Source organism: Enteractinococcus fodinae, from assembly GCF_031458395.1.
Lineage (GTDB): Bacteria > Actinomycetota > Actinomycetes > Actinomycetales > Micrococcaceae > Yaniella > Yaniella fodinae.
This window is the reverse complement of sequence record NZ_JAVDYJ010000001.1, coordinates 1264297-1725669: the sequence shown is the minus strand read 5'-3', so window position 1 is coordinate 1725669 and position 461373 is coordinate 1264297. Positions and strand designations below refer to the sequence as shown.

At 56.9% G+C, this 461373-nt stretch carries 395 protein-coding genes, 12 tRNA genes, 1 other RNA gene, 5 pseudogenes and 1 riboswitch (2 of these 414 cut by a window edge); of the genes and pseudogenes, 196 read left to right on the top strand and 217 right to left on the bottom strand.

All coding sequences use genetic code 11. From position 1 onward, the window contains the following. On the top strand, positions 1-643 hold the end of the coding sequence (der, locus tag J2S62_RS08015) for a ribosome biogenesis GTPase Der (protein WP_310173417.1). It extends 866 nt beyond the left edge of the window; the window shows 643 of its 1509 coding nt (coding positions 867-1509); its start codon lies beyond the left edge, outside the window; it ends in the stop codon at positions 641-643. Positions 644-667: 24 nt separating this feature from the next. Here the strand turns inward: der and J2S62_RS08010 are convergent, their stop codons facing one another. Next, a complete protein-coding gene (locus J2S62_RS08010) occupies positions 668-1192 on the bottom strand; it encodes an adenine phosphoribosyltransferase (RefSeq protein WP_310175801.1) in 525 nt (174 codons plus the stop codon). A 130-nt stretch (positions 1193-1322) separates the two neighbouring features. On the opposite strand from J2S62_RS08010, the gene J2S62_RS08005 reads away from it, so the two are divergent. The 5 genes from J2S62_RS08005 to J2S62_RS07985 all read left to right on the top strand — a co-directional run bounded on the left by J2S62_RS08005 (position 1323) and on the right by J2S62_RS07985 (position 4368). Next, positions 1323-1396, top strand: a tRNA-Pro gene (locus J2S62_RS08005). 258 nt (positions 1397-1654) lie between these two features. Further along, complete coding sequence (locus tag J2S62_RS08000) at positions 1655-2107, top strand: FHA domain-containing protein (RefSeq protein WP_310173415.1); 453 nt, start codon at positions 1655-1657, stop codon at positions 2105-2107. 147 nt (positions 2108-2254) lie between these two features. Then, the gene (ftsR, locus tag J2S62_RS07995) at positions 2255-2941 is read left to right on the top strand and encodes a transcriptional regulator FtsR (protein WP_310173412.1); all 687 of its coding nucleotides are present in this window, start codon (positions 2255-2257) and stop codon (positions 2939-2941) included. Between the two features lie 40 nt (positions 2942-2981). Then, on the top strand, positions 2982-3590 hold the full coding sequence (locus J2S62_RS07990) for a bifunctional nuclease family protein (RefSeq protein WP_310173410.1): 609 nt from the start codon (positions 2982-2984) through the stop codon (positions 3588-3590). Positions 3591-3777: 187 nt separating this feature from the next. Then, on the top strand, positions 3778-4368 hold the full coding sequence (locus J2S62_RS07985) for a MerR family transcriptional regulator (protein WP_310173406.1): 591 nt from the start codon (positions 3778-3780) through the stop codon (positions 4366-4368). Between the two features lie 95 nt (positions 4369-4463). On the opposite strand, the gene J2S62_RS07980 is transcribed toward J2S62_RS07985, so the two are convergent. After that, positions 4464-5285: a ParA family protein gene (locus J2S62_RS07980; RefSeq protein ID WP_310173404.1), complete on the bottom strand. Its 822-nt coding sequence runs from the start codon at positions 5283-5285 to the stop codon at positions 4464-4466. Between the two features lie 268 nt (positions 5286-5553). Between J2S62_RS07980 and J2S62_RS07975 the strand changes: the two genes are divergently transcribed. Further along, complete coding sequence (locus J2S62_RS07975; RefSeq protein WP_310175798.1) at positions 5554-9006, top strand: pyruvate carboxylase; 3453 nt, start codon at positions 5554-5556, stop codon at positions 9004-9006. 54 nt (positions 9007-9060) lie between these two features. Continuing rightward, a complete protein-coding gene (locus J2S62_RS07970; RefSeq protein ID WP_310173402.1) occupies positions 9061-10488 on the top strand; it encodes a mycothione reductase in 1428 nt (475 codons plus the stop codon). Between the two features lie 73 nt (positions 10489-10561). On the opposite strand, the gene J2S62_RS07965 is transcribed toward J2S62_RS07970, so the two are convergent. The 3 genes from J2S62_RS07965 to J2S62_RS07955 all read right to left on the bottom strand — a co-directional run bounded on the left by J2S62_RS07965 (position 10562) and on the right by J2S62_RS07955 (position 13692). After that, positions 10562-12373, bottom strand: coding sequence for an AMP-dependent synthetase/ligase (locus J2S62_RS07965; RefSeq protein ID WP_310173400.1), 1812 nt, complete (start codon positions 12371-12373; stop codon positions 10562-10564). A gap of 94 nt (positions 12374-12467) precedes the next feature. Then, complete coding sequence (locus J2S62_RS07960) at positions 12468-12908, bottom strand: hypothetical protein (RefSeq protein WP_310173398.1); 441 nt, start codon at positions 12906-12908, stop codon at positions 12468-12470. Continuing rightward, positions 12895-13692, bottom strand: coding sequence for an alpha/beta hydrolase (locus J2S62_RS07955; RefSeq protein WP_310173396.1), 798 nt, complete (start codon positions 13690-13692; stop codon positions 12895-12897). Before J2S62_RS07955 ends, J2S62_RS07960 begins: the two co-directional genes overlap by 14 nt. 140 nt (positions 13693-13832) lie before the next feature. Here J2S62_RS07955 and J2S62_RS07950 point away from each other — a divergent pair, with 140 nt between their 5' ends. Then, on the top strand, positions 13833-15239 hold the full coding sequence (locus tag J2S62_RS07950; RefSeq protein ID WP_310175796.1) for a class II 3-deoxy-7-phosphoheptulonate synthase: 1407 nt from the start codon (positions 13833-13835) through the stop codon (positions 15237-15239). 88 nt (positions 15240-15327) lie between these two features. Here J2S62_RS07950 and J2S62_RS07945 read toward each other — a convergent pair whose 3' ends face one another. Continuing rightward, positions 15328-16620 (bottom strand): protein kinase domain-containing protein, encoded by a 1293-nt coding sequence (locus J2S62_RS07945; protein WP_310173394.1) that lies wholly within the window; start codon positions 16618-16620, stop codon positions 15328-15330. Between the two features lie 62 nt (positions 16621-16682). After that, a complete protein-coding gene (locus tag J2S62_RS07940) occupies positions 16683-18674 on the bottom strand; it encodes a LysM peptidoglycan-binding domain-containing protein (protein WP_310173392.1) in 1992 nt (663 codons plus the stop codon). Positions 18675-18903: 229 nt separating this feature from the next. Here J2S62_RS07940 and J2S62_RS07935 point away from each other — a divergent pair, with 229 nt between their 5' ends. After that, a complete protein-coding gene (locus J2S62_RS07935) occupies positions 18904-19266 on the top strand; it encodes an Rv2175c family DNA-binding protein (RefSeq protein WP_310173390.1) in 363 nt (120 codons plus the stop codon). A gap of 4 nt (positions 19267-19270) precedes the next feature. On the opposite strand, the gene J2S62_RS07930 is transcribed toward J2S62_RS07935, so the two are convergent. Beyond that, positions 19271-20347 (bottom strand): polyprenyl synthetase family protein, encoded by a 1077-nt coding sequence (locus J2S62_RS07930; RefSeq protein WP_310173388.1) that lies wholly within the window; start codon positions 20345-20347, stop codon positions 19271-19273. 85 nt (positions 20348-20432) lie between these two features. Here J2S62_RS07930 and dinB point away from each other — a divergent pair, with 85 nt between their 5' ends. Next, entirely contained in the window at positions 20433-21713 is a 1281-nt protein-coding gene (dinB, locus tag J2S62_RS07925) for a DNA polymerase IV (protein ID WP_310173384.1), read from the top strand. 121 nt (positions 21714-21834) lie between these two features. Next, positions 21835-22215, top strand: coding sequence for a DUF3040 domain-containing protein (locus tag J2S62_RS07920; protein ID WP_310173382.1), 381 nt, complete (start codon positions 21835-21837; stop codon positions 22213-22215). 83 nt (positions 22216-22298) lie between these two features. Here J2S62_RS07920 and J2S62_RS07915 read toward each other — a convergent pair whose 3' ends face one another. Then, positions 22299-24155: a hypothetical protein gene (locus tag J2S62_RS07915; RefSeq protein ID WP_310173380.1), complete on the bottom strand. Its 1857-nt coding sequence runs from the start codon at positions 24153-24155 to the stop codon at positions 22299-22301. Between the two features lie 664 nt (positions 24156-24819). Between J2S62_RS07915 and mraZ the strand changes: the two genes are divergently transcribed. The 21 genes from mraZ to nrdR all read left to right on the top strand — a co-directional run bounded on the left by mraZ (position 24820) and on the right by nrdR (position 49412). Beyond that, a complete protein-coding gene (gene mraZ / locus J2S62_RS07910; protein WP_310173377.1) occupies positions 24820-25251 on the top strand; it encodes a division/cell wall cluster transcriptional repressor MraZ in 432 nt (143 codons plus the stop codon). 161 nt (positions 25252-25412) lie between these two features. Continuing rightward, a complete protein-coding gene (gene rsmH / locus J2S62_RS07905; RefSeq protein ID WP_310173374.1) occupies positions 25413-26438 on the top strand; it encodes a 16S rRNA (cytosine(1402)-N(4))-methyltransferase RsmH in 1026 nt (341 codons plus the stop codon). Continuing rightward, positions 26435-27205 (top strand): hypothetical protein, encoded by a 771-nt coding sequence (locus J2S62_RS07900; protein ID WP_310173372.1) that lies wholly within the window; start codon positions 26435-26437, stop codon positions 27203-27205. Before rsmH ends, J2S62_RS07900 begins: the two co-directional genes overlap by 4 nt. Positions 27206-27246: 41 nt before the next feature. Further along, positions 27247-29031 (top strand): peptidoglycan D,D-transpeptidase FtsI family protein, encoded by a 1785-nt coding sequence (locus J2S62_RS07895; RefSeq protein ID WP_310173370.1) that lies wholly within the window; start codon positions 27247-27249, stop codon positions 29029-29031. A gap of 29 nt (positions 29032-29060) precedes the next feature. Further along, complete coding sequence (locus tag J2S62_RS07890; protein ID WP_310173368.1) at positions 29061-30692, top strand: UDP-N-acetylmuramoyl-L-alanyl-D-glutamate--2,6-diaminopimelate ligase; 1632 nt, start codon at positions 29061-29063, stop codon at positions 30690-30692. Positions 30693-30713: 21 nt separating this feature from the next. Further along, positions 30714-32192, top strand: coding sequence for a UDP-N-acetylmuramoyl-tripeptide--D-alanyl-D-alanine ligase (locus tag J2S62_RS07885; RefSeq protein WP_310173365.1), 1479 nt, complete (start codon positions 30714-30716; stop codon positions 32190-32192). Continuing rightward, positions 32189-33292 (top strand): phospho-N-acetylmuramoyl-pentapeptide-transferase, encoded by a 1104-nt coding sequence (gene mraY, locus J2S62_RS07880; protein ID WP_310173363.1) that lies wholly within the window; start codon positions 32189-32191, stop codon positions 33290-33292. The genes J2S62_RS07885 and mraY overlap by 4 nt, the downstream gene beginning before the upstream one ends. Then, positions 33289-34809, top strand: coding sequence for a UDP-N-acetylmuramoyl-L-alanine--D-glutamate ligase (murD, locus tag J2S62_RS07875; RefSeq protein ID WP_310173360.1), 1521 nt, complete (start codon positions 33289-33291; stop codon positions 34807-34809). The genes mraY and murD overlap by 4 nt, the downstream gene beginning before the upstream one ends. 23 nt (positions 34810-34832) lie before the next feature. Continuing rightward, on the top strand, positions 34833-36050 hold the full coding sequence (gene ftsW, locus J2S62_RS07870) for a putative lipid II flippase FtsW (RefSeq protein WP_310173359.1): 1218 nt from the start codon (positions 34833-34835) through the stop codon (positions 36048-36050). Beyond that, on the top strand, positions 36047-37162 hold the full coding sequence (gene murG / locus J2S62_RS07865; RefSeq protein WP_310173357.1) for an undecaprenyldiphospho-muramoylpentapeptide beta-N-acetylglucosaminyltransferase: 1116 nt from the start codon (positions 36047-36049) through the stop codon (positions 37160-37162). Before ftsW ends, murG begins: the two co-directional genes overlap by 4 nt. Then, the gene (gene murC / locus J2S62_RS07860) at positions 37159-38658 is read left to right on the top strand and encodes a UDP-N-acetylmuramate--L-alanine ligase (protein ID WP_310173355.1); all 1500 of its coding nucleotides are present in this window, start codon (positions 37159-37161) and stop codon (positions 38656-38658) included. The genes murG and murC overlap by 4 nt, the downstream gene beginning before the upstream one ends. 4 nt (positions 38659-38662) lie before the next feature. After that, a complete protein-coding gene (locus tag J2S62_RS07855) occupies positions 38663-39661 on the top strand; it encodes a cell division protein FtsQ/DivIB (RefSeq protein WP_310173352.1) in 999 nt (332 codons plus the stop codon). Between the two features lie 147 nt (positions 39662-39808). Next, positions 39809-40984, top strand: a complete 1176-nt coding sequence (ftsZ, locus tag J2S62_RS07850; protein WP_310173349.1) for a cell division protein FtsZ — start codon at positions 39809-39811, stop codon at positions 40982-40984. A gap of 70 nt (positions 40985-41054) precedes the next feature. Beyond that, entirely contained in the window at positions 41055-41714 is a 660-nt protein-coding gene (locus tag J2S62_RS07845; RefSeq protein WP_310173346.1) for a polyphenol oxidase family protein, read from the top strand. A 103-nt stretch (positions 41715-41817) separates the two neighbouring features. Next, positions 41818-42375: a cell division protein SepF gene (locus tag J2S62_RS07840; protein ID WP_310173344.1), complete on the top strand. Its 558-nt coding sequence runs from the start codon at positions 41818-41820 to the stop codon at positions 42373-42375. Positions 42376-42420: 45 nt separating this feature from the next. Next, positions 42421-42714: a YggT family protein gene (locus J2S62_RS07835; RefSeq protein WP_310173341.1), complete on the top strand. Its 294-nt coding sequence runs from the start codon at positions 42421-42423 to the stop codon at positions 42712-42714. 191 nt (positions 42715-42905) lie between these two features. Beyond that, entirely contained in the window at positions 42906-43568 is a 663-nt protein-coding gene (locus tag J2S62_RS07830) for a DivIVA domain-containing protein (protein ID WP_310173339.1), read from the top strand. A gap of 120 nt (positions 43569-43688) precedes the next feature. Further along, on the top strand, positions 43689-44225 hold the full coding sequence (gene lspA, locus J2S62_RS07825) for a signal peptidase II (RefSeq protein ID WP_310173337.1): 537 nt from the start codon (positions 43689-43691) through the stop codon (positions 44223-44225). Positions 44226-44232: 7 nt separating this feature from the next. Further along, a complete protein-coding gene (locus J2S62_RS07820; RefSeq protein WP_310173335.1) occupies positions 44233-45165 on the top strand; it encodes an RluA family pseudouridine synthase in 933 nt (310 codons plus the stop codon). 111 nt (positions 45166-45276) lie between these two features. After that, complete coding sequence (dnaE, locus tag J2S62_RS07815; protein ID WP_407649929.1) at positions 45277-48792, top strand: DNA polymerase III subunit alpha; 3516 nt, start codon at positions 45277-45279, stop codon at positions 48790-48792. Positions 48793-48926: 134 nt separating this feature from the next. Continuing rightward, positions 48927-49412: a transcriptional regulator NrdR gene (gene nrdR / locus J2S62_RS07810; protein ID WP_310173330.1), complete on the top strand. Its 486-nt coding sequence runs from the start codon at positions 48927-48929 to the stop codon at positions 49410-49412. 57 nt (positions 49413-49469) lie between these two features. Here nrdR and map read toward each other — a convergent pair whose 3' ends face one another. After that, on the bottom strand, positions 49470-50441 hold the full coding sequence (gene map / locus J2S62_RS07805; RefSeq protein WP_310173328.1) for a type I methionyl aminopeptidase: 972 nt from the start codon (positions 50439-50441) through the stop codon (positions 49470-49472). Positions 50442-50487: 46 nt separating this feature from the next. On the opposite strand from map, the gene J2S62_RS07800 reads away from it, so the two are divergent. After that, the gene (locus J2S62_RS07800; RefSeq protein WP_310173326.1) at positions 50488-50673 is read left to right on the top strand and encodes a hypothetical protein; all 186 of its coding nucleotides are present in this window, start codon (positions 50488-50490) and stop codon (positions 50671-50673) included. A 6-nt stretch (positions 50674-50679) separates the two neighbouring features. Here J2S62_RS07800 and panB read toward each other — a convergent pair whose 3' ends face one another. Then, complete coding sequence (gene panB / locus J2S62_RS07795) at positions 50680-51513, bottom strand: 3-methyl-2-oxobutanoate hydroxymethyltransferase (protein ID WP_310173322.1); 834 nt, start codon at positions 51511-51513, stop codon at positions 50680-50682. A 71-nt stretch (positions 51514-51584) separates the two neighbouring features. Between panB and J2S62_RS07790 the strand changes: the two genes are divergently transcribed. Together J2S62_RS07790 and J2S62_RS07785 are read left to right on the top strand one after the other, a co-directional pair. After that, positions 51585-52925 (top strand): glutamine synthetase family protein, encoded by a 1341-nt coding sequence (locus J2S62_RS07790; protein WP_310173318.1) that lies wholly within the window; start codon positions 51585-51587, stop codon positions 52923-52925. Beyond that, positions 52922-56002 carry a bifunctional [glutamine synthetase] adenylyltransferase/[glutamine synthetase]-adenylyl-L-tyrosine phosphorylase gene (locus J2S62_RS07785; protein ID WP_310173317.1) on the top strand — a complete coding sequence of 1027 codons (3081 nt, stop codon included), beginning with the start codon at positions 52922-52924 and terminating at the stop codon, positions 56000-56002. The genes J2S62_RS07790 and J2S62_RS07785 overlap by 4 nt, the downstream gene beginning before the upstream one ends. A 110-nt stretch (positions 56003-56112) precedes the next feature. Here J2S62_RS07785 and J2S62_RS07780 read toward each other — a convergent pair whose 3' ends face one another. From J2S62_RS07780 to glnA, 7 genes are all read right to left on the bottom strand, one after another. Then, positions 56113-57084 (bottom strand): LLM class flavin-dependent oxidoreductase, encoded by a 972-nt coding sequence (locus J2S62_RS07780; protein ID WP_310173314.1) that lies wholly within the window; start codon positions 57082-57084, stop codon positions 56113-56115. A 70-nt stretch (positions 57085-57154) separates the two neighbouring features. Continuing rightward, on the bottom strand, positions 57155-57625 hold the full coding sequence (ribH, locus tag J2S62_RS07775) for a 6,7-dimethyl-8-ribityllumazine synthase (protein WP_310173311.1): 471 nt from the start codon (positions 57623-57625) through the stop codon (positions 57155-57157). Between the two features lie 13 nt (positions 57626-57638). Next, a complete protein-coding gene (ribB, locus tag J2S62_RS07770) occupies positions 57639-58883 on the bottom strand; it encodes a 3,4-dihydroxy-2-butanone-4-phosphate synthase (protein ID WP_310173309.1) in 1245 nt (414 codons plus the stop codon). Continuing rightward, positions 58880-59503, bottom strand: a complete 624-nt coding sequence (locus tag J2S62_RS07765) for a riboflavin synthase (RefSeq protein WP_310173307.1) — start codon at positions 59501-59503, stop codon at positions 58880-58882. Before J2S62_RS07765 ends, ribB begins: the two co-directional genes overlap by 4 nt. A 1-nt stretch (position 59504) precedes the next feature. Continuing rightward, positions 59505-60563, bottom strand: coding sequence for a bifunctional diaminohydroxyphosphoribosylaminopyrimidine deaminase/5-amino-6-(5-phosphoribosylamino)uracil reductase RibD (gene ribD, locus J2S62_RS07760; protein WP_310173305.1), 1059 nt, complete (start codon positions 60561-60563; stop codon positions 59505-59507). 54 nt (positions 60564-60617) lie between these two features. Further along, a riboswitch (FMN riboswitch) is annotated at positions 60618-60755 on the bottom strand. Positions 60756-60792: 37 nt separating this feature from the next. Further along, positions 60793-61596 (bottom strand): spermidine synthase, encoded by an 804-nt coding sequence (locus tag J2S62_RS07755; RefSeq protein WP_310173303.1) that lies wholly within the window; start codon positions 61594-61596, stop codon positions 60793-60795. A gap of 130 nt (positions 61597-61726) precedes the next feature. Beyond that, positions 61727-63154, bottom strand: a complete 1428-nt coding sequence (gene glnA / locus J2S62_RS07750) for a type I glutamate--ammonia ligase (RefSeq protein WP_310173301.1) — start codon at positions 63152-63154, stop codon at positions 61727-61729. A 158-nt stretch (positions 63155-63312) separates the two neighbouring features. Between glnA and J2S62_RS07745 the strand changes: the two genes are divergently transcribed. Next, positions 63313-63723: an RDD family protein gene (locus tag J2S62_RS07745; RefSeq protein WP_310173299.1), complete on the top strand. Its 411-nt coding sequence runs from the start codon at positions 63313-63315 to the stop codon at positions 63721-63723. 43 nt (positions 63724-63766) lie between these two features. Here J2S62_RS07745 and J2S62_RS07740 read toward each other — a convergent pair whose 3' ends face one another. Then, the gene (locus tag J2S62_RS07740; protein WP_310173297.1) at positions 63767-64570 is read right to left on the bottom strand and encodes a DUF4191 domain-containing protein; all 804 of its coding nucleotides are present in this window, start codon (positions 64568-64570) and stop codon (positions 63767-63769) included. A 95-nt stretch (positions 64571-64665) separates the two neighbouring features. Between J2S62_RS07740 and J2S62_RS07735 the strand changes: the two genes are divergently transcribed. Continuing rightward, a complete protein-coding gene (locus tag J2S62_RS07735; protein WP_310173295.1) occupies positions 64666-66183 on the top strand; it encodes a serine/threonine-protein kinase in 1518 nt (505 codons plus the stop codon). A gap of 69 nt (positions 66184-66252) precedes the next feature. Here J2S62_RS07735 and J2S62_RS07730 read toward each other — a convergent pair whose 3' ends face one another. The 4 genes from J2S62_RS07730 to J2S62_RS07715 form a co-directional block, all read right to left on the bottom strand. After that, positions 66253-66612: a hypothetical protein gene (locus J2S62_RS07730; protein WP_310173294.1), complete on the bottom strand. Its 360-nt coding sequence runs from the start codon at positions 66610-66612 to the stop codon at positions 66253-66255. Between the two features lie 19 nt (positions 66613-66631). Beyond that, positions 66632-68473, bottom strand: a complete 1842-nt coding sequence (gene sucB, locus J2S62_RS07725) for a 2-oxoglutarate dehydrogenase, E2 component, dihydrolipoamide succinyltransferase (RefSeq protein ID WP_310173292.1) — start codon at positions 68471-68473, stop codon at positions 66632-66634. Positions 68474-68554: 81 nt separating this feature from the next. Then, positions 68555-69928, bottom strand: a complete 1374-nt coding sequence (gene lpdA, locus J2S62_RS07720) for a dihydrolipoyl dehydrogenase (RefSeq protein WP_310173290.1) — start codon at positions 69926-69928, stop codon at positions 68555-68557. Between the two features lie 273 nt (positions 69929-70201). Beyond that, positions 70202-71755 carry a leucyl aminopeptidase gene (locus tag J2S62_RS07715; RefSeq protein ID WP_310173287.1) on the bottom strand — a complete coding sequence of 518 codons (1554 nt, stop codon included), beginning with the start codon at positions 71753-71755 and terminating at the stop codon, positions 70202-70204. A 158-nt stretch (positions 71756-71913) separates the two neighbouring features. Between J2S62_RS07715 and J2S62_RS07710 the strand changes: the two genes are divergently transcribed. The 3 genes from J2S62_RS07710 (at position 71914) to J2S62_RS07700 (ending at position 76071) form a co-directional block, all read left to right on the top strand. Continuing rightward, the gene (locus J2S62_RS07710; RefSeq protein WP_310173285.1) at positions 71914-73050 is read left to right on the top strand and encodes a PAC2 family protein; all 1137 of its coding nucleotides are present in this window, start codon (positions 71914-71916) and stop codon (positions 73048-73050) included. A 98-nt stretch (positions 73051-73148) separates the two neighbouring features. Continuing rightward, entirely contained in the window at positions 73149-74486 is a 1338-nt protein-coding gene (locus J2S62_RS07705) for a DUF4192 family protein (protein WP_310173283.1), read from the top strand. A 286-nt stretch (positions 74487-74772) separates the two neighbouring features. Next, positions 74773-76071 carry an RNA polymerase sigma factor gene (locus J2S62_RS07700; protein ID WP_310173281.1) on the top strand — a complete coding sequence of 433 codons (1299 nt, stop codon included), beginning with the start codon at positions 74773-74775 and terminating at the stop codon, positions 76069-76071. Positions 76072-76237: 166 nt separating this feature from the next. Here J2S62_RS07700 and J2S62_RS07695 read toward each other — a convergent pair whose 3' ends face one another. Further along, on the bottom strand, positions 76238-76459 hold the full coding sequence (locus J2S62_RS07695) for a DUF7455 domain-containing protein (protein ID WP_310173279.1): 222 nt from the start codon (positions 76457-76459) through the stop codon (positions 76238-76240). A 423-nt stretch (positions 76460-76882) separates the two neighbouring features. Here J2S62_RS07695 and J2S62_RS07690 point away from each other — a divergent pair, with 423 nt between their 5' ends. Then, a complete protein-coding gene (locus J2S62_RS07690) occupies positions 76883-78988 on the top strand; it encodes a DNA gyrase/topoisomerase IV subunit B (RefSeq protein WP_310173277.1) in 2106 nt (701 codons plus the stop codon). Here J2S62_RS07690 and J2S62_RS07685 read toward each other — a convergent pair. The 5 genes from J2S62_RS07685 to J2S62_RS07665 form a co-directional block, all read right to left on the bottom strand. Further along, on the bottom strand, positions 78985-80004 hold the full coding sequence (locus tag J2S62_RS07685; protein ID WP_310173275.1) for an NAD-dependent epimerase/dehydratase family protein: 1020 nt from the start codon (positions 80002-80004) through the stop codon (positions 78985-78987). The two genes, J2S62_RS07690 and J2S62_RS07685, sit on opposite strands and share 4 nt — an antisense overlap. Further along, entirely contained in the window at positions 80001-82796 is a 2796-nt protein-coding gene (locus J2S62_RS07680; protein WP_310173272.1) for an alpha/beta fold hydrolase, read from the bottom strand. Before J2S62_RS07680 ends, J2S62_RS07685 begins: the two co-directional genes overlap by 4 nt. 7 nt (positions 82797-82803) lie before the next feature. Then, a complete protein-coding gene (locus J2S62_RS07675) occupies positions 82804-83826 on the bottom strand; it encodes a 3-oxoacyl-ACP synthase III (protein WP_310173269.1) in 1023 nt (340 codons plus the stop codon). Positions 83827-84007: 181 nt separating this feature from the next. Beyond that, positions 84008-84859, bottom strand: coding sequence for a M56 family metallopeptidase (locus J2S62_RS07670; protein ID WP_310173267.1), 852 nt, complete (start codon positions 84857-84859; stop codon positions 84008-84010). A gap of 131 nt (positions 84860-84990) precedes the next feature. Continuing rightward, positions 84991-85362, bottom strand: coding sequence for a BlaI/MecI/CopY family transcriptional regulator (locus J2S62_RS07665; protein WP_407649927.1), 372 nt, complete (start codon positions 85360-85362; stop codon positions 84991-84993). 289 nt (positions 85363-85651) lie between these two features. Here J2S62_RS07665 and J2S62_RS07660 point away from each other — a divergent pair, with 289 nt between their 5' ends. Genes J2S62_RS07660 through cydC form a run of 3 tightly spaced genes read left to right on the top strand, consistent with a single transcriptional unit; the run spans position 85652 to position 91884 of the window. Continuing rightward, positions 85652-87229, top strand: coding sequence for a cytochrome ubiquinol oxidase subunit I (locus tag J2S62_RS07660; protein WP_310173261.1), 1578 nt, complete (start codon positions 85652-85654; stop codon positions 87227-87229). Positions 87230-87262: 33 nt separating this feature from the next. Further along, a complete protein-coding gene (cydB, locus tag J2S62_RS07655) occupies positions 87263-88282 on the top strand; it encodes a cytochrome d ubiquinol oxidase subunit II (protein WP_310173259.1) in 1020 nt (339 codons plus the stop codon). Then, positions 88279-91884 (top strand): thiol reductant ABC exporter subunit CydC, encoded by a 3606-nt coding sequence (cydC, locus tag J2S62_RS07650; RefSeq protein ID WP_310173257.1) that lies wholly within the window; start codon positions 88279-88281, stop codon positions 91882-91884. Before cydB ends, cydC begins: the two co-directional genes overlap by 4 nt. 4 nt (positions 91885-91888) lie before the next feature. Here cydC and J2S62_RS07645 read toward each other — a convergent pair whose 3' ends face one another. Then, positions 91889-94426, bottom strand: coding sequence for a DNA gyrase/topoisomerase IV subunit A (locus tag J2S62_RS07645; protein ID WP_310173255.1), 2538 nt, complete (start codon positions 94424-94426; stop codon positions 91889-91891). Positions 94427-94481: 55 nt separating this feature from the next. Between J2S62_RS07645 and J2S62_RS07640 the strand changes: the two genes are divergently transcribed. From J2S62_RS07640 to J2S62_RS07630, 3 genes are read left to right on the top strand one after another with little or no spacing between them, the layout of a single operon-like run. Then, positions 94482-97229, top strand: coding sequence for a bifunctional acetate--CoA ligase family protein/GNAT family N-acetyltransferase (locus tag J2S62_RS07640; protein WP_310173254.1), 2748 nt, complete (start codon positions 94482-94484; stop codon positions 97227-97229). A 25-nt stretch (positions 97230-97254) separates the two neighbouring features. Further along, complete coding sequence (locus J2S62_RS07635; protein WP_310173253.1) at positions 97255-97842, top strand: DUF5998 family protein; 588 nt, start codon at positions 97255-97257, stop codon at positions 97840-97842. Next, complete coding sequence (locus tag J2S62_RS07630) at positions 97839-99011, top strand: alkaline phosphatase family protein (protein ID WP_310173250.1); 1173 nt, start codon at positions 97839-97841, stop codon at positions 99009-99011. Before J2S62_RS07635 ends, J2S62_RS07630 begins: the two co-directional genes overlap by 4 nt. Positions 99012-99038: 27 nt before the next feature. On the opposite strand, the gene sepH is transcribed toward J2S62_RS07630, so the two are convergent. Beyond that, positions 99039-100295, bottom strand: a complete 1257-nt coding sequence (gene sepH, locus J2S62_RS07625) for a septation protein SepH (protein WP_310173246.1) — start codon at positions 100293-100295, stop codon at positions 99039-99041. 298 nt (positions 100296-100593) lie between these two features. On the opposite strand from sepH, the gene J2S62_RS07620 reads away from it, so the two are divergent. Further along, a complete protein-coding gene (locus J2S62_RS07620; RefSeq protein WP_310173244.1) occupies positions 100594-100893 on the top strand; it encodes a DUF4193 domain-containing protein in 300 nt (99 codons plus the stop codon). 107 nt (positions 100894-101000) lie between these two features. Here J2S62_RS07620 and J2S62_RS07615 read toward each other — a convergent pair whose 3' ends face one another. Continuing rightward, a complete protein-coding gene (locus tag J2S62_RS07615; RefSeq protein WP_310173242.1) occupies positions 101001-101588 on the bottom strand; it encodes a DUF3093 domain-containing protein in 588 nt (195 codons plus the stop codon). A 119-nt stretch (positions 101589-101707) separates the two neighbouring features. Here J2S62_RS07615 and dut point away from each other — a divergent pair, with 119 nt between their 5' ends. The 7 genes from dut (at position 101708) to J2S62_RS07580 (ending at position 109857) form a co-directional block, all read left to right on the top strand. Further along, positions 101708-102187: a dUTP diphosphatase gene (dut, locus tag J2S62_RS07610; RefSeq protein WP_310173240.1), complete on the top strand. Its 480-nt coding sequence runs from the start codon at positions 101708-101710 to the stop codon at positions 102185-102187. A gap of 42 nt (positions 102188-102229) precedes the next feature. After that, positions 102230-102934, top strand: a complete 705-nt coding sequence (locus J2S62_RS07605) for a DUF3710 domain-containing protein (RefSeq protein ID WP_310173238.1) — start codon at positions 102230-102232, stop codon at positions 102932-102934. A 50-nt stretch (positions 102935-102984) separates the two neighbouring features. Further along, positions 102985-103734 (top strand): DUF3159 domain-containing protein, encoded by a 750-nt coding sequence (locus J2S62_RS07600; RefSeq protein WP_310173235.1) that lies wholly within the window; start codon positions 102985-102987, stop codon positions 103732-103734. Positions 103735-103878: 144 nt separating this feature from the next. After that, positions 103879-105357: a class I SAM-dependent RNA methyltransferase gene (locus J2S62_RS07595; RefSeq protein WP_310173233.1), complete on the top strand. Its 1479-nt coding sequence runs from the start codon at positions 103879-103881 to the stop codon at positions 105355-105357. A 160-nt stretch (positions 105358-105517) separates the two neighbouring features. Beyond that, positions 105518-108223 carry an aconitate hydratase AcnA gene (gene acnA, locus J2S62_RS07590; RefSeq protein ID WP_310173230.1) on the top strand — a complete coding sequence of 902 codons (2706 nt, stop codon included), beginning with the start codon at positions 105518-105520 and terminating at the stop codon, positions 108221-108223. Between the two features lie 153 nt (positions 108224-108376). Beyond that, positions 108377-108880, top strand: coding sequence for a hypothetical protein (locus J2S62_RS07585; RefSeq protein ID WP_310173228.1), 504 nt, complete (start codon positions 108377-108379; stop codon positions 108878-108880). Between the two features lie 2 nt (positions 108881-108882). Then, positions 108883-109857, top strand: a complete 975-nt coding sequence (locus J2S62_RS07580) for an aldo/keto reductase (protein WP_310173226.1) — start codon at positions 108883-108885, stop codon at positions 109855-109857. 332 nt (positions 109858-110189) lie between these two features. Here J2S62_RS07580 and J2S62_RS07575 read toward each other — a convergent pair whose 3' ends face one another. From J2S62_RS07575 to msrB, 4 genes are all read right to left on the bottom strand, one after another. Beyond that, positions 110190-110633: a QcrA and Rieske domain-containing protein gene (locus J2S62_RS07575; protein ID WP_310173223.1), complete on the bottom strand. Its 444-nt coding sequence runs from the start codon at positions 110631-110633 to the stop codon at positions 110190-110192. 50 nt (positions 110634-110683) lie between these two features. Continuing rightward, a complete protein-coding gene (locus tag J2S62_RS07570; protein WP_310175794.1) occupies positions 110684-111931 on the bottom strand; it encodes an HRDC domain-containing protein in 1248 nt (415 codons plus the stop codon). A gap of 53 nt (positions 111932-111984) precedes the next feature. Next, on the bottom strand, positions 111985-112578 hold the full coding sequence (locus tag J2S62_RS07565; RefSeq protein WP_310173219.1) for a DUF3000 domain-containing protein: 594 nt from the start codon (positions 112576-112578) through the stop codon (positions 111985-111987). 66 nt (positions 112579-112644) lie between these two features. Further along, positions 112645-113115: a peptide-methionine (R)-S-oxide reductase MsrB gene (gene msrB / locus J2S62_RS07560; RefSeq protein ID WP_310173216.1), complete on the bottom strand. Its 471-nt coding sequence runs from the start codon at positions 113113-113115 to the stop codon at positions 112645-112647. Between the two features lie 130 nt (positions 113116-113245). On the opposite strand from msrB, the gene J2S62_RS07555 reads away from it, so the two are divergent. The 9 genes and pseudogenes from J2S62_RS07555 (at position 113246) to J2S62_RS07515 (ending at position 123778) form a co-directional block, all read left to right on the top strand. Beyond that, positions 113246-114580: an alpha/beta hydrolase family protein gene (locus J2S62_RS07555; RefSeq protein ID WP_310173213.1), complete on the top strand. Its 1335-nt coding sequence runs from the start codon at positions 113246-113248 to the stop codon at positions 114578-114580. Between the two features lie 43 nt (positions 114581-114623). Continuing rightward, complete coding sequence (locus J2S62_RS07550; RefSeq protein WP_310173210.1) at positions 114624-115385, top strand: YebC/PmpR family DNA-binding transcriptional regulator; 762 nt, start codon at positions 114624-114626, stop codon at positions 115383-115385. Next, entirely contained in the window at positions 115386-116021 is a 636-nt protein-coding gene (gene ruvC, locus J2S62_RS07545; RefSeq protein WP_310173208.1) for a crossover junction endodeoxyribonuclease RuvC, read from the top strand. It begins immediately after the preceding gene. 75 nt (positions 116022-116096) lie between these two features. Next, positions 116097-116729: a Holliday junction branch migration protein RuvA gene (gene ruvA, locus J2S62_RS07540; RefSeq protein ID WP_310173205.1), complete on the top strand. Its 633-nt coding sequence runs from the start codon at positions 116097-116099 to the stop codon at positions 116727-116729. A 63-nt stretch (positions 116730-116792) separates the two neighbouring features. Then, positions 116793-117750, top strand: a pseudogene (gene ruvB, locus J2S62_RS07535) (Holliday junction branch migration DNA helicase RuvB); the annotation flags it as partial. A gap of 311 nt (positions 117751-118061) precedes the next feature. Further along, the gene (gene yajC, locus J2S62_RS07530; protein ID WP_310173202.1) at positions 118062-118520 is read left to right on the top strand and encodes a preprotein translocase subunit YajC; all 459 of its coding nucleotides are present in this window, start codon (positions 118062-118064) and stop codon (positions 118518-118520) included. Positions 118521-118570: 50 nt separating this feature from the next. Continuing rightward, the gene (secD, locus tag J2S62_RS07525; RefSeq protein ID WP_310173200.1) at positions 118571-120310 is read left to right on the top strand and encodes a protein translocase subunit SecD; all 1740 of its coding nucleotides are present in this window, start codon (positions 118571-118573) and stop codon (positions 120308-120310) included. Continuing rightward, on the top strand, positions 120307-121335 hold the full coding sequence (gene secF, locus J2S62_RS07520; protein WP_310173196.1) for a protein translocase subunit SecF: 1029 nt from the start codon (positions 120307-120309) through the stop codon (positions 121333-121335). The genes secD and secF overlap by 4 nt, the downstream gene beginning before the upstream one ends. Before the next feature lie 145 nt (positions 121336-121480). Further along, entirely contained in the window at positions 121481-123778 is a 2298-nt protein-coding gene (locus J2S62_RS07515; RefSeq protein ID WP_407649926.1) for a RelA/SpoT family protein, read from the top strand. Positions 123779-123798: 20 nt separating this feature from the next. Here the strand turns inward: J2S62_RS07515 and J2S62_RS07510 are convergent, their stop codons facing one another. Further along, positions 123799-124410: a hypothetical protein gene (locus tag J2S62_RS07510; protein ID WP_310173193.1), complete on the bottom strand. Its 612-nt coding sequence runs from the start codon at positions 124408-124410 to the stop codon at positions 123799-123801. A gap of 85 nt (positions 124411-124495) precedes the next feature. Then, a complete protein-coding gene (locus J2S62_RS07505; protein WP_310173191.1) occupies positions 124496-125857 on the bottom strand; it encodes a DUF349 domain-containing protein in 1362 nt (453 codons plus the stop codon). A gap of 168 nt (positions 125858-126025) precedes the next feature. Between J2S62_RS07505 and hisS the strand changes: the two genes are divergently transcribed. Together hisS and aspS are read left to right on the top strand one after the other, a co-directional pair. Next, a complete protein-coding gene (hisS, locus tag J2S62_RS07500; RefSeq protein WP_310173188.1) occupies positions 126026-127396 on the top strand; it encodes a histidine--tRNA ligase in 1371 nt (456 codons plus the stop codon). Positions 127397-127454: 58 nt separating this feature from the next. Further along, the gene (aspS, locus tag J2S62_RS07495) at positions 127455-129266 is read left to right on the top strand and encodes an aspartate--tRNA ligase (RefSeq protein WP_310173186.1); all 1812 of its coding nucleotides are present in this window, start codon (positions 127455-127457) and stop codon (positions 129264-129266) included. A gap of 390 nt (positions 129267-129656) precedes the next feature. Here aspS and J2S62_RS07490 read toward each other — a convergent pair whose 3' ends face one another. Next, positions 129657-130103 carry a hypothetical protein gene (locus J2S62_RS07490; RefSeq protein ID WP_310173182.1) on the bottom strand — a complete coding sequence of 149 codons (447 nt, stop codon included), beginning with the start codon at positions 130101-130103 and terminating at the stop codon, positions 129657-129659. Between the two features lie 9 nt (positions 130104-130112). Further along, positions 130113-130571 carry a D-aminoacyl-tRNA deacylase gene (gene dtd / locus J2S62_RS07485; RefSeq protein WP_310173179.1) on the bottom strand — a complete coding sequence of 153 codons (459 nt, stop codon included), beginning with the start codon at positions 130569-130571 and terminating at the stop codon, positions 130113-130115. Positions 130572-130627: 56 nt separating this feature from the next. Here dtd and J2S62_RS07480 point away from each other — a divergent pair, with 56 nt between their 5' ends. From J2S62_RS07480 to J2S62_RS07360, 25 genes and pseudogenes are all read left to right on the top strand, one after another. Beyond that, positions 130628-132100, top strand: coding sequence for a replication-associated recombination protein A (locus J2S62_RS07480; protein ID WP_407649925.1), 1473 nt, complete (start codon positions 130628-130630; stop codon positions 132098-132100). Between the two features lie 218 nt (positions 132101-132318). After that, positions 132319-132945: a 30S ribosomal protein S4 gene (gene rpsD, locus J2S62_RS07475; RefSeq protein ID WP_310173177.1), complete on the top strand. Its 627-nt coding sequence runs from the start codon at positions 132319-132321 to the stop codon at positions 132943-132945. Between the two features lie 155 nt (positions 132946-133100). Next, positions 133101-133424, top strand: a complete 324-nt coding sequence (locus J2S62_RS07470; RefSeq protein WP_310173174.1) for a hypothetical protein — start codon at positions 133101-133103, stop codon at positions 133422-133424. A 76-nt stretch (positions 133425-133500) separates the two neighbouring features. Continuing rightward, positions 133501-136188, top strand: coding sequence for an alanine--tRNA ligase (alaS, locus tag J2S62_RS07465; RefSeq protein WP_310173172.1), 2688 nt, complete (start codon positions 133501-133503; stop codon positions 136186-136188). Positions 136189-136214: 26 nt separating this feature from the next. Continuing rightward, positions 136215-136736, top strand: coding sequence for a Holliday junction resolvase RuvX (gene ruvX / locus J2S62_RS07460; protein WP_310173170.1), 522 nt, complete (start codon positions 136215-136217; stop codon positions 136734-136736). Continuing rightward, the gene (gene mltG, locus J2S62_RS07455) at positions 136726-138249 is read left to right on the top strand and encodes an endolytic transglycosylase MltG (RefSeq protein ID WP_310173167.1); all 1524 of its coding nucleotides are present in this window, start codon (positions 136726-136728) and stop codon (positions 138247-138249) included. The genes ruvX and mltG overlap by 11 nt, the downstream gene beginning before the upstream one ends. An 18-nt stretch (positions 138250-138267) precedes the next feature. Beyond that, positions 138268-139140 (top strand): shikimate dehydrogenase, encoded by an 873-nt coding sequence (locus J2S62_RS07450; RefSeq protein ID WP_310173164.1) that lies wholly within the window; start codon positions 138268-138270, stop codon positions 139138-139140. 69 nt (positions 139141-139209) lie between these two features. After that, complete coding sequence (aroC, locus tag J2S62_RS07445; RefSeq protein WP_310173161.1) at positions 139210-140442, top strand: chorismate synthase; 1233 nt, start codon at positions 139210-139212, stop codon at positions 140440-140442. A gap of 2 nt (positions 140443-140444) precedes the next feature. Beyond that, positions 140445-140936: pseudogene (locus J2S62_RS07440) on the top strand (shikimate kinase); the annotation flags it as partial. Positions 140937-140987: 51 nt separating this feature from the next. Continuing rightward, complete coding sequence (gene aroB, locus J2S62_RS07435) at positions 140988-142112, top strand: 3-dehydroquinate synthase (RefSeq protein ID WP_310175786.1); 1125 nt, start codon at positions 140988-140990, stop codon at positions 142110-142112. A gap of 116 nt (positions 142113-142228) precedes the next feature. Beyond that, positions 142229-142792 (top strand): elongation factor P, encoded by a 564-nt coding sequence (efp, locus tag J2S62_RS07430; protein ID WP_310175784.1) that lies wholly within the window; start codon positions 142229-142231, stop codon positions 142790-142792. A gap of 57 nt (positions 142793-142849) precedes the next feature. After that, positions 142850-143260, top strand: a complete 411-nt coding sequence (nusB, locus tag J2S62_RS07425; RefSeq protein WP_310175783.1) for a transcription antitermination factor NusB — start codon at positions 142850-142852, stop codon at positions 143258-143260. Positions 143261-143376: 116 nt separating this feature from the next. Then, a complete protein-coding gene (gene pyrR / locus J2S62_RS07420; protein WP_310173158.1) occupies positions 143377-143961 on the top strand; it encodes a bifunctional pyr operon transcriptional regulator/uracil phosphoribosyltransferase PyrR in 585 nt (194 codons plus the stop codon). After that, the gene (locus J2S62_RS07415; protein ID WP_310173156.1) at positions 143961-144911 is read left to right on the top strand and encodes an aspartate carbamoyltransferase catalytic subunit; all 951 of its coding nucleotides are present in this window, start codon (positions 143961-143963) and stop codon (positions 144909-144911) included. Before pyrR ends, J2S62_RS07415 begins: the two co-directional genes overlap by 1 nt. 11 nt (positions 144912-144922) lie before the next feature. Continuing rightward, on the top strand, positions 144923-146248 hold the full coding sequence (locus tag J2S62_RS07410) for a dihydroorotase (protein ID WP_310173154.1): 1326 nt from the start codon (positions 144923-144925) through the stop codon (positions 146246-146248). Between the two features lie 17 nt (positions 146249-146265). Next, the gene (locus J2S62_RS07405; RefSeq protein ID WP_310173152.1) at positions 146266-146775 is read left to right on the top strand and encodes a PH-like domain-containing protein; all 510 of its coding nucleotides are present in this window, start codon (positions 146266-146268) and stop codon (positions 146773-146775) included. Then, a complete protein-coding gene (gene carA / locus J2S62_RS07400) occupies positions 146772-147896 on the top strand; it encodes a glutamine-hydrolyzing carbamoyl-phosphate synthase small subunit (protein WP_310173150.1) in 1125 nt (374 codons plus the stop codon). The genes J2S62_RS07405 and carA overlap by 4 nt, the downstream gene beginning before the upstream one ends. A 15-nt stretch (positions 147897-147911) precedes the next feature. After that, positions 147912-151220, top strand: coding sequence for a carbamoyl-phosphate synthase large subunit (gene carB / locus J2S62_RS07395; protein ID WP_310173147.1), 3309 nt, complete (start codon positions 147912-147914; stop codon positions 151218-151220). Positions 151221-151226: 6 nt separating this feature from the next. Next, positions 151227-152069 carry an orotidine-5'-phosphate decarboxylase gene (gene pyrF / locus J2S62_RS07390; RefSeq protein WP_310173145.1) on the top strand — a complete coding sequence of 281 codons (843 nt, stop codon included), beginning with the start codon at positions 151227-151229 and terminating at the stop codon, positions 152067-152069. Between the two features lie 108 nt (positions 152070-152177). Continuing rightward, positions 152178-152492: an integration host factor, actinobacterial type gene (gene mihF / locus J2S62_RS07385; protein ID WP_310173143.1), complete on the top strand. Its 315-nt coding sequence runs from the start codon at positions 152178-152180 to the stop codon at positions 152490-152492. 131 nt (positions 152493-152623) lie between these two features. Further along, on the top strand, positions 152624-153232 hold the full coding sequence (gmk, locus tag J2S62_RS07380) for a guanylate kinase (protein ID WP_310175780.1): 609 nt from the start codon (positions 152624-152626) through the stop codon (positions 153230-153232). Positions 153233-153293: 61 nt separating this feature from the next. Further along, positions 153294-153668: a DNA-directed RNA polymerase subunit omega gene (gene rpoZ, locus J2S62_RS07375; RefSeq protein ID WP_310173142.1), complete on the top strand. Its 375-nt coding sequence runs from the start codon at positions 153294-153296 to the stop codon at positions 153666-153668. A 24-nt stretch (positions 153669-153692) separates the two neighbouring features. Next, positions 153693-154913 carry a bifunctional phosphopantothenoylcysteine decarboxylase/phosphopantothenate--cysteine ligase CoaBC gene (coaBC, locus tag J2S62_RS07370; protein ID WP_310173139.1) on the top strand — a complete coding sequence of 407 codons (1221 nt, stop codon included), beginning with the start codon at positions 153693-153695 and terminating at the stop codon, positions 154911-154913. An 86-nt stretch (positions 154914-154999) separates the two neighbouring features. Next, entirely contained in the window at positions 155000-156226 is a 1227-nt protein-coding gene (metK, locus tag J2S62_RS07365; RefSeq protein ID WP_310173137.1) for a methionine adenosyltransferase, read from the top strand. Position 156227: 1 nt separating this feature from the next. After that, positions 156228-158312 (top strand): primosomal protein N' family DNA-binding protein, encoded by a 2085-nt coding sequence (locus J2S62_RS07360; RefSeq protein ID WP_310173135.1) that lies wholly within the window; start codon positions 156228-156230, stop codon positions 158310-158312. A 23-nt stretch (positions 158313-158335) separates the two neighbouring features. Here the strand turns inward: J2S62_RS07360 and J2S62_RS07355 are convergent, their stop codons facing one another. Both J2S62_RS07355 and J2S62_RS07350 read right to left on the bottom strand, forming a co-directional pair. Continuing rightward, positions 158336-159376 carry a PDDEXK nuclease domain-containing protein gene (locus tag J2S62_RS07355; RefSeq protein ID WP_310173133.1) on the bottom strand — a complete coding sequence of 347 codons (1041 nt, stop codon included), beginning with the start codon at positions 159374-159376 and terminating at the stop codon, positions 158336-158338. Between the two features lie 99 nt (positions 159377-159475). Continuing rightward, positions 159476-160423, bottom strand: coding sequence for an alpha/beta fold hydrolase (locus J2S62_RS07350; protein ID WP_310173131.1), 948 nt, complete (start codon positions 160421-160423; stop codon positions 159476-159478). 90 nt (positions 160424-160513) lie between these two features. On the opposite strand from J2S62_RS07350, the gene glpK reads away from it, so the two are divergent. The 6 genes from glpK to holA all read left to right on the top strand — a co-directional run bounded on the left by glpK (position 160514) and on the right by holA (position 169830). After that, complete coding sequence (gene glpK, locus J2S62_RS07345; protein ID WP_310173130.1) at positions 160514-162046, top strand: glycerol kinase GlpK; 1533 nt, start codon at positions 160514-160516, stop codon at positions 162044-162046. Between the two features lie 33 nt (positions 162047-162079). Further along, positions 162080-164593, top strand: a complete 2514-nt coding sequence (leuS, locus tag J2S62_RS07340; RefSeq protein WP_310173128.1) for a leucine--tRNA ligase — start codon at positions 162080-162082, stop codon at positions 164591-164593. A 6-nt stretch (positions 164594-164599) separates the two neighbouring features. Next, positions 164600-165565, top strand: coding sequence for a DegV family protein (locus tag J2S62_RS07335; protein WP_310173125.1), 966 nt, complete (start codon positions 164600-164602; stop codon positions 165563-165565). A gap of 98 nt (positions 165566-165663) precedes the next feature. After that, positions 165664-166344, top strand: coding sequence for a helix-hairpin-helix domain-containing protein (locus J2S62_RS07330; protein WP_310173124.1), 681 nt, complete (start codon positions 165664-165666; stop codon positions 166342-166344). After that, the gene (locus J2S62_RS07325) at positions 166344-168821 is read left to right on the top strand and encodes a ComEC/Rec2 family competence protein (protein WP_310173122.1); all 2478 of its coding nucleotides are present in this window, start codon (positions 166344-166346) and stop codon (positions 168819-168821) included. The genes J2S62_RS07330 and J2S62_RS07325 overlap by 1 nt, the downstream gene beginning before the upstream one ends. A 10-nt stretch (positions 168822-168831) precedes the next feature. Continuing rightward, complete coding sequence (holA, locus tag J2S62_RS07320; protein WP_310173119.1) at positions 168832-169830, top strand: DNA polymerase III subunit delta; 999 nt, start codon at positions 168832-168834, stop codon at positions 169828-169830. Positions 169831-169895: 65 nt separating this feature from the next. On the opposite strand, the gene rpsT is transcribed toward holA, so the two are convergent. Next, the gene (gene rpsT, locus J2S62_RS07315) at positions 169896-170162 is read right to left on the bottom strand and encodes a 30S ribosomal protein S20 (RefSeq protein WP_310173117.1); all 267 of its coding nucleotides are present in this window, start codon (positions 170160-170162) and stop codon (positions 169896-169898) included. 335 nt (positions 170163-170497) lie between these two features. Here rpsT and lepA point away from each other — a divergent pair, with 335 nt between their 5' ends. After that, the gene (gene lepA, locus J2S62_RS07310; RefSeq protein WP_310173114.1) at positions 170498-172339 is read left to right on the top strand and encodes a translation elongation factor 4; all 1842 of its coding nucleotides are present in this window, start codon (positions 170498-170500) and stop codon (positions 172337-172339) included. A gap of 3 nt (positions 172340-172342) precedes the next feature. Next, positions 172343-173596, top strand: a complete 1254-nt coding sequence (gene hemW, locus J2S62_RS07305; RefSeq protein WP_407649923.1) for a radical SAM family heme chaperone HemW — start codon at positions 172343-172345, stop codon at positions 173594-173596. Between the two features lie 12 nt (positions 173597-173608). On the opposite strand, the gene J2S62_RS07300 is transcribed toward hemW, so the two are convergent. Together J2S62_RS07300 and J2S62_RS07295 are read right to left on the bottom strand one after the other, a co-directional pair. Continuing rightward, on the bottom strand, positions 173609-173998 hold the full coding sequence (locus tag J2S62_RS07300; protein WP_310173112.1) for a DUF4870 domain-containing protein: 390 nt from the start codon (positions 173996-173998) through the stop codon (positions 173609-173611). A 122-nt stretch (positions 173999-174120) separates the two neighbouring features. Next, the gene (locus J2S62_RS07295; protein WP_310173110.1) at positions 174121-174969 is read right to left on the bottom strand and encodes a DUF3097 family protein; all 849 of its coding nucleotides are present in this window, start codon (positions 174967-174969) and stop codon (positions 174121-174123) included. A gap of 157 nt (positions 174970-175126) precedes the next feature. On the opposite strand from J2S62_RS07295, the gene hrcA reads away from it, so the two are divergent. The 10 genes from hrcA (at position 175127) to J2S62_RS07245 (ending at position 185544) form a co-directional block, all read left to right on the top strand. Further along, complete coding sequence (gene hrcA, locus J2S62_RS07290) at positions 175127-176140, top strand: heat-inducible transcriptional repressor HrcA (RefSeq protein ID WP_310173108.1); 1014 nt, start codon at positions 175127-175129, stop codon at positions 176138-176140. A gap of 81 nt (positions 176141-176221) precedes the next feature. Next, positions 176222-177358: a molecular chaperone DnaJ gene (dnaJ, locus tag J2S62_RS07285; protein WP_310173106.1), complete on the top strand. Its 1137-nt coding sequence runs from the start codon at positions 176222-176224 to the stop codon at positions 177356-177358. Then, complete coding sequence (locus J2S62_RS07280) at positions 177355-178107, top strand: 16S rRNA (uracil(1498)-N(3))-methyltransferase (protein ID WP_310173104.1); 753 nt, start codon at positions 177355-177357, stop codon at positions 178105-178107. The genes dnaJ and J2S62_RS07280 overlap by 4 nt, the downstream gene beginning before the upstream one ends. A 122-nt stretch (positions 178108-178229) precedes the next feature. Further along, a complete protein-coding gene (locus tag J2S62_RS07275; RefSeq protein ID WP_310173100.1) occupies positions 178230-179219 on the top strand; it encodes a PhoH family protein in 990 nt (329 codons plus the stop codon). 5 nt (positions 179220-179224) lie between these two features. Then, complete coding sequence (gene ybeY / locus J2S62_RS07270; protein ID WP_310173098.1) at positions 179225-179701, top strand: rRNA maturation RNase YbeY; 477 nt, start codon at positions 179225-179227, stop codon at positions 179699-179701. Between the two features lie 5 nt (positions 179702-179706). Further along, complete coding sequence (locus tag J2S62_RS07265; RefSeq protein ID WP_310173096.1) at positions 179707-180981, top strand: hemolysin family protein; 1275 nt, start codon at positions 179707-179709, stop codon at positions 180979-180981. Then, positions 180978-181928, top strand: coding sequence for a GTPase Era (era, locus tag J2S62_RS07260; protein WP_310173094.1), 951 nt, complete (start codon positions 180978-180980; stop codon positions 181926-181928). Before J2S62_RS07265 ends, era begins: the two co-directional genes overlap by 4 nt. A 318-nt stretch (positions 181929-182246) precedes the next feature. Beyond that, positions 182247-183974, top strand: coding sequence for a 2-isopropylmalate synthase (gene leuA / locus J2S62_RS07255; RefSeq protein ID WP_310175776.1), 1728 nt, complete (start codon positions 182247-182249; stop codon positions 183972-183974). Further along, complete coding sequence (gene recO / locus J2S62_RS07250) at positions 183967-184749, top strand: DNA repair protein RecO (RefSeq protein ID WP_310175774.1); 783 nt, start codon at positions 183967-183969, stop codon at positions 184747-184749. The genes leuA and recO overlap by 8 nt, the downstream gene beginning before the upstream one ends. A 12-nt stretch (positions 184750-184761) precedes the next feature. Beyond that, positions 184762-185544, top strand: coding sequence for an isoprenyl transferase (locus J2S62_RS07245; RefSeq protein WP_310173090.1), 783 nt, complete (start codon positions 184762-184764; stop codon positions 185542-185544). On the opposite strand, the gene J2S62_RS07240 is transcribed toward J2S62_RS07245, so the two are convergent. After that, positions 185534-186502 (bottom strand): alpha/beta hydrolase, encoded by a 969-nt coding sequence (locus tag J2S62_RS07240; protein ID WP_310173087.1) that lies wholly within the window; start codon positions 186500-186502, stop codon positions 185534-185536. The genes J2S62_RS07245 and J2S62_RS07240 overlap by 11 nt on opposite strands. A gap of 72 nt (positions 186503-186574) precedes the next feature. Between J2S62_RS07240 and J2S62_RS07235 the strand changes: the two genes are divergently transcribed. Further along, a complete protein-coding gene (locus J2S62_RS07235) occupies positions 186575-187672 on the top strand; it encodes a quinone-dependent dihydroorotate dehydrogenase (protein WP_310173084.1) in 1098 nt (365 codons plus the stop codon). On the opposite strand, the gene J2S62_RS07230 is transcribed toward J2S62_RS07235, so the two are convergent. Beyond that, positions 187669-188217, bottom strand: coding sequence for a DUF3043 domain-containing protein (locus J2S62_RS07230; protein ID WP_310173081.1), 549 nt, complete (start codon positions 188215-188217; stop codon positions 187669-187671). The genes J2S62_RS07235 and J2S62_RS07230 overlap by 4 nt on opposite strands. Positions 188218-188307: 90 nt before the next feature. On the opposite strand from J2S62_RS07230, the gene J2S62_RS07225 reads away from it, so the two are divergent. The 5 genes from J2S62_RS07225 (at position 188308) to J2S62_RS07205 (ending at position 193428) form a co-directional block, all read left to right on the top strand. Continuing rightward, positions 188308-189732 carry a M20/M25/M40 family metallo-hydrolase gene (locus tag J2S62_RS07225; protein WP_310173078.1) on the top strand — a complete coding sequence of 475 codons (1425 nt, stop codon included), beginning with the start codon at positions 188308-188310 and terminating at the stop codon, positions 189730-189732. A gap of 63 nt (positions 189733-189795) precedes the next feature. Next, a complete protein-coding gene (locus J2S62_RS07220; protein ID WP_310173075.1) occupies positions 189796-190185 on the top strand; it encodes a HesB/IscA family protein in 390 nt (129 codons plus the stop codon). 159 nt (positions 190186-190344) lie between these two features. Next, positions 190345-191319 carry an aa3-type cytochrome oxidase subunit II gene (ctaC, locus tag J2S62_RS07215; protein ID WP_310173072.1) on the top strand — a complete coding sequence of 325 codons (975 nt, stop codon included), beginning with the start codon at positions 190345-190347 and terminating at the stop codon, positions 191317-191319. Positions 191320-191324: 5 nt separating this feature from the next. After that, positions 191325-193025, top strand: coding sequence for an aa3-type cytochrome oxidase subunit I (gene ctaD / locus J2S62_RS07210; protein WP_310173070.1), 1701 nt, complete (start codon positions 191325-191327; stop codon positions 193023-193025). Between the two features lies 1 nt (position 193026). Further along, the gene (locus J2S62_RS07205; RefSeq protein ID WP_310173068.1) at positions 193027-193428 is read left to right on the top strand and encodes a cytochrome c oxidase subunit 4; all 402 of its coding nucleotides are present in this window, start codon (positions 193027-193029) and stop codon (positions 193426-193428) included. Positions 193429-195315: 1887 nt separating this feature from the next. Here J2S62_RS07205 and qcrB read toward each other — a convergent pair. The 4 genes from qcrB to ctaE all read right to left on the bottom strand — a co-directional run bounded on the left by qcrB (position 195316) and on the right by ctaE (position 199718). Beyond that, a complete protein-coding gene (gene qcrB, locus J2S62_RS07200) occupies positions 195316-197013 on the bottom strand; it encodes a cytochrome bc1 complex cytochrome b subunit (RefSeq protein WP_310173066.1) in 1698 nt (565 codons plus the stop codon). Further along, positions 197013-198116, bottom strand: a complete 1104-nt coding sequence (gene qcrA, locus J2S62_RS07195; protein WP_310173064.1) for a cytochrome bc1 complex Rieske iron-sulfur subunit — start codon at positions 198114-198116, stop codon at positions 197013-197015. The genes qcrB and qcrA overlap by 1 nt, the downstream gene beginning before the upstream one ends. Before the next feature lie 65 nt (positions 198117-198181). After that, entirely contained in the window at positions 198182-198985 is an 804-nt protein-coding gene (gene qcrC / locus J2S62_RS07190) for a cytochrome bc1 complex diheme cytochrome c subunit (protein WP_310173062.1), read from the bottom strand. A gap of 100 nt (positions 198986-199085) precedes the next feature. Then, on the bottom strand, positions 199086-199718 hold the full coding sequence (gene ctaE, locus J2S62_RS07185; protein ID WP_407649921.1) for an aa3-type cytochrome oxidase subunit III: 633 nt from the start codon (positions 199716-199718) through the stop codon (positions 199086-199088). A 322-nt stretch (positions 199719-200040) separates the two neighbouring features. On the opposite strand from ctaE, the gene trpD reads away from it, so the two are divergent. After that, the gene (gene trpD, locus J2S62_RS07180; protein WP_310173060.1) at positions 200041-201084 is read left to right on the top strand and encodes an anthranilate phosphoribosyltransferase; all 1044 of its coding nucleotides are present in this window, start codon (positions 200041-200043) and stop codon (positions 201082-201084) included. A 62-nt stretch (positions 201085-201146) separates the two neighbouring features. On the opposite strand, the gene J2S62_RS07175 is transcribed toward trpD, so the two are convergent. Both J2S62_RS07175 and J2S62_RS07170 read right to left on the bottom strand, forming a co-directional pair. Continuing rightward, a complete protein-coding gene (locus J2S62_RS07175; protein WP_310173057.1) occupies positions 201147-201425 on the bottom strand; it encodes an Lrp/AsnC family transcriptional regulator in 279 nt (92 codons plus the stop codon). 29 nt (positions 201426-201454) lie between these two features. Next, entirely contained in the window at positions 201455-201850 is a 396-nt protein-coding gene (locus J2S62_RS07170) for a DUF3054 domain-containing protein (protein ID WP_310173055.1), read from the bottom strand. 108 nt (positions 201851-201958) lie between these two features. On the opposite strand from J2S62_RS07170, the gene J2S62_RS07165 reads away from it, so the two are divergent. After that, on the top strand, positions 201959-202585 hold the full coding sequence (locus J2S62_RS07165) for a hypothetical protein (RefSeq protein ID WP_310173053.1): 627 nt from the start codon (positions 201959-201961) through the stop codon (positions 202583-202585). A gap of 287 nt (positions 202586-202872) precedes the next feature. Here J2S62_RS07165 and J2S62_RS07160 read toward each other — a convergent pair whose 3' ends face one another. Beyond that, positions 202873-203475: a maltokinase N-terminal cap-like domain-containing protein gene (locus J2S62_RS07160; protein WP_310173050.1), complete on the bottom strand. Its 603-nt coding sequence runs from the start codon at positions 203473-203475 to the stop codon at positions 202873-202875. A gap of 275 nt (positions 203476-203750) precedes the next feature. On the opposite strand from J2S62_RS07160, the gene J2S62_RS07155 reads away from it, so the two are divergent. The 3 genes from J2S62_RS07155 to J2S62_RS07145 all read left to right on the top strand — a co-directional run bounded on the left by J2S62_RS07155 (position 203751) and on the right by J2S62_RS07145 (position 205750). Continuing rightward, a complete protein-coding gene (locus J2S62_RS07155) occupies positions 203751-204128 on the top strand; it encodes an NfeD family protein (RefSeq protein ID WP_310173047.1) in 378 nt (125 codons plus the stop codon). 79 nt (positions 204129-204207) lie between these two features. Then, a complete protein-coding gene (locus J2S62_RS07150) occupies positions 204208-205323 on the top strand; it encodes an SPFH domain-containing protein (RefSeq protein WP_310173045.1) in 1116 nt (371 codons plus the stop codon). 79 nt (positions 205324-205402) lie between these two features. Further along, on the top strand, positions 205403-205750 hold the full coding sequence (locus J2S62_RS07145; RefSeq protein ID WP_310173043.1) for an RNA polymerase-binding protein RbpA: 348 nt from the start codon (positions 205403-205405) through the stop codon (positions 205748-205750). A gap of 72 nt (positions 205751-205822) precedes the next feature. Here the strand turns inward: J2S62_RS07145 and J2S62_RS07140 are convergent, their stop codons facing one another. From J2S62_RS07140 to J2S62_RS07065, 16 genes are all read right to left on the bottom strand, one after another. Then, positions 205823-206554, bottom strand: a complete 732-nt coding sequence (locus tag J2S62_RS07140) for a polyprenol monophosphomannose synthase (protein ID WP_310173041.1) — start codon at positions 206552-206554, stop codon at positions 205823-205825. Positions 206555-206633: 79 nt separating this feature from the next. Next, positions 206634-207629, bottom strand: a complete 996-nt coding sequence (locus tag J2S62_RS07135) for an amidohydrolase family protein (protein WP_310173038.1) — start codon at positions 207627-207629, stop codon at positions 206634-206636. Then, positions 207626-210553, bottom strand: coding sequence for a DEAD/DEAH box helicase (locus J2S62_RS07130; RefSeq protein ID WP_310173036.1), 2928 nt, complete (start codon positions 210551-210553; stop codon positions 207626-207628). Before J2S62_RS07130 ends, J2S62_RS07135 begins: the two co-directional genes overlap by 4 nt. Positions 210554-210564: 11 nt before the next feature. Next, positions 210565-211437 (bottom strand): twin-arginine translocase subunit TatC, encoded by an 873-nt coding sequence (tatC, locus tag J2S62_RS07125; RefSeq protein ID WP_310173034.1) that lies wholly within the window; start codon positions 211435-211437, stop codon positions 210565-210567. A gap of 15 nt (positions 211438-211452) precedes the next feature. Further along, positions 211453-211725, bottom strand: coding sequence for a twin-arginine translocase TatA/TatE family subunit (locus J2S62_RS07120; RefSeq protein WP_310173032.1), 273 nt, complete (start codon positions 211723-211725; stop codon positions 211453-211455). Between the two features lie 48 nt (positions 211726-211773). After that, positions 211774-213774 carry a helix-turn-helix transcriptional regulator gene (locus J2S62_RS07115; protein ID WP_310173030.1) on the bottom strand — a complete coding sequence of 667 codons (2001 nt, stop codon included), beginning with the start codon at positions 213772-213774 and terminating at the stop codon, positions 211774-211776. Between the two features lie 2 nt (positions 213775-213776). Beyond that, positions 213777-214172 carry an FKBP-type peptidyl-prolyl cis-trans isomerase gene (locus tag J2S62_RS07110; RefSeq protein WP_310173026.1) on the bottom strand — a complete coding sequence of 132 codons (396 nt, stop codon included), beginning with the start codon at positions 214170-214172 and terminating at the stop codon, positions 213777-213779. A gap of 32 nt (positions 214173-214204) precedes the next feature. Next, positions 214205-215158: an FKBP-type peptidyl-prolyl cis-trans isomerase gene (locus J2S62_RS07105; RefSeq protein WP_310173025.1), complete on the bottom strand. Its 954-nt coding sequence runs from the start codon at positions 215156-215158 to the stop codon at positions 214205-214207. Positions 215159-215200: 42 nt separating this feature from the next. Then, positions 215201-216586: a Pup--protein ligase gene (pafA, locus tag J2S62_RS07100; RefSeq protein WP_310175770.1), complete on the bottom strand. Its 1386-nt coding sequence runs from the start codon at positions 216584-216586 to the stop codon at positions 215201-215203. A gap of 23 nt (positions 216587-216609) precedes the next feature. Next, positions 216610-217275: a proteasome subunit alpha gene (gene prcA, locus J2S62_RS07095; RefSeq protein WP_310173023.1), complete on the bottom strand. Its 666-nt coding sequence runs from the start codon at positions 217273-217275 to the stop codon at positions 216610-216612. Next, positions 217275-218042: a proteasome subunit beta gene (gene prcB / locus J2S62_RS07090; protein ID WP_310173021.1), complete on the bottom strand. Its 768-nt coding sequence runs from the start codon at positions 218040-218042 to the stop codon at positions 217275-217277. Before prcB ends, prcA begins: the two co-directional genes overlap by 1 nt. A 57-nt stretch (positions 218043-218099) precedes the next feature. Further along, the gene (locus J2S62_RS07085) at positions 218100-218303 is read right to left on the bottom strand and encodes a ubiquitin-like protein Pup (protein WP_310173018.1); all 204 of its coding nucleotides are present in this window, start codon (positions 218301-218303) and stop codon (positions 218100-218102) included. Between the two features lie 28 nt (positions 218304-218331). After that, positions 218332-219990 carry a depupylase/deamidase Dop gene (dop, locus tag J2S62_RS07080; RefSeq protein ID WP_310173015.1) on the bottom strand — a complete coding sequence of 553 codons (1659 nt, stop codon included), beginning with the start codon at positions 219988-219990 and terminating at the stop codon, positions 218332-218334. Beyond that, complete coding sequence (arc, locus tag J2S62_RS07075) at positions 219987-221702, bottom strand: proteasome ATPase (RefSeq protein ID WP_310173012.1); 1716 nt, start codon at positions 221700-221702, stop codon at positions 219987-219989. Before arc ends, dop begins: the two co-directional genes overlap by 4 nt. Positions 221703-221775: 73 nt before the next feature. Next, positions 221776-222855, bottom strand: a complete 1080-nt coding sequence (locus J2S62_RS07070) for a tRNA (adenine-N1)-methyltransferase (protein ID WP_310173009.1) — start codon at positions 222853-222855, stop codon at positions 221776-221778. A 27-nt stretch (positions 222856-222882) separates the two neighbouring features. After that, the gene (locus J2S62_RS07065) at positions 222883-224049 is read right to left on the bottom strand and encodes a site-2 protease family protein (RefSeq protein ID WP_310173008.1); all 1167 of its coding nucleotides are present in this window, start codon (positions 224047-224049) and stop codon (positions 222883-222885) included. A gap of 183 nt (positions 224050-224232) precedes the next feature. Here J2S62_RS07065 and J2S62_RS07060 point away from each other — a divergent pair, with 183 nt between their 5' ends. Next, on the top strand, positions 224233-225180 hold the full coding sequence (locus J2S62_RS07060; RefSeq protein WP_310173005.1) for a PAC2 family protein: 948 nt from the start codon (positions 224233-224235) through the stop codon (positions 225178-225180). 26 nt (positions 225181-225206) lie between these two features. Here J2S62_RS07060 and mshC read toward each other — a convergent pair whose 3' ends face one another. The 3 genes from mshC to J2S62_RS07045 are packed head-to-tail and all read right to left on the bottom strand — an operon-like array spanning position 225207 to position 227745. Beyond that, entirely contained in the window at positions 225207-226481 is a 1275-nt protein-coding gene (gene mshC, locus J2S62_RS07055; protein WP_310173003.1) for a cysteine--1-D-myo-inosityl 2-amino-2-deoxy-alpha-D-glucopyranoside ligase, read from the bottom strand. Positions 226482-226534: 53 nt separating this feature from the next. Beyond that, positions 226535-227368 (bottom strand): undecaprenyl-diphosphate phosphatase, encoded by an 834-nt coding sequence (locus J2S62_RS07050; protein ID WP_310173000.1) that lies wholly within the window; start codon positions 227366-227368, stop codon positions 226535-226537. 59 nt (positions 227369-227427) lie between these two features. Continuing rightward, positions 227428-227745 (bottom strand): hypothetical protein, encoded by a 318-nt coding sequence (locus tag J2S62_RS07045; protein WP_310172998.1) that lies wholly within the window; start codon positions 227743-227745, stop codon positions 227428-227430. A 166-nt stretch (positions 227746-227911) separates the two neighbouring features. On the opposite strand from J2S62_RS07045, the gene J2S62_RS07040 reads away from it, so the two are divergent. Then, on the top strand, positions 227912-228151 hold the full coding sequence (locus J2S62_RS07040) for a DUF5703 family protein (RefSeq protein ID WP_310172995.1): 240 nt from the start codon (positions 227912-227914) through the stop codon (positions 228149-228151). Positions 228152-228157: 6 nt separating this feature from the next. On the opposite strand, the gene J2S62_RS07035 is transcribed toward J2S62_RS07040, so the two are convergent. Both J2S62_RS07035 and J2S62_RS07030 read right to left on the bottom strand, forming a co-directional pair. After that, positions 228158-229333 (bottom strand): acyl-CoA dehydrogenase family protein, encoded by a 1176-nt coding sequence (locus J2S62_RS07035; protein WP_310172993.1) that lies wholly within the window; start codon positions 229331-229333, stop codon positions 228158-228160. A gap of 17 nt (positions 229334-229350) precedes the next feature. Continuing rightward, positions 229351-230688: a M20/M25/M40 family metallo-hydrolase gene (locus tag J2S62_RS07030; protein ID WP_310172989.1), complete on the bottom strand. Its 1338-nt coding sequence runs from the start codon at positions 230686-230688 to the stop codon at positions 229351-229353. A 110-nt stretch (positions 230689-230798) separates the two neighbouring features. On the opposite strand from J2S62_RS07030, the gene J2S62_RS07025 reads away from it, so the two are divergent. Next, positions 230799-230887, top strand: a tRNA-Leu gene (locus J2S62_RS07025). Between the two features lie 190 nt (positions 230888-231077). Continuing rightward, positions 231078-232301 carry a glycosyltransferase gene (locus J2S62_RS07020; protein ID WP_310172986.1) on the top strand — a complete coding sequence of 408 codons (1224 nt, stop codon included), beginning with the start codon at positions 231078-231080 and terminating at the stop codon, positions 232299-232301. Positions 232302-232343: 42 nt separating this feature from the next. On the opposite strand, the gene J2S62_RS07015 is transcribed toward J2S62_RS07020, so the two are convergent. The 3 genes from J2S62_RS07015 to J2S62_RS07005 are packed head-to-tail and all read right to left on the bottom strand — an operon-like array spanning position 232344 to position 235986. Then, complete coding sequence (locus tag J2S62_RS07015; protein ID WP_310172984.1) at positions 232344-233264, bottom strand: MaoC family dehydratase; 921 nt, start codon at positions 233262-233264, stop codon at positions 232344-232346. Beyond that, positions 233261-234625, bottom strand: coding sequence for a 3-oxoacyl-ACP reductase (locus J2S62_RS07010; protein WP_310172982.1), 1365 nt, complete (start codon positions 234623-234625; stop codon positions 233261-233263). Before J2S62_RS07010 ends, J2S62_RS07015 begins: the two co-directional genes overlap by 4 nt. Before the next feature lie 41 nt (positions 234626-234666). Continuing rightward, on the bottom strand, positions 234667-235986 hold the full coding sequence (locus J2S62_RS07005; protein WP_310172980.1) for an acetyl-CoA C-acetyltransferase: 1320 nt from the start codon (positions 235984-235986) through the stop codon (positions 234667-234669). Positions 235987-236069: 83 nt separating this feature from the next. On the opposite strand from J2S62_RS07005, the gene J2S62_RS07000 reads away from it, so the two are divergent. From J2S62_RS07000 to pepN (J2S62_RS06990), 3 genes are all read left to right on the top strand, one after another. After that, a complete protein-coding gene (locus tag J2S62_RS07000; RefSeq protein WP_310172978.1) occupies positions 236070-236714 on the top strand; it encodes a TetR/AcrR family transcriptional regulator in 645 nt (214 codons plus the stop codon). Beyond that, the gene (locus tag J2S62_RS06995; RefSeq protein ID WP_310172976.1) at positions 236714-238747 is read left to right on the top strand and encodes an acyl-CoA dehydrogenase family protein; all 2034 of its coding nucleotides are present in this window, start codon (positions 236714-236716) and stop codon (positions 238745-238747) included. Before J2S62_RS07000 ends, J2S62_RS06995 begins: the two co-directional genes overlap by 1 nt. 98 nt (positions 238748-238845) lie before the next feature. Beyond that, the gene (gene pepN, locus J2S62_RS06990; protein ID WP_310172974.1) at positions 238846-241530 is read left to right on the top strand and encodes an aminopeptidase N; all 2685 of its coding nucleotides are present in this window, start codon (positions 238846-238848) and stop codon (positions 241528-241530) included. On the opposite strand, the gene J2S62_RS06985 is transcribed toward pepN (J2S62_RS06990), so the two are convergent. Further along, positions 241496-242584 carry a lipoyl protein ligase domain-containing protein gene (locus tag J2S62_RS06985; RefSeq protein ID WP_310172973.1) on the bottom strand — a complete coding sequence of 363 codons (1089 nt, stop codon included), beginning with the start codon at positions 242582-242584 and terminating at the stop codon, positions 241496-241498. The two genes, pepN (J2S62_RS06990) and J2S62_RS06985, sit on opposite strands and share 35 nt — an antisense overlap. Positions 242585-242727: 143 nt before the next feature. On the opposite strand from J2S62_RS06985, the gene J2S62_RS06980 reads away from it, so the two are divergent. Then, positions 242728-243279 carry a hypothetical protein gene (locus tag J2S62_RS06980; RefSeq protein ID WP_310172972.1) on the top strand — a complete coding sequence of 184 codons (552 nt, stop codon included), beginning with the start codon at positions 242728-242730 and terminating at the stop codon, positions 243277-243279. 289 nt (positions 243280-243568) lie between these two features. On the opposite strand, the gene J2S62_RS06975 is transcribed toward J2S62_RS06980, so the two are convergent. From J2S62_RS06975 to J2S62_RS06965, 3 genes are all read right to left on the bottom strand, one after another. Next, the gene (locus tag J2S62_RS06975; RefSeq protein ID WP_310172969.1) at positions 243569-243826 is read right to left on the bottom strand and encodes a type B 50S ribosomal protein L31; all 258 of its coding nucleotides are present in this window, start codon (positions 243824-243826) and stop codon (positions 243569-243571) included. 161 nt (positions 243827-243987) lie between these two features. Next, on the bottom strand, positions 243988-244818 hold the full coding sequence (locus J2S62_RS06970) for a sulfite exporter TauE/SafE family protein (protein WP_310172967.1): 831 nt from the start codon (positions 244816-244818) through the stop codon (positions 243988-243990). An 18-nt stretch (positions 244819-244836) separates the two neighbouring features. Continuing rightward, positions 244837-245607: an ABC transporter ATP-binding protein gene (locus J2S62_RS06965; RefSeq protein ID WP_310175768.1), complete on the bottom strand. Its 771-nt coding sequence runs from the start codon at positions 245605-245607 to the stop codon at positions 244837-244839. Positions 245608-245754: 147 nt separating this feature from the next. On the opposite strand from J2S62_RS06965, the gene serB reads away from it, so the two are divergent. Further along, on the top strand, positions 245755-246606 hold the full coding sequence (gene serB / locus J2S62_RS06960; RefSeq protein WP_310172965.1) for a phosphoserine phosphatase SerB: 852 nt from the start codon (positions 245755-245757) through the stop codon (positions 246604-246606). Positions 246607-246638: 32 nt separating this feature from the next. Here serB and J2S62_RS06955 read toward each other — a convergent pair whose 3' ends face one another. From J2S62_RS06955 to fabG, 3 genes are all read right to left on the bottom strand, one after another. Then, on the bottom strand, positions 246639-247325 hold the full coding sequence (locus tag J2S62_RS06955; RefSeq protein WP_310172963.1) for a suppressor of fused domain protein: 687 nt from the start codon (positions 247323-247325) through the stop codon (positions 246639-246641). Between the two features lie 141 nt (positions 247326-247466). Then, a complete protein-coding gene (locus J2S62_RS06950) occupies positions 247467-248237 on the bottom strand; it encodes an SDR family oxidoreductase (RefSeq protein ID WP_310172960.1) in 771 nt (256 codons plus the stop codon). A gap of 4 nt (positions 248238-248241) precedes the next feature. Further along, entirely contained in the window at positions 248242-248955 is a 714-nt protein-coding gene (fabG, locus tag J2S62_RS06945; RefSeq protein WP_407650010.1) for a 3-oxoacyl-[acyl-carrier-protein] reductase, read from the bottom strand. A 126-nt stretch (positions 248956-249081) separates the two neighbouring features. Between fabG and J2S62_RS06940 the strand changes: the two genes are divergently transcribed. Continuing rightward, on the top strand, positions 249082-249585 hold the full coding sequence (locus J2S62_RS06940) for a DUF3099 domain-containing protein (protein WP_310172956.1): 504 nt from the start codon (positions 249082-249084) through the stop codon (positions 249583-249585). Between the two features lie 249 nt (positions 249586-249834). Further along, positions 249835-250737, top strand: a complete 903-nt coding sequence (locus J2S62_RS06935) for an SURF1 family cytochrome oxidase biogenesis protein (RefSeq protein WP_310172955.1) — start codon at positions 249835-249837, stop codon at positions 250735-250737. Between the two features lie 27 nt (positions 250738-250764). Here J2S62_RS06935 and J2S62_RS06930 read toward each other — a convergent pair whose 3' ends face one another. The 7 genes from J2S62_RS06930 to J2S62_RS06900 all read right to left on the bottom strand — a co-directional run bounded on the left by J2S62_RS06930 (position 250765) and on the right by J2S62_RS06900 (position 257995). Continuing rightward, entirely contained in the window at positions 250765-252363 is a 1599-nt protein-coding gene (locus J2S62_RS06930) for an ABC-F family ATP-binding cassette domain-containing protein (protein WP_310172953.1), read from the bottom strand. A gap of 82 nt (positions 252364-252445) precedes the next feature. Further along, positions 252446-253132: a ribonuclease H family protein gene (locus tag J2S62_RS06925; RefSeq protein WP_310172951.1), complete on the bottom strand. Its 687-nt coding sequence runs from the start codon at positions 253130-253132 to the stop codon at positions 252446-252448. A gap of 108 nt (positions 253133-253240) precedes the next feature. Then, the gene (locus J2S62_RS06920; protein WP_310172950.1) at positions 253241-253564 is read right to left on the bottom strand and encodes a metal-sulfur cluster assembly factor; all 324 of its coding nucleotides are present in this window, start codon (positions 253562-253564) and stop codon (positions 253241-253243) included. 44 nt (positions 253565-253608) lie between these two features. Continuing rightward, entirely contained in the window at positions 253609-254373 is a 765-nt protein-coding gene (gene sufC / locus J2S62_RS06915) for a Fe-S cluster assembly ATPase SufC (RefSeq protein WP_310172947.1), read from the bottom strand. Between the two features lie 62 nt (positions 254374-254435). Beyond that, on the bottom strand, positions 254436-255635 hold the full coding sequence (gene sufD, locus J2S62_RS06910) for a Fe-S cluster assembly protein SufD (protein ID WP_407650009.1): 1200 nt from the start codon (positions 255633-255635) through the stop codon (positions 254436-254438). Between the two features lie 59 nt (positions 255636-255694). Further along, positions 255695-257155 (bottom strand): Fe-S cluster assembly protein SufB, encoded by a 1461-nt coding sequence (gene sufB, locus J2S62_RS06905; protein WP_310172941.1) that lies wholly within the window; start codon positions 257153-257155, stop codon positions 255695-255697. Between the two features lie 81 nt (positions 257156-257236). Continuing rightward, on the bottom strand, positions 257237-257995 hold the full coding sequence (locus tag J2S62_RS06900) for a helix-turn-helix transcriptional regulator (RefSeq protein ID WP_310172938.1): 759 nt from the start codon (positions 257993-257995) through the stop codon (positions 257237-257239). Positions 257996-258186: 191 nt separating this feature from the next. On the opposite strand from J2S62_RS06900, the gene J2S62_RS06895 reads away from it, so the two are divergent. Genes J2S62_RS06895 through J2S62_RS06885 form a run of 3 tightly spaced genes read left to right on the top strand, consistent with a single transcriptional unit; the run spans position 258187 to position 260950 of the window. Further along, positions 258187-259116 (top strand): ABC transporter ATP-binding protein, encoded by a 930-nt coding sequence (locus J2S62_RS06895; RefSeq protein WP_310172936.1) that lies wholly within the window; start codon positions 258187-258189, stop codon positions 259114-259116. Next, positions 259103-259873 carry an ABC transporter permease gene (locus tag J2S62_RS06890; protein ID WP_310172934.1) on the top strand — a complete coding sequence of 257 codons (771 nt, stop codon included), beginning with the start codon at positions 259103-259105 and terminating at the stop codon, positions 259871-259873. The genes J2S62_RS06895 and J2S62_RS06890 overlap by 14 nt, the downstream gene beginning before the upstream one ends. Positions 259874-259933: 60 nt before the next feature. Beyond that, on the top strand, positions 259934-260950 hold the full coding sequence (locus J2S62_RS06885) for a COX15/CtaA family protein (protein ID WP_310172931.1): 1017 nt from the start codon (positions 259934-259936) through the stop codon (positions 260948-260950). A 316-nt stretch (positions 260951-261266) separates the two neighbouring features. Here the strand turns inward: J2S62_RS06885 and J2S62_RS06880 are convergent, their stop codons facing one another. Both J2S62_RS06880 and J2S62_RS06875 read right to left on the bottom strand, forming a co-directional pair. Further along, positions 261267-261803, bottom strand: a complete 537-nt coding sequence (locus J2S62_RS06880; RefSeq protein WP_310172927.1) for a Cpe/LpqF family protein — start codon at positions 261801-261803, stop codon at positions 261267-261269. Between the two features lie 2 nt (positions 261804-261805). Next, entirely contained in the window at positions 261806-262798 is a 993-nt protein-coding gene (locus tag J2S62_RS06875) for a heme o synthase (protein ID WP_310172921.1), read from the bottom strand. Between the two features lie 201 nt (positions 262799-262999). Here J2S62_RS06875 and tkt point away from each other — a divergent pair, with 201 nt between their 5' ends. Together tkt and tal are read left to right on the top strand one after the other, a co-directional pair. Further along, positions 263000-265147, top strand: a complete 2148-nt coding sequence (tkt, locus tag J2S62_RS06870; RefSeq protein ID WP_407649918.1) for a transketolase — start codon at positions 263000-263002, stop codon at positions 265145-265147. 3 nt (positions 265148-265150) lie between these two features. Further along, the gene (tal, locus tag J2S62_RS06865; RefSeq protein WP_310172914.1) at positions 265151-266275 is read left to right on the top strand and encodes a transaldolase; all 1125 of its coding nucleotides are present in this window, start codon (positions 265151-265153) and stop codon (positions 266273-266275) included. Positions 266276-266374: 99 nt separating this feature from the next. On the opposite strand, the gene J2S62_RS06860 is transcribed toward tal, so the two are convergent. From J2S62_RS06860 to uvrA, 11 genes are all read right to left on the bottom strand, one after another. After that, positions 266375-267058, bottom strand: coding sequence for a transglycosylase family protein (locus tag J2S62_RS06860; protein ID WP_310172911.1), 684 nt, complete (start codon positions 267056-267058; stop codon positions 266375-266377). 440 nt (positions 267059-267498) lie between these two features. Next, entirely contained in the window at positions 267499-267747 is a 249-nt protein-coding gene (gene secG, locus J2S62_RS06855) for a preprotein translocase subunit SecG (RefSeq protein ID WP_310172907.1), read from the bottom strand. 23 nt (positions 267748-267770) lie between these two features. Then, entirely contained in the window at positions 267771-268586 is an 816-nt protein-coding gene (tpiA, locus tag J2S62_RS06850) for a triose-phosphate isomerase (protein WP_310172905.1), read from the bottom strand. 41 nt (positions 268587-268627) lie between these two features. Then, positions 268628-269851: a phosphoglycerate kinase gene (locus J2S62_RS06845; RefSeq protein WP_310175766.1), complete on the bottom strand. Its 1224-nt coding sequence runs from the start codon at positions 269849-269851 to the stop codon at positions 268628-268630. Positions 269852-270025: 174 nt separating this feature from the next. Further along, entirely contained in the window at positions 270026-270652 is a 627-nt protein-coding gene (locus J2S62_RS06840; protein ID WP_310175764.1) for a superoxide dismutase, read from the bottom strand. Between the two features lie 174 nt (positions 270653-270826). Then, complete coding sequence (whiA, locus tag J2S62_RS06835) at positions 270827-271810, bottom strand: DNA-binding protein WhiA (protein WP_310172903.1); 984 nt, start codon at positions 271808-271810, stop codon at positions 270827-270829. Between the two features lie 53 nt (positions 271811-271863). Continuing rightward, positions 271864-272919 carry a gluconeogenesis factor YvcK family protein gene (locus J2S62_RS06830; RefSeq protein ID WP_310172899.1) on the bottom strand — a complete coding sequence of 352 codons (1056 nt, stop codon included), beginning with the start codon at positions 272917-272919 and terminating at the stop codon, positions 271864-271866. After that, a complete protein-coding gene (rapZ, locus tag J2S62_RS06825; protein WP_310172898.1) occupies positions 272916-273809 on the bottom strand; it encodes an RNase adapter RapZ in 894 nt (297 codons plus the stop codon). The genes J2S62_RS06830 and rapZ overlap by 4 nt, the downstream gene beginning before the upstream one ends. Beyond that, entirely contained in the window at positions 273806-275752 is a 1947-nt protein-coding gene (gene uvrC, locus J2S62_RS06820; protein WP_310172895.1) for an excinuclease ABC subunit UvrC, read from the bottom strand. The genes rapZ and uvrC overlap by 4 nt, the downstream gene beginning before the upstream one ends. Before the next feature lie 23 nt (positions 275753-275775). Then, positions 275776-276456 (bottom strand): lysophospholipid acyltransferase family protein, encoded by a 681-nt coding sequence (locus tag J2S62_RS06815; RefSeq protein ID WP_310172893.1) that lies wholly within the window; start codon positions 276454-276456, stop codon positions 275776-275778. Between the two features lie 60 nt (positions 276457-276516). Then, positions 276517-279459: an excinuclease ABC subunit UvrA gene (gene uvrA / locus J2S62_RS06810; RefSeq protein WP_310175761.1), complete on the bottom strand. Its 2943-nt coding sequence runs from the start codon at positions 279457-279459 to the stop codon at positions 276517-276519. A gap of 230 nt (positions 279460-279689) precedes the next feature. On the opposite strand from uvrA, the gene J2S62_RS06805 reads away from it, so the two are divergent. Further along, complete coding sequence (locus J2S62_RS06805) at positions 279690-280382, top strand: MBL fold metallo-hydrolase (RefSeq protein WP_310172891.1); 693 nt, start codon at positions 279690-279692, stop codon at positions 280380-280382. A 28-nt stretch (positions 280383-280410) separates the two neighbouring features. On the opposite strand, the gene J2S62_RS06800 is transcribed toward J2S62_RS06805, so the two are convergent. Next, on the bottom strand, positions 280411-281259 hold the full coding sequence (locus J2S62_RS06800) for a methyltransferase domain-containing protein (protein WP_310172889.1): 849 nt from the start codon (positions 281257-281259) through the stop codon (positions 280411-280413). A gap of 95 nt (positions 281260-281354) precedes the next feature. Between J2S62_RS06800 and J2S62_RS06795 the strand changes: the two genes are divergently transcribed. The 4 genes from J2S62_RS06795 to J2S62_RS06780 all read left to right on the top strand — a co-directional run bounded on the left by J2S62_RS06795 (position 281355) and on the right by J2S62_RS06780 (position 288267). Then, positions 281355-283997, top strand: a complete 2643-nt coding sequence (locus J2S62_RS06795) for a DEAD/DEAH box helicase (protein ID WP_310172887.1) — start codon at positions 281355-281357, stop codon at positions 283995-283997. Positions 283998-284025: 28 nt separating this feature from the next. After that, the gene (locus tag J2S62_RS06790) at positions 284026-284538 is read left to right on the top strand and encodes a GNAT family N-acetyltransferase (RefSeq protein ID WP_310172885.1); all 513 of its coding nucleotides are present in this window, start codon (positions 284026-284028) and stop codon (positions 284536-284538) included. A gap of 47 nt (positions 284539-284585) precedes the next feature. After that, on the top strand, positions 284586-285914 hold the full coding sequence (locus J2S62_RS06785; RefSeq protein ID WP_310172883.1) for an alpha/beta fold hydrolase: 1329 nt from the start codon (positions 284586-284588) through the stop codon (positions 285912-285914). A 139-nt stretch (positions 285915-286053) separates the two neighbouring features. Further along, entirely contained in the window at positions 286054-288267 is a 2214-nt protein-coding gene (locus J2S62_RS06780; RefSeq protein ID WP_310172882.1) for an HNH endonuclease signature motif containing protein, read from the top strand. Positions 288268-288304: 37 nt separating this feature from the next. On the opposite strand, the gene J2S62_RS06775 is transcribed toward J2S62_RS06780, so the two are convergent. The 3 genes from J2S62_RS06775 to coaE form a co-directional block, all read right to left on the bottom strand. Next, entirely contained in the window at positions 288305-289627 is a 1323-nt protein-coding gene (locus J2S62_RS06775; RefSeq protein ID WP_310172879.1) for a TerC family protein, read from the bottom strand. A 213-nt stretch (positions 289628-289840) separates the two neighbouring features. Next, positions 289841-291985, bottom strand: coding sequence for an excinuclease ABC subunit UvrB (gene uvrB, locus J2S62_RS06770; RefSeq protein ID WP_310172877.1), 2145 nt, complete (start codon positions 291983-291985; stop codon positions 289841-289843). Between the two features lie 116 nt (positions 291986-292101). Further along, positions 292102-292701, bottom strand: a complete 600-nt coding sequence (gene coaE, locus J2S62_RS06765) for a dephospho-CoA kinase (protein WP_310172874.1) — start codon at positions 292699-292701, stop codon at positions 292102-292104. Between the two features lie 25 nt (positions 292702-292726). Between coaE and J2S62_RS06760 the strand changes: the two genes are divergently transcribed. The 3 genes from J2S62_RS06760 to trpF are packed head-to-tail and all read left to right on the top strand — an operon-like array spanning position 292727 to position 295063. After that, the gene (locus tag J2S62_RS06760; protein WP_310172872.1) at positions 292727-293425 is read left to right on the top strand and encodes an IMPACT family protein; all 699 of its coding nucleotides are present in this window, start codon (positions 292727-292729) and stop codon (positions 293423-293425) included. Further along, on the top strand, positions 293422-294513 hold the full coding sequence (locus tag J2S62_RS06755) for a class I SAM-dependent methyltransferase (protein ID WP_310172870.1): 1092 nt from the start codon (positions 293422-293424) through the stop codon (positions 294511-294513). The genes J2S62_RS06760 and J2S62_RS06755 overlap by 4 nt, the downstream gene beginning before the upstream one ends. Continuing rightward, entirely contained in the window at positions 294506-295063 is a 558-nt protein-coding gene (gene trpF / locus J2S62_RS06750; RefSeq protein WP_310172868.1) for a phosphoribosylanthranilate isomerase, read from the top strand. Before J2S62_RS06755 ends, trpF begins: the two co-directional genes overlap by 8 nt. On the opposite strand, the gene J2S62_RS06745 is transcribed toward trpF, so the two are convergent. The 10 genes from J2S62_RS06745 to J2S62_RS06700 all read right to left on the bottom strand — a co-directional run bounded on the left by J2S62_RS06745 (position 295060) and on the right by J2S62_RS06700 (position 307100). After that, complete coding sequence (locus tag J2S62_RS06745; RefSeq protein ID WP_310172865.1) at positions 295060-295734, bottom strand: CPBP family intramembrane glutamate endopeptidase; 675 nt, start codon at positions 295732-295734, stop codon at positions 295060-295062. The genes trpF and J2S62_RS06745 overlap by 4 nt on opposite strands. A 133-nt stretch (positions 295735-295867) precedes the next feature. Next, the gene (rpsA, locus tag J2S62_RS06740) at positions 295868-297334 is read right to left on the bottom strand and encodes a 30S ribosomal protein S1 (RefSeq protein WP_310172863.1); all 1467 of its coding nucleotides are present in this window, start codon (positions 297332-297334) and stop codon (positions 295868-295870) included. Positions 297335-297572: 238 nt separating this feature from the next. Next, on the bottom strand, positions 297573-300329 hold the full coding sequence (polA, locus tag J2S62_RS06735) for a DNA polymerase I (RefSeq protein WP_407650008.1): 2757 nt from the start codon (positions 300327-300329) through the stop codon (positions 297573-297575). A gap of 110 nt (positions 300330-300439) precedes the next feature. Then, the gene (locus tag J2S62_RS06730; RefSeq protein WP_310172859.1) at positions 300440-300850 is read right to left on the bottom strand and encodes a cation:proton antiporter; all 411 of its coding nucleotides are present in this window, start codon (positions 300848-300850) and stop codon (positions 300440-300442) included. Positions 300851-300856: 6 nt separating this feature from the next. Then, positions 300857-301126 carry a monovalent cation/H+ antiporter complex subunit F gene (locus tag J2S62_RS06725; RefSeq protein WP_310172857.1) on the bottom strand — a complete coding sequence of 90 codons (270 nt, stop codon included), beginning with the start codon at positions 301124-301126 and terminating at the stop codon, positions 300857-300859. Then, positions 301123-301530, bottom strand: coding sequence for a Na+/H+ antiporter subunit E (locus tag J2S62_RS06720; RefSeq protein ID WP_310172855.1), 408 nt, complete (start codon positions 301528-301530; stop codon positions 301123-301125). The genes J2S62_RS06725 and J2S62_RS06720 overlap by 4 nt, the downstream gene beginning before the upstream one ends. Continuing rightward, complete coding sequence (locus tag J2S62_RS06715) at positions 301527-303176, bottom strand: monovalent cation/H+ antiporter subunit D family protein (protein ID WP_310172853.1); 1650 nt, start codon at positions 303174-303176, stop codon at positions 301527-301529. The genes J2S62_RS06720 and J2S62_RS06715 overlap by 4 nt, the downstream gene beginning before the upstream one ends. Then, positions 303173-303565 (bottom strand): sodium:proton antiporter, encoded by a 393-nt coding sequence (locus J2S62_RS06710; RefSeq protein WP_310172851.1) that lies wholly within the window; start codon positions 303563-303565, stop codon positions 303173-303175. Before J2S62_RS06710 ends, J2S62_RS06715 begins: the two co-directional genes overlap by 4 nt. Then, positions 303562-306420 carry a DUF4040 family protein gene (locus J2S62_RS06705; protein ID WP_310172849.1) on the bottom strand — a complete coding sequence of 953 codons (2859 nt, stop codon included), beginning with the start codon at positions 306418-306420 and terminating at the stop codon, positions 303562-303564. The genes J2S62_RS06710 and J2S62_RS06705 overlap by 4 nt, the downstream gene beginning before the upstream one ends. Positions 306421-307018: 598 nt before the next feature. Then, positions 307019-307100 (bottom strand) — tRNA-Leu (locus tag J2S62_RS06700). A 115-nt stretch (positions 307101-307215) separates the two neighbouring features. Here J2S62_RS06700 and J2S62_RS06695 point away from each other — a divergent pair. Continuing rightward, a complete protein-coding gene (locus J2S62_RS06695; RefSeq protein ID WP_310172847.1) occupies positions 307216-307818 on the top strand; it encodes an ANTAR domain-containing response regulator in 603 nt (200 codons plus the stop codon). Between the two features lie 3 nt (positions 307819-307821). Here J2S62_RS06695 and pyk read toward each other — a convergent pair whose 3' ends face one another. From pyk to hisI, 9 genes are all read right to left on the bottom strand, one after another. After that, entirely contained in the window at positions 307822-309321 is a 1500-nt protein-coding gene (pyk, locus tag J2S62_RS06690; protein WP_310172845.1) for a pyruvate kinase, read from the bottom strand. A 69-nt stretch (positions 309322-309390) separates the two neighbouring features. Continuing rightward, positions 309391-310380, bottom strand: a complete 990-nt coding sequence (lgt, locus tag J2S62_RS06685; protein ID WP_310172841.1) for a prolipoprotein diacylglyceryl transferase — start codon at positions 310378-310380, stop codon at positions 309391-309393. Between the two features lie 34 nt (positions 310381-310414). Beyond that, positions 310415-311218 carry a tryptophan synthase subunit alpha gene (gene trpA, locus J2S62_RS06680; RefSeq protein ID WP_310172839.1) on the bottom strand — a complete coding sequence of 268 codons (804 nt, stop codon included), beginning with the start codon at positions 311216-311218 and terminating at the stop codon, positions 310415-310417. 4 nt (positions 311219-311222) lie between these two features. Beyond that, complete coding sequence (gene trpB, locus J2S62_RS06675) at positions 311223-312512, bottom strand: tryptophan synthase subunit beta (RefSeq protein WP_310172837.1); 1290 nt, start codon at positions 312510-312512, stop codon at positions 311223-311225. Between the two features lie 78 nt (positions 312513-312590). After that, positions 312591-313412: an indole-3-glycerol phosphate synthase TrpC gene (trpC, locus tag J2S62_RS06670; RefSeq protein WP_310172835.1), complete on the bottom strand. Its 822-nt coding sequence runs from the start codon at positions 313410-313412 to the stop codon at positions 312591-312593. Continuing rightward, entirely contained in the window at positions 313413-313703 is a 291-nt protein-coding gene (locus tag J2S62_RS06665; protein ID WP_310172834.1) for an HGxxPAAW family protein, read from the bottom strand. It abuts the gene before it with no gap. 124 nt (positions 313704-313827) lie between these two features. Beyond that, positions 313828-314451, bottom strand: coding sequence for a Trp biosynthesis-associated membrane protein (locus tag J2S62_RS06660; RefSeq protein ID WP_310172832.1), 624 nt, complete (start codon positions 314449-314451; stop codon positions 313828-313830). After that, positions 314448-316019: a chorismate-binding protein gene (locus J2S62_RS06655; protein WP_310172830.1), complete on the bottom strand. Its 1572-nt coding sequence runs from the start codon at positions 316017-316019 to the stop codon at positions 314448-314450. Before J2S62_RS06655 ends, J2S62_RS06660 begins: the two co-directional genes overlap by 4 nt. Further along, a complete protein-coding gene (hisI, locus tag J2S62_RS06650) occupies positions 316012-316425 on the bottom strand; it encodes a phosphoribosyl-AMP cyclohydrolase (protein ID WP_310172828.1) in 414 nt (137 codons plus the stop codon). Before hisI ends, J2S62_RS06655 begins: the two co-directional genes overlap by 8 nt. Positions 316426-316491: 66 nt before the next feature. Here hisI and J2S62_RS06645 point away from each other — a divergent pair, with 66 nt between their 5' ends. Continuing rightward, the gene (locus J2S62_RS06645) at positions 316492-317169 is read left to right on the top strand and encodes a maleylpyruvate isomerase family mycothiol-dependent enzyme (RefSeq protein ID WP_310172826.1); all 678 of its coding nucleotides are present in this window, start codon (positions 316492-316494) and stop codon (positions 317167-317169) included. Positions 317170-317180: 11 nt separating this feature from the next. On the opposite strand, the gene hisF is transcribed toward J2S62_RS06645, so the two are convergent. The 9 genes from hisF to J2S62_RS06600 form a co-directional block, all read right to left on the bottom strand. After that, entirely contained in the window at positions 317181-317948 is a 768-nt protein-coding gene (gene hisF, locus J2S62_RS06640; protein WP_310172822.1) for an imidazole glycerol phosphate synthase subunit HisF, read from the bottom strand. A 21-nt stretch (positions 317949-317969) separates the two neighbouring features. Continuing rightward, positions 317970-318821 carry an ATP phosphoribosyltransferase gene (gene hisG / locus J2S62_RS06635; RefSeq protein WP_310172820.1) on the bottom strand — a complete coding sequence of 284 codons (852 nt, stop codon included), beginning with the start codon at positions 318819-318821 and terminating at the stop codon, positions 317970-317972. Between the two features lie 20 nt (positions 318822-318841). Further along, positions 318842-319105 carry a phosphoribosyl-ATP diphosphatase gene (locus J2S62_RS06630; protein WP_310172817.1) on the bottom strand — a complete coding sequence of 88 codons (264 nt, stop codon included), beginning with the start codon at positions 319103-319105 and terminating at the stop codon, positions 318842-318844. 61 nt (positions 319106-319166) lie between these two features. Continuing rightward, positions 319167-319895, bottom strand: a complete 729-nt coding sequence (gene pnuC / locus J2S62_RS06625; protein ID WP_310172814.1) for a nicotinamide riboside transporter PnuC — start codon at positions 319893-319895, stop codon at positions 319167-319169. Between the two features lie 15 nt (positions 319896-319910). Beyond that, entirely contained in the window at positions 319911-320567 is a 657-nt protein-coding gene (gene rpe / locus J2S62_RS06620; protein WP_310175759.1) for a ribulose-phosphate 3-epimerase, read from the bottom strand. 44 nt (positions 320568-320611) lie between these two features. Continuing rightward, complete coding sequence (locus tag J2S62_RS06615) at positions 320612-322129, bottom strand: RsmB/NOP family class I SAM-dependent RNA methyltransferase (protein ID WP_310172813.1); 1518 nt, start codon at positions 322127-322129, stop codon at positions 320612-320614. Positions 322130-322139: 10 nt separating this feature from the next. Next, on the bottom strand, positions 322140-323123 hold the full coding sequence (gene fmt, locus J2S62_RS06610) for a methionyl-tRNA formyltransferase (RefSeq protein WP_310172811.1): 984 nt from the start codon (positions 323121-323123) through the stop codon (positions 322140-322142). Further along, complete coding sequence (gene def, locus J2S62_RS06605) at positions 323120-323719, bottom strand: peptide deformylase (protein WP_310172809.1); 600 nt, start codon at positions 323717-323719, stop codon at positions 323120-323122. The genes fmt and def (J2S62_RS06605) overlap by 4 nt, the downstream gene beginning before the upstream one ends. Before the next feature lie 24 nt (positions 323720-323743). Then, the gene (locus J2S62_RS06600; protein WP_310172807.1) at positions 323744-324601 is read right to left on the bottom strand and encodes a cytochrome; all 858 of its coding nucleotides are present in this window, start codon (positions 324599-324601) and stop codon (positions 323744-323746) included. A 160-nt stretch (positions 324602-324761) separates the two neighbouring features. Here J2S62_RS06600 and J2S62_RS06595 point away from each other — a divergent pair. The 4 genes from J2S62_RS06595 to J2S62_RS06580 all read left to right on the top strand — a co-directional run bounded on the left by J2S62_RS06595 (position 324762) and on the right by J2S62_RS06580 (position 325170). Further along, positions 324762-324835 (top strand) — tRNA-Gly (locus J2S62_RS06595). Between the two features lie 14 nt (positions 324836-324849). Next, a tRNA-Cys gene (locus tag J2S62_RS06590) sits at positions 324850-324920 on the top strand. A gap of 79 nt (positions 324921-324999) precedes the next feature. Continuing rightward, positions 325000-325073: transfer RNA gene (locus J2S62_RS06585), tRNA-Val, on the top strand. 23 nt (positions 325074-325096) lie between these two features. Beyond that, positions 325097-325170 (top strand) — tRNA-Gly (locus J2S62_RS06580). A gap of 254 nt (positions 325171-325424) precedes the next feature. Here the strand turns inward: J2S62_RS06580 and zapE are convergent. Continuing rightward, positions 325425-326492, bottom strand: a complete 1068-nt coding sequence (zapE, locus tag J2S62_RS06575; RefSeq protein WP_310172804.1) for a cell division protein ZapE — start codon at positions 326490-326492, stop codon at positions 325425-325427. A gap of 225 nt (positions 326493-326717) precedes the next feature. On the opposite strand from zapE, the gene J2S62_RS06570 reads away from it, so the two are divergent. Beyond that, the gene (locus J2S62_RS06570) at positions 326718-327611 is read left to right on the top strand and encodes a sulfurtransferase (protein ID WP_310172802.1); all 894 of its coding nucleotides are present in this window, start codon (positions 326718-326720) and stop codon (positions 327609-327611) included. A 111-nt stretch (positions 327612-327722) separates the two neighbouring features. Then, on the top strand, positions 327723-328163 hold the full coding sequence (locus J2S62_RS06565) for a SufE family protein (RefSeq protein WP_310172800.1): 441 nt from the start codon (positions 327723-327725) through the stop codon (positions 328161-328163). A gap of 254 nt (positions 328164-328417) precedes the next feature. Here the strand turns inward: J2S62_RS06565 and J2S62_RS06560 are convergent, their stop codons facing one another. The 6 genes from J2S62_RS06560 to J2S62_RS06535 all read right to left on the bottom strand — a co-directional run bounded on the left by J2S62_RS06560 (position 328418) and on the right by J2S62_RS06535 (position 336470). Next, entirely contained in the window at positions 328418-329122 is a 705-nt protein-coding gene (locus tag J2S62_RS06560) for a GOLPH3/VPS74 family protein (RefSeq protein ID WP_310172797.1), read from the bottom strand. Between the two features lie 64 nt (positions 329123-329186). Then, entirely contained in the window at positions 329187-329795 is a 609-nt protein-coding gene (locus tag J2S62_RS06555) for an HIT family protein (protein WP_310172794.1), read from the bottom strand. A 6-nt stretch (positions 329796-329801) separates the two neighbouring features. Beyond that, complete coding sequence (gene thrS, locus J2S62_RS06550; protein WP_310172790.1) at positions 329802-331814, bottom strand: threonine--tRNA ligase; 2013 nt, start codon at positions 331812-331814, stop codon at positions 329802-329804. Positions 331815-331922: 108 nt separating this feature from the next. Further along, entirely contained in the window at positions 331923-332606 is a 684-nt protein-coding gene (locus tag J2S62_RS06545; protein ID WP_310172788.1) for an AMIN-like domain-containing (lipo)protein, read from the bottom strand. 10 nt (positions 332607-332616) lie between these two features. Continuing rightward, on the bottom strand, positions 332617-336144 hold the full coding sequence (locus J2S62_RS06540; protein WP_310172787.1) for a DNA polymerase III subunit alpha: 3528 nt from the start codon (positions 336142-336144) through the stop codon (positions 332617-332619). A gap of 2 nt (positions 336145-336146) precedes the next feature. Then, positions 336147-336470 carry a DUF6504 family protein gene (locus tag J2S62_RS06535; RefSeq protein WP_310172783.1) on the bottom strand — a complete coding sequence of 108 codons (324 nt, stop codon included), beginning with the start codon at positions 336468-336470 and terminating at the stop codon, positions 336147-336149. A gap of 123 nt (positions 336471-336593) precedes the next feature. Between J2S62_RS06535 and J2S62_RS06530 the strand changes: the two genes are divergently transcribed. Beyond that, entirely contained in the window at positions 336594-338651 is a 2058-nt protein-coding gene (locus J2S62_RS06530) for a S9 family peptidase (protein WP_310172780.1), read from the top strand. A gap of 8 nt (positions 338652-338659) precedes the next feature. On the opposite strand, the gene J2S62_RS06525 is transcribed toward J2S62_RS06530, so the two are convergent. Then, entirely contained in the window at positions 338660-339451 is a 792-nt protein-coding gene (locus tag J2S62_RS06525) for an SOS response-associated peptidase (protein WP_310172777.1), read from the bottom strand. Between the two features lie 174 nt (positions 339452-339625). Here J2S62_RS06525 and J2S62_RS06520 point away from each other — a divergent pair, with 174 nt between their 5' ends. Both J2S62_RS06520 and J2S62_RS06515 read left to right on the top strand, forming a co-directional pair. Continuing rightward, positions 339626-340720: an S-(hydroxymethyl)mycothiol dehydrogenase gene (locus tag J2S62_RS06520; protein WP_310172775.1), complete on the top strand. Its 1095-nt coding sequence runs from the start codon at positions 339626-339628 to the stop codon at positions 340718-340720. Beyond that, positions 340721-341353, top strand: coding sequence for an MBL fold metallo-hydrolase (locus J2S62_RS06515; RefSeq protein WP_310172772.1), 633 nt, complete (start codon positions 340721-340723; stop codon positions 341351-341353). It begins immediately after the preceding gene. Between the two features lie 413 nt (positions 341354-341766). Here the strand turns inward: J2S62_RS06515 and J2S62_RS06510 are convergent, their stop codons facing one another. From J2S62_RS06510 to J2S62_RS06500, 3 genes are all read right to left on the bottom strand, one after another. Further along, a complete protein-coding gene (locus tag J2S62_RS06510) occupies positions 341767-342606 on the bottom strand; it encodes a thioesterase family protein (protein ID WP_310172771.1) in 840 nt (279 codons plus the stop codon). 70 nt (positions 342607-342676) lie between these two features. Next, positions 342677-343435 (bottom strand): sulfite exporter TauE/SafE family protein, encoded by a 759-nt coding sequence (locus J2S62_RS06505; RefSeq protein WP_310172769.1) that lies wholly within the window; start codon positions 343433-343435, stop codon positions 342677-342679. A 3-nt stretch (positions 343436-343438) separates the two neighbouring features. Beyond that, complete coding sequence (locus J2S62_RS06500) at positions 343439-344860, bottom strand: MBL fold metallo-hydrolase (protein WP_310172766.1); 1422 nt, start codon at positions 344858-344860, stop codon at positions 343439-343441. Positions 344861-345184: 324 nt separating this feature from the next. Between J2S62_RS06500 and J2S62_RS06495 the strand changes: the two genes are divergently transcribed. Beyond that, positions 345185-345463 carry a metal-sensitive transcriptional regulator gene (locus tag J2S62_RS06495; RefSeq protein WP_310172764.1) on the top strand — a complete coding sequence of 93 codons (279 nt, stop codon included), beginning with the start codon at positions 345185-345187 and terminating at the stop codon, positions 345461-345463. A 183-nt stretch (positions 345464-345646) separates the two neighbouring features. On the opposite strand, the gene nrdF is transcribed toward J2S62_RS06495, so the two are convergent. The 5 genes from nrdF to J2S62_RS06470 all read right to left on the bottom strand — a co-directional run bounded on the left by nrdF (position 345647) and on the right by J2S62_RS06470 (position 349918). Then, positions 345647-346627 (bottom strand): class 1b ribonucleoside-diphosphate reductase subunit beta, encoded by a 981-nt coding sequence (gene nrdF / locus J2S62_RS06490; protein ID WP_310172762.1) that lies wholly within the window; start codon positions 346625-346627, stop codon positions 345647-345649. A gap of 97 nt (positions 346628-346724) precedes the next feature. Then, positions 346725-348869: a class 1b ribonucleoside-diphosphate reductase subunit alpha gene (nrdE, locus tag J2S62_RS06485; protein ID WP_310175758.1), complete on the bottom strand. Its 2145-nt coding sequence runs from the start codon at positions 348867-348869 to the stop codon at positions 346725-346727. Between the two features lie 14 nt (positions 348870-348883). After that, a complete protein-coding gene (gene nrdI, locus J2S62_RS06480) occupies positions 348884-349360 on the bottom strand; it encodes a class Ib ribonucleoside-diphosphate reductase assembly flavoprotein NrdI (protein ID WP_407649913.1) in 477 nt (158 codons plus the stop codon). A 39-nt stretch (positions 349361-349399) separates the two neighbouring features. After that, positions 349400-349651, bottom strand: coding sequence for a glutaredoxin-like protein NrdH (nrdH, locus tag J2S62_RS06475; RefSeq protein ID WP_310172759.1), 252 nt, complete (start codon positions 349649-349651; stop codon positions 349400-349402). Positions 349652-349786: 135 nt separating this feature from the next. Beyond that, entirely contained in the window at positions 349787-349918 is a 132-nt protein-coding gene (locus J2S62_RS06470; RefSeq protein ID WP_310172756.1) for a hypothetical protein, read from the bottom strand. A gap of 264 nt (positions 349919-350182) precedes the next feature. Between J2S62_RS06470 and J2S62_RS06465 the strand changes: the two genes are divergently transcribed. From J2S62_RS06465 to J2S62_RS06450, 4 genes are read left to right on the top strand one after another with little or no spacing between them, the layout of a single operon-like run. After that, positions 350183-351712, top strand: coding sequence for a DUF1846 domain-containing protein (locus J2S62_RS06465; protein WP_310172754.1), 1530 nt, complete (start codon positions 350183-350185; stop codon positions 351710-351712). 21 nt (positions 351713-351733) lie between these two features. Then, positions 351734-353506 (top strand): ABC transporter ATP-binding protein, encoded by a 1773-nt coding sequence (locus tag J2S62_RS06460; RefSeq protein ID WP_310172752.1) that lies wholly within the window; start codon positions 351734-351736, stop codon positions 353504-353506. After that, on the top strand, positions 353503-355359 hold the full coding sequence (locus J2S62_RS06455) for an ABC transporter ATP-binding protein (RefSeq protein WP_310172749.1): 1857 nt from the start codon (positions 353503-353505) through the stop codon (positions 355357-355359). Before J2S62_RS06460 ends, J2S62_RS06455 begins: the two co-directional genes overlap by 4 nt. After that, positions 355349-355582: a hypothetical protein gene (locus J2S62_RS06450; RefSeq protein ID WP_310172746.1), complete on the top strand. Its 234-nt coding sequence runs from the start codon at positions 355349-355351 to the stop codon at positions 355580-355582. Before J2S62_RS06455 ends, J2S62_RS06450 begins: the two co-directional genes overlap by 11 nt. Here the strand turns inward: J2S62_RS06450 and J2S62_RS06445 are convergent. Continuing rightward, positions 355579-359115, bottom strand: a complete 3537-nt coding sequence (locus J2S62_RS06445; protein ID WP_310172743.1) for a proline dehydrogenase family protein — start codon at positions 359113-359115, stop codon at positions 355579-355581. The two genes, J2S62_RS06450 and J2S62_RS06445, sit on opposite strands and share 4 nt — an antisense overlap. Positions 359116-359289: 174 nt before the next feature. On the opposite strand from J2S62_RS06445, the gene putP reads away from it, so the two are divergent. From putP to J2S62_RS06430, 3 genes are all read left to right on the top strand, one after another. After that, positions 359290-360798, top strand: coding sequence for a sodium/proline symporter PutP (putP, locus tag J2S62_RS06440; RefSeq protein WP_310172741.1), 1509 nt, complete (start codon positions 359290-359292; stop codon positions 360796-360798). Positions 360799-360882: 84 nt separating this feature from the next. Next, complete coding sequence (locus J2S62_RS06435; protein WP_310172739.1) at positions 360883-362253, top strand: DUF1731 domain-containing protein; 1371 nt, start codon at positions 360883-360885, stop codon at positions 362251-362253. 70 nt (positions 362254-362323) lie between these two features. Beyond that, complete coding sequence (locus tag J2S62_RS06430) at positions 362324-363037, top strand: Crp/Fnr family transcriptional regulator (protein ID WP_310172737.1); 714 nt, start codon at positions 362324-362326, stop codon at positions 363035-363037. Here J2S62_RS06430 and J2S62_RS06425 read toward each other — a convergent pair. Both J2S62_RS06425 and J2S62_RS06420 read right to left on the bottom strand, forming a co-directional pair. Beyond that, the gene (locus J2S62_RS06425; protein WP_310172735.1) at positions 363034-364110 is read right to left on the bottom strand and encodes an NADH:flavin oxidoreductase/NADH oxidase; all 1077 of its coding nucleotides are present in this window, start codon (positions 364108-364110) and stop codon (positions 363034-363036) included. The two genes, J2S62_RS06430 and J2S62_RS06425, sit on opposite strands and share 4 nt — an antisense overlap. Positions 364111-364159: 49 nt before the next feature. Continuing rightward, positions 364160-365296, bottom strand: a complete 1137-nt coding sequence (locus tag J2S62_RS06420) for a calcium:proton antiporter (RefSeq protein WP_310172733.1) — start codon at positions 365294-365296, stop codon at positions 364160-364162. Between the two features lie 124 nt (positions 365297-365420). Between J2S62_RS06420 and hrpB the strand changes: the two genes are divergently transcribed. Continuing rightward, positions 365421-368081, top strand: coding sequence for an ATP-dependent helicase HrpB (gene hrpB, locus J2S62_RS06415; protein ID WP_310172730.1), 2661 nt, complete (start codon positions 365421-365423; stop codon positions 368079-368081). Here the strand turns inward: hrpB and J2S62_RS06410 are convergent. Next, positions 368078-368455 carry a nuclear transport factor 2-like protein gene (locus tag J2S62_RS06410; RefSeq protein WP_310172728.1) on the bottom strand — a complete coding sequence of 126 codons (378 nt, stop codon included), beginning with the start codon at positions 368453-368455 and terminating at the stop codon, positions 368078-368080. The genes hrpB and J2S62_RS06410 overlap by 4 nt on opposite strands. Before the next feature lie 70 nt (positions 368456-368525). Continuing rightward, positions 368526-369104 (bottom strand): hemerythrin domain-containing protein, encoded by a 579-nt coding sequence (locus J2S62_RS06405; RefSeq protein ID WP_310172726.1) that lies wholly within the window; start codon positions 369102-369104, stop codon positions 368526-368528. A 344-nt stretch (positions 369105-369448) separates the two neighbouring features. Between J2S62_RS06405 and J2S62_RS06400 the strand changes: the two genes are divergently transcribed. Then, the gene (locus tag J2S62_RS06400) at positions 369449-370192 is read left to right on the top strand and encodes an MBL fold metallo-hydrolase (protein WP_310172724.1); all 744 of its coding nucleotides are present in this window, start codon (positions 369449-369451) and stop codon (positions 370190-370192) included. Between the two features lie 27 nt (positions 370193-370219). Here J2S62_RS06400 and J2S62_RS06395 read toward each other — a convergent pair whose 3' ends face one another. The 14 genes from J2S62_RS06395 to J2S62_RS06330 all read right to left on the bottom strand — a co-directional run bounded on the left by J2S62_RS06395 (position 370220) and on the right by J2S62_RS06330 (position 384047). Then, positions 370220-372331, bottom strand: coding sequence for a penicillin-binding transpeptidase domain-containing protein (locus J2S62_RS06395; RefSeq protein ID WP_310172721.1), 2112 nt, complete (start codon positions 372329-372331; stop codon positions 370220-370222). A gap of 52 nt (positions 372332-372383) precedes the next feature. Then, on the bottom strand, positions 372384-372764 hold the full coding sequence (locus J2S62_RS06390) for a nuclear transport factor 2 family protein (RefSeq protein ID WP_310172719.1): 381 nt from the start codon (positions 372762-372764) through the stop codon (positions 372384-372386). Between the two features lie 178 nt (positions 372765-372942). Further along, a tRNA-Ala gene (locus J2S62_RS06385) sits at positions 372943-373015 on the bottom strand. A 97-nt stretch (positions 373016-373112) separates the two neighbouring features. Continuing rightward, positions 373113-373709, bottom strand: a complete 597-nt coding sequence (locus tag J2S62_RS06380) for a histidine phosphatase family protein (RefSeq protein WP_310172717.1) — start codon at positions 373707-373709, stop codon at positions 373113-373115. 18 nt (positions 373710-373727) lie between these two features. After that, on the bottom strand, positions 373728-374105 hold the full coding sequence (gene rsfS / locus J2S62_RS06375; protein WP_310172714.1) for a ribosome silencing factor: 378 nt from the start codon (positions 374103-374105) through the stop codon (positions 373728-373730). A 16-nt stretch (positions 374106-374121) separates the two neighbouring features. After that, positions 374122-375456, bottom strand: coding sequence for a hypothetical protein (locus J2S62_RS06370; RefSeq protein ID WP_310172712.1), 1335 nt, complete (start codon positions 375454-375456; stop codon positions 374122-374124). Further along, positions 375449-376090, bottom strand: a complete 642-nt coding sequence (gene nadD, locus J2S62_RS06365; protein WP_407650007.1) for a nicotinate-nucleotide adenylyltransferase — start codon at positions 376088-376090, stop codon at positions 375449-375451. Before nadD ends, J2S62_RS06370 begins: the two co-directional genes overlap by 8 nt. Before the next feature lie 61 nt (positions 376091-376151). Beyond that, the gene (locus J2S62_RS06360; protein ID WP_310172709.1) at positions 376152-376361 is read right to left on the bottom strand and encodes a hypothetical protein; all 210 of its coding nucleotides are present in this window, start codon (positions 376359-376361) and stop codon (positions 376152-376154) included. A gap of 82 nt (positions 376362-376443) precedes the next feature. Next, positions 376444-377712 carry a glutamate-5-semialdehyde dehydrogenase gene (locus J2S62_RS06355; protein ID WP_310172707.1) on the bottom strand — a complete coding sequence of 423 codons (1269 nt, stop codon included), beginning with the start codon at positions 377710-377712 and terminating at the stop codon, positions 376444-376446. 21 nt (positions 377713-377733) lie between these two features. After that, positions 377734-378900, bottom strand: coding sequence for a glutamate 5-kinase (proB, locus tag J2S62_RS06350; protein ID WP_310172702.1), 1167 nt, complete (start codon positions 378898-378900; stop codon positions 377734-377736). 11 nt (positions 378901-378911) lie between these two features. Continuing rightward, positions 378912-380477 (bottom strand): GTPase ObgE, encoded by a 1566-nt coding sequence (gene obgE / locus J2S62_RS06345; protein WP_310172700.1) that lies wholly within the window; start codon positions 380475-380477, stop codon positions 378912-378914. 95 nt (positions 380478-380572) lie between these two features. Next, positions 380573-380830, bottom strand: a complete 258-nt coding sequence (gene rpmA, locus J2S62_RS06340; protein WP_310172697.1) for a 50S ribosomal protein L27 — start codon at positions 380828-380830, stop codon at positions 380573-380575. Positions 380831-380865: 35 nt separating this feature from the next. Beyond that, complete coding sequence (gene rplU / locus J2S62_RS06335; RefSeq protein ID WP_310172694.1) at positions 380866-381174, bottom strand: 50S ribosomal protein L21; 309 nt, start codon at positions 381172-381174, stop codon at positions 380866-380868. A 161-nt stretch (positions 381175-381335) separates the two neighbouring features. Continuing rightward, the gene (locus J2S62_RS06330) at positions 381336-384047 is read right to left on the bottom strand and encodes an Rne/Rng family ribonuclease (protein ID WP_425557003.1); all 2712 of its coding nucleotides are present in this window, start codon (positions 384045-384047) and stop codon (positions 381336-381338) included. Between the two features lie 352 nt (positions 384048-384399). On the opposite strand from J2S62_RS06330, the gene J2S62_RS06325 reads away from it, so the two are divergent. Together J2S62_RS06325 and J2S62_RS06320 are read left to right on the top strand one after the other, a co-directional pair. Then, positions 384400-385017 (top strand): vitamin K epoxide reductase family protein, encoded by a 618-nt coding sequence (locus J2S62_RS06325; RefSeq protein ID WP_310172688.1) that lies wholly within the window; start codon positions 384400-384402, stop codon positions 385015-385017. Positions 385018-385024: 7 nt separating this feature from the next. Continuing rightward, on the top strand, positions 385025-385687 hold the full coding sequence (locus J2S62_RS06320; protein WP_310172683.1) for an NUDIX hydrolase: 663 nt from the start codon (positions 385025-385027) through the stop codon (positions 385685-385687). Positions 385688-385755: 68 nt separating this feature from the next. On the opposite strand, the gene ndk is transcribed toward J2S62_RS06320, so the two are convergent. From ndk to ileS, 4 genes are read right to left on the bottom strand one after another with little or no spacing between them, the layout of a single operon-like run. Further along, on the bottom strand, positions 385756-386175 hold the full coding sequence (ndk, locus tag J2S62_RS06315; RefSeq protein WP_310172681.1) for a nucleoside-diphosphate kinase: 420 nt from the start codon (positions 386173-386175) through the stop codon (positions 385756-385758). A 60-nt stretch (positions 386176-386235) separates the two neighbouring features. Continuing rightward, entirely contained in the window at positions 386236-386724 is a 489-nt protein-coding gene (locus tag J2S62_RS06310) for a DUF4233 domain-containing protein (RefSeq protein ID WP_310172679.1), read from the bottom strand. Further along, complete coding sequence (locus J2S62_RS06305; protein WP_310172677.1) at positions 386714-388195, bottom strand: bifunctional folylpolyglutamate synthase/dihydrofolate synthase; 1482 nt, start codon at positions 388193-388195, stop codon at positions 386714-386716. Before J2S62_RS06305 ends, J2S62_RS06310 begins: the two co-directional genes overlap by 11 nt. Next, positions 388188-391574 carry an isoleucine--tRNA ligase gene (gene ileS, locus J2S62_RS06300; protein WP_407649912.1) on the bottom strand — a complete coding sequence of 1129 codons (3387 nt, stop codon included), beginning with the start codon at positions 391572-391574 and terminating at the stop codon, positions 388188-388190. Before ileS ends, J2S62_RS06305 begins: the two co-directional genes overlap by 8 nt. A 451-nt stretch (positions 391575-392025) precedes the next feature. On the opposite strand from ileS, the gene J2S62_RS06295 reads away from it, so the two are divergent. Then, positions 392026-392625 (top strand): cupin domain-containing protein, encoded by a 600-nt coding sequence (locus J2S62_RS06295; RefSeq protein WP_310172673.1) that lies wholly within the window; start codon positions 392026-392028, stop codon positions 392623-392625. A 46-nt stretch (positions 392626-392671) separates the two neighbouring features. Here the strand turns inward: J2S62_RS06295 and J2S62_RS06290 are convergent, their stop codons facing one another. Next, the gene (locus J2S62_RS06290; RefSeq protein WP_310172670.1) at positions 392672-393442 is read right to left on the bottom strand and encodes an SDR family oxidoreductase; all 771 of its coding nucleotides are present in this window, start codon (positions 393440-393442) and stop codon (positions 392672-392674) included. Between the two features lie 93 nt (positions 393443-393535). Here J2S62_RS06290 and valS point away from each other — a divergent pair, with 93 nt between their 5' ends. Next, a complete protein-coding gene (valS, locus tag J2S62_RS06285; protein WP_310172666.1) occupies positions 393536-396193 on the top strand; it encodes a valine--tRNA ligase in 2658 nt (885 codons plus the stop codon). Between the two features lie 63 nt (positions 396194-396256). On the opposite strand, the gene J2S62_RS06280 is transcribed toward valS, so the two are convergent. The 7 genes from J2S62_RS06280 to J2S62_RS06250 form a co-directional block, all read right to left on the bottom strand. Continuing rightward, complete coding sequence (locus J2S62_RS06280) at positions 396257-396865, bottom strand: mycothiol-dependent nitroreductase Rv2466c family protein (RefSeq protein WP_310172663.1); 609 nt, start codon at positions 396863-396865, stop codon at positions 396257-396259. A gap of 9 nt (positions 396866-396874) precedes the next feature. Then, on the bottom strand, positions 396875-398185 hold the full coding sequence (clpX, locus tag J2S62_RS06275; protein WP_310172660.1) for an ATP-dependent Clp protease ATP-binding subunit ClpX: 1311 nt from the start codon (positions 398183-398185) through the stop codon (positions 396875-396877). 169 nt (positions 398186-398354) lie between these two features. After that, the gene (locus J2S62_RS06270; RefSeq protein ID WP_310172658.1) at positions 398355-399002 is read right to left on the bottom strand and encodes an ATP-dependent Clp protease proteolytic subunit; all 648 of its coding nucleotides are present in this window, start codon (positions 399000-399002) and stop codon (positions 398355-398357) included. 50 nt (positions 399003-399052) lie between these two features. Continuing rightward, positions 399053-399649 carry an ATP-dependent Clp protease proteolytic subunit gene (locus J2S62_RS06265; RefSeq protein WP_310175752.1) on the bottom strand — a complete coding sequence of 199 codons (597 nt, stop codon included), beginning with the start codon at positions 399647-399649 and terminating at the stop codon, positions 399053-399055. Between the two features lie 207 nt (positions 399650-399856). Next, a complete protein-coding gene (gene tig / locus J2S62_RS06260) occupies positions 399857-401209 on the bottom strand; it encodes a trigger factor (RefSeq protein WP_310172656.1) in 1353 nt (450 codons plus the stop codon). Between the two features lie 84 nt (positions 401210-401293). After that, a tRNA-Pro gene (locus J2S62_RS06255) sits at positions 401294-401367 on the bottom strand. Positions 401368-401699: 332 nt separating this feature from the next. Beyond that, positions 401700-401770, bottom strand: a tRNA-Gly gene (locus tag J2S62_RS06250). 248 nt (positions 401771-402018) lie between these two features. Between J2S62_RS06250 and J2S62_RS06245 the strand changes: the two genes are divergently transcribed. Further along, positions 402019-402324 carry a hypothetical protein gene (locus J2S62_RS06245; RefSeq protein ID WP_310172654.1) on the top strand — a complete coding sequence of 102 codons (306 nt, stop codon included), beginning with the start codon at positions 402019-402021 and terminating at the stop codon, positions 402322-402324. Positions 402325-402400: 76 nt separating this feature from the next. Here J2S62_RS06245 and J2S62_RS06240 read toward each other — a convergent pair whose 3' ends face one another. The 4 genes from J2S62_RS06240 to J2S62_RS06225 are packed head-to-tail and all read right to left on the bottom strand — an operon-like array spanning position 402401 to position 405535. Then, positions 402401-403462 (bottom strand): lipoyl synthase, encoded by a 1062-nt coding sequence (locus tag J2S62_RS06240; protein WP_310172652.1) that lies wholly within the window; start codon positions 403460-403462, stop codon positions 402401-402403. Continuing rightward, a complete protein-coding gene (lipB, locus tag J2S62_RS06235) occupies positions 403440-404108 on the bottom strand; it encodes a lipoyl(octanoyl) transferase LipB (RefSeq protein ID WP_310172650.1) in 669 nt (222 codons plus the stop codon). The genes J2S62_RS06240 and lipB overlap by 23 nt, the downstream gene beginning before the upstream one ends. A 51-nt stretch (positions 404109-404159) precedes the next feature. Continuing rightward, entirely contained in the window at positions 404160-405029 is an 870-nt protein-coding gene (locus J2S62_RS06230) for an Fpg/Nei family DNA glycosylase (protein WP_310172648.1), read from the bottom strand. Next, a complete protein-coding gene (locus tag J2S62_RS06225) occupies positions 405029-405535 on the bottom strand; it encodes a ribose-5-phosphate isomerase (protein WP_310172646.1) in 507 nt (168 codons plus the stop codon). Before J2S62_RS06225 ends, J2S62_RS06230 begins: the two co-directional genes overlap by 1 nt. A 104-nt stretch (positions 405536-405639) precedes the next feature. Between J2S62_RS06225 and pepN (J2S62_RS06220) the strand changes: the two genes are divergently transcribed. Continuing rightward, positions 405640-408108: an aminopeptidase N gene (gene pepN / locus J2S62_RS06220; RefSeq protein WP_310172644.1), complete on the top strand. Its 2469-nt coding sequence runs from the start codon at positions 405640-405642 to the stop codon at positions 408106-408108. Between the two features lies 1 nt (position 408109). On the opposite strand, the gene J2S62_RS06215 is transcribed toward pepN (J2S62_RS06220), so the two are convergent. Both J2S62_RS06215 and J2S62_RS06210 read right to left on the bottom strand, forming a co-directional pair. Beyond that, positions 408110-408706, bottom strand: a complete 597-nt coding sequence (locus J2S62_RS06215) for a hypothetical protein (protein WP_310172642.1) — start codon at positions 408704-408706, stop codon at positions 408110-408112. Positions 408707-409026: 320 nt separating this feature from the next. Beyond that, a complete protein-coding gene (locus J2S62_RS06210; RefSeq protein WP_310172639.1) occupies positions 409027-409692 on the bottom strand; it encodes a DUF6318 family protein in 666 nt (221 codons plus the stop codon). A 210-nt stretch (positions 409693-409902) separates the two neighbouring features. On the opposite strand from J2S62_RS06210, the gene J2S62_RS06205 reads away from it, so the two are divergent. Next, on the top strand, positions 409903-411831 hold the full coding sequence (locus tag J2S62_RS06205; protein ID WP_310172636.1) for an HNH endonuclease: 1929 nt from the start codon (positions 409903-409905) through the stop codon (positions 411829-411831). A gap of 202 nt (positions 411832-412033) precedes the next feature. Here the strand turns inward: J2S62_RS06205 and fdhD are convergent, their stop codons facing one another. After that, entirely contained in the window at positions 412034-413002 is a 969-nt protein-coding gene (gene fdhD / locus J2S62_RS06200; RefSeq protein WP_310172634.1) for a formate dehydrogenase accessory sulfurtransferase FdhD, read from the bottom strand. Positions 413003-413058: 56 nt separating this feature from the next. Between fdhD and J2S62_RS06195 the strand changes: the two genes are divergently transcribed. From J2S62_RS06195 to J2S62_RS06185, 3 genes are read left to right on the top strand one after another with little or no spacing between them, the layout of a single operon-like run. Next, positions 413059-414120 carry a ThiF family adenylyltransferase gene (locus J2S62_RS06195; RefSeq protein WP_310172632.1) on the top strand — a complete coding sequence of 354 codons (1062 nt, stop codon included), beginning with the start codon at positions 413059-413061 and terminating at the stop codon, positions 414118-414120. Then, entirely contained in the window at positions 414120-415322 is a 1203-nt protein-coding gene (locus J2S62_RS06190) for a molybdopterin molybdotransferase MoeA (protein ID WP_310175750.1), read from the top strand. The genes J2S62_RS06195 and J2S62_RS06190 overlap by 1 nt, the downstream gene beginning before the upstream one ends. Next, complete coding sequence (locus J2S62_RS06185) at positions 415319-415549, top strand: MoaD/ThiS family protein (RefSeq protein WP_310172630.1); 231 nt, start codon at positions 415319-415321, stop codon at positions 415547-415549. The genes J2S62_RS06190 and J2S62_RS06185 overlap by 4 nt, the downstream gene beginning before the upstream one ends. Here the strand turns inward: J2S62_RS06185 and J2S62_RS06180 are convergent. Beyond that, positions 415546-415992 (bottom strand): molybdenum cofactor biosynthesis protein MoaE, encoded by a 447-nt coding sequence (locus J2S62_RS06180; RefSeq protein WP_310172628.1) that lies wholly within the window; start codon positions 415990-415992, stop codon positions 415546-415548. The genes J2S62_RS06185 and J2S62_RS06180 overlap by 4 nt on opposite strands. Positions 415993-416065: 73 nt before the next feature. Between J2S62_RS06180 and J2S62_RS06175 the strand changes: the two are divergent. Both J2S62_RS06175 and J2S62_RS06170 read left to right on the top strand, forming a co-directional pair. Next, positions 416066-416491, top strand: a pseudogene (locus tag J2S62_RS06175) (OsmC family protein); the annotation flags it as partial. Between the two features lie 138 nt (positions 416492-416629). Next, positions 416630-417151 carry a globin gene (locus tag J2S62_RS06170; protein WP_310175748.1) on the top strand — a complete coding sequence of 174 codons (522 nt, stop codon included), beginning with the start codon at positions 416630-416632 and terminating at the stop codon, positions 417149-417151. Positions 417152-417188: 37 nt separating this feature from the next. Here the strand turns inward: J2S62_RS06170 and J2S62_RS06165 are convergent, their stop codons facing one another. Then, positions 417189-417860 (bottom strand): hypothetical protein, encoded by a 672-nt coding sequence (locus J2S62_RS06165; protein WP_310172626.1) that lies wholly within the window; start codon positions 417858-417860, stop codon positions 417189-417191. 102 nt (positions 417861-417962) lie between these two features. On the opposite strand from J2S62_RS06165, the gene J2S62_RS06160 reads away from it, so the two are divergent. Beyond that, the gene (locus J2S62_RS06160) at positions 417963-418847 is read left to right on the top strand and encodes an acyl-CoA thioesterase (RefSeq protein WP_310172624.1); all 885 of its coding nucleotides are present in this window, start codon (positions 417963-417965) and stop codon (positions 418845-418847) included. Positions 418848-418925: 78 nt separating this feature from the next. After that, positions 418926-420296, top strand: a complete 1371-nt coding sequence (locus J2S62_RS06155) for an MFS transporter (RefSeq protein WP_310172622.1) — start codon at positions 418926-418928, stop codon at positions 420294-420296. 88 nt (positions 420297-420384) lie between these two features. Here J2S62_RS06155 and ettA read toward each other — a convergent pair whose 3' ends face one another. Both ettA and J2S62_RS06145 read right to left on the bottom strand, forming a co-directional pair. Beyond that, positions 420385-422067: an energy-dependent translational throttle protein EttA gene (gene ettA, locus J2S62_RS06150; RefSeq protein WP_310172619.1), complete on the bottom strand. Its 1683-nt coding sequence runs from the start codon at positions 422065-422067 to the stop codon at positions 420385-420387. Between the two features lie 79 nt (positions 422068-422146). Continuing rightward, positions 422147-422599, bottom strand: a complete 453-nt coding sequence (locus tag J2S62_RS06145) for a single-stranded DNA-binding protein (RefSeq protein ID WP_310172618.1) — start codon at positions 422597-422599, stop codon at positions 422147-422149. 162 nt (positions 422600-422761) lie between these two features. Here J2S62_RS06145 and J2S62_RS06140 point away from each other — a divergent pair. After that, a tRNA-Arg gene (locus J2S62_RS06140) sits at positions 422762-422835 on the top strand. 63 nt (positions 422836-422898) lie between these two features. Here the strand turns inward: J2S62_RS06140 and J2S62_RS06135 are convergent. The 3 genes from J2S62_RS06135 to mptB (J2S62_RS06125) form a co-directional block, all read right to left on the bottom strand. Further along, a complete protein-coding gene (locus tag J2S62_RS06135) occupies positions 422899-423852 on the bottom strand; it encodes an NAD(P)/FAD-dependent oxidoreductase (protein WP_310172616.1) in 954 nt (317 codons plus the stop codon). Positions 423853-423946: 94 nt separating this feature from the next. Continuing rightward, positions 423947-425548, bottom strand: coding sequence for a polyprenol phosphomannose-dependent alpha 1,6 mannosyltransferase MptB (gene mptB, locus J2S62_RS06130; RefSeq protein WP_310172614.1), 1602 nt, complete (start codon positions 425546-425548; stop codon positions 423947-423949). Then, a complete protein-coding gene (gene mptB, locus J2S62_RS06125; protein ID WP_310172611.1) occupies positions 425545-427137 on the bottom strand; it encodes a polyprenol phosphomannose-dependent alpha 1,6 mannosyltransferase MptB in 1593 nt (530 codons plus the stop codon). Before mptB (J2S62_RS06125) ends, mptB (J2S62_RS06130) begins: the two co-directional genes overlap by 4 nt. 103 nt (positions 427138-427240) lie before the next feature. Here mptB (J2S62_RS06125) and orn point away from each other — a divergent pair, with 103 nt between their 5' ends. Both orn and J2S62_RS06115 read left to right on the top strand, forming a co-directional pair. Continuing rightward, positions 427241-427924 carry an oligoribonuclease gene (orn, locus tag J2S62_RS06120; protein ID WP_310172609.1) on the top strand — a complete coding sequence of 228 codons (684 nt, stop codon included), beginning with the start codon at positions 427241-427243 and terminating at the stop codon, positions 427922-427924. 73 nt (positions 427925-427997) lie between these two features. Next, positions 427998-428070, top strand: a tRNA-His gene (locus J2S62_RS06115). A gap of 80 nt (positions 428071-428150) precedes the next feature. Here J2S62_RS06115 and J2S62_RS06110 read toward each other — a convergent pair. Continuing rightward, positions 428151-428486, bottom strand: a complete 336-nt coding sequence (locus tag J2S62_RS06110) for a cupin domain-containing protein (RefSeq protein WP_310172607.1) — start codon at positions 428484-428486, stop codon at positions 428151-428153. A 21-nt stretch (positions 428487-428507) separates the two neighbouring features. Continuing rightward, positions 428508-429194: an alpha/beta fold hydrolase gene (locus J2S62_RS06105; protein ID WP_310172605.1), complete on the bottom strand. Its 687-nt coding sequence runs from the start codon at positions 429192-429194 to the stop codon at positions 428508-428510. Positions 429195-429451: 257 nt separating this feature from the next. On the opposite strand from J2S62_RS06105, the gene J2S62_RS06100 reads away from it, so the two are divergent. Continuing rightward, on the top strand, positions 429452-429988 hold the full coding sequence (locus J2S62_RS06100) for an RDD family protein (RefSeq protein WP_310172602.1): 537 nt from the start codon (positions 429452-429454) through the stop codon (positions 429986-429988). A 279-nt stretch (positions 429989-430267) separates the two neighbouring features. Here J2S62_RS06100 and J2S62_RS06095 read toward each other — a convergent pair whose 3' ends face one another. Both J2S62_RS06095 and J2S62_RS06090 read right to left on the bottom strand, forming a co-directional pair. Next, positions 430268-430534: a GlsB/YeaQ/YmgE family stress response membrane protein gene (locus tag J2S62_RS06095; RefSeq protein WP_310172600.1), complete on the bottom strand. Its 267-nt coding sequence runs from the start codon at positions 430532-430534 to the stop codon at positions 430268-430270. Between the two features lie 355 nt (positions 430535-430889). Beyond that, entirely contained in the window at positions 430890-432095 is a 1206-nt protein-coding gene (locus J2S62_RS06090; protein ID WP_310172596.1) for a Bcr/CflA family efflux MFS transporter, read from the bottom strand. Between the two features lie 78 nt (positions 432096-432173). Between J2S62_RS06090 and J2S62_RS06085 the strand changes: the two genes are divergently transcribed. Together J2S62_RS06085 and def (J2S62_RS06080) are read left to right on the top strand one after the other, a co-directional pair. Next, positions 432174-432479, top strand: coding sequence for an antibiotic biosynthesis monooxygenase family protein (locus J2S62_RS06085; protein ID WP_310172593.1), 306 nt, complete (start codon positions 432174-432176; stop codon positions 432477-432479). Next, positions 432480-433097, top strand: coding sequence for a peptide deformylase (def, locus tag J2S62_RS06080; RefSeq protein WP_310172590.1), 618 nt, complete (start codon positions 432480-432482; stop codon positions 433095-433097). 121 nt (positions 433098-433218) lie between these two features. Here def (J2S62_RS06080) and J2S62_RS06075 read toward each other — a convergent pair whose 3' ends face one another. From J2S62_RS06075 to rnpB, 3 genes are all read right to left on the bottom strand, one after another. Continuing rightward, positions 433219-434700: a glyceraldehyde-3-phosphate dehydrogenase gene (locus tag J2S62_RS06075; protein WP_310172588.1), complete on the bottom strand. Its 1482-nt coding sequence runs from the start codon at positions 434698-434700 to the stop codon at positions 433219-433221. Positions 434701-434822: 122 nt separating this feature from the next. Continuing rightward, positions 434823-435548 carry an HNH endonuclease family protein gene (locus J2S62_RS06070; protein WP_310172585.1) on the bottom strand — a complete coding sequence of 242 codons (726 nt, stop codon included), beginning with the start codon at positions 435546-435548 and terminating at the stop codon, positions 434823-434825. A 29-nt stretch (positions 435549-435577) separates the two neighbouring features. Beyond that, positions 435578-435936: RNase P RNA component class A (gene rnpB / locus J2S62_RS06065), an RNA gene on the bottom strand. 64 nt (positions 435937-436000) lie between these two features. Here rnpB and J2S62_RS06060 point away from each other — a divergent pair. Next, positions 436001-436750: a YaaA family protein gene (locus J2S62_RS06060; protein ID WP_310172583.1), complete on the top strand. Its 750-nt coding sequence runs from the start codon at positions 436001-436003 to the stop codon at positions 436748-436750. On the opposite strand, the gene J2S62_RS06055 is transcribed toward J2S62_RS06060, so the two are convergent. Further along, positions 436747-437478, bottom strand: a complete 732-nt coding sequence (locus J2S62_RS06055; RefSeq protein WP_310172579.1) for a zinc ribbon domain-containing protein — start codon at positions 437476-437478, stop codon at positions 436747-436749. The genes J2S62_RS06060 and J2S62_RS06055 overlap by 4 nt on opposite strands. 6 nt (positions 437479-437484) lie before the next feature. Then, positions 437485-438387, bottom strand: coding sequence for a Nif3-like dinuclear metal center hexameric protein (locus tag J2S62_RS06050; RefSeq protein WP_310172576.1), 903 nt, complete (start codon positions 438385-438387; stop codon positions 437485-437487). A gap of 358 nt (positions 438388-438745) precedes the next feature. Here J2S62_RS06050 and J2S62_RS06045 point away from each other — a divergent pair, with 358 nt between their 5' ends. Then, positions 438746-439591 (top strand): NlpC/P60 family protein, encoded by an 846-nt coding sequence (locus J2S62_RS06045; protein ID WP_310172573.1) that lies wholly within the window; start codon positions 438746-438748, stop codon positions 439589-439591. A 60-nt stretch (positions 439592-439651) separates the two neighbouring features. Here J2S62_RS06045 and J2S62_RS06040 read toward each other — a convergent pair whose 3' ends face one another. From J2S62_RS06040 to J2S62_RS06030, 3 genes are all read right to left on the bottom strand, one after another. Continuing rightward, the gene (locus tag J2S62_RS06040; protein WP_310172571.1) at positions 439652-440806 is read right to left on the bottom strand and encodes a hypothetical protein; all 1155 of its coding nucleotides are present in this window, start codon (positions 440804-440806) and stop codon (positions 439652-439654) included. Positions 440807-441128: 322 nt separating this feature from the next. Continuing rightward, a complete protein-coding gene (locus J2S62_RS06035) occupies positions 441129-441524 on the bottom strand; it encodes a PIN domain-containing protein (RefSeq protein ID WP_310172569.1) in 396 nt (131 codons plus the stop codon). Between the two features lie 247 nt (positions 441525-441771). Then, a complete protein-coding gene (locus J2S62_RS06030; RefSeq protein ID WP_310172567.1) occupies positions 441772-442635 on the bottom strand; it encodes a metal-dependent hydrolase in 864 nt (287 codons plus the stop codon). A gap of 250 nt (positions 442636-442885) precedes the next feature. Between J2S62_RS06030 and msrA the strand changes: the two genes are divergently transcribed. From msrA to epsC, 3 genes are all read left to right on the top strand, one after another. Continuing rightward, positions 442886-443443 carry a peptide-methionine (S)-S-oxide reductase MsrA gene (gene msrA / locus J2S62_RS06025; RefSeq protein ID WP_310172565.1) on the top strand — a complete coding sequence of 186 codons (558 nt, stop codon included), beginning with the start codon at positions 442886-442888 and terminating at the stop codon, positions 443441-443443. Between the two features lie 79 nt (positions 443444-443522). Then, positions 443523-444458: a cysteine synthase A gene (gene cysK / locus J2S62_RS06020; protein WP_310172562.1), complete on the top strand. Its 936-nt coding sequence runs from the start codon at positions 443523-443525 to the stop codon at positions 444456-444458. Positions 444459-444626: 168 nt separating this feature from the next. Next, a complete protein-coding gene (gene epsC, locus J2S62_RS06015) occupies positions 444627-445214 on the top strand; it encodes a serine O-acetyltransferase EpsC (RefSeq protein ID WP_310172561.1) in 588 nt (195 codons plus the stop codon). A gap of 43 nt (positions 445215-445257) precedes the next feature. On the opposite strand, the gene J2S62_RS06010 is transcribed toward epsC, so the two are convergent. From J2S62_RS06010 to J2S62_RS06000, 3 genes are all read right to left on the bottom strand, one after another. Continuing rightward, positions 445258-446505: an MFS transporter gene (locus J2S62_RS06010; protein WP_310172556.1), complete on the bottom strand. Its 1248-nt coding sequence runs from the start codon at positions 446503-446505 to the stop codon at positions 445258-445260. An 8-nt stretch (positions 446506-446513) separates the two neighbouring features. After that, complete coding sequence (gene ppk2, locus J2S62_RS06005; protein ID WP_310172553.1) at positions 446514-447431, bottom strand: polyphosphate kinase 2; 918 nt, start codon at positions 447429-447431, stop codon at positions 446514-446516. Positions 447432-447647: 216 nt separating this feature from the next. Then, positions 447648-448133, bottom strand: coding sequence for a pyridoxamine 5'-phosphate oxidase family protein (locus J2S62_RS06000; RefSeq protein WP_310172551.1), 486 nt, complete (start codon positions 448131-448133; stop codon positions 447648-447650). A gap of 171 nt (positions 448134-448304) precedes the next feature. Here J2S62_RS06000 and J2S62_RS05995 point away from each other — a divergent pair, with 171 nt between their 5' ends. After that, the gene (locus J2S62_RS05995; RefSeq protein WP_310172548.1) at positions 448305-449831 is read left to right on the top strand and encodes an SDR family oxidoreductase; all 1527 of its coding nucleotides are present in this window, start codon (positions 448305-448307) and stop codon (positions 449829-449831) included. Positions 449832-449994: 163 nt separating this feature from the next. Beyond that, entirely contained in the window at positions 449995-451029 is a 1035-nt protein-coding gene (locus J2S62_RS05990; RefSeq protein ID WP_310172545.1) for a phosphotransferase, read from the top strand. A gap of 4 nt (positions 451030-451033) precedes the next feature. Here J2S62_RS05990 and J2S62_RS05985 read toward each other — a convergent pair whose 3' ends face one another. After that, positions 451034-453157 carry an acyltransferase family protein gene (locus J2S62_RS05985; RefSeq protein WP_310172542.1) on the bottom strand — a complete coding sequence of 708 codons (2124 nt, stop codon included), beginning with the start codon at positions 453155-453157 and terminating at the stop codon, positions 451034-451036. Positions 453158-453557: 400 nt separating this feature from the next. Continuing rightward, complete coding sequence (locus J2S62_RS05980; protein ID WP_310172539.1) at positions 453558-453746, bottom strand: hypothetical protein; 189 nt, start codon at positions 453744-453746, stop codon at positions 453558-453560. An 831-nt stretch (positions 453747-454577) separates the two neighbouring features. Here J2S62_RS05980 and J2S62_RS05975 point away from each other — a divergent pair. Continuing rightward, positions 454578-456689 (top strand): SH3 domain-containing protein, encoded by a 2112-nt coding sequence (locus tag J2S62_RS05975; RefSeq protein ID WP_310172536.1) that lies wholly within the window; start codon positions 454578-454580, stop codon positions 456687-456689. Between the two features lie 136 nt (positions 456690-456825). Here the strand turns inward: J2S62_RS05975 and J2S62_RS05970 are convergent. Continuing rightward, a pseudogene (locus J2S62_RS05970) lies at positions 456826-457623 on the bottom strand (SGNH hydrolase domain-containing protein). Between the two features lie 727 nt (positions 457624-458350). On the opposite strand from J2S62_RS05970, the gene istA reads away from it, so the two are divergent. Both istA and J2S62_RS05960 read left to right on the top strand, forming a co-directional pair. Then, entirely contained in the window at positions 458351-459709 is a 1359-nt protein-coding gene (gene istA, locus J2S62_RS05965) for an IS21 family transposase (protein WP_310175746.1), read from the top strand. Then, positions 459706-460476: an ATP-binding protein gene (locus tag J2S62_RS05960; RefSeq protein WP_310172532.1), complete on the top strand. Its 771-nt coding sequence runs from the start codon at positions 459706-459708 to the stop codon at positions 460474-460476. Before istA ends, J2S62_RS05960 begins: the two co-directional genes overlap by 4 nt. Before the next feature lie 177 nt (positions 460477-460653). Here J2S62_RS05960 and J2S62_RS05955 read toward each other — a convergent pair. Continuing rightward, positions 460654-461373 (bottom strand): annotated as a pseudogene (locus J2S62_RS05955) (acyltransferase family protein) (its annotated part continues 48 nt past the right edge of the window); the annotation flags it as partial.

Here is a 461373-nt window from a genome sequence, read left to right as displayed (position 1 = left end):
AGTCTGGGAATTTGTCGACACCGCAGGTATTCGACGTCGTCAACACATGGCGTCGGGATCAGATTATTATGCTTCGCTACGCACCAGAGCAGCCCTGGAGCGCGCCGAGGTGGCAGTCGTACTGCTGGAGGCCTCCCAAAGGCTCAGCGAACAAGATGTTCGTATCATCCAAATGGTGCTCGAAGCTGGACGAGCACTCGTCTTGGCTTTCAACAAGTGGGACCTGGTAGATGACGACCGGCGTCACGACCTGGAACGGGAGATTGACCTCGACCTGCAGCACGTTGCTTGGGCGCCGCGGATCAATATCTCTGCAAAAACCGGGTGGCACAAGAATCGTCTTGTGCCCGCATTGGAAACGTCCTTGGCCTCTTGGGAAACCCGCATCCCCACCGGCAAACTCAATTCATTTATCGGAGAACTTGTGGCGGCGCATCCTCACCCGGTGCGTGGGGGAAAACAGCCGCGTATCCTCTTTGCTACGCAGTCCTCCACCCGTCCGCCCAAGTTCATTCTCTTCACCACCGGCTTCTTAGACCCGGGATATCGCCGATTCATCATCAATCGGTTACGCCAGTATTTCGGTTTTGAAGGCAGCCCCATAGAAATCACGATGCGCGTGCGGGAACGTCGCCGTCGATGAGTTGAGTCTGATGGATGCCGCAAATTACATGGTGAACAGCGCCTGCGTTTGCGGCATCACTCTTCTGCCGCCTAATCCTTCAAGCTCCATCACCACGCCGACACCAGCCACCTGCGCTCCAGCGAGTTCAATCAGATCTGCGCCGGCTTTTAACGTTCCACCAGTGGCCAAGATGTCGTCAATGAGTAGTACACGCATGCCTGGTTTCAGTTCCGGTGAAACCTCTAAAGTATCTGGTCCGTACTCTTTGTCATACGAAATCTGGTGCGCGGGCACAGGCAATTTGCCTGCCTTGCGGATAGGCAGCATGCCCGTGTCCGCAATAGCCGCCACAGCACCGGCAAAAATGAAGCCTCGGGCCTCGATACCTGCCACAACGTCAAAACTTGTGCTCGCTTGATCCAACAACCCGTGGGCAACTGCCCGCAGCGCCTTGCCATCCCCCAAGAGGGGTGTGATGTCTCGAAATGCCACACCGGGCTGAGGGTAATCTTGAATGGTTCGAATCAGCGAACGCGCATAGACAAGGTTTGTTTCTTCCGAAGCCATGAAGGTCATAGGAACAGTTTAGGCCTAGCCTGATCAGCCGCGACATTCATCCCGTCACACGATTCGGCGTTCGTCTGATCATGGTGTAGAGTAACCCGAGTATCCTAGCGCTGATGAAACAGTGTTAGAGCGGGCTGTGGCGCAGCTTGGTAGCGCACATCTCTGGGGGAGATGGGGTCGCAGGTTCAAATCCTGTCAGCCCGACAAAGCATCCTTGGTTCCTCTGGCACCAAGGATGCTTTTTGCTTTCTCCAAAGCCAGACTGTTGATACTTTAACCTTCGAGTGTAGTTTTACTCTGAGCATACTTTGCACGAAAAGCCAAGACGACAGGCACGTTCGGGTTGGAAGATGTGATGTTAACCAGTGAATTGGCGGCATCGATCGGCTAAACTAAGTGAGCCAGGGTGACTCAACAACAGGAGTCATCAGCATCATTTTGTACAACAAGGAGCGCTCAAGCATGACAAAAGATACCCCCGTTCCTGGTAATTCAGAGGATCACTCTGATATTGAGCCTACGACAGTTGGGTTGCCTAAGCTTGAACCGCTTCAAGAACTGCATCTAGCAGCGGAAGAGCGTTCAGCGCTAGATGCTCTGCCTGTAGGTTCAGCTCTTCTGGTAGCTCACGAGGGACCCAATCGTGGTGCCCGCTTCCTCCTCGATCAAGACCGTGTCACCGTGGGGCGGCACCCACATGCCGATATCTTCTTAGACGATGTCACTGTCTCGCGTCAGCACGCTGTCTTTGAAAGAGAGGGCAATAACTTCCGCATGACAGACACCGGGTCTCTGAACGGGACATACATCAATCACGACCGCGTGGATTCGATCATACTGCGTACCGGAATGGAACTACAGATCGGTAAATTTCGGCTGTCCTACTACGCAGGCACCCAACAACCTGAAAACTAATAGCTAGTAACGTTGAGTAGTCGCCGGTGATAAGCCGGTGACTCCTTTATATCCGGTCCATTGTCTTGAAAAGGTCTGAACACATTGTCCGCTTCCCCAAAACCTCGTTCGGTTCCTTCTGAGCCTTCGCCGCGAGGGCATGCCCTGATGAGTATTGGTGAAGTATTAGAACATATCAATGCCGAGTTCCCGGATGTGCGCGCTTCCAAGGTGCGCTTTCTCGAGGATCGCGGGCTGATCACCCCAGCACGTACCGCCGCTGGCTATCGAAAATATACTCAAGCTGATGTCGACAGACTGCGGTTTATACTCGCACTGCAACGGGATCAGTTTTTGCCGCTGAAAGTCATCAAAGATTATCTTGATGCTATAGACGCCGGCAAACGTCCAGAATCTCTTCCGGGTGGCCTACGCCTCGAGCCAAGGTCGGTATCGCAACAACTGGCTCAAGAGCTTAATGGGCACATTCGGCCGATGTCCCGAGCAGAGTTGCAAGGCATGTCGGGAGCTTCGGATGAGCTGATGAAAACCCTCGAAGCCTACCGACTGATCTGGCCAGATGAAAAGCAACGATACAGCGACTACAGCTTGAAAGTCGCTCGCGCTGCGGTGACGCTTTCACAGTTTGGTTTCGAACCCCGTCACTTGCGGCCTTTTCGGATCGCTGTAGACCGAGAACTCGGAATGGTTGAACAAGCGACTTCTGGCTTAACACAGAATAATGAGGGCGTATCAAGAGAAGGCGCGCTGGAGGCCGCTCGCGAGATCACTCAAGCCTGTCTGAGCTTGCATGCCGGAGTGGTCAGTGCTGAAATTGCAGATATGAACGAATAGCGTGAATCTCGTTCGGCGCCATTAGAAAAGGAGCTTCTCCATGACCGATATCGTATTGAAGGTCCTTGAAATACGCATTGTACTGCCCGGTAATCAGCCCATTCTGCTGCTCCTCGATCAGCAATCGCAACGCCTTTTGCGATTGTGGATCGGTCCTTCCGAAGGGACCGCAATAGGTTTAGCGCAACAAGGCATCGAAACACCCCGGCCCACCACGCACCAACTGTTAGTTCATGCGCTGCAGGTCGCCGGTGATGCCTTGGAGGCCGTTAGAATATCGAAAGTTGACGACGAAGTTTTCTACGCTGAGCTGGTCCTGGCTTCAGGTAAGACCGTGGATTCGCGAGCTTCCGATGCCGTAGCTGCGGCGCTCTTTGCTGAGGTGCCGGTCTACACCACAGAACATGTGCTGGAAATTGCTGGTATCGATCTTACCGAAGGCGATATCGCAGCCGAGCTCAATATCGAGCAACCGGAAATTCAACCTGAGATCACCGAGGAAAGTGTCGACGAGTTCCGAGAGTTTCTCAAGGACCTGAGACCAGAAGATTTCCTGACTGCAGACGAGACGGACCAGTCGCCCCCCGACCCTGCTGGAGAGCACCGACCAGATCAGACCGATGACAATGGGGACGAAGAAAAGAATTAGTGCCGACACGATTGGTTTCTCGGCGTTGGTCTTTGACCACGGCAAGTTGTCAGAATAGCGTGGGGCACTATACGTTCCATTGCACAATGTGAGACCATTATTGAAGTAGTCCTATATCCCACGGCTACCCATACAGGTTCTTGCGCCATACTTCCCCGCGTGGAACAGAACGGCAGGAGGAAACCCAGTGTCGCACACAGGTGATTCAGGGCAAGGCCAGAGTTTGGATGCTGGCAATCAAGGTGTGTTATTCAACGATGATGCCCCATGGCTAGATAATGATCGGGGCTACCGCGGCCCGACCGCTTCCAAGGCAGCAGGCATTACCTACCGCCAGCTCGATTACTGGGCACGCACCGGACTGGTTGTTCCCACGCTTCGAGGCGCTGAGGGCTCAGGAACACAACGCCTTTATTCCTTCCGTGATGTACTCGTACTGAAGGTGGTCAAACGGCTGCTCGACACAGGCGTTTCTTTGCAGCAGATCCGAAGCGCTGTGGAGCATCTACGGGATCGTGGTGTTGAAGACCTGGCGCAGATTACTTTGATGTCTGATGGCGCCTCGGTTTACGAATGCACCTCCGCCGATGAGGTCATTGACCTTGTCCAAGGCGGTCAGGGCGTTTATGGTATCGCTGTCGGTCGGGTCTGGCGAGAAGTCGAAGGCACGCTGTCAGAGTTACCGGCGGAACGTTTAGCGGACGGTCAAACTGAGGGGGACTTTCCCAGCGATGAGCTCGCCGTTCGTCGGCAGACACGACGCAAGACCGCCTCATAACCCCTCCTGATATCTCGTTGTCATTCAAATGCCCGGCTATGTATACATAGCCGGGCATTTCTGTGAGAATACTCAGTACCTTGAATTGGACGGTTTTAGCTGCGGCGAGCCCGCCTTGGGGTAGACGACGTGTGATAAAGACTTTGAAGAACCTCATCAAAGGTCCGAGCGGCGGTTGCTGCAGTATCCCCGGGCCAAGCATGTACTGGCCAAGCAGCGCCCTGAATTTGTTGCCAGTTGGAAGTCTCCGGGATCTGGGTCTCAAGCATACGGGTGCCAAACATGCGCCGCATCTCGGAGAGCCGGTATTTATGCTCTGTTGATGCTGCTCGGACACGATTCACAACCACCGCTGTAGTTTTTAGCTTCGGTGCATACTCGCGTTGAAATAAATCTAATGCTCTGAAGGTTCGTTCTGTGCCAGCCACGGAGAAAAGGCTCGGCTCAGCTACCAGCAACACATCAGTTGATGCAGCCCAAGCCATCCGGGTGACGCCATTGAGCGCCGGTGGGCAATCGATTAGGACTAAATCGTAGTCTTCCACGCCATCTAATAACGTCGCCAGGCGATTAATTTCTCGCCGTCGAGTGGTGACTTTTTCAAACAATGAGGTCTTTGCCGACCCTCGGATTACGTGCAAGGTCCCCGAGGCCTCACTATCCTCTTCGGTCTTCATCCAACCAGACGGCACAGTGTGATCGCCGATGCGGTGCTGTTTGGGCTTGCGCAGCATCGTTCCGATATCAGTACTTGCCCCATCGTGTTTAATGCCGAGCCCGGTGGTGGTGTCTGCATGGGGATCTAGATCAATGACCAAAGTAGAGATGCCGGCAGCCCAAGCTGCAGATGCCAAACCCAGGGTGATAGATGTTTTGCCAACGCCGCCCTTGAGGCTGGAAATTGAAATTACCTGCACTACGATTGCACCTAATTTATGGGATAGAAGACTTGGTCGATAACACATTCTAACAAGCCCAAGATGAACTTCTGGGAGAGGTCAGTTCAAGTACATAATTTTTGCAACGAGCTTGAACGTGGGTAGTATCACGTATGTTCAATGTATACACAAGCGGTATTGTTGGACTTACTTGAGCGTCTGTCACGTGCTGTGGCAGCACAAACACCATGGAGGTACCTTGGCTGAAAATCAAGAGAACTCGGCCCAAAGCACCAGCGGTAACCCAATGTTTGAAAAAGTGTTGGTAGCCAACCGCGGCGAGATCGCTGTCCGTGCATTCCGCGCGTGTCACGAACTCGATGCCAAGACCGTAGCGGTCTTTCCCTACGAAGACCGCAACTCGATTCACCGGCAAAAAGCTGATGAAGCGTATCGGATAGGTGAAGAAGGCCATCCAGTACGGGCCTATCTTGATGTCGATAGCATTGTGAAAGTCGCACTCGATTCCGGTGCTGACGCTATCTACCCTGGATATGGTTTCTTAGCCGAAAATGCCGAACTTGCTCGGAAAGCGGCAGACAACGGCCTGACGTTTGTTGGTCCACCTGCTGAAGTATTGGAACAAACGGGTAACAAGGTTGCCTCACTTCGTGCCGCAGAAAAAGCGGGCGTTCCCGTCCTGAAATCCACGGAACCTTCCGCGGATCCCGATGAACTGATCGACCAAGCAGACAGCATTGGATTTCCCCTTTTTGTTAAGGCTGTTGCCGGGGGCGGCGGTCGAGGTATGCGACGGGTCGAAACTGCCAAGGATCTCCCCGAAGCGCTCAAGTCAGCTATGCATGAGGCCGAGACCGCCTTCGGTGACCCGACTGCCTTCCTTGAACAAGCAGTCCTACGGCCACGACATATCGAGGTCCAGATCTTGGCCGACCACTACGGCAACGTCGTGCACCTGTTTGAGCGCGACTGCTCTATGCAGCGTCGTCACCAGAAGGTTATCGAGATTGCTCCCGCGCCGAATTTAGACGAAGAACTGCGCCAGCGTCTCTATGCTGATGCCGTGAAGTTCGCCAAGGCGATGGATTACCGTAACGCCGGTACAGTGGAATTCTTGGTGGATACTGAGGGGCCTCGGGCTGGCCAGCATGTCTTCATCGAGATGAACCCTCGTATCCAAGTCGAACACACCATCACTGAAGAAATCACCGATATCGACCTGGTCGCCACCCAACTACGTATTGCTGCCGGTGCTTCGCTAGAAGACCTCAACATTCGACAAGAAGACCTTTATGTACGCGGGTCGGCCATTCAGTGCCGCATCACCACTGAAGACCCGGCAAACGACTTCCGCCCAGACACCGGCAAAATTACCGCATATCGGTCAGCAGGTGGTTCCGGTATTCGACTCGACGGCGGCACAATCTACACCGGCGCCGAAATTTCTCCGCACTTCGATTCGATGCTGGTCAAAATGTCGGCTCGCGGTCGCGACTTCAAAACCGCACACCGTCGTGCGCGGCGCGCCCTAGCAGAATTCCGCGTTCGCGGCGTGGCCACCAACATTCCGTTCCTGCTCAATGTCTTCGACAACCAGCAATTCATTGACGGCGATGTGGCCACGGACTTTATTGATAAGAACCCTTATCTCACCCAGATCAACCGTTCCAAAGACCGCGGTTCTCGGGCGCTGTCTTACCTGGCTGATGTCACCGTCAACCAACCCTTCGGACCACGTATCGAGGGAATGGATCCGCGACGCAAGTTGCCGCACTTCCCGGGCGATAAATCAGACGAGCCTGATCGCAGCCCCTTTGACGGGCCTTCTCAGGTAGCGCCGCCGCCGGGCTGGCGTGACGTTTTGTTAGAGCAAGGACCCGAAGGGTTCGCTAAAGCGCTCAGGAATCATGAAGGCTTGGCGGTTACGGATACGACCTTCCGTGATGCCCACCAGTCCTTACTGGCCACCCGCATTCGCACCCGCGATATGCTAGCTGCTGCACCAGCAGTATCGCACCTTCTGCCCCAGTTGGTTTCAGCTGAAGTATGGGGCGGAGCAACCTATGACGTCGCCCTGCGATTCCTCTCGGAAGATCCCTGGGATCGATTGGCGCGGTTACGCGAAGAAATGCCGAACATCCCGTTACAGATGCTGTTACGCGGCCGGAACACTGTCGGATACACACCGTACCCGCAACGCGTGACTGAGGCATTTGTAGAAGAAGCCGCACAAACCGGGGTAGATATCTTCCGCATCTTTGATGCGCTCAACGATGTTAACCAGATCATCCCGGCAATCAGCGCGGTACGTGACAACACTTCTGCGGTTGCCGAAGCGGCACTGTGCTACACCGGAAACTTACTGGACCCGGATGAGAAGCTGTACACCCTGGATTACTACCTGGGCTTAGCCGAAGAGATGGTCGAAGCTGGGGCGCATGTTCTGGCGATCAAAGACATGGCGGGTCTGTTGCGGCCAGCTGCTGCAACCAAACTGGTGACCGCACTGCGCGACAACTTTGATTTGCCAGTGCATCTCCATACGCATGATACGTCCGGTGGGCAACTGGCGACCCTCATGGCAGCGTCAGCTGCAGGGGTCGATGCGGTCGATACAGCTGTGGCAGCTATGGCCGGGACTACTTCGCAAGTCTCGATGTCTGCACTCGTTGCCGCAACGGACAATACGGACCGGGAAACCGGCCTCGATCTTGAACACGTGGCGGGATTAGAACCGTATTGGGAAGCAGTGCGGGAAATTTACTCGCCCTTTGAGTCTGGCCTCCCAGCACCAACCGGTCGGGTCTATGCGCACGAGATCCCTGGGGGCCAACTGTCGAACCTGCGCCAGCAGGCTATCGCACTGGGATTGGGGGAGCGCTTCGAATCCATCGAGGATATGTACGCGGCCGCCAACGAAATCTTGGGCGATATTGTGAAAGTTACGCCATCCTCCAAGGTCGTGGGAGACCTCGCACTGGCCCTGGTTTCTGCCAATGCCGATCCGGCAGATTTTGAGGAAAACCCCCGCAATTACGATATCCCAGATTCCGTGATCGCGTTTCTATCGGGACAGCTGGGAGACCCTCCGGGTGGCTGGCCGGAACCGTTCCGAACCAAAGCGCTCGAGGGGCGCAAGGCCACCGGTATTGAAATCGAAGATATCTCGGCGGAAGACGCGGCAAAACTGGATGAGGCTGGCGAGACACGCCGCCGGACACTGAACCGGTTGCTCTTCCCGGGCCCGACCGCTGAATACGAGGAACACGTCCGGTTATACGGGGACACCTCTGTCCTGCACACCCGCGATTTCCTCTACGGCATGGTAGAAGGCCATGAGCATGTCATTTCCTTAGGTAAAGGCGTGCGCTTATTGGCAACCTTGCAGGCCGTCTCAGAAGCCGATGATAAAGGCATCCGCACGGTCATGGTGACCTTGAACGGACAACAACGCCAGGTCGATGTTCGTGACCGGTCAATCGAGTCCAGCGTGCATGAAGCCGAGAAAGCCGATACCTCGAATAAGGGGCACCTGCCGGCACCATTTGCCGGAACCGTGACGGTCACCGTCGCAGAAGGTGACACCGTGGAGGTCGGGGACGCTGTTGCCACGATCGAAGCGATGAAGATGGAAGCCAGCATCACCGCACCGGTCGCGGGCACCATCTCACGTGTGGTCCTACCAAACCCAACACCGGTGGCAGGAAATGACTTAATCCTCGTCATTGATCCTGCGTAACACCGTAAGTACTAGGAAGTCGTTACCGGATTCGGAACCGTTACACTGAAGGTCATGAGCATCGAACAGTATGATCTGGCCATTATCGGTTCCGGATCCGGTAATTCCGTTATCACCCCGTTCTGGGATAACAAGAAGGTCGCTATTATCGACTCGGGGACCTTCGGCGGCACGTGTCTCAACGTCGGTTGTATCCCGACAAAGATGTATGCCTACCCCGCGCAATTAGCGTCTAATGCCACCACCGCTGCACGCCTCGGTGTGGACATGCAAGTTACAAAAGCCGACTGGCCGGTTATCAGGGACCGGATTTTCTCACGTATTGATGCCATCTCGGCCGGTGGGAAAGCGTATCGGGAAAAAGAGCTCGAACACACCACGCTCATCACCGAAGAAGCCCAGTTTTCTGGACCTAAGCAGTTGACGACCCCCAGCGGTCGAACCATCGAAGCCGACCAGATCGTGATCGCGGCAGGATCCCGGCCGAGCCTGCCGGACGTCCCCGGCCTAGACCTGCCGGGGGTCCATACCTCGGATACGATCATGCGCATCGACTCCCTGCCAAAACGCATCATTATTGTGGGCGGCAAATACATTGGGTCGGAGTTTGCTGCGATCTTCTCCGGGCTAGGGACAGAAGTAATCCATATCAACCGCTCCGGACAGCTCCTGTCGAACCACGACAATACGATCTCTGACGAATTCACTCGCATTGCCAAAGAACAGTGGCAAGTCGCACTCAACCGCACCCTCCACTCAATCGATCAGCAGGGCGGCAGACTGCGAGTCAACTTGAGCGCTACCGGCCATGAGACCAATGAAGTCGTGGACTACTTTGTCGGTGACGTGGTGCTGTTAGCGACAGGCCGAGTCCCCAATATTGATCGGCTCAATCTGCCAGCAGCTGGCATTGACACCGATGCGGGATTCATCGCGCGTGACGAGTATCTGCGAGTGCTATCAGACGGACAACCGCTTGATGGAGTCTGGGCAATCGGGGACATTGCTAATCCGCAAATGCTCAAACACGTAGCCAACCATGAGCAACGTTTAGTATCGCACAACATGGAAAATCCAGACTCAATGAAGCGCGAAACCCTGGGACCAATCCCTGCCGGCGTATTTACCCGCCCGCAAATTGCCAGTGCAGGATTGACCGAGGACGAGGCGAAAGACCAGTACGGTGAAGAGGCTATCACCGTGAAAGTCCAAGACTACGGCGATACCGCCTATGGGTGGGCCATGGAAGAATACGATGGTTTCGTCAAGCTCATTGCCGAAAAATCCAGTGGAGACATCCTCGGCGTCCATATCCTCGGGGCCGAAGCCACGAACCTGATCCAACCGGTATTAACCGCAATGTCTATGAACATTTCGGCTCATCAGTTGGCCCGAGGCCAGTACTGGATTCACCCGGCAATGGCCGAAGTAGTAGAAAACGCGCTGCTGGGTCTAGACGTACCCGATTCGGGATGTCTCTAAGCTGACAACACGCACCCGACCGCTCTGATCCGTGTCAGAACAGAGCGGTCGGGGGATGAAGCCCGGCTGGAGATTACCGGCTTGCTGGTTGATATATGTCGTCGACAAGGTCCGCGTAGTCACGCATAATGGTCTCGCGTCGAATTTTCATGGAGGGCGTCATATGGCCGCCCTCAATGGTGAAGTCACGCTCAGCGATGCGAAATTCGCGAATCGATTCTGCACGGGAGACCGACTCGTTCGCTCGATCGATGAGACTTTGAACATGTGCCAGCACAGTCGGATGTTTTGCCATCTCGGCCATGCTCATGTTGGGGTCCAACTGGTGGTGCTTCAACCAGGCCGGAGCGGTTTCTTCATCGAGCGTGACAATTGCCGCCACGAATTTTTGATTGTCGCCGATGACCATGACCTGAGAGATCAGACCGTCAGCTCGTATTTGGTCTTCGAGTTGAGCTGGCGCGACGTTCTTCCCGCTGGCAGTGACAAGAATTTCTTTTTTACGGCCCGTGATGGTCAGGAAACCATCCTCGTCCAGATGCCCTATGTCGCCGGTGTGAAACCACCCGTCTACCAGTTCTTCGGCCGTTTTGTCAGGGAGATTATGATACCCCTTGAACACGCAAATGCCATGAGCCAGGATCTCGCCGTCATCTGCTATACGAATGCCGCAACCTGGTGCTGGAAGTCCCACCGTCCCAACGCGAGTCTTGCCGGGACGATTGACGGTAACCGGTGCCGTCGTTTCTGTCAGTCCATAGCCTTCTTTGATATCCACGCCGACGCCACGGAAGAAGTGACTCAGATACGCTCCTAAGGGACCACCTCCAGAAATCGCGTGTTTCACGTGCCCGCCCATCGCTGTACGGATCTTCGAGTACAACAGTTTGTCGAAAACCCAATGCTTGAGGCGCAGGCCCGCCCCAATGGAGCCGGCTTCGCGAGCTTTTGAATATTCCACGGCTATCTCGGCACCGCGTTCAAAAATCTTGCCCTTGCCGCCTTCTTGTGCGTTGAGCAGGGCTGAGTTATACACTTTTTCAAAAACTCGCGGGACGGCCAAAAGGAAATCGGGCTGGAAGGATTTCAGGTCGGTGACGAGGTCTTTAACATTGGGAGTGTGTGCCACTTTTGACCCGGATGCCAAGGTCTGAAACGAAATAAATCTGGCGAAAATGTGTGCCAGCGGAATGAACAAGATGGTCTTACTGTCACGGGTGAGCACGTCCCGTAATTCGGAATGTAAAACGTTTAATGAGAGATTGACCAGGTTGCCGTGCGTGATCATACAACCCTTGGGGCGTCCCGTCGTGCCTGAGGTATACACAATCGTGGCCACGTCTTCGAGATTTGCCTGGGTCCGACGTCGTTCCATCTCATCTTCGCTAGGACCTTGTTCAGCTAAGGAACGTAAATCATCAAGGCCTTCATCCATGATCCACGTGCCATTGAGTTCTGGCAGCCCTTCGCGTTGGATCGCGGTTTCAACCGCTCGGGCATGCTCGGATTTTTCCACCACGATAGCTTTAACCGAGGCATCTTCGAGAATCCAGGCAATCTGGGCAGGGGAGGAGGTCTCATATATCGGCACGGTGACCGCCCCGGCATACATGATCGCAAGATCCAGTAGGGTCCATTCATAACGGGTAGGACTCATGATGGCCACACTATCGCCGGGACTGATACCGACCGAGGCAAGGGCCCGTGCGATGGTCTTCACATCGTCTCTAAACTCTCGAGCCGACACATCAGTCCATTGGCCGGGTTGGAGCTGGCGGGCAAAAAGCGCGTGCTGAGGGTCTTGGTTGAACTGATCTTCGACCAGGTCTGTGGCATTGGACGTAGGCGGGGCTTCTGCCACCGCTGGGATAATGATCTCTTTCAAGGATGCTCCTTCTGTGAGTGGAATTGAGCGATCTAGATCACATTCTACTGTCAGGTAGCGTGAATGACGAGCCGCCACGTAGAGGAACTCGCGGTTAGAGTTTGGCCCCGTCACCGTAATCGTCCTCATCAAAGGGGTCTCGATGAGCCCAAGTCTTAGGCAAGAGCAAGAACAAGCTCAACGCGCCGCCAAGGAAAGCCAATAAAGTGGCGGTTGAGAGCCACCAGGGCAGCGGGGCACTCAACAGAGCGGCCAGAATCCATATGATGACTGACCCAACGACTCCCACCCACGAGAGCACGGTACGTGGGTTCCCGCTGGCAATGGCCTTGGGCTCGGGCGGTCGAAAATCTTCGACTATCTCATCAGCCAGCTGATAATCACGCGGTCCCTGAAGTGGCGCGATCGGGTGCGAGTCATCCTGGGAGGTATCACGTTCAGAAGTGGGCGGGGTTTGTGCCTGGTCCGAAGTGCCACCGAGTCGTCGCACGAGATCTTCCCATTGCTCGTTATCGCTGGATTCAGGGGGTCTCACGGTGTCCTCCCGATAACTCTAGAAGTTTGGCAATGCTGTGCCGGTGGATGGTAGGTGCATCATAATCCAATGTGGCCACATGGAAACTACGCTCCAGCACAACGGTCGTCAACAGGTGAGGTTTGATTGCACGGCGTAAAATTCTGGCGGATGAAGGCGGCACAATGTGATCCCGACTCGACCAATACAGCGTCACGGGCGAGTCGATGTCGACCAGTTGCCGACGGGTTGTCCAAAACAATTTCGCCAGTTGTTGGACGGCAGCCACCGGGGTGCGACTATAAGCTTCTTCGGCTACACCGGGTTTATTTACATCCCCGGCCAACGGCCCCACTGTCGGAATCACACGGTGAAAGAGGGGAGAGAGCGCCACCCCAAACCGGTCGAGCAGTTTGAAACTGAGACCCGGGTTGACCACGAATGTGGCATCCACGCGACGATGACTGGCAGCGTCCAGGGCCAGCGTGCCACCCATCGACAATCCCGCTACGGCCAGCTTGTCGAAGCCCCGGGCTAAGAGACCATCGACCGCTTGTTGGACGTCGCGCCGCCATTGGCCAGCACTTGTTTGGGCTAGGTCCGATACGGTGGTGCCGTGGCCTGATAGGCGCGGAAGACAAACCGTAGCACCGGCCTCGGCAAGCGCCTCAGCCCACGGTCGGACCGATTGTGGGCCAGCGGTGAACCCGTGAAGCATCAGCACAGCCCAGCGAGTGCCGGTCGCACACAGCACGCCATCTGGGTTCGGGGTGAGATAGTGGGGAGTTAGCACGGTATCCATCATCTTCAGCATAGTGCCGGGGTTGGGCACGTAAATACTTACGCGGCGCGAAATTTTCAAGGGAGTTGTGGGCCAGGAAAGTTTGGGCTATTAGCTTCATGAACTACCCGGCCTGTTGTCGTCACCGTATGCTTGTTGGCATGATGTTTGACACTGCGGAAAAGAATCGGGCCGTTGAGCCCTTTGGTACCAACCTCTCTCAGGGTGCCGCCGATTATCCAGGCCTGGACGCTTGGCGGGATCTAGACGTAAAACAAGCACCGCAGTGGTATGATCAAAAAGTTTTCGAAGAGAGCATGCACGAGCTATCGCATGTGCCACCGTTAGTCTTCGCCGGAGAAGTTGATGTGCTGCGCGAACGGCTCGCTGCCGCAGCAGCTGGTAAAGCGTTTGTGCTGCAGGGTGGAGACTGTGCTGAAACCTTCGCCGGTGCCACCGCCAATAAAATCTCCTCGCGGATCCGCACCATTCTCCAAATGGCTGCCGTGTTGACATACGGTGCTTCTATGCCGGTTGTCAAAATGGGACGAATGGCTGGCCAGTTCGCTAAACCGCGCTCTTCTGATATGGAAACTCGTGACGGTGTGACCTTGCCATCGTTCCGCGGCGAGATCGTCAATGGGTTCGATTTCACCGAGGAGTCCCGTCGGCACGACCCACGTCGGATGGTCCAGGCCTACCACACCTCGGCTTCCACCCTAAATCTCATCCGTGCTTTTACCACCGGCGGTTTTGCTGACCTTCGTACGGTTCATTCATGGAATAAAGGCTTCATGTCCAACCCGGCCTACGCTCGCTTTGACGAATTGGCCGCCGAAATTGACCGAGCTGTCCGCTTCATGGAGGCAGCTGGCGCAGATTTTGATGCACTTCGCACCGTGGAATTTTTCTCCGCACACGAAGCACTATTGCTTGACTACGAGCGAGCGTTGACCCGGGTGGACTCACGGACAGGTCTGCCATACATCACGTCGTCCCACTTTGTGTGGATCGGCGAGCGGACCCGACAGATCGACGGGGCACACGTGGATTACCTGTCCCGGATCCAAAATCCGATTGGGGTGAAGTTGGGTCCGACCACCACGGTCGAACAAGCGATGGAGCTTATCGAAAAGCTCGACCCAGAACGTGAACCCGGCCGCCTGACCTTTATTGTCCGGATGGGCGCAGGCACCATTCGCGAGCGGTTGCCGGAGATCATGCAGGGTGTGAAAGCTGAGGGCGCGACTCCGTTGTGGATCACGGATCCGATGCACGGCAACACCATTACCGCTGCCAACGGTTACAAGACCCGCCGGTTGGAAGACATCATGAACGAAGTTCGTGGCTTTTTCGAGGTCGCTCACGCAACCGGTACGCATCCAGGTGGGCTACACATCGAATTAACCGGTGACGATGTTGCCGAATGTCTCGGCGGCTCTGTCGCCATTGATGAATCGGCATTCGATGAGCGGTACGAAACCCTCGTGGATCCGCGGTTAAACCATCAACAATCCTTGGAATTGGCCTTCTTAGTGGCTGAGTCCCTGGCCAAAGGCAATACACCTTAGCTTGGCAGCTCAGCCGTGACATCAACCGCCGGATGATTCCGGCGGTCGATGCGTTTAAAGCCTCTATACATCTTGAGTTGACGGGTCGTTAGCCGAAGAGCCAACTCATCAGTGCAGTTCCAGCCCAATGACCAAATAACACGGTAGCGGCGGCGGCCATGATCAGTAGCAGCGTGTTCACGGCTGCGCGTGTGGTATTGATTGGTGCAAAACGCTCTAGTGGTTCATGGGGTTTCTTATGACTGAGATCCCGGTGCCGTGACGCCGCCGCAGGGTGGTGGGGCGCCTCAGTGTGCTGATGCTGCTCACCGTGGCCGATCGGTTTGGCCTGTGCAGTGACCGCGGGGGGTAAAATAGATACCTTTGGCTCCTCGGGTGGAGGTGGCGGTTCTGCGGCTTGCGGGTCGTCTTGGACCGATGCGAAGGGGACGGTCGCATCTGGATCGTGCACCTGGGTAGTGCCCGGGGTAAAGACCTGGGTCGCATCGTCATCGTTTCGGTCTCGATCGGCGAGCCGTTCCGCGGTCGCTGGATTGTCTAATAAATGTTGAACCAGTATCAGGACTTCTGAGGCATCTGCGGGTCGGTCTTCGGGTGCGGGCTCCGTCATGTGCAGCACCAGGTCGTCGACGGCGGCACTAATGGCAGGAACCAGGGAGGACGGGGCAGGGACACGCGAATTCGTGTGCTGGACGGCGATTGAAACCGCAGATTCACCGCTAAATGGGCGTTCTCCCGTTAGCATTTCAAAGATCACGATGCCAAGGGCATAGACATCTGAACGTTCATCGGCTTGTTCCCCGGTTACCAGCTCGGGAGACATATAGGACACGGTTCCCATCAGTGCCATTCCGGTGCCGGTATGGTTCGAGGCCGCACGAGCGAGCCCGAAATCCGCTACCTTAATGTCACCCTCGTGGGAGACCAGAACGTTTTCAGGTTTGATATCTCGGTGGATGAGCCCGACGCGGTGAGCTGCTGCAACCCCTCGGATAATGGGCAGGGCAATATTCCAGGTATCTTCGACCGACATGCGTCCTGCAGCGCGCATTACCTCGCGTAGGGTGTGGCCCTCAATAAATTCCATGGCCAAGAACGCAACCTTGCCGTTGCCGGCATCACCCAATCCTTGATCATAAACATTGATCACATGGGGGTGGTTAATTTTGGCGGTGTTCTTGGCCTCAGCTTCGAACTTCTCTCTAACGGAGGGATCTTCGGCCATATTGGGCCGCAGAATCTTCAGTGCGACTTCGCGGTCGAGGCGGGTGTCCACGGCGCGATAGACCGTGGCCATCCCACCGTGCGCGATCCGCTGGGTTATATGGTAGCGGTCGTCAACGGTGAGGCCTACGAGCGACGGTCCTGCTGGGGTATTCACGTCACACACAATACCCGGTCACGCTCGGTGACCGGGTATTCGTTTCCTGAAAGGTGAGTCATCTAAAAGCGGTTCTTGGCCGCGTTGACCTTGGCTACGTAATCTTTGGTGTCTGAAAACATGCCATTTTTGCGGACACCGGCTTCGCCCTGGTAGTACCCGGCAATACCGATGTCGCCTGGGTTGCGACTTTGGAGATGCCGAATGATCGCCACACCAGCGGTGATATTGTCCTGCGGGTCCAGCAGGTTGAGTTTGCGTCCGACCAGCTGCGATGCCCATTCACCCGATGAAGGGATGACCTGCATGGTGCCGATCGCGTTTGCTGGCGACACGGCAGTGGGATCGAATGCCGACTCGATCTGAGCGTGTGCCAACGCCAACCGTGGATCCACACCCATTGATGTCGCGGTATCCCGTACCATCTGTCGAACCTGATTCCGCGTAGGCATCGGCGCGTTTAGCAGCGCGCGTTTGTTTGCATTGGCATTTGCCACCACATGATCGGGATAGGTGTAATGCAAGAACGTGTTCCCGATCAACTGCTCGTTGTCGCTCGATGAAGCAGTCGAGACCGACGAAGAGCCACTCAGCTTCAGCGTTTGGCCGGGGTAGATGATCGAAGTGGAGCTCAGGCCATTGGCACGCAGCAACGCCGACAGGCTTATACCGTTGCGGGAGGCGATGCCAGACAGTGTGTCGCCAGCTTTTACCGTGTACGTTGAGGCTGTCGCTGGACCGGACGATGAGTTATTTGAACCACTTGAGCTTCCCGAGCTTGATGCCGACGCGGAGCCAGAAAGTTTGAGCTGCTGGCCCGGGAAAATGATCGAACTGGTGCTCAGCCCGTTGGCCCGGAGCAGGGTCGAAAGGCTGACTCCGTGTCGCGCAGCGATGCCGGAGAGCGTATCGCCGGCTTTGACGGTGTAGCTCGATGACGAACTCGAAGAGTTCGCGGAGTTCCCTGAGGAGTTGCTAGCGGAGCTAGAGGAGCTCGTCGACCCCGAAGCGCTACCGGAAAGCTTGATGGTTTGACCCGGAAAAATCGTCGAGGACAAGGTTAGCCCGTTTGCCCGAAGAATCGTCGAAAGACCCACACCGTGCTGGGCTGCGATACCTGACAGCGTGTCGCCTGATTTCACCGTATAGCTCGTCGAAGAAGCCCCGGAGCTGCTTGCAGACGAGGAACTGCTGGAGCTTGAGGACGAGTTAGACGAGGAGGGGCCGTCTGAAAGTTTCAGGGTCTGCCCCGGATAGATGATCGACGATATCGACAAGCCATTGGCCCGAAGTAAGGCCGACAAACTCACACCTTGGCGGGCGGCAATAGCTGACAGGGTATCGCCGGATTTCACGGTATAGCTCGTCGAAGAAGACCCGGAGCTGCTTGCAGACGAGGAACTGCTGGAGCTGCTCGAGGAATTAGTCGACGAGGCACTGCCCGACAGCTTGAGTTTTTGCCCCGGGTAGATCACCGAAGACATGGACAGGTCATTGGCCCGTAGCAACGTTGAGAGGCTCACACCGTGGCGGGCTGCGATAGCCGAGAGTGTATCGCCTGATTTGATCGTATAAGTCTTGCTGCTGTTAGACGATGAACTGGATGCTGGACGAGAGCTCGATGAGGACGATGAACCCGACGGGCCAAGGTCTAAAACGTCTCCGGGGTAAATGGTGGAGGAGGCTTTGAGGCCATTCCATTTGAGTAGGTTTGATAGCGACACGTTGTTTCTGAGCGCTACGTGGCCCAAAGTGTCACCAGATTTCACCTTATAGGTTTTAGGTGCGGTTCGGGCTGCCTGAAAGTTTTCCATGGTGAAGCGCGCCGGCAATGCGACGGCCGCTTGGTCGGAAGGCATCAGGCTGGATTGGAGCCGTTGCTCCACAGCAGCTACATTTGCGGCGGTTGCCGACCTAGGACCCAAATCCGTACTCGGGGTGTCGGCTACCGCTGGGGCAGCCGTAGCGGTGGAACCCAAAGCTAAAAACGGCAGAGCCGAGGTGGCAACAGCTGATTTGTAGAACCGGGAAGCACCGGAAGTACGGTCAGTCATTAAACGTATCCTCTTTGCGTCAGGCACCCGAGCCAGGGGAAGTTCTTGTGCACTGTGTGACAAAAATAGCGTCGAGGTGTACGTGATCAAAATGTTACATGAGTGAATATACATTACTCCTGAGACAAATGTTAATAGACGAGATCTATCCGGTCCTATTTGACCTCAATCGGTTCGAGACGCCGAGAATCAATCGCGAAATACCGAATACCTGCGCTACGCTTGGGGTGTGACCCAAACACATGACTTAGAAACACTTGTTGGAAAATGGCTGACTCTGCCGGAGATCGCTGAGCGTCTTGATGTTGTCGTGACCCGCGTTCACAAAATGATTAAGGAACGGCAACTGATCGACGTCCGGTTGGGGGAGCGGAACGTCCGGTATGTGCCAGCTGAGTTTCTGACAGACGCAGGCGTGTTGAAATCGCTTCGTGGCACGATCACGGTGCTCGAAGATGCAGGCTTCAATGAAGCCGAGATTATCCGATGGCTCTTCACTGATGACGACTCGCTGCCTGGTAGACCCATTGATGCGCTGCACGCCGGCAGAAAGACTGAGATTCGCCGACGTGCGCAGGCCTTGGCCTGGTAGTTTGCTAGCGCTGTCGGCCGAGTAGTCCCGCCACCAGGGTCTGCAAGCCGGTTCGAACAGAACCAGTTAACTGCAAACGATCCAACGCGGCGTAGGTCTGCTCTCCGAGGCGCCGAATTTCTGCTTCGACGGTATCTTTGGCTCCCGAAGACTGGATGAGCTGCTGAACCTCTTCAACGGTGTACGGACTCGCTTCTGGTTGCATTAAGAAATTGTTGAGCATTTGAGCATCGTCTTCGGTGAGGTTCGCTAACGCGTGGGCAACAAGCTCGGTCCGTTTCCCCTCTAATAGGTCATCCCCTGACGGCTTGCCCGTCAGCTCCGGATCGCCAAACACTCCTAGAAGGTCATCACCCAGTTGGAAGGCGAGTCCCAGAGGTAAGGAAAACTCGCGGTAAGCCCGCAATGTCGTCTCGTCGGCGCCTGCTAGAAGAGCTCCAATTTCGAAGGGCCAGACAGCTGAGTAGTGAGCTGATTTATATTGCAGTACGGTTCGAGCTTGCTCTAGGGCAACGGCTGGATCGTCTGGGATGTTTGCTTCGGCCAAGATATCTAGGTATTGACCGGTCATGACTTCGAACCGCATGGCATGGAATGCCTCACGGGCAGGTGCCGCAAAAGCTGTGGCATCAGCGGTGGTGGAAAACACTTCTTCACTCATCCCAAGCGCCACGTCACCAGCCAAGATTGCAGCGGAGACACCGAAGTGAGCGCCGTCTTGAGCCCACCGGTTTTCGTGATGGAGGTGTTCGAAGCTTTTATGTACCGAGGGCTGACCACGGCGGGTATCCGAGCGGTCAAGGACATCGTCATGAATCAGTGCTGCGGCTTGAAAAAGTTCTAGTGAGACGCCTGCGTCAATAATGCGCGGATCATCGGCCTCCCCGCCAGCACCCTGCCATCCCCACCACGCCAACAGCGCCCGCAAGCGTTTGCCACTTTCTACGAGCTTGGCAATGGAAGACACCAGGGGATCTGAAGCCTGCGCGATCGTGGTCGCTTGGCTCCGGTAGTCAGCTAACAGTTCCTGCATCCGGGCTTCGAGTTGGGTGCAAAACCACGATGCGTCCAGCGTTGTCACGGTGTTGATTCTCCTGCCTGCTGAAATGATCAGCTCACGCCATCTTCGCTTCAACCTTACCGGCCTTAGCACGTAGTATTGATTCATGGTCTCCACGGGTCAACATTCCACATCGCGCCCACCCTGGGCTGATGAGTCCTGGGAGTCCACTATTTTGCATCTTGATATGGATGCTTTCTTTTTATCCGTAGAGTTACTTGATCAACCAGAGCTTCGCGGGATCCCAGCGGTCGTGGGCGGAAAGTCTGGTCGATCAGTTGTTACGTCCGCCTCGTATGAAGCTCGGAAATTCGGAATTCGATCGGCCATGCCAATGGCGCATGCGTTGTCGCTATATCCACGGTTGGTTGTGATCGAACCCAGCAGAGAGAAATACACGCAGGCGTCGCGACAGGTCATGAGCGTATTGCACGACGTCACCCCGGCCGTGGAGCAGTTATCTATCGATGAGGCGTTTATCGACGTCACTGGAGCCCGTCGTCGTCTGGGGACCCCTGCCCAGATTGCTGCGCTCATCAAGACTCGCGTGCGAGAAGTCACGGGCTTACCCTCTACCGTGGGCGTTGCAGCAAATAAATCAGTCGCGAAGATTCTGTCTGATCGTTCCAAGCCCGATGGTATTGGCGTCGTGCCTGCAGCGCAGACTCGTAGCTACCTTGCCCCGCTTCCTGTTGGTGTGATCTGGGGGATCGGTCCGAAACTTCTGCAGCGCCTTAACAATGCAGATATATATACGGTGGGTGATCTTGCAGAACGCGATCCAGAACGGATGCGGCGCTGGTTGGGGGCCGCCGGGCCGCATATCGTCGCGCTGGCACGCGGTGACGATCCCAGACGTGTCGAGCCGCGCCAAGATGCAAAATCCGTCTCAGTGGAGCATACCTTTGAATACGATGTCACCAACGCCCAAGAGTTAGAAAAAAACCTACTGGACTTGGCTTACGAGTGTGCGCGTCGCGTGAGACAAGACGGGCTGGAAGCCAGGGGGATTAGCGTCAAAGTCAAGGACGTGGATTTCAGTACGCGAACCAAGTCCCTGTCGCTGGCGACACCGGCTACTTCAGGTGCGGTGTTTTTCAATCATGCAAGACCACTGTTGGATGAGCTCCTGGCCGCCCGGTGGCACCCGGTGCGGCTGTTGGGTGTGCGAGCCGATAAAGTGGCTGAACCCACCGAGCACGTACCAACGATCCAACAAGAATCACTCTTCGATCTGGAAGTACCCGATGTCGAGACCGAACCGCGCCAGGCATGGGATTCGACCGACCGGATCTTGGACGATGTAGCTAAGAAGTTTCCGGAGGCTGCGATCAAACCAGCTTCGCTTTTGCGTCATGAACGTTCCCAGCGAATGTCGGATGGTTAGGTGTTGCTAGTTGCGCTTCACCGTGTGACAATCTCAGCAAAACATCAGGCACAAACTTTAGAATAGAAACAAACTCAACCGAAGATTGGACGAGTTTTCGGTAACACATGTGGAGGCAACCATGGGCTTATCAGATAGAGAGCAAGAGGTCTTTGCTGAGATTGAATCTCAGTTGATTTCAGAGGACCCAAAGTTTGCGTCGCAAATGCAGATGCACGCAAAGGGCCCGATGCGTCGGTTTTCTACGCGCAATATCGTACTCGGTGTGCTTACCGCCACCATCGGTATCGTCGTGCTACTCACCGGAGTAACGATCGACGCCATCTGGTTGGGTATCGTCGGCTTTATTATTATGGGCGGCGGTATCTACTTAGCGACGAAGCGGACCACGAAGCCTCCAAGCAAGTCGGGAGGCCGTGGTGGGTCCGGAAACACGAAGTCGAATCAAGGCTTTATGGAAGGGCTTGAGTCACGCTGGGACGAACGACGGCGTCAGCAGTAAATTTCTTCAGACCCTGGCACTTGCCCTTCACAAAGGAAACCCGCAGCAATAGCTGCGGGTTTTCTGTTCCCTAGTGCTAGTCATTACTCGTTTTTATTCGGGTCAGCGTCGCCATCTTGTGGGGTTTCAACCTCGGAGTCGTCCCCAGAAGAACCCTCGGGTTCTTCCAATTTTTCTTGCAACTGCGCGTAATCGGTGGGCGATGGTACAGGTACATCGGGAAAACGCTTGGGCTGCTTGCTGCTTTGGGCCTGTTCAGTTACCGGCCCTTCGTTCAACTTTGTGGTTTCTGACGCGTAGGGCCCAGGAGCCACCGGAGACGCCAAAATCTCAGTTTCGGTCAGCGTATCCCTTGGTCCCTGCACGTTGTACGGCTGGCCCTCGGCCTGTGGAGACGCGATAGACCATACCCGCGTAGCGGCTCTACGCGTACGAATTAGTAAGGTAACTATCACGGCCAGGAGCAATAGACCAATGACAACTACCCACACGGTGGTGAGGGTGGGACCGCTGGCGGTGACCAGGAAGTTACCATCCGCATCGTCAATGACCACGGTCCGCCCTGACTCGATGGCGTTATCGGCCTCGCCTGAGTGCATCGCCGGTAAGACTATCTGGAAGATGGCTGCGCCCTCCACGCCTCCGGTGGCTAACTCCCACACCGCTGAGAGGTCGGCTTGCACATCATATGAGGCCCATAGGCCGGTAAGAGGTCCGTGGTTTATTGCGATCTGCTCGTCAATGTCTTTTGCCGCCAAATACTCATTCAGCAGCGTCGTGAGTTCGGCTGCGTCATCTGCTTCAAACGTGACGGTATATAAGGTAGTCGCATCACGAACAGTGGTATCAAACGACCCGGTACCTGCAGGCGGCGCGAAACGATCCGCCACGGCATCTTCGTGGCCCTGTTGTGTTTCGTTATCGACCACGTACTCAATGCGTTGGACCATGTTGCCTGTGAGATTCAGCTGAGTCGATGATGTCAGCGAATCCAAAGGCATGCCGCGGTTGAACTCTAGAAGTAATTCTCCGCCTTGTCTGCGCTGCTCGGTGAGCTCCCAGTGGTCAGGGTATTGCGTTGCACCGTCTAACTGCTGGAGATTATTGGGGTCACAAATGGCCTCGCAGCTCCAGTCAGTCCCCACGTATCGCACCGCGGTATCGAGAGATCCTTGGGCGGTCTGTTCGAGAATCTCAAATGACGCATTGTCATTGGCGAGGAGGAGTTGGATGCCCTCCGTCACGGCAGCAGCGGTAGTAAAGGTGACCGCTATTTCCCGCACCTCACCGCTGGCGTCTGCTGGCTCGACCGACCCCGAATCTTGGACTTGGCCGTCTACACCATCGAGATCGTTTAGCTGTTCGACTTGTTCGGTCAGGTAGTTATTTTGAACCTGCTGGTGTTCATCAGAAATCAGATACGACATAGCGATATGGACATCTCCGGACTCAAGAATCTCGAAGTCCAGACCGATCTCGGCAAAACGCTGATCCTGTGTCATGCTGAAATCGATGCGGGGGAGGGAAGTGGAGGTTTCGACTTCTTCGCCATCAAACATCACCGTTGCGGTGCCATTCGAGGTGAACACCGTAGTCCCGGGGGAAACCACCTCTTCGACGCTCAGGGCTTCCGCTGCCCAGCCCATCAGATCATCGTTGTAGAAGCTTTCTTGGAAGGTCAGGCTCGTCGTGAGGGGTTGATCATCCACTTCGATGGTCATATCCCGTTCATCGGCCGGAACATTCGAGGCATCAAGTAATGCGGAGATATTGTTCTGATAGTCCTCAAGGCTACTGAACGGCATCGTAAAAGTCGCGCTGTAGCCCTCGTCCTCTGGCTCGACTCCTTCAAAGGTCAAGACTTCAGGCGTATGGATCGCCAGAGCTCGTTCCGCAGCCTCTACACCTCCGGATAACGCATTGAGATCGTTGTCAGCCATTGTGAGCACGAACAGGCGCTGTCCAGAATAATCGGGCTGCAGATCCAATCGCGAATTGACATCCGCTCCACAGGCAGACAGGACCACTGCGCATAAGGCCACGAAAATTATCAGAATGCGCGAGCGGGAACCGAGGCGGTTTGCCGACGGGTTTGCTCTGGTGTGGGTGGTGTGCAATGTACGACTTTCCCTTAGGGGTACCGGAAAACGATGTTGGATCTCGTTACGGCTCCATCCTAGCTACCGCTTTCAGCAGTGACGACACGTCAGGGGTCGCTCTGCTTCCTTACATCACTCATCGGGGAGGAGGTGCGCCCCCACTTTGCTCCACCATCGCGCTCGCAGTCTTGTTTCACGGGGTAGATTCGCTTGGCCAATCACCATTCTGCACTCCTGTCACAATAATCACTTTCCGTCATCCCGCATCCTCCACCGGGCTCCCCAGTACGCTCCACATTGGCCCCTGGGCGCGATTCTCCTCGTAATAATGCCGGAGTTGGCGAAAACTTCCTGTCTTGTACGCATAGAAAAATCTTGTGAAATGTCGAAGAATGGTCTGACAAGTATTGAATGTGGGGCAAAGTGGGGTAAAGTGGAGCACGAAGAGGACGGTGATCGCGAAGCTTGAGCAAAGGGATTAGCACCACGCTGGAGGTTGTGCCACATGTTTTTGGGTACATACACTCCACGCTTGGATGAAAAGTCCCGGTTGATCTTGCCTGCGAAGTTCAGAGATGAACTTTCTGACGGTCTGGTACTTACCAGAGGTCAGGAGCGCTGTGTATATGTGTTCTCGATGGACGAGTTTCAACGAGTGCACAATCAAATGCGTGAAGCACCGCTCTCTTCCCGTCAGGCCAGAGACTACATTCGTGTCTTTCTGTCCGGTGCCTCAGATGAGAAGCCGGATAAGCAAGGCAGGATCACGATCCCGGCTCCGCTGCGTGAGTACGCGGGACTGGATCGAGATGTTGCGGTCATTGGTGCTGGCACACGAGCTGAGATTTGGGATCAGACCGCTTGGAATGACTACCTCGAACAACAGGAAACCGCGTTTTCTGAGACGGATGAAGAAATCATTCCGGGCTTGTTCTAAGACCAAAGTCACCGCTCGATAACTCAATTCCGACCAGGTCTCTTATTTCAGACCTCTATCCGAACAGCTGGCCCGTCTTCCCCTGGGCCAGGTGCACGGATAGGGATCTGGGATAAGAGTCATTATTTTTACCAGATGGCGGCATGCAGTATAGGAGCGCAATGGCAGTCTGCGACCAGGGCGATCAGCGCCATGACCAAGCTGCTGCCAATGCTGCTCAACGACACGTGCCAGTCATGGCCGATCGGGTTGTCGACCTCCTTGTACCTGGACTCGCGCACGCTCGCCAGCAGAATCGTCAACCCGTCATCGTTGATGCCACACTGGGCATGGGTGGCCACACCCAATTAATGCTAGAACGTTTTGATGACGTCTTGGTGATAGGAATAGACAGAGATACCGAAGCCTTAAGCCTGGCGGGGGAGCGTTTGGCATCCTTTGCAGAGCGCTTCGTTCCTTTTCACGGCACATATGAGCAAATTCCACAGGCCCTATCGGCCGGTGGGGTCGAAGCCGCTGACGGGTATCTTTTCGATCTCGGAGTTTCTTCGTATCAATTAGACGAACGCGAGCGCGGTTTTGCGTACTCCTATGATGCGCCGTTGGACATGCGTATGGATCCCACAGCGCGTTTTACTGCGGCTGATGTCGTCAATGAGTACGACCAGCATCAGCTGGAGCGGTTGATCCGCCGGTACGGTGAGGAAAAGTTTGCTCGTCGGATCGCGATGGCTATTACGCAGCGCAGATCCACGCGTCCTTTCACGCGGAGCGGCGATCTCGTGGACGTGATTCGTGACGCTGTGCCTGCTGCTGCCGGCCGGACCGGTGGCCATCCGGCCAAGCGAACGTTTCAAGCCTTACGCATCGAAGTCAATGAAGAATTGAATATCTTACGTGAGGCACTTCCCGCAGCTATGGCTGGTCTACACATTGGCGGCCGCATGGTGGTCATGAGCTACCACTCGTTGGAAGACCGCATCACGAAGAAAGCTTTCCAGCAACAGGCGCAGAGCCTGACGCCCCCGGACTTCCCAGTTGAGTTAGAAGAACACGCTCCCGTGGTACGCATATTGACCCGGGGAACAGAAAAACCCACTGCAGAGGAAATTGACCAGAACCCACGCGCGGCTTCGGCCAAAGTGCGCGCTATCGAGAAAATTCGACCAACCAGGAGCAACGGATGACACCTTCCCCCTCGAACATCCGCGTTTTGCGCCCAGCATTTTCACCAGATTCCACCGCTCGAGACTTCGACGCGGAATACTATGACAATCTGGACATGCCGTCCCAGGAGCCTAGAAGCGATTCGGACACTGATGCCAGTGTTCGGCGCGACCAGCTCAAGGTCATCTCGGGTCAACTCAAACGTGCTCCAATTGGTTACAGCATCTTTATTCTTTCTATCCCGGTGATCGCGCTGCTGGTGGTGCTGGTGGTCAATATTGTCGTCTCAAACCGACAGTACGAACTCGTAGAACTCAACAGCAGTCTCACCTCTATCACTCAAACGAATGAGGCACTGGCGCAACAATTATCACAACAATCCGCGCCACAATCAGTCGCCCAGCAAGCCGCCGACATGGGGATGGTGCTACCAGGCACCCCAGCCTCTATCGATTTGAGCACCGGCACCGTCCTTGGGACTGCCACTGCTGCCACCGCTGATAATGCGCCGACGAGTTTCGTAGCCGAGCCCACAGTACGGTCGAGTACCGGTATTCCAGCAGAAATTGAACTGCCGGCTGAGGTTCCCCACGATCCTGTCACTGTTACAAACGAAGAGGTGCCAGGGCCCGAATCCAATACCGTTAGCATCATCAGTCCGCAGGTAGACATGCCTGAACCGAACGTGACGAATTCGTCAACCGAAGATGGCGTGGCATCGACGATCGAAACCTCATCGGCCGGTAGTCTTCAAGGACCCCAGATCAGCCTTCCGAGTGGCAACTAACGTCAGCCGCTGGCTGGCAGTGTTGAAGGCAGGTGAATCGTGTGTCAAATCCAATGGTGACTCGTGTGCCCAAATCGAGACTAAAAGTCACCATGTCGATGCTCATGATTTGCCTGTTCGTCCTGGGCGGTCGGTTGCTATTTATTCAGGGCATTGATGCTGAAGACCAAGCCCAACAAGCCATGGATCGTAGAACGCGACCGGTTACGTTAGCACCCGAGCGTGGCGCTATCTTAGACCGCGATGGCAACGTCATGGCCGAGTCAGTTCAGCGGTACGATTTAGTTGTAGACCAACGGCTGGTGCAGGATTCACGCGTCTGGGACTCAGATACCGGCTCCTATATTGAGGTTGATATCGATGATCAGCTGCAAGAGCTCTCGGACATCCTAGATATTGATTACCCAGAATTGCGCGAACTTATGGTGGGGGACCGCCCCTACCGGATCATTTCTCGCAGGGTGACCCCCGAGATCCGCCAAGAAGCGCTCGAGGTAGGTATCCCCGGTCTTGTATCGGAACCCGTAGCAGAACGGATATACCCCAACGGTGCTGTCGCGGGATCAATTCTGGGTTTCAACGGTCACGATGGGCACGGGTTAGAAGGCGTCGAACGCTCACAGGACGAACATCTGCAAGGCCAACCCGGCGAACGTGTCTTTGAAATCTCCGCCGATGGGGTGCGGATACCCAACGCCTCGTTCTCCGAAACCGAAGCCGTCGATGGCAAAGACGTCCGGTTAACCATCGACCAGGACGTATCCTGGTACGCCCAAGAAGCCATCGCGGCCAAGGTCGATGAATACAACGCACAATGGGGCAACATCGTCGTGATGGATGCTCAAACCGGAGATATCCTAGCACTGGCCGATTCCGAGACCGTGGACCCAACAGACCCCACTGCAACCGATCAGCTCTTCTGGCGACCTACCGCTCTCACCCAGGCATATGAGCCCGGATCGACCGGCAAAGCCATGACCTTTGCTATGGCCTTAGACGCCGGCGTGGTCACCCCCGAGCAGGAATGGTCAGTGCCGAACAGTCAGACTTTCAATAACGAAACCATCAATGACTCGATGCCCCACGACACCTACGACATGACCACAGCGGGCATCTTCACTCGGTCCTATAACACCGGTACCGTACAGGTCGCCGAAAACCTCAGTCCAGAACAACGCTGGCAATATATGTCGGATTTTGGTGTCGGCGAGCCTATTGATATTGGCGTCAGTGGGGTCAATCAGGGCCAATTTACCTCTTGGGAAAATTGGGACCGACGACAACACTTCACCACCACATTCGGCCAGGGCTATTCGGTGACCGCACTACATGTCACCAGGATATTTCAGGCGCTAGCCAACGATGGGGTCATGATGCCGCCACGAGTCATCGACGCCTACATTGATGAAGATGGTCTAGAGACACCCTGGGAAGCCCCGACCGAGCCGAGACAGGTCATATCCAAAGAGGCTGCAGATGAGATGCTGAAACTGATGGAAGGGGTCGTGCAGGAGGGCACGGCTCAAGCCGCCAAGATTGATGGGTACCGCGTGGGAGGTAAAACTGGTACCGGACAGGCTGCTGGAGCGTCCGGATACGACGGGCACACCACGTCATTCACCGGTGTCGTCCCATTAGATGACCCGCAATTCGTCGTCTCCGTAGCCGTGCACCGCCCACAGGGCGATTGGAAAACCTGGCAGGTCACTGATACCGCCGCTGATGTGATGAAGTATCTGTTGAGTAAATATTCGGTCCCGCCGTCCGAAACAGGACCGCAGCATTATGATGTATTTACCGAAGACCCACAGGAAAGGCCCTGGTAGTCCCGCACCGCTGGGGCTGCCACACAGACATGCTACGACCACAAACGAAATTACACACAAAACTCGCAGCACTTATCGAGCACCTGGAACCCTACCAACCCACCCCGGCAGGGGACATGGAGCAATTAGTTTCAGGCATCTCGATGCATTCTAAAACCATCGAACCTGGGGATTTATATGCCGCCGTGGCGGGGGCACAACATCACGGAGCCGATTACATTGACGAAGCACTGTCAGCCGGTGCGGTAGCGATCCTCACGGACACAAGCGGCGTCGACCGTATCCCGGATGGTGTCCCGTCCGTCATCGTCCACGATGTGCGATCCGCCCTAGCAGATGCAGCGGCGTTGATTTACGGCAATACCGGCACGGTCGACCCACAGGTTTATGGCGTGACAGGCACCAACGGTAAAACCACCACGACGTATTTCCTCAACGCGATACTTGCAGAACTTGGCCACACCACCGGGCTGATAGGTACCATCGAGACTCGTATTGCGGGTACCACGCTGGCCTCCCAATTCACCACGCCTGAAGCTCCCGAACTGCACAGTTTGATCGCGCGCATGCGCGAAGCCGACGTTACAGCAGCCAGTATGGAAGTCTCTTCCCATGCGATGGCTTATAAACGGACCTACGGCCTGATCTATGGGGTCGTGGGATTCACCAACCTAACTCAGGATCACCTGGATCTCCACGGCAGCATGGCAGCCTACTTCGATGCCAAAGCTACCCTCTTCGAAGCTGATCATTCCACAGTTCGGGTGGTCACCCTGAACGGGGGAGCTGAACCGCACTGGGGTCAACAGCTTGCAACACAGGTGCCTGATGCCGTCACCTTGGATCTAGGTCCCGCGGCCGCCACTACCAGCTCAACGCCGGTTCGTGGACACTGGACCATCACAGGGTACGAACCGACCGCGTTGGGCCACACGTTTACGCTCCAACACGAATCTGGGTTCACCGTCGTCACACGAGTAGGGATGCCCGGTAAATTCAACATCGCCAACGCTGCCTTAGCTGCGGTTATGGTATTTACCGGTCATGAACGGCACCACTGGGAACACATTAAAGCGGTGTTGGAACGCCGACACCACTCACCGTTTGAATCCGCTGTCCCGGGACGAATGGAGGTCATCGCCGAAACTCCGACCGTGGTCGTGGATTTTGCCCACAACCCAGACGGGTTGACGCAGGCGCTGCAGGCCGTCAATCGTGCCAGCCGACAGCAACACGGAGCACAAGCGCGTACCATTGTGGTCTTTGGGGCAACTGGGCAACGCGACACCGCGAAACGACCATTAATGGGGCGCATCGCAGCAGAACATGCTGATGTGGTCATTGTCACCGACGATGATCCCCACCATGAGGATCCGGCCGCGATTCGTCAGGCTGTCCTTGCCGGTGCACGTGAGCTGGCAGAGGCCACACCTGATGGGCCCGAAGTAGTAGAAATTGCCCCGCGGGCTGACGCGCTGGCATATGCGGTCCAACTGGCCAAACCCACGGACACCATCCTGGCAGCCGGGCGCGGACATGAAACTCACCAAGATCTCGCCGGGGTAGTATTTCCCCTCGACGATCGGAAAGTTCTCCACCAGGCCCTGCAGGATCACGGATTTGTTACATCGGACCCCGCATCAACACAGCGTGCGGACTAACGCGGTAAGGTCAAAATCGACATGATTGAACTCAATGCACAACAGATCGCCGAAGCGACCGGTGGGCGTCTGACCTCCACGGTGGACACCACAGCGACCGTGACCACGGCAAATACGGATTCTCGGCTGATGACGGCCAACGGGCTATTTATTGCCCGTCCCGGTGAGACCACTGATGGACACCACTTTATTGGGGCAGCCCGCGACGCCGGGGCCACACTGATCCTGGCAGAACGCGAAACCACTGACGCCAACGGTCAACCCGACCCAGCGGTTATCGTCCCCGACGCCACCGTAGCGATGGCGAATCTGGCGCGATACATTGTGGACAAGATTCGTCAACACTCCGAAACCACGGTCATTGGTATCACAGGCTCCGTTGGGAAAACCTCCACCAAAGACGCCCTCGCAACGCTGCTGGCCACCCAAGGCCCAACCGTAGCGCCACAAGGCTCCTACAACAGTGAAGTCGGCGTCCCGCTAACCATTTTCACCGCCGACCTCGACACGCGCTATTTGATCGTAGAAATGGGCGCCGACCGGGTGGGCAATATTCGTGATCTTGCCGATATCGTGCGGCCCGACATTTCCGTGGTGCTCACAGTCGGTTCAGCCCACGCAGCCTCATTCGGTTCGGTAGACAATATTGCCCAAACCAAAGGTGAACTCGTCGAAGCTCTTCCGGCCGGAGGGGTCGCCGTGCTCAACGCTGACGACATCAACGTGGCCGCCATGGCCACCCGTGTTCCCGATCACGCTTCAACGCTGTGGTTCTCCGCAGCGTTTGCCCCACCGCGACGACCACGGGTGCTCTACGCCGCCAACGCTGATACGACAGTCGATGAAAACCCGCGCTTTGACCTGCAATACTTGGCCGATGACGCCACTGCGACCGATCGAGCAGGACGCGAGGTCACCGCTGGGCTGATCGGCGAGCACCACACCACCAACCTGTTGGCAGCTGCCGCGGCAGCCTTTGCCGCAGGTGTGGATCTGAGTGCGATTGTAACCGCGATGCCAAGCATCAAACCTGCTTCAGCTCACCGGATGGCGCGCACGGATCGCACAGATGGCATCACCATCATCGACGATGCCTATAATGCCAACCCTGAGTCCATGCGCGCAGGGTTGAAAACCCTAGCCATGCTGGGCCGAAACACCGGTCGACGGACCTGGGCGGTCCTTGGCCCAATGCTGGAATTAGGCGACCAACACGCCAAGGAGCACATCCTGCTCGGCGAGGTCGTCGTGCGGTTAAACATCGACCAGCTGGTCGTCGTGGGCGCTGCGGCGCGCGCCCTCTATACGGGTGCTGTTAATGAGGGGTCCTGGGGAGATGAAGTGGACCACGTCCTTACGAATGAGGGAGCCTTTGACTTGATATCCCAACGGACAGCACCCGGTGACATTATATTTGTGAAAGGTTCCAACGGCACCCGACTGTGGGAACTGGCAGATAAACTCACCACCGCCCCGCTTGGGCGCAAGGAGCAACAGTGATTGGACTACTGCTAGGTGCGGTACTTGGTGTTGTGCTCACAGGCGTTGGGACACCGTTATTTATTCGGCTCCTCCACAAACGCGGCTACGGTCAGATCATCCGTGACGACGGCCCCACGACCCACGCAACAAAACGTGGCACCCCAACCATGGGCGGCGTGGTCATCGTCACCAACTTTGTGATCGTCTACTTCATCACCCACTGGATTCTGCATCTTTTGGACTTGGAAACCTCTGGTATCACGGTCTCAGCGTTACTGCTCTTATTCCTGACCGCCGGGATGGGGCTCATCGGCTTCCTAGACGATTACATTAAGATCTCTAACCAACGGTCCTTGGGCCTGACACCAACCGGCAAGATCATCGGCCAAGGGGCAGTGGGGACCACTTTTGCAATCTTGGCGCTGAACTTTCCCGATAGCGACGGACTGACGCCAGCTTCCACCGCAATCTCAGTGTTCCGCGATACCTCCTGGGACCTGGCCTTCGCCGGTACCGTGGTGGGGGCAATCCTGTTTGTGGTGTGGTCGAACCTCATTACCACCGCCACGACTAATGCGGTCAACCTCACCGACGGCCTCGACGGGCTCGCAACCGGGGCCGTGGCCATGGTCTCGGTGGGGTACGTGCTGATCACCCTCTTTCAAGCCAACCAGTCGTGTTCCGGCACCACCGCTGCGGGAGGTTGCTATCAAGTACGCGACCCGATGGACTTGGCACTCTTAGGAGCCATCTTGGCCGGGGTGCTCATGGGCTTCTTATGGTGGAATACCGCGCCGGCCAAGATTTTCATGGGGGACACCGGCTCACTGGCCCTCGGCGGGGCGCTGGCCGGGTTTGCGATCTTTTCCAAGACTCAGGTGCTGTTGGTCGTACTGGCAGGATTGATGGTCGTCATCGCGGCCTCGGTGATTATCCAAGTGGCCTATTTCAAATTATCCGGCGGCAAGCGTGTCTTTTTGATGGCACCGCTGCAGCATCACTTTGAGCTCAAAGGCTGGGCAGAAGTGACCGTGGTGGTCCGTTTCTGGCTCATCGGTTTAGCCTTCGTAGTGGCAGCGCTCGCCCTGTTTTACACCGAATGGGTGATTCTGCAATGAGCATTAACCTTGATGAACTCACCAGCTGGGATGCTGACTGGTCCCAACTGTCAGTGCTCGTGACCGGTATCGGCGTCACAGGATTCTCTGTAGCTGACACGCTAGCTGAACTCGGGGCCTCGGTCATGGTCATCGATGGCCAAGACACTGAGCACAATCGGCAGGCAGCAGACACGCTCAAAATCGTCGGGGTCAAAGAGGTGCTCCTGGGCCAAGAGGCGGTACAAGGGCTCCCTGATCCTGCGGCGACTGGTGGCCGTATCGACGTGGTCATCACCTCGCCCGGGTGGCGGCCGGATAACCCGGTGCTCGTTGCTGCCCAAAAGGCCGACATCCCTATTTGGGGGGACATTGAATTCGCCTGGCGAGTTCGACAGCGCCACGGCAAACGGACCGCTAAATGGGTCGCCCTGACCGGCACGAACGGTAAGACCACGGTGGCCACCATGGCGCAAGCGATGGCGCGAGCCCAAGGACTTGAGGCAATCGCCGTGGGCAACGTGGGCACCCCAATTCTGGACGCGATTCGCTACCCAGAGGGATACGACCTACTCATTGTGGAACTTTCCTCATTCCAGTTGCATTGGATCCAACACATCGAACCTGAAGCCTCGGTGGTCCTCAATCTTGCCGAAGACCACCTCGACTGGCACGGGGGATTTCCTAACTACACAGCGGCAAAAGCCAAGATTTATGAAAACACCAGAATCGCGGCCATCTACAACGACGAAGAGCCCGAGACCATGCGCATGGTCGAAGAAGCTGACGTCATTGAAGGCTGTCGTGCGATCGGCATAACAACCGACACGCCGCAGCGTTCGATGGTTGGAGTCGTTGACGACCTCCTGGTGGACCGGGCATTCCTGACCAACCGGGCAAGCCAAGCCTATGAATTAGCTCAATTCTCCGACATCGGCAATCCCGCGCCCAAGCACATGGTCTTCAACGCGCTGGCCGCAGCGGCCCTGGTACGGGCAGTCGGAGTAGAACCAGCCGCAATTCAAGCAGGTTTGCGCTCCTACGAACCTGAACCTCACCGGATCCAGTCGGTGGCTCACTTCCATGACGTCTTATGGGTTGATGACTCCAAAGGCACCAACCCCCACGCGACTGACGCGGCTCTGGCAACCTATGACCCCATCATCTGGATTGCCGGTGGCTTGGCCAAGGGTGCCTCATATGATGAGTTGGTCCGTCACCACCAGGAGCGGCTCAAGGCCGTGATCCTGATCGGGACCGATCAAGCGCCCATCGTTGAAGCACTGCAGCGACACGCACCCGAGGTGCCTATCTACACCGACTACCTCAAAGACACTACAGTGGAGTTTGCAAACGGGTCAGCGGTGATGCGAGAAGTCGTCAACCTGGCCCACCGGATCGCTGACCCACACGATACAGTCCTGCTGTCGCCTGCAGCAGCCTCAATGGATCAGTTCGCCAACTACAACGTTCGCGGTGAAGCGTTCACGCAGGCCATCGCACAACTACTATCCGACATCAACTACCCCGGACACTGATTACGCACTACCAGGAGCACGATATGAGCAACGGTCCAACACCTCATGTAGCTCGTGCCTGGGATTGGCTCACCGGGACACACTCGACCAAGTCTGCCTACTGGCTGATTCTGGGGCCGACCCTTGCGTTGACCTTCATCGGGGTGGTGATGGTGCTGTCAGCTTCTTCGGTCGAAGATATCGGTGGTGCTGGTTCGTTCGCCTCCCTGAGATCCCAAGGCGTTTACGCGGTCATCGGTGTCGCCTTGTTGTTCTGGATGGGTAAATGGCGTCGTGAAACCTATTACCGGCTTGCCAGAGTTATGTTGCTGTTATCCATCGGCCTGCTGATCTTAGTATTTACCCCCCTGGGGGTTGAAATTAACGGCAACCGGAACTGGCTGCGCGTGGCCGGGTTTTCCTTCCAACCTGCTGAAGCGGCAAAACTCGCCTTTAGCGTGTGGGCCGCTTATGCACTGAGCCAGAAACTTAAACTCGAAGGCTACGGCAAAAACTTGCTGGTGCCCGTCGTGTTTCCCTTCGGCGCGTTGATTGTGCTGCTCATTTTGATGGGGCGCGACCTTGGAACCGTGTTGATCATGCTGCTGATTATCGCAGCGGTGCTGTACCTGGGCGGGATGCGTAGCATCTATCTAGCCGGCATGGCCGCCCTCGGCTTGGTCGGCGTTGTGGTTGCAACATTGTTTTCCAGCAACCGCATGCTGCGTATTGAAGCCTGGTTGGGCAACTGCGATCACGCTTCCGATCCCTGTTATCAATACGAACAAGGCATCTTTGCCCTGGCTTCCGGCGGCTGGTTCGGCGTAGGTTTGGGCCAATCGCGGCAAAAATGGTCCTATATCCCCGAAGCCGGTAACGACTTTATCTTCACGGTGCTCGGCGAAGAACTCGGCTTACTCGGCGCGCTTCTTGTGCTGGGGCTATTCATCACCCTGGGTATCGGTATGTTTCGCGTCGCTTATAACACCACCGATCCCTTCGTACGGATTTCCACCGGGGCCATCATGACGTGGCTCCTGGGTCAGGCATTTATGAACATTGCCATGGTCACCGGATTGCTGCCCGTCATTGGGGTGCCATTACCATTTATCTCAGCCGGGGGATCCGCCTTGCTGATGGCCATCCTCGCGGTCGGTGTGGTGCTATCGTTCGCCCGACAACAAGCCCAAGAACTGCACGACGCAACCGTGCGCGCTCAGACGCCGTCAGCCACCAAAGAAAGCGTACAATCGACACAATGACTACGACCATGAACGTCGTCTTTTGCGGCGGCGGAACAGCCGGACATGTTTCACCAATGCTTGCCATGGCCGATGCGCTGCAACGCAAATGCCAGGATACCGAGATCCGCCCGGATATTCTCATGATCGGCACGGCAGAAGGCATGGAAGCCACGCTGATACCCGATGCGAAATATGAGTTCGCCACGGTCGCCAAAGTCCCCATGCCGCGCAGTCTCTCGGTGGATTTAGTCTCAGTGCCGTGGCGATTGCGTAAGGCCGTGAAACAGGCTCGCAAACTCTTACGGGACCACCGCACCCAAGTCGTGGTTGGAGTGGGGGGATACGCTGCCACTCCGGTGTATTTGGCAGCAAGGGCAGAGAAAATACCGGTCATTGTACACGAAGGTAACGTGCGGCCCGGGCTAGCGAATCGCTTGGCGGCCCGGTTTGCCACTGTGGTTGCGTGCGCTTTCGAAGGCACTGCTCTGCCCGGGGCGATCCACGTGGGCATGCCGATGCGCATGGAAATTACCGATCTGCCCACCGGCCCCACCATGAAAGCTCAAGCTCGGCGTTCGCTAGGGCTCGATCCGGACAAAACCACGCTGGTCGTCACCGGTGGATCCTCGGGTGCGCTCAACATCAACACGGCCATCAGCGGGGCGCTGGACGACCTGCTCGCCACTGGAGCACAAATTTTACATCTCACGGGTCGAGGCAAAACCGTCACCGATGGGCACGGTCAACCGGTCACCGCCCCAGGCTATGTGCAAATCGAATACATTGACGGATTGGCCCGGGTCTATCAGACCGCCGATCTTATTGTCGCCCGTGCTGGTGCTGGCACGGTGCACGAAATAGCCGCCATCGGTTTGCCTTCGGTCCTCGTGCCGCTACCTGTCGGCAACGGCGAGCAAGAACTCAACGCGGCCGGTCTTCAGGAACACGGCGCAGCGGTCGTCGTCCCAGATGAACACTTCACCGCGCAGTGGGTCGCCACCCGGCTACCGAATCTGCTCAAAGATACGCCAAGGTTGGAATACATGAGCCAGACAGCAAAGAATCTTGGCATCACTGATGCAGCCGAAACTATGGCCACCATCATTACCGAAACGAAGGTATCCCGATGACCCAACAGCCCGTACCAGCACTCCACGAGATCTCCCATGCCCATTTTCTGGGTGTCGGGGGAGTGGGGGTCTCCGGGGTCGCGCGCATTATGGCGGCACGGGGCATCACCGTGACTGGCACAGACGCCAAAGACCTACCGGTCATGGACAGCTTGCGGGAACGCGGGGCCATCCTCTATGTGGGATACGCGGCGGACAATATTGCCCGCGCCGAGCAGGAGACCGGTCAACCCATTGACCTCATCATCGCTTCGACGGTTGCTGGCGCGGAGAATACCGAACGCCAAGCGGCAGAAGCCGCCGGTATTCCGGTGTATCACCGCTCCCAGGGGCTCGCGGCAGCCATGGATGGTAAGAAAGTCCTGACTGTAGCTGGCACGCACGGTAAGACCACGACCTCGTCGATGGCGGCGGTAACTTTCAAACACGCCGGCTACGACCCGTCTTTTGCGGTGGGCGCTGGGATCGCAAACCTTGGGACCAATGCGGATCACGGTGCTGGTGACTGGTTCATTGCCGAAGCCGACGAATCCGATGGGTCCCTGCTGAACTACACTCCCGATATCTCGATTATCACCAACATTGAGGCCGACCATCTCGACTACTACGGGACTGAGGCCGCAGTCCACCAAGTCTTCAGCGACTTCGCGGCCCAAATCCGACCTGATGGTGCCCTGGTGCTCTGTGCCGATGACGCTGGCGCAGCTGCGCTGGGACAGCGTCACCGTGATGCTGGTGCCACCGGAGCAGAGGTTTACACATACGGGCTCGTCTCCAGTATGAATCCGCACCAAAATCTCAACACCCATGACAGGCAACTGGATTTAGCCATCATCGACATCCAGCCCGATGATGCCGAAACCGGCCAGCATGTCACCTACCGGTTTGCAGATGGTAGCTATCAGGAAGTGCAGCTGGCCACACCCGGAACACACAACGCACTTAACGCCGCCGGCGTACTGCTGGCCGCAGTCGTGGCAGGTGTGCCAGCCGATGCCGCAGCCAAAGGATTATCGGCTTTTGCCGGTTCGGCTCGACGGTTTGAACACCACGGAACCATCAATGACATCCGGGTTTTTGACGACTACGCACACCACCCCACCGAAGTCCAGGCAGCAATTCGTGCGGCCAACAGCATGGCCGCCGGCAAGAAGGTTCATGTCATTTTCCAACCGCATTTGTACTCCCGCACGCGCGATTTCGCCCCCGAATTTGCTGAAGCTCTCTCCCAGGCCTCGACCGTGCGAGTACTTGATATTTACCGCGCCCGTGAGACTCCCATCGATGGTGTCACCGCTGAATTGATCACCGGTCAGTTAGCACCGGAGCTCACAGCCCGCTATCCGCACGCGACCCAGGTGGCTACCCCGGACCAAGCGGTCCAATCCGTCGTGCAAGCCGCCACTCCGGGGGATATTATTTTGACGCTTGGTGCAGGAGACGTCAACCAACTCATTGACGACATCCTGTCCGAACTTACCGTCCGCAACACCTAGTACCATGGCCAAGCATCCTCCCCACGACGACGATCCAATCGCCGAGAAGTTCCCGGGCCTCTCGTCTGACAAACCGATCAAATCTATTTCTGTCGAACGCCCGTTGGATTCAGATAAAAAAACAGTTATTGAATCCAACCTCGATGGCCCCAACGGTGACGACTCCACGCGCCCGACCGGATCAACTTCCAGCACAGCACGGGCCAAGTCGAGGGCGACCAAACCGGCACGCGAACCGCAGCAACTGCAACCCGCTGCGGACCAACAAACCGTCCTTGAACTGCCGCCCAGCCCCGAGCACCGTAAGGCACGGCGGCGGAAGGTATGGACCATTACTGCGATTATCGTGCTGGTCGTGGTCACCGGCGGCTGGGCACTGCTGTATTTCAGCCCAATTTTGGCCATCGAAGAGATATCCCACGAAGGGCTTGATTTGGTTGCCGAATCGGAGGCCGAAGAACGCACCGCGGTTCTGGCTGGTACCCCTTTGCCGCAGGTCAACGATCGTAACGTGACAGAACTTTTTGCTGACACGCCCGCAGTCGATGATGTCACGGTCAGAGCTGAACCACCGCATGGGCTCGTAGTAATCGTCAATGAACACACTCCTGTTGCCATGAGTCCCAAAGGCAAACAGTATGTCGTCTTTTCCGAATCCGGCATCGAGCTGGCAGAAATCCCCTCACAACGTGCCCAAGAGTTTGACCTACCGGTGGTCGCCTCGGCATCCGATGTCGTGGATCAAGAGGTCTTCGATACTATTACCGAAGTGCTGGGATCATTACCTGACGATCTGCGCGAAGAGGTCCGGGCCGCATCCGGGGCTTCGATCGATTCAATCGAACTTGAACTGAGCTCTGGCAAGACCGTCATGTGGGGCAATAATGAACAAGCACAGAAAAAGATTCAAGTATTAGAAGCGTTACTTGGGCTCGATGAGGACCAGGCAGCTGAAATCTCTGAGTATGATGTATCAGCACCCGATTTCCCCGTGACACGGTAAACACCGGAGCAAATTTGCACGATCGTGCCGACACACGGCTCCGGGTCATTGCCCAGCCGCAGGTGTGAGCATATCGTGTGCTAATGAAGGAACCTTGGACGCAGCTGGATCTTCGTCCCACCACGAACGCAGAATAGGGATCATATCGTGAGCTCACCCCAGAACTACCTGGCCGTCATCAAAGTTGTTGGTGTCGGCGGCGGCGGCGTGAACGCTGTCAACCGAATGATCGATGTCGGCTTGCGCGGCGTTGAATTCATTGCCATCAACACCGATGCTCAAGCCCTGTTGATGTCCTCTGCCGAAGTGAAACTGGACGTCGGACGTGAACTGACTCGAGGCTTGGGCGCCGGCGCCGATCCTGAGGTCGGTCGCCAAGCTGCCGAAGATCACGTCGAAGAGATCGAAGCAGCCCTCAAGGGCGCCGACATGGTCTTTGTGACCGCCGGAGAAGGCGGTGGGACGGGAACTGGTGCAGCACCAGTGGTGGCTCGAGTTGCACGTTCCCTGGGTGCGCTCACCATCGGCGTGGTAACTCGACCTTTCACCTTCGAAGGTCGTCGTCGTGCCACCAATGCCGAAACCGGCATTGAAGCACTGCGCGATGAAGTCGACACACTCATCGTCATCCCGAATGACCGTCTGCTGTCCATTTCTGATCGTTCCATCTCCATCATGGAGGCGTTTGAAGAAGCCGATAAAGTCTTACTGTCCGGTGTTCAAGGTATTACCGACCTCATCACGACCGCCGGGCTCATTAACCTTGACTTCGCAGACGTCAAGTCTGTGATGCAAGGAGCTGGCTCTGCCCTGATGGGGCTCGGTGCGGCGCAAGGCGAGAACCGTGCGGTGGAAGCTACCGAAGCCGCCATTGCCTCCCCGTTACTGGAAGCTTCGATCGATGGCGCACACGGTGTGTTGCTTTCCATCCAGGGTGGCACCGATATGGGCCTGTTCGAAATCAACGAAGCTGCACGTATGGTGCAGGAAGTTGCCCACCCCGAAGCCAATATCATCTTCGGTGCGGTTATTTCCGACAACCTCGGCGACGAAGTACGCGTCACCGTCATCGCAGCCGGTTTCGATGACCCCGTTAAAAGCAACCACGAGGCCCCGCAATCTCAGGTGGCCGCACCAGTGGCACCGGTGGCCTCAATCAGTCCTGTCAGCGGACCGGATGCCACCGATGGTCGCGCACCCTCAGAGACCGCTACCAGCCCCCAGGAAGAGCCCGAACGCTCCAACGTTGAGCCACTGCCGACCGTGGTCGAGTCTTCCAATAAACGCAACGACGACCTAGATGTCCCTGACTTCCTCAAATAAGTACCTGACATACCCGGCCCAACCTGGTTCCACGCACCATGTCGCATTTACCACGGTAAAGGCCGGGAACATGTCAACTACGGTACTGAGCGAGGCGCAGACCGCAGCCGAGGTTCGGTCCCATCGCCATAATGTCGAACGCGAGTTAGGCATTGAGCCCGGGACCACCCGATTCGTCTCACAGGTCCACTCCAACAGGGTCGTCAAGGCAGGCACAGACGGCTGGGCAGATCAGGATATTCTCGAAGAAGCAGATGCGATAGTGTCTACGGATGGCGACGATCCCTTAGCCATCCTGGTCGCGGACTGTTTGCCGGTGGCCTTTACCACCGACTACGGTCCTTCCGCTGTGGCACACGCCGGCCGAGTCGGGTTATTGAACGGCATTCTTGAGAACACCGTGGCTCAGTTGCGCGAACTGAACACTGCAGGCGGAGGGAACATCACCGCGGTGATCGGTCCCAGCATTTGCGGCGACTGCTACGAAGTGCCACTGGCCATGAGAACCAGGGCAGTGCACCGCTACGCAAACATCGGCGCTGAAACATCCTGGGGCACTCCGGCATTAGATCTTCCAGCGGCTGCCGAAACCATTCTCAGCGGCTTAGCGGTCGATGTAGTCCGCAGTGATATTTGTACCTATTCCGATGAGCGCTACTATTCCCACCGTCGCGAACCCGGTCAAGGACGGATCGCTGGATTCGTATGGAAAGCTCAACAAAACTCGTAATGGTCTACGACACACCGAATCAGGTCGCGTATTTCCCCTGATTTCGTGGGGTTGTCTACTAGTGTCAATAGTGTCCTAGAACCATCAAGGATTTGAGGTGCGCATGGTTAGCGGATTCAAGAAAGCCATGATCCGAATGGGTCTGGCTGATAGTGACGAAGCCTATGAACAAGAGCTTCTCGAAGAAGAACGCCAAGCGAGTCCAGCTGCAGCAGACATCGCGGCCAAACCGACTGCGTCGGATGCCGCACAAGAACCTGTCAAGCCGGTGGAGTCGAAACCGACTGGTCCACGACCAGTGCCAGACGAAGACGACGAATACCGTGCACCGGTCACGCCGATCAAACGTGTGGTCCAGTCCCGAGAGGAAAGCGCTGAAGTGCACAAACTGCGTACGATTCACCCGCGGTCTTATAATGACGCCAAACTGATCGGTGAAGCCATTCGATCCGGTGTCCCCGTGATCATCAATGTCACTGATATGGCAGAAACAGAAGCCAAGCGGTTAGTGGATTTCTCGGCGGGTCTTGCCTTTGGACTGCACGGGGCAATCGAACGAGTCACGAATAAGGTGTTCCTGCTGACTCCTACTAATGTTGAAAACGTCGTAGAGGGGAACGCTGCTGCAAGCCAGGACGAAGACTTCTTCGACCAGGCCTAAAACGGCGACAACGACCAGACGCTATACCGAAGAAACTGAGGACTCGTGCAATTACTTTGGACCTTGCTGTACTTGGTAAGTACCATTTACTTCTTCATCCTAGTAGTGCGGATCCTCTACTCCTTGGTGGGCGCGTTCGTTCGGGACTGGAGACCGCGCGGCATCAACCTCATCATTGCCGAAATAGTCATGACCATGACTGATCCGCCTTTGCGCTTCTTCCGCCGGTTTATCCCACCCTTACAACTCGGACCAGTGTCACTGGATTTATCCTTTATTGTAGTGTTCTTTATAGTGATGATCGTCCGTCTAGTTGCCTTCCAAGGGGCAGCATCTTAAGCTTTATCAAGTTATTTAGCTCAAGAAGACGAATTTTTTACCGTAACAGCTGTGTAGACTACTCGTTCAGCGATATACGGTGATATTGTAAGCAGAGATACGTAGTAGCTTCGAGTTTTCCGCTTGCGCTGCTCACGAGAAAACACCAGGTTTTCTAGTTTTGTACATGACCAAGTAATTGGGGTGACCACATGGCTCTCACGCCGGAAGTTGTAGTCAATAAGAAATTCCAAGTCACGAAATTTCGAGAAGGCTACGACCAAGACGAAGTAGACGATTTTCTCGATGAGATCGTTGAGGAACTGCGCCGTCTAAACCAAGAGAACGATGACTTGCGTCGTCAGGTGGCAGAGCTAGAAGCTCAGACCGGAGAAAGCGCATCGGTCCCATCGCCCGTCCCAGCTGACGGTAACGAAGAGGAAGCCGCCACAGCAGCAGATCTGCCAGTGGTAGAAGCAGAACCAGAGGCTCAAGAAGTAGTCGAGCCAGAGCCTGAAGTCGTACAGCCTGCTGCACCAGCCGCGCCGGCCCAAGCCGACTCCACAGAAACCACCGCAGAATCTGCTGCCGGTGTGTTGGCCATGGCTCAACGACTGCACGATGAATACGTCGCCGAAGGTGAACGTAAACGCGACGAAATTATCTCACAGGCCGAACGCGAAGCGAACCGCCTGGTCACCGAGGCGCAAGAGACCTCTCGCAAGACTCTCGAAGACTTTGAGAAACGCAAATCCACCCTGGAGCGTGAAGTTGAAGAGCTCCGCGGCTTCGAACGTGATTACCGTTCGCGTCTGCGCTCCTTCATCGAAAACCAGCTCAAGGACCTCGACTCTCAAGCCCGAGTCACAGACTAACTTTGACATCCCGAGAACGCCCTGCGGGCGTCTCGGTCAAACACAGATGGTCGGCTATTCTCGTAAATAGCCGACCATCAGTGTTTGGAAGAGTATGTCATGCCGCCCAAGGAGAAGAACGTGGCGCATACCGAACACGACGTTCCCCAGCGTAGCTGGTGGATCGCGCTCATCCCGCTGGTCGTAGCTTATCTCGCGGATCTTTGGTCCAAAGAAGCTGTCTTGGCCAATATGCACGAGGGCGAGCGCATACCGGTCATTGAGCCACTGTTAACGTGGCATTTCATCCGTAATCCCGGAGCGGCATTTTCAATCGGAACAGAATTCACCTGGGTCTTTACCATCATTCAGGCTGTTGGATTGCTGATCGTGCTGTACCTGATCGTTTTTCGGGCCAGAACAACCCCTTGGCTTATCACGCTGGGCGCCCTGGGCGGTGGGATAGCCGGCAACCTCACAGACCGTCTCTTTCGGGAACCTGGGTTTGGTGTCGGACACGTCATCGATTTCATAGCCGTGCCAAATTTCGCCATTTTCAATTTGGCGGATTCATTCATCGTAGTTTCCATTATCGTCATCGTTATTTTAGTCATGCGTGGCAAGACGCTTGATGGTCAGCCAGAGGAATCGTCAACCGCAAACGAAAACTCAGGATAGGAAGCGCATGACCGCCTCCGACCCCGCAAAACTGATCGTCACAATAGAGCAACGCAGCCGAGCCGACGCAGCCGTAGCACAATTGGCCGGCATATCTCGCACCAAAGCGGTGCAATGGATTCAACGCGGCTTGGTCACCGTCAACGCCGAACAAGCCGCGAAGTCAACCAAGGTGGCACCCGGCGATATCCTGAGCGTGACATTGCCCAATGACCCGGACCCATTAGAGGTGAGAGCCGAACTCGTGCAGGACCTAACAATCGTGGCAGACGAGGACGATTATGTCGTCGTAGACAAACCAGTGGGCGTGGCGGCCCATCCCTCCCAGGGGTGGAAGGGCCCCACCGTGGTTGGCGGGTTAGCTGCGCTGGGAATCGATGTTGCCACCTCCGGCCCGCCCGAACGCCAAGGCATCGTACAACGGCTAGACGTTGGTACCTCCGGGCTGATGGTGGTCGCCAAGACTGAGGTTGCCTACAGCCGGCTAAAACAAGCCTTCCATGATCGAACCCCGCAGCGTCACTATCACGCCCTCATCGAAGGGCTACCCGATCCGCTCAACGGCACCATTAACGCCCCGATCGACCGGCAACCGGGATATGAATGGCGTTTCGGTGTCGTCGAGGGTGGCAAAGAAGCTTTGACCGTCTATAAAACGCTCGAGTCCTTCGGTACTGCCACGCTGGTTGACGTTGAGCTCCTCACGGGAAGAACTCACCAGATTCGAGTGCATTTTTCAGCGCTCAAACACCCGCTGGTCGGGGATCTGACCTATGATGCTGATCCGCAACTTGCCGCAGAGCTGGGGCTGACCCGTCAGTGGCTACATGCCGTTGGCATTGCCTTCGAGCACCCCGTCACGGGTCAATACGTGAGCTACACGTCATCGTATCCTGACGACCTGCGCTACGCTTTGGAACGTTTGCAAGACTACGGCTAGACTGACTGTCGCTAGTCAGTCATCAAGTTGGAGGTCGACACACTCTTGGCCGGTGGATCTACAGGGAAACGCGACGGTTTCGTACACCTTCACACCCATACCGAATACTCCATGCTCGACGGAGCTGCAAAACTTGATGAACTGTTTGCTGAGGCCAATCGGTTAGGCCAAGAAGCGATCGCCATCACCGATCACGGGTATCTCTTCGGCGCATTCGATTTTTGGAACAAGGCCCAGCAGTATGGCATCAAGCCCATTGTGGGGTTGGAAGCATATCTCACCCCTGGCCATCAGCACCGCACCGATAAGACCCGTGTGCGTTGGGGCGATCCCGACCAACGCGGCGACGACGTTTCCGGTAGTGGCGCCTATACGCACATGACCTTGCTGTCCAAAAACAACACCGGTATGCACAACTTATTCCGGATGGGATCACACGCGTCCCTGGATTCGGTCTATGCGAAATGGCCTCGGATCGACCGCGAGCTACTCAATGAGTACTCCGAAGGCCTGATCGCCACCACCGGGTGTCCATCTGGTGAAGTCCAAACGCGGCTGCGCCTGGGACAGTACCGAGAGGCTCTCGACGCCGCAGCGGAGTTCCGAGATATTTTCGGCAAAGAAAATTTTTATGTCGAAGTGATGCAACATGGGCTGGATATTGAACGCCGAGTCATCGGAGACCTGCTGCAAATTGCCAAGGATTTGAATCTGCCGCTGGTCGCGACAAACGACCTGCACTACACTCACCAGCACGACGCCAAACATCACGAAGCGTTGTTGGCCCTGCAATCCGGATCCAAACTTAGCGAACCAACCTACGACGAAGGTGGCTCACGGTTCGCCTTCTCCGGTAATGACTACTACCTGAAATCCGCCGCGGAAATGCGGGCGCTCTTTTCGGACCTGCCCGAAGCCATCGACAATACCTTGGTGATTGCCGAGCAGTGCGAAGTCAGTTTCAACACTGACGCCAACTACATGCCAAAATTCCCCACCCCGCCGGGTGAGGACGAGACCAGCTGGTTGATCAAAGAGGTTAATAAAGGCCTTCGGTTCCGGTATCCCAACGGGGTTCCATCGGATGTTCAAAAACAAGCCGACTATGAGCTCGAAGTCATCATCAACATGGGCTTCCCCGGCTATTTCCTAGTGGTGGCAGACTTCATCAACTGGGCGAAAGAACAAGGCATCCGGGTGGGTCCAGGACGTGGTTCCGGTGCCGGTTCGATGGTCGCCTATGCTCTCCGCATCACCGAATTAGATCCGTTACAGCACGGTTTGATTTTCGAGCGTTTCCTGAACCCGGATCGTGTCTCCATGCCTGACTTCGATGTGGACTTTGACGATCGCCGCCGAAACGAAGTCATCGAATACGTGACCGAAAAATATGGTGACGAACGTGTGGCGATGATCGTAACCTACGGGACTATTAAGACGAAGCAGGCCCTAAAAGATGCAGCCCGTGTGCTGGGTAAACCATTTTCGATGGGGGAGCAGCTCACGAAAGCGCTACCACCGCAGGTCATGGCCAAGGATATCCCGTTAGCCGACATCGAAAATCCGGAAGCATCACGCTATTCAGAGGCCGGCGATTTCCGGGAGATGCTCCAGACTGATCCCGAGACCCAAGAAGTCTTCGAGACCGCCAAGGGACTCGAAGGACTTATTCGTCAATGGGGTGTCCACGCGGCCGGTGTGATCATGTCTTCGGACCCGATCATTGACGTCATTCCCCTGATGCGACGGTTAGTTGATCGTCAGGTAATCACCCAGTTCGATTACCCCACCGCTGAAGCACTGGGCTTGATCAAGATGGACTTTCTGGGGCTACGCAACCTCACCGTGATCTCGGATGCGGTCGAAAATATCGAACTCAACCGAAACTTCACGCTAGATTTGGACACCCTAGAGTTGGATGACCCAGATTCCTATGCGTTGCTAGCTCGTGGCGATACCCTCGGGGTGTTTCAGTTGGACGGCGGCCCGATCCGCGCGTTACTCAAACTGATGCGTCCTGACAACTTCGAAGACATCTCTGCGACACTTGCGTTGTACCGTCCCGGTCCCATGGGGGCAAACTCGCATAATAACTATGCGCTGCGTAAGAACGGGCTGCAAGAGGTCACCCCGATTCACCCAGAGCTAGAAGAGCCGCTCGAAGAGATCCTGGGGGTGACCCACGGTCTGATTGTGTATCAGGAACAGGTCATGTCCATTGCCCAAAAGGTGGCCGGCTACTCGCTCGGGCAGGCCGACATTCTGCGGCGTGCCATGGGTAAGAAAAAGAAGGAAGAACTCGACAAGCAGTACGCCAGCTTCCAGCAAGGGATGCTGGATAACGGATACTCCCAAGAAGCCATTACTGCGCTGTGGGACATTTTGCTACCGTTCTCGGACTATGCCTTCAACAAAGCCCACTCGGCTGCCTACGGGGTGATCTCCTACTGGACGGCGTACTTGAAGGCGCACTATCCGGCAGAATATATGGCAGCACTGCTGACGTCGGTATCCCACGATAAAGACAAATTGGCGGTATATCTGAACGAATGCCGCCGAATGAATATCAATGTCCTGCCACCCGATGTTAACGAATCCGCGCAAAATTTCACCCCGGTCGGTGAAGATATCCGATTCGGTATGGGTGCGGTTCGTAACGTGGGCGCGCACGTTGTTGCCGGCATGGTCAAGGCACGTGAAGAACAAGGTGCCTTCACGTCATTCCAGGATTTTTTCAAAAAGGTACCGCAAGAAGTGTGCAATAAGCGCACTATCGAATCCATTATCAAGGCGGGCGGGTTCGATTCACTAAACTACTCTCGACGTGCCCTGTTGGCCGTGCATGAGGAAGCGGTCGACGCCTCCATGGTGCAAAAACGCCAGGAAGCAAATAACCAGTTCGACTTCTTCTCCCTGCTCGACGACCAAGAAACCACAGGCGTCGACACCGGATTTGGTATCACGGTCCCTGATTTGCCCGAATGGGATAAGAAGACGAAACTGGCTTTTGAGCGCGAGATGATCGGGCTCTATGTATCGGACCATCCGCTGCAGGGGCTGGAGCAGCTTCTGGATCAGCATGCGGATCACACCGTGAGTCAGGTCGTTGACGATGAAGGCCCGGCCGATGGTTCGTTCGTGACAATCTCCGGGTTGATCACGACTCTTGAACGTCGTGTCGCAAAAACGTCAGGCAACCCGTATGCTCGCGCAGAAGTCGAAGACCTAGCCGGCTCCATAGACGTGATGTTCTTCGGGCGAGTTTATGAACCCATTTCCACGGTCATCGCTGAAGATCTCGTCGTGTCCATCAAGGGACGGGTTCAACGCCGCGATGACGGCTCTGTGGTCATTTCAGCCCAAGAGATGACCATTCTTGATACCACGGACATGGCAGCCGGGGGACCGCTCAACCTGACGATCCCATCGTATAAAGCTACCGAACCCTTAATTAGGCAACTCGGCGAAGTGCTGCGCAGCCACTCGGGTACAACCGACGTGAATATCAAACTCGTTGGGAACCTGACGATGGAAATCTTGCGGGTCGGTCCGCAGTATAAGGTTAATCCGAACCCGGCACTCTTTGGCGATTTGAAGGTCCTCTTGGGACCTTCGTGTCTCGAATGAGTGCCGACCGTAGACTTCGGGACGACAGCTTCAGATCCCGAACCACTACATATAGTAGCCCGAGGGGTTGAACCGCAACTATATGTAGGACTAAGATGTGCTTAGACCTATCCTATAGAGAGGTTTCTTCCCCCATGCATTGTCCGTTTTGCCGACATGAAGAATCACGCGTCGTGGATTCTCGGTCATTAGATGACGGCTCGGCGATACGTCGTCGACGAGAATGTCGCTCCTGCGATAAACGTTTCACCACGATGGAAACCACCTCACTGAGCGTTATTAAACGTTCCGGAGTGGCCGAACCCTTTGACCGGGCCAAAATCGTCAACGGCGTCCGGAAGGCCTGCCAAGGTCGTCCGGTCGACAACGACGATTTAGCCAAACTCGCCCAGGAGGTCGAGGAAAAAATCCGGGCGACTGGACATGCTGAAGTCGATGCTCACGAGGTAGGCTTGGCCATCCTAGGTCCGCTACGGCAGCTGGACCAGGTCGCCTACCTGCGGTTCGCTTCGGTCTATCAAGATTTCGATAATCTGGATGACTTTGAAAAAGCTATCCATGAGTTGCGGGAGCGCCCACACGTACAAGAGCCGCTGCAAGCCAAGTTGTTCACGCGTTAACGACTTCCGGGGTGGGCTGGAAGGGGAAGCCAGCCCACCCCGGACCCTGAAACTTCGCTAATCAGCGATGGTAAGAATTTCGGCGCCATCTTCGGTTACCGCAATGGTGTGTTCGAACTGCGCGCTGCGTTGCTTATCTTTGGTCGTAACCGTCCAGCCGTCATCCCACAGGTCCCAGGCGATACTTCCTAACGTGAGCATCGGCTCGATGGTAAAGACCATCCCGGGAACCATGACCTCGTTATGGCGGGGTGCTGTATCGTAGTGCGGCACAATGAGCCCGGAATGAAACTCTTTGCCGACACCGTGGCCTACAAAATCTTCTACTACTCCATAGCCGAAGCGCTTGGCATAGGTTTCAATGACCCTGCCAATGACGTTGATTTCCCTGCCGGGTTTGACCGCCTTGATCGCACGCTCCAGAGCCTTCTCGGTGCGTTCGACTAACAATCGCGACTCCTCGTCAACGTCACCCACGAGAAATGTCTTGTTGTGGTCACCGTGGTGGCCGTCTTTATACACCGTGATATCGATGTTGATGATGTCGCCATCCTCCAACACGGTGTCGTCAGGAATGCCGTGACAAATCACTTCGTTGAGTGATGTGGTCATCGATTTCGGGAATTCCTTATAGCCCAGCGTCGAAGGCCACGCGTCCTGGGAAATGATGAACTCATGGCCCACGCGATCCAACTCAGCGGTAGTTACCCCCGGGCGAATGTATTGCTCCACCAGGTTCATCGCTTGAGCAGCTAGCCGTCCTGCGGCACGAATTTTGCCAAGACCTTCAGCATCGTAGACGTCACCGTGCAGCCCCTCAACGGCATCCTTCTTCCCGACATAATCGGGGCGTTCGATATGGGCTGGGACTGGCAGCTGTGGCGCAACATATCCCGGAGTCAACCGGCCCTTGGGAGCCCGGGAACCAGGTCCGGGGCGCGGCGGCGAGTCGACCGGTTGGTTATGGGATGCAGGTGACCCAGGCTCAACCACTACACGGGACTCAAGGTTCTGTGGTGTAAAAGTCATAGCCTCAGTCTATCTGGCCGGTGTGTTCATCTGGTATGAAAGAAGTATGACCCAAGAAAAACGCTACTGGTACAACGTCAAAACCGGTGAAGTCGAAGACGGCCCGCAATCGTTTTCCACGGATCGCATCGGACCATTTGCGACCCGTGACGAAGCCGCAAATGCGCTAGCCACCTACGAAAAACGTAACAGGGCCTGGGACGAAGAAGACGAAGCTGAAGACGACTGGTAGGCCACGTTAGAAACTGTGTTCGTCGTCCGGGAACTCGGCTTTGAGTACCTCTTCACGGTACTGCTTTGCAGCGTCAGATAGCGCGTCCCCAACCTCGGCGAAGCGTTTAACAAACGATGGGACACGGCCCCGGTTCAGGCCAAACGCGTCCTGCCAGACTAAGACTTGTCCTGTGGTGCCACTACCGGCGCCAATGCCTATGGTGGGTATCGTCAGTGCTTGGTCAACGGCAGCTGCGACCTCGGCAGGTACCATCTCCATCAATAACATGGTTGCGCCGGCCTCTTGTAGCACCTGTGCTTCTTGCACCATGCGTTGCGTTGCGTCGTCCTCACGGCCTTGCACACGGAACCCGCCCAGCACGTGCTCTGATTGCGGAGTGAACCCGGTGTGGGCTATGACTGCGACACCGGCTGCAGTCAGCGCTTGAATATGCGGGGCATATTCTACGCCGCCTTCCATCTTAATCGCTGAGATTCCGGTTTCTTTGACCAGGCGAATTCCTGAGGCGACGGCTTGCTCTACGGACGCCTCGTAAGAGCCAAATGGTAAGTCTGCCACCACGAAGGCCCGGTCGGTGCCGGCAACGACCGCCTTGGAGAAAGTAATCATATCCTCCATGGTCACGCCCAGGGTCGAGGATTGGCCTTGCACGACATTACCCAGGGAATCACCGATGAGAAGCGTCTCGATACCGGCCTCGTCGAATATCGCGGCCGTGAGTGCGTCATAGCAGGTGAGCATCGCGAATTTGCCACCTGCCTCTTTCATCTGCTGGAAGTGGACGGTCCGGTAGCGGGCAGGGGTCTTTTTCAAAACTGAATATGGGGAATCAACCATGCCCATAGTCTAACGTCACATTGCTATTGTGGTAGGTGACCTCGAGAATTTGTCAGGAAGTGACTCCATCCATGGATCGCCAGCAAGAATACGTGTTACGCACTCTGGAAGACCGTGATGTACGGTTTATCCGCCTCTGGTTTACCGATGTGGTCGGTGCGCTGAAGTCTGTGGCGTTGGCGCCGGCGGAAGTCGAGTACGCCTTTTCTGAAGGGTTGGGCTTCGACGGTTCATCAGTCGACGGATTCACCCGGATCTTCGAATCCGATATGTTGCTCCAGCCTGATCCGACTACTTTCCAGATCCTGCCGTGGCGTGGTGACGAGGACCAGACTTCACGGATGTTTTGCGACGTGAAGATGCCCGATGGAGAGCCATCGATGGCCGATCCACGGCATGTGCTTCGTCGGACGCTGGACCACGCCGCCGACATGGGGTTTAGCTGCTACCTCCACCCAGAAATAGAATTTTATCTCTTCCAAGCCGGTATCCGAGATGACCAAGGCGCGCCCATTCCGGTGGATCAAGCTGGCTACTTCGATCACGTACCCGGTGGCGTGGCGCAAGATTTCCGTCGCGAAGCCGTGTCCATGCTCGAGGCCGTCGGTATCTCCGTGGAATTTTCACACCACGAAGCCGGCTCTGGACAAAATGAAATCGACTTGCGAGTCGCCGATGCGTTGACCACCGCCGATAACATCATGACGGCGCGCACCGTGATCAAAGAAGTGGCCACTTTGCAGAACCTGCACGCCACGTTCATGCCAAAACCACTTGGCGCCCAACCCGGATCCGCCCTGCATACGCACTTCTCACTCTTTGAATCAGACTCGAATGCTTTTCACGAGCCCGGCGCAGAATATCAGTTATCCACCACGGCACGACGATTTATCGCCGGTATGCTGCACCACTCGGCGGAAATCACCGCGGTAACTCACCAGTTCGTGAACTCGTACAAGCGATTGTGGGGCGGCAAAGAGGCGCCATCCTACGTCTCATGGGGGCACAACAATCGTTCCGCCCTGGTCCGGATCCCATTACACAAACCAAATAAAGCAGGATCTGCGCGAGTGGAGTATCGAGGCATTGACGCTGCAGCTAATCCCTACCTGGCCTACGCACTGCTCATCTCAGCGGGGCTGAAAGGCATCGAAGAAGAATACGAGCTCCCTGAACCCGCTGATGAGGACATCACCTTGCTGACGACCCGCGAGCGCATCCTCATGGGGCACGGGTCGCTGCCCACAACCCTGCATGATGCCATCGGGGTGTTGGAAGAGTCCGAATTCGTTGCCGACGTATTGGGCGAGACCGTATTCCAGTCCTTCTTGCGGACCAAACGTGCCGAATGGGACGAATACCGGGTCAACGTGTCGCCCTTTGAAATTCGTCGCTACATGGATGCAGTATGAGTCAAGCAGTCAGCCAGTTGCGACTCGTGTCCACTGGGCTGCGTGATCTACCACGCGCAGAATCGCTGCTAGCTTCTGCAGAACTGGCCGAACTGGACGCCGAATCGCTCTTAGACCAACTCGCCGTCGCCCCTGATCCGGACATGGCGCTACTGCTATTGATCCGACTGATCGAGCGTGACCCCAGCGTTGCCCAGTTGGTAGCCGACGAACAGGCCCATCCATTGCTACGGCTGCTGGGCGCTTCTGAGGCGCTGGGCGAATTTCTGATTCGACGCTCAGAACATCTCGACATTTTCCGAGACCCCGACGTCACCACCGCTCCGGCTTGTGGTGGGCTGACCGATGCAGAGGGCAACCTTCGCGACGCGGCTGAGCAGCTGCGCGCTATCATGCTGCGCGCCGTTGATGCCGATCCAGAAGCCGAGGTGCCCGTCGCCAACCTGACGGGCAAAGATGCCTCGGTCGCACTGCGCATTCAATATCGCAGACAATTGGTGGCGATCACTGTCGAAGATCTCATCGCAGCTGACCCGGTAGCTCTGCAACCCATCGTATCGGTCTGGCTTTCCGATCTCGCCACTGCCACGCTGGAGGCCGCCCTGGCGGTTTCGCGCGCAGAAACGCAACAGCGGTACGAAGCCAGCGACGATGTACAACTGGTTGTCATCGCCATGGGGAAATGCGGTGCCCGCGAGCTGAACTATTTTTCCGACGTCGATGTGATCTTCGCCCACGATGTGGTCGAAGGTTCACTCCTGAGCCGTGAAGCCGTCGCCGATATTGCCGGGGACCTCGCCTCGGGCATTTCGACCGTCATTAACCAGCCGGCACGCGAACCGGCACTGTGGGAAGTTGATACCAATCTGCGCCCCGAGGGCCAGGATGGGGTGCTGTCTCGCACCGTTACGTCGCATCTGGAGTACTACCAGCGGTGGGCTCACACCTGGGAGTTCCAAGCATTGCTCAAAGCACGCCCGGTGGCGGGTGACCTAGAACTTGGCCAGCGATACCTTGATGCGCTCAGCCCAATGGTCTGGCAGGCGTCGACTCGAGAGGGTTTCGTCCGCCAGGTCCAACGTATGCGAAACCGGGTCATTGACCACATCAGCCACGACCAGCGCCAACGCGAAATCAAACTTGGGCCTGGTGGGTTACGCGACGTTGAGTTTCCGGCACAACTGCTCCAACTTGTCCACGGTAAAACTGATCCGGAACTCCGAGTCCGAGCCACCGAAGACGCCCTCGAAGCCCTCCAAGCCGGCAGCTATATCGGGCCCAGTGATGCTCAGGTCATGACGAACAACTACCGGTTCCTGCGCCTCCTTGAGCACCGCATCCAGCTGGTCCAAATGCGTCGCACGCACATGATGCCCGACGACGAAGACGAGCTGCGCACCCTGGCTCGCGCGATCCGCTCGATGCAACAAGACTGGCCAAAAGATGCCGCACAACTTGTTAAAGCGTGGAAGGCAACCGTACGGTCCAACCGGACACTCTTTGAACAGATCTTCTATCGCCCGCTGCTCCCTTCGACAGCAGCCCTATCGACCGACGATGCGCGGCTAACCCCCGAGGCAGCGACGGCACGACTTGCCGCACTGGGGTACCGGGACCCGCAAGGGGCAGTGCGCCATATTGAGGTGTTGACTTCAGGCGTATCAAGGCAGGCGAAACTGCAGCGTCAGATTCTGCCGGCCATGCTCGGGTGGCTGGCCTCAGGGCCAGATCCCGACGGGGGATTGCTAGGATTCCGAAAGCTCAGCGAGTCGGTCGGTAGCTCACATTGGTATCTGCATATGCTGCGGGACTCTTCTGCTGCGGGGGAGCGGCTGGCGCACGTGCTGTCCTCGTCACGGTATATCGCGGATATGCTCGAACACACTCCGCAAGCCGCAGCCTGGATGGACCGTGATCAGGATCTGATGCCGCTGGATCTTGAGACGATTCGAACAGAACTGTCGGCTTTGTTGCGTCGTCATCCGCACCTGCCCGATGCTGCCCGCTACATCCGACTGGTACGTCGGCGTGAGATTTTGCGCATCAGCCTGGCTGATGCTTGCAAGCTCGTCGATCAGCATCAGGTCTCTATGGCGCTGGCCGCAGCGGATCAGGCCGCAGTGGAAGCGCTGTTAGATGTGGTACATGAACATGTCCGCCAAAAGTGGGGCATCGAAGTGGCTTCGGCCAACGTCGCGGTCATCGTCATGGGCCGGCAGGGTGGATACGAGGCCGGCTACGGCTCCGATCTGGACGCGATGTTCGTCCATGATCCAGCTGAAGGAGTAACGTCCGATGAGGCCACTCGCTTCTCTGTGGAAGTCGCCAAAGCACTGATGAGCTTCATGAAGATGCCAACACGACCCCCGATCGTGTTAGAACCAGTATTAGAAATCGATGCCGACCTCCGTCCGGAGGGACGCCGTGGACCGCTGGTACGTTCCCTAGATTCTTATAAGGCCTACTATGAGCAGTGGGCTGATACCTGGGAGGTCCAAGCACTCCTGAAAGCGCGCGCCATTGCTGGCCCCCGATACCTGCAACAGGCCTTTGTCGAGTGGGCCGATGCAGTACGGTACCAGCACGGTTTGACGTCGGCACAAGCCCAAGCCATCCGTCGAATGAAAGCCCGTGTCGAAGCTGAGCGACTACCTCGTGGTGCCGATCCGGTACGCCATCTCAAACTTGGTCGTGGAGGGCTAACTGATGTCGAGTGGCTGGTCCAGACACTGCAGCTACAACATGCGCCAGATTATCCTGAGCTGCGAACAACCAACACCCTGGAAGCACTCACTGCCGCCAAGGAGGCAGAACTTCTGGACCCTGCCGATGCAGACATTTTGATCCAGGCGTGGAGTTTCGCGACGCGTATTCGCTCAGGGATTTTGATCTCGACTGCCAAATCGTCTGATGTGCTCCCAACCAATCGCGACCAGTTGGAAGCACTGGCCAGATGGGCAGGGTATGACGCGGGTGAAATAGGGGAGTTCGAAGATGACTACTTACGCATCACACGCCACGCTCGCACGGTATTTGAACGGGTCTTCTACGGCGTGGTAGATAAACGGATCGTTTAGAGACTCAGTGTTCTAGAGCTGTCCGCCCCGACACGAGGCTAGCAGGTGATGTCGGGGCTCTCACCGGGGGAGCAGTCAGGCGATGACGAGGGTGTCCCTCCGTCGTGAGCTCAGCGGTGAATGATGTGATCGGACACTAACTGCAGTGCTTGCTTCCGATCCTCCAACGGCCCAGCCATGTTGGTGATGATCAGTTCATCTGCGCTGACTCGAGCGGCAAAATCATCCAACCACTCGCGGACCTGATCAGGAGTACCCACGGCCGTCATCTCTAACATCTGCAAAACCTGTTGACCGGGAGCAGAATGCACGAGTTGTTCGACTTCCTCGTCACTGAGGTGTCGACCCCGGCCGAGCATAGTGCGGATGCGAGCTCGTTTCGCGCGTTCCCACATGTGCTGTGCATGGTCTTCCGTCTCGGCGACGATGACGTTAGCTGCAGCAATGAAGTAGGGCTTAGCCAAATCGTTGGAGGGGCTAAATTCGCTGCGATACAACGCCGCGGCGGATTCCAGCATTTGCGGGGCAAAGTGGGAGGCGAAACTGTAGGTCAGGCCCAGTTGTGCTGCAAGCTGGGCACCGAAATGCGACGAACCCAGGATGATCAACGGCACATTGGTCCCAGACCCGGGGTATGCATTGATCCCCGGGATGCGCGACTCACCCTGCAAATAGCTTTGTAATTCCAACACGTCGGAAGGGAAACGATCGGCCGATTGGTTCGTCCGGCGCAACGCCATCAAGGTTTTTTGATCCGTACCAGGGGCCCGGCCAAGTCCAAGATCCACACGGTCGCCATAGAGCTCCCGGAGGGTTCCGAACTGCTCGGCAATAATGAGGGGAGCATGGTTGGGTAACATGATGCCCCCGGCCCCGAGTCGGATGTTGTGGGTGTGTGCCCCCATGTGCGCCAGCAGTACCGCGGTGGCCGATGATGCGATCGTTTCCATATTGTGGTGTTCTGCAAACCACAGGCGATGGAAACCCAGTTCGTCGGCCAGCACGGCCAGTTCCGTAGATTCTTGAAGCGATTCGGCGATCGGCTGGCCGTGGCGTACGGTTGCCAAATCTAAAATGGACACAGGATAGGGTGCAGTCAAAATACCTCCAGAGTTGTTCCTTCAGCACCTACAGCACCAAGTGAGGCACGGATTATTCCGTGAGTTGCCGGACTGTCACCGCAAGCTGAAGTGCGGCCTCTGCGGCCTCTTGGCCTTTCGACTCTTCCGAGTCGGCCAGCCCGGCGCGAGCCAGCGCCTGGGCATCGTTATCTACCGTGAGAATACCGAATCCTACTGGTTTCCCAGCATCGAGTTGGACTCGGGTCAGCCCGGAGGTCACGGCATCAGCCACGAAATCAAAATGGGGTGTGTCCCCGCGGATAATGACTCCCAGACAGACCACAGCGTCATAACCATTGGCCAGTGCGGACTGCGCGGCCAGCGGGATTTCAAACGACCCAGCAACGGTGATGAGCTGATATGTCGCCCCGGAAGCGTCCAGGGTTGTTTTCGCACCGTCGATAAGCCCATTCATGACGGTCGTGTGCCAAGAGCCTGCGATGATTGCGACGTTGAGTCCAGTGGCATCGACTTGAAGTTGGGGAGCGCCGTGTTTGGCCATGATGATTAGTTCCTTAGACGTTTTCAGAAGGGATAGCGTGGTCGAGCTTGGTGGCTTTGGTGGTGAGATAGTTGAGATTTTCGGGGTGTTGCCCCACGATGAGTCCCAGCCGTTGGGTGACGTTGATCCCGTTGGCTTCAAGTTGGGCGACCTTATCGGGATTATTGGTCAGCAGTTCGACGTTGTGGATGCCCAAGCTGTCGAGGATCTCGGCGGCGGCTTGGTAGCTGCGGGCGTCGACGGGTAACCCAAGATGCTCGTTGGCTTCAACGGTGTCTAGCCCGGTGGATTGCAGCTGGTAGGCCCGGATCTTATTGCCCAGGCCAATGCCGCGTCCCTCGTGTCCGCGCAGATAGATCACGATGCCCCCGTGGGTGCCGATGTGTGCCAGCGCTGCATCCAGTTGGGCTCCGCACTCACATTTTTGTGAACCAAACGCTTCTCCGGTAAGACATTCCGAGTGCACGCGCACCACGGTGGGCTGATCCGTTGCTAACAAGGTGTTGGGGCCAATCAGTGCCACGTGTTCTACCCCGGCTTTACGATCCCGGTAGACCTTCATCGTCAGGTCCCCAAAGTTCGTCGGCACAACGGCTTCGGCACGCTGGGATACGTGCCGATGAATAACTTGGGCAGGCGCTGTTTCCGGGTGGTGTTCATTGAGGTAATCGATGAGCGCTTCGATGGTGATGACCGGAATGTTTTGCTCCGCACCCATCTCGATGAGTCCCGGTAGGCGCATCATGTCGCCGTCGTCTGCCACGATCTCGGCGATGACACCTACGGGAGCTAACCCGGCCAGGTTCATCAGCTCGACGGCAGCTTCGGTGTGCCCAGGACGTTGTCGCACGCCTCCGGCGACGGCACGTAACGGCAGGATGTGCCCGGGACGGTTGAGATCTGCCGGCACGGTCTCAGAACCGGCCAGCAAATTCACCGTATGCGCGCGATCGGCCGCCGAGATACCGGTGGTCACCCCTTCTGCTGCGTCGACGGTCACCGTGTAGGCGGTCTGCCGCACATCTTGGTTGTTGGTGACCATCATGGGCAGTTCCAGCCGATCTGCGATGGCGTCTGACATCGGCGCGCACAACAGTCCCGAAGAATGTTCAACCATGAAAGCGATGGTCTCGGTGGTGGCAAGTTGCGCTGACAAGATGAGGTCGCCTTCGTTTTCGCGGTCCTCGTCATCAGCCACGATCACCGGTTGGCCCGCGGCGATGGCCTCAATAGCTTGGGTAATGTTGTCGAGTGTCATTTTTCCTCTTTGGTGTTGAACTGAATGATGCGGGCGATATGACGGGCAAGGAGGTCAGTCTCAAGATTCACCACATCGCCGACAGCGGCCTCTCCCATGGTGGTGGCTGCTAGCGTTTCCGGGATTAAGAAGATCTCAAAGGCATGTTCCGTTGCGGTCGGGGGTGTCACGCTGGCGACGGTCAGCGAGATGCCGTTGACCGTGATGGAGCCTTGGTCGATCAGATACGGGGCCAAGTGGTCGGGCAGACTGATGCGCATGCGCGTCCACTGCTCATCGGGTGCGATTTCGAGAATGGTGCCGGTCGCTTCGACGTGGCCTTGAACGATGTGCCCGCCGAATCGGTCGGTAGCTGCCATGGCGGGCTCTACATTGACCTCATCGCCGGTGGTCTTGCCACCCAGCGAGGTGAGATTCAGGGTCTGGATCATGACGTCAGCGGTAAAGGTCGCGTCGGTGTGATCGGTGACGGTTAGACACACGCCGTCGATCGCGATGGAATCCCCTCGGCTGACGTCAGTGAGCACGCTGGGCGCATTCACCGTCATAGCTAGGGTGTCGTCTGAGGTGTTTTCGATCGCGGTGATAGTGCCGCGGGTGTGGACGATGCCGGTAAACACGTTAGTGGTCCTTCCGAAGGGTGGTGACGAGGTCGGTATCGAGCCGGTGGATACCGGTGAAGGCGAAATTGAAGCGTTCGGCCAAGGTCGTGATGCCCAGATCTTCTACGACGTGATGGGGTCCGCCTAACAGTGACGGTGCCGTATAAATCAGCAGCTGATCAGCAAGTTGTGCTGCCAGCACCGCGTTGAGAAAGGTTGGGCCTGCTTCAATAAACACCCGGGGTCGATGCCCGATAAGGTCCGTTAGCTGGTCAAAGTCTGCGGCGAGATCGTGCCCGGCAAAACGCGGGGCAGCGTTCAAGCCGCGATATGTTAAGGCAGGGTGACGGTGGATGACGGCCTGCTGATCAACGGAACCGCGCCCAAAAATAACGGGTAACGGTTGGTCTTTGGGCGGTACAAGGAGCTCCCCGGTGGGATGCCGGGCGGTCAGGGACGGATTATCGGTGGCAACCGAGGCGGTGGTGGTGATGATGACATCGGCTAATGCGCGCTGGGTGTGCACGTGACGCCGCGAGGCCGCCGAGGTGATCCACTGGCTGGTGCCGTCAGCTGCGGCAAGTCGGCCGTCCAACGATTGCGCCCACTTGGCGATGATGCCGGACTCAGCGATGTTACTGCGAACGCGCCAGTCTGCGATCAAATCGCGGGTCGCTCGAGATTCGATACCACCGATGACACACCGACCATGCGTGGTCAGTTTGGTCGCGCCTCCAGAAGACTGCTCACCTAGGTCGGGTTGGCCATAGACGATCGTGCCGATCTCAGAGCGGACCAGTGCATCCGCGCACGGCGGCGTTTTGCCGGTGTGATTGCAGGGTTCCAAGGTCACGACGGCGGTGAGTGTGGCGGGGTCCAACCCGGGATGCAGATTGGTCAACGCTACAATCTCGGCGTGGTCGGTGCCGGCTCCGGCGTGGAACCCTTCCGAGACGATCTGGCCGTGAGCATCAACAATGACGCAGCCGACTTGAGGGTTGACGTCATCGGCTGGACCGCGGTGCGCGAGCGTAATAGCACGCTGCATCGCGGAAGAAAGCTGGGTGTGAGATAACATCCGGCGTCTTACTCCTAGATACAGGTGCGCCGGGAAATGCTGCGAACTCGTCGCAGCGCGTTCCTCTCATCCGGACTAAAGCAATGTTGCTTATCACCGTCGGTACCAGAATTGCACTGGTTCAGCCCCGCGGGTGCGGGGGTCGCGGACTTTCACCGCCGGTTCGGATTCTCACCGACCCCGGAACACAACGACTACTGTACACAATGTTCGTCACATTGTGGAGTGTTCAGGTCATCTCTTCGTCATCCGCATATATCTGCGTCAGCGTTGCCGTCTGCCCGGGCGTCAATACGGTGGCTGGGAAGGGTCCTGCGGCTGCCAATCGGGAACGCAGGGTGGTGACCTCATCGTGGCCCCTCGGTAATCCCGGTCCTGCCGCGAGCACTGCATTGCCAGCAAGTTTGCGGTCCAACGTGGAAGCATCAGCGAGCGTCCAGACGCCATTTAGCTCCCTGGTGGTAGTCACCTGGTGGAGCACTTGTGCTTGTCGGCGGAAGAACTCGAGCCCTTCCTCATCGCCGATATTTACTAACAAGACGCCTTGTGCAGATAATCGCATCAAGACGTCTTGGTAGAACCCAGGGTCGCATAAGTGGGTGGCGGTGTCCGGGCCGGTGAAGATATCCACGACGATCGCCTCAAAGCCCTTGTCATCCAGCTCGTGCAGTTTGGCTCGAGCATCTCCGATGACGATGCGCAAATCTGTGTCTGGATCAGGGGGCAGTTCTGAGGCGACAAGTTCCATCAGTTCTGCATCGAGTTCAATGACAGTTTGCTCGGAACCAGGTCGAGTCGCTTGCACGTACCGCGCCAAGGTGAGCGCACCCGCTCCCAGATGCAGGATTCGTATCGGTTGCGAGGGCGGCCAACACGTGTCTAAGACATTGCCGATACGGCGCAGGTATTCGAATCTGATCAACCGGGGGGCGTGCACATCGACGTGGGATTGAATATCACCGTCGACCTCCAACACCCAGCCGTCATCAAATTCAGCAGGGACGATTCGTACCCGTTCCGTTGGTGTATTCATCAGTTCTCGCGTACCTTTCGGTTCTCTGGAAACCGTGACCCAGCAGTCGTTGAAAAGCTTGAGCCCCGCCCAGATGCGCTGACGCAGCTCGTGGGCGGGGCTCAAGGTGCTCTAGTATCAGGTGATGTTCCTAGACGCTGTAGTAGAGTTCAAACTCTTTGGGCGAAACCATGGCTTCCATCGGGGCGATTTCGGTTTCGCGTTTGAGGTCGATCCAGGTTTGGATGATGTCTTCAGTAAAGACATCTCCGGCTAACAGGAAGTCATGGTCCTCTTCGAGGGCATCGATGGCTTCTGCAAGGGTGCGCGGTGCTTGCTGAATACCAGCTGCTTCTTCTGGCGGAAGTTCGTAGAGGTCTTTATCGATCGGTTCGGCTGGCTCGATGCGATTTCGGATCCCATCAAGGCCGGCCATCAACTGGGCTGCAAACCCCAGGTATGGGTTCCCGGAAGGGTCTGGCGCACGGAATTCCAGACGTTTGGCTTTCGGATTCGAACCGGTGACGGGGATACGTACAGCAGCCGACCGGTTGCCCTGGGAGTAGAGCATGTTGACTGGGGCCTCAAACCCTTTGACCAGGCGCTTATATGAGTTCACCGTGGGGTTGGTAAATGCCAAGACCGCCGAAGCGTGTTTGAGTAATCCACCAATGTACCAGCGAGCCGTATCAGACAGGTTCGCGTAGCCGCGTTCATCGTAGAACAGCGGTTCACCGTCCATCCACAACGACTGGTGACAGTGCATGCCTGAGCCGCCATCACCAAACACAGGTTTGGGCATGAAGGTGGCTGATTTGCCGGCTTGCTCTGCGGCACCTTTGACGACGTATTTGAATAACTGCACATCATCGGCGGCACGCACCAAGGTATTGAATTTGTAGTTAATTTCACCTTGGCCGCCGGCTCCTACTTCGTGGTGGGAGCGCTCCACTTCTAACCCCACTTGGTCAAGCAGCAGGGAAATATCGTCGCGCAGGTCGGCATGTTTATCGACGGGCGGGACAGGGAAGTAACCCTTCATGGTGCGGTTGCGGTGGCCTAGGTTGCCACCTTCGATCTCAGTGGCATCGTTCCAGAACGCCTCATCTGAGTCCAGCGCAAAAAACGCTCGATGGGGGAGATGCGTTTCGAACCGTACGTCATCAAAAATATAGAACTCAGCCTCAGCAGCGAAGATCGCGGTGTCAGCGATACCTGTGGAAGCAACGTAGTCTTCAGCTCGCTGAGCTACGGACCGCGGGTCACGAACATAGGCTTCACCCGTGCGCGGCGACAAGATGGAAAAGGACATGCACAGGGTCTTATGTTTACGGAACGGGTCGATGAAGGCAGTGCCCACATCCGGGATCAATTGCAGATCTGAGTCGGCGATGCCGGCGAAACCAGGAATCGATGAGCCGTCAAAAAGTTGCCCAGTGGTGAAGAAGTCTTGGTCTACCGATTTGGCAGGGACATTGAAGTGGTGCTGGCCCCCGAGCAGATCGGTGAACCTGATATCAACAAAAACCACATCTTCGTCCTGAATATAAGATAAAACTTCTTCGGGCGAGGTGAACATTGTCACTCCATTCATTGCGTACAAGTTGGTACAAGCGTATCGAGTTTGCCCAACACACAGAAGTGCTCAGCCGCCAATTCGCGGGAATGGGGTCTAACCCACACTCGAGGCGGTGACTAATACTCATCTCTTGCGACAAAGCATCTAAGCTAGAGACGATGAGCTACGCACAGAATCCTTCACGAGAACCACGGTGGGCCGGCGAATTTCTCGGCTTACCGGAGTCCGGGCCAGCCTCAGCGGCCTCATATCCACGCCGTATCGGTGCGATTTTTATCGACTGGTTTGTTGCCTCGGGAATTGCGATGATCATAGAACCCGGCAACTCGTGGTGGGTCTTGGTGGTCTTTATTGGCATGCACTTCGCACTGTTATGGCTGTTTGGCACGACGCTGGGTAAGCGAGTATTTAAAATCCAAGTGGTTCAGGTCGGTGGCGCGACCATCAAGCTGTATCAAGCAGCGATTCGTGCGGTACTGCTTGGGCTGGTGATTCCTGTACTGGTGATCGATCGGGACGGTCGCGGTTTACATGACAAACTGGCCGGCACCGTACAGATTCATATGTGAATTGCACAGTACCGGCCAGTAGAGACCTATTGGATGGTGTGGGCTACCGTCCGCGCATAGCTTTGCGATCTGGACGCATCCGGTTGGGGTCGATACCTTTTGGAATACCCAGGTTATTGACCGGTAGCGAAGAGATACGCTGTTCTACCGCACGCACTTCGTGGCGGTTGAGGGTCTTCTTCATTCGTTTAATCGTGGGCTTTACTTCGTGCAATTCCACTTCATTAGGGCCGTGACCCACCTGCAGCACCCGAATCTCCACATTCGGCAGGAAACGCTCTAGGTGTTTGCGCTGCTTTTCGGCCAGTCGCTTGGCACGGTTGTAATCGCCGTCGGCCACCAGCACTACACCGGCTTTACCAACTGCCCGAAAGACGGTTTCTTGGGTTCGCGGGTTGACTGCGATCGGTTCATCTTCCACGATCCAGCCTCGACCAAGCTGAGATAAGGCAGCACCTGCTGCGCCTGGGCGGCCCTCGATCTGAGCGAACGCTGCTTTCTCGGCCTTCTTATTCATGATGATGATGGCCGCAAGCAGCCCAAGTGGTATGAACATAAGCGTCCACAGCACCGGTGAGCCTGTTAGCAGGCCGATGACAAGCCCAACAACAAGAGCCGCGACGAAGGCGCCGATCATCCACCACAGTACGGACGGATCGTACTTGCGAGTCATTTTGAAGACGTCGCCTATTTGTTTGAAAAAGCCGCGCTTATTCGCTTTCTTGGCTTTTTTCCGGTCTTTAGCCTCAATTTTCTCCGCTTTGCGACGAGCTTTTTGCTCAGCCTTAACGGTCTTGAGGTCTTTTTTCGACGCTTTTGATGCGCCAGAAGATTTTAGTTCAGCCATGATGAAACCTATTCTAGCCCTAACCCTGTGGATAACTTAATCGTACCTGTGCGCTTTCGGGCATCATAGAGCATACCCGTACGAGGAGAGAAACGGTGAATTACCCTCAAGCGCATCCAGCGGTATCGCTCAGTACTCGCATCGTCCCGGAACTTGTTCCTCCGGAGCTGACCGCGCTTGACCAATGGCGCGTTATACGGCATCTCGGCAGTGGTTCTTCCGCAACAGTCTGGCTTTTGGAGCACACAGTCACCCAACGCGCTGTCGCGTGCAAATTCCCCCGCACTGCCGATGATCACGCCGAGCTTTCGCAGGAAGCTGAGCTTGCTGCTGGTCTAGCACATGAAAACCTTATCCGAGCAGAGCCCACGCAAGCGTATTCAGGGTTATCTTTGGCACAGCAGGCAGGGGCAACGTTTTGGGAATACGTGCCAGCTGGATCATTGGAGTCACTCATTGGTGCCGCCGGTTCCTTGAGTGTCGCTCAAACGGTGACGGTCCTGCTGCCTATGATTCAAACAGCGCAGTATTTGCACGAACGCCAGATTGTCCACGGAGATTTGTCCCCGGCAAATATCCTTTTCGATTTTGACGGACGGCCAGTGCTTATCGATTTAGGAACGGTCAGAGCTACAGCGCATGCTTTCCACGCTGCCGGGACGCCGGGATTCGTCGCGCCGGAAATCCAGGGACCCAACCGCAACGTTGAGGGGTTAGGAGCAGCAGCTGATGTTTACTCACTTGCCGCCCTTGGATGGTTCTGTCTCACCGCTACGATTCCAGGCTCGCAGCAGTCACGCATGCCCTTGAGCACCCTTCGACCTGGGGTAGAACACGAGATTGCCGAGGTTCTGGAAGCGTGTCTGAGCACAGAGCCTATGCTGAGGCCCGCACTCTCGCAGTTGCTAGCCGCTGTGGCACGTTGGGCTGATCCTGAACCAGTGGATTTGTTCGCTGCGGTCGGCGAGGACTATGCGCTATTTCTTCCCACTAGGAAAGCACGCGATACACGGCGCTCGCGCAGCCGCCGCTCGGGCCGTGATCGTGGGAGGTTGCCACGAGGGCCGGCTTGGTTTGCGGCTCAGCCCAATCAAGATGGCGTCACGCGGGCCATGCTGCGCCGTCGCAGAGTAGCGCTTGTGGCCAGTGCGTGCTCCTTGGTTGCTGGAGTGCTTGTGACCATGCACTTTGTCGATCGGGACGAGTCGCATATGCCCGTAATTGAAGAGCATGCGGTGCCGGAAGATTTTCAAAAAGTTGTCGATGAGTTGGCCAAAGCACGAACCCAGGCCTGGGCTACGGCTGATCCTAACCAAGTGGTTGTCTACGCTGCTGAAGAGTCAGAAGTCTTTAACCAGGATGTGGCGGTGCTGGCTGAGTTAGAAGCATCGAGCACCACGCTTGACGGGATACGCATGCGAGCGGTGGTGGAAGAAGTTGAGCCCACCGCACAGGGCGCCTCAGTGACGGTGACCTGGCGAACGGATGGGTATGTTCAGCGCGATAAATCGTCTGAGATCGTTAGCACCACTGATGCGCGAACAGAGGAATTGACGCTTCACCTAGTAGAAACGCCCACTGGGTGGGCACTGAGTACCGTGGAAGCTGACTGAGGTGGGTATCGCAATACACAAAGGCCGCAGAGAACATCAGTTCTCTGCGGCCTTGGTATGGTCGGCTGGTTAGAAACGCCAGAGCGTTGCCACCAGAGCAGCGATGACACCGGTGCCACCGGTTGCATGCGCCAGACCAGTGGAAATCTCTTCACCTCGGTTAATCTTGCGACGACCGAGTAGCGCAGTCACAAAAACCATCAACCCCAGGATGAGTTTGATGCTGAGTTTGATGCGCTGAGCTGGGTCTTCGATTCCGCTCATCTCGGCGAGACCGAATAGCACGAGCCCAGAGATGATCATGAAGATGGCGCCGTACCACTGTGATTTGGTGACCGTGGGGTTTTTAAAGTTGGCTAGCCAACCTCCCACGATGGCGGCCATCGCCAAGATGTGAATGGCGATGAAGATGGGGTAGACAATGTCCATAGGTTTAGTGCAGGTCCTTTCAGAGGCCTAGCTGGCCACCGAATTCGCCAGCTTCAAGACGGTTCTTCAGCTGGGTCATGAAACGTCCGGCGTCGGCGCCGTCGACGATGCGGTGATCGTAGGTGAGGGAGAGGTACATCATGTGCCGGATCGCGATAACATCGTTGCCTTCCGCGTCGGTGATAACCATTGGACGCTTGACGATGTTTCCAGGACCCAGGATAGCGACCTGAGGCTGGTTGATAACTGGGGTGTCAAACAGCGCGCCGAACGAGCCCAAGTTTGTGATGGAGAAGGTACCCCCGGACAGCTCATCGGGCTTGACCTGGTTATCACGAGTCCGCAGCGCTAAATCAGAAATGGCATTTGCAATTCCCGTGAGGTTCAGGTTGCCCGCCCCCTTGATAACTGGGACCAGCAAGCCACGTTCGGTATCTACAGCGATGCCAATGTCTTCTGAGTCGTGGTAGGTGATCTCTTTGGACTCGGCATCATATTGGGCGTTGAGCGCAGGGTGAGCCCGCAGCGCCTCGGTTGCTGCTTGCGTAATGAAAGCCAAGAACGTGAGGTTGACACCGTTTTCCGCCTTGAAGCGTTCCTTCACTTGGTTACGCAGTTGTACGATGCGGGTCATGTCAATTTCGTGGACTTGCGTCAGCTGGGCTGACGTGTCCAAGGATTCGACCATGCGATCTGCAATGACCTGACGGATCCGCGAAGCTTTCTCGGTGGTGCCGCGCTTGGACGGATCGATTGACGATGATGGATCTTTTGGAGCCGGGCGCGCAGCGGTTTGAGCAGTCGCTGCTGGGGCAGCGGCTTGGCTCTGCTGTTCATCACGAGTTTCGTATTCTTTTGCTGCGGCTGCAGCGAGGACGTCTTGTTTGCGGATGCGTCCGCCGACGCCAGTCCCGGTAACTTCTGCCAGATCTACGCCTTGTTCACGAGCGAGACGACGAACTAGCGGGGTAACGTAACCGTCACCGCGTGGCGTCTCGTCGGGGGATGAGGGCGACTCTTCAGCAGCTGGCTTGGACTCGGGTTTTGGTGCAGGAGTTGGCTCAGGTGTCGACTCTGGTTCAGGCTCCGGCTCGGATGCTGAAGTTGATTCGGAGTCTTGCTGTTGAGATGCTTCTTCTTGAGGTGCATCGTCTTGAGCTTTTTCTTCCTGCGGTTCTGAATCTTGCGCAGGTTCAGATTCTGATGGCGCGCTGTCGGAGGAACCGATGAGGGCAAGGACTTCGCCGACTTCAATATCTTCGTCTTCTTGGACTTTGATTTCCAACAGGGTGCCCGCTACCGGTGATGGAATTTCAGTGTCGACCTTATCGGTAGAGATCTCTACGATCGGTTCATCGACTTCAACTTCGTCGCCAACTTCTTTCAGCCAGCGGGTGATGGTGCCTTCGGTGACGGATTCACCAAGTTCTGGCAACTTCACTTCTTCAGCATCTCCCGATGCAGCAGGTGCTTCTTTTGCGGGCTCTTCTTCAGCAGTTTCTTGCTGTGCTGGCTCATCTTGTTCAGAAGTGTCTTCAGCTGGTTCTTCTTCAGCAGTATCCTCTTCAGCGGGAGCTTCTTCGTCGGCTGAGTCGTCTGCAGGCTGGTCGGATGCAGACTCATCGGCATCGCCGACAACGGCTAAAGCCTCGCCAACTTCAATGTCTTCGTCTTCCTGGACCAGGATTTCCAGTAGGGTCCCGGCGACAGGGGAGGGGATCTCAGTGTCGACCTTGTCGGTTGAGATTTCCACAATCGGTTCGTCGACCTCGATGGTGTCGCCGACTTCTTTGAGCCAACGGGTTACGGTACCTTCAGTAACCGATTCGCCCAGTTCTGGCAGAGTAATGGTTTCAGACATGCCGTCCGGTTTCCTCTCTATTCCTCTTCGAATGCTCACACGTTCGGTGCTTGATGCGTTGGTGGCAAGCCACCAGGTGGACTAGGCGTGCAACGGGAACCCGTTGAGCATCATTGCTGCTTCACCCAGCGACTCGTTTTGCGTTGGGTGAGCATGGATGAAGTGGGCGACGTCCTCTGGGTATGCTTCCCAGTTGACGATCAGCTGTGCTTCACCAATTTGTTCCGAGATACGATCGCCGATTCCGTGGACTCCGACAATTGGTCCATGTTTCTGACGAACCAACTTGATGAGACCGCCGGTGCCGATAATCGATGATTTACCATTCCCGGCCAGGTTGTACTCGACCGTTTCGACGTTGTCTTTCCCGAATTCTTCTTGAGCGGCTGGCTCTGTCATTCCCACGGAGATAATTTCTGGGGTTGTGAACGTCACTCCGGGAATATTGCGATCTTCGACCTTGAGCGGATTGTTGCCCATAATCTCTTCGATCACGAAGTTACCGTGTTGGTAGCCACGGTGTGCCAACTGCTTGCCTTTGACGATGTCACCAATGGCATAGATATTGCCCACGCCGGTGTGCAGGCGATCATCGACGGCGACGTGGGCGCCGTCCATGGAGACACCGACATCCTCATAACCCATATTTTCAGTATTGGGTTTGCGACCGGTGGCGACAAGGCAAATTTCTGCTTCGAATTCCTTGCCATCAGCGAGGGTGACTTTGACGCCATTGTCGGTTTCTTCAACGTTTTCGAAGAAGACGCCGAGATTTGATTTGATCCCGGCCTTGCGGAAGTTCCGAGTCAGTTGCTTGACGATCGTTGGATCCTCGTTGGGTACCAGCGAATCGAGGCCCTCGATGATGGTGACCTCCACGCCGAATGAGTTCCACGCCGAGGCGAACTCGGAACCAATGACCCCGCCGCCAAGCACAATGGCTGATTTTGGTGTGTAGTCGAGTTCGAGGGCTTCGGTAGAAGTGAGCACGCGGTCGGAAATGGTCAAACCCATGGTGTTGGAAACGGAACCCGAGGCGAGGATGATGTGTTTTCCGGTGTAGACGGTGCCATCCACATCGATCTGATTCTCGGAAACTAACCGACCGTTACCAGCAATGGTGGTGACTTTGCGCATTTTCAATAGGCCTTGCAGACCTTTGAATTTACCGTCGACAATATTGTCTTTGTATTTCCGAACGGCCGCCATGTCGACGCTATCGAACGAGGCTTTTACGCCGAATTTCTCAGAGTCTTTAGCCGCGTTAGCAACTTCAGCTGCGTGTAAGTAGGCCTTGGTTGGAATACAACCCCAGTGGAGGCAAGTGCCACCAACCTTGTCTCGTTCAATGAGACCAACGGTTAGTCCATGGTGTACGGCGCGCAGGGCCGCACCATAACCGGCGGATCCACCGCCGAGAATTAGTACGTCGAATTCTGTAGCGGTTTCAGTCACGATTGATGCTCCTCATCTGTGCGGAGGTTCGCCCCGCATTGTCCTCGTCTGTGGTTTCCAACCATGCGTCCGGTTTCTGCTCAATCTGGAGTTACCAGGGCAGTTTGGACACTTCTACTTAACCTTATAGGCTCGCTGACCCCTTGATCCATAACCTGTACCACGTTAACTTTTGTCAGCCGACTGAAGCTAGAAAACCCGCAGTGACGTATGGCATCAATCTGCGTCGGGACCGCTTTGAGCTAACGGTCCCGACGCAGTAATTAGGTGCTGTTATTGTGCTCGATTGGTGACAAATTCCACGAGCGTGCGAACCATGGTTCCGGTTGCGTCTTTCGGGGTGTAACCTCTCGGCGAGGAATCATTGAAGGACGGTCCCGCAATATCCAGATGTGCCCATGGCGTCTCTCCGACGAAGTCGCGTAAGAACGCTGCTGCGCCCTGCATTCCACCGTACCGTTCGCCGGTGTTTTTCATATCGGCAACGTTAGAGTCGAAACCTGCACGAGCTTCTTCTGGAATCGGCACCTCGACCACCGTCTCACCGGTGGTGGCTGCAGCTTGGGATAGCTCGGCTCGCACTTGCTGTGCGCCCATGAGGCCGGTGGTGCGGTTTCCAAGAGCTACCATCGCTGCGCCGGTCAATGTGGCGATATCAACCACCACGTCAGGGTTTTCCTCAGTGGCAGCCACGAGGGCGTCAGCTAAGACCAGACGGCCTTCGGCATCAGTGTTCATGACCTCGACGGTGGTGCCACCCCGAATGGTGAGGATATCGGATGGTTTGATTCCGGTACCCGAAGGCATGTTCTCCGCCATCGCTAGCCAGCCGGTGACCTTAATATCGAGGCCCAGCTCCGCCACGGCATGGACTACGGCACCGACAGTCGCGGCGCCGGCCATATCCGATTTCATGGTTTCCATCGACCCGGCAGGTTTGAGCGAAATGCCACCGGTATCAAACGTAATTCCCTTGCCAACCAGAGAAACGTGACCCTTGGCGTTGGCTGGGGCGTATTCCAGTTTGACTAACCGTGGGGGATTAGCTGAGCCTTGACCGACACCCAGGTGCCCACCGAAGCCGCCTTCCGCTAAGGCGGCTTCATCGTAAATGGTGACGTTGATTTTCGAGTGGTCGACTAGCGCTTCGATCTCGTCAGCGAAGGTCGCGGGATAGAGGTGAGAAGGTGCCGTATTGACTAGATCGCGTGCAATGAATGTCGCACGAGCAACGATTCCGGCGCGTTCAACCAGCGCATCGGCGTCGGCCACCGAAGCAAGAATCTGCAGCTCGGTCGTTGACGAAGCGTCCGTCTCCTCATCGTTCGAAGATTTGTAGCCCGCAAATGAGTACGTGCCAAGCGTGGCACCCTCGGCAATCGCTGTGACGCGCGCGGCGCTATCAGCTGGTAATGCGATAGTGATCGGGGAGTGGCCGGTGAGTTTCGCGGTGGCTGCGCCAGCGGCACGACGGAGGGCTTCAGCAGACAAGGTGCCGGGAGCGGAGTTATCAAGCTGCGGTGTACCCTGTGGTGGAGTTTCCGTGGACCCCAACCCAGTGAGCACCACGACCTTGGCCTCAAAATCGGTTGCCGAGCCAGCGACCTTCGCTACTTCGTCAAGTTTCCCTTTAAAGCCCAGTGCTTCGAGCTGCTCTTGCAACCCTGCGACAGTGTTTTCATCGAGGCCTGGAGCCACGATGACGGGGCCATCATCGGTGGACTGCACCCCGACCACGAGCGCGTCGGTCGAGTCAAGGGTATCGATCGCGGTCAGTTGAGCGGTAAAATCCGCAATGAAATCTGTGGCGGCGGCGTTTTGGGCCACGTAATCACGTCCTTTTGATAACGGAATAACAATGGATGGTCACTCCATCATAACGAGGCAGCCCCGAAACGGTGACGGAATAAGCGGTGGATCCACTACGTTGTGCTCAATAGCGTCTAATGTTGGAAGACACCATCCCGAAACAGTGAGGAATTTGCATGCTTGATCCGATTGATCTCATCCGATTGTCGTCTTCAGCTAAAGAACTCCTCTCTGGAACACAAGCTCGTGATGCATCGGACGAGGAAGGCCCCGCATTACATGGCCTAGACCTCCTGGTCGTGTTTTCGGGCTACTTGGACGCCGGCAACGTATCTACTCAGCTAGAAAATGTCTTATTGGAGCGTTTGGATCATCAACGGATCGCCACGTTCGACACGGACCAGTTGCTTGACTATCGGGCCCGGCGACCGCACTTGCGCTTCGATGGCGAGCAATTCTTCGACTACGAAGCTCCGGAATTAGAGTTACACCTGCTCAAAGATCAGATGCAGAAACCCTTCCTCATGCTTAGTGGGCCAGAGCCGGATTATCAGTGGGATCGCTTCGTCGCCGCCGTCATGCTCCTGGTAGAACAACTCGAAGTCAACCTCGTCACCTTTGTCGATGCGATCCCATTGCCAGTTCCTCACACCCGCCCTCTCGGTGTGACAACACACGGGAACGCACAGGAACTTCTCGAAGGGTTAGCCACCTGGGCTCCAGAAGGCCGGATCGCCGCCGGTGCGGCGCAGCTTCTTGAATTACGTGCTGCTGAGGCAAGACACAAAGTGAGCGGATACACCCTTCATGTGCCCCATTATCTAGCGGACGCCACATATCCCCAAGCTGCTGTAGCGGCCCTGGAGTATGTCGGAGCCGCAATGGACTTGATGCTGCCCAGTGAAGAACTGCGTGAATCGGGTCGGGAAGTGGAGCGACAGATCGCCGCACAGGTGCAAAACCGACCAGAAATCTCTGCAATGTTGGAGCGCTTGGAAGAGCGTTTTGATGCCTATGCGCAGGAGCACCAAGCCCGGAGTTTATTGCTCAAACCGAATGAGCAGATGCCAGATGCCGATGAGATTGGTTCAGCGGTCGAGTCTTACTTGAGTGATCATGCCCAACGCGATGATGCTGGCCTAGATGCAGATGATCATTCCGCACTACTGGATAGCGGCCAACTCGAACAAAAACGCCCCTCCACGGACCCCATGCGGCCCTCGCGCTCAGAGGTCGATCCAGAATCGTTAGGCTTTGTTGCCCCAGAGGACGATCCCGATCAGGACGATGAACCAAAGCCCGATGCAGAGTAATTCGCAAGTGGCATCCTTTGTAAATTAGCGGATTTGAGTTTTCCACATTCAGCGCACCTGACCGACTGGAATTGTGACATGTGATTCATGCTGTAGGCATGGATCACTACAAAAACCACCCGGACTATCCTGAATCTCAATCCGATCTTTTTTCAAAACCCACCCCATTATTTGCAGTACCCTCTGAAGCGCCCGGTGCTAACAGACAAGAACCAAACCCCCAAGCCTCACAGCCATTGCAGGTCGACACCTCAGCGGATGTCTTAGCCTATATTGCGTGCACCCTAGGATTTCAGCCGCGCAACTCTATAGCGGTCGTGGCCTTCGCCGACACTCAAATGTCGACCGTCGTCCGGTGCGACCTCCCTGAGAGCCTCCAACACATGGCACGCTGTGATACGCCTGAAAGCGTGACCTATATGGACTTCGGTATGACAGAAGACCAAGAATTAGAGTTCATCAGCATAGGTCGGCAGCTCGGCGAGGTCATGGCGCGGGAGCCCTCCACAACGTCCTGTCTCGTGATCTACATCGCCGACGATGTCACGGTGTCAGACCAACAAGCGCTCGCAGTGATGGGCACGGCCAATTCCGTTATTTCCGCCCAATTCGCGCTCCAGGGCATACCTGTGCAGGAATCATGGTTGATACATCATGAGATGTTGTGGCACCTCCGATGTCCTGAGACCATCGAATGTGTCGTGCAAGGAGAGCCGATTGGTGATCCTCAAGCAACTGAAATTTACCAAGCGCTGGCTCCGCGCGAAGACTCAGACGCAAAGCCGGATAACACGCCTCGACCGCTCGTCTTCCCGCCAACCGCTACGGAACTTACCCAAGAAGAGCCAGATACCCAGGAGCTTCTGCTCCACCGCCCGCAGGTGGTCCTGAATTGGTTGCAGCTATGGGACCAGCGACTCAGCGCAGGACCCGCCATGCTCCACTCGGATCAGGTGGCACAACTGCTGTCAGCGGTTGAGCATCGAGCTATCCGTGATGCGCTAGTGGCGATAGCCTGTTTTGACCTTCCAACCGCGATCAAAGGAATGGTAGGACTTCACACATTCCCTGCACAGCTGGCCGCCATTGCTGAGGTCCATGGCAATCTCTCTGACGGAACGACAGTGCAAGAAGGCCTGAAAGGGCGGTCTCAACGGGCTCCGAACTGGCAGCGTATCGCTGAACTAGAGCGGTTATGTCGTCTGCTGCTGCCACTATCCGATGGGCGGTCGGCAGGTGCGCTTGCCGGAATGTTGGTATGGATCGAGTGGGTTCGCGGTCGCGGCAGTGTCGCCCTCACATATGTTCGACAAGCGCGCAAGCACTTTCCAGCTGATCAATTGCTCGTGATTTTAGAACGACTTCTCGAGCTTGGGACAGTCGCCGAGTGGGCCATTCGCGTAGACTGCGCCTGGAGTCCGCAACACGCCGCATAGGCTTCAGCCTGAAGCCTCTCGAAATCCCTGAGATTGTGGCATAATGTCTTGTTCTAACGGCTGTGTGGAAAACTTTTCCAAAGTTTTTGTCACGATGGGAACAATTCCATCACCTTGCGCGTTATACACACCAGAGACCCTGCATCCATGGATCCTGCGACGGTCAAACGCATCTGGCGTTTGACGGAAACAGTGATTACTTCAACATGGACTTGACAGGGTCATAGGTGTGTTGATCGTGTGTGAGCTTACTACTCATACGGCTGCCAATGAGGAAAGGACCTGAGTGACTACTACTCCAAAAGAGGCGACTGCCAGGAAAACTACTGCGAAGCAGGCCACAGCCGACGGGACTGCAAAGAAGGCAGCCGCTACCGCCAATGGTAAGAAGGCATCTATGGTTTCTGATGATCCAGTGATTGATGAAGAAGATGACATCGTCGTTGAGGAAGACGCACTTGATGATGTTGAAGATGACGTTGTGGCGGTTGACGAGGACGTTGAAGAGCCAGTAGACGAGCCAGAAGACCTGGCCGAAGACGACGAAGTAGCTGAGATCAAAGAAACAGCGGGTCCCGAGAAACCCGACGTGGCATCCGCGATCAGGGCCGGCGGCTTCGTTGTTTCTGAAACCGAAGAAGATGCTCCTCAGCAAAGAGCAGTCAACATCGTTGGTGCCACAGCGGACCCGGTCAAGGACTATCTGAAGCAGATCGGGAAAGTCGCGCTTCTTAATGCCGAAGAAGAAGTAGATCTTGCCACTCGCATTGAAGCCGGACTCTATGCTGAGCACAAAATGCAACAGGACGAGATCACTGATGCGCGGCTACGGCGCGACATGCAACTGATTATCGCTGATGGCCGCCGTGCGAAAAACCACCTGTTGGAAGCCAACCTACGACTCGTGGTATCGCTGGCAAAACGCTACACCGGTCGAGGCATGCTCTTCTTAGACCTCATTCAAGAAGGAAACCTCGGTCTCATCCGTGCAGTCGAAAAATTCGACTACACGAAAGGCTTCAAGTTCTCGACCTATGCCACGTGGTGGATTCGTCAGGCGATCACCCGTGCCATGGCCGATCAGGCTCGCACCATTCGTATTCCGGTGCACATGGTAGAAGTGATCAACAAACTGGCACGTGTGCAGCGTCAGATGTTGCAGGATCTCGGCCGTGAGCCCACTCCTGAAGAGTTGGGTACTGAACTCGATATGACACCTGAAAAGGTCATCGAAGTTCAAAAATATGGACGCGAGCCAATCTCACTGCACACCCCACTGGGTGAAGACGGTGACTCTGAGTTCGGTGACCTCATCGAAGACTCTGAGGCTGTCGTGCCAGCTGATGCGGTGGGCTTCACGTTGCTGCAGGAACAGCTACATTCGGTGCTCGATACTTTGTCAGAACGCGAAGCTGGCGTCGTGGCGATGCGCTTCGGTTTGACTGACGGACAGCCCAAGACATTGGATGAAATCGGCAAAGTGTACGGTGTCACCCGTGAACGTATTCGTCAGATCGAATCAAAGACCATGTCGAAACTTCGCCACCCATCACGCTCGCAGGTGCTGCGCGACTACCTCGAGTAAACCGACAGGATCCGCTGAGGGCAGCGACGCTATAAATGCTTGCTGCTCTCGAAGTTTCTTATAGAGGAACAAAAAAATCCGGGTCGTTTCCCAATATGGGAACGGCCCGGATTTTTTCTTGACGCAAATATGCTGTTATTAAGTCCGAAGCTTCACGTAGCTTCGATTATAAGCTTGTAGAACGTTCTTCCTCGAGACGACTGGTTTCATCCTGCCACATGGCGGCTTGTGGACGAAGGCTCTCTTCAACCTGGCGCGCATGGTGAGCACAGAAGTACAGTTGGCCACCCGATGGTAGTACTGCACGAACGTAAGCTTGGGCTCCGCAACGGTCGCAACGATCGGCGGCGTTGAGGGTAGGTTGCTCAAGACTAGTTGCCGTGGACATTGGGCCTCCTAATTTGTGGTCCAAACTCTGTTAGGTTGGTCCTTCCATCCTGACAGGTTATTTTATTGCTGTGTAGAACAACGCACCGATTATCTGGTTTATGCCCGAAGATGCTGACCTAGCCACCGGCGAACAAAGCGTATGCTCACTATGCAATACGGTCATGCATGCATGACCAAGTGGGTCTATATTGCCAGTTCCTTGAGCTTTCGCAAAGATCTGGTGAACGCCATACGCGAGCGGCGAAAGCTCGCTCCGCCCAATTCGGCTTATAGTTCAAGACAGCTCCAAAAACATCCATCCCAGCGGTCAACCCGTTATTCTTACTAATGACAATTGAAACGTAAACGGCATCTGAACTTCTGCGATTCCGCTCGACAATGCCGTGCCAATCGAACTGCCTCCGAAAGGGACAAACACCACGTGGTCAAAACATCCGAGTACAGCGCACGCAACCTTTCTGTCTTAGAAGGTTTGGAAGCCGTGCGCAAGCGCCCCGGCATGTACGTTGGGTCGACAGACTCTCGCGGGTTAATGCATTGCTTGTGGGAAATTATCGATAACTCGGTGGACGAAGCCTTAGCTGGTTACGGCCAGTCTATTGAGATCACATTGTTTGCTGACGGCTCGGTTGAAGTCGAAGATAACGGTCGTGGTATCCCGGTCGACATCGAACCTCGGACCGGCTTATCTGGTGTCGAAGTAGTGTTCACGAAACTTCACGCCGGTGGTAAGTTCAGCTCCGATTCGTATGCTGCAGCCGGCGGGCTTCACGGTGTAGGGGCTGCCGTCGTCAACGCTTTATCGTCACGGCTTGACGTACAGGTGATCCGAGGCGGAAAAGTCCATCAACTCAGTTTCCAGCGCGGTAAGCCAGGGCATTTTTCAGACCAGGGCAAGCCTCGCCCCGACGCCGAATTTACGCCTCAAGAGACCGGTGCTGAAGTGGCCGTCGTCGGGAAAGCCAAACGGGGACGTACCGGTACCAAAGTGCGGTACTGGGCAGATACCCAGATCTTCACTCCCGAAGCGACTTTTCTGTATGAAGAACTCGAACAACGGGCCCGTCAAACCGCATACTTAATCCCTGGTCTACGTATTGCAGTACGAGATGAACGACGTCTAGCTGGTACCGCCGGCGAGCATGGGACCCACGAAGAGGTCTTCCAATTCGATGGCGGCATTGCTGAATTCGTTGAACACCTATCACAGTTGAACCCGGTTACCGACGTCTGGCGCTTACACGGCGAAGGGAACTTCACCGAGCGGGTCCCGGTATTGGATAGCTCCGGACAGGCTCACATGCAAGATGTCGAGCGAACCTGCGAGGTTGATGTCGCACTGCGGTGGGACGTCGGCTACGACACGAAGATCCGCAGTTTTGTGAACATCATCGCCACGCCCAAAGGTGGATCACATAACACTGGCTTCGAGCAGGCTCTCACACGCGTATTTCGGAAGGCGGTCGAAAGCAACGCCCGGCGCCTCAAAGCAGGGAATACCCGTGTCGAAAAAGATGATATTTTGGCCGGTCTCACCGCTATTGTCACGGTTCGGCTTGCTGAACCACAGTTCGAAGGTCAGACCAAGGAGGTACTTGGGACACCTGCGGCGCGACAGATCGTATCAAAGGTCGTAGCTGATCGACTGAGTGAGATTCTGCAGTCTCGCAAGCGTGCTGAGAAGCAGCAGGTCGATGCCCTGTTGGAAAAAGTCGTGGCCGAAATGAAGTCACGCATCATGGCTCGAACCGCCAAAGAAAATCAGCGACGCAAAACAGCCCTGGAAACTTCATCGTTGCCCGCGAAATTGGCCGACTGCCGCTCCAACGAGGTAGAAAATACCGAGCTATTCATCGTCGAAGGTGATTCGGCGCTGGGCACCGCAAAGCTGGCTCGTTCTTCGGACTACCAAGCATTGCTACCGATTCGGGGCAAGATTCTCAATGTTCAAAAAGCTTCAGTCGGTGAGATGCTCAATAATGCTGAGTCCTCTGCGCTCATTCAAGTAGTCGGAGGCGGCTCGGGACGCAGCTTCGATCTTTCCGAAGCTCGGTACGGCAAAGTGATTTTGATGACCGATGCCGATGTGGACGGTGCCCATATCCGAACCTTGTTGCTCACCTTGTTTTTCCGATACATGCGCCCGATGGTGGAAGCCGGCCGAGTGTATGCCGCCGTCCCACCCTTACATCGTGTGGAAGTTGTGAACCCAGGGTCAAAACCTAACGAGGTCATTTACACGTACTCTGAACAAGAGCTTCACGAAGTATTGGATCGCCTGGCAGCAGAAGGTCGCAAGATCAAAGAGCCGATTCAGCGGTACAAGGGTCTGGGTGAGATGGATGCTGATCAGCTATCCGAAACCACTATGGATCCGCGCTACCGCATGCTACGCCGAGTAAATATCGAAGAGACGGAGAAAGCCGAAGAGATCTTTGAACTCTTGATGGGTCGGCATGTAGCACCCCGGCGAGACTTCATCATCTCTGGCGCTGAAGAGCTCGACCGCGAAGAGATCGACGCCTAGGGGTTGTAGTACTGGCGAGTCAGCTCAAAGCCTTCCGCCAGTGAGATACGAGGTCGCCAACGCAGGACTTCTTGGGTTCTGCGCTGGTCGAACCAATGCGCTGTCGACATCTGCTCTGCCAAGAAGCGAGTAATGGGAGGCTCATCCCCGCGTTGCTCGGCATCCCAGAAGATCTCGATGAGCGAGCCTGCGGCCTTAGCAAGTCCAGAAGGCAAGTTCAGTGTGGGTTCCTGAGCTCCACCAGCGACAGCGATCCTCCGGATCATTTCTCCGATGGGGCGTGGCTGACCGTTCGTCAGGACTAACGCCTCGCCATGGACTCTATCGACAGCATCGAGCCCGGCCACGATGGCCTCGACCGCGTTGATTGAAAACAACGTGTCCACCAGGGCCGTACCGCCATCCAGAAGTGGCAAGCGATTTTGTTTTGCCCGATCGATTATGCGCTCAGTCAGCTGCGTGTCACCCGGCCCCCACATCAGATGGGGCCGCAGGACAAGCACCCGAAAAGCAGGAGAGTCTGCTGCCAGCGCTAGGAGTTCCCCTGCGGCTTTGGTCGCAGCATAGTGACCGCGTGCGGTGGCAGGATCGGCCGGCTGCGCATCAGCACCTATGATGGATGACCCACTATGTGCCACAGAAGGCGAGGAGATGTGCACCCAGCGTTGCACGCCGGCGTCCTGGGCGGCGTTCAGCAGCAGACGGGTGCCTTCCACGTTGACCTGCTCGTATTCAGCCAAGGGCCCTGAGACAGAAACTTTCGCAGCGATATGTATGACGGAGTCGATCCCGCTCACGGCTGCCGCCACAGTGTTTGGGTCAGTGATGGAACCTTGGATTTCGCGAACACCCGATATACCCGAGGGGGAGCGTTGCAGTACGGTTACTGCTGCCCCAGCTGACATAAGGGCGTGTGCGACACCTGAGCCGAGAACTCCGGAGGCACCGGTCACCAGGACCCGGTGGCCGGAATAATCACCGGTGTGGTATTCAGCGATGGTGGGTGAAATTTTCATGCTAGGGCACTCACCTTTTCTCCGGCCAGCACCTGTGCAGCCCACTGCGCCAGGACCGGGCGGTTAATTTTGGAGTTATGGCGGATATCGACTGGAACGTGGTCAGTGACTAGGACTGCGGCGATATCGACATCCGTGGCAGCGCGGACCGCGTCGGTGAGTTCAGTCGGAGCTAAACCGGGTTTGATGTCCGAATCGTGTGGTTCGACCACGGCCACGATAGCTTGGGTGCCTACCGGTCCGACCCCAACGATGGCCACTCGATTGAGTTCTGGGAGTCGTTGGATGTCGTCTTCAGGACCGCCGGGCCCGAGCACACCGGTCGGTGGGGTCACAATGTGGTGGGTACGGCCTTCGATCCACAGCCTGCCCTCGGCATCGAAGTGTCCAATGTCGCCAGTGCGGTGCCATTGCAAACCATCTAACGAGTCGACCCGCGTTTGACGGTTGGTGTTGTAGAGCTTGTCGTAGCCGGCCAGCATATGTGGAGTCGAGATGACGATCTCGGAAAGTTTACCTACAGCAGCCTCGCCTTCTACTAAGTCATCAGAAGCTCGACCATAGAAATCTAGCGGTGCCATGGCGACACGGACCACATCCAGCGGCTTGCCGACGCAAACGCCGCGATCAGGCTGCGTTGCGATGTCGTGTTGCGTATGGTGATCAATATCCGAAATGAGCAGCGATTCGGTCATCCCGTAAGGGGAGTGGAACTCAGCATCGGGGACGAGCTCTAAGACTTCGTCCATGAGGGTGACAGGCACCGGTGCTCCTGCCGAGAGCAACATTGAGACTCGTTGCAAAGCTACCCGTTGGATGCCATTGAGTTCGTGAGCAGTGTCGACGACATTGCGTAAAGCTGCCGGGGACGCAAAAACCATCGTGGCATCCCCGGCAATGGCCGCATCGGCAAGCGCGGTGGCTGTCAGAGTTGCGGGTTTGGTAACCGACATCTTCGGGGTCACCGAGGTGGCACCGATGGCGGGACCCAACAGTGCAAATGGCGCGAATCCAGCTAACAGGCTCGATCCGGGTTTGACCTTGAGAGTCGTTTGCAATCGTTGCGTTAGAGCCGAGAGCTTCTGATGCGTATAGCGTACGCCTTTTGCGGGGCCGGTCGACCCGGAGGTAAATAACACTGCGGCGTCTGCTTGTGGGTCTGGGTCTGGATGAGCCAGGGTCGCGGTGAATCGCTGCCCGGCGTATCGCGTTGCGAACCGATACATGGACCCGGTCAACCCCAGCAGGCGATGTGCCACAGGATCCAGGCTACGCATGCTTATTCGTTTCCCCGGTAGGTTGGCAGCGCGGGCCAACGTGAGTCCAGGGGTTTCGCCGATGATCCATTGCGGGGCCGCAGATTTGATAGCTCTGGTCATGCCTTCCAGGCCTAATCCGGCGTCAGCGACTACTGCTACGCCACCGACCCGAAGCACCGCATAGAGTGCGGCGGTGAGGTCTCGGCCTGGTTCGACCAACATCGAAACTCGGTCGCCGGGGCGCATCCCGGCTTCTCGCAATCCCACAGCCATGGCATTGACGATGGAAGACAGCTGTCGCCAGGAGACTGCGAAGGGGTCCCCGTGGCGATCGGTGACCGTCATATCAACCATGGCTTTCTCGTCAGAGGTGGCCCATTGGTCCAGGAAGTTCCACAACGGAGTGTATTCGCCGACAGCATGGGAGCCGCGGGGTGCAGCCTCAGCGGGCGCAGGTCGGTTGTTTCCCCAGAGTTGTTGCTGAATCCACCCAAAAATTGGCTCTACGATGTCGCGGTCTTCAGCGAGAAGATGTCCGGCGGTGTCATACCGGTGAATATCGACGTGTGAAATTCGCGATAACAGATCATGTTGATATCGATCCACAAAGACGGGGTCTTTAGCCCCCCACAGCAGCAGCGCCGGTGTCTGTGTGGCGGCAAGGTTCTGGGCCACGGAACGAAGCGCTGTTCGTGACCGGTGTCCCCGGGATGCGGGAATGTCTGCCACAAAGCCACCGATGCCGCCGCGTTGGTTCCGGTTTTGGTAGGGCGCCTTGTAGGCGGTTTTTACGGTGTCGGACAATGCGGGCTGTCCCAGCACCAGCGTGGTGTCTAAAAATGCTGAGGTGGCAATTGTCGAACCGGCAAGCAATGGACCGGCAAGGGCCGCTTGCAGCGGAGCCGGGATAGGGTCGTCTTCGTCATGCCAGACGGCGGTATTCAAAGCGATCATGCCGGCAGGCTGCAACCCTGAACCGGCTGATCGTCGTTTGTGGTCTGTAGCCCAGCCGAGCGACACGACCCCACCCCAGTCGTGCCCCAGCGTATAGAGCGGCACATCAGAGTCGGTCAGCAAGGTGGCAAGGAGCGCATCCAGGTCGGCGATACGCTCCTCAAGGGTGCGATACGTGATGGGAGTGAGCCCGACGGTGGGCCACGTTTCGTGGGCCAAGCGTTCAGAAAAGCCCATATCGAGCTGATCCGGCGCTATCACCCGAACAACCGGAGCTCGCCCAGCACCCGGTCCGAGGTCGAGGTTGCCCTGGGCTGCGTCTATGCCTGCTTGAGCGACGCGACGCCACATATAAGACCAGGTGGGGTTGCCGTGGACAGCAACGATAATCGCGTCAACGTCCTCCGCTGGAATCCCAAGCTCGGCCAGTACCGGGCCGTTATCGAGCACGTGAAACTGCCGTGTGCCATCAATAGTGTCGACATCGATCAGTCTCGACCATCGGGAGTCCCACCCCGGCAGCTGTTCAAGGTCAACGATGGACTGTGGAAGATGTGCCGGTTTGGGAGAGATCAGCAAAAGGGGTTCACCACTCTATTTCTAGCATTGCGACATTTAGACCGGATCCGACACCCATGGTCAGGACTCGGTCACCAATATTTAGCGTATCCAATTCTCTGGCTAAGGTAATTGGCAACGCAGCTGGACCAATGTTACCCAGCTGGGGGAATGTTGTCGGGATCTTTTCGCGTGCAATACCGGCCGACTCGATGATCGCATCGGTATGCATCTGAGACACCTGATGCGTGATGTAGCGGTCCATGTTGGCCCAGTCCCAGTCGGCGGGTGTGTCGTTCCAAGCGTCCATCACTAACTCGAGCCCGTTTTCCAATAGCGCTCCGGAATCGGTGTATATCCCTTCACGGCCACCCTGGCACAAGCCGTTGTGCTGAGTCCCAGCACGTGTGACTCCGCGAAGAATTCGGTGGCCTTCAGGGTGACGATCTGCTCGTCCTAGAACTGCTGCAGCCGCTCCAGATCCCAAGGTCAGGGAAGCAAACTGCTCCATGAAGTTGTCGCGCGTGGTGCGGTCCGAGAGCAGGTTTTTAAGGGTTGCCTCTTGCAGGTTTATTGCGTCTTCGCCGGCAACAACGACCGCGTAGTCAATTTGGCCGGCATCAATCAGTGTCGCGGCAAGATCCATGCCGTTGACAAAACCCAGACAGGCATTGGTGATGTCAAAGTTCGTCGCGGAGGGCGACAGTCCCATCATGTCATGGATCCGCACAGAGACGGCCGGTTCCAGTTGTGTGCGGGTCACGGAGGTATTGATGAGCAGCCCCACCGCATCTGGCGTAACGCCAGCTTCGGCCAGTGCTTTGACACCAGCTTGGGCAGCACCGGCAAGGTAATCTTCTGGGGCTTCCCACATCCGACGAGCCTTCACGCCAGCGACTCGTTGCAGAAGGCGTTTTGGCAGTCGCAAACGTTTCAGAACGGCTGCAAGGCGCTCATCGATCATGTCAGAGGTGACTTCGACCGGAGCGGTCACTTCTACCACAGAAAGTAATGCCGCATTGTGATGAATTGAAACCGCGTTAGAACTCACGTTGGCCTGTCCATTTCTGTTTAATTCCGTTCAATATTGGTGTGAGAAAACAGTGCTCGGACACCAATAGATTGACTTGTCATAACTTCTCAGCTTAGCGCGGTTTGATTAGCCACGCGATTCGCATGCCACGTCATCACCTGGCAGCTTAGTTTCGCCGACAGAGAGTTAGTGGTGGGTGTCATATCAGGCTGATCGCAGCTGGCACAGTCACAAGCAGCCCAGCGGTGATTATAACCAGGCCAACTTTACATGAACCCAGAGGCTTTTCTGGGTCGGTTAGTCGCCTGATACGGCGCGAGGCGACTTCGCTGTCAGCTGCAGTGGCACGCTGCGCGTTCGAGGCGGGCTGGTCGCCTGGTTCGTGTGCCGTGAAGGCTAGTGCGGCAGTGAGGTCGTTGCGGTTGTGATCAACTAAGGCGGAGTCATCGGCCATGATTTCGGTGAGTTCGGTGACTTCCTGCACCGCGACTCCCGTAGCAGGGAACCAGGGTGCTGCCTTGTGCCATGCTTCAAACGCCAGGCGCAGCAGATCATGGCGTTGCGTCAGGTGGGCCGACTCGTGTGCCAGCACAGCAGCTAGCTCATCGGGGGTCAGTTCTTCTAACAGACCTTGCGATACGACAGTGAGCGGCTGATTGATAGCGGGCAAGCAGTAGGCCAGGGGGTGTTCGACAGGCAAGATTCGCGTGCCACTCGACACAGCCTGGTTTAGACCGTGCTCTTCTTTTACAGAAGCCGCGAGAATTTCGACGAATTCGCGGTGTTTCTTGCGTTGCCGAAACGTGCGATAGGCAGTGTGAATCAGAACTAGGAAAAGGTGCCCAAAAAGCAGCAGGCCCAACGTGATGCCAGCTAACCCGAATGGGTGCCACCGTGAATCTGTCAGGACAGCGTTGAGCCCTTGTGTAGTAAATACCTGCCAGAGCTCGACCAGCGCGGGAGCAATTCCCGGCCCGAAGGGCTGCAGTCCCCACGTCAGTGGGGCGGTCACCAGAGCAAGCCCACCGCTTATGCCAATAGCTTGCCACAAGACCAGCGCAGCCCCTGGTGCTTTAGAGGGCCATTTCGCGTGCTTGAGCCACAGAGGAACTGGCCATGCGAGCAATATGGCCAGCAGTGCAAGCAGGTACGGGGTCAGAGTAGGCCTCCGGCATCAAGGTGCTAGTCGTTGCGCGAGCTCAGCAAATGCTGCAGGGTGCGAGCATCCGAGGGGTCAATACCGCCGATGAAACGGGCTAACACGGCGCGTTTATCGACCGCGGAGCCGAGCACTTCGTTGAGTAGCTGAGCAGTGTGTTCCTCACGGCTGGTAGCCGCAGAAAACTCGTGGGGGCGGCGTGCATCGTCCTTGAGGACGAAGCCTTTTTTGTGCAATCGTCCCAGTACCGTGAGCACGGTGGTAATTGCTGGTGTGTTGTCCTGGCGTTCCGCCAGGGTGTCGCGCACTTCGTTAGCTGTTTGCGGCTCAGTCGCATCCCAGAGCAAATCCATGATGGCTCGTTCTAGCTCGCCCAATGATGTCCCTTCTTTCATAACCATGACTGTGCGCGGTGTGAGTGAGTGGTGTCGCGAACAGCACTACGTGAGATCTCGTTTGCCAGTATAGCGGGACCATGCCGAGAGTTCTACATTACGTAGATTCAATTCTACGCTGCGTAGACGCATTTCTACATTGCGTAGAATTGCGAGTATTATGGAGCTCGAGGCGCCGATGTCGCCTCTATTGAGTTGTGAATCGTCTAGTCACAGTGTGATCTAGCGCAACTTGATATTAACAATTGCGAGCACCGGCGAGCCTTGGCCGGTGGGGGGAGGGACCCTCATGGATCCTCTTGAAGTGGCCCGGTGGCAATTCGGGATTACAACCGTTTATCACTTTCTTATGGTGCCGTTGACTATCGGCTTGGGCATCGTGCTGGTAGCCATGCAGACCGCATGGCACCGTACAGGTAAAGAACAATATCTGCGCATGACCAAGTTCTGGGGCAAGATCTTCATGATTAACTTCATCATGGGGGTTGCCACCGGTCTGGTTCAGGAATTTCAATTCGGCATGGCCTGGAGTGAATACTCCCGCTTTGTCGGTGACGTGTTCGGCGCTCCTTTAGCCATGGAGGCGCTCATTGCGTTCTTTCTCGAGTCAGTCTTTATCGGCATCTGGCTCTTTGGTTGGGGCAGAGTTCGCCCCGGCATTCACTTAGCCGTGTTGTGGTTAGCCGTCCTGGGATCCGTGATCTCGGCGTATTTCATTCTGGCCGCTAACGCGTTCATGCAACATCCGGTGGGCGTCGAACTGGTCAACGGTCGCGCACAAATGGTCGACTTCTGGGCCGTCATGACGAACCCAACCCTGCTGATCCACTTCCCACATACCATTTTCGGTGCCCTGGCAGTGGCCGGCTCCATGCTGTTAGGTATCGCCTGGTATCACTTATGGAAACGCCGCAAAGACGGTATCGATACCGTCGACGCCGAAGGATATGTGATTGTGGGGTCTACCGGATCCAAGGCGCGCGATGAAATCGACTACAGGGGGTGGCGCACCTCCTTCCGTTGGGGCGGCTGGATTGCCATCGTCGCCTTTCTCGGCACGGCGTTTACTGGTCACACCCAGGCTCAGATGATGATCGAACAACAGCCTTTGAAAATGGCCTCAGCAGAAGCGGCATGCCACGACGGGACCGGCTTCTCAGTCCTATCGGTGGCCAGCCGAGACGGCGGCGGAGCCACCACCTGTGACGATGTGGTCGGTGTCTTCGAAATCCCAGGACTGCTGTCCTTCCTAGCTCATAACGATTTTGAGACACCCGTAGAGGGCGTCAACTCGTTGATCCCCAAATACGAGGAAGCTTTCGGAACCCATCTGCCCGATGACCCACGGTACGGCGAGCGCGCTGGTTCAGAGATTGATTACTTGCCGGTGATGGAGGTGACCTACTGGGGCTTCCGTCTGATGATCACCTTCGGTGGGGTAGCAGCCCTGGCCGCAGCGATCGGACTATGGATCGGACGCAAGGGGACGGTGCCGTATGACAAGACGCTGATGAATCTTGCCTGGCTGTCGATTCTGGCGCCTTTTGCGGCCAACTCCACCGGTTGGATTTTCACGGAGATGGGGCGACAACCCTTTACTGTGGTGCCAAACCTCAACGGTGTAGACCAAGTGTGGCAATTTACTGCCGCGGCCGTTTCCCCGGGTGTCAGTGGTGAAGAAATCTTATTCTCCCTGATCGCTTTGACACTGATTTACGCGTTGTTACTCGTAGTCGAAGTCGTCTTGCTGGTCAGATATACCAAAGGTGGTCACCCGGCGGGCATGCCTGACCTGCTAGCAGATGAGCAGCGCGACGATGACGACCGCGATAAGCCCTCAACCGATGTATTGTCCTTCGCATACTGATGCGAACCACAGCAACAGAAAGGTAATACGAACATGGAATTTCTTCCAACGTTGTGGTTCATCCTCATTGCGGTGCTGTGGATTGGCTACCTGATTCTGGATGGTTTTGACCTCGGGGTCGGGATGCTCATGAAAGGTTGGGCTAAGAACGAATCCCAGCGGCGCGTGCTGCTGAACTCGATTGGCCCCGTCTGGGACGGCAACGAGGTCTGGTTAGTTACCGCTGCGGGTGCCACATTTGCGGCGTTCCCGCACTGGTACGCGTCATTGTTTGCGGGGCTGTACATTCCGCTGACCTTCGCTTTGTTAGCGTTGATCTTGCGAGCGGTGTCTATCGAATATCGCGGCAAGTCGCACAGCCAGACCGCACGGAACCTTTGGGACTGGTGCATGGCCGGCGGGTCGTTCGTCGCTGCTTTTTCTATCGGAGCGATGCTGGCACTGACCTCTACAGGTCTGCCACTGGACTCCTACGGTGACCGAGTTGGAGGCCCATTTGCGTGGTTCAACGGGTGGGCGGTCCTGGGCGGACTAGCCGTCGTAGGCGTCTCGCTGGCAATGGGTTGGGCGTTTTTATCGCTCAAAACCCTGGGCGCACCACGAGAAGCCGGCAACCGTCACCTTCGACGCTATCTCCCGCTGTATCTGCTGCCCGCAGCGCTGTGGAGTATCGGCGTGATCGTGAGCTATCCCAAGGTGGTCTCGTGGGGCATGCTCGCGATGGCCGTCGGGGGGATGCTCATCGCATGGGTCGCTTCCCGGCAGCGCCGCGAAGGGCTGACATTTGTGGGCATGGTCATCTTCGTGGCACTGGGCGTCGGAGCCATCTTCACGTCCCTATTTCCCAATGTCTTGCCTTCAACGCTGGACGAGGCATATAACCTGACGGTGACCACCGCTTCGTCATCCGACTACACACTGTCGATCATGGCCGTCGTGACCGCCATTTTCTTTCCGCTTGTCCTGGCATACAGTGCCTGGAGCTATTGGACCTTCAGACGGCGGCTTGATGACCAACACATCCCAGAGTCAGCGGTGGTGACCCCGGTTTGATCCCCGAACTGCCATCCTCGAAGACAGGACGTCGAGCCCTGCTCGGACTCGGCGTCCTGGCGGCGGTCAAACTTATTGGCTGGATTCTGATCGCGACGTCACTGGCCCGCGGGATCAGCCATCTGGCCTCAGCTCTTCCGGCATCCGATGCCGCGCAATTGCTGCAACTGTTATTCAATTCGCCCAAAACCGCACCCGGGCTGATCGAGTCACTCATTGACCACACGACCAGCAGCGAATTCCTGGTCACTTTGGCGTTGGGTTTTGGCGGAGCGATCCTGCGCGGCATAGCCCAATGGGGCCAACAGGTCTTAGCCACTCGTGCCGCCCTGGGCGAAAAGGAGCAGCTGCGAGCCCAGTTGGTTCGTCACAGGTTAGCTGCAGCGGGCGCCCATGCCGATCGTGCGGGGGAAGACACCGTGTTAGCCTCCAAAGGTCTCGACGGCCTCGATGATTACTACACCGACTTCCTACCCTCGCTGGTTTCAGCCCTGGTTATCCCCCTGGGTCTGGGCCTTTGGATTCTGCTGCACGACTGGATCAGTGCGGCAGTCCTGGTACTGACCATCCCACTCATTCCAATGTTTATGATCCTTATCGGCAAATACACCGAGCATCGGGTCGATGAAGCCGCTGAGGGTCTCAATAGACTGTCACACCATCTCCTAGAGCTGGCCCGAGGATTGCCCGTACTCGTCGGGTTACGCCGGGCCGGCACGCAACGCAAAGCGCTCCAAGAAGTCTCAGCCGGTTATCAACGCACCACGATGAACACGCTGAAAGCAGCCTTCATGTCGGGACTGGCGCTCGAGCTCATCTCCACCTTATCGGTGGCGATCATCGCGGTGTTTATAGGTGTGCGACTCGTCAACGGCTCCATGGACCTCTATGCCGGGATCATGGTCCTAACTCTGGCAGCCGAAGTGTATCTGCCGTTTCGAAACATCGGCTCGGCCTACCATGCTTCCGAAGACGGCGTAGAAGCGCTCAAACGCGCCCGGGCCCATATCAACCAACCGGTCCCCGCAACACTAGCGAACATCCTAGACACCGCTGCTGCGAACGACGATCGAATCGTTGTCGATGACCTCACGATTGCGTACAAAGCGCTTCGTCGCGTCGAACACCAGCCGGCAGCTGGCCCAGAGTATCTGACCCCACAACAATATGCTGCAGCCAAACGAGACAGTACGCCTCAGCAGGACTCCGAAACCGATTATGTGCCCACATATGAAGTCGAGGAACTGGCACCGGTAGTTCAATCAGTGTCCATGCACTTGAGACCGGGCCAGTACACAGTCATGGGGGACGCCTCCGGTACAGGAAAATCCACCATCCTTAAAGCGCTCGCCGGGTTGTTGACCGATGCCGAGGCGGTCTTCACCGGAAGCGTCGGCGGTCTTGCCGGACGTCCGGTGGCATATCTGGCGCAGCACCCGGCGTTTGTCTCAGAGCGCGTCGACGATGAGCTGACTATGGTCGGATACGGCACCATAGAGCAACTCGGTGGCTCACCGGAGAGCTTGGATATGCCACACATCCTGATGACCTCGCTGCGTGCCGCCGGACTGGAGCGTTACGAACACCGTCGCATTGACGAACTGTCCCCAGGGGAACGGCGCAGACTGGGCTTTGCTCGTGTCCTGGCCCGGTTACTCGCTGCTGCAGCCGCAAACACGCCCCACCGCGCCTGGTTCCTTGTCTTCGATGAACCCACTGCCCACCTCGACCACGCCTCGGCCAACCGCATCCGCACCACACTGCGTGCGCTCGCCCAAGGCAGACTGCCCGACGGATCCACCCTGGACACGATCCTGCTGGTCGCCTCGCACGACGCGCTGATCCATGCCGATGCTCAGCAGCTGCTGGGCCAGAGCATCGCCACGCCTACACGTGCTGAACAGCACACACCGCAAACCCTGAGCCCCTCAAACACAGCTGCCCCCACCGGCGACGAGCACCGACAGTCGCGACGCAGAGTGACCGTGGCTGATTGGTGGCGGGTCCTACCGCTGAACAATCCCAAATTCCTTGGCGGTATCGGCTGGGCCGTGGCCGCACTGCTCTCGGCTGCCCTGCTGTCTGCTCTATCAGGCTGGCTGATCGTTCAAGCCTCCTATGAACCGCCTATCCTCTATCTGCTCGCCGTGATCGTTGGGGTCCGCTTCTTTGGCATCGGACGGGCTGTCTTTCGCTATGCCGAACGCCTGACGGTCCACGACGCGGTTCTATCGTGGGCCAACCGAATCCGCTTACGCGTCTGGGACGCGCTGGGCTCACAGGCCACCCAGTGGCACAAACTGACTCGCTCGGGTGGCGCGCTTTCGGTGCTCATCTCAGACGTCGATCAGTTACGCGATGCCGTGCCGCGGGTCCTGGTTCCCATCCCGGCGGCCTTGATCACCTGGGCGACCGCAACCGGGATCGTAGCCTTTATGGCTCCAGGGACATGGTGGCCAGCAGCGGTGGCGGGCCTTGCAGCCTTTGTGGTGGTACCCATCGTGGTCCATCTCGTCGATGCACGAACCAGCGCACACCTAGCCGACCATCGGACCGGCCTGGTATCGGCCACCTCCCGCCTGTTGACCGCAGCAGCCGATATGGCCGGCAACGGGATGGCCCAGCGCGCCGCAAATACGTTCATCACCGCGGACCGTCAAACCACCGCACCTCTGAAGCGCAGCGCGGCAGCAGCAGGACTCGGAGAGGGACTGACCTCGCTCATTGCAGCATGGGCAGCCGTCCAAACCATGTGGGTGGCCATCACCAACGGCATCTCAGCTCCCAACACCGCCCTGGTCGTCATGCTCATGTTGGCCATGGCAGAACCCTTTGGCCTGTTCAACCAAGCCACCCAAGAAGCACGCGTCCTCAACCACCAGCTGGGCAAATTGCTCCCGCTGTTGGACACCAACACACACCGCGAAGCCGACTGGATTGCACTGGAACCGACAGCCAGCTCCGGGGTGACGGCCTTGAACCTCCAGGACGTCACCGTGTCATACAGCCAAACCCAACCCGCTGTCCTCGACCACTTCTCGTTACATGCCACCACCGGTGACTTCGTTGTTGTCACGGGTCCCTCGGGGGCAGGAAAATCGACCCTGTTGGCAGTATTGTTGGGCTTTCTAGCGCCACAAGCCGGAACGTATCGCCTGACCGCCGATGCGCCAGACGCTTTGAACGCGCTCCAACACGTTGCGTGGTGTCCTCAGGAGGCCTATCTCTTCGACTCAACGCTGCGCTCGAATCTTGCGCTAGCACGAGATCCGGCACACCGACCCACCGATGAGGAATGCCAAACGGCGTTAGAAACCGTCGGGCTCGGGGAGTGGCTGGCAAATGCACCAGCAGGTCTGGATGCCCGTCTGGGACCCTCAGGCCACTTTATTTCTGGAGGCCAACGGCAACGGGTGGCCGTGGCCAGAGCATTATTAGCAGACGCTCAGGTGATCTTGTTAGACGAGCCCACCGCTCACCTAGGCGCCGATGAGTCCGCCGAGCTGCTCGACGACCTCAAAATCGCGCTGCGCGACAAAATTGTGGTCATGGTGACCCACGATCGACGCTTTGCCGACACCGAGGTCGCCGTACAGCTCTAACAGGTCAGACAGAACCTTCGGAGGTCTTCTCGGATTGGACCACTGGTGAGCCGCCGAGACCGATCGCACCGATGGCCGAGTCCAACACGATGCCAGAATCGTCCCGGTCCGAGTAATCTTGCGGTAGCGCGCGGGCTACGCCACCGGTGGTTGACGCTAGTGGTTGTGGACCAGCCCAGGCGAGCGCCAATCCGGTCTCACCGCGTAGCATGCGGTGCGCTCGCAGCCCCTGCGTATTGCGCCCTTTCGGAGCAAATTCATCAAGCGCGGTCACTTTAGCGGTCGACGACGCATCCTCTATACCAGCATCCGTGTCGGTGATGGTTACTACGACGGAGTCTTCGAGTTGGTTGGCAGGCGCCACCGAAAACGACAGCACCTTATCGTCTTGCACCAGCTTCATGCCGGCGACGCCACCCCCGGAACGACCCTGCGGTCGTACCAGCTCAGCAGCGTAGCGAAGCAGTTGCCCGGCTTGGGTAATAAACACCAACTGATCACCGTCATGAGCTGCGACACTGGCACCGACCACCTTGTCGCCATCTTTGAGTGTGATGGCTTCGAACTCATCCTGGTTCAGGGGCCAATCATCGTGCCGTACGCGTTTGACCACACCATTGCGCGTGCCCAGGGCAAGGACCTGGTTCAGCGGCACCATGGCAATAAGGTGTTCGCCGCGTTCCAACGTCAAGAAGTCGGTGGCCTTCACACCGTCGTTCATCGCTGGGGTCGCGGTCGGCTCCTGGGCTGCGGGAAGGTCGACCACATTGACCCGAAGAATTCGACCGGCATCCGTGAGCGCTCCGACTTCACCTCGAGCTGTCGTTGCAACAAGTGACGTGAAGACATCGTGGCGACGTCGTCTTCCGGCAGCGATGATGGGGGTGCGGTCTTGGGTGCGGAGTAACCGGCCGGAAGCCGATAGCAACACCCAACATGGGTCATCGGGAACTAACAGCGCAGACGCTGCCACCTGCCGGTCGGCCTTCGACGATACCGCGGTAACAGCCGGCGCGAGATCTTCCGATTTCAGCAGCTTCGTGCGGCGCTCATCGCCGAATTGTTCAGCAACTTCAGCTAGCTCGTTAGAGACGGTCTCGCGCAAGACAGCATCGGAAGCAAGGATTTTTTCTAGCTCCGCGATCGCGGCGAGTAACTCGTCGCGCTCAGTCTCCAGATCGAGTCGGGAGAATTTTGTCAGCTGCCGCAAACGCAGTTCCAAAATATGGTTGGCCTGAATCTCGGTTAGGTCAAAGACCAGCATTAACCGCTCACGAGCTGCGGCTGCATCATCCGAGGTCCGGATGATCTCAATGACCTCGTCAATATCGACCAGGGCTAGCAGTAATCCCTCGACCAGGTGCAAGCGATCCTTTCGCTTTCCTAACCGGTGAGAGGTGCGACGTCGCACAACCGTCAGCCGATGATCTACATAGACCGAGAGTAAGTCTTTGAGCCCCAGGGTCTGGGGCTGGCCGTCAACCAGCGTGACATTATTGATGCCAAAGTTCTCCTCCAATGGCGTGTACTTGTATAACTGCGCTAGCACGGCTTGAGGATTGAAACCCGACTTCAACTCGATCACGAGTTTGAGGCCGTGGTTGCGGTCGGTCAGGTCGATGACATCGGCGATACCGGCGACCTTTTTGGTGTTGACGGCGGTTTTGAGTCGGTCGATGACGCGCTCGGGACCGACTCCGTAGGGGAGTTCGGTGACGACCAGGCCGGTTCGGCGCGCAGAAACTTGTTCAACGTTGACCGTGGCACGCATGGTGAACCGACCGCGCCCGGTTTCGTAGGCCTCTTTGATGCCGTCTAAGCCAACGATTCTGGCTCCCGATGGCAGGTCTGGGCCGGGGACGAATTTCATCAGGGCCTTGGTGTCGGCCTCCGGGTTTTCAATCAAGTGTCGAGCGGCATCGATGACCTCACGCAAGTTGTGCGGGGCCATGTTGGTGGCCATCCCCACGGCAATACCGGACGCACCGTTGACTAGCAGATTGGGAAAGGCAGCGGGCAGCACGGTTGGCTGCTGCATCTGATTGTCGTAGTTGGGCTCGAAATCGACCGTATCTTCATTCAGATTGGCCGTCATCGCCACGGCTGCTGGAGCCATGCGCGCTTCGGTGTAGCGGGCGGCAGCAGGACCGTCATCGACTGAACCAAAGTTGCCGTGCCCATCAACAAGGGGAAGACGCAAGTTGAAGCCCTGGGCAAGCCGTACCATCGCGTCGTAAATGGCCGAATCACCATGGGGGTGGAGCTTACCCATCACCTCGCCGACCACGCGTGCTGACTTGACGTGACCCTTATCGGGTGTCAGCCCCATCTGGTCCATCATGTACAAGATGCGACGCTGGACGGGTTTCAACCCATCGCGAGCATCTGGCAGGGCGCGGGAGTAGATCACCGAATAGGCGTATTCCAAGAAGGAGTGTTCCATCTCGGAGGCGACATCAATGTCGATAATGTTCTGATCTTCAGTCGGCACGATTGCTGTCGTGGAGTTACTGGAAGACCTATTTTTTGAACGCTTTGACATCTGACCTTTCCCGTCACGTGGTTCCCACGGCCTGTTTGTAGCTTAAGATGATTATATGGCTGAACAGAAAACCAAACGCCCATATCCGGCTCACTGGGAAGCCGATGTGCTACTGCGCGATGGTGCGACAGCACGACTGCGCCCGGTTTCGCCAGACGATGCCGACGCATTGCAACAGATGCACCAGGGTCAATCTCAAGATTCTATCTACTTTCGCTACTTCACGTACAAATCCCAGCTGTCAGCCAAAGAGCTCGAGCGTTTCACCGTGGTCGATTACGTCGATCGCGTGGCTTTCGTCGTGCTGTTAGGTGACGAGCTGATGGGTATTGGCCGTTATGACCGACTCGGTGATTCAACCGAAGCCGAGGTGGCCTTCAATATTGCTGACGCGCATCAGGGTCGCGGTCTGGGATCGATACTGATAGAACACCTCGCGGCAGCGGGCCGGGAAAATGGGTTGCGCACTTTCACCGCCGAAGTACTGCCCGAAAACCGCAAAATGCTCAAGGTTTTTCAGGCGGCCGGATTCGAAACATCTCGTTCATTTGAAGATGGCGTCGTCGTTGTGGAATTTCCCATCGACCCCACGGCACGAGTACGCGCTGTGATGGAGGCCCGCGAGCACCGCGCCGAGGCCCAATCGATCGCTGAACTACTCCGCCCAGAATCCATTGCGGTGATCGGCGCATCGCGTCAATGGGGCTCCGTCGGCTTTGCGCTGCTTGAAAACATCATCGAGGGGGGATTTACCGGGCCGGTTTATGGCATCAATAAAGATGCCCTGGAAATCGCCGGCATGATTTCTCGTACCTCCCTGGCAGAAGTGCCTCAGGAGGTTGAGCTTGCTGTAGTCGCGGTGCCGTATGCGGAGCTTCCCGCCGTGGTCCAGGACTGTGCAGAGCACGGGGTCAAAGGATTGTTGATCGTCACTGATGGATTTACCGGTGAAGAAGGCCTAGCCGAACAACGCCGTCTGGTGCGCGTGGCGCGCAGCCACGGCATGCGGGTGATAGGCCCGGCCTCTGCTGGCATTATTAATACTGATCCGCAGGTGAGTCTTAACGCTTCGGTGTCTCCACAATTGCCACAACGGGGCTCGATCGGATTGTTTTCCCAATCGGCTGCTGTTGGTGCAATGCTGTTCACCGCAGCTCAACAACGTGGTATCGGCATATCGTCGATGATTAACGCAGGAAACCGGGCCGACGTATCCGGCAACGATGCGATGCAATATTTGGAAGACGACGTCAACACCAGCGCGGTGGGGCTCTATCTCGAGTCGTTTGGCAACCCTCGCAAGTTTTCGCGTATCGTGCGCCGCCTCGCCCGAAAGAAACCCGTGGTTGTTTCGCGCTCCCACGGGATGGGACGACGAATCCCACCGGGGCACTCCACGCGCACCACCGAAGCCCCGCACGGCACGGTGCCGTCGATGCTGCGTCAATCGGGTGCGATCGAAACCGACAGTTATGCCGCGCTCATGGATATCCTCCAAGTCTTAGCCTGCCAACCGGTGCCAGCGGGACCTCGGCTCACTGTGCTTGGCAACGCTCCATCGCTCAATCGATTGACGGTGGAAAATGCTCGAAGTGCCGGCTTAGAAATCGTCGAGGTTCAGGATATCCCTACACCTGGTGATCAGCATTCGATTGACGACGTCATTGATTCCCTCACTGCTGCTATCCGTACTGCGACTCAATCTGGTCAAACCGATGCGATTATTGTTGTGATGCAACCAGGCATGCAGCAGCGTGAAGGTGACGCGGCACGCCTGGCGCAAGCAATCAATGACGTGGCCGATGACAGCTCCATTACGGTGTTGGCTTCCTTCACCGCGGTGTTGGAAAATACCTTTAACCCAACCGCTATCGCAGGACAAGGCCAGTTGCGCGAGCGAGAGCCTGACGCTGATCCGGATGTGGTAGAACCGCAACAGCGTGGGCTGCCGATCTTTGCATCGATGGAACAGGCTGTCTCCGTGCTGTCTGAGCTTGTACAGTACCGTGCCTGGCGTGATGCAGAGCAGGGCATCGCGATTGAGTACGAGGATATTGACCGGTATAAAGCTGAACAGTTGGTGGATGAATGGACCGAGAACGCCACTGGTACCGAGTTGGTCAAACTCACGCGCGATCAAACTGATGAACTCCTGGCATGCTATGGGATCACGGTCCTGCCCTCACGGCGATTTCAGACCATCGACGAAGCCCTGGAATACGCCGAAGAGTTTGGTTACCCCGTGGCACTAAAAGCCGACAATACGGTTCTTCGCCACCGGCTCGATCTTGGGGGAGTTCGTCTCAACATTGATACTCCTCAAGCATTACGTACCAACATCGAATCGATGCGGGAGGTGTTGGCCCCGTATGGTTCTCCCTCGATTGAAGTCCAAGCGATGGCACCCACCGGTCAAGGATGTATCGTGGCAGCAGTGGAAGATCCACTCGTTGGACCGGTCATCTCCTTTGGTATCTCTGGTGATGCCGTAGAACTGTTAGACGATTGGGTTCACGTGGTGCCACCATTATCCGACCAAGACTTAGACCGTCTGCTCCGCACACCCCGGGCATCGGCTAAACTCTTTGGATACGGCGATATTCCAGCGGTGGATGTTGAGGGCGTGAAAGACTTGGTCGCCAGAGTTTCACAGCTCAAAGACGACCTGCCCCAGGTCGCCAGACTACGGTTCAACCCGTTGCTTGCCGCACCGGGTGCTACCACTGTATTGAAAGCCGAAATCTATATAGCTAATGCCGCAGTCCGCACCGACTCGGCTCGTCGGGCATTACTGACGCAATAACCCCCAGAGGACGAAACACATACCCATGCCGTATCCCGTACTGCCAACAGACTTGGCGCAGGACATCCAGCGTGCAGGATTCTACCCTCAGCTTGTGGCCAATGTGATGGGCCAGCAGCTGGGTGAACGTGAAATTCTGAGCCACTATGTGCACGTTGAAACGCACTTCGGTTACGACGATTTGCACCGTCACATCACGGTCTTGGTTCTTGCTCAAGGCAATGTGCTGGCGGCGTTACACCTCAATGATCTCGAAGATGAGCTCGACGAAGGCGCTGCGCGGGCATCGGTGGCAACCGAGATCATTCCGCTGTCCAAAATTGGCTCGTGTGTGGTCACCACAGGATACGACCACCCGCAGGAGTATCAACCTGGACAGCCTCCGTCTGAAGTCACGCTCGTGTTGAGCTGGGCCGGCGGTGCCAGATTAGAATTCGTTCCAAATTTGTGTGATGACCCAGACTGCGACGCTGATCATGGCTACATGGGTACCCGAGTCGCTGAAGACCTGGTGTTGCGGATTGCCGGTAAAGCAGACGGGCAACAGGCGGTCGATAAGGCACTGGCTTTCAGTCGCAGACTCCGAGACGCAATTTTAGATAACGCATCATGACGAGGGCACTGCCGGCCGGATTCAATCCCGAGCGTAATCTCACCCATGTTCTGCCATCTCTAGCTGCCAGTCTCGGAGCGGCGTTACCCAACACGTTGCAGTTGCCGAGGGCTCGGTCAGCGATCTTGCTGCTCGTGGATGGTTTAGGGCTTGAGCAGCTCGAACAATATTCAGCCCATGCACCGTTTCTTCGGAAAGCGTTGAAGCAACAGACCGAGGCTCAAACCGAGCTCTCCACGATCTACCCTTCAACCACAGCGGCAGCGTTGTCATCTCTGGGCACCGGCTTATCACCGGGTGAACATGGGCTCGTCGGATACGACGTATACGATCCGGACCGGGACACCGTCATCAATCAGCTCGGAGGTTGGGATGAGCGCACTGATCCCCAAACATGGCAGCCAGCCCCCACGATATTCCAGCAGCTCAACGAGCAGCGTTTAGCAGGTGTCCATGACATCGAACCCGTCACGGTTTCGTTACCGGCGTTTGAAGAGTCCGCTCTGACACGGGCAGCCCTACAAGGGCCCCGCTTCATTGGCCACGAAACACTCACAGCCCGGTTCGCTCAAGCAGCACACGAAGCGCAGCACCCCGGTAAGTTGATCTACTTATACGCCAATGAACTGGACAAAGTGGGCCATCAGTACGGGCCCGGGTCTGATGAGTGGTTGGAAGTACTAGAAGAGCTCGATGCTCAAGCGCGTCGGATGGTACGAAAACTACCCGAGGGCACAGTAGCTGCTGTGACTGGAGACCACGGCATGATCACTGTCCACCAGGAAGACCGGATCGACTTCGGCCATGAGGAAGAATTGGTGAGGCACATCGCTCATACAGCAGGTGAGCCACGAATGGTGCAGCTGCATTTCGCATCGGAGGCCACTGAGTCTCAGCGCGATCAGACCCTCGAGGCATGGCGGCAACGATTCGGTGATCAAGCTTGGGTAGTAACCCGCCAGCAGGCGGTGGAAGCCGGATGGTTCGGTCGCGTAAACGGCAGGGTCCTTCCACGGATCGGTGATGTCCTAGTGGCCGGTTTTGCCCCGATTGCGCTTTATGACAGTCGACGGGCCGCGCCCCAGAGTTTCGGCATGGTCGGGCATCATGGCGCGCCAACACCGGCTGAGGTACGCATCCCCTGGTTGCTTATTCGCACACCTGAATAAGGCTCCGAACAAAGTCAACGAGGCGTTCTACTTATCTTTTCGGGTCCCGAAAATAATTTCATCCCAGCTCGGGACCGTAGGCCGTTTTCTTGACCGGCTTGGCTCAGATTTTTTCTCGGCCTCATCAGGATCTGATTCTGCAGTATCGTCATAGGCCGGGGAGTGTCCTGACGGCTGATCCGCAGCTGGTTCAGGAGCGGTGCCCTCATCGTAGTCAGTCGGCTGCACTTCGCCGGCTACGACTTCGCGTCCGTCCCAGTCAGCTGGATCTTCAGCTTCATCATCAGACCATGCGACCTCGACTTCGGTCGTGACATTGACGATTTCCGACTCGGGTTGTTCAGCAGTCTCGAGTTCAGTATCTTCTGAAACCACAAGTTTGGGTCGTTGGGGGAGACTTGGCTCTTCTTCACGAGTGATCATCGCAGCTAATTCATCATCAGACTCTTCATCCACCCCGAGTCGTTGACCACGGCGAGCGTGTAGCACATCTAGCAACTCTTCGTGCGATTCGTTGGGCTGGTACGGCACACGAGACGAACCGTCTGTTTCAGATTCGACATCAAAGGGCGCATCCGCTACCGAGGAAAGAAAACTCCGCGGGGATGTCGAAGTCACAGGAGAGTCGGCTGGGCCGAATTCGCTGAGCACCTGAGCCCAGCGATTCGAATTCTCTAAATGCTTGGATTGTTGCTTATAACTCCACAAGGCTGGGGGAGGATCACCGATGGATGAATCTCCCAGTCCTTCGACCGAGAAGTTGGCTGAGACTGTCCACACATCGGAATTCTCTTCGCGCCATGCGTCCCATTCCACGGTGTCTGGATCCAGGCCCATCGCTTCCAACCGGTGATTCACCATCTCACCTAACAGTGCTGGCTCATCTCCGAAGACCGCCTCGTAGGCCTGATTGCCAAGCTGCGGGGCAGCAACCTCTAATTCCTGTGCCTGACGCGCAATCCAATCCCGTTCGGCAATGATTGGTGTGGCATACACTTCGAGACTCGCGCGCTCAGTGTCGAACCGTTCGGCAAGTTGGTCCACAGTGACTCCAGCACGCAACATGGCCTGGATTTCACGCGGTGAGAGCTCTTTGGCGGCTTCGTCGGCAGCCGCGGCCGAAGGGCGACCAATTGGACGGGTTGCGGCATTGCGTAACGCATCGGTGATAGGTAAATAAAACTCTTCACCATCACCATTCGACAGGACGAGCTCGTCCGCGCTGTCAGCGACTCCCACGAGCCGAAGCCGACGAGCGGGATCGTGCTTAAATGATGAACCCATGCAAGGCCTCCGAATATATACTACTTCTGTATGAACTCTGCCATGTAACCCGCGGGAAAACAGGGAAGTACCCCGGTGTGGCGCCCATTTGAGAGGGCAAATTCACCGCGAGTGCAATGCACTGAGATCTCGATTTGCAAAGTCGTCTCCAATAAGGTTAGATCACCTCGAAAACATGAGCCACAATCCGCCCAGGGTGAATCTGGCTCACAGGTGTCTTCCTTCGTGATACAACGTAGAGCACCATCTGAATGAATGCATCAAAACCTGATGTGAAACCTAACCGAATGCGAGATTCATGGCTACGGACTACGACGCCCCCCGCAAGAACGACGAAGAGCTTCGCGAGGACTCGATTGAGGAGCTACAGGCACGCAGAACTGATACGCAATCTGCTGTTGTCGACGAAGACGAAGCCGAAGCAGCAGAAGGCTTTGAGCTGCCCGGCGCTGACCTCTCAGACGAGGAACTGCAAGTCACCGTCTTGCCGGCCCAGTCGGATGAGTTCACCTGTTCTTCCTGCTTCCTGGTGCGCCACCGCTCTCAGGTTGCGCTTGAAGAAGACGGTATGCTCTACTGCACTGACTGCGAAGGTTAATACTGCCTCAGTGCACAGCACTAGACGTATCTAAGCTTCAGAACTTCAAAGGGGCGATCCCGTGTGTCACCACGGTCGCCCCTTTGAGTGTTAAAAGCCTATCGACACTACTTCTGCTGCTCGTCAGCGCGCTCGGCTTCTAATTGAGCACGCTCGGCATCGATAAGCCACTGCGGAATGTCCTCCTCGTGGAGGTCTTCCGATTGATCCTCGACATGCATGGTGCCACCCAGCACGGCCACGAGCTCTTCAGGGCGGGCAGTTGAGGTGAGCCAATACGGCGTACGATCCTGGCGGTCTTCAATCTGAATACGCACCACAGGCTTAATCCAGCTGCGCAGGTGCAGATATGCCAAGCCATGAAGCTTCTGTCCACGCTGTTGGAACGCTGCATCTCCCACATAACCGGTAACCTCGCCGACGTGCTCCCGTTCGATCGTGGCGCGGCCGACTTGCAAATGGGTTGACGTGACGGTGATATCACTTCGGGATGCCAGGAGGGCGAAGACGGCCACGGCCGCCACCAGGATTCCAGAAGCGATGCCCCAACCTGTACTCAGTGGTGCTAGCGTTAGCCAGCCGAGGACAGCCGCAATGATCACCAGTAACCACATCGACCATGTTGGACGCAGAGTCTCATGGTAAATGATTGAGGAGCCGCCCGGCCCAGTTCGCTTGTCAGCATTTTCTGTCATACCCTCCAGCTTACAGCTTGGGCTGAATTGCTTGCCATTTCAGAATGAGCCATTCCTGATGGCTAGAATGTGAGCCGATGGTAATGCCCGGTAGTCAGAAGAAAGCGCTAGGTGCACCGATGACCTATGATCATCTCGAATCACCGCATCAGCTCCGCATCGAGCTTAAAGTACTGGATGACGGAATCGCTCCACCACAGTATGCGTTGCCAGGTGATGCTGGTGCTGATTTGTCCACCACTAAAGACGTGGAATTAAAGCCGGGACAACGTGAGCTGGTCCCCACCGGGATAGCTATGGCAATACCCACCGGGTACGCCGGTTTTATTCACCCACGATCTGGGTTAGCTGTCCGGGCGGGGCTGAGCGTGGTCAATGCTCCAGGTACGATAGATGCAGGATACCGAGGCGAGATTAAGGTCCCCCTGATCAATCTCGACCCGACCGAGACCATTTACTTGCAACGCGGTGAACGTATTGCTCAACTCGTAATCCAACCGGTGTACCAAGCAACGTTTACAGTGGTCGATGAACTTCCTGACTCGGCACGCCGGGATGCTGGCTTCGGGTCTACCGGAGGCTTTGTCTCGGGTCGCTAACCTGCGGTACGGTCAAAAGAACTTAAAGGAGATTGCGCTACGATGCTTTTTGGTCGCAACAGACATGTGCAAGCCGAGACTGTGGTGTTGCCTGAACACCTACGGGAAGATGACGACGCTCCGGTAGGTGATACTCGCCCTGACGGACCGTTTGATATCACCGAAGTCGACACGAAAGACTTTAGTAAAGGTTACATGGACTTGGGTGCCGTGAAAGTACCGCTGCGCAAGAATGTGTCTTATCGACTCGAGCAGGAGCAAGCTAACCAGAAGGTATTCGCCGTTTCTGCCGTCCATGAAAACTCGACCTTACAAATTCAGGCATTTGCTGCGCCGCGTTCTGGCGGTCAGTGGGACGAAATCCGCCAAGAGATGTTTGAACAGAACAGAAACGCGAAGGGCGCTAAAGTCACGCTCGAAGACGGTGAATTTGGCAAAGAATTACTGATTCGAATCCCTGCGAAACTGCCGGATGGTCGACAAGGTGAACGACCCGCTCGGTTTCTTGGGATTGATGGTCCTCGCTGGATGATCCGAGCGATGATCATGGGGAAAGCAGCCTTGAAAAAAGACGAAGCTGTGATCCTGTACGACATCCTGAAAGATACCGTCATCGACCGAGGGGACCGCCCACTTCCAGCACGCCAAATGCTGGAGTTAACTCCGCCAGAAAATGTACTTGCGGCCATGCGTGAAGCAGCAGCCCGCCGGCGCGAACAAGCGAAACAACAAGACGCTAATCAATAGGAGCCGTCAGGAAACCCGCAGCAGAAGACACACCGGAATTGAGACCCACAATGCGCAAGGCCGAAGACGAGCCCACTGAGAATCAAGAGCAGATAGAACATGTTGCTCAGCGGCTAGCTGGTCGCGCTGCGGTCACTCAGAATGGTCAACTAGACCTTCTAGCCTCCGTCGGGGGAGTACGCGGGATTGCGGAAGCAACCGTTCCAGCGCTGGTTTTCTTAGTAACATTTATCAGCACATCGGACGTAGTCTGGTCGGCAATCCTCGCTGTGGGGCTCGCCGCGATCGCCAGCCTGGTGCGATTAGTGCAACGACAGCCTCTTACGCAGGCGCTTGCCGGAGTGTTCGGGGTGGCGATCTCAGCTGCGGTGGCCCTGCTGCAAGGCGATGCTCGCGGCTATTACGTCATCGGCTTTTACGTTTCCGCCGCATATGGCGCCGCATTCGCCCTGTCGATGGCCGTCAAGTGGCCCATTATGGGCCTCGTATATGGCTGGATTCGCGGTGAGGGGATCACTTGGCAGAAGAACCCCGTCCGACGCCGCAAATATCAGATCGCCACCTTGTTAATGGTTCTCGTCTTTGTTTCTCGGCTCATCGTGCAGTTGCCTATGTACTGGGCCAACGATGTAGTGGCTCTGGGTACCGCTCGGCTCGTGATGGGTGTGCCACTGTATGCATTGGTGTTGTGGTTTGGTTGGCTTGTGTCGAGACCTGCCGCGCACCAGCAGATGACACATGATGACACAGGTGGTAGTGACGATTCTGCAAGTGGGAGCGGAGTCGCTCCAAAGATATGACCGCGACCTTCACGGTGATACATCACACACGCCAAACCGATACTATGGTGGAGGGAACAGCGCTAAATGAAAAGCACGTGAAATTCGGCTTGCCGAGTTCACCCCATAAACCACACACAACACAATTTTGAAGCAGGCCGATCAATGACAAGCACAGGTTCTCAGACTGCCGCGCATCTGGCCGCCCATGATAAAGATGCTGGCCAGATCCTCACGTTGGAAGTGGGCGCGATGGCTCATGGCGGTCACTGCGTCGCACGCCACGACGGTAGAGTCGTGTTCGTTCGGCATGCCATTCCGGGAGAAATCGTTAACGCTGCGGTGACCGCTGGCGGAGAAGATGCCCGGTTCTGGCGCGCTGACACCGTCTCGGTAGTCCGACCCTCAGAATTTCGACGCTCGCATCAGTGGAAACTCGCAGACTCCATCCGGGCTCATGCCTCTGGCCGGTTTCCAGTTGGCGGCGCAGAGTTTGGTCACATCACTCTTGAGCACCAGCGGCGTCTCAAAGCCCAGGTATTTCGTGACACTATGGCACGGATTGGTCAGCTCAACGTCGAAGCGCCGGTTGTCGGTATTGCAGAAGATGAACCTACCGGATTGCACTGGCGCACGAGAAACGCCTTCTCTGTAACCGCTACTGGCCGGCTGGCCATGAATGTCCACCGCTCGGCTACGGTCGTGCCGGTGCGAAACATTCCTCTGGGGGTTCGTCAGTTGGATGCTTTACAGCTCTGGGACATTGATTTCACTGGAGCCGGACGTGTCGAGGTAGCAACACCCTCCCACGGCGAGGAAGTCCTTGTGGTGATCTTCCCACTAGACTCGGTGGCGGCAAATAAAAAACAGCTTGAACACCACATTGCCCAGTGGCGCAAGCGCATGATCCACTTACCGTCGAAAGTTTCCGTGGTTGTAGGTTTGCGCACCAAACAATTTGGCCCATTGGAAATGATCCGACTCCGTGGTCGCACGTGGTTGCGCGAAGTGGTCGAGACCGAACGCTACGGTACCCACACCTTCCGCATCTCTGGCGACGGGTTCTGGCAGGTTCACCGCGATGCACCAGCAACCCTTGTTAATGCTGTGATGCAAGAACTCCAGCTGGCACCCGGTCAGGTCATTGCTGATCTCTACGCCGGGGCTGGCCTGTTTTCGAAATTTATCGCCGATGCCGTCGGTGACCAAGGTGCAGTGTTGTCGGTTGAGGCGTCTCCGGGTGCCTCTCGAGACGCCCGTAAGAATTTACGGGAACATAAGCATGCTTATGTGATCAACGGCCTGACAGATAGAATCATCGGTTCCTGGTTGCAGCGCCCAGACGCCCCCATTGAGCAGGGTGGACTCGATGACCGCCCAGTCGATGCGGTGGTGCTTGACCCGCCGCGCGCAGGAGCCGGTCGAGCGACAATCACCAGAATCCATCAGTTGGCCGCAGAGAAAATTGTGTATGTTTCATGTGACCCCGCCTCCCTTGCTCGGGATACGAAATGGTTGGTGGAACACGGCTGGGAGATTGAGCAATCAACCATCTACGATCTGTTCCCTGACACATACCACATGGAGACGGTCACCACATTTCGGCCGTCAACCTCATTGAGACAAACACGCGAGCAAGACTGACTCGCGTTAGAATAAAAGCCACACCGCCCACGTATGCACTCACTGGGCTGGGCGGTTCGCACCGGCCGTGCCCTGACGTGTCACCTGCATGCGTTGAGCGACACAGCTTACACAGGACAATGGAAACGCCCCGAAGCGGGCGGGAAAAGAGGAGTCCACTGTGACTACAGTTGATAGCTTCGGTTCCAAAGACGTATTGAACGTCGATGGTGCTGAGTATGAGATCTTTCGGCTAGATAAAGTTGAAGGTTCTGAAAAACTTCCGTACTCGCTAAAAATCTTGCTTGAGAACCTGCTGCGCACCGAAGATGGTAAAAACATCACGAAAGAGCAGATTGAGTCTCTGGCCAACTGGGACCCATCAGCCCAGCCAAGCACCGAAATTCAATTCACGCCGGCCCGGGTGCTGATGCAGGACTTTACCGGTGTACCGTGTGTCGTTGACCTAGCAACTATGCGTGAGGCCATCGTTGATCTTGGTGGTAACCCAGAACAGGTCAACCCGCTCTCACCGGCAGAACTGGTTATTGACCACTCGGTGCAAATCGACCACTTTGGTACCCCCGATGCTGTCGAGCGTAACGTTGAAATTGAATACCAGCGCAACGGTGAACGTTACCAATTCCTGCGCTGGGGACAGACCGCATTTGATGACTTCAAAGTCGTACCTCCTGGCATGGGTATCGTCCACCAGGTCAACATCGAATACCTAGCACGCACCGTCATGACTCGTGAAGTAGACGGCGTGCTGCGCGCCTACCCAGACACGTGTGTTGGTACCGACTCCCACACCACCATGGTCAACGGCCTGGGTGTCCTCGGCTGGGGCGTTGGCGGTATCGAGGCCGAAGCAGCCATGCTTGGCCAGCCAGTATCAATGCTGGTACCACGGGTCGTCGGATTCAAGCTGACCGGTGAAATTCCAGCTGGTGCCACCGCTACTGACGTGGTGCTCACCATTACTGAAATGCTGCGTGAACACGGCGTGGTAGGCAAGTTCGTTGAATTCTACGGCGAAGGTGTCGGCTCGGTACCACTGGCTAACCGCGCGACCATCGGTAACATGTCGCCTGAGTTCGGTTCGACCGCAGCGATGTTCCCAATCGATCAGGTCACCTTGGACTACCTGCGTCTGACCGGCCGTCCCGAAGAGAACATCCGCCTGGTCGAGGCATACAGCAAGGAACAGGGCTTGTGGCACGATCCATCGAAGGACATCGAGTTCTCCGAATACATGGAACTGGATCTGTCCACCGTTGTGCCGTCGATCTCGGGTCCACGCCGTCCACAGGACCGCATCATTCTCGATGATTCCAAGGATCAGTTCCGCAAAGACATCCACGATTACGCCGACACTGATGAAGCCGGCGTAGGCCGTCCATCTCGGACCGCTGAAGTTACCCTGAGCGACGGTCGCGAGTTCGAACTGGATCACGGTAAAGTCGCGATCGCTTCGATCACTTCGTGCACCAACACCTCCAACCCATCAGTAATGATGGCTGCGGCAGTGCTGGCGCGCAACGCTGTGAGCAAGGGTCTGACCTCAAAACCATGGGTCAAGACCTCCGTCGCTCCGGGGTCACGCGTGGTCACTGAGTACTACGAGAAGTCCGGCCTGATCCCTGACCTGGAAGAACTCGGTTTCTCCATCGTCGGTTATGGTTGCACCACTTGTATTGGTAACTCCGGTCCGCTGGATCCCGAAATTTCCAAGACGGTTAACGAACACGATCTTGCCGTAACCTCCGTCCTGTCGGGTAACCGTAACTTCGAAGGTCGTATCAACCCAGACGTCAAGATGAACTACTTGGCTTCGCCACCGCTAGTTGTCGCTTACGCGCTGGCCGGCACGATGGACTTCGACTTCGAAAACGAACCTCTTGGACAAGACTCTGAAGGGAACGATGTCTTCCTAGCAGACATCTGGCCAGACCCAACCGAGGTCGAGGAAATCATCGGCGAATCGATCGACACCGACATGTTCACCGAAGAATACTCGACAATCTTCGATGGCGACCACCGCTGGCAGAGCCTGGACACCCCAGAAGGCAGCACCTTCGCGTGGGATCCACAATCCACCTACGTGCGGAAACCGCCATACTTCGAGGGCATGACCTTGAACCCTGAGCCTGTTGAAGACGTCACTGGCGCACGGGTTCTGTTGAAACTGGGCGATTCCGTCACCACCGACCACATTTCGCCCGCCGGTGCGTTCAAGTCGGATACTCCTGCAGGCCGCTACCTGCTGGAACACGGTGTAGAGCGCAAGGACTTCAACTCCTACGGCTCACGCCGTGGCAACCACGAGGTCATGATCCGCGGTACGTTCGCGAACATTCGCATCCGAAACCAGATGCTGGATGGTGTCGAGGGCGGCTTCACTCGTGACTTCACCCAAGAGGGTGGACCACAGTCCTACGTCTACGATGCAGCGATGAACTACAAAGAAGCTGGCACACCGCTCGTCGTGCTCGGTGGCAAGGAATACGGTTCCGGCTCCTCACGCGACTGGGCTGCCAAGGGCACCGCTCTGCTCGGCGTCAAGGCCGTGATCACCGAATCATTTGAGCGTATTCACCGCTCCAACTTGATCGGTATGGGCGTGCTACCGCTTGAATTCCCAACCGGTGAATCTGCCGACTCGCTGGGCTTGGACGGTACGGAAACCTTCGACATCTCCGGCATCAGCGAGATGAACCACGGTTCCACACCGAAAACCGTACACGTCACGGCAACCAAGGATGACGGTGCCAAGGTGGAATTCGACGCCACTGTGCGAATCGACACTCCTGGTGAAGCAGATTACTACCGCAACGGTGGCATCCTGCAGTACGTGCTGCGTCAGATGGCTGACAAAAACAACTAGTCGCCAGCTGACATAACGCCATATAGGCGCTAACCATCTGATGGCCCGGTAACCACAACGGTTCCGGGCCATTAGTATTTCTTATACAAGTGCCAAGATCTCCAGCAGGTAGGAGCTTTGCGTTGAGAGCTTGGCCCAAGACGAAGGACACCAATGACCATACTGCGGATGTATTACACCCCCGAGGACCAGAAGCGGCCAACCCACTATCGCGAAGCGTGGTGGGAAGAGGACACCAAGGAGTTCGTACTCCACCATGGCAAAGTAGGGGAGTCAGGCATCACAAGCGTCGAAAACGTGGCAGACAGCACGGAGGCCGACCTTCTATTGGCTTCCTTTGCCGAACAGAATGCCGCCGACAACTTTGTTGATGTCGAGGATCTCGGCACGGAAGTCTTTACTGTTGTTATTCGGTATAAAGGCACCACCCCGAATCAGGCCGAGCAAGCCAATGCCGAGAAATTTGCTCGCGAGTACGTCGCCCTGTTGGCCTGGCGCGGTCTTGGCGACATCGAGAACTGGGCTGAAAACCCTGATCGGAGCGCGTTTGTGTACCAGATCAGCACAGTGCATCGCACCAAGGCAGCGAAATACGCTACCGAAGCGCTTAAAAAGACCGATTTTCGTGCCGACCGAATGAAGATTGAAAGGGACTAGCAGTGCACTACCGTCGTGTGGGTTCGTCGGGTCTGGTGGTCTCGGCCATCGGATTTGGCTGTAATAACCTCGGGCGCCCCAACTCTGCGACCGAAGATCGTGACGAAGCAGTCCGAGTCGTCAAAGCGGCCGTCGATGCCGGGATCACCTTCTTTGACACCGCAGATACCTATGGGAAGACCCCAGGACTATCGGAACAATACCTTGGCCAAGCCTTACGGTCGGTCCGCGAACAGGTGATCATCGGCACCAAATTTGGGCTCGACATGAAGGGAGCCAATGGCCCGGACTTTGGTGCACGTGGCTCACGTCGGTATATCATGACAGCGGTTGAGGCATCTCTACGGCGGCTAGGTACTAAGTATCTTGATCTCCTGCAGTACCATTCCCCTGATCCTGACACGCCCATCGACGAGACGTTGGCTGCGCTGGATCAGCTGGTTCGTGACGGGAAAGTTCGCTATATCGGGCATTCAAATTTCTCCGGCTGGCAGATCGCGCAGGCTGAATATGTGGCCAAGGAACTGGGTACCGAACGTTTCATCTCCGCCCAGAACCACTACAATCTGATGGATCGTCGCGCTGAACTAGAGGTCCTGCCCGCCGCTGCGGCTCTCAAGCTGGGAGTTTTTCCTTACTTCCCACTAAATAACGGGCTCCTGACCGGGAAATACCATCCCGAGGGAGGGCCAGCAGGTTCCAGACTGTCATATGTTCGGCAGCACATGGTCGCCAACGCCGACTGGCACCAACTCGACCGGTATTCTGCTTTTGCCGCGGAGCGCGGGATGACCGAAGTTGAGGTAGCCTTTGGCTGGCTGGCAGCCCAACACCCAGTGGCATCGGTCATCGCCGGCGCGACGCGTGTCGAGCAAGTACAACAGAACGCCCAAGCCCTTGATCGTACTCTAACCGAGGAAGATTTGGCCCAGCTGGATGAGATCTTCCCACCGGTTGATAAGATTGCCCTGTTCTAAACTTTCACCACGGGAAAGAGCTTCACATCAACAGCGTCGAATTCCTCGTATCGGCCGGCTTTATCGGCCTAGCAATATTTATGCTGTGGTCGCTGCTGAGCCTCAGCGCAGCCCCTCTGCATCCAAGACAACGTCTCTGGTGGATGTTGGCGATAGTAATTTTGCCGGGAATCGGGTCCCTGGCGTGGTTATGGTGGATCAAAGGCTACTACCCGCGCCGAAAAGCAGCCGAGCCGACATGGGATCCAGCCACGCGCGCCATCAACGCCCCTCGCATGGGCCGACCGCGGCCCAGTCGCGGAAAGTACGAGTCCCCCGGTAACTGAGAACAACTACGTGGCGGGGTCCACTTCAACGTGGATCCAACCATCGGTGATCTTCGCCTCGTGACGAGTCAACGGTAAAGGTGCTGGACCTGCGACGGGCTCGCCACTGAGCTTGTCATAATTTGAGGCGTGACACGGGCATACAAAAGGCTCTGATGGCTCATTCTCACCGACGCCGACAATACAACCCTCATGAGTACACACGGCCGAATAGGCGTGAACCACTTGCTCGTCTTCACGATAAATGAGCATCTGATTCGCGCCCACTGCCATTTGCACCGATTCGCCCACCGGCAGGTCCTCTATGGCAAGGGCCGGGGTCATCTCACCGCCGGAAAAGTCTTCGCGCTCAGGTTCAGAGGCACATGCGGCCAGCGTGGCCGCAGCCGTAGCGAAGCCACCGGCGGCTAGGAATGTTCGACGTGACGGTCGATGTTGACAGCAGCTCATACCGTGTCTCCTTTGGTCTCATACACTCTCTGCTAACAGCCGCAGCTTAGCTAACTTTCGAGCGGATCTGGATCTAAGAGCGCCACCGTGATGATGGCAGACGTGGCCTGGATTTGCCAGGGCCTGGCTCCGAGATCTCGGAGCCGTCGTTCTACTGAGCCGGGCGTGATGGGTTCAGGAGGTCGCCAACATAACTCCCGCAGAGTTTCTGGTAGTAACAGGTTTTCCAACGGTATGCTCTGCTCCTCAGCCAAACGAGCCAAGCGTTTCCGGGAAGTCTGCAATCGCCGGGCCGCTAAGGGGTCTTTTTCGCGCCAAGCCTTAACCGCGGGCGGGGCTTGAGAGGCCACGCGCATGGGTGGCACTTTGTCGGGGTCTTGGGCTACCTTGATGCCATCTTGGATAGCTTGGAGCCATCGGCGAGCGTCTCGTGCAGCGGCCTTGCGGCGCATGCGTGGGATTTGCATCAGCTGTGGAACGGTTCGTGGTTTTGCCTTGGCCACCGCAATTAATGTGCGGTCGTTGAGTAACTTTCCCGGGGGCAAATCTCGAGATTTGGCAAGCTTTTCGCGAGTGGTCCACAGGGAGCGGACGATCGCTAAGGTTTTGCGGTCGTTAATTTCATGGATGCCCGAGGTTTTCCGCCAGGGATCTTTCCTGGGTGGTTTATTGGGCCGGGCTAGCAGCGAATCGAATTCTTCATAGGCGATCTCGAGCTTATGCTCATCTTCGAGCTCCCGAATCATTGCGTCCCGGAGCTCGTGTAAGAATTCCACGTCCAATGCAGCATAGTTGCGCATGGCTTCCGTCAGCGGACGGACAGACCAATCTGCCGCCGAGTGCTCTTTTGCCAGCGTGATGTTGAGCTTGCGTTCCAGCAGTGCGGATAGGCTCACCCGAGGATATCCCAATAAACGTCCGGCAAGCTCGGTATCGAATAATTGGTCGGGCCATAAACCAGCCTGATGCAGCGAGGGCAGATCTTGGATCGCTGCGTGCAGGATCCACTCCACACCCGCAAGCGCCTCTTGAATTGGCTGCAGGTCTTCCAAGGCCTCGGAATCGATGAGCCAGATGGTTTCAGAGTCGCGTTTAAGCTGAATAAGGAAAGCCCGTTGACCATAGCGGTACCCGCTGGCGCGTTCAGTATCGACGGCCACAGGGCCTGAGCCTTGGCGGAGCTTCTCAGCAGCGTGACGTAATTGTGCTTCGGTGTCGATGACTGGGGGGATCCCGCCTGCAGGTGCCTGGACAAGGACCGGTTCCTGCTCGTTGTCCGGCGTCTGAGGTGCAGGTATAGCACCGCGTGATTCTTCCGAATCATCTGCGGCGAGACGGGCGCTAGAAATCGTTATTTCCTTCGTATGTGATTCAAGGGGATGACACCATCCGTGGTCGGTGGTAAACCAGCGAACGTGCACACCATATCGCTCCACGCAGTGAGGTGTCTATCTAGGTGGTCGCCGGCAGGAGTCCACGAGGCTCGTAGTTCTAAGTCTATAGTCTCGAGTTGCTGGTCTATCATCCCAAAACTTTGTGACAGCACTCGGCTGGCTGTCCCGCCAGGTTGACGGTACGTGGCTGCTGCTTCATCGAGGGCTTCGACCATCCATGTCCACGCTACTTCCGAGACGAGCGGATCTTCACCCACATCGGATTCGAGACTGGTGCGAATGTAGGTAATGATTCGAAAGTTTCCGTCCCACACTGGCGAATATTGTGGGTTGTATAAGAGGATGAATCGGCCCACGGCCAGCGCTTCACCGTGTTGGCCCGCGACGTCTGCAGACATCGCGACCGCGTAGGGTGCCAGCTGTGCTGGTGCTGGCACCTCATCGAGCTCTACTTCGCTACGCGTATCGGCCTGCCGCAGTTGGTCGAGCGCGACCCGGAAGGTCTGCGGCGCGGAGTTTAAACTGTGCGCCTGAGCTTGTTGGGGATTCACAATTCTAGGTTAAACCCCCACTTGAAGGATTTAGCGGCGGCGCGCCGAGTATATTCGCTCTAGAAATTATTCTGTGGTATTTGTCAAATCTAAGCTCAAGGAGTTGATGCAATACCGAAGATCTGTGGGGGTGTCGAAGCCTTCGCCCGCAAAAACGTGACCCAGGTGAGAATCGCAGTTGCTGCACCGAACTTCAACCCTGGTCATCCCCATGGAACGGTCTTCAATATAGGTAATCCGCTCGTTATCAGTTGGAGCATAGAACGATGGCCAGCCACAGCGTGCATCAAATTTTGTCGATGACGTAAACAGCTCCTCGCCACAGGCCCGGCACGAGTACGTGCCAACCTCTGTAGCGTCCCAGTATTCGCCGGTGTATGGGCGCTCCGTACCGGCTTGACGTAGTACGTGATATGCCTCTGGGCTCAAGCGCTCACGCCACTGTTGTTCTGTTAAGGCCCGCGCCTGGTCGCGAGAAAGCGACTTGTTAGTGGCAGCTGCTGTATTTTCCGAGGGTGTCGTGGCATCTTGTGTCATGGTGCTAATCTATCGGTCGCCTCGGGCGCGGTCGAGGTATTTACCTGACTGCAAAACACCCCTCATACGCAATCAGGCGAATGTCAACGACACGCTAGCGAAAATGTTGCTTTCAAGTAACAATGTAGCCATGGGTGATGACAACCTACGTAACCGCGTCCGAATACCATTCAGAGGCACCCAGAATCGACGAACAAAGCGAACCATTCGGTGGTCTGCCCTAGGAGCCATTACCGGTGCGGTCGCCGGAACGGCCCTTGCCGCAATTCCGACACTGGCCTCTATCTTTGCGCGCACGGTAGTGACTCCAGAACCTCACCCAGCGGAAGACGTTCGGATACTTTCATATCGCCCAGGAGCGGGCCCTGCGGGCCAAGACGTGATCGATTTGTCGATCACCACCCAGACCACTGTCCGGGGGCGGTACGCCTTGGCATTTCATCTAGGGGAGGGGATTGCCCGAATCGGGGAAGTCGTTTCGACCAATGTCAAAGAGCAAACAGTGACTCGAGTTGTTGAAGAGATATACCGGGGCAATCTGACCACGGCTGCTCGAGGACGGTGGGCGGGTTTCGTCTGGCCCACTCCCCGCGAAGCCGGTTATGGCTATGAAGATGTTCTTATTCCGGTCGACAATGGTCTGGCTCCGGCGTGGTTCATTCCGTCAACCCGAGAGACTGCGCACCGCGACACCTGGATGATCACGGTCCATGGACGTGGTTCGAAACGCAGCGAAGGCCTGCGCATGATGGGTATCGCCCAGCGCATGGGGATGCCCGGATTGTTGATTTCATATCGCAACGATGGCGAAGCACCAGATGCGCCTGATAAGCGATACGGACTGGGTGCAACCGAATGGCCAGACGTAGAAGCCGCGATCCTTTATGCGCTCAACAACGGCGCCAAGTCTGTGGTGCTAGCTGGGTATTCTATGGGCGGAGCCGTCAGCCTGCAGTTGGTCCATCGCTCTGTACTAGCACGATACGTCCGGGGCTTGGTATTGATCGGGCCGGTGATCGACTGGCTCGACGTTTTGCGCCACCAGGCACGGATCAATCGTCTGCCACACGCGGCAGGAAAATTGGGCCGATGGCTCATTGAGTCGCCATGGGGCAGAACCATCACGGGTTTAGCGGCCCCGGTCAATTTAGGTTCGCTCGATTGGGTCACAAGGTCTAACGAACTCAAACACCCCGTGTTGATCTTGCACTCCGAAGACGACGATTTTGTGCCGGTCGGACCATCCGCGCAACTGGCAAGAAAAAATCCCCAGTTGGTGAGCCTTATTCGCTTCCACGATGCCCGCCATACCCGCGAGTGGAACGTTGATCCGGCGCGTTTCGAATCAGCGGTGCTGACCTGGTTACATGTTTTGCTCAATGGCGCAGCCGAGCACCGCTTAAGCCTTGCGGGCCCAAAAACTGCTCAGGAATGGGGTAGCGCCTATAATGGGAGCAGTCAATGAACCCTAACCCCCGTTGAATTCAACGGAAGAGGAGTTTGCAACAGTGGCAGGTCACTCAAAATGGCATACAACGCGACACAAGAAAGCTGCGTTAGATGCTAAGCGCGCCAAAATGTATGCCACCCACATTAAAGCTATCGAAGTAGCTGCACGTGCTGGTGGCCCCGATCTTGACGGTAACCCCGCTTTGGAAGTCGCCGTCACCAAGGCGAAAAAACAGTCGGTACCGAACGACAATATTGATCGTGCGATTAAACGTGGCGCAGGACTGACCGGGGAAGTAATTGATTATGCCGAGATCATGTACGAAGTCCGGGGCCCAGAAGGTTCCGCTCTTCTCGTTGAGTGTCTCACCGACAACCGCAACCGCGCTGCTTCCGAAGTACGCGCCACGGTGACCCGCAACGGTGGCTCGATGGCGGACCCAGGGTCCGTGGCATTTATGTTTGAACGCCGTGGCGTTGTGCGTGTTCCAGCGGACAATCATGCAGAAGATGACATTATGATGGCCGTGATCGATGCTGGAGCCGAAGAAATCATCCAGTCCGGTACTGCATTCGAGATTGTCTCAGAACCTGCTGATGTCCATGAAGTGTCGAAGGCTTTGGATGAAGCCGGCATCGAATACGAGTCGGACGATGTCGAGTTTTTTGCCGAGATGAAAGTCGAACTCGATGCGAAAGCTGCCCAATCGTTCATTCAACTGTGGGACGCGGTCGAAGCACTCGACGACGTACAAAACGTCTACGCCAATGTAGAAATTACCGCTGAAGTTCTCGATGAATTAGCTGCACAGGACGCCTAAGTGACCGACCGTAACCGCCGACCAGCACCCACCAGTCTTCGGGTTTGTGCCGTAGACCCGGGGCTGACCCGCTGCGGTATTGCGGTAGTAGATATCGCATCGAACCGGAAGGCTCAACTTGTCGACGTGACTGTCGTCGGTAGTCCCGGAACCGAGCCCATCGGCAAACGCTTAGCCGTTATTGATCAGGCTATGGATGACTTGTTGGATAAGTATCAGCCCGAACATTTAGCGGTAGAACGAATGTTTGCCCAACATAACACCCCGACCGTGATGGGTACTGCACAAGCGTCCGGGGTCGCTATTGCAGCAGCGGCTCGACGCAACATCCCCACTGCTTTGTTGACTCCATCGGAAGTGAAAGCGGCAGTCACCGGATCGGGAACAGCCGATAAGAAACAAGTCACAGCCATGGTCACCAGAATTCTGGGACTGACCACCTCACCAAAACCTGCAGATGCTGCCGATGCGATTGCGATTGCTATCGCCCATGCCTGGCGAGGTGGTCTTTTCGGTCGCGGATTAGACACCGGCAAACTGACGAGTCCGGCCCGGGCATCGAAGTTTGCGGGTGCCACGACAGACCTGACACCGGCCCAGAAATTGTGGTTGGCAGCTGAACGACGCACACAATAATTACTTACGTGTGGGTACAACCCGAAAGTTTGCCCCCACGGTTAGCGATGGCTCGGACCATCAGAGGGAGCACACATGATCTCGTCGCTCACCGGCGAAATCCAACACATTGGCATCGACCATGCTGTCATTGCGGTAGGCGGCGTCGGATACGTGTTTTCGGCTAGCCCAACCACCCTGTCTGCGCTGCGCTTGGGTCAAGATATCAGCGTTCAGACGCTCTTGCTGATCCGCGATGACAATCCGGTCTTGTACGGTTTTGGTACCGCCGACGAGCGCGAGATTTTTGAAACTATGATGACGGTCTCGGGCATCGGACCCCGCATTGCGCTTGCGGTACTCTCCGTTTACCATCCTGACGAAGTTCGACAAAGTATCGATCAACAGGACGATAAGGCATTCACAAAAGTGCCAGGAATCGGACCAAAATCTGCTCGCCGCATTATTCTAGAGCTCTCAGGCAAGCTCGTACCACGCGAGGAACCCGATGCACCCGCATCAGGCGCGCCTCGCGGGGCAGAGCCCTCCTGGAAAGAACAAGTTCAACAAGCTCTGGTGGGCTTAGGGTGGAGCGAAAAAGATGCGCTCAAGGGCATTCAGCATGCCCTTGACAATGATCCAGAATTGGCGACCTCAACTGATGTATCGGCCGCACTCCGAGCAACCCTGCAGAACCTCGGTGAAGGCCAGACAAGGCAGAGACACTAATCTATGACTACCGGCGGATTCTCCCCAGAACAAGGTGACGATCGGATCGTTGCCGGAAGCTCCATGAGCGAAGAACGTGAAGTCGAAGCGGCATTACGGCCCAAACATCTTGCGGAGTTCGTGGGCCAGCACCGAGTCCGAAATCAACTGTCTTTAGTATTAGAAGCAGCGAAACTGCGCGGTGCGACAGCAGATCACATCCTGTTGTCCGGGCCGCCAGGGCTGGGTAAAACCACGCTATCGATGATCGTGGCAGAAGAAATGAACGCCCCACTACGCATCTCCTCGGGTCCCGCTATACAACATTCAGGGGACCTTGCTGCCATCTTATCTTCACTGACCGAAGGTGAAGTGCTGTTTTTGGACGAAATTCACCGCATGTCCAGGCCAGCCGAAGAAATGCTGTACATGGCCATGGAAGATTTCCGAGTCGACATCGTCGTAGGCAAAGGCGCCGGGGCGACCTCCATCCCTCTGGAGTTACCACATTTTACGATCGTGGGCGCCACCACGCGGGCCGGCTTGCTGCCCGGACCGCTCCGGGATCGATTCGGGTTTACAGGACATCTGGATTTCTACTCCAACGACGAGCTCGAATTGGTGCTGCGCAGATCTGCCACGATGCTTGATATGCACCTTACCTCCGAGGCGTTTACCGAAATTGCAACGCGTTCTCGCGGCACGCCTCGTATCGCCAATCGACTGCTACGTCGTGTGCGGGACTGGGCTTTAGTCAACCAGTTATCTGACGTTGACGCCCGAGCAGCTGCCGCAGCTCTCGATATGTATGAAGTGGACTCGCGGGGATTGGATCGCCTAGACCGCTCCGTGCTTGATGCGTTATGTACGAAGTTTCATGGCGGCCCGGTGGGACTTTCGACTCTGGCGATTGCCGTGGGAGAAGAAGTCGAAACGGTCGAAACAGTGGCAGAGCCCTATTTAGTGCGAGAGGGTTTACTCGGTAGAACTCCTCGTGGCAGGATCGCGATGCCCGCGGCTTGGGAACATCTAGGGTTGACCCCACCAGAAGATACCTCGACCCAGGGGTTATGGTCCCTGATTCCTGAAGAGACCGCTATGGGCGACTCATCACGACTTAACACGGAACCAGCTGGTTCACTACACCAAGAAAACCTCGACGGGATCTTATATTTTGAGGACCGAGACTGACACGTCACCGCATTTGATCGAAGATCCGGTCCCAGAATTCACGCTATTTCCTATGGACCATTAGGATAGGCTCAGACAATATGTGTTAATTGCCGCTGGGCGGTAGTTTTCCGTGCGTGCCGACCGAGCACGAATACGACCTAGATAGTTGGTAGATTACTGATGATTAATAACGCTGAGTTAACCACCGTTGTGGCACAAGCCCAAGGCGGCCAAGAAGGCGGTTCAGGCATGTTCATGCTGCTGATGCTAGCGGTGCTTGCCTTGCTGTTCTTCATGATGATCCGGCGTAGCCGTAAAGCTATGAAGACCCAGCAAGAGCAGCGCGCGTCGCTGCAGCCGGGTATGGAAGTTATGACCACCTTCGGTCTTTTCGGGACCATCACACAGGTAGACCATGACGATAACAAAGCCATCATGGAACTTTCACCTGGTCAGTACGCGACCATACACCTACAAGCCATCGGTCAAGTGGTGGAAGAAACTGATCCAGAGCAGCTGCCGGAATCGGATATCACCGTTGATGACATTCCGGATTACCCTGAGCAAGCTGGTCCTGACACCAAGAACTCCGACTATGGCTCCGAGTATAACGATCCCCGCGATGATCGCGACCGCTAGACCCTAGCAACTTCATTCGACGAACAGAATATTGAAAGTCCCTAAACTCTATGGCGTCTAAGACCCCGCAATCTCGCGCCCGACGATCCCTGGCATGGCTAGCCGCAATCATTGTTGGCCTCAGCGCCATCATGGGAATTGGTATCGCGACCAACAATACTGACGGCACCCCGTTGCTGGCCCTGGACCTTGAGGGCGGTACCCAGATGGTACTGTCCCCAGAAACAGCCACCGGTGAAGATGTGACCTCTGAGCAGATGAGTCAGGCCGTGGAGATCATCCGGCAACGCGTCGACGGGACGGGGGTCTCAGAAGCAGAGATCAACACGCAAGGCGACAATAACGTTGTCGTCTCCATGCCCGGTAGCCCAGACGAACAGACCCGAGAACTCATTCAGGCTTCAGCCAACATGGAATTCCGTTCGGTCATCACGCAGGGACCCTTCACCGCCGTGCCTGAAGAAGAGCAAGTCGATGTATCTGACATTCCAGAACCTGAGGCTACGCCCGAACACGGTTCGGACCCCAACTGGGTCACCCCGGAACTCTACGATGAATTTCAAACGCACGATTGCACAGCACCCGATGCCGGCCAAGTGCGTGATGATCTGCCCGCTGATGAAGCCGTAGTTGCCTGTGATTTCGAGATGGGCGTGAAATACATTCTGGGTCCGCTGGAGATTTCTGGCGATCAAATTGATTCGGCCGATCATGGAATGGCACAGACGCCAACCGGTGTGGCTTCGAGTCAGTGGGTTGTCAATATAGCCTTTGAGGATGAGGGAGCTGAAGCCTTTCGCGAGGTGACACAACGCCTCACGGGCATGAACCCACCACAGAATCAGTTCGCGATCCTGCTAGATGGACAAATAGTCTCAGCGCCGGCATCACAAGCCGTCATCACCGATGGACGCGCCCAAATTTCAGGTAGTTTCGACGAAGAACGCGCTGCTCAGCTTGCAGAACAGCTCGAATACGGAGCACTACCGATCTCATTCGAAGTTGAGTCGGAACAACAGATTTCAGCAACCCTTGGTCAAGACCAACTGTTCTGGGGTCTGATCGCCGGACTTATTGGCCTGGCCTTAGTCGCCATCTACCAATTCTTCCAGTATCGGGCGCTTGGCCTGGTCACATTGATCTCCATTGGAATCATGGGATTGATAACCTACCTGGCGATTGTGCTTCTCGGTTGGTCAGATAACTATCGGCTCTCACTGGCCGGAATTGCCGGGATTATCGTCTCAATCGGGCTGACCGCTGACTCATTCATCGTCTACTTCGAGCGCATTAAAGATGAGATGCGTAATGGCCGTCCATTTGACTCAGCCGTGAACTATGGCTGGGACCGTGCCAAGCGGACCATTACGGTCTCGAAGCTCGTCAATATTTTGGCTTCCGTCGTGTTGTTCTTCGTTGCCGTGGGCAACGTCCGCGGTTTCGCATTTACCCTGGGATTGACCTCCATCGCGGACCTCATTGTGGTCTTCTTATTCACCCACCCCGTGATGCAGCTGTTGGCAAAGACCAAGTTCTTTGCCAGCGGTCATCCGATGTCTGGTATGGATCCGTCTCTGCTGGGTCAAAAGCCGCTCTATCAGGGGGCAGGCCGAGTACGTGAGTTCCGTCCTGAAGGCGAAGTCAAAGAGCACCGACAGAAGAAAAACAAGCGCTCTGGCAAAGAAGCGCAGCGACGACAAACGATTGCGGAGCGTCGCGCTGCCGAACGCGAGGCGGCCTTGCAATCATCGAAATCTGCAGAGCGTGAGCCTGCACAGGAGGAGTCATGAGTCGCTTAGCAACGTGGGGGAATGAGCTCTATACGGGCAAGACCTCGTACCCGTTTGTGCACAAATGGAAGACATGGTTTGTTGTAGCTCTGATTCTGTTGGCCGCAGCCGGTGGCATTACTGCATTGCGCGGCGGATTCAACTTGGGCATCGAGTTCCGTGGGGGATCCGAATTCACCGTCTCAGCTGTGGAGAATACCGATCCGCTCATTGGTGAACAAGCCGTTGCCGAAGTCATCCCCGAAGCGGAGGCAACCGCGACCAATATCGCTCCCGGTACGATTCGGGTGCAGACCGCCGAGCTGACAGATGAACAAACCCTTCAAGTGGCAAGCAACCTCGAGGATGGTTATAACGTCTCAGCTGACCAAGTCACCTCGAACTTCGTGGGTCCGACATGGGGTGCCGCGGTATCCGAACAAATGTTTATCGGGCTTATTGTCTTTCTCGTCCTGGTAGCCCTATATCTAGCGTTCTACTTCCGCACCTGGAAGATGTCAGCTGCCGCTATTATCGGCCTCATCTATGTCGTCATGCTCACGGTGGGTATTTACGGCGCAGTAGGATTCGAGGTCACACCGCCGGCGATTATCGGGTTCCTATTAATCTTGTCGTACTCGCTCTACGACACCGTCGTCGTCTTCGATAAGATCCGAGAAAATACTCAGCGTCTCGAAGAAGACCGGACACGAACCTTCAGCGAGTTGGTTAATCTCGCGGTTAACCAGACTCTAGTTCGTTCCATTACCACGTCCATCGTGGGTATCTTGCCGGTCGGGTCTATCCTGTTCATCGGTGCTGGGCTGCTGGGTGCCGGCACGCTGCGTGATATTTCCCTGTCCATTTTCGTCGGTATCATCGTCGGTACGGTCGCCACCTTGTTCATCCAAGCACCGCTGTATGCACTCTTCCGTCGAAACGATGACAGTATCCGTCAACGCGACCAACGCATCCTGCGTCAGCGCAATACTGGCAACGCGGACATCGCTCTCGACGACGAGGCGTCAACAAATACCGCTACCTAATCTGCCGTCCTGTCACTAGATTCTGCTGTCCTGTAGCCTTGGCAACAAGCTGCAGGACAGCAGACGTTAAATTTCGTGTTCGAATGTAGCTAAGAATTCGTGGTGACCTCGTGTAGCGGAGTAGACTTATCGGTTACAGTGGAGGATGACCCCGAGGGGAGGGACCGTGGCTTCAACTCAGCCCGCTTCGCATGACCGAAAGCAAAAGGGCGCTGCCGAGACAACCCCGGCGCGGGGTTTTGGCCGGTTCGCCCGCTTGACAGGGCGCGGTTACTCACCGCTGCTTGAACCACTGATACGCACCCTGAAGGTTCGCCACCCCAAAGACGACATCACCCCCATCATCCGCGCCTTTAACGTCGCGAATTATCATCATCGCGAGCAATTCCGAAAATCTGGCGACCCATACATTACCCACCCCGTTGCAGTGGCAACTATTTTGGCCGAACTTGGGTTGACCGGTGAAACGTTGATCGCTGCGCTGCTGCACGACACCGTGGAAGACACTGACTACACCCTCGAACAGCTCACCAAAGACTTTGGCCCCGATGTAGCGCTGCTCGTTGATGGCGTCACGAAATTGGATCGCGTGGAATTTGGTTCAGCCGCCGAAGCGGAAACTGTGCGCAAAATGATCATCGCCATGGCCAAAGATGTGCGCGTGTTGATGATCAAGCTTGCAGACCGTTTGCATAACGCCAGAACCTGGCGGTACGTAGCTCCAGAGTCGTCTGCACGTAAGGCGAAAGAAACCTTGGAGATCTACGCGGCCCTGGCGCACCGACTGGGTCTGAACACCATTAAGTGGGAACTTGAAGATCTGTCGTTTGCTGCGCTGTGGCCGAAGGTATACGCCGAGATCGTACGGCTGGTGGGGGAGCGCACGCCACAACGACAGAAGATTGTCGCGAACCTGACCGAACAGGTTGAGAAAGAGCTTCGTTCCGTTAAGATCCGAGCCACGGTGACAGGTCGGTCGAAACATTATTATTCGATCTACCAAAAAATGCAGGAACAAGACAAAGAGTTCAACGAGATTTACGACTTGCTGGGCATCCGTGTGCTCGTTGAGTCAGTACGTGACTGTTATGCAGTCCTCGGTGCATTACATGCGCGGTGGTCACCGATTCCTGGTCGCTTCAAAGACTATATCGCGATGCCGAAGTTCAACATGTATCAGTCGTTACATACCACGGTTATCGGACCTGGTGGCAAGCGAGTCGAAATTCAGATCAGGACTCATGAAATGCACCACCGCGCTGAATACGGCGTCGCTGCCCACTGGATCTATAAGCGCGCGGGTAGTGCTGAGGCACAAACTCCCGGTTGGCTCAAAACCGTGCTGGACTGGCAACAAGATGCTTCTGATCCGAATGATTTTCTCGATTCACTACGCACGGAGATTGGCTCCTCCGAGGTCTATGTCTTTACACCTAAGGGCGAGATCAAGGCTCTTCCCTCCGGGTCAACACCTGTCGATTTCGCCTATAGTGTGCACACCCAGGTGGGTCACCGCACCGTAGGCGCACGGGTCAATGACCGCCTCGTGCCGTTGAACACGGTCTTGAACCACGGCGACTCTGTCGAGATATTCACCGACAAGGACGAAAATGCCGGCCCCTCGCAAGACTGGTTGGGTTTTGTGCGCTCCGGGCGTGCGCGTAACCGTATTCGCCACTGGTTTTCCAAAGAGCGTCGTGATGAGGTTATCGAACGTGGCAAAGAACTGCTCACGAAGGAAGCGCGCAAGCACACCTTACCCTTGCAACAGATGCTGAGCACCGACACCCTGAGTCAGGTTGTCGAGCGGTTGAACTATGAAGACATCCAGGCGCTGTATGCTGCTGTCGGCGAGGGCTCCATCTCCTTGCAGAATGTGTTTAAACATATTGAGCAGATTCTTGTACCGGAAGATGAAAGACCAGAACCGGAACCGGATACTGTCGCCATCCCAACCATCCCACACCCATCCCGCCACACCGACTCAGGTATTGTCGTGCCCGGTGCGGGAGATGTCATGGCGAAGTTGGCCCGCTGTTGTACGCCGGTTCCATCCGATGAGATTATCGGTTTCGTGACCCGTGGGTCTGGTATTTCTGTGCATCGGAAAGATTGTTTGAACATCGTCAACACCCCTGAACGGGATAGGATCCTCGAGGTACAGTGGGCCCCGAGTTCGGACGCAACCTTCAACGTTGATATTTTGGTATTGGCGCTTGACCGAAAGCAGCTGTTATCCGACCTCACAGCAGTACTTTCGGATCATCACGTCAATATATTAAGCGCAAATGTGAAAACCCGGCGCGACAGGGTAGCGGAGACAAGTTTTGTCTTTGAAATGGGCGACACCGATCATCTTGATCATCTGATGAATGCCGTGCGGCAAGTCGATGGTGTGTATGATGTGTACCGCCGTTCAGACCGTAAAAAGTCTACTTCGTGACGGAACAACGTTAACTGCTCTCAGACAGTTTGAAGGTCTGGTGCGTTGCGATCTTGCAATATGTGAGCCGCCTCTGGACCAAGTCCCGCCGATGTCAAGCGTTGTTCCAGACGGTCGCGGTCGGTCAAGGCGCCTAAGCGACGAGCTTGGTCCTGGTGACGTGTGCGTCCACCGAGGCGTAACAGATCTTCTATCGTTAATTCGGGACTGGTGACCACCACCCCTCCAATGACACGCAGATCGTCTTCGTGAATGCTTTCATCACCGAGGTAGTCGCACTGCCGTAACGCAGTGGGCATCACGGTGGACCGGGACTTTCCGCGATGCGCCACCGCCGTGGCGGCTTCGAACATCTCTGGAGCTTGTCCACCAAGGTATATCCACGCAGCGGTCAGCAGGGTCGCGGTCCAACTCCCGTCGATAAGCTGCTCTCCGACCATCCGGACGCTCTTGGCACGCTGAGAGGGGGTATCCGGTTGGTTACTGTCAACGTAGTAGGGACCAAATTGCGGCCGCAGCACACCTTGGTATGCCATTGCGGAGAGTTCAGAAGCGGTATATGGGTTGTGGGGAACATAGAGGTCGTAGTCGTTGGTGATGGTCCAGGGAGATTCTGAATCAAAAAACGTCATACCGCTATGATGACAAAAAACAGCTTCGGCCAACGGTGAGTTGGCCGAAGCTGTGGATAACGTCTCAGGCGGAGTGGTTGGTGCCTTATTCCCCTGCGGCCCGAACGACATCCAGCCACTGACGGCGTGCGTCCAGGGCCTCCTGGGCCGCTGCAATTTTCTGCTCATCACCGGCTTCTTGAGCGGCTGCCAGGTCGGCTTCGAGCTGGGCTATGCTCTCTTCGAGCTGCACCAGGGCTGAATTGGTCCGAGCCTTGGTCTCCGGATCAGTCTTCCGCCAGTGTTCCTGCTCGAGTTCATTGAAGGCGCGTTCTAATTTCGATAGCTCGCCTTCCATCCTGGACATATCTTTGCGTGGTACCCGCCCGGCATCGTCCCAGCGCTTTCTCACATCTTGCATAACCTTGCGAGCCGTCTCCAAGTTCTTGAACGGCAGGTGCTGCTGTGCATCTTGAAGAATCTGCTCTTTGACCTTCAAATTCGCTTCGTATTCACGGTCAACTTCAGCGTTGGCCGCATCACGAGCTTGAAAGAACACATCCTGAGCTGCACGGAAACGTGTCCACAGCGCATCATCGTCTTTGCGCGATGCTCGTGGAGATTTCTTCCACTCATTCATGAGGTCGCGGTATTTCAAGGTGGTGGGACCCCAGTCGGTGGAGTCCTGCAAAGCTTCAGCCCGAGCGATCAGGTCTTCTTTGGTCTTCTTAGCTTCAGCATTGCGTGCATCGAGCTGTGAGAAGAAAGCGCGCCGGTTTTTTTCAAATGTATTACGGGCTGAACGGAACCGCTTCCACAAGTCGTCTTCGGTAGCGCGGGGCAACCGTGGGCCCGACTTTTGCACGTCACGCCATTCATCGAATAGTTGACGCATCTGAGCTGTGGAGTGTTTCCACTGGGTCTTGTCAGGATCTTGCTCAGCCAGTTTCTCGGCACGTTCCACGATTTTTTCTCGTGCGGCCTGTTGTTCCGCGAGTGCCTTTTCACGCTCTGCTTGCTGTTTTGCACGACGTTCTGCAAGTTGATCCCGAAGCTGCTTGGAGAATTCCCGCAGTTTCGTCATGTCTCCGACCATCTGGCGTGCGATGATGAGTTCATCAATTTGATTTAGCGTTTTTTCGAGTTCCTGATTCGCTACATCAGTGTCAAGACGCTGTTTCAACAGTTGGAGTTGCGTCATCACCTCGTCATACTTGCGCACGTAATATGCCAGAGCATCCTGTTCAGATGCATCGGGCACTTGACCGACCTCGACCTTTTCGTCGCCATCAAGCAGCGTGACGACACCTTCGGCAGAAACCTCAGCAAATTGCTTAGCTTCCTCGATATCCGAGGTGTAGGCCGGAGTCGGCGCTACAGGAGCAACCGGAGTTACTGCTGCAGGAGTTACTACGCCTGGTTTTGGAGCCGCTGGTTTTGGGGCGTCGGGTTGTTGACTAGTTGTCACCGCAAAAACTTTCTTCCGTAGGAGGAGATCCCGTCAGCCATCGGATGACTGTCATGAGATGGTCACTGATAGCTTACGCGAAACGCATACAATGGCAGAGTACTTTAAATAGCTGACGCCAAGGTGCGCATTGCAGCCCCGACGAGAACCTCTGGAGTAGACCCCACTATGTCCCGTAAGACTTCACTATCTGGATTCCACGAATGGCTACCGCAGGAACGCCTCGTTGAACTCCATGTGCTTCACACTTTGGCAGAAGTCTTTGAACTCCATGGATTTGCAAACATAGAGACCCGCGCAGTTGAACCACTGGGTACGCTCTTGCGCAAAGGTGAGATCGACAAAGAGGTCTACACGGTTTCTCGGATCCACGACACTGAAGCCCCAGACCCGACCGACACGTCGCGGCTGGCCTTACACTTCGACCTGACAGTACCGTTTGCCCGGTACGTGACAGAAAATGCGGGACACCTCGCGTTTCCCTTCCGCCGTTACCAAATCCAAAAAGTCTGGCGTGGTGAACGGCCCCAAGAAGGCCGTGCCCGGGAATTTACCCAGGCCGATATCGACATCGTGGGCGATGGCGCCCTGGACTTCCGCCATGACATCGACGTTGCCTTAGTTATGGCTGAGGCTCTATCACGCCTGCCGATCGGCCAGTTTCTCATACGAATCAATAACCGAAAACTGGCCGAGGGTTTCTACCGGGGGATTGGCCTGGAAGACACCGCTGGTGTGTTACGCAATATCGATAAGCTCGAAAAAATCGGGGCCGCACAAGTATCCCAGGGACTCCAAGATGAGCTTGGTGCAAGCCCCCAGCAGGCTGAGCAGGCATTAGCGCTTGCCCAGATTCGTGCCGAAGATTCATCCTTTGTCGACGAAGTCCGTGCACTCGGTGTGCAAAACGAGTTGCTCGACGAAGGACTGCGGGAACTCGCCGAGGTGATCGACGAGCTGCATAAACGGGTCCCGGGCACTGCCGTTGCTGATTTATCTATTGCGCGTGGACTGGACTATTACACCGGCACCGTCTACGAAACGAATCTTGTCGGCCACGAAGAGCTTGGTTCTATCTGTTCTGGGGGCCGGTACGACGCGCTGGCAACCAAAGGCAAACGCACCTTCCCCGGGGTGGGCTTATCCATCGGTGTAACACGCCTCTTATCCCGACTGTTCTCTCAGCAGCTTGTAGAGGCCAGTCGCAGCGTACCGACCACTGTGTACGTCGCTTTAACTTCGGACGAAGACTGGTCAGCGGCGCAAGATATCGCACAGGCATTGCGTACCCGAGGCATCAAGACCGAGGTGGCCACAAAGGCCGAAAAATTTGGCAAGCAAATTCGCCACGCAGATCGACGTGGCATACCGTATGTCTGGTTCACGACTTCGGAGAATGACATTGTCACGCACGAAGTCAAAGACATCCGTTCGGGTGAGCAAGTACCAGCAGATCCAAACACCTGGCTGCCCCCGCAGGAAGATCTGACACCCCAGATCAAACAACTTGACCCAACCCATGCGGCAGCTCAACGGTAGACTAGCGCCGAACTAGATCAGTTTTATACAACTCGTAGATTCAAAGGGGAAACACAACGTGCTTCGCACCCATCAACTCGGCAAACTCAACGCCGACCACATCGGCCAGACTGTGACCGTGACAGGCTGGGTAGCCCGCCGTCGTGACCACGGTGGAGTAGCTTTCCTCGACCTGCGCGACGCCTCGGGTGTCGCGCAGATCGTGGTCCATGATGAATCGCAGTTTGATCAGCTGCGCAACGAATACGTTTTGCAGGTCACTGCGGAGGTTAAGGCTCGTCCCGAGGGGAGCGAGAACCGCAATATCGCCTCCGGTGACGTTGAACTCTTTGCCTCTGAAGTCGTGGTATTGAATACCGCAGCTCCGCTCCCATTTCAAATTGATGAGCATGTCGAAGTGGGCGAGGAAGTACGCTTGGCACACCGCTACCTCGACCTACGTCGCCCTGAACCGGCCCGCATCATGCGCCTGCGCTCGGAAGTCAACCGCGTCGCCCGAAACCTGTTGGCAGACCAGGATTACATTGAGGTGGAAACCCCAACGCTGACCCGGTCCACCCCTGAAGGTGCCCGAGATTTTCTGGTTCCGGCTCGGTTAGACCCGGGCTCCTGGTACGCCCTGCCACAATCCCCGCAGTTGTTCAAACAGTTGCTTCAAGTCGGCGGCATCGAACGGTACTACCAGATCGCACGCTGCTACAGAGACGAAGACTTCCGTGCCGACCGCCAGCCGGAATTCACCCAGCTCGATATAGAAGCGTCCTTTGTCGAACAGGACGACGTCATCGAGCTTGCTGAACAGTTGCTGGTCTCCATCTGGAAGCTTATCGGCGTGGACCTGCCTGCTCCGTTCCCGCGGATTACGTACCACGAGGCGATGGACAAATACGGCACGGACAAACCGGATCTGCGCTTCGGTTTAGAACTGACCGAGATGACCGAATATTTCAAAGACACCCCGTTCCGGGTATTCCAGAACGAATACGTCGGCGCGGTCGTCATGCCCGGCGGAGCCTCCCAGCCACGGCGCCAACTGGATGCCTGGCAAGAATGGGCAAAACAACGTGGCGCGCACGGTCTGGCCTATGTTCTGTACAAAGAAGACGGCGAACTCACCGGACCGGTTACGCGCAACATCTCAGATGCAGAGCGCGAGGGGCTGGCTGCCAAAGTCGGCGCCAACCCAGGTGATGCGATCTTCTTTGCCGCCGGGAAACCCAATGAATCCCGCGCCTTGCTGGGTGCCGCGCGCGTTGAAATCGCCCATCGGATCGGACTGATTAAACCGAACTCAGAAGTCCCAGCCGAAGAACAGGACTGGTCCTTTGTATGGGTAGTAGACGCCCCGATGTTCGAACCGGCCGAAAAAGCCGTAGCCGAAGGTGATGTGGCCGTGGGTGATGGCGCATGGACAGCAGTCCACCACGCCTTCACCTCGCCGAAACCAGAATATATGGACACCTTCGACACCAACCCGGGTGAAGCCTTGGCCTACGCCTATGACATCGTCGCCAACGGCAACGAAATCGGCGGCGGGTCGATCCGTATTCATAACCAAGAGGTACAAAAACGCGTCTTCAACATCATGGGCATTTCCAACGAAGACGCTCAAGAAAAATTTGGCTTCCTCCTGGACGCCTTCCAGTATGGAGCCCCACCGCACGGTGGTATTGCCTTTGGTTGGGACCGTATCGTGGCACTGTTAGCCGGCACCGACTCCATCCGTGAAGTCATTGCCTTCCCGAAGACCGGCAACGGTCACGACCCCCTCACCGATGCGCCCGCCCCGATTACCGAGGAACAACGCGCCGAAACCGGTGTCGACTACGTCCCCGAAGAAGACGAAGAAGAAGCCACCGCCAACGCATAAAGCTCTCGCACATCGAAGCCGCCGATCTCAAGAAGTACTAGAGGTCGGCGGTTTCATTTGTGAAGCTGGGTTGTCAGCCAAGAATTTGACCATAACTGAACCACTTACCGAGCCATAAATCTCGTGGGACGCGCTCGTCGACTCCGCATGCAAAGCGCCAAGGAGGCCGAACGTGCCATCATTATTGGTGCCGGAACCGAGAAAATACCCGCTACAGGCAGCTAGCAGAACTACCAGGAGCCGAACAACATGATGTCGAACTGCGAGAGAAATCTTCGCTGTATGTAGCTGCCACACGAGCCCGTGACGAACTCGTGATGACCTGGGTTGGCGAGGTTACTAATTATCTCTTGCGGGCTTTGCAGCCTTCTGAGAAGCACTAGAAGCAAATTATTCGGTCGAGGGTGGAGTAGCTGCTCGAGAGCGGGCGTTTCTGAGGGATCTGATTAGAAGAAAAATCAAGCCTCCACCGAATAAGGCCAGGCCGAGGTAGCCGGCTATGAGTGCATAAAGCGGTCTGAGCATACCGTCGAAGTCCTGCGGGGCAACCGTCGCATGGACGACTGTTATTGCGCAGAGGATAGCAAACATGACACATGCGCTGATGAGGACCCTAAATGAGCCTATCGAACCGTCAGATTGGCTCCACGTGAGCATTCCGCCCAGTATGACTGCCAGACCGAATACGACGCTTGTCAGGGCTAACCAGGCACTATCAGTGAACCAGATGAACACGCCACTGGCAGTGAACGCAACACCAATGACGATCATCATAGTGGCTTTTCGGCGCTCTTGGCGCTGATACTTTTGGGCAGAGTACCTTGAGTTCCAGCTCATATCAGGAGTTTATGTCACACCACGTCGCGGGGCCGCCAAATCATCGGAATCAATCACCAATGTGAAAGGTCCGGTGTTCACCAGCGCTACATCCATCCTCGCCCCGAACTGACCGGTGACTACCTCCAAGCCCTGATCGCGAACCCGTTGCAGGAAGTATTCGTATAACGGCTCCGATTGTTCTGGTCGGGCCGCCTTCGACCACGACGGGCGCCGTCCCTTACGCACATCGGCGTTGAGGGTGAACTGCGATACCACCATCACGGGTGCTTGTAACTCGAGCGCGGACTGTTCGTCGCCGAGGATCCGAAGGTTGACGATCTTGTCTACCAGGGCATCGGCTTGTGTTTGAGTGTCGTCCACGTGGACGCCCAATAAGATCATCAGTCCGGGGCGCGGAAGCTGCCCCACCACCTGCTCTTCAACCGTGACACTGGCAGATGAAACCACTTGTATTACTGCACGCATGGCCCCAAGTGTAGCCGGGAATGTCCACCATCCTGGGCCACCAGTAGAGTAGAGGCGTGCAAGATTTGTTCTCCGCGGCCCAGCCCGACGATGACCACGACTCGATGCAGAGCGCCAAGACCTCCGCTTCGGCGCCGTTGGCCGTGCGGATGCGCCCCCGTACGCTGGATGAAATGGTCGGTCAGCAGCATTTGCTCACCCCGGGTTCACCGCTGCGGAAACTCACCGAGACCAGCGGCCCCGCAAATGTGGGGCCATCGTCAATCATGCTGTACGGCCCACCCGGAACAGGCAAAACTACGCTAGCTCACGTCATTTCTCAGGCCCCGGACCGCAAGTTCGTCGAATTGTCCGCGATCTCAGCTGGCGTCAAGGACGTGCGACGGGTTATGGATCAGGCGCTGGATAACCGTGACCTCTACGGCCGCACCACCATCTTATTTCTCGACGAGATCCACCGGTTCAACAAGGCGCAGCAAGATGCGCTGCTCCCCGGGGTCGAAAACCGGTGGGTCGTACTCGTCGCGGCGACCACCGAAAACCCCTCCTTTTCCGTCGTGGCTCCTTTGATGTCGCGGTCAATCATGCTGACTTTAGAGCCACTGAGTGACGATGACATAGGTGTGCTCATCGACCGCGCCGTGACGGAAGAACGCGGGCTGAACAAGACCGTCGAACTTGATGACGAAGCACGCGACTATCTGATCCGGATGGCCCAAGGCGATGCACGGCGTGCGCTCACCACCCTCGAAGCGGCAGCCGGTGTGAGCCTCGATCAGGCCCAAGATACGGCACACACTCCGGTGGTGACGTTAGATCAAGCGGCGCAGGCAATGGACCAGGCCGTTTTGCGATATGACAAAGACGGCGACCAGCACTACGACGTGATTTCGGCATTCATTAAATCCATCCGCGGCTCAGATGTGGATGCTGCCTTACATTATTTAGCCCGCATGATTCACGCAGGCGAAGATGCTCGGTATATCGCTCGTCGACTCATTGTGCACGCTTCCGAGGATATCGGCATGGCTGATCCCACGGCACTCCAGACCGCTGTGGCAGCTGCTCAGGCGGTTCAGCTAATCGGTATGCCGGAAGGCCGGATCCCGCTTGCTCAAGCCGTCGTCCACTTAGCGACCGCGCCGAAATCTAATGCTGCCTACCAAGGCATAGATCAAGCGCTTGCCGACGTGCGCGCTGGACGTGCTGGGGCCGTTCCGAAACCACTACGAGATGCGCACTACTCGGGTGCGAAAGCTCTGGGCCACGGCGTGGGCTACAAGTACCCCCACTCGTATCCGCATTCGATCGTGAGCCAGCAATATTTGCCAGATGAGTTGTTGGGGCGGCAGTACTACCTGCCGACGAATAACGGCCGTGAACACATGTTGTCGGAGCGAGTCGAACGATTGCGCGCGGTGCTGTACAACCAGCCGAGCACTGACCCACCGACGAGTGCAGAGTCCCCAGCAACGCCACGGTCCGAAACCCACAGCAAGACGACAGCAGACCCCGATACCGCAGATTAGGCGGGGCTAGTTGGAGCTGATAGGATAGCCCTTTGTCTGGCACGTCTTTAAATACAGAAGACGGTAGTAATGACGGTTGGCGGTATAACCCTCAGCTCTCTGGAAAACACTGACATCAGAGGCCAGGAATCACCTGCATTTAGGCTAGTCGGCTTTGTCGTGCAGGGGATGACAAAACCAAGCGATACCGCATGACAAGAAAAGGAAGCCACAACACTATGGCTAAAGGTTTACGTACCCGCCGCACAGTGCGCCACTCTCGCGCACTTGGCATTGCACTGACTCCAAAAGCAGAAAAGTACATGGAGCGCCGCCCATACGGTCCAGGTCAGCACGGTCGTGCACGTCGTCGTGCAGACTCTGACTACTCGGTCCGTCTGAAAGAAAAGCAGCGTCTCCGCGCTATCTACAACATCCGTGAAGCCCAGATGGTCCGCTACTTCAACGAAGCACGCCGCCGTCAGGGTCTGGCCGGTGAAAACCTCGTCGAGATGCTGGAATCTCGTCTTGACGCTCTTGTGCTTCGTGCCGGTTTTGCTCGCACCATTGCTCAGGCCCGTCAGCTGGTTGTCCACCAGCACATCCTCGTCGATGGCCAGCGTGTTGACCGCCCATCATTCCAGGTTAAAGAAGGCCAGATGATTCATGTTGCAGAACGCAGCGAAACCATGGTGCCCTTCCAGATCGCAGCAACCGGGGCACACCAGGAAGTCTTGCCAGATGTGCCAGGCTACCTCGATGTAGAAATCGATAAGCTGCGTGCGAGCTTGGTTCGCGCACCAAAACGTGCCGAAATTCCAGTTTCTATCCAAGAAAACCTGGTCGTCGAGCACTACTCACGCTAAGCCTCGGCTTACACACTCTTCCCGGCTCGGTGGACTTGCTTCGGCAAGGCCCCGGGCCGGTGGTGTCTCACCCGAAAGCTGTTGTCTTCCAGCAGTCATCTACCCACCGCATTGGGTAGAGTAGGGACGGTTATACATCAGAAAGGTTTGCGGTTGTGAAACGAGTATTGCTGGTTGGAGTCGGTGCTGCCATCGGCTGGTATGGACATACCAAGTTATCCCAAGGTCGCGACGCAGCCGCCCTTCGTGCTGAAGAAGCCCTGCGCACGTCACTGTCGCCGGAAAACATCGGACGCAGCATCGGACAAGGTGCCGCTAGTATTCTTGTCGAAACAACGCGATCCTTCTTCGGGACCATGCGAGAGCAAGTCCCCGCGCTCAACCGGGCACAGCCCGCGCCGCCAGTTGTCGAGTACCCTCATCGCGTGGATCCACTACAGGGCGAAGTGACCGAAGTGACCACCGAACGCTCTGCATGACCCACAATATTTTGTACTTTCTTGGACCCACAACCGGCCCGCTGCCGGTTTTCTAGCTCGTGATGGATGAACAGTTATGCAAACACATGAAATAGCTCGTCGTTGGACTGCGTTTTTTGAAAAACACAACCACACCGTAGTGCCTTCGGCGTCGTTGGTTTCACCTGACCCATCGTTGCTGTTTACTGTTGCTGGCATGGTCCCATTCATCCCCTATTTCTTGGGCCAACAGACACCCCCATACACTCGAGCCACTTCTATCCAAAAATGTATTCGTACGGCTGACATCGAAGAAGTTGGCAAAACCGCCCGGCACGGTACCTTCTTCCAGATGGCCGGGAACTTTTCTTTTGGTGACTATTTCAAGGAGGGCGCCATTACGATGGCGTGGGAGCTGCTGACCACCCCACAAGATGAGGGGGGCTTTGGGCTTGATCCCGATCGCTTATGGGCCACCGTTTATGAAGAAGACGATGAGGCATACGCCATTTGGCGCCATGTGGTGAAAATCCCCGAAGAACGTCTGCAGCGCATCGGCAAGGAAGATAATTACTGGCACACTGGCCAACCCGGCCCGGGCGGCCCATGCTCCGAAATTTTCTACGATCGCGGACCAGCATACGGTGCCGAGGGTGGCCCAGCAGCCGACGACACCAGGTACCTAGAAATCTGGAACCTGGTCTTTATGCAATACCAACTCGGAGAAGTTCGCGGCCAAGCAGATTTCGACATCGCAGGCGAACTGGCCAATAAGAATATCGACACCGGGCTAGGTATGGAACGTCTTGCAATGATTTTGCAGGGTGTCGAGAACATGTACGAAACCGACCAGGTCCGCCCGGTGTTGGATCGCGCAGCTGAGCTCGCGGGGGTCACATATACCTCGACGGAGGATCCTGAGGACCGAAACTTCGCCAATGATATGCGCCTGCGGTACGTCGCTGATCATATTCGTTCAGCGTTGATGTTGATTAGTGATGGGGTAGTGCCGGGCAATGAAGGCGGCGGCTATGTACTGCGACGGTTAATCCGTCGTGCAGTGCGAGCGATGCGTCTGATGGGCGTCACGACTGCCGTGCTGCCGGAACTGTTGCCAATTTCGCGCGATGCCATGCGTGGGTCGTATCCCGCAGTGGCCGAAGATTTTGATCGCATATCCCGCATCGCCTATGCCGAAGAGCGCGCATTCCTGCGCACCATTGCAGCAGGCACTACGCGCCTTGAAAGCTCCGTTGCTCAAGCACGCGAAGCCGGTATCGCACTCTCGGGTGATGCCGCGTTTGAACTGCACGACACCTATGGCTTCCCCATCGATCTGACCCTTGAGATGGCCGAAGAGGCGGGGGTCTCGGTCGATCAGGATAAGTTCGTAGAACTCATGCAAGAGCAACGCGAACGCGCCCGAAAGGATGCCAAAGCCAAAAAGACTGGCCACGCCGACACCAGCCTGTACTACCAGGCACACGCCGGCGAAGATACTGTCTTTACCGGCTATACCGAGCACACCACGCAGTCCACGATCCGCTCGCTGTTGATCGACGGTCAGACCGCAGGCGTGGCACAACAGGGTCAAGAAGTCGAAGTCGTCCTGGATGCCACCCCGTTTTACGCCGAAGCCGGCGGGCAAGCAGCAGATAGCGGGTTGATCACAGGTAACGGTTTCGTCATCGAAGTCACCGACGTGCAATCACCCATCAAAGGCTTATCGGTACATCGTGGCATCATCCGTGAAGGTGAAGCGCCAATGGGTGCTGAAGCCGTGGGTGCGATCGACCTCCAACGCCGTCTTGATGCCCAGAAAGCGCACTCGGCCACCCATATCGTGCACGCTGCTCTGCATCAAATCCTGGGTCCGGAAGCAGTACAGGCCGGGTCCTTCAACAAAGAAGGCTACCTACGTTTCGACTTCCGGTGGCAAGACGCGCTTTCCGAAGGAGCACGTCAGGAAGTGGAAGAACTGTCCAACATTGCCATCCGGGATAACTTCACCGTGCACACGATGGAAACAAGTCTGCAAGAAGCCAAAGCCATGGGCGCGATGAGCCTGTTCGGTGAGAAATACGGGGACCGAGTCCGCGTCGTAGAAATCGACGGTGCTTGGTCACGCGAATTGTGCGGCGGCACGCACGTCACCTCCACCGCGGAAATCGGGACGCTAGCGCTACTCAACGAGCAGTCTGTCGGATCGGGTAACCGCCGTGTCGAAGCACTCGTTGGCCTCGACGCGTTCGAACATTTCGCTGCCGAACGTACGCTGGTCAATCAATTATCAGCCATGCTCAAAGCGCCGGCGAGCGACATCCCTGGACGTGTCGAGCAGACGCTGCACAAGTTGCGCGAAGTAGAAAAAGAACTCGCACAACTCCGAGCCCAGCAGCTGATGGCACAAGCAGGTCAGCTTGTCGAAAAAGCCGAAACCGTAGGTGAGGTGACCTTACTGGCTCATAACTTTGGGCCAGTCTCGAGTGCTGACGATCTAAGGTCGGCCGTGCAAGATCTTCGCGATCGTCTCGCCAAGGCAGGTAACCAAAATATCGTGGTCGCCATGATCGGGACCGCAAATAACCGCCCGCTGGTAGTTATAGCTGTCAACGAAGGAGCCCAAGCCCGAGGCCTGAAAGCCGGTACGCTGGTGAAAACCGCCTCACAGGTGTTAGGTGGCGGTGGAGGCGGCAAACCTGACTTAGCCCAAGGTGGCGGACAGGATGTCACTAAGATCGATGAGGCTTTAGCTACCCTCCGCCAGCACATCGAGGCCTCCTAAGCACCGCAAGTGCGCAGAACTCTCCCATGACACAGACACCTCACCACGAACCCGTCAACGGGGTACGGCTCGGAATAGACGTGGGCCGTGCCCGCGTTGGGCTCGCCGCGACCGACCCAGCTGGCATTCTCGCCAGTCCAGTGGCGACCCTGACCCGCGACACCAAAAATCTGAGCGATTTACATCAGATTGTCGAAGCGGTCATTGAACGTAACGCAGTGCGTATCTATGTCGGAGACCCCATTAATCTCAAAGGCAACAGAACGGCATCCACCGAGGATGCTCACCGGTTTGCCCGCCAGCTCAGCACCCTGCTGTTCGAAACCGAGCTCTCAACCGAAGTTAGAATGATTGACGAACGGTTGTCCACGGTCAGTGCCTCGCAGCAACTGCATCAGGCGGGGGTTTCATCGCGCAACCAACGAGCTGTGATTGACCAGCTCGCTGCGGTCGCGATTTTAGAACACGCTATGATGCTCGAACGCAACTCGGGCGTCAATACCGGGGACCTCATCACGCCCGAACAGGAGGAAGAGTTTGACGGATAAAGATCTGCCTGAACAATCTTCCCAACCACATTTCAGTTCACGCCGCGCCCGGCGCGAGTACGAACGTGCTCTTGCAGAAGGTCGCGCCTATGTTCCTTCTGCCGAACCACAGCCCGACCCCAGTGAGGCTCAAACCGGAACAAATAGCCGCGACTCACAAGGCGAGCCCGACCGAGAATTTCATCCGCAGCCACTAGCAGCTGACGGGCCAGGTGGCTTACAACATCGGCCGCAACGCCCCGAAGAACGGCAATATACGCCCGAACTCAATAGCGACCTTGGTGGCCTGAATCCGCTTCCGCAAGACGAGCGCGATTATCCGACGCTCGAAGAGCGTTCAGATACCACAGAGCCACACCAGCCCGACGATGAGAAGTCGCTGGGCTACATGTTGGTCGATGATGAGAGCATCGCAGTCCCCGAACTTGACGAGGAACAGCTCAAAGCACGTCAGGCACGCAAGCGCAAGCGCACTTTGATTATGCTCTCCAGCTTCGGAGTCTTCCTTGGTCTCTTAGCTATCGTGGGTCTTGGTGTGGGCCAACTAGTTGGTTGGACCAATAACGATTATCCGGGCCCGGGCGGCGAGGAAGTAGTATTTGAAGTCAACCCAGGGGAGGGGCCAATCGTGATTGGCAACCGCCTGGTAGACCAAGACATCGTAGCTTCCACCGGAGCGTTTCGTGATGCCCTTGAAGCGGTGAACACCACCTCAGAAATCCAACCCGGTGAATACACGCTGCGGTACGAGATGCCGGCCAGAGACGCCGCCGAGATACTCCTAAGAGTCGGCGTCACCGGTATGAACTACGCGCACGTGAACTCCGGTCATCGCATCGAAGATGTCTATGCCACCTTGGAAGACCGCACCGATTACAGTCTCGAAGAAATAGAGGCGGCTGCGGATCCGGCGAACTATGAAGTACCCGACGAAGCTGAAACACTCGAAGGCTACATTGCCGTCGGGGAATATCACTTCCCCTTAGACGCTTCGCTCGAAGAAATCTTCCAAGAGATGATTGAACCGACACTCGATGAATTCGAACGACTCGAGGTCTCTGACCCGACCGAACAGCATCAGCTGGTCACTGTAGCGTCAATTCTGGAAGCTGAAGCACGGCCCGAAGATTTCGAAACCGTCGCCGGGATCATTGAAAATAGGTTGGATAACTCGAACCCCGAAACCGCAGGATATCTACAAATCGACGCTACCGTCATTTACGGCATGGGCGTCCGCCAGCTGCAGTTTAGCTCCGAAGACCGCCAAGACGAGTCCAACGAGTACAACACCTACGCCCACCGTGGCCTGCCGCCCGGTCCGATTGGCGCCCCCTCGATCGCTGCCCTCGACGCTGCAGCTGACCCCGAAGACAACGAGTATTACTATTGGATCACCACCAATATCGAGACCGGTGAGACGCACTTCTCTACCACGTACGAAGAGCATCGCGAATATCAAGCCGAATATCGAGCTTATTGTGATGAAAACCCGTCCATTTGTGGGCGAGGATAGATGGGACAGTCGGCCACTGTGGCAGAAACGATGCACGCAGCAGTATTGGGCTCGCCGATAGCCCATTCCAAATCACCTGATATGCATCGTGCACTGTATGAGCACCTCGACCTGCCCATCGACTACGACCGTATCGAGGTCACCCTCGATCAGGCGGCTGACTTCATGGCCTCGCTGCCGCAACGTTACGGATCGACCCAACGCCTGGTGGGCTTCTCGGTGACGATGCCGTTGAAAAACGCTCTGGTGCCTCATATGACCACGCTGTCGGAGCGGGTGGAACGACTTGGTGTACTCAATACGGTGGTTTTTGACGAGTCAGGACAGACCCGGGGATATAACACCGACGTCGACGGAATCCGACTGGCCTTGATGCAAGCCGGTTATCAACCATCGCGCGGTGGCACCATGGCGATTCTCGGAGCCGGTGGTACCGCAACGGCCGCTGTAGCGGCTGCCGCCGACATGGGTTTAGATGCGGTTGTACTATATGTACGAAACGCGCAGCGAGCTGCCGAAGCCAGCGCCGTAGCGACACGGTTTGGCCTCGCGGTAGAGATCAAAAGCCTCCCGGAATTTGTTCAGGAGAGCCCTACTCACCAGGCCGTGGTCGCCACCTTGCCGGCACACGCGGCGGACTCGTTAGCCGAACACCTGCCTCACGCTCCGCTGCCGCCATTACTAGAGGTCATCTACGACCCATGGCCCACTGCACTAGCCCAGGCTTGGCGGGCAACGGGCAGTGCGGTTGCTTCCGGAATGGATATGTTGCTGTATCAAGGGGTGGAACAAGCAAAACTTTTCACCCACCGGCTCGTGGACCCCGAATGCGTAGATTGGCAGGACGCGACACAACGCATGGCGAAGGCGCTGGGCCTGGTCAAGCAGTGAAACCAAGACACTAGACAAACATCGACATGAAGCCAGCGCACCTGCGCTGAGCATGAAAGAATCGGGCGTATGATGCGTTGGTTAACAGCAGGAGAATCTCACGGTTCCGGACTCGTGGGAATAATCGAGGGGCTCCCGGCGGGGATTGAGATCACCACCGCCGACATCCAGGAGGCACTTCAACGTCGTCGACTCGGCTATGGTCGCGGCGCGCGAATGAAATTCGAAAAAGATGAGGTCACCATCATCGGCGGGGTCCGTCATGGCGTGACGCTGGGCTCTCCGGTGGCTATTCACATTGCTAACACCGAATGGCCGAAATGGGAAAAGGTCATGAACCCTGACCCAGTTGATCCCGAAGAGATCGAAGGCTTAGCCCGCAATGCGAAACTGACCCGGCCACGTCCCGGCCACGCGGACATGGCAGGGATGCAAAAATTTGGCTTCGACGAGGCACGCCCGTTGCTCGAACGCGCTTCCGCCAGAGAAACCGCTACCCGCGTTGCACTCGGCAGAGTTGCGCAACACTTCCTAGCTCAGCTGGGCATCACCACCGTCTCCCACACCGTGCAAATGGGCGACGTAGCGGTGCCAGATGGATACGAATTTCCCACAGCTGACGACGTAGAGGCTCTAGACGCGGATCCGCTGCGCTGTATCGACTCCCAGGTGTCGGCCAAGATGATCGAGGTCGTTGACGCGACCAAGAAAGCGGGCGAAACCCTCGGGGGTGTTGTGGAAGTGCTCGTGCATAACGCACCCGTTGGCTTAGGCTCGCATATCCACTGGGACCGGCGCTTAGATTCCAAACTGGCAGGGGCTCTTATGGGCATCCAAGCCATGAAAGGTGTCGAAATAGGCGACGGCTTCGCCACGGCGACCCGCGTTGGTTCAGCTGCCCACGACGAGATCCTGCGCACCCCAGAAGGGTCGGTAACACGTGCCACGCACCGTGCCGGCGGCATCGAAGCAGGCATCTCGACCGGTGAACCGATCCGCGTCCGGGTGGCGATGAAGCCAATTGCCACCGTCCCCCGCGCTCTCCAAACGGTAGATGTGGCAACCGGCCAAGCTACCAAAGCCCACCACCAGCGTTCCGATGTCACCGCGGTCCCAGCCTCCGGTGTGGTCGCCGAAGCCATGGTGGCCTTAGTGCTAGCGGAAGAAGTGCTGGAAAAGTTTGGTGGTGACTCGGTTGCGGAAACCAAGCGGAATATGGACAACTACCGTGCCACGCTGCAACGCATTCCAGAACCCACTGAAGAGGTAATCTCCGACGACGCTATGGGTGACCCGCTATAAACATGGAGACACAGGACACTCCGCCGGTCGTGTTGATTGGCCCGATGGGTTCTGGCAAAACCACCGTTGCAAAACACTTAGCTCAACGACTCGGTGCCGGGTTCGTCGATACCGACGACCTTTTCGTTGAACGCCACGGTGTGGTTGCAGACTACTTCGCCGCTCACGGCGAGGCTGCTTTTCGGGACGAAGAAGAAGCTGTGATTGCTGACGCGTTAGCACGCCGCGACCTCGGGGTTATTTCCTTGGGCGGCGGAGCCGTGATTCGGTCGGCTAATCGGGATCTCATCAAACAACACGGCTACGTGGTCTTCTTGGATGTTGCCGAAGACCAGGCGCTGCAACGGTTAGGGGAAGGCGCCGATCGGCCCGTACTGGCTGGGGACCCCGCCGGCAACTGGTCCAGGATTCGCCAAGCGCGCCAGGCCTACTACACAGATTCAGCCCATCGGGTGGTTGATACCTCCGGACTGGACGTGGAGGCTGTGGCGACTAAGATCATCGAAGGATACGAGCAATTTTTGTCAAGGAAAACGACCGAGTATATGTCTGAACCATCCACGAATCACGCCGTCGATCAACCCACAGTTATTAAGGTTTCTGGCGGCTCCGAAAAAGAAGTCACCGGCGGCTACGACGTGGTGATCGGCAAAGGGCTGTTGTCGCAACTGCCGGGCATTTTGGGCCCGCACCCTCATCGGGTGGCCATCATTTTGCCCCGTGCCTTGCGCGCAACCGGAGATGTCGTCAAAGCTGCCCTTGATGACGCAGGCTACAACGCGATTCTGGTAGAAATTCCGGACTCTGAAGAGGGCAAGCACATCGAAGTTGCCTCGTTCTGCTGGCAAGTCCTTGGCCAAAGTGACTTCACCCGATCAGATGCCGTGGTGTCTGTCGGTGGGGGAGCGGTATCAGACCTTGCCGGCTTTGTAGCCGCAACATGGCTACGCGGCGTGCGCGTGGTCCACATGCCTACCACGCTGCTGGGCATGGTGGACGCGGCGGTCGGAGGGAAAACCGGCATCAACACCGCTGAGGGAAAAAACCTTGTGGGCTCATTCCACCCGCCCGCCGGAGTCCTAGCAGACCTCGACACATTGTTGACCTTGCCAAAAAATGAGCTGATCTCCGGGCTCGCCGAAGTCATCAAATGCGGGTTCATCGCTGATGAGAAGATTCTGGACCTCATCGAAGACAACATGGGACAGGTCACCAACCCGCACTCGCCAGTGTTACGGGAACTCATTGAACGAGCCGTGCAGGTCAAGGCCGACATCGTTGGTGAAGATCTCAAAGAATCTAACCAGCGGCAGATGCTCAACTACGGTCACACGCTCGGCCATGCGATTGAATTGGCAGAACGGTACCAATACCGCCACGGTGCTGCCGTTGCCGTAGGTATGGTCTTTGCAGCAGAACTCGCCCGTTCAGTTGGCCGACTCGACGATGACACCGTCGAGCGCCACAAACGCATCATCGAAGGTGTCGGCCTACCGACCTCCTATCAGGGCGACCGCTGGGCCACCCTGCTCGATGGTATCCGGCGCGATAAAAAGAACCGTGGTGAGCAACTTCGTTTTGTGATCCTGGAGGCTCAGGGCGCACCGGTCATCTACGACGTTCCCGATGAATCGTTACTGTTCGCCGCCTACCAGGAAATCGCCGACTAGCAGCCCCGGATTTGCTCCGTGGCTTAGACTAGGACACGGCCCCCAAAGGGGTGACCCCTGGACTGCCAGATACGATCCCCGTCCCACAACTTTTAGGAAGAATACGCCCCATGGTTATGCTCAGCAGTAATGACATCAAAAACGGCTCAGTCGTCGTCCTTGACGGCCAGCTCTGGCAGGTCCAAGAATTCCAGCACGTCAAACCAGGTAAAGGTGGTGCCTTTGTCCGCACCAAGATCAAAAACCTGACCTCAAATAAGATCATTGACAAAACCTGGAATGCCGGAGCCAAAGTAGAATTTGCCACCGTCGACAGGTCCGAATACCAATACCTCTACCGTGACGGCGACGACTTTGTGTTCATGGATCTGACCACCTTCGATCAGGTCATGGTCCCCTCCTCAGTGGTCGGAAATGCGGCAAATTTCCTGCTCGAAAACGACAACGCGCAGATCGCGATCTCAGATGGTTCCCCGCTATACCTGGAACTGCCCGCCACGGTCGTCTTAGAAGTCACCTATACCGAGCCCGGGCTCCAAGGTGATCGTTCATCCGGTGGGACCAAGCCCGCCACCTTAGAAACCGGCTTGGAAATTCAAGTTCCTCTATTCATTGACGAAGGTACGAAAGTCCGTGTAGACACCAAAAACGGTGAGTACCAGGGCCGAGCAACCGACTAACCCCTGGCACGGAGTAGCACTACATTGACAAAATCATCAGACAATAAACCCCACAAAATAGGCTCCCGCGGCAGGGCCCGACGCCGTGCCCTCGAAATCCTCTTCGAAGCCGAACACCGGCACACCACACCGCTCGACGCGCTGCAGCGCCGTCGGGAATACACCGACCAAACGATCAACCCGTATACCACAGCGATCATCGATGGGGTCATCACCCATCAAGAACAAATCGATGAACTGCTGGCTCAGTATGCACACGGTTGGACCATGGAACGCATGCTGGCCATGGATAAATCGATCCTGCGGCTAGGCGCCTGGGAGCTCCTGTTCAACGATGAAATGCCCGATGCAGCAGCTGTCAATGAGGCAGTGAACATGGCACGGGAATACTCCAACGACGACTCACCGGGTTACGTCAATGGTGTGCTTGGTCGCTTACAGGAACTGAAACCCACCTTATTGCTGTAATTCAACCGCTGGAGCACCCCAGCGGTGCTACAGTTACAACGCATGAGAATGACGGGACCACCACAGATCCCGCACATCCTTTAAACACCGTCCCGTGAGGCGGGAAAGGAGAAATCGTGGTGCATCAACCTGTGCGAAAAGTCCGCACCGTGATGTCAGCAGCCGATATCAATCGGGTCCTAACACGCATTGCCCATGAAATTCTAGAAGCAAACCGAGGCACCGAAAATCTCCTGCTGCTAGGCATCCCGCGCCGCGGCGTGCCATTAGCCAACCGGCTCGCGGAGAAACTGGCCGAGATTGATCCGGAATTTGTAGCCGCCGAGCGTACCGGACAGCTCGACATCACACTCTACCGGGACGATCTAGGCCGGACCGGTACACGCGTACCGGCCTCGACCATCATCCCACCGGTCGGCATCGATGATGCTGTGGTGGTGCTGGTGGACGATGTCTTGTACTCCGGGCGCACAATACGGGCCGCACTGGATGCGCTAGCCGACCTCGGACGACCACACACAGTACGTCTTGCTGTGTTAGTCGATCGCGGCCATCGCCAACTTCCATTGCGCGCTGACTATGTGGGCAAGAACTTGCCGACCGCGTCATCAGAGCACGTGCGAGTCCATCTGGCTGAAATTGACGGTGACGAAGCGTACTACACCGCTGATCAAGTACAAATCGTGGATGTGATCAACTAATGCGTCACCTGCTAGCAACCCGGGACTTATCCTACGATCACGCCCTGGCGATCTTGGATACCGCCCAAGAAATGGCCTCCGTCTCGGACCGGTCCATCAAGAAACTGCCGACGTTGCGCGGCCAAACCGTGGTGAACCTCTTCTTCGAAGACTCCACACGCACCCGTACTTCATTTGAAGCAGCAGCTAAACGACTGTCAGCCGACGTGTTAAATTTTGCGGTCAAGACATCCTCGGTTTCCAAAGGGGAGTCGCTCAAAGACACCGTTCAAACTTTAGAGGCTATCGGTGGCGACGCGATCGTGATGCGCCACTGGGCCTCCGGCGCGGCACAACAATTAGCGAACTTCGGTTGGTCGTCATCGGCAGTGATCAATGCCGGCGATGGCACGCACGAACACCCCACGCAAGCGCTCTTAGATGCCTTCACGTTGCGGAACCGGCTATACAACCAACAGGGGACCGGCAAGGACCTAGCCGGCATACACATAGTGATTGTTGGCGACATTTTACATTCACGCGTAGCCCGGTCAAACGTGTGGTTGCTGCACACGTTAGGCGCCAAGGTGACCCTGTCAGGCCCACCCACCTTGATGCCAGTGGGAGTGCACACCTGGCCCGTCGAAGTGAACTATGACTTGGATGCACTCTTAGCCCAACGTCCCGAGGCAGTCATGATGCTGCGTGTCCAGGCTGAACGTATGTCCGGGGATTTTTTCCCGTCAGCTGCCGAGTACACGCGTCGATGGGGTTTAACCAACGATCGGTACAAAAAGATTGCGAATACGCCAACGCTGATTATGCATCCCGGCCCAATGAACCGTGGCCTAGAAATCTCAGCGGCCGCAGCGGATTCCGCACAAAACACCGCACTCGAACAAGTGGCCAACGGCGTGTCAGTCCGTATGGCAGTGTTGTACCTGCTGCTGGCAGGGCAACTAGGGCAATGAAAGGCCAGACCATGACCATTTCGTATTTGATCACCGGCGGCACGACACCAGACGGTATCGCCACAGATATCGCCATCGATGCTAACGGCACCATTGCTCACCTAGGGAATAGTTTGGCTGCCGAGGCAGCGCAGACCATCGACGCCACCGGCAAGATCGTCCTGCCCGGACTCGTCGATCTACACACTCACTTAAGAGAGCCCGGCAACGATGATGCCGAAACCGTCGAGACGGGAACCCAAGCGGCAGCCAAAGGCGGCTTCACTGCGGTCCACGCGATGGCAAATTCCAATCCGGTAGCGGACACCGCCGGGGTAGTAGAACAGGTCTACCGCTTAGGTAGACAATCCGGTTGGACAGACGTCCATCCGGTGGGAGCAGTCACCGTTGGTCTTGCGGGCGAACGCCTGGCAGAATTATCAGCGATGTATGATTCCACAGCCCAGGTCACCATGTTCTCCGATGACGGCATGTGCGTCTGGGATCCCGTGCTGATGCGTCGTGCACTGGAATACGTGAAATCTTTCGACGGGTTCATCGCCCAGCACGCCCAAGAGCCGAGACTGACCGAGGGCGCACAAATGAACGAATCAGCGCTCTCATCAGAACTGGGCCTTGCCGGCTGGCCGGCCGTGGCGGAAGAATCGATTATCGCCCGGGACGTTCTCTTAGCTCAGCATGTCGACTCCAGAATTCATATCTGCCATGTCTCCACCGCCGGATCAGTCGAACTGATTCGTTGGGCAAAATCGCAAGGCATCAACGTGACGGCCGAAGTCACGCCCCACCACCTGCTGTTGACCGAAGACTACGTCAAGACCTACGACCCCGTGTATAAGGTCAACCCGCCGCTGCGAAAAGATTCCGATGTTCATGCACTGCGCGAAGGTCTGGCCGATGGCACGATTGATACGGTCGGAACTGACCACGCACCGCATACCCAAGAGACTAAGCAATGCGAATGGGTAGTGGCAGCTATGGGGATGACCGGGCTAGAAACCGCGCTGCCGGTCATCCAGCACGCCATGGTCGATACCGGGCTATTGGACTGGCATGGAGTTGCCCGCGTCATGTCAGCGAATCCAGCCCGTATCTATCGGCACGCTGAGCAGGGTCAGCTCACCAAATCCGGGGGACTGGTTGAAGGAGCGGTCGCGAATCTGGTCGTGTACGACCCCCATCACAAGTTCACGGTGAACCCGACCGACCACGCCTCCAAATCAACCAACTCCCCATATCGCGGCATGGAGCTCTCCGGGCAAGTCACGGACGTGTTTTACCGCGGCCACCAGGTCGTCGCTGACGCCAACCTGACGACCCCATACCGGCACAGTTAAGAAGGAACGATCCACACTTGGACGAAACAACATTTACCGTCACCCTCACCGCCATCCTGGTGGCGTGCATCCTGCTAGGTATCTATTTCGGCCGCCGGAACCGAACCAAGCGACAACACCACATTGCAGCTCCCACCGAAGTTCCAGCTCGGTTATTGGAACGCGAGCCCACCGCTGCGGTGGACGGCACCTACATCACCACGGTGTTGGGACAGCATCTTCTCGAACGGGTCACCGCGCATCGGTTAGGTAACCGCAGCCAGGCTCGCATTGAGGTACATCCTGAAGGGGTTGTGCTGCTGCGAGTCGGAGAACCCAACTTCTTTATCCCAGCCCCACAGATTACCCAGGTCGCTACCGTGTCGGGTATCGCCGGAAAATTCGTCGAAAAAGACGGCATTTTGGCTATCACCTGGAACTTAGATGACACCGAGGTCACGACCGGGCTTCGGACCGAGACCATCTCGGAACACCAAGAACTTCGCACCACACTAGAAACATTCACTAACGGAAGGCAGACAGCATGAGCGCATCAGCCAAACTCGTTCTGGCAGATGGCACCATCTACGCCGGCACCTCCTATGCAGCACCCGGCGCCGTCTTTGGCAACCTGATCTTTGACACAACAATGACCGGTTACCAACACAGCCTGACAAACCCCGCAAATGTCGGCACCATCATGGTGTTTACCTTCCCACACATTGGCAACGTGGGCGTCAATGATGCTGACGCCGAATCTGACCAGTACTGGCCAGCCGGTGTCGTGGTTCGAGATCCAGCGCGAGTTCGGTCAAACTGGCAGTCCGAACGGTCACTAGTAGAAGACCTCACGACTGCCGGTGTGGTCGGTATCTCCGGACTTGATACGCGCGCACTGACCCGTCACGTTCGACGCAGCGGACAAGTCGCTGCGGGCATCTTCGGCGGAGCTGACGCCCAGGCCACCGATGCAGAACTCGTGGCTCAAGTGCAGGCATGGCAACAACCCAGCACCTCGCAACTATTAGAAGCTGTCACCACAGATGAGGCCTATGAAGTCGCAGCCGATCAACCGCAAGCCACCGTTGCGGTGATCGATTTGGGCGTTCGTCGAGCCACCATCACCCAGTTGGTGCAACGCGGTAATACCGTCAAGGTCATGCCGGCCTCCACTACCATCGAAGAACTCACCGCAGCCAATGTTGATGGCGTGGTGTTCTCCTCCGGTCCGGGCAACCCAGCCGAAGCCACCGATCAAATTAGCTTGGCCGCTGCGTTGCTTGAAACACGGATGCCGGTCCTGGGGATTGGTCTGGGCCACCAGATCGTCGCGGCCGCCCTGGGCTACGCCTCGATGCTGTTGCCGCAAGCCCAGCGCGGGCCCAATCAGCCGGTTTTCGATGTGGCCTCCGGGCAGAGCATTATTACCAATCAAAACCACCACTATGCCGTTGATGCGCCTCTGGGGACCCATCCTGCTCCAAACGCAGGCTACGGCGACGTCACCGTGACCCAGCACAGTCTCAATGATCACTCTGTTGAAGCGTTACGTGCCGAGGAACTGCCGGTTTTGACCGTGCAGTATTACCCAGAAAATACCGCGCTTGCCATCGATGAACCACACCCGGTTTTCGATGCGTTCGCAACCCTGATGGCCACCGGAAAATAAGACTAAGGATATACCATGCCAAAACGCACAGATCTCCACTCCGTATTAGTCATCGGCTCCGGACCCATTGTGATCGGGCAGGCCGCAGAATTCGATTACTCCGGCACCCAAGCTATCCGCGTCCTCAAAGACGAAGGTATTCGGGTTATCCTGGTCAACTCCAACCCCGCCACCATCATGACCGACCCGGAAATGGCTGACGCCACGTATGTGGAACCCATTACCGCTGAGGTCGTGGAAAAGATTATTGCCGCAGAACGTCCCGATGCCATTCTGCCGACCCTGGGTGGCCAGACCGCGCTCAACACGGCCATTCAATTGGATGAAGCCGGGGTCTTGGAACAGTACGGGGTGGAACTCATCGGCGCGAACATCGCCGCCATCGAACTCGGGGAAGACCGTGAGGCTTTCAAAGGGGTAGTAGAGCGCTGTGGTGCCGAATCGGCACGCTCGGTGATCGTCCACTCCATGGATGAAGCCCTTGAGGCAGCAAAAGAACTCGGTTACCCCATGGTCGTTCGTCCTTCCTTCACCATGGGTGGGCTCGGATCGGGGATGGCCTACAACGAAACTGATCTGCACCGTATCGCCGGAGCCGGCATCCAGTACTCTCCGACCTCCGAGGTCTTATTAGAAGAGTCCATTTTGGGTTGGAAAGAATACGAGTTCGAAATGATGCGCGACAGCGCTGACAACGTCATCGCGTTGTGCTCGATTGAAAACTTCGATCCGGTCGGTGTGCACACCGGGGACGCCATTACCGTCGCCCCTGCTGTGACCCTCACGGATCGCGAATACCAAAAGATGCGTGATATTTCGATCAAAATCATCCGCGAGGTTGGCGTCGCCACGGGTGGATGTAATATCCAATTTGCGGTCAATCCAGAAGATGGTCGCATCGTGGTGATCGAAATGAACCCGCGCGTGTCTCGGTCTTCGGCGCTGGCATCTAAAGCCACCGGTTACCCTATCGCCAAGATTGCCACCAAATTGTCGTTGGGCTACACGCTGGATGAGGTGACTAACGACATCACAGGTACTACCACAGCCGCCTTTGAGCCAGCACTGGACTATGTGGTCGTCAAAGTCCCGCGTTTTGCTTTTGAAAAGTTCCCGGCCGCTGATGCGACCCTCACCACCACGATGAAAGCCGTGGGTGAGGTCATGTCCTTTGGACGGAACTTTGCCGAGGCTCTGCAAAAAGCGCTGCGATCGCTGGAACAAACCGATGACGCAGAATTAGACTTTACGGTCCCCGATGCCAGTGAAGTCGCAACTCTTCTTGAGGCATCTAAAACCGCCACCACCGCTCGGCTTGGTCAAATCCAACGCGCGCTGCTCGGGGGAGCCTCCGTCGAAGAAGTCTTTGAAAACACCAAGATCGACCCGTGGTTCATTGATCAGTTGGTTTTGATAAATGAGGTGGCACAAGACATTCGTGGTGCTGATGAGCTCACGAAGTCCGTGTTGGAACACGCCAAACGACACGGTTTTTCTGATAAGCAGATCGGGCAGCTGCGACACATGGATGAAGCCGTGGTCCGTGGGGTACGCCATGCTTTGGGGATTCGTCCGGTCTATAAATCGGTTGATACCGCAGCCGGTGAGCACGTGGCACAGGCTCCGTACCACTACTCCTCGTATGACGGTCAGGAAACCGAAATTACCGAGCACACCCGCCCGACCGTGGTGATCCTCGGTTCCGGCCCCAACCGTATTGGCCAAGGCGTCGAATTCGACTACTCGTGTGTTCACGCCACCATGGCGATGCAGCAAGCCGGTTATGACACGGTGCTGGTCAACTGCAACCCAGAAACAGTATCCACCGACTCCGATATGTCAGACAGGCTCTACTTCGAGCCATTGACGCTCGAAGACGTGTTGGAAATCATTCATGCCGAACAACAAACCGGCCCGGTCGAGGGCGTGTTCGTGCAACTGGGTGGCCAGACCCCGCTGAAGCTCGCCCAAGATCTGGCCGATGCCGGTGTTACAATTCTTGGCACCTCTCCGGAGGCGATTGATCTAGCAGAACACCGCGGCTTGTTCGCGCAGGTGTTGCAGCAGGCGAATTTGACCGCACCGAAAAACGGCACCGCGGTCTCGTTCGAGGACGCCAAACATGTGGCCGACGAAATCGGTTATCCCGTGCTGGTCCGTCCCTCGTATGTGCTGGGCGGGCGTGGAATGGAGATCGTCTACGACGAAGAACAACTGGCGAACTACATCAAACACTCCACCGCCGAAATCACGCCGGAACACCCGGTGCTAGTCGACCGCTTCTTGGACGACGCCATCGAGATCGATGTGGATGCGCTCTATGATGGGAACGAACTGTTCATGGGCGGGATCATGGAACACATCGAGGAGGCCGGGATCCACTCGGGTGACTCGGCCTGTGTTCTGCCACCAACCACCTTGGCCCCCGATGTACTGGCTCGTGTGCGTGAAGCCACCGAGGCCATCGCCAAAGGTGTTGGGGTACGCGGTCTCATTAACATCCAATTCGCGTTGGCCGCAGATATTCTCTACGTCATCGAAGCCAACCCGCGCGCCTCACGGACCGTACCGTTTGTTTCGAAAGCAACCGGTGTTGCCCTGGCAAAGGCCGCTGCGAAAATCGGCGTAGGCTCAACGATCGCCCAACTACGTGAAACCAGTGACTTGCCAGCCACGCATGATGGCTGGTCGCTCCCACTAGGCGCGCCCATCGCTGTCAAAGAAGCGGTCCTCCCATTCACGCGCTTCCGCACCCCCGAAGGTCGCGTCGTGGATTCGCTGTTGGGCCCCGAGATGCGCTCTACCGGCGAAGTGATGGGAATCGATAAATACTTCGACACAGCGTATGCGAAATCTCAAGATGCTGTGGGTGGACGGCTGCCCACCAGTGGCCGGGTCTTCATTTCGGTAGCCAACCGAGATAAGCGCGGAATCGTCGCCCACGCCAAACGTCTCACCGATATGGGCTTTGAGCTCGTTTCGACCGGAGGCACCGCCGATGTGTTAGCCCGCAACGGGATCATGACCGAAGTGGTTGATAAGATCACCAGTGACGCTCCATCACCTGGCGAAACCATCCTTGATCAGCTCGAAGACGGGCGCGTGGATCTGGTGGTCAATACCCCTTCCGGATCTGAGGCACGGGGAGATGGATATGAGATCCGCGCCGCCGCGAACTCCTTGGGTGTGCCACTGGTGACCACCCTGGCTGCGTTCGGTACTGCGCTACAAGCTATCCAAGCACAGCGGGAATACTCCTGGGATGTCACGAGCCTGCAGGAACATGACCGTCGCCTCGCCGCTGTGATTGCAAACCAACAGTAGGCCAAGATGTCACAAACTTTTGGTACCCGGTTAGCTCAGGCCATGGCACACCATGGTCCGTTGTGCTTGGGGATCGACCCGCACCGGCACTTATTGCATGACTGGGGTCTCAATGACACCCCGGCAGGGTTGTCGACCTTTTCGAAGACCGTCGTAGAAGCCGCAGCCGAGACAACCGGTGTGGCTGCGTTGAAACCTCAAGTCGCGCTGTATGAGCGATTCGGGTCGGCTGGGTTTGCCGTGCTAGAAGAAACCCTGCAGCTGGCCCACCAAGCCGATATCCTCACGATCGCAGACGCAAAACGCGGAGATATCGGTTCCACGATGCAAGGCTATGCTCAAGCATGGTTAGCTGATGGCTCTTCGTTAGTCGCAGATGCGGTGACGCTGTCGCCGTATCTGGGCTACGAGTCCCTCCGCCCGGCCATTGACTTGGCTTTAGCTCATCAGCGTGGGGTCTTCATTCTCGCGTTGACATCGAATCCCGAAGGGGCATCTGTTCAACATCTTGGCGCAGAAAACGACTCGGTAGCCAAACGGGTCGTGGAGGCGGCAGCCCGGGACAACCGGGGGGACGAAACTCTTGGTTCAGTCGGCTTGGTGGTGGGTGCAACGGTGCCAGCCCAGGCGGCCGCGCTGGGTATCGATCTGGCTGGGGCAAACGCCCCCATTCTCGCTCCGGGGTATGGTTCTCAAGGTGCTGAAGCGAAAAGTATCCGTGACGGGTTTGGTGAAGCCTGGCCAAATGTCCTAGTCAACTCGTCTCGGGGTATCTTGCAGCACGGACCGAACCTCGGTGATCTAAAATTGGCTATTGGTGACGCTCGCAAAGACCTCATTGTGAAGTAGAATACAGTTCACTAGGTAAGATAGCCGAAAACACGGAGTAGTCATTCACCTTTCTGGGTGTGGCTGTCCTTACCGTCACGGTAGGATCGGGCACGAAAGGCAGTACTAATGGTTCTAAAAGATCTGACACCCGAAGAGCGCCAAGCTGCACGTCAGAAGGCGCTGGATGCAAGAACTACGCGTGCGAAAATCAAGTCTGAGTTCGCCGACGGTACGCTATCTCTGGCAGAAGTGTTCGATCGCGCCGATGAGGACGAAGCCGTCGCTCGGATGCGCACCATCGATTTACTCACTGCCCTCAAAGGCATCGGCGAGATTCGAGCGCAGGGCATTATGGAACAGTGCGACATATCTTTGAATCGCAGGCTCCGCGGTCTGGGCCACCGCCAACGCAACGCCCTGATCGATGCGCTAGGCCGATAGATAAAATTCCCCCAAAATTCGACCGGAATTTTGGGGGAATGACATGCTTTGCGATACCCTTGCAGGTACTACTATCGCGCCAGCACACCGAATTCTCGAGGGACAATTTGCCAGATCAGACGCCCCCGGTCATCCCCGGCCCACGTGATTTGACCCTGCGGCCAGAACATCAAGGCAAACGTCCCGCCGTGACCGTCCTCGCGGGTCCGACTGCGGTCGGAAAGGGAACGGTCAGCCAGCACATCCGGGAACATTACCCCCAGGTATGTTTATCGGTCTCTGCAACGACACGGCCACCACGGCCCGGTGAGATCGATGGGGTGCACTACTCTTTTGTCTCGCATCAACAATTTGATCAACTCATTGAAGAGAACCAAATGTTGGAGTGGGCTCAAGTGCACGGACTCAATAAGTACGGCACGCGTCGCGATACCGTTGAAGACGCCATAGCCAAAGGCAAACACGTCTTGTTAGAGATCGATCTGCAGGGGGCTAGGCAAGTTCGTAAGACCATGCCCGAAGCGCTTTTTGTATTTCTCGCGCCACCGAGCTGGGAGGAACTCGTTCGACGCCTTGTTGGCCGCGGCACGGAAACAGCAGCCGAACAGCAACGGCGACTAGAAACCGCTAAACTGGAGCTTGCTGCAGAACCAGAATTTGATGCCGTGATCGTCAACGATACAGTTGGACAAGCTTCTGCAAGGCTGGTAGAACTCATGCAGTTACCCACCCGGCAGTGATCGGCACAAAAAGTACCATCTACCGTCTCCGGTCGCTCCGGAGAAATTTATTGGAGAGTCAGTGACTGAACAAAAAATTGAAGGCATCGTCAACCCATCGCTCGATGTACTGATCGACAAGGTTGATTCCAAATATGCACTCGTGCTGTTCGCAGCACAGCGTGCCCGCCAGATCAACGCTTACTACTCGCAGCTGCACGAAGGCCTCTTCGAATACGTCGGCCCGCTAGTCGACACCGAACTCAATGAAAAACCGCTCTCGATCGCCCTCCGGGAGATCGACGCTGGCCTATTAGAGATGAAGCCAGTGGAAGAAGTGCGCGCTGCTGCCGCAGAAGAACTCGATGAAGAATTCCCAACCTTCGAGCTGCCTGCCAACGAGGATGATCCATTCGCGCTGCCAGAGGAACCAGCCGCCGAAGCTGACGACGAATAACACACCGGGCCGTAGGGGGAGTGCATGCGGATTGTATTAGGCGTCACCGGTGGCATTGCAGCATATAAAGCCGCGTTACTGCTTCGATTAATGACCGAAGCCGGTCACGAAGTTCACGTCGTCCCCACCGAATCGGCGCTGAAATTTGTTGGTAAGCCCACGTGGGAGGCGCTATCGGGGAAGCCCGTCTACACTGACACATTCGAAGCCGTCGAAGACGTCAATCATGTGCTACAAGGTCGTAAAGCCGACCTTGTCGTGCTAGCACCCGCAACGGCAGACTCGCTGGCGAAAGCAGCCGCAGGTCTGGCCCCAGATCTGCTCGGCAACATCCTGCTGACCGCCACCGTGCCAGTGGTGATGGCCCCGGCCATGCACACCGAAATGTGGGAACACCCCGCCACCCAGGCAAATGTTGCGACCCTTCGTCACCGGGGGGTTCATATCATCGAGCCCGCTGTTGGGCGGTTGACCGGGGCAGATACCGGCAAAGGCCGGTTCCCCGAACCAGAAGATATCTGGGATCAAACGCTTCGGATCATGGCTGATGCGCACACCGAGAAGCCACTGGCCGGCAAGCATGTGGTCATTTCCTCTGGTGGTACCCGAGAGGCACTGGACCCGGTGCGGTATCTCGGGAATCGATCCTCGGGTAAACAAGGTGTCGCCCTCGCCGAAGTCGCGGCACAGCAAGGCGCTGACGTCACCCTGATTGCAGGAGCGATGGACATCCCGGCCCCTGAGCACCCGAACATCACCGTCGTTCACATTGAGTCGACGCGCGAACTGCTCGATGCTGTGCTCAACCACGCACGCGCCAAAGATGCCCTGATCATGGCCGCTGCGGTGGCCGATTTCCGGCCAGCCACCATCACTTCGGACAAGATCAAAAAACAAGACGGGGCCTCGGCACCTACCATTGTGCTGGAACAAACCGAAGATGTGCTCAAAACTACCGTGGAACAACGCGCGGCCGGTGAACCGCTCCCACGTGTCATCGTCGGGTTTGCGGCCGAGACGGGCGATGCCACCACGACGCCATTAGAATATGGTCGCGCCAAGCTGCAGCGTAAAGGCTGTGAGATCCTGGTCGTCAACGAAGTTGGAGTTGGCAAAGTCTTTGGCCAAGATGACAACGATGCGACCATTATTTTTGCCAACGGCAGTCCAGACGTGCCCATCAAGGGAACCAAAACAGCAGTTGCAGCCGAGATCATCGACCAGCTCGCCCGTGCCCTGGCATAGAGTTTTACGTTGCATGAACCACGGTGGCTCGTCCGAATGACAAGCGGGTACACTCACATACTGTGACTGCTAAAAATACTCCTGCCATGTATGAACCTTACGCTGGTATCGGCGACGGCCAACTGCGTCTGTTCACTTCAGAATCCGTAACCGCCGGGCACCCAGATAAGATCTGCGATCAGATCTCTGATGCGGTACTCGATGCGATTATCGCGAAAGATTCTAACGCCAAAGTGGCCGTTGAGACTCTGGTGACCACTGGGTTCGTACAGGTAGCGGGGGAAGTTAACACCTCTGCCTACGTTGAAATCCCGGAGATTGTGCGCCAAACGATCCTAAATATTGGCTATGACTCCTCCGCGCATGGTTTTGATGGCGCCACCTGCGGGGTCAATGTATCGATCGGCCAGCAGTCCTCTGATATCCACCACGGCGTTTCGACTTCGCTGGAAGCCCGCGATGGTTCCGTCGATGAAATCGATAAACAGGGTGCAGGCGACCAAGGCATCATGTTCGGTTATGCCTCTAACGAGACCCCGGCCTTCATGCCAGCCCCAATCTATTTGGCCCACCGACTCTCCGAGCGACTCACCACCGTGCGGCAGCAGCCCAACTCACCGATGCCATACCTCCGGCCCGACGGCAAAACTCAGGTAACGATTGGCTACGACGAAGACCACATCCCACGCACGGTTGAGACAGTCGTCGTCTCCACCCAGCATTTAGCCGAAGTCTCTCAAGAACAACTCCACCAAGACGTTCAAGAGCACGTCATCACCCCGGTCTTGGTCAATTTCGGTTTGCCCCACGATGACGTCGATATCATCATCAACCCCTCGGGTCCCTTTGTGATCGGTGGCCCAGTCGGTGACGCCGGTCTGACCGGACGCAAGATCATCGTCGACACCTACGGTGGGATGGCCCGCCACGGCGGCGGCGCTTTCTCAGGTAAAGATCCCTCCAAAGTGGACCGCTCCGCTGCCTACGCAACCCGCTGGGTCGCCAAAAACATCGTCGCAGCTGAACTCGCTGATCGCGTAGAAGTCCAAGTCGCCTATGCCATTGGTAAAGCGCGTCCGGTCGGTCTCTACGTCGATACCTTCGGTACCGAAAAGGTCAGTCACCAACAGATCGTGGCGGCCATTAACGAAGTCTTTGATCTGCGCCCCGCAGCAGTCGTCCAAGATCTTCAACTGCTCCGCCCCATCTACCAAGCCACCGCCGCCAACGGTCACTTCGGTCGCGAACTGCCAGATTTCACCTGGGAACGCACCGATAAAGTTGATCAATTGCGCGCCGCGGTAGGCTGGTGACGTGCCCCAAACAGATGCTTTATTTGATCTCCCAGAATCGCGGGCAAGCCTCCCGCCAGTAGCCGACGGCTGGCCCGCTCAGCCTGTCGCAAAAGTCCTCCTCGAAGCGCCGGTCTTGCATCTGGACCGGCTCTTTGACTACCTCATTCCCCACGAGCTCGATACGGCAGCCCAGCCCGGGGTCCGAATCAAAGTGCGATTCGGCCACCAAGAACTGTTCGGCTGGCTTATTGAACGCTCAGACACGATTGATACAGCCGCCCGGTTAAGCACGATCCGGAAAGTAGTCTCTGTGCTACCCGTGTTGGAACCCCAGGTTCTCGCGCTGGCACGCGAGGTCGCTCAACAGTACGGTTCCATCACCGCTGATGTCCTTCGCGCGGTCATCCCGCGCCGTGTGGCGGCCGTTGAACGTGACATCGCACAGCAGCTGGACGACGATCGCATCCCGGCACCTCCGACCGTTTCATCGCCGACGGATATGCCATTGGGCGACAGCAACGCCCCAACATTTTCTTGGGAGCTGCTCGAAGGTGCAGCTGAACTGTTCACCCCGGGACACCGTGGTCACTACGCGATGACGCTACCGTCAGCTCATGGGTCATGGGACGCCATGGGGGTCCTGGCTGACGCAGCCCAACGACTGGCCGCCACCGAGCAGAACACACTGATCGTCGTGCCAGACCACAAACACTTGGCTCGTCTTCAAAAGCACCTGGAAGAAGACCTCGGACAGCGAGGCTTCGCCCTGCTCAGTGCAGAACAGGGTAATACGGCTCGGTATCGAGCGTTTTTAGAGATTCTGACCGGCCAACACCGCATCGTCATCGGGACCCGTTCAGCCATCTGGGCACCGTTGAACCACATCGACGCGATTTTTGTCTGGGAACCTACCAGTGAACACCTCATCGAACCCCGCACCCCGTATTTCCACGTCCACACGGTCGCACGCTTGCGTGCCAGGCAACACCATGCCCGCCTGGTCCTAGCCTCAACCTCCCGGGCTATCACTGTCCAGCAGCTGGTCTCCACAGGGGAACTGGCACAAATCGGCGTCAACCGAGCCACCCGAAATGCCCTGGCACCGCGAGTGGTTGCCACCTCAGATTCTTTTCACGCAGAACGCGACCCGCTGGCTCAAATCGCGCGCATTCCACACCTGGCACATCGCACCGCACAGGAGGCCCTCCAAGGCAAACATGCGCCACCAGGGCCGGTGCTGGTACAAGTCGCGCGAGCCGGTTTCATCCCGGGCCTGTTTTGTAGTCAGTGTGGCGAATCAGCCCGCTGCCGACACTGCACCGGACCACTGGGTTACACTGACCGACTCGCGGTCCAACGACACGAAGCATCGTGCCGTTGGTGTGGCATCAAAGAGCGCCACTTCGCGTGCACTAACTGCGGGTCACGTCAACTGCGCGCTGGGGCACGGGGAGTGCATCGAACCGCCGATGAGCTTGGCAGAGCCTTTCCCATGACCCCGGTCATGTCGTCTTCTGCAGATCACCTCCTGGTGACCGTGGCGGACCAGCCAGCCATCGTCATCGCCACCCCGGGAGCGGAACCGGTCGCACCGGGAGGCTATGCGGCCGCGCTCCTGCTGGACGGCGACGCCCAGTTACAGCGCGAGGGGCTCGATGTACCAGAACACGTTCTCGGCCACTGGATGCGCGCTTCAACGCTGGTTCGCTCAGCACGCGACGGGGGAGTGGTGGTCGTCACCGCGGAATATGATGACGCGGTTGCCGCTCTGGTCCAGATGAACCCCATCGCGTGGGCCGACCGCCAATTAGCCCAGCGCCAACAACTGGGTCTGCCACCGGCTGTACGGGTCGCAGAACTGCTCGGGCCGCTCGATGAGGTCACGAAAACGATTCGGCACACGCCGTTGCCGTATCAGGCAGATCAGTCTCCCTGGATTGGACCGGTGCCCTTCGAAGAACACACCCACCGGGCATTACTTTTTTTCCCGCATCACGTAGCAGATCAGGTGATTTCCGCGCTCAAAACAACCCGGGCACAACTCTCTGCGCGCGGTGAGGCAACCACCGTGCGGTTGCGGGTCGACCCAACCGATGTGCTGTAGTACCCGCAGACTAGACACCTGCATTAGGACTGGCCAGGATTTTCAATCTGTTCGAAAGCCGCTGAGAGTTCGTGTTCGGCGGGCAACGCTTTTTTCTCCTCGGTAGGCAAGGAGTCATAGGTGTAGGTGGCCACAGCCATAGGGGAGTCGGACCGGCTCAGGGCGTACCGGACGCTGTGGTCGTTTTTACTGCCGCAGATCAAGATCCCAACCGTCTGACTGTGGGCTTCACGCTTGAGCTGATCATCGACTACAGCAACGTAGAAATTTAGTTTCCCAGCGTATTCGGGCTGGAATTTGCCGGTTTTCAGTTCAATGACAAAGTAGCGCAGCTGCTCGACGTGGAAGAACAACAAATCAATGTAGTAGTCATCGCCACCAACTTCGAAATGCACTTGGCGCCCGACGAACGCGAAACCAGGTCCCAGCTCGCGTAAAGTTTCCACAATCCGCTCCGTCAGCGCTTGTTCCACGTCTCGCTCAGCGACTTCGCCAGCTAATCCCAGAAATTCGAAAGTGTAGGGATCTTTTGCCACCTGCTGTGCCAGTTCTGACTCGGGTGCGGGTAAGCGCTGCGGGAAGTTCGACGGTGCTGCTCCGGTGCGTTCAAGCGTGTTGTTTTTGATCATGTTGAGCAACACATTGCGCGACCACCCAAATTCAACGGCCGCGGCGGCGTACCATTGTCGCGCTTCTTGACTCAAGGGTTTGTCGAGAAGTGTGCGGATATGCCCCCACGGCAATTGCGCCACAGGTTGTGGCGCAATTGCCTCGACGTTCCAGTGTCGAGCGAAAGTGGTCATATACTGCAGATTTCGAGGTGAAAAGCCGCGCATCTGTGGAAACTCGGCCCGTAAGTCTTCGGCTAGGCGCGCGATGATTTTGCTGCCCCAGCCTTGCCGTTCTTGCCGCAGGAGGATTTCTTTGCCGATGGCCCAGTACAGCTGAATCAGCTCGGTGTTGATGGTGCGCCGCGCCTGAATTTGGGCTTGGTTTACCCGGTGTTTGAGCGCTTCGAGTGTCTGACGGTAATCGTCGGGCAAGGCAAGATCGGCAGAAGACATACAACTCATTATCCAACTTCGAGGGTGTTTAGACGAGTATCGGGGCTGTGCTTGCTGATAGCTGGGTCCAGTCAGAATGAGCCGCTATCCCATACGCCGCTATGTGGTATCAGCCAGGCGTGACATGATCAATACCGCCACTGCTCCAGCGCGTTCATAGTGCATCAGATGGCCAGTATTTTCCAGCACGTAGAATTCCACGTCGTCACTGACGATCACATCTGCGAGCGCCGCGATATCTTCGGGGGACGACAGTTCGTCAGCTGCCCCTCCCAACATGGTTACGGGTATTGAAAGGTGGTCGGCAAAATCTGCCACGGTGTGCGTGATGGAGGCCCGGTAGGCTTCCAATAGCGTTGTGGGGGAGTCAAAGCCGGAGAAGTAGGCCTGATGTTGATCATGGGTGTACGCCAGGATGCGTGGATCCTCGGTTTTGGTCATAAAGGCCCCCGTGGCCCACACGATAAGTTGGTTGCCCAATAAGGTCCGTCCCAGTGCTGCTGGCAGTGCTGCACAGACGCGATAGAACCCGTCGGTCATCAGGGTCGCGGCCCGGTCGGTGGGTGAGGCCGCCTCAAGCGCGGGTTTAGCGATGGGGTTCAGCAGCACCACGTGAGGGTAGTGCCCCGCTCCGGAGGCAACAGCGGCTGCAGCAATCACCGATCCGAATGAATGCCCCAACAGCACAGGATGGAGCATATGTTGGGCCACCTGATTGATGATCTGGGCGTAGTGCTCGACGTTGTGCTCAGCCTCTGGCATCGCACCAGATACGCCAAAACCTGGAAGATCAGGAACCCACACCTCATAGGAAGCTAGCCCATCGACCATCAGCTCTAAGCCGTGGTGATCACCCCGGAAGCCATGAACTCCAAGTATCTGTTGGGCACCCGGTGGGCCGGGATACCGGAAGACGGCAATTTCGAATGGCGCGCCTGTCAGTGGATCACTGACGCGTAATCCGAAACGTTGCGGATCCCGTTGTCGATGCCCGGTCAACACTGAACGGTCACGAACTAAATACCGCGGCCGCAAGCGGGCAGTCATCCCCTCAATCATAGTGACCAGTCTATAGATTTGACTCCCTGAGAGGTTTGTCAGTGACTGACCTGATACGAATGTGGTTAAGTTGCGCATATGGTTGCAGCATCTTCACCCACGATCATTATGGCCCTTGACTTGGGGACCACCTCAACGCGGGTAGCGCTGTATGACGCTGCGGGGGAGGCCGTGACCATCGTGGCACGCGAACATCGCCAGTATTTCCCGCACCCCGGGTGGGTGGAACACGATGCTCATGAGATTTGGTCGAATATTCGGGAACTTACGGCGCTAGCACTGGCGCGGGCCCAGTTGACGGCCGCCGATATCGCAACCATAGGCATCACGAATCAGCGTGAAACCGTGGTCGCATGGGATGCCACCACCTCACGACCGATCCATCGTGCCATTGTCTGGCAAGATTCCCGCACCGACGGGGTCATCGCGGACCTGGTGCAGGCCGGACATAATGCCACCGTACAACAGACCACCGGGCTGAATCTTTCGGCGTATTTCTCGGCATCGAAAATGGCCTGGATCCTAGAACATACCCGGGAGGCTGCCGACCTGGCAGCACGCGGCGATCTGCGCTTTGGCACGATCGATACCTGGATCATCTGGAATCTAACCGGTGGACGCGTCCACGCTACGGACATTACCAATGCTTCTCGGACCTCCCTGATGAACATCACGACCGGCCAGTGGGACTATGAGCTCGGAGCGGTATTCGGCATCGACCCTGACGTGCTTGAAGTCGCGCTCCCTGCCATCCACCCATCGGTATACAACTACGGGACGGTCGCACCCGGACTGGCTATCGCCGGGGTTCCGATTACCGGCGTCCTGGGGGACCAGCAGGCGGCCAGTTTTGGACAAACCATTTTTGCTGCCGGGGAAGCGAAAAACACCTACGGTACCGGGTGTTTCTTGTTGTATAACACCGGGTCGAAACCCGTCTTTTCTACCAGTGGTTTGTTGACCACGGTGGCCTATCAGCTTCCCGATGCTGCCCCGGTGTATGCGCTGGAAGGCTCGGTGGCCCAAGCCGGCTCCGTGGTGCAGTGGTTGCGAGATCAACTCGGGATCATTAGAACATCAGCCGAGATTGAATCGTTGGCCAATAGCGTCGACGATCACGGCGGCGTGTACTTCGTCCCGGCATTTTCTGGGTTATTTGCGCCGTGGTGGCGCGCTGATGCGTCCGGGACGATCATCGGACTCACCAGTTATGCCACTGCTGGCCACATTGCACGGGCTGCTCTGGATGCGACCGCGTATCAAACGCTGGATGTTATCAGCGCGGTCGAAACCGATACCGGGCATAAGCTTCAACAGCTCAACGTGGACGGCGGGATGACCGTCAACGAACAACTCATGCAATTCCAAGCCGATATTTTAGATGTCGAGGTCCACCGCAGCGCTGACGTTGAAACTACCGCTCGTGGCGCAGCGTACGCGGCCGGTTTGGGGGTTGGCATCTGGGCTTCGACCGACGAGTTGCGCGATCTATGGCGTTCCGGAGGGACCTGGAGCCCAGATATTGATCCGAACAAGCGTCGGCGTCTCATAGCTGGCTGGCACCGGGCCATTGAGCACGCGATTGGGTGGTCGGGGGACCAGAGCAGTTAGAATACTAGACGGAAACAAGATTTGACCTTTCGTATGAAACGTAGACAGGACATCGTGACGAACACATCGAAGCATGCCGGCGCTGAGCGCGAAGAATTCTCGTTTGCAGCCATCGAGCAACGTTGGGCCGGTTATTGGGAAAAGAACAAAGTTTTCAAAGCCTCCGGCGACGGCCAACGGCCCCGAAAATATGTCCTCGATATGTTCCCGTACCCGTCCGGTGACCTACACATGGGCCATGCCGAAGCATTTGCCATGGGTGACGTCGTCGCCCGGTATTGGATGCTGCGCGGTTACGATGTGCTGCACCCCATCGGTTGGGACTCCTTCGGGCTGCCCGCCGAAAACGCAGCCATTGCCCGGGACGCCCACCCAGCGGAGTGGACCTATGAGAATATCGCCACCCAGCGATCCTCCTTTGAGCGGTATGCCATCTCGGTGGACTGGGACACTATCCTGCACACCTCGGATCCGGAGTACTACAGCTGGACCCAATGGCTGTTTCTGAAATTCTATGAGCGCGGACTGACCTACCGTAAAAAATCCCAGGTCAACTGGTGCCCCAAAGACCAGACCGTGCTGGCCAACGAGCAGGTCGTCGATGGTGCCTGCGAGCGCTGTGGCACTGAGGTCACCAAAAAGGCCTTGGAACAGTGGTACTTCAAAATTACCGACTACGCTGAACGGTTGCTCCAAGATATGGACTCGCTGGAGGGCCACTGGCCCGAGCGTGTGCTGAACATGCAGCGCAATTGGATCGGCAAATCCACCGGTGCCACCGTGACGTTCTCCATCGAGGATGGCCCTGAGCTTGAGGTGTACACGACCCGGCCTGACACCCTCTACGGTGCGACCTTCATGGTCGTGGCTGCCGATGCGGATCTCGCCGAAGAATTGGTGACCGACGAGCATGCCGAGGCATTGCACGACTACCGTGAACAGCTTAAACACGTTTCCGACATTGACCGGCAATCCGCCGATCGCCCAAAGACCGGCGTGTTCCTTGGGCGCTACGGCATCAACCCGCTGTCCGGCGAGCGCGTACCGGTATGGGCATCAGACTATGTTCTGGCCGACTACGGGACCGGTGCCATCATGGCAGTCCCTGCTCACGATCAGCGAGACATGGATTTCGCTCGGGCCATGGACCTGCCGGTGCGAACCGTCGTGGACACCGGTGCTGAGGACCCAGAAGTCACCGGCATCGCCACCACTGAGGCTGGCACCAACATTAACTCCGGTGAACTCGACGGCCTGTCAGGTGAAGCAGCGATCGCCAAATCGATTGAACTGCTTGCAGCAAAAGGCACCGGTTATGAATCAGTCAACTACCGGTTGCGCGACTGGCTGTTGTCCCGACAGCGGTTCTGGGGTACACCGATTCCCATCATTCACTGTGCAGATTGCGGACTCGTGCCGGTACCGGCAGATCAACTGCCGGTGGAACTGCCCAAAAACTTACACGGTCAACAGCTCGCCCCGAAAGGCCAGTCGCCACTGGCTGCCGCCGAAGACTGGGTCAACGTCGCGTGCCCGCAGTGTGGTGGAGCCGCTACACGAGATACCGATACGATGGACACCTTCGTCGACTCGTCGTGGTATTACATGCGCTTTGTCGACTCGCACAACGACCAGCAGATCTGGGATCGCGACAAGCTAGACCGCTGGGCGCCAGTCGACCAATACGTAGGCGGCGTTGAACACGCTATCTTGCACTTGTTATACTCACGGTTCTTCACCAAGGCCCTGTATGACATGGGCCTCGTCGGGTTTACCGAACCCTTTAGCCGACTGTTGAACCAAGGCCAAGTCCTCAACGGTGGCAAAGCCATGTCGAAGTCCCTGGGGAACGGGGTCGCACTGGGTGAACAACTCGATGCCTTCGGTGTGGACGCCATCCGATTGACCATGGTGTTTGCCTCACCACCAGAAGATGATATCGATTGGGCGGATGTTTCCCCGGCAGCTTCCCTGAAATTCCTGGCACGCGCCTGGCGACTGGCACAAGATGTCCAGGCTGCGGGTTCAGCCCCGGATACCGACCCTAGTAGCGGGGTAGAAGCCCTACGTCAGACGACCCACAAGATCGTCCATGATGCAGAGAACCTGCTGGAGGACCAGAAATTCAACGTCGTCGTGGCCCGGACCATGGAGCTGGTCAACGCGACCCGCAAAGAAATCGATAATGGAGCCGGTGCGGCCGATCCGGCGGTCCGAGAAGCCACCGAAGTTGTAGCTCAACTGCTGTCGCTGGTCGCGCCCTACACGGCAGAAGACATGTGGGCCATGCTAGGCCATGAGCCCTCAGTGGCACGGTCAACTTGGCTGCAGGTCGATGAGGCGTTGTTGGTTGAAGACAAGATCACCGTCATCGCTCAGGTCCAAGGCAAACTGCGGGATCGCTTCGAAGTGCCGGCGAATATTTCCGATGATGAGCTCGAAGCGATGGCCCGTGCATCTGACAACGTTCAACGAGCCATCGGCGATAAACAAATCCGCAAAGTTATCGTGGTCAGCGGTAAGCTCGTCAACTTCGTGGTGGGCTAACCCCACATGACCGAGGTCGATGATTGGATAGCCCGATTGGCCGCCCGGTCGCGCGATATGCGCACCGAGGCGGTCGGCTGGGCACGCTACATCACCCCGCCACGCCGTGAACGCCTAGCCATTGTCACCGACAGTTCGGCCGCGTTGCCCGATCAGGTGTATAAATTACCGACGGGCTCAGATTTATTTGTGGTCCCCATTCCGGTCATGATTGGCGACCAGATTTATACCGAAGACGACGAAATACTGCACCAGGATCTGGCCATTGCTTTAGCGGCTGGCACCCCACTGCGGACCTCACGGCCATCACCCGGGCACTTCTCCGCAACCTACCGACACATCGCCGACCAGGGGTACGGTCAGATTCTGTCGATTCACCTGTCATCGAAGCTCTCGGGCACCACCGACGCGGCACGTATCGCAGCCCAAACAGCCCCCATTCCCGTGACCGTGCTGGATTCTTATAACGCTGGCATATCGTTGGGCAATGCGGTGCTCGATGTCCTCTTGCGCACGCGGTTAGGCCTGTCAACACCGTTCCTGGCCAGCATCGCCACTCGCCAGGCGCGAGCAGGGCAAACAATTTTTACCGTGCCGAACCTTGACACGTTGCGCAAAGGCGGACGCATTTCGGCGCTGACCGGACTGCTGGGCCAACTGCTCCAGGTTCGCCCTGTCATGCACTTGCACGACGGCGCCATCGCATTGCTCGATCGTCCCCGGAGCGAAGCCAAAGCACTGGCCACGATGACCGAGCTTGCACTAGCAGTAGAACCGCCCGTACGGTTGAGCGTCCAAGCCTACGGCGACTTCGACACAGCCCACCAGTTGGCCGCGGAGTTACAAGATCACTCCGTCATGCCCGTACCCGTCGTGCGGCTGCCGGCCGTGCTAGCAGCCCATTTAGGCCTCGGCGCGCTTGGTGTATCGATGAGCCCGGACTTGGACTACGTTAGTTACGGGGCCAACTAAGCGATCCCGAATCCACAGCCTTGCCCCGGCTGATCGGATTATCCACATTTGATTCCGCCATGATGCAATAGCAGCTCATCCCCAGCGAAGCTGGACGCATGGGTAAACATCTGGCAGACACAGCGCCGCCGCAGCGGCCCCCGCTGTGGCGCACCAAAATCACGCTGTCTGCGGTCTTGATGCTCATCGTGGTGGCAGCGACAATTTATGGCTTCCGCTGGCTTACCACCGAACAACCGAGCTCACCGGAACCTACCGTTGCGGTGGATCGCACCGACAGTGCCACTGTGGAACCAGCTCAGGACAACGAGCCCGGCGACGCCTCGGTAGGCCCGGATACGACGATCATCCATGTTGCAGGTGCGGTACACCAGCCCGGAATTGTTGAATTAGAAACCGGGGCCCGGGTGGTAGACGCTATCGAAGGCGCCGGCGGCCCCACAGAGGCTGCCGTCCTCGATGCGCTCAATCTGGCGGCGATCGTCAACGACGGCGACTACATCTTGGTGCCCGATGAACAGTCCGAAACTCAAGCGGAAACCTCCTCAGGCTCACCAGGAGGTTCAGCCGCTGGCCCCGGCAACCCTTCCACGGTCAATCTCAATACTGCTGACGCCACCCAGCTGGAAACCCTGCCCGGCGTGGGACCGGCTACCGCTGAACAGATCATTGCTCACCGGCAGCAGCACGGTCCGTTCACGCAACTGGCAGATATCGAAGCAGTCTCTGGGATTGGTCCCGCGACCCGGGAACGCCTCGATGGCCTCGTGAGCTGGTAATGACAAGCCACATCAAACCCGACGACATCGCAGCCCCCGTCGATATTCGACTTGTGCCAGCAGCGGGCCTTACCGCAACCGTATGTCTGTTGAGTCCCAGATTGCCACCGTGGGTAGCACACCATGTGCCCCTCACCCTCATACTGGGCGGTCTCATCGCGATGATACTCATGGTAAGTATCAGACGCCGTAAGCGGGTGGGGCAATGGCTGCTCATCGTCGCGCTGGCTTGCTGGCTGGCCACTCCGGCCGCGCTGCTGACCAACCAACAACGTGCCGCCGCAGAAACCTCCGGATGGCTAGCATTTACCGAGCATCTGGGGACCGCCAAGCTCTCGGCCGAGCTGGTAAACGACCCTGTGGAACGTGACGGGCCGTGGGGGCCTAGCTGGTTCGTCACCGCAGAGGTAAACCACTACGGCAGGGATCTTACCCCCACGCCCCACCCAGCGAAGATCGTGATCGCAGCCGACGAGGCCTGGTCGCAGATGCGTAGCGGCGACCACGTCTGTTTTCTCGGGCGGGTCACCGAACAGGATGCCACCACGTTTGTCCAAGCAGTCCACTTAGCTCAACCCGACAGCTGTGGTCAACCACCCGGCCAAACTGCACCCACTGGTCGCGATACGTTACGCACAGCGCTCCAAGACCAGGCAGCCCAGACGATCAGCTATGGCCCGGAACTACTTCCAGGACTCATCCTGGGGGATCGATCCCAACAATCGGAAACTGTCGATCAAGCCATGAAGATCTCCGGGCTGAGCCACCTCTCAGCGGTCTCGGGAGCGCATACGTCAGTGATTGCCGCTGCGGCGACGCTTTTGTTTCGCAGCTTGCGCTTCCCGCGCCCCATCGTCATCGTTGCATTTATCGGAACCCTGGTTCTCTTCGTGCACATCGTGGGAACACAACCTTCAGTTCTTCGAGCTGCCACAATGGGAGCGATCGGCGCCTGGGCGGTATTTTCCGGTCGGAGTTCACAAGCCCTGCCGATCCTGGCCCTCACCACGATCGCCCTCTTGACGCTGACCCCCGAGCTGATCCACGAAGTCGGCTTCCAACTCTCCGTGGCAGCTACGGCTGGGATCGTGCTAGCAGCCCAACCCCTCGACCGACTGATACGCCCATATTTTGAAAAATTTCTCCCTGATTTCTGGGCCAGCCTCATCAGTTCCTCGCTGGCGATCTCCACTGCTGCGCAACTGGCCTGCCAACCACTGCTGCTGACGTTTATCGACTACGTCAGCCTCTACTCAGTAGCCGCAAACCTCTTTGCCACGCCGTTACTGCCGCTGATCACCATCCCCGGCACCATTGCTGCAGCTTTAATCATGGTCGCCCCGGGCGTCTCCCAACTACTTTTGCACGCGGTGTCGTTGCCGACCTCCGCCATCGGATGGATCGCTACCACCACAACCCAGCTACCCGGCTCGACGCTCCCGTGGCCTGAAGGGGTCGTCGGAACAGCACTCATCGCCCTGCACTGGGCTGCCACCGGCATCGTCACAATCAAACTCCTGCGGCGACAACGACGGACACCACCACCCGTGCGCGTGGACTGGGGTCTCCCCAGATGGCACCAACTGGCTATACGGCTCACCCAACAGACCAGCCCCGCCCAAAGCTTGCAGTACCTGATCGTGGTGGTAGCTGTCGTCGCGCACCTGGCCGTGTTTTGGCCGACGAAAGCCGGTGGTATTAACCCCGATTGGGATATTGTCGGATGCGATGTCGACCAAGGCGACATGTTCCTCGTGCGTACCGGGCCGGAATCAGCCATGGTCTTCGATACCGGACCAGAACCAGACTTGGCCCACCACTGCCTACGAGCTGCCGGCATTACTCGCATCGATGTTCTGGTCATCACCCACCTCCACGCAGACCACGTCGGCGGGCTCCAAGGTGTCCTAGACGTAGTCGAGCCAGAACACATCGTATATGCCACGGGCACGGACCCAACTTATCAAGCCAGTACCACGGGACTGCCCTCCACCGCCCAGCAACTCACAGGCCCCACGGTCTCCGTCATAGATCACGCTGCACAGGATCCCGACCATCCGGTACAACTCCGGTGGTCAGTGCTCAGCGCAAATCACCAAACACCAAATGAAAATAATGCCTCCGCGGTGCTACTCATCGAAATCTATCGCCACGGAGGAGTCGCCACGGCACTGTTTACCGGCGACCTAGAACAAGACGAAGCCGAAAAGCTCCTCGCCGCAGACCGTATCCCCACCAAGGTCGACATCCTCAAATTAGCCCACCACGGCGCACAAAACGGCGGGACAGGCCTCATCGAACATACCGAACCCAGTGTGGCACTCATCGGGGTGGGTATGGACAATAGTTATGGCCACCCGCACGACGACATTCTCGAGGCGCTCGGGCCACGAACCGACGTTCGACGCACTGATTTCCACGGCACGTTTTCTGTGACCTTGCAGCACAGTCCCGCACACGTCGCCGCACAACGCTAGAATCAGCCCTATGGCTTCTCCTCGACGAACCAAAACCGCCGGCGCCTCCTGGCGCGACGTCACAGTAGCGCCGCTCATCTTTGTCCAAGGCAGTGAAGACTACATTCACACTCGAGTCACCGAGGCCATCAAAACACAGTTGAAACAGGCCGAGCCAGACACCGAGGTACACCACCGCTCCGCTGCAGAATACCAACCCGGTGAAATCCAGGTGCTCGCCAGCCCATCACTGTTTGGCGAAAAGAAGCTCCTCATCTTCGACGAAATGCACAAAATGTCTGACGCATTCGTCACCGACGGGCTCGAATACATCCAGCAACCCAACCCGGACGTCACCTTCCTGGGTCTCCACGGAGGCGGCACCCGAGGCAAACGATTGCTCGACGCACTCAAAAAGTCCGGTGTCTTCGTTGAAGCCAAACCCATCAAATCAGACCGCGACCGCATGGATTTCCTCCAAGCAGAGTTCCGCAGTGCGCGCCGAAAGATCGATGCTGAAGCCCTCCGCGCGCTCGCAGACGCCATCGGGGAGAACCTGGGAGAACTCGCTGCCGCAGCACACCAGCTGATTTCTGACACCGAAGGTACTATCACCGAGCGAATGGTCGAACAGTACTATGGCGGACGAGTCCAGGCCACCGCCTTCAAGGTGGCAGACGCGGCACTTGATGGTCAACTTGGCTCGGCCATCGCGTTGCTCCGGCACGCGTTTGCCACGGGAGTGCAACCGGTCGCGGTGAGCGCTTCGTTTGCGCTCAAAGCCCGCCAGGTTGCACGCATCATCGACGCGAAAGTGCCCCAGGGGCAACTCGCCTCTGTCCTCGGGATGGCCCCGTGGCAAGTTCAGCGGGTCACGGCTACTGCTCGGCATTGGACTCCCGTCAATATTGCTGGGGCTGTCGAGCTGATCGCCCGTGCTGATGCCGAAGCGAAAGGCCAAGCGCGAGACGCAGAATTTGCTGTGGAACGTATGGTAACAAAGGTTGCCACGCTCGCGCAGCGACGCTAACGCTATTAAATGTTTGAGGCCGTCACGTTCAACGTGACGGCCTCAAACTTTAACGCTTCGCGAACTTATGCATCCATTGCGTTCACGCGGGCTGCTGCACCGGACTTCCGGTTCGCGGCCTGGTTGCGATGGATCGCACCCTTGCTGACAGCCTTATCCAGTTTGCGCCCGGCAACAGCAAGAGCCTTTTCAGCAGCGGCTTTATCGCCAGCTTCTACGGCTTTATTTACTTTGCGGAGCACAGTCTTGAGTTCAGACTTGATAGCGTGGTTGCGTTCGCGACGTTTCGCGTTCGTAATTGCGCGCTTTTTTGAAGATTTGAGATTAGCCAATACTGGTCCTATTCATTCTAAAAAATGTGGGTCGGTGAGGGGTATTCCTAGCCAGACGACTGAGCGGTGTGGGGGCACCTTGGAAAGCCTGACTAAGAGTGCCCGTCGACCTGCGCGGACACACAGCGGTCTAGTTTACCAAAATTCAACCTAGACAGCGAATCCTGCGGCCTGTACTGGGTCGCGGAGTAAATAGTGTTCGGCCATTTGCCAAGCAGTGCGCGATATGTTGTCGATACGAAGGATAAAACGTGAAAGAATAGAGCAACGCACCCGTCGCGGTGCTCCAGAAGCTTTCAGTTTTCTCAAAGTAAAACATTCTAAGGATGGTGCACGTGTCGCCAGTGGCGTCCAACCCGCCTCAGCCCGGTTCAACTGACCCATCGGTCATCAGGAACTTTTGTATTGTCGCGCACATTGATCACGGCAAATCCACGCTAGCCGATCGCATGCTGCAAAATACAAACGTGGTGACGCCACGGAAGATGCAAGACCAGTTCCTTGACTCGATGGATATCGAACGGGAACGCGGGATCACCATCAAATCGCAAGCCGTCCGAATGCCATGGCAAGTCGACGGGAATGACTACATTCTGAACATGATCGACACTCCCGGTCACGTGGATTTCGCATATGAGGTGTCGCGCTCATTGGCAGCTTGTGAAGGTGCGATCTTACTAGTCGATGCAGCTCAGGGCATCGAAGCCCAGACGCTAGCGAATCTATACATGGCTATGGAACACGACCTGGAAATCATTCCAGTGCTCAATAAGATCGACCTGCCCGCGGCCGAACCTGAACGCTACGCGTTAGAAATTTCCAACCTCATCGGGGTAGACCCCGACGATGTGCTCAAAGTCTCCGGCAAAACCGGTCAGGGCGTCGAGGCGCTCCTTGATCGAGTCGTCAACACCGTCCCGTCACCGTCCGGGAATGTCGATGCGCCGGCTCGAGCGATGATTTTTGATTCAATCTATGACACCTATCGCGGTGTGATTACCTATGTCCGGATGGTCGACGGGAGTCTGAAGCCCCGTCAAGGCATCAAAATGATGGCTACCGGTTCCGACTATGAGCTTCAAGAAACTGGCGTGTACTCGCCAGGGGCCATCCCTGGAGCGGGTTTGGGCGTAGGGGAGGTTGGTTACCTCATCACCGGTGTGAAAGAAGTTTCGGAATCCAAAGTCGGAGACACCGTCACCTCAAAACACAACCCGGCTCCCGAACCAATTGGTGGTTACAGCGAACCACAGCCGATGGTTTTTTCGGGGCTGTACCCGATAGATGGATCGGATTATCCAGCTCTTCGCGATGCCCTCGAAAAGCTACAGCTCAATGATGCCGCGCTATCCTACGAGCCCGAAACGTCCGTTGCTCTCGGGTTTGGGTTCCGCGTGGGCTTCCTTGGGCTGTTGCACTTGGAGATCGTGCGCGAACGGTTAGAGCGTGAATACGATCTGGACCTGATTTCGACGGCACCCAACGTCATCTACGATGTCACCACTGAAGACGGCACCGTCGTCAAAGTGACCAACCCATCTGAATTCCCGGAAGGTAAAATTCTCGAGGTTGAAGAGCCCATGGCCATGGCCACCATCATTGTGCCCTCAGAATTCATTGGTGCCGTGATGGAACTATCTCAGGCCAAACGTGGACAACTCGAAGGCATGGATTACCTATCCGAGGAGCGGGTAGAGATCCGCTACTGGATCCCACTGGCAGAAATTGTGTTCGATTACTTCGATCTGCTGAAGTCACGCACCAAGGGATACGCTTCGTTGAACTGGCAGCGCCAGGGCTCTCAGGTTGCAGACCTGGTCAAGGTCGATATTTTATTGCAGGGCGATACCGTGGATGCATTTTCTGCCATCACCCACCGGGACCATGCCTACTCCTATGGCGTGAAGATGACCTCGAAACTCAAAGAACTCATCCCACGACAACAGTTTGAGGTCCCCATCCAGGCTGCGATTGGTTCCCGCATCATCGCTCGCGAGAACATTCGAGCGATCCGTAAAGATGTGCTGTCGAAGTGCTACGGCGGTGACATTTCGCGTAAACGCAAGCTGCTTGAGAAACAAAAAGAAGGCAAGAAGCGCATGAAAATGGTCGGCACCGTCGAGGTGCCCCAGGAAGCCTTCATTGCAGCGCTGTCAACAGATACGGATAGCAAGTAACCCTTGAACCACACTGATGCTCCCGCCGCCCATGTCCTACCTGACTTCGTCGCCGAAGCAGTGCAGGCCACGGATCGGACGTTTTCGTTATATGTTCACGTACCGTTTTGTCTCTCACGCTGCGGTTATTGCGATTTCAACACGTATATATCACCGGATCTAGGGCCGGGGGCTTCGCACGATAGTTATGCATCGACGGCAATCAAAGAACTTGAATTCGCCGCGGATACCCTCGACAGATCGGGTATCGTGCCACGTCCCTTACATTCGGTCTTTTTCGGCGGCGGTACCCCGACCTTATTGCCCGCTGAAGATCTCAACGCCATTCTGGAACGGGCCGGACAACTTTTCGGCATCCAACCAGGTGCAGAAATCACAACCGAAGCCAACCCAGATTCCGTAACGCAACAGGTCGTACAAGAGCTTGCTGCAGGTGGGTTCAACCGGATTTCCATGGGCATGCAGTCCTCGGTGTCTCACGTATTACAGGTGCTAGAACGCACCCACAACCCCGACAATGTGGTCTCAGCAACCCAATGGATCCGGGAAGCACATCTCGAGCTATCGCTAGATCTCATCTTCGGTACCCCCGGAGAATCATTACAAGACTGGCAACGTTCATTGGATACCGTCCTGGGACTCCGACCGGACCACGTCTCGGCTTATGGCCTGATCGTGGAAGAGGGCACCAAGCTTGCCGCTCAGATACGGCGCGGTGTCTACCCGAATACCGATCCCGACGACCAGGCGGATAAGTATCTTGCCACCGAGCAACGGCTCAGCGATGCAGGATACCGCTGGTATGAGATCTCCAACTGGGCGTACGATCCCGACAATCAAGGCATTCACCAGTCGCAGCACAACCTTGCCTACTGGCGAGACCAAGATTGGTGGGGGATCGGACCCGGTGCTCATTCACACATGGCCGGTTTCCGCTGGTGGAACGCCAAACACCCGGCGGCCTATGCCTCTCGAGTGCTGGAAAATATTTCCCCGGCCATCGGACATGAGATACCGGATGCAGATGCTCGATTATTAGAAAAAATCATGCTGGGAGTCCGGTTGGCTGAAGGGCTCGATACCGCGGTATTAGCAGATCAACCTCGCCATGCCGCCCAGCATGCGATGACTGAAACCCAGCTCTTAGCAACACAAGGTCTCATTGAACCCGACGCTCTGGAAGCAGGACGCATTGTCCCAACCTTGCGCGGCCGCCTCCTCGATGATGCCATCACCCGGCGCTTGGCCGGTTTTTAGCACCGAGTCAGGCTATCGAATAATACGGAGATTGAACGGGTAGCGATAAGGACGTCCCTTATTAACTTCGATACCCGCAATGACTCCTGAGATCGTCATGAACAGCCAGAGCAATACTGCAACCACACCGAAGATCGCGCCCATTACGGGCAAAAACGCCAAAATATTGAAGGCAATCGCCACGACGGTGAGCGGCAAGGTGAAGTTCAACGCTTCCTTGGCTTCTTGTTCGGAAAACGGACCGCGAGAGCGAAACACGATGAACACCACAAGTGAGGGGACAAATCCCAGGAACGCACCAAAGTGAGCAACTGTTGCCCATTGGCGGTCTTCAGATGGCGTCAGGGGACCACGAGTGGTGGAACCGGGGCCATTCTGTGAGGTGCCAGGGGATTGCGACACGGCGAGCATCCTTTACGTTTCATTCAGCAGGAAGTAACCCGGCTGATCATAGCAAACAATCACCAGTCTAAACCCGATTATGTGGCTGGCCTGACATCTATGAGCGAGTCAGAGCTATTCAGCTAATCGTGGACTGTCACGAAATCAATCATATGCTCAACCCTGCCCAAAAGCTCGGGCTCAAGATCAGTGAAATTCTTAACTCGAGCCAGGATGGTCTTCCAACCCCGCCCGATATCCGCCGGGGTTTTATGGGGGAGACCCAACCTGGCAAGCATCCCGGTTTTCCAGTCTTCACTGCGTGGAATCTTCGGCCAGGCTTTGATCCCTATCACCTCAGGTTTCACTGCTTGCCAGATGTCCACATACGGGTGACCTACGATCAGCACGTTGTCTTTGGCGCCTGCAACCTGCATGGCCTGTGCTGCCAAGCGTTCCTCTTTCGACCCCGACACGAGGTGATCTAGCAAGATCGCCAGGCGACGGCGTGTTGCTGGCTGGAATGCGCGGACGGCCTCGGCCAGATCATCAACCCCGTGCAAGGGTTCTACTACCACGCCTTCTACGCGCAGATCCTCCCCCCAAATCTTTTCAACCAATTCGGCATCATGGACACCCTCGACCCAGATCCGCGATGCTTTGGCGACTTTTGCGCGCTGCGTTCCGACTGCCCGAGAACCTGAGGCGGTGCGCTGCGGTGCTGACTGGCGGGCCGGAGAGGGGACGACAAGTTCGACGGGCTGACCGTCAATCATAAAGCCCAGCCCCAATGGGAAAGAACGTCGCCGGTCTCGGCGCCCTGCTAACACTACGAGGTGAACCCCGCCGGATTTCTCAATACGCTCGACCGCCCCGGTAAAGCCCGAAGTCGCATCCTCAACGACTAACCCTCTGGCCGCTGCTACTTTTTTCGGGGCGGTAACGGCCGGGCGACCGACAGTCTCGGATGGTCCCCACTGGTCCCAATTCATAGCCTAAGATCTCTTTCTGCTCGAGTGCTCAATTGAGGTTATCAAAGGCTGATCAGTCAACAGCGAAGAACCAGCAAGTCATTCTGTAATCCCTGACAGTTTCCGGCTAGCATTAGCACTGAACTGTCTACAGTGCTAATTTTTTTGGGGAGGGTGGATGACTGACCAGCCACGGCGTATGAAAGTTTTGCAAGCCATCGTGGAAGACTATGTTGCCTCCCGGGAGCCGGTCGGCTCGAAAGCTCTCGTGGAACGCCACGATCTGGGCGTGTCATCGGCAACCGTTCGCAACGACATGGCCGCACTCGAAGACGAGGGCCTGATTGAAGCGCCGCACACCTCCTCGGGGCGAGTCCCCACGGATAAAGGGTACCGCTATTTCGTTGACCGCATCTCAGAGGTTCGGCCCTTGTCTGTCGCCGAACGACGTGCGGTGACCACGCTGCTCAATAATGCCGACGATATTGACGACGTCATGGCCTCGACCGTCCAGGTACTATCGCAGCTGACACGTCAGGTTGCCGTAGTGCAATACCCCCAAATGGACTCGTCAGTGATCCGTCGGGTGGAGTTTGTCATCTTGTCTGAAGACCGGATGTTGGCAGTACTCATCCTGTCGACCGGGCGGGTTGATCAGCGTGTGGTGTATGTCAATGAACCCGTTGATCAGCAGCGGCTTGATGTTCTCGCCCAGGTATTTATGAAGTATCTGGATAACGTCAGCCCTTACGAGATGACGAAAGCGCTAGCACAGATTCACACGGTGATCCCACGCGAAGATCAAACGTTGGCTGAAGTTCTAGGGCGTGCCCTGCAATTGTTAGCAGAAGAAGGTCATCGTGACCGTATTATGCTAGCCGGCACAGCAAACCTCGCCCGGTCTCCACAAGATTTCGGTTCTTCCATCGGTCCGATTCTTGAAGCCCTGGAAGAACAAGTAGTCTTACTGAAACTGTTGACAGAAATGGAACAAGACGCGCACGGGGTATCGGTACGTATCGGTGATGAGAACTTCGGTTCACTAGGGGACACCTCGGTGGTGGCCGCAGGATACGGGCCAGGAGATGCCGCCAAGATCGGTGTAGTGGGTCCAACCCGCATGGATTACCCCTCGACGATGTCAGCGGTACGGGCGATCGCACGATACTTATCACGGATTTTGTCAAGTTAGCCTATAGGCGCGATAATAGACGTTCGACCATGTAACGGTTTCAGGCAGACAGGCTTGAACTGAAAGGAACTCGACCAACAAGTGGCACAAGATTATTACCAGATCCTGGGTGTTGACCGTAACGCCACAGAACAAGAAATCAAAAAGGCCTACCGCAAAAAGGCCCGTCAATTGCACCCGGATCACAACCCTTCCGAAGAAGCCTCTGAACAGTTCAAAGCCGTTACTCACGCCTACGAAGTGCTCTCGGATAGTACAAAGCGTCGAAATTATGACGCGACCGGCCACGAAGATGGCCGTCAGGCAGGCTTTGGTGGTGCCGGCGGATTCGGCGGGTTCTCCGACATCTTTGAAACGTTCTTCGGGGGTGGTGGAAGTGGTGGCCCGGCGTCCCGCGCCCGTCGTGGACAAGATGCCCTGATCGCGACACATATCGATCTCGAAGAAGCGGTCTTCGGTACAGAAAAGACCATTGAGGTCGAAACCGCGGTGCGATGTGAACGCTGTGAAGGCTCGGCCATGGAACCTGGTACGCATCCAGAAACCTGTACAACGTGTCGTGGTGCTGGACAGATTTCTCGTCCCGTCGATTCCATTCTGGGTCGCATGATGACCACCGAAACCTGCCCAACCTGCCGCGGTTTTGGGGACGTCATTACCGATCCTTGTGGCCAATGTTCTGGCCAGGGACGCGTCCGCGAGCGGGTTTCCTTTACGGTCAAAGTACCTGCCGGCGTCCGTGACGGTACCCGCATCCAACTTGCCGGCCGCGGCGAGGCCGGAGTGGCCGGTGGCCCGAACGGCGATCTTTACCTCGAGATTCGCGTCCGGGAACACGACATTTTCACTCGCCAGGGTGACAACCTGCACGCCACGATGACCGTGCCCATGACCGCTGCCGCATTGGGCACCGAAATTACCGTGGATACTTTCGACGGAGAACAGGCTTTCACCATCGAACCCGGCACGCAGTCGGGACATGTGGTCACGTTGAAAAATCTCGGCGCAAAAAGGCTCCAGGGCAACGGCCGCGGTGATATGAAAATCACCCTCAACGTTGCTACTCCAACCCGCCTAACTGACGAACAGCGCGACCTGCTGACGCAATTGGCCGAATTGCGTGCCGAAGACGTGGCCAACGGTGAAGTCGAATCCCGGGGCTTTTTCTCTCGCCTCAAATCCGGATTCGACAACATGTTTTCCCACGATGAATCGTGACACGCCCGCTGTTCTATAGTTCGGACGTGACGGGCAAGGCTCCAGGAGACGCTGTCTATCTGGACGCTGCGACTTCAGCTCATGCGATCCGCTCCCAGCGGTTGGGCCTGGGGGATCTGCTCATGGTGTCCGACGGGGCCGGTACATTAGCACACGGCACCATCACCTCAGCTGACCCGCAGTCGGCCGGCATAATCGTCGAGACGGTCGAAGTCCAACCCAGCCCAGCCGTGCGGATCAACCTGGTACAAGCACTGGCCAAAGGCGATCGGGACCTCATGGCAGTGGAAATGGCCACCGAAGTAGGCGTCGATGCGATCACACCGTGGCAAGCCCAGCGCTCGATCGTGCGAATGCGTCCTGAACGAGCAGCAAAAATGCGCGCCAAATGGGAGGCGAAGCTCCATGCCGCAGCCCAGCAATCCCGGCGCGCTTTCATACCGGCCCTTCGGCCTGCCGTCGAAGGCACCGGGATTTCGGAACTTCATGCGCCGGGCGACAATCAGCATCTAGTGGTCCTGCACGAAGATGCCCGGTCAACCATGCAAGAGGTGGTCGAAGCCCTGCCGAAGACACTGGCTGACCTGCATCTGGTAGTTGGTCCCGAAGGTGGCGTCTCGCCAGAAGAATTAGCAGCAGTAGAACAGGCCGGCGGCAATACCGTTCAACTTGGTTCCACCGTGATGCGGGCCTCCACGGCTGGGCCTGTGGCGATAGCCTTACTGAACCACTTTCTTGACCGGTGGTGATCCTGCCCGGCCGCCGACAGTGCACCAGAAAGATAGACCACGGTGCGACCACCGCTTAGACTAGTGACACAGCACATCGTATTTATGGAGTAGACCTGACAGAACCAACCGATACTCATCGCATGAGCCAAACCATCACCTTTACCTCCCAGACCGATATGGTGCAAACGTTTGGCCCACAAGACATGCTGCTTCGTGTCGTCGAGGGCGTGTATCCAACGATGAAACTGCTGGTCCGTGACCAGCAACTTGAACTTGAGGGCGCACCTGAAGACGTCGCTGAAGTTGTCAAAATCGTCCACGATCTGCAAACCGTGGCCAGGGCCGGGACGACGGTCGGGCCCGAAATTATCGAAGCCACCATCGCGGGGATTCGCACCCTGCAACAACACGACACCTCGACACTGCCGGCAGAAATGATTGTCTCTGCTCAGGGCAAGAAAATCCGGCCCAAAACCGAAAATCAAAAAGCCTACGTGAATGCGATCAATACCCACACGGTGGTGTTCGGTATTGGCCCCGCGGGAACCGGTAAAACCTACCTCGCCATGGCCAAAGCAGTCCAGGCGCTGCAAACACGCCAGGTGAATCGCATCATTTTGACTCGCCCAGCAGTTGAGGCCGGCGAATCGCTGGGCTATTTGCCCGGCACCTTAAGCGAAAAAATCGACCCCTACTTGCGGCCTCTCTACGATGCACTCCACGAAATGGTCGAACCAGAAACCATCCCGCATCTGATCGAAGTGGGCACCATCGAGGTTGCGCCGCTAGCCTACATGCGCGGTCGCACCCTCAACGATGCGTTCATTATCCTCGACGAAGCCCAAAACACCTCAGCCGAGCAGATGAAGATGTTTCTCACCCGGCTCGGCTTCAACTCCCACATGGTCATCACCGGCGACGCATCACAAGTTGATCTGCCCCGCGGCACCGACTCAGGTTTGGCACAAGCCGTAGACTTCTTAGCCGACATCGACGATATCGCCATTATTGAACTGAAATCATCCGATGTGGTCCGGCACAACCTCGTGTCCAAGATCGTCGATGCGTATGACCGTCACCAGCCAGAACCCACCCGGCCGCAGCGGTCCGGTAGGAATCGAAACCGATAGAAATTATGGCCATCGAAGTTCTCAACGAAACCTCCTACGACTTTGACATTCAGCGTCTCATCAGCCTGGGCAAACACCTGTACTCCGAACTGAACATCGCCCCCGATGCGGAACTCGCGATCGTGTTCGTCGACAATGAGGCAATGAGTCAACTCCACCAAGAATGGATGGGACTTGAAGGTCCCACCGACGTGATGAGCTTTCCTATGGATGAGCTGCGTCCCGGCACTGAGGAAGAACCGGCACAGGGACTGCTGGGCGACATCGTGATCAGCCCGGAAGTAGCCACCGATCATGCTCAACGTGGCGGCCACAGTGTTGCCGATGAAATCGCACTGCTTGTGACTCACGGGCTGTTGCATCTGCTGGGCTATGACCACCACGATGACGATGAAAAGCACCAGATGTTTACCACGCAAAACCAACTACTAGAGCAATTTCTTGGGTACACACCACCACAATTGCATAACGACGGAGCATAACCACCGTGGCTGTACCGATCACCCTGGCCCTCCTGTCCCTCCTGAGTTACGCGCTCACGTGGACCTTGTCCTTTGCCGAAACCGCATTCGATTATCTGTCGTCGCGGGAAGCCGAAGCCATCGTGGCCAAACGCCCCAGCAACCCGGTGCTGACGATCATGGAACGGCTAGCAGAACATCAGTTGGCCGTACGCTTCTGGAACGCCGTGCTGCTGGCTTCGACCGCAGTGCTCATTACGGTTTTTATTGACTTTTTCGTCGATAACGTGTGGCTGGCTGCAGCCGGTGGGATAGTGGTCATGGCCGTGATCACCCTGCTCAGCTCCATGCGCAGCCCGGTGCGTTTGGGTGCCAAACACTACGAAGTGGCTGCCCAGAGCACCGCATGGTTAGTACGCTTATTGACTGTCATCCTCGGCCCGATACCTCGCCTGTTTATTCGAGACCCTGAAGCAGCAGACGACAACATCGGCGACGAGCCCGACCTGGAAGAAAAGCATTTCCGCGAATACGTTTCACGAGCCTCGAAAGCCGATGTATTGGAAGACGACGAAGCGGAAATGATTCAGTCGGTCTTCGAAATGGACGACACCCTAGTCCGCGCCATCATGGTCCCGCGAACCGATGTGGTGTGGTTAGATTCAGACACGACCCTGGAAACCGCGATCCAAGTCTTTATCGACTCCGGCTACTCACGTATCCCGCTGATCGGAGACAGCCCCGACGATGTTTTAGGCATTGTGTTCCTCAAAGATATTGTCCGGGCGTTGCACACCTACCGTCTCGGTCCCAAGGATGAGGTCAATGCGCTGGCCCGCGAAATCCGTGTGGTTCCGGAATCGAAATCGGTGTGGGATTTACTCCAAGAGTTGCAAAGCGAAGCCATCCACGCTGCGATCGTCGTGGATGAATACGGTGGCACCGCAGGCTTGGTCACCCTAGAAGACCTCATCGAAGAGATCGTCGGTGAAATTTCGGATGAATACGATGACGCCGAAATCGCCGACGTCATTCCACAGCCAAATGGCGAATATCTGGTCAACGCGTCCATGTCGGTCACCGATTTCTACGAGGCTTTCAACATCTTCTTGGAGGATGACGAAGACGTAGATACTGTTGGCGGATTGTTTGCCAAATCTTTGGGTAAGATTCCCATTGAAGGATCCGTGACCGAGATCGAGAACCTTACGTTGACTGTTGCCTCACTGGCCGGCAAACGAAATCGGGTAGACACCATCCGCGTCGCCATTCACGCCCCGTCCGAGGAGACCACATCATGATGTCAACCGATTATCCGGAACACTATCGTTCCGGGTTCGTCAGCCTTGTCGGCAGACCAAACGCCGGCAAATCCACGCTGACAAATGCCATGGTTGGTTCCAAGGTAGCCATTACCTCCTCCAAGCCACAAACCACTAGGCGAGTCATTCGCGGTATTGTAACCACTGATGATTATCAGCTCATCCTCGTGGACACTCCCGGTTTGCATCGTCCCCGAACTCTGTTAGGGGAGCGCCTCAACGAATTGGTGGCCGAAACATTATCGGGGATGGATGCGGTGGCGCTGTGTATCCCGGCAAACGAAAAGATCGGGCCGGGGGATCGGTTCATCACCGAACAGCTTGCCGGGTTGCACAACATTCCGGTCATAGCTTTGGTCACGAAGGTCGACACTGTCACTCGGGGAGTGTTGGCCGACCAGCTCATCGCCGTCCAACAACTTGGCGAAGAACTGCTCACTCCAGAAACTGGTGAAGGATTCGCCGAAATCGTTCCGGTTTCGGTTAAAGGCGACGTGCAGGTCGACACGGTGCTCGATGTCTTGACCAAGTACTTACCTACCTCACCGGCACTCTACCCAGACGGCGAGGTCACCGATGAACCGGATGACATCATGGTCGCTGAGCTGATTCGGGAAGCAGCGCTCGAAGATATTTTCGATGAGCTGCCCCACTCCCTGGCGGTAGTCGTGACTGAGATGGGCTTACGTGAGGGGCAACCCGAAGACGAACCGATCACAGATATTTACGCTGAAATTTATGTAGAGCGAGATAGCCAAAAAGGCATCATCATCGGCAAGGGTGGCCAACAGTTGCGCGCCATCGGCCAGCGAGCACGGAGGAACATCCGAAAGCTATTAGGCACCCCGGTGTATCTTGACCTGGTGGTGAAAGTTGCCAAAGAATGGCAGCGTAACCCCAAGCATATGAACCGTTTGGGGTTTTAGGTCAGTACTGTTAGGCTAAACACCATGCATCGCATTCAGAGCGCCCCCGTCCACGGTCTTCACCGTGTGCTTTTTGGTGCTCTACTAGGTCTTCTTCTACTACCGTGCCGTAGCGGGGCCTAGGTTCTTCAAGCACACGCCTTGAACGCCACCAGGTAGGGTCGGACCCCGTTACGGAGCGAATCTCACGGCCTGCCACCGGATCGACATGAACTCTCATAGACCGGTTTGTCAGTATTGGTCCACTAAACTCGTCTCGGGACCAGGCAGTCATAGAATGAGGAATACACTTTGCGTAAATTTCAGCAGCCTTCCGGCATGAACTATAAGAAATACGTGCCCTTCGAACAGCAACTCGACGTGCACCTGCCAGACCGCACCTGGCCGGATAAAGTCATCACCCAGGCTCCACGCTGGTGTGCAGTAGATCTTCGGGATGGCAACCAAGCGCTGGTCAGCCCCATGGACTCGGCCCGGAAAATGGCCATGTTCGAATTGCTGGTCGAAATGGGCTACAAAGAAATTGAAGTTGGGTTCCCCTCGGCTTCGCAAACTGATTACGACTTTGTTCGTCAACTCATCGATGAAGACCGCATTCCAGAAGACGTGCACATCCAAGTGCTGACCCAATCTCGTGAGCACCTCATTGAGCGCACCTACGAAGCGATTGAGGGCGCACCGCGTGCGATCGTGCACTTGTACAACTCCACCTCTGTCTTGCAGCGTCGCGTGGTGTTCCGGGAAGAGAAATCCGGCATCATCGATATCGCCACGCGCGGCGCGATGTTGTGCCGCAAATACGAAGAACAGCTCACCGACACCGAAGTTATTTATCAGTATTCTCCCGAGTCCTTTACCGGCACCGAGCTGGACTTTGCTGCCGACATCTCGAATCGGGTCGCTGAAGTGTTAGAAGCCTCCACCGACCGGCAGATGATCCTGAACCTGCCGGCCACCGTCGAAATGTCGACACCCAACCGGTACGCCGATCAGATCGAATGGATGCACCGAAACATCGATAACCGCGATGCCATCATCTTGTCGCTCCACCCGCACAATGACCGAGGCAGTGGCGTGGCGGCAGCCGAGTTGGGCTACATGGCCGGAGCCGACCGGATCGAAGGCTGCCTGTTTGGCAATGGCGAGCGCACCGGCAACGTTGACCTCGTCACCTTGGGCATGAACCTCTACACCCAGGGTGTTGATCCCGAAATTGATTTCTCGAATATGGATCGCATCCAGGAAGTCTATGAGTACGCGACCCAGATGAAGGTCCACGAGCGTTCACCGTGGGCAGGCGAACTCGTGTTCACGGCATTTTCTGGTTCTCACCAAGATGCCATCAAAAAAGGATTCGAGGATATGGATGCCCGCGCTGCTGACGCAGGGGTCACGACTGAAGACTTGGACTGGGGTGTCCCATACCTGCCCGTGGACCCAGAAGACATCGGTCGCAGCTATGAAGCCGTCATTCGGGTCAACTCCCAGTCCGGTAAGGGCGGGGTCGCATACATGCTCAAAGCCGACCACAACCTGGATCTGCCGCGTCGCGCTCAGGTCGAATTCTCGGCCGTCATCAAAGAGTACACCGATACCCATGGTGGGGAGATCTCATCAGAAACTCTGTGGGATGTGTTTTCTAACGAATACCTTCCCACCGATGACCCACAGCAACGCTGGGGTCGTTACCAGTTGATTTCATCGACATCGTCGACCACCGAGGATGGCGATTTCTGGATGGAAGTACAGATGGAGCGTGACGGAGAGATTGTCACCCGCACGGCCACCGGTAATGGCCCCATCTCCGCGTTGGTGAAAATGTTCCACGAAGCCGGCGTCGACGTGCGGGTCCTCGACTACACCGAACATGCGCTCACTGAAGGCGGCGAAGCCATGGCCGCAGCCTATGTGGAAGCTGCGATTGGTGATCGTGTGCTGTGGGGCATCGGATTGGATCATAATACTGCCACTGCTTCCCTGCAGGCAGTTACCTCGGCGGTTAATCGATACATGCGCGATGAAAAGGTAACCGTCTCCACTGAATAAGACACCGCGGAAAAAGTCTCGCGGGTCCGCTACCTATATTTCTCAAAGCTACCGGACCCGCGGGATTGTTCTGCGCACCTATAAACTCGCCGAAGCCGATCGGATCATCGTCGTACTGACCGCTGAACGAGGTCAAATCCGGGCGGTCGCCAAAGGCGTGCGCCGGACGAGTTCGAAATTTGGTTCGACGCTGGAACCCTTCATGCACACCCGTATGCAGCTCGTACCACGCCGGAATATGGATATTATCGTTCAAACCGAAACGATTCACCCCTACGGCATGATGCTCACCAATGACTATGACAGTTTCGGTGCGGCTTCAGCCATGGTTGAAACCGCAGAACAACTTACCCGCGATGAAGACGTCGCCGGTGGGACAGCACACTACCAATTGCTCCACGGGGCGATCGCTGCGTTAGCGCGCCGGGCAGCAGCGCCCAAGATGTTGTTGACCTCGTACCTTCTGCGCGCGCTGACGATCGCAGGATGGGCGCCAACTTTTGACGAATGCAGTAAATGTGGCATCGAGGGGCCGCATAATTGGCTGTCGGTCTCCCTCGGCGGCGTGGTATGCGACGATTGCGCACCACCCCAAACCACCTACGCTCCCGACGATGTCGTTGCGCTGCTATCGGCTCTCTTGGCCGGTAACTGGCCGGCCATCGAAGGCGCTCAAAATGGTGAGATCCGCCAAGCCACAAGCTTCGTCGCGCAGTATTTGCAGTACCATCTAGAAAAGAATTTGCAGTCACTGTCCGTCATGGAGCAGGGCTAACAGGAGGAACGCATGCCGTATGAAGTCCCGCAGCCGCATCCTGCCGGTTACGTGATGCCCGCTATCGATCAGAAGTTTCTGCCCCGTCACATCGGTATCGTGATGGATGGTAACGGACGGTGGGCTAATCAACGAGGCCTCCCTCGAACTGAGGGCCACCGCGCGGGGGAGCAAGCACTGTTGGACGTCATGGCAGGTGCCGTGGAGATGGGCATTGAGTACGTTTCGGTCTACGCGTTCTCAACCGAAAACTGGAAACGTTCCCCCGACGAGGTGGCGTTTCTGATGGGATTCTCCCGGGATGTCTTACGTCGCCAGCGCGACACGCTGAACTCGTGGGGTGTCAGAGTACGCTGGAATGGCCGAACACCACGTCTCTGGAAATCGGTGATTAGAGAACTGCAAGCAGCAGAACAACTCACCAAGCACAATACCGGCACCAATCTCATCATGTGTGTGAACTATGGCGGACGAGCGGAGATTGCTGACGCCGTGCAGGCGATCGCTACCAAAGTGGCTGCGGGTAAGCTCAGCCCGAAATCAATCACGGAAAAGAGCATTGCCGAGCATTTGCGACTACCGGACGTGCCGGACGTGGACCTTTTTATGCGCACCTCAGGGGAGCAACGGGTGTCGAATTTCTTATTGTGGCAATCGGCCTATGCCGAGATGGTCTTCATCGACACCCTGTGGCCGGATGTAGACCGCAAAACCCTGTGGGATGCCGTGGAACTCTACGCCTCACGTGACCGTCGCTACGGTGGGGCAGTGGATACTCCAGTATCTAGCGGCTAAAGTAGTCCAACCAGGCGAATGTGGCATCAAATGCTTTCTGCCGGATCGGCTGGGCGGAGGCATATACATCGTGCAAGGCGTCACGGATCTTATGAATCATTACCGTCTCACCGAGATCAACCGCCTGGTGGACGGTGTCTTCGACATCAATGACGCTATCGGCTCGTTGCATCTGCACCGAATACCGCGGTGCAAAATACGACGCCGTTGAGGTCATCACGAACACTGGCACATCGATGGTTAATCCCTTGCGTACCTGAGCGTGACCATCCAAGATCGCTGATAGCCACCCGCCCCGAATATCGAATGCGTAGCGCGGTCGCCACAAGGGATGCAACACCCATTCGCCGTGTTCGGTCGCTGAAATGCTGCGATAGAAAAAATCCACCTTCGGTAAAAGGAGCCTTCGTTCCGGCCTGCTTCGCCATAAGGGGTCGGCCACCGTATTCGCAAAACTGCGAAGCCAGGTGTTGCCCTGCAGCGATAGCCAGGGAGCATTGAGCACAAGGGTGCTTATTTGTTGCGGATGACGGTCTGCCCACAGGGCTGCAACGAGACCACCGGTGGAGTGAGCAATGATGGCCGGTATATATCCTGGATGGGCCAGCTTGATAATAGCAAGGGCTGAGCCAATATCATCATCGTATACGGCGAGATCATCAACATAACCGGGGGTCTGGTATTCGCGCAATGACCGCCCATACTTGCGTAAATCCAAGGCGTAGAACTTGTAACCACACTCCGCTGCCGCTTGAGCCAGCTCGGTGTTGTAAAAATAGTCTGACCAACCGTGGATATACAGCACCGGAACTCCATCGGCTGCGTCATGGCGGACCAGTGTGGCCGACAACGGTCCTTCATGGTCCTCACCTAAATGGATGGTACGACGCGAAAAGCCCTCCAAGACATCGGGCACCCATTCGCCAGGGGGCGTATCCTGCAGCAGTCCGTAGTGCATTCACCCCTCCAAATATGACAAAATCCATGCACAGTGGTCGACCTTAATCGTCCGTGTGGTTGACTACAATCTATGACCAACCTAATTGCTGCACGTCTTGCCGGCCAGAAACCATCGCTGTATCCACACGTTTTTAACACGGTCTTTGCGGACATGGATGCTGAGCGTGCACACGAGATTGGGTTTCGTGCCATACGCGCGGCAGAAAAGACTGGTGCTTCACGGCTACTGCGAGCAGCATTCCGCCCGCATCACAGCCTCCGGACCCAAGCCATGGGACTGACTTTTCCGTCACCTTTTGGACTAGCCGCAGGCTTTGACAAAGCCGGGATCGGCACAGCGGCTTTAGCTGAACTCGGATTTGGCCATATCGAGGTCGGGACCATCACTGGACAAGAGCAGCCCGGCAACCCGCAACCGCGCCTCTTTCGACTTCCCAAGGACAAAGCCTTAGTCAACCGCATGGGTTTCAACAACCATGGGGCTCAGCGAATCGCGCCGCGCTTGGCGCATACCCGGAAAGTCCTCACACGTCGGTTCGGCGCTGATCGACCCATCCTCGGCGTCAACATTGGCAAGACGAAAACGGTCGAGCTACAGGATGCGGGGGAGGACTACCTATTATCCACCCGGCTGTTGGCTCGCCATGCTGACTACTTAGTGGTTAATGTTTCCAGTCCGAACACTCCGGGCCTACGCCAACTTCAGGCCATCGAATCGTTGGCCCCCTTATTGGCGGCAGTTTCCAAGACCGCAGATTCCGTCACCGGTCGGCATGTGCCGCTGGCGGTCAAGATCGCTCCTGATCTAGCCGACGCGGACGTTGTGGCGGTCGCAGAGATGGTCACCGAACTTGGTTTAGACGGTGTGATCGCAACGAATACAACTATCTCGCGTGATGGGCTGACCACGACACCGACCGAAGTCGAGGCACTCGGCGCTGGGGGAGTGTCCGGAGCTCCGCTAGCTGCGCGGTCGTTGGAAGTTCTGCGGTTGTTAGCCCAGCACCTGACCGATGCCAGCATCATTTCCGTCGGCGGCGTGACGACGGGCAGCGACGTGATCGAGCGTCTTGAGGCTGGCGCAGCGTTGGTTCAGGGCTATACCGCGTTTCTGTACGAGGGCCCGTTGTGGGCGGGACGCATCAACGCGGCCTTGCAGCAACGTTAGCTCGGGAATTCCCCGCGCTTGACCATCGGGCGAGGCAGACGCATCCGCCGCATCTGGGTGGAACGCATCGCAGCATACCAGCGTGTTCCAGGCTCCATTTGCCCGAACTTGGCTTCCAATCGCTTGCGGACTTGGTGGCCTACCCAAAAGCCTTCGAAGATGACCAGGAAAACAAAGATCAACATCCCGATCGTCGAAGCCATTTGCATGGTCGGCGTCGGAATAAAGCTGAGTCCTAAGAAAATCAGCACACCAATAATGAGCCACTCACCAAGACCCCAGCGGGCATCGACGTAGTCGCGAGCAAACCGGCGCTGCGGCCCCTTGTCTCGTGGTGGTAGGTAGCGTTCTTCGCCGGTTTCCAAGGCGCGTCGCATTCGGGCGCGTTCCTCTGCGACTGCCTGCTTTTGTTGCTGACGTGCGACTTTACGATCATCAGCGATCAACGGACGACGATTGGCGGCTTCCTGATCACGGCGTTTTGGCGTGGGGCGGCCCTTGCCTGGCGTGCCGATCTGGTCCGAATCCTGGTCTTCTGCGGTCATCTCTACTCTTCTGTTATTTCTTGAGGACGGGTTATCTGGCTCTATTCTAGATGTTCCCTCAGCGCTGTCATCCCGAGTACGCTATGGACTATGAACGATGCATTCCCCGCAGGTACACGACTAGATCCGTATTCCGCTGCTTTTGTTGAAATTGTCAAAGAGTGGGTTGAGCATCGTTTTTCGCACATCGTTGCTGAACTCAAACACCTCGTCACCTACCCATCGCTTGCTTTTGAGGGCTACGAGCGCGCACCGCTAGAAGCTTCCGCCGACGCGGTGGTCACGCTGCTGCAGAAGCTGGGACTCCAGGAACTTCAGCAGCTTACGGAACACGGTTCTGATGGCACCGCTTCCGGCCCCGCCATAATCGGTCGCCGACCCTCCGCCGCCAACAAGCCAACGGTCTTGTTATATGCCCACCACGATGTTCAGCCCGTGGGCGACCGCGCCGCCTGGAACACCGACCCCTGGGAAGCAACCGAAATCAACGGGCGGCTTTATGGACGAGGGACCGCGGATGATAAAGCCGGCATACTGGTCCACTACGCAGCGATTCAGGCTCTCGAGGAGTTGCTTGGTGCCGACCATGGACTCGGTCTGACCGTGTTCATTGAGGGGGAAGAAGAGATAGGGTCCCCGTTTTTCTCGCAGTTTTTAAGCCGCCACAAGGAACTCCTGGAAGCCGATACGATCATCGTGGCAGACTCGGCGAACTGGTCCACTGACGTGCCCGCATTGACCACCTCACTGCGCGGACTACTCGACGGGGTCATCGAAGTGACCGTCGCAGAGCATCCAGTACATTCGGGACTTTTCGGGGGACCGATGCTAGACGCCATCACGGTGTTATCTCGAATCATCGCGCAGCTGCATACGCCAGATGGGGAGCTTGCGATTCCCGGACTGGAGCAATCCCGCTGGGCTGAGGTTGTCTACGATGAAGATGACTACCGGAGCCAAACCGGAGCCGTTGAAGGCTTCCGACTTGCAGGCAAGGGGACTCTGGCCGATCGCATGTGGAACAAGGCGGCGCTCAATATTATTGGCATCGATACGAAACGTATCTCGGAGGCATCAAATTCCATCGTCCATACTGCAAGTGCCAAGTTTTCACTGCGGCTCGGGCCAGGTATGGATCCGCAGAAAACCATGAGTGCATTGACCAATCATATTGAGGCCATGGACAACTTCGGAGCTACGGTGAAAACCTATCCGGGTGAGGCGGGAAAGCCTTTCGTCGTTGATGGTGGTGCGCCGTATAGTCGCATGATGAAACAAGCCTTAACCGACGCCTGGGGGAGCGAAGCTATCGAAATTGGCTTGGGTGGTTCGATCCCATTTGTGGCAGAACTGGCCGCCGTGTATCCCGAGGCTGAGATTCTGTTGACAGGCATTGAGGATCCAGACACCAGAGCCCACGCCCCCAACGAATCGCTAGACTTGTCCGTATTACGCCATGCGATTGAAGCAGAAGTACTACTACTTGCCAGAATGGCCTATGACGTTGTGGAATAAAGAGTAGCCACTACGCTGTTCCTACCTGTTGAACGCCGGTGTTACATTTCAGAGGAGAAAACGATGACACAGACCGACAATATCGCCGAGCAGCTGCCTCAAGCAGCTCCCGCCGATGGCCTGCCGACCCATGACGTAGAGCTATCTGATGAAGCAGCCCAGAAAGTCCGGGACCTGTTAGAACAAGAAGGACGGCCAGACCTTCGTTTACGTATTGCTGTCCAGCCCGGAGGCTGCTCCGGATTGATTTACCAGTTGTATTTTGACGAACGCGTCCTAGATGGTGACGCTGTCAAGAATTATGGCGGCGTTGAAGTCATCGTAGATAAAATGTCCGTGCCATATTTGGCTGGCGCCTCCATTGACTTTGAAGACTCAATTACCAAAGTCGGCTTCACCATCGACAATCCGCAAGCTGCAGGCTCCTGCGCATGTGGGGACTCGTTCCACTAGACGGATTTCACATTAAAAAATCGCATCACGGCGAGCCAACGTCACATTTAACGTTGACTCGCCGTTTTGCTGTCATGGTCCACATTTGGTGACAAAAAAGCACTAAGGTAGTACTCAGCCAAAGTTGTTTTGCTGTGTTAAATCTCAGAGCGTCATGAGATGGCTCTGGAGACTCAAAGCAAAACACTCGCACTGGACAAAGAAGAGGAAGGGCCGTCTGTGAGACTGCTACAACGAGCCGGCAGCCGCGGCAAAAGACTCCTAAAGGGGGGAGTCATTGGCGCTACGGCTTTGCTGTTCTTAACTGCGTGTTCTGAACAAGCAAGGCGAGGCTGGTATCCCGGATCCAACGAGACTACTAATCACAATGAGATCCTTACCAACCTCTGGGTTGGCAGCTGGATAGCCGCCCTTGTGATTGGTGTCATTACCTGGGCGATGATCCTTTGGGTTGCCATCGCCTACCGTCGCCGCAAGGGCGACAAAGGCTACCCGCGTCAACTTGCCTACAACGTCCCAATGGAAACCATGTTCACCGTGGTTCCGATTATTTTGGTTCTTACGCTGTGGGGCTTCACTGACCGTGTTGAGCGCACCATCAATACCCCAGTGGAAGATTCACCACTGGTCGTTACGGTGCACGGCAAGCAGTGGGCATGGGACTTCGACTACGAATACACCACACCGGATGGGCAGACGGAAGAACGCCACCTATACGGTATTCAGGGCCAGCTGACCGGTGAAGAGGGCGTCGAGCAGACACTTCCCACGCTTTACCTGCCAGTTGATGTACCGGTGGAATTCCAGTTGAAATCACGCGACGTTATCCACTCGTTCTGGGTGCCTGCCTTCCTGCAGAAGCTGGACATGGTCCCAGGACAAACAAACCGTTTGTACCTCACCCCGGGGGAGACCGGACACTTCCAGGGTAAGTGTGCAGAACTCTGTGGTGAATTCCACTCTGAGATGCTCTTCAATGTTGAAGTTGTTGAAGAAGCCGAGTTCCTCAGCCAGATTCGTCAGCTTCCAGAAGGTCTCTCGGGCGCGGAACTAAACCGTAACCCGAACGAGAACCCTGAAGGTCAGCTTGACCAAGAGGTACCTTTGGGCGATCCACAACGGATCGAGGAGTAAAGTACATGACTACTTACGAATACACACAAGACGACTCTCGGTCGCGTGTACGGCCACAGGTGGTGCCGGCTTCTAAAGGCCGTGTCATCGTTAATTGGCTGACCTCGACTGACCACAAGACGCTCGGGTACATGTACCTGATCACGTCATTTATCTTCTTCGGTCTCGCCGGTGTCATGGCGTTGATCATTCGTGCCGAGCTGTTCGAACCAGGTATGCAGGTTCTGCAAACTAAAGAACAGTTCAACCAGCTGTTTACCATGCACGGCACACTGATGCTGTTGATGTTTGCGACCCCATTGTTTATTGGGTTCGCCAACGTGATTATGCCGTTACAGATTGGTGCACCTGATGTGGCGTTCCCACGTCTTAACGCACTGTCGTTCTGGTTCTTCCTGTTTGGTTCACTCATCGCAACCGCAGGCTTCCTCACCCCACAGGGTGCAGCATCATTCGGGTGGTTCGCCTACGCACCACTTTCGAATGCGACCTATTCGCCGGGTATCGGTGGAGACCTCTGGGTCTTCGGTCTTGGTCTCCAGGGCTTCGGTACCATTCTTGGTGGCGTCAACCTGATCACCACGGTTATCTCCATGCGTGCACCCGGTATGACCATGTGGCGTATGCCGATTTTCACTTGGAACACCCTCATCACGGGTATTCTGATCCTGATGGCGTTCCCACCGCTTGCGTCAGCACTCTTCGGGCTCGGGCTTGACCGCCGCTTTGGTGGCCACATCTTTGACCCAGAAAACGGTGGAGCTATTCTCTGGCAGCACCTGTTCTGGTTCTTCGGTCACCCGGAGGTCTATGTCATCGCTCTACCATTCTTCGGTATCGTTTCTGAGATCATCCCGGTGTTCTCACGCAAACCAATCTTCGGTTACAAATCACTGGTCTTTGCGACCGCCGCAATTGCAGCACTGTCGATGACCGTGTGGGCACACCACATGTACGTTACCGGCTCGGTACTGCTGCCGTTCTTCTCCCTGATGACCATGCTCATTGCAGTGCCCACCGGCGTGAAGTTCGTCAACTGGATCGGAACCATGTGGCGAGGGTCGATCACCTTCGAAACACCGATGTTGTGGACCCTCGGGTTCATGGTGACCTTCCTGTTCGGTGGTCTAACCGGTATTATCCTGGCCTCTCCACCACTGGACTTCCAGGTTTCTGACACCTACTTCGTAGTTGCTCACTTCCACTACGTCGTCTTCGGTACCGTTGTCTTCGCGATGTTCGCCGGCTTCTACTTCTGGTGGCCAAAGTTCACCGGCAAGATGCTCAACGAGACCTGGGGCAAGATCCAGTTCTGGATGCTGTTCATCGGTTTCCACGGAACCTTCCTTGTGCAGCACTGGTTGGGTGTCATGGGTATGCCACGTCGTTACGCTGACTACTTGGTTGAAGATGGATTTACCCTCATGAACCAGTTCTCGACGGTGTCGTCAATGTTGCTGGGTGCGTCCATCATCCCGTTCCTGTGGAACGTCTACTACACCGCCCGGTATGGCAAGAAAGTCACTGTCGACGACCCATGGGGCTTCGGTGGCTCACTCGAGTGGGCTACCTCTTGCCCACCACCACGTCACAACTTCCACGCTCTGCCACGCATTCGTTCGGAACGTCCGGCTCTGGACTTGCATCACCCAGAATTGATACCGCTGGACCGGCGTGAACAAATGACTACGAAGGCAGGTGCATGACGTGAAGATTAATCAGAATCTCTTTGCGATCCTCGGGACATTTTTCCTCGTCGCAGCAGTTATCTACGCGATCTGGACCCGTGGAACTGAAATGGTCGGCATCACCGGACTGTTCGGGCTTGCTGCCATGCAGTATATGGTCGCCTACTATCTACGGCTTCTGGACAAAGAATACAAGCCAGGCGTAGACGACAAAGAAGACGGCGAGATCGCTGAATATGCTGGGACCTACGCCCGCTTCGCTCCATGGAGCTGGTGGCCACTTGGTCTCGGTGCCGCGTGCGCCATCGTGTTCCTCGGAGTAGCGATCGACTGGTGGATCTTCATCATCGGTATCGGCCTCGGTCTTTTCTTCGTGACCGGTTGGGTCTTCGAATTCTCGAAGGGCCAGCACAAACACTAACTCCATAGTGAACATCCTCTAAATAGCTGAGGGCTCCAGTCAAAAGACTGGAGCCCTCAGCTATTTAAACCGTATCAAGGGCGAGCGGTGTCTTGTGGTAGCGCAGTCTGCAGACACGACAACGCGTACACTAGGAATATATAGAATAGGTCGCGCGGAGGGATTTGATGGGTAATCACAAGCCAACCCCCAAACGTCATATCGGCCCGGCAATACAGTGGGCCAAACCGAAGACCAATAGTGGTCTATCAGCTGGTCGTCGGACCCGCGAGATAAGAATTCAATTAGCAGACGTAGCTGACGATTCCCGCCTCACGGATGAAGCAGACCCTCACCGCGATGCCTCGGATGGCAATGAGGCGGGAGTCAATCAGTATTCTCATCATGAGGAGAGATTACGCGCCAGAGGAGACTCCACCCAGCCTGCCGAAGGCAGCACCGTCGATCCATGGTGGCGACGCGGCGCGGAGTATGCTTCAGAGACAGGATCAGCGTGGAGTGAGTATGCCAGTTCACTGAGACATCAAGCGGAGGGGAAGTTCTCAGGTCCTGTACAACGTGCTGATGATTCGTTCACAACGTATAACTATGGTCAAGAAGGATCCAATGCTTCGTCCTTCGATACGTATCAGTCGTCCTCCGACCAACACCACTTATCCTCGTCCGAGAGGGCACAATCGTCGTCCCCACACGGTGACCGACCAGTCTGGCCACAGTATCTCTTACCAGTCGCAGTCGTTGCGTTCATTATTTTTCTAGCGTTCGTCACGCTCCTCACCTAATGTCGATCAGCTGACCCCGCTGAAACGCGCCACGCGATTGCACGGTCAATCTCGTCTCGCTATACGGCCGCCGAGCAAAGGCTCCGGCGACTCACGACAGCGCTTCCCCAAAATCCACCGGTCACAGAGTTTTATGGCCCGCACCGATAGCCCATTGAGGCGGCGTATCCAACCGGGATTCTCATTGTCCCCTGCAGGCCACTGATTGGCTGCCGCAACGTACACCATTTTGATGATTAATAGGGGAGAGGCCTGAGATAAGTTGGCGGTGTGGAGTGCTCCTCGTGCTTGCTATGACCGCTAATAGAGCGGTAGAGATGAGTCATTGCGGAAGCGAGAATCACGGCCGATCAAAGAAGGTTTTTTCGCAGGAACTCACCACACGTCCGAACGTGGTCAGGAACGTGCATCTGAGAATCCTGGGCTGTGCGGAACCATCCTGCATTTCGGAGAGAGTAGTGCATCGGCAGACGCCGTGTATGCCGACTCCATATGTCGAGCCGCGACATCGTAGTGCCTGCCCTTCATACTGTCGGTCACAAGCATAGTTTCCGTCTACGAGTTCTCTTGACTGGTGTATCGGCTCAACTTGGCGTACTACCGTCATTCGGAGAGCCGGGAATGTGTCCCTGACGGGTTGCAACTAAGCTCGCGTGAGTGACGTTGCAGGGTGCAGTAGCTCAGGGGTTTCTGAGGGGAACCCACAGTCTTGTAGGTAATTAACTCTCGGTAGATCGCACCAGTGAGCACTGCGGAACTCGCGGTCCATCCTGTAGATGGCGACCACGGGGTTACAACAGGGCAAACTGCCAACATATACACGATTGTAGGCTCGGCTCATGCTCGGGTTCGACGCTTCGTCACTGCTGGCCCGACAGAGCAGGGGAGTACATCCGGACGTCGTGTTGTTTTTGTGGCGTCGCTGGAGCGCTCTTTGGCACTTAGTAGCTTGGAGCTGGGGGATATGCGATTCACTCAGAGAAACTACCGAATGTCTGAGTCGCTTCTGCCAGTATGTCGACCGACCTTCCATACAAATATGGCTTAAAACAATTGGCCCGGTTGGATATCCAACCGGGCCAATCGTATCGTCGATTATGTGTTCTTAGGAACGATCACGTTTACCCTCGAGCTCGCGTACCGACTGGTCGACGGAGCGTTGCAGTTTACGACGCTCTTGACCGAACTCGGCTTCAGCTTCTGCCAGCTCTTCTGCTGTGACAGGCTCGACACGATCTTCGAAGAACTGCCGTGAGACACTTGCACGGAAGCGCTCCCACAGGCTGATCTTGCCCTTCTTGTTGGGCTGCGGTGGTACAGGTTCCGGCGATTCGAAAGCGACGAGCTCATAGAGACGGTAATCGTCCACCAGTTCATGACGCTCGAGAATTGCACCTTCTGGTGACCACTCGATCACACCGGTCTCACGACCGTGCAGTGCGATCTCACGATCTTTCCGCTGCAGGGCCAGGCAGATTCTCTTCGTCACAATGTAGCCAACGATCGGTCCAACAATCAGGAGGAAGCGTAGAACATACGCGACATCGTTCAGGGACATTGAGAAGGCGACAGCCATTAAGTCCGAGGACGCTGCGGCCCACATGACGCAGTAGAAAATCACGATGGCAACACCGAAGGAAGTGCGGCCAGGTGCGTTACGTGGACGATCCAGCACATGGTGTTCGCGGTTATCTTTGGTGATGCTGCGTTCCAGCCATGGCCAGATGAACATACCGACCACGAGCAGTCCCATTGGGATCAGCGGAATCAGCACGCCCATCGGCAACGCGTTCCAGCCCCATGGCATCGGAATATGCCAGAGGAAGGAGAAATCACCGAGCATACCTGGCATCAGGCGGAGGATACCGTCACCGAAGCCGATGTACCAGTCGGGCTGGGTACCTGCCGATACAGGTGAGGGGTCATACGGTCCGTAGTTCCAGACGGCGTTGATCTGGAAGAATCCTGAGATCAGCGCGACAATACCGAACACGATGAAGAAGAACCCGCCGGCTTTCGCCGCGTATACCGGGCCAATGGGGTAACCGACCACGTTGGTATGCTTCCGCCCTGGACCAGGGTACTGGGTGTGCTTGTGCACCACGACCATGAAGAGGTGAATGGCAACCATCAGAATGATCAGCGCCGGAATCACCATGATGTGCAGTGAGTACAAGCGCGGAATAATATCCGTGCCGGGGAATTCTCCACCGAAGAAGAAGAACGAGATGTACGTCCCTACAACCGGCATTGCTTTCATCATGCCGTCCACAATGCGCAAGCCGTTACCCGACAGCACGTCGTCTGGCAGCGAGTAGCCGGTGAAACCGGCCAGTAGGGCAAGAACCCACAGGACGACACCAACGACCCAGTTCAGTTCACGTGGGCGACGGAACGCACCCGTGAAGAAAACGCGGAGCATATGGACCGTGACGGCAGCCACGAACAGAAGCGCTGACCAGTGGTGTACTTGGCGCATGAACAGCCCACCGCGGATCTCAAATGAGATATCCAGTGTCGAGGCATATGCGGCCGACATTTCAACACCGTAGAGGGGCTTATAAGCGCCCTCATAGGGGAGGTGCGACATCGATGGATCAAAGAAGAACGTCAGGAACGTTCCCGATAGAACCAGGATGACGAAAGAGTAGAGCGCTACTTCACCGAAGAGGAAGGTCCAGTGATCCGGGAAGAGCTTGCGCCCGAATTCTTTGACAATCTTCGAAGCACCCACGCGGGTATCGACGAAATTCGCGATCTTCCCGGTGTTTGTGGAGGCTTTATAGTCATGCGTAACAGACATTAGGCTTCACGCTCCTCAGCTGGTCTAGGGTCACGTTCCCAGTAGGCAGGACCGACCGGCTCAAGGAAGTCACTTTGAGCAACCAAGAAGCCTTCGTTGTCAACGGTGATCGGCAGCTGCGGCAGCGGGTGCGAAGCAGGACCGAACACGACCTTCATTTCCTGAGTCAGATCATAAGTGGACTGGTGGCAAGGGCACAACAGGTGGTGAGTGTGCTGCTCATACAGCGCAATCGGGCATCCGACGTGCGTGCAAATCTTCGAGTACGCGACGATGCCGTCAACATGCCAATCTTCCCGCTCAGGGCTGATGTTCATGTCTTCAGGGTTCATGCGCATCAAGAGGACAACTGCTTTGGCCTTTTGGTTGAGCATGTCATCATGCATGTCTAGGAGGCCGTCAGGGACCACGTGGATGGCAGACCCGATCGTGACGTCAGAAGCGCGGATTGGAGTGCCGGTCACATCTCGCACCAAGCGAGTACCGGTATCCCACATGGTATGGCGCAGACGCTCGGGGCCGAAATTCTGAGCTGGGTCATCGGACTGGTTACCGCTGTTATCCAGGTCGCGGAAGATAGCGATTGCTGGAAGTGGTGCGATTGCCAAAGCACCGATGAGGGTGTTGCGCAAAAGTGGCCGACGCTTGATCTGTGATTCATCAATGACATCATTGACGATGCTCACAGCGTCAGAGCGGTCTTCTTCGTTGGCAACGGATTCACGTTCTTCAACCCATTCATGGTCTGGCATGAGTGCGCGGCTCCACTGAACGATACCGATACCAATGCCCAACATGGCAAAGGCGGTCCCCAGTCCGAGCAGCGTGTTCTGCACGCGGATGAGGTCCATGTTCGTTTCGTCGAGTGGTAACTGTCCGACGCCGAAGTACCCTACGAAGAATAGGAGGGTACCGATGATAGACAGAATGAACAGGAAAGAAACCTGGCGTTCTGCGCGCTTGGCTGCACGTGGATCTTCATCCGTGGTACGTGGCCGGTGAGGTGGCAATCCCGGGTTTTCAATAGCGAATTTACCCGAATCGTCTCCAGCGCGCTCTACGGTGCCCGGTGTGCCGGGATCTCCGTGGCGTTGCTCGCCCATAGATCTGATTCCTTTACTCGAGTGATGTTGGTGATGTTGTTAATCGACGATGATGCGATAAGTCTTTAGTTGGAACGTGTGGTCATCCACACCATGAAACCAATCAGGACGCCCAGTCCGGCCGTCCAGATGAAGAGGCCTTCAGCAACTGGACCAATGGAACCGAGGTTCTCGCCCCCGGGGTGACCCTGGGTTTCGAACTCTTTGAGGTAAGCGATGACGTCACGCTTATCTTCTGGAGTCAGGTTCGTGTCCGAGAAGACGGGCATATTCTGTGGGCCGGTAACCATGGCCTCATAGATGTGCTTTTCTGAAACGCCGTGCAGGGTCGGGGCGTACTTACCGCGGGTCAGGGCGCCACCTTCTGCTGAAGCGGCGTGACACATCGCGCAGTTCACACGGAACAGGTCGCCACCACGAGCCAGGTTCACATCGGCATGGTCAGTATCCAAGTACTCATCTTCAGGGATGGATGGACCAACGCCGAGGGAGTGTACGTATGCAGCCATCTGCATAGTTTGCTCTTCGTTGAACTGCACAGGCTTCTGGGCCCCTTGAGGACCGCTCATCTGCAGCGGCATGCGACCGGTACCAACTTGGAAGTCTACGGACGCAGCACCGACACCGACCAGCGATGGACCAGCGGGACCGCCGGTAGCTCCGATGCCGTGACAGGAGGCGCAGTTGGCGTTGAACAGGGCTTCACCGTCTGCAATGTTGTCTGCGCTGGTGTAGTCCGCCTCGGAGAATGCCGACGCAGAGTTGATGTTGGAGGCCAGCGAGTAGAGACCTCCGGTCAGCAGCAGACCCAGCAGCAGCAGGGCCACTCCGACCATCGGGTGGCGGCGGTTCTGAGAGAGTGCCTTCACTTTATGGATTCCTTACGTTTCGTATAACCGGATGAGGTGTGACAAGTCCGTTCCGGTTACCTCGGGGTGCGATTGATGTCGAGCCGGCGGACCGGACAGGTCACTGAATGACGTAGATGATGAACCAGAGAGCGACCCACACTACGTCCACGAAGTGCCAGTAGTAGGAGATCACAATGGCAATCGTGGATTCGTGGTTGCCAAAGCGCTTCGCTAGATAAGCACGGCCTATTACGAACAAGAACGCAACCAGCCCGCCCAGCACGTGCAGTGCGTGGAAGCCAGTGGTGATGTAGAAGGCCGACCCATAGGCGCTGGATGCAACCGTCACGCCGTGGGATACCAGGACCGCGTACTCATAGGACTGTACGGACAAGAAGATCGAACCGAGGATGAAGGAAACGACGAACCATTCCACAACACCCCAGTCCTTAAGTTTGTTACTTGTCCGCCGCGGACGGAGCTGGACGGCGGCTTTGACACCCCACTGAGCGGTAAACGAACTAATTACCAGAATGACAGTGTTAATGGTCGCCAGGACCGGATCCAGCAACGCTGTATTTTCCTCCCACAACGTGGGCGAAGTCGAGCGCAGCGTGAAGTACATAGCGAACAGGCCACCAAAGAACATTACCTCGGAGGAGAGCCAGACCATGGTGCCTACGGCAGCAAGGTTTGGCCGACTCGGGAAGCCGGTGGGATTATGCGAGAGAGTCTGAGTTGATGTTGTCACCCCTTCATTATGGCCCGAAATTCTCCAAGATTCACAATGAGACTTGCCGGGCGCGTGTCTTTTTGATGTGACGGATCTGACCCTGTCTACGCGACTTCCGCGTTATTCCCAGCGAAAACGCAGATTCCGTTGGGATAAACCTCAGTCGGAGGGCATTTCTACAGGCTGTCAAAGTTGCGGAATTGTTAAGCGAAATTCCGATGCTGAAGGTGTGTTTTGCGGTGCGGCAATGGCCTTACGAGGTTATCTGGGGGACGCCTGCTGACTGGAGTATTAGGATGACCAAGGTAAGCGGAACCGAATTTTCCCAAGGACGTATTTCATGGATTGGCCCACGGTGCTCAACGCAGTTTCAAAGCAACAGCATTTAACACAGGACCAAGCTGCCTGGGCCATGCAGGAAATGATGTCTGGTGTTGCCACGGACGCACAGATCGCAGGCTTTCTGATGGCCTTGGCCACCAAAGGTGAAACGGTTGAAGAGCTTTTGGGTCTTGCTGATGCAATGTTGGACGAAGCGGTGGAAGTCGATCTGCCTTCCGATGTTTTAGACATTGTTGGAACCGGCGGCGATCGTCTGGGCACAGTGAATCTATCAACTATGTCGTCGCTCGTTGCAGTCGGAGCCGGCGCTAAGATCGTCAAGCACGGCAACCGTGGCTCCTCTTCGACAGCCGGTGCTGCCGATGTGATCGAGGCGCTGGGCGTTGATCTGACTCTCACGCAAACCCGCGCCAAGCAGTCCCTGGAAGAGGCTGGCATTACATTCCTGTTCGCACAGGAATATCATCCCTCGATGCGCTACGTCGCCCCGGCACGCAAGCAATTGGGTGTACCTACTGCGTTCAACTACCTTGGGCCGTTGTCTAATCCTGTCCGGGCTCAAGCTCAAGCCCTCGGATGCGCTTCTGAAAAGATGGCCCCGCTGCTCGCGGGAGTGCTGGCAGATAGGGGAGTGCGGGGCCTGGTATTCCGTGGCTCCGACGGTCGTGACAAAATTACCACCTCCGGCTCGTCAACAATCTTTGAGGTTCGAGACGGCAACGTCGAGCAGTACACCTTACATCCCGCAGACTTCGACATACCCTTGGTCTCGGTCGCGGCCTTGGCAGGAAGAGACGGGACCTATAACGCTGACATCATCCGCGACATGCTGGCCGGTCAGAAAGGACCGGTCCGTGATGCGGTATTACTGAACACGGCCGCCGGTCTGACTGCATACGATAAAGATGCGACCGGTCACCTCTTCGACAGGATGCGCATGAACATGAAACGCGCGGAAGAGTCGATTGATTCAGGCGCAGCCCAAGAAGTGCTTAATAGGTGGGTGCGAGTCTCTCGCCCCGAACCGAATGCGGATCGTTAGAGACTCTTTTCGCACAGGCTTCGAACGAGCGCTGAAAAGTGGGGCAGCAGGCTCTGCGAGGTTTAGTCAAACCCCAGCGCGAAGCCTTCTTCGAGGTCGCTTCGAGAATAGGCGCGAAACGCGAGATGAGTTTCGGTTGCTTCGACTCCATCGATTTTTGACAGACGGTCAGAAATCACGTCTTCAAGTTGATCGAATTCACGTACCCGAACCATCGCAATAAGATCCCAGGCTCCAGTGACTGAATACACCTGTGTGATGCCGTCCTTATCAGCGAGTTCTTGGGCGACTTCTGGAATACGGTCGGTGACAGTCTTAATCATGACAAAAGCGGTAACCATGGTCCTCCTCGGGTAGTTCTGTCCTTAGTTTAGGCGTTCTCACGGCGCCTGGTGACCAAATGCGAAATGCTGCGTCGACCAAGGAGAAGCACTCCTAAAACCCCGGCTGTGACTAGGACAAACGCCATCGCGGACGTGTCGTTAAACAGCACTGCACGCAACACTGGCCCTAGCGCCACGGTCACGAGCCACAAAACCACCCCGACCGGAAAGACATTATGAATGTACCGACTGGGTTTGATAAGTGCCGTTAACACTACATAGGGGAGAAGGAAGGGGAGAGCCACCCTGGCAATACCGAAAAAATTGAGACTGCCATCATGTGATGCGATACCAAACATGGCGAAAATAACAATGAGTGCGGCATCGAGTCCTAACATTCCGATCACAGTGGCGCGCGAGGCTGCCGGAGGTTCTGAATTCATAGCTCTAGCTTAGGCCAGGGGAGAGCAGCACCCCCTTGTGTCACACACCACCCTGAGATTGGCCAGCTCCACGGCCACAAACAGCTAGGGTTGTCCACTATGCTGTGTGTGACTCTAAGCCTGACGAATACTTTCCCCGCAACGGCGACGGAGCAGACCGTCAATCAATTGGTTGCGTCACTCAACGATCACCCTGACGCCGTCGGGGGAGAGGTCGCAGGGTTCAAGGCCATAGGCCAGCGCCAAGTTCAAGGTTGTCTATGGTCGGCTGATGAAGCTGTGGGTTTCATCTTGTCTGCCGCTCGTTCAGCGATCTGGGGTGTACACCTCGGGTTGTTGAGTGCATCTAAAAACGTCGATGTCGAGGGGGACTCTGAGCTGGGTCGCGTTTTAGAACAAGCCTCGATCTCAGGTCCGCGTGCGCTCCGCGCGCCCGGGGGAGTCAATGTGGAGTTGCTCCGACATGGCAACCTCGTCGGTCCAAAACAAGCGCCAGAGGTCGGTCCGGTTGAGTCGACGCTGCAGCTTTTGTGTGCCATTGAGCGACGCCGTTCCGACGAGGGGCAAGAGGCCGGTTTGATGATTAACGCTGGCCAATCACAGTCTAAAGCCGCACAGCTGCTAGGAGTTTCGCAGCAGGCGGTGTCTTCTCGGCTCCAGGCAGGTTACTGGTATGAATCACGCAAGGTGGCATATTGGCTCGCGGTTCAAATCGAACAACTTATTGAAGGTTAGCTCGGCCGACTACCCGAATGTCGCGGCTGAGGCACAACGTGCAGGGTTTGTCAGATCTCCACGAATTGGTCACACACCACGACACTTGTGGTCTTGTGGGTCACCAAAGTCGCGCAGGCGCGCAGAGTAGCTACCTCAACGAAGTGGAGCGTTCACGAAGCCAGAAGGCAACCTCAGGGGAGCGCTTGATGCTTGCAGAAGCGACTGACTATGCTGCGAAATAAGCTCAACTTTACATAATGTAGATTATCGGCGTTTTATGGAAGTCCTCTGAACGAACGTAATGCTTACTCGTCCATCATGGGAATTGGCGCCGTCTGAGGCTCAGGCTCAGGAGTCAATTCAAAGAATGTTGCTGAGGCATCTTCCCAACGGCCAACCAGTCGACGGAGTTCGCCACCGTCCTCATCTAGATGGTCCAGGACGTGATGCACCGACACCGTGCCCCAATTCTCGGGTAGTTCTCCACGAATATACAAAGTAATGGCCGAATCTTCTGAGCCCAGGTATTGACCATCCTCATTATAGAAATGGTATTCCGCCTGCTGGATTTCTCCAGCTAAAGCTTGATTCAGCATATGGATACCGACTGGATCGGCCATGGCATCATATACCCAGCGGTCTCCCAGGACCGAGTGGTGAGTTTGGCTAATGAGATAGTCATCGGCTCCATCTATGGGAGCTCCTCGATAGGTCACCGGCAAGTGTAAGATCCTTTCTTCACGCCGCATGACGAACCCTTCTAGACCGACTTCTCCGCTGGTGTCATCGAAACGGTAGGTGCCGATCAGTTCAATCTCACCAGAGCCGCCCCAAAACTGGTTGTCCAACCATGCTGTGACGAACTCGCGTTTTGAGGGATTTAGCTCTGCTGTATAAATAGTGGCCATGCTGCTAGTTTACGCTCTGGTCTGCGAAAACACAGCATAGGTTGACTGTTTGTCCGGGTTTGTCACTGCGATGTGGGCAAGGTGCTGCCTAATCGAGCTGAACCCCACCTGCGTTCTAGCGCTTAGGACGACAATCGGTTCGTATAGGCAGTATCCTGAAGCCATGAAGATACGTCTGGGAGGCCATCGTGATTGAGTGGGTTGTAGAGAACTTTTGGTCATTCTGGCTCATTATGATGCTGCTTTTAGTCAGCGCGCAAGTAATTACTGGAGAAATGACGTTTCTACTGATTGCTACCGGCACGTTGACTGCCATCATCGCGGATGTTCTGGGGGCTCCGATCTATGTACAGTTTATTATTGTGACGATCATCTCCATTGCCTCATTATTCTGGCTTCGCAGTTTCGATACCAAACGCAAGGCGAATGATGCCGGACCCTCCCCCTGGAGCGTCAACCGGTATGTTGGTCGCATCGGTGAGGTCACAGAGGAAGTCACTTCTAGTCACGGCATGGTGCGGATCGGCAATGAGATTTGGTCTGCCCGAACCTACAGCCCCACCCCCATCCCAGTGGAAACACCGGTGGTGATCCAACAGATTGAAGGGGCCATTGTTTGGGTGGCTACTACATCGGAAGCCGCTGAGACCTAACCAAGGGGTGTTTCTACGTGGGCAGTGACTAGGTAGTGTCAAGCAGATACAGCAAAACTACGAACATTCAGGAAGCACCGTGGATATTTTTCTCATCATTCTTTTCGTCGTACTGGCCGTGTTCGTGGTGGCAGTATTGGCGAAGTCTTTCCGCATCGTCCCCCAGGGTTACTGCGGCATTATTCAGCGACTCGGTAAGTATCAGCGAACCCAGATGGCTGGATTGACCATGATGATCCCGTTTGTGGATGAAATGCTGCCGCTGATTGATATGCGTGAGCAGGTGGTGTCTTTCCCACCCCAACCGGTCATTACCGAAGACAACCTCGTCGTGTCGATCGATACCGTCGTGTACTTCCAAGTCACAGATCCCACTGCAGCAACGTATGGGATTGCTAACTACATTGCAGCTGTTGAAAACCTCACCACAACCACCTTGCGTAACGTTGTTGGGGGGTTGAATCTTGAGGAGGCCCTAACCTCACGGGATGCGATTAATACACAGCTTCGTGGCGTTCTCGACGAGGCCACCTCCAAATGGGGGCTGCGGGTCTCTCGGGTGGAGTTAAAAGCCATCGACCCGCCGCGCAGTATTCAGGACTCAATGGAAAAACAGATGCGTGCTGAACGCGATCGTCGTGCTGCGATCCTGACCGCGGAAGGACAAAAGCAATCAGAAATCCTCACAGCTGAGGGACAACGCCAGTCGGCAATCCTCGAAGCCGAAGGTGACGCTCAGGCAGCAATCCTGCGCGCAAATGCTGAAGCAGAAGCCATTGTCACCGTCTTCGAAGCAATCCATGAAGGCAGGCCTAACGCGGATCTCTTGGCTTACCAGTACCTGCAGGTACTCCCCCAAATCGCCGACTCAGAATCATCCAAGATGTGGATCATCCCCTCCGAAGTCACCGACGCCTTGAATCGTTTCAGCGGTGGCTCCGGTCAGCAGATGCCTTCTAGCGGCTCAGCCTCTTCTGACGATCAATCCCAAAGCCAGGATCAAACCCCTACTCCCCCGCCGACCCCGCGTCGTCGCACGAAGCGCCCGACAACTGCAGCTGAGATTGCTGATCGTGCCCCAAAGGCACCAAAGCTGGATGATACTTCATTAGAGGAGGCCTTGGCTGAACCGGAAATCGAAGAAGATATCTACCAAGAGCGGCCATCTCCTCGCCCGGACGGGGAACAAAAGTAGTCGGCGACGCGTTATACACTGCGAGACTTTTTTAGATAGACTGTCTTGTCTGCAAAAATTTCGTTGGAGGAATGTCTGAATGTCTGATCGTTCACTGCGCGGTATGCGCCTCGGTGCCCAATCGATGGAAACTGAAGCAGGGGTAGAACCTGCACCACGTCAACAAATTGAGTACCGTTCGGAAGATGGCGAATCGGTGGTCGTGACTTTTGCTGCCGAGGCTGATGTACCGGACACCTGGACTACGAAATCTGGAAAAGAAGCGTTTCGTGTTGACGCTGATGCTCCCGACCTAGAAGAAGTCAAGCCACAGCGTACCCACTGGGATATGTTGCTGGAACGCCGCAGCATCGAAGAACTCGAAGAGACGCTAGCTGGCCAGTTAGCAAAGCTGCGTGCCCGCCGTGGCGAGGATGTCGACGCCTAACTCACGCTTCATACAAACCTTCGGGGTGGCAACTTGTCGTTGCCACCCCGAAGTCGTTTAACGGATGCAGGTTTAGCGGCCGAGTCGTGCCCGGAGTTTGTCAGCGCGTGCCGCCAAGCCCCATTTCGTAACGTTGACTAGGGCCTCGGAGATAATATTGCCGGACATTTTGGATTCGCCGAATTCACGTTCAGTAAAGGTGATCGGCACCTCGACGATGCGCTTGCCCAGTTGAGCGGTGCGGAAGGTCATGTCAACTTGGAAACCGTAGCCCTTTGACTGCACTGCATCGAGATCCATGGCTTCGATGGTGGTCGCCCGGTAGGCCCGGAAGCCTGCGGTAATATCTGTCAAGCGCAGACCCAACAGAATTTGTGGATAGAGTGAGCCGCCTACCGATAGTAGCTTGCGGTACCAGGGCCAGTTCACCATTTTGCCTCCGGGCACCCGTCGAGAACCGATGACCAGATCAGCTTCGTCGATGGCTTCAAGGAGGCGTGGAAGTTGCTCGGGCTGATGTGAACCGTCAGCATCCATTTCAACGAGGACATTATAGTCGTGCTGAAGCCCCCAGCGGAACCCGGCGATATAGGCTCCACCGAGCCCGTCTTTGACCTGACGGTGCATTACGAATACCTGGTCGTCTTTTGAGGCTTGCGCATCGGCCCATACGCCGGTCCCATCCGGGGAGTTATCATCCACGACAAGCACATCCGATTCTGGTACCGCGGCACGTAGCCGTTGGAGGGTGCCCGGTAGGGATTCGGCTTCGTTGTACGTGGGGATAATAGTCAATACGCGCACTCGAGTGTCCTTTGTTTACCACGTCCCGACGATCGAGCCGGGATCAGCCTTCGATTATAGCTAGCACTAGTAGGCAACGCTACGACATCTGGCCATTTCGGACGGTTCGTACCAATTCAGGTGCGGGTTCACTCGACGACAGAATGGGTAGCAGGGCGGTTCCAGCACGTTTATCGGTAGACCAGTGAGCCGCACGAACGTCTGGAACTTGCACGCCGAGCTGTCCGGCACGCCAAATATTCAAATCTGCTGGCGACCCCACGGCCACCTGCCCGGCGGTCATATTCGCCTGGGCTATTTTGCTTGGGAGGACCCGTACCCCATCGCGGGACATGGTGTTGAAGGCCGCCCGGGTTGAAACGCGTTGGGACTCATCCGGGTGCTCAATAAGTGCGGTTAAGATGTCCCACATCGAACCGGACCATGAGCCGCTGCCAGTTGCCACGTGCACTCCCCCGCTGATCAGTGCCGCGGTTGGTGCATAAAATACTGGACGACCGTCCTGAACGTCAGGAACCAACGTGACCGAGGCATGGAGCTTTACCAGCCTCTCGACATGTTGATCGGTCAGGCTGTGATTCATAAGGACCCGATGGCGACAGCGCATCAGCGCGGCATTAGGCTGTTGTTCTAGGGCCGCTAGGATTCGAACAATATCTTCTGGGCCCGTGGATCCGATGAGTAACTGTGTCGGAGGCTTCACCTGCGCAACAATAGCGGGGAGCTGGTCTAGTTGCTCGACCGGGACATACATCCCGTCAGCGTCTTCAGCTACCTCATCGACCGGGGCGTAAAAAACTGCCTGCGGCGCGGGCGTCACGGAACTCAGGGTGATGCGACTGTCATCAGGGGCTAGCTTGTGGTTGCTGAAACCATCAACGAAGGCCGGCGTGACGAGCATGTGTTGAACGTCGTGGGTTGCCACGGGGCCGGTCGTGGTTGCGGCAACCATTTGCTGCGCTGTGTCATCTGCGCCCAGCCACGCCACCACACCGTGGTCGATATGCAGTGCGTTGGCATAGGGCTCGGATACTGAATGAACGTATCCGTTGGTGAGAAGTAAACTAGAGGTCACTGATCCAATTCCAAATTTTCGATAGCGTTGTACTCATCGGCCTTCGTGTCAGCTTCGGGTATCCGAATCGCGGAGGAATAAGCGACGATACCCCGGTTGACGAGATCTTTAGCTCGTCGACAGCGCCGGGCCAAATCTGGGTGCGTGTCATCTAATGATGCCAGCTGATCCAACAGATCCATGACTTGGCGTGCCCAGCGAATGAAGTCACCGGCCGCCATATCTGAACCGGTCAGTGATGCCAGCAGCTCATGACCTCGAACCCAACGCACGATGGGCCACACCAATCCTGGATGTGGTTGGGCGGTCACCGTTAGGTCTGCGGCGAGTTCAGCTTGCTGCAGGGTATACCAGTGTTCGTCAACGACATCGAGGGCGCCTTGGAGCATGTCGGTTGGCATTGCGGGCTGGAACACCTGGTCTTCGGTGGATGACTCAAACACCAATAGCGCTGCAAGACCGGCCAGATCCTCGGGAGACAACTCATCCATCACCCCGGCCTGCAAGAGCATCGACACGAGCAAGTCGCGGTCGCCATAGATACGACGCAAGCTCTGACCAGGTTCGTTGACCTGATCGTTTTCGACATAGCCGAAATCGGTCAGCAAGGTGATGATCCGATCGAAGGTGCGAGCGATCGTGTTGGTTCGTCCGCGGATTTTTGCGACATTCTTGTCGATGTCGGCACGCAATTTATCCCAGCGGTTGGCCCAGGTGAGGTGTTTGTCACGATCGGGACAGCCATGGCACGGATGGGCGTGGAGCTGTTTCCGTAGCTCGTCCACACGGGCGAGATCGTGATCATCTATATACCGAAAGCCGACCGGTTCAGCGCCATCAGAGATTGGTGGGCGCTGTTGCCCGATGGCCCCGTGCATCCATCCGGCGATGTTCTTGCGGTGTTTGGGCGATTTGGTGAGCAATTTTCGCGGTAACTCAACGCCAGCAAACGGCACGATGGGATCATCAAGTTCATCAGTCGAGATCCTGCGTAACTGGCCCTTGGCCGTGACGACCCCCACCCGCGGGTTGGTCGGGTTGCCTGCTGTCGAAACAACGACCGCGGTGCCAAGGCTCCGGGCACCTTGCACTTCGATAATGTCCCCGACGGCGAGATTATTTAGGGACTCCATGATTGCTCGGCGTTGCACGCGATGTCGCGCCCGTGAAGCAGCTTTTTCAGCCCTTAACACTTCTTGGCGTAACTTGGCGTACTCGGTGAAGTCTCCGAGATGACACCGCATCGATTCCTCATACCCGGCAAGGGAGCGTTCCTGCCGTTGGACCTCTTGTGCGAGCCCGACGACAGAACGGTCAGCCTGGAACTGGGCAAAAGAGGATTCCAGGATATTGCGGGCCCGTTCGCGTCCGAAGCGTGCCAGCAGGTTGACGGCCATATTATAGGTGGGTTTGAAGGACGAATTCAGCGGGTAGGTACGACGCGCTGCCAGACCAGCCACTGCTCCTGGATCCAAGCCGGGCTGCCACATGACCACCGCGTGACCTTCGACATCGATTCCGCGTCGGCCAGCCCGGCCGGTGAGCTGAGTGTACTCCCCCGGGGTAATATCTTTGTGCGACTCACCATCAAATTTCACGAGCCGTTCAATAACCACGGTCCGAGCCGGCATGTTGATGCCCAATGCAAGGGTTTCAGTGGCGAACACGACTTTAATTAGCCCCGCGGCAAAGAGTTCCTCAACGACCTCTTTGAACAGTGGCAGCAGACCGGCGTGGTGTGCGGCGAAACCACGCCGTAGGCCGTCACGAAAGCCCCAGAAACCGAGGGCGTCGCGATCTTGTTCGGCCAGGACTGTAGCGGCTCGATCGACCGTTTCGAGGATCTGAGTTTTTTCGACGCGATCGGTGAGATCCAGGCCGGCATTCAGGCACTGTTCAACCGCGGCGTCACATCCATTGCGAGAGAAAATAAAGCTGATGCACGGCAGCAGGCCTTCTCTGGCGAGGGTGCGGACCATCTGGGGCCGCGAAACGCGTAAGTCTTTCCGTGGAGATGGTCTGCTGCGTTCAGCTGAGCCTTCTCGGTCTGACTGGCGGCGGTTGCCCTGCCGGCGCCCGCCACGGGTCCGTTGCCGATCGCGCCCACGACTACCGGGACGACCCCAATCGTTGGGTTGCATATCGCGGCGTGCCGACTCAGCTAGTTGTACAAGCTCTGGGTTAACTTGGGAGCTGGCTTCCTGGTCGCCCGTCATGGAAAACAAGTCATAGAGTTCTTTGCCGACCATCACGTGCTGCCATAGGGGCACCGGGCGGTGTTCGGAAACGACTACGGAGGTCGAGCCACGAACAGTATCTAACCAGGCGCCGAATTCTTCAGCGTTCGACACGGTGGCCGATAACGCGACCAGCTGTACCGATTCGGGGAGGTGAATGATGACTTCTTCCCACACCGCACCTCGGAAACGGTCGGCCAGGTAGTGCACTTCATCCATGACCACATACCCGAGGTTTTCCAACGTGGTGGAATCCGCGTACAGCATGTTCCGTAAGACCTCGGTGGTCATGACCACGATTTGTGCCTCGGGATTGCGCGAGGTGTCACCGGTGAGTAAGCCGACGTGTTCCTCGCCGTAGGTGGCGACCAGATCGGTGTATTTCTGATTGCTCAGCGCCTTGATCGGCGTGGTGTAAAAAGCTTTCTTGCCTTGGCGTAAGGCAAGATGAATCGCAAATTCGGCCACAATGGTTTTGCCCGCACCGGTGGGGGCTGCAACCAATACCGCATCCTCGTTTTCGAGATGCTCGGATGCTTCCAACTGGAAGGGATCCATGGGAAATTCGAGACTGGAAGAGAACCGACCGAGCTCGGTTTGGGCAAATTCAACCCGCCGTCGTGAGGCCGCATAACGTTCTGCTGGCGACAGCTCGTGGTCGTTGGGATCAGAAGTAGCGGCGCACATAGGCACCTATTTTAGTCGTCAGGGCTAATTTCAGACAGAGGCTGTGCCCCGCGCTGAATCTCGACCTCACCTGCGGTGCCTTCTCGAGCTTCCTTTTTAGCCAGCCGCCGGTCGTTGAGTAACGCGAGTCCAAGCGCCAGACCAAACAGAATCGCCAGTGGTGCGCCTAAGTAAAACATCGTGATGACGTCCGAACCTGGTGCTCCCATCGCTGCGATCACCGCAATGAGGAAGACGGAGATACGCCAGTGTTTAAGCATAGTCTTGCCGCTTAGGATGCCAGCTAAGTTCAGCCCGACCAGAATTACTGGAATCACCAACGCGATGCCAAAGGCCAGCAATAAGCGAGTGACGAAGGGGACGTAGACCGTTGCCAGCACACGATGGGCGGTACCGTCTGGGGTCAGAGATGTAAAGAATGCCATGGCTTGCGGCAGAGCAAACCAGCCGAGCAAGATCCCCCCGACAAATAGGGGCACTGCCGCCGCGATGAAGCCTAAAGCATAGCGTCGTTCGTTCTTGCGCAGTCCGGGTACGATAAACGCCCACACCTGATACAGCCACACCGGTGAGGACAAGATCAGCCCGATGAATATGGCCACTTGGAGCATAATGTCGAAGGGCTGCGCGACGGACGAGAAGACCACCTCGACCGGGGCTTCATCGGTTGACAGCTGCGTAATGGGTTCTGTCAGGATGGTAAAGGCCGGCTGGTAGACAATAAAGCCGACGATCGTACCTACTAAAATCGCACCGGCCGCTTTGAAGAAACGGTTGCGCAGCTCTCGCAGATGCTCACGCAGCGACATCTGCCCCTCAGGGGTCTTGCGCGTCTTTTTCCGTCGCTTCTGCGAGGAGGGTTGACCCTTGTCAGTGGCTGTCATGAAGGTGGCGGGGTGTTACTGAGAAGGATGCTCTTTTGAGGTGGAACCGGCAGCGGTTTCGCCGGTAGAAATCACGGTACCTTCAACGGCTTCCGTATCGTCTTCGGCGGGTGTTTTATCCTGTTTGCCGTCCTTGCCTTCGGTCTTCATTTCTTTGACTTCAGACTTCAGGATACGCATCGATTGGCCCAGGTTGCGAGCCATGCGTGGCAGCTTATTTGCGCCGAATAATAAGAAGGCCAGCAGGACAAGCACCAGGAGGATCACTGGGTTGCGAAAGATGTTCATTGTCTACCTTTCTATACAATTGGCTCTATTCTACAGCCGATACGAAACTTATCGAGTTGACTCGTAGCGTGCATTTACTGCACGATTCGTCGCCTCCCAAATTTCGCTGCGCGTCGTATCGGGCTCAAGGACCACGACCTGTCCGGCGTGTGTGGTGAGTAATTCCATTAAGGTCGAACGGTTGCGAAATGCCAACCGCGCAAATATCGAACCATCTGATGCCACCGCTGTGGCGAATGGGTGATAAGCACCGATGACATCCCGGTATCGATGGGTCGCATGGACCACGACGGTTAGTGATTCTGAATCGGTCATCGGAGTGAGAGCGTCGTCAACAGCCTGATGCGCGGTGGGCTCGAAGCGCTCAGCAGTGACCGATGCCGCCCCGATCCGATCGAGACGGAACGTGCGCACGCTTTCTGTACTACGACACCAGGCCCGAACGTACCCATGACCACCGGCATATAACAGCTTGAGGGGTTCGATGGCCCGGGTCCCGATAGTTCCGGAGGACTCCGAATAGTAACTCATGGACACGACTTGCTGCTCTTGAGCGGCCCGATGCAAGATTTCAGCGATTTCGTCGTCTTTGCCCAAGCTTAGGTCCGGGTGCACAATAGGATCCGGTGAGCCGACCTGCGGCGCAACGGCCTCAATGGCATTACGCAATTTGGTTTCTAAGGTGCGGGCGGCCGCTCGCTGACGCTGCGAAATTCCTGGAATGGTAGGCACCGCGCTGAGTCCAGAGATCAGACCCAGAGCTTCTGGGGCGGAAAGTTGCCAGGGCTGAGCCAACAGCTCTGCGTTTGCGATCTGAACCGGGTCAGCCAATGGATCGATCTCAAACTGCCGGCCCGCGAAATCGGTTTCGGGCATGCCCCAGAACTGCATTGCTTGCAGGTCCTCGGTGAGGGTGGTGTCGTCAATACCAAATCGTTGCCGTAGGTCTGCCCGTGGCATAGTCCCACCGTGCTGATTGACGACCGCCACCAGACCAAGACGGCGCGCAATCACATCTTTGTCCCTGGTCCGTCGCCGGGTTCGAGCCACCTTTTGCAGCTTCGGCACAGTTAATGGGCTCGCGCCCACGTGCGCATCTCGAACAATCGCGAGAATATCAGCAACCAGTTCCGCTAACTCAGGGCTGCGCTTTTGGTCTACTTGCGCCAAGGTGGTCAAGGACGCGACGCTGGCGGCAGTTTTCAGCGCATCCTGGTACGTCAGGTGCAATAGCTCCCAACCGTTGCGTTGCTCAATTGCTTGTGCCCGAACGCGCAGGCTTGACGGAGTGTTGTGGCGCAACCACACATAGGCATCTGTTTGGGGTTGCTGGAGATACAATCGCTGACGGATCGCCTCGATGTCGAAGTCAGCGGGACGCATGGAGGCGTTCGAAGCGACCGAAATCGCATCCGCTGACAGTGGGGTGATGGTTTTCGATTCTATGCGACTGAGTTTGAACAGCCGCTCGTCGTGGCGGTCAAAATCCCACCCCACCATATACCACTGCTGGTGGGCCATCAGGATCGCCCAAGGACGCACATGTCGCTGCACTATGGCTTCACTACCTGCAGTGCGATACCGGAATTTTACCGGGGTTTGCTCCCGGGCTGCCGTCACCAAGTCGGTCAGGAGCCGATGTGACATCTCAAGTTGGGCTCCGACCACGGGTGGCGTGGTGGGACGACTGGCTGTGATCCGGGCGAGAGCGGTATGGATGGCATCTTCGATGGGCGTTTTCATCCACAAGGCACGAGCCTGGTGTAATGCCAAGACTTCATCTTCGGTCAAGCTCAGGTCGGGTAAATACAGCCGGTCACCATCTATGCGATACGTGCCGTCGGTGTTGAGATCTTGATCCCACTCGACCGGCACTCCGATGGTGGTCAGGACCTCTTTGTCGCGGGAAAACTGGCGTTGTTTTGCGGCCGTAGAGGTGTCGAGATGATCATAGAGGTAGCTGAATATCTCCGCTTTGGTGCGACCGGTCGCTCCGGCTTCTAACAGAAGCCAGAGCAGCGAAACGATGCGTTCCGCGGACCGGGACACGGTTAGCGGACCTCCACCAGATCAACCACGAAAATGAGCGTCTCATTTGGCCCAATATCTGTACCTGCTCCGGTTTCGCCGTAGGCCAGGTGCGGTGGAATCTCAAGACGACGACGGCCACCAGCTTTCATGCCCAGCAGGCCTTGATCCCAGCCCTGGATGACCTGTCCGACCCCAGCGGTGAAGTCCAGCGGTTCGCCACGATTCCAGGAAGCGTCGAATTCTGCTCCGGTTGACCATGCTACCCCGACGTAGTGACATGAGATAGGGCTTCCGGGGGTCACGGCCTTGCCGGTGCCCTCAATGATGTCTTCAATAACGAGATCTTCGGGTGGGGTATCGCCGGGGAAATCGATCTCTGGGCGGGTGCGGTCCAGTTCGCGTTTACCAAATGACATAGGGTCTCCTCTGTTGGGGCAATAGCAGTGGGTTATTCAGCTGTTATGGGGTCTGCCGAGTGCAAGATGTCGATCACAAAGACCAAGGTTTCCTCTTGTAATTCGTGCTCATCTCCACCGTAAGCGAGTTCAGGAGGAATCGACATGATCACCTGTGAGCCGACCTGCTGGCCTTCAAGTCCTTCTTGCCACCCAGTGATCAGTTGTTGGAGTTCGAATTGGGCTGGTCCACCAGTGTTGTCGGGGCCCCATGAGGAATCAAATTCTTCTCCATCTGACCATTTAATGCCGCGGTATTGGATGGTCACATAAGAGCCGGACTGTACTTCGGGTCCGTCACCGGCTTTGAGTACGTCCACCACAAGTTCTTCGGGTGCTTCACCTTCTGGTTCGGCGATAATTGGGGCTTGCGTCTCTTCGTCGAGCGTGACTTCGGGCAGTGCGTCATTCAGTTCAGCCGCCGCAACGGGTTCCCCGGTTGCATGCGTTGGCACGGTATCTTCGATGGCGATGATATTCAGGTAGGCGGGGGTGTCTTGGCCCAGCGTATCGGCGGGAAGATAATAGGCCAGATCTGAACCCGTTGGAGCTCCCACCAGAGCCTCGTAGGCCTGTGGGTTTTGCGACTCAAACTGTTCCGATAGCTGCAGCGTTTGTCCCCCGAGGTCGAAGTCGTGGGCATTGACCTCTTCGTTCTGAATGTCAATGTCTGCGCTGAGAATATGCAGCAGGTCGCCCTCTTCGAGGGGCTCCCCGTCACCTTCGGAAATCAACCACGCGGCCGGTTCGTCCATAGTTAGCTCACCGTTGATTTCGACTTCTTCGGTATCTTCCGAAATTACGTACGTGATCTCAACGTCAGGGGCTTCGGCGTTGGCCTGGGCGTCGTTTTCATCGTCACCGCCGCAAGCGGTGAGGCCTAAAGCTGCGCTAAGGAGGACACCCGTGAGCGTCACGATTTTGGACCGGCTGTGTTGAGTTGACATGAATTTCCTTGTGTGTGGGTTATGCACCGTTGAGTGGCCAGCTCAAGCGACTTTAGCAAACAGATCGTCAACGATTGAAATGTCTGTTTCAAATGCGTCGCGAATATATAGCGTGTGCATCGGATGGTTGTTGAGTTTCATATGCGTCCAGTCCATGGAGTACTCCATGCCCAACGCCCGGGCTGTTTCGATAAACCGGTGGCGAAGCAACGCTCGGGTTGTTGCCGGTGGATTATCGTGCGCGGCATCGACTTGGGCGTCAGTCAGAAACCTGGCCGCCGCTCCCCTAGCCTCCAAGAGGTTAAATAAGCCGCGTTCGGGGTGGATGTCGTGGTAGGCCATGTCCAGTTGTACTAGGCGGGCCGCATCCCAGTCCAGCTGATGCTTGTTCGCATAGGCGGTACAGAACTTATGTTTGATGGCCCAATCAATTTCGGTGTCGATCGACGAAAAATTCTGGGTCGCAATCGCGGTGAGCGTGCGTTCCCATAAATCCATGACCTGTTCGAGGTGGTCGTGATGGTGACCCTGCTGGGCAAGGAAATCCTTGGCGGTTTGGAAATAAAATTCTTGGATTTCCAGCGCCGTCATGGTTCGGCCGTCGGCTAACTCGAGTGGCGTATTGCCGGTGAGGTCGTGAGAGGTTTGCCGGATAGCACGCACCGGATGGGCTAACTGCAGGTTGCGCAAGGGTTTACCCGACTCGATAATCCGCAGCAATAATTCGGTGGTACCGAATCGAACCAGCTGGGTGGTTTCAGACATGTTGGAGTCCCCGACGATTACGTGGAGACGTCGGTACTTGGTGGAATCAGCGTGGGGCTCGTCGCGGGTATTGATCATGGGTCGAGCCCGGGTTGATGAGGAGGAAATCGCCTCATGCATGTAATCGGCGCGTTGAGAGAACGCAAAGTGTGGTTCGGACCGCGTCGGGAATTGGTCAGCTAACGGTAGCGCGCTGGGATCTTTGATCACGACCCCATTGCCGGCGATCAGCTGCCGGGTGACTAAAAACGGGAGCAGCGCTGAAGTGAGTCGCCGATACTGGGTGGTGCGCTCGATCATGTAGTTTTCGTGGCTGCCATAGGAATTACCCAGCGAGTCGGCATTATTGCGATACAGATATACGTCCCCGTCAAATCCGTCATCTGCCATAGCCTGTTGGGCCTGGAGCACCAGTTGGTGCATGATGGCATCGCCGGCGGAATCTGAGGCAATCAGTTCATCCACTCGGGTGGTTTCTGCGGTCGCATATTCGGGATGCGACCCGACGTCTAAATAGAGCCGGGAACCATTAGGAATGAACACATTGGAAGAATTTCCCCAGGCCACGACCGGTTTGAACATGTAGCGTGCGACCTCGTCGGGCGCGAGCGGTCGTTTCGTGGGATGGACGGTGTGGAGGCCGTATTCGGTTTCTACACCCATGATGCGGGTATCCAAGAGGCCTCCTATAGCGCCTGGGGATCGAGTCGGCGAAATGCTCGGTGGGTCCCCCGAATGGTTTGGGGGTCACGATCCAACAGCGCCAACTCTACGTGGGTATCCGTGGTGCCAAGCACCCGTCGGATCGTCGCAATGGTATCAGTGAGCTCGCCCGGTTCGTCGCCGAGCTCGGCTTCTAATTGCTGCCGAAGTTCTTGCTCGTTGCCGCCCAACACCAACAAACCATCGTGTTCGAGCAGTGTGCCATCGAATCCAATTTGGTATAACCGGTCAGCTGCGGGCGTTTGTCCGACTTCGGCCACCCCGATTTCGACTTCAAATGGCTTAGCCCCGGATAAGAACAGTTCACCCAGGGTCTGGGCATACATGTTGGCCAGGCCTCGAGCGGTGACATCGATGCGTTCGTAGGCGTAACCGCGGGTGTCGGTGTATCGAATACCAGCTTGGCGTAGCGCTTCGAACTCGTTGTAGCGTCCTACAGCACCCCACGAGATTCGGTCATAGATCTCGGACAGTTTGAACAGTGATTTCGAGGCGTTATGGGTCAGTGACACAATGCCTTCGACGGTTGAGGCAAACACGACCGGTTGACCGCGACGGATTCCTGCGCGGGCAAAATCCGCCCGATCTTCCATGTGTTGCTGAGGTGAAACATAGATCGGTGGCTGCATTAGTTATGGCCCTCCAATCCTGCGACACGCTCAGCGATAACAGCTTGTTCGACCTGGGTGACACCGGCTCCGGTGACCACATATACCAGGGGGTAGAGATCCCGGCGCGGATCTGGCCCAGCGGTGCCTGCATCCGCCTCGGCGGCGTCGATAAGCGCTTGCAGGCTCGCATCGATGGCTTGTTCTTGCGATGCCTCAGCGGACCACAAGCGTTTCAGCGTAGTGGCAGCGTATGGCGAGCCGGAACCGATCGAGGACCAATGACGTTCTTCGAACCGGCCGCCAAGTGCGTCATAGGAGAAGATCTTCGCGTCATCGGTACCGGGCGTGACGCCCGCAAAGACTGGGACCGCAGACAGCCCTTGGAGCGCGTGCGGTAGTTGATTCCGAATCAAAGTCGATAACCGATTGGCTTTGCCCGTCAGGCTCAACTGGGTCCCTTCCAGCTTTTCGTAGTGTTCGAGTTCGACCGCAAACAACCGAGCCAAGTCCACGGCGAATCCTGCGACCCCGGCCACCCCGATCAGCGAGTGTGAATCGGCAGCAAAGACCTTCTCCATGGTCGATGACGCAATGCGGTTCCCGACGGTGGCTCGACGATCGCCAGCCATGACCACGCCGGTAGCAAAGCTTAGTGCGGTGATGGTCGTTGCTTCGGCGATATCGGGGCGCTCCCCCGTGGCTTGTGGCATCAAGTCGGGATGCTGGTGTTGTAGGTGGGCCACAAAGGAGGCGTCCATCCCGAGCGGTGTGTTGGGCGAAATCATGGTTGGCGAGTGTGGTCTTTCTAGGAAACGACAGGAGAAACTGAGCGGGCCAGGAGGTTACTGGCCGCCCTTTTGCACGAAACCTTGGACGAATTCTTCGGCGTTGACCTCTAAGACATCATCGATTTCGTCTAAGAGCGAGTCGAGGTCCGAAGTCTGTGCGGCAGCAGCACCGGCTGCTGGGGTTCCTCCAGCTGGCGGATCTGGTAGGTAGTTATCCTCAGCACGCTGTTGGGCTTGGCGGCGTTGTTCTTGTGCCATGCTGGGCTCCTTTCATTAGTGGCAGTGATCAGTCCGTGGTGGCTCTATACGGTTGTAACAGCTCGAGTAGTTGCGCTATTTCCGCACGATTTGCCTCAGTGTCGTCCAAATTGAGCTGGGGCTTTTCGGGGTGCAGTAGACCATTGTGCGCTTCTTGGGTTCCTTCCAGTGGCTCCAGCAGGTAGAACCGGTGGATTGGTCCGTGCCGGAAGGGGCGGAGTAGCACTGACTCCCAGGATACGCCGGCTAAGTGCGCACCAAAACGGTCGATGAGCCGCCCACGAGTCCAAGCGCGTGTGGTGGCCGGTGGCAGGTCTATAGCCTGCTGGATGTGCTCTTCAGATACAAGGGTGCGCATCGCTCCCTTCGCCACCAGGGTGTTATATAACCCCTTGTCCTGCCGTAGATCGGCCCACTGTAAGTCCAGCATCGCCAGCTTCGCGTTGTCCCAGGTCAGTCCGTGACGTTCGCGCATGCCGTTGAGAAGTTGATATTTCGCTACCCAGTCGAGTCGATCAGCCAGTTGCATGGGATTGTGCTCGAGTAGCTCAAGCACCTCAGCCCACGCATTGACGACCTCGACACTTTGGTCATCGTCGATATCGTAGCGGTCAAGATAGTCCCGGGCTGCCTGTTGGTAGATGCGTTGAATGTCGATGGCCGTCATCCAGCCGCGCCCATTGACTAGCACCTGCGTTTGTAGGGTCGGATCGTGGGAGATTGCTTGGAGCGCTTTGACGGGTTCGGCCAGTTCCACCATGGGCAGCTCGCCAAGCTCGATCATCGCCAGCACCAGCGAGGTCATTCCCACCCGAAGCCAGGTCGAATATTGGGAAAGGTTTGCGTCACCGATGATGACGTGCAGGCGCCGGTAGGCGTCAGGTTTGGCGTGCGGTTCATCGCGGGTATTGACGATCGGGCGACGAATCGTGGTTTCTAAACCTACTTCTTCTTCGAAGAAGTCCGCGCGCTGGGAAATTTGAAAACCAGGGTGCTGGTTGAGATTACCTATCCCCACCCGACCCGCACCGGTGATGATCTGTCGGGTAGTAAAAAACCCGATGATATATTCCGTCAATTCATCAAAATCCAGTTCTCGGGCGACCAAATAGTTCTCATGGGCACCATAGGACACGGATTTAGAGTCGGTATTGTTTTTATACAGCAGCACTTGCGGCGCGCCTTCGGAGACACCGATGTGGTCTGCTGCCTGCTGGGCAATCCGGTCGCCTGCCTGGTCCCAGATCACCGCGTCCAGCGGGTTCGTGGTTTCCGGTGAGGAATACTCCGGGTGCGCATGGTCGACATAGAACCGGGCACCGTTGGGCAGGATTAGGTTGACCAGCATCTGGATTTCCTGCCCCTCGTCATTGACCAACACTTGATCGGTCAGTTGACTTGGATGCGCGGTCGAACGGGGCATCTGCCAACCGCGAGCGTCACTGAGCGGGGACTCTTCGTTATAGTCCCACTCGGTGCTGGCAACATGCGTGCCCTCTGAGGCAAGTTTATGACCGTAGGCGTTGATGAGTTCTAAAGAGAGAACTGAGTGTGAAGCCTCTGGGTGTGCGGGTGCGTGGATACCGAACTCCGTCTCTAAGCCGACGACACGGTGCACGCCGTAACCCACTGTAGGACGGCCAAATTTCTCGGCCAGCTCGGCCGGAATCAGTGTCGGTGCGCTCATGGTGTGGCACCATCCTGCAACACCCGCAACGCAATAGCTTGACCGCCGCGGTGGCCTGCCAACCGTAGCCACTGTTGCGGCGCCGATGTATCGGGCAGATCGAGTTGCTGAGCTTTTTCTTCCCGGACCGCTTGGAGCAAGTGTCGGGTTTTGAGTCCTTTCCCGGCATGCCGGTCAGTGTCCAGTGCCTCGAGGTGATCCTTAATCGCCAACCGTTTGGCCCGGTCGACAATGTTGGCGATGGTCGCACCCGAGACGAAGTCTGCAAAGTACAACACCTCGGTGGTCCCGTCGTGATAGGTGACTTCCACGAAGGCGTTGGCGGCATTGCGAGCGTAGAGTGCCTCGACGGATTCTTCGATCATATGTTCCAACGCACCGGAAACGCTGCCGTGTGTAACAGTTTCTTCGGGGTGAATCGGGATGTCTTTGGTCAGATAGATACCAAAGATTTCTTCAGCTCCTGTGGCATCGGGACGATCGACTCGAATTTTTACATCGAGCCGTCCCGGTCGCAAGATCGCTGGATCAATCATGTCTTCGCGGTTGGAAGCACCGATGACGATGACATTTTGTAAGGCTTCTACCCCATCAATCTCTGCCAGCAGCTGGGGCACGATGGTGGTTTCGACATCAGATGAGGTGCCACTACCGCGGGTACGGAATAGGGATTCCATTTCGTCGAAGAAGATCACGACCGGATACCCATCTGAGGCCATGTCTCGTGCTCGCGAGAAAATGGTGCGGATGTGGCGTTCGGTTTCACCCACGTACTTATTGAGTAACTCCGGGCCTTTGATATTCAGGAAGTAGGAGTGGTCTACCCCATCGGCCCGTTCGGCTAGGGACTGCGCCACGGCTTTGGCGATGAGAGTTTTGCCGGTACCTGGTGGCCCGTAGAGCAGGATGCCTTTGGGTGGCTCCAAGTTATGTTCGTAATACAACTCTGGGTGGAGAAAGGGTAATTCCACCGAGTCCCGGATCTGTTCGATTTGTTTCCCTAGACCGCCGATATCGTCGAAGGTCGCGTCTGGGACTTCTTCCAACATGACGTCTTGGACATCGGAAATATCCAACACTTGGGTGGCGTAACCCGAACGGTAGTCCACGAGCACAGCGTCCCCGATGCGGATCCGTTGGTCCTGGAGGGCTGCGGCGCGTTTGACGACGTGTTCATCATCGGAGCGGCCCACCACGACCAACCGTTGTTGGTCCAAGAGTTCCTTCACCCGTCCGGTTTCACCGGTGGGGCTAGCTCCCAGCACCGCCACGATTGACAGGCCCTCATCCAGGAGTACTTCACTACCGGGAGTCACAGCTTTTGGGTTCAGTAGCGGGGAGATGTGGGTGCGCATTTTGCGTCCCGAATACAAGATGTCTGCACTGGGTCTAGCTGCTGCGGGCAGCTCAAGATCGGGGTTATGTTCTCGTCCGGGGTGGACTTCTAGGACGGTGCCGAAACTGAACGGGGGTTGGGCGTTGTCGGCGATGGAGTCTTTGAGCGTGGTGATCTCATCCCGGGTCAGGTTGAGGATGTCAACCATACGTCGGTTATTGCGTGCAGCGGTATCAAGGTCCGCCCGCAGTTGCCGATTATCTTCCACCAGGGTGGCAAGCCGACGCCGCGTCGAATCGTATTTGAGCCGCAAATCGTTATGTACCTGGGCAGATACGGATTCCCGGGGGGTTTCGATCGGCGTGTTGTCAGCCAAGCTAACGCTACCTCCAATAGTCCATGGTTACGTGCTCAATAGTCTACGCGGCTTCGTCGAGTTCGTGGGGTGTTTATGCCCCTTGCTCATCGTCTAGTGGCGAATTCTGCAGCGTCACATCAGGTGCCAAGGATTCTGTTGCTCGTTGCGCTTGGGCTTTGGATTGCCGGACAGCTTTCTTGGCGCGCTTGGTGGTCGGCTCACGGTGGCCGTGCTCTTCGGGGCGCCACTTTTCGGCTTCTTCAGGCGTCCAGATATCCATGTCTTCTTGTTTGAAGGTTTTGATACGCCGGCGTAATTCGAGGCCCTCCTGCCCCAGGGCCAAACGACGAGCCATGATCAAAAATCCGGTGTGTCCGACCATGCGGTGCTGCGGCCGGACCGCCAGTCCGTCCAAGTGCCAACCGCGAACCATCGTCTCGGAAGCTTCGGCCGCGGTGAACCGTCCGTCGTCCCGGATGGCTTCGTGGATGCGTGACAGCTGGGTAGCGGTGGCGACATAATTGAGCCATACTCCCCCGGGTCGCAGCAAAGTTGCGACCGTATCAACGACTTCCCAGGGGGCTAACATGTCCAACACGACGCGGTCGATACTGCCTGGTTCGTGATCCTTGAGCGCTTCTTCTTGGACATCTCCCAGGGTGATGGAAAACGCCGGATGTCGTTGGCCGAAAAAAGTCGTCACGTTTGCTTCAGCGATTTCTGCGAAATCCGCGCGACGTTCATAGGAAAACACGTGGCCTTCTTCACCGACGGCACGCAGTAATGAGATCGACAGGCCGCCGGATCCCACCCCGGCTTCCAACACTTTGGCACCGGGGAAAATATCAGCCATATGCACGATTTGGCCGGTGTCTTTGGGGTAGATGACGGTCGCACCCCGCGGCATGGACAGCACATAATCGGAAACTAAGGGACGCAGCACCTGGTATTCAAACCCGTGGGTATTTTCTATCACGACGCCTTCTGGACCACCAATAATCTCATCGTGGTGGAGCACGCCGTGTTGGGTATGGAACGATTCGCCTTCCAACAGCGTGATGGTGTGTAGCTTGCCGCGCTCATCCGTCAACTGCACACGCTCTCCGGCACGCAATGGGCCCCGTCGAGCTAAGGCGCCGATCGGTTGGGTGGAATCCCCCGAGGTAGTCATGTCATAGTCCTTTCAAAAAACTGGGTCTTAGGCGTGGAGGCGTCTGGCCACGAGGTCCGGATCGACGATGCCAATGATCCGATGTGGAATTTCGGAATCGTCAACAACTCCGATGACTTCGTCCGGAAACTCCATAAAACGGTCGAACAACTCATCAACGGCATCCCGGGCGCTGATACGTGCCGCGGGATTGACTCTCCGGGACACCACACTGACCGGCAACTGCCAAGATCCCCGGGGGACTCCTGACAATGCGCCAACATCAACGATGCCAACCAGCTGTTCGTGCCCAGTCGTGTCGGAAATATCGAGGACCGCGACCGGAAGTTGTTCATATTCAAATCCGGGACGGGTCCCGGTGACGAGCGGGATGAGTTTAGCAATGGATGCATCGGACAGGATGGTGCGGACCGGGGTCATCAGATCGGTGATTCGCATCCGTTCTGCGACCATCTGCAGTTCTGCTGCCCGGATCGCACTGGTGGCGGCTTGCCAGAACATGGTGCCAATGAGTGCGGCAATCACCAGCCCAAAGATCCAGGGCTCTCCGGTTGCTAACCATGGCACGAGTACCACACCGACGACTAGCGCTATGACGATGAAGCGTCCGGACCAACCAGCTGCCCGCATGCCCCGTGCGCGTGAACCGGTGGCCGCCCACACCGAGGATTCAACGACCCGTCCCCCATCGAGTGGATGACCGGGTAACAGGTTGAATATCCCGATCAGAAGGTTCGTCCATACCGTGAGGTTCAAAACCACCATGGTCGTGCCGGTGGGGTCGAGCAAGACCTGTAGTAATAACCAGGCCACCCCTGCAATCACGAGGTTTGATATCGGCCCGACGATCGCTACGGTCAGGGACCGAAGGGGGGTCTGTGGTTTGCCGGTGGACGAGTGTTGATAGATGGTCACCCCGCCCCAGAAATTGAGTGTGACTTCGTTGACTTGCCAGCCGAAAGCCATCGCCGCCAAGGCATGAGCTAGCTCATGGATCAGGACGGTCCCGAACATGATAAGCACAAAGAAGGCGGAGACCGCCCAGGTCCATGCGGTGGTGGCACCCGGCAGTGCCTGGGCAAAGGTAGGCTGGAACACCACCATGATCAGGGCCGCAAAGATCCACCATGACCAGCTGACATAGATTGGTACGCCGGCCACGGAGGCAATCTTGAGGCCCTTTTTGGAGGTCATGGCCGGGCTCCGTCCTTCTGGTCGTTGACTAGGTATGTGGTTAAACTCTGCCACATTTTCGCCGACCTACCGTCGTGCGCTGCCGGGTGCGCCGGGTTTGCGCTGACGGCGTGGTTATGTGCGTGTTGCGGAGTTAGCTAAGCTGGAGTGACTAGGTTTTGTTGAACGTATCGAATGGATTGTATGTCTGATTTTTCTGGTACTGACCAGAGCTTCTTGGGCTGGTTGACACAGTACACGCCAGCCCTGTCGGGCCGGACGTCTCGTCCCGCTCGGATTCTGGTCGCTGCGTTTGAGGGTTGGTCCGATGCAGGGGATGCGGCCACCGATGCGGTCGAGGAAATAGCCCGCCAGACCAATGCTGAACTCATTTCGGAACTGAACCAAGATGAGTACTACGACTACCAGGTCACTCGCCCGGTTGTGACGCGCAATGCTGACGGTACCGGACAAGTTGATTGGCCTCGCACCAGAGTGTTTCATGCGTTGGCTGGACAGGCCCACCCTGATCAGCCTGAACTGTACTTTGTGCTGGGCACGGAGCCCAGTTTGCGGTGGCGTCAGTTTGTCAAAGAAATCCTTGACGCGGCTGAACAGTGGGATATTGATGCTGTAGTTGTTACGGGGGCACTGCTGGCTGACGTACCGCATTCACGTCCGCTGACGCCGACGAAATCCTCGGCTTCACAAGCGTTGCGCGATGCGCTCGAAGGCTATCTCAAGCCAACTTATGAGGGCCCCACCGGGATCACCGGGGTGCTGACTGACGCGTCCGCAAATCGGGGCTGGCCCACCATCGCCACATGGGTCACCGTGCCGCATTATGTGGCACAGTCGCCCTCCCCCAAAGCGCAGCTTGCCATGGTCCGGGAACTCGAGGACTTGTTAGGTCTGCGACTGCAGCTGAAAACCCTGGCCGATGATGCCGCCGCGTGGGAACGTGGCGTGAACGAACTCGCGGCCGAAGATCCTGACGTGGCCGCTTATATCCAACAGTTGGAAGAGGCCCGAGATACCGAACAACTCCCCGAGGCCTCGGGCGAACAGATCGCAAAAGAATTCGAACGCTACCTCAAGCGCCGTGACGAGGACGGCGGCGGGTCAGCCACCCGTGGTGGTGGCACCCGCTAACCGTCCCCGGAGGGCTCCCCAGCAGATCAGTACAGCTTGATCCCCAGCAGCGCGTCGAGCGCGATCATCACGCTCACCGCTGGCAGGTTTTCGGCGCGCGGTGTGGCCTGTGCGGTACGTTCCTGGGCCCACCGATCGATGGCTTGGAGTGCCGCGGGCGCGTTGAGGTCGTCCGACAGTGCAGCAAAAATCTCCTGGGTGAGGCATTCAGCATCACCGAGCTGTTCACACGCCAGGGCATCACGCCAGGTTGCGATCCGTTGGGTCGCAGCCGCCAGGGCTTGATCGGTATAAGACCAGTCACTGCGGTAGTGGTTGTCTAACAGTAAGGTCCGAATGGCCATCGGCGATTCACCGCGGGCCACAAGGTTCGAGACCAGCTCCAGGTTCCCCAAGGATTTGGACATTTTCACGCCATCTAGGCCAACCATGCCCGAGTGAACGTACAGTTGGGCCATCGGTTGCTCGGTGACCGCTGTGGCATGTGCAGCCGAAAATTCGTGGTGCGGGAATCGCAGATCTGAGCCGCCGCCTTGGACCGTGAACGGCACAGGCAAGGTGTTGTGCGCAATCGCCGAACACTCCACATGCCAGCCCGGTCGGCCAGCGCCCAACACGTCGTCATGCCAGTAGGGTTCCCCGTCGCGTCGCGCAGACCAGACCAGCGGATCCAGTGGGTTGCGTTTGCCGGCACGTTGCGGATCGCCGCCGCGTTCGGGGAAGAACTCCGTCATTTCCTCCTGGGTGTGGGCCCCGATGGCACCCAGCCGCCACGGCGTGAGCTTTTCGGCGGCATCGATGGAGAAGTAAATGTCGCCGTCAGGGTTCTGTGCATCACCGGGCACCGTGTAGGTGACCCCTTCATCGACCATTCGGCGCACGAGTGTGCGAACCCAATCGACGGTCTCGGCGACACCGAGATAATGCGACGGTGCCAGCACGTTCAGATGTTGCATATCCGACCGGAACAAATCGGTTTGTTCCTCGCTGAGTTGTTGATAATCGATACCCAACTCGTTGGCGCGTTCGAATAACGGATCGTCCACATCCGTGACGTTTTGGGTGTAGGTCACCCGGTAGCCGGCAGCGACCCAGTAGCGATACAGCAGATCGAACGCCACATACGTATTGGCATGCCCCAGGTGCGTGGCATCGTATGGGGTGATGCCACACACGTAGAGGGTCGCGTGATTATTTTTGACCTGCACTCGCTGTTTTTGCTGGGTAGCGGTGTCAAACAGCCGCAGCTGGTCGTCCTGCACCGGTAGCGCTACCGGGAAGGGGGTGATCCACGATTTCATGAAACCTCTCAAGTTCCGTTGAATAAATAACAATCCGACGGGTCGTCACGCCGTTAGGCGTTAATGGCCCCAAGGCCGAGCAAAATATAGAGGGCCACACCGAGTAGGATGCGGTACCACACAAAGATTTTGAACGAGTTGTTGGTGATGAAGCGCATCAGCCAGGCGATGACCGCGTAACCAATCACGAATGCGACGATGGTGGCGACGAAGGTCTCCCCCATCCCATAGGCGGCGTTCGGGTCTGGTTCAGCGATGGATTGGGCCAGTTTGTAGAAACCGGAGGCGAACACGGCCGGCACTGCCAGTAGGAAAGCGTAGCGAGCTGCGGCTTTACGGGTATAGCCCAGCGCCAGACCCATGGTGATCGTACCGCCGGAACGTGATACTCCCGGAATCAGAGCAAGTGCCTGTGCAAGACCGTAGAGAATACCGTCGCGCCAGGAGAGCCGGGAAATGGGTTTGATCTGACGGCCCCAGGTATCAGCCATCGCCAAGATGACGCCGAAGACGATCAGCATGGTGGCAACTAACCACAGGGAACGGAAACTGGTGTCTATATAGTCTTCAAAGAGCAGCCCCAACACGGCGATGGGGATGGAACCAATGATGATCAGCCACCCCATCCGCACGTCTGGATCGGTGTGGGGCACCTTACCAACGATCGCCCTGCACCACTGGGTGATAATTCGGGTGATGTCCCGCCAGAAGTACAGCAGCACGGCCAATTCGGTACCAATTTGGGTGATGGCAGTGAATGCCGCACCAGGATCGGCTGCACCGGGTAGGAATTCGCCGACGACGCGTAAGTGGGCCGAGGATGAAATCGGCAAAAACTCCGTTAGACCTTGGACGATGCCAAGGATGATCGCTTCAATCCAGTTCACCTGGTCAACCCTACGACACTCACGCGCAAGTTTTGTGAAGCTACAGCTGGTTGAAGCTGCTAGTCGTCGCTGTCGTTACCATCTTCTTGCTCGTCAGCGGCGTCGATGTCGATTTCGTCATAGTCATCTTCATCGTCGAAGTCATCGAAATCAGGGTCATCGTCATCGTCGTCTTCATCTTCAAAGACTTCCAGAGGTGTGACTTCACCGGTGGCATCGTAGAGGGCGTCTTCATAGCCTTCAAACGCGTCAGCCAGTGCGTAGTACGCGTGTTCGAGGGCGGGATCATCATCGCCTCGTTTATTGGTCGCCGCAGCGAGATGTTCTTGCAGTGCGGACACAAGGGCCTCTAACGAAACGCGTGAATCGGTGCTCATAGGCTCTAGGCTATCTTGGTTTGTCACAGGTGACCACACTTCTCGATTCTGGGTACTCGGCCTGCTGCGAAACGGACGAGCTGGTACGTTCCGATTCTTGCACAACCTGACTACAGTAGATGACATTGTTTTGTATTTGGTCATATGCCGCTAGGAGGCCCAACGAGTGCGAGAGACTCCGATTGCAAGTCGTGTTGATTCTCTAACCCGCAAGCATGCTTGGGAATATTTGGTCATCACCGTTGCCCCCAGCGAGTCATTAGCTCAGGCTCGGCAGCGGCTCGTTGAGCACGCCGAATACGGCCACTGGGAGCTGCAGCGGACGTTGTTATACAAGGGTGGTACCCGACGATTCTGGTTGCGCCGCAAAGCCATCAAAGTCGAGTCCACCCTCGTGATGATCTAGCTGCGCTTAGTTTTCAACTGGGCCTAGACCGAACGTCGCGAAGGTGTTGTGGGCGGATTCGTCGTCTGATGGGTGATAGACGCCTGCCATCACATCTCGATACAGTCGGGCGATTTCTTCGCTGCGGTGATAGCCCGCCCCGCCCGATGCTTCGAACGCGTAATCCACTTGTGCTTTAGCCACTCGTATGGCCGAGATCTTATTGGCAACTAGACGTGGAAACCATTCATTGCTGTAATCCGTCAGATTCGTAATGGCCTCGGCTAGCCCGGTGAGTTGCTGGTCTTGAGTCATCTGGCGCAGAATCGCTTCCCCGTGTTTGTATCGCAGGATCGGGTCTTGCGATAGTGCGGTGCCCTGCACCTGAGATGTGCGCTGATGTAGTTTTTCTGCAGCGATCTCAACGGCTCGGTCTCCGATGCCCGCATAGACTGCGGCAATAAACGTCAGAAACGACGCAAAGATCCCAAACGTCAGCAAGTCTTGGTTCGGTTCAGTGGGGAGGCGGCGGATGATCCGTTCGGCTGGTACCACTGCCCCATCGAGGTGTGTAACGAAAGAGTGCGTGGCCCGCATGCCGAGCATGTCCCACCGGGAACCCTCGGCTGACGTGTTGCCTTCGTCGCGATCGAGGATGGCATAGACCAGTTCTGACCCATCAGGGGTCTTGCCAAACACGCCGAGTCTGGTCCATACCGGGGACAGCGTGGTGAAGATCTTCGTGCCGCTAAATTTCACTGAGCCATCGGCTTGATCTTCAGCCAGAGTGTTGGAGTCGAAGAGCACGGCATCATTAGCTGCTTCTGAAATCCCAAAGGCATAGATCTGCCCGGCCGCAGCGTCCTGGAGAATGAAATCTAGGTCGTGATTGCCGTGCGCTCGGAAGATCGTTGCAACACCGGACCAGATCAAGTGCATGTTCACTGCCAGTGCTGTGGCAGGGGCATAGCCGGCGAGTTTCTTCTGTGCATCCACCACCGCTGCAAAATTCCACCCCAATCCCCCATCCTCGACTGGCGTCAACGCGGCAAGATACCCGGTGTCTTTGAGCACCTCGAGATCTTGATAAGGAAATTCGTTCCGCTCATCGAAACCGGCGGCGCGGTCACGAATGCCGTCTAATACGTCATCGGTGAGCACCGCATCGATATCTTGTTGGTAACGCGAGAAGGGCAAGCCCATAATGGAAAACCTTTCAGCTAGTCGGTTGCAGGATCGAGAATGCGCAGCAAGGCCCGAACCCCAAAATCTAATGAATCGATGGGCATCCGCTCGTCGATACCATGGAAGAGTTCGGGAAATGCCAGATCGGCGGGTAGCTGTAGTGGAATAAAGCCGTAGCCTGCGATTCCCAGACGGGACAGTGCATTATTGTCGGTGCCGCCGGACATCATAAACGGTAAGACGAGGGCTTCGGGGTCTTCTTGCGCGATCGCTTCGACCATCAAGTCAACCAGTGGACCTGACAGTGGAGCTTCGATGGCTTGGCGCCCATGCTCATATGTCACAGCGACTTCAGGCCCAGCCAATTCGCGGATGGTCTGAATCAGCTGTTCGTCTTGGCCAGGTAGTGGCCGAGCATCCACGGTCGCTGTGGCTTTACCGGGGATCACGTTGTGTTTATACCCTGAGGTAAGACCAGTTGGGTTTGATGAGTTACTCAGAGTTGATCCCACAAAGGCCACCGCTGAACCGATGGCCTCTAGTTGTGGCTCCGGATTCGTCTCATCGAATTCGACGCCCATGAGCTCAGCGACTTTCTCCATGAGCTGTCGAGTAGTGGCCGTGTAGTGCAGTGGCCACCGGTGGTGGCCGATTGCCGAGATCGCATCGGCCATCTTGGTGACCGCGTTATCGGCGTGTCGTGCTGAACCGTGGCCCGGTGTCCCCGTAGCTGAGAGGTTGAGCCAGGCGATGCCCTTTTCGGCGGTTTGCAGGAAATACGCCCGTTTGCCGGCCACCGTTGCGCTGAAGCCACCGACTTCCGAGATAGCCTCGGTCGCACCCTCAAACAGCTCTGGCCGGTGAGTGACTAACCAGTCCGAGCCGTACACGCCGCCGGCCTCCTCATCGCCAAACAATGCCAAAATAATGTCTCGGCGAGGACGAAGCCCTTGCCCGTGCAGATACTCCAGCGCGGTGAGCATGATGGCATCCATGCCTTTCATGTCTGCGGCTCCCCGGCCGTAGATGACGTCATCGATAACATCTGCAGCAAACGGGTCAACCGACCACTCACTGGCGTCTGCCGGCACGACATCGAGATGCCCGTGCAAGACCAGTGCCGGCGCATCTGGATCCCAGCCGCGCATGCGACCTACCACCGAGGTTCTACCAGGAGAGGACTCGATGATTTCAGGCGCCATATCCATGGCTTCCATGAGGTCAGCGCAATACGCCGCGGCCTCCGGTTCCCCACGGGAGTCATTGCCCCCGAAATTTGTGGTGTCGATCTGAATGAGATCTCGAGTAATGTGAGCGACTCGATCCCGGAAAATTCCCGGCGCGATCGAAGTAGTTTCTGAGTGTTGAGCCATACTGTCACCTTAGCGAACACCTCTTGGTCCGACTATGGTGCGCGAACGACAAAAAGTATGTTATGCTTATCGCTGTTGCCTTCTCCATTGAGTTGGAGAATTCATCACCAGCGCGGGTGGCGGAATTGGTAGACGCGCAGCGTTGAGGTCGCTGTGAGCTTTATCGCTCGTGGGGGTTCAAGTCCCCCTCCGCGCACCACGGATTCGGCTCCTCATCCCAGGTCAGACCAGGGATGAGGAGCCGAATTTTTGATTTCCGGCACACACCACTGCGCCCACGTCGTTCTGGCAGTACTTTCATCTCAGACCGTGCGGTAATAATAGGATCGACAAGAGTACAGACCTCTTTTTGGCTCGGATTTTTCTTGTTTGCCGACGGTAAGGACGCTTTGACTGAGCAACTCACCATCGTGATGGTGGCTATGCACACCTCTCCTTTGGCCCAACCTGGCCAGGGCGACGCCGGAGGGCTCAATGTCTATGTCAGCAACCTCTCGCAGGCGCTGATAAGTCAAGGTCATCAAGTGTTAGCGTTCACCCGAAAAACTTCCGGGCCGGAGATACCGGTCGTCATAGATGCTGCGACTGGGTCCCAGGTGATCCCACTAGCAGCGGGCGGTTATAAATTACCCAAGGAAGCACTGAGCAGCCTAACGACCCAGTTTGCCCAGATGATGGTAAAAGAAGTGAAGAATCGAGCCAAGCACCGTGTGGTGTTGCATTCCCATTATTGGCTCTCAGGTCTGGCGGCGATCGAGGCAGCACAAGGGTTGCAGGCGCCGGTGATCCACACGATGCATACGCTTGGTGCAGCAAAGAATAGTTCCGCGCCGGGTTCGGAGCCTGCTTACCGGGTTGAACGAGAAAACTACATCGCAGCCAAAGTGAGCGTGCTAACAGCAAATACGGCAGCAGAAAGACAAGAGCTCATCCAACACACCGGTGTGGCACCACACCGGGTGGTTGTCGTGCCCCCGGGAGTGGATCATCACATTTTCACGTCCCATGGGCCTACCGTGTGGCCGGGAAGACAAGCCCAGATGGGACCGAGAGTCCTCTTCGCTGGCCGGATGCAGCCCTTTAAGGGCCCACACGTCCTGGTTGAAGCGCTGGCAGACCTTCGCCGCCGTGGCCATGCGAGCCTGCCCACCGTCCACTTCACCGGCGCAGTGTCTGGTCAAAAGGACTATAACGTTCATGCTCAGGCGTACTTGCTCGGGGTGGCCAGATACTGTTCGTTTTCCCGACCGGTCTCCCCCACTGTGTTAGCCAGTTATATGCGAGCCGCTGATGTCGTAGCAGTGCCGTCGGTCTCAGAATCATTTGGCTTAGTGGCGATCGAAGCGCAGGCTTGCGGGACAGCGGTCTTAGCGCACCGAGCAGGTGGCCTAACCACTGCGGTCGCCGACCAACGCACCGGTGAATTGCTAAATTCGTTGGCCCCCGAGGCCTGGGCCGATGCGCTCGAATCGGTGATGCTGCAGCCTGCGACATGGCGCACCTATGGCGACGCTGCGGTGCACCACGCTGCCACATTTTCCTGGACGGGCATGGCACAGAACATGCTCCAGCTATATCGCACAGCCGCCCGAGGCCGTACACGCTGCGACTGACCGCTTGATGTACAAACGGCCAGTCGAAACTCACCTGCTGAGTTAGTGCTGCTGAATTTCACCCAGAAAGTGCAGTTTTTCGCGTTTGGCATTCCAGCCGGCTACAAGTAACCGGTCTCCTTGTTGGTCGTAGTGCAGGGCTACCCGGGACGGCAAACGCATTGGCGAGGCAAATTCGATAGCCCACGTATAAGGGGCCAGAGTTTCGCGGCCTGCAAGCATCCGTCCAGCCGCATACATCCCGTGCGCGATCGCGCCTGGCATGCCCAGCGCTTTGGCTGACAGATTGGACAAATGAATTGGGTTCCGATCCCCTGAGACGGCTCCATAACGCCGACCGATATCCTTCGACAATTCCCACTGACCGGTTATCACCGGTGGTTGAAAATTAGGTCGTTCGGGCCGTTCAGGGCGTGGCGATCCCGGCAGGATGACAGATTTCGACAGGTACAACGCCATCGATTGCCACAACAATTTGTCCGTGGTGGGGTCATTGACCTGGGCCCAGACCTCCACACTGGTACCGGCATGATGGGGACTCAAATTCTGCGCCCAGGTCGAGATGCGCACCGGTTGATCAATTGGGACATCCGACATGTGCCACACTTTGTGTTGTAAGTGGACCATCCCCTGAAGTGGCAGCGGGAAACGTCGGTCGGCCATCATGGCCGTGGACAAGCCGAACGCCGTAATATGCACCGCTACTGAGGGAGCCGAATTCTGGCCCACAAGACCGGATGCGCCCATGAGAGCGTTGTAGCTATCTACGAGTTCTCGTGAGATGCGTGCGGTGGTTTCCCAGCGGGTATCGGGCAGCGAAATAACCTGGGACCGTTTAGACCGCAGCATTCCGGCAGCGACCCTTGCGTATGACTTGGTCAGCGGCGGGATGTTTTCAACGGGGTGGACACGAAACTTCTCCGGGGTTGGATGGGAATCCACAATGTTTGGGGTTAGCATCATTTTCCTACCATCGATTGGCCACAGACACGCAGGGTGGTGCCATTGATGCCCGCAGCGGCGTCCGCATGCAAAAATGCGATGGTCTCAGCGACATCAATTGGTCGGCCACCTTGTTGTAAGGAATTCATTCGACGCGCGACCTCACGCGTGGCCGTCGGCATCGCATCGGTCATCGCAGTCTCAATAAAGCCCGGAGCCACCGCATTAATTGACCCTTCAGTCGGTGCCAAACGGGCCGCGAGCGCTTGGGTCATGCCGATGACGCCGGCTTTCGCGACAGCATAGTTTGTTTGACCCCGGTTTCCGGCTATACCAGAGGTGGAAGATAGCGAAGTGATGCGGAAGTTTTCGACGACCACACCTTGTCCCAGCGCGGCGAGCAGTTGGTCATTGATACGCAACGGTGCTGAAATGTTCACCCCGATCAATGAATCCCACCGACCCGCGTCCATATTGGCTAATAACTTATCGCGAGTGATACCGGCATTATGGACGATCCCATCCAATCGGCCGAAGCGTTCCTCGGCCAGTGCCAGCAGCCTGTTTCCGGCGTTGTGGTCCGTGATGTCCAGTTGTACTGCGATCCCGTTGACTCGGTTCATCACGGCGGTGAGCGCTTCACCTGCCGAGGGCATATCCACGCCAATGACAGTTGCGCCGTCACGGGCTAAGGTTTCACTGATCGCTTCGCCGATACCCCGGGCTGCACCGGTGACGATGATGACCTTGTCTGCCAGGGGTTGATCCCAGTCGGCAGGAAGGCTGCCTGCCGCTGAAGAGACTGTGATGAATTGTCCTGCCACGTAGGCGGATCGGCCCGAGAGGAGGAACCGTAGAGCCGCTTGTGCTGAAGGAGCTGACATTTCCACTCCTTCAGCCAGCACGATCCCGTTGGTGGTGGCGCCGCGGCGCATCTCTTTGGCCAGCGAACGGGTGAATCCTTCGATTCCATGTCGAGCGGCCATGAGGCTGGCATCGGTTGCCGCAGTAGCGTCTTGTGGATCACGCAGGATTGTAATCACGCGGCCGTTGGACTGTAGCCCTCGGAGGGCTGTTCCGACTTCCAAGACACGATCGGATAGGTCGGCGGGGTGTGAAACATCGTCCAGTGCCAGGATGATCCCGGCAAAGGGTTGTTTCAGGCCAGGATCTCTGCGCACGTCGTAATCGTCAGCCCAGAGCTGTTTGGCGATGGCGTCTGCCGCTGGCGAATCCCCAACCACCAGGATCGGACCCGATATGAGTCGGTCCCCCTTGTTGTGACGTCGAAGTGGAACAGGTTGGGGTAGGCCAACGGTCTTGGCGAGTTTCTTGCCGAGTGGTTTATTCACGAAGCGGGTGTAACTATCTGTGTGTGGCATAAATACTGGAGGTCCTTTCAGAGCCATTTTCAAGGTGCGGATTAACGACCGCGCATCAGCGCGACTGCGCCCTGCCCGCCTGCGGCGCACACCGAGATGAGCCCCAGTGAGCCCTCACCTTTTTCGTGCAGCATCTTGGCTAAGGAAGCAACGATGCGAGGCCCGGTGGCAGCAAATGGGTGGCCCGCCGCCAATGATGAGCCGTGAACGTTGAGCTTGGAACGATCGATGTGGCCCAGTGGGGTGTCACGCCCCAGGACGTTTTTGTTGTAGTCCTCATCGGCCAGGGCTTTCATAGTGGCCAGTACGGTACCGGCGAATGCTTCGTGAATTTCGAAGAAATCGATATCGGCTAGGCTCAGGCCGTGACGATCGAGGATGCGTGGGATCGCATATGTGGGGGCCATGAGCAGGCCTTCGTTACCGTTGACAAAATCGACGGCTGCCATCTCGAAGTCCATGAATTCGGCAAGAATTGGCAGATTCCGTTCCCGTGCCCATTCTTCTGACGACAGCAGCGCGGCGGCAGCACCGTCTGTCATGGGAGTGGAGTTTCCAGCAGTCATGGTGGCCTCTTCACCAAGATGCTTGCCGAACGCTATGCGCAGCTTTGCGAGACCCTCCATGGTGGAACCGGGTCGCATATTATTGTCCCGATCAAGTCCCCGAAACGGTGTCAGAAGGTCATTGAAAAACCCAGCCTCATAAGCCGCAGCCATGTTGTTATGGGACAGCATCGCCAGCTCGTCCTGTTCTTGGCGAGTGATACCCCAGTGATGGGTGGTGAGTGCTTGGTGTTCGCCCATTGATAGACCGGTGCGAACTTCCCCCGCCTGCGGCGCGAGGGGCGCGAAGTGTTTGGGACGCAGTTTCATGGCGATTTTGATTTTGTCCTGCGTGGTGCGAGCCCGGTTGAGCTGCATAAACAGATCGCGAGCTTCTCGGTTGAAGGCTAAGGGAGCATCCGAGATCGTATCGACACCACCGCCGATGCCTGAATCGATCTGCCCGAGCCGAATCTTATTGGCGACTCCCCCGACAGTTTCGATACCGGTAGCGCAAGCAGTTTGCACATCGTGGGCTGGAGTGTGTGCATCCAGTGAGGTGCCCAAAACCGCTTCACGAGAGAGGTTAAAATCTGCCGAGTGTTTCATCACTGCGCCAGCCACGACTTCACCAAGCTGCGCATTTTGGAGGCCAAATCTGGCGACTAAGCCCTCAAGCGTTGACGTCAGCATGTCTTGGTTCGATGCTCCGGCGTAGGCTCCGTGCGCCCGGGCGAATGGAATGCGGTTGCCCCCGACAACCACTGCTGGGCGTAGGGAGCCTCCGGCTATTGCCGTTGTGGGTGTAGAAGTCATTCGAGTCTCTTTCACATAGTCGTGGTTACGGTTCGGTGTGTTTACGGACACTCACTTTACCTGATACTCTCAGTATCGTGAAGATGTCTGCAACACCTCTCCCCGACGGGCGCAATACACGTTGGGATGCGCACCGTCGTCAGCGCCGCAACGAACTTATTAAGTCTGCACGTGCTGCTGTCCACAGTATTGGCCCGGAAGTGTCCATGGAAGAGATTGCCCAGCATGCGGGCACCTCTAAATCGGTGTTTTACCGGTACTTCGAAGACAAGCAAGGGCTTCAACGGGCAGTGGCTCAGGCTTCTATTGATTTTATGGAAGCCGAACTGAAACGAGCTGGTTCGACAGCCAGTACAGCTCACGATGGGCTCTACACGATGGTGCTGTCTTATCTACAGCTGGCGGACTCATCCCCCAATGTCTACAACTTCTCTACCGCTATCCCTACGGGGATGGCCATTTTTCGCAAGAACATGGCGCAATTTTTGCAACGAGCCGTGGAACAGGTCGCGCCGCAATATAAGCAGCACGGTGGTGACAAAAATTTGGCCTACTACTGGGCGAATGCGGCGGTCGGATTCGTTCGGGCGGCCGGCGAAGAATGGATTGCGGAAAAGCAACAGCCCGACCGTCCCAAAGCCGAACACCTGGCCCGCAATATTGCTGATTGGTTGCTGTCAGGTGTCGACTCGACTGACGCAACCCGTCTACAACCTCAGGAGCACTAATGCCTACCACCAACACGGATGTAAAACTCAACCACGACGAACTGTTAGAACATGTCCTTGGCCCCTGGGCTGAGGATCGTCGACACGTACGCAAACTCATGGAAGATCCCGTCTTCCACCACCCCTTTAATGTCACCAAGGAAGAACATCGGGAGCTTACGCTTCAACAGCTCCACGAATTGGTCGATCGCAATATCATCGGCAAGGCTTACCCCAAAGAGTTTGGTGGCCAAGGAAATCCCGGCGCCAACGTCGCTGGTTTCGCGGAGATGTTCCACGCTCACCCATCCATGCAGATCAAAGGTGGCGTGCAGTGGGGCCTATTCGGCTCGGCTATCTTGAGCCTCGGCAACGAGGAACAGCACAAAAAGTGGTTACCCGGCGTGCTGAACATGGACCTGCCAGGCGTCTACGCCATGACTGAGATCGGTCACGGCTCTGACGTGGGCAACATTGGCACGACTGCCACATACATTCCCGAAGATGACGAATTCGAAATCCACACGCCATTCAAGGCTGCTTGGAAAGAATACCTGGGCAACGCAGCCCTACACGGCAAAGCTGCCGTTGTCTTTGCTCAGCTCATCACCAAGAATGTCAATTACGGTGTCCACGCTTTCTTCGTACCCCTGCGTGACGACGAAGGTAACTTCCTTCCCGGCGTCGGCGGTGAGGATGACGGCGTCAAGGGCGGGCTCAATGGCGTGGATAACGGCCGGTTACACTTCACCCATGTAAGAATCCCGCGTACCAATCTCCTCGATAAGCTCGGGCACGTCAACCAACATGGCGACTACACCACACCCATCGCCTCATCGGGCCGCCGATTTTTCACCATGCTCGGTGCACTCGTTCAGGGGCGAGTCTCCCTAGCACTCACGGCGGCGAATGCCTCCGCACTGGCGATGACCGGTGCCATTACCTACGGCAACCAACGCCGCCAATTCAATGCCGCCTCCGACATTGAGGAGCAAGTACTCCTAGACTACGGGTTGCACCAACGTCGTCTGATCGATCGACTGGCACGCACTTATGCCGATATCTTCACGACCAACGACCTCTTAGTAAAATTTCATGAGGTGTTTTCGGGCGAAGACGATACCGACGAAAATCGTCAAGAGCTTGAAACCCTAGCGGCCGGGATCAAAGCAGTGACCACCTGGAACGCCATGGATGTCTATCAAGAGGCCCGTGAAGCAACCGGAGGCGCCGGATACATTGCGGGCAAAAACAGGTTCAATGCGCTGCGCGATGACCTCGACATCTATACGACTTTCGAAGGCGACAATAACGTCTTGCTGCAACTTGTAGGACGTCGTCTGCTCGGAGACTACTCCAAAGAATTTGCCGATGGCTCATTCAAAGTGTTGACCCGCTACGTCGCCGAACGAGCCGAGCACAGCCTGTACCAGCGATCCGGACTACGCCGTGTGGTCCAACAGGTCACCGATGTCGGTTCAGATCGGCGTTCCGCAGCGTGGTTGAAAGACACCGAAGTCCAACGCGAACTCTTCAGCGACCGAGTCCGAACCCAAGTCGCGGAAGTCGCCGATGCGCTGCGTCCAGTAGCCAAAAAACCACAAGCAGAACAGGCACAGGTTTTCAACGAGAATCAATACGATCTGATCAAAGCGGCCAAATCTCAAGCTGAACTACTCCAGTGGGAATCGTTTACTGACGCATTAGAGCGCATTGAGGACCAAGACACCCGCAAAATCATGACCTGGATGCGAGATCTGTTTGCGCTGTCAACAATCGAACGGGACTTAGGTTGGTTTATCGAATATGGCCGCATCTCGCAGCAGCGAGCACGGGCCTTACGCCAGTACACCAATCGATTAGCAGCACGTTTGCGTCCCCATGCTCAAGATCTCGTTGATGCCTTCGGGTTCAACCAGAACCACCTGCGCATGGATATCACCAGCGGTAGCGAACAGCAACGCCAAGAAGAAGCCCTGGAGTACTATCGCCGCCAGCGCGCGTCCGGCGAAGCCCCGATTCCCGAGAAGGTATATCGCGCGCGCAATAGCTAATCCCTAAAGACCCGAAGTCAGGACAGCGTGTCGTTGCGCTCGCAGTGCGCAACGACACGCTGTCGTCTTCTGCCTAGCCACCTGGTTGAATAAATGGCATGTCAAATCACGTGCCGCTGGATAATATACATCTCAACCGCGACGAAGCGTTCGCTCGAGCCGAGCTGATCTCTATAGATAGTTATGAGATCGAGCTGGACCTGTCGAACGCTGCGGAGCTCGACGAACCGTCCTATCCGGTGACCACGACTATTTCATTTCGTGCTGCCACCAGCGGTACCGATACCTTCTTGAATTATCTTGGTCAGTCAGTTGAAGCAGTCACTTTAAACGGCACGGCTCTGGACGTGGCTGAAGTCGTGGGTAGCGCACGCATAGCGCTACCCAACTTAGCTCACCAGAATCAGGTCGTCGTCCGCTCCCACAGTTTATATTCACGCTCCGGTGAGGGTCTGCATCGTTTTGTGGACCCGGTGGATGGGCAGGTATATCTGTATTCGCAATTCGAACCTGCAGATGCACGGCGCGTATATCCCAACATGGAACAGCCTGATCTCAAAGCCGCTTTTACGATCCGTGTCGTTGGTGATGAAGCCTGGACATTGGCATCGAATGGCGCAGAGACGCACCGGGAACATGTGGCAAATGGCCTGGTTCGAGTGCATTTCGAACCGACGAAACCCATTTCGACATATCTCACGACGTTTCTCGCCGGCCCGTACGCGCACTTTACTGACACCTGGGTCGGCCACGTCGACAGTGGTGCCCAACCGATTGAGCTGCGCATTTTTGCCAGACAATCACTAGCAGAACACGTTGATGCGCCAGAATTATTTGCGTTAACCAAACAAGGTTTGACGTGGTTCCACGATCAATTTCAGCATGCATACCCGTGGGGTAAATACGATCAGGCGTTTGTGCCCGAGTACAACTTGGGGGCAATGGAAAACCCCGGGCTGGTCACCTTTAATGAAACGTATATCTTCACGTCTCGGGCTACCGTGTCACAGCATATGCAACGAGCTACCACCGTGATGCACGAAATGAGTCACATGTGGTTCGGCAATTTAGTCACCATGAAGTGGTGGGATGACTTGTGGTTGAAGGAGTCGTTTGCAGATTTTTATGGCACAAAAGCGGTGGCTGAAGCCACTGACATACCCGGCGCTTGGCAATCCTTTGCTCACCAGCGCAAGGGTTGGGCATATGTGCAGGACGCCTACCCCACCACGCACCCCATTGTGGCGGATATTGTCGATCTGGAAGCCGCACGTCAAAACTTCGACGGCATCACGTACGCCAAAGGTGCTGCTGTCATCAAGCAGCTCTTCCGATATGTCGGCGAGCAAGCATTCATCCAAGCCTGCCGAATCTATTTCAATAACTACGCCTACGGCACCGCCCAGTTGGAGGATTTCCTTGCGGTCCTCGAGCACACTTCGGGCTTAGCAATGCGTGAATGGGCTCAAGCGTGGCTACAGACCGCTGGTGCACCAACACTTCAAGCCACCGTCGATTCCACTGGGTCGCTCACAGTCACCCAAACCGCGCTCGACCCGATCACCGGCGCGGAGGTATTACGTCCCCACGCGCTTTCCCTGGCGGTACTTACCCTCAATGCACAGCAGCAACTAGCGAACATATCAGAGTCTCCCGTGGTACTTCAGACCGGACAGCGGTCGGTGAGCCTCACATCCAAACGCGTGCCCCGCGAAGCAGTGCGCGCGGTCATCATCAATTCCCAGGATGACACCTACGCGCAGGTTGTTTTCGATGAGCAGACCTTACACGCCGTGACGAACTACCCGGTCTCTGACTCAAGCTCGACCACAGTGGCCACTATCTGGTCAACCCTGTGGACCATGGTCCGCCAGGCGAGCTTCCCTGCCGCTGAGTTCGTTCGAGCGGTAGCAACGCTTAGCCCCACCATCAACGAAGTGTCGATGCACGCCAGAATCCTAGAACAGGCTGTCGTAGCACTACAAGACTTCGCTCCGGAAGCACAGCGCGATCAGCTGACGAAACACCTTGCGACCGCATTGTCAGATTCGTTCGGACTATTCGAGCCTGGATCCGACCGCCAACGCTCTGCCGCAAAGGCGTTCGCTCAGCTCGGTCGAGGTACAGGATTTTTGGCGACGGAACTGAACCACCTGCTCGCCGACAACGCGAGTTCTGATATCGCCCCAGGCCTAGAGGTCGATGATGAACTCAAATGGTTGTTCCTGACCAGTCTGGCATCACTAGGGCACATCGATAGCAAGCGGTTGGACGATGAACTCGCCACCTCGCGCACCGCGATCAATGAACTGCGGCATCGTACGGCTACGGCAGCGGTGCCCGATCCTGTCAGACAAGCTCAACTGTGGAGACAAGTTTTTGACGGAACAGACGCCACGGGCAAAGCACTTTCAAATGCTGAACTATCCGCCATCGCGACCGGCCTGAGAGCGTCAGCGCCCCGGGACCAGGGCCAGCACCTGGAAACTCTGTTAGCCGGGCTGACCTGGATTTGGGACTCCCGATCGAATAACTTGGCTACCCGTACAATTGACGGGCTGTTCCCAATTCGTCACTCCCCGATCCAGGGTGGACCGGAAACGCAACGCGAACATCCCGTGCTACACACCATCGATGCGTGGCTAGCTGACCACCCTGAGGCACCAAGTGCCCTGCGGCGCCTCGTCATAGAACGTCGTACCGATGTGTTAGACCGGCTTCGGGCGCAAGCGGCCGCAGATCGCTCACCTACGGTACGCGATGAATCCAATCCCGGGTTGTGAACTTCTCCTCTGCAAGCGCCTCAGCCCGGGAGATCTCGTCAGCGGTAACTTCCCGCGTCGTGGCCCCGTAGCGCTCCGCAAAGGTCTCAATCATGACGTCCCATATCTCGGAGCGTTCCATTCCAGTTTGACGTCTCAACGGGTCGACACGGGCCTGTGCCGAGGTGATGCCCTTGTCCGAGATTTTCTCGCGTCCAATACGCAGCACCTCGGTCATCTTCTGGGCGTCAATGTCATATGACATTGTCACGTGATGCAACATGGACCCTGATGCAAGTCGTTTTTGGGCTGCACCACCAATTTTTCCTTCGGGCGTGGAGATGTCATTAAGGGGCTCGTAGAAGGCCTTGACCTCCATCCGATTCAAAGCGTCCATAACCCAAGCGTCTAAGAAGGGATACGAATCAGTGAAGCTCATACCATCAACCAAGGAGGTCGGGGTATACAGCGAATAGGTCACGCAGTTATCCGCTTCCATAAACATGGCACCGCCACCAGATATCCGGCGGGCAACCTTGATTCCGTATTTTTCGGCTGCGTTCGCATCGACTTCGTTGCTGAAACTTTGGAACGATCCAATCACCACGGCAGGTTCGCTGAGCGGCCATTTCCAAAGGCGCATAGCTGGAGGGGTCCGCCCGGCTGCCACATCCTCAGTCAGAACCTGGTCGAGTGCGACTTGGGTGTATATGGGAATCTCCGTGGGAACGATGATTTCCCACGCGTGGTCTTGCCAACGGGTCGCATACCCGGTAGCCCGTCGGACGGCCGTCGCGACCGATTGGGCATCAAAACCAAACATCACCACTGACTCATCCAGAGCGGCCTCAATGGTTCTAGCGATCGTACTGTGGCTCGCATCCTGCGGCAGCCCCACCAGGGCCCGGTTAATATCGTCTAGGGCGTCATCAGGTTCTAGAAAAAAATCACCATTAATATTTGCCGTCGTAATAGTGCCGTTCGACACGTGGAGATCGGCAGCCACTAATTTTCCACCGGGTACCTTGAATTCGCCGTGAAAGTGCTTGCCATTGTCAGGAGGTAAAGCAGTCATGGTCCTAGCTTACTTCGATGACTCACGAACCATAGAGCAGACTTCCCTAACGACACGGAGCGGATCCTACTCAGCGGTGCTATGGTGTCGCCTAACTGACGAAGAACATGTGCGCTGTGGATCTTCGGGCTACCCTTATAGGTATGGAAAACTCACATCAGGATGCTCCGGTAGGTTGGCATAAATTCGGCATTATTGCCGGATGGGTCGCCACATTTGTGTTTGCTGCGTGGATTTTGCTGCCGCGATTGATTATCGGCACGACTGTTACTGGCGCCATGGCGGTCACTGTCATTCTGACTGTCGTCATTCTTGCGATTGGTTGTGTCACCTTAGGTGTGCCAGCCGCACGCAAAAAGAAACCGTCGAAGCGCGCCGTCGCCTGGCTATGGATTGCATTTTCCGGTGCGTTCGTCGTGGGACTTTTCCTGCCAGACGACACCATCTTCTCCGCCATCAACCATGATCAAGCGACCGCGCTCGTGGCGGTCCTGTTCGGTGCCGGTTGGGAAGCTGCTGGTTCGGCCATTGCTAACCCAGCCGCAATCGTCATGACCATCACAGGCGTGATCGGTGCTGTCTTTTCCGTGCTCGACTCACGTCCTGGCGGACCGATCCGCACCGAAGATGAAGATCATTTGCAAGGTCACGGACCATTTGCAATCCTTGGCGAAGACGAGTATTACCGCCCATAAGTCTCGCTTGTCTGGGCCATTTGCTGACTCACGGGCGCCTAAAGCAACAGGCTTGTGGTTTGGGGCGAATCGAACCTTGCACTCATACCCGGGGTGCCGTTGCCCAAGGGTTACCAGCGACGAGTTAGCGATAATGACGGGATCGCTATGCTGATGGTCTCAAGGAGACCCAGCTTGGGGAGACCCACTGCGCCCCGAAGCTCTTGTGATCGATCAATAGGTTAAATGCATGGCGCCACATCGAAAACGATGTGGCGCCGTACAAAGCTTAGTTAAACGAACCGCTGCGTTATTTGTTGCCGCCGAAGCCTTTGAAACGAGCGTTGAAGCGCTCGACGCGACCAGCGGTGTCCAAAATACGCTGCTTACCGGTGTAGAACGGGTGCGAAGCAGCGGAGATTTCAACATCGATGACCGGGTAGGTGTTACCGTCTTCCCACTCTGCGGTGCGCTCGGAAGTCGCGGTGGTACGTGTCAGGACGCGCTCACCAGAGGAGAGGTCGTTAAAGATTACGTAGTGGTAATCAGGGTGAATATCTTTTTGCATGTTGAGTTCCTTCGTTGGTGCCACTGGATTTTGCCAGCCGCACGAAGACAATGAGTTAGGTGCGGTCAATAGACCAAGGGACCATATTACACGCTTTGCGCGCGTCTAGCATCTTTACCCGACGAAACGTTACTGGGCCACATTCTGGTCCTGGAGACATGTCAACCGTTGACGAGGCGCAGCACCATATTGACCAGACCTACCAGTCCCACGACCACAATCACACCACGCAAGACGTTGGGTTGGATTCGACGCCCAATCTGGGCACCCACGGAGCCTCCGATAACTGACGAGGCTGCGATGAGTAACACGGCGCTCCAGTCGATGCGGTCAAATGCAAACATCAAATAGCCTGCCGCGGCAATGAGATTCACGGCCAATGACAACCAGGTCTTGATGGCGTTTGCGTGCACGAGAGTACCTGTGGTCATGAACACGCCAAGGATACCCATCAAGAGCACACCTTGGGCAGCGACGAAGTACCCGCCATAGATTCCAGCAAGAAACACCAGTATGAACAGGGCCGGGGAAACCCGTCCGCTGGGTACCGGTAGCACGTCATCGCGCACCGGCTCGTCACCATCGGCTATTCTGCGCCGACGGACCCAGGCATTGAGACGCGGTTGGAAGACGACGAAAAGGATGGCGAATACAATAAGCGCTGGCGCTGCATACCCGAAAACGGCCGGTGGCAGTGCCATCAGCAGGGTGGCACCGATAATCCCACCTAGTAGCGAGCCTCCGGTGAGTTTTTTCGCGATCGTGCCGGCTTCTTTAAGTTCTCGCCGGTATCCCCAGGTACCGGAAAAACCGGCGGCAACTAAACCTATCGCATTCGACATCTGCGCGGTGACCGGCGGGAAACCGACTGACACAAGCACCGGAAAGGTCACAAGCGTGCCGGAACCGACCACTGAATTGATCGTCCCCGCCCAGAAACCAGCCAGCAGTACGATGAGTGCTTGCCACCACTCCAAGCCCAGAATCTCCATGGATCTCCTTGATTCTGGTTAGGTGCGAGCAAACGCGGTGAATCGACCCTGGGAGTTGCGGGAAACGTTCAACGGCAAACGGAATGCTTCCGACAAGGTATCTTCCGTTAAGGCAGCGTCAATCGGTCCAGCTGAAATAACTTGGCCGTCCCGCAGTAACAGTGCGTGGGTAAAGTTCGGTGGGATTTCTTCGACGTGATGGGTGACAAGAATAGGGGTTGGTGCTAAAGGATCTGTAGCCAGCTGGGTCAGTGAGCGCACTAGGGTCTCGCGACCGGCCAGATCAAGACCCGCACCAGGCTCATCCAGGATCAGCAGCTCTGGGTCGGTCATCATCGCACGGGCAATGAGTGCACGTTTTCGTTCACCTTCAGACAGGGTCCGAAACTTACGGTTACTGTATCCGGCTATCCCCCATCGAGCCAGGAGCCGCTCTGCGCGTTCCAAGTCTTCCGCATCGTATTCTTCACGCCAGCGACCAGTGACCCCGTAAGCTGCGGTAACCACAAGGTTCTGGATCGTTTCACCGCCGGGTACTTGTTCAGCCAACAACGTTGAAGACAAGCCAATGGACGGTCTGAGCTCGAAAACATCAACAGCTCCCAGAACTTCCCCCAGAATTCCTACGTTGCCTGAGGTCGGATGCAGGCGGGCCGCAGCAACATTGATTAACGTTGATTTGCCCGCACCATTGGGGCCCATCACGATCCAGCGCTCGCCCTCTCGCACATGCCATGAGACCTCATCGAGCAACAGATTCTGACCACGTTGGATACTTACACGCGACATGTGAAGCACGGAGTCTTCTATAGGGGTAAATTCATGAGGTGCCACGATGGGGCGTTGCGCGTTTGTTGCAGAGGAAATCAGTTCGGATGAGCTCATACGAACCAGACTAGGCTAGATGTAGGACGAATTGTTGAAAGGAACCGGTATATGCCGACAAATATTGCCAAGATGAAGATCGGTGACCGTGTGGTCGTTTACAACAATGCTGGTCATCCTCATCTAGATGGCGTACCAACATATGCAGAAGCGATTCAAGGCGTTGGCTTTACCGGACATCGCTGGATTTCTGCTGCAGATCGTCTCAAAGATCTTCCTGACCATTGGTATCCAGCTGTCATGTCTAAACTGACCGTTCAGACGCTGCAAGACCATGCGCCACTGGTCGTATTCGATGTTGACTCCACACTTATCCATGAGGAAGTGATTGAGCTTCTCGCCGCACACGCGGGAAAGGAACGTGAAGTAGCCGAGGTTACTGAGCGTGCCATGCGCGGTGAGATCGACTTTGCTGACTCGCTGCACTATCGGGTCGCGACTTTAGAAGGGTTGCCCGTCAGCGTCCTCGATGAAGTGGCCGCGGCCGCTACGATTCACGAAGGGGTGCCCGGCCTGGTGGAGGCGGTACAACAAGCCGGGGGCCATGTTTACGCAGTCTCTGGTGGTTTCACTCATGCTCTGGCGCCTCTCGCGGCTCAATTAGGCCTCGACGGATATGCCGCGAACACCTTAGAAATCGCTGACGGCAAGCTCACTGGAAAGGTCACCGGCCAGGTTATTGATCGGGCCGCGAAAGCTGCCATGCTACGGCAATGGGCCGCAGCGCATCAGGTTCCGTTGGAAGCGACAATTGCCGTGGGTGACGGCGCCAATGACATCGACATGCTTGAGCTGGCTGGTTATGGAGTTGGGTTCTGTCCCAAGCCTGTGGTGCGTCAACACGCGGACTGCATCATCGAGATTCCCACCCACGATGTGCTGCGGGCGGTCCTGGGCCTCTAGACCATCACGAACAGCTAGGCCTGTGAACAGGCCTAGCCTAACAACGGGCGCTCCGTCAGCAATCCTTCGTGGAAACCCGCTTCGAGACATCGGTGAAACCACTCATGACCGGTTATGTGACGGCGCAGAATGTTGTGAAGTTCCTGAGGATACAGCGGATATAGGCCCAGAAAGTGCACAGGTGTGCCGTTTACCTCCATGAGTTGGGCCGTGTGCGGTAACGACGTCACACCATCGACAAGCACCCCAGAGAACTTCGAGCCGGCATAGGTGTCATCGCTCTCATGGCCGTTGCGGACCGTGTGGCCACGAGCCAGCCAGGTGTTATAAAGGTATGGAAGTCGAGCCACCGCCGTCATCACTTCGAGAGGCCACTGGTATTCGTTAGCCCTGATGGATGGCATCCGCTCGATATCCTCGATCGACGGCCAGGTCGCGGGCAGCGTGAAGACGAGCTCAACGCGTGAGTAATAGCTGAGTTCTGGTGGCGTATTCATGGCATGCGCGGACATCCCTGCTGTTACGACGGTCCACATATTGCGGCGCGAGGTCGGAGCCCAGATGTAGAGATGCAGATGCATGTGATCAGAGACTTGCTCAAATATATTCAATGGTTCCCCTTCAAGGAACCGTGCAAAATGGTGTGGGAGCACGTCGTGTATTTCGCGTTCGAAGTGCTCCATACGCGGGTTTCGGAATTGCGGAGAGAAATAGCTCATGGGACCAAGGTAGAACAGCCCCGTCCGCGGTTTAGCGTCAAACGCTCTGGCTGTGGATGACTTGTTTCTTATCCTCAGCACTAAGACGACAACACGCGCCGAATGCTAACATCCGGCGCGTGTGTCAAGGGTAAGAAGAAGCTACTTGCTCTTCAACTGCTCGAAGTAATCATGTGCCGCACCGACGTATTCGGTATGACCAACTTCGAGATCGTCGCGTCCTACCAGAGCCGCGATTTCATCAGCGAACTCGTCGACGGTATACAACTTTCCAGCTGCTTGACGGCGCGACTCAATAGCGTCTGGATTCATCCGGTTCAGCAGAGTCGCTGTGATAGTGCCCTCGATCATGTCAGCGGTCACCACCACGAAACCGATCCCCTTATCCTGCAGGGCCGGTATGCGCTCCCGAAGAGCAACCTCACCGGCTCGTTTGGATTTTGCTACAGGTTCGTACTCGGGCATGGTCGGAACGTCGTCGATGAAATGAGCTTGGTGACTCGTGACGTATACGATTTGGGCGCCCGGTTTCATAACCTCGAGTGCTTCTTCCAACATGGCGACCTGAGCATCTCGGTTGAGTCGCATAGCGTAGTCTTCCCCGAAGTCAGATTCCATCCCGCCAGAAGCATTTAACACCAACACATCAAGCCCACCAAAGGAGGATTGGGCAGCATCAAGCATGGCTTTGCGGCCTTCCGAAGTGGTGATATCTGCGCCGACAGCTACAGCTCTGCCACCCGCATCTTCAATTTGTTTGACCACTTTATTAGCGCGGGGTGCTTTTTGGCGGTAGTTGATGACCACCCCGGCGCCACGAGCTGCCAGGCGCTGCGCGGTGGCGGCGCCCACGCCGCGAGAAGAACCGGTGACGATGATGCCGGTATTTGCTAAATCTTGAGTCTGTGTCATTTATTTAGTGTCCCATCCCTAGGCCGCCATCTACTGGGATAACCGCCCCTGAAATATAGCTTGCTTCATCGGAGGCCAACCAGCGAACTACATTGGCCACTTCAGCTGGGTCGGCGAATCGACCAGCCGGGATTGCCTGTTTGTATTGTTTTTGGAGATCCTCGCTGAGCTGTTGCGTCATGTCTGTATCGATATATCCGGGTGCTACAACATTTGCAGTGATATTGCGTGATCCCAACTCTCGGGTCAAGGAGCGGGCCATGCCCACCAGACCAGCCTTGGAGGCTGCATAGTTGACCTGCCCCGGAGAGCCGTACAGACCCACGACTGAAGAAATGAAAATTACGCGGCCTCGTTTGAGGCGGATCATGCCGCGAGTCGCACGCTTTAAAGCGCGGAACGAACCGGTCAGGTTCGTGTCCACGACTTGTTCGAAATCTTCTTCAGACATGCGGAGCAACAGCTGATCATTGGTGACACCAGCGTTGTTCACCAACACTTCCACCGGTCCGTGCGCTTCCTCTATTTGCTCAAAGGCCTGGTCAACGGATGCCATATCCGTGACGTCAGCTTTGACAGTCAGCAGTCCCTCGGGTCCTTCGCCGGACCGCGAGGTGATTGCCACCTGGTCCCCGTTGGCCTCAAAGGCCCGGGCGATGGCTAACCCTATCCCCCGGTTACCACCGGTCACCAGTACACTTCGGCCTTGCGCCACAATTACTCCTCAAGATAGATCGAGACGTTTTGTCCCTACTCTAAGCGGGAAAGTGAGACAATAGATGCTGCAACCCGTAACGTAACGAAAATTTGTGTCGCAATAAATCGGCGCGTGAAAGGAGATGAGGTGACGTATCAGTCAAAATCTGCCTCTCAACCGGACCGCAAACTTGGTCGCGGTCACGCGCGCCAAGCCCGCAAAGAAGATAAACAGGTCTATCTCATCACGGGCGCCTCGGAGTCTGTGGTAGCAGATTCCGAACGCAAGAATCGTATTTATGCTGCGCTCATCGGGGTGCGCATCGCTTCGCTTTTCGTCGTCTTGGTCACCGACGGGTGGGTACAGCTGGCCGTTTTCGTTGGGGGGATGCTGGCTCCGTGGATCGGAGTCCAAGTTGCCAACACGATCCGTCAGGTCCAGGCTCGTTCCATTGAAACCGTTCAACCCCAACAGGCTGCGCTTGAAGCCGCTCGCGGGGAGGCGGAAGAGGATGACAACGACACCGTTATCGTTGGTGACGTGTTAGATGACCAACCAGCAGCTCAAACGGCCAAGCCGTCCGCTGAATCTTCTGCAACCGAAGCGCAATTTGGCCAAAATGAGAGGGACGATGATGACAAACGGTCCTGATCTCCTTGGAAACCTCATGCAGACCGGGTCTGCTGCACCTGAGCCTGCTACCACCGAGGTACAGTGTTCCCGAAAATCATGTACCGCAGATGCTGTCTGGAAACTGTTGTGGAATAATCCCAAGATTCACACTCCGCAGCGTCGTAAAATCTGGTTGGCTTGCGACACTCATCGTGAGTTCCTCGCAGACTTCCTTTCGTCCCGTGCTTTTCTCCAAGAGATACAACCGCTACCTAGGTGACCTAATCCATGACTCACGAACCTGTTGCCGAAGCCGCAAAGAAGCCGAAACTCAACTTTCGATTTCTCTTGTCAGGTGCTTGGATTGGCGGCTTCGTATTCTGCATCCTGTTTTCCATTGCGACGGTTTTCCTCGGGGAATGGCAAATGGACCGACGGATGGAAAAGCTCGATGAGATTAATAAAATCGTCGATAACTACGATGATGAGCCTGTGCCATATGCCGCGGCCGGAGCGCTGTTTGATGATTTTGACGAGCAGTCGAAATGGACACCAGTCATAGTGCAGGGACAATACATCGAAGAAGACACCATGGTTGCACGCAACCGTCCGCGTGCCGGGGTCCCTGGGTTCGAAGTCCTCGTACCATTTGAAACGGATTCTGGTGACCGCTTGATCGTTGACCGGGGATGGTTACCATTGGGCAGCGACGCCTCAGAACCTGAAACGATACCTTCCCCTCCCCAAGGCCAGGCACGCATCATTGTGCGAGTCGTACCCGGTGAAGACTCATTGGACCGTGACGCACCAGCCGGCCAGGTAGCTTCAATCCATCTTCCGACCATCAACGAACAACTTGATTATGACGTAGCTGATCAAGCGTATGGACTCATGGCGGCCGAGTCTCCTCAGATGGACGTGGTGCCCCAGCAAATGCCAGAGCCGCAGCGTGACGAGGGACCTCACCTGTCCTACTCCATGCAATGGTTCACATTCGGACTGATGTCATTTGCCGTGTGGGGTTGGCTCGCCTATCAGAAAGCGGTTCGGAATCGCGAAGATGAGCTTTACGGTGAGCGAGAAGAAGATGGTTTCATCTCGGCTCACCGAATCGAACGCGCCAAACCGATCAAGCGTCGTAAAGGTGAACTGACCGATGAGGAAATCGAAGACGCCATGCTTAATAGCTAGCGCTTCGACACCTCAGGACCGCATGGATTAGGCGAGTTCGACGAGCTCAAGGTAGTCATCTGACCAGATATCTTCGTCCGCGTCGGGCAGGATGAGCACCCGGTCCGGATCAAGGGCCTGGACCGCTCCGGCATCGTGGGTTACCAAGATGATTGCACCCTCGTAGCTGCGGATTGCAGCCAAAATTTCTTCGCGAGATGCCGGGTCCAGGTTGTTGGTCGGCTCGTCCAGCAATAGGACGTTGGCTCCTGATACCACTAGGGTGGCCAATGCCAGTCGAGTCTTTTCACCGCCAGATAGCACCTGAGCGGGTTTGTAGACGTCGTCGCCAGAAAATAAGAAGGAACCGAGCACCGTGCGTGCTGCGGTTTCATCAAGATTTGGAGCAGCAGATTTCATATTGTCCAGCACAGACTGCTGCACATCAAGTGTCTCGTGTTCCTGCGCATAGTATCCCAGCTTCAGACCATAACCTGGTTCAACTTGGCCTGCATCCGGTGCTTCGTGGCCGGCCAGCAGCCGCAGCAGTGTAGTTTTGCCAGCCCCGTTGAAACCGAGGACCACGACTCGAGAACCCTGATCGATGGCCAGATCCACGCCGGTAAACACTTCGGTCGAGCCATAGGATTTTGACAGTCCGCTAGCGGTCAAGGGCACTTTGCCACATGGCGCAGGCGTGGGGAAACGAAGGTTTGCGACCTTTTCGTCTACGCGCTCATCGGCCAGGCCCGCGAGCATTCGGTCAGCCCGGCGTGCCATGTTCTGGGCTGCGACTGCTTTGGTGGCTTTGGCTCGCATTTTATCGGCCTGCGCGTAGAGAGCTGCGGCTTTCTTTTCTGCGGAGGCGCGTTCGCGGCGTCGACGTCGCTCATCGACTTCGCGCTGCTTCAAATAGGCACGGTAGCCCATTGAATAAATGTCAATCACCTGACGGGTGGCATCCAAGAAGAAGACTGTATTGACAACCTCGTCGATCAGATCGAGGTCGTGCGAGATGATCATCAACCCGCCCTCGTACGTTTTGAGGTAGTCACGAAGCCAAATAATGGAATCGGCATCCAAGTGGTTGGTGGGCTCGTCGAGGATCATCGTATCTGGTTGCTCGAAGAGAATCCGAGCCAGTTCGACACGGCGGCGTTGCCCACCAGACAACGTGTCTAGTGAACGATGCATCAGGGAGGTGTCGATCCCGAGATTCGCTGCGATTGAGGCAGCCTGCGATTGTGCAGCATAACCTCCGGCTGCGATGAACTCAGCTTCGGCAGTAGGATAGCGGCGCATCCCGCGTTCCATCTGACGTGGGTCTGTGGAGCTCATCTCTTCTTCGGCGCGGCGCATTCGTCGAGCCAATTCGGCCAGGTCTCGGGCCGAGAGGATCCGGTCGCTCACGGTCTGGCTCAAGTCTCCGGTGCGTGGGTCCTGCGGTAGATAGCCGACCGTGCCGGATCGCATGACGGTTCCACTGGCTGGGATGACTTCATCCATGAGCACTTTGGTCAGTGTGGTCTTGCCGGCGCCATTGCGACCAACAAGTCCGATGCGGTCTCCGGCGTTGATGTGGAACGTGACATCGGATAGGAGCGTCCGGGAGCCAACCACAACAGACAGCTGTTGTGCTGAAATCATCTATGTATTACCTCGCGAGGGTTCTTTGAGCGTTTAGGTCTGTCCCATTGTAGGGATGCCTTCGGTTCGGTGACGACTCTGTTCACTGATCGGTGTCGTAGACGGCTGTCATACCGGCTTCGATCAGTCGCGCGAGCTCTTCGTGGGGCGTCACACCACGTTGTTGCGCACGTTGGACTATTTCGTCGGCCAACGTCTTATCTAATGGAGTATGCACCGTTACCCTGGCCGTGGGTGCGTCCTTGGTACCGTGTAGTTGCGCCTGCGCTGGTGCGGGTGGTTGAAGCTCTTGGTCGATATTGAGGCCCGGGCCGGTTTTGACGGGTTTACCAGCTTGGAAGGCTTTGGCTGCCGCGTTCGCGCGGGTGTCTGCCGCTTCGTTGAGCGGATGACCGGCGTGGCCTTTGATCCATTGGAACGTGATATTGCGTCCGGCCGCTGTTGCGCTGGTCATAAGTTCATCGAGTTGGATCATCAGATCCTGGTTGACCACAGGTTTGCCATCGGATTTTTTCCAACCTTTTTTCTTCCACCCGGGAAGCCACTTGGTGATCGAGTTGATTGCGTATTGGGAGTCAGCCAGGATCGTGAGGTCGTGATCGGTGTCCTGAGTCGCTTCTAGAATCTTGATGATGGCGGTCAATTCGCCACGATTATTGGTGGCTTCTTCCCATCCGCCGGCTGCCCAGTTGGAGTCGTCGATGTACCAGGCCCATCCTGCGGGGCCGGGGTTGCCAAGTGCTGATCCATCTACTCCAACGGTGAGCATACTTATCCTCTAGTTTGTTCGGGTGGGCGGTTTCTAGTGTAGGCGTTAAATAACCAACCGGTTGTCCACTTGGAGGTGGCCAACCGGTTGGTGTCAGTGTTGTCTGGGTTAGATATTGAACCCGAGGGCGCGCATTTGTTCGCGACCGTCTTCGGTAATTTTCTCTGGACCCCATGGCGGCATCCAGACCCAGTTGAGGCGCCATTCATCGACCATGGTCTCGATGGCACGGCCTACCTGGTCCTCGATCACGTCAGTGAGCGGGCAAGCGGCGGTGGTCAAGGTCATATCTACGATCAGGGCGCCGTCTTCGGCGTAGTTCAGGCCGTATAGCAGGCCTAGATCGACGATATTGACACCCAATTCGGGGTCGATGACGTCTTTGAGGGCTTCCTCAATGTCTTCGAGTGGTGTCTGTGCAACAGTGGACATGATTACCTCCTGCTCCGTCTGTTTAGCACGTTAGCAGAAAAGACTTAGGCGGGGGCTTCGGTCTTTTCGTAGTTGACATAGCCTTCGTCTTCGAGACGTTCGGCGAGTTCTGCTCCGCCTGAATCAACGATCTTGCCGTCAACGAAGACGTGCACGTGATCCGGTTTGATGTAGCGCAGGATGCGGGTGTAGTGGGTGATCAGCAAGGTACCCATGCCGTTATTTTCCTGTGCACGGTTTACGCCGTCCGAAACGATGCGCAGCGCGTCAATGTCCAGCCCGGAGTCTGTCTCATCCAGGATGGCCATTTTTGGCTTGAAGAGTTCAAGCTGCAAGATCTCTGCGCGCTTCTTCTCACCACCGGAGAAACCTTCGTTGACGTTACGGGTCGCGAAGTTGGCATCCATCTCGAGGTTATTCATGGCCTCGCGGACGTCTTTTGTCCAGGTGCGGATCGATGGTGCTTCGCCGTCCAGCGCGGTCTTTGCGGTCCGCAGGAAGTTGGTCATCGAAACGCCTGGTACCTCTACTGGGTACTGCATGGCGAGGAACAGTCCGGCCTGTGCACGTTCGTCAACTTCCATTTCGAGCACGTCTTCGCCGTCCAGCAAGATTTCACCGCTGGTGACGTTGTAGGACGGGTGACCCGCGATGGCTTGGGCCAGCGTGGATTTACCGGAACCGTTGGGTCCCATGATGGCGTGAGTTTCGCCGGAGTTGATGGTCAGGCTGACACCTTTGAGGATCTCGACATCGCCCTGCTCGGTCTCGATGCTGACGTGTAGATCTTTGATCTCAAGTTTGGACATTTTTACTTAAGTCTCCTTGTTGCCCGTGTTGTACGGGGCTTGGGTAATGGCTACAGGTGGGGTTACAGTGCGACGTCGGCGATTTCGCGTTCCATGACCTCAGTCACGGCCTCTTCGACTTCCTCGATGCCGATTTTCTGAATGACTTCGTTGAGGAAGCCGCGCAGGATCAGCTTGCGAGCGGTTGGCTCTGGGATCCCCCGAGCCATCAGGTAAAACAGCTGCGACTCATCGAAGCGACCGACCGATGAGGCGTGACCACCGGAGTCGATGATCCCGGTCTCGATTTCCAAGTTTGGAATCGAATCGGCGTGGGCGCCTTCGCTCAGGAGGAGGTTCTCATTCTTCTCGTAGGAGTCCGTCCCTGAGGTGTTCCCGCGAATCAAGACGTCACCGACCCACACTGCGCGAGCACCCTTTCCTTGCAGCGCACCCTTGTACAGTGCATCCGAGGTGCAATTATTCGTCGAGTGATCGATGAAAATACGGTGTTCTAGGTGCTGTCCGGCGTCTGCGAAGTACAGGCCGTACATGTTAGTGGTTGCACCTTCGCCGGCGAACCGGGTGATCGGGGTCAGACGAACCAAGGAGCCACCGTAGGAGATGACCACGTGTTTGAAGGTGGAGTCTTTGCCCAGTGATGCCTGCTGTGAGCCAACGTGTACTGCATCGTCGTCCCAAGCTTGCAAGGAGACGACGTTGACGTTCGCGCCCTGTCCTACCGCAAACTCGATATTTTGCGACACGACAGCTTGACCAGTCTGGTTGATTACCAGATCAACGTGGGTGTTTGCGCCCACGGCAATGTAGATGTGCTGTGCTGCCGGGTCCTTCGAGTTACCCTGAACAGAGATCTCAAGCGGTTTTTCGAACTCGAGATTGTCAGCCACCGTGATAACGGTTGCTTCGCTGAAGGATGCCCAGGCTGCAGCTGAGGTGCGATCATCTGGCACCATAAAGGAGCCCAACCGGTTGTCGTCGCGACCAACAGTTTCAATGGTGACACCCTCGTGTTCGGTGACAGTGACCTGTGGTGCTGGACCAGTCAGGAGCGTGTCGTCACCTTCAGGTAGGTGCAGGCCGGCGAGGCGGTGGAGCGGGGTGAAGCGCCAGTCTTCTTCCTCACCGGTCAAGACCGGAAAATCTGCCAGATCAAAGCTGGTCTGACGATCCGCACGTGAAGTTCCGTAAGTGACTTCCTCGGCGTCGGACTGCTGGCCAGCAGTTTGCTTGACGACGAGTTCTTCGCCTTCTTCACCCATGCCTGGGATAAGCAGGGCTGGGCCGCCGTCGAGTGTAGTTGCGTCAGTGTTGGCCACGCTTAGCCCACCGATCCTTCCATTTGCAGTTCAATAAGTTTGTTCAGTTCCAGTGCGTATTCCATTGGCAGGTGACGCGAAATCGGTTCAACGAAGCCGCGGACGATCATGGCCATGGCTTCTTCTTCTGACAGCCCACGGCTCATCAGGTAGAACAGCTGCATTTCAGAAACCTTGGACACGGTCGCTTCGTGACCCAAGGTGACGTCATCTTCGCGAATGTCGATGTACGGGTAGGTATCGGTCCGCGAGATGGTGTCGACCAGCAGTGCGTCACACTCGGTGTTATTTGCCGATTTCTTCGCGCCCTCGGCAATTTGCACCAGACCGCGGTACGCAGAACGTCCCCCGCCACGGGCTACCGACTTGGAGATGATATTCGACTTGGTGTTTGGTGCCAAGTGCACCATCTTGGAACCGGTGTCTTGGTGCTGGCCTGCGCCGGCAAATGCCATGGTCAGGGTTTCACCGTGGGAGTGTTCACCGGTCAGGTAGACGGCCGGGTACTTCATGGTGACTTTGGAACCGATGTTGCCATCGACCCATTCCATGGTGCCGCCCTCTTCCACAACCGCACGCTTGGTGACCAGGTTGTAGACGTTGTTCGACCAGTTTTGAATGGTCGTGTAGCGAACGCGGGCGTTCTTCTTCACGATGATTTCAACGACGGCGGAGTGCAGCGAGTCGGTCTTGTAGATCGGTGCGGTACAGCCTTCGACGTAGTGAACGTATGAGCCTTCATCGGCGATGATCAAGGTGCGCTCGAACTGACCCATGTTTTCGGTGTTAATCCGGAAATAGGCCTGCAGTGGGATCTCGACGTGTACACCCTTTGGCACGTAAACGTAGGAGCCACCGGACCATACCGCAGTGTTGAGGGCAGAGAATTTATTATCGCCAACTGGGATGACCGAACCGAAGTACTCTTTGAACATATCTTCGTGTTCTTTAAGGCCGGTATCGGTGTCTAAGAACACCACGCCCTGGCGTTCTAGTTCGTCGTTGATCTGGTGGTAGACCACTTCAGATTCGTATTGGGCTGCTACACCAGCAACCAGACGCTCACGTTCGGCTTCTGGGATGCCTAGACGCTCATAGGTTTCGAGGATGTCTTCGGGCAGATCTTCCCAGCGGGTAGCCTGGCGTTCGGTGGAACGCACGAAGTATTTGATTCGATCAAAGTCAATCCCGGAGAGGTCTGCACCCCACGTTGGCATGGGTTTACGATCGAAATAGCGCAGGCCCTTCAGGCGGGTCTTCAGCATCCATTCAGGCTCATCTTTGAGTTCGGAGATGTTCCGAACCACGTCTTCGTTGAGGCCGCGGATCGCTTTTTCGCCGGCTTCGTCCGGGTCGTGCCAGCCGAATTCGTAGGGACCAATGGCTTCGAGCTCTGGGTTGGCATCCAGAACATCCTGAATCACGCCTGGATCGGCGGTTTCTTGACTGATTTGATCCGTCATTATCAACCTCTTTAGAACGGGTCGTGGATGGTGGTCATCGATTGCAGTCCAGTCGGGACAGTCGGTGACTAGGGTTTTGATTTAATTCGCTGAAGTCTTTGTACTGCTTGCCGCCCGCAGTGACGCGTGTGCAGCCCGACCCAATGGTACGTGGGTGTTGCATACATGGCCACCTGTGGGCATTGTCGCGAGTCTTCGGACGTCTACTTCTAGTAAACGCGCAAACACGTCAGTTTCTTCCTCACAAAATTGTGGGAATCTTCCGGCCAGCTCTTGGATAGGGCAATGACCCTGGCAAATTTGGGCCGCCCGTAAGGTGGTGACCTTCGCTGTTCGACCAGCGCGTCGGGTGGTGGCTGCAAACCCGAGTTCTTCCAAGACGCTCGTCAACGTGTGAATTCGATCGTTGAGCGTGGCTCCCTCAACGAGTTCTTCATGGAAGCGTTGTTCAATTTTATGAAAGTACTGTCGGGCGAATCCGCGCAGTGCTTCCTGGCCGCCTAGCTCAACGAGAGCTGACATTGCGTCAGTCGCGACATCGAGATAGTCATCCCCAAGTTGTACTTGCCCTTGATGTGTCACGACATAACGTCGGGATGGTCGCCCAGCACCACGCTGCGAACCGGAGACTACTTTGACCTCAACGAGGCCTTCTTCCTCGAGAGCGTCGAGGTGACGCCGTACCGCCGCAGCTGTGAGGCCAAGTTTTTTACCGATCGTTGCAGCACTCACCGGTCCGTGAGCCAGTACGGCATGCATGACCTTCTGCCGCGTCGTTTTGGTTGTGCCCGCGCCAGAAGAAGGATTTCCCGAAGGGGATTCAGCGAATTTAGTAATCATGGTATGTCCTAATTATAGACCACTTCCGCGGTTTGGCTACATATGGCGTTGTGTTGCTACTCACGAGCACAATGATTCTGCTCAAGGCCAAGGGAGCTTCATGGGCATTATCGGCAGAGCTGCCAGATTATTTGACTAGACTGTAGGCCGTATTTACCCAGGTGTTGGATCAACGTTGTGAGTCGTAGTTCATGCTGTCATTATCAAATGTCCATCGAAACGTCCCTACCCGCAAGGGGCGTTTTCCTATTCTCAAAGGCATCAGCTTTGAAGCCAAAGCCGGTGAGGTCACAGCGCTGCTAGGTCCCAATGGAGCCGGTAAAACCACGACATTGTCCATCGCTCAGGGCATCGATCCGGTCAGTTCCGGAAGCGTGCGACTGTTAGGAGTTGATCCGTACCGCGCTGATGCAGGCTTACGAAGCCAGGTTGGTGTCATGCTGCAAGAAGGTGGCTTACCCATGGCGGTCACGGGTGAGCGATTACTCCAACATCTGCAGCGGTTGTACCTGCATCCGGCGGATATCGATGGGCTCATGGAACGACTCGAGATCCACCCCTTCAAGGATCGTCAAATTCGTCGGCTTTCCGGTGGGCAGCGGCAGCGCTTAGGCATGGCTGCCGCGCTGGTGGGTCGTCCTCGGGTGGTGTTCCTTGATGAGCCATCCGCAGGCCTAGATCCGGTGTCACGTCGCATCGTGTTCGAACTGATCGAAGAACTCAAAGCTCTTGGGGTGTGCATCATCTTGACCACTCACTTGCTCGAAGACGCCCAACGCTTAGCGGACCACGTGGTACTCATTCGCGATGGTCGTGTCGAAGCAGCCGGCACCGTCGATGAATTAACTGCAACTGGATTGCGTCCGCCACTGGCATTCCGGTTGGACACCGCACTGACACCACAACAGCAACAGGATTTTCCAGCGCACCTGTCACTGAGCACTGAAGGAGCCGCAAGCGGGGATGTGGTCTGGCACGTCGCTGGGATAGAAAACCCCACTGACTTACATGCACTGACTGCCTGGTGGGTGCGTCACGATCTAATGCCTGTTGATCTAGGGTTGAGCGGCAAATCTCTAGAGGATGTTTTTTGGGAGCTGACCACACATGACCACGCTTGATCTAACTCCGGTGGATAGGCCACACTCAGCCTCGCTGTGGTCGAAAGTGTTGGCGCAAGGTCGCTACGAAACCCGAGTGACCGTGACCAACGGGGAACAGCTCTTGGTCTCCATCATTCTTCCGCTGCTGGCCCTAGCGGGACTGTACTTTACGGGACTGTTTGATACCGCCGACGGGCCATCAACGATCGATATCGCTACCCCTGGCATCTTGGCACTATCGGTCCTCTCTTCGGGGCTAACAGGCCAAGGGATCGCCACCGGTTTTGATCGCCGCTATGGGGTGCTGCAATACCTCGCCACCACTCCCCTGGGCCCCATTGGATTGCTTCTGGGCAAAGTCGTCGCCGTTTTGATGGTGCAAACAACTCAGCTGCTCGTGATCGGATGTGTGGCCCTCTTGTTGGGCTGGTCGCCGAATGTTGCCGGTGTCGGCTTGGCGTTGGTCTTCGTGTTGCTCGGTGTCATCGCCTTCACCGCGCTTGGTCTACTGATCGCGGGGACTGTACGACCGGAAGCGACCTTGGCGATCACCAACATCTCATGGGTCATCCTGGGAGCTTTGGGTGGAGTGGTCTTTCCAGTAGCTGAATTCACTGGCAGCGTGATCATCGACTATCTTCCCTCAGCTGCGCTGGGCAACGGGCTTCGTGCCGCGCTGGTTGATGGCACATTTGATGTCGGTTCATGTGTCATCTTGGCTCTCTGGGCAGTGGTATTTAGCTTGGGCACTATACGCTGGTTTAAGTGGCGTTAATACACCGGCCACCGTCCCGGTACCGCACGTACTGAAAACATAACTAAGAGGACTTTACTCATGACAACTTCAGGCGACCTGACAAGCCGTCGCTGGTACGACGCCCTTCTGCCACGCACATTCACCCTGTGGACGATGGTGTTAGGTGTAGCATCCGTCGTGTCACAGGCCGGCATTATTGTAACCGGTGGTGCTGTCCGTTTGACCGCCTCGGGTCTGGGCTGTCCCGAGTGGCCGCGATGCACCGAAGATTCCTTTGTTAATACCCCGGAGATGGGGATGCACGGCGTGATCGAATTCGGTAACCGGCTGCTCACTTTTGTCTTAGCCGCAATTGCCGTGCTAACGATCCTGGCCCTCCTACGGCTGCGCAAGACGCACCGCAACTTATTCGTCATGTCCGTCATTTTGTTTCTGGGCATCCCGGGTCAGGCTGTTATTGGCGGAATTACCGTGTGGACCGACCTGAACCCCTGGGTTGTCATGCTGCACTTCTTACTCTCGGCGGCGATGGTCTCCATAGCGGTGTTCATGGCACACCGGATTGGGGCCGAGCGTCGTGCACGGAAAACAGGTATGCATCCGGTTCGTTTACAGGACGGGGCTTCCACACCGCTGACCAAGGCTTTGGCTGTGCTGACCTACCTGACCGGTTGGGTTGTCCTGATTGTGGGGACCGTGGTGACCGGCACCGGGCCTCACGGTGGTGACCCGGCCGCACCGCGGCACGATTTTGATCCGCTACTCGTCACACGTCTTCACGCCGCTCCGGTATACCTCATGACAGCGTTGGCAATCGTGCTGTTGGTCGTGATGTACCGGATGAACACGTCGCAGCGTCAACGACGAGCCGTCTGGAGCTTCACCGCCGTGCTGGTCTTCCAAGCTCTCGTCGGGTTCTATCAACACTTCAACGGGCTGCCCATTCTGGTAGTCGGCTTCCATATGCTGGGCACCGGCTTGGTTATCTGGACCATGACGGTGTTGCTTGACGTCTTCACGTCCCGCTATGAAACCCATCCCACGGAAGCCGAACAACCTCTCAATGAACCCTCGCCTACCTTGGCGAACGCGTAACCATCTAGGTTCAATCAAAACTGTGCCGGCTGCATTGATTGTGGCCGGCACAGGCGTTTAATCGGTGCTAGGGCCCCACGATGGGTCCAGCTCGACTAGCTGGCTACCCTTTTTCGATGACCTCAGCCGTGGCGCGATAGGGTCTGGCCGTTACCCGGTATCGGAATGGAAGGCTGGCGCGCGGGGTGATACCTGGTCGAGCTCGCTTCGCTGCGGTTTCAGTGCGTGGTCTTGACGCCCAGGACAAGACCACGTGAGGTAACAACAGGGCACCCAGTGGGATGACTGGGTGCCCTGTTATGTGATGAGGTCTGTGCTACTGGCCCACACCCGGAGTACTCTCTTCTTCGTCTTCCGAGGTAGCCGGCTGTTCGTCAGAGTCCGCATCCGATTCGATCTCTTCGTACCACAGGGCACTAATCATACCCGTGTCGTCTAACTGCAGATGTAGATCCACCGGTACCGCTGTCAGATCTGGCGTCAAACGCGTAATGCCGTAATTCGATTCCGGTTCCTCATACTCTGATGCCACATACGGCAGATGAGGGCGCAACTGAGAATTGAGCGTCCCGACGAGGGAGTCGACGGGGATATCTTCAGTCAGTTCCGGGGAGACTCGAGGATACCAGTCACGTTTATCAATAGCGCGAACGCCGTTGATTTCCTCGACCACCCACTGGGACATGTTCGCCACCTCAGTGTCAGGGAAGGTTGTTTCGGCCACATGCGTTGGCGCTGAGCCTTGATCTGGCAGAACATCGGCGACCTCAGGGTCGGCAGTGCATCCAGTGAGAGCGATAGTGGTCGCAAACACGGCGGTCAGAACAATATTGCGGGGTGTCGTTAGTTTCATAGTTACGGTGCGGTGACCATGTCGCCCATGAGCGGAGCGCCCACGAATGGGTCGACGGCTAGTGCGACGAAAATCAGCGTGAGATAGGTGATGGAAAGGTGGAAGACTCGCATGGCCTTTTTATCGTTGAAGCCGGGGCGTTGCGAGTCGCGGTAGAGCTTGTGGGCCTCATAGATAAACCAACCGCCAGATACTGCTGCGGTAGCGGTATACACGATGCCTGCCCAGCCCATTGGCACCAGCAGCAGGGAAATGATCACGGTGGCCCAGGTGTAGAGCACAACCTGCGACGAGACTCTGCGCGAGGTTGCGATCGCGCCGAGCATCGGAACATCAACTTCCTGGTAGTCCTCTTTATATTTCAAGCTCAAGGGCCAGTAGTGCGGTGGTGTCCAGAGGAAAATCACGATAAACAGCACGACAGCGGGCCATTCTACGGTGCCACGAACGGCCGCCCAGGCGATGAGGACCGGAAATGCCCCGGCCAAGCCGCCCCAGATAATGTTCTGTTCGGTCCGGCGCTTCAGGATCAGTGAGTAAATCACGACATAGAAGAAAATTGCTGCGATACCGAAGGCTGTGGCCAACCAGTTCGTGCCTAGCGCCAGGATGCCAATGGCTGCAAAAGTCAGAACCCAGGAAAAGACTAGCGCCTCTCGTGGAGTGACCTCGCCAGTCACCAGCGGGCGATTCTTGGTGCGCTGCATGTGTTGATCAATATCACGATCGATATAGCAATTGAACGAACCGGAAGCGCCAGCTGCTAATGCCCCACCCACCATCGTGGCCAGGACCGTCCACAGGTCGGGCCACCCGCGCTGAGCGAAGATCATCGTCGGTAAGGTCGTCACCAAAAGCAGTTCGATCACTCGCGGTTTGGTGAGGGACAGATAGGCTTTCGCCTTGCGGCGGAACCCGATCTTTTGTCGAGTCGGCTCCGATGCGGTGGAAGACGAAACGTCTTGGATGGCGGCGGACTCTAACGAAGTTGACATCAATACTCTCTGGCTCTAAGTAACAAGTCAGTAAACCTTTGGCGACCTGAACGTGGCGGTGCCTCTATCTAGTGTAACTGCTGTGCAACGCCTCGCGCGCAAATCTTGATGCCACCTCGTATTTGCCCGGTAAGCTTAGAATGAGTATTGCATCTGCAACTTCTATACCGCACTTACCAAAACCTTTCAGGAAGGCATTTCGTGGTCTCCTCCGCTACAAATCCATCAGACACGACGACTGCACTCAACCGACATCTTCCCGCTCGAGAGTATGTCTACTCTGATAAGGATCAACGTGTGGTCGACACGTTGAGGGTACTTGCCGCAGACGCGGTAGAAAAAGTTGGCTCCGGACACCCGGGAACCGCTTTTTCCCTTTCGCCGGTCGCTTGGCAGCTGTTTCAAAACGTGATGCATTTTGATCCACTAGATCAACACTGGGAGGGTCGAGACCGGTTCATCCTCTCCCCCGGCCATACGTCCTTGACCCTCTATCTGCAATTGTTTGCTGCGGGTGCGGGAATCGAAATGGCAGATTTGGCAGCTTTGCGCACTTGGGGCTCCAAGACACCTGGGCATCCGGAATACGGTGACACCGAACACGTCGAGATCACCACGGGACCGCTGGGCCAAGGCTTGGCCTCGGCAGTCGGGTTTGCCTACGATCAGCGTCGCGTCCGTGGGCTGCTGGATCCTGAAGCACCTGCCGGAACGTCACCATTTGATCATCATGTCTTTGTCATCGCCTCCGATGGGGATCTGCAGGAAGGCGTTACTTCCGAAGCTTCTTCGCTGGCTGGCACTCAAGAGCTGGGAAATCTCATCGTCATTTGGGACGATAACAAGATATCTATTGAAGATGACACGGACATTTCGTTTACCGAAAATGTCGAACAGCGGTACGAGTCCTACGGTTGGCACGTTCAGCGGGTCGATTGGCTGCAAACTGGTGACTACATCGAAGACACCCGGGCACTCTACGAGGCCATCGTGAATGCCAAACAAGAAACCGATAAGCCGTCGCTGATTTCGCTTCGCACCATTATCGGTTGGCCTTCACCGAAGAAGCAAAACACCGGGGGTATTCACGGCGCGAAGCTAGGTACCGAAGAACTCGCCGGGCTCAAAGAAGTGTTGGGCTTCGATCCCGATGAACATTTCGTCATGGATGAAGAACTACTCGGGCACGCTCGGACCGTCCGCAATAGAGCAGCCGACTACCGTGACACTTGGGAGAAGGCGTACCAAAGCTGGCGGGATAGTAATCCAGAACGGGCCGAACTCTATGATCGGCTCGTTGCAGGAGAGCTTCCGGAAAACTTTGATCAAGCCTTCCCGACCTTTGAGGCCTCTGAAGGATCCATGGCAACCCGGGCAGCCTCAGGAAAAGTCCTGAACGCGCTGGCCGACGTGATGCCAGAATTATGGGGCGGGTCAGCGGATCTAGCGGGCTCAAATAACACCACCATGTCAGGTGAGCCATCATTTTTGCCCATGGATCGTCAGACCAGCAGCTGGTCTGGTCACCCCTATGGCCGAACCCTACACTTTGGTATCCGCGAGCACGCCTCCGGCGCCATCGTCAACGGCATCAATCTTGGTGGACTCACACGCGGCTACGCAGGTACATTCCTGATCTTCTCGGACTACATGCGCCCGGCAGTACGTTTGGCAGCACTGATGGGTGTTCCATCGATTTATGTTTGGACCCACGACTCCATCGGATTGGGCGAAGACGGACCAACGCACCAGCCCATCGAACACCTTGCCGCGCTGCGCGCCATGCCGGGCCTCGATGTCGTGCGCCCAGCCGACGCCAACGAAGTCTCCGTCGCGTGGAAGACCATTCTGTCCCAGCGCGAACGCCCCGCTGGGCTGGTGCTGTCTCGCCAGGGACTACCGATCTTTGATCGCAGCCAAGAGGCCTTCCGTGCGGCCGATGACGTCGCTCGGGGAGCCTACATTCTGGCAGAGGCGACTCTCAACGGCGCGGAGACCACTCCAGAGGTCGTGCTGATCGGGACCGGATCGGAGGTGCAGCTCGCCGTCGAGGCGCGCGAGACGCTGCAGGAGCAAGGCATCGCCACCCGTGTGGTGTCAGCGCCATGTCTGGAATGGTTCGATGCTCAAGATGAGTCATACCGCAATGAAGTGCTGCCGACCGAAGCGCTCCGGGTATCCATTGAAGCCGGCGTGGAGCAAGGGTGGCAGAAGTACACCAGTGGCCACGGCCATGCTGTCTCGCTGGAGCATTACGGTGCCTCCGCCGACTACCAGACGTTGTTTGAAATGTTCGGTATTACCGCCGACGCGCTGGTTGAAAAAGTCCATAGTCTCTACAACGCCTAAGGAATGTTCGTGAGTCAAAACCAATACACCAAAGCCCTCGACGCCGCCGGTGTTTCCCTATGGCTAGATGATCTCTCCAGAGATCGCATCAACTCGGGAGATCTCCAGAACCTGATCGAGACCAAGACTATTACCGGCGTGACGACTAACCCGGCAATCTTTGGGAAAGCCCTGACCACGGGCACCGCTTACGATGCCCAACTGGCGGAATTAGCAGCAGCCGGGGCGGACGCGCTCAGCGCAGTGGTCGAGATGACCACCGATGACGTCCGTTCAGCTTGTGACGTGCTGGCACCCGTGTACGAAGCCACTAACGGTTATGACGGGCGCGTCTCAATTGAGGTGGACCCGAGACTGGCATGGGATACCGATGAAACCGTCGCGCAGGCCATCGACTTGTCCAAAAAAGTCGGTCGTCCCAATGTGATGGTCAAGATCCCCGCGACCGAACAGGGTCTGCCTGCGATTACTCGCGTCTTAGCTGAAGGTATTAGCGTCAACGTGACGCTCATCTTCTCGCTGGAACGTTACCGCCAAGTGGTCAATGCGTGGCTGACCGGCCTCGAAAGAGCTCGTTCAGAGGGCCGCGATCTAGCCACCATTCATTCCGTGGCAAGTTTCTTCGTCTCTCGGGTTGACACTGAGATCGATAATCAACTCGAAGCTGCTCAGTTGCCAGCAGAACAATTGCTGCAACTGCGCGGCCGTGCTGGGATCGCCAACGCTCGGCTGGCGTACCGGATCTTCGAACAGATGCAAGATACCGAACGCTGGAGGCTGTTGTCTTCCAATGGGGCGAACCTTCAGCGCCCACTGTGGGCGTCAACTGGTACCAAAAACCCGGACTACTCAGACGTGCGGTACGTCAACGGATTGGTGGCGGAATATACGGTCAACACCCTGCCCGAAGACACGCTCAATGCGGTGGCCGATCACGGCGAGATTACGGGCAATCGCATACCTGATAATTATGAGATGGACGATGCGCACATGGATGACTTGGCACGCGCCGGGATCGATTACGCCCAGGTTGTAGCCAAGTTAGAAACTGAAGGTCTCGAGAAGTTCGTCGAGGCATGGAACGAGCTGCTTGAGGGGATCGAACAGCGTCTTGAGCAGTATAAGTAGGTAATAGAAACACAGCAGGGCCACCGCCAACGATATGTTGTGCGGTGGCCCTGCTGATTGGCTACGGAGGCGCTTTTTAGGCCAGTAGCTTGTGAGAGGTTATGGCAGGACGATCTGCTGACCTGGGTAGATCAAAGTCGGATCTGCGATTTTGTCAGTGTTAGCTTCATAGATGCTGTGCCAACCGCCAGCAACACCATGTGCCTGGGCGATCTTGGACAGCGTATCGCCAGCTACGACGGTGTAGGTCTCACCGGCAGGCGCAGCTTGTGCTGGAGCTGACTGCGCAGGCTGCTGCTGAGCGGGGGCTTCCTGCTGCTGAGTTGGTGCAGGGGCTTCTTGCTGCGGGGCTGGAGCCTGCTGCTGTTGGGTCTGGGCTGGAGCCTCTTGCTGTTGGCTGGTTTCCTGTTGCTGGCCGCCGGACCCACCCTGTGGCTGGGCGTTACCGGTCAGGCCAAGCTGAGCCGAGCAGGCTGGCCAGGCGCCCCACCCTTGTCCCTGTTGGACATTTTCAGCAACCCGGATCTGCTCGCTCTTGCTTGCTGCGGCAGGGTTGCCCGAGCCCCCGTAAGCTTCCCAAGTGGACTGCTTGAATTGCAGGCCACCGCGGTAGCCGTTACCGGTATCGATGCTCCAGTTGCCGCCGGATTCACATTCGGCAAGCTGATCCCACGTGCCCGTATCGGCGGACGCCGGAGTGGCAAATGCCAAGAATGGCAGCGAGATGGCTGCGGCAGCTGCGAGAGATTTGGCAGCGAATTTGCCACGTGCTGGGTTAGTCATACGAGTTTCTTGCTTCACGTTATGTCAGTCCTTTCCTTCGCGTTACCGCGATGGGGATGTCGGTCTCAGGCCAGAGCCATCCGCTAACGGGGAGGAAAAAGTCTGTGTGCTAGCGGCTATCAAAGGTCCGCAATGGCCTGAGTTCGCCACACTACAGGTTTTTGTTTCGTTATCAAACCGTTATCGAGAAATCTGGCGCACCTCAAGGTGGTCTCTTCGATCACTTGAAGTGTTAAGTTATTAAAGGACCATGTCAGAATGGGGTCAAAGCCAAGTATCTGGTGACCTTATAGTGCCCTGTGAATCAACCCTGTAAATGCTCAAATCGATATTTTTGATCAAAAAAAGTCACAAAATGGGCTCAAATCGCGTACACAAAAGGGCTGGTAGCGCGATCGCGCTACCAGCCCTATTTGAAAAATATTCCTGTTGTTTTCGGCCTAAAAATCTCCTGAGAATCGGGACAAAAGGCCCAGTGCAATAATGATCCCGCCCCACAGCACCGCCAGCGTCACGGTAAGCCTGTTGAGGTTACGTTCCGCGACACCTGAAGAGCTCAAGCCGCTGGTGACACCACCACCGAACATGTCGGACATGCCGCCTCCGCGGCCCTTGTGCAACAGGATCGCAAAGACCAACGCGACTGAGATGATCACCAGAATGATCTGGAGCACAAGTTCAAGGTTCAACGGTTTGTTCCATTCTATGTCGACTAATCGGTCACCAGGTGGTGTTCGAACCTAACAATGTTAGCGAATTCCTCGTCGTCGAGGCTCGCACCACCGACTAATACCCCATCGATATCTCGTTGGCGCATCATGGCAGCGACATTGTCAGCTTTGACAGATCCACCATACAACACCCGAGTACTCGAAGCCGTTTCAGTGTCGAAGAGCTCAGCGATAGCTTGACGAATCGCCTCCCCCATTTCTTGAGCGTCAGCAGGGCCTGCAACTTCGCCAGTACCGATCGCCCAGACTGGTTCATAAGCGATGACAAGGCTCGCTACAGCTTCCGCCTCGAGCCCCGACAGACCAGCACGAAGCTGCTCGAGAGTGAATGAGACATGATGGTTGGCTTGCCGGGTATCTAACCCTTCGCCGACACAGAGGATGGGAGTGAGCTCATGCCGGAGTGCCGCGTGGACCTTCGCGTTGATGAGGTCATCGGTTTCCCCGTGCACGCTGCGGCGTTCGGAGTGACCCACGAGCACGTACGAGCAACCAAGCTTGCCGAGAAAGTCGCCCGAGATATCGCCGGTGTAGGCCCCTGCATCGTGTTGCGAGAGATCTTGAGCGCCGTAGACAAGTTCTAGTTTGTCGGCCATGATCAGGGTTTGGACGCTTCTCAGGTCCGTAAATGGCGGGAAAACTGCCACCTGAACCTCGTCGAAGTTGTGATCATGATCGGCCAGTGTCCACGACAGTTTCTGCACCAGCGACACCGCTTGGAAATGATCCATGTGCATTTTCCAGTTCCCCGCGATCAGCGGGGTGCGGTCGTAGACGCCGTCGGTCTTTGAGGTCAATGAAACTCCTGTTGAATGTGCAACGTAGCTCAGGGGGTACGTTATTTGGTGAGTGCTTGGATACCTGGCAATGTTTTGCCCTCTAAGTACTCGAGTGACGCTCCCCCACCTGTCGAGATGTGACCGTAGTTTGTGTCGTCGAATCCCAGGGTACGAACGGCTGCTGCAGAGTCGCCACCACCGACCACCGAAAGCCCATCAACTGTGGTGAGCGCTTCGGCAACGGTTTTGGTGCCTGCGGCGAAGTTCTCCATCTCAAATACGCCCATCGGTCCATTCCAGAAAACCGTGGCGGATGCAGCAATATGGTCCGCGTACAGTTTTGCTGTTTCCGGTCCGATATCTAAGCCAAGAGCTGCAGAGCCACCCGGACCCGTTGTCATGGCATCGACCGAAACGACAGCGTGATTTGCATCCGCCTGGAATGCCTCGGCGACCACAGTATCCACCGGGAGGACAATTTTTGCTGCCCCATTTGCTGATCGTGCAAGATACTCTTTGACCACTGGGATCTGGTCCTCTTCCAGCAGGGAGGATGCGACATCGTGGCCTTGGGCTTTCAGAAATGTGTAAGCCATCCCGCCACCGATAAGCAGGGTGTCAGCGCGGTCCAGCAGGTTATCGATCACTGCGAGTTTGTCTGAAACTTTTGAACCGCCTAGCACCACGGTATAAGGCCGCCGGGGGTTGGTGATGAGTCGATCGAGGACTTCCAGTTCGGTGGCGACCAGAGGACCCTGATAACTGGGGAGCAAGGCGGCGATGTCGTAGACCGAAGCGTGTTGGCGGTGCACGGCTCCGAAAGCGTCATTGACATACGCTCCGCTGTCGCCGGCCAGTGCGGCAATCTCTTGAGCGAATTCGGCACGCTGGTCATCATCGGCGGCTGTTTCTCTGGCGTCAAAACGCACATTTTCGACGAGCAGCACCTGACCTGCTTCTAGGGCATGGGCTGCCTGTTGCGCATGTGGGCCGGTGACATCGTCCGCTATAAAGATTGACAGCTCAGACAGTGCGCGCATGCGATCTGCGACCGGTGCAAGAGAAAATTGGGGATTGACCTCGCCTTTGGGGCGACCCAGGTGTGCAAGTACGACAACTTTTGCGCCCGCTTCGGCAAGCTGCGTGATCGCAGGCAGCGACGCGCGGATACGACCATCGTCGGTGACCCGGCCCTCCGCCAAGGGGACGTTGAGATCGGAACGTACAATTACGGTGCGTCCGGAGGCTGTCGGCAGCAGGTCACGAATGGTTTGGGCCGTCATCATCTTCTCTTTGAATCTTGGAATAGGGTCCGATCGCGTTTGCGACCGTTAACATCCTAGCCATAACACCGGGGCTTTGGGCGTCAACACACAAAGGACCCTTTGTGATCTCACAAAGGGTCCTTCAGCGTCGACTACGGACGTGACCGGCACATCAGCCGGTCGATCACTCCGTTAGTTCGGGGTTACAAGCTTGCTTGCGCCCTGGCGTGCGGCATCGAAGCGTTGCTGGACGTCGGCCCAGTTGACGATGTTCCAGATGGCATCGACGTAGTCGGCCTTGACGTTCTGGTAGTCCAGGTAGAAGGCGTGTTCCCACATATCCAGCATGAACAATGGGATGGTGGCCACGGGGATGCCGTTTTGCTGGTCGTAGAACTGTTCGATGACCAGGTTGCCACCGATGGGTTCGTAGGCCAGAATGGCCCAGCCGGAACCCTGGATACCCAGTGCTGCGGCGGTGAACTGGGCGCGGAAGTTATCGAAGGAACCGAAGTACTCGTCGATGGCTGAAGCCAGCTCACCGGTCGGTTTGTCGCCACCGTCTGGAGACAGGTTGTTCCAGAAGATCGAGTGGTTGGTGTGTCCACCCAAGTTGAAGGCCAGGTCCTTGGTCAACTGGTTGATGTTCCCAAAGTCACCGGCTTCGCGAGCAGCTTCGAGTTTTTCCAGCGCGGTGTTAGCACCGTTGACGTAGGTGTTGTGGTGCTTGGAGTGGTGCAATTCCATGATGCGAGCGGAGATGTGCGGTTCCAGCGCACCGTAATCATAGGACAGTTCTGGCAGCGTATATTTGGCCACGTATTCCTCCTCATAAGATCGGATGGACATCCGAGATGGTTACTGACGTTTAGACATCAGCAAAAATAATTGGTCACCATTTCGCGGTTGACCACTTCTTCTATCTTAGGCAGAGACCCCCGGGGTCGGGTCAAGGCTTGAGCGCTTATCCCCTTTGCGAACACGGGCCGAGAATCAGCTGTGATCTCGCAGTTCGGCCGGGACCGCCTCACGGGTATCGGGGATGCCGAGTTCTTTTGCGCGCTTATCGGCCATCGCCAACAGTCGGCGGATACGACCGGCGATCGCGTCTTTGGTCATGGTTGGTTCGGCCAGACGCCCGAGCTTATCCAACGACGCCTGTTGATGCTCTACTCGCAGCTTGCCGGCATATTCCAAATGAGCTGGCACCTCGTTACCAAGAATCTCTAACGCTCGGGTCACCCGGGCGCTGGCTGCCACGGCAGCTTGTGCGGAGCGGCGTAAGTTGGCGTCGTCGAAGTTTGCCAGTCGATTCGACGGGGACCCAACTTCCTTGGTGGTCTGGCGCTGTTGCCACGTTTTGACGGTTTTGGGTGCGCCCATCACGGTGAGTAGTTTGGTGATGGTCTCTGCGTCGCGCACGATCACGCGATCGGCTTGGCGGACCTCGCGGGCTTTGGCTGTAACACCGAGGCGGCGGGCTGCTCCAACTAGTGCTAGGGCTGCTTCCGGTCCGGGAGCTACCACTTCAAGTGCCGACGAGCGTCCGGGTTCGGTCAGCGCGCCTTGGGTGAGGAACGCTCCGCGCCAAGCGGCTGCCGCGTCTGCGACGGAACCGTTGACCACTGACGGGGGCATGCCGCGAACCGGGCGACCGCGCGGGTCGAGCAGTCCGGTTTTGCGGGCGAGCTCTGCTCCGCCGTCCATGATTCTTAGCACGTAGCGAGTGCCACGGCGAGAGGTGGAACCGTTGAGAGTGATGAGTTCACATTCGGTGCCAAAGGTGTCGCGCAGGGTGGAACGCAGCCGGTAGGCGGTGCCTTCGTGGTCGAGTTCGGTTTCGATGATGAGTCGTCCGGGGAGCAACTGTAAGCCGCCGCCGAACCGCAGGATACCGACCACTTCTGCTAAACGTTCCGACAGGCGCGTTACGGGAACGCGGGCGAGTTCTTCTTTAGCAGTTGCGGTAAGGGCCATGGGGATGTTCACTATTCTTTCTTCGCGCCGAAGCGCTGACGTTTCGTTTTACATTAGGCCGGTACGGTGTCAAAGGCCTCGGAGAAGGCTACCGCAAGCCGTAGCGGGTCGTGGACATTCGGCCGGGATTCATCTTTTACCTTACTAAACACGACGGTCGCACCGAGTTTTTCAGCCGCCTGACAGAATTCTTCGCGATGCCCGTCGGTGACCACAGTTGGGTCAGCGATGATGGCGTCAATCCGAAGTTGGGGCGCATAGTAGTGCAACACGTTCAAGTGTTCTGCAGCGGTCATCCCTACAGTTTCGGTGGTCGATGGCTGGAGGTTCATGACCAAACAGCGTTTGGCTGGTGTGTTGACTAGGGCGTCACGTTGTTCGGCTAACAGCAAGTGCGGCAGGACCGAGGTGTACCACGAGCCGGGCCCAAGGATGACCCAATCGGCCGCATCGATCGCGTCGAGTGCTTGCGGGGTTGCCGGAGCGTCAGGAGGTGAGAGCTCAATGTGGCTGACTCGACCCGCGGCGGCAACTTTAGCTAACGACGCCTGGCCGGTTACTTGACGGCGCGTCAGACTGCCATCTTCACTGCTGCCCAGCACGGTCCCGGAAATCGTCATCGGGGTCGTCGACATCGGTAGCACAACGCCGCGGGCGCCCAACAGGGCTCCCGCCCAGGCCAGACCGTCGACCGGATCGTCTAGCAATTCCCATAGCGCGACGATGAGCAGATTGCCCAACGCATGATTATTGAGCGTGCCGGGATCGCCGTTTTCGGTCGAGGTGTGAAAGCGGTGTTGCATCGTATCGCGCCAGGTGCGACCCCAGTCAGTGTCGTCACACAGCGCAGCCAAGGCCATGCGCAAATCGCCCGGCGGGATGACATCCATTTCCTGCCGGATGACCCCCGAGGAGCCGCCATCGTCAGCGACGGTGACCACCGCGGTGATTTCACCGGAGATCAACCGAAGCGCTGACAGCGTCGCATAGAGTCCGTGGCCGCCCCCAAGGGCGGTAACGGTAAGGTTGGGTGAATAATGACCAATTGTGGCGCGTTCAGGACGGTTAATGGGCGTCAGCGGAAGCTGCCCGGTGAAATGCATACTCATTCGCGCCCCATATCACGGTGGCTAATCCGCACACGGACACCCGGGTAGGCTTCGAGACGTTTCGCGATTTCTTGGGTGATCGCAACCGAACGGTGCTTGCCGCCGGTGCATCCGAACGCCAAGGTGGCGTAGTGCTTATTTTCGGCCCGGTACCCCTCGATGACGGGTTTCATCATCTCAACGTAATTCTCGATGAAGGCTTGTACCCCGTCTTGTTCCAGCACGTATTCGGCTACCGGTTGATCCGTGCCGGTGTATGGCCGCAGCGCCGGAACCCAATGCGGGTTAGGGATAAAGCGCACGTCGGCGATGTAATTGGAGTCCTGGGGCACTCCGTATTTGAACCCAAACGAGATGACGTTCAACCGGATCACAATCGGGCCGGACTCGGTGAACAGTTCAGTGGTCGCGGTCGTGAGGTCGTGAACATTGAAATCGGACGTATCAAGCAGCATTTCGGCGTGTTCGCGCAACTGTGCGATCAGCTCACGTTCGGCGGCGATGCCGTCAAGAATCGAGCCGTCACCTTGCAACGGGTGTGGCCGACGGAGCGTTTCGAAGCGTCGGACGAGTACATCGTCGGAGGCATCCAAGAAGAGCACGCGCAGCTCGGCGCCATCGGTTTTCAGTTGGGCCATGGCTTCTTGCAGAGATTCGAAGAATTCTTTGGACCGCACGTCCACGACCAGTGCGAGTTTCAGCGGCGTATCGGGGTTTTTGCCGATGAGCTGGGCCATGGTGGAGAACAGTTGTGGAGGGAGGTTATCGACCACGTACCACCCGAGATCTTCGAGCGAATGGGCGGCTGTGGTACGTCCTGCGCCCGACATGCCGGTAATGATCAATACTTCGGCTGTATCGGGCTTGACCGGTTCGAATTCGGAGCTCATGGTTGTAGCTTACCTTGTTCCTTTGCTGTGGAATCTTCGGACAATGTATCGGCTATGGTCTGGGCGAGTTTGGGTCCGATGCCAGAAACTGCCTGCAATTCTTCTACTGAGGCCGATCGAATTTTCTTCAATGACCCGAAGTGTTTTAGTAGGTCTTGGCGGCGTCGCTCCCCGAGGCCGGGGACCGTATCTAGGACTGAGTTGATCATGGATTTGGAGCGCTTGGCGCGGTGTGCTTGGATCGCAAACCGGTGGGATTCATCGCGCAGCCGTTGTAATAGATAGAGTCCCTGGGAGGTGCGTGGCAGAATCATCGGGAACTCATCGCCGGGTATCCATAACTCTTCGAGACGTTTGGCCAGCCCGACCACGGGGACATCATCGACCCCAAGGTTCAGCAGGGCCTGTTGGGCTGCGTTGACCTGCGCCAGTCCCCCATCCACCACAACCAGTGACGGTGGGTACGAGAATTTGCGCTGCTCTTCGGCGGTGGCGGCGTCATCGGGTTCCAATTCGCCAGAGAGCACCAGTGGGGCATCAGATTGTTCGCGCAGATAGTTTTTGAACCGCCGGGTCAGCACATCGTCCATGGCCGCGGTGTCATCGCGTGCGGCTTCGCCGGTGACGTTGAATTTTCGGTAGTCGCGCTTCTTGGGCAGACCATCTTCGAAAACCACCATGGAACCGACCACATTGGTGCCTTGCACATGCGAAATGTCAAAGGCTTCGATTCGCAACAGCGGCTGGTCGAGTTCAAGGGCTTCTTGCAGTTCCCGCAGCGCGGCCGATCGGGCGGTAATGTCCCCCGAGCGTCGTGATTTATGCAATCGCAGAGCACCATCGGCGTTTTCTTGGACGGTTTCCATGAGCTGACGTTTCGTGCCGCGCTGGGGAACCCGCAGATCCACGTGGGCACCGCGTCGTTGCGTCATCCAGGTTTCAACTTCGTCGGCGTTTGTGGGCAGCGCGGGCACGAGTACTTCGCGCGGGATACGTTCGCTGTCTTCCATGTCGCCATAGACCTGGAGCAGCAGCTGTTCGACGAGTTGGGACTTGGTCGTGTCGTCGACTTTTTCGACGACCCAGCCGCGTTGGCCCCGGATCCTGCCGTTGCGCACGTGGAATACCTGGAACGCCGCTTCGAGCTCGTCTTCGGCGAATGCGAAGATATCGGCTTCGGTACTTTCTGGCAGGACCACGGCGTTGCGTTCGAAAACCTTTTTCAGTGCTTCGATATCGTCGCGGTAGCGCCCGGCATCTTCATAACGCAGTTCACGAACAGCCTGGTGCATTTGTTCTTCGAGCTCGCGTAGATAGGGCCGCACATCGCCGTTCATAAATGCCACGAAGTCCTCGGCGAGTGCGTAGTGATCCTCTTGGGAAATCCGCCCCACGCACGGGGCCGCGCACTTATCGATGTAGCCCATCAGACAGGGGCGGTTGGCACGCTGGGCTCGGCGGAACACCCCGGCAGAACAGGTTCGCACGGGAAACACCCGCAGCATGCGGTCGACGGTTTCGCGGATGGCCTTGGCCGGGTAGAACGGTCCGAAGTATTTAACACCTTTGCGGCGGTCGCCGCGCATGACCATCACACGGGGGTATTTTTCGTTCATCGTGACCGCAAGATACGGGTAGGTCTTGTCGTCGCGGTACATGATGTTGAACCGCGGAGTGAATTCTTTGATCCAGGTGTATTCCAGTTGGATGGCTTCTTGTTCGGAAGCCACCACGGTCCATTCCACTGCGGCTGCGGTGTGCACCATGGTGCGAGTCTTGGGCGGCAGCGTATTCGGATTGACGAAGTACGAACTCAGGCGGGAGCGCAGATTATTGGCTTTGCCGACGTAGATAATACGGCCGTGCGCATCTTTGAACCGATATACCCCGGGGTCGGTGGGGATGTCGGAGGATTTTGGCCGGTAGGAGGCTGGATCAGCCAAGGTGGGTTGGTCTCCTTAGACGGTTAGGAGGCCGTTTCGTCTGGCCTCTTATTATATGCGTCCACGCGTTCTTGTTCGGTGAGCTCCGCGATCTTTTCCATGATGAGGTCGGTGGTTTTGCGCCGAATCGGCAACCCGTGTTTGGGGCCCATCTTTTCAACGTGGATGGGTTCACCCACGCGCAGCTCAAATTTTCGCGGGACGATCACGCTTTTCCCTGGAGGTTGCAGCCGGTCGGTGCCGATCAGCCCGACCGGAACCACGGGTGCTCCGGTGGTCAGGGCTAACCAGCCGACTCCAGTGCGACCTCGGTACAGGCGACCATCACGGGATCGCGTGCCTTCCGGGTAGATGCCCACGCCGTCGCCGGCTTCAATAAAATCCACCAACTGGTTCAGCGCGTTCACGGAGGCGGATTGGTCGCCGCGTTCGACGGGAATCGAACCGACGGCATCAAAAAATCCGCTCATGACTTTGCCCTTGAGTCCGGGCTGGGTCCAGTAGTCGGCTTTAGCGAAAAACCGGACCATGCGTGGCAGCAGTGCCTGAATGATGACCGAGTCCAGAAAGGAGAGATGGTTGCTGGCAACGATGAAGCCACCGGTTTGTGGGACGTGCTCAAACCCTGTGGTGTCAGGGCGTGCTGTGAGCCGAATCAGGGTCCGCACACTGGTGCGTACCATCCCAGTTTCACCGATTGCCATAATTTCCCTCCCTGCCCCTGTGGGCAGTGTCTTGGATGTGGACTCATTGATTCTACAACGTTATGCGTTCAGCACTTCCGCTAAGAACCGGCCGGTATGGCTGGCTTCCACTTCCGCGACCTCTTCGGGAGTCCCGGTGGCGACAATCAAGCCACCGCCGGAGCCGCCCTCGGGGCCAAGGTCAATGACCCAGTCGGCGGATTTGACGACATCGAGGTTGTGTTCGATGGTGATGACGGTGTTACCTTTTTCGACCAACCGGTTCAGCACGATGAGCAGTTTCCGGATGTCTTCGAAGTGTAGCCCGGTGGTCGGTTCATCGAGGACGTAGACGGACTTGCCGGTGGCACGCCGCTGCAGCTCGGTGGCCAGTTTCACGCGCTGGGCTTCCCCACCCGATAAGGTCGTGGCGGGTTGGCCGAGGCGAACATAGCCCAGCCCCACGTCCACTAGCGTGTCGAGGTGTCGGGCAATGCGCTGATACGGGGCGAAGAACTCGGCGGCCTCATCGATCGGCATCTCAAGGACCTCGGAGATGTTTTTGCCCTTGTATTCAACTTCCAAGGTTTCGCGGTTATACCGTGCCCCATGACAGACTTCGCATGGCACATACACATCGGGCAGGAAGTTCATCTCGATTTTCAGGGTGCCGTCACCGGCGCAGGCTTCACAGCGTCCGCCTTTGACGTTGAAGGAAAACCGGCCGGCCTTATAACCGCGGACCTTTGCCTCTTGGGTGTCGGCGAACAGGTTCCGGATGTGATCAAATACCCCGGTGTAGGTTGCCGCATTTGATCTCGGGGTCCGGCCGATTGGTGACTGGTCGACGTGGACAACCTTGTCGAGGTGTTCCAACCCGTGGACGCGGCGGTGACGTCCGGGCACATGCCGGGCGTGATTGAGTTCATTGGCCATGACTTTGTAAAGGATCTCGTTGACCAGGGTCGATTTCCCGGACCCCGAGACGCCGGTCACGGCCGTGAAGACACCCAGCGGGAACTTGACCGAAACGTTGTCGAGGTTATTTTCTCGAGCCCCTACGACTTCGAGCTGCCGGTTCTTGTCAATGGGACGACGCTTGGGTGGGATCGGGATCGCTTTACGACCCGACAGGTAGTCGCCGGTCAGCGAGTTGGTGTTGTCGAGCAGGCCTTGGACCGAGCCCGAGTGGACAATGTGCCCGCCCTTTTCGCCGGCATCGGGACCGATATCGACGATCCAGTCTGCTTCGGCGATGGTTTCTTCATCGTGTTCGACCACAATCAGGGTATTACCCAGATCCCGTAACCGGTGCAGGGTTTCGATCAGGCGGCGGTTGTCACGCTGATGCAGCCCGATGGAAGGCTCATCGAGGACATATAACACGCCGACCAGACCCGACCCGATCTGGGTCGCCAACCGGATACGCTGTGCCTCGCCACCCGACAGGGTGCCGGCGGGGCGCTCCAAATTCAAGTAGTCCAGGCCCACGTCCAACAGGAACTGCAGGCGGGCATTAATTTCGATCAGTACTTGATCGGCGATCTTAGCGTCGCGTTCCGAGAGTTCGAGTTCTCGCATGAAGGTGATGCTGTCATCCATGGGCATCGCGGAGACCTCGGCGATGGACTTGCCACCGACCAGGACCGACAGGGACGTCGGGTTCAGTCGCGTTCCCCCACAGGCCGGGCATGCGACTTCGCGCATATACGACCGGTAACGGTCGCGTGCCTGATCGGATTCGGCCTCATCGTGTTTCCGCTTGACGTAGTCGATGACCCCCTCAAAACCGGTGGTGTAGCGACGTTCGCGGCCCCACCGGTTGCGGTAGGAGACTTTGACCTTGAAGTCTTTGCCGTGCAGTAAGGCTTTCTTGGCGGTCTTGGACAGCTTCTTGAACGGGGTGTCCATTGAGAAGCCGACTTCGTCGGCCAGACCGGACATTAACCGTTGCCAGTATTCTCGGGTCCGTTTGCCGATATCCCAGGGTGCGATTGCGCCCTCGGCCAGCGACTGGTCCGGATCCGGGACGAGGAGTTCTTCATCAACTTGGAGTTGGGAACCGATACCGGTACACGTCGGGCATGCGCCAAAGGGGTTGTTAAAGGAAAAGGAGCGCGGTTCGATTTCGTCAATGTTGAGCACGTGACCGTTGGGGCACGACAGCTTTTCCGAAAACGACCGGTACTTGGCGCGTCCATCGGCATCAACCGCATTCCATTCGCCGGTGTTGCGGGCCTCCGGGTCGATCTGTGCGTCCACGTCGACAAAGTCGACCACCACGACACCTTCGGCCAGTTCCAAGGCCGTTTCGACGGAGTCGGTCAGACGCTGCCGGATGCCGTCGCGGATAACCAGTCGGTCTACGACCACGGCGATATTGTGTTTGATCTGCTTTTGGAGTTTCGGCGGATCCGACAGCTGGACCTGTTCCCCGTCGACGATGGCACGGGAGAAGCCTTGAGTGGACAGATCGGCGAAGAGGTCTACGAATTCGCCCTTACGTCCGCGCACCACCGGTGCTAACACCTGGAAGCGGGTGCGCTCTTCGAGCTCGAGGAGCTGGTCAACGATCTGCTGCGGTGTCTGGTTCGCGGCGGGTTCGCCACATTCAGGACAATGCGGCACGCCGATACGAGCCCACAACAGGCGCATGTAGTCATGGATCTCGGTGATGGTGCCGACGGTCGACCGGGGGTTTTTCGATGTCGATTTCTGGTCAATTGAGACCGCCGGGGACAGTCCCTCGATGAAGTCGACCGAGGGCTTATCGACCCGGCCCAGAAACATCCGCGCGTACGAGGATAAGGATTCAATGTAGCGGCGCTGGCCTTCGGCAAAGATCGTGTCAAAGGCCAGGGAAGATTTCCCGGAACCGGACAGCCCGGTGAAGACAACGAAGGCGTCTCTCGGGATGCGCAGATTCACATTTTTGAGGTTATGTTCACGGGCCCCTTGGACCACGATCTGTTTTGGGTCGTGGTTGGTAGCCGTGGCATTTGCGGATGGTGTCTGCGCGGCCAGGCTATTGGGGTGTTGTTGGCTTTGTGAGCCGTCAACGTTTTGTGTGGTGGTCAAGTACTCAGTCCCTCGAGTCAAAAAGACAGTAGAAAACTAGACTCCCAGAATAGTTCAATTCTGGTTGAAGATCGGATTTGCCGAAGAAACCGGCCCTAGTCTTCGCCTAAAGCTAAGGAAACTGAATTCCTATGGGCTATTCGCAACAATCCGACAGAACGTGTAAATTAGCGGTCATGTCCAAAACGTCGCCAACTATCGGTCCCATTAAGGTCTTGTTTGACCTGCCTCAGGTCACGATCCGTACACGCTCCGTGTCCGAAATGAATAACAACGTGTACCTGATTACCTCCAAAACCACCGGTGCTCAGGTGCTCATCGATGCTGCCGATGAACCGGATGCCATCATGGAGCTGGTTGCCTCAGCCGCCGCTGATACCCCGTGCGATTTGGATCTGGTCTCGGTGATCACCACGCACGAGCACTGGGATCACATCCGCGCCCTGCCAGAGGTCGTGGAACGGACCAAGGTACCCACCTCAGCTGGTGCCCCCGACGCCGAAGCGATTCGTGAGGCCACGGGCATTGCGGCCAAAGTGGAGCTAAAACACGGCGATAAGGCACAGTTTCCCGGAATCGAATTGGACGTTATTGGACTGCGCGGTCACACCCCGGGTTCCGTCGCCTTGGTGTATGTGCCCAACGGCGACGAACCGACCATTATTTTTTCGGGCGATTCACTGTTCCCCGGCGGCGTCGGCAATACCTGGGACGATCCGCAACGTTTTGACTCGCTACTAACCGATGTGACCGAACGCGTTTTTGCCGTCTACGACGACGACACTGTCGTACTGCCCGGCCACGGTGGCTCGACCATCTTGGGCCATGAACGGCCACACTTGGACGAATGGCGCCAGCGCGGCTGGTAGTTCTTGCTGCGCGCCGGCACCTGCCCGGCTAGATAAAATAATCCAGTTCTTTATGCCCGACGACGAAGATGCGTCGGAACGGGTACACGGTGACTTCTTGGCCATCCGGACCGGTATAGGGCGGATAGGCGGCGAGCATCTCAGCCTTGTACCGCAGCACGAAGGCATCGTGGAGTGTGGTGACGTGGGTCGCATCGTGCTCCGCCAGCTTTTGTAACACGGGCCGCAGTGCAGCACCTTTGACCCAGTCGAAGACCGGATCGGGGCCCGTGAGCACCTGGTGATAGGTTGTTTCCCACACGTTGGGACGGAAGCTGTGTTCCAGCAGCATCCGAGTATATTCTTCCACCGAGTGCACCGACTCACCGGTGTACGCTGCGTCCTTGGCAACCGAAAACTTCTCTTCAGCGGCGAGCTCTCCGATGTACTGATGAGAACGCGCCACGCTGTTGCCCGGGACCTGCATCGCAAACCATGCCCCCGGTTTCAGGGATTCCAGCCATCCGCTAATAATATCGATGTGATTGGGTAGCCACTGGAACATCGCATTGGACACGATCACATCGGTATCGGCCGGGGGCATCCACGTGCCGGCCTCTTGCTGGGCAAATGACACGTTAGCCCACGCGTCATCGTCACGGTTGGCCACCATGTGCTGGGCATCTTCGATCATCTCCGCTGACGCGTCATACCCGGTGATCTCAGCCTCGGGCCAGCGTTGGGCGAGTGTGACGGTCATATTGCCGGGACCACACCCCATATCGAAGACTTTCTGCGGCGCCTCCAGTTGGATGGCATTGGTCAGGTCGACAAACGGGCGCGCGCGGTGACCGGCGAAGTGGGCATATTGGGCAGGATCCCAGACAAAGTTTTCCATAGCCCAAGCCTAAACCGCCCCCTGTGGGGGCTGACAGGTCAGCGTTATGAATCGCAATCTTCGTCCAGCCGGGCATTACCCGTCGGGGTACTAGGATGGATCAGGTGCAACTGACTGATTTTATTCCTGATCCTGACCACGGCGAAGAGCTCGAGCCGGTATTACTCTATGACCGGTTTGTCGAATGGACCGGCCACCGCGGTATTGAGCTGTACCCCGCCCAAGATGAGGCGGTCACCGAACTGGCCGACGGCAAAAACGTCATCATGGCAACCCCGACCGGGTCGGGCAAATCGATGGTTGCACTCGCAGCGCACTTCTATGCGCTCGCCAACGGGCAAACCAGCTACTACACTGCTCCGATCAAAGCCTTGGTCTCGGAAAAGTTTTTCGATCTGATCGAGATTTTTGGTGCCGAGCACGTCGGGATGGTCACCGGGGACTCGGCGATTAACCCGGATGCGCCCATTATCTGTTGCACCGCCGAAATTCTGGCGATTCATGCGCTACGGGAGGGATCCGGACTCGAGGTCGGGCCCGTGGTGATGGATGAGTTCCACTTCTACTCGGACCCGCAGCGCGGCTGGGCCTGGCAAGTCCCCCTGCTGGAGCTGCCGCAGGCCCAGTTCGTGTTGATGTCGGCCACTCTGGGGGATACCAGTTTCTTCGAGACCTCACTGACAGAGCGCACCGGGCGGAAGACCGTGACGGTATCGTCTGCGACCCGGCCCATTCCACTGTACTTTGAGTACTCGGAAGTCCCGGTGCAACAGCAGGTCGAGACCCTCGTGACCTCTGAGCTCTCCCCGGTGTACATCGTGCATTTTTCACAACTTGATGCCGTCGAACAGGCCACAAATCTGGCCTCGATCTCGGTGACGTCCCGGGCCGAGAAGGATCGCATCGCCGAGCTGATTCGTGACTTCCGGTTTAGTTCAGGCTTCGGCAAGACGCTCAACCGGTTGATCCGCCAGGGCATCGGGGTCCACCACGCCGGGATGTTGCCCAAATACCGCCGACTGGTAGAGCGACTAGCCCAAGAGGGCTTACTGAAGGTCATCGCCGGAACGGACACGCTGGGGGTGGGCATTAATGTCCCGATCCGCACGGTACTGATCACTGCGCTGTCGAAGTTTGACGGCACCAAACAGCGCCACCTCAACGCCCGGGAATTTCATCAAATCGCCGGTCGTGCCGGACGCGCTGGTTTCGATACGGCCGGCACGGTGGTGGTCCAAGCACCCGAACACGTGATCGAAAATCAGTTGGCCGACGCCAAGGCAGCCGAAAAATTCGCCGCGATTAAAAACGACGAGGAACGAGCTCGCCGGATTGCACAATCCTCGAAATCGCAACCGAAAAAATCCCCGCCCAAGGGGTTCGTGTCCTGGTCCAAGGCCACCTTCGAAAAGCTTGTCGCAGCCGAACCCGAGCCGATGGTCTCGCGCATGCGCATCACCCATTCGATCCTGCTCAACATCCTGGCCCGGCCGGGTAACCCGGTAACCTCGGTGCGCCGGATGATCCTACGCTCGGCCGAAACCAAAGCATCCAAGGCCGCACTGCAACGTCGGGCGCTAGGCATCCTGCGAGAATTGCTGGTCACCGACGTCGTCGTGGTCAATGACCAGCCCGACGAGTGGGGCAATCGGCTGGAACTCACGGTCGAGCTGCAAGCCGATTTCGCACTGAATCAGCCGCTAAGCCCGTTTGCGTTGGCGGCGTTTGAGCTGCTCGACACCGACTCCCCCACCTACGCGGTGGATATGGTCTCGATCATCGAAGCCACCCTGGAAGCACCTCGCCAGGTACTCACCGCCCAGTTGCGCAAAGTTCGGGATGAGGAAATGACGCGGATGCGCGCCGATGGGTATGAGTACGCCGAACGGATGAAGGTCCTCGATGAGCTCACCTACCCGCAGCCACTTGCCGAGCTGCTGAGCCAACAATTTGAGATCTACCGGCAGGGCGCCCCATGGTTGACCGAATTCGAATTGCAGCCCAAGTCGGTGGTCCGCGACATGTACGAACGCGCCATGGGCTTCGGCGACTACGTTAACTATTACGGGATTGCCCGCTCCGAGGGCGTGCTACTGCGCTACCTGACCGACGCGGCCAAGGCGCTGCGCCAGACGATTCCCCAGGAGCTGCGCACCGATGAGCTCAACCTGCTCCAAGAGTGGTTGGAAACCATCATCGTCACGACCGACTCCTCGCTGTTGGAAGAGTGGGAACACATGATGGCCGACGACGTCGACCAGTTGATCGCCGACCACGAGTCCATCAGCCCGCCAGAGCCACCGAAACTGACCGACACCATCGGGGTGTTTACCGTGATGCTGCGCAATGCGATGTTCCAGCGTGTGCAGTTCTTTGGCGATGAACAAGAGTCCCGTCTTGAGGCCCTGGACTATCTACCCGACGGCGCAGTGCCGTTTACCTCGGATAACTGGGCCGATGCGCTCGACGACTACTTTGGTACCTACGAAGACCTCGACGATTCACCGGCCGCCCGGGTCCCGGAGTTCTTCCGGGTCGAGAAACACCCTGAACTCACGGCCGCGGAAATGGCCGACGTAGGCGCCGAGGCCGGCGACTACTGGTTGGTCACTCAGGTACTGGTGGACCCCAACGGCAACCATGACTTCGCCATCAACGCCGTCGTGCACTTGAGCGCCTCCAACGACCAGGGCTCACCCGCTGTCACCACCCTGTCCGTCGGCACCCCGCTACTCTAAGTAACGCTACGACCGAGGAGCCTCAACCATGACTGACCCTTCGCTCTCGACAACCGGCGTCGTCCGGGAGGCTGCCCCCGACGATGTGGCCGCCATCCTTGACCTGATTCACCAGTTGGCTGTGTATGAACGCGAGCCCGATGCGGTCGACAACACCGAGCAGCTGTTGCATCAGCATTTATTCGGACCCAATCCGCGCGTATTCTGTCACGTGCTCGATGATGTGGTGGACGGGCAAGTGCAAGTGGCCGGGATCGCCATCTGGTTTGAAACCTATTCGACCTGGGAGGGCGTCCACGGCATCTGGTTGGAGGACCTCTTTGTCATCCCGCAGTTGCGTGGTCGCGGCCACGGGAAAGAGCTGTTGGTACATCTTGCTGAGCTCGCGGTGGCACGCGGGTACGCCCGCTATGAATGCTCGGTGCTCGACTGGAATACCCCGGCCATTGACTTCTATCAGTCGTTAGGTGCCTACCCGATGGACGGCTGGACCACCTACCGGCTTGACGGGGCCGCTCTGCGCGAAGCAGCCCAACGCTAGACTCGAGACACAAGCCACCGTTCGAGCCGTCGTCCAAGGAGCCCACGATGTCAGTCACTCACACCGCAGGAACGCTTGCCTGGATGCAGGACGGGACCGGGATTGTCGATCACCATTTCACCGTCCCGTTGGACCACAGCGTGCCCGACGGAGAGCAGCTGACGGTCTATGCCCGCGAATACCGGGCTGCTGACGGTCAGGACAGGCCCTGGCTGTTGTTTTTACAGGGCGGACCTGGTGGGAAAGGGTCGCGACCCTCGCGGGTTGGCGGGTGGTTGGCTGAAGCCCTGAAACATTACCGCGTCCTGATGCTCGACCAACGCGGCACCGGTCTATCCACGCCGATCAGTCACCACACCCTCGTGCAGCGTGGCGCCCCGTCGGCCCAAGCCCACTATCTGCGTCACTTCCGAGCCCCCGATATTGTGGCCGATGCCGAAGCCATCCGACTGGCGCTCGGCGCTGACCCTTGGGTGACGTTAGGTCAGTCCTTCGGTGGGTTTTGTACCCTCACGTACCTGTCGTTTGCCCCGCAGGGTCTGGCCGGGTCGATGATTACCGGGGGCTTGCCGCCGCTGGAGGGACCGGCCGACCAGGTCTATCAGGCCACGTATCAACGTATGCGGGCCCGCAACCGCCAATACTTCCGACGTTTCCCCACTGACCTGGAAATCTTGACGCATATCTACCGTCGCGTGCGTCGTGGTGACATCGTGCTGCCTGATGGGTCACCGTTGACAGTGGGCCGGGTGCAGGCTTTGGGCATGTATTTGGGGGGCAATACTCGAATCGACGCGCTGCACTACGTGCTAGAAGAAGCGTTCATCCCGGGCACGAACACGCTGTCGGACTCTTTTTTGGACGCCGTTTACCAGCAGGTTTCCCGGGCCACCAACCCGTTATACCTGATCCTGCATGAAGCCATTTACGCCCAACCCGGAGCACAACCTACCAATTGGGCAGCCCAGCGCGTCTTGGCTGAGTTCCCGGATTTCAACCCCAAAAAGGCCGATACTCCCCTGCTCACCGGGGAAATGTGCTTCGACTGGTACACCCAGCTCGACCCCGCGCTGCAGCCTATCGCTCGGGCCACGGAACTCATCGCTACGTACAATGCGTGGGGCACGCTCTATGACCTTGACCAGTTGGCGTCCAATACGGTTCCCGTCGCTGCACTGGTATATACCGACGATGTCTACGTCGACCGTGATCTTTCCATCACCACGGCCCAACAGGTGGCCAACCTCGAGGTTTGGGAATCGGACCGGTGGCACCATGATGGGATCGCACAAGCGGGAGCAGAGATTTTCAACCGCTTACACGCGATGATCCGGCCCGACGGGGTCCCTGCCTCGGCACCTTCGACCCCACGCTGAGCCTTTTCCACAGCCCGGCCAATCCGGTCGAGATTTTCCCCAATTACCACCTGTTGTTCCTGCGATACGTGCGTGGGTTTCTACACTGAGTACCATCCAGAGCGCGCTTTATATTCAGTTCACAGCGGGGGTGAAAACCATGGTGACGACCATTCCTGACACCACGGAGCTCATCTCGGATGAGGTGCTGGACGGATTGTCGTTGGGCTCTCTCCAGGCGTTGCAATTGCGTGTGGCTAGGCGCCAATATGACAAACTCACGGACCCCACGGCCTACCACGAGTTCGCCCGCCATAGGTTCGCTACCGCAAGGGATTGGGACACCATGTGGTCAGCTCCCGCTGCGGAGCAGACCGTGGGATCTGTGGGAAAACACGCCGGACCCACCCCCGAAGCCCCAGAAGATTATTACAACACGCTCCCGGGTATGGTCGACAATCTGGTGACCACCCTGCGCGTCCAGGACGCGATGGTATCTAACCTTACGGGTCTAGCGGATCGGGCGTATGACCTCGATCGCGACACTGTGCTCGGGATACCGGCCTCAGTGAACTTGTTTAAGACCGGAAAACGTTGGTTGGCAGACCGTTTCCAAGTCGACACCCGCCAGATGGGGAAACATTATGCTCGAGCCGAGTTGATCGCCGCCGAACCCACCACCATCGTCGGGATCGGACGCGAGCCAGTGTTACCGCAGATGGCCCAGGCCTATGCCAACGGGGCTATCCCGTCGGAAAATATGGACCGCATGACGCACATCGCCAAAAGATTTTACGATTTCTGTCTCGCGGCAGGCCTGACCAAAGACAACGCCACAGAGGTCCTCCAGTCGATGGATTCGATCTTCACCGATGCATCCCAGCGCATGACCGCACAACAATTGGCCGACGAATCGACAGCCTGGCTCAACCAGGTCGCCCACATTATTGATCCCGACGGGCCTTCACCCGAAGAACGTCTCACGAAAGTTAGCAACTCACTGCGCACGAGGATTGCCCGCGGCAAACTTCACCTCAACCTCGTGACCGATGTGGCGAACGTGGAACTGATCGAGGCGCTCATTCTGGCGGGACTGAACTTCAAAGTCAACCAAGACAAATTCCGCCAAGGTGCCGACGAAGACTCGGAGGCCCCGCAATCGGCCACAGCGGACCCGAGCGATCCAACCCCTGGTTCTGGAACGAACCGCCACCCTGCACAACCGAAACCGCCTACGCATTCGGCCGTAGGAGACCCGGGACAGTCACAAGAGCAATACGCAGAGGTAGCTAGTGAGACTGCTGCGGATGCGTTCGACGATGCCGACGAGCGAGAAGGGCACAGGCCTGGATTATTCGATGAGCTGGACCTGGGCGGACCGACTCCCTATAACGATGAGATGTCAGCAGAAGAACGGTTGGCGTTATTCCACGACCGGATGGACGATGCCGTGGATGACCCCGCGACCTTCGTTGAAACCGATCAGGGAGAACCAGTCAGCCGTGAAGAGCTTCGGAAACTCGACCCTAGAAGCCGAGCAGAGAAAGCCCACGACGTGTTCATCACGATGCTCAAGGCCCAAGGGAAACGATCCCCCGGTTCAGAGGGCATGCCCGAATATAAACGTGCACCCGCCATTTTATGGACCGTGATGGATTATGAAACCCTGATTCGCATGCAACAGGATCGACTCGACGCGCGTTTCCACCTCGATGCGGAACACCGGCGGCCACCCGGCCTCAACGGCTTCGATCCAGGCGTTCCAGCTTCAGTGACTCCCCTTCAACACGTCGCCGGTGAAGACGAACCCCCGGACATCCCGGAGTCGGAAAACTCTTTCGATCCAGATCCGCTATTGGCACCGCACTGGTGGACGCACGCCCCAGCACACGACGCACCGGATGACGCAAACCCTTCGGATACAGCAGAAAGTGGAACAGCGCGTGGGCATCCTTATGTTTCGCACAACTTCCAAACGGGTTCGGTCTCCCCGGCGGCTGTGCTGCAGGATCTCTGTGATGCCAAAATCATCCCGGCGATCTTTAACCAAGCCGGTGTTCCGCTCTTTCTTGGCCGCGGGAAGCGCGTGTTTAGCGATGACCAAATCCTCGCCGCTGGCATGCGAGGTGGATGTCGAGGGCCGGGATGCCGAGTCCCTCCGGTTTGGACTCAAGGACATCATGCTCAACATTGGCTCCACGAAGGTGGCACCGACATCACCAACCTGATTTTGTTGTGCAACGCGTGCCACACCCGCGTCCACCAAGGAGTTTGGACGCCCACCTGGGATCCTGATGGGGTGCTCTACTGGATTCCAGCTCCGTGGTTAGACCCAGCACAAACCCCCATCAGAAATACCTACTGGGATAACTGACGGGGGTGTGGCTAGCCTTTATACCTCTGAGGTGACGCTAGTCTTTGAGATCCGATGATTCAGAGGACTCGGAGGCATTGGGTTTGCCGTTGGTGTCGGGGGCTAGGACCGGCCCCTTGGTTCGCACAATCTTTTGGGACGTCAGCGCTGGGATGCCCCGACGGTTCGCGTCCTCGAGTCGTGTCTCATGTCCGATCCTGATAATGGCCGACCACTGGTCTTTGTGCTCGATGAGTTCGTCGAGATAACGGTGCTCAACTTCTTCGGCACGCTGAGTCCAGTAATCCATCTTCTGGCCGGCAGCGGCGCGCTCTTCGGCTGGGGCGTCATCCGGGAGTTGGGTGTACCGGTGGGCGAATTTCTCAGCGTTCTGCAGAGCCCGGAGCGCTTTGCCACGTGGGCTGAGCAGCGACCATACGATGGTGACCACCAGGATGCCAATAATCACCAGGAGTGAGGTGCCGGTACTTGGTTCGTGGACTGGCACATCTTGGCCGTCGTAGATGAAGGGCAGGTTGTTCTGGCTCAGCGCGTGCAGCATGAGCTTGATCCCGATGAACCCGAGAATCGCGGCCAGACCGTACCCGAGGTACACCAACCGATCGAGCAGCCCGTCGATGAGGAAGTACAACTGGCGCAGACCCAACAAGGCAAACGCGTTAGCGGTGAAGACAATATAGGGTTCTTGAGTCAAGCCGAAAATCGCCGGGATCGAGTCGAGCGCGAAGATAATATCTGTTGCACCGATCGCGACCATGACGAGCAGCATCGGAGTCACGAGGCGTTTGCCGTCGACTTTGGTGGTGAGCTTATCACCGTCGTAGTGTTCAGCGACCGGGAGGATTTTGCGGGCAAACCGGACCAAAAAGTTGTCGGCTTCGGACTGCGCCTCGTCAGCGGATGAGAACTCCGACTTCAGTTGCTGGCCGGCTAACAGGAGCAAGAAGATACCGAAGATGTAGAAGGCGTCCGACCACCACTCGAGGATGGCTGCACCCGCAAGAATAAAGATGGTGCGGCTGATCAGCGCGAACGTAATACCAAATAGCAGCACTTTTTGCTGGTACTGTCGCGGCACACTGAAGCTGGTCATGATGATCATGAACACGAAAAGGTTATCAACCGATAAAGCTTTTTCGGTAATGAAACCGGCGTAGTACTCGACCGCATAGTCGGTGTCGCCGAGGAAAAAGAACACTAGACCGAAAGCCAGCGCCAGTCCCACGTAGAGCGCAGACCAAATGGCGGCCTCTTTGATAGTGGGGGTGTGTGATTTTCTGACGTGAAAAAAATAGTCGAATAATAACAAGCCGACAATCACGGCAATCGTGACAGCCCAAGTAAACCCAGTAATCTCCATGTAAGGGAGTCCTTCCTAGTTTTTAGGTAGCTTTGAGTCCACAAGTCTCTCCCCCGACGTAGATACGGGGTCCGCACCCGGCCGAACCACGATGTTCGACGTGTTGACGTGTGCGGAGCTTTTGGGATACTCCCTTGTTCGGATCAGACTATACCAGGAAAACCTCTTGCATCACGACGGGAGCTCGACTCGCTGTTGGATCAGCTTTCGTGGCTACGCGTGACCTTCGCGTTGCATGTCGCGAAGCTCTTTTTTGAGTTCGGATACTTCATCACGTAACCGTGCGGCGAGCTCAAAATTGAGGTCTTCTGCCGCCTGGTGCATCTGATCGGACATTTGCTGAATCAGATCGGAGAGGTCTTTGGCCGGCACTGCGGCCAGCTTGGCGACCTTTCCGTCCTCGGCTGTCATTGCGGCGCGTTGTTGATCCTCGGTAATCGCCGCGGTATAACCACGTTTGCCCATACCGTAATCGAAACCAGTTTTGATGCCTGCCATGCCGGACATGAGATCCGCGGTATCGGCGTCCTCACGTGCCAGCTGATCGGTAATATCAGCGATGCGTTTGCGAAGCGGCTGGGGGTCAATGCCGTGTTTCTTATTGTGCGCAATCTGAATTTCGCGTCGGCGATTTGTCTCATCGATGGCGTACTGCATCGAGTCGGTGATTTTATCTGCGTACATATGTACCTCACCCGAAACGTTACGAGCTGCACGCCCAATGGTCTGGATGAGCGAGCGGTTCGACCGTAAGAAGCCTTCCTTATCGGCGTCGAGGATCGACACGAGCGAGACTTCGGGAAGGTCCAAACCTTCGCGAAGTAGATTAATCCCGACCAGGACGTCAAAAATACCGCGACGTAGCTCTGTCATGAGTTCGACACGGCGCAGCGTATCGACGTCGGAGTGCAAATATTCGACTTTGACGCCGTGGTCGAGCAAATATTCGGTAAGGTCTTCGGCCATCCGTTTCGTCAGAGTCGTCACCAGGACGCGCTCATCGCGTTCGACGCGCAGATTGATCTCATCCATGAGGTCATCAATTTGGCCCTTGGTTTCTTTGACGATGATCTGCGGGTCAATCAGCCCGGTAGGACGGATGATTTGTTCAACGACACCGTCGGCTTGACTGAGTTCATAGGGGCCCGGCGTGGCAGACAGGTAAACCGTCTGGCCGATTCGCTCCAGGAATTCGTCCCATTTCAGGGGCCGGTTATCCAATGCGGACGGGAGCCGGAACCCGTGGTCCACGAGAGTGCGCTTGCGGGAGGCATCCCCTTCGTACATGCCGCCGATCTGCGGCACGGTCACGTGCGACTCGTCGATGACCAAGAGGAAGTCGTCGGGGAAATAATCAAGCAGCGTATGCGGGGCGGATCCGGGTGCTCGTCCGTCGATGTGGCGCGAGTAGTTCTCGATGCCATTGCAGTACCCCATCTGCTGCATCATTTCGAGGTCATAGGTGGTGCGCATGCGCAACCGCTGTGCCTCTAACAGCTTGTTCTGGGATTCGAGTTCTTGGAGACGATCCCGCAGCTCGTTTTCGATGTCTTTGATCGCGCGCGACATGCGCGTATCGCCGGCAACGTAGTGGGATGCCGGGAAGATGTACATCTCTTCTTCCTCGCGGACGACGTTGCCGGTCAGCGGATGCAGCGTTTGAATCGTTTCGATTTCGTCACCGAAGAACTCGATCCGCACCGCGAGCTCTTCATACATGGGAATGATCTCGACCGTATCGCCGCGTACCCGGAAGGTACCGCGGTGGAAGTCGGTGTCGTTGCGAGCGTATTGCATCTGCACGAATTGCCGCAGCAGATCATCCCGGTCCAACATATCTCCGACGCGAAGCGTAACCATCTGAGCAATGTACTCTTCTGGTGTCCCGAGACCGAAGATCGATGAAACGGTCGCCACGACGATGGTGTCTCGTCGAGTCAACAGGGCGTTGGTCGCCGAGTGGCGTAAGCGTTCGACTTCTTCGTTAATTGAGGAGTCTTTTTCAATAAACGTATCGGTTTGTGGGACGTAGGCTTCGGGTTGGTAATAGTCGTAGTACGACACGAAGTATTCGACCGCGTTGTGGGGCAGCAACTCGCGGAACTCATTGGCTAACTGGGCGGCCAAGGTCTTGTTTTGAACAAGCACCAGGGTTGGCCGTTGTAACCGTTCAACAAGCCATGCGGTTGTGGCCGATTTCCCGGTACCGGTGGCGCCGAGCAGGACCACGTCCTTTTCGCCACCCTCGATGCGTTCGGTAAGCTCTTTGATGGCTTGGGGCTGGTCGCCGGCAGGCTCATAGGGTGCCTCGACTTTGAACGGGGCGACGACGCGCTTAATTTCTCGGGCCATACTCATGTCCCATATGTTACGCGGGACTATCGAATCGCGACCACTTGTTCGCCCCCTGGCTAAGGGCTCCCCGGGCGGCGCAGGTGCTGGTGTGCAGTTACATCTGTATCTGTGGTGACCCGTCAGCCTCGCAGCTGACGCCACACGGCATCGACCTGGGCTTCGGTGTCTTCGAGCGAACCGGAATTGTCGATGACCCAGTCGGCCACCGCCTTGCGCTGCTCGTCGGTGGCTTGGGCTGCGATGCGCGCCTTGGCGTCCGCAAGGCTCATCCCCCGGGTTTCGACGAGCCGTTGCAACCGAGTGTCATGATCGGTATAGATGACAATGACGCCGTCGTAGGTATCCGCCTGTCCGGTTTCAACCAACAACGGGATGTCTTGGATAATCACGGCGTCCTCAGGGTCAGCGGCGGCAGCGGCTTCGCGCTGTCGGGTCGCTTCGGCGCGCACGGCCGGATGCACGATCGCGTTGAGCTGTTCCCGGGCCTCGTCGTCGCTGAACACCACCTCGGCCAGCGCTTGCCGGTCGAGCCGGCCGGCATCATCCAGCAGGTGGTCGCCGAAAGTCTCGATAACCTCAGCCAGGACCCGTTGACCGGGTTCCATGAGGTCGCGGGAAATCGCGTCGGCGTCGATGATGGTTGCGCCACGTTCGGCGAAAAATTGGGCGACGGTGGACTTGCCGGATCCGATGCCGCCGGTCAGTGCGAGATGACGCATAGTGCTCCTGGGTAGACTTGGGTGCATGCAACATGCTGATTCTGCTCGTACGAGACGTTATACCGTGGTGTCCCACCGCAATCCGGTGGAGGTTACCTTAGATATCCGCCGTTCTGAGTTTATCGGTATGATCCGTCGCGTCGAGACAGAAGACGAGGCCAGAGCCTGGATTGACGAAGTCCGGGGAGTGCATCACGCAGCCACCCACGTCGTGCCGGCATTCGTGTTAGGCCCGGATCGCGACGTTCAGCGTTCCTCCGACGATGGCGAACCCGCCGGAACCGCCGGGATGCCGATGTTGCAAGCGCTGACGAATTTCCGTGCGCTGCATGACGGTGACGAATATGCCGATCTGTCCGATGTGTGTGCGATCGTCGTGCGCTACTTTGGGGGCGTCAAGCTCGGAGCCGGCGGCCTCGTCCGGGCCTATTCGGATACGGTGGTCGCCGCGTTGGAGCAGACCCCGATGCGTATTCGCCAGCGGATGTTGCATGTTGCGGTGCAAGCACCCCACGGGGAGGTTGGACGCGTAGAGAACGAATTACGGTCGGCACAGTACACCGTGTTGGGCACCGAGTACGCAGGCCCCCAGGCGACCATGACCGTCGGAGTCGAAGACGAAGGCGGGGCACTCGAACGGTTTAACGCACACCTGGCCTCGATCACGGCCGGGCAATTAACCGCCGAACCCGTCGGCACCCAGTGGGAGGATCTACCCCGATGACACCAGACGAACACGAACCCGACAACATCGACCGGATGTTGTGGCGCGTCCTGGAAGAAACTTTCGAAGCGGAGCCGTGGCGGCGTGCCGCTCCCGTGGTCGTCATTAATGATGCCACGGGTGCGCTCAGTGCCTGGAGTCGCGAACGGCAGCTCAACGTCCGGTTTGTGCAGGATTCGGCCGCCTTGGCTGCCGCGCACGCTGACGTCACGGGCCCGGTCAGTACCACCCCGACCCCTGAGGTACTGTCCGGCGCGGCGACGGTGCTGTATCGTCTGGCTCGTCCGCTGGAAGCGCTCGAGGAGTTATCGTGGCTGGTTGCTCGGTGGGCTAGTCCAGAGGTGGTGCTGTTGGGGGGTCAACTCCAACGCCATTTGAACTACTCATTGAACACGGTGCTTGAACAAGCCTTTGACGATGTGTCTGCTTCACGCGGGTACCACAAGGCCAGGGCCTTGCGGGCTCGCTCGCCAAAGTTGTTGCACGGTACGACTCCCCCGCGATTCCCACGCAGAAACTTTGTGCAGGTCGCCGGCATCGATCTACATCTGCGGGCTTACGGGTTAACATTCGGAGCGGCAAAGCTCGATCCGGGAACCAACTTGCTACTGGAAACCATGAGCACGGACGCTCAGTTTGCCTCAGACGCCACCGTGGTAGATCTCGGATGCGGCAACGGGACCGTTGCGGCGACCCTAGCGAAACGTTTTGCATCAGTACGCCTCATCGCCACCGACGATTCAGCGTCTGCGGTCGCGTCAACGACGGAGACCTTGGCCGCTAATGATATCGCTGGCGTCCAGGTGGTGCATCAGTCAGGATTATCCCAGTTAGCTGATGCTTCCGTCGATGCGGTGGTCTTGAACCCGCCGTTTCACCGCGGCACTGAGCTGACCAGTGACGTAGCGTTTTATCTCTTCGATGAAGCCGCGCGTGTGCTCAAACCCGGTGGTGTACTGTGGACGGTGTTTAACGCGGCCCGGCACTACCGTGCTCAGCTGAGCTATCGGGTGGGGCCCACCTGGCAGCTGGCCAGGGACAATCGCTTTATCGTGACGCAATCACAGAAGGGTGACGCCAGTGACTGACCTTTTTGTTAAAGTCTGTGGGATCACCACAGCAGAACAGCTCAGGTGGGCCATCGACCTGGGATACGATGCCGTGGGCTTCATGCGGGCACCCGAGTCGAAACGTCTCGTGGATGTGGAGACGGCCCGGGAACTTATCGCAGCCGCCGACGGCCAAATCCAGACCTTTGCGGTGGGTCTCACGCTGGAGCACGTAGCCCCTCTGCAGGAGGCGGTCGATACCGTCCAGTTGTACGAATACGCCGAAGTCCCGTCGTTGGCTTTGGCCTCGGCCACTCCCCCGGTGTCCACCGCGGGTCTGGATTACTGGTTCTTTGACGCCTCGCACGGTACCGGCACTTTTATTGAAATCCCAGCCTGGGTGCAGGAAGTTGATGCGCGACGGATTTTGGCCGGCGGGTTGCGCCCCGATAATGTCGCCGAAGTGGTGGCGACCCACCGTCCCGACGGCGTCGATGTGTCCTCGGGGGTTGAAACAGCCCCGGGCGTCAAAGACTATGAGCTCATGAAAGCGTTTATTGAGGCGGCCCGTGGCGTCAAGCGCGACTAGACGAGCCCACTAGCCAGCAAGAAGATCGCAAGTCCATGCGCCACCGCCGCGGGGAACACTCCGCGCCGCAGGCGTAAAACTGCGCAGATCAAGCCTTCCCACAGCGTGAACGCCAACAGCGGCCACCCGACACTCGTGACAGTGATCGCTATATACACGTGGCATGCGGCAAATACCAGATTACCCGCCAGGGTCATGAACGCTAGCGCCGGCAGCACACTCACAACAACAGTTCCACCGCGAGCTTCAATGGGCTGACTCACGGTCAAGGCGAAGATCGGGGCGACAACAAGTAACGCACCGCCAATGCCGAATAGGAGCGTGCTGATATTCGGCTTGCCCCACCAGACCAATGCCCGCAGACGCGTATCGCTCAGCGTTGCTGCGACCAAGATGAGGCTCCCGCTGCCCAGGGCTAGCAGGACCACTGGATTCTCCGTCATGCGAATCCATGGCACGACCCCGTTGACGACGCCGAAGTCCCAAAGCCCAGCGGGCGTCATCGCATCCCTCACGAGGATGAATCCAAGCACGAGTATGACGATCCGCAGCAGTGGATCAGTATCGGTGCGCGCCAACCAAAAACACCCAAGGATCAGCACCAGCCCGGGTAGGACCACCATACTGTAGTCAGCGATGATGGACCCAGCGGCGCTGATCGTTCCAACCATACGAGACTCCTACGTGTGAAGATTCCTAGCGACTCACAGCGTGTGATTCATAGTGTACGGTGCAACGCAAAAGGCCGTCACTCTCATCGAGTGACGGCCTTTTGAAGGTGGAATGCCCTAGCGGGCTGACGGGTTAGTTACCAGTCAGTTTTTCACGCAGTGCGGCAAGTGCTTCGTCGGAAGCCAGGGTGCCGGAGTCTTCAACTGGTGTTTCTTCGTCTTCGGAGGAGTACGAAGCTGCACCGGTTTCGGCTGGGCTGGTGGTTGCGGCTTCGGCTGCTTCGGCCGAGTGGCGAGCAACTTGTTCCTTGTGGGCTTCCCAACGTGCCTGGGCGTCGGCGTACTGCTGCTCCCATGCGGCGCGTTCTTCTTCGTAGCCTTCCATCCATTCGTTGGATTCCGGATCGAAGCCTTCTGGGTACTTGTAGTTACCGTCTTCGTCGTAGTCGGCAGTCATACCGTAGAGGGCTGGGTCGAACTCGGTGCCCTCTGGATCGACGCTCTCGTTTGCCTGCTTCAGGGACAGGGAGATACGACGACGCTCGAGGTCAATGTCAATGACCTTGACGTAGAGAACTTCGTTGACGGAGACAACCTGCTCGGCGGTATCGATGTGACGGTTGGCCAATTCGGAAATGTGAACCAGACCTTCGATGCCGTCTTCGACGCGAACGAACGCACCGAATGGAACCAGCTTGGTGACCTTGCCCGGTACGATCTGACCCAGTGCGTGGGTGCGGGCAAAGACCTGCCATGGATCCTCTTGCGTAGCCTTCAGCGACAAGGACACGCGTTCGCGGTCCATATCGACATCGAGTACCTCGACGGTAACTTCCTGGCCAACTTCGACAACCTCTGATGGGTGATCGATGTGCTTCCAGGACAGTTCTGAAACGTGGACCAGACCGTCGACGCCGCCGAGATCGACGAACGCACCGAAGTTGACGATCGAGGAAACCACACCGGTACGGACTTGACCCTTCTGCAGTGCCTGCAGGAAGTTCGAGCGGGTTTCGGACTGAGTCTGTTCCAAGTACGCACGACGGGATAGGACAACGTTGTTACGGTTCTTATCCAGTTCGATGATCTTGGCTTCAAGCTCTTGGCCAACATATGGGGCCAGGTCGCGAACGCGGCGCATTTCAACCAGCGATGCTGGGAGGAAGCCACGGAGCCCGATGTCGAGGATCAGACCACCCTTGACTACTTCGATCACGGAACCGGTAACAACACCGTCTTCTTCCTTGATCTTTTCGATGTCGCCCCAAGCGCGCTCGTACTGAGCACGTTTCTTGGAAAGGATCAGGCGACCCTCTTTATCCTCTTTGGTAAGCACGAGAGCTTCAACGCTATCGCCAACCTCTACAACGTCATCAGGATCGACGTCGTTTTTGATTGACAGTTCACGTGAAGGAATGACACCTTCGGTCTTATAGCCGATGTCGAGCAGTACTTCGTCTCGGTCGACTTTGACGACGGTGCCAGCCACCAGGTCGCCATCGTTAAAGTATTTGATGGTCTCATCGACAGCGGCCATGAATTCTTCAGCCGAGCCGATGTCGTTGACAGCGACCTGCGGGGCGTTGCTAGTAGTGGTCATGTAGTAGGGACTCCGATATGGATTAATGTGGTTGATAAAACTTACAGGTTTTATGACACGGAAGTGTGCCGCGTCACAATCATTGTTCTGCCAAAATAGGCAACGTTTAATATAGTACGGTATCGGTCCTGTCAAAATCAACGTCGGACCGGCGCAGTTAGTGGATAGTCGATGGCTGCGGGGACTCTTGCGACGAGAATTTCTGCTGCACTGGGACTGCTACCATCCACTGTTTTCGTTAGTGCGCGGCTTCATGCCAGGAATAGCCTTTTCCAACTTGCACGTCCAGCGGCACTTTTAAGGTGGCAGCCGAGGACATTTCTTCCACCAGGATTTGTTCTGCAGCGTCCACTTCTGAGTCGATGACCTCGAGAATCAATTCGTCATGGACCTGCAGGATCATCCGAGAGTAGAGGCCATCGCGTTCGAGTCGATCTTGAACTCCCAGCATCGCCTTTTTAATGAGGTCTGCGGCTGAACCCTGGATGGGGGCGTTCAGGGCGGCCCGTTCGGCCATTTCCCGGAGCTGGCGGTTGTCGGATTGTAAATCGGGTAGATAGCGTCGACGGCCTAGCATCGTCTGGGTATAGCCGTCTTTGCGCGCCTGGCGAACCACATTTCGCAGGTACCGCTGAACGGCACCAAAACGGTCAAAGTAGCTGGTCATCAGCTCGCGTGCCTCATCCACGGAGATACGTAACTGACGGGACAGCCCGAAGGAGCTCAGCCCGTAGGCCAACCCGTAGGACATCGCTTTAACTTTGTCACGCATCGAGGTGGTGACATCTTCTGGTTCGACCTCGAATACCTGCGCGCCGACGAAACGGTGTAGGTCTTCACCATCTTGGTACGCCTGAATCAGTCCGGCATCCTCGGACATGTGGGCCATGATGCGCATTTCGATCTGTGAGTAGTCGGCGGTCAACAGCGTGGTGCGTTCATCGCTGCGCGGGTTGGTTCCGGCGACGAAGATGTCACGAATTTGGCGACCGGCGGGCGTTCGGACCGGGATGTTCTGCAGGTTGGGGTTGAGCGAAGACAACCGTCCGGTGGCTGCAGCAGTCTGCGAGAACCGGGTGTGGATGCGTTCATCGTCGGCAATGGAGTCCAATAGCCCCTGGACGGTCTGGCGCAACTTGGTCGCATCGCGGAAGGCCATGAGGTTGTGCAGGAAGGGATGATCGGTTTTCTCCAACAGATCCGCCAACGAGTCTGCATCTGTTGAGTACCCGGTCTTGGTGCGACGAGTTTTGGGCATGTCCAGCGTCTCAAACAGGACGGTTTGGAGCTGTTTGGGCGAGGCCAGATTCACTTCCTGACCACCGATCGAGGCGAAGGCGGACTGTTGGGCTTTCTCGACCTCATTGGTAAACCCGGCCAGCAGACTGTCGAGCCGTTCGCGATCGATGCCGATGCCGATGAGTTCCATCTTGGCGAGCACAATAGACAACGGGATTTCAAGGTCATGTAACAGGGGCACGGCGTCACGTTCGGCCAGCTGTTCTCCCATGACCTCGTTGAGGCGGTGAATCATCCAAGCGTTGCGGGCGTACTGTGCCAGCTGCTGGGCGTTGTCATCATCAATGCCTTCGAGCTCAAGTTGACCCTGGTTTTCAGTAGCCACGATGGATTCTAAACGTGTGTTGAGATATGTCTGGACCAGATCAGTCAGGTCGTATCCGCGTCGGTCGGGCTGGAGGATGTAGGCCGACAGTAGTACGTCGTCTTCGACCCCCACGATAGAGGTGTTCACGTCTGGGCGGGCCGGTAGCGGAGAGCTCGATGCCGTGGTGGCCAGGGCCTTGAGGATCGATTTCAGGTCATAGACGACCTTGGCGTATGCCGAATCCGACAGGAACGCAATGACAGCTTGGCCAAGTTCCTCCGAGGCAGCGTCAACGTCGAGGACCGCGGTGGCGTGCGACGTGGCAAAGCCCAGGGCGCGGATGGCTCCGTAGTCCCCCGGTGCCGGGATTTTGCGTTTAGTGATCACCGCGGGCGGGGTGATATGGCAGAAGACCGAGACCGGCTCGCTGATTGAGGTGAGGAACGCTTCCCAGTCCGTGATCTCGTCGATCAGTATGGTTTCCGGCATGTCCTCTGCCGGGGGTGGCTCTTCGGTTGTACCCAGCTGTTGTTCAAAGGTCGTGAAAAGGCGGTCACGAATGGTGTTGAACTCTAAGGCGTCGAACAGTTCGGCTACTTGGTTACGGTCTGGATTGACCATGACGGTCTCGTCGAGATCCAGCGGCAACTCCAGGTTCGTGACGAGCTTGTTCAGCTCGCGGTTTCGTTGGACGGCTTCGAGATTTTCCCGCAGGGCTTCGCCCTTCTTCCCGCCGATATTGTCGATGTTGTCCAACACGCCTTGCAGTCCGCCGTATTTTTTAATCCAGCGCGCGGCAAAGCCCGGCCCGACGCCGGGCACTCCCGGGAGGTTATCTGCGGTTTCACCGACCAGAGCGGCCAGGTCTGGGTATTGGGCCGGTGAGACGCCGTAGCGCTCTTCGATCGTGGCCGCATCAAAGGGTGGCAGTTCGGACACGCCCCGCATTGGATACAACACGGTGATGTTGTCGTTGATGAGTTGGAAGGTGTCACGGTCACCGGATACCACACGCGCTTTCCATCCGGCCTCTTCGGCGTTGGTGGCCATGGTGGCGACAATGTCGTCTGCTTCGTACCCATCCAGTTCGATGTTGGGGATGTTGAGCGCATCCATGATCTGTTTGATGAGGTCGATCTGACCGTAGAACTCGTCTGGGGTCTTATCGCGGCCGGCCTTATATTCGGGGTACTGTTCCGACCGGAAGGTCGGGGTATCCATATCCCAGGCCACCGCGATGTGGGTGGGCTGTTGTTCCCGGATCATGGCCAGCAGCATATTGAGGAAACCGTAGACGGCGTTGGTGTGCTGGCCGGTTGCGGTTTGGAAGTTATCGGCCGGCAGCGCGAAGAACGCCCGGTAGGCCATCGAGTGGCCGTCGATGACCATCAGTGTGTTGGATGAGTCTGAAGCAGAGTTATTGGTAGCAGTCACGGTCCCTAGTCTAACGAGCACACGAGGTCCCGGGGGTTTACTCCACAGGTGTGCCGGGCGGACGGTCAGGTATTGGAGCCCGAGGTCTTGCTATCGTAGGAAGGGTCACTTTCAGGGTCTTGGTCGGCGACCACTTCGGCTTCAGGTTCGCCTTGATCTTCTGCCAGTTGATCGAAGTAACCGGGCTGCATTTTGGAGCCGGTGAGGTAGGCGGAGCGAGCAATGGCCATCGTGCCAATCGAAGAGGTGGCTATTTGGAGCCCAAGGATGATTAACATCAGCACGAAATTGAGCCACGACGGCACAAGGATAAACGCCCCGATGACGAGGAGTGACATCCCCAGTGCTGCGGCGGTGCCGACGGCTGAAATCCGTTGGTAAACATCAGTGAACTTAAACAGCCCCACGACGGCCAAAGCAAAAATTATGACACCAAGCACCAGCATGAGGTTGGCGATGAGCGCAGCAATATCCATGGTGAGCTACCTCCGTCCTCGGGTCAGTACACGGGCCAGCGAGACCGCTGAGAGAAATCCCACAACTGAGGCCACGAGGACCATGTCGAAGAAGTAATCGGGGGCAACTAGCACACCGAGCATGATGAGCAGGCCGGTGAAACTAAACATCAGTAGGTCACCTGCCACGGCGCGATCTGCTTCACTGGAAGCGGTGATGAGGCGAATGGCAATCGCGATCATACAGCCAGCGAGCACGATAAGCCCGATATACAGGCCAAAATTTTCTGCGGTCACCCCACGTCCTCGCTTCCGATGTGACGGTTTTGTTGATCGACCGCAGATGCCTCAAATCCTCGGCGGCGCATCGCGGCCAAAATATGGTTTTGCATATCGAGCGACCCCTCAGCTACCGCAGCTGGGCTGCCGTCATAGAGGGAATGCACATAGATCCAGCGAGCCCCATCATCATCAATGTGCGTGCCCAATGTCAGTGTGCCGGGTGTGATGGTGATGAAGGCAGACAGGATGGTGACTTCAGCGTCCGTCTCACAGTCCGTTTTCACACGAGCGATACCGGGTTCAGCTTTGATGCCCGGAGTGACCAGATCATTGAGCACCGCGACAGAGGACGAGATGATTTGGCCAATGAACCACACGATCAGCCAGATCCACCGTGGTAACCAGGTTAGAGTTTTCATGGGTTCAGCACCGCCTCGACATACGTGCTGGTATCGAGCAGTCCCTCAGCCGCGATACCGGATAAGGTCAACAAGAATTGTGCCCCGAGACCAAGTATGACCGTGATCGCGGCCAAGGTGACCGATGGAGCCGCCAGTGCGAAGTTTATGCGCCGCTTGGGAATGGCCGCTTCGTCGGTTTCCAGAATCGTTTGTGTTCCAGTGAGCGTCGTGATTTGGGAGTGGGTGGCTTCGGTGGCCAGTTCCGGGGTATAGGAAATCTCATGAGCGTAAGGATCGAGGGTCTGAGAGGTGATGACCGTGCCCGATTTGGTCGCGGGCCCTCCGGAGCCTTTCTCCCAGAACATGCCCGTCCAGATCTTGAGCATCGACAGCAGGGTGATAAGCGAGACAAACAGCATGATGACGACTGCTGCAATTTCACCGGCCTCGACAGCACCGACGATGAGCAGGAATTTGGCAACGAAACCAGAAAACGGCGGTATCCCTGCCAGCGATAGCGCCGCGATCATGAAGGCTACCGCGATGACGGGTTCGGTCCGAGCGATACCGCCGAGCTCTCCTATGACGCCGGTACCATAGCGCACTTCGACTGCACCGGTGGACATAAACAGTGATGCTTTAACGATCATGTGGTGCAGCAGATAGAAGATTCCGGCTGTCAGCCCGAGCTCGGTGAACAGGGCGACGCCCAGCAGGATGTACCCGATTTGCGACACCATATGGAAGGCCAAGATGGTTCGGGTGGTTTTCTCGCCCACGGCACCGAAGACTCCGATGAGCATGGTGAGGCTGAAGAACACCACACCCACCCAAAGGTAACGGCTATCGCCGTCATAGAGGACCGCGTAAATCCGATAGATAGCGTAGATCGCGACTTTGGTGTGTAGACCAGAGAATAATGCCGTGACTGCCGGCGAGGTCGCAGGGTAAGCGCGCGCCAGCCAGCCGTGGATTGGTACCACCGAGGCCTTAATGCTCAGTGCGAAGATACAGACGGCACCTGCGATCGCAACGGCCGGGTCAAGGCTGGCTTGATCGGCGAGCACAGCGATATTCACCGATCCGGCGGTGCCGTAGATGAATCCCACGCCGATCATGTACAGCGTCGAGGTGAACAGGTTCAGCGTGACATACAGGCGCATCCCGTGGATACGGCGTACCGGCATGTTGCGGTTCGCGCTCAACACGTAGAGACCGTAACTTGGCAGCAACATGACTTCAAGGAACACAAACAGGTTGAAAAGGTCGCCGGTCAGAAGTGCGCCGTTCACCCCGGTGGTCAAGATGAGAACCAACGCCACGAAGTAGCGCGAGTTGGAGACTCGGGAGGCTTGTGCGAACCAGATGCTGACCACCGTGAGCAGTAACGTCACCGAGAGCATTAGGGCGGTGAACATGTCCGCGACAAAGGGGATCGCGATACCACCTGGCCAGTGGCCAACCTGGTGGGCTATAGCGCCCCCGTCTTGTTGCCAGAAGTAGTACACGAGGCCGAAAGCCCCGGCCAACATGCTCAGCATGGTGAGATAGGCGATCACCGCATGGAACCGAAGGCGGTGACCGGTCACGATGGCTACACCGCCGGCCAGCAACGGCACAGCAACAAATAACGGCAGGAGCATGCCGATGGTCTCTGAGCTCATGACTTCTCCTGACGAGTGGGCTGGTCTGAGTCATGCCGGACCCCGTCGGAAAGCGACTCGGCCGCGACATCAAGTTCTTCAACCGATGTCGCCGTTTCGTCGCTCTTCTCGCCGGTGACGGACAGCACGAGCATGAAGATCGTAATTGAAAACGCGATGACAATAGCCGTAAGCACGAAGGCCTGAGGTAGTGGATCGGCCATGGCAGCGGCGTCAGAAGTCGAAGGGAACGGCGCGTTCCGTCGTTCTGTTCCACCTGCGGCAAATAGGATGAGGTTGCCGGCATGGCCCAAAAGCACGAAACCCAGGATGACGCGGAGCATCTCGCGTTTGGTGAAGAGATAGACAGCACCGGCTGCCAATATCGCGACGGTCAGAGCCAAACTCATTTCGTGACCTCCCTGGGTGATCTAGCCTCGATGGGTTCTCGCGCTGCAGGGCGTTGACTCGTGGAGGCGCGCAGCGACGCTGCGCCTTCGTAGACGGCGGCCAGGCCGCGTTGAGTTCCGAGCATGTTGAGCGCACCAATGATGACACCGAGCACAGCGAAGTAGACGCCAAGGTCAAATACCAGGGAGCTATATAGTGTGTAGCCGAAGATATCCCATTGGATAGGCGCCAGATACGAGCCCTCTAGAAGGCCGATGAATCCGACCGCGGCCCCGACAATCACGCCAGCACCGATGAGACCCATGTAGGGCCAACGGATCGGGGCAATTTCATCATCGGGGGCCGCCAGGTACAACAGCGCGAACGCCGAGCCGGCGATGAGCGCGGACACGAATCCCCCACCGGACTCATTGTGACCGCGCAATAACAGCAGCAAGCTCAACCCAACCAACACGGGCAAAGCTATCTTGGCAAACGTGCGTAAATACACCGAGTTATGCGTCGCAGGAGACAGCGGTGAGGTTTCAATAAAGTGGTGCGGCCGCACCGGGTTTGGCAGTCGGGAGGCAAACAGCGCCGCGATTGATACACCAGCGACCCCCAACACGGTCAGCTCCCCGAGAGTATCGAGCGCGCGGAACTCCACCAGGATCACGTTAACGAGGTTATTCCCACCTGTCACATCACGGGCGCTTTCGGCAAAGTAGGTCGCCGGATCCGACATCCCGTTTCGACCGGTCAGAGCGAATGTTCCTGCAAAGGCTGCAATCCCGGCGCCAACGGACGCGAAGACTGCGAGTTTCGACACCGGCTCTTTCCGGCCGAACTTCTTGGGTAGCCGGTGCAAGAGCAACACCATAATGACTACCGTCAGGATTTCGACCATCAGCTGGGTCAGGGCGACGTCAACCGCACCGAGCGCGAAGAACCAGAGTGTAACGGAAAATCCGACCGTGCCAAGTACCACTACGGCGGCGACACGGGTCTTGGCCCGGACCGTAGCAATAACCCCCACCGCTACGACCGCGAAGAGCAGCCAGTCGGTCCAACGAGACAGTCCATCGTTTTGAGCCGGTAAATCGTCGATACCAAACCATCCGACTGCCGCGAGTACCACGAGCAGCGCGGAGGGGACCACCAGGTGACGTCCCGGGTTGAGTCCAGAGGTCCAGGAGCTGACGACCGCCCCGAGGTCGATGGTGCCTTGCCGGAACTTCTCCACAGCCCCTAAGCCGGAGTATTTCAACGGGCGCGGCACTAAGAATGCTTCTATGCGTGGCTGCTGCCAGACCGCCACCGCACCGATCGCTATGACGAGTGCGGATAATAACAGGGCGGGCGTAATGCCATGCCACAGCGAGAGCTCAACATTTTGGGCTGATCCGGTTGTTTGTGTGGAGGCCGTGGAGATCAGGCCGTTGAGGAAGAACGGCGCGAGACCTAACACGAGTGATAGCACGGCATTGAGCGCAGGATATCCCCAGAAAGTGGCTGGCCCTTCAGGAACGGGAACCAAGTTAGCGCCTGAGCCACGAGGGGTGTTAATCCATTCGCGAGGTGACCGATAGTGTCCCATCGCGCCTAGAACAAATCGTCCGGAGTAGGCAAACGTTGCGATGGCGGTAATGACAGCCACTGTGGTCAACAGGGCGGGTAGCATTCCCGGCAATTCCGCGCCCAAGAAGACTTCGAAAAGTTTCTCTTTCGATACGAAGCCTAGCAGCGGTGGCAGCCCTGCCATGGAAGCCGCGCCGAGCACGACGACGGTCATAGTGGCCGGCATTGACACTTTCCGTACGGTCAACATCCGCATATCGCGTGTGCCCGCTTCATGGTCGATGACACCGACAGACAAGAACAATGCTGATTTGAATAGCGCGTGGGCCACGGTGTGCAGTAGTGCGGCCGTGAGTGCCAAGGGGGTTCCGATACCGATCAACGCAACTAAGTACCCCAGTTGCGACATGGTCGAATACGCTAGGAGCTCTTTGAGATCGTAGCGACGCAGCGCGGCGACCGCACCCATCAGAGCGGTCACAAGTCCCGACCCAATAAGTAAGGTGGTCCACAGTACGTCCTGGGCCAAGACCGGTGAGAAAAGCAGAAGAAGGAAAATGCCGGCTTTGACCATCGCTGCGGCGTGAAGATAAGCCGAGACCGGCGAGATCGCAACCATTGAGTCCGGCAGCCAGGACTGAAACGGGAACTGCGCCGATTTGGTGAAAGCCGCCAGTGCCAGGGTGATAACCAACCAGGTGGTGACCGTGGGGTCCTGCCACATGTCAGATGCCAGAACCTCAGTGATGACCGTCGTACCGGTGTTAGCAATCATAATGGCGACGGCTGCTAGGAGGCCAAGCCCACCGGCGACGGTTACTAAGAGTGTTCGAACCGCAGGTTTGCGGGCATGAGAACCCGATCGTCCGATCAAAAAGAATGATGCTAACGTGGTTGCTTCCCACGCGACGTACAGGACCATCAGATCGTTGGTCAGCACCAGGACCAACATGGCCAGCGCAAACGTCGTCATCCCAAGGTAGAAGCTGGTAATTTTTGTTCTGGCCAGATATCGGGAGGAATAGAACAACACTCCCGCGCCAATGACGAGCACCAGGAGCGAGAACAGGAGCGAGAGTCCCGTCAGGCGCAGATGGAACCCTACGTTAAGAAAATCTGGAATCCAGGGATAATATTCGACGACGGTGCCCTGGGTGGCATACGCGTAGACGAGCACACCAGCGGCTGCTACGAGCGGCAACCAGAGGACCCACCCGGCTTTTGCGTGCAGCGAGCGTGACATCGGAGCTGACAAAATTACCGCTACCAATGTGAGCAAGACTGCAGTCAGCAGCACAGGCGACACCTCATTTGGACAGGCCAGCGAAAGCGATTCGATTTCTGCCAGCTACTCGAGCTTTGAACGTATGGCCACGCCATATTGGCGCACCCGACAATCCTTGCATACCGTTATGGCGGTTTCAAACTAAACTACATGGTCGAAGTGTGGTGAATCCCACCTTGACGTGTCCGTGAAATTCCGACACGAAGCGGCCATGCCACACGAACTATTCGGGCTACTATGTCTCCGCTCTAACCCTATCCGCCAAATCTTCAGTGCTTGGCTACGCGTCAGGCATGCGCGTGGGTAGAGGGAGCACAGGCATCGACGTGGAGCCACCAATGCATCAGGAAAAGTTTTAGCAGCAGTACTGAGGCTGCAAGATATATAAGAAAGCTTCCCCCGCTTCATACAGGGTGTGTAGCGCAGCTACTCAAGAGCGGAGAGGCGTTGGGCGGGTCGGTGGCTGCCTGGCAAGTTCGCCCTGGCCCATTCCGCGCATGCATCAATCGAGGGGTGCCACGTAATCTCGTGCCCACGTCCTGGAATGACAAAACCCCAGAATGCGACTTCTGGGGTTAGTATTCATCTCGTCGTGTATCCGGAGATTTTGTACCCGAAGTGGGACTCGAACCCACACATCTTTCGATATTGCATTTTGAGTGCAACGCGTCTACCAATTCCGCCATTCGGGCTAGGCACCTAAGCTATTTTACACAACTTTGAGGAATTACAAAACGGAGCCTGTCGGGTATCTAACGTACAATGAAACACTGACGAACGCACTAGTGAGCCAACGAAGAGGTCCCGATGACAGACAGCGAGTCACCCGCACCAATGCGTATCGTAGTGGCTGAAGACGAGACAATTATCCGGTTAGATATTGTCGAGACCCTCACGGGGCAAGGCTATGAGGTTGTTGGTGAGGCCGATAATGGGCAGCGGGCCATTGAGTTGGTTGAGGAGCTGTCGCCTGATGTGGTGTTGATGGACATTTCAATGCCGATTATGGACGGGTTGTCTGCCACCCGCTCGATTTCGGAAAGGTCGTTAGCACCGGTCGTTATTCTCACAGCGTTTTCGCAGCGCGATCTGATCGAGCAGGCGACCCAGGCCGGTGCCATGAGCTATATCGTGAAACCGTTTAGCGAAACCGATTTAGTGCCGGCCATTGAGCTGGCTCGCGCGCGATTCGAGCAGCTGGTCACCCTGGAGGCTGAAGTTTCTGACCTGGAGACGCGGTTTGAGACCCGCAAATTGGTGGACCGCGCGAAAACGTTGTTACAACAGCGGCTGGAGATTACTGAACCTGAAGCGTTTCGGTGGATCCAGAAAACTTCGATGGACCGGCGTTTGACCATGAAGGAAGTTGCCCAGACGGTGATCGACCAGCTGGGCAACCCCTCCCCCTAAGCCCTACATTGGGGACCAGCCGGATACCGCATCCCAGCGGTGCGCTGAGGGCGCGACCGCGGTGTCAATCAGCGCTGGGTCAATTTCTGCGGTGGTTGAGCCCATGCGGTGGACTTTGAGCATGTTCGTGGTGCCGGGAACTCCCGGGGGCGAGCCGGCCACCATCACGACCAGATCATTAATTTCGGCTAGACCGCTTTTGACGAGTTCATAGTCGATTTGTTCGGTCATCTGGTCCGTCGAATCCTTGAACGGCACGATGCGTGGTATTACGCCCCAAGACAGGCATAATACGTTGCTAGTCGTGTACGAGTGTGTGAAGGCGTAGATCGGTTGTGGTGCACGCAGTCGCGAGAGTCGTCGCGCCGAGTCACCCGACTGAGTGAAGGCTACGAGGAACGGGATGTCCAGCGATTTGGCAATATCAACGGCTGCACGGGTGATCGCCCCGCCGCGAGTGCCGGGACGTGTACCCAACGGCGGCATCCGATCAAGACCCTGCTCTTCGGCGGATTTGATGATACTGGCCATGGTCTGCACGGTTCGTACGGGGTACTTTCCTACTGAAGTTTCGCCCGAGAGCATCACAGCGTCAGCACCATCTAAGACCGCGTTGGCGCAGTCGGAAGTCTCTGCACGCGTTGGTCGTGGGTTCTCGATCATCGATTCGAGTACCTGGGTGGCCACAATGACCGGCTTCGCCCAGCGGCGTGCTAAATCGATTGCGTCCTTCTGTACCACCGGGACCTGTTCGAGTGGCAGCTCTACCCCAAGGTCGCCCCGAGCCACCATGATCGCATCGAAAGCATCAATGATTTCTTGCAAGTTGTCGATCGCCTGAGGTTTTTCGATCTTTGCGATAACCGGGATGCGGCGACCTTCTTCTTCCATAATGCGGTGGACCGCATCGATGTCGTCGGCACGGCGTACAAAGGACAACGCGACCATATCCACGCCCAATTCCAGGGCGAAGCGTAGGTCTTCTTCGTCTTTCTCGGTCAGGGCCGGAATACTGACGGCAACACCCGGAAGGTTGATACCTTTATTATTCGAGACCATGCCGCCAATGACGACATTCGTCACCACATCAGTTTCGGTGACCTCGATGGCTTGGAGTGCAATTTTTCCATCATCGATGAGGAGTTCATCACCGACCTCGACATCTTGCGGCAGTCCCTTGAAGGTGGTCGAGCAGATGTCCTGGGTGCCTTCGATGTCTCGGGTGGTGATGGTGAAGGTATCCCCGTCCTCTAACAGATGGGGGCCGTCTGCGAAGCGGCCCAGTCGAATTTTGGGACCCTGCAGGTCAGCGAAGATGGCGACGGGTTGATCCAAGTCCGATGAAGCTTGCCGGATCGTTTTGAACGTCGAGGTGTGAACTGCATGCTCGCCGTGGCTGAAGTTTAGGCGTGCAACATTCACCCCGGCTTTGATTAGTTCACTTGTGGTTTCGTACCCCTGTGTGGCGGGGCCAAATGTGGCGACAATTTTCGCGTGTCTCATAATCCCTCAGTCTATGGTCGATGGTTTCGAAAGTTAATGACTGGGCATTGATGAGCCACATGACTTCCGTCATGATGAGGGCTTATCGACGTCGCTGTCGCCCGGTTGAGACTGATCTTCGTCGAGCGGTTCGGTCGGTTCCGTATCGGAGGCGCTTTGGGGACGTTCCTCATGACCGTCGCGATAGATTTTCTCGGCCTCGGCTTGCGCTTCTGGGGTTTTGGGTCGATTCACGATCGCATAAATCAACAGCCCGACAGCCAGGAGGAACATCAACACTGACATCCACGTGTTGGTGCGTGCGGTGATCCCCAGAATGGTGAATTCTTGAGCCGCGTCCAAGCGGATGGACTCGATCGGGATCCGACCCAGGGTGTACCAAACGATATAGGAGGCCAACATCATCCCGTTGCGCAGCTTGAACCGCCGGTCGATCAGGAGCAGCACCGCCACGCCCAAGAGGTTCCACAATGATTCGTAGAGGAAAGTGGGATGGAACAAGGTGTCTGCTGGCAACCCGGCCGGGAAATTATAGTGGTCGGCTTCGACTTCCAGCCCCCACGGCAATGTGGTGGGCTCACCGAAGAGTTCTTGGTTGAAGTAGTTGCCCCACCGGCCAACGGCCTGTGCCAACAGGACGCCGGGTGCTATGGCATCAGCCATCGGAAGCATGCGCAGCCCGTAGCGCCGACACCCGAACCAGACGCCCAGCGCCCCGCCGATGATCGCACCCCAGATCGCAATGCCACCTTCCCAGATGGCAAAGATTTTCCAGGGGTCGCCTGAACCGTCGTAGCCGGGGCCAAAGTATACATCGGGCACGGTGAGCACGTGGTAAAGCCGGGCACCGATGATCCCAAAGACGACGGCCCAGAGGCCGACGTCATACATTTGTTCGGCTTTACCGCCGCGAGCCGCCCAACGTTTGCCACCTAACCAGAAGGCCAGGACACCACCGGCGATAATGCAGAGCGCATAGAGATGGATCTTGAAGGGTCCGATCTCGAAACCGTCAGTGGGTGGTGGCGGGATCGATGCGATCAGCGTCGCAAGCTGCATAGCGAGTGGGCCTGTCCTTTGGGTCGCGGGCTAGTTAGGCTTTGTGGGCGCCGGTAACGAGTCGTCGGGTGATCTCTCCGACCGCTTCCGGACCACCGTCACGTAGCGCGGTGACCAAGGTGGTGCCCACGATGGCGCCATCAGCATAGCTGCCGATCTCTGCGACGTGATCCGGTTCGGATATCCCAAGGCCTACACAGACGCGGGGTGCTCCGGCGGCGTGAGCGCGTTGGACGACCCGTTCGGCAGCGTCGGAGACGGCGGTACGGGCACCGGTGATGCCCATGATGGACACCGCGTAGACAAAGCCCCGTGACGATTCAACGGTGAGTTTGACGCGATCATCGGGTGAGGACGGTGCGGTCAGGAAGATTCGATCAAGGCCGTATTTATCCGAGGCCTCAAACCATTCACCGGCTTCTTCAGGTACCAAGTCTGGGGTGACGAGTCCGGCGCCACCGGCTTCGGCGAATCGCCGGGAGAATTCATCGACTCCCATCTGCGCGACGAGATTCCAATACGTCATAATGACCACGGCGGCGTCGGTGCGGGAGGTAACTTCTTTGACGATGTGAAACACATCGGCCACCCGAAAACCATTTTGCAAAGCCTGCGCGGTGGCTTTTTGGATGACTTCCCCATCCATCACCGGATCCGAGTAGGGCAAGCCGATTTCGATGATGTCGGCACCGTTATTGCCCAACTGGACTGCGGCCTCGATCGATTCTTCGATGCTTGGATACCCCGCGGGTAGGTACCCGATAAAGGCCGTACGGCCTTCGGCACGTGCCTGTTCAATTTTCTCTGCGGTCAGAGAGCGAATCTGTTGTTCTGTCATGGGATTATTCTCCAAGCTCGGTGAGATCTTCTGGGACCATACCGAACCAGGTTGCGGCGGTACTGACGTCTTTATCACCGCGACCGGACAGGCTGACGATGATGACCTTCTGTTCGGCTGCTGGGGTGTCAGCAGTGACCACGCCCTCCTCGACCCAGCGTTCGGCCAGCCGCTGCGCGCCTGCTAGTGCGTGGGCAGACTCGATGGCGGGCATGATGCCTTCCGACTGACTGAGCGATTTAAAGGCGTTCATTGCCTCAGCATCGGAGACCGGCTGGTAATCCACCCGCCCGGTGTCGTGCAAGTAGGCATGTTCGGGGCCGACGCCAGGGTAGTCCAGCCCGGCCGAGACTGAATGCGAATCGATAGTCTGACCGTCTTCGTCTTGCATCAGATAGGTGCGAGCTCCGTGGAGTACGCCGACTCGGCCCAAGGTAATTGGGGCGGCATGCTTACCGGTCTCGACGCCTGCGCCGCCGGCTTCCATCCCATAGAGCTCCACCTCGGCATCATCAAGGAAGGCGTGGAAGATACCAATGGCGTTGGATCCCCCACCGACGCAGGCCACCACGGCGTCTGGAAGTTTGCCGACTTGAGCCTGCGACTGCTCGCGAGCTTCTTCGCCGATGACCTGGTGGAAGTATCGCACCATTTCTGGGAAGGGCGACGGACCGGTGACAGTACCCAGCAAATAATGGGTGTTCTCAACAGAAGCTACCCAGTCACGCAGTGCTTCGTTGATCGCGTCTTTGAGGGTTCGAGCACCAATGTCGACGGCTTTGACTTCGGCCCCGAGGAGCTCCATTCGGGCGACGTTGAGGGCCTGACGTTTGGTGTCAGCCTCACCCATATACACGGTGCATTCCATCCCGAACAGGGCGGCCGCGGTAGCGGTCGCGACCCCGTGCTGACCCGCACCGGTTTCAGCGATCAACCGGGTCTTGCCCATCCGCTTGGCGAGCAGGGCCTGACCGATGACGTTATTAATCTTGTGCGAACCGGTGTGGTTGAGGTCTTCGCGCTTCAAGAAGATACGAACCCCAGGATATGCTTGCGCGAACCGGGGCACCTCGGTGAGCAATGAAGGCCGGTTGATGTAGTTTGCGTACAAGTCCTGGAGTTCCTCGACGAACGCCGGATCGTCGACGGCGGTTCGGAAGGTCTGCTCTACTTCTTGTAACGCGGCCATGAGCGATTCTGGCATCCAGCGTCCACCGTATTTACCAAAGTATGGCCCCTCCTGCTGCCGGAAGGCTCCGTGGTGTTCTTGCGGATTGGACTGTGGGGTATCCATTGGGCTCATGAAATGTCTTTCCGTATACGAAAACACCTGGCCCGAGGAAGAGTGTCTCCGGGACAGGTTGAGGGGTGGTTAGGATCTGCTGGCTTGCCGGAAGTCAGCGATCGCTTGTCGTGGTTCACCGTGTTTGACCAGTGCTTCTCCAACAAGAACAGCATCTGCGCCTTGTGCTGCGTACATCGCGACGTCGCTGGCTTGTTTGACGCCGGACTCCGCGACTCGCACGACGTTTGCTGGCAGATGCCCCGCCAGCGTGCCGTAATGTGCGGTATCTACTTCCAGAGTCTTGAGGTTGCGCACATTGACACCCACGATGGAGGCATTCACCGCAACGGCGCGCTGAATTTCCTCGACGGTATGAGTCTCGACCAGCGCGTGCATCCCGAGCTCATGGGTCAGGGCCAGGTAATCTCGCAGTTGGGTATCGTCCAGTGCAGCGACGATCAACAATACGAGATCAGCACCGTGAGCGCGAGCTTCATAAATCTGATATTCATCGACGGTGAAGTCTTTGCGCAGCAACGGAATATCAACTCGCGCGCGGACCGCGTCGAAATCTTCGAGAGATCCACCGAAGCGGCGCCGTTCGGTCAGGACAGAAATCGCCGCGGCTCCCCCGGCGGCATATTGCGCTGCCAGTTCTGCCGGCGAAGCGATGTCTGCCAGCGGTCCAGCGGAGGGCGATTCGCGCTTGACCTCGGCGATGATCCCCACGCCCGCAGCGTTGTCACGGCCACCTACCAGTGCGTCATACGCATTGCGCGCAGGTGCCGCTTCGGCAGCCAGTTGTTGCATGCGCGCCAGCGGGGTGGTGGCTTTTCGGGTGTCCATGTCTTCTACGACACCCGCGATGATGCTGTCGAGGACCGTTCCGGTGCTAGGGGATGGCGTCATTTATGAGTAGTCTCCGTTGGCGCCACGACCGGTGAGCCGCATGACGAACCCTACGATCGGTCCCAGTGCTGCGATCACGATACCGACCCACATGACGATCCACCAGGAAGCCAGCGACCCAATGGCTGCGACCAGCAGGCCAACCAGGACCAGGGCGACCAGGGCCCAGGCGGCAGGTGAGTTCCCTTGGCTGGGGGCCGCGTCATGGGTTGGGTCGTTGAGGATGCGTCCGTATTCGTCGACTTGGATCTCATCGGTGTCGACTTGCACTCTATCTTTGCTGTAAGCCATGGTGATGTTGCCTTTCTTTCAGCCAGTATTTTCCGGCAGCCTCAAGTTGCTTGCGATGATAGCTGCGTCCCATTCTGCCATTTTTTCTCCGACCTAGGTGTAGAACACGAACTGCTACGAGATTTTAGGTGGGGTCTTCGCCACGAGATAATTCGTCCCAGGTGTCGATTTCATCGAGCTGCCCGTCGCGGTCGGCCCGGTGTGGTTGCTGTTGTTCGCCGACGTCGTATTTCTTCGTTTTGCCTACCGGCCATCGACGCCCCACAATCAAGGCAATTAGTCCACCGAGAACAGTGATCACGGCTCCCGCGACGGTCAGCCAGGGCAGTGCGGAGACTTCAAGCTGTGCGCCAGGTTCGTCAAAGCCTGTCGTTCCGGTCGTTTCGGCAATTTTTAGAGCTACCGCACTGAGTGGGTTGGTAATGACGTTGATCGTGGCCCAGCCCATAGTCACTGCAGCAAGGATGGCCAGGATGCCGATGATCCACCGCCCGATCCTGCGAGCAATGGACAATGCCGCCCCAGCAGCAATGCTCACCAGTGCCATCGCCGTAATCACCGGGGACGCCTCTTGGCCGGATAATTGGACCAGATCGATATGTGCGGCTTCGAACCCGGTTGCGGTGACCCACGTTTGAGTTGCGCCGATCAGGGCCAGCACTCCACCTAACAGCAGGATCAGCACGGTCATGCTGCGGGTTGGACGTACGGGTGACTCGGTCACTTCGGATGGTTGCGGTGTGGTCATGTAGAAGAGTTTTCAGCCTTGACATCTTGGAGCTGCTGGGCTGCCAGTACGGCGCGGATGGCAGCGGTTGCTTTGGTGAGCGTTTCTTCGGCTTCAGAGGCCGGCACCGATTCGGCCACGATACCAGCTCCGGCTTGGAGGTAGGCGATCTGGTCTTTGAGAACAGCGGTGCGAATCGTGATAGCCATATCCATATTGCCGGCCAGGTCGAAGTATCCAACCGTGCCACCAAACGGGCCGCGGGCGTGCGGTTCCCACGCATCCAGTAGTTCCAGTGCGCGATGTTTGGGCGATCCGGACAGGGTGCCGGCCGGGAAATTCGCGCGCAACACATCCAGAGCGGTCGTGTTGGCTGCGATGTCTCCTTCGACGGTGGAGACGAGGTGCAGGATGTGCGAAAACTGCTGGACGATCATGTAATCGGACACTTCAACTGTGCCAGGAGCGCATACGCAGGATAGTTCGGATTTCGCGAGATCGACCAGTTGCTGGTGTTCTTCGCGTTCCTTGGGGTCTGCTAGCAGTTCGTCGGAGATGGACCGGATGCTGCGGGTCGGATCTTTCGGTTTGGAACCACCGATCGGGTGCGTCAGCACGCGGTTATCTTTGACCGATACCAACGTCTCGGGTGAGGCACCCACGAGGTGGTAGACGCCCTCGCGATCGGGGTAGTCGAAGGTGTACAGGAACATGTATGGGCTGGGATTAATAGCCCGAAGTACGCGATAGGTGTCGAAGGCGGTCGCGGTGGTCTCAGCGGTGAAACGCCGCGAGATGACCAGTTGAGACACCTCCCCGTCGCGGATGGATTGCTGGGTTTTACGTACCGCAGCGAGAAAATCTTGTTCCGGCCAGGAATGTTGAATGTCACGGGAAAAGTCCCGATCAAGCCACCCGGCAGGGGCGACGGAGACCGGATCGGCGACCGGCTCGACCAGCCGGTGCGTCATGTCTTGCAGGCGAGCGACAGCGCGGTCGTAGGCCTCATCAACACCGGTGGCTTCGCCATCGAAGTTGATGGCGTTGGCTACCAGGGTGACGGTGCCATCAAAGGCATCGTGGATGGCAAGATCGGTCACGAGATTCATGGCCATGGACGGTAAGTTCAGGTCATCGGCTGGCCCGTCACCAAGTTCGACCCAGGCTCGGACGGTGTCCCAGCCCAGGAAGCCCACAAAGCCTGAAACCAAGTACGGCAGTGCGTCGGAGATTTCAGCCCGCACATCGGTGGCGAGAAATTCTAGAGCCGCCTCGAGTACTTCTATTGGGGTGCCGGTGGATGGCACTCCGGCTGGAACCTGTCCTTGCCAGACCGCCTGACCGTTGTGCTCGGTCAAGGTAGCGGCGGTGCCTGCCCCAATAAATGAGTAGCGTGACCAATTGCCATCTTGACCGGCAGATTCCAAGAGAAACGTGCCGGGTGCATCGTTGGCGAGCCGACGGTATATCCCCACGGGAGTTAACGCGTCGGGCAAGACTTTCGTGGTGACGGGGATGACCTTGTGGTCTGCAGCGGCAAGTTCGCGAAATGTTTCTCGAGTCGGAAACACGGGGCCAATATCACGCATCGTGGCCTTTCGTGGTGTCAGGGGTCTCTTGGGTTCCGGTGACGATCAGTTGTCGGTCGGTAAAGCACGTGCGGGTGCCGGTGTGGCAAGCGGGACCGTGCTGGCGGACGGTCACCAACAGAGCATCGTGGTCGCAGTCCAACGATACCGCCACGACGTGTTGCGTATTGCCGGAGGTGTCACCCTTGCGCCAGTAATCGGCTCGGGAGCGAGACCAGTACCAGGCGCGCCCGGTTGTCAAAGTCATATGCAGTGCCTGATCGTTCATCCAGCCCAACATGAGAACTTCGAGAGTGTCGGCGTCTTGGACGATGGCGGGGACTAATCCATCACTATTGCGTTTCAGCCGAGCCGCGATTTCAGGGTCAAGATCGGATTCGGGCAGTGAAACTTTGGAATTGTTCATGATGGATCCAGTCTAGAGCGGCTTGTCTCCTGTTGCCACTGATCAACACGTGATAATTTCACATATGTGACAAACATATCTGCGGGCTCCATGAATTACGACGGCGATGACTTCGTTGCCGCATCGCGCGCTGCTCTGGTAGCGGCGCTGTACGCTGCGGGACCGAATGAGCCGACGCTCGTGGAGCAATGGCAGACTCAGCATTTGGCAGCTGCAGTTTATTTGCGTGAAAACCCGCATCGAGTCACTGAACGCGAGCTTGGCAACGGTGCTGCAGCCCGCAATACCGCCATCCAGCAGCTGGGCGAAGAGTCCTCGTCACGCAAAGCTTTTTATAATCTCGTCCGAAATATCGCCGACGGGCCCGAAGAGCCCCCTGCAGCTCCGCGTCAATCGTTGTTGTCCCGATTGCGTCGTAGCGTGACCCAGCGTCGCCAAGAGACTGAAAGCATGCTGTTACATTTTTTTGTGCACACCGAAGATATTCGCCGTGCACAGGCCCGCTGGGCGCCGCGCAAGCTGACCGATGAGTATGCTGATGCGCTGTTTGAGCAGCTGCGCGAGCATGCCCGAAGATACTATGCCAATGCAAAAACCGGGTATGTGCTCATTCGAACGAATGGTGAACGTATCGTGGCGAAACGCGGGACGGATCAAACATTTGTGACGGGCCCGGCCGGCGAGCTGGTGTTACACGCACTCGGCCGGCCAGACCACGCCTTAGTACTCATTGACCGACCGTAGTCGGTACCCGGTTAGCGACGGACCGGGTATCCGGCGGCTTCGATGGCGTCTTTGACTTGCGCAATCATGTCATCTGGGCCGTAGTGGAACAGTGACGCGGCCAGCACAGCGTTGGCACCGGCTTCGATGGCGGGCGGGAAATGAGCCGGCTCCCCCGCTCCGCCGGAGGCAATCAGTGGTACGCCGACAGCCTGGCGGATTGCGCGGATCATTTCCAGATCAAACCCGTCGCGGGTACCATCAGCATCGATCGAGTTGATCAAGATTTCCCCGACACCGCGTTCTTCTGCTTCTTGGACCCATTCGATAGCGTCTTTTCCGGTGCCTTCTTGACCGCCCTTGATCATCACTTCATAACCGGATGGCATCTGTGCATTGGAGCGGGCATCCAGCGACAACACGAGGACTTGGGCTCCCCAACGACGGGCGATGTCATTGATGAGCTCTGGGTTCGTGACGGCAGCGGAGCTAACAGATACTTTGTCGGCACCGTTGCGCAACAAGTTCTCTACGTGGTCCACGCTGCGAATCCCACCACCGACCGTCAAAGGAATGAAGGCCTGTTTGGCGGTGCGGTTGACCAAATCGTAGGTGGTGTCACGATTTTCGGTGGTCGCAGTGACGTCGAGGAAAGTGAGTTCGTCGGCACCGGCGGCGTTATAACGATGAGCGAGTTCCACTGGGTCCCCGGCGTCACGCAGGTTTTCGAAGTTGACGCCTTTGACGACGCGGCCGTTATTGACATCCAGGCATGGGATGACGCGAATTGCAGTGCTCATAATATTCCTCGCGGTTGATTGTTATAGGCGAATGGCGTGAATTGCTGAGGCCAGAATGGCTTTGGCACCCATTTCGTAGAGCTCGTCCATAATGCGGTTCATGTCCTTTTTCTTGGCCATGGAGCGCACTGCCACCCAGTTATCGTCGGCCAGCGGAGAGATCGTTGGCGATTCCAGACCGGGGGTGACTTTCAGGGCGGCGTCCATGTGTTCGCGCGGCACGTCGTAATCAACCATGACGTACTCGCGGGCGACGAGCACGCCGTGCAGCCGCTGGATAAGTTTATCCAAACCCTGCGGGTGTTTACCGGTTTGACCAATGAGGACGGCCTCGGAACGCAAAATGGGTTCACCCAAAATTTCCATCCCGGCCGCTTTGAGCGTGGAACCCGTTTCGACCACATCCGCGATGGCATCTGCCACCCCGAGTTTAACCGAGGATTCCACGGCTCCGTCCAGGTGCACGATGCGATCGGTCGCAATCTCGGAATCCTGCAGATAATCTGACAGCAATCCGTCGTACGAGGTCGCAATGCGTTTGCCCGCTAACTCCTCTACCGAGGAGTAAACACCGGCCGGTGCGGCAAAGTGGAAGGTGGAGCGAGCAAAGCCCAGCGCCATCAACTCTTCGGCTGCATCGCCGACTTGGGCGTCTAGGAAGAGATCGCGACCGGTCAGCCCGGCATCCAGGGAGCCTTTGGCGACGTAGATGGCGATGTCTCGAGGTCGCAGATAGAAAAATTCGACACTGTTATCCGGGTCTACGAGCACCAGTTCTTTGGAATCTCGACGTTGCCGGTAGCCAGCTTCGATGAGTGTCTCACGAGCCGCATCAGACAACGAGCCCTTGTTGGGCACAGCAATGCGCAACATTATGCCTTCGATTCTCCTCGTTAAAGGTGTTTGTAGACGTCGTCCAAGGAGATACCTTTTGCCAGCATCATGACTTGGAGGTGGTAGAGCAGTTGGGAAATTTCCTCTGCTGTTTCGTCATTGGTTTCATAACGTGCCGCCATCCAGACTTCGGCAGCTTCTTCGACGACTTTCTTGCCGATCGCATGCACCCCTGCGTCGAGTTGGTGGACCGTCCCGGAGCCTTCCGGGCGCGTGCGCGCTTTTTCAGTCAGTTCGGCAAAGAGTTCTTCGAAGGTTTTCACAGTACTAGCGTAGTGGTTTCTGTGTGCTTGCGTTGACAAGGGCGCACTAAATGACGAATTTTTATGTCGCTTTCTGTCCGGTCTCAGATACTTCTTGGATTGTCGGATCCGGCATCAGGGTTTCCACGGCTGGTTTTTCGCGGTTACGGGCCCGTGCCCAGACGAAAAAGCCGACCAGCGTAAAGACCCCGTAAAACAAATACATAAACGCTGAGGCATAGTAGCCGGCAGAAAAGAGCAGTGGCACGCCGACGATATCCACGGCCACCCAGATAAGCCAGAATTCGACCCAGCCTTTGGCCATGCCGTAGGTTGCCAACAATGACCCGACGAAAGTCCAGGCATCTGCCCAGACCGGTTCAAAGGAACCCAAGACACGGAACAGCGGGGTGAGCAGGATGGTCCCGCCGATGAGGATCACGACTAACCGGATCCGGACCGTCCAGGAGGCCCACTGAGGCACAATGGCTGTTTCCTGACCGGAGGTTGATCGTTGGGTTTTGGCCTGTCTCCATTGGCGCCAGCCATAGATCGACACGGCGATAAACATGATCTGGCGACCGGCCTGGCCTAGGAGGTTTGCGGTATCGGCTCCGCCAAACAGACTGCCAAGAAAGACGGTCAGCAGTGTGACGTTGCCAATGATGCCAACCGGCCACGCCCAGACTTTGCGGCGCATCCCACCCAGCGCAGATGCCAGACCGAAGACATTGCCGAAGACTTCTCGCATGAGTAGCCCACCGCCAGCAACCGGGATGGTCCAATTGAACAGGTCAAGAAGCCACTGCATGGTGTTCTCCCTCGGTTAGCTTTGCGCGTCACGTGCCAGAGCACGCAAATCGTCAATGGCTTGAGCTGGATCGTCTGCGGAATAGACGGCTGAGCCAGCGACGAAGACGTTCGCGCCGGCTTCGGCGGCGCGTTCGATCGTATCGGGGGCCACTCCCCCGTCGACCTGTAACGCGATGGGCACTCCAGCATCTTCGATAGCTTGACGTGCCCGGCGTATTTTCGGCAGGACGACGTCGAGGAAGGATTGGCCGCCAAATCCTGGTTCCACGGTCATCAACAACACCATGTCCAGTTCGGTGAGCATATCCATGTATGGCTCAATCGGGGTAGCTGGTTTCAGCGCCATGGCCGCTTTGGAGCCTCGGGCTCGTAGCTCACGTGCCAGCCGAATTGGGGCCCCTGACGCTTCGACGTGGAAGGTCACCGATTCGGCACCCAGATCTGCGTAGTCGGGTGCCCACCGGTCGGCGTCTTCGATCATCAGGTGAATATCCAGTGGCTTTTCGGTGGCGGCGCGGATGGCTTTGACAACGGGAACACCCATGGTCAGGTTGGGAACGAAATGGTTATCCATGACATCGACATGGATCGCATCAGAGTTGTCGACGCGGGCGATCTCTTCGGCTAGGCGGGCGAAATCTGCAGAAAGGATTGACGGGTGGATGTGCATGCCGGTCACAGGCGAGCTCCTCGGGGGTGTCTCAAGGTGGTGGTTTAGCGGGTTAGAAGCGCGAAGAACATGGCATCGGTGCGATGCAGATCAGGCCACAGTTGGGCGGTATTGGCATCGGTGTCGCCAGCGGTAATGGACTCGCGAGCTAATACCGAACCATCGTCATCCTGGTGAGCGACCTGTTGTAGCGCCGAGGCAGAGTCCAACAGCGTGACGTCAGGCTGGCGTTTGAGTAAATCATTGACCTGCAGGGTGGTCTCGGCGATATGTGGCGAACAGGTCACATAAGCCAACAAGCCGCCAGGCTTGAGCATGGCAAGTGCCGCGTCGAGCAATTGAGATTGCAGCTGGGTCAGGGTGGCCAGGTCCTGGGGAGTTCGCCGCCACCGCGATTCGGGACGACGACGCAGCGCTCCCAGACCCGTACATGGTGCGTCCAATAAGATGCGGTCGAATCGTTGCGCGTTGGCCGGATCCGCAGCCAAGGCGGTACCGTCTGCCACACTCGTGGTCCAAACATCCTCGTTGACAACGCGTAACGCTTGTGTCACGAGTTTAGTGCGGTGCTCGGAGACATCATTGGCTTGTAACGTGGCGCCGTGGGCTTGGGCTAGAGCGGCTAGTACCGCAGCCTTGCCACCGGGTCCGGCGGCCATGTCTAACCAGGCTTCACCTGCGGTAACGTCCCGGGCGCCAACCAGCGCCCTGGCTGTGAGTTGCGAGCCGATATCTTGCACGCGCACCGTGCCGTCTGCGACCCCGGGGATCCGGCCGGCATCTCCGCCGGAATAGACCGCGGCATCTGGAGCTAGCGGGGACGCTTCGGCGCCGTATTCTAGGACGGGCTCAAGGTCACCGATGCCAGGCAGGGCGATGAGGTTGAGTTCTGGCGCACTGTTATTGGCTTCCAACACCGAGCGGAAATCCTCTACGTTGCGGCCGTTGGTCACCAGGGATTGTTTGACCGCCCGCAGGATCCATGGTGGATGGGCATAACGGATCGCCAAATCCTGGTCGGAGTCTCCTGGTGCCAACTCCTCAAGCCATTCTTCCAGCGTGCGCTGGCTGACCTTACGTAAGACCGCATTGACGAACCCGGATGGGCCGGTACCGATCTGGTCACGGACTAGCGCGACCGTGGTATCCAACGCGGCGTGTGCGGGTACGCGCATGTTCAGCAGCTGATGGGTACCAAGCCGTAACGCATCCAACACGGGCCGATCGAGTTTTTTCAGGGAGCGATCGACACACCGTGCCAAAATCGCGTCGTATGTGCCGAGAGATCGGAGGGTGCCATAAGTGAGTTCCGTTGCGAACCCGGCGTCTTGTCGATCCAGTTTGTTGCGGCGAATACGGGTGGGAAGTACTAGGTTGGCGTAGGCGTCTTCGTGCGTAACGGCCTGTAAAATCTGAAAAGCGGTTAAACGCGCCGGATCGGTCGCGCGCTGCCGCTGGGAGGGGGCTTTCGCCGAGTACTGGCGTGGCCGCCCAGACCGGCCGCGGTTACGTTGCCGGCCTTTGGTGTTGCGGCGCTGTTGAGTCGAATCTTCGTCTGCCAAACCTTCGTCCTTAATGCTGAGGGAACTCATCCGGGTTTGTCGCGGACGTATGCATCCGAACAGTATCTTCCACGCCGCGAGCCCAGTCAGTAGCGGCCATCATCTTCTTGCCGGATGGCTGCACCTCGGTGAGTTCAATGACACCATCTTGACATACCAACAGGACTCGATTGGATTCGAGCACGAATTCACCGGGCTGTTTCGTGGTTTCCACCGCATCGGAGACCGGTCGGGCACGGCCGACTTTAAACCGGGCGGCTTGCGTGCCGCCGACCTCAAGCATGCCCCAGGCGCCCGGAGCGGGAGACGCCCCATTGATCAGTCCGCGTACCGCATCTGCTGGCTGTGCCGGATCGATCTTGACCTGTCTGCTGGTAAGTTTCGGAGCCCAACTAGGCTCGCCGTCTTGAGGGATGGCTTGTGCCGTGCCGGACTGAATTTCCCTCAGGGTATCGGTTAGCAGGGTTGCGCCTTGATGTGCCAGATCCGCTAACACCTCGCCTGCGGTTTCATCCGGTGCAAGGTCTCGGGTCAGGGTCGAGAACACCGGTCCGGTATCTAAACCGGCTTCGAGTTGGAAAACCGCAGCACCGGTGCGAGGTTCTTGGTTGATAATGGCCCACTGGACCGGAGCAGCACCCCGGTAGGCGGGTAACAACGAGAAATGCAGATTTACCCACCCGTTGGGCAACATATCGAGCACCTCTTGAGGCAGCAGACCACCATAGGCAACGACGGCACCAAGATCAGGTTGCAAAGCAGCGATCTCTTCGACGGCTTGTTGGCCTTCTGGTCCGGTGAGCCGATCGGTTTTGATCACGGGTAAGCCCAGTTCTGCGGCGCGGGCTGCAACAGGTGACGGGGTCAAAACGCGTTTGCGTCCGACTTTGGCATCCGTTCGGGTCACTACCCCAACTACCTGGTGCCCGCCCTCAATTAGTGCTTCCAATGACGGGACTGCAGGGGCGGGTGTCCCAGCGAAAAGAACTCTCATGAACGACCTTTGCTCGGGGCTTGACGATCGGATGGGCCGGTTCCAAAAATGGAGCTAATTTCGGCCGAGCGTGCAACGTTGACTCGCTTGGTGGCTTCTACGAAAGATCGTGAGGCCATTGCCCGACGGGCCTGGCGGAATTCGGCGTCTTCGAGGCGGTCGACAAACAACAACCCTTCCAGATGGTCTACTTCGTGTTGAAGCATCCGGGCAAACAGACCTTCACCTTCGTACGCGACGGGCCTACCTTCGAAGTTCACACCGTGAACCTTGGCGTATTGCGCCCGCGGTGGCGTGTAGTACAGCTCCGGCACTGACAGGCAACCTTCTTTGGGTTCGTGTTGTGGCGGTCCCCACGTCTGGATGACCGGGTTGATCACATGACCCTGCCGGTTCTCGAGGTTGAAGACAAATAGCGCGTGACTCATCCCCACTTGGGGCGCCGCAAGGCCGACCCCTTCAACCGCGTCCATGGTTTCGTGCATAGAGTCGATGAGTCGACGCAGGCCCGTTGAACCATACCGACTGGAGTCGACCAGCGTGGTTTTGCTGCGCAGCACAGGGTCGGGAACAGTCCGGATTGTTAAGATACTCACGGAATAAGACTACCCAAGCTCGCTTCAGGATTGGTGCGGGGCCACCACAGGCGGTCCCAGCGGCTGCAACGGCTTTGGCGCCACGTTGACGGCCTGCTGATATTGCCAGACCTGACGCAACGCCCAAAATTTCTGCCAGTATTGCGGCAACGTCTGGGGATTCGCCTGGTAGGCCACGACCTCGGTTTCGCCGATGGCCACACCCAGCAGCATCGCATCTTGGCCATATGCCCACGACTCCCAGGTACCCGCTGCGGGGTCGACAAGCGATTCTTCGGCTTTATATCCGGCGGCCAGCTGCATCACGACATTGTCATTGAGAGGCTTCACTCTGCCAGACCGGTCCGTGCCGCGGGTTTTGAAATCGATCAGACACGTCCGGCCGCCAATCTCTGCGACCAGATCGAGTGTCCCGGCGTACCCGACTGTGTGATTCCACACGGTGATTTCCGCAGCGAGCGGTTTAACCTGAAAATTCTGCCACCACTCATCGAAACGATCAGCAAAGGCTACTTCGTTGTGTTGGGCCAGGATCTCGCGTGCTTCAGCCATGGTGTGCGGCTCACCCAATGCACGCAGTGCGACCTGCTCTGCGTAGTTATGAACTCGATCCCCGCGCGCTGCGGCTTCGTCGCGGAAACGTTCTGCGGCGTCATTGCACTGGCGGGCTAACGTTTTGAGTTTTGCCGGTGAACCCACAGCCTCCGACAGCCGGGCGTCGGCAATGAGCGTCGAGGTAGCCATGTGGCTTGCCCAGCCGGTGAGATCGAGTGCTTGCAGCCCGATGACGGTGGTGATTGATGGGACTTCAGGCAGTCCCGTCAGCGAGCGAGAATACATTCGTCCGGCATCTGTTTGATGCGCGAGCTGTGGTTGAGTCATAGTTCCTATTATGGTCCATTCGAAGGACACGGTAAGTGTTTCAGTCCGACACGAAAAACGATCGAGAGGCTGATTTGCGCTTTCGAAATTTTATTGGGTATAGTTCTTATCTGTTGGACACACGGTGAACAAACACAAAACAGTTTTTCGCTAGTGTTCTGCGGATGTAGCTCAGCTGGCTAGAGCACCACCTTGCCAAGGTGGGGGTCGCGGGTTCGAATCCCGTCATCCGCTCGCAACACCCTCAGGGTGGGGTGGCCGAGTGGTGAGGCAGCGGCCTGCAAAGCCGCGTACGCGGGTTCGATTCCCGTCCCCACCTCGATCGGATTTCCGAGATGGCAGCAAAGATGCTATCGTAGGTATCTGCAAGAACTTGGGTTTCACTATGTGGAACACAAGCGCGATTGGCGCAGTTGGTTAGCGCGCTTCCCCGACACGGAAGAGGTCACTGGTTCGAGTCCAGTATCGCGCACAGGATTACATTGAGTAATTCACGCGGATGTAGCTCAGCTGGCTAGAGCACCACCTTGCCAAGGTGGGGGTCGCGGGTTCGAATCCCGTCATCCGCTCTGTTGCTGCTATGAGGCTTTGGTGAAATTCACCAAAGCCTCATTTGCGTTATGTGACTCTCACGCGAACGAAGCTTTCTGGGTGTTTGATATCATGTTCGAGATCACAGAACGCCAGCAATATTGCTGCGCCGATCCTCCACAGAGGCATTCCCGAACCAGATAAAGCCCACCGGTCCCCAGGACAGCTCTCAGTCCTGCGCGCTGACCTTTATGCCTGGGATGGTACCGACGAGGACTGTGGTTCCGCTGTATTAGAGGGCTTTTTCTCCAAGATGCCCTTCGCGTGCCAGGGCGGTCATTCGAGACACAGTTCGGAAGTATTTTTTCATGTAACCGCCGGCCATCATGTCTTCGGTGAACAGCTCCTCGAAAGGAGCCCCCGAAGCTATAACCGGCACGTCTTTGTCATATAGCCGGTCGGCTAATACGACAAAGCGCAGGGCCATGGCCTGCTCGGTGATCGTGGAGACATTACTGAGCACGAGGACATCGACATCTTTGACCATTTCACGGTAGCGCGAAGGGTGCACCCGGGACAGGTTCTTCGTCAGAGCACCCCAGTCATCGAAGGCAAACACTTCGTCGTCAGGGAAGTTCGCCTTAGCCGTCTCCAGTTCCTTGCCGACAGCTACCGGTTCAGGGGCACGCTCGAGCCCGCGGTGACGGTAATCTTCACCATCGATGCGTACGGTCTCGAACTGATCGGAAAGCACTTGGATTTCCCGTTTGAAGTCTTGGGCAGCAAAGCGCCCCTCCCCCAGCGCGCCGGGCAACGTATTCGAGGTCGCGGCGAGCTTTACGCCAGCATCGGAGAGCTCGCGCATCAAACGCGACATGAGCACAGTATCGCCTGGGTCATCGAGTTCGAATTCGTCAATGCACACCAACGTGTATTCTTTGAGCACTTCTACGGTTGTTGTGAAACTCAGCGCTCCGACAAGGTTGGTGTACTCCACGAACGTACCAAACGCTTTGCGACCTGGCGCTGCGTGCCATAAAGACGCCAACAGGTGGGTTTTACCCACCCCAAACCCACCGTCCAGATAGATACCGTTGGGCTGGCCGTTGCCATTCTTCCCAGCATTTTTCGGTTTGCGCTTGAATTTTGAGAAGAAACCACCCGACTTTTTTGCCGGTGTCATCGTGGATGCAAATTCTCGTAGCCGATCCACTGCACCGGCCTGTGAGGGATGCGCGGGATCAGGGATATACGTGTCGAAAGAAACTTCACCGAAGCGGTATGACGGGTGGAAGCCCGCCAGGAGTTCTTCGGAGGAAACCTGCGGGTTCCGCTCCGATAGAGCTACGATTTCTGCCACGTTGTATCCAATCCATTGAGTTCGGTCTAACGTCAAGCACCGAATGGGTGCTCAACCTCTCCATCCTAAAACGCAGCCCACCTGCCGCGGCACTGTTACTTCGAAAGCGCCCGTAGAAGTAGTAGTGTGACGCGGGCCGTCGTAATTAACACACAGGCTTGTATCCTTAATTTGTATACGTGTCACATGCCGATGGCAACTCACAACGAAAGGGCCTCTCGCTTCATGACTACCTCAGTTCCGGTGGAACAATCCGACTACGCGCACCCAGAAAAACTCGTCTCAACAGCTTGGGTAGCGGAACACAAGGACCATCCCAACGTCGTTGTTCTAGAGTCGAATGAAGATACTCTGCTCTATTCGACCGGGCACATTCCCGGGGCCATCAAAATTGACTGGCACACCGAGCTGAACGATCCCGTCACCCGTGATTTCATCGGACCGGAGGGCTTTGCCAAAATGGCTGCCTCAAAGGGCATCAGCCGCGACACGACAGTTATTTTCTACGGTGATAAGTCAAACTGGTGGGCTGCCTATGCGCTGTGGGTCTTTACACTCTACGGGCACGAAGATGTCCGCCTGATGAATGGTGGCCGAGACAAGTGGATTGCGGAAGGCCGCGAAATCACTCGCGAGGTCCCAGATGTCACTGAAGGTGACTACCCGGTTGTCGAACGCGATGACTCAACCGAACGTGCCAACAAAGCACAGGTATTAGACAGCATCGGCAAACTGCCACTGATTGATGTCCGTTCCGCCGCCGAATATACCGGGGAAACCACGCACATGGCGGGCTACCCACAAGAAGGCACCCTGCGTGGTGGCCACATCCCGACCGCCGAATCGGTGCCATGGGCAACCGCGGCCAATGAGGATGGCACCTTCAAATCCCGCGAAGAGCTGACCAAGGTCTACGCGGAGGATGCAAACCTGGGCCAAACCGATCAGGTCATTGCGTACTGCCGAATTGGTGAGCGCTCAGCGCACACCTGGTTTGTGTTGCGTTACTTGCTCGGATATGACTCCGTACGAAACTACGACGGCTCCTGGACTGAGTGGGGCAACAGCGTCGGCGTACCGATTGTGGTTGGTGCAGAGCCCGGCCAAGCGCCAAGCTAAGACTCGTTGACCTATTTCGCCGGTGCTGGGAGTGATCCTGGCACCGGCGAAATATTTTAACCCCCGCGGGCGTTAGAATGAACGGTGGATCATTGCCGTAGAAAGGATCCTATGCCTGCGCAAACCATTGAGGTTCTTGACGAACTCATCGCTGACTTCCAAGACCTGCCCGAATCCGACCGTCTCGAACTGCTGTTGGAGTTCTCCGATAATCTTCCAGAACCACCGGAACGCTATGCCGGTCACGAAGATGAGATGGAACAGGTCACCGAATGTCAGACACCGCTATTTTTGGCTGTGGAATACTCCGACGAAGAAGATCCGATCGTCACACTGATTATCTCGGCTCCGCCTGAAGCCCCTACAACTCGCGGCTTTGCTGGCGTCCTCATTGAGGGACTATCAGGTCAGCGTGCCTCAGAGATCCTGACAGTTCCGGACGATATCCCGAATAGGCTCGGGCTGACCAACGCGCTGACACCGCTGCGCCTTCGAGGTATGAGCGCGCTCTTAGGTCGTATTAAGCGGAATATCACCACGCATTTGTCATAAGCTCGGTCCGGCAAACTCGTGCCACCCCGGCAATCGCTGCGCTAGTAACTTCCAACATGTGGCACCGGGTCTATGAATACGACCATGGCAACACGACCGCTCGTTATGGCCACGAAGCCGTCGAAAAACTAGCCGTCGATCCTCAGCGAGTGGCTAATGCGCTCGTGGCGGTGGCCGACAAAGTAGACTTCACACGACTGAGCATAACTTTAGGTGCGCGCACCGTGCGGATGGCAAATATTCGTCGCGAACGTCTAACCTCGCATTCCCGTGGCCTGCCCTCGGGTAGCAGTTAAAGCCTCTGCGATGGCGTTCTCCATGGCCTGTAGTGCTTCGGAAATGGCTGGTTCTTCGTGTTCGGCTTCTGCATGGAACTCAGCTAACCGGGCTTTCACTTCTCTATTCTGCAGGCCTGGAAAGATACTGGGCAGCACATCTGTGGAATACAGCAGTTGTACTAATGGCCAGGTGGTCGCATCCAGGGCGGTATCTCGTCCAAGCAGGGTGGCTCGGAGCCTGACATACATGTCCATCCGTCCATAGGACTCGTTGGGGACCATCCTGGTGCGTGGAAACATCCCCAAAAACTTCTTTTTGACCACCGTGATTTCTTCACGAAACTCCAGCATCCTCACCACCGCGTCCATGAGTGCCGGACGCGAGAACCGGTTGATCCACTGCTCGGCGTCTTGGTTCTCGGGAGCGTCTTTCATAATCTGGAGGACGGTATGTAATGGCTGTTCGAGCTCTGCTTCGTGGTGGGAATTGACCATCACCACATCCCGGGTGACATACAGACAGCCGCGTCGTGCCAAGTCCGTGAGGACCGCACCGGCTAATCCGATACGAACGGTACGTAGCGGAGCTTGGAGCTTGCCTCCATCATCCAGACAGCTCAGCAGATAATATTCTGCCAGGTTCAACGGCCGCGGTTGGGCTTCTCCAGGTGAAGACATCATACGTCCATTGTCGCGGTTTTTGAGGCCGTTGTGTAGGACTGGCCATACTCCGTGGCGAAGACGACTATTCTTTGTGTTGTGCTGCTTGCTTTTCACGGAATTGTTGCGCTTCGGCCTGCCACGCTTCGGCGATAATCGAGCGCATATCACCGATAGTGCCCGTGACATTTTTTGTTTGCGCGATGATGGGAAGGAAGTTCCCGTCGCCGCCCCAACGCGGGACAATATGTTGATGCAAATGCTCAGCGATGCCAGCTCCGCCGACTTTGCCCTGATTCATCCCAAGGTTGAAGCCGGCTGCCCGGGACACGGTGCGTAACACCTGCATCCCGATCTGGGATAACTCCGCGAATTCGGCTGTTTCTTCGACCGTGAGGTCAGTGTAGTCGGGTACGTGACGGTATGGGCACACCAAGAGATGACCCGGGTTATACGGATAGAGGTTCATCACCACGTAACACGTTTTACCGCGGGTCACGATAAGAGACGCTTCATCATCACGTTGCGGTGCGGCACAAAATGGGCAGGACGCCTCATCGGTGACCTGACTTTGTCCCTTGGACACGTAAGCCAACCGATGCGGCGTCCATAACCGTTCAAAAGCATCCGGCGTCCCAGCTAATACAAAATCATCGGTGGATTCTGCATCGTGATCTGTACTGCGGTCTGCCATGGAGTGTTACACCTGCTGACGCTGCTCGACTGCGGCGACGATACGCTCGATGGCGTCATCCACCGGCACGCCATTGTCCTGGGAGCCGTCACGATACCGGAACGAGACGGCATTCGCTTCGGCGTCTTCCCCACCGGCAATGAGCACAAACGGTGCCTTATGTTTTGCTGCGGTGCGAATCTTTTTCGGGAACCGATCGCTGGAGCTGTCCACGCGGGCACGAATACCGCGGGCTTTGAGCTTGTCGACGATATCGAACAGGTAGTCGTTGAAGGCATCTGCCACGGGGATGGCAATGACTTGTTCTGGGGCGAGCCAAGCGGGAAATGCGCCAGCGTAGTGCTCGGTGAGCACCCCCATGAAGCGTTCAATTGAGCCAAACAAGGCACGGTGGATCATGACTGGGCGCTGGCGGGTGCCGTCGGCAGCCTGGTATTCCAGATCAAAACGTTCCGGAAGGTTGAAGTCCAGCTGAATGGTCGACATCTGCCAGGTGCGCCCTAGCGCGTCGCGTGCCTGAACAGAGATCTTCGGACCATAGAAGGCCGCACCACCCGGATCATCCACCAGTTCGAGACCGGATTCGGTTGCGACTTCGGCCAATACCTGCGTGGCATTATCCCAGACCTCGTCACTGCCCACGTATTTTTCTGGGTCCTTGGAAGACAGCTCGAGGTAGAAATCATCCAACCCGTAATCTTTGAGCAAGTCCAGCACGAAGTTCAACGTGGTGGTCAGCTCGTCTTTCATCTGGTCTTCGGTGCAGTAGATGTGAGCATCATCTTGGGTCATGCCGCGCACTCGAGTCAGCCCGTGGATTACCCCGGATTTCTCGTACCGGTAGACCGAACCGAATTCGAATAAACGCAGTGGCAGCTCACGGTAAGAACGGCCTCGTGAAGCAAAGATCAAGTTGTGCATCGGGCAGTTCATGGGTTTCAGGTAGTAATCTGCCCCGGCACGGGTGACTTCCCCAGTGTCTTCGTCGCGCACTTCGTCGACGTGCATGGGCGGGAACATGCCCTCGGCGTACCATTCGAGGTGCCCGGAGGTCTCATATAAGTTTTGTTTGGTGATATGCGGGGTGTAGACGAACTCATAGCCAGCTTCCTCGTGGCGCTGGCGTGAGTAGTCTTCCATTTCCTTGCGCAGGATCCCACCCTTGGGGTGGAAAACCGGCAGCCCCGAACCCAGCTCGTCCGGGAACGAGAACAGGTCCATTTCGGCACCAATTTTGCGGTGGTCGCGACGTTCTGCTTCGGCAATGCGTTCCTGGTAGGCCACCAAATCTTCTTTCGATGCCCATGCGGTGCCGTAGATCCGCTGAAGCTGCGGGTTGTTTTCTGAACCTAGCCAGTAGGCCCCGGCGGCACGAGTCAGCGAAAAACCGTTGGCGATCAGCTTGGTGGACGGAATATGGGGGCCGCGGCAGAGGTCGTACCACACGACTTCACCTTTACGGTCCAGGTTGTCGTAGATGGTGATGTCCCCTGCACCGATCTCTACGGAGGCACCTTCCGCAGCGGCTTCTTCATCGTGCTGACGGTCTAGCAGCTGCAGCTTATATGGCTCATTTGCGAGTTCTTCACGGGCCTTGGCTTCGTCTACGGCGCGACGATCGAACGTTTGACCTGCTTTGACGATGCGCATCATGCGCTTTTGGATCTGTTTGAGATCCTCGGGGGTGAAGGGTTCGTCGACATCAAAGTCGTAGTAGAAACCATCTTCGATATATGGCCCAATGCCCAACTTGGCGTCTGGATACAGCTCTTGGACCGCTTGCGCCAGAACGTGAGCGGTCGAGTGGCGCAACACTTCCAGACCTTCTTGGTCGGTGATGTCCACGCGCTCAACTGTGGCTCCGTCGGGAATGGCACGGAACAGGTCCTGCAGGGTCCCGTTGACCTTCATAACTACCGTAGTTTTTTCCGCACCGAATAATTCGGTACCGGTGGTACCTTCAGCGACCTGCATGGTTTGGTCGTCTACGGTAATGGTGATTTCTTGTGGTTCGGCCACGTGCCACTTCCTCCTTGGGTTAGGCTCAAAAATCCGGTGGCATACTGGACCACCGACAAGCCATCCGCCAGTCTATCTTTTTGCAGACCGCTTTGCAGGTTCATGAGCTCACTGGTCTTCCAGTTGAATATCAATCACAACCCGCACGGGCGATTCCAACACCGAGACGGCATAGGGACGTTGCTGATCTAACCCCAGATAGTAGGTACTAGTGGCTTCCCACGGCGCGAAACTCACCACCGCTTCAGTGGCCTGGGTGTCGAGATCTTCGAGATGGGCGCCATGTTCCAGCATGTCCGGTGGCAAATCGAGCGGGTCCGTGGTGCCCGACAGGGTGACTTCCAAGTACGCACCAGAACCGGTATCAACGAGCGTGCCAATGCCCGGCTCTCGTGGCTCAGCTGTGTATTGCGTGAAGAAGCTGGGCTGGCCGGTGCCGGCGTGTTCAATGACGATACGTTCAAACCCGTCGTGTACTGCAGTCCGGACGGCTGTGGGATAGATGTTGGAAGTCTCGCCATATTCTGGCCACCCGGAGGAGTGCTGGTTTTCGGTAGAGAACTCACCGACGGGGGCAAGCGTGGTTTCTGGACTCTGTTCGTCGGTGGGCTCATCCGGGGTCGCGGTTGGTGAGCCGGTCGTGGGCGAGTCACTAGGCGAGGCCTGTTCAGGTGTGGTGGGCGAAGGTGAAGGCTGCGGTGATGTCTGGTCTTCAGTGCCGCAGCCGGTGAACCATAGTCCAGCTGCACAAAGTATCGCTACTATCCTTGGCGGTGTTCGGTGCGTGGCCATCGCGATCCTTTTATCTGGTGGCATACGGTTTGTGCACCCCACGATAACGTACTGAAGCGTCCACGTCAGGAGCTAGGGCCCGCTGTCGCAACTGGCTTTGGTGGACAACCGGTGGGGCTGGTTGTTCCGGTGATTTCGCAAGCCATTGCGCCCAGTGGCTCCGTTGTGTATCCCAGTAGTCAGGGTCAGGCAATGAGGCTGGATCGTGCATATCCCAGGCGCGGATGGCCTGCAGGGTGATACCGCGGGTTCCGGTGCGTCTGGTGGTGCCTTCAATGAGCATTAATCGTGCGGAGAACAGGATGTCGCCGGTGGCGTGTTGGGCTTGAGCAAAAAAGGAGGTGTCAACCACCCCGGTGCCATCATCAATGGAAATAAATACCACCCGATTCCCCGAGCGCATCGGTGGGGTCTGGGTTGCTACGCGCACACCGGCAACCATCACACGGGTATGGTTTCGCAGCTTCAAGAGCTGATCTGCCGGCGTGGTGCCCAGCGCATCCAGATAAGGTTTATGGGACTGCATCAGATGCCCGGTGGCATCGATAGCGGTCAGATCCAGCTCAGTGCGGATTCGTTGTTCTGCTGTTGGTTCAGGAAACAGTGCCGGCAGTGTTTCGAGTTCGGTGTCGCCCAACGGGAGGGCTTGTTGTCCTTCGATTTGTGGGCGTCCGAGACGCAGACTGCGGCCGGTGCGGTCCCGTCTGGTCGGTGAGTGTAAGAATTCTAAGTGATGGACCAGATCGGTACGGCTGATGCCGGTGGCCGGTAGCAAGCAATCGAGTGCGCCAAGTTGGGCGAGGTGTTCAAGGCTCTTTTTACTCAACCGAGCTCGGTCCCGGATATCTGCCAAACTGTCAAAGGGTTGGGCCCGTTCGATGCGTTGCATTTCTTTGTGGGTCAGCCCCAACACGGTGGTCAGGGCCAGCCGAATCCCCCACCGATGGCCAGACGGGTGGGGATGTGGAAGCGGTTCTAATCGCATCTGCGTGGTGGAGCGATTGATATCGACCGGCAAGATCTCGATACCCATCCGGCGGGCTTCAGCTACCATCAGTCGCTGCGGATACATGCCGGGGTCGTGTTCTAGGACCGCGGCCATAAACGCTGCTGGATAGTGGGTTTTCAACCAGGCAGATTCGAAGGTGGGGATGGCAAAGGCCGCGCCATGGGCTTTGCAAAACCCGAATGAGCCAAACGCCGCGAGGGTCTCCCACACCTCGTCGATGACGTCGATATCCCAGCCACGTTCCATGGCTTTGGCTCGGAAATAAGCTTCAACCTCAGGTTGTTCATCAGAGCCGAGGCGGCGGCGAAATTCATCAGCTGCGGCCAGCCCGCAACCGGTCATGGCATCAAAGGTTCTCAGCAGTTGTTCATGGAAAACCGTCACCCCGTGAGTTTCTTCCAGGATGGGTTTCAGTCGCGGGTGTGGGTAGTGGGCCGGGGCTAATTGGTGGCGGTAATCCAAGAAAGGGCGGACCATATCGGATTTCATGGGCCCGGGTCGAAACAGTGAGATATCGATGATCAGGTCGGTGATGGATTCGGGTTCGAGTTTGCCAATGAGCTCACGCTGGCCAGGCGACTCAATTTGGAAACAGCCCAGGGTATGGGTGGTTTTGATCATCTCGTAGGTGGCCGGGTCATCATGGGGCACTGTTTCAAGGTCGATGTGTTCTCCGGTGGTGCGCTGAATTTCTTCGATCGCATAGGCGATGGTGGACTGCATGCGTACCCCAAGCACATCGAGTTTGAGCATGCCCATCGGGTCCATGTCGTGTTTATCAAACTGGCTCATAGGCAATCCCATCCCGGAGGCTTCTACCGGGGTCCGGTCCAGCAAGGTGGCATCTCCGAGAATGACCCCGCAAGGATGCATCGAAATATGTCGGGGTAACCGGTCGAGTCGTTCTGTCAGATCCACGAGCAAATCAAGTTGTTGATTGCCCGATTTGCGGCTGTTTTGCACTTGGGCCGCAAAGTTTTGCAGTTCTGGCATATGCTCGAGAGCTTGGCGGAAGTCGGAAGCGGAGAAGCGCCACAATTTTTTGGCCAGGTGATCTACCTGCTCGCGCTCTAGACCAAGCGCTCGGCCTGCATCACGGACCGCACCGCGCACGCGGTACCCGTTTTGCATGCTCATCAGCGTGGTGCGTTCCTGACCGAACCGGTCAAAGATCGCATGATAGATTTCGTGTCTGCGAGCGGATTCCACATCAATGTCGATATCGGGCAGCGTGGATCGGTCTTGCGATAAGAACCGTTCAAAGATCAGGTCGTGTTCGATCGGGTCGACGTGGGAAATTCGTAACGCGTAGTTCACTAGGGAGGACGCACCGGAACCTCGAGCAGAGACTCTCACCTGACGGTCTTCGATCATGGAAACCACTTCGGCAACGGTGAGGAAGTAACTGGAAAAGCCCAGGTTTTCAATAATCTTGAGTTCGTGGTCGAGCCGGTCAAGTACTCGATCATATGGGGCCCCTGCGGGATCTAAGTGTCGGAACCTGTGGGCCAGCCCTGCTCGGGCGCGTTGCGAGAGCACAGTATTTGGCTCACCGTCGATACCGATGACATCAAATTCTGGGACTCGCGGCTGTCCCCAGCCGAGATCTTGGGCCGGATCCAGCGCGCAGGTCTCGGCTAACCGTTGGGTCGTCTCGAGTAGTTGGTGAACCGCCGCAGCACCGAAACCTGCTTCATAGACGATCTCCTTGGCGAGAGCATGCATGTCGTGGGCAGATTTAAGCCAGCCTTGACCATTGGGCTGCATATCGGTCAGGGTATCGAGACTGGACAGCGCTCGGGCGGCATCCACCACATCGGCGGTGGCGGCGCCGTCCGGGGTCGCGTACCGGACGGCGTTGGTCAAAACAGCTGGCAGGTCAAGGTCGGTGCTGGCGCGCAACATCCGCACAGCTTGTGCGGTGGACAGGCGCTTTGACGGCAGGGACAAGTGGGACACGATTTCCGTGTACAGTGCCCGAGCTGGCAGGGCCCTCTTCCATAACCTCAAGCGGGTACGCCCCGCGGTGTATTTGCGCTGGACCATTAGCGCCCCGACGTCCGAACCGGGACCTACCAGCACCTTCAGCACTGCCTCAGGCCCAGCGGCGCGAGCTAACTGCGAGACATAGATATAGGGCGTTTGGTCGGCCCCGAGTTGCGTGTGCGCCAGTGAGATCAATCGCACCAGGGCCTGGTACCCGGCTCCAAGATTTTGAGCTTGGCCGTACCCGGCCTGGGCCGCATTGGCTGCCAAGATCGTGACCCTGCCGGCTGGTAGGGGTTGACCATCTGCAGTGCTGGACGGGTCCCACATCACCGCAAGGTTCACCCCCACCACCGGAGCAATATTATGGGCCACGCAGGCTTTGAGGTGTTTGGCCATCCCGTAGAGTCCGTCGCGATCTGTGCAGCCCATAATCTGGGCGCCATCGGCTGCCGCAACAGCTACCAGCTCTTCGGGCCAAGACACCCCGAAGTGGGCAGAATATGCGGTGGTGACGTTGAGATGGGCAAAACCAGGTGCCATGATTAGGCGACTTCATCCAATCGCAGGGCGTCGTGGACTTGCACCAGACGCCAGCGACCTGACTCAATATGGTGTGAAATATCCAAGGTCAATACCGGAGCATTCTGTGCCCGAGACAGACCAACTTGGACCCGCCAAACCTGATAATCCACCAGTCCAGGACCGTGTCCGAGAGCTGCCCGGTATTCTTCGGCCCACCACCGACGACGCACATACCAACGCTGTGGTTGCGCTTTGACCGTATAGGACCGGCCACCGTACATCAGGTGTAACGGAACACCAGCGGTGGTGCAGGTGACCTCAATGGATTGTGTGAGTGTGCCCATGGCAAACCCCTTCCTGATCAGTGGTTTCAGTACGCTATGTTGTTCGTGCTCTCAGCATAAAAATTAACAGGGACACGATAAGCCGGACTGTTGTTGTACCGGAGGAGCATTCATAATGGGTCCATGACCAACTCAGCTTTCGATGCGGCACTCTCCCCACTGCTCGATGCATCCCGTCTGACCGGCGTCTCGGTTGTAGCCGGGCGTGTCGTGACCACCGTCCAGCAACTCAAACAAGATCGCACCGGATATGTGACGCAGCTGTGGGATGTCACCGAGCACCCGATGCAGCTGACCTTTGCGGATGATTCGGTCTCGGCGGTAGCACCGGCCCGTGACGGGCGCATCTTTTTCTTATCATCTCGAGACTCGGCCGCCGCCGACCCGGATACTCCCGCGGCGGCCGGCGCAAAACTCTGGGTGCTCCCCGCCATGGGTGAACCCAGCATCGTGGCCCAACGGGCCTGGGGTTTTAGTGGTCTGCAAGTAGCCAACGACAAACTAGTCGTTGCCATGCAGTGGCACAGTGGTGCGGCTACCCATCAAGAACATGAAGAATTGGCCGCAACCCGGGACAAAGCAAAGGTCTCCGGAGTGGTCTACTCCCAGTTCCCAACGCGCTACTGGGATCAAGATCTGCCACAGGGCCGGACCGTTTTGGGCATCGCTCTGCTCCCAAGCCCTGGGGAGCGCCCCGAGTTCATTCGGATCGATCTACCAGCCGGGCGGTTAGTAAACTGGCACCTTGATGCGGCCGCCACGCACGCGGTGGTCACCATGGCACAACACCGCGGCAACACCCCCGACGACGTAGAAACCCAGGTGCTGTATCGCATCGACTTTGTCACCGGTCAAGCCACTGAATTACTCACCTCGACGTTGCACCAAGAATTCAGCGCCGGCACTATCAGCCCGGATGGCACTCGCGCGGTTATCAATATCAGCACCCCGTGGCGTGACGGTACAAACCTGTCAGTGTCCGCCGGGATCATGGATCTTCGCAGTGGTCAGTTGCAAGCCCTGTGGCCCGACTTAGACCGATGGGTCTCGCCCGAGTGGCTAACCAACTCCCACCTGATTGCCACAAGCGACGACGAAGGTGCCGGCGCAATCTTTACGGGTGGCCTTGGCGACGCCCAGCCCACCCGGATGACCACCGCGGTGGACACCTGGCAGCCACATCCGGAGCTCGAAACGGCTCGAACATATACCGCGCTTGCCACCGACCCGCAGGTCAACACTGACACCGCAGCGCCCGTCTATGCCATCTCCTCCGGTGTAGCCGCAAGCCCACAACTGGTGCGATTTGAGCTTAATCCAACCGCGCCAGCAATCACTGAACCCGAGGTGGTTCATAGTCCGGCGACTGCGTTGGCATCACCGGGACGTTTGACCACTGTGAGCACCAGCGCTGAGGATGGCACCCGCGTGCGCTCGTGGCTACGGTTACCTGAGGGAGACGGCCCATTTCCGATGGTGGTATTTGTCCACGGCGGACCGTGGGGGTCCTGGAATGCCTGGACGTACCGGTGGAATCCCGATCCATTTGTTGCTGCCGGCTATGCGGTGCTGCTCCCGGACCCGGCGATCTCGACCGGGTATGGTCAGCACATGATCGACCGGGGCAATCAGCAACTCGGTGGTACACCGTTTACCGATCTGATGCAGCTGATCGATGCGGCCGCAGCCCGCGATGATATTGATGCCGCCAATGTTGCCGTGGCTGGTGGATCCTACGGCGGTTATCTAGCCAACTGGGTCGCCGGCCATACCGGGACGAAGTTCCGCTGCATCATCACGCACGCCTCGCTGTGGGATACCAATGTGATGGGCCAAACCACCGATAACGCGACCTGGGACCGGGCGATGGCCCCGCAGACGCAGTATTCCCCGCACCACTATGCTCACCAGATTGCGGTGCCAATGTTGGTGATCCACGGAGATAAAGACTATCGGGTCCCCATCGGCCAGGCCCATCAGCTGTGGCATGCCCTGCACACGGTTACCCCCGCTGTGACCGATGCTGACGGTAAATCCGCACACCGGTACCTCTACTTCCCCGATGAAGGCCACTGGATTCTGGGTCGTGGCAATGCCGAGGCGTGGTACAAGGTGTTCTGCAACTTCTTAGATGTGCACCTGCGCGATGCACCCGAAGAATACCCGTCCGAATTAGGGTAAAGCCACGCCTAAACCAGCGTGTGTTGACCACCGGTCGGGTCAAACGGTTCAATAAGTTCCGGCCCGTTATTGCGCACCGATCCCACGGCAGGATCTACCGGATACATTTCCCACTGGCTGGCCACGTCATAGGCGCCAGCTACCACGGCGTCCACCAGGTGTGCTGCTTCATCTTTGGTGACGTCACCGGCCGAAAGCCATTCGTCCATCATCGCCCGGCTCATGGGCAATGGCAGCCGATCATGCAAGCCAGCCAGTTCGTCAAGGATCGGCGGCTCTGCGCCGGGTTGTGGTGAGGGCCCGGTGAGAATTGTGGTGGACAAAATCCAGGGAGCATCATCATCGGCTGCAGGATCTTTCCACCACTCATAGAGGCCTGCAAAAAATATTGGTGAGCCGTCTTTGGGACGAACGAAATATGGTTGTTTGCGCTCGCCCTTGGTCTCTGGCGCTAGCCATTCGTAGTAGCCATCCACGGGGATGGCGGCGCGGCGGGCTTTGACCGCAGACCGGAATGAGGGCTTGTCGACGACGCTTTCGGAGCGTGCATTAAAGGTCCGCTGCCCGAAAGACAGTTCCTTGGCCCAGCTCGGGACCAGACCCCAGCGAGCCAAATATAGGTGCCGCTGCCAGGGGGTGGTCGGGTCTTGGGGCTCCTGCGGGTGTTCTACCACCACCGGGACGTCCTTGGTGGGGGCCACGTTGTAATCGGGACGCAGCTCTTCGAAATTGACTGTATCCGCACCGGTAGCTGCCATGAGATCTCCGATGGCTCTTGCCATTACATACCGTCCGCACATGTTTCTAGTATGCCAGGCTCTCGGTTGAGTTAGCGAGACAGTGTTTGTACCCCAACAGCGATCAGGGGGTGCCGCGTCGAACCAACCATGGCTAAAGATTCGCCGATATGCTCAGATAGTGTGTGACTGCCCCCTCTTCACCTGGGGGCACATTTATGACCTTGAGGAGAATATATGGCGTATAAAGTTCAAGCCGCCGTCGTACGGGCCAAGGATGCCCCTGTGACCATCGAAACCATCATCGTGCCAAAACCTGGTCCCGGTGAAGTCGTCGTCGATGTTTCCACCTGCGGGGTATGCCACACCGACTACCTCTATGTAGAAGGTGGCGTGGGCGACAACTACCCGTACCTGCTGGGCCACGAATCCACTGCGGTCGTATCCGAAATCGGCGAAGGCGTCACCAACGTAGCCGTCGGCGACAAAGTGATCTTGAACTGGCGCGCCGTGTGTGGCGAATGCCGGGCCTGCAAGAAGGGCGATTTGAAGTACTGCTTCAACACCCACAATGCTGAGCAGAAAATGACTTTGGAAGACGGCACCGAACTGGAAGCCGCCCTGGGCATTGGTTCATTTGCCGAAAAGACGCTGGTTGCTGCCGGGCAGTGCACCAAGATTGACGCAGATCTGGAAGACGATCAGGACGCTGCCGTAGGCCTGCTGGGCTGTGGCGTGATGGCCGGTATCGGTGCCGCCATCAATACCGGTGAGCTCAAGCGCGGTGAATCCTTAGCTGTCATCGGTTGTGGTGGGGTCGGTATGGCCGCCATTCAGGGTGGCAAACTCGCCGGCGCAACCAAGATCATCGCCGTCGATATTGACGATGCGAAACTGGAACAGGCCAAAACCCTGGGCGCTACCCACACCGTGAACTCGAAAGAAGTCGACGCGGTCGAAACGATTCGCGAACTCACCGACGGCTTCGGTGCAGACCTCGTCGTCGAGGCTGTCGGACGCCCAGAAACTTATGAACAAGCGTTCTACGCACGCGACCTGGCCGGCCGAGTGGTCCTGGTTGGCGTACCGCACCCAGATATGAAACTCGAACTGCCCCTGGCTGATGTCTTCAGCCGCGGTGGTTCGCTGAAATCCTCCTGGTACGGCGATACCCTGCCATCGCGCGACTTCCCAATGCTGGTCGATCAGTACCAGCTGGGTAGGCTGGATTTGGATGCCTTCGTCACCGAACGCATCACAATCAACGAAATTAACGAAGCATTCGACAAAATGAACGCTGGCAAAGTCCTGCGTTCAGTGGTGGAGATGTAAATGGCAAAGATTGAAAATATTATAACCTCAGGTACCTTCTCGCTTGACGGTGAAACTCACAATGTTGACAACAACGTCTACGTTGTCGGAGACGACCAGAACGTCATTGTCATTGACCCAGCCCACGAGGTCGACAAAGTCCGTGAAACCATCGGCGGGCGTAGCGTCTCGGCGATCTTGCTGACCCACGGTCACGACGACCACATTTCCGAGGTCATCAAACTCCGCGAAATGGTCGACGCTCCAGTACTGATTCATAAAGATGATCAGATGCTCTGGGACGCAACCCATCCAGACGAGCAGCCCGATGGCTACATCAGTGACGGAGATACATTCGATATCGCCGGTGTCACCCTGACTGCGATTCACACCCCGGGCCATTCCCCTGGTTGTGTCGTGTTCCACGCACCTGAACTTGAAGGTGGCGTCCTATTCTCGGGTGACACCTTGTTCAACGGTGGCCCCGGCGCGACCGGACGCTCCTACTCGGACTTCGACACCATTATCGAATCCATTAAGAACAAGATTTTCCCGCTGCCAGAGCACACCAAAGTGCTCACCGGCCACGGCGATTCGACGGTCATCGGTGAAGAAAAACCGCACCTGGATGAATGGATCAAGCGCGGCCACTAATTCCGCCAGTGCATAAGACGGGCTCCACAAATCTGCAGAGGATTTGTGGAGCCCATCGCGTTAACCGCATAGGAAAGCATTCTTGGGTGGCAGGATAAAGAAACCCACCACGCTAGAACCAAGAAGAGAGTCGCAACTATGCCGCGTTTAGCAAGCAGTGCGGACTATATCTTCAACCTCAGGCCATCGTTGACCATGCTGAAGAGACCGCGGCCGCTGGGCTCAAAGCCACAAAGACTGGCATAACCTTTTCACCTCGGAAACCAATCCCAGGGGATCTCGTCAGGCGCTTAGCTCGGACCTCGAAAACAGCCACCGAGGCTGGAGAACAACTACGACAGTTTCAACGGGCAATGCTGCGCGCGTTTGAGCCTTGTCTTGGGCTCCGATTCGCTTCGAAGCTCTGGAAATCTCTATTCGGTGATGCGTACAGTCTGTGACTGCTCGCTGCGCCCCAGCACACCGTCGGTGTCATAGAGGACGGCAGAGGTAATGCCACCGCCGGTTTGACCGATGTTGGCAGCGATCGACAGGCCCAACCACTCCCCGACTGGTTCGCGTAAAAAGTGAATAGTCAGATCCACATTGGCGAAAAACACGTCGCCTGTGGTTGGTTCGGCAAGAGGTGCCAGCCCGTTGGCCGTATCGGCTAGCCCGATGAGCCGGACAAACGGGGAGGTCGGTTCGTCTTCGATCACATCAAGATCGCTGGTGATCCAAGCTCTGCCGTGTCCGGGTGCGTGGTCCGGGAAAGTTCGAACTTGAATCGAACGAATGAACCCGCCCGGCCACCGGTCGGTCATCCCATCCCATGGCTCTGCCTCTTCCACTGGTGGGAGTGGCGCATCCGTGAGCTCAGCGACCCGCGAGGTATCGGAAGCAATGACCTTCCACGTCCGACCGACTAGTACCGCACGCCCTTGAGCATAGACTGTGGATTGGATAAGTTCGATGGTACGGCCCGGGCGTACCGTTTCGGTGACGACTTTGACTTCACCGGCGTGTAGTTTGCCGAGGATATCGAAACTGATGCGCGTGGTGATGAAGTCGTTGCGCGGCTGATAGGCCTCTAATTCGGCCGCCACCAAACCGGAAATCGGCGCCATATGGAGTTCGTCCTCCTGCCAGGCTCCTTGAGCGTGCAGGGTGGAGACGAAGTACGAGGTGCGAACATCCTCGGTCATCTCGATGGGTTTGATGCGCCGAAAATATGCGGTGTCTTCTGCTTGGGTTGCTTCCTGTGATGAGGTCATGAGCCTATCTTGCCAGATCATAGGTGGGGCTGTGAGTTATGGCACGGGGATGTGTCATCCGATGGGTGATCTATGAGCTCATCAACGTGCTGATTTCGGTACCAATCACCGCTAGTCCCATGACAAAGACGAACCATCCGAAACCTTTCTGTAGGCTCTCTGGCGAAATTCGTGACACCAGTCGCGCCCCGAAGAGGGAGCCTAAAATGGCAATCGCTGTGAAGGTGAGCGTCACCGGCCAGTTAATGGTGACCGCTAGGATGTGACCACCCAGTGCAGCGATATTTTTCATCACGATCGCAAATAGCGACGTTCCGATGGCCAGGTGGATGGGCAAACCACCAAAGAGTACCAAGGCGGGAACGATGAGGAACCCGCCGCCGGCACCTACCAGGCCCGTGACAGCACCCACCACGAACCCTAGAAGTGCTGAAACCCAGAGTCGCGGAACCGGTGCTTTGCGCTTCGCCTGCTGCTTCTTCCCTCCGATCATGGTGACGGAGGTCGAGAGCATGATCACGGCAAAGATGAGCATCAACACGTACCCGGGTAAGAACTGGGCACTCCATCCCCCGACGAAGGCCCCGGCCATCGAAGCAAGTCCGAAGGGTAATCCCACTTTGAACGAGACCCGTTTGTGTCGCCAATGCGAGATCAGACCAACCAGTGAGGTCAGAGCCACAACGACAAGCGAGGCGGCGATGGCCTCCTGAGCGTCCATGCCCATCACATAATTGAGGATGGGCACCGTCAGGATAGAACCACCGCCACCGAGAAGCCCAAGTGACAGTCCAACCAGAAGCGCTAGGACGTATCCAAGGATAACCATCGGTTAGTGTGGTTGCTGCTTGGCTGGCACCTTACCGGGCTGGTTTGCCCAGGTGTTATAGCCGCCGATGACTTCCACGACATGATATCCGTAGTGCCGTAGCGCTGAAGCCCCCACCGCACTGCGACGCCCGGAGGCACAGTAGGAAATGATGGTCCCGTCTTGCGGTAGTCGATCTCGATCCCACACGACACGACTCGCTGCAATCTGAGTTGCTCCGGGGATAAATCCATCAGTGTATTCGCTGATGTTTCGCACATCGAGCAAGACATCAGGATTAGCAGCGTCTAGTTCTTCTAACGTGATGGTTGGAACAGGTTCGCCGAGAAGGGAGTCAAGGGTGGGGACGAAGCCAGTCAGTGCATCGACTCCAACCCGAATAAAGTGGTCACGATATTGTGCCGCCTCGTCTGCGTCCGCTGCCAGAACGATGAGGTCACGATGTTCTTCTTCGGGGTTATAGACCCACGCGATGTGGGTGGCGGCCTTTCCAGGATCTGGGATAGATAATGCGCCTGGCACTGCAGCGGTGTAACGGGCGTTATGGCTACGTGTGTCCACGAGAATCTTTTCTTCGCGTTCGAGCAGCGGCCGCAGTTCCTCAGGAGTGTATTCGGCGAGTTCTGGGAGTTCACCCAGCACAGCTGGGCCCTGGCGATTCTGTATTTTCATGCGGCCAAAGTATGCATGAGCTTCAGGCTGTGCATCGAGTAACTCCGCAACAAAGCCCTCGATATCGTCATTTTCGAGGTATTTTGCCCACCACGAGAAGTTGCGTTCATAGCCTACTGTGGTGGTTGGGACCGCGCCCAGCGCCTTGCCACAGGCAGAGCCGGCTCCATGGGCCGGCAGAACTTGCACATAGTCTGGCAGCGTAAGGAAGTGGTCACGCAGGGAGGTAAAGAGTTGACGTGCTCCCTCGAAGCGAGTGTCTATTCCTCCGGCAGCTGCGTCCAAGAGGTCTGGCCGTCCTAGGTCTCCCACAAAGACGAAGTCTCCGCTGAGCATGAATCCTGGTTTTGTGGTTTGGGCACCGTCGGTGACTAAGAACGCAAGGTGTTCGGGTGTGTGCCCAGGCGTGTGAACTGCTTCAATCGTGATGTTACCCAGTGGGATCTGGTGGCCATGTTTCATCTTCACGGCATCATCGAAGCCGCTACCATAAATCCAGTCTGGGCCGCCCTCGTCAGAGACATAGACCTGGGCTCCGGTGGCATGGGCTAACTCGAGCGTCCCTGATAGGTAGTCAGCGTGAATGTGGGTTTCGGCCACCGCCACGATCTCCATGCCATGCTGCTGCGCGAGATCGAGATACACCTGGATATCTCGGCGCGGGTCCACAACAATGGCGGTGTTTTCAGCCTGGCAACCGATGAGGTAACTGCCTTGGGCAAGATCGGGATCGTAAATATGTTCAAGTAGCATCCGGTTCTCCTGGTGTATCGTCTTAGCGGCTAAACAACCGTGCCAGGAAGCCTGGCTTCTGGGCTTTGGCGGTATCGATTTCTTGCTGCGAATGGTTTCCGTTACACCATTGCGAGGCGGCGACCGTAGCTTTGACGGTGTCAACATGCTGACCGCAGCCAGCCCAAGTGGTTTTTTCACAGACTTCACATTGCACTGCTCGACACATTGAGATTTGCTCCTTTGTTTATTACTTCCCAAGACCTGAATATACCCCGGGGGGTATTGAAAGAATACCCCATGGGGTATAATTATTGCAAGAAGCACTCGAATTAGGAGCGTGTAATGATGCCCTCTACGGGATTAGAAAGCGATCCAGTCGCAAAGAAGAAGATAATCAATCGATTACGTCGGGCGCACGGCCAACTAGCTGCTGTTATTGATGCTGTGGATGATGACGAGCACTGCGAAAAGATTGTGCACCAATTATCTGCTGTATCTAAAGCGGTCGATCGAGCAGGATTTCTCGTCATCTCATCGGCTTTACAAGAGTGCCTAGCGGATGACGAATTTCAGCAAGAAGAACTGGATAAGTTAGAGAAGTTATTCACCTCATTCGCCTGAGTCCTACTCTCGCGATGAAGTATGGGCAGGATTCAGGTCTTATGCCCCATATCTGTCTTAGCCAGGGCACCTCTATGACACAGCGTTCCTGCGCGGTTTTGTTGTGAGAACAGCAAAACGCCTCGGCCCCGCAATAGTTGGCGGGGCCGAGGCGTGCTGCAGAAGCGGCGGATTAGTTGGTTATTAGAAGTCCCAGTCGCTGTCTTCGGTTTCTTCTTTGGCGCCGATAACGTAGGACGAGCCTGATCCAGAGAAGAAGTCGTGGTTCTCATCCGAGTTCGGGCTCAACGCCGACAGGATCGCTGGGTTCACGTCGGTGACGGAGTCCGGGAACATGGGTTCATAGCCCATATTCATCAGCGCTTTATTCGCGTTGTAGTGCAGGAACTTTTTGACGTCTTCTGACAGACCCAGTGGATCGTAAATGTCGTGGGTGTAGGCCACTTCATTGTCATAGAGGTCCTGGAGCAGATCGAAAGCAAACTCTTTGAGCTCGGCTTCACGCTCTGGGGTTTCGTTTTCCATGTTGCGCTGGTATTTGTATCCGACGTAGTACCCGTGAATGGCTTCGTCACGAATAATCAGGCGGATGAGGTCAGCGGTGTTGGTCAAACGAGCCTGAGAGGACAGGTACATTGGCCAGTAGAACCCGGAGTAGAACAAGAAGGACTCCAAGATGACAGAAGCGATCTTGCGTTTCTGTGGGTCGTCGCCCTCGTAGTGTTTGATAATTTCGTGGGTTTTGTACTGCAGGGTGTGTTCTTCACGGCTCCACCGGAAGATGTTGTCGATGGCCTCAGTCGAAGCCAACGTCGAGAAAATCGACGAGTACGACTTGGCGTGGACTGCCTCCATGAACACAATATTGGATAGCACAGCTTCTTCATGCAAAGTCAGCGCGTCTGGAAGCAAGGAGACTGCCCCGATGGTGCCTTGGATCGTATCCAGCAGGGTCAAGCCAGCGAACACTTTCATTGAAACTTCGCGTTCGTCGTCGGTCATCTTTGACCAGGACTGCAGGTCGTTGGACAGCGGTACCTTTTCAGGCAACCAGAAGTTGGTGGTCAAACGGTTCCAGACCTCAAGGTCTTTTTCATCGTCGATCTGGTTCCAGTTGATCGCCTGGTACGTGGGGATGCGCTGCGCTACGTCTTCGGGAGTCATGCAACTTTCTTTCTACGAGATAAAACTTTGGCGCTGAATTCACATGAGAAAGTGTGCCGCTTGAAGTCTATTTCAAACGGCACACCTCATGTTGGCTTTACAGCATGCAGGATACGCAACCTTCGATTTCGGTTCCCTCAAGCGCCAACTGGCGGACGCGGACGTAGTACAGGGTCTTGATGCCCTGGGTCCAGGCGTAAATCTGCGCCTTGTTGACGTCACGCGTCGTAGCGGTGTCCTTGAAGAACAGCGTCAGCGACAGTCCTTGGTCGACGTGCTGGGTTGCAGCCGCGTAGGTGTCAATGATCTTCTTGTAGCCAATTTCGTAGGCGTCTTCGAAGTATTCGAGGTTGTCGTTGGTGAGGTACGGCGCCGGGTAGTACACACGACCCAGCCGGCCTTCTTTGCGGATCTCAACCTTCGATGCGACCGGGTGAATCGAGGAGGTCGAGTTATTGATGTAAGAGATCGATCCGGTTGGTGGGACCGCCTGCAGGTTCTGGTTGTAGATCCCGTGCTCCATAACGGAGGCTTTGAGTTCATGCCAGTCTTGCTGGGTAGGAATGTGGACGTTTGCCTCAGCAAAGAGCTGCGCTACTTTGTCGGTGGCTGGCTTCCATTCCTGATCGGTGTATTTATCAAAGAATTCCCCGGATGCATACTTGGATTCTTCGAACCCGCCGAAGGTCTCGTTGCGTTCGATGGCGATCTTATTGGATGCGCGCAGTGCGTGATACACCACGGTGTAGAAGTACATGTTGGTGAAGTCGATGCCTTCTTCAGAACCGTAGTGGACCTGTTCGCGTGCCAGGTAGCCGTGCAGGTTCATCTGTCCCAGACCAATGGCGTGGGATTCAGAGTTACCTTTAGCAATAGAAGGCACCGAGGAGATATCTGACAGATCAGATACAGCGGTCAGTGCACGCACCGCTGTTTCAATAGAGCTGCCGAAGTCTTCGGAGTCCATGGTCTTGGCGATGTTCATCGAACCCAAGTTGCAAGAAATGTCTTTTCCGATGTGATCGTAAGACAGATCCGCGTTATAGGTGGATGGGTCCGAGACCTGCAGAATCTCTGAGCAAAGGTTCGACATCGAGATGCGACCCTTGATCGGGTTGGCTGCGTTCACGTGGTCTTCAAAGACCATGTACGGATAGCCAGACTCGAACTGGAGTTCTGCCACGGTCTGGAAGAAATCACGCGGTTTGATCTTGGTCTTTTTGATCCGCGCGTCATCGACCATCTCGTAGTACTTCTCACTGACCGAGATTTCGCTAAATGGCACCCCATAGACGCGTTCAACGTCGTATGGGCTGAACAAGTACATCGGCTCGTTCTTTTTAGCCAACTCGAAGGTGATGTCTGGGACGACCACACCCAACGAGAGCGTTTTGATACGGATCTTCTCGTCGGCGTTTTCCCGCTTGGTGTCCAAGAAGGTCATGATGTCTGGGTGGTGTGCGTTCAGGTAGACCGCACCGGCCCCTTGACGTGCACCGAGCTGATTGGCGTAAGAGAACGAGTCTTCCAGGAGCTTCATGACCGGGACGACACCAGAGGATTGATTTTCAATCTTCTTAATGGGGGCGCCTTGTTCGCGCAGGTTGGTCAGGTTCAGTGCAACCCCGCCACCGCGCTTAGACAGCTGCAACGAAGAGTTGATGCCACGTGCGATGGATTCCATATTGTCTTCGACACGCAGCAGGAAGCACGAGACGAGTTCGCCGCGCTGTTTTTTCCCAGCGTTCAGGAATGTTGGAGTCGCTGGCTGGAAACGGCCCAAGATGATTTCATCGACGAGTCGTTTGGCCATGTCCTGGTCACCACGGGCCAGGTACAGGGCGTTCATTACGACACGGTCTTCGTAGCGCTCTAGGTAACGTTCGCCGTCGAAGGTTTTCAGGGCGTAGGAGGTGTAGAACTTAAAAGCACCCAAGAACGACGGGAACCGGAACTTGTGAGCATAAGCCTGATCATAGAGATCAAATACGAACTGCTCTGGGTACTGTTCGAAGGTCGCCGGTTCGTAGTAGTCGTTTTCGATCAGGTAATCGATCTGTTCGCGACGACTATGGAAGAACACGGTGTTCTTGTTGACGTGTTGTAGGAAATACTGCCGAGCAGCGGCATGATCCGCTTCGAACTGGATCTCACCTTCTGGACCATACAGGTTCAAAATAGCGTTCAGTTCGTGGTATCCGAGCCCTTGCCAAGCCTCAGGAAGCTTCTTAGCCGACTGAATGAGTTCTTCTTCAGTTAATGTTGTTGCCAAAATGCGTCCAATCCCTCACGAACCTTGGTCACATCGGTTGGTGTGCCCATCAGTTCAAATCTATACATAACCGGTACGTTCGTCTTTGCCGAGATGATGTCACCGGCAAGACAGTAGGCGTCATAAAAGTTTGTGTTACCAGCAGCGATGACGCCTCGAATCAACTCTCTGTTGTTTTTTACATTCAGGAATTTAATGACCTGTTTGGGAACAACCCCAGGGCCTTTGCCCGCACCATAAGTAGGCAGCATTAAAACGAATGGTTCCAGCGCATACAGTGTGGGGTCTCGGGTAATCAACGGCAGCCGTGCCATATACCCATCTTCAAAACCCAACTTTTCTGCAAAACGATGAGTATAACCAGATACCGAGGAAAAGTAGATCAACTTCGCGTTGGTCTCCACCATGTCCTGGGACTCGGGTGACTTGACGAAAGATCTATCTCGAACCTGGGTAGTCATTTTACCCCTGCCTTCAATACATTGTGTGAGAAAATCAGCCTACGCAACCGTTGAAGCGGTAGAGCTGGCTTCTTCCAAGCTCGCAATTTTATCTGGACGGAAACCTGACCAGTGATCAGAACCGGCCATGACAACTGGAGCCTGCATGTAGCCCAAAGCACGAACATGTTCCAAAGCATCCATATCTTGGGACATATCGATCACTTTGTATTCGATACCTTTTTTATCCAGGGCACGCACAGTCGCGTTGCACTGAACACATGCTGGTTTGCTGTAAACGGTCACGGTCATGATCTGTCTCCCTTGAGCGGTGCGTTGTCCGGTCCACTACCGCGGTACATCAAGTGAAGTTCGCGCGGTATTTCTAATGAATTCTTGGTGAAGCCTTCATGACCTCATCCACATCATTAATACTACATCTTGGGATTACGAACTCAAGAGATAACTAGATGTTGTGATTGCATTGTTGCGATTCCCCCACAGGGTTGTCCACAGCTTGATCATTTCGCCCGAATCCTGCGCTTCGGCGAGCTGCTGCGGATTCAGCGGTTTGGCCAAAAAGTTCTCCACACCCCCACAGCAGTGAAAACTTCATCTAATCCACAGAAAAAGAATTTTTCTGCTCGGCGTGTTGTGTCGAATAAACACCATCGATTGTGTTGAACGACACTGAAGACCCCTACACATTGTGGTCGCAAGCGTTCGGCAGCGCGGCCACCTTACCGTATTCGTACTCTGCGGGGTAGGGTTCACAGCAGTACTTGGGACCCCGTAGAGACCCCAACTAGGATCCCATCGGTGTCCATGGAACAATAGTGTGTTGTGGAAGCTGAGAATTTGACCCAAGAAGCATCATTTCGCCCCGGTATTGGTTTCGACTCCCAAAAATACATCCGACTGCAGTCTCAATTTATTTCTCAGCGACGCCAGAAGATCGGCCACAAGCTCTATCTCGAAATGGGCGGCAAACTTTTTGATGATTTGCATGCCTCTCGCGTTTTGCCCGGTTTTACCCCAAACAATAAGATCTCTATGCTCCACGAGCTCAAAGATGAGCTAGAGATCATGATGGTGCTCAACGCCAAAGATTTAGAATACGAAAAAGTCCGTGCCGACCTTGGCATCACGTATCAGGACGAAGCTCTTCGCCTGATCGATATTTTTCGCGACCAAGGCTTCATGGTCGAACACGTGGTTATCACCCAGCTCTCGGCAGACTTTGCCAATGCCTTTGCATTTAGCGACCGCATGCAGCGCGCTGGACTAAAAGTTACCCATCACTACCCCACCGCGGGCTATCCAACCGACACAGAACGCATCATTTCAGCAGAGGGTTTTGGACAAAATGGGCACGCCAAAACCACTCGCTCGCTTGTGGTGGTAACCGGTCCCGGACCTGGTTCGGGCAAATTATCGACCTGCTTATCGCAGATTTACCACGATTATCAGCACGGCATTCGGTCTGGATACGCCAAATTTGAGACCTTTCCGATCTGGAACCTTCCACTCCAGCATCCAGTGAATCAGGCCTATGAGGCTGCTACAGCCGACTTAGATGACAACAACATCATCGACCCGTACCATTTAGCCGCCTATCAACAACAAGCGGTCAGCTACAACCGGGACGTCGAAGTCTTTCCACTACTCAAAGCCATGCTGGAAAAACTCTACGGTAAATCCCCATATCAGTCCCCCACCGATATGGGCGTCAACATGGTTGGTAACTGCATTAGCAACGATTCGGTATGTGCCGAGGCAGCCGAGCAGGAGATCATTCGGCGGTGGTACAAGGCCCGGGTAGAAGAACGGCGCATGGACACCACAGATGACTCGGTATCATCGCGGATCGAAGTCATCATGAAGCGCATCGGGATCTCAAAAGATGACCGCCCGGTCGTTGCCCCGGCCACCCAATTAGCAGAACGTACCGGCCAGCCAGCCAGCGCCGTCCAGTTATCCGATGGAACCATTTTGACGGGCAAGACCTCTGATCTTTTAGGCTGTTCTGCCGCGATGTTGCTCAATGCATTGAAATATATGGCCGGTATTGACGAAGATGTTCACCTGCTGAGCCCCCAAGCTATCGAACCGATCCAGACGCTGAAGATTGACCATCTTGGGTCGATTAACCCTCGATTGCACACCGATGAGGTGCTCATTGCGTTGTCGGTTTCTGCCGCTGATTCTGAATATGCTCGCAAAGCCATCGCAAAGCTGCAGCATTTGCGGGGATGCGACGTTCATACCACCACAATCTTAGGTTCAGTCGATGAATCGATGTTCCGGCAGTTGGGCATGCTCGTCACCGCTGACCCCGTATACTGGCGCAAATCCTTATATCATCGCAGCTAGCCGGGTATGGGAGGCTCATCCATGATTCATGCCATGGGGCGTTTATGGCGCATCATCAAGCCGATTCGCCCTCGGTTGTTTCTCGGATTAGTCGTCACCATTGGAGCCTCCGTCGTGGGGTTGATGATCCCGCAGGTCCTCGAGGTCTTAGTCAATAACCTCAACACGTCACCTACGGCGGCGACGGTGTGGATCGCTGGCGGGGTGATTATCGCGTTGGGGCTTGTCGAAGCGGTCCTACTGTGGTTGCGGCGGATTTTTGCCGTTGGCCCGTCGACCGAGATCGAACGCAAGATGCGAGTGCGGTTCTATATTCGGATCTTAGATATGCCAGTGGCGTTTCATAACGACTGGGGTTCCGGGCAGTTATTGTCTCGCGCCCAACAAGATGTGACGCAGATTCGCCGGTGGATTGCTTTTGGCATGATCATGATGGTCTCGTCTGCGGCTACCATCGTGGTGGGGCTGTATATGATGTCACGGTCTTCAACGCTGCTGGCCTTAATCTTTATGATTATCATCATCCCGATTGTGATCCTGACCTACCGCTTCCAACGCGAATTCTCGGTGCTTACCCGTCGGTCGCAGGATCTCAATGGGGAAATATCCACCACGGTCGAACAGTCGGTCCAGGGTATTCGGGTACTGAAAGCATTTGGTCGCAGCAAACAGGCCCTCAAAAACTTTGAAACCGATGCGCTGTCGCTTCGAAATAACGAAATCCGCAAAGCCACGACGCTGGCGCGGTTTGATATGTTCATGCTGGCCCTGCCCGAATCAATGCTGGGGTTGTGTCTGCTCCTCGGGCTGCTCCAGGTCAACGCCGGCGCGATGAACGTCGGTCAATTAGCCAGTTTCTTTGCGACCGCTACCCTGGTGGTCGGCCCGACCAGAATGTTGGGCATGCTGTTCGGTCAGGCGGTCCAAACCACAACCGCGCTGGAACGCTATTTCGAAGTAATGGACACCGACAACACCATCGTCTCCCCTGCCAACCCGGTGCCAATTGATTTCCCAAACGCCACCGGGGAGCTGGTCCTGGAGGATGTGCGCTTTCGATTTCATGATGCTCCCGAGGACGCCGAAGACATGTTCCAAGGAGTCGATCTGCACATCCGTCCGGGTGAAACCATGGCCCTGGTGGGAGTCACCGGCAACGGCAAGTCCACCCTGTTACAACTGATTCCTCGGATCTTTGACATTACCGGTGGCCGGATCACCATTGATGGCGTCTCGGTGCACAACATGGACCTCGCGGATCTGCGCCGTCTGACTGCCTTTGCGTTTGAAGACACCACGCTGTTTTCCTTCTCGGTTCGCGACAACGTGCTCTTAGGGGTTGATCCCGAGCTCCCCGAGGCCGTCCGCGAGGAAATCGCATGGGAATCTCTCTATGCGGCCGATGCCGGATTTGTGGCAGACCTTACTGATGGGATTGATACCCATATTGGCGAACAAGGTTTTTCGCTGTCGGGCGGACAACGACAACGAATCGCGCTGGCCCGAGCTATCGCAGCACGGCCTGCCCTGCTCCTCTTAGACGATCCACTGTCAGCGCTAGATACCAAGACTGAAGAACGCGTTATCGCCCAATTGCGGGAAGTCTTAGATAACACCACGACCTTGATCATTGCCCACCGGTCCTCCACGGTTGCCCTCGCCGACCGTGTGGCCCTGCTGGACGATGGCAAAATCACCGCCGTCGGGACCCACCAAGAGCTCTTACGTAGCTCAGCGCGCTACCGGTACCTGATGGCAAGCTCTCAAGAGGATCTCCGGGAGGTGTACCCATGAGTGGACCCGGAGGCGCTCGCGGTGCCGGCTCGGTAGATTATCAACGCATGACCAAGGCTGAGCGCCGGGCATCGTTGCGGTTGCTCGGCACCTTGTTGAAGCCGTATACCTGGCAGCTGGTCGGCCTGTCGGTCGTGGTCATTATCGCTCAAGTAGCGTCAGTGGCCGGTCCGGCAATTATTGCCTGGGGTATTGATAACGGGCTCCCGGCGCTGCTGGAAGGCAACGCGACCCCGGCGATCGCAGCGTCCGTGGCCCACATTGTGGCCGCTGTGGTGGCCGGTGGGCTGATGTATGTGTTCATCCGATGGAACATGACCATCGGCCAGACCATGCTCTATGGCTTACGGCGCCGCCTGTTTTTACATAGCCAGCGATTGGATATGAAGTTCCACGAAACCTACGCTTCGGGACGTACGGTGGCACGCCAAACTTCTGACATGGATGCGCTCGCCCAGCTGTTGAACTCCGGGCTCGATATCATGGTCGGATCTGTGTTGCAGATGGTCTTTACCATGGTGCTGATCGTGACGATGGATGTGCCCTCCGGGGTCGTCATGGCGGGACTCCTGGTGCCCGCGACGATGCTGACGGTCTGGTTTCAGAAGCGCTCATCGGTGACGTACCGACAGATTCAGACCAACTCGGCCCGGCTGATTTCACACTTCGTGGAGACCGTGAGCGGCATCCGGGCGGTCAAGGCATATCGTCGTCAAAAAGCCAACGGCAAACGCTATGAGCAATTGGCCGAAGATCACCGCCAAGCTGCCCTGCGGTCAATTCACCTATTCGGCATTTACCAACCCACATTGCGCTGGTTATCCTCGATCACCATCGCCGCGGTCCTGATGGTAGGCGGCTTCCGGGTCTTGGGTGGCGAACTACAAGTTGGGGTGCTGGTCGCACTGGTGTTATATGCCCGACGTTTTTTCCAGCCCATTGATGAGATCGCTAATTTCTATAACACGTTCCAGTCCGCGGTGGCTGCCTTGGAGAAAATCTCCGGGTTGTTAGCGGAAAAACCATCCGTGACCGACCCGCAGGATCCGGTCGAGCTCACGGACGCTCGCGGTGAGATTGTCTTCGATAACGTCTCCTTTCGGTACCAAGACGAGTTGCCATTGGCGTTGCAGCCGACCTCGCTTCATGTGCCAGCGGGACAAACCGTGGCCATTGTGGGATCGACCGGGGCGGGTAAATCCACCATCGCGAAACTCATGGCACGGTTTTATGATGTCACTGACGGGGCCATCACGTTAGACGGCGTCAACCTCAAGGACATGGACCTGGACACCCTGACCGAACACATCGTGATGGTTACCCAGGAGTCGTATTTATTTTCGGGGTCGGTGGCCAATAATATTGCCATTGGCAATCCGGAGGCCAGCCGAGAGGAGATTCGGGCTGCGGCCGAGATTATCGGTGCCGATATTTTCATCGACCAGCTCCCCGAGGGCTTCGATACCGATGTGCGGGCAAAAGGTGGTCGTATGTCTGCTGGGCAACGTCAGATGGTGTCCTTTGCACGCGCATTCCTGGCCGATCCGACGGTTTTAATTCTTGATGAAGCGACCTCGTCGTTGGATGCGCCCACCGAAGCGGTCCTCCAGGAAGGACTGAAACGCCTGTTGGGCACCCGCACGTCGTTTATCATCGCCCACCGGCTGTCCACGGTGATGATCGCCGATCGGGTCTTGGTGGTTGAAGACGGCCAGATTATCGAAGATGGTTCGCCCGAGGAACTCATCGCGAACGAGGGACAGTTTGCCCAATTACACCAGGCGTGGCAAGATTCTTTACGCCACAGTGAGCACCCAGCACCGAAACAGGATGAGGATTTAGATGCCAGGTAAAGCAAAAGCCGCCCTGTTCGGGGCGCTCATCGGCGCGGTGATGGCGGTGGTGATCGAGGCGTTTGCCGCTGCGGAGAGCGACGAAACGTTTTTCGGCAGTACGCAGTCGTGGGTGGTTCTGGTACTGCTTGTCGTGGGCCTGTCATGGAGCCAGAAGCGAGCCTATGAGAAGAAAAGCGGTATCTATGGCGACCGAGACGCCATCAATGACCAGACGGACTAGGTCTCACCGAATTGAATTTCGCCCAGGGCCCGCTGTGGCAGGTCGTTGATGGTGCCGAACCGGTGAGCGGTCATGGTCACGGATTGTTCCCGAATAAATGGCAGCATCTCGAGTCTGCCGGCCGATGTGACCGGGTGTTGGTAGACGGCGATTTCTGGCCGATGCGCGATGGCTTGGATCGTCTCGGTGGTTTCTGCTGTGCCAATGAGGCGAATCCGACCGGAACCATCAGTAGGATCAGTCTCGGCCAACGTGGTTGCTCGTCGTAACCAGGCGGCTGAATCCTCGAACACCACCGACATATGCGTGTCGGAGAACACCTTAGTGATCTCCGGGGAAACCCCGGGCGGTAACGAGACAATATTTTCAGGGAGCATCCCGGTGCCTTGGCCCGTGGCCGTGGCCTGCTGGACTCGCATACCGGCGGCGAGTACCCGGAACAGTTGTGTCAGTCCGGTACTGGAGGTATCGCTGAGACGAATATGGACCGGGACCGGCCGATACCGCAGCACATTGATTTCGACCTTGAGATTCGAAACATCTCGCTGGCCACTATAGGTGTCCACCACGTGAGCATCATGAGATACGGCGCGGACCAACCACTGGGTGTCCTCTTCGGTCACGTGTGCTGCTAGCTGCTGAGCAAAGCGGTTGGCTTCATCGTCGACCGCTTCGGGGAGGGTGGCCGGGGCATCGGTCCAGTCGGTCAGGCCTAGCAGATAATTGGGCCCACCGACCTTCGAACCCGGACCGATGGCCGAACGCTTCCAACCGCCAAAGGGTTGGCGGCGCACGATCGCCCCGGTGATCCCGCGGTTAATGTAGAGGTTGCCGGCCGCGACGTGTTCAGACCAGGTCGCGATCTCGTCGGGATCTAGAGAATGGATGCCCGAGGTCAGACCGTAGGGCACCGCGTTGACGTAGGCGATCGCATCTTCCAGGGTGTCGGCTGACATCACCCCCAGCACGGGGCCGAAGTATTCGGTGATGTGATATTCGGAACCGGGCCGGACCCCTGATCGGATGCCGGGTGAAAACAGCCTCCCGGTGCCATCGAGCCGTTTGGGCACCAGGTGCCAGCGTTGTCCTGGCTCAAGCGTGGTCAGTCCGCGCTGCAGCTTCTCGCCGGGTTCTTCCACGACCGGGCCCATTTGTGCCTCCGGGTTGGTGGGATGATCGACCACCAGAGAGTTCACTGCGTCAAGTAATTGGCGGTGGAAGCGCTTGCTGACCGCGGTCTGGCCGACCAGGATAAGTATGGATGCAGCAGAACATTTCTGGCCGGCATGCCCAAGTGCCGAATCCACGACATCTGCGACTGCCAAATCCAGATCCGCCGTAGGGGTCACCACAATCGCGTTTTTGCCGGAGGTCTCACCATACAGCGGCATATCCGGGCGCATGTCGGTAAACAGTTGGGCGGTCTCGTAAGCGCCGGTCAGAATGACTCGGTCAACGCGCGAGTCGGATACCAGTTGCGACCCCAGTGAGCTTTCCTCGGCGATCAACAGGGTGACCAGTTCCCGGGGTAGATCGTATTCCTCCAGTGCTGCCCAGATGGCTTGCACGATCACGGCTGCGGTGCGCTGAGCCTGCGGCGCGGGTTTGATAATGACCGGGGAACCTGCCGCCAGTGCGGAGGTCATCGATCCGGTCGGGATCGCCATGGGGAAATTCCAAGGCGGCGTGACCACTGTGAGGCCCACGGGGTGAGGTGTCGCGCCGGCGATCTGATCGAGTTGAAGACACTGTTGGCCGTAGTAGCGGGCAAAGTCGATGCCTTCTGAGACTTCAGGATCGCCCTGTTCGATGGTCTTGCCGGTCTCGGCGCCCATAACTTCCAAGAGCCTGCCCCGTGCTGCCGCCAGCTGATCGCCGATTCTGAGGAGCACCTCGGAGCGGGTCGCTATCGGCAGTGCCTGCCAGGTCTTACCAGCGCTAATCGCAGCTGAGATGGCTTCGTCTAACGCTTGGCTGGTTTCCACTCGGTGGGCTGTGACCAGATCCTGGCCCAAGGTCGAGCCTGCCATGCGGCTGATAATCTCACGCGCCCAGGCGCGGTTATGGGCCAGATTTGGGTCGGTATCAGCGACATTGGTAAACGTGGTTGGCCGGGTAGGTTCTGAAAAGTCTTCGGTCTGACGATTTTGTTGTCGGCGAGGCTGCGGTGTGTGGTCCTCTTCGGTGCGCAGCTGCTCCAGGGAGGCGCGAAACCGGTCAGCTTCGCGGGTGAAGTAGTCTTCATTGTCGAGCTCAAATACCGCAGACATAAAGTTGTCTTGTGAGGCGCCCTCTTCGAGTCTTCGCACCAAATACGAGATCGCCACATCAAATTCATCAGGGTGCACCACCGGGGTATACAACAACAAACGTCCAACATCGGCTCGGATCGCCTCCGCCTGGGCGCTGGCCATCCCCAGCAGCATCTCAAAGTCCACCGGTCCATCGACAGGAATGTCCCGGTGTTGCATGAGCAGATAGGCCAGGGCGATATCGAAGATGTTTTGGCCCGCGACGCCAATTTCGACGTTGTTGAGACGTTCCGGATGTAAGGCGTAGTCCAGGATGCGTTTGTAGTTCGCGTCCGTGTCCTGTTTGGTAGGCCAGACGGTCTGTGGCCAGTTTCGCATCGCTGCTTGGACGCGTTCCATCGGGAGGTTCGCACCTTTGACCACCCGCACCTTGATGGGTGCTCCCCCGTCCGCGACCCGTTGTGCTGCGAAGTCTTGGAGCTCCACCATCGCCTGGTACGCATCCGGAAGATAGGCCTGTAAGACAATTCCAGAGCGGAACTGCAGGAATTCCGGTTCAGAAATGAGTCGCTGATAGACCTCGATGGTCAAGGCAAGGTCCTTATACTCCTCCATGTCTAAGTTAATAAAGGTCACGGGGTCGGCGGTCATGGCCGCGCGGTACAGCGGACGTAGCTGCGATACGATCTGGTCGACCGCCTCATCATGGGCCCACGGGTTATGCGGTGCCACCGTGGCGGAGACCTTGATCGAGACATAGTCGATGTCGTGGCGTTCGATCAGCGCCCGTGTGGCTGCGACCCGGTTGCGGGCCTCTTGGTCCCCCAGGATCGCTTCACCCAACAAGTTGATGTTGAGATCAATCCCGCCGGTGCGAATAGCTTGGATCCCTCGCGTGAGTTGCTTATCCCGAGAGTCGATGAGCAAGTGTCCGACCATCGAGCGCAGTGCTGTTTGTGCTGCGGGCACGACCACCGCTGGGGCCATGGGGGCAAGTTTGCCCCCAGCCCGGACCGCGGTCTGCAGATGCCAGGGTAAAAAGCCGGGTACATCGTCGGCGATGCTCGCCAAGGCGCGGGCCGCTACGGTGTGGTCTTCCGGACGCACCACGCGATCAACGAAGCCAACAGTGAAAGCCAGACCGTTGGGGTCTTTTAACACCCCAGCCAGTTGTTGGGCGGAACGATCCGTTGGGATGTCCGCGGCGCGGGCTAACCAGGTGCGCGCCTGCTCGATGGCCTCATCCGTTAGTTGCCACGGGCGGGGTGAACGTCGACTCATGTCGTGCTCCTGTGAAAACATCCGTCAGGTCTTGTGACACACAGCATACGGCCACGAGGAGGTCCTGGTACACCATAAACCTGCGGGACACGACGTGATCGGTGGTATCGAATCGGGACGGAGCGCCACGCTGAGATTTGGAGATCAGTAGGACAGTGGCGATAATTGTTTGCTATGAGTGAAGAACACGCCTATCAGTTTGCTGCCATTATCATCTACCTGCTTGGAATGCTGGGGATCGGATTTTATGCCTACCGGCGCACCAAGACGGGCCGCGATTTCTTATTGGCCGGCCGTGACCTGTCCCCACGGGTAGCGGCCTTATCTGCCGGAGCCTCCGATATGTCTGGTTGGCTGCTGATGGGCCTACCCGGTGCACTGTATGCTGCCGGGTTGATTGAAGCTTGGATCGCCATTGGTTTGACACTGGGAACGTGGTTGAACTGGCTCATCGTTGCGCCACGGCTGCGAGTCTATTCGGAGCTGAGCCGCGATACAATCACCATGCCCGCATTCTTTGAACAACGTTTCAGGGATCGGACTCGGTTGATTCGCTCGGTTTCAGCGGTCATCATTTTGGTCTTTTTCATCTTCTACGTCGCCTCAATGATGGTGGCTTCTGGCGCGTTTTTCGAATCCTCCTTTGGATGGAATTACATGACCGGTGTGCTCGTGGTCGGTGGTGTCACCCTGGCCTACACCGTGTTTGGTGGGTTCCTCGGCATTTCACTAACCGACGTGGCCCAGGGGTTGTTGATGCTGGCAGCCCTGGTCGCCGTTCCAATCATTGCTACCGTGCAACTTGGTGGCCCGGGCGAAGTCATCAGCTTGATCAACGAAGCCGATGCACAAAATGGTCTCGACCATCTGTCCTTCACCGGCGGCGACTTCTCTGGCGCCTCAATGCTGGTTATCATTTCGGGTCTCGCCTGGGGTCTCGGCTATTTTGGTCAACCACACATTCTCGCTCGGTTCTTTGCCATCCGCAGCCACGGCGAGGTCAAAACGGCTCGTCGAATCGGTACCGGCTGGGTCATCCTGTGCATGGGTGGCGCCGTGTTGACCGGGCTGATCGGCGTGGCATGGTTCCAAGATGCTGGCCAGCCATTGGACAACCCTGAAACCGTCTTCTTGGTGCTATCGCAGATTCTGTTTCACCCGTTTGTCGCCGGGCTGGTCCTGGCAGCCGTATTGGCCGCCATCATGTCGACCATGTCCTCGCAGCTGCTGGTGTCATCGTCGGCACTCGTGGAAGATATTTATGGGCTGTTCAAACGCAACCCTGAGGAACGGACCCAGTTGTGGCTCGGACGTCTTTCTGTCGTGGCCGTCTCGATTGTCGCAATCTTGATCGCTCAAGACCCGGAATCCACCGTGTTGGATCTGGTTGGGTTTGCGTGGGCCGGGTTTGGTGCCGCATTCGGTCCCATGATCCTGCTGGCGCTGTACTGGAAGCGCATCACTGCCATGGGTGCGCTGGCCGGTATGGTCGCCGGTGCGGTCGTGACCTACATTTGGGGAACTGTCCCGGTCATCAAAGAAACGATCAACCTCTATGAGATCGTTCCAGGAGTGCTCGTCCACTTCATAGTGGCAATTATCGTTTCGCTCCTCACCAAACACCCAGACCCTGAGGTCGAAGTGGAATTCGAACAGATGCGCGAGACTGTCTCAACTAAATAAGTGCAACGGTTCTTCGCAATGTTGGCAACAGCTCGAACATGAGCTTGTTGCCAACATTGCGTTAAACGGGTCTACGATGGACCCATGGGCTTTTCGCGAACACAATCAATCTTCTTGGCGCTTCCAGTTGACCAGGTATGGGACCTGCTGTCTGATCCGCGCGCGTGGGTGCAATTCGACGATCAGCTCCAAAAATTCACCCCCGAAAAGATGGCCGGCTCCCGACTCCAGGCCGGCGATCGCATCAAGGTGGTCCCGAAGGCGCTAATTCGCGGGTTTCTGCACGCCGCGACTGCCCCGGCAGCCACCATTGTCACCGCTGACCCAGGCCGCGAGATTGCCTGGCGACAAGATCAACCCGGTGGATATACCCAGCAGCGTTGGACAATTCAACCCGCCGATGGTGGCACCACGCTGACTCGCCACATGCAAGTGATCGGTCCCCTTGCCGCACCACTAGGTGCCGCGCTTGCCGAACCGCTGACAGCAGACCTCGGTGCAGTCGGTGCCAGAATGATTCGCATGGCCGCTCCTGGCCCCGATCAGAACCAACCATTGAACATTATCGCTGGTGGGTCAGGGTATCTTGGTTCCCGGTTGGCGACCCGACTGCTCGCATCCGGCCACCGTGCCGTCGTACTGACTCGCACCCCTCGCACCGGGGCACCGTATCCGCAGGTTCGCTGGAGCGCTGACGATCTCGGTCCACTTCATGACCAGCTGTTAGACGATGCCGGGTTCAATATCATCAACCTGGTTGGTCGACGCCTCGGGGCAAAATTCACCCCACAAGAAGTCGCTGCCCTGGCTGCCTCACGGATCGAACCTATGCAAACCTTGCGAGCAGTAGTAGCAACCGCCGAAGCGCAAGGCGGGGTGCTGCATCGATGGATTCAAGGCAGCGCGGTGCCGCTGTGGGCTGCGACTTCTACTAAAGAGTTCACCGAGACCACCTCCCCGACCGCGGACCGGGATGGTCCAAGCGGCATGGGACAGCTAGTAACCGACTGGGAGGCTGCCGCACCCGATGACGCGATCATCCTTCGCACCGGAGTTGTGCTGGGCCAATCGAGCGAAATCACCTACGGTTTAGCGGCCATGGCACTGTCGAAGACGCGACCAAGTATCGATGGGTATTTACCGTGGATTCACGAAGACGACTGGGTCGGTATCGTTACGCACCTTTTGACCATGTCCAAACCACCCCCGGTCGTGGTGGCGGTCGCGCCACAACAGACGCGACTATCGGAAGTCATTGCCGCGCTAGCTCCGGGTTTGGGCACACGAAACATCCCGGTCCCTGCCCGGCTCTTGAATTTCGCGATGAATATTATCCGGATGGAACCCGGCATGCTCATGGGCAGTACTCGTGCCGGTTCCACGGTGCTAGATGAGACCGGCTACGAGTTCCACTATCCAACCATCGCTGCGGCAGCCGACGCCGTGAGCGTCTAACACGGCGGTCAAGGAACGACCTTGATATACGTCAAGTCGGCCAGCGTCCCCGGCAGGTAGCCTGGTGACCATGCACGAATTGCCGCTTCGCGATGTGACCGTTCACGACGACAACTGTGTGCGGCGGGTGCCCATTTTTGCCGGGTTAACCCCGGCCCAACAGGACCTAGTGGCCACGATGGCTCGTCCCCGAATGCTGGCCGACGGTGAGCTGGTACATGGCGTGGGAGAACAGACCGGTTTGATGTTCGTGGTGCATTCGGGAGCAGTGAAGGTCAGTCGGCTGTTACCCAGCGGCCGAACACAACTCCTGCGGGTCGTCTCCCCCGGTGAGACGCTGGGCGAATATGCCTTCCTCACCGGCAGTGCTCCGCTTGAAGAAGCCCAAGCCATCGACGATGCCCGGTTGTGTGTCTTTGTCCACGATGACCTGACTTCCTTGATCCAGCACTATCCCGATATCGCGCAGCGCATGCTGCGGACCCTGGGCGAACGGCTGGCCCAAACCGAGCATCAGCTGACGCTGAACTCCCAAAGCGTCGAGGTGCGTATCGCCGATTATCTGCTCCAACAACCGTTACTGCGCGGCCCCGAGCAGACTGGTATGCGGGTCCGGTTGCCACTGAATAAAAAAGATATCGCCTCGTTATTGGGCACCACCCCCGAATCATTGAGCCGTGCACTGGGCCGGTTACGCACCAAAGGGGCGATCGACATTGCTGACGAGGTCGTGACCATAGTAGATCCGGAGGCCCTGGAGTCATTGGTCTCCGGGGACGACTAGCGGTAGGCCCGGTGGTACTGGATGGGTGTGGGCGGCTGCTGATGGCGGAGCACCTGGGCAGCATGAATCGGGAAATCGGCGTTTCGCAGCGCTTCGCGCCCAACCAGCACCACGTCGGCCTGTTCGGTGACCAGAATGTGTTCGGCTTGGAAAGGTTCGGTGATCAGCCCGACCGCACCGGTGGGCACTCCGGTGCACTGACGGATTTGTTGGGCGAAAGCCACCTGGTAGCCGGGTCCGGACGGAATTTTGGCGGGCATATTGGCCCCGGAGGACACATCGATCAAGTCGACCCCGTGGTCGGCTAACCACTTGCTGACCTGCACGGTGTCCTCAATGGTGAGACCTTCATCCACCCAGTCGACTGCCGAGACTCGCACCAAGACCGCTAGGTCTTGTCCCACCTCGGCCCGGACGGCGTCGACAACTTCTAACAGCAAGCGGGCCCGGTTTGCCAAGCTGCCACCGTAGTCATCCTTGCGGGTGTTACTGAGCGGGGATAAGAACTCATGGAGTAAATAGCCGTGGGCGCCGTGGATTTCCACGAGTTCAAACCCGGCTTCAACGGCACGACGTGCCGCAGCTGCGAATGCTGTCACGACCTCAGCGATGTCCGTGGTGGACAGTTCTCGAGGAGTTTCCAAGCCGGGAAATGCGATGGGCGACGGTGCAACGGTCTGCCAGCCGCCCTCATCCAGGGGGATATTGCCAGAATTTTGGTCATCGAAGGGCCGGTAGGTGCTTCCTTTGCGCCCCGCATGAGCCAGCTGGATCCCGGCCACAGCACCCTGGGAATGCATAAAGTTCACGATCGGGACCAGTGCATCACGTTGTTCGTCGTTCCACAGACCAAGGTCATACTGCGAGATGCGGCCTTCCGGGGTGACTGCAGTTGCTTCGACGATGACCGCGCCTGCTCCCCCACGCGCTAGTCCACCCAGGTGCACCATATGCCAGTCGGTGGCCACCCCGTCCCGGCCCGTAGCGCTATATTGGCACATCGGCGGTATCCACAGCCTGTTCCGGGCGGTGACTGAGCGCAAAGTAATGGGTTCAAAAGCTAGACGTGGCACGCGGAATCCTCGCAAGTGAGTCGTTCGAAAGTGGTCTGCTCGGATGCTATCAAATAAACACGGTCAGAATATACAGCACAAAGACCGCCAGGTGCCCAGCACCGTGCAATGCCGTCACTTTGGGAGTCAGTGCGGTAACGGCGGTCAGCACCAGGGTGATACCTAATAACGCAAGGTTGGTGGGGTTTTCAGCCAGGATAACGTCTTGGCTGGTGATCAATCCAATGGTGAGCACGACGGGGATGGTGAGCCCCACCGTCGACACGGCAGCTCCGTGACACAGGTTGCTCACGCGCTGGAGTTCGTTGCGGTAGGCGGCGCGTAGGGCGGTGACGGTTTCTGGAAGAAAGACGATGACCGCGATGATGATGCCTGCGAGCGCGGTCGGTGCGCCGAGTCGTGCCATCGCGTCGTCGAGCAGCCCGGCCATGACGTGGGATAGCAACACGATGGGGATAACCAGGGCAATCAACAGGGTGCTGCGAGCGGTCAGTTCACGGCGATGGTGTGCCACGACGCGACCCACACCAGGGCTGGTGTCACCGACGCTCTGGGCGGGGTGCTCAGTGGTCTGGGGTTCTTGGAAGTCGGTGCGTTGTGCCCCTATCTGCCGAACTAAGAAAAACGCGTAGAGCAGGATGGTGAGGGTCAGGATGAGTGCGGCTTGGCCGGTTGTGTAGGAGCCGTCGGTGCCGATCATGCCGGGGACGACGAAGGCTATGCTCAACAGCACGACCAGCAGGGTGAGATAGCTTGTGGTCCCGACCGGGTTGAAGCGTGGCCCGGTGTGTCGGAGCCCTGCGATGAGTAGTGCCAGGCCGATGACGAGATTGAGGATGATCATGCTCACGGCCATCACAGAGTCACGCGCGATGTTGGGGTGCTGACCGGGGCCCAGCATCACGGCGGCGATCAGCACCACTTCGATCACCACGATTGACAGGGTCAGCACCAGGGTCCCGTATGGGTCGGGCAAGCGTTTGGCGATGGCTTCGGCCTGGGTGACCACACCGAATGCGCAGCCGGCGATGATTCCGACTAACGCGGCCAGGAGTATGACCAACGGGCCGGTACTGAGTGGACCAAGGTCCCCGAGGAACCAGAGGAGGGTATACGTGCCCCAACCGAGAAGCAACTGGGTGACTGTGGTGGGGGTGACGACACGACGAGCGGTTGCGATAGACATGAGACGTGGCCTCTTCTGTGGGCCGTCCCGACTTCGTGTGTGCGCTCCGGGCCGTCCCGGAGGCTGTGAACGGTCCCGAGTGTAGCAAAGCGGTCGGTATCCTGCTGGGCCTACAATGGTTGCGATGCGTGACCCGAATCTGATTCCTTCGTCGAACTCCCCGTTTGATCTCGCGGTGGTGGCCGCGGGCTTACCTGCGGCGCCACTGGTCGATGAGCTCTTGGCAGCTGACGCCGCACAGGCTGTTGGGTTACGCGGTGTTGTGATCGCGCCTCCGGGCACCGGTAAGACCACCGTGGTGCCGCCGACGATCGCCAATCGAGTACTGGCTTCTGGCCGGTCCGGCAAGGTAGTGGTCACCCAGCCCCGACGGATGGCTGCCCGGGCTGCTGCACGCCGGTTGGCACAGCTCACCGGTACACGCCTTGGCGAATTGGTCGGGTATTCAGTTCGTGGGGATCGCCGTGTCTCGGCTACAACGGTCGTGGAATTTGTGACCACCGGCGTGCTGTTGCGCCGACTCGTGAACGATCCTGAGGCCGCAGATGTCGCTGCCGTGGTGCTTGATGAGGTGCATGAGCGCCAACTCGACACCGATCTGGTCTTCGGATTGGTCCAGCAGTTGGCCGAGTTACGTTCCGCCGACGATCCTCTTGACATTGTGGTCATGTCGGCGACCCTAGAGGCAGACTTCTGGGCGGCACGACTCCCCCAGCCTGATGGGCAGCCGGCCCGGCTTTTTGAGGCTCACGCTGTGACCTATCCCCTGACCGAACACTGGGCGCCGTTACCGGGCACCCAACGAGCCCTCGATGCCCGCGGCGTGAGCCCACAGTTCTTGGACCACGTCACCGGAACAATCCTGACCACAATGGATCAGGAGTCGGACGGGGACGTGTTGGTATTTTTGCCTGGTGGACGAGAGATCGATCGGGTGGCCCGTCAGCTCGAGGACCGACTCGGTCGCGCCGCTGCAAGGGAAGTCTTACCCTTATTAGGCTCGACACCCGCCGCCCAACAGGATCGGATCCTGTCGCCCGACCGGACATACCCTCACCGGCGCGTTGTCTTAGCCACCAATGTGGCCGAGTCGTCACTGACAGTCCCCGGGGTCCGAATCGTGGTCGATGCTGGCCTCGACCGACAATCGCGGCTCGACACGGTGCGCGGTGTCTCCGGGCTGGTTACCGTTGGAGCTGCAAAATCCGCAATGACACAACGTGCCGGACGTGCCGCACGTGAAGGACCGGGATTGGTCGTCCGGTGTCTGAGTGATGCCGAATATGCGGCACGACCTGCACACCGTCCCGCGGAAATACACACGGCTGATCTCACCCAGGCTGTCTTGGATCTGGCCTGTTGGGGCGCCCCTGATGGATCTGGTGTGCCCTTACCCGAGCCGCTCCCAGCACGCTCGTTCACCAGCGCTGTGGAGGTGCTGACACAGCTGGGAGCGCTCACCCGCCAGGACGCTGATGGGACGCTCCAGGTCACACCACTGGGACGGCGGCTGGCTCAACTTCCGGTTGATCCTCGACTGGGACGGGCCCTATTCGACGGCGCAGAGTTTGTGGGTGCCCGCAGGGCCGCTGAAATTGTTGCAGCGCTGACGTCAGAGCAGCGGGCCGAGGGCGCCGATCTGGGTCAGCTGATCCGTCGGCTTCGTGCCGATCGCCCGAAACGTTGGACCGATGATATCCGCCGATTGCTGGCTGTTCTGGAGGAACCTTCCGTGTCCGAGATGAACGATCCGCTTGCGTATGGGATCGTCACCGCCCTGGCCTTCCCGCAGCAAATCGCTCGACGACGTAAACCCGGGACACCGAAGGCCTCAGGCGATGAGTACTTGCTCGCGTCAGGCACTGCGGCGGCGTTGCCCCGCGGTTCCAGCCTCAATGGCTGTCAATGGTTGGCCGTGGCTGACGTGACGCTCCACGGCGACCGAGCGATCATCCGCACTGCTGCTGAACTTGATCAAGACCATGCCGAACTTGCAGCCGGCCCGCTGCTGACCCATGAGACCCAAGCGCGGTTTGTCGATGGAAAAGTGTCGGCTCGAGCCGTCCGGCGGCTGGGAGCCATTGAGCTCTCGTCCACTCCGATCCCGCCGACCGCCCAACACACTCGCGCGGCGGTAGCAGCCGAAATCCGACGTGACGGCGTCGTGGCTTTTTTCAGTGTGGATACTACCCGCCAGCACGCTGGTTTTAAGACCCTCCGGGGCCGCTTGGGTGTCCTGCACCGCGTGCTCGGGGCACCGTGGCCGGATGTCTCAGATGAGGCTTTAACTCAACGGCTTGAGGAGTGGTTAGCGCCAGAGCTTGAGCAATTGGCCGGCGGGGTCCGAACGGACCGGATCGATCTGACCGGTGCGCTTCGTCGTGTGTTGCCCTGGCCTGAAGCCGCTTCTTTGGATGAGCTCGCGCCCGAACGCCTTCACGTGCCGTCCGGCTCCGCAATCCGGCTGGATTGGCCATCCCCTGAGCAGCACACCGATGAGGAGGTCGCAGCACCCGTGCTCGCGGTCAAATTGCAGGAATGCTTTGGCTGGACCACAAGCCCGACGGTGGCTGATGGCAGGGTACCTGTGGTGTTGCATCTGTTGTCACCTGCGCGACGCCCTTTGGCCATCACCACAGACCTAACCAATTTTTGGCAGAACGTGTACCCTCAGGTGCGAGCAGAAAATCGGGGCCGCTATGTGAAACACCCGTGGCCAGAAGATCCGCTTGCCGCAACAGCGACCGCGAAGACCAACCGGGCGTTACGAAACACCAAGCGCTAACGGCGCTCTTCGTCGATGAGGTAACTTCGCACCTCTTTGACCTTCGCGGTCTTGGCGTGCCCGGCGAAGAGCATGATGTGATTGAACCGAGTCGTGGTGCCATCAGAGTGTACCAGCCGTCCCTCGGCGCCACAGTCGGTGCCGTGGGTGATCACCGTGGCGATATGCAACTCTTCGACCGGCGGCTGCTGAAGTAGCCATTCACCAACCGCATCAGGTCCGGTAAGCTCCTTGACACCGACTACGTCCCACCGAATATCTTCTCGCAGGAACGAGACCACAGCATCATGGTTCCGTTCAGCGAGCGCTACGAGGAGATCACGGATCACCATTTTCCGTGGCGCATTGCCGCAATCCTCGGGTGCTTCAACCACCCGCAGAGGAACATTCTCCCGGGGAACTTCCATGCCAGCCATCACAGAAGGGTCAGGGGCTCGAATCCCCTTACCCCTTCTCCGTATTCCGGCCGGTGAGTTTATCGCGCAGACGATCCACCATGCCCACGCCCGCTCCAACTGTTTTATGGAAGAGCTCAGAGTGCGGGGCGTTTGGGTGAGGTCTGGTTGGTGCCAAGGATTTCGCCTGGGCAACTTTATTGCCCAGTTCTATGCGCTCGTCCGCTGGGATATGTTCACGCAACCCGGGGAACTGGTCTTGTTCTTCGTCTTCGACGTGATGGCGCAGTTGCGATTCCAGTTCCTTCACCAAGGACATGAACTCTTCGGACTCGGCGTCGGCATCTTCGAGCTTTTTCATCACATCGACAAGCTCATCGTGCTCTTGTTTATCGTGTTCGACCTCTTCAGCCCCATTGGGCAGGTATTTTTCCATCGCCGGGTAAACATACATTTCCTCAGCAACCGCGTGCCGCATAATCTCGGCGATCACCGCGTCGGCAGTATCGCGGCGCTCTTCGACCGTGGTGGCCTGTTGGATCTGACCGATGAGATCTAACATATCTTGGTGATCCTCGGTGAGAAGCTCGACGACGTCTTGTTCTTGATTTGCTTTGAAGGTGCTCATACCTGTCCTTCCAGAACATACTGGGGCACTTTGAACTCGTAACACGTGGCTACCAATAGGCTAACGGTCTCGTGCACCTGCTGCCAGGTCCCGGGGCCAGCCATCAATCAGCGACATATCCCCCAGCATCTTTCTCGCAGCTTACCCTTGGCCACCAGACCAGACGATCGTTGAACACCCGGAGGATGGTTCCACCGTGATGCACCCAGACGGCCCTCGTGTGGCCCAGCTTTGCCAAGATTTTCGATTGCGACCCATGGTTGGGGGCGGTCATGATTCGTTAGTGTCGAATATCGAAACCCACGTTGGGCAATACCCCGAAGGCGCTACCGCAGGAGGTTGTTATGCTTCGACAAAATGTAGCCGATGGCGTGCACGTGCTTACTCGTGCCAAAGTGAATTGCTATCTCATTGAAGACGACGACGGGGTGACCCTGGTGGATGCGGGCTTGCCTCGCATGTGGGCTGCGGTCCACGAGGCTTTGAGGACTATCGACCGCAGCGTACAAGATGTTCGCGCCCTGATTCTGACGCACGGTCATTTTGATCACGTCGGATTTGCTGCACGTGTTCAACGCGAATGGAATGTGCCGATCTATGTTCATCATGCCGATGCAGGCTTAGCCGCTCATCCCTACCGGTACACTCCACAGCGGAACCGTTTCGTCTACCCGTTCCTACACCCGCGCTCCCTGCCCATCATCGGCAGCATGGCGGTCGGAGGTGCACTACGCGTCAAAGGCGTGTCCGCCTCCACCCGGTTTGGTTCAGGCGACGAACTGCCGGTTCCAGGCCGCCCGGTCGCACTACATACGCCAGGTCACACCCGCGGCCATTGTATGTTTTACCTCGCCGATCGCGACGTGATGATTACCGGCGATGCGCTCGTCACGCTCGATCCATATACGGGCAGAACCGGCCCGCAAATCGTGGCGTCTGCGGCAACCCAGAACACGCGCGAAGCACTGGGGTCACTCCAAACCCTGCAAAAGCATCCGGCCAGTGTGCTCCTGCCGGGTCACGGGGATCCGTGGTTCAAAGGCACTGAGAAGGCCTTGCGCTATGCGCAGGCCATGGGGGAGCACTAACGACGCCAGACCCACACACTGGGTTGGCTACTGGTCCAGATCCAGGTCTTGGAGTTCAGTCAAGAATTCTTGCACAATTGGGCCGTTGGTTTGTGCCCCGCCCACACCGTCGTGCACAAATGACGCGAGCGCGATATCGTCCTGAGTTGCCATTAGCCAGGTGTGAGCAATCGCTTCACCATCCGCTTCAGATTCGGCTGTACCAGTCTTTGCCAACACAGGTGACCCCGGCACCTCTTGCAGGATCGGTACGGTGCCGTAGGCGACGGGCCCGGCCATGAGGTCCTGCAATTGTTCGGCTTCTTTTGCGGTCAGCGGCTCATCGACCGGTAGGTGCTCGTTATCCTGAGGATCAACACTGGGTTCCGAAACGACCACCGGTGTTATGGTTTCTCCTGCAGCAACCGAGGCGGCAACGGTAGCCATGCCCAATGGCGAGGCTTCCACTGCCCCTTGACCGAAGAGACCGGCAGCATGGGTGGTACCTTCCGCATCGGCAGGTACATCACCTAAAAAGGCCCCTGCATAGCCCACGCGAGGGTCTTCGACCAGGCCTAAGGCTGCGGCAGCCTCGTGCAGCTGCTCGGCGGAGATCTCATCGTGCTGGCCAACAAACGTGGTGTTACAGGACTGGGCCATCGCATCGGCCAAGGTGATGTCTCCGACGTATTCGGAAGGGTACAGTTCAAAGTTCGAGATCTCTAAACCATCAACATTCAGGGTGGGTGGGCACTCGACCGTAGATTCCGGGGTGAGACCATTCCGTACCATCGCCAGAGCGGTGACGACTTTAAAGGTCGACCCGGGGGCATATGAGGCCGTCATCGCCAGCGGCCACGTCAGTTCTTCGGGCCCGTCAGCGGCAGCCAGAATGTGTCCGTCCGATGGTCGCACGACCACCATTCCGGCCGGTTCCTCGGAATCAGCTATGCTTTGTTCTGCTAGCTGTTGAATCTCAGGGTCAAGCGTGGTGGTGAGTGATTCCCCATCGGTGGCTGGTCGACTGAATTCAGCTGGTGTGCCATCTGGGGTGTCTTGGGCTGCCGAATTATCGACGCTAATTTCCAGCCCGTCGGTGCCGGCGAGATGATCGTTATAAGTCCGCTGTAAGCCGGAGAGTCCGGTGGCGACGCCAGCAGTGAATTCACCATCGGAGTCTTCAATCTGTTCAGCAGAAGGTTGTCCGTACGAACCCAGGAGTGAGCGCGCGAACGTTGAGGTCGGACCGAGCACCATGGTGTCTGCGAGACTCGTTGCACCAAGAATTTGCTGTATTTGTTCGGTGGGAATATCGGTTTCTGCGTTGTCGCGCAACACGATGAACTCGACCCAGGCGCGTTCCCCGGCGGCCAGCACACGCTCGACCAACGGCTCAGCATCCAAGTCGAGTGCTTCCGCTAGTTCCGTAGCAGATGAGGTGAACATGTCTTCGACCTCCTCATCAGACGGTTCAGTCCCCTCAGCAGCCAGGCTATCGAGCACATGTGTCTTATCGATCCCGATGCGCTGCACGGGACGCTCAGTGGCCAACGGTTGACCATGGGTGTCGAGAATGTCACCACGCTGTGCTGGATCAACGGTCACTTCTACACGACCGCCTTCGGCCAACCCGGGTATCAATGTGTCCGCTTGGAGCAGCGGTCGCCACTGCTCAGACTCGTCATGCCATACCAAAGTGGTCTCGGTGGTGTAAGACCAGGCGTCCTCAGAAGGCTCTTCCTCGTCGGCCGAAGCTTCACTTTCACTGCCGGTGCTGGATAGATCCCAAGTCACCGTATACTGCGCAGTCGCTGTGACCGGATCTTCATCGGATGCCTGATCGGCTTCATCGACGCTTGCCGAGTCTAGGCTGACCGACCGCGGGTAGCGAGCTAGCGATTCGGTGGCTTCCGCGAGAGTTGCGGGCTGCGTGGAGCCATCGGCCAATGCTGTGTCGTTGAGGGCTTCGAGCTGTTTCGATTCCAGGTGGTCAGCGAATTGCTCGGCGGCTTCCGTGGGCTCATCGTATCCCGGCCCACAAGCGCTGAGTCCTAGGGCACCGACCACGAGCAGTGCCGTCAGGCTCAAAGCTCTACGCGGAGCTGAGCCAGTGAAATACTCGGGTGCAGGCTGTGAGTTTGCTGAGTGTGACGTAACCATGGTGGGTAGTCTAGTGGCCCACAACCCTGCCTACCACCCGTGACAAGGGTCATTACCGCTCTGGCTCTTTTGAGGCAGGGATGGGCGTCTGTTGATACAACACTAACCGCCACGCACCGTTTTGACGGATGTAGACGCTCGACATTAGCGCAAGGAACTCGGGTTCGCCCGCCCGGAAAGCGTGACCGGTGTAGACCAGTGCGGCGGTGTCTTCAGTCAATCGGAGAAGCCGTTCGTCGCGAATTTCGTACCGGTCCCACGGCGGTGCGTTGTTGAGGGAACCAAGCACCGCATCGCGATCTAACACGACCCCATGGGAAAGAAGCATTACCGCATCTGGTGTCATGATCTGAGCGTAAAAGTCTGCTCCGGTCCCCTCGCAAAGGGACTTCCATCCGCGATGTTCGAGTGCCAGGAGTTCCTCGATAGTCATATACAACACATTAGACGATAGCGACGGAAGACAGCTGCGCGGTTATTGAAGCGCACTCGATGTGCTGGTTGTGCCGCGGAATGATTAACGGTTTCAACCCTGGTTCGCAACGCAGCGACCCAGGGGTTAAAAGAAAATCTCGGGAGATCGTTCCGACGACTTCCCGAGATTTCTAACGTGGAGCTAAGGGGATTCGAACCCCTGACCTCTTCCGTGCCACGGAAGCGCGCTACCAACTGCGCCATAGCCCCGTATCAAGTTTTTGTGCCGCCCTGCTGGGCAACATCCTCTAGTATACATAGCTTCATTTCGAAAACAAATTCGTAGTGTCGCTATGCTCGCGTGATCTTAAACACTGGTTTGCGTTAGAGTAAATGAACCGTGTTCGCCGCTATCTGACTGCAGCACGTGTGCCCGACAATTCGATAACCGCGGCACGCTTGCATAATCTTCGTCCGCATATCCGACCAGCAGATGTGCAGCGGCGCGCATAGCGTTGCCATGGGAAACAACTAGTAAGACGTTTGCTTCCTTGAGCGCTTCGATGACGGCCCGAGCGGTTCTGCCACCAGACTGGCGAGGTGTTTCACCACCAACGGGGCCGGCGTCCAGATCGGGCAGGCGGAATGCGGCGTGCTCATCGGGCCATCGTTCGGCAATCTCAGTAAAGAGCAGGCCTTCCCATTCGCCCCCGGCGGTCTCTTGAATATTTTCTTCGAGTACGCAGGGGACGTGACGGTCGCGAAGTAGGATGCGCGCAGTATCATGGGCGCGTTTCAATGGCGACACGATGGCCGCGTCGAACTCCGTGTGTCCCCACCGGTGGGCAGCTTCGCGTGCTTGGGCGTGCCCGGTTTCATTGAGCGGGATATCTTGTTGCCCCTGGAACTTCCCGTTGAGGTTCCAGTCGGTTTGGCCGTGGCGTAGGAACACGATCGTTTTCATCTCTACAGTCTCACCTATTCAGCTTTGTGGTTCATCAGCTTGCGGGAGATCAATTTGTGGCGCATCAGACCAGAGACGGTCTAGTGCGTAGTTTTCGCGCTCTTCGTTGTGTTGGATATGAATCACGAAATGACCGTAATCCAGCAGCACCCAGCGGCCTTCAGTCTGACCTTCGCGACGTAGCGGCTTCAACTCAAGCTGTTCACGTAGTGCATCTTCGATTTCTTCGATAATCGATTTGACTTGTCGTTCGGTTTGCGCTGATGCAAAAAAGAACGCGTCGGTAATGCCCAACCGGTCGGCCACGTCTACCGCGGAAATGTTTTCGGCTTGTCGCTCGGCTGCGGCATTGGAGGCGATGTGTAGCGCCTTGAGTGTGGGTTCGGGTACTGCCACGAAGCTCCTTAGAAAGTTAACGGGCGAGCAGAATAATAGCGATGATTAATGCAATGAGACCAATAGCAAACATGATAATTGCCGACATGCGAAGTCTGCGCTCCGGGGCTTCGACGTCTTTAGCATCAAGGGTGTCTAAACCGTGTGCAGAACTTGCTTCTAACGGTTCACGCGGGTCACGTTCTGGCTCCGGTTCGACCGGTGCACGAATGAACTCTGCCAGGGGTGGTTTCTTGGTCTCACGGGACGGTTCTTCCGGTGACTTAGTGTCGGCTGCTTTTTCTTCGTCGATCTTAAACGGGCCAGTAACAAACGGGCCTTGAGTAGACCGGCGTCTGCGACGGCCGCGCCCCGGAGTGGTCTTCTCGGACTGCTCTGATGCGGAGGCCTTCTCCTCTTGGGCTGGTACTGCCGCAGTTGCAACTTCAGCTGTGTCAGGCTCGGCTTGGGGCTGGTCAGCTATATCCTCTGCTGTGGCCTCAGAGGAGTCGTCCCCGGCATCCTGGTTCTCGGATTCCACGAGTTCAATAGCCGCTGTTTCTAGGTCCTGGAGCTCTTGAGATTTCTCGGCGAGCTCTTTCTGGCGGCGAAGCAGCTTGGGATCGATGACGTTGGGGTTACTCTCCCCAAGCTCAATGATCTCTTGGGTGAGACGTTCAGTTTCAGCGCGAAGTTCTGCCCGCCGGATTTCGATCGTATCGAGACCGCTGAGGTCGGTGATCTCGGTGGCTGACAGATCGTGCATGCCGGTAATTTCGACATCCAGCACTTCTTCGTCAGCCGATTCAATGGATTGCTCGGCAGGTGTCGGGTCGGTCTCTAGGGGCGTTATGGCCGGTGCCGGTGCCGGTGTGGTCTGGGGTGCAGTGGCACGGCGGCGAGCTTTGGCTTCTGCTTCGCCTTGCTCTCGATGGAGGCGTTCCACTTCGGCTCGTCGTTCGGCTGCGCGTTGAGCGTCAAACTTGCGAGCTTCACGACGCGAGCGTGGTTTGCCTGACTTGGTCTCATCGACAGGCTTGCTGATAATCGGCAGCATCCCGGTGGACGTGACGGCTGAATCGGCCCGTCGACGTCGACGTTCCGCAGGAGTTTCGGCGACTTCTTCTGCTGGCGTGTCATCCTCGGGCTGAGGTATGGGATCCAGTGGTGGAACCGGTGTTGCGTTTTCGTCACCAGTGTCCTCGGTGTCTTCAAGGGCTGCCGGAACGGGCTGCGGTTTTTCAGTTGGCGTTGTGTCGCGCTGTTCGACTTCTTCGGACCACCGCTGGATTTCTGCGTCCCGTAGCTTCGCGCGCTCGGCACGTTCGCGTTGGAGCCGTAATTCTCGGCGGGAAGGATAAGGATTACTCATCGGCTTCCTCCGGTCGGTTGTTCAGTGATACGGGCGTTTGCGGTGTCGTGTTCGGTCGCGCAATTCTTCCATTGGGATCGATATACAGACCGTACTTGCCAATGTATTGCACCACCCCATCGGGCACCAGATACCAGACAGGCTTGCCCTCGGCGACGCGTTCCCGACAGTCAGTCGACGAGATCGCCATCGCGGGGATTTCCATCAGGGAAACCTCTTCGGACAGGCCGAAGTCGGTGAGTTCATGACCTGGCCGCGAGACCCCAACGAAGTGGGCTTTACCCCACAGCTGGTCGACGTTTTTCCAGGTCATGATTTGTTCCATCGCATCTGCGCCGGTGATGAAGAATAAGTCTGCATCGGGGCGCAACGTTTGGATATCGTCCAACGTGTCGGCCGTGTAGGTTTGGCCGCCGCGGTCGATATCAACTCGAGATACCGAGAACCGAGGGTTCGACGCGGTGGCGATCACGGTCATCAAGTAGCGATGTTCTTGGGGTGAGACGTCTCGGCCCGATTTTTGCCAGGGTCGGCCGGTCGGCACGAAAACGACTTCGTCAAGATCAAACTCTGCAGCGACCTCACTTGCAGCCACGAGGTGTCCGTGGTGAATGGGGTCGAAAGTGCCTCCCATGATGCCCAACCGAGTGCGGCGGGCAGGGGGTGTGCGGTGCAGAGGTTTTGTCACAGGCGCGTTAGCGGTTTGAAGGGGTAGAGGCGCCCTGGTGTGGCTGTGCTACATCAGTCGATGCGGGAGTGTCTGGGCGAATCGCGACAGAACGTAGCGACATGATTGCCAACAGCAGGAACATCAGCGCGGCAAAGATCGCGATGCCGTAGACGAGCGGGTCAACGGGCAGTTCGTTGACGACAGTTTCTTCTGCTGTTGCAAGGAACAGTTCCATGGGTGTGTACTCCTGTAGATACGAGTGTTGCTAGTAGGCCAGCTTACCGAATTTTTATTCGGTCATGGTGACGGTGTCTTGGCTAGTGTCGGATTTGTCCGTCGCCGCGCAGGATCCATTTGGTCGAGGTGAGTTCTTCTAGACCCATGGGGCCGCGGGCGTGCAGTTTCTGGGTCGAAATGCCGATTTCAGCGCCCAAGCCGAACTGTCCACCGTCGGTGAAGCGCGAGGAGGCGTTCACCATCACGACTGCTGCATCAACCTCAGCGATGTACCGGTCGGCGTTGGAGAGATTTTCGGTGACGATGACCTCGGTGTGACGCGTCGAGTAGGTTTCCACGTGCTCGATGGCCTCGTCGATGTCACCCACGATCTTGACTGACATTTCCATGTCGAGGTATTCGGTGGACCAGTCGTCTTCGGTGGCCGCTACCGCATCAGAGACCCAGGTCGCTGCCGTGGGATCCACGTGTAACACCACTCCAGCGTCCTGGAGGGCTGTCAGTACTTTGATACCGGTGTCTTTCGCATCGCGATGAATCAAAACGGTTTCGGCCGCGTTGCATACCGATGGCCGGTGTGTCTTGGAGTTGAAGACAATGTCGACGGCCTTTTGCGGATCGGCGGAGGCGTCCACATAGACGTGACCAACGCCGGCGCCGGTCTCGATGACGGGTACGGCGGCGTTTTCAACGACCGCACGGATCAGGCCCGGGCCGCCACGAGGGATGAGCACATCGACACCGCGGCGGTAGGTCATCAGCGCATTGGCACCTTCGCGACCCAGCTCATCAATCCCCTGAACGAGGTCGGCGGGGAGTCCTTGGCTTTCCAGCGCGTCGCGCAGCACCCCGATGGTCACCCCGTTGGTGGTTTCTGCTGCCGAGCCGCCGCGCAAAATGACAGCGTTGCCGGATTTGATGCCGATCCCGGCGATGTCAACGGTGACATTCGGGCGGGCTTCATAGATCGCTCCGACGACCCCCAGCGGAACGCGCACCTGCTGCAGGCGGATACCGTTGGGCAAGTTGTTGCCGCGGACCACGTTCCCGATCGGATCCGGCAAGCTGGCTAGATCCCCCAGGGCAGACACCAACCCGTCAATGCGGTCATCGGTGAGCTGCAGACGATCCAGGAGCGCGGCCGGAGTGTTATTCTCCTTGCCGCGGTCAAGATCGGTTGCGTTGGCTTCTAAGATTTTTGCCCGGTTGGTGTCGATGGCATTGGCCATGGCCGCCAAAGCGGCGTCTTTGTCGGCACGTGATGCGCCGGCTAAGGACTTCTGGGCTTGACGTGCAGCCTTCGTGATCGCTGCGATCTGTTGGGTCACGGACTGGTGTGTAGCGGTCATGGTTTGATTGTAGCTGGTGTGTTAACTGGTCAGTGTCGTCTGCTTCACGATGACCGTGTCATCGGTGTGCACCACAACGCGATCGTATTCTGGGCCGAGTTCTTCGCGCAGCTGTTGGGTGGATTTGCCAACCATTGCCGGCAGCTCGGTCACCGAGTAGTTCGTCAGCCCGCGGGCCACCACAGTACCGTGCGAGTTCACGATTTCTACCACATCGCCCGACTCAAACGTCCCCGTAACACCGATAAGCCCCGCCGGCAAGAGCGACCGGCGTCGAACAGTGATGGCTTCCACCGCGCCGTCATCGATCATGATCCGGCCCCGGGAGACCGCCATGTGTGCCAGCCAGGCGTTGCGGGCAGATTTCCGTTCCCCCCGAGAAGCAAACCACGTCCCGATGTCTTGGCCATCAATAGCGGCTTGTGCGTTTTCTGCCGATGTCAAGAACGTCGGGATGCCAGCATCAGTGGCAATCGAGGCCGCTTGGAGCTTTGTCACCATGCCACCGGTGCCGATGGCCGAGCCGCTATCCCCCACCGAAATATGGGACAGGTTGGCATCGGCTGAAACGTTGGCGATACGGCGTGCCCCGGCCTCGGTTGGGGGTCCGTCATAGAGGGCATCCACGTCGGTGAGCATCAACAGGGCGTCGGCTTTGACGACCGAGGCGACTAACGCGGCAAGGCGATCGTTATCGCCGAACCGAATTTCGTGCGTGGCCACCGCGTCATTTTCATTGACCACCGGCACGATCCCGAGGTTCAGCAGGCGGTTGAGGCTACGAAACGCGTTGTTGTATTGGGTGCGCCGCATAAGATCTTCGGCGGTTAGCAACACCTGGGCGACACTGATGGAGTGCTTCCAAAACGATTCAGAATACTGGGCCATCAGGCGGCTCTGGCCGACTGCGGCTGCAGCTTGTTGGGTGGCTAAGTCTTTGGGTCGTTTCTCCAGTCCGAGTGGCCTGAAGCCGGCAGCTATCGCACCAGAGGAGACTAAAACAACTTGTGCTCCCCCGTGATACAACTGACCGACCACGCGCGTGAGGGCGTCGATCGCAGGGATGGAGACGCTCCCCTGACCATCGGTTAGCGATGAGGACCCAATTTTGACCACGATGCGTCGCGCGAAGCGAAGCTGGGCGCGATTGGTGACCGGGTTGGGGGTTGACAGGTTGGGCGTGGACACAAGGTGGCTTTCTAGTCGTTGGTGGTTTCGTCGTCGGTCCACAACCCGGAGCGTCGTTCTTCTTCCATTTCGGCTTGAGTTGCGGCTCGAGCGGCTTTCCGCTCAGCGTAGTCGTGGCGTTTTTCTTCGCGGGTCGGACGTTGGCGCTCCTCGAAGCGCACGTCTTGACCTCGGGGTCCTGCCAGGTGTTCTGCCCCGGTGGTCATGGTTGGTTCCCAATCAAAGACCACACCGGATTCATCGTCACCGATGACCACGGCATCGCCGGGTAATGCTCCGGCGTTGAACAGCGCTTTCTCGATACCAAGACGCTCGAGTCGGTCGGCCAAATAACCGACGGCTTCGTCGTTGTCGAAGTTCGTTTGGGCCACCCAGCGCTCGGGAGTTTCACCGCGAATACGGAACAACGGTTGTAGGCCGCGTTCTTCTTTGACCAGGGTGAACTGGTGGGGTTTCGCTCCGCGACGGCGGTGTTGTGGTTCGATGGTGATGGTGGCCGGCTGTTGTTGTTGAGCTTCTACTGCATCGGCCAGCTGGTCGCGGGCCTCGGTCACGAGTTGGGCCATCGCGTACTTCAGCTCATTGAGACCTTTGCGGGACACCGCCGAAATTTCGAAAACGCGTAGACCGCGGGATTCGAGCTCGGCCCGGGTCATATCGGCCATGGCCTGCCCGTCTGGCAGGTCGGTCTTATTGATGGCCACCAGTTGAGGGCGATCTAGCAGTGGGATGAGTTGTTCGCCACCCTCGGTCAGAATAGGCTCGACCGCATAGGCTGCGAGTTCTTTTTCAAGAGCCTCGAAATCCGAAATCGGGTCCCGATCGGATTCTAGCGTCCCGGCGTCCAGCACGTGTACGAGTGCGTGCGTGCGTTCTACGTGCCGCAAGAATTCCAGGCCAAGGCCCTTTCCTTCAGACGCCCCGGGGATCAGTCCGGGCACATCAGCCACGGTGAACCGGATGCCGCCGGCGTCGACGACACCGAGGTTGGGCACCAGCGTGGTGAAGGGGTAGTCGGCGATCTTGGGTCGGGCTGCAGAGATCGCGGCGATCAACGAGGACTTCCCTGCTGAGGGGAATCCCACCAGCGCAATATCGGCGACTGTTTTCAGTTCCAGCACGACACTGCGTTCTTCACCGGGGATACCCAGCAGCGAGAATCCCGGTGCTTTGCGTTTCGGCGAGGCCAGTGAAGCGTTCCCCGCTCCCCCGGTGCCGCCGTGCGCCAAGATGATTTCTTCGTGCGGGACCACCAGGTCGTGCAAGATGTTGCCGTCGAGATCTTTGATTACGGTGCCCACGGGCACGGGTAGGTAGAGTGTTTCACCGTTTTTGCCGTGGCGTAAATCTCCCTTGCCGGGCTCGCCGTTGGACGCGTTCCGGTGGGGCCGGTGGTGGTAGTCCAGCAGTGTGGTGACATCAGGGTCGGCGACGATCACGACGTCGCCGCCGTGGCCACCATTGCCACCGTCGGGTCCACCTAACGGCTTGAATTTTTCGCGGCGCACCGAGGTTTCTCCGTGGCCACCGTTGCCCGCGGTGGCATGAATGGTCACCCGGTCAATGAATTGTGACATGTGGATTCCTCCGTGCGTATGTATTGAAACTCAAAGCGGGGGCGGACCAGGGGCCTGGTCCGCCCCCGCTGGAGCGTTAGAAAACGAAAAGCTTCTTAGGCTTCAGTTGGGACGATATCCACAACTTTGCGTCCGCGACGGTTGCCGAATTCAACAGCACCGTTCTGAAGTGCGAACAGGGTGTGGTCTTTGCCAACACCGACGTTACGACCCGGGTGGAATTTGGTGCCGCGCTGGCGGACCAAGATTTCACCGGCGTTAACGACCTGGCCGCCAAAACGTTTCACACCAAGAAACTTGGGGTTAGAGTCACGACCGTTACGTGTGGAACTAGCACCTTTTTTTGTTGCCATGAGTTAAATCCTTTACGAGTTGACCCGAAAACAGTTTACTTGATTTCGGTGATCTTCACGCGGGTCTGGTCCTGACGGTGACCCTGGCGTTTCTTGTAACCGGTCTTGTTCTTGTACTTCTGGATGACAATTTTCTTGCCACGGGTGTGCTCGAGCACCTCAGCGGAAACTTTGACGTTTTCCAGATCTTTTTTATCTGAGGTAATCTTGTCGCCGTCAACCAGCATCAGGGCTGGCAGCTCAATGGAGCTTCCGACGTCTGCTGCTTGGCGATCGAGGACTACCAAGTCTCCTTCAGAGACTTTTTCCTGGCGTCCGCCAGCGCGTACTATCGCGTATGCCATGTGGACTCACTTCTCTCGACGTTAATCAAAAATTTAATCAGCTGTTTAAACACCTGAGGGTCTTGGCTCACGAGACAAGTTGCCGATATGGGACACCATCTGCCAGGTTTCACAGCACCAAACAGGTAGTCTATCGGTTTTTGCCTCGTGATCCAAATTGATCATTCCCGCGGGGTTCCAGGTGAGGAGATCTCTTCAGCAGAAACCCCAACCCCCAGAATGGCCGACGACTTCACCGGCTTTTCTTGGGCGGGTGCCTGATCGTCAACACTGGCGGCAAAAGTCTTGCCTTGTTGTGCTGTCTGACCAGAAGCCTGCCGGATATGCGTTGCACCGGTCGGTGAGCTGGCTGCGCGCCGACGTTTCGGTGCAGCCTTCTCTTCCGCGGGTTGCGCCGCAGCAGGCTGCTCAGCTTTGACCTTGGCTTCAACCGCAGGTTGCTGCTCCGCCTTGGTTTCAGCAGCTGGTGTCTGCTCCTGAGCAGGTGCGCTGTGTTGTTGCGGCGCTACAGCGCGGCGACGTTTCCGGCCCGACCGTGACTGACGCTCACCTTTATCGCCAGATTCGGCCTGCTCTGGTTGTTCCGCCTTGGACTCTTGCTGGGTATCTTCTGTGGCGTCACCACGTCCGCGGTCACTTCTGCGACGACGACGCGAGGTCCCGTTCTTGTGCCCGGACTGCTTCTGATTGCTCGACTGCTTTTGGTGATCAGTTTGCTGCTGCTCAGCATCGTCCTGGCCCTCATTGTCGTCCAGTGTGGCAGCGGCGATCGAAGCCATCGCACTACGGGTTTTTTCAGCCTTTTCGTCTGGCTGCTGGTCCGAGGAGGTGTCCTGCTCTTGGTGCTGGTCATTGGCTTGCCGACGCCGGCTGCGACGAGTCCCGGCCTCGCCGCCACGGCGGCGCTGCGCTGCAGTCTCATAAGGTTTGCCACGTTCGATGGGCTCGTCATGGACAATGATGCCGCGCCCTGCACAGTGCTCACAGGTGTGGGAAAACACTTCGACCAAACCGGTTCCCATGCGTTTGCGCGTCATTTGGACCAAGCCCAGCGAGGTCACTTCGGCGACCTGGTGGCGGGAGCGGTCTCGGCCAAGGCATTCGACCAACCGACGAACAACGAGGTCGCGGTTGGACTCTAAGACCATGTCAATGAAGTCGATGACGATGATGCCCCCAATGTCGCGCAGCCGAAGCTGACGAACGATCTCTTCGGCGGCCTCCAAGTTGTTCTTGGTCACAGTCTCTTCGAGGTTGCCCCCGGAACCGGTGAATTTCCCGGTGTTGACGTCAACGACGGTCATCGCTTCGGTGCGGTCAAAGACTAATGAACCACCCGATGGCAAATTGACCTTCCGGTCCAGTGCCTTATGGAGTTGCTCATCTATCCGGTAGTGGCCAAACAGGTCCGCCCCGTTGAAGGCTTTCGGATCCCATTGCTCTAAGCGATCGACAAGATCTGGGGCGACATAGGTGACGTAGGCCTGGATCTTGTCCCAGACTTCTTCACCTTCGACCAGCATTTTGGTGAAGTCTTCGTTGAAGACGTCCCGAACGACCTTGATGGTCAGATCGGGCTCAGAGTGCAAGAGCTCTGGCGCCAAGACCTTATTGGACTTGGAGTGTTTTTCGATCTCTTCCCACTGGTTGCGCAACCGGTTGATGTCATTGAGGAGTTCTTCTTCGGAAATCCCCTCGGCTGCGGTACGCACGATGACGCCCGTTTTATCCGGGAGGTGCTCTTTGAGAATGGCTTTGAGTCGATTGCGTTCGGTATCTGGCAGCTTGCGGGAGATACCGGTCATCGAACCATTGGGGACATAGACCAGGTAGCGCCCGGGCAGCGAGATCTGTGCCGTCAGACGGGCCCCTTTGTGGCCCACTGGGTCTTTGGTGACCTGGACCAGCACGGAGTCGCCGGATTTCAGGGCGTTTTCAATCTTTTTGGCTTTGCCGTCGAGCTGGGCGGTATCCCAGTTGACTTCACCGGCGTAGAGCACGGCGTTGCGACCGCGACCGATGTCAACGAATGCGGCTTCCATGGATGGCAACACGTTTTGGACTTTGCCCAAGTACACGTTGCCGATTAGGGAGTCTTGTTGGGTGTTGGACACAAAGTGTTCGGCGAAGATGCCATCTTCCAACACGGCGATTTGGATTTGGCTCTCGCGCTGGCGAACCAACATCTTGCGTTCGACCGATTCTCGGCGGGCCAAAAACTCGGCTTCCGAGATGATTGTGCTGCGCTGCCGTCCACCCCGTCGATTCGAACGACGTCGTTGGCGTTTGGCTTCTAAACGTGTCGAGCCGCGCAAGGAGGTGACTTCGTCTGAACCGGAGGTCGATGCTTGGCGGGGGGCACGGACGCGGGTGACGGTATCTTCGGGGTCCCCGTCGCCGCCGCCATCCATTTCTAGGTCAACGTTGCCGCGCCGGCGTCGACGTCGACGATGTGAGACGGGTTGCTCGTCGTCCGTTGATTGCTGCTTTTGGTCGTCGTTACGTTTACCGCGGGAGCGTCGCTGGTTTCTCGAGTCGGAATCTTCATCAGCGTTATCGTCCCGGTCGTCATGCCCGTTACGATGTTTGCCGTTTTTGTCCTGACGATCTTTCCGGTCATCGTTGTCGTCGTTGTTGCGATCACGGCGGTCGGATTGTTGTTGCTGTTGTTTTTTGCGCGGTCGGTTCTTTTGGCCGCGATTATTTTCCTCGGGCTCATCGTCGGGTTCGGGTTGGCGCCGACGAACCGGAACCTGTGAGTAGTCCGGGGCCTGGAACAGTAAGGCGGTCGGGTCATCCGGCATCGGAGTGCCGGCAGTGACCGAATGTTGCGCAGTATTCATTTGTGGTTGTGTGTTATCGGCAGCTGGCATGCTGCGCCTCCCGGGCCTATCCGCGATCCGCACCCATCGCGCATAGGCCAATCCGGTTGTGCGTACGCCAGTGGCGAGTACGCACTACGAAAAAGCCTCAAGTGAACCGGTCTGTGCCGGAGCCAGCAGAAGCGTACAAGACAATTCAATAAAAACTTCAGGAGTTTGCGGTCTGGGATTCATACATCTTCATCTTCACGATGGAATCAACCTTCGCACCTGCAAACCATAAAGCTTCCGCAGGACCCACCGGGTGTGCGTGCCCAGTGTGGTCTCCCCCATTGTGACATACTTTCACCGAAAACTGGTTATTCTGGGCTGCTGCTCAGCTGACAGCCCTATACTTGGCCGGGTGAATACCGCAGTACTAAACCCCAATGACGCCGAAGCGCAGCCCTGGTACGCCACCAGTTTTGGCACGGCCATGGTCTTGATTATTGCAGGCCTCATCGGCCTGGGCGCCACCCTGGTGTTGACCTATGAACGCATCCAATTATGGATGGATCCGGACTATCTGACCTCGTGCGATTTTAGTGTCTGGGTCTCGTGTGGGACGGTCATGCAGTCGTGGCAAGCTGCATTATTTGGCTTTCCCAACCAGTTCATCGGCATTATCGGGTTCGCTGTGGTCATCACCATTGGTATGGCCATCGTCGGCGGGGCACGGTTTGCGAATTGGTGGTGGCATGCGACCTCAATTGGCTTGGGTCTGGCCATGGTGTTCTGTTTGTGGCTGTGGATCCAAGCCGTGTATGTCATTAATACGTTATGTCTGTACTGCATGGTGATCTGGGCGGTCACGATCCCCGCCGCCGTCCTTATTTTTGCGCGAAACGTCGCCCGTGACTTGATCAAAGTCACACCACGCACGAAGATGATAATAACAACGGCCGTCTGGCCCGCGATCATCCTGCTCTACGTGGTGATCGCTGCATCGATCATGCTGCGCTTTGGCGAAGCAATGTTTTAGGACACAAGTGGACGCGAACAAATTCAATGCCATGCCCCGACCAGAACTCACGCACCCCTATGTGCAGCTTCGGCAAGCTGCCTCGGTGATCATGCTGCGTGAGGCTGCCAACACGCTCGAGGTCTATGTGCAGCACCGGGCAACCACCATGGATTTTGCCGCCGGCGCGGTCGTGTTCCCAGGGGGTCGTACGGATCCTGAGGACGCCGAGTATGATTTCGGTGAAGCAGTTCGCCCCATCCTTTCGAACCATGCCAAGGGCTGGCAGAAAACCTCCCTGGGTTCGACAAACTCACAGGAGGCCGTGACCAACGCGTCGATGATGTTACGCACTGGCCTGCGCGAGGTTGAGGAAGAAACCGGCCTCGGGCTGGAACCGCAGATTCTGCGCCCGTGGGCCAACCTCATTACCCCGGTCGGTCTTCCGAAACGCTTTGATACCTTCTTTTATATCGCGACTCCAGACGACGACCTCGTGCCTGAGAACATCACCACCGAGGCCACATCAGCTGAATGGCTGACCATCGAATCGATCCTTCGGGACGCTGATGCAAAACGTATCGCGTTGATGAGCCCGACCCGGTTCTTACTGTCTGGCATCCTGGAATATGGCTCAATAGAAGGGCTGTTGCAACACGACCCGGTGGTTGAACCCATTCGAGGATTGTGAACCGACGTTAAAACCCTGCTGGCACCGCCAAGAAGCGGTGCCAGCGAGGTTTTAAAAATGTCTTCGGGTTAGCCGAACCAGATCTCAATCTCCCGTTCGGCAGACAGGGTCGAATCCGATGCGTGAATGAGGTTTTTCTGCACGCCTTCGCCCCAGTCGCGACCGTAATCTCCGCGAATGGTGCCGGGTTCAGCAAGCGTCGGGTCTGAGATGCCGGCCAGCGCGCGAATCCCTTCGATGACACGTTCGCCTTCGATCACGGCAGCGACGAGCGGTCCAGAAGCCATGAAATTCACGAGGGGTTCAAAGAACTCTTTGCCTTCGTGTTCTTCGTAGTGCTCGGCAAGCATCTGGTGGGTAGCGTTGAGCATGAGCAGCTCGACAATGGTGTAACCTTTGCGCTCGATGCGCGCCAGAATTTCACCGGTCAGTCCACGTTCCACGCCATCAGGCTTCACGAGTACAAGTGTGCGTTCAGGCTGGCTCATATCTACCTCAATCATCCAGGGCTTTGGACAGCGCGGTCACGCTGCCGTCTACGATCATACCTAATCGTCGGTTGCTTCCACACCGTGTTCACGCCGCCAGGCTTTCTCTTCAGCAGCCCGTTGTTGCTTCTCGCGATCGATTTGTTTGCCTTTGACCACCGCGTACCACCAGGCAGCGGCGAAGGCGATGCCCACGAGGAATCCAAAGGGCTCTAAAAAGCCCGAAGCGATTAGGACCGCTTGGATAATCCAGCCGAAGACGAGGCCGGCGGGTTTGGTGACGAAGCGTGCGGCGGCTCCGGTGATGAGCGCGAACACGAGCGCCCCGATGAGCATCCATAGGCCGCCCTCGTCTTGGTTCAGACCGTAGAGCATCAGGCCAAAAAAGGCGATAACAAATGCTTCGCCCAACAGCACGGTCGAGGTGAACAACACCATCACGGAGCGTTCTTTTTTGGGTTGACCGGGCTGCCATTCGCGTTGTGCTTTGGTTTCGCGTTCCGGGCGCCAGGATTCCCGATTGGTGTTGTCGGCTTGTTCAGGACTCATCGTCATCCTCCTGGTCCTCGTCGGCGAAGAAAGCACTCAAGTCGTCGTGGTCGTCGATTTCTACCGTGGCATCGGTGGCGGTGGCATCGGTGCCCAGCAGGTCGCGGACCTGGCCAACCAGGGTAATCGAGCCGGTCACCAGGACCCCGGCTCCCCCGGTACCAGCCATCAGGGTGCGACCGGCGTCTTGAATCTGGGAGTCTTGTTCTCGGACTCCCCGGACGGCCCAGCCGATCGCATCCACGACCGAATCGGTGGTGAAGATATGGTCTTCATCCCAGCCGGCGTCCAGTGCGATTTCGGTCAGGTCTTCGGGGCTGATGGCGCGCGGTGAGTTGGATTTGGTGATGGCCAAGTGTTCAACGTCGTCTCCGAAGTGGTCGAACAGCGCGTTGAGCACACCGAGGGCGTCTTTGTCATCGAGGATCCCCACGACCAAACCAAGGGCTGAGAAGTTGAAGGTTTCTCGGATGGTTGAAGCGGTGGCCTCGATGCCGTGTGGGTTGTGCGCGGCGTCCACGACCAATGAAGGGTTGGTACGCAACAATTCCAGTCGACCCGGGCTGGTCACTTGGGCCAGCCCGTCTTGCAGGATGTCCTGGTTCAACGGTTGGTCACCGCCACCCATGAAGGCCTCGAGCGCGGCGATGGCCACCGCGAGATTCTGGACCTGGTGGGCGCCGTGCAGCGGCAGAAACATGTTGTTGTAGTCTGCGGCCAGGCCTTGAATCGAGACCTGCTGGCCACCAACGGCAACACTGCGGTGGGTGACGCCGAACTCGATGTTTTCAAACTTGAAGTTGGCGTGCTTGGCGCGAGCAGCCTCAAGTAACACCTGAGCGGCTTCAGGATCTTGGGCAGCTGAGATCAGATACCCGTGGTCTTTAATAATTCCGGCTTTTTCGACCGCGATTTCACCGGGGGTATCGCCGAGCAGCTCGGCGTGGTCCACCGCAATCGGGGTGACCACCGAGACCTGGGCGTCAGCGACGTTGGTGGCATCCGTGATCCCACCCAGCCCGACTTCCAAAACCATGACATCCACCGGAGCGTCGGCAAAGATAGCAAAGCCCAGTGCGGTCACGGTCTCAAAGTAGGTGAGTTTCTGCTCGCCTTCGGCTTCAAGTTGCGCATCGACGATCTCTAGCAGCGGGGCGATCTCATTGAAGATCCGCACGAACGTGTCATCGTCGACCGGTTGGCCATCAATGCTGATGCGTTCGGTGACCTTGGTCAGGTGCGGCGACGTATAGCGTCCGGTGCGCAGCCCGTGAGCGATCAACACCTGTTCGATGATGCGTGCCGTGGTGGTTTTGCCGTTGGTGCCGGTCAGATGAATGACCGGAGCACTGGTTTGGGGCTCGCCCAGCAAGGACATGATGTCGCGCATGGGCTGCATTCTGGGCTCCATTTTATTTTCGGGAGCCCGCGATAACAGGTGTTCATAGACCTGTTGGGCGGTATCAAACATTCGCGTTAGCTTTCATGACGGTTACGTCTACGGACTTGGTCGCGTCATCGGCGATCGTCTCGCGCGGATCAGGGGCCTCGGTGGGTTCAAATGTCACCTGCAGGGATAAGGTCTCGTTGCTGATCAGGGCTTCGTGGGCACTGATGGCATCGATAACGGCTTGTGGTCCGGTGATGACGGTCTGGATTCGGTCGGAGACGTCCAGTTGCGCGTCGCGACGCGCCGACTGTACCGCGCGTATGACGTCACGTGCGGCACCCTCGGCGGCCAGGGTTTCATCCACGGCCGTATTGAGGATCACGAATCCCGACGGGATGACCGCGACAGCAGTTTCCGGGTTGTCTGGGTCGTCTTCGACCACGGTGGACAGCTCGTACTCGGCGGGCTCCAAGGCGATCCCACCGGCGATCACGGTGCCGTCATCGGTCACCTTCCAGTCATCGGACTTCGAGGCCTTAATGACCGTTTGGACATCTTTACCCAGGCGTGGGCCGGCCTCGCGAGCGTTGACGGTCAACTGTTGGGAGATGCCGAAGTCTTCGGCCGAAGTGTTGGCGACATCTACGAGCTTGATGTTTTTCAAGTTCAGTTCGTCCGCCAGGATATCGGTGAAGGCTTGGGTGAAGCGTTCGACCTCGGGTACGACCACGGTCAGTTCTGCTAGTGGCAACCGGACGCGACGGTTGGCGCCCTTGCGCAGCGATGACGCGGATGAGGCGATGGTCCGCACCAGTTCCATGGTTTCTTGCAACTGGGTGGCGTCGTCACCGGAGGGGAACAGGTCCGCGTCCGGGTAATCCGTCATGTGCACCGACCGTCCGCCGGTCAGACCGCGCCAGATTTCTTCGGCTACGAACGGCATCAGCGGGGCTGCGGCCCGAACGAAGGCTTCCAGCACGGTGTAGAGGGTGTCCAGCGCCTGGGTGTCTTCGGCGAAGAACCGCTGACGGGAACGCCGGATGTACCAGTTGGTCATGGTCTCCATGTACCGGCGGATAGCTTCGGTGGCACCGGAGACGTTGTAATCATCCAGCGAGCTTTTGACGTCGCGCAACATGGTGCCGGTGGCTGCCAGGATGTACTGGTCTAATGGATCGGTGGACTCATATCGCAACTGGGCTTTATAGCCTTCGGGGCGTTTGCCACCGTCGGTTGCTGAATTGGCGTAGAGGCTGAAGAAGTGCCACACGTTCCAAGCCGGCAGGATCGCTTGGCGGGCCGCTTCGCGGATGCCTTCTTCGGTGACGACGAGGTTGCCACCGCGCAGGATGGGTGAGGCCATCAGGAACCAACGCATCGCGTCGGATCCGTCCCGGTCAAGCACTTCGTTGACGTCCGGGTAGTTCTGCAACGATTTGGACATCTTATTGCCGTCGGAACCCAGCACAATCCCGTGGGAGATGACGTTTTTGAAGGCCGGGCGGTCAAACAGTGCGGTGCCTAATACGTGCATCGTGTAGAACCAGCCGCGGGTCTGGCCGATGTATTCGACAATGAAGTCGGCCGGGTTGTGGGTGTCGAACCAGTCCTTATTCTTCATTGGGTAGTGGACTTGGGCGTATGGCATTGACCCGGAGTCGAACCACACATCCAGGACGTCTTCGACGCGGCGCATCATGGATTTGCCGGTGGGGTCATCCGGGTTGGGGCGGACCAGTTCGTCGATCCAGGGCCGGTGCAGGTCGACCTCGCCATCGGCATTACGTGGTAGCTCACCGAAGGCTGCTTCGATTTCTTCCAGCGAGCCGTAGACCTCGAGGCGCGGATAGTTTGGGTCATCGGATTCCCACACGGGGATCGGTGAACCCCAGTACCGGTTGCGTGAGATGGACCAGTCGCGAGCGTTTTCCAGCCACTTGCCGAACTGGCCGTGTTTGACGTTGCCGGGGATCCAGTTGATGTCTTCGTTGTGGCGCAGCATGTCGTCTTTGAAGTCGGTGACTTTGACGTACCACGAGGTGATGGCCCGGTAGATCAGTGGGGTGCGGCAGCGCCAGCAGTGTGGGTAGGAGTGCTCGTAGGATTGTTCGCCCAGCAGCGAGCCTTGGGCGCGCAGGGCCCGGATGATGGTGCGGTTGGCTTCAAAAACTTGCACGCCGGCGATGTCTTTGAGCGCTCCGCCACCAACGGTTTCGTCGGCGAACAGCGGCAGGAACTTGGCGCCTTCATCGACCGAGAGGACAACGGGGATGCCGTGGGCTTCGTTGACGCGTTGGTCTTCTTCACCGTAAGCGGGCGCCTGGTGGACCAGGCCGGTACCGTCTTCGGTGGTCACGTAGTCATCAGCCAGGATGCGGAACGCGTTTTCGGTGCCGTAGGTTTCGGCGTCAACGAAGTAGCTAAACAGCGGCTCATAGACCAGGCCGGCCAGCTGTGCACCGGTGTAGGTTGCTTCAATCGCGGCCTGGGCGGCGTCACCGTCTTCGTAGCCGAGCATCTTGGCGTGCGCGCGAACCCGATCCGAGGCCAGCAGTACCTTGTCGGCGCTAAACGTGTCGGTTTCGGGGGTCACCACGGGGACCACGGCGTATTCAATCTCCGGTCCGGCGGCCACGGAGAAGTTGGTTGGCAGCGTCCAGGGAGTGGTCGTCCAGGCCAGCACGCCAACACCGGTCAGGGCGTCTGCGATCTCTTGGGTCGCACCCCCGGCAGGGATCAGCTCAGGATTGGCTGGCAGCCCGGTGATCTTGAATTGAACGGTGACCGAGGGGTCTTGGCGCATTTGGTAGACGTCATCGTCCATGCGCAGTTCGTGGTTGGACAGTGGCGTTTCGTCATTCCAGCAGTACGGCAGCACCCGGAAACCACGGTAGGTGAGTCCGCGATCGTACAGGCTCTTAAAGGCCCAGATGACGGATTCCATAAACGAGGGGTTCAGGGTTTTATAGTCGTTTTCGAAATCGACCCAGCGACCCATGCGGTTGATGTACTCTTCCCATTCCTGGGTATATTCCAGCACGGAAGCACGGCAGGCGTCGTTGAATTTATCGATCCCCATCTGCTCGATCTCGGCTTTATCAGTCATGCCGAGTTGTTTCATGGCTTCGAGTTCGGCTGGCAGACCGTGAGTATCCCACCCGAAGCGCCGCTCGACCCTGCGTCCCTGCTGGGTCTGGTAGCGGGCCACAAGGTCCTTGACGTAGCTGGTCAGCAGGTGGCCATAGTGCGGCAGGCCGTTGGCAAACGGTGGGCCGTCATAGAACACGAATTCGTTGTTGTCGCCATCGACTGCTGCGGGGCGATTGTCGATCGAGGCCTGGAAAGTACCGTCGGCGTCCCAGTATTTGAGGATGAGCTCCTCGATGGCGGGCAAATTTGGGGTGGATGGCGTAGATCCGGTTTTGACCCAATCATGATGGGAACTTGCCAGAGGGTACACAGTTACCTTCCTTGCATCGACGTCGTCATATGTTGTGCAAGGACGCCTCACGGCGCGGTACCACCCTGCTTATCTTGGGACTCCAAGATCGCTTATTGCAGCTGTGACGGGCTGACCCGTTCGGTTCTACTAGGCAGCTGTGTGCAATGCTGCGGTTCTTCCGAAGCGCTCCCCGATGATGGTCGGATCGCTGCGCAATCGCAACCATCTTACAACACTTTTCACCAGGGGAACCACGGGCTTCACGTGCTTTGGCGCTCAGATGACAAGCCCACTGAATCGGCTGCGGGTCCAGGGTTTTGAGACGCTCCCGGCCACTGAGGATCCCAGATCCAATGCGCTTGTTTTTGTTGACACGTTCCGCGCCACGGGAGGAAAATTAAGCCACGGGAACCGTGTGGGAGCCTGGGTCCACCAACATATTCAGTTCTAACCGTTGGGGGCGAGAGTCATGGAATGGACGTTAGATCAGGTCACCGAGATGCGCACCGGTCGTGCCACATACGGACACCGGCAAACCACCGGAGCACTGACCTGGCTTCGCACCGGTCAGGAGACGAACGGCGAGTACGGTTTGATATATGTCGAAACCAATCTGGACTATTTAGTCTTCGCGCATTATCACACGCAGTATACCGAGACCTTCAAAGTTTTCGACGGCGCCGGCGAGGGTCGGATCGGCGATCAGCGCGTCGATATAGAACTCGGCAAGGAGTACGTCATCCCTCCGCGGGTAGTGCACGGGTGGGGTCCGCTCACGCAACCAGTCACTGGCATCGTAGAACTGCGACCGGCCCATGCCGGCTTTGAGAAATGGATTATGATGCTGCATAACATGGCCGCCGATGGGCTCACCAAGCCCGACCTGCGACCCAAAAATCCGCTGCATGCGGCATTATTTATTGTGGAGTCTGATACGCATCTGGCGGGGGCGGCTCGGGTGCTGAACCCGGTCTTCGAAGGGCTCGCATGGGTGGCCCGTAAGACCGGGATCAAGCGGCGTCTGGAAGACAAATACTTCCACGCCAGCACGGACCTGGCATCGATGTGACAAGGTGGGCACCTGCTGTCCGGCAGGTGCCCAAAGTATGTAAGAGCTATGCGTCGCGAATGAGCTTGTGCTGGGCCGCCTGTTTCACCGGGCGCATCACAATTTCATCCAGGTTGATGTGGTGGGGCAGGTTCACCGCATAGGCACACACATCGGCGACGTCTTCGGCGGTGAGTGGTTCTGCTACGCCTGCGTAGACATTGGCTGCTTTGGATTCGTCGCCGCGCATGCGTTTGACCGCAAATTCTTCAGTTTTGACCAACCCGGGCAACACCTCGATCACACGGATGTTGTGTTCGGCTTCCTCGAGGCGCAGCGCACCGGTAAGCGCGTGCTGACCGAATTTCGCTGCGTTGTATCCGGCACCGCCTTCGTAAGCAACGACGCCCGCGGTGGAGGTCAGATTTAAGATGGTTCCGGCACCGTGGGCCCGCAACATGGGTAGGAACTTTTGGATCACCCGAAGGGACCCCAGCACGTTGGTTTCAATCATCCACTCCCAGTCGGAAATATTGGCATCGGCGATCGGCTCGGCCCCCATAGCCCCGCCGGCGATATTCAAGATCGTATCGACGCCACCTTGAGCTTCGACGGTCTCATAGAGCTCATCGATAGAAGTCGCATCCGTGACATCAGTGACCACGGATATGAGCGTTCCAGGCAGTGGCTCGCATTCTTTAGCCAGCGTATCTAAGTTCTCGGCGCGACGGCCGGTGGCAAACACCTTCCATCCGTCGGAGACCAAATGTCGGGCAGTGGCACGTCCGATGCCTGATGTTGCACCGGTGACAAGGGCTGAAGGCTGTGCTGAAGTCATGAGTTCCACCCTAGAACAGCGTCGGCGAAATATCGATATGTACCGTATCGTCAGAGGCCAGCATCGCGTCTGGAATATGAAACAATGGGGGCCATGGCTGAAAACACTCAGGGCACAGACACGCCCAAGACGGTAACCGTTCCAGATCGCGTTGGTTTGGAAGGACTTGAAGAGAAATTTAGCACCCGGTGGGAAACAGACCGGGTGTATGCATACGATCCTGACACCTCTCGTGAGGAGGTGTTTTCGATTGACACCCCTCCCCCAACTGCCTCGGGCTCACTGCACGTCGGTCACGTGTTCTCCTACACCCAAACCGATGTGATCGCCCGATTCATGCGCATGTGCGGTAAAAACGTGTTCTACCCGATGGGATGGGATGACAATGGGTTGCCCACCGAACGTCGCGTCCAGAACTATTTTGGGGTGCGCACCGATACTTCGGTCCCCTATGACCCGAACTATCAGCCGCCCGAAAAGCCGGCCAAAAACCGCCGAGACTGGGATGTGGTTTCGCGCCAGAACTTCATTGAGCTGTGCTTGGAACAGTCTCGTGAAGATGAAGAGATCTACGAGCAGCTGTTCACCCAGCTGGGACTATCGGTTGACTGGAACCTGAGCTACCGCACGATTGATGCGCACTCGCGAGAAATCTCCCAGCGGGCATTCTTGCAAAACCTCGCTGACGGGCAGGCGTATAACGCCGAAGCTCCCACGATGTGGGATGTCACCTTTCAGACGGCAGTCGCACAGGCTGAGCTCGAGGATAAGGAAGTCCCGGGTGCTTACTACCGGTATGCGTTTTATGCTGCCAATGGCGAAGAGATCTTCATTGAGACCACCCGTCCAGAGCTGTTGCCAGCCTGCTCCGCGCTGGTCGCCCACCCCGACGATGAGCGTTATCAGCACCTGTTCGGCAAGACCGTGACCTCTCCCCTGTTTGATGTTGAGGTCGAGGTCTACCCACACCAACTGGCCCAGCCCGATAAGGGTGCTGGCATCGCAATGGTCTGTACCTTCGGCGATCAAAACGACATCACCTGGTGGCGCGAGCTGCAACTGCCCACCCGGACATTAATTGGCCGCGACGGACGCTTCACCCAGGAGACCCCCGAATGGATTACCTCGGAGCGCGGCCAAGAACACTATGCTCAGCTGGCGGGTAAGACTGTTTTCTCGGCTCAAAAAGCTGTCATTGAGATGCTCGAGGAACAAAACCTTCTCGACGGCGAACCCGAAAAGATCACGCACGCAGTGAACTTTTTCGAAAAAGGCGACAAGCCACTTGAGATTGTCACCTCGCGCCAGTGGTATCTGCGCAACGGTGGCCGCGACGCTGACCTGCGCAACAAACTCATCGGCCGCGGGGATGAACTGGAGTGGCACCCGGGCTTCATGCAGTCCCGGTATACCAACTGGGTAGAAAACCTCACCGGTGACTGGTTGGTGTCTCGCCAGCGCGTCTTTGGTGTCGCCATTCCCCTGTGGTACCGCCTGAATGACGATGGCCAACCGGACTATGACAACCCGATCGTGCCGGCAGATCACCAACTGCCAGTTGATCCGGTGGAAGACGTGCCAGAAGGCTTTAGCGCCGATCAGCGTGATGTCCCCGGTGGGTTCACGGGCGACCCCGACGTACTGGACACCTGGGCGACCTCGTCGCTGACCCCGCAGATCATTGGCAAGTGGTCCACCGATAATGACTACTTTGCTAATGTGTTCCCCTTTGATTTGCGGCCACAGGGTCACGACATCATCCGGACCTGGCTGTTCTCAACCGTCGTGCGCGCTGACCAGCTACAGGATACGGTGCCGTGGAAACACACCGCATTATCGGGCTGGGTTCTGGATCCACAACGCCAGAAAATGTCAAAGTCGAAGGGCAACGTTGTGGTCCCAACGGACATTTTGGACCAGTTTGGTGCCGATGCGGTCCGCTATTGGGCATCATCAGCGCGACTGGGCGCCGACACGGCCTATGAGGTCAACCAAATGAAGATTGGTCGCCGTCTAGCGATCAAACTACTCAACGCCTCGAAATTTGCGCTGAATCTGGGCGCGACCGAGGACAAGATCGTTCGCACCGCAGAAGATGCCGCGGTCATCACCCACCCGTTGGATCAGTCCCTGCTGGCACAGCTCCACGAAGCGATCGTTCAGGCCACGCGTTCGTTTGAGAAATACGACTACGCACGCACCCTGAATCTGGTGGAGACCTTCTTCTGGCACTTCACCGATGACTACATTGAGCTCATCAAGGACCGTGCCTACGGATCCCGGGGTGAAGCCGAACAAGCCTCAGTGGTGGCCACCTTGGCCACTGCCCTGGATGCGCTGCTGCGTCTGATGGCACCCTTCCAGCCTTTTGCCACCGATGAGGTGTGGTCCTGGTGGCGTCACGGATCGGTGCATGCGGCGAGCTGGCCTGGTCTTGAAACCGAACTTGCCGGGATTACTGCTGCAGCCAAAACCGGTGATGCCGGGGTGCTGACCACGGTTACTCGGGCGATCTCGCGGATTCGGAAAGCCAAGTCGGATGCGAAGGTCAAGCAACGCACTGAGGTGCTCACCGCGACAATTACTGCAACCGAGGATCGGCTGGCAGAACTGCGCGCGGGATTAGACGATCTGCGAGCAGCTGGGAACGTCAGCGATCTCTCCCTGGAGACCGGGGAGGCCGTCACCTCTGACGATGATGAGGTTGTTGATATGCGATTGACAGAGATTGAATTAGCAGTCGCTGAGTAAGCGTCAAGACGCAAAATGCCCCGCCGGTTATCAAACCGGCGGGGCATTTTGGTCGAGAGCGTGTTAGCTAAAGTCGAGTTCTCCGTCGCGTGCGCGTTTGAGTTCGGAGAAGGCTGGGTATTCCACGAGTGTGCTGAATCCGTCCCAGATCTTTCCGGCTTCTTCGCCGCGCGGAATCCGGGTCATGACCGGGCCGAAGAACCCATTGTCGCCAATGACGATGATCGGGGTGCCGACGTCGTCTCCTACTAGTGACAGAGCTTCTTTCGTGGATTCTCGCAAGCCCTCGTCGTGGGTGCTCTTGGTGGCCTCGTCGAGGATTTCATCGGCATCTGTGACGCCAATTTCTTCGAGTGCTTCCGGCAGCGCCTCATCGTAGCGGTCGGTTCCGTAGCCTTCGTTATGCACGCGGGTGCCGACGGCAGTATAGAACTCTGCTACCTTGTCCGCCCCGTGGCGTTCGCGTACGGCAAGCGCCACGCGTGCGCCCTGCCAGAGGGCTTTGGTGCCCGGATCGTCTTGATCTTGTTTGTCTTCGTTGAGGACGCCCAACGAGATGACGTTGAAGTCAACGTTAATGTCGCGAACTTTTTCTACTTCGGTGATCCACCGTGAAGTAATCCAGGCGAATGGGCATGCTGGGTCGAACCAAAACTTGACGGTTTGTGTCAACGTGTCTCCTTATGCAGACTTATTACGACGTTTCCGAGCAACTTCTCGTGAGACCATCACCGGTTGGCCGGTTCCTTCGACGGTTTCCTTGGTAATGGTCACCTGAGCGATATCGTCGCGGGATGGTAATTCAAACATCACGGGTTGCAGAACGTCTTCAATGATAGACCGGAGGCCACGAGCACCGGTGCCACGTGCTTCAGCTTTGGCAACAATAGCTTCCAGTGCGCCCTCGTCGAACTCCAGTTGGACGCCGTCCAACGCGAACATCTTCTGGTACTGCTTGCTCAACGCATTCTTGGGCTCAGTGAGCACGCGAATCAGGGACGCTTCGTCGAGGTAGTCGACTGCGGTAATGACTGGCAGACGACCGATAAACTCCGGGATCAAACCGAATTTGATGAGGTCTTCTGGTTGTACATCGGTAAATGATGGTCCGTCATCAGCCCCAGCGACCTTGAGTGGCGCTCCGAAGCCGATGGATTTCTGTCCGGCACGCGCATCGATAATGTCATCAAGACCGGCAAACGCACCAGCGACAATGAACAAGATGTTCGAAGTATCCAGTTCGAGGAATTCCTGGTGTGGATGTTTGCGTCCACCTTGTGGTGGCACGGATGCTACGGTACCTTCCAGGATTTTCAGCAGCGACTGTTGGACACCTTCACCAGAAACGTCGCGCGTGATCGAAGGGTTCTCTGATTTCCGCGAAATTTTGTCGATCTCATCGATGTAGATAATGCCACGCTCGGCTTTGGACACATCGTTGTCAGCGGCTTGGATGAGTTTGAGCAGGATGTTCTCGACGTCTTCACCAACGTATCCAGCCTCGGTGAGTGAGGTGGCGTCGGCGACGATGAATGGGACATCAAGTTTCCGCGCCAGGGTCTGGGCCAAGTAGGTCTTGCCAGAACCGGTGGGGCCCACGAGCATAATGTTGGACTTGCCGATTTCAACGTCTTCGAGGTGAGAAAAGTCAACGTCGGTGCCAAAGGCTTCCCGCATCGAAGATTTAATGTTGTCTTGTGCATGAACACGCTTGTAGTGGTTATACACAGCCACCGAAAGAGCTGCCTTGGCGTGCTCTTGACCAATGACGTATTCATCAAGATGGGAGTAAATCTCCTGCGGAGTGGGGAGAGTGAACTCGCTGCTCTCGGTGACCTCGGCCAGCTCTTCTTCAATGATTTCGTTACACAGTTCGATGCATTCGTCGCAAATATAGACCCCTGGGCCTGCGATGAGCTTTCGCACCTGTTTTTGCGTTTTACCGCAGAAGGAGCACTTCAGCAGATCTGCCGATTCTCCGATTCGAGCCATTTCTTCTCCTTATGAACCTGACTAGTTCAGCATAATTGGTTCGGAGTCTATTCCCGGGAACATTGCTCTCAGGCGTGGATAAGGTTATTGTCTATGATCATCCTGTGTATTTGCCTTAAGTAAACAATGGCGCCCCACGCTGTGGTAGGGCGCCATTGATCAAACACTCTTAGTCGGTCTTCTTCCGCGACTCGAGGACTTCATCGACCAGACCGTACTCTTTGGCCTGTGCGGCTGACAGGAACTTATCGCGATCAATATCCTCACGCACCTGATCCGCGGTCTTGTTGGTGTGATCCGCCAGGGTCTCTTCCATCCAGGTACGGATACGAAGCAACTCATCAGCGTGAATCTGCAAGTCAGTTGCCGTACCGCGGTCCCCACCCATCGATGGCTGGTGAATCAGCACGCGGGCGTTTGGCAGGGCCAGACGTTTGCCTGGTGCACCGGCTGCTAGAAGTACAGCAGCAGCTGAGGCGGCCTGTCCGAGGGCAACTGTTTGGACCTCGGGGCGAATGAACTGCATGGTGTCATAAATCGCAGTCATCGCGGTGAAGGACCCACCAGGCGAGTTGATGTACAGGGTGATATCCCGATCGGAGTCCATGGCTTCCAATACGAGCAGCTGGGCCATGACGTCATCGGCCGAGGCGTCATCGACCTGGGTGCCCAAGAAGATGATGCGGTCTTCGAACAGACGTGCATAGGGGTCCTGACGTTTGAAGCCGTACGGGGTACGTTCCTCGAACTGGGGTAGGATGTAGCGGTTGGAAGGCATCGGGGTTGCCGGGGTGCCCTGTGGCATTTCGAAATTCATTAAAGTCTCCTGAAGAAAAATCGTTTCCGGTTACGCGACTGGGCTGCCGGCTATTCTCGGTCGAGGCCGCCGCCACCGACCATCGTGGCGGTACCGGAGGCGATGTGGTCGAAGAAGCCGTATTCCAAACCTTCTTCAGCAGTGAACCACTTGTCACGGGCGTTATCTTCGAGGATGCGCTCAAGTGGCTGGCCGGTCTGTTCGGCGGTGAGTTCAGACATGACCTGTTTCATGTGCATGATCAGCTGTGCCTGGATACGAATATCAGACTCGGTACCACCAATACCGCCCGATGGCTGGTGCATCAGAATGCGGGCGTGGGGGGTGGCATAGCGTTTGCCCGGGGTGCCCGAGGACAGCAGGAACTGCCCCATCGACGCGGCCAAGCCCATGGCAACCGTTACAACATCGTTTGGAATGAGCTGCATGGTGTCGTAAATGGCCATACCCGCGGTGACGGAGCCACCTGGAGAGTTGATGTAGAGGAAGATGTCGGCTTCAGGGTCTTCGGCGCTGAGCAGCAGCATCTGTGAGGCGATCACATTTGCGTTGTCATCCCGTACTTCTGAGCCAAGCCAAATGATGCGCTCTTTGAGCAAACGGTTGTAGATGTAGTCTTCACGGCTGGCTGGCTCGATCGAAGCCATTCGTGGTGCGTTGGACGATTCAGTCACGACGTCCTACCTTCCTTCACTGGCGTGTTTGGGTTAGCAAAATTATTTGTCTTCACTGACATTACTGTGCGAAACAGAACTTGAGCAGGGTTGACTCACTGTTTTCGCTGTTGGCCGTGATCTTAAACAGCCAAGGTCCACCCCCTAGTGTAGGAGCGGACCTTCGCGTGTGATCAGAACTTAGTCGTTCTTTTCATCGTCAGTTTCTGTTTCGGACTCTTCGGCTTCTTCTGCACCCTCTGGATTCAGGAAGAACGACAGGTCGACCTCGTTACCTTCGGTATCGACAACCTTGGCTTCTTCGAGCACAGCTGCCAGGGCTTTGCGACGACGGACTTCGCCCATGATCATGGGGACCTGGCCGGCTTGGTCGAGCATCTGAGCAAACTGGTTTGGATCCATGCCGTACTGTGATGCGGAGCTGAGGATGTACTCAATCAGCTCGTTCTGTTCGACCTGGATTTCTTCTTCGTCAGCGATAGCGTCAAGGATTACCTCGTTGACGAATGCTTCACGGAAGTTCTGTTCCACCTCTTCGCGGTGTTCTGGCGTGTCGTGTTCATCGCCTTCGGTATGCCCTTGCGAAGTGAAGTGCTGCTCGACCTGTTCGGCAAGCATGCTCTCTGGCACAGGAACTTCGACCAGTTTCAGCAGTTCTTCAAGCGCCTTTTCGCGAGCCTCAACACCTTGTTCGGTTTTCGCTTCTTCAGCGGCCTGAGTCTTCAGGTCCTCTTTGAGCTCTTCAATGGTGTCGAACTCGGAAGCCAGCTGGGCGAAATCATCATCGGCTTCTGGCAGTTCGCGTTCTTTAACGGCTTCCAGCACAACTTTGACTGTTGCGGTCTCACCGGAGTGGTCGCCGCCTGCAAGCGTGGTTTCGAAGATCGCATCTTCGCCGGCTGAAAGGCCTTCAAGAGCCTCATCGAGACCATCGAGCATTGTGCCAGATCCGACTTCGTATGACAGGCCCTCGGCGTTGTCGACTTCTTCGTCGTCAACGGTTGCGGTCAGCGCGATGGTGACGTTGTCGCCCTTTTCTGCGGGACGATCGACATCAACAAGCGTGGCGAAGCGCTCACGGAGTTCGTCAAGAACTTTTTGTTCTTGCTCTTCGGTGACAGTGACTGGCTCCACGGTGACTTCCAGACCTTTGTAATCTGGCAGTTCAACAGTGGGGCGAATGTCGAATTCAGTGTTGAACTTCAGTGGGGCTTCTTCTTCTCCATCATTGCCTGGCACAGAAGTGACATCGACTTCTGGGCGAGTCAGTGGGGAGAGTTCGTTTTCACGAAGCGCTTCTTGGAAGAACGAGTCAAGGTTGTCGTTGACAGCGTTTTCAATGACGAAACCGCGACCGACCCGCTGGTCGATCAAACGTGGCGGAACTTTGCCCTTACGGAAGCCAGGAACCTGAATCTGGTCTGCGAGAGATTTATAAGTAGCATCGATACGCGGTTTGAGTTCTTCATATGAGACCTCTACCTCGAGCTTTACCCGTGTTGGGGCGAGGTTTTCAACGGTGGATTGGACCACGTAGGACTCCTGGATTCTAATCGGAATTTCTATGGTTTCGGTACTTGCCGAATTACATCATATGCTTCCGACAGCACCATGCAGTCGGGACGACAGGATTTGAACCTGCGACCTCACGCTCCCAAAGCGCGCGCTCTACCAAGCTGAGCTACGTCCCGCGATCAGGTCAGTGACCTGCTGGAATATCCGCCATCCGGTCTTACCCTCTAGCGGCTCGCACCATGGCGCCGAGAGATAACTATATGACAAAGATTTCCGAAAGTCCAAATCGAAGTGAGCGTATTTTGAAAACTTTTGTCATCGTGGCGGTATTGCAACGATCTCGCTTCAAAACGTGACCTTACCCATAGTCTAGCGCGCTAGTACTCACGGCATAAGCCACCCAGAGAATCTGTGCGGTATGACGGTGAGAGACACCCGCGCTATAGGATGCCATGGTTTTCGAGACGAAAAAAGCTCTGATTCTACCTGAGCAAGAATCAGAGCTTCGAGCGGATGACGAGAATCGAACTCGCACTATCTGCTTGGAAGGCAGAGGCTCTACCATTGAGCTACATCCGCGTGCTACGTGAGCAACGAACATAACTATAACGCGTATCGGTCGATCCTGCAAAATCCGATCAGGCCTATCGGATCGTCGCGTCCTGACAGATCAGACTTGCCAGTGGGTTCACAGCCAATTCACACCGATCGCTCGGTTGAACGTTCATTTCGTGCACTGCATCACCTAGGATTAACGCTGGCGCAGCCAGAGACCACATGAGGCCAAGCGTCACAGAACTTCATGAAAACTCAAGGACACAAAACGAATGTTTGAAGCAAAGACACTGGATCATCGCAACGTCGGACAAACACTGATCTATCGTGGTGGCCAATCGGTCGCGGTTATTCAGGCTATCCACCACTACCCCGATAAAGGGACCGTCGATGTGGTGACTCCCGAAGAGGTTGTGACGTACAAGGCTGATGATTGGGTGGATACCACCCTGTCGCCGGAGTTAAACATGATCCGAGTGGTCTATAAGTCGTGGATCGAGCGCGATGCCACCCTGACCGAATCCGACCTCAACGATCTGATGTCGAAGTTTTCGCGCGGCGGCAGCAACGGCATCTAACCGACCGCCCACCCGCTCTCCAAACACAGCAGCGCCTCCCCGTCGTGGGCAGGCGCTGCAATGGTTTGTGAGGAGTTTAGGTCAAGGATGCGGCGGGGATATCAGCGGCGTCGTCGGTATCGGTGAATCGCGCGCTGACGGACTCGGCTTCTTGTCGTGCTGGAATGTCAGCGTTGTCGGCAAGATGCTGGAACTGCTCGGGAATTTCCCGACCCAAGAACCGCATGGCCTCGACGTAGAGTTTGCCTGACCGATAGGACGAGCGCACCAGCGGCCCCGACATCACCGCGGCGGCACCGTGTTCGTAGGCGTAATCACGCAGGCGCAAGAACTCTGCGGGTTTGACCCAGCGGTCCACCGGGTGATGCAGCGGTGAGGGGCGCAGGTACTGGGTGATGGTGATGATATGTGTGCCGGCATTGATGAGATCCAAGATGGTGTCTTCGATCTCTTCGGTGGTCTCCCCCATCCCTAAGATCAGGTTGGATTTGGTGACCAGTCCGGCATCGCGGGCTTTGGAGATCGCGGCCAGGGATTTCTCATACCGGAAGGCCGGGCGAATGATCTTCATCAGCCGCGGCACGGTTTCGAGGTTGTGCGCAAAGACTTCCGGCTTGGCGTCGAAGATCTTCTGTAGAGCAGCATCTCCGCCCCGGAAGTCATCGACCAAGAGTTCCACTCCGGTGTGTGGGGTGCGCTGATGGATCGCACGAGCCGTTTCGGCATACAGCCAAGAAGCGCCGTCTTCTAGGTCATCGCGGGCCACACCGGTCACGGTGACGTAGTTCAGGTCGAGCTCATCCACGGACTCTGCTACCCGGTAGGGCTCTTCGGTGTCGTACTCATCGGGCTTGCCGGTGGCAATGTCACAGAACCCGCACCGGCGGGTGCACACGGCCCCACCGATGAGAAACGACGCTTCGCGGTCTTCCCAGCATTCATAAATATTGGGGCAGTTCGCCTCGGCACATACGGTATTGAGTGAAGTCTTGGCCACCTGAGATTTCAGGTTCTTATACTCCGGCCCCACGGTCGCACGCGTCTTGAGCCATTCGGGTCGTGGCTCGCGCGGGACCTGGGCGTTGCGGGCTTCAATGCGCAGTAATTTGCGACCTTCAGCCTGCGGGATGGTAGACATGGACGTCTCCTTCACTCAGTGTTGGTGCCAATAGTGGTTCAAGTCTGTTCGCTAGCGCGGCGATGAGCGGGTCAACGACGGCACCCAGGGTGGTGTCGACGCCCTCGGCGGCCATGGAGGTCACGGTCGCATCGGTAATACCGCACGGAATGACCCCGGCGAATGCGACCTCGGGGTCGGTGTTGACGTTCAGCGAGATGCCATGCAGGGTGGCCTCTTGCGAAATTTTCAGCCCAATGGCCGAGATCTTGCGGTTACCGATCCACACGCCGGCGCGCCCATCGATGCGGTGCACGTCAAGATTGAAAGTATGTTGCAGCGTGTCTAGCACGGCGCCTTCGACGGCGCGAATGTATTTGATGACATCCACCGGGGCGGCCAATTTCACCAGTGGGTAGCACACCAGCTGTCCGGGCCCGTGCCAGGTAATTGACCCGGCTCGATCGGTTTCGATAATCGGTAGCGTGTCATCGATAATGTCGTGGGCCTGGGTGTGACGTCCGGCCGTATACGTTGATTCCGCTTCGAAAACTAGACACGCATTGGGGTGCTGGCCGGTAGCAATCTCCGCGTGGAGTTGGCGTTGCAACTGATCCATCGCGGTGTACGTTTTGAGACCCGTATCAAGTAAATTTATGACATGCACGACATCAACTAAACCACAGTTTGGGTGGTGCCAGAAGGTTTTATGAAATGTTTAGCCACCCTGACACGCTGTACACCAGTACAGTTTGCGCGCTTCTAACGGCTCGACGACGATCGCGTCTTTGCCACACACCAAACACTGCTGCCCCTGGCGTTGATATACGTAATTGGCGTGTGCTGGAAATGCTTCGGCCAGCGGGATTCCCGGGCGGTGTTCGGGTTCGGTGGTGATGATGCGCCCGGTCTCGACCCCGATGTGTAACAAGTGCACCTGATCTTCCCAGATCGCTTCGTGGATCTCACGTGGGATCGCATTGGCCGGGGTGTGCGGGTTGAGATCCTGCCGGAACAGTCCCTCGGCGCGGTAAATATTGCCGATGCCGCCGATGACTTTTTGATCCATCAGGATCGCCCCGATGCGTCGCCGGGTTTTGGCCGCCGCATCGTAGAAGCGTTCCGGGTCGGCATCAGCGCGCAACGGGTCAGGACCGATCGCGTCAATGACGTCTTGCGCCTCGTCCAGGGTCAAGGTGCGACAAACTGAAGCCCCGACAAGGTCTGCCCACGAGTGATCGCCGATAATTCGCACCCGCGTAGTGGGGCGCGGTTCGGTGAGCTCAACGGCGGCATCGTTGTGGTCTTCTTGTTCGCCGATTTTGCGCGGCGCTCCGATGGAGGACTGTTGTTGCCCACCAAACGTCCAGGCCCCGTACATGCCCAGGTGCACGTTGAGCACCAGTTCATTGTCAAAGTAGAGGAACCAGTGCTTCCCGTAGGCTTCAGAGGCCACGGCGCGATGCCCGTCGAGCAATTTCGCACCGTCGGCAAACCGGCCCTGCGGGGAGGAAAGCTGCAGCGTTTGGTTGACGAACACCTCGTCGAAGTGCCGGGCAATCCGGTGGATCGAGTGACCTTCTGGCATTAAGGCTTGGCAATCCCCTCGGTACCCAGTTCAAAGCCCTGGATCTCCCCGGTGGACTCGAATTCAGCGATTTGGTCGATGCGACGGGCGTGGCGTTCCTCATCGGACCACTGCGCGGTCAGGAACGCGGTGATGATTTCTAGTGCTTCGGCGGGTTCGTGCTGACGACCTCCCACGGCCACGACCTGGGCATTATTGTGCTCGCGGGCCAGTTGGGCGGTGGAGATATTCCAGGCCAGTGCGGCGCGAACACCGGTGACCTTATTGGCCGCGATTTGCTCGCCGTTGCCTGACCCACCCAGGACAATGCCCAGCGAGTCGAGTCCGGCCTGGCGATCCGCGACCACGGCCTTGGCCGCGTTGATGCAGAACGATGGATAGTCATCCAGCGCGTCATATTCTTGCGGGCCGTGATCAATCATCTCATAACCGGCTTCGGTCAGGTTTTCGATCAGGTATTGGGACAGCTCTAGGCCGGCGTGATCGGTGGCAATGTGAACGCGCACGTGGACTCCTCGCATCAGAAAAATTGTCGCCTTCAGTTTAGTCCGGGTTACCTCCGGCCGGGTGTTGGTGAAACAATGGTGACATTGATTTGAAAGGACCGCCTGTGCCCGCATCTGACACCATCACCCGCGACCACGCCAAACTCCGTGCCGCCATGCTCGAGGTCGACTCCTACCGGATCAACCTCGATGTGACCGACGACGCGGTCTTCGCGGTCCACACCGTCGTCAATTTCTCGGTGTCAGCCGGGGCGTTGGGGCACGCCACCAGCATTGATTTACTCGGCCACGAGGTCGAATCCGCGATGCTCAATGGCCATGCGGTGACCTATGACGGCGTGCGGCTGAAACTTGATGACCTCCAGGCCGACAACGAACTTGTTGTGACCTCTTCGGCTCCGTATTCGACCACCGGTGAGGGCCTGCACCGGTACGTGGATCCTTACGATGAAGCCGAATACCTCTACACGCAGTGCGCCCCGGCCGATGCGCGTCGGATTTTCCCGGTCTTTGACCAGCCAGATCTCAAAGCCACGTTCGAGCTGCGCGTCACCGCCCCGGCCCACTGGGAAGTCCTCTCCAATGAGCCCGGCGAGTACGTGGTCGACGGTAATGTCGCCCACTGGACGTTTGGTGCCACCCCGGTGATGTCGTCGTACCTGTTCGCACTGATTGCCGGCGAGTACATTCGGGTGGCCGAGGACTCTCGGGACACCCCTGAAGCTTCCGTCCCGCTGGGGTTGTGGGCTCGCCGGTCGCTAGCCCGACACGTGGACGCCGACCAGATTTTGACGATCACCAAGGCCGGGTTCGCCTTCTACGAGCAGCACTTTGCCCAGCCTTACCCGTATAGCAAATACGACCAAATCTTCGTCCCCGAGTTCAACGCCGGCGCGATGGAAAACGTCGGCGCCGTGACGATTCTCGAGGATTACATTTTCCGCTCGCCGGTCCCCCAGGCCACCGTGCTGCGTCGGGCCATCACCATCCTGCACGAACTAGCCCACATGTGGTTTGGCAACCTAGTGACCATGAAGTGGTGGGACGACCTGTGGCTCAGTGAATCCTTTGCCGAATTCGTCTCCCACCTCGCGGCCGTGGACGCCGGTTTCCCGCACGCCTGGACCACGTTCAATGCGACCGAAAAATCCTGGGCCTACCGGCAAGACCAACTGTCCACGACCCACCCGGTCGTAGCCGATATGGTCGACCTCGACGCGGTGGCCGGTAACTTTGACGGGATTACCTACGCCAAGGGCGCTTCCGTGCTGCGCCAACTAGTCGCATGGGTGGGCCAGGAGCAGTTCTTAGCCGGCGTGCGCAGTTATTTCGCCGAGCACGCCTGGTCCAACACTGAGTTCTCTGACCTATTGCGCCACTTGGAAACCGCCTCGGGTCGGGACCTTTCTGGCTGGTCTGAGCAGTGGCTGCATTCCACCGGGGTGAATACATTGAGCTGGGAGCGACGCAACGGGGTAACCATCACCCAGTCACAACCGGTGCGACAACACCGCGTCGGCATTGGTTTTTATGACTTCGACGAAACCAAGCAGCTCACCCGGACCGACTACGTCGAAACCGACCTCAACGCCGAAATCACCACGATTCACGCCCCCGATTCCGCGCTGGTGCTCGTCAACGACGCCGATCTGACCTACGCGAAGCTGCGCCCCGATACCACCAGCATGCACACGTTGACCGAGCATCTCAGCGATGTCGACGATTCCCTGGCACGGTCGTTATTGTGGGCCACTGCATGGGATCAAACCCGCGATGCGGAAGCCTCGGCGTCGTGGTTCCTTGAGCTCGTGCTGGATCACGTCGCTCACGAAACCGACTCATCAATGGTGTTCACGTTGCTGCGCCAAGCCGCCACCTCCGTCGAACGGTTTATCCCTGACGCTCAAATCGCGCTCTATCGTCACCATCTGGCCGGTCGCTTGTGGCACCTAGTTTTAGAAGCTGATGCCGGCTCAGACTTGCAACTGCAGCTGGTGCAAGCATTTTTGCGCCATGCCCGAGAGGAACACGCCGAGCAGGTGGCCCAACTTGCCCACAAGCAAGGCCCGCCTGGTTTCTCGGTCTCGACCGACATGGCCTGGATTGCTCTGCAGCGCCTCGTTGCCATGTGCAAGGCCGGTGAGTCTGAAATTGACGAGGCGCTGGAGGAAGATGACACTTCCAACGGCTACTTAGCTGCCATCCAAGCCCGGGCGATGAGACCCACGAAGCGTCACAAGGCCGAGACTTGGGAGCAGCTGACCGGTGGCACGCTTACTAATATGGAGCTGCGACACATGGTCATGGGCTTTATGGATGTTCATGAGCAGGCACTACTTGAGCCCTACACGTCGCGATACTTTGAGCAGATCAGTGACCTGTGGGCGGCAAATAGTTATGAACTCGCTGAAACGCTGGCATTGGGGCTCTACCCATCCTGGGCCGTGTCAGAGCAGACCGCGGAACAGACGCTGGCTGTCATCGAGACCACGCCGCACAGCGGGTTAAAGCGCCTTTTGACCGAGTTGCACGACGACGTGCTACGCGCCCTGGCCGCTCGCGCCGCGTTCTAGGTCAGCATCCCCACGCCTGCGGATTTTGTTGGCAGGTCTGGTCCACGTTGCGTGTCACGGCACGCCAAATTCGGATCTCGACCGGATCTGCCTGCTGCGTCACTGTTGAGCTGACCTGCTGTGTCGCTCCACCGTCGACTTGATATGTACCTTCAAAGACCGTGGTCAATCCGACGGAATACAAGCCGGTGTCGGTGTATTGGTGACTGGTGTCAGTTTCAGTGTTGAATACATCAACCGGATACCCGGGCAGTTCGGTGACCAGTGAGTTACCATCTCCATAGTCCCAGCGATATTCGATGGGTGTGGCCGTAATCGTCACCTGCTGGCCAAACATCGTTTGGGTAACCGTTTGCGGGCTATGGTCACTGGCATAAAAATTCGTGTGAGCATTCTTGAGGCCGAACGGACCCCGGTCCATCAATATTTGTGGCGTCGAAGGGATGAGTTCCAGTAGGTCCGAAGCCGTAATTACGATTTCGACCGGTTCCTCGATAATTCCCGGCGCGTTATTTACCACCGGGGCCGGATCTTGTGGCCTTGGGTTCACCCCAACTTCGGGCGCAATAGTGGGATCACACTCCCGATTTTGCGTCATCGCAGCGAGTCGTTCACTACGGTTTAGGCATCGTGGTTCTGTCGCGGAGTTATCCGTTGACCGTCCGACTGCCGGATTGTTATTTCGCTCTCTATCACTGGGGGCGGCTCTGTGGTTCGTCTGGTAACGCGTTCCGCCAGGCCGGCTAACCGTGCCGCGCTGCAATGTTTGGCGTTCACTTTTGCGAACCTGGATGGACTGGCCATCCGAGCTACCTTCCATGTCCGCTACGGCTAGCATCGACGGCCGAGTAACCGATGCAGTAAGTATTGCTACCACGAGCCAAAGACCGGCTAGAAAATAGCGAAATGAACGCAGACTCACGACTCATCCCAAACAATGTCTTCTTCCAAGCCGATCCACTTCACATTCCACGATTGCGCTGTTGGATCGTAAACTAACTCAGCCAGCCATCCTGTTACCTCTGACGAGTCGAAGCTTTCCTCCAACCGCATGCCTTCCTTATTGAAGAAATCCGTCGGAGGTTCCGTCAGTTCGAAGTAGACATGGGCCACGTTCTGGTTTTCATCTTCCTCGTCAGAAATTACAACTTCTGTCACGTCGACTTCGATATCACCATCCATTACGCTCCAGTAACCCTCGTCATAATTCTGTGGCCAACCTTCGATCGATTCAGTACAAAAAGCGCAGTCTTCGCTTGAGACAATTGATAGTGGCCCGCTATCTCCTGTAAGACTGGCGTACGATTCTGCTTCCCAGAAATATTCAAGCGCTGCGTAGGCACCCTCATGAGAATGCTCTGTAGTAACCGCTGGCAGCCGCGGTTCCGGTACGTTTTGCGCCGGACCTTCCTCCGACGCTGGGACAAATTCTGTGGTCTCTGAAGCCGATGCGTCGGTGGTTTCGTCGAGGTCGGGACTTGCATCGTCGGTATTGGAACAGCCGACTAGTGCGAGAAACAGGACGGAGGAGGTGAGAAATGTGAGCGTGCGAGCATACACAGACTTCTTCGGGGAGGATTGCATGAAGACACTTTCAAGGAGTACGTAAAAAAGACTGCTCAAAACAAGTTAGCCCCAATGATGCGACTATGCCAGACCTCACATTCACACTGTGGAGAATTCAGCAGAATGTGCGCACTTGGTGCTTTATCCACAGATCTATTCTCTTTGGCGCCGCAGTTCGATCAAATTCACGATGATGGTGGGACTGGATTGAACGGAGGTGATGTCCCAATGACGACTACCCAGCTGACTGATACGGCAGCTCTAGACGACCTGGCTGTGCCTGTGTCGGATGGTCAGGTCGCTTGGGAACAACTGTCCGTCGACGAGTTCCACGGTGTCGTGCGGGGTATCATCCAGCATCTCAACGCTCTCGAGCCCGAGCTACCAACCGATGGCGTCCTGGAACGTTCGGTACAGCTAGAAGCAACTGCCAGAGCGCTTGCGCCTTTGCAGCATCGGTATGCCGGCCTACTCGAAGATGCGTTTACCGAACCTCGACTGCGTTCCACTATAGAACTACCCAAGGGAAAGACTCCGTTTCGCGATGCAAAGGACTTCATCGCGAAAACGCACGGTTTGCGGGCCTTCGAGGCTACTGGCCGGTTGAAACTCTCGCGCAGTCTCACCCCGGCTCGGGCGTCAGATCCAGAGCGCGACCAGGATCTGGCCGTGGGTGACACTCAGTATCCACTGCTCGGCGCGTTGCAGGCCGAGGGCACATTGCATCCATCAAAATTAGCGACAGCAGTCAATATGTTGAGTGAACTTGACGAGCATGCGGCGACTGCTGGCAAAGATCAGGCTTTCCGCGACCAACTCCAGCAGGTTGTCGAGCGGGATCTGGCGGAGAAAATTGAAAACACTACTCCAGAAGAGTTCAGCCGTTATGTGAGGCGACGAAAAGCAGATCTTATCGCAGCCATGGATCCACCCGACCAGCAATTCACTTCGGCTCAGACCGAGGCCATGCATATGCTGCGATGTGAAGGCCCAGTCCGTGGTAATCCCAATGCCACCAAGTGGAGCGTCGTCGCCGATGCGGAGCTCAACGAAGCACTCCATCTCATAGCGGCCCTGCTGAACAACCCACGCGCCAGTACAGACACCGCCAGTGAGACTGAGAAAGATTCCCAAGCTGAACAGTCTGAACAATCTAGCCTTCCTGCAGACGAGTCCGAGGGGATCCCTGACCGTCGCACCCGTGGCCAACGGGCCATGCATGCTCTGCGTGACGCATTGAAATTTGCCATCGCGAACCTGAAGCATACGGATTTACCGGGTACTAACGGCAAACATACGCAACTGGTCGTGCTCGCTGATTACCCGACCCTGGTGCGCCATCTTCGGGATCAACTCGGTGAGTTACTCCCTGACGTTACGGCACCCAGGCGCGAGAAACTGTTGAAAATGCTCGCCAAAGCTCGACTAGAAGAGGGCAACGAGTCCGAGCTGGGCCAAGGTTCTCCACTCGCTACGGAATCTGAGGTGTCAGGAATAGATCCACCCGATACTCCGAGCGGTCCCATCGGCGATACTGGGTCGGCCGAGGTTATCGCACTACCCACTCCGCCTACCGAGGACACTTCCACCGTCGTTGAGGGTCCGCCACACGAGAGTCCTCTCGATGGTACTTCCACCTCCCATGAAGATGACGACGCAATAGTTCAGTTTCCATCACCGAAGACCACAAATCTCAAAGAGATTCTTGACGATCAGAACCTCGATCGCCTGCAACCTCGCATTGGCCATGGGATTTATACCGCTTACTACCCGCCCGAGATCTTGCTGAGACTGCTGTGTGATGTCAGTGTTTCGCCCGTCACCCTCACCGGTGCCCGTGAAATACTGTCCATTGGGCGACAACAATATCAATTTCCCAAAGCCATCAGACGGGCCATCCTGGCGCGCGACCGTGGTTGTGCGGTGCCCGGCTGCCACTGGCCTGCTGCTTGGTGCGAACTTCACCACATTGAATACTGGTCCAACAATGGTGAGACCAGCACAGACAACGGCATCACCTTGTGCTCACACCACCATCAGAGTCTGCACGCGAAAATGCTGACCATTGAACATGTCGATGGCGCCTGGCAGTTTATTCAGCACCCACTCATCGACCCGGCCCAGCAACCTCGCCAAAACTACTTTTGGCAAAACTGACCCCATAAACAAGCGGACTCCCTAGAGCTGGCAAAACCCGGTCAGCTTTAGGGAGTCTTTATGTGCGTCGGCTCTACTGAGTCTTCCGTGTTGGAGGAGACCGTATAGCGGTACAGCACTAGATCGTCGGGAAGTACATGCGTTTGCAGATGCAACAGTCCTGCAGGCATTAGAACAATTGCGTGAAGCGAGGCTGCCAGGTCTAGGCGGTAGCTTCGGATGCTTGGCTTGCGGGAGGGACAATGCGTTCCTCACCCGCATAGATCACGCAACGGTGGCCACGGGTGAATCCCACCAGTGTCATCCCGGACTCTTTGGCTAGTTCTACCGCCAGTGAAGACGGCGCGGAAACAGCCACCAGCATCGGCATCCCAGCCATTGCGGCTTTTTGTACCAGCTCGAAGCTTGCCCGCGACGAGGTCACCAGTACCTGGCGACTCAGCGGAAGCAGACCTTCCATGAGTGCCCAGCCCAACACCTTATCGACTGCGTTATGTCGGCCAACGTCTTCGCGGACCACGAGCATTTCTCCGGTGTCCACATCGTAAATGCCAGCCCCATGCAGTCCCCCGGTTTTGGCAAAGACCTTCTGGGCCTCACTCAGCTGGTCCGGCAGGCCCATGACTGTATCTTCATAGAGCGTGAACTCAGAGCGCGCGTCAAGTGGGTAGCAGCCGTTCTGGTGTACTTCGTCTAATGACTGCCGACCACAGAGCCCACAGGAGGAGTTGACCACGAGCTGACGTTGTACGCCCACGGCGGGGTCTGGCACGTGTGCGGCCAAGGTTATGTCGACAACGTTGTCTGAGGTGTCCTCGACAGCCCCGGCAGCGCCAGAAAACGAGCCCAGACTCAATGGGGCTGCTATTGCGGCGGATGCCTCCGGACCGAAACCAATACTTCCTACTGAGTTCAAACCCTTTGGCCCTTGATCCTTTTGGCAATAACGCACGCTGGTCACGTCGTCGGCGGAGTTGATAATGCCCTCTGACAAGGCAAAACCTACGGCCAAGGAAAAATCATGCACCGGGGTGCGCATGGTGACCGCCAGTCTCGTCCCATTGACTCGGATTTCGAGTGGCTCTTCGACGGCTAACGTGTCGGCACGGTGCGTGCGGCCGCCGTCTTTGGTGACGCGGGCGACCCGTACTCGAGCTTGAGAAGAACGCATAGCTCCATCCTAACGGGACCGGTTACTTAATGGCAGCGTGTTGTTAGGCTGGGAGCATGACGCTTGGCCCAGATTTTGTTCGCGCAAGGACCGCCCGACATCGCCGGTTGCCCGAGATCGGCGACGGCGGCGCTGCTCGGCTGGCGGCCGCACGTGTCGCGGTGGTCGGGGCGGGCGGCCTGGGCTCGACGGTCATCCCCTACCTTGCCGCCGCGGGAGTGGGCCGAATCGATGTCTTTGATGACGACGTGGTGGAGCTGTCGAACCTCAACCGGCAGATTATTCACTCAGTAGAGCGCATCGGACAACCGAAGATTGATTCGGCGGTGGCGGCGGGTCAGCGCATCGCACCGGAGGTTGAGGTCGTGGGTCACCGGGTGCGTTTGGGTGACAATTTTGCCGACGTCGTGGGGGCGGTCAGCCCGGATATCATCGTCGACGGTTCAGACTCCTTTGATACCCGGTTTGTCGTCGACGCGGGTGCCGCGCAATTAGGTGTGCCGGTGGTCTTTGGGGCGCTCATGCAGTGGTCAGCCCAGATCACGGTGTTTGATGCCGCGGGGGTGTACGGGCCAGCAGTGCGACTGACCGACGTATTCCCGGATACGGCCGAGACCCGCGCGACCCCGGGTTGTGCCGAGATGGGCATTCTCGGTTCGGTGGCGGGCATGGTGGGCACAATGTTGGCCACCGAAACGGTCAAACTCATTACCGGGGCGGGCAGGACGCTGACGGGTCGGATGCTGATCGTCGACACGCTGGATATGACCACGAGTGAGATTCCGCTAGCACCGGCGCAGGAAGACCAGCCCATCCCCGTCGCGGCACTCAATGAGACCCAGATCGAAGACGCGACGGTGGTCGATGTGCGTCGTACGGACGAGATTACCGAACACCCGGCGCCGCTCGACGTCGTCCATGTCCCGTTTGACCAGTTGGATACATTTGTCCCGCAACCGGGGCGACGCATCGTGACCCTGTGCCGGACGGGGCCGCGTTCGGTCAAGGCCGCGCAGCGGTTGGCTGCTGCCGGCCACGACGTGGTGGGGTATCTTGATGGTGGGGTTCACGCCCTAGAAGAATCCCCGCACGCCGCTCCAAGTGAATCGAGTCTGTGATGATCACTCAAGAAGCCCACCTGTCGCGCATCTTGCACTTGGTCAGTCCGTTGCCGGTCACCGAAGTGCCGTTATCCGAGGCGTTGGGCCAAACGTTGGCGGCCAATGTGACGGCCACGGTGGATTTGCCGCCATGGGACGCGGCTGCGATGGACGGGTACGCGGTGTCGCTGAAAGATTTCGCGCCGGGGACCCTACCGGTCACCAAAACCATCGCCGCGGGTCACAAGCAACCCGAAAGCATCGGACCGGGTGAGGTGGCCGCCATTATGACCGGCGCCCCCGTGCCTCAGGGTGCCGACACCGTCATTCCCTTAGAAAAGTTTCACAGTCCAACCCAAGACCTCCCCGACGAGATTACCTTCGAGGACGTACCGCAAGCCGGGTTGAATATCCGTCGCCGTGCCGAGGATACCCGCGCCGGAGAAATCGTCGCCCCGGCCGGTACGTGGCTGCGCCCCAACCACATCGGGGCGATCGCGGCGGCCGGTACCGATACGGTCTTTATTGCGCGCCAACCCAAAGTCGCGGTCATCTCGACGGGCAATGAGTTGGTGGCGCCGGGCACCCCGTTAGAGCACGGCCAGATTCCGGACTCCAATGCGCCCCTGGTGGCCGCCACCCTACGCAAACGCGGAGCCGAGCCAACCCACCAGGTCCGGGTTCGAGACTCAGCCGAGAGCCTTGAGCACACGATTGCCCAACTCGAACATACGGTGGATGCGATCATTTTGACCGGTGGCGCCTCAGTTGGAGCCCACGATATCTCCAACTACGTGCTCTCAGCATGGCAGCACGAGGATCCCGACCAAGCCATCACGTTTACCAATGTGAATATCCGCCCGGGCCGACCACAAGGTTTTGGGCTATCACCGGCCGGTACGCCGGTCTGGTCACTACCGGGCAATCCCGTTGCGGTGCTGGTGTCGTTGCACCTGTTTGTGATTCCGGGTCTGGCAAAAATGCAACGTCAGGCCCCGCACCCGCGCAAACATACCGTGGTGGTCAACGACGACCTACACACACCCCGGGAGCTCAATTACTACGTGCTGGCCAGTGTGGATGACGACGACCGCGCCACGCCACTGCCGTCCAATTCGCATTTGGCCGTCAAGATGGCCCAAGCCACGGGACTGTTGCATATCCCGCCGACCGTCGATCACATACCCGCCGAACACCCCGTAGAATGTCTGACCCTATGATTACTGTCCGTCTCTTTGCCGCAGCCGCCGACGTTGTCGGCACCAAACAGCTCACCCTTGAAGCGACCAGCGTCGCCGACGTCATTGCCCACCTCTCGGACGCCCAGACCACCACCAAAGTTATTTCTCGGTGTTCGTTTCTGGTCGACGGCACCCGCGCGACGCCTGAAACAGCGCTCGCGTCCGGAGCGACCGTGGACGTGCTCCCCCCATTTGCTGGCGGTTAAATCCCAACCCAGTGGCTGCCTTCGGAGCCGTACTGTAGTTTCCAGATCGGCACGCGGGCTTTGATTTCTTCCACGACGTCGCTGCACACCGAAAACGCTTCCTGCCGATGCGCGGCGGAAACCGCCACCACCAGGGCAACGTCGCCGACGTCCAGGGCACCAATCCGGTGCGCGGCGGCCACGCGGATCGGCAATGGCCCGGCGTCGAGCTGGTTGTGCACCGATACGTTGGCCTCGGCCACCACTTCACGCAAAAACGTCGTCGCGTCGGGGTGGGCGGTGTATTCCAGTCTGGTCACGGCACCGGCGGCTTCGGGATCGTGGTCGCGCACCACACCCTCGAACATGATGACAGCGCCGGCATCAGGGGCCGACACCGCAACCCGGAGCTCGGCGGCATCCAATTCGTCTTCGGTTACCTGTGACATCTCAACCAAATCCATATCTTGTAGTCTAAGTGTTCGCCGCCAAGTGCAATCGGCACCGCGCCCGGTGGGCTGAACTAGACTGGGATGCGTGCAACACGAGTTTTCTTTACGCGCCGAATGGAACACCGACGCCGCCCGCCCGCATCCGTCCCGCGGCTTTACCCGGGACGTGGTGATCCAAGCCGAGGGTCCCGGGGAACTGCCAGGTTCGGCGGCCAAACCCTTCCACGGCGACGCCTCCCGCTGGAATCCCGAAGAGCTGCTGCTCGCCGCGCTGGTCGAGTGTCATATTCTGTCGTACTTATACGTCGCAGGTCAGGCGGAGCTCGAGGTTGAGAAGGTCACCGTGCGCGGTGAGCTCACCTTAGAGGCTGGCGCGCAGGGCGGGCAGGTCACCTCGGCCACGTTGTACCCGGAGGTCTGGGTGGCCGACGCGATGCAATTGCCGCGAGCTCGTGAACTCCACGAGGAAGCCCACCGGCAGTGCTTCATTGCACGCAGCGTGAATTTCCCGATCACTCTGGAGATCCCAAACCAACACCAAATGCCGGAACTTCCGCAGTTTTCCTCGCGACTGGGCGCCCCCATCGCGGTGCTCAAACCCCGCCGGGCGAAAAAACCCTCTCAGGTCAGCGGCAACGACGAAGCCCGTCTGGCGGCGCTTCGTGCCGAGCGCGCAGCAGAACAACAGCGCCGCGACGGGGTCGTCTCCCAGACTGCTCAGGCTGAACAGCCTGCCCAGGAAGCAGCCGAGCCCACCGAAGCAGCCAAAACGGCGCAACAGACCAACGCACCGGCCGAACAAACCTCGTTCTACGAACAAGTTGGGGGCGAACCCACCTTCCGCAAGCTCGCCGCCGAGTTCTACAAGCAGGTCGACGCCGACCCAGAGTTCAAAGCGATGTACCCCGAAGAGGACCTCGGCCCGGCCGAAGACCGTCTGCGGATGTTCTTGATTCAGTACTGGGGCGGACCCACGGACTACTCGCAACAGCGCGGTCACCCACGGTTACGGGCCCGGCATATGCCCTACCACATTGATTCCCAAGCCCGCGACACCTGGCTGAAGTTCATGCGCAACGCCATGGACACCCTGGAGCTCTCCCCCTTGCACGATGAAACAATGTGGGACTACTTCCAACGCGCAGCACGGGCCATGCAGAACCAGGTCTGAGTCGGCTCACTCAGTTGCCTTTATTGAGTCAAGGACCTCAGAGGGCCACGGCAGGTCGGGCCAGAATATGACCACCCGCGCTGGAGAGGCGCACCCAATTGCCCGAAGTCGACACGGTGGTCTCCCCGCGCGGCAACAAAAACCCGAGGCTATGGGCACCAAGCGTCGCACCGGCCGGGAACTCAACTTGGGATGGGTCACCGAGCTGTGCTCCCCACACCGCCGAGCGGACTTGGGCCAATAAGGGCGCTCCGGGGTTCGAGGGCAGCCCCTCGCCCACCCTGGTGATACCGTCGCGGGCAACTTTGCGGATTTCCGAGTCGTCCACCACGGCCGCTGCCGCCCAGCCAGATCGCGGCGCATTCATCGCCGTCCAGCTGACGGCAATCTCCGACGGCGGCAACATGAACTCCGTTGACTCTGACGCAATCATCCGGTGGGTCCGATCCGTCACCGCGTCCATGTCAAATACCGAGTCCATTTCGAACCGCTCGTGACCGGTGAAATCCAGCGCGAACGTCCGGAGCCCAATGACGATGGGGACCCCGTCGCCTAACCCGGCCGGATGCATCACGGACACTGAGACCGCCAGCACATCCTGGGCGACCACAAACCGCACACCGGTGGTGTCCAGCGTCTTGGCCCGGGTCACAAAACTTTGTAAATCTTTCACGGCGTTCAAGGACGCAAACGGCACGACGTAATCCATGCCCCAATTATGCCCAGCCCAAATCAGCCGCGACCACGTTGTGCCACCGATTGAGCTGACAGCACTAGAGTATGAACATCACCAATTTCGAAAGGCGACCATATGACCTCATACCCGGATGACCCCACCGATATCCTGCGTGACGTGCTCAAACTCGAACGCGTCACCGCCGATGAGCACACCAGCACCTTCCTGGGGCACACGCCACCACAAACCCGGGGTCGCGTCTTTGGTGGGCAGGTCATGGCCCAGTCGCTGGTGGCCGCCAGCCATTCTGTTGACGCCGATCGCCTCCTGCACTCGATGCATTGCTATTTCATCCGCGCCGGCGACGCCACACAACCGCTCCACATCACGGTGGACCATCACCGAGATGGTCGGTCGTTTTCGGTCCGCCACGTCGAAGTATCCCAACACGATAAAGTCATCTTGTCCCTGACGTGCTCATTCCAAACCATGGCCGAAGGTGTCGAGCACTACGAACCGATGCCCGAGGGCATTCCCCACCCCAATGATCTGCCACCCATCTCTGCGCTGATCGGCATGATCGACGATCCGGCCGCCCAGGAACTGGCCTATCATCGCCCCTTCGATATCCGCTACGCCTATGAGCCGCTGTTCATCCGGCCGGGCTCCGAAAAGGTCAACCGCAATATCGTGTGGATGAAAACCTTCACACCGGTCAACGTCTCCCCCAATGTGGCCGCCGCCGGTCTGGCTTTCGTTTCGGATTACACGATCCTGGAACCGATTCTGCGCAACCACGGGGTGGCCTGGTCTGCACCCGGCAAATCCATCGCCTCACTAGACCACGCGATGTGGTTCCACCGGCCGTTTAGTCTCGACGAATGGCTCCTATTTGTTCAGGAGTCCCCCTCGGCTCAGTCGGCCCGCGGCCTCGGGGTGGGCTACATTTACACCCTCGAAGGGCAACTCGTGGCCACAGTGGCCCAGGAAGGCATGCTGCGGCTGCCAAAGTTCAGCTAATGTGGGGCACAACACCGCGGAGGAAGTAGTAACCACCGGTTCACTTCCCCGCTACGGTCCTATGGTTAGGATGCCCCTATGTCTGAAGCCATCACCACACCACCTACCTCCGAACAGCGACCGAAGGTCAAACGCTCTCACGTGGTCAGCTGGGCCATGTGGGACTGGGGGTCGGCCGCGTTCAACGCGGTCATGATCACCTTCGTGTTCGGGACCTATCTGGCCTCTGAAACGTTTGGCCCCGACGACCGCGGCACGTCCTGGCTCGCCGCCGGCAACGCTATCGCCGGGCTGATTATCGCCTTGACCGCGCCGGTTATCGGGCAACGCGCGGACCGCGACGGCCGACGGGCCCTGTGGCTGGGCGTCAACACGGCCCTGGTCATCGCCACGACTGCGGCCTGTTTCTTCGTCCAACCCCACGAATCGTACCTGCTGCTGGGCGTCATTTTATTATCCCTCGGGAACATCTTCTTCGAATTCGCCGAGGTCCAATACAACGCGATGCTGGTCGATATCGCCACCAAATCCACCATCGGCCGGATCTCGGGACTCGGCTGGGGCGCCGGCTACCTGGGCGGCATCTTCCTGTTGCTACTGGTCTATGTTGGCTTCATCGGCGGCGACACCCACTGGTTTGGTATTACCGACGACGACGCCATGAACATCCGCATGGTCGCCGTCTTTGCCGCCCTGTGGTTTCTGCTGTTTGCGCTGCCGGTGCTCATCGTCATGCGCCGCGGCAAAGACCACGCTGCCGCAGAATCGACCGAGCGCGTCAGCCTCATAGAGTCATACCGGCAACTCATTCGAACCATCGTCAACTTGTGGAAATACCAGCGCAACACGTTCTGGTTCTTCATTTCCTCGGCCGTGTTCCGCGACGGTGTCGGGGCGGTTTTTGCCTACGGCGCGATCCTCGGCACGACCGTGTACGGAGTCGATCCCGGAGATATTCTTTTCTTCGGTATCGCCGCCAACGTGGTCGCCGCGGCCGGAGCGTTCCTCGGCGGGCTCTTCGATGATCGGTTTGGACCAAAACGCATCATTCTGGTGTCACTGCTGGGCCTCATCGTCTCGGCGGGCATCGTCTTTATCCAGGACGGTACACTCGCGTTCTGGATCTGGGGACTGTTCCTGTGCTTCTTCGTCGGTCCCGTGCAGGCTTCGTCTCGAGCGTTCCTGGGACGGCTCACCACCGCCGAAGCCGCCGGTGAAATGTACGGGCTATATGCCACCACGGGCCGGTCCGTGTCGTTTCTGACCCCGGCACTGATTGCGGTGTTCGTGGGACTCAGTGGGGAATCCCGGATGATGGTCCCGGCGATTATTATCGTGCTGGTTGCCGGCTTGCTGCTGCTGTGGCCAGTCCGGGATCCCAAGACTTCCGCCGAGGAACCCGTGCTGACCGACGAATCAGGTCATCCCGGCAAGCCGTCGCAGCGCTAAGGCACGCGACTCAATACGTGCGTTAAAGACAGAGCTGCCCTGCGCTTCCCACATCGGGAAGCGCAGGGCAGCTCTGTATGACGTGTGACTAGCTGCGGGTCAAACGACGGTGCGTAGCACGTCCTTCGCGCAGGGCGTCTGGGCCGAGCCGTTCGAGTTTATTTTGCTCGTAGGACTCGAAGTTTCCTTCAAACCAGTACCAGTTGCCCGGGTTGTCTTCGGTACCTTCCCACGCAAGGATGTGGGTGGCAACGCGGTCCAGGAACCAACGGTCGTGCGAAATGACCACGGCACAGCCGGGGAATTCCAGCAGCGCGTTTTCCAATGAGGTCAGCGTTTCGACATCGAGGTCGTTGGTCGGTTCGTCAAGCAGCAACAGGTTGCCGCCCTCTTTGAGGGTCAGCGCAAGGTTCAACCGGTTACGCTCACCACCGGAGAGCACACCGGCCTTCTTCTGCTGGTCTGGTCCTTTGAAACCAAAAGCCGAAACGTAGGCACGTGATGGCATTTCGACGTTGCCGACCTGAATGTAATCCAGCCCGTCGGAGACGACTTCCCACAGGGATTTCTCGGGATCAATATTGGAACGGCTCTGGTCAACATAGGAGATCTTGACCGATTCACCGATCTTCAGCTCCCCGGAGTCGATGTCTTCCTGGCCGACGATGGTCTTGAACAGCGTGGTTTTCCCAACACCGTTGGGGCCGATAATACCGACGATGCCGTTGGGTGGCAGGGAGAAGCTGAGGTTATCGATCAGAGTGCGACCGTCAAAGCCTTTGGAAATGTTGTCGGCTTCGATGACCTGGCTGCCCAGACGAGGGCCGGGTGGAATCTGAATTTCTTCAAAGTCCAACACTCGCGTCTTCTCGGCTTCGTTGGCCATTTCTTCGTAGCGTTCCAGACGAGCCTTCTGCTTGGCCTGCCGACCTTTAGCGTTGGTGCGAACCCATTCGAGTTCTTCTTTCAGGCGACGAGCAAGCTTCTGATCTTTCTTGCCCTGGACGTCGAGGCGTTCGCGTTTCTTTTCCAGGTAGGTTGTGTAGTTGCCCTCGTACGGGTACAGCCGGCCGCGGTCGACTTCAGCGATCCATTCGGCGACGTGGTCCAGGAAGTACCGGTCGTGAGTGATCGCAATGACAGCGCCGGGGTAGTTTGCCAGGTGGCCTTCAAGCCATGCCACCGATTCAGCGTCCAAGTGGTTAGTGGGCTCATCAAGTAGCAGCAGGTCTGGTTTTTCCAGCAACAGCTTCACGAGTGCGACGCGGCGACGCTCACCACCGGACAGGTGAGTGACAGGTTCATCACCGGGTGGCAGTTGCAGGGCTTCCATGGCCTGGCCAATCTGAGAGTCGATGTCCCAACCGTCAGCGGCGTCGATAGCTTCTTGGAGTTTGCCCATTTCGTCCATGAGCGCTTCGAAGTCTGCGTCGGGTTCAGCCATCTCGGCCGAAATTTGGTTAAAACGCTGCAGCTGCTGGTACACCTCACCAACGCCTTCTTGCACGTTTTCTAGGACGGTTTTGTCTTCCGTCAGCGGTGGTTCCTGCAGCAGGATCCCTACTGAGTACCCTGGTGACAGCCACGCATCGCCGTTGGAGGGCTCATCCAGGCCCGCCATAATTTTCAAGATGGTGGATTTACCGGCACCGTTGGGTCCGACCATACCGATCTTGGCGCCGGGGAAAAAGGACATGGTTACGTCGTCAAGGATGACCTTGTCGCCCACTTTTTTGCGAGCTTTGATCATCTGATAAATAAATTCGGCCATAGGCACTACAGTAGTCGGTTGCCGCGGCAGAATGTAATTCTTATCCCGCTGCGACAACCGATCCACTTCCTAGCGAACATTAGGCGGTCATAGGCTCGGGTTCTTCCCACCCGTGCTCCACCAGCGGGCCATCCTCCTCGTAGGTTTCTTCAACGACTTGCGGCTTGGTTTTGGTGTAGCGGGTGAAATCCGTGAACCCCAGCAGCAGATCGTGCCCGGCGCTATCAGCGGTCAGCTCAGGCGTGGTCCCGCGCTTGGACTCATCCTTCGAAGTCCACTGCTTGATGCTCAGCTTGCCGGTGACAATGACGGGGTCACCAACACTAAAGGAGCGGAAAATGTTTTCGGCCAGGCGGCGGAACGCTGAGACGGTGTACCAGGAGGTGTTGCCGTCTTCCCACTCCTGCGTTTGGCGATTGAAGTGACGTTCGGTGGCGGCCAGTCGGAATTCGGCAATCACCATGCCGGAATCGGTGACGACCCTGCGCGGCGCGGTCGCCACGTTGCCTCGGACGGTCAATTGGGTTTTCATGAGCAAGTCCTTTCACGAAAGCGAGTATTCGAAGGGCATTTCGAATACCTTCCAGTCAAGGCGGTGCCACACGAATCTCCTCGCACCAAGCAGTAGAATGTGGATAACACAGGCATCTCAGTTAGGGATGTGGACAACATTTTAGGTAGACTGTCCCCTGTTGCCTCAGTAGCTCAGCTGGATAGAGCAACGGCCTTCTAATCCGTAGGTCGGGGGTTCGAGTCCCTCCTGGGGCGCAAAATGCATCGGCACCTGGTTCAGTGAATCAGGTGCCGATTTGTTTCTCTGCCCAGCGGCCACTAGGTTGCCTGCCGAGCTGCTGCGAGCGCGGCGTCGGCCCTGGAGAAGACCAGCTCGTTGTTGATGGTGACGGCTACGCGTGCGCCTTGGGAGGCACATTCGCTGATTTGTATCTCCGGGTCCATCACGTTGCCGGCAGCCCACACACCCGCAACGTTGGTGTGGCCGGTATCGTCGGCGCGTAAGAAGGTGCCCTCGGGATTGTCATAGGTTTCCAGACCCAGGGCTTCCAGCCCGTCAAGATTGACCCGCTTGCCGCTGGAGACGCCGACCACTTGCAGGCTGAACGTTCGCCCGTCCGTGAGGCGCAAGCCGGTCACCGCATCATCGGTTATTTCGACGGCAGCCACCGGTGTGTCAATGACGGGGATGTTCAGCGCAGCCAGGGTGTCCAAGGCTTCGGCCTCAAATTCGTAGCCGTTGCTGAAGAGGGTGATGTTCTGGGACCACTGTTGAAATAGCATCGCCTGGTAGGCAGAGGTCGCGCTGGTGGCGATAATCCCGATGGTTTGGTCGCGGATTTCCCAGCCGTGACAATACGGGCAATGAATAACGTCCTTGCCCCACCGCGCGCTGAGCCCTTCGATGTCGGGCAGAACGTCTCGTACCCCGGTCGCGACGACCAGTTGTGCGGCTTGGAGTTCGCGTCCATCATGCAGACGTACCAGATACCCTTGCCCGTCGGGACGTGCCGCATCCACCGTTGCGGTCAGGATTTCTGCGCCATAGCTCTGGGCTTCGGCTCTGCCACGGTCGAGCAGCTCGAGGGGGTTGATGCCCTCGTTGCCGAGCATGCCGTGCGCCGCGGCGGATGGTGCGTTGCGTGGTTGTCGGGCGTCGACGACGGTGACACTCCGACGCGCTCGGGCCAACACCAGGGCCGCGTTCAGTCCGGCGGCTCCGCCTCCGATAATGATGACGTCTCGTACTGGCTGGGAATTCGTGGTGGTCATAGTTTCACACTGCTGGATGGGCACCGGTGGGGACAACCCCTCTGGTGCGAAGAATTTTCACCGATTTCGCATCGGGCAGCTCAGGGCCTGGTTGCTACACCTTGGACGCTTTTGCTGCTTTGGGTGTGCTGGGGAATGCCCTTCGGGTGAGCGGGTCAAGGAACACCAAGATGACGATGCCGATCAGCCCGATCATGCCGGTCAGAATGCGCAGCGGCAGCAGCGGGATCCATTGGGAGACGGCGAGTTGGTCGACGACGCCGACCACCACGAGCACGGCGACTAATAGGTAGAGCAGTGACGAGGCCCAGCCGTGCCAGCGGGCCGTGACGGCAAATAACGGTACGAGCCACAGTATGTACCAGGGTTGGAAGACCGGTGCCAGCAACACGGCGGTCGATAAGGCCAGGGCCGCGGAGAACACCGGGTGTTTGGGCCGCGGCAGCAGCGCCAGCCACGCGGTCACCGCGGCGATTGCGACGGTGCCCAAGCTATAGACAACGTCGGCCACCGGTTCGATACCGGTGCGCCAGATCAGATCAACCAGCCAGCCGATGCCAAGCCCCAACAGACCGAAGGGGGCATACGGGAAAGCGGCTGACCCGGAGGTCATCATCGCGGGGATCCAGCCGAACCACAGTCCGGTCACCGCCCCTAAGGCCGTGAGTAGGACCCCGACGACGACCACGGATTTGGCCCAGACCTTCAGGCGCGCCCGATAGGACACCCTCGCCCCGGGCCGCCAGATGAGCAGCATGCCAGCAAAGGGCAGGACCAACACGGTCAGGGGTTTGACCGCGATCGAGGCTCCCAGCAGCACGAAGCCCAACAGGATGCGTCGTCGTCGGTTTTCTGGCGGCCAGTTCGGATTGAGAAAGTACAGCCCGGTGAGCAGCAGCCCCAGCATGAGAGTGTCGTTGTGGGCGCCGGCGATCATGTACAGACCAAACAGTGGGTTGGCGATGAAGATCCATTGGGCCCAGTCCCCGCGAGCGCCGAAGCGGCGAGCCAGTCGCGGCACGGCCCACATACACATGACCATCCCGCCAACAAATAATGCCCGGAAGATCATGATGGCCCATTCGGGTCCCCCGTCGGTGAGAAACCAGACCAGCTGCGAGATGAGCAAGAAGGCCGGGCCGTAGGGGGATGGCGATTGGGCCCATAGGGAGTCAGCTCCGGTCATGAACCAGCCGGGTAGCGAGGAGACGCCTTGGCCGTAGGGGTCGATTCCGGCGTGGAGCAAACGACCCTGGGCGAGATAGGAAAACACGTCCCGGGACATGATCGGAAAGGTGAATAGTAACGGGATGGTCCAGTAGCGGATGGCCCGGTTGATGACCGAGAGCTTGTGGTCGTTGACGCGGTGCTTGCGCGCGGATTCTTTGGCGGTGCCCAGGTTCGGTCCGTTATCGGCGATTGTGTAGGGCAGCTGCAGGGCTTGTCCGAGTCGCAGCCATGACCGGATGAGCAGCAGGCCGCCGATGACCAGTCCGATGGCGCTGACGGTGGCCCCGGTAGTCCATACGCGCAACGGGTTGAGCACGGTGGTCCCGGCGAACCAGGAGTTTTGGGCTTGGGGTAACCATCCCACGCCCCAGGAGGCGATCATAATGATGATGGCCGCGACCAGGCCCACACGGATGTGGTGACCGGGGTCGGTGTCGATGCGGGACGGAACGTAGGCTTTGGTCATGTTTTCCTCGCCCCGAAACCGCGTTGGGTTTTCCAGCGTCGGTATGCCAGCACTGCCCGGCGCCAGCTTTGGCGTAGGTGCCACTCATTGCGAAACATCGGAGAGGTCCAAGGATCCAGAAACAGCACCCAGATGGCCAGCACCACCGACAGCCCCCAGGACAGCGACTGCATCAGCCCGCCCATCTCCAAAAATTGCCAGACATAGAGCTGATCACCGGCCCCGTAGGCGGTGAAAAACACCACGGTAAAGATGACCCAGCGCAGTTGCCAATTCGACTTGATGCCCAACATAACAAACAGCGGCAGCAGCCACAGCAGATACCACGGATGGATAACCGGGGACAGCACCACGATGGCAGCAAAAGACCAGGTGGCTCGGGCGAGGATTTGGTCGTAGGTGCCGACAAACATCAGTACCAGCACGATGAGCACCGACAGGACGCGTCCGATCAGCCGGACGGTGGGCATGACCCATTCACCGTCACCGGCGCCTAATTCGACCACGGCCACGCGCAGCAGCTCTCCCCCGGCACCGACCGGTGACCAGAAACTCCAGATCGAACCGGTGCCGGCGATGACGCGCACCCAGTCCAGCCCGTAACCGTTGAGCCAGCCGACGCCCAGCATGATCACCACGGTCAGCCCCAGGGTGAGGAACCAGTACCAAAAGATTTTCAACCACGAAGCGTTCCGACCGGCCCACCACAGTCCGATGAAGGGCAGCAGCACAATCGAGATGACTTTCATGCCGATCGATACGCTCATCAGCAGGACTGCCAGCAGGCCGTGGCCGCGCCAGACCGCGTAGATCGCTGCGACCATGAACCCGACCATGAGCGAGTCGTTATGTCCGGAGGCGACAAACGAGATGATGAACAGCGGATTGGCCGCCGAGATCCATTGGGCACGTGCTGGATCCCAGCCTTGCATTTCGGCCAGTTTCGGCACGTAATACATGATCAGGGCGACACCGCCCAGGGATGCCAGCCGGAACAGGAAAATTGCGGCGTCGGGTTGGTCCGCGCCGGTCAGCCCAACGACGGCGGCTTCGATCCACAAAAACATCGGCCCGTACGGCGTGGCGTCTTCGGCCCACATGGTGTCGGTGCCCAGCTGAAACCAGTTCGGTAAATTCGAGATGCCCTCGGCATACGGATTCTGACCGGCCAGCACCTGGCGGCCCTGGTTCAGGTAGGCCAGCATGTCACGCGAGAAGATCGTCAGGGCAAATAATTGCGGTAGCGACCAGATCGCTACCGCCCAGTTGGTGATCCGCATCCCGCCGGGTGCGAATTCGTATTTGCCCCGGTACTCTCGGGTCGGACGCCGTAGCACCCGGCCCAGGCGCAGCCAACCCCAGATCATGCCCCAGGCACCAAGCGTCAGCAACACTGTGCCGATAGTGACACCGAGTTCGGTGGTCCGGAACGGCGCCAGCCATTGGGCTGAGTTAATGCCGGAGTTCGGGGCCACCCACCCGACTGACCACGAACCGATGGTGAGCACCACGGAGCCCAGGAACCCGATCATTATGGCCGGCCAGGCATGCATTGTTGTGCCCCGCGGGGCATTTTCCAAGGTGGTCATCAACGGCTTTCACTCAGTCAGTTTGATATCAATGACGTTGGGGATAAATGTATCACCGGACATCGGTAGGCTAAACTTCGACACCTTAGGTAGGAGAAATATCTTGGACAACACTAAAACACCCGAACCATTCGAGCCGGCATCGGCTGCCTCGCAAGACCAGAGCCGCAACCTGGTCTGGCTCGATGCCGAGATGACCGGCCTCTACCCCGGCATAGATGCCCTGGTCGAAGTGGCCATTATCATCACCGACGCGGACCTCAACATCCTCGACGACGGTATCGATATCATCATCAAACCACCCCTGGCAGCCGTGGAACAGATGGATCCGGTCGTGGTGGAGATGCACCGCAGCAACGGTCTGGCCGAACAGTGGGAACACGGGGTCAGCGCAGCCGAAGCCGAAGCGGTACTGCTGGACTACGTCAAACAGTACTGCCCTGAACCCCGCACCGCGCTCCTGGCGGGCAATACCGTGGGCCAGGACCAGCGATTCCTGTTTGAAGAAATGCCAGAACTGGCCGCGCACCTGCATTACCGCATCGTCGATGTGTCCTCCATCAAAGAACTCGCCAAACGCTGGTATCCGCATGCGTATGAAAAATCACCGCAGAAGCTGGGGAACCACCGCGCACTGGGTGATATCACCGACTCGATCAACGAGCTGCGCTATTACCGCGAAGCGATCATGGTCCCTCCTCCGGGCCCGAGTGTCGACGAAGCTCGCAAAATTCGGGACGAATTAGTGCTCTATGCTGAGCCAGAGCTCGTCCGGGACCAGGATTAGGCAGAACTAAAAATCTGGGCTATACTGAAGGGCGTTGTCTGATGACAACCCCGGTCGAGTTTGTCTCGACGTGGTGGGTATAGCTCAGTCGGTAGAGCGTCTGGTTGTGGTCCAGAAGGTCGCGGGTTCAAGCCCCGTTACTCACCCGGTATAGACCGGCATGAACTTTCAAAAGTTCATGCCGGTCTTTTGCATTCGTAGAACTTCAAACCAAGTCGCGCATGAACTAGACAAACTCTTCAACGACTCGTGGCGAAGGGTGGATGCAGATCATCCGGAGGTTGTCGTCACCGCCGGCAATGTACCGGTGGACCGTTCGCGCTGTGACCGTAACGATGTCTCCGGGGTATGCACGCTGTTGTTCATCTTGGGTATCGATCTGTGCCTCACCGTGCAGCACGACCCACGTCTCGGCATATGGATGCCAGTGATACTCTTGCCCCTCTCCGGGTGGTGAATCCACCCAGAAGAATGACACGTCGGCCTGATGATCAGCCCCGGTGAAAAGGGCTGTGATGGAGTCGGGTTCCTGCACAGCTTCGCGGTTCGTGATGGTAATCATGACAACCTCCATTCGGTAACGTCAAGACTGGTACTGCAGCAATAGGCGTCCAAGGGCAGTCGGCTGCGTAAGCGGCGCGAGGTGACCGCCCGGGATGACATCCGGTTCGATCCCCAGACGATCCATAGCTTGTTGTCGCATAAAATCCAGCGGAAAGAGCCGATCTGCTTCGGCAGCGATCACGTGAGTGGGCACTTGTGGCCACGATTCGAACTCTACCGGTGTCTGTAACGGACCGGGATGCTGTTCGGGGACGTGGTGGATGGACTCGGCTTTCAAGTCCTCGTCGAAGTCATGAATGAAGACGACTTCCGGATCTTGGGCATCGTCGGCTGAGAAGCCTAATGATTCCAGATAGGCACGTTGTGCCTGTTGCTGGCCTGTCGCCTGCCACCACTGCATCCCGGTTTCGTCGGGACGTGGGATCATCGCCGCGACCAACACGATACGATCCACCGGTAGCCGAGCAACGAGCGCAGGCACCATCAAACCGGCCAGGGATTGCGCAACGACCGTCAGCGAAGCATCACCAAATGTTGCGGCGGCAGTACACGCGACATCAAGGTAGGTGTGCAGATCTGCTGTCGCATCGGCGCACGGGAGATTGGGAGCGACCGTTGCGTGACCGGCTTGATGCAGCTCTGGCGTCACTCGGTGCCAGAGCCAGCCCGTCGATGCTGCGCCATGCAGGAGTAAAAAGTTCGCCATGTGATACTCCTGTCATAACTCGCACACGTAATACTTCGGTAGCAGTAACCCTAGGTGTGATGACGGTGCTGTACCAGGATGCCAAGATACCGGCATCAGTACGGTACTTCATCTCGCCGTCTGTGCCGGCCAGCTTGTTCAACACTGAGAGCCCTGCGCGGCTCCAGGTACTCTCATGAGAGAGTCAATCGTAGGGCGAATACGCGAAACTAGCCGGGACGATCGACAGACTCAGTGACGACGGGTTAGCGTGAGTCATGGCTGCTCTTCATCCTCTCGCAATTTCCCGTGGCAAGGCTTATCTGCGCGACTGCGTTGGGTATCTTGGCATTGCCGTGGCCACGGTGCCCCTGGGGCTGCTCGCGCAGCAAGCGGAATGGGGTAGCCATCGGTGGTTTGTCTTAGCGGCCAGTGCCATACCCCCAACCGTTGCAACGCTACTGGCTGCACATCGAGAAGCCAGCGCTAGCGGTGCAACACCGGGCAAGCGTCGCTATGGTCTGCAAGTCCAAGACGAGCTTGGCGAGCCACTCAGCTTCAGTCGAGCCTTGTTGCGCAACGTCGTCAAAATCGCTATCCCTTGGCAGCTTGGTCACACGGTTGCCGTGGGCGCGGCTTTTGGTGGTTTTGACGATCAGGAACCGCTAACCATTGCAGCCGTAGTAAGCACCTATCTCTTACTCGCCCTCATGATCGGAAGCGCCGCATTCGGCAAAGGCCGAGCGCTTCATGACCGTATCGCCGGCACCAGAGTACTCGTCAAGAAGACTCTCTCAGCGACCGTGGGCTCATAGGCATCCACTCTTTCCGGTTCTTGAAAGCATGAAATCAGGGGACACTTCAACCAGGTCGCGCCCGGGAGATTTATCAGACGGACCGTTTGAGAAAAAACGGGAGTGCGCGCGGGCGCTCGCAGCAGGCTTAGGGTGGCGTGGTCGAATGCAGACAAACTCGGCGCGGATCTTGAGAGGGCCGCAGAGTGAATGTCACAAAAAAATCGGCCTGAACAATGCACTGTTCAGACCGATCTTTTATTCTCAGAGCTCGAACTCAGCTCTGTGGCAATCGTTCGACTACGTTGTTGCCTTGTCGCGGGTGATGAGACCCCAGATAAAGAGGACGATTAGTGCCCCACCGATAGCCAGGAGCCAGGTGGCAAGTGACCAGAATTCGTCGATGCCGACGCCAAAGATGGCCGATCCAATCCAGCCGCCAAGTACGGCGCCGACCACTCCGAGTAATAGCGTGACGAGTATGCCGCCGCCTTGTTTGCCGGGCATGATGGCCTTAGCAATTGCGCCTGCGATGAGGCCCAAAACGATCCATCCAATGAAACCCATGGTTCCTCCTTAGTTGAGGTCCTTCGATTCACCAACATGGTCATGCTGATGCGATTAATTTTACCGCTGACATGGCATGAATATAAGTGCCGAGCTTCCCCGCAAGGATTACCTGACGAGTGTTCTCAATCACCAGCCCTCCACAAATAGCGGTCGAAGGCCTCCCGCGTCTAATGCAGAATCGATACATCCACCCAGCAAGACACTGTGGTTTGTCAACGAGAGAAGCTCAGCATTCACAGCGCGACGGCGCGAGCTGCCCCTGTCGGCTTCGCCCCAGGTAGTGCCTTGAAATTGTTCTCAGGGTGCTCTACATGGCCACTAATTCACACCATCTGCCCCTAAAACCGCAGGGCTAATTCGCTCGAGCTTTGAGTCTCGACCGAGCCAACCCGCCGGTCACGACGGAAACCCCGACTAATACGGCGATAATCACGACCATCGGGGTCGCGGAGTGTTCGCCAGCTATCCCAACAAGGGGAGTCATCAACGATGCCAGCAGAAACTGTGCCGCACCCATAACTGCCGCCCCGGCACCGCGTGTTGACGGCGTGGCTTCAGCCAATCCCAAGGCGTTGGCATTCGACATGGTCAACCCGGCCCCTGCCGTGAGCACAAACGCCGTAAAAACAAAGCCAGGGATGGACAAGCTGGCGGTGGCCTCCATAATGACGAAAGAGGCGGCCGCGGCAAGTAACAGGACGGATCCCACCCGGAACATGGCCTCGGCCCCGTACATGACAGCTAGGCGCGAGTTCACGAGGTTCGCGAGGATTATTGCAGAGGCCGAGGCTGCAAAGCTCAGCGAGTACGCTATCTGACCCATACCTAGAATCGACTGCCCCACGAATGGTGAGGCCGCGATATACGACATCATTGCCCCAAAACCGAAACTAAAACTCATCGTGCACAGCGCGAAGACCGGTTTGGTCAGGATCGTGACGAGGGACCTATAGGCGCCGAAGACAGACCCCTGAGTTCGATCTCTGCGCGGGAGCGATTCCGGGACTCTGAATACTGCAAGTAGCCAGACAGTGATCGCGAAAACCGCTAGGACGGCCAGCACGCCGCGCCAATCCAACAGCTCCGCAACGAGGCCCCCAATTGGGGGTGCTAGCAGCGGTCCAAGCCCAATGAGGGTGGCAATTAGACTCAGTGCACGGACCGCCGTTGGCCCTTCAGAAAGATCCACCGCAATCGCGCGGGCGAGCACTCCCCCGGCCGCACCGGACAGTCCCTGCACAAACCGCAAGGCGACGAAGAATTCAATGTTGGGTGTGAAGATCAGGGCCACCGAGCTGACAGCAAATATGCTCAGCGCACCGACCATGACGTGACGTCGACCATACTTATCCGAGGCCGGACCTAACAGCAATTGTCCCAACCCCATGCCCGTTAAAAACGCTGTGAGCGTCAGCTGTACTTGCGTTGGTGTGACGCCCAAGGATTCGGTAATGTCAGTGAAGGAAGCCAGATACATATCGGTGGCGAAAGCCCCGATTGTTGCTATCACGCCCAGTATCGTCAGGAGCCCGGCGGACAAGTTTGGTTTCTGCGTCATCTCATCTCTTTCATATCCTCGTTGAGGATATCCTGAATGCTGACGGCTAGAACATTTTATTGAAGAAGGAGTACCCCTGTGTCGATCGTGGTAATTAACGCGTTGAGCGTCCCGGAAGGTCAAGGCGAGGAACTCGAAGCACGCTTCGCTGCCCGTAAGAACGCGGTCGATCAGGCACCGGGTTTTGAAGGGTTCAACTTGTTGCGCCCCACCGGTGAGAACACTCAGTACTTCGTGTATACCCAATGGGCTTCTCAAGAAGACTACGAAAACTGGCGCGATTCGCGGCAGAATATGGCCGCCCACGCTTCAGATGACGGTCAGCCGCGCAAACCGGTGGCTTCTGGTTCGGAGCTACTCGAGTTCGAAATCGTGGAGTTGTAAGTGGCATTTGAAGGAAAGATCCTGCCCATCGTGATCCATGGTGATCCGGTGCTGCATAAACGGGCGGCAGAAGTAGAAGAAATCAACGACGAGGTTCGCCAGCTGGTTGCGGATATGCACGTTACCCAGGAGGCTGCACGCGGTGTGGGGCTAGCTGCTCCGCAGGTTGGCGTGGGCTTGCGGATTTTTACCTGGGAGTTTGAGCACACCGGAGATGCCCCTCGTAAGGGTGAAGTGCTTAATCCCGTGTTGACGTTGCTGGGGAAGGTATCGCAAGAAGATCCTGACCCGGAAACTGAAACTGAGGGCTGCTTATCCGTTCCAGGATTAGGTTACCCGCTGAAGCGTGCCGATCATGTTCGCCTGCAGGGCTTCGATATCGACAACAACCCGATCGATTTTGAGGCCCATGACTGGTTTGCCCGGATTCTGCAGCATGAATATGACCATCTCAATGCGACGTTGTATGTGAACCGCTTGAACCCGCGCTGGGGCAAGCGGTGGAAAAAGGAGCTCCGAAAGCAAGGCTGGACAACGGCGGGGAACACCTGGATGCCAGGCGATGATAACGACCCCTTCGGTCATGACGAAGAAGAGTCTGAAACAGCAGATCGCTAAACGCATTACATGGCCTTGGGCAACCATATCGGTTGTCCAAGGCCATTTTAGTGTCGTTTAGAGCCATCAAAAATGAGGCCCCCATCAAGTGGCGGCCTCATTTTTGTGAATCGTGCTGAAGCTAGGCTTTCGCTGCTACCTGAGCTTTAGGAAAGACTGGCAGGTTTTCGCCGGCCATCTTTTCAACTGCGCGAACGACCTGGGTCGAGTAGCCGTATTCGTTGTCGTACCAGACGTAGAGGATCAGATTCGAGCCACCGTTGGAACCTTCGTTGACGATAGTGGCAAGGCCATCTACGACACCTGCGCGGTCCGAACCAACAAAGTCGGTCGAAACAGCGTCGTGGGAGTAAATGTAATCGATCTGCTTGCTGAGCTCACCGGTCAGAGATTCCTGCCGCAGACGAGCGTTGATCTCGTCTTTGGAGGTTTCGCCGTTGAGCTGCAGGTTGAGAATGGCCATCGATACGTTCGGGGTTGGTACGCGAATCGCGTTGCCCGAGAGTTTCCCGGACAGTTCTGGCAGTGCTTTAGCAACTGCGGTGGCTGCACCGGTTTCGGTGAGGACCATGTTCAATGCGGCGGCACGACCACGGCGGGAACCCTTGTGGAAGTTATCGATGAGGTTCTGGTCGTTGGTGTAGGCGTGAACCGTTTCGACGTGTCCGTGATGGATGCCGTATTCATCGTTGAGCACCTTGAGTACCGGAGTGATCGCGTTGGTCGTGCACGAGGCAGCCGAGATGATCTTGTCATCTTCAGTGATGTCATCGGTGTTCACACCGTAGACGATGTTTTTCAGATCGCCCTTACCTGGTGCGGTCAGAATGACTTTGGAGACGCCCTTGGCTTCAAGGTGCTGTCCCAGGCCTGCTTCGTCGCGCCAGACACCGGTATTGTCGATGACTATGGCATTGTTGATGCCGTATTCGGTGTAGTCGATTGCGGCTGGATCCGATGCGTTGATCATCTGGATCTGCGTGCCATTCGCGGTGATGGTGTTAGCATCTGCATCAACTTCGATGGTGCCGTTGAACGGGCCGTGAACCGAGTCGCGGCGCAGCATCGAAGCGCGCTTGTAGATATCATCGTCGCCCTTAGAGCGGACCACGATCGCACGGAGACGCAGTTTGGTACCGCCACCGGCGTAGTCAAGCAGAATGCGAGCCAACAAGCGACCGATACGACCAAAACCATACAGGACGACGTCTGTAGTATCGCCGAGGCCTTCGCCGTTCTTGTCGACGATGTCAGCAAGCTCGGTTTTGACGAACTCTTTGACGTCGCCACCGTTCTGACGGAATTTTTTGACCATGCGAGCCAGATCCACAGAGCCTGCACCGAGGTTTAACTCGACCATGGCCTGCAAGATGGCATAGGAGTCTTCAACAGGAAGAATAGATTCATCAACCTGACGAGCAAACCGGTGCGCCTTCAAGATATCCACGACTGACTGGTGGACGAGGCTTCGACCGTAGATGGATGTCACGACATTGTTGTTGCGGTACAACGAGCCGATGAGTGGAACCATCTGCTCAGCCAACTGCTCACGTTCACTCCACTGCTGGAGAGTTTGCTGCGTGCTGGCGGTGATATCTGCCACGATGTGGTCCTTTTCTGCAGAGTGTGCGATTGGCGGACGAGCCAACCTTATGAAAACATTCTCATCTTAGCGTTTCACGCCAAAGGATACCCGCGCAATGAAGACAGCGCACACTTCTGCCGCTATTGGCGAAGTACTGGCAGCTCATCGGCGGTTGTATAAACCGGTTGCGATGGACATTCGCTCAGAATATCGCGAATTGCCTCGTATTCGGCTTCAGTGACCCATAACTCATACTTGGCTTTCACTGCGGTCTGGATCGATACGAACTCACAACGAAATGCCTTATTCGGCGGTAACCAGGTCGCTGCGTCAGCATCCGATTTCTGCTGGTTCGCCGGCCCATCAACCGCTAGCAGGTTCAGCGGATCATTAGCGAAGCGTTCGCGTTGTTCTTCCGGCAACTGCTGCGCGCCCTTCTGCCAAGCATCGGATAGCGCCACGACGTGATCGATCTGAACTTCCATCGACGTTTCCGGGCCGCGAACAAAGTCAATGGTGGTGTCCGTAAATGGATCCTCTAACACACCGGTCAGCACCGTGCAGTTGTCGTCGCGAGTGGTCACGTTGTCGAGGTCGCGAGCAAGAATATCGTTGCGTGCGTCGCACCCATTGCCATCGGGGTCGAGCCAACCGTTGCCGAACTCATCGCGGCTATACCCGGTCTGTGGTGCCCGACCTTTGATTTCTAAGGTCTCGAGCTGTTCCAGCGCGGTGCCTTCGGCCGGCACGTAATCCTGCTCGGCCGGAAACACATACGTGACCACCAGATAGAGACCTATGACCACGATCAGCACCGGGATGGGGAGCTTGGCCAGCGCGGATTTTTCTTTTTGACGGTTTGACAATGTTTTCTTTCGCGAACTGAACAGTTGAGACGGGATGGAGCGCTATAAGCCGGATTCTGTCACCGCACGATTATGAGTCGTGGGTTGATGATCATCTATCTGGTCACTGCGTTGCCGCAGGACTCAAGCGATCAACCCGAACACTGGGCGGGCCGCCTCATAACGTGTTCTGCTTGATCTTGCACCGGATGGGGTTTACCGAGCCGAACGTGTCACCACGTCCGCTGGTGGTCTCTTACTCCACCCTTTCACCCTTACCTCTTTGCAGAGGCGGTCTACTTTCTGTGGCACTGGCCTGCGGATTGCTCCGAGTGGGTGTTACCCACCATCCTGCCCTGTGGTGTCCGGACTTTCCTCGACCTCAGTCGCGATCATCTGCTGCTCCATCCCGAAGTTCTTATTTTAGCCAAGATTGGCTAGAGCGCGTAATCAGAGCTACTAAACTCGCAGTCATGATGATTCTGCTGCCGCCGTCCGAAGGTAAAACTGCACCTCAAACCGGTTCCCCCCTGGATTTCAATGAACTGCTGTTTCCGGAGCTGTCGGGCGAACGGCGCACCCTCATCCAAGAGTTACAGGTTGTTTCGAGCCTGGCTGGAGCCCACGAAATCCTAAAAGTCGGCAAAACCCTGACCGACGAAATTACGGCAAATCAGCACCTCTTGGACGCTCCCACCGCTCCAGCGTGGCAGGTCTATACCGGAGTTCTCTATGATGCCCTCGACTATGGAACGTTGAAGGGCATTGACGAGGACGTCACGCTCGTGTTTTCCGCGCTGTTCGGTGTGACGCGGTTGTCGGATCGTATCCCGACGTACCGGTTTCCGGCGACTGCCAAACTCCCGGGCATTGGCAATACCGGAACCTGGTGGCGCGAGCGCCTCACCGATCAGATGGCAGATTTCGCGACGGGACCGATCATTGATTGCCGGTCCTCGAGTTATAAACCGTTTTGGAAAACGCCACCTCTGCGGACAGTGACGATCGATGTGTTTCAACGCGTCAACGGCGAGTTGAAAGTGGTCTCGCATTGGGCAAAACAAGCCCGCGGGTTCGTCGCACGGCACTTGCTGCAAGCACAAGCCAATCAACCGCTGGGTTCAATCGACCAGGTTGCTGACTCAGTCAGCGAGATCTACGAGGTGGAAATGGTGCCGCCAACCACGCGGAAACCAGCATCACTGCGGATCGTGCTGAACTAGCTGCGCACGATAATAGCTCCGGTGTCGGGGCAATATGCCACCTGGTCTTCCGGAGTCCTGTGAATTTCGGCTAGTTCCGCCGGCGCGATTGGTACACCGGCACCTGATAACCCATCAGGTTGCAGCTCGAACACGCCGACACCCTGGTTCTGGTCGCGTAGTTGCTCATACTCTTTGACTAAATCTGCCGGCAGCGTTTCGGCGAGCTTGTCGCGCTCGATCGTCAGTTCCTTACCTTGTTTCGATAGTTGCTGGCCGCGTTCATTGAGCGTATTGATCCGTACATTTACCGCTTGTTGTGCCTCGGTCACTTTAGCTTGAGCCTGTTGCAATGCTTGACGAGCATCTTCTAGTGCTTGCATTGCGGCCAACTCGGCTTCCTCTTGGCCCTCAATTCGTATCGTCAGTTCTGCGATTTCCATGGTTACCGCCTGAACATCCCGACTAGAGACGTCATCAGCATCCATTTGCGACTGCAGCCGGTCGCGTCTTCTGGTGGTGTCGGCCACGGTACGCTCAGCTTCCGTTGCCGCCGCTTCGCGTTCAGCTACGTGGTGCTCAAGTCGTTTGACATGTTCGACGGCTGTGGCACCGTCGCGCCGCAACTTCGCAAGCTGCTTATCTTGTCTGATCTCGCTGAGTTGCGTCCGTACCCGTGTCAGCTGGTTATCAAGCGACTGTAAATCGAGCAGCTGTCGTTGCTGTTGGCTGGTTGCCGTAATGCTCATAAAAAATTATTCCGTTCCGCTGTGGATCGTGGTCGTATTTTGCCCCGAGGTCATAATGAAGTCCCAAGGGTCGGTATTGAGTGCAGAAACTGCCGAGGTGACGGTGAACCCCTCGTCAGCCAGCGCTCGTTCTAAGGCGTTTGCACCGGCGGGCAGCCAAAGCCATTCGGATGCAAAGTGCGATACGTCGATAAGATATGGCCGATCGGAGCCCATCATGGCTTGCTCTCGTGCTTCGGATGCAGGGTGATGCCGAAGGTCTGCGGTGATATAGACATCGGCCTCGTGTTGGCGCACGTAGTCGAAAAGACTATCGCCCGCTCCCCCGGTGATCGCAACCTTCGACACGATGCCATCGGCATCTCCTGCGACCCGCACGCCACCTGCCACTGCGGGCATGGCGCTGTAAACCCGTGCGGCGAACTCTTCCAAGCGCATCGCCTGCTGCAGGGTGCCCACCCGACCGATGCCTTCTTCAACCAATCCATCATCGACTGCAGCTAAAGGTTCAATGTTTTCTAAACCCAAAATTTCGGCCAGCACGTCTGAGACACCACCCACTGCAGAGTCAGCATTAGTATGCGCGGTGATCAGTGCGCAGGAGTTCTCAACCAGTGTGTGCACGACCTTGCCTTTGAATGTCGTGGCGGCCATGGAGTTGACCGGTTTTAAAAACAGCGGGTGGTGCGTGATCAAAAGATCCGCACCCAATTCCACGGCTTCGTCAGCGACCGCTTGAACGGGGTCAACTGCCCAATGGATCCGACGAATCGGTTGCTCCGGTCGCCCAGCTACCACGCCTGAGGCGTCCCAGCCTGCTTGCAAACTTAAGGGCCACAACGATTCCATCGCTGCACAAACTTGAGAAAGCGTTGGATATAAAGCCCGTGAAGAGTCATGAGAAGCCATATAACCCATTGTGCCTGCTGTGCGAGCCGAAATCACGACCTAATGCACGTGCAGAATCGCGGTTTGCATATGTCAGCCCAGAAAGGGTCGTTACGACCACTGATAAAGATTTAATAACGATCAGGTAACGGTAAGGTTAATGCCAGCACTTTCATAGCAATTCATCGATTCCCCATGCTTGCAACGAAGTATCGATTCCTGTGGCCGGACTGGGCGCAAAATCGGTCAGCCAAAGTTGCGTTTTGATAACGTGAATGTCACGCTAGATAACGTTCTGATAACGACCCAGGGAGTTGGTCCCGAGGCGGATCAGATTTCCAGACATAAACATCCTTCTTCTTGAAAGATATACAGACTTATGACTTTTACCACCCGTCGCGAACGCATTGAAGCTGAAAAAGCAGCGAAGCTGGCACTGCGATCCCAGCGGAGCAAACGCTTTTCGTTGGGCGTGGCAGGGTTGGCAACCGCTGCCAGCGCGTCCCTGTTCGGCATGGCCCCTGCTAACGCCTCCATCGAAGATGTTCCTGCACCAGCAGCCTCATCCTCAAGTACCAATCAGTCGGCAGGCACCTACACCGTGAAGTCGGGCGACACTCTGTCGTCTATCGCTAACTCTCAGGGTGTCTCCCTCAGCGCCTTGATGAGCGAAAACAACGCATCGGGTTCCACCATCATCTTCCCGGGTGACACCCTGACCATCCCTGGCGGTGGATCCGGTTCAGCTACGACTACCGAAGCCACCTCGAACGGTGCTGCTCCTTCGCAAGGTGACAGAACTTCAGCACAGCTAGCTTCTTACAGCACCGCATCGGTCTCGAGCTCGAACTCCACCGCGGCTAGCAAGGCACTTGAGATTGTGAACTCCGGCGCAAGCTACAAGTGGGGCGGCAATGGGCCTAGCGCTTACGACTGCTCGGGCTTGACCAAAGCTGCTCTCGCTGCCGAAGGCAAGGACATTCCTCGCAACTCTGCAGCTCAGTACAGTGGCGCTAAATCCCACGTCTCCTTGAGCAACCTGCAGGCCGGTGACCTGGTGTTCTGGTCCAATAACGGCTCAGCTTCGGGCATCTACCACGTTGCAGTGTACGTAGGTGACGGCAAAATTGCTCAGGCACGTAACCCACAGTCCGGCCTCAGCGTGAACTCGCTGTCCGAGTACTCCAAGTACAACCCACCGTTGAACACCGCAGCGCGCTACTAAAATAGCCTACCGCTAAGTTTTCGCGGAGCCACCTAAGCACAGGTGGCTCCGCGAAAGCGTTTAATAGGAGGGGCGCCGTTTAGGTTTGAGTGACCGGTTGATACGGTCCCCCACCCGTTGCGAACTTTCTTTCCACGACACTCTGCGACCCTTCGGCGGACGTTGCTTCGTGGGTGGGCGCGGCGAACTGGCGATCATCTGGTCGATAATTGCCCCGGCCACATCAGCTTGTGCTCCATAAGCCGGAATGTGATGCAGCGAGATATTTGCGGCTGCATTAGCGCGAAGGACTACGGCGGATGTATCAGTGGCAGGTGATTCGGCGAGGAGATCAATACCGGCGATGATGAGCCCCGGAATGGCTTGCGCGGCCCGCACCGCGAGTTCCTGTATCTCTGGTGCCAGCACAGCGGTCACATCGATAGGCTCGCCGCCCTGGTCAACATTGACCTTGTCGTTGAGTAGCACAACGGCACCATCTTCTGGAACCGACGTGTAGCTCACGTTCTGCTGTGCGAGGCAGTCAGTATCAACTTGGATGGGCATCCGCTGCAGATAAGGATGCTTCGACCTCTGGGTCGTCTTCGCTTCAATGAGCGTAGTCAACGAATCTTGGCCGTTGCCCACGACAAAAGCCGGGACACGAACCACCGATGCGATCACACGATCGGCCACAACGAAGGCACGGATGTTCACTCCGGTGATGTACTGCTCGACCATGATGCGGTTCTTACTACTGGATGCCTCTACAGCTCGACTCCAGGCGGTGCGAAACTCTTGCGCTGTATTCAGGTTAACGAACGTGGCAGCGTTGGCTTTACCAGCCGCGGGTTTCACAACCGCAGGCCCCTGACGGTGCTGAAAATATTCAAATGCTTCGTCAAAGTTCCCTTGCGTGAAAGATCTGCCTCTCGGCACAGGTATCCCTGCTGCCGCAAAGACTTCTTTCGCCATGGGTCGAGAATCAGCAACGCTCAGAGCCGCATGGCTGACCAGCGAGGTCACCGTTTTATACATACCACCGATCGTCCGACCCTCATCAGTAAAAGCTATGTGGTCACGGCCCAGGTTCTTCACCGCCAGGCCACGTTCCTTGGCCGCCTCAATGATGAAGCTGCGATGATTCCCATCCGCTGGTGGCGTGGTGAACAAGAGCTCGTTCAGTTGAGCACTCTGGATGAAGTTGATGACGGGCGTAAGACTTGTATCGGACACGGTGGGCCTTTCTTAGAAGACTTTGGTGACACGAGATGTGTTCCGCACATCCTAAGCCATATTCTGGCGTGAGATGAATTTTGCCAAGATTTGAGTACCGTATGGGCCCCATGTTTACTACCAGAGAAAGAAGGAGTGGACTCCCGAAGCATGCAGTGCCTGAAAGTTACCCCGAACATCGAGCACACCGACCACGAACTGGTAACGACGTAAATCTCAGGCTGACATCAGCAAGGAGCTTGTAGCTTAGGGGTTACCTGGAGCATCGAGCGCTCCTACAAGCATCAGACGACCTCGACCCACCTGTCCTGAGACATTTGAGCTAGTCCGGTAGTAGAGCAAGCGTCTCAACTGGCTGCCCTGTGATTTCGGCAATGAGGTCGAAGTCCTTGTCACCAGCGAGCCCGGTCAATCCAGCCTTCTCTGCTACGGCAGCACTCAGCAAGTCCGGGATCAATGGCGCTCGGTGTTGACCTCGATCCGCAAGCAGCATTTGGACTTCGAAAGCGCGGTCCTCATTGCCGGTGTGAGGTACTCGATTGGCATCAGCGACAGCGTCGTCAATTGGAACGCCTGTCGGCCAGCATTTCCCGAGCGCGCCGAGAACCCGAGCTCCAATCGGGTTACCGTCGATATCCGGACCAGACCTCGCTCGATCCAGGCGTTCCAGTCCTCCATGCCTGCCCGGTCTGCATCCTTGCATAAGCCAAATTGTCATTGCCGCGCAGCATCCATCACGTCGGGATCGGATAGATCGGTGAACAGCTCTGCGGAACGGTCCCAATCCTCCGCGGTCGCCCTATCTTTCGGACCTCCAGAAGAACCTTCAAGCTTTCGGCGACTCAGCCATACGGTTCGCTGGGTCGCCGTTCTTACTGCGGTCCAATCTATCGCCTACTTCGGAGCCACTAAAAGGCTGTCAGTCCTGCCTGACACGTGGAAGCGACCGGGAACGCGTCTGACCCCTAGAAAACAACTGCCCAAAGCTGTTGCGCCCACACTACTGTGGCGATTGACATACCCGTCATCGCAACTAATGAGACGGGAATGGTGAACGCCCAGCTACGGATGGAATCAGCGGAACCCAGTAGTGGTAACGATAGGTACCCATTGGTACTCCACACCTCAGACAAAATGGGACCGTTTTTCACAAACCTCGGAGGAAGAAGTCTAAAGGGCCACAACAAATTGCAGCCTTCTTTGGTGAGCATGTCGCCGGCAATATGCACAACGACTCCCAAGACCACACAGGTCATCAACCAGATTGGCCCCTCCGGGAAGAGCAGTGTGGTCAGAACCCCGAAGCTAATACCAGCCACCCACGGTACCTTGCGTGCCCGTTTCGGCATGAACCGGAGCACTTTGAACGCAAACGCAGAAAGAATGACAGCTATCAGGCCCGCCCCGATATTGAGGTCGCCTAAGATTCCGACGTCTTCGATGGCGATAAAGCCGGCGAGCCAAGCAACGACTGCGAAAAATAGCACGCCAACAATTGAGTGCGTGCCGTTCCTGTGCCCACCCGAGGCTGTTTGAAAGAATCGGGCCATGGCCATGGAGACCGGGGGCAAGGAGTGGGCAATAGATGCGTTGTGATGGTCGATATCGGGCAGAAGGGCTGCTCCGGCGCATATGACAGCTCCCAGTAATACGCCCGCAGGGCCGACATCAAGCATCCCCAATCCAAGCGGCAACGTCTCAGGTAGCCAACTGAGCCAATCAAAGGTCTCGGCTAGCGGTTGTGTGATCACGCTAATTGGGATGCCGTAATCAGAAGCGACGACGACCCAGGCTGCAGCGCCACAGGCGGCGTGCTGCGCGCCCATCATGGCAGGACTCCAGGCACAGTGTGAGATGAGAGTGTCATTCAGATAGTGTCGGGTGGCCGCACGGGACGAAGCAAATCCACGGCGATGAAAGTGAGTAAAGACTCATCACTAGCTTTGATTTGAGGTCATCAACATTGCTCGCCTTAGGTAGTGGTCCTGGTCGCATGGACGGGGACTACGTGCTCACCCGTGGACGAAAGTTCCGCGCTATCTAGCGGTAGAACCGGCGTTTCATGTAGCGTTATCAAATATGATGAACCAACACGAAAACGGGTCAAACCCCAATCACAGAACGTTAATAGTCGGCGGCGGATGTTTTTGGTGTCAGGACGCGGTATATCGCAAGACCCGAGGTGTCATCGAGTCTGAATGCGGTTATATCGGGGGTCATGTACCCAACCCGAGTTACGAGCAAGTCTCAACCGGCACGACCGGTCACGCAGAAGCCGTGAAGGTGACCTTCGATCAGGATGTTATCGATGCAGACACCATCTTGGATATGCTGTTCGCTTCCCATGATCCGACCACCTTGAATCGCCAGGGCGCCGATGTGGGACCGCAGTATCGCTCCGCGCTTTTCCCTCAATCGGTCGAAGACAAAGAACTCTTTGAACAGGCCATCGAGCGCCACCAGCAGCACTGGGACGATCCAATCGTGACAACGATTGAGGAAGATGCCACGTGGTGGCCGGCGGAAGAACAGCACCAAGACTTTTATGCGCGCAACCCTAATTGGGGCTACTGTCAGGTCGTGATCAACCCGAAACTGGCCAATGTGCGAAAACATTACTCTGCGTGGCTGCAATAATTACGTTTTGCGACCGCTCCCGTATGGTTAACCCCTAGAACTGTTTTAAACTTGCTCCCCCGTAAAGGATGAATCCAACATGGCAAAGATGCTCGATAACATCACTCAAGCCGTCGGTCAGACGCCCCTTATCCGTCTGAACCGCCTCACAGAGGATCTGCCGGCAGATGTTGCCGTCAAAGTCGAGTTCTATAACCCAGCGAACTCCGTGAAAGACCGCATCGGTGTGGCTATCGTGGATGCCGCCGAGAAGTCCGGCAAACTTCGTCCGGGTGGGACCATTGTTGAAGGCACCTCGGGCAACACCGGTATCGCCTTGGCTATGGTCGGCGCGGCACGCGGTTACCGCGTAGTGCTGACCATGCCAGAAACGATGTCGAACGAGCGTCGTGTTATGTTGCGCGCCTACGGTGCCGAGATCGTATTGACTCCGGGCGCTGACGGTATGCGCGGTGCCGTTGAAAAAGCCGCCCAAATCGTGGAAGAAACCGAAAACTCCATCTTGGCGCAGCAGTTCGCCAACCAAGCCAACGTAGAAATTCACTACAACACCACCGGTCCAGAGATCTGGGAGGCCTCGGAAGGCAAAGTAGATATCTTGGTTTCCGGCATTGGCACCGGTGGAACGATCACCGGCGCTGGGCGCTACCTGAAAGAGCAGAAACCAGACGTCAAACTCGTAGCCGTAGAGCCTGCTGATTCACCAATCCTGTCCGGTGGTAAACCAGGCCCGCACAAGATTCAGGGCATCGGCGCGAACTTCGTTCCAGAGGTTCTCGATACCGAGCTGTACTCTTCCGTCTATACCGCCACCTTGGAAGAATCCGTCCAAAACTCGCGTTTGCTGGGGACTAAAGAGGGCATTCTCGGTGGTATCTCCTCCGGGGCCGCTATCGCAGCTGCCTTAGATGAGGCCAAGCGAGAAGAAAACGCCGGCAAACTGATTGTTGCCGTGATCCCTGACTTTGGCGAACGGTACATCTCCACCGTCTTGTACGAAGATATCCGCGGCTAAGGACCCAACGCTTCACCCCTTCTGCCTTCGGTAGCAGACACCCATGGCTCTGCAAGACCGAAGGCAGAAGCTTTTAAGCCTTAACCCGTTAGTGACCAGAGCATAGAATAATTCAGATCGCTTCTGTGTTGGGGTCTTACAACACCACTTCGTCTTGAAAGGGAACCATTGGGAATCATAAGCCGCCTCCGCGAGGATATTCAGGCCGCCAAGGATCGCGACCCCGCCGCTCGCAGTACCTTTGAGGTCGTTGCAGGGTATACCGGACTCCATGCGGTGTGGATGCACCGTGTTGCGCACAAAATGTGGCAGAAGGAGCCGTTGAAGACTCCGGCGCGGCTGCTGTCGCAAGTCAACCGCGCACTAACGGGAATCGAAATTCACCCCGGTGCGGATATCGGCCGCCGCTTCTTCATTGATCACGGGATGGGCGTTGTCATTGGTGAGACCACCGAGATCGGCAATGACGTCATGCTCTACCACGGTGTCACGCTGGGCGGCCAATCTTTGCAGAAAGTCAAACGCCATCCAACCCTCGAAGACGAAGTAGTTGTTGGTGCGGGCGCGAAGATTTTGGGCCCGGTTGTGGTCGGTGCTCGTACCGCTGTCGGAGCGAACGCAGTATTGGTGAAAGACACACCACCAGATTCCATCGCCACCGGTATCCCGGCGCAAATCAGACAGCGTCGCAAGCCCGAAGAAGCCAAACCCGCAGTCGATCCAGCGGAGTATGTCGATCCAGCAATGTGGATTTGAGACCGAATCTTGAATAGCCCTGACGGACCCCTTTCCGTTAGGGCTATTTTTCGATCACATGTCTTTTCTCGTTGGGCAGCACCCGGGCTAGCACCACGGTCACGGCTCCTGCAAGCGGCACAACTAGCAGAGCCCAGCGCAACGAGAACATATCGGACAGCGCACCGACCAAGGGCGGAGTGGTCAGAAACCCGAGTCGCATGAGCCAAGAGACAATCGTGAGACCGACGCCAGGACGCAGCCCACGAATAGCATCGGCTCGGTCATAGGCAGCTGGGATAAGCGCTGCCGCGCCCAGACCGGCGGCAGCGAAGCCGGCAATAGTCAGTGGCACCGTAGGGATTGCGATCGCAGTACCCATGCCCAATGCGATCACGACACCACCGGTACGGATGACACGCCGTTGACCAAATCGGTCGATGAATCGGTCTGCGGTGGCGCGTCCAATAAGTTGTCCTGCCACAAGCGCGGTGAAGCCTAAGGCTGCTACTGAGCTCGGTGCACCCAGATACGCTGAGAGGTACAAGGCAGACCACGAATTACCTGCATCCTCCACGACCGCGCCGGTCACGGCCATAAGTACCAAAGCGCCCAACACTAGCAGCGTTCCCGGTTTACGCAACGCCACACGCTGTACGCGTTTCAACTCTTCCTTGCGTGCCTCAGCCTGCCGGTGGGTCGCGGCTGAACTGACAAGTGAATCGTGCGGGTCTGGTGGCAGGGCTAGCATCCATGCGATCAGCGCTAGAGCTCCAAACAGGGCTGCCGATGACACTAGGTGTGCACCTAACCCGAGGTCTACCAGGAGTGCGCCCGCAGCCATGAGTCCACCAAGCACTGCTCCCAAAGACCACAACGCATGGAACGAATTCAGTATCGATCGGCCGTAGGCTTCTTGTACGCGCAGGCCGTGCGCATTTTGTGAGACGTCGGCCATGGCGTCCGCTCCCCCAGCGATCAGCAGCGCCAGCGCGAAGAAGATTGCATCAGGCATAAATGCGGTCGAAGCAATACTGATCCCCAGTAGCACGGTCATGACTGCGGCAACCATGCCGGAGCCAAATCGTCGAATCAGCGAAGCGGCGAGCAGGCCAAACATGATGGCCCCCAGCGGAAAGAACGCTACTGCCACCCCAAATGCTGCATCGGACAGCTCATGTTTCGCTTTAATTTCGGGGTAGCGAGGTATCAGGTTAGCAAATAGGGCCCCATTTGTGAGGAAGAGTAGGCCGGTGCCCACTCGAGCGCGCCTGATCCGAGGTTGAGGGGTGAATCGAGCGCTGTGTGACAAGGTGAGCGTTAGTCTCCTACTGCGTCACGGCCCCGCATGACCAACAGCGGGTCTGGTACTCCAACGACATCATGGTTCTTATTGGGGTATTCGAACTGGCTCAGAAAATACCGCATCGCATTGAGTCGACCGCGTTTCTTGTCATTGGATTTCACGGTGATCCACGGGGCGTGGTCGGTATCTGTGTGCAGGAACATCAGCTCTTTGGCCTCAGTGTAGGCTTCCCACCGGTCAAGGGCTTCCAAATCCACCGGTGAAAGTTTCCAGCGGCGCACCGGATCTAATTGACGAATCGCAAAGCGGGTACGTTGCTCGGTTTGAGTGACGGAGAACCAAAATTTGATGAGCGCGAAGCCGTCATCGACCAGTAGTTTTTCAAAGACCGGGGTCTGATTCATGAACGTGTGATACTGATCTTCCGTACTAAAGCCCATGACGCGTTCCACGCCGGCACGGTTATACCAAGACCGGTCGAACAGCACGATTTCACCCGAGGTTGGGAAGTGGTTGATATAGCGCTGAAAATACCACTGTCCCATTTCGCGTTCGGTTGGCTTATTCAGGGCTACCGTGCGAGCAGTACGTGGGTTCATGTACTCGGTGAACCGCTGGATGGTGCCACCTTTACCCGCAGCATCACGGCCTTCAAACACGACGATGATCTTCTGGCCCGTGTCTTCTGCCCAGTACTGTAATTTCAGCAGCTCAATCTGCAGCTTATATTTTTCCAGCTCGTACTCATCACGTGACATTCGCTCTGAGTAAGGGTAATTTTCGCGCCAGGTTTCGACCGCTCTACCCATAGGGTCAATAAGATCGGGGTCAGGGGTGTGACCCTCGGTGACTTGGAAACCGCCGTCACGCAGTGTATCGATGAACTCGCGCAGGTTCTGTCGAGGCTGATCTGGAATGAGTTCTTCGAACAATGCGGACTCCTAAGTGCGGCAATCGCTTACGGGCATTGATTCCATTGTGCACCGTTGGCGAGAGAATTACATGCGACGACTCACGATCGAACCACGACCGAGAAAACAATAGGTAAACACGGGATGACTTGTAACGCAAGCTCTCCACACAGAAACTGACCTGCGGCAGATCCAAGATCCGCTGCAGGCCAGTCACTGGGAACGACAGACTAAGCCTTAGAGCTCTACTTCTTTGGTTTCACCCGGGCGAGCGGCTTTATCATCGCCCTTGAGACCCTTGATCATCTCAACAGCCATAGCCGGAAGGCCTGGGGAATCCCAGTACTGGCCGCTCTGTGGCGTGACTTTCAGCAACACCACTTCAGGATCTTCGGGTTTTGCGTCACCGAAGAACGCTTCGGTGGTCTTGGACCAGTATTCTTTCTTCCGGTCAATGTCTTGCACTGCCATCGCGGTACCAGAAATCGAGGCCCAGAAGCCTTTCTCCGCAACGGTTACGTTGACTTGCTGCCCGCCGGTAGCTTCACGCATGGCTGGGGTATCAACACGGGTCATGAACCAGATCGTGTGGTCATCTTCGATGTCTTGGATTGCCATTGGTCGGCTGACCAGGCGGCCGTCGTCCTCTGTGGTGGTAAACATGCAGACATCGGCTTCTTGAGTTTTCTTCAATAGGGTCTCTACTGGATCTTTCGAACTCATATGACCTCCTTGTATAGATGTGGAGCGCTTTGTTGTGAACGAAACGCTTACAATCTCAACTTAACACGAACGTTTAGGGCACAACACAGGCAAAGAACCCTGCCAGGCAGATTTACAGAGGACATTAAGCAAACCTCCAGCCGAGGCTCATAAATTGGTTGGATGGACCCAATGTCTCAGTCACCCTTGGAACTCGAACTACCCACTGGCCACGGCAGACGAGTGTTAGTCACAGGAGCCACCGGTTATGTTGGTGGTCGGCTTATCCCAGAATTACTCGCTGCCGGTTTTACCGTACGCGCCCTGGCTCGCAACGTGCCGGATCTCCAGAACAGACCGTGGTTCGATCTCATCGAGACCGTCGAGGCAGATCTACAAGAACAAGACGAGCTCGATGTGGCTTTCCAGGACGTCCACACCGTGCTGTATCTAGTGCACTCGATGGGGTCCTCGGAGGATTTCGAAACTCGAGAAGCCGAAATCGCCCGCGGCGTAGCTGCCGCTGCAGAAACAGCTGGTGTTCAGCAGATCGTATATCTCGGTGGTCTACATCCTGATAAGCCGCTGGACCAATTATCACAGCATATGCGTTCTCGCGAGCGAGTTAGCCAGATACTGCTGGCCAGTGCGGTCCCTACGTTGGTGTTCCAGGCGGCAGTGATCATCGGGTCAGGTTCCGTATCGTTTGAAATGATCAGACATCTAGCAGAGCGCCTTCCGATCATGCCCGGACCAAGTTGGCTGAAAAATCAGATCGAACCGATCGCTATACGGGATGTCCTGTACTACCTCGCCCAGGCGTGCGCACTTGAGGAACCGGTGAACCGGGCCTACGGCATTGGCTGTGGTCGGGCTCAGTCTTTCGGATCGATGCTTGAGGACTATGCCGCTGAAGCCGGGCTGGCTCCACGAAAAGTCATTCCGCTTCCCATACCGGCCCAACAGTTGTCGGGATTTTGGATTGGAATGGTGACGCCTATCCCCCGAGGCATCGCCATGCCACTAGCCGCATCTATGGCAGAAGATGCGGTGACCAAGAATCACGAAATTGCGGAGCTCATCGCAGACCCGGTCTCCGGGCTCACTACTTATCGTGAAGCCTGCCGGCGGGCACTAGACCGACAACAGCGCGGATCGTTGGAAGTTACGTGGGACGATGACGTGCTGACTCAGCAAGTCAATAACCCCGCCAACCCCCTCCCATCTGATCCCGAATGGGCCGGGCACACCGTGTACACCGATATCCGCCAACGCTCCGGTGATGCACCACCGGAGGCGGTATGGCGAGTCATCGAAACTATCGGCGGTGAACGAGGCTGGTATTCTGCCCCTGCGTTATGGAAGATCCGTGGCCTCATGGACCAAGCAGTGGGTGGCTACGGATTAGCACGGGGCCGCAAGGATAAGCACAGCCTGCGACTCAACGACCACGTCGACTGGTGGCGAGTAGAAGCCATCGAACCCCAGCGGAAAGTGACCCTACGCGCCGAAATGCGAGCGGGCGGTCGAGCCTGGTTACAATTCGGAGTCGAGCCTCTCGAAGATGGAGGAACGCGACTGCACCAGCGGGCCGTCTTCATCCCCACAGGCCTGATCGGTCGAGCGTACTGGCGGGTTATCAAACCATTCCATGCACTTATTTTCCCAACCATGGCGAAAAACATCCTCGAGACTGCCGCGCAACAACAAGCACTCTGACCGTACGCTAGTAAGCCATCAATCAGACGGACCGTACTTACGATCATCTTCAAGTAATAGAGCAGCTTCCGGCCAGTACACTAAGTAGGCAAACTAAAATCAAACCCGACATAAATTTCGGAATAACGGAACGACCTCTCACATCACTTGAAGGAACAATAGCTTGCCTGATATCGAACAGGATCGCTGGGATACTGCCCTGAACAGGGTCGCACGAATCGAACGCGAGTCTGATCTCCTCAGACGACGGCTATTCACACGACGGTTTTCCTATGCCAAGCGTTCCGCGTGGGCGACTCCGGCTGGGCTGAACGTATTACCGGTAGACCAGCACCATAAAGCACCCAGTGGACATACCCGCGCCCGAGTACGGGCAGAATCGGTGCTGATTGGCAAGTTCGATGTGCAGCAAGAAGTGCGGCTACGGGCTTTCTACCCCGACGCTGGTCTTAGCATTCGCTATCAAACCGGCGGGAAAAACAACGGCGTGATCCGAACCGTGAATGCATACAAAAAGGTCCAGCCGCATGCCCCTGCGTTAATGCCGGCTGTACATGATCACGGCACAATTCTCGATGGTCGTGGAGCCTTTCTGATCGAAGAGACGGTCGCCGGCGAAACAGCAACTCGGTCGCAACTTCAAGCACTCATCGACCCACTGACTCAACAACTCCGTGCCGTTCATCACGGCGTTGGAATCAGCGATAAAACCGCCAGTGCGGTTCTGGGCCCGCACAGCCGAGGACTGTGGAACGAGTTCGTCGAGCTTCACGGGGTCGACCCTATAGTCAATAAGAAAATACAGCGACTTTTCGAGCGCGACGACCTTCTCGAAGTAAGCATTACGCACGGAGATCTCGTAAACTCGAACATCTTGGTCAAAGGTCACGATTTCGTGCTAGTCGATTGGGAATGGGCCTCGGTCAAGCCCATAGCCTTCGATATGGCTAAGATAATAATTAACGTCTCGAATCTCGAACAGACATTACGAAGCATGCACGCTGGACTCGGTGGTGACTTGGGCACGAAGACAAGCCACTACACCTTCCGTGAGCAGCTGGCGTTGGCATTGGTTCAAACCCTGACATTTTATAAACGCCAGTCCGTCAAGGCGCGTAAAGCCAAACGTACAGCAGCCCTGGCACGTCAAACCGATAAAAGGCTTAGAGCGCTCACAAAGCTTGTAGAACTCGATTAGGTCATTAGTCAGCTAATTGAACCGACGAGTTTTCTCTCAGCTTTTCTTCTAGGATCTGAGCAAGCGTCTCAGCGTAGGTTGCCGTGATGTGGTGACCATCCCGCCATACGATGACGCCGCCCACCACGGGCGCGCAAGCCTCCGGCGAGCAAAGCGCATCGGACATATCTACTGTATCCACACCTGCGGCTTCTGCTGCGCTGAGCATACCTTCATGACCGCTCGAGGCCATCGCTTCATCTCGGTCTGCGGCGCACTCGGTCAAACTGTCTTCATTCTCCGCAATGCACTCGGGCACATCAAAGGAAGGCCGTGGCGTATCCAGTATTACCGTAACTCCGACGCCTTCTTCTTCAATCTGTGTCCAGGCTTCCTCGTAGCCGCCTTCGAGATCACCAGTTCGCACTCCCTCTGGGGCGTCCGAACTGCTGGCTGCCGAGTGAGAGGATGCACTAGCGATAACGTGGTCTGGCGCTTCTGATCCAGTGAAATGCTCCAAGACATTTTGTCCCCACTCGTAACAACTTTCGTAGACGCTGCCACCGTTATTCACTGCGACAGTGTTGAGTGCGCATGCACTCTTCGTATAAGTCTCTAGTCGCCAGCCATGAGCTTCGGCTATTTTCTGAAGCGTTGGGATCCAGTGCGCTGCGTGCGAATCCCCGACGATGGCAACAACATAATCGGAGTCTGCATCGCCATACACACAGGGATTTACTTCCACTGACACATCATCTCCATGGCAGCCATCTGCATACACGTCTGCCACGTCATCTTCCACTTCTGAAATATCGGGCGTCATGGAAGACACTTGGTTCACCGGTTCCAACGCGGCGGCATCGAGCTCGATAGCTTCGGCTCCCATCGGTTCGTTTGAAGCCTGGGGTGACGAATCATCAGAGGCCAATTGGGCGCTTGCAACGAGCACTGCGAGCCCAATCACGGTAGTCGTGACCATGAGGGACGCCCCGGCTCGTAACGCTCGCGCTGACTTTTCTTTAAGTCGCTGCCAATTACGGAACGGCTCTTCGATATAGCGGTAGCTTAACCACGAGGGAATGATAGCCAGCGTCACAATCAGCAGCCCATATCCGACTGGGAGATCCCCATCGGCCAGATAGGCCGCAAAGACAAGAAGTGGCCAATGCCAAAGGTATAAAGAGTAAGACAGGTCCCCGATCCAGCGCATAGGACGAACGTTCAGAACGCGCGCAAAGCCTTCAGTCGCTCGGCCAGACATACCACCGACAATAACTGCGGCAGCGCCAAGGGTCGGCAAAAGGGCAGCATATCCGGGAAAGGGCGTGGCCGAGGTGTAAAAGAGTCCTGCGGCTAAAATCGCCAGTAGACCCCCGCCCTGCAATATATAACCGACCGAATGGGGCAGCTTCTGCAACTGAACCGCGAAGATGGCTAGCGCTGCACCAATCGCAATCTCCCAAAGTCGCGTTGTCGTCACGAAATAGGCAGGTGCAGGATTCGCGTCGGTGTAGTAAATCGACCAAATAAAGGACGGAACGATGGCTATCGCAACGCCGACCTTCAGGTATCGATGGATGTTCGGAGTCCTTCCAACAGATCTGTTCCGACTACGGCGGCTTGCAAACCATAACAACCCGACTAGAAGAGCCGGCCACAGAATATAGAACTGCTCTTCAACTGCCAATGTCCAGAAGTGCTGAATCGGACTCGCAGCTTCTTCTGCATTGAGGTAGTCAGTGCCGTCGGCGAGCACCCAGTTAACGAGATAAAAGGCACTCGCGATAACCTCGACACCAATCTCATCCCAGCGAGTACGGGGAAGAATTGATATGGTGAGCACCGCAACGAAAGCAAGTACTATCGTCGCCGCAGGTAGAATCCTGCGAATCCGTCGTGCGTAAAAGTCGGCAAGGTCAATTCGGCCATGCTCCTCAGCCTGGCGCACCAGCATGCCGGTTATTAGGAACCCCGAGATTACGAAAAAGACGTCGACGCCAACGTAACCCCCAGGAAAAAGGGATAACCCGGCGTGGTATAGAAGCACAAGACCTACTGCTACTGCACGTAGGCCCTGAATGTCTGGTCTAAACTTTGAACCAGCTTTGACTGCCGGTTCGTTAGGCGGTTTGATTGTCGCCGAGGTCATTTCCAGACTCCGTTTTCATCGCTTAGTTCGAAACTCACTGAGACATCGTATTACTGATTTCTGAGAGCTTCCTATCCGATCCTTTTCCCGTCAGTTCAACAATTAGCATCTCATACTCATAATAGGATTAGGCTACCCTTCTAACGCCTTCCGACCAGAACCGATCTCCGACGCCAAGAATAATGCTGGCCCATGCCACGCGCCCATCCTATGTTTCCAATAAAATTGGTCGAACGGATCTAGCAACTAACTCCCAAGTCATACCCTGTGTCAGCGATCAAACTTGGGGTCATAGACATTCGATGCAATTCAGCCATCGCGGTGGCACTAATGGCTGCGTCAGCGCTTTCATCTCGATATTTCTCATAGAAGCTGCGACCAGTTTCTAGCAAGTTTCCGGTCATAGCGACCGCGATTCTTCGAAATAATCCATAAGTCCCGGAACCGCCCCGACGTGATGAGTCGAATAATTGGCTTCGTACGGATGGGCGCGCAGTCCGTTAGATGTATCGCCTTTACCAACAAGTGTGTGGGACACTCCTACATGCGCTGCAAGATCAGGCACAAAGTCTCGGTGCAATGTCGTCATTTTTGTTCGTGGCTTTCTGCCTCAAACGGCAATAGCTAAGCCGGCTAAGCGCATCAACCTGGTCGCGGCCCACTTCCCCCCAGCAGCGGTCATGGCGTGCCACATCTTGCGCACTCCATAGACCCCATAGTTAGCTGGTTCAACTCTTTGACCACCGGGATCAATGCCGTATGCCGTTGGGAACGCTGACTGGCAGGCCGGGTTTTGGCGGCACGATATCCTATGATGTGATCAACCCACGGTCTGTCGCCCCAAGAATTCAACGGATGAACTCGACTCCGAACGATTCCGAAACATACCAATGTATCGGATCACTCGTCGTGGGACGTTCGAGCTCCGCTGCGAAAAAGCCGACGCCGTCTTGACGATCTCATAAACCCGGCGCTCAGCATTCTCGCGTTTGAGCTTGCGGATTTCTTCCTGGCCATCCTGGGTGCGTCTTCATCTTCGAGCCGATCAAACTCCATGCGAGTGGCACGGTCCTTGAACGACTGAGGGTATTGGTTGGCATTGTTCCATGTTTTCATTTCAGGACGGAACAAAAGCCAGGATGGTTCAAACATATGGTCACAAAAAGATCCTAAACGCCCTTCAGGACCGCTAGCCCTGAGTGCTACTATTGGACCCGGCTGTGCTATCGCACTTCATAGCATAAAACTACAGAAGGTTGCTTGCAGGATCCTCATGTTTGCTCACACCACAAGAATCGCACTAATTAGCACATTCTCACTGTCGCTAATTGCATCCACTATGACCGCATCTCACGCCACGCTACCTAATAACAGCGCTTCTACATCCTCTAGCCTAAGCGTTTCTCACACAGTAGAAGAAATGGGGGCAGAGCAAACGCCCGCCCCAGTAGAAGGTGAAGAGAAAGAAGTCATTGAGATCGAGGGAATCGATGCGGAGGCCCTGCCCGAAAATGACGGCGAAGTTGTTGAGCCACCGTCTGAAGAAACTGCGGGAGTTTCGGAACCTTCCGAGGAACCAGAGGAATCACAGCACAACGAGGATCAAAACACTGAAGAAACCCTAAACGACGGTGATACAGAGGTGCTGCCCGAAGAGTCATCGAGCTCTGAGACACCGAATACTGAACCGACTCCTAGTGTCTCGGAAGAAGCATCTCCGCAGTCCTCTCAACCGCAAAAATCAGCTGAGGAACAACACCTAGCTGAAACGGCACTCGAAGATAGCCAAGGCACTTTGGCAGCGATCACCGCGCCCATCGAGTCAATTGACTTCGTCGCTGCAGGATTGACCTGGGATTCCGATACAGCCGAAACTATCACTGAGGCTGCCGTACGGGTGCGAGAGCAAGGTGGATGGAGCGAATGGCACGATCTCGAGGTTCACGCTACCGATGAGGAGATGAAAGCCAATTCTCCACGTGCCGGTACGGAGCCCCTAATCACACTCGAAGCCGACGCGGTGCAAGCACGCGTACACACTGAATCAGGCGTAGCTCCAGAAGGTTTGGAAATATCACTGATCGATCCTGGCCACTCAGTCACGGATGGCCAACTCGAACCTGCCTCGCCTGAGGGAGAGGATGTTGAGACCGCTGCAGAAGCGTCAGTGGAGTCCAGCCTTCATCCGATTGAATCCTTCAAAACTGAAGCGCACGGAAACGCAAGTGAGTCGATGTCTCGTCTCACTTCTGCACGAGCTCCAATACAGACGAACCGATCTGGTAGCGCTGCTGACGCAATCAAGCCCGCTATCGTTACTCGTGCTCAGTGGGGTGCTAATGAGTCAGTCACCTCGACGAGTAGTCAATCGAGCGATCTCAAGGCGATGTATGTTCACCATACAGCAGGAACAAATAACTACACACGAGCTCAAGCTTATGGTCAGGTCCGAGCTATTTTCAGTTATCACGCCGAATCACTGCGATGGGGTGACATCGGCTACAACTTCCTAATTGACCGCTACGGGACTATCTATGAAGGTCGACGTGGTTCGCTAGATTCCTTGCCCCTGGGCGCGCAGGCAGGTGGTTTCAATACCAATACCTTCGGAATCTCAACCATAGGAAACTTCGATGTAGCTCAGCCGCCTGCAGGGATGGTCGAGTCGCTGAAAAAGGTACTGGCTTGGAAAGGTCTCCAGTACGGAATAAATGCGACTGGTACCACCACGCTAACCTCGGCCGGGGGCACTTCAAAGCATTCTAGGGGCACCCGGGTTACGGTGAATACGATTCTCGGACACAGAGATACGCACGCAACAGCGTGTCCGGGTAGATATCTCTATTCGCAACTACAGGCCATTCGTAAGGATGTTTCAACCCGTATTAGCAACGCTCGTGCGAGTGCCCCCAATTATGACACCATCTCTTCAGGGCTGATCTACCAAGCCAAAGACAACACCGTCCTTCGGGCCAGACCCACCAGCAAAAGCGACATCCTCCGAGGTCTCCCCAGCGGCACCCGAGTGACCACCTCAAACCGCGCCCTCAACGGATGGTGGGAAGTCACCATCAACGGCACCACCGGATGGATTGCACACCGCCACTTCACGCGCTACTACGACACCATCTCTTCAGGGCTGATCTACCAAGCCAAAGACAACACCGTCCTTCGGGCCAGACCCACCAGCAAAAGCGACATCCTCCGAGGTCTCCCCAGCGGCACCCGAGTGACCACCTCAAACCGCGCCCTCAACGGATGGTGGGAAGTCACCATCAACGGCACCACCGGATGGATTGCACACCGCCACTTCACGCGCTACTACGACACCATCTCTTCAGGGCTGATCTACCAAGCCAAAGACAACACCGTCCTTCGGGCCAGACCCACCAGCAAAAGCGACATCCTCCGAGGTCTCCCCAGCGGCACCCGAGTGACCACCTCAAACCGCGCCCTCAACGGATGGTGGGAAGTCACCATCAACGGCACCACCGGATGGATTGCACACCGCCACTTCACGCGCAGTAAATGATCGCGCTCGATAGGTTGTGTGCCTTTGCACTGAAAGCCAACTCAGTGCAAAGATGCTACAGGGTCTCCGTCAGAGGAAACCCAACAGCGGTGTTGTACTCTTAGCTACCGATATAGTTTGCTTCATAAGCAGAAAACTACTCTCGGAACTCCAGTGAGGACGCGGTCCGTAATTCTCGTCCGAGACTTTGCGCCAATGTCTCCGCATAGGTTGCTGTGATGTGGTGGCTGTCCCGCCAAACGATTACACCCCCTACAACTGGAGCGCAGGCTTCTGGGGAACAAAGCGCATCGGACATATCCACTGTGTCTACATCCGCAGCTTCTGCTGCGCTGAGCATCCCCTCATAACCGCTCGAGGCCATCGCTTCATCTCGGTCCGCGGCGCATTCGGTCAAAGTGTCTTCATTCTACGCAATGCACTCAGGCACATCGAAGGAGGGTCGTGGTGTGTCGAGTAGGACTGTAAGCCCCACGCCGGCCTCTTCGATTTGGGTCCAAGCATCCGCGTAACCGTTTTCCAGATTACCAGTGCGTACGCCTTCTGAGACGTCCGAACTGTTAGCCGCGGAGTGGGACGAAGCGCTGGCAATCACGTGATCGGGCGCATCTGATCCTGTGAAGTGCTCAAGGATGTTCTGACCCCAGTCGTAACAGCTTTCGTAAAGATCACCACCTATACTCAGTGCAACCGCATTGAGAGCACACGCACTCTTTGTGTATGTTTCCAGTCTCCAATTATTCGTGTTGGCTAGTTTCTGAAGGGCTGGTATCCACTGCGCTGCATGCGAATCGCCCACAAGGGCGACTACGTAATCAGACTCCGCATCCCCGTAGACACACGGTTCGACTTCAGCCGAAACTTGATCGACATGGCACCCTTCGTCGTACACCTCTGCAATATCATCCTCGACCTCTGACACGTCAGGCGTCATGGAAGCAACTTGATTTACAGGTTCTAGTGCCGTGGTATCCAGCTCGACAGCTTCGGCCCCCATCGGTTCATCTGAGGTCAGAGACTCCGAGTTACTTGAGGTCAACTGGCTACTTGCTACTAATACAGCAAGACCAATCACGGTGGTGGTTCCCATGAGCGAAGCGCCGGCCCGCAATGCTCGTGCAGACTTTTCCTTCAGCCTCGGCCAATTACGAAAAGGCTCCTCGATGTAGCAGTAACTCAACCAAGACGGGACGATGGCCAGCGCCACAATCGCTAACCAATAAATGACCGGGAGCTCGCCATCTGCTAGATAAGCAGCGAAGACGAGAAGCGGCCAGTGCCATAAGTGGAACGTAGCGGTTGATGGTACTTCCGGTCCATGTAGTTGGTAACTGGGTTCCGCGTATCTGGTACTGGGCAGTGTGGGGTGGTCTTCTAGATACAGGTCCGACATATTCGGTGTCGGCCTGTAGTCGAAAGGAAGACCGAGATGGTGAAATATCGCCAGATTATGGAGCTAGTGCTCCAGGAGCATAGTTACGCTGAGATCACTCAGATTGCGGGGTGCTCCCGCCGTGATATTGCCCGAGTGCGCCAGATCGTGTCAGAACACGAGATCACGTCAATGAGTGCAGTGACGAGGCAGCAGCTGGCGCAGTGGTTCCCTGATAGCCGCAAACGCTGAGTTCGCGCAACCAGATTTTGACCAAGTGCTAGCAGCGATGCGCTCCAACCGGTTTTTTACGGTGTTGATGGCATGGCGCCGGTATGCTGATGCCGATCATGGACTGCAGAAACCGTATGGGTATTCCCAGTTTTGTGCTTTGTTTGCTAACTACGTGCGTTCTCACGATTTGGTGGCTGTGTTGCGCCACGAACCGGGCCGGGCCATGCTGGTTGACTGGGTCGGCCCGACCATGGATATCGTGGATTCTGTGACCGGGGAGATCACCACCGCCTATGTATGGGTCGCAGTGCTGCCGTACTCGGGGGTGATCTGCTGCCGGGCGTATCTGGATATGAAGTCCCCGGCATGGTTAGACGCCCATATCCAAGCATTCGCCGTGCTGGGCGGGGTGCCAGCGTTGATTGTGCCAGACAACCCGTTGACCTCGTCACATCCGCGCAGCAGAGGAAGTATAGAGCGGGTGATCAATGCCCGGTATCAACAATTAGCCGATCATTATCAGACCGCGATTGTCCCAGCCAGATCCGGGAAGCCAAGAGATAAAGCAGCTGCCGAGAACGCGGTGGGTATCGTGGAAAAACGTGTGCTGGGCTATCTAGCTGATGACGTGTTCACTACGCTAGCTGACCTTAACGAGGCCATCGATGCCAGGGTCGACGAAATCAATCATGACATGCCAGACGTCAACGGCGTCACCCGCTGGCAGCGATTTGTTGCTGAAGAACAACACACGTTGGGCCAGTTGCCGGACACGCGGTTTGAAGAAGTCCAATGGAAACAGCTCAAAGTGGGGCGAAACTATCACATCCGAGCTGATTCCCAGCATTATTCGGTGCCCTATCAACTGGCCGGGCAATTGGTATCAGTGCGGTTGACCTCCACTGGGGTCACCGTCTTTGACGGTAACACCATGGTCAGTGAACATGCTCGGATCAACGGTCGCAAAGGCCAATATTCCACGCTGGCTGCCCATGTTCCCGAACGGCATCAGGGCATTGACGGGTTGTGGTCCCGGTCCTGGTTCACCGATCGAGCCCGCAGTTTCGGGCCAGCCACCCTGGCAGTGATCAACCAGATATTAGATCGACATGTCATTGAAGCTCAAGGCTATTTAGCGTGTCAGAACATTCTGGAAGGATTAGGCCGCAAAAATCGTGCAGTGGTGGAAGCTGCATGCCAACAGCTGATCAACCGCAATGGGTATGCCACCTACACCACGCTGAAACGACTCATGGCTGGGATCACCAGCGACCACGACAAGCCTGCCGTGGTGGCTCCGGCTGCGTCTACGACAAAGCGCCAAACAGTTGGTGGCAGCCAACCGCTTGGCGCTGAGGTCTACGTTCGCGATGCTTCGCATTACGACACCACCGGTGAGGAGCAATCACAGTGACGTTTACCAGCATTGACTACGAGAAATTCCGCCAATTACGGGTCACCCATATCGCTACTCGGTTCGAAGAACTCATCACCGATGAGCACTACGATACCCTCACCCCGGAACAGATTTTCTTGACTGCTGTTGACCAAGCCCTGGAACAACGCAGGGTCAATCGGGTGGACCGGCTGATCAAAGCCGCCAGATTCCCGATCCCGCAAGCCAGTATCGCAGAACTGGATTATCAACCGGGCCGCGGCATCACCAAAGTCAGAATGCAGCGCTATGGCGCTCATGACTGGTCCGCTGACCCGATGAATCTGTTGATCACTTCGCCCACCGGCGGTGGCAAGACCTATTTGGCTTGCGCCCTTGGGATTGCCGCCTGTCACAACGGTCACAGCGTCTACTACACCCGCATGGACGATCTGGCCCGGCAACTGATCATTGCTCGCACCGATGGCATTGCCCACCAGAAACTGCTCAACACACTGTCAGACACCGAGATGTTGATCCTCGACGATTTCCTGACCGTGGGCATCGACACCGATGCTGCTAGTGACCTGTTTGCGGTCCTTGCTAACCGGGAACACCGGCTGCCCACCGTGATTGGATCACAAACTGGACCAGCCCACTGGGTGGACATCTTGCCCGACCGGGTCGCGGCAGATTCGATTGTCAACCGGCTGGCTAACAACGCCAGGAAAATCAACCTCGGCGACATCGACATGCGTCAGCACCGTCATCTGAAGGCCCAGTCTCACAAGGACTACTGGCAATAACCCCAACGAGCGCTACGACAACAGGTACCGGCCCTGAAACACGGGCCGGTACCACCTCCCCAGAAACGGGTTACCAACTACGTGGACCAGGAGTACCATCAGAGGCTACGCGCCACCCATAAGTACAAAGAATAGGAGAGATCACCGATCCAACGCATCGGTCGAACGTTGAGGACCTTAGCAAAGCCTCGCGTCGCCCTGCCAGACATGCCGCCAATTATAACTGCGGCAGCGCCCAGTGTGGGCAGAAGGGCCGCATAACCGGGGAAAGCCGTTGCCGCATATAATAAAGTCCCGCGACGAGTATCGCCAGGAGCCCCCACCTTGCAAGACGTAACCAATAGTGGGGGGTATTTTCTGCAACTGAACAGCAAAAATAGCTATTGCTGCTCCAATCGCAATCTCCCAAAGTCTCGTTGTCGTCACAAAATAGGCAGGCGCAGGATTCGCCTCGGTGTAGTAGATCGACCATAGGAAAGACGGGATGATCGCGACCGCGACACCTATCTGTAGGTAGCGTTGAATGTTCGCAGTTTGTCCTCCCGAACTATTCAGTCTGCGACGACTTGCCAGCCACAACAGTCCGACCAAGAGAGCTGGCCATAAAATATAGAACTGCTCCTCAACGGCCAATGTCCAGAAGTGTTGAATAGGGCTCGCGGCCTCTTCTGCGTGGAGATAGTCAGTACCGTCAGCAAGCACCCAGTTGACAAGATAAAAAGCGCTGGCGATTATCTCTACACCAATCTCGTCCCACCGTGTCCGAGGCAAAATTAATAGGGTAAGAACCGCGACGAAGGCCAGTACTACCGTCGCCGCCGGAAGAATCCTTCGGATCCGTCGCGCATAAAAATCGGCCAGGTCAATACGTCCTTGCTCTTCAGCCTGACGCACCAG

Excerpts from the sequence above, each read along its gene's own strand:
- J2S62_RS07855 (WP_310173352.1), top strand. The coding sequence starts at position 38,663 with ATGGCCAAGCATCCTCCCCACGACGACGATCCAATCGCCGAGAAGTTC.
- J2S62_RS07015 (WP_310172984.1), bottom strand. The coding sequence starts at position 233,264 with ATGATGCTAACCCCAAACATTGTGGATTCCCATCCAACCCCGGAGAAG.
- nrdH (WP_310172759.1), bottom strand. The coding sequence starts at position 349,651 with ATGACCGTGACCGTTTACAGCAAACCAGCATGTGTTCAGTGCAACGCG.
- J2S62_RS06270 (WP_310172658.1), bottom strand. The coding sequence starts at position 399,002 with ATGAATTTCGAAATGCCACAGGGCACCCCGGCAACCCCGATGCCTTCC.
- era (WP_310173094.1), top strand. The coding sequence starts at position 180,978 with ATGATGTCAACCGATTATCCGGAACACTATCGTTCCGGGTTCGTCAGC.
- J2S62_RS07920 (WP_310173382.1), top strand. The coding sequence starts at position 21,835 with ATGGGCTTATCAGATAGAGAGCAAGAGGTCTTTGCTGAGATTGAATCT.
- J2S62_RS07660 (WP_310173261.1), top strand. The coding sequence starts at position 85,652 with ATGGATCCTCTTGAAGTGGCCCGGTGGCAATTCGGGATTACAACCGTT.
- J2S62_RS07335 (WP_310173125.1), top strand. The coding sequence starts at position 164,600 with ATGACCGAGGTCGATGATTGGATAGCCCGATTGGCCGCCCGGTCGCGC.
- J2S62_RS07705 (WP_310173283.1), top strand. The coding sequence starts at position 73,149 with ATGGATCACTACAAAAACCACCCGGACTATCCTGAATCTCAATCCGAT.
- J2S62_RS06560 (WP_310172797.1), bottom strand. The coding sequence starts at position 329,122 with ATGATGTCTTCACCTGGAGAAGCCCAACCGCGGCCGTTGAACCTGGCA.
- J2S62_RS06570 (WP_310172802.1), top strand. The coding sequence starts at position 326,718 with ATGACTACCTCAGTTCCGGTGGAACAATCCGACTACGCGCACCCAGAA.
- secD (WP_310173200.1), top strand. The coding sequence starts at position 118,571 with ATGGCGTCTAAGACCCCGCAATCTCGCGCCCGACGATCCCTGGCATGG.
- J2S62_RS06135 (WP_310172616.1), bottom strand. The coding sequence starts at position 423,852 with ATGACCACCACGAATTCCCAGCCAGTACGAGACGTCATCATTATCGGA.
- J2S62_RS07355 (WP_310173133.1), bottom strand. The coding sequence starts at position 159,376 with ATGTCTTCTGCCGATCTTGCCTTGCCCGACGATTACCGTCAGACACTC.
- J2S62_RS06405 (WP_310172726.1), bottom strand. The coding sequence starts at position 369,104 with ATGAGCACCTTCAAAGCAAATCAAGAACAAGACGTCGTCGAGCTTCTC.
- J2S62_RS06110 (WP_310172607.1), bottom strand. The coding sequence starts at position 428,486 with ATGATTACCATCACGAACCGCGAAGCTGTGCAGGAACCCGACTCCATC.
- J2S62_RS07030 (WP_310172989.1), bottom strand. The coding sequence starts at position 230,688 with ATGGCTCAACACTCAGAAACTACTTCGATCGCGCCGGGAATTTTCCGG.
- trpD (WP_310173060.1), top strand. The coding sequence starts at position 200,041 with ATGGATTGGCCCACGGTGCTCAACGCAGTTTCAAAGCAACAGCATTTA.
- hisF (WP_310172822.1), bottom strand. The coding sequence starts at position 317,948 with ATGAGCACTGCAATTCGCGTCATCCCATGCCTGGATGTCAATAACGGC.
- J2S62_RS06455 (WP_310172749.1), top strand. The coding sequence starts at position 353,503 with ATGAGTGGACCCGGAGGCGCTCGCGGTGCCGGCTCGGTAGATTATCAA.
- J2S62_RS06330 (WP_425557003.1), bottom strand. The coding sequence starts at position 384,047 with ATGCCAGCTGCCGATAACACACAACCACAAATGAATACTGCGCAACAT.
- dop (WP_310173015.1), bottom strand. The coding sequence starts at position 219,990 with ATGAGCGCACCGACACTGATTCCGGCCGAGCTGGCCGAGAAATTTGGC.
- J2S62_RS07665 (WP_407649927.1), bottom strand. The coding sequence starts at position 85,362 with ATGAAAGAAGGGACATCATTGGGCGAGCTAGAACGAGCCATCATGGAT.
- J2S62_RS07555 (WP_310173213.1), top strand. The coding sequence starts at position 113,246 with ATGGGTGATGACAACCTACGTAACCGCGTCCGAATACCATTCAGAGGC.
- rapZ (WP_310172898.1), bottom strand. The coding sequence starts at position 273,809 with ATGAGCTCCGAATTCGAACCGGTCAAGCCCGATACAGCCGAAGTATTG.
- J2S62_RS06755 (WP_310172870.1), top strand. The coding sequence starts at position 293,422 with ATGACACCAGACGAACACGAACCCGACAACATCGACCGGATGTTGTGG.
- valS (WP_310172666.1), top strand. The coding sequence starts at position 393,536 with ATGGCTGAAAACACTCAGGGCACAGACACGCCCAAGACGGTAACCGTT.
- J2S62_RS07220 (WP_310173075.1), top strand. The coding sequence starts at position 189,796 with ATGACACAGACCGACAATATCGCCGAGCAGCTGCCTCAAGCAGCTCCC.
- J2S62_RS06105 (WP_310172605.1), bottom strand. The coding sequence starts at position 429,194 with ATGGCGAACTTTTTACTCCTGCATGGCGCAGCATCGACGGGCTGGCTC.
- J2S62_RS06920 (WP_310172950.1), bottom strand. The coding sequence starts at position 253,564 with ATGTCCACTGTTGCACAGACACCACTCGAAGACATTGAGGAAGCCCTC.
- J2S62_RS06535 (WP_310172783.1), bottom strand. The coding sequence starts at position 336,470 with ATGGGCACACTCACACAATCCATTGAGGTCACCTGCACCACCGCTGGT.
- dut (WP_310173240.1), top strand. The coding sequence starts at position 101,708 with ATGACCTATGATCATCTCGAATCACCGCATCAGCTCCGCATCGAGCTT.
- J2S62_RS06245 (WP_310172654.1), top strand. The coding sequence starts at position 402,019 with ATGTTTGAAGCAAAGACACTGGATCATCGCAACGTCGGACAAACACTG.
- J2S62_RS06500 (WP_310172766.1), bottom strand. The coding sequence starts at position 344,860 with ATGCTACTTGAACATATTTACGATCCCGATCTTGCCCAAGGCAGTTAC.
- J2S62_RS07010 (WP_310172982.1), bottom strand. The coding sequence starts at position 234,625 with ATGCCACACACAGATAGTTACACCCGCTTCGTGAATAAACCACTCGGC.
- J2S62_RS06875 (WP_310172921.1), bottom strand. The coding sequence starts at position 262,798 with ATGTCAACTTCGTTAGAGTCCGCCGCCATCCAAGACGTTTCGTCTTCC.
- J2S62_RS07245 (WP_310173090.1), top strand. The coding sequence starts at position 184,762 with ATGCCGTATGAAGTCCCGCAGCCGCATCCTGCCGGTTACGTGATGCCC.
- J2S62_RS07085 (WP_310173018.1), bottom strand. The coding sequence starts at position 218,303 with ATGGCACAAGAACAACGCCGCCAAGCCCAACAGCGTGCTGAGGATAAC.
- J2S62_RS06185 (WP_310172630.1), top strand. The coding sequence starts at position 415,319 with ATGATTACTGTCCGTCTCTTTGCCGCAGCCGCCGACGTTGTCGGCACC.
- J2S62_RS07410 (WP_310173154.1), top strand. The coding sequence starts at position 144,923 with ATGACCATTTCGTATTTGATCACCGGCGGCACGACACCAGACGGTATC.
- J2S62_RS06665 (WP_310172834.1), bottom strand. The coding sequence starts at position 313,703 with ATGGCTTACAGCAAAGATAGAGTGCAAGTCGACACCGATGAGATCCAA.
- J2S62_RS06355 (WP_310172707.1), bottom strand. The coding sequence starts at position 377,712 with ATGACCGCTACACACCAGTCCGTGACCCAACAGATCGCAGCGATCACG.
- J2S62_RS07035 (WP_310172993.1), bottom strand. The coding sequence starts at position 229,333 with ATGGGCTTGCCCTTCTCGCGTTACCAACAAGATATCGATGCGGTGCTC.
- rpsA (WP_310172863.1), bottom strand. The coding sequence starts at position 297,334 with ATGACCACTACTAGCAACGCCCCGCAGGTCGCTGTCAACGACATCGGC.
- pyrF (WP_310173145.1), top strand. The coding sequence starts at position 151,227 with ATGTCACAAACTTTTGGTACCCGGTTAGCTCAGGCCATGGCACACCAT.
- J2S62_RS06310 (WP_310172679.1), bottom strand. The coding sequence starts at position 386,724 with ATGAGTCCTGAACAAGCCGACAACACCAATCGGGAATCCTGGCGCCCG.
- alaS (WP_310173172.1), top strand. The coding sequence starts at position 133,501 with ATGCAAACACATGAAATAGCTCGTCGTTGGACTGCGTTTTTTGAAAAA.
- uvrB (WP_310172877.1), bottom strand. The coding sequence starts at position 291,985 with ATGAGTATGGCCCGAGAAATTAAGCGCGTCGTCGCCCCGTTCAAAGTC.
- J2S62_RS05995 (WP_310172548.1), top strand. The coding sequence starts at position 448,305 with ATGTCTCAGTCACCCTTGGAACTCGAACTACCCACTGGCCACGGCAGA.
- J2S62_RS07060 (WP_310173005.1), top strand. The coding sequence starts at position 224,233 with ATGTCTGATTTTTCTGGTACTGACCAGAGCTTCTTGGGCTGGTTGACA.
- J2S62_RS06510 (WP_310172771.1), bottom strand. The coding sequence starts at position 342,606 with ATGACCTCATCACAGGAAGCAACCCAAGCAGAAGACACCGCATATTTT.
- pepN (WP_310172974.1), top strand. The coding sequence starts at position 238,846 with ATGTCAAATCACGTGCCGCTGGATAATATACATCTCAACCGCGACGAA.
- J2S62_RS06050 (WP_310172576.1), bottom strand. The coding sequence starts at position 438,387 with ATGGCTTCTCATGACTCTTCACGGGCTTTATATCCAACGCTTTCTCAA.
- murC (WP_310173355.1), top strand. The coding sequence starts at position 37,159 with ATGACCCAACAGCCCGTACCAGCACTCCACGAGATCTCCCATGCCCAT.
- lgt (WP_310172841.1), bottom strand. The coding sequence starts at position 310,380 with ATGCAGCTTGCGACGCTGATCGCATCGATCCCGCCACCACCCACTGAC.
- J2S62_RS06035 (WP_310172569.1), bottom strand. The coding sequence starts at position 441,524 with ATGACAATTTGGCTTATGCAAGGATGCAGACCGGGCAGGCATGGAGGA.
- J2S62_RS06305 (WP_310172677.1), bottom strand. The coding sequence starts at position 388,195 with ATGTTTGATACCGCCCAACAGGTCTATGAACACCTGTTATCGCGGGCT.
- J2S62_RS06460 (WP_310172752.1), top strand. The coding sequence starts at position 351,734 with ATGATTCATGCCATGGGGCGTTTATGGCGCATCATCAAGCCGATTCGC.
- J2S62_RS06965 (WP_310175768.1), bottom strand. The coding sequence starts at position 245,607 with ATGTCGCGTGTAAGTATCCAACGTGGTCAGAATCTGTTGCTCGATGAG.
- J2S62_RS06180 (WP_310172628.1), bottom strand. The coding sequence starts at position 415,992 with ATGGATTTGGTTGAGATGTCACAGGTAACCGAAGACGAATTGGATGCC.
- trpC (WP_310172835.1), bottom strand. The coding sequence starts at position 313,412 with ATGACGCCATCCCCTAGCACCGGAACGGTCCTCGACAGCATCATCGCG.
- J2S62_RS05975 (WP_310172536.1), top strand. The coding sequence starts at position 454,578 with ATGGGGGCAGAGCAAACGCCCGCCCCAGTAGAAGGTGAAGAGAAAGAA.
- J2S62_RS07170 (WP_310173055.1), bottom strand. The coding sequence starts at position 201,850 with ATGAATTCAGAACCTCCGGCAGCCTCGCGCGCCACTGTGATCGGAATG.
- J2S62_RS08000 (WP_310173415.1), top strand. The coding sequence starts at position 1,655 with ATGACAAAAGATACCCCCGTTCCTGGTAATTCAGAGGATCACTCTGAT.
- J2S62_RS06660 (WP_310172832.1), bottom strand. The coding sequence starts at position 314,451 with ATGACCACACCGCAACCATCCGAAGTGACCGAGTCACCCGTACGTCCA.
- hrcA (WP_310173108.1), top strand. The coding sequence starts at position 175,127 with ATGACTGACCAGCCACGGCGTATGAAAGTTTTGCAAGCCATCGTGGAA.
- nrdF (WP_310172762.1), bottom strand. The coding sequence starts at position 346,627 with ATGACTCCCGAAGACGTAGCGCAGCGCATCCCCACGTACCAGGCGATC.
- efp (WP_310175784.1), top strand. The coding sequence starts at position 142,229 with ATGCTCAGCAGTAATGACATCAAAAACGGCTCAGTCGTCGTCCTTGAC.
- J2S62_RS07635 (WP_310173253.1), top strand. The coding sequence starts at position 97,255 with ATGCCGTATCCCGTACTGCCAACAGACTTGGCGCAGGACATCCAGCGT.
- J2S62_RS07820 (WP_310173335.1), top strand. The coding sequence starts at position 44,233 with ATGACCGCCTCCGACCCCGCAAAACTGATCGTCACAATAGAGCAACGC.
- hisS (WP_310173188.1), top strand. The coding sequence starts at position 126,026 with ATGTCCCGTAAGACTTCACTATCTGGATTCCACGAATGGCTACCGCAG.
- J2S62_RS06520 (WP_310172775.1), top strand. The coding sequence starts at position 339,626 with ATGGCGTATAAAGTTCAAGCCGCCGTCGTACGGGCCAAGGATGCCCCT.
- J2S62_RS06730 (WP_310172859.1), bottom strand. The coding sequence starts at position 300,850 with ATGGATATTGCTGCGCTCATCGCCAACCTCATGCTGGTGCTTGGTGTC.
- J2S62_RS07225 (WP_310173078.1), top strand. The coding sequence starts at position 188,308 with ATGAACGATGCATTCCCCGCAGGTACACGACTAGATCCGTATTCCGCT.
- leuS (WP_310173128.1), top strand. The coding sequence starts at position 162,080 with ATGAAACGTAGACAGGACATCGTGACGAACACATCGAAGCATGCCGGC.
- J2S62_RS07615 (WP_310173242.1), bottom strand. The coding sequence starts at position 101,588 with ATGACAGAAAATGCTGACAAGCGAACTGGGCCGGGCGGCTCCTCAATC.
- ruvX (WP_310173170.1), top strand. The coding sequence starts at position 136,215 with ATGACACAGACACCTCACCACGAACCCGTCAACGGGGTACGGCTCGGA.
- J2S62_RS07755 (WP_310173303.1), bottom strand. The coding sequence starts at position 61,596 with ATGAATACACCAACGGAACGGGTACGAATCGTCCCTGCTGAATTTGAT.
- J2S62_RS07230 (WP_310173081.1), bottom strand. The coding sequence starts at position 188,217 with ATGACCGCAGAAGACCAGGATTCGGACCAGATCGGCACGCCAGGCAAG.
- dnaE (WP_407649929.1), top strand. The coding sequence starts at position 45,277 with ATGCTCGACGGAGCTGCAAAACTTGATGAACTGTTTGCTGAGGCCAAT.
- J2S62_RS07830 (WP_310173339.1), top strand. The coding sequence starts at position 42,906 with ATGGCTCTCACGCCGGAAGTTGTAGTCAATAAGAAATTCCAAGTCACG.
- panB (WP_310173322.1), bottom strand. The coding sequence starts at position 51,513 with ATGGTTGATTCCCCATATTCAGTTTTGAAAAAGACCCCTGCCCGCTAC.
- mshC (WP_310173003.1), bottom strand. The coding sequence starts at position 226,481 with ATGAAATCGTGGATCACCCCCTTCCCGGTAGCGCTACCGGTGCAGGAC.
- J2S62_RS07295 (WP_310173110.1), bottom strand. The coding sequence starts at position 174,969 with ATGAATTGGGACCAGTGGGGACCATCCGAGACTGTCGGTCGCCCGGCC.
- ybeY (WP_310173098.1), top strand. The coding sequence starts at position 179,225 with ATGGCCATCGAAGTTCTCAACGAAACCTCCTACGACTTTGACATTCAG.
- J2S62_RS07160 (WP_310173050.1), bottom strand. The coding sequence starts at position 203,475 with ATGGCCACTATTTATACAGCAGAGCTAAATCCCTCAAAACGCGAGTTC.
- trpB (WP_310172837.1), bottom strand. The coding sequence starts at position 312,512 with ATGGATACCCCACAGTCCAATCCGCAAGAACACCACGGAGCCTTCCGG.
- J2S62_RS06395 (WP_310172721.1), bottom strand. The coding sequence starts at position 372,331 with ATGGTTACGTCACACTCAGCAAACTCACAGCCTGCACCCGAGTATTTC.
- J2S62_RS06030 (WP_310172567.1), bottom strand. The coding sequence starts at position 442,635 with ATGATGGGCGCGCAGCACGCCGCCTGTGGCGCTGCAGCCTGGGTCGTC.
- J2S62_RS06000 (WP_310172551.1), bottom strand. The coding sequence starts at position 448,133 with ATGAGTTCGAAAGATCCAGTAGAGACCCTATTGAAGAAAACTCAAGAA.
- J2S62_RS07235 (WP_310173084.1), top strand. The coding sequence starts at position 186,575 with ATGACCAACCTAATTGCTGCACGTCTTGCCGGCCAGAAACCATCGCTG.
- J2S62_RS07790 (WP_310173318.1), top strand. The coding sequence starts at position 51,585 with ATGGATCGCCAGCAAGAATACGTGTTACGCACTCTGGAAGACCGTGAT.
- yajC (WP_310173202.1), top strand. The coding sequence starts at position 118,062 with ATGATTAATAACGCTGAGTTAACCACCGTTGTGGCACAAGCCCAAGGC.
- J2S62_RS06565 (WP_310172800.1), top strand. The coding sequence starts at position 327,723 with ATGCCTGCGCAAACCATTGAGGTTCTTGACGAACTCATCGCTGACTTC.
- ctaC (WP_310173072.1), top strand. The coding sequence starts at position 190,345 with ATGGCTCTGGAGACTCAAAGCAAAACACTCGCACTGGACAAAGAAGAG.
- J2S62_RS07575 (WP_310173223.1), bottom strand. The coding sequence starts at position 110,633 with ATGAGCTGCTGTCAACATCGACCGTCACGTCGAACATTCCTAGCCGCC.
- coaE (WP_310172874.1), bottom strand. The coding sequence starts at position 292,701 with ATGCGTCATCTCGCACTGACCGGCGGCATCGGATCCGGCAAGTCCACC.
- J2S62_RS07785 (WP_310173317.1), top strand. The coding sequence starts at position 52,922 with ATGAGTCAAGCAGTCAGCCAGTTGCGACTCGTGTCCACTGGGCTGCGT.
- nrdR (WP_310173330.1), top strand. The coding sequence starts at position 48,927 with ATGCATTGTCCGTTTTGCCGACATGAAGAATCACGCGTCGTGGATTCT.
- J2S62_RS07175 (WP_310173057.1), bottom strand. The coding sequence starts at position 201,425 with ATGGTTACCGCTTTTGTCATGATTAAGACTGTCACCGACCGTATTCCA.
- J2S62_RS06195 (WP_310172632.1), top strand. The coding sequence starts at position 413,059 with ATGACGCTTGGCCCAGATTTTGTTCGCGCAAGGACCGCCCGACATCGC.
- J2S62_RS06975 (WP_310172969.1), bottom strand. The coding sequence starts at position 243,826 with ATGCAAAAAGATATTCACCCTGATTACCACTACGTAATCTTTAACGAC.
- mptB (WP_310172611.1), bottom strand. The coding sequence starts at position 427,137 with ATGACCACCTTGGAAAATGCCCCGCGGGGCACAACAATGCATGCCTGG.
- polA (WP_407650008.1), bottom strand. The coding sequence starts at position 300,329 with ATGGTCATCGACGGCCACTCGATGGCCTACCGGGCGTTCTTCGCGCTG.
- J2S62_RS06745 (WP_310172865.1), bottom strand. The coding sequence starts at position 295,734 with ATGGTTGGAACGATCAGCGCCGCTGGGTCCATCATCGCTGACTACAGT.
- J2S62_RS06890 (WP_310172934.1), top strand. The coding sequence starts at position 259,103 with ATGACCACGCTTGATCTAACTCCGGTGGATAGGCCACACTCAGCCTCG.
- J2S62_RS07605 (WP_310173238.1), top strand. The coding sequence starts at position 102,230 with ATGCTTTTTGGTCGCAACAGACATGTGCAAGCCGAGACTGTGGTGTTG.
- J2S62_RS07515 (WP_407649926.1), top strand. The coding sequence starts at position 121,481 with ATGACCCCGAGGGGAGGGACCGTGGCTTCAACTCAGCCCGCTTCGCAT.
- J2S62_RS07130 (WP_310173036.1), bottom strand. The coding sequence starts at position 210,553 with ATGTGCGCCGCTACTTCTGATCCCAACGACCACGAGCTGTCGCCAGCA.
- J2S62_RS06210 (WP_310172639.1), bottom strand. The coding sequence starts at position 409,692 with ATGCAATCCTCCCCGAAGAAGTCTGTGTATGCTCGCACGCTCACATTT.
- J2S62_RS05980 (WP_310172539.1), bottom strand. The coding sequence starts at position 453,746 with ATGACGACATTGCACCGAGACTTTGTGCCTGATCTTGCAGCGCATGTA.
- J2S62_RS07950 (WP_310175796.1), top strand. The coding sequence starts at position 13,833 with ATGTTTGACACTGCGGAAAAGAATCGGGCCGTTGAGCCCTTTGGTACC.
- mraZ (WP_310173377.1), top strand. The coding sequence starts at position 24,820 with ATGTTTTTGGGTACATACACTCCACGCTTGGATGAAAAGTCCCGGTTG.
- J2S62_RS07745 (WP_310173299.1), top strand. The coding sequence starts at position 63,313 with ATGAGCTACGCACAGAATCCTTCACGAGAACCACGGTGGGCCGGCGAA.
- hisG (WP_310172820.1), bottom strand. The coding sequence starts at position 318,821 with ATGTTGCGCATTGCTGTGCCCAACAAGGGCTCGTTGTCTGATGCGGCT.
- J2S62_RS07940 (WP_310173392.1), bottom strand. The coding sequence starts at position 18,674 with ATGACTGACCGTACTTCCGGTGCTTCCCGGTTCTACAAATCAGCTGTT.
- J2S62_RS06515 (WP_310172772.1), top strand. The coding sequence starts at position 340,721 with ATGGCAAAGATTGAAAATATTATAACCTCAGGTACCTTCTCGCTTGAC.
- J2S62_RS07990 (WP_310173410.1), top strand. The coding sequence starts at position 2,982 with ATGACCGATATCGTATTGAAGGTCCTTGAAATACGCATTGTACTGCCC.
- ettA (WP_310172619.1), bottom strand. The coding sequence starts at position 422,067 with ATGGCCGAATTTATTTATCAGATGATCAAAGCTCGCAAAAAAGTGGGC.
- carA (WP_310173150.1), top strand. The coding sequence starts at position 146,772 with ATGAGCGCATCAGCCAAACTCGTTCTGGCAGATGGCACCATCTACGCC.
- J2S62_RS06360 (WP_310172709.1), bottom strand. The coding sequence starts at position 376,361 with ATGGAACTGTTCCTTGCAACAGCAGAAGAAACTGTCGTCAACGAACTG.
- sepH (WP_310173246.1), bottom strand. The coding sequence starts at position 100,295 with ATGGGTTCATCATTTAAGCACGATCCCGCTCGTCGGCTTCGGCTCGTG.
- pafA (WP_310175770.1), bottom strand. The coding sequence starts at position 216,586 with ATGGGTGTAGAAACCGAATACGGCCTCCACACCGTCCATCCCACGAAA.
- J2S62_RS07330 (WP_310173124.1), top strand. The coding sequence starts at position 165,664 with ATGGGTAAACATCTGGCAGACACAGCGCCGCCGCAGCGGCCCCCGCTG.
- J2S62_RS07800 (WP_310173326.1), top strand. The coding sequence starts at position 50,488 with ATGACCCAAGAAAAACGCTACTGGTACAACGTCAAAACCGGTGAAGTC.
- J2S62_RS06720 (WP_310172855.1), bottom strand. The coding sequence starts at position 301,530 with ATGAAAACTCTAACCTGGTTACCACGGTGGATCTGGCTGATCGTGTGG.
- msrB (WP_310173216.1), bottom strand. The coding sequence starts at position 113,115 with ATGACACAAGATGCCACGACACCCTCGGAAAATACAGCAGCTGCCACT.
- J2S62_RS06695 (WP_310172847.1), top strand. The coding sequence starts at position 307,216 with ATGACAGACAGCGAGTCACCCGCACCAATGCGTATCGTAGTGGCTGAA.
- obgE (WP_310172700.1), bottom strand. The coding sequence starts at position 380,477 with ATGTCACAATTCATTGACCGGGTGACCATTCATGCCACCGCGGGCAAC.
- J2S62_RS06785 (WP_310172883.1), top strand. The coding sequence starts at position 284,586 with ATGTCAGTCACTCACACCGCAGGAACGCTTGCCTGGATGCAGGACGGG.
- J2S62_RS06420 (WP_310172733.1), bottom strand. The coding sequence starts at position 365,296 with ATGTCTATCGCAACCGCTCGTCGTGTCGTCACCCCCACCACAGTCACC.
- J2S62_RS07685 (WP_310173275.1), bottom strand. The coding sequence starts at position 80,004 with ATGAAAATTTCACCCACCATCGCTGAATACCACACCGGTGATTATTCC.
- J2S62_RS07915 (WP_310173380.1), bottom strand. The coding sequence starts at position 24,155 with ATGGCTGACAACGATCTCAATGCGTTATCCGGAGGTGTAGAGGCTGCG.
- J2S62_RS06230 (WP_310172648.1), bottom strand. The coding sequence starts at position 405,029 with ATGCCAGAAGGTCACTCGATCCACCGGATTGCCCGGCACTTCGACGAG.
- leuA (WP_310175776.1), top strand. The coding sequence starts at position 182,247 with ATGAACTATAAGAAATACGTGCCCTTCGAACAGCAACTCGACGTGCAC.
- fdhD (WP_310172634.1), bottom strand. The coding sequence starts at position 413,002 with ATGCGTTCTTCTCAAGCTCGAGTACGGGTCGCCCGCGTCACCAAAGAC.
- msrA (WP_310172565.1), top strand. The coding sequence starts at position 442,886 with ATGATGAACCAACACGAAAACGGGTCAAACCCCAATCACAGAACGTTA.
- J2S62_RS06525 (WP_310172777.1), bottom strand. The coding sequence starts at position 339,451 with ATGTGCGGACGGTATGTAATGGCAAGAGCCATCGGAGATCTCATGGCA.
- carB (WP_310173147.1), top strand. The coding sequence starts at position 147,912 with ATGCCAAAACGCACAGATCTCCACTCCGTATTAGTCATCGGCTCCGGA.
- J2S62_RS07845 (WP_310173346.1), top strand. The coding sequence starts at position 41,055 with ATGTCAACTACGGTACTGAGCGAGGCGCAGACCGCAGCCGAGGTTCGG.
- J2S62_RS06885 (WP_310172931.1), top strand. The coding sequence starts at position 259,934 with ATGACAACTTCAGGCGACCTGACAAGCCGTCGCTGGTACGACGCCCTT.
- secF (WP_310173196.1), top strand. The coding sequence starts at position 120,307 with ATGAGTCGCTTAGCAACGTGGGGGAATGAGCTCTATACGGGCAAGACC.
- J2S62_RS06190 (WP_310175750.1), top strand. The coding sequence starts at position 414,120 with ATGATCACTCAAGAAGCCCACCTGTCGCGCATCTTGCACTTGGTCAGT.
- J2S62_RS06060 (WP_310172583.1), top strand. The coding sequence starts at position 436,001 with ATGATGATTCTGCTGCCGCCGTCCGAAGGTAAAACTGCACCTCAAACC.
- glpK (WP_310173130.1), top strand. The coding sequence starts at position 160,514 with ATGGTTGCAGCATCTTCACCCACGATCATTATGGCCCTTGACTTGGGG.
- metK (WP_310173137.1), top strand. The coding sequence starts at position 155,000 with ATGTATGAACCTTACGCTGGTATCGGCGACGGCCAACTGCGTCTGTTC.
- J2S62_RS07640 (WP_310173254.1), top strand. The coding sequence starts at position 94,482 with ATGGCTGAACAGAAAACCAAACGCCCATATCCGGCTCACTGGGAAGCC.
- J2S62_RS06950 (WP_310172960.1), bottom strand. The coding sequence starts at position 248,237 with ATGACACAGACTCAAGATTTAGCAAATACCGGCATCATCGTCACCGGT.
- prcA (WP_310173023.1), bottom strand. The coding sequence starts at position 217,275 with ATGCAGCCACCGATCTATGTTTCACCTCAGCAACACATGGAAGATCGG.
- J2S62_RS07350 (WP_310173131.1), bottom strand. The coding sequence starts at position 160,423 with ATGACTGCCCGCTTGCGGCCGCGGTATTTAGTTCGTGACCGTTCAGTG.
- tatC (WP_310173034.1), bottom strand. The coding sequence starts at position 211,437 with ATGACAGCCACTGACAAGGGTCAACCCTCCTCGCAGAAGCGACGGAAA.
- ftsR (WP_310173412.1), top strand. The coding sequence starts at position 2,255 with ATGAGTATTGGTGAAGTATTAGAACATATCAATGCCGAGTTCCCGGAT.
- aroB (WP_310175786.1), top strand. The coding sequence starts at position 140,988 with ATGTCTGAACCATCCACGAATCACGCCGTCGATCAACCCACAGTTATT.
- J2S62_RS07240 (WP_310173087.1), bottom strand. The coding sequence starts at position 186,502 with ATGCACTACGGACTGCTGCAGGATACGCCCCCTGGCGAATGGGTGCCC.
- clpX (WP_310172660.1), bottom strand. The coding sequence starts at position 398,185 with ATGGCTCGAATCGGAGAATCGGCAGATCTGCTGAAGTGCTCCTTCTGC.
- J2S62_RS07620 (WP_310173244.1), top strand. The coding sequence starts at position 100,594 with ATGGCTACGGACTACGACGCCCCCCGCAAGAACGACGAAGAGCTTCGC.
- J2S62_RS06545 (WP_310172788.1), bottom strand. The coding sequence starts at position 332,606 with ATGGCCACGCACCGAACACCGCCAAGGATAGTAGCGATACTTTGTGCA.
- J2S62_RS07885 (WP_310173365.1), top strand. The coding sequence starts at position 30,714 with ATGATTGAACTCAATGCACAACAGATCGCCGAAGCGACCGGTGGGCGT.
- J2S62_RS06780 (WP_310172882.1), top strand. The coding sequence starts at position 286,054 with ATGGTGACGACCATTCCTGACACCACGGAGCTCATCTCGGATGAGGTG.
- J2S62_RS06555 (WP_310172794.1), bottom strand. The coding sequence starts at position 329,795 with ATGGCAGACCGCAGTACAGATCACGATGCAGAATCCACCGATGATTTT.
- mptB (WP_310172614.1), bottom strand. The coding sequence starts at position 425,548 with ATGACCAAAGCCTACGTTCCGTCCCGCATCGACACCGACCCCGGTCAC.
- J2S62_RS06380 (WP_310172717.1), bottom strand. The coding sequence starts at position 373,709 with ATGAAAACGATCGTGTTCCTACGCCACGGCCAAACCGACTGGAACCTC.
- J2S62_RS06880 (WP_310172927.1), bottom strand. The coding sequence starts at position 261,803 with ATGAAACTAACGACACCCCGCAATATTGTTCTGACCGCCGTGTTTGCG.
- J2S62_RS06895 (WP_310172936.1), top strand. The coding sequence starts at position 258,187 with ATGCTGTCATTATCAAATGTCCATCGAAACGTCCCTACCCGCAAGGGG.
- J2S62_RS06790 (WP_310172885.1), top strand. The coding sequence starts at position 284,026 with ATGACTGACCCTTCGCTCTCGACAACCGGCGTCGTCCGGGAGGCTGCC.
- serB (WP_310172965.1), top strand. The coding sequence starts at position 245,755 with ATGCCGACAAATATTGCCAAGATGAAGATCGGTGACCGTGTGGTCGTT.
- J2S62_RS06830 (WP_310172899.1), bottom strand. The coding sequence starts at position 272,919 with ATGAGTATGCATTTCACCGGGCAGCTTCCGCTGACGCCCATTAACCGT.
- J2S62_RS06760 (WP_310172872.1), top strand. The coding sequence starts at position 292,727 with ATGCAACATGCTGATTCTGCTCGTACGAGACGTTATACCGTGGTGTCC.
- cydB (WP_310173259.1), top strand. The coding sequence starts at position 87,263 with ATGGAATTTCTTCCAACGTTGTGGTTCATCCTCATTGCGGTGCTGTGG.
- sufC (WP_310172947.1), bottom strand. The coding sequence starts at position 254,373 with ATGTCCAAACTTGAGATCAAAGATCTACACGTCAGCATCGAGACCGAG.
- J2S62_RS07695 (WP_310173279.1), bottom strand. The coding sequence starts at position 76,459 with ATGTCCACGGCAACTAGTCTTGAGCAACCTACCCTCAACGCCGCCGAT.
- murD (WP_310173360.1), top strand. The coding sequence starts at position 33,289 with ATGAGCATTAACCTTGATGAACTCACCAGCTGGGATGCTGACTGGTCC.
- J2S62_RS07045 (WP_310172998.1), bottom strand. The coding sequence starts at position 227,745 with ATGAGCACCGATTCACGCGTTTCGTTAGAGGCCCTTGTGTCCGCACTG.
- J2S62_RS06435 (WP_310172739.1), top strand. The coding sequence starts at position 360,883 with ATGGGCTTTTCGCGAACACAATCAATCTTCTTGGCGCTTCCAGTTGAC.
- J2S62_RS06930 (WP_310172953.1), bottom strand. The coding sequence starts at position 252,363 with ATGATTTCAGCACAACAGCTGTCTGTTGTGGTTGGCTCCCGGACGCTC.
- glnA (WP_310173301.1), bottom strand. The coding sequence starts at position 63,154 with ATGTTCACCTCGCCCGAAGAAGTTTTATCTTATATTCAGGACGAAGAT.
- J2S62_RS06160 (WP_310172624.1), top strand. The coding sequence starts at position 417,963 with ATGACCTCATACCCGGATGACCCCACCGATATCCTGCGTGACGTGCTC.
- J2S62_RS06845 (WP_310175766.1), bottom strand. The coding sequence starts at position 269,851 with ATGACGGCCCAAACCATTCGTGACCTGCTGCCGACAGCCTCCGGACGC.
- holA (WP_310173119.1), top strand. The coding sequence starts at position 168,832 with ATGGCTTCTCCTCGACGAACCAAAACCGCCGGCGCCTCCTGGCGCGAC.
- J2S62_RS06935 (WP_310172955.1), top strand. The coding sequence starts at position 249,835 with ATGACTCACGAACCTGTTGCCGAAGCCGCAAAGAAGCCGAAACTCAAC.
- J2S62_RS07510 (WP_310173193.1), bottom strand. The coding sequence starts at position 124,410 with ATGACGTTTTTTGATTCAGAATCTCCCTGGACCATCACCAACGACTAC.
- tal (WP_310172914.1), top strand. The coding sequence starts at position 265,151 with ATGTTCGTGAGTCAAAACCAATACACCAAAGCCCTCGACGCCGCCGGT.
- ruvA (WP_310173205.1), top strand. The coding sequence starts at position 116,097 with ATGATCTCGTCGCTCACCGGCGAAATCCAACACATTGGCATCGACCAT.
- rpmA (WP_310172697.1), bottom strand. The coding sequence starts at position 380,830 with ATGGCAACAAAAAAAGGTGCTAGTTCCACACGTAACGGTCGTGACTCT.
- J2S62_RS07630 (WP_310173250.1), top strand. The coding sequence starts at position 97,839 with ATGACGAGGGCACTGCCGGCCGGATTCAATCCCGAGCGTAATCTCACC.
- dtd (WP_310173179.1), bottom strand. The coding sequence starts at position 130,571 with ATGCGTGCAGTAATACAAGTGGTTTCATCTGCCAGTGTCACGGTTGAA.
- J2S62_RS05985 (WP_310172542.1), bottom strand. The coding sequence starts at position 453,157 with ATGACCTCGGCGACAATCAAACCGCCTAACGAACCGGCAGTCAAAGCT.
- coaBC (WP_310173139.1), top strand. The coding sequence starts at position 153,693 with ATGCGGATTGTATTAGGCGTCACCGGTGGCATTGCAGCATATAAAGCC.
- sucB (WP_310173292.1), bottom strand. The coding sequence starts at position 68,473 with ATGTCTGAAACCATTACTCTGCCAGAACTGGGCGAATCGGTTACTGAA.
- J2S62_RS06655 (WP_310172830.1), bottom strand. The coding sequence starts at position 316,019 with ATGCGTGATATTGGCCCCGTGTTTCCGACTCGAGAAACATTTCGCGAA.
- J2S62_RS07890 (WP_310173368.1), top strand. The coding sequence starts at position 29,061 with ATGCTACGACCACAAACGAAATTACACACAAAACTCGCAGCACTTATC.
- J2S62_RS06290 (WP_310172670.1), bottom strand. The coding sequence starts at position 393,442 with ATGACTTCAGCACAGCCTTCAGCCCTTGTCACCGGTGCAACATCAGGC.
- J2S62_RS06925 (WP_310172951.1), bottom strand. The coding sequence starts at position 253,132 with ATGCTCACCGTTGGAGTAGATGGATCAGCACTTGGCAACCCCGGCCCC.
- sufB (WP_310172941.1), bottom strand. The coding sequence starts at position 257,155 with ATGACGGATCAAATCAGTCAAGAAACCGCCGATCCAGGCGTGATTCAG.
- J2S62_RS08010 (WP_310175801.1), bottom strand. The coding sequence starts at position 1,192 with ATGGCTTCGGAAGAAACAAACCTTGTCTATGCGCGTTCGCTGATTCGA.
- J2S62_RS07145 (WP_310173043.1), top strand. The coding sequence starts at position 205,403 with ATGTCTGATCGTTCACTGCGCGGTATGCGCCTCGGTGCCCAATCGATG.
- prcB (WP_310173021.1), bottom strand. The coding sequence starts at position 218,042 with ATGATTTCGCCCAACACACCGCTCGGGATGGACGCCTCCTTTGTGGCC.
- J2S62_RS06215 (WP_310172642.1), bottom strand. The coding sequence starts at position 408,706 with ATGACGCAAAATCGGGAGTGTGATCCCACTATTGCGCCCGAAGTTGGG.
- J2S62_RS06095 (WP_310172600.1), bottom strand. The coding sequence starts at position 430,534 with ATGGGTTTCATTGGATGGATCGTTTTGGGCCTCATCGCAGGCGCAATT.
- aroC (WP_310173161.1), top strand. The coding sequence starts at position 139,210 with ATGATGCGTTGGTTAACAGCAGGAGAATCTCACGGTTCCGGACTCGTG.
- sufD (WP_407650009.1), bottom strand. The coding sequence starts at position 255,635 with ATGGGTGAAGAAGGCGAAGAACTCGTCGTCAAGCAAACTGCTGGCCAG.
- rpe (WP_310175759.1), bottom strand. The coding sequence starts at position 320,567 with ATGCACATCCACCCGTCAATCCTTTCTGCAGATTTCGCCCGCCTAGCC.
- J2S62_RS07710 (WP_310173285.1), top strand. The coding sequence starts at position 71,914 with ATGCTTGATCCGATTGATCTCATCCGATTGTCGTCTTCAGCTAAAGAA.
- cysK (WP_310172562.1), top strand. The coding sequence starts at position 443,523 with ATGGCAAAGATGCTCGATAACATCACTCAAGCCGTCGGTCAGACGCCC.
- ctaD (WP_310173070.1), top strand. The coding sequence starts at position 191,325 with ATGACTACTTACGAATACACACAAGACGACTCTCGGTCGCGTGTACGG.
- fmt (WP_310172811.1), bottom strand. The coding sequence starts at position 323,123 with ATGAGAGTTCTTTTCGCTGGGACACCCGCCCCTGCAGTCCCGTCATTG.
- map (WP_310173328.1), bottom strand. The coding sequence starts at position 50,441 with ATGACTTTTACACCACAGAACCTTGAGTCCCGTGTAGTGGTTGAGCCT.
- J2S62_RS07325 (WP_310173122.1), top strand. The coding sequence starts at position 166,344 with ATGACAAGCCACATCAAACCCGACGACATCGCAGCCCCCGTCGATATT.
- qcrA (WP_310173064.1), bottom strand. The coding sequence starts at position 198,116 with ATGGGCGAGCAACGCCACGGAGATCCCGGCACACCGGGCACCGTAGAG.
- J2S62_RS06295 (WP_310172673.1), top strand. The coding sequence starts at position 392,026 with ATGGAATGGACGTTAGATCAGGTCACCGAGATGCGCACCGGTCGTGCC.
- ribD (WP_310173305.1), bottom strand. The coding sequence starts at position 60,563 with ATGTTATCTCACACCCAGCTTTCTTCCGCGATGCAGCGTGCTATTACG.
- J2S62_RS06045 (WP_310172573.1), top strand. The coding sequence starts at position 438,746 with ATGACTTTTACCACCCGTCGCGAACGCATTGAAGCTGAAAAAGCAGCG.
- J2S62_RS06430 (WP_310172737.1), top strand. The coding sequence starts at position 362,324 with ATGCACGAATTGCCGCTTCGCGATGTGACCGTTCACGACGACAACTGT.
- J2S62_RS06900 (WP_310172938.1), bottom strand. The coding sequence starts at position 257,995 with ATGATTACTAAATTCGCTGAATCCCCTTCGGGAAATCCTTCTTCTGGC.
- J2S62_RS07955 (WP_310173396.1), bottom strand. The coding sequence starts at position 13,692 with ATGATGGATACCGTGCTAACTCCCCACTATCTCACCCCGAACCCAGAT.
- ftsW (WP_310173359.1), top strand. The coding sequence starts at position 34,833 with ATGAGCAACGGTCCAACACCTCATGTAGCTCGTGCCTGGGATTGGCTC.
- whiA (WP_310172903.1), bottom strand. The coding sequence starts at position 271,810 with ATGGCCCTTACCGCAACTGCTAAAGAAGAACTCGCCCGCGTTCCCGTA.
- J2S62_RS07155 (WP_310173047.1), top strand. The coding sequence starts at position 203,751 with ATGACGTTTCTACTGATTGCTACCGGCACGTTGACTGCCATCATCGCG.
- J2S62_RS06165 (WP_310172626.1), bottom strand. The coding sequence starts at position 417,860 with ATGGATTACGTCGTGCCGTTTGCGTCCTTGAACGCCGTGAAAGATTTA.
- J2S62_RS07070 (WP_310173009.1), bottom strand. The coding sequence starts at position 222,855 with ATGACTACCTCGGGGGATTCCACCCAACCGATCGGCGCCTTAGCTCGA.
- J2S62_RS06495 (WP_310172764.1), top strand. The coding sequence starts at position 345,185 with ATGATGCCCTCTACGGGATTAGAAAGCGATCCAGTCGCAAAGAAGAAG.
- J2S62_RS07975 (WP_310175798.1), top strand. The coding sequence starts at position 5,554 with ATGTTTGAAAAAGTGTTGGTAGCCAACCGCGGCGAGATCGCTGTCCGT.
- J2S62_RS06795 (WP_310172887.1), top strand. The coding sequence starts at position 281,355 with ATGGATCAGGTGCAACTGACTGATTTTATTCCTGATCCTGACCACGGC.
- J2S62_RS06240 (WP_310172652.1), bottom strand. The coding sequence starts at position 403,462 with ATGTCTACCATCCCGCAGGCTGAAGGTCGCAAATTACTGCGCATTGAA.
- J2S62_RS07490 (WP_310173182.1), bottom strand. The coding sequence starts at position 130,103 with ATGAGCTGGAACTCAAGGTACTCTGCCCAAAAGTATCAGCGCCAAGAG.
- J2S62_RS07840 (WP_310173344.1), top strand. The coding sequence starts at position 41,818 with ATGGTTAGCGGATTCAAGAAAGCCATGATCCGAATGGGTCTGGCTGAT.
- J2S62_RS06530 (WP_310172780.1), top strand. The coding sequence starts at position 336,594 with ATGACCAACTCAGCTTTCGATGCGGCACTCTCCCCACTGCTCGATGCA.
- J2S62_RS06100 (WP_310172602.1), top strand. The coding sequence starts at position 429,452 with ATGGCTGCTCTTCATCCTCTCGCAATTTCCCGTGGCAAGGCTTATCTG.
- J2S62_RS07595 (WP_310173233.1), top strand. The coding sequence starts at position 103,879 with ATGACAAGCACAGGTTCTCAGACTGCCGCGCATCTGGCCGCCCATGAT.
- J2S62_RS06600 (WP_310172807.1), bottom strand. The coding sequence starts at position 324,601 with ATGACTCAACCACAGCTCGCGCATCAAACAGATGCCGGACGAATGTAT.
- J2S62_RS06390 (WP_310172719.1), bottom strand. The coding sequence starts at position 372,764 with ATGACTATCGAGGAACTCCTGGCACTCGAACATCGCGGATGGAAGTCC.
- J2S62_RS06995 (WP_310172976.1), top strand. The coding sequence starts at position 236,714 with ATGCCTACCACCAACACGGATGTAAAACTCAACCACGACGAACTGTTA.
- J2S62_RS07415 (WP_310173156.1), top strand. The coding sequence starts at position 143,961 with ATGCGTCACCTGCTAGCAACCCGGGACTTATCCTACGATCACGCCCTG.
- J2S62_RS06370 (WP_310172712.1), bottom strand. The coding sequence starts at position 375,456 with ATGAGTAATCCTTATCCTTCCCGCCGAGAATTACGGCTCCAACGCGAA.
- nrdI (WP_407649913.1), bottom strand. The coding sequence starts at position 349,360 with ATGACTACCCAGGTTCGAGATAGATCTTTCGTCAAGTCACCCGAGTCC.
- J2S62_RS06815 (WP_310172893.1), bottom strand. The coding sequence starts at position 276,456 with ATGGCAATCGGTGAAACTGGGATGGTACGCACCAGTGTGCGGACCCTG.
- J2S62_RS07645 (WP_310173255.1), bottom strand. The coding sequence starts at position 94,426 with ATGTCAAAGCGTTCAAAAAATAGGTCTTCCAGTAACTCCACGACAGCA.
- J2S62_RS06800 (WP_310172889.1), bottom strand. The coding sequence starts at position 281,259 with ATGGAAAACTTTGTCTGGGATCCTGCCCAATATGCCCACTTCGCCGGT.
- J2S62_RS06540 (WP_310172787.1), bottom strand. The coding sequence starts at position 336,144 with ATGGCACCTGGTTTTGCCCATCTCAACGTCACCACCGCATATTCTGCC.
- J2S62_RS06775 (WP_310172879.1), bottom strand. The coding sequence starts at position 289,627 with ATGGAGATTACTGGGTTTACTTGGGCTGTCACGATTGCCGTGATTGTC.
- J2S62_RS06155 (WP_310172622.1), top strand. The coding sequence starts at position 418,926 with ATGTCTGAAGCCATCACCACACCACCTACCTCCGAACAGCGACCGAAG.
- trpA (WP_310172839.1), bottom strand. The coding sequence starts at position 311,218 with ATGACAGAACAACAGATTCGCTCTCTGACCGCAGAGAAAATTGAACAG.
- J2S62_RS06955 (WP_310172963.1), bottom strand. The coding sequence starts at position 247,325 with ATGAGCTATTTCTCTCCGCAATTCCGAAACCCGCGTATGGAGCACTTC.
- ndk (WP_310172681.1), bottom strand. The coding sequence starts at position 386,175 with ATGAGCCAGCCTGAACGCACACTTGTACTCGTGAAGCCTGATGGCGTG.
- J2S62_RS07000 (WP_310172978.1), top strand. The coding sequence starts at position 236,070 with ATGTCTGCAACACCTCTCCCCGACGGGCGCAATACACGTTGGGATGCG.
- J2S62_RS06505 (WP_310172769.1), bottom strand. The coding sequence starts at position 343,435 with ATGGTTATCCTTGGATACGTCCTAGCGCTTCTGGTTGGACTGTCACTT.
- J2S62_RS07970 (WP_310173402.1), top strand. The coding sequence starts at position 9,061 with ATGAGCATCGAACAGTATGATCTGGCCATTATCGGTTCCGGATCCGGT.
- hisI (WP_310172828.1), bottom strand. The coding sequence starts at position 316,425 with ATGAACAATTCCAAAGTTTCACTGCCCGAATCCGATCTTGACCCTGAA.
- J2S62_RS06970 (WP_310172967.1), bottom strand. The coding sequence starts at position 244,818 with ATGGAGATTCTGGGCTTGGAGTGGTGGCAAGCACTCATCGTACTGCTG.
- rsmH (WP_310173374.1), top strand. The coding sequence starts at position 25,413 with ATGGCAGTCTGCGACCAGGGCGATCAGCGCCATGACCAAGCTGCTGCC.
- putP (WP_310172741.1), top strand. The coding sequence starts at position 359,290 with ATGAGTGAAGAACACGCCTATCAGTTTGCTGCCATTATCATCTACCTG.
- J2S62_RS06710 (WP_310172851.1), bottom strand. The coding sequence starts at position 303,565 with ATGAGTTTGGCTCTGACCGTCGCGATATTGGCAGCCGGTGCTGTCTAT.
- J2S62_RS07900 (WP_310173372.1), top strand. The coding sequence starts at position 26,435 with ATGACACCTTCCCCCTCGAACATCCGCGTTTTGCGCCCAGCATTTTCA.
- J2S62_RS06860 (WP_310172911.1), bottom strand. The coding sequence starts at position 267,058 with ATGACTAACCCAGCACGTGGCAAATTCGCTGCCAAATCTCTCGCAGCT.
- J2S62_RS06805 (WP_310172891.1), top strand. The coding sequence starts at position 279,690 with ATGTCCAAAACGTCGCCAACTATCGGTCCCATTAAGGTCTTGTTTGAC.
- murG (WP_310173357.1), top strand. The coding sequence starts at position 36,047 with ATGACTACGACCATGAACGTCGTCTTTTGCGGCGGCGGAACAGCCGGA.
- J2S62_RS06055 (WP_310172579.1), bottom strand. The coding sequence starts at position 437,478 with ATGAGCATTACGGCAACCAGCCAACAGCAACGACAGCTGCTCGATTTA.
- J2S62_RS07740 (WP_310173297.1), bottom strand. The coding sequence starts at position 64,570 with ATGGCTGAACTAAAATCTTCTGGCGCATCAAAAGCGTCGAAAAAAGAC.
- mihF (WP_310173143.1), top strand. The coding sequence starts at position 152,178 with ATGGTTCTAAAAGATCTGACACCCGAAGAGCGCCAAGCTGCACGTCAG.
- istA (WP_310175746.1), top strand. The coding sequence starts at position 458,351 with ATGCGCTCCAACCGGTTTTTTACGGTGTTGATGGCATGGCGCCGGTAT.
- nadD (WP_407650007.1), bottom strand. The coding sequence starts at position 376,090 with ATGGGAGGCACTTTCGACCCCATTCACCACGGACACCTCGTGGCTGCA.
- ribH (WP_310173311.1), bottom strand. The coding sequence starts at position 57,625 with ATGGCCAAACACGGCGCTCCCCAACTTCAAGTCGATGCCACTGGACTC.
- J2S62_RS07585 (WP_310173228.1), top strand. The coding sequence starts at position 108,377 with ATGACCATACTGCGGATGTATTACACCCCCGAGGACCAGAAGCGGCCA.
- J2S62_RS06985 (WP_310172973.1), bottom strand. The coding sequence starts at position 242,584 with ATGACTGCTTTACCTCCTGACAATGGCAAGCACTTTCACGGCGAATTC.
- J2S62_RS06265 (WP_310175752.1), bottom strand. The coding sequence starts at position 399,649 with ATGGCTTCGATCGAGCCAGCCAGCCGTGAAGACTACATCTACAACCGT.
- qcrB (WP_310173066.1), bottom strand. The coding sequence starts at position 197,013 with ATGTCTGTTACGCATGACTATAAAGCCTCCACAAACACCGGGAAGATC.
- J2S62_RS07600 (WP_310173235.1), top strand. The coding sequence starts at position 102,985 with ATGCGCAAGGCCGAAGACGAGCCCACTGAGAATCAAGAGCAGATAGAA.
- J2S62_RS07005 (WP_310172980.1), bottom strand. The coding sequence starts at position 235,986 with ATGACTTCTACACCCACAACGGCAATAGCCGGAGGCTCCCTACGCCCA.
- rplU (WP_310172694.1), bottom strand. The coding sequence starts at position 381,174 with ATGGCATACGCGATAGTACGCGCTGGCGGACGCCAGGAAAAAGTCTCT.
- dinB (WP_310173384.1), top strand. The coding sequence starts at position 20,433 with ATGGTCTCCACGGGTCAACATTCCACATCGCGCCCACCCTGGGCTGAT.
- J2S62_RS07275 (WP_310173100.1), top strand. The coding sequence starts at position 178,230 with ATGAGCCAAACCATCACCTTTACCTCCCAGACCGATATGGTGCAAACG.
- J2S62_RS06205 (WP_310172636.1), top strand. The coding sequence starts at position 409,903 with ATGACGACTACCCAGCTGACTGATACGGCAGCTCTAGACGACCTGGCT.
- J2S62_RS07120 (WP_310173032.1), bottom strand. The coding sequence starts at position 211,725 with ATGAACATCTTTCGCAACCCAGTGATCCTCCTGGTGCTTGTCCTGCTG.
- J2S62_RS06980 (WP_310172972.1), top strand. The coding sequence starts at position 242,728 with ATGGAAAACTCACATCAGGATGCTCCGGTAGGTTGGCATAAATTCGGC.
- J2S62_RS06400 (WP_310172724.1), top strand. The coding sequence starts at position 369,449 with ATGCTTCGACAAAATGTAGCCGATGGCGTGCACGTGCTTACTCGTGCC.
- J2S62_RS06145 (WP_310172618.1), bottom strand. The coding sequence starts at position 422,599 with ATGAAAACCCAATTGACCGTCCGAGGCAACGTGGCGACCGCGCCGCGC.
- J2S62_RS07105 (WP_310173025.1), bottom strand. The coding sequence starts at position 215,158 with ATGTCAACTCAACACAGCCGGTCCAAAATCGTGACGCTCACGGGTGTC.
- pyk (WP_310172845.1), bottom strand. The coding sequence starts at position 309,321 with ATGAGACACGCGAAAATTGTCGCCACATTTGGCCCCGCCACACAGGGG.
- J2S62_RS06090 (WP_310172596.1), bottom strand. The coding sequence starts at position 432,095 with ATGACGCAGAAACCAAACTTGTCCGCCGGGCTCCTGACGATACTGGGC.
- J2S62_RS06450 (WP_310172746.1), top strand. The coding sequence starts at position 355,349 with ATGCCAGGTAAAGCAAAAGCCGCCCTGTTCGGGGCGCTCATCGGCGCG.
- J2S62_RS07065 (WP_310173008.1), bottom strand. The coding sequence starts at position 224,049 with ATGACCTCCAAAAAGGGCCTCAAGATTGCCTCCGTGGCCGGCGTACCA.
- J2S62_RS06445 (WP_310172743.1), bottom strand. The coding sequence starts at position 359,115 with ATGAGTCGACGTTCACCCCGCCCGTGGCAACTAACGGATGAGGCCATC.
- pnuC (WP_310172814.1), bottom strand. The coding sequence starts at position 319,895 with ATGCAGTGGCTTCTTGACCTGTTCAATTGGACCATCCCGGTTGCTGGC.
- J2S62_RS07730 (WP_310173294.1), bottom strand. The coding sequence starts at position 66,612 with ATGGACATTGTCTACCCCATCTTCATCGCCATTCACATCTTGGCGATG.
- J2S62_RS07110 (WP_310173026.1), bottom strand. The coding sequence starts at position 214,172 with ATGTCATTTGGTAAACGCGAACTGGACCGCACCCGCCCAGAGATCGAT.
- J2S62_RS06715 (WP_310172853.1), bottom strand. The coding sequence starts at position 303,176 with ATGAGCTCAGAGACCATCGGCATGCTCCTGCCGTTATTTGTTGCTGTG.
- ribB (WP_310173309.1), bottom strand. The coding sequence starts at position 58,883 with ATGACACTCGACAACATTACCCAAGCTATTGAGGCCATCGCCGCGGGC.
- rpsD (WP_310173177.1), top strand. The coding sequence starts at position 132,319 with ATGGCTAAAGGTTTACGTACCCGCCGCACAGTGCGCCACTCTCGCGCA.
- hrpB (WP_310172730.1), top strand. The coding sequence starts at position 365,421 with ATGCGTGACCCGAATCTGATTCCTTCGTCGAACTCCCCGTTTGATCTC.